The organism is Microbacterium sp. CFBP9023 (assembly GCF_034045055.1).
Classification (GTDB): domain Bacteria; phylum Actinomycetota; class Actinomycetes; order Actinomycetales; family Microbacteriaceae; genus Microbacterium.
The window spans coordinates 225403-668936 of the sequence record NZ_JAXCWI010000002.1 but is presented as its reverse complement, the minus strand read 5'-3'; the positions used below and the strand labels follow the sequence as shown (position 1 = coordinate 668936).

At 68.4% G+C, this 443534-nt stretch carries 481 protein-coding genes, 10 tRNA genes, 1 other RNA gene and 1 pseudogene (2 of these 493 only partly in view); 336 read left to right on the top strand and 157 right to left on the bottom strand.

The genetic code is table 11. The features are described 5' to 3' along the window. The 3 genes in view from SOM10_RS13815 to SOM10_RS13805 are tightly spaced (each overlapping or abutting the next) and all read right to left on the bottom strand, a layout consistent with a single transcriptional unit that may run on beyond the window. Positions 1-1592, bottom strand: partial view of an MFS transporter gene (locus SOM10_RS13815; RefSeq protein ID WP_320490557.1) — the 5' portion only. 28 nt of this gene lie to the left of the window's left edge; only the first 1592 of its 1620 coding nucleotides appear in the window; its start codon is at positions 1590-1592; the stop codon falls past the left edge of the window. Continuing rightward, complete coding sequence (locus SOM10_RS13810; protein WP_320490555.1) at positions 1589-2323, bottom strand: ion channel; 735 nt, start codon at positions 2321-2323, stop codon at positions 1589-1591. The genes SOM10_RS13815 and SOM10_RS13810 overlap by 4 nt, the downstream gene beginning before the upstream one ends. Next, positions 2320-3786 (bottom strand): DUF2252 domain-containing protein, encoded by a 1467-nt coding sequence (locus SOM10_RS13805; RefSeq protein WP_320490553.1) that lies wholly within the window; start codon positions 3784-3786, stop codon positions 2320-2322. Before SOM10_RS13805 ends, SOM10_RS13810 begins: the two co-directional genes overlap by 4 nt. Before the next feature lie 257 nt (positions 3787-4043). Between SOM10_RS13805 and SOM10_RS13800 the strand changes: the two genes are divergently transcribed. The 6 genes from SOM10_RS13800 to SOM10_RS13775 all read left to right on the top strand — a co-directional run bounded on the left by SOM10_RS13800 (position 4044) and on the right by SOM10_RS13775 (position 10405). Beyond that, positions 4044-4976 (top strand): ATP-binding cassette domain-containing protein, encoded by a 933-nt coding sequence (locus SOM10_RS13800; protein WP_053097665.1) that lies wholly within the window; start codon positions 4044-4046, stop codon positions 4974-4976. Then, positions 4973-5815 carry a hypothetical protein gene (locus tag SOM10_RS13795; protein WP_320490552.1) on the top strand — a complete coding sequence of 281 codons (843 nt, stop codon included), beginning with the start codon at positions 4973-4975 and terminating at the stop codon, positions 5813-5815. Before SOM10_RS13800 ends, SOM10_RS13795 begins: the two co-directional genes overlap by 4 nt. Beyond that, the gene (locus SOM10_RS13790; protein ID WP_320490550.1) at positions 5812-7002 is read left to right on the top strand and encodes a sensor histidine kinase; all 1191 of its coding nucleotides are present in this window, start codon (positions 5812-5814) and stop codon (positions 7000-7002) included. Before SOM10_RS13795 ends, SOM10_RS13790 begins: the two co-directional genes overlap by 4 nt. Then, positions 6999-7685 (top strand): response regulator transcription factor, encoded by a 687-nt coding sequence (locus SOM10_RS13785; protein WP_320490549.1) that lies wholly within the window; start codon positions 6999-7001, stop codon positions 7683-7685. The genes SOM10_RS13790 and SOM10_RS13785 overlap by 4 nt, the downstream gene beginning before the upstream one ends. 93 nt (positions 7686-7778) lie before the next feature. Then, on the top strand, positions 7779-8744 hold the full coding sequence (locus SOM10_RS13780) for a TIGR03885 family FMN-dependent LLM class oxidoreductase (protein ID WP_320490546.1): 966 nt from the start codon (positions 7779-7781) through the stop codon (positions 8742-8744). Then, positions 8741-10405: an alpha-amylase family protein gene (locus SOM10_RS13775; RefSeq protein ID WP_320490544.1), complete on the top strand. Its 1665-nt coding sequence runs from the start codon at positions 8741-8743 to the stop codon at positions 10403-10405. The genes SOM10_RS13780 and SOM10_RS13775 overlap by 4 nt, the downstream gene beginning before the upstream one ends. A gap of 3 nt (positions 10406-10408) precedes the next feature. Here SOM10_RS13775 and SOM10_RS13770 read toward each other — a convergent pair whose 3' ends face one another. From SOM10_RS13770 to SOM10_RS13760, 3 genes are read right to left on the bottom strand one after another with little or no spacing between them, the layout of a single operon-like run. Further along, positions 10409-11269 (bottom strand): ADP/ATP-dependent (S)-NAD(P)H-hydrate dehydratase, encoded by an 861-nt coding sequence (locus SOM10_RS13770; protein WP_320490542.1) that lies wholly within the window; start codon positions 11267-11269, stop codon positions 10409-10411. Then, a complete protein-coding gene (locus SOM10_RS13765; RefSeq protein ID WP_320490540.1) occupies positions 11253-11981 on the bottom strand; it encodes a histidine phosphatase family protein in 729 nt (242 codons plus the stop codon). Before SOM10_RS13765 ends, SOM10_RS13770 begins: the two co-directional genes overlap by 17 nt. 1 nt (position 11982) lies before the next feature. Further along, entirely contained in the window at positions 11983-12252 is a 270-nt protein-coding gene (locus SOM10_RS13760; RefSeq protein WP_056279522.1) for a hypothetical protein, read from the bottom strand. A gap of 109 nt (positions 12253-12361) precedes the next feature. Between SOM10_RS13760 and SOM10_RS13755 the strand changes: the two genes are divergently transcribed. From SOM10_RS13755 to SOM10_RS13745, 3 genes are all read left to right on the top strand, one after another. Continuing rightward, positions 12362-12754, top strand: coding sequence for a hypothetical protein (locus tag SOM10_RS13755; RefSeq protein ID WP_053097656.1), 393 nt, complete (start codon positions 12362-12364; stop codon positions 12752-12754). Between the two features lie 17 nt (positions 12755-12771). Further along, positions 12772-13392, top strand: coding sequence for a cyclodeaminase/cyclohydrolase family protein (locus SOM10_RS13750; RefSeq protein WP_320490538.1), 621 nt, complete (start codon positions 12772-12774; stop codon positions 13390-13392). A gap of 84 nt (positions 13393-13476) precedes the next feature. Beyond that, positions 13477-14472, top strand: a complete 996-nt coding sequence (locus SOM10_RS13745) for an NADP-dependent oxidoreductase (protein ID WP_320490537.1) — start codon at positions 13477-13479, stop codon at positions 14470-14472. An 80-nt stretch (positions 14473-14552) separates the two neighbouring features. On the opposite strand, the gene SOM10_RS13740 is transcribed toward SOM10_RS13745, so the two are convergent. Next, positions 14553-15269, bottom strand: coding sequence for an SDR family oxidoreductase (locus tag SOM10_RS13740; RefSeq protein WP_320490536.1), 717 nt, complete (start codon positions 15267-15269; stop codon positions 14553-14555). A gap of 154 nt (positions 15270-15423) precedes the next feature. Between SOM10_RS13740 and SOM10_RS13735 the strand changes: the two genes are divergently transcribed. Beyond that, complete coding sequence (locus SOM10_RS13735; protein ID WP_320490535.1) at positions 15424-16026, top strand: helix-turn-helix domain-containing protein; 603 nt, start codon at positions 15424-15426, stop codon at positions 16024-16026. A 7-nt stretch (positions 16027-16033) separates the two neighbouring features. Here SOM10_RS13735 and SOM10_RS13730 read toward each other — a convergent pair whose 3' ends face one another. The 5 genes from SOM10_RS13730 to SOM10_RS13710 are packed head-to-tail and all read right to left on the bottom strand — an operon-like array spanning position 16034 to position 20696. Continuing rightward, positions 16034-16561: a hypothetical protein gene (locus SOM10_RS13730; protein ID WP_233277240.1), complete on the bottom strand. Its 528-nt coding sequence runs from the start codon at positions 16559-16561 to the stop codon at positions 16034-16036. A 52-nt stretch (positions 16562-16613) separates the two neighbouring features. Beyond that, complete coding sequence (locus SOM10_RS13725; protein ID WP_320490533.1) at positions 16614-17456, bottom strand: galactosyltransferase-related protein; 843 nt, start codon at positions 17454-17456, stop codon at positions 16614-16616. Continuing rightward, a complete protein-coding gene (locus SOM10_RS13720) occupies positions 17453-18463 on the bottom strand; it encodes a glycosyltransferase (protein WP_320490531.1) in 1011 nt (336 codons plus the stop codon). Before SOM10_RS13720 ends, SOM10_RS13725 begins: the two co-directional genes overlap by 4 nt. After that, a complete protein-coding gene (locus SOM10_RS13715) occupies positions 18460-19599 on the bottom strand; it encodes a glycosyltransferase (RefSeq protein ID WP_320490530.1) in 1140 nt (379 codons plus the stop codon). The genes SOM10_RS13720 and SOM10_RS13715 overlap by 4 nt, the downstream gene beginning before the upstream one ends. After that, complete coding sequence (locus SOM10_RS13710) at positions 19596-20696, bottom strand: glycosyltransferase (protein WP_320490529.1); 1101 nt, start codon at positions 20694-20696, stop codon at positions 19596-19598. The genes SOM10_RS13715 and SOM10_RS13710 overlap by 4 nt, the downstream gene beginning before the upstream one ends. A gap of 85 nt (positions 20697-20781) precedes the next feature. Between SOM10_RS13710 and SOM10_RS13705 the strand changes: the two genes are divergently transcribed. From SOM10_RS13705 to SOM10_RS13690, 4 genes are read left to right on the top strand one after another with little or no spacing between them, the layout of a single operon-like run. Next, complete coding sequence (locus SOM10_RS13705) at positions 20782-21711, top strand: WcbI family polysaccharide biosynthesis putative acetyltransferase (RefSeq protein WP_320490528.1); 930 nt, start codon at positions 20782-20784, stop codon at positions 21709-21711. Beyond that, positions 21708-22682: a hypothetical protein gene (locus SOM10_RS13700; RefSeq protein WP_320490527.1), complete on the top strand. Its 975-nt coding sequence runs from the start codon at positions 21708-21710 to the stop codon at positions 22680-22682. Before SOM10_RS13705 ends, SOM10_RS13700 begins: the two co-directional genes overlap by 4 nt. Further along, entirely contained in the window at positions 22676-23980 is a 1305-nt protein-coding gene (locus tag SOM10_RS13695) for a glycosyltransferase family 2 protein (protein ID WP_320490525.1), read from the top strand. The genes SOM10_RS13700 and SOM10_RS13695 overlap by 7 nt, the downstream gene beginning before the upstream one ends. A gap of 16 nt (positions 23981-23996) precedes the next feature. Continuing rightward, positions 23997-24290, top strand: coding sequence for a hypothetical protein (locus tag SOM10_RS13690; RefSeq protein WP_053097644.1), 294 nt, complete (start codon positions 23997-23999; stop codon positions 24288-24290). Positions 24291-24300: 10 nt separating this feature from the next. On the opposite strand, the gene dinB is transcribed toward SOM10_RS13690, so the two are convergent. Both dinB and SOM10_RS13680 read right to left on the bottom strand, forming a co-directional pair. Then, positions 24301-25497, bottom strand: coding sequence for a DNA polymerase IV (gene dinB / locus SOM10_RS13685; RefSeq protein ID WP_320490523.1), 1197 nt, complete (start codon positions 25495-25497; stop codon positions 24301-24303). A 60-nt stretch (positions 25498-25557) separates the two neighbouring features. Further along, positions 25558-26220 (bottom strand): ArsR family transcriptional regulator, encoded by a 663-nt coding sequence (locus SOM10_RS13680; RefSeq protein WP_320490522.1) that lies wholly within the window; start codon positions 26218-26220, stop codon positions 25558-25560. Positions 26221-26336: 116 nt separating this feature from the next. Here SOM10_RS13680 and SOM10_RS13675 point away from each other — a divergent pair, with 116 nt between their 5' ends. The 4 genes from SOM10_RS13675 (at position 26337) to SOM10_RS13660 (ending at position 28540) form a co-directional block, all read left to right on the top strand. Then, positions 26337-26597: a DUF6458 family protein gene (locus SOM10_RS13675; RefSeq protein ID WP_053097641.1), complete on the top strand. Its 261-nt coding sequence runs from the start codon at positions 26337-26339 to the stop codon at positions 26595-26597. Positions 26598-26604: 7 nt separating this feature from the next. Next, the gene (locus SOM10_RS13670) at positions 26605-27279 is read left to right on the top strand and encodes a phosphatase PAP2 family protein (RefSeq protein ID WP_320490521.1); all 675 of its coding nucleotides are present in this window, start codon (positions 26605-26607) and stop codon (positions 27277-27279) included. Further along, a complete protein-coding gene (locus tag SOM10_RS13665) occupies positions 27276-28088 on the top strand; it encodes a DUF1206 domain-containing protein (protein WP_053097639.1) in 813 nt (270 codons plus the stop codon). The genes SOM10_RS13670 and SOM10_RS13665 overlap by 4 nt, the downstream gene beginning before the upstream one ends. 95 nt (positions 28089-28183) lie before the next feature. Continuing rightward, positions 28184-28540 carry a hypothetical protein gene (locus SOM10_RS13660; RefSeq protein WP_056279548.1) on the top strand — a complete coding sequence of 119 codons (357 nt, stop codon included), beginning with the start codon at positions 28184-28186 and terminating at the stop codon, positions 28538-28540. 66 nt (positions 28541-28606) lie between these two features. Here the strand turns inward: SOM10_RS13660 and SOM10_RS13655 are convergent, their stop codons facing one another. Next, positions 28607-29632, bottom strand: coding sequence for a zinc-dependent alcohol dehydrogenase family protein (locus tag SOM10_RS13655; RefSeq protein ID WP_320490744.1), 1026 nt, complete (start codon positions 29630-29632; stop codon positions 28607-28609). Positions 29633-29673: 41 nt separating this feature from the next. Beyond that, a complete protein-coding gene (locus SOM10_RS13650; RefSeq protein ID WP_072591763.1) occupies positions 29674-30918 on the bottom strand; it encodes a multidrug effflux MFS transporter in 1245 nt (414 codons plus the stop codon). Positions 30919-31020: 102 nt separating this feature from the next. Here SOM10_RS13650 and SOM10_RS13645 point away from each other — a divergent pair, with 102 nt between their 5' ends. The 11 genes from SOM10_RS13645 (at position 31021) to SOM10_RS13595 (ending at position 40218) form a co-directional block, all read left to right on the top strand. Beyond that, complete coding sequence (locus SOM10_RS13645; RefSeq protein WP_230100420.1) at positions 31021-31911, top strand: helix-turn-helix transcriptional regulator; 891 nt, start codon at positions 31021-31023, stop codon at positions 31909-31911. Between the two features lie 107 nt (positions 31912-32018). Continuing rightward, complete coding sequence (locus tag SOM10_RS13640; protein WP_082297877.1) at positions 32019-33740, top strand: MDR family MFS transporter; 1722 nt, start codon at positions 32019-32021, stop codon at positions 33738-33740. A 1-nt stretch (position 33741) separates the two neighbouring features. Then, positions 33742-34197, top strand: coding sequence for a MarR family winged helix-turn-helix transcriptional regulator (locus SOM10_RS13635; protein ID WP_053097635.1), 456 nt, complete (start codon positions 33742-33744; stop codon positions 34195-34197). Positions 34198-34321: 124 nt separating this feature from the next. Further along, complete coding sequence (locus SOM10_RS13630; protein WP_320490516.1) at positions 34322-35056, top strand: ABC transporter permease; 735 nt, start codon at positions 34322-34324, stop codon at positions 35054-35056. Continuing rightward, positions 35053-35823, top strand: coding sequence for an ABC transporter permease (locus tag SOM10_RS13625; protein WP_320490514.1), 771 nt, complete (start codon positions 35053-35055; stop codon positions 35821-35823). Before SOM10_RS13630 ends, SOM10_RS13625 begins: the two co-directional genes overlap by 4 nt. Then, positions 35820-36767: an ABC transporter substrate-binding protein gene (locus tag SOM10_RS13620; protein WP_053097631.1), complete on the top strand. Its 948-nt coding sequence runs from the start codon at positions 35820-35822 to the stop codon at positions 36765-36767. Before SOM10_RS13625 ends, SOM10_RS13620 begins: the two co-directional genes overlap by 4 nt. A gap of 84 nt (positions 36768-36851) precedes the next feature. Then, a complete protein-coding gene (locus tag SOM10_RS13615; protein ID WP_072591758.1) occupies positions 36852-37325 on the top strand; it encodes a MarR family winged helix-turn-helix transcriptional regulator in 474 nt (157 codons plus the stop codon). 92 nt (positions 37326-37417) lie between these two features. Next, positions 37418-37993, top strand: a complete 576-nt coding sequence (locus tag SOM10_RS13610; RefSeq protein WP_053097629.1) for an NADPH-dependent FMN reductase — start codon at positions 37418-37420, stop codon at positions 37991-37993. 33 nt (positions 37994-38026) lie between these two features. Further along, a complete protein-coding gene (locus SOM10_RS13605; RefSeq protein ID WP_320490510.1) occupies positions 38027-38662 on the top strand; it encodes a DUF1684 domain-containing protein in 636 nt (211 codons plus the stop codon). Positions 38663-38724: 62 nt separating this feature from the next. Then, positions 38725-39813, top strand: coding sequence for an alkene reductase (locus SOM10_RS13600; RefSeq protein ID WP_082297876.1), 1089 nt, complete (start codon positions 38725-38727; stop codon positions 39811-39813). Positions 39814-39873: 60 nt separating this feature from the next. Beyond that, entirely contained in the window at positions 39874-40218 is a 345-nt protein-coding gene (locus SOM10_RS13595) for a cupin domain-containing protein (RefSeq protein ID WP_053097626.1), read from the top strand. Positions 40219-40237: 19 nt separating this feature from the next. Here SOM10_RS13595 and SOM10_RS13590 read toward each other — a convergent pair whose 3' ends face one another. Further along, positions 40238-41641, bottom strand: a complete 1404-nt coding sequence (locus SOM10_RS13590; RefSeq protein WP_320490507.1) for a threonine/serine exporter family protein — start codon at positions 41639-41641, stop codon at positions 40238-40240. A 66-nt stretch (positions 41642-41707) separates the two neighbouring features. After that, a complete protein-coding gene (locus SOM10_RS13585; RefSeq protein ID WP_053097624.1) occupies positions 41708-42052 on the bottom strand; it encodes a hypothetical protein in 345 nt (114 codons plus the stop codon). 192 nt (positions 42053-42244) lie between these two features. On the opposite strand from SOM10_RS13585, the gene SOM10_RS13580 reads away from it, so the two are divergent. Then, positions 42245-43429 carry an alcohol dehydrogenase catalytic domain-containing protein gene (locus tag SOM10_RS13580; protein WP_320490505.1) on the top strand — a complete coding sequence of 395 codons (1185 nt, stop codon included), beginning with the start codon at positions 42245-42247 and terminating at the stop codon, positions 43427-43429. A gap of 3 nt (positions 43430-43432) precedes the next feature. On the opposite strand, the gene SOM10_RS13575 is transcribed toward SOM10_RS13580, so the two are convergent. Then, entirely contained in the window at positions 43433-44257 is an 825-nt protein-coding gene (locus tag SOM10_RS13575; protein WP_056279562.1) for a CPBP family intramembrane glutamic endopeptidase, read from the bottom strand. 62 nt (positions 44258-44319) lie between these two features. Further along, a complete protein-coding gene (locus SOM10_RS13570) occupies positions 44320-44757 on the bottom strand; it encodes an SRPBCC family protein (RefSeq protein WP_053097622.1) in 438 nt (145 codons plus the stop codon). Between the two features lie 176 nt (positions 44758-44933). On the opposite strand from SOM10_RS13570, the gene SOM10_RS13565 reads away from it, so the two are divergent. Then, on the top strand, positions 44934-46292 hold the full coding sequence (locus tag SOM10_RS13565) for a cytochrome P450 (RefSeq protein WP_320490502.1): 1359 nt from the start codon (positions 44934-44936) through the stop codon (positions 46290-46292). An 89-nt stretch (positions 46293-46381) separates the two neighbouring features. Then, positions 46382-46543 carry a hypothetical protein gene (locus tag SOM10_RS13560; protein ID WP_171821937.1) on the top strand — a complete coding sequence of 54 codons (162 nt, stop codon included), beginning with the start codon at positions 46382-46384 and terminating at the stop codon, positions 46541-46543. Between the two features lie 115 nt (positions 46544-46658). Here SOM10_RS13560 and SOM10_RS13555 read toward each other — a convergent pair whose 3' ends face one another. After that, the gene (locus tag SOM10_RS13555) at positions 46659-47639 is read right to left on the bottom strand and encodes a cation transporter (protein ID WP_072591753.1); all 981 of its coding nucleotides are present in this window, start codon (positions 47637-47639) and stop codon (positions 46659-46661) included. Further along, complete coding sequence (locus SOM10_RS13550; RefSeq protein WP_320490499.1) at positions 47636-48226, bottom strand: hypothetical protein; 591 nt, start codon at positions 48224-48226, stop codon at positions 47636-47638. The genes SOM10_RS13555 and SOM10_RS13550 overlap by 4 nt, the downstream gene beginning before the upstream one ends. A 39-nt stretch (positions 48227-48265) precedes the next feature. On the opposite strand from SOM10_RS13550, the gene SOM10_RS13545 reads away from it, so the two are divergent. Further along, positions 48266-49549, top strand: a complete 1284-nt coding sequence (locus SOM10_RS13545; RefSeq protein WP_320490497.1) for a hypothetical protein — start codon at positions 48266-48268, stop codon at positions 49547-49549. Between the two features lie 350 nt (positions 49550-49899). Here SOM10_RS13545 and SOM10_RS13540 read toward each other — a convergent pair whose 3' ends face one another. The 7 genes from SOM10_RS13540 to SOM10_RS13510 form a co-directional block, all read right to left on the bottom strand. Further along, complete coding sequence (locus SOM10_RS13540) at positions 49900-50457, bottom strand: hypothetical protein (RefSeq protein WP_320490495.1); 558 nt, start codon at positions 50455-50457, stop codon at positions 49900-49902. Next, entirely contained in the window at positions 50454-51155 is a 702-nt protein-coding gene (locus SOM10_RS13535) for a hypothetical protein (protein WP_053097617.1), read from the bottom strand. The genes SOM10_RS13540 and SOM10_RS13535 overlap by 4 nt, the downstream gene beginning before the upstream one ends. Before the next feature lie 37 nt (positions 51156-51192). Continuing rightward, positions 51193-51975 (bottom strand): endo alpha-1,4 polygalactosaminidase, encoded by a 783-nt coding sequence (locus SOM10_RS13530; protein ID WP_414683587.1) that lies wholly within the window; start codon positions 51973-51975, stop codon positions 51193-51195. A 32-nt stretch (positions 51976-52007) separates the two neighbouring features. Further along, entirely contained in the window at positions 52008-52703 is a 696-nt protein-coding gene (locus SOM10_RS13525; RefSeq protein WP_072591748.1) for a DUF899 family protein, read from the bottom strand. Positions 52704-52764: 61 nt separating this feature from the next. After that, the gene (locus SOM10_RS13520) at positions 52765-54171 is read right to left on the bottom strand and encodes an MFS transporter (RefSeq protein WP_072591747.1); all 1407 of its coding nucleotides are present in this window, start codon (positions 54169-54171) and stop codon (positions 52765-52767) included. 38 nt (positions 54172-54209) lie between these two features. Continuing rightward, on the bottom strand, positions 54210-55280 hold the full coding sequence (locus SOM10_RS13515; RefSeq protein WP_320490493.1) for a carboxylate-amine ligase: 1071 nt from the start codon (positions 55278-55280) through the stop codon (positions 54210-54212). A gap of 10 nt (positions 55281-55290) precedes the next feature. Further along, the gene (locus tag SOM10_RS13510) at positions 55291-55557 is read right to left on the bottom strand and encodes a DUF7218 family protein (RefSeq protein WP_320490491.1); all 267 of its coding nucleotides are present in this window, start codon (positions 55555-55557) and stop codon (positions 55291-55293) included. Between the two features lie 123 nt (positions 55558-55680). On the opposite strand from SOM10_RS13510, the gene SOM10_RS13505 reads away from it, so the two are divergent. Further along, on the top strand, positions 55681-55845 hold the full coding sequence (locus SOM10_RS13505; RefSeq protein ID WP_167347464.1) for a hypothetical protein: 165 nt from the start codon (positions 55681-55683) through the stop codon (positions 55843-55845). A 48-nt stretch (positions 55846-55893) separates the two neighbouring features. Here SOM10_RS13505 and SOM10_RS13500 read toward each other — a convergent pair whose 3' ends face one another. Further along, entirely contained in the window at positions 55894-56100 is a 207-nt protein-coding gene (locus SOM10_RS13500) for a CsbD family protein (RefSeq protein ID WP_053097611.1), read from the bottom strand. A gap of 167 nt (positions 56101-56267) precedes the next feature. After that, positions 56268-56528, bottom strand: a complete 261-nt coding sequence (locus SOM10_RS13495; RefSeq protein ID WP_232224473.1) for a hypothetical protein — start codon at positions 56526-56528, stop codon at positions 56268-56270. Between SOM10_RS13495 and SOM10_RS13490 the strand changes: the two genes are divergently transcribed. Then, positions 56527-56706 carry a hypothetical protein gene (locus tag SOM10_RS13490; protein WP_261987848.1) on the top strand — a complete coding sequence of 60 codons (180 nt, stop codon included), beginning with the start codon at positions 56527-56529 and terminating at the stop codon, positions 56704-56706. The genes SOM10_RS13495 and SOM10_RS13490 overlap by 2 nt on opposite strands. 24 nt (positions 56707-56730) lie before the next feature. Here the strand turns inward: SOM10_RS13490 and SOM10_RS13485 are convergent, their stop codons facing one another. Continuing rightward, positions 56731-57093 carry a hypothetical protein gene (locus SOM10_RS13485; RefSeq protein WP_320490488.1) on the bottom strand — a complete coding sequence of 121 codons (363 nt, stop codon included), beginning with the start codon at positions 57091-57093 and terminating at the stop codon, positions 56731-56733. A gap of 296 nt (positions 57094-57389) precedes the next feature. Here SOM10_RS13485 and SOM10_RS13480 point away from each other — a divergent pair, with 296 nt between their 5' ends. Beyond that, on the top strand, positions 57390-57875 hold the full coding sequence (locus SOM10_RS13480; protein WP_320490486.1) for an FBP domain-containing protein: 486 nt from the start codon (positions 57390-57392) through the stop codon (positions 57873-57875). 4 nt (positions 57876-57879) lie between these two features. Here the strand turns inward: SOM10_RS13480 and SOM10_RS13475 are convergent, their stop codons facing one another. From SOM10_RS13475 to SOM10_RS13460, 4 genes are read right to left on the bottom strand one after another with little or no spacing between them, the layout of a single operon-like run. Beyond that, positions 57880-60180, bottom strand: a complete 2301-nt coding sequence (locus tag SOM10_RS13475; protein WP_320490742.1) for a beta-glucosidase family protein — start codon at positions 60178-60180, stop codon at positions 57880-57882. 58 nt (positions 60181-60238) lie between these two features. After that, entirely contained in the window at positions 60239-61129 is an 891-nt protein-coding gene (locus SOM10_RS13470; protein WP_056279587.1) for a carbohydrate ABC transporter permease, read from the bottom strand. Then, the gene (locus SOM10_RS13465; RefSeq protein ID WP_082297874.1) at positions 61126-62157 is read right to left on the bottom strand and encodes a carbohydrate ABC transporter permease; all 1032 of its coding nucleotides are present in this window, start codon (positions 62155-62157) and stop codon (positions 61126-61128) included. The genes SOM10_RS13470 and SOM10_RS13465 overlap by 4 nt, the downstream gene beginning before the upstream one ends. Further along, positions 62138-63433 carry an ABC transporter substrate-binding protein gene (locus SOM10_RS13460; RefSeq protein WP_320490482.1) on the bottom strand — a complete coding sequence of 432 codons (1296 nt, stop codon included), beginning with the start codon at positions 63431-63433 and terminating at the stop codon, positions 62138-62140. Before SOM10_RS13460 ends, SOM10_RS13465 begins: the two co-directional genes overlap by 20 nt. Before the next feature lie 163 nt (positions 63434-63596). On the opposite strand from SOM10_RS13460, the gene SOM10_RS13455 reads away from it, so the two are divergent. Further along, a complete protein-coding gene (locus SOM10_RS13455) occupies positions 63597-64595 on the top strand; it encodes a LacI family DNA-binding transcriptional regulator (RefSeq protein WP_053097606.1) in 999 nt (332 codons plus the stop codon). Here SOM10_RS13455 and SOM10_RS13450 read toward each other — a convergent pair. The 6 genes from SOM10_RS13450 to SOM10_RS13425 all read right to left on the bottom strand — a co-directional run bounded on the left by SOM10_RS13450 (position 64573) and on the right by SOM10_RS13425 (position 71480). Continuing rightward, positions 64573-65460 carry a PaaX family transcriptional regulator C-terminal domain-containing protein gene (locus SOM10_RS13450; protein WP_072591741.1) on the bottom strand — a complete coding sequence of 296 codons (888 nt, stop codon included), beginning with the start codon at positions 65458-65460 and terminating at the stop codon, positions 64573-64575. The two genes, SOM10_RS13455 and SOM10_RS13450, sit on opposite strands and share 23 nt — an antisense overlap. After that, positions 65450-66715: a kynureninase gene (locus tag SOM10_RS13445; protein ID WP_320490479.1), complete on the bottom strand. Its 1266-nt coding sequence runs from the start codon at positions 66713-66715 to the stop codon at positions 65450-65452. Before SOM10_RS13445 ends, SOM10_RS13450 begins: the two co-directional genes overlap by 11 nt. Before the next feature lies 1 nt (position 66716). Continuing rightward, positions 66717-67775, bottom strand: a complete 1059-nt coding sequence (locus SOM10_RS13440) for a hydrolase (protein WP_320490478.1) — start codon at positions 67773-67775, stop codon at positions 66717-66719. After that, positions 67775-68629, bottom strand: coding sequence for a tryptophan 2,3-dioxygenase (locus SOM10_RS13435; protein WP_053097603.1), 855 nt, complete (start codon positions 68627-68629; stop codon positions 67775-67777). Before SOM10_RS13435 ends, SOM10_RS13440 begins: the two co-directional genes overlap by 1 nt. A 98-nt stretch (positions 68630-68727) precedes the next feature. Further along, a complete protein-coding gene (locus SOM10_RS13430) occupies positions 68728-70443 on the bottom strand; it encodes an amidase (protein ID WP_320490475.1) in 1716 nt (571 codons plus the stop codon). Next, on the bottom strand, positions 70440-71480 hold the full coding sequence (locus SOM10_RS13425) for an agmatine deiminase family protein (protein ID WP_320490474.1): 1041 nt from the start codon (positions 71478-71480) through the stop codon (positions 70440-70442). Before SOM10_RS13425 ends, SOM10_RS13430 begins: the two co-directional genes overlap by 4 nt. Positions 71481-71571: 91 nt before the next feature. Here SOM10_RS13425 and SOM10_RS13420 point away from each other — a divergent pair, with 91 nt between their 5' ends. Both SOM10_RS13420 and SOM10_RS13415 read left to right on the top strand, forming a co-directional pair. Next, positions 71572-72279 (top strand): TetR/AcrR family transcriptional regulator, encoded by a 708-nt coding sequence (locus SOM10_RS13420; RefSeq protein ID WP_053097600.1) that lies wholly within the window; start codon positions 71572-71574, stop codon positions 72277-72279. Positions 72280-72288: 9 nt separating this feature from the next. Next, entirely contained in the window at positions 72289-73662 is a 1374-nt protein-coding gene (locus SOM10_RS13415; RefSeq protein WP_320490473.1) for a pyridoxal phosphate-dependent decarboxylase family protein, read from the top strand. A 42-nt stretch (positions 73663-73704) separates the two neighbouring features. Here the strand turns inward: SOM10_RS13415 and SOM10_RS13410 are convergent, their stop codons facing one another. After that, complete coding sequence (locus tag SOM10_RS13410; RefSeq protein ID WP_056279601.1) at positions 73705-74760, bottom strand: alpha/beta hydrolase; 1056 nt, start codon at positions 74758-74760, stop codon at positions 73705-73707. Between the two features lie 108 nt (positions 74761-74868). Then, entirely contained in the window at positions 74869-75393 is a 525-nt protein-coding gene (locus tag SOM10_RS13405; RefSeq protein WP_187250268.1) for a TetR/AcrR family transcriptional regulator, read from the bottom strand. 82 nt (positions 75394-75475) lie between these two features. Here SOM10_RS13405 and SOM10_RS13400 point away from each other — a divergent pair, with 82 nt between their 5' ends. Then, positions 75476-76186 carry an MBL fold metallo-hydrolase gene (locus SOM10_RS13400; protein ID WP_320490468.1) on the top strand — a complete coding sequence of 237 codons (711 nt, stop codon included), beginning with the start codon at positions 75476-75478 and terminating at the stop codon, positions 76184-76186. Here SOM10_RS13400 and SOM10_RS13395 read toward each other — a convergent pair. The 3 genes from SOM10_RS13395 to SOM10_RS13385 are packed head-to-tail and all read right to left on the bottom strand — an operon-like array spanning position 76183 to position 79507. Continuing rightward, positions 76183-76734: a cysteine hydrolase family protein gene (locus tag SOM10_RS13395; RefSeq protein WP_320490466.1), complete on the bottom strand. Its 552-nt coding sequence runs from the start codon at positions 76732-76734 to the stop codon at positions 76183-76185. The genes SOM10_RS13400 and SOM10_RS13395 overlap by 4 nt on opposite strands. Beyond that, on the bottom strand, positions 76731-78176 hold the full coding sequence (locus tag SOM10_RS13390; RefSeq protein WP_320490464.1) for a purine-cytosine permease family protein: 1446 nt from the start codon (positions 78174-78176) through the stop codon (positions 76731-76733). The genes SOM10_RS13395 and SOM10_RS13390 overlap by 4 nt, the downstream gene beginning before the upstream one ends. Before the next feature lie 47 nt (positions 78177-78223). After that, positions 78224-79507: a M18 family aminopeptidase gene (locus SOM10_RS13385; protein WP_320490462.1), complete on the bottom strand. Its 1284-nt coding sequence runs from the start codon at positions 79505-79507 to the stop codon at positions 78224-78226. Positions 79508-79769: 262 nt separating this feature from the next. On the opposite strand from SOM10_RS13385, the gene SOM10_RS13380 reads away from it, so the two are divergent. The 3 genes from SOM10_RS13380 (at position 79770) to SOM10_RS13370 (ending at position 83068) form a co-directional block, all read left to right on the top strand. After that, on the top strand, positions 79770-80633 hold the full coding sequence (locus SOM10_RS13380) for an EamA family transporter (RefSeq protein ID WP_053097593.1): 864 nt from the start codon (positions 79770-79772) through the stop codon (positions 80631-80633). A gap of 180 nt (positions 80634-80813) precedes the next feature. Continuing rightward, positions 80814-81215 carry a GNAT family N-acetyltransferase gene (locus tag SOM10_RS13375; RefSeq protein WP_261987849.1) on the top strand — a complete coding sequence of 134 codons (402 nt, stop codon included), beginning with the start codon at positions 80814-80816 and terminating at the stop codon, positions 81213-81215. Between the two features lie 293 nt (positions 81216-81508). Further along, positions 81509-83068, top strand: a complete 1560-nt coding sequence (locus SOM10_RS13370) for an HNH endonuclease signature motif containing protein (RefSeq protein WP_320490455.1) — start codon at positions 81509-81511, stop codon at positions 83066-83068. 213 nt (positions 83069-83281) lie between these two features. Here SOM10_RS13370 and SOM10_RS13365 read toward each other — a convergent pair whose 3' ends face one another. Further along, on the bottom strand, positions 83282-83935 hold the full coding sequence (locus SOM10_RS13365; protein ID WP_222839407.1) for a response regulator: 654 nt from the start codon (positions 83933-83935) through the stop codon (positions 83282-83284). Between the two features lie 226 nt (positions 83936-84161). Here SOM10_RS13365 and SOM10_RS13360 point away from each other — a divergent pair, with 226 nt between their 5' ends. Next, complete coding sequence (locus SOM10_RS13360; RefSeq protein ID WP_320490453.1) at positions 84162-85304, top strand: sensor histidine kinase; 1143 nt, start codon at positions 84162-84164, stop codon at positions 85302-85304. A gap of 316 nt (positions 85305-85620) precedes the next feature. On the opposite strand, the gene SOM10_RS13355 is transcribed toward SOM10_RS13360, so the two are convergent. Next, positions 85621-86364: a GntR family transcriptional regulator gene (locus SOM10_RS13355; RefSeq protein ID WP_295101454.1), complete on the bottom strand. Its 744-nt coding sequence runs from the start codon at positions 86362-86364 to the stop codon at positions 85621-85623. Positions 86365-86534: 170 nt separating this feature from the next. Here SOM10_RS13355 and SOM10_RS13350 point away from each other — a divergent pair, with 170 nt between their 5' ends. From SOM10_RS13350 to SOM10_RS13325, 6 genes are all read left to right on the top strand, one after another. Further along, positions 86535-87464 (top strand): phosphate/phosphite/phosphonate ABC transporter substrate-binding protein, encoded by a 930-nt coding sequence (locus tag SOM10_RS13350; protein WP_053097587.1) that lies wholly within the window; start codon positions 86535-86537, stop codon positions 87462-87464. Between the two features lie 129 nt (positions 87465-87593). Continuing rightward, a complete protein-coding gene (gene phnC, locus SOM10_RS13345) occupies positions 87594-88439 on the top strand; it encodes a phosphonate ABC transporter ATP-binding protein (RefSeq protein ID WP_320490450.1) in 846 nt (281 codons plus the stop codon). After that, complete coding sequence (phnE, locus tag SOM10_RS13340; RefSeq protein ID WP_320490448.1) at positions 88436-90172, top strand: phosphonate ABC transporter, permease protein PhnE; 1737 nt, start codon at positions 88436-88438, stop codon at positions 90170-90172. The genes phnC and phnE overlap by 4 nt, the downstream gene beginning before the upstream one ends. After that, the gene (locus SOM10_RS13335) at positions 90169-91317 is read left to right on the top strand and encodes a TIGR03364 family FAD-dependent oxidoreductase (protein ID WP_320490446.1); all 1149 of its coding nucleotides are present in this window, start codon (positions 90169-90171) and stop codon (positions 91315-91317) included. Before phnE ends, SOM10_RS13335 begins: the two co-directional genes overlap by 4 nt. Further along, entirely contained in the window at positions 91314-92045 is a 732-nt protein-coding gene (locus SOM10_RS13330) for an HAD family hydrolase (RefSeq protein WP_320490444.1), read from the top strand. The genes SOM10_RS13335 and SOM10_RS13330 overlap by 4 nt, the downstream gene beginning before the upstream one ends. Before the next feature lie 9 nt (positions 92046-92054). After that, on the top strand, positions 92055-93143 hold the full coding sequence (locus tag SOM10_RS13325) for an alcohol dehydrogenase catalytic domain-containing protein (RefSeq protein ID WP_320490442.1): 1089 nt from the start codon (positions 92055-92057) through the stop codon (positions 93141-93143). Between the two features lie 33 nt (positions 93144-93176). Here the strand turns inward: SOM10_RS13325 and SOM10_RS13320 are convergent, their stop codons facing one another. Together SOM10_RS13320 and SOM10_RS13315 are read right to left on the bottom strand one after the other, a co-directional pair. Next, positions 93177-93755 carry a CinA family protein gene (locus SOM10_RS13320; protein ID WP_320490440.1) on the bottom strand — a complete coding sequence of 193 codons (579 nt, stop codon included), beginning with the start codon at positions 93753-93755 and terminating at the stop codon, positions 93177-93179. Then, positions 93752-94273 carry an FHA domain-containing protein gene (locus SOM10_RS13315; protein WP_053097580.1) on the bottom strand — a complete coding sequence of 174 codons (522 nt, stop codon included), beginning with the start codon at positions 94271-94273 and terminating at the stop codon, positions 93752-93754. The genes SOM10_RS13320 and SOM10_RS13315 overlap by 4 nt, the downstream gene beginning before the upstream one ends. Before the next feature lie 171 nt (positions 94274-94444). Here SOM10_RS13315 and SOM10_RS13310 point away from each other — a divergent pair, with 171 nt between their 5' ends. The 3 genes from SOM10_RS13310 to SOM10_RS13300 all read left to right on the top strand — a co-directional run bounded on the left by SOM10_RS13310 (position 94445) and on the right by SOM10_RS13300 (position 96849). Beyond that, on the top strand, positions 94445-94795 hold the full coding sequence (locus SOM10_RS13310; RefSeq protein ID WP_320490438.1) for an ATP-dependent DNA ligase: 351 nt from the start codon (positions 94445-94447) through the stop codon (positions 94793-94795). A 153-nt stretch (positions 94796-94948) separates the two neighbouring features. After that, on the top strand, positions 94949-95833 hold the full coding sequence (locus SOM10_RS13305; protein WP_320490436.1) for an SDR family oxidoreductase: 885 nt from the start codon (positions 94949-94951) through the stop codon (positions 95831-95833). A gap of 44 nt (positions 95834-95877) precedes the next feature. Continuing rightward, complete coding sequence (locus SOM10_RS13300; protein WP_320490435.1) at positions 95878-96849, top strand: EamA family transporter; 972 nt, start codon at positions 95878-95880, stop codon at positions 96847-96849. A gap of 12 nt (positions 96850-96861) precedes the next feature. Here the strand turns inward: SOM10_RS13300 and SOM10_RS13295 are convergent, their stop codons facing one another. Both SOM10_RS13295 and SOM10_RS13290 read right to left on the bottom strand, forming a co-directional pair. After that, positions 96862-97623, bottom strand: a complete 762-nt coding sequence (locus SOM10_RS13295) for a YidC/Oxa1 family membrane protein insertase (RefSeq protein ID WP_072591720.1) — start codon at positions 97621-97623, stop codon at positions 96862-96864. Between the two features lie 62 nt (positions 97624-97685). Beyond that, positions 97686-97958, bottom strand: a complete 273-nt coding sequence (locus SOM10_RS13290; RefSeq protein ID WP_053097575.1) for a DUF6412 domain-containing protein — start codon at positions 97956-97958, stop codon at positions 97686-97688. A gap of 103 nt (positions 97959-98061) precedes the next feature. Here SOM10_RS13290 and SOM10_RS13285 point away from each other — a divergent pair, with 103 nt between their 5' ends. Next, the gene (locus tag SOM10_RS13285; RefSeq protein WP_320490431.1) at positions 98062-99108 is read left to right on the top strand and encodes an NAD(P)H-dependent flavin oxidoreductase; all 1047 of its coding nucleotides are present in this window, start codon (positions 98062-98064) and stop codon (positions 99106-99108) included. A gap of 97 nt (positions 99109-99205) precedes the next feature. Here SOM10_RS13285 and purU read toward each other — a convergent pair whose 3' ends face one another. Next, positions 99206-100057, bottom strand: coding sequence for a formyltetrahydrofolate deformylase (purU, locus tag SOM10_RS13280; RefSeq protein WP_056279633.1), 852 nt, complete (start codon positions 100055-100057; stop codon positions 99206-99208). A 93-nt stretch (positions 100058-100150) separates the two neighbouring features. On the opposite strand from purU, the gene SOM10_RS13275 reads away from it, so the two are divergent. Next, positions 100151-101365: a cation:proton antiporter gene (locus tag SOM10_RS13275; RefSeq protein WP_320490430.1), complete on the top strand. Its 1215-nt coding sequence runs from the start codon at positions 100151-100153 to the stop codon at positions 101363-101365. Next, positions 101362-101820 carry a hypothetical protein gene (locus SOM10_RS13270; RefSeq protein WP_053097572.1) on the top strand — a complete coding sequence of 153 codons (459 nt, stop codon included), beginning with the start codon at positions 101362-101364 and terminating at the stop codon, positions 101818-101820. Before SOM10_RS13275 ends, SOM10_RS13270 begins: the two co-directional genes overlap by 4 nt. A 55-nt stretch (positions 101821-101875) precedes the next feature. On the opposite strand, the gene SOM10_RS13265 is transcribed toward SOM10_RS13270, so the two are convergent. The 6 genes from SOM10_RS13265 to SOM10_RS13240 form a co-directional block, all read right to left on the bottom strand. Further along, positions 101876-102598 (bottom strand): glutamine amidotransferase-related protein, encoded by a 723-nt coding sequence (locus SOM10_RS13265; RefSeq protein ID WP_053099224.1) that lies wholly within the window; start codon positions 102596-102598, stop codon positions 101876-101878. A 100-nt stretch (positions 102599-102698) separates the two neighbouring features. Further along, on the bottom strand, positions 102699-103439 hold the full coding sequence (locus SOM10_RS13260; RefSeq protein WP_320490429.1) for a LysR substrate-binding domain-containing protein: 741 nt from the start codon (positions 103437-103439) through the stop codon (positions 102699-102701). A gap of 52 nt (positions 103440-103491) precedes the next feature. Then, positions 103492-103899, bottom strand: a complete 408-nt coding sequence (locus tag SOM10_RS13255) for a DapH/DapD/GlmU-related protein (protein ID WP_053097570.1) — start codon at positions 103897-103899, stop codon at positions 103492-103494. Between the two features lie 81 nt (positions 103900-103980). Continuing rightward, positions 103981-104754 (bottom strand): DNA-formamidopyrimidine glycosylase family protein, encoded by a 774-nt coding sequence (locus SOM10_RS13250; RefSeq protein ID WP_056280260.1) that lies wholly within the window; start codon positions 104752-104754, stop codon positions 103981-103983. Further along, entirely contained in the window at positions 104754-105581 is an 828-nt protein-coding gene (locus SOM10_RS13245; protein WP_320490425.1) for an EI24 domain-containing protein, read from the bottom strand. The genes SOM10_RS13250 and SOM10_RS13245 overlap by 1 nt, the downstream gene beginning before the upstream one ends. A gap of 33 nt (positions 105582-105614) precedes the next feature. Next, positions 105615-110207 carry an ATP-dependent helicase gene (locus SOM10_RS13240; protein ID WP_320490423.1) on the bottom strand — a complete coding sequence of 1531 codons (4593 nt, stop codon included), beginning with the start codon at positions 110205-110207 and terminating at the stop codon, positions 105615-105617. Positions 110208-110276: 69 nt separating this feature from the next. Between SOM10_RS13240 and SOM10_RS13235 the strand changes: the two genes are divergently transcribed. Then, a complete protein-coding gene (locus tag SOM10_RS13235; protein WP_056279641.1) occupies positions 110277-110687 on the top strand; it encodes a DUF6157 family protein in 411 nt (136 codons plus the stop codon). A 2-nt stretch (positions 110688-110689) separates the two neighbouring features. Here the strand turns inward: SOM10_RS13235 and SOM10_RS13230 are convergent, their stop codons facing one another. After that, positions 110690-112363 (bottom strand): ABC-F family ATP-binding cassette domain-containing protein, encoded by a 1674-nt coding sequence (locus tag SOM10_RS13230; RefSeq protein WP_053097567.1) that lies wholly within the window; start codon positions 112361-112363, stop codon positions 110690-110692. A gap of 258 nt (positions 112364-112621) precedes the next feature. Continuing rightward, positions 112622-113278, bottom strand: coding sequence for an alpha/beta hydrolase (locus SOM10_RS13225; protein ID WP_320490422.1), 657 nt, complete (start codon positions 113276-113278; stop codon positions 112622-112624). A 113-nt stretch (positions 113279-113391) separates the two neighbouring features. On the opposite strand from SOM10_RS13225, the gene SOM10_RS13220 reads away from it, so the two are divergent. Continuing rightward, on the top strand, positions 113392-113991 hold the full coding sequence (locus SOM10_RS13220) for a DUF4916 domain-containing protein (RefSeq protein ID WP_053097566.1): 600 nt from the start codon (positions 113392-113394) through the stop codon (positions 113989-113991). Positions 113992-114015: 24 nt separating this feature from the next. Here the strand turns inward: SOM10_RS13220 and SOM10_RS13215 are convergent, their stop codons facing one another. After that, the gene (locus SOM10_RS13215) at positions 114016-115083 is read right to left on the bottom strand and encodes a threonine aldolase family protein (RefSeq protein ID WP_053097565.1); all 1068 of its coding nucleotides are present in this window, start codon (positions 115081-115083) and stop codon (positions 114016-114018) included. Between the two features lie 92 nt (positions 115084-115175). Here SOM10_RS13215 and SOM10_RS13210 point away from each other — a divergent pair, with 92 nt between their 5' ends. Further along, on the top strand, positions 115176-116714 hold the full coding sequence (locus SOM10_RS13210) for an MFS transporter (protein WP_320490420.1): 1539 nt from the start codon (positions 115176-115178) through the stop codon (positions 116712-116714). A 51-nt stretch (positions 116715-116765) separates the two neighbouring features. Here the strand turns inward: SOM10_RS13210 and SOM10_RS13205 are convergent, their stop codons facing one another. Both SOM10_RS13205 and SOM10_RS13200 read right to left on the bottom strand, forming a co-directional pair. Next, positions 116766-117407 (bottom strand): SDR family NAD(P)-dependent oxidoreductase, encoded by a 642-nt coding sequence (locus tag SOM10_RS13205; RefSeq protein WP_072591710.1) that lies wholly within the window; start codon positions 117405-117407, stop codon positions 116766-116768. 111 nt (positions 117408-117518) lie between these two features. Then, positions 117519-118958 (bottom strand): DUF6421 family protein, encoded by a 1440-nt coding sequence (locus SOM10_RS13200; protein WP_053097562.1) that lies wholly within the window; start codon positions 118956-118958, stop codon positions 117519-117521. Positions 118959-119030: 72 nt separating this feature from the next. Between SOM10_RS13200 and SOM10_RS13195 the strand changes: the two genes are divergently transcribed. Then, entirely contained in the window at positions 119031-119495 is a 465-nt protein-coding gene (locus SOM10_RS13195) for an Lrp/AsnC family transcriptional regulator (RefSeq protein WP_053097561.1), read from the top strand. A gap of 16 nt (positions 119496-119511) precedes the next feature. Here the strand turns inward: SOM10_RS13195 and SOM10_RS13190 are convergent, their stop codons facing one another. After that, positions 119512-120555: an ArsR/SmtB family transcription factor gene (locus SOM10_RS13190; protein ID WP_320490419.1), complete on the bottom strand. Its 1044-nt coding sequence runs from the start codon at positions 120553-120555 to the stop codon at positions 119512-119514. Between the two features lie 45 nt (positions 120556-120600). On the opposite strand from SOM10_RS13190, the gene SOM10_RS13185 reads away from it, so the two are divergent. From SOM10_RS13185 to SOM10_RS13170, 4 genes are read left to right on the top strand one after another with little or no spacing between them, the layout of a single operon-like run. Further along, positions 120601-120795: a hypothetical protein gene (locus SOM10_RS13185; RefSeq protein WP_320490418.1), complete on the top strand. Its 195-nt coding sequence runs from the start codon at positions 120601-120603 to the stop codon at positions 120793-120795. A gap of 23 nt (positions 120796-120818) precedes the next feature. Beyond that, the gene (locus SOM10_RS13180; RefSeq protein ID WP_187250291.1) at positions 120819-121109 is read left to right on the top strand and encodes a DUF4287 domain-containing protein; all 291 of its coding nucleotides are present in this window, start codon (positions 120819-120821) and stop codon (positions 121107-121109) included. A 56-nt stretch (positions 121110-121165) separates the two neighbouring features. Further along, entirely contained in the window at positions 121166-121810 is a 645-nt protein-coding gene (locus tag SOM10_RS13175; RefSeq protein WP_320490417.1) for a dihydrofolate reductase family protein, read from the top strand. A 45-nt stretch (positions 121811-121855) separates the two neighbouring features. Next, positions 121856-122833, top strand: coding sequence for a 1,4-dihydroxy-2-naphthoate polyprenyltransferase (locus SOM10_RS13170; RefSeq protein ID WP_320490416.1), 978 nt, complete (start codon positions 121856-121858; stop codon positions 122831-122833). A 30-nt stretch (positions 122834-122863) separates the two neighbouring features. Here SOM10_RS13170 and SOM10_RS13165 read toward each other — a convergent pair whose 3' ends face one another. Both SOM10_RS13165 and SOM10_RS13160 read right to left on the bottom strand, forming a co-directional pair. Beyond that, on the bottom strand, positions 122864-123148 hold the full coding sequence (locus tag SOM10_RS13165) for a DUF4229 domain-containing protein (RefSeq protein WP_053097557.1): 285 nt from the start codon (positions 123146-123148) through the stop codon (positions 122864-122866). Positions 123149-123187: 39 nt separating this feature from the next. Continuing rightward, positions 123188-124081 (bottom strand): hypothetical protein, encoded by an 894-nt coding sequence (locus tag SOM10_RS13160; protein ID WP_320490415.1) that lies wholly within the window; start codon positions 124079-124081, stop codon positions 123188-123190. 153 nt (positions 124082-124234) lie between these two features. Here SOM10_RS13160 and SOM10_RS13155 point away from each other — a divergent pair, with 153 nt between their 5' ends. The 5 genes from SOM10_RS13155 to SOM10_RS13135 all read left to right on the top strand — a co-directional run bounded on the left by SOM10_RS13155 (position 124235) and on the right by SOM10_RS13135 (position 130152). Beyond that, a complete protein-coding gene (locus tag SOM10_RS13155) occupies positions 124235-125215 on the top strand; it encodes a glycosyltransferase family 2 protein (protein WP_056279659.1) in 981 nt (326 codons plus the stop codon). Continuing rightward, positions 125212-126570, top strand: coding sequence for a polysialyltransferase family glycosyltransferase (locus SOM10_RS13150; RefSeq protein WP_320490413.1), 1359 nt, complete (start codon positions 125212-125214; stop codon positions 126568-126570). Before SOM10_RS13155 ends, SOM10_RS13150 begins: the two co-directional genes overlap by 4 nt. A 6-nt stretch (positions 126571-126576) precedes the next feature. Then, on the top strand, positions 126577-127806 hold the full coding sequence (locus SOM10_RS13145; RefSeq protein WP_414683583.1) for a cytidylyltransferase domain-containing protein: 1230 nt from the start codon (positions 126577-126579) through the stop codon (positions 127804-127806). 85 nt (positions 127807-127891) lie between these two features. After that, entirely contained in the window at positions 127892-128764 is an 873-nt protein-coding gene (locus SOM10_RS13140) for an N-acetylneuraminate synthase family protein (protein WP_056279662.1), read from the top strand. Beyond that, complete coding sequence (locus tag SOM10_RS13135; RefSeq protein ID WP_320490411.1) at positions 128761-130152, top strand: DUF6716 putative glycosyltransferase; 1392 nt, start codon at positions 128761-128763, stop codon at positions 130150-130152. The genes SOM10_RS13140 and SOM10_RS13135 overlap by 4 nt, the downstream gene beginning before the upstream one ends. A gap of 34 nt (positions 130153-130186) precedes the next feature. Here the strand turns inward: SOM10_RS13135 and SOM10_RS13130 are convergent, their stop codons facing one another. Continuing rightward, positions 130187-131122, bottom strand: a complete 936-nt coding sequence (locus SOM10_RS13130; RefSeq protein WP_320490410.1) for a hypothetical protein — start codon at positions 131120-131122, stop codon at positions 130187-130189. A 136-nt stretch (positions 131123-131258) separates the two neighbouring features. Here SOM10_RS13130 and SOM10_RS13125 point away from each other — a divergent pair. Beyond that, positions 131259-131334, top strand: a tRNA-Met gene (locus tag SOM10_RS13125). Between the two features lie 17 nt (positions 131335-131351). Here the strand turns inward: SOM10_RS13125 and SOM10_RS13120 are convergent. After that, a complete protein-coding gene (locus SOM10_RS13120; RefSeq protein WP_285363968.1) occupies positions 131352-131963 on the bottom strand; it encodes a TetR/AcrR family transcriptional regulator in 612 nt (203 codons plus the stop codon). 70 nt (positions 131964-132033) lie between these two features. Here SOM10_RS13120 and SOM10_RS13115 point away from each other — a divergent pair, with 70 nt between their 5' ends. The 3 genes from SOM10_RS13115 to SOM10_RS13105 all read left to right on the top strand — a co-directional run bounded on the left by SOM10_RS13115 (position 132034) and on the right by SOM10_RS13105 (position 134978). After that, the gene (locus tag SOM10_RS13115) at positions 132034-133347 is read left to right on the top strand and encodes an MFS transporter (RefSeq protein ID WP_233277235.1); all 1314 of its coding nucleotides are present in this window, start codon (positions 132034-132036) and stop codon (positions 133345-133347) included. A 34-nt stretch (positions 133348-133381) separates the two neighbouring features. Beyond that, complete coding sequence (gene arfB / locus SOM10_RS13110) at positions 133382-133819, top strand: alternative ribosome rescue aminoacyl-tRNA hydrolase ArfB (RefSeq protein WP_320490409.1); 438 nt, start codon at positions 133382-133384, stop codon at positions 133817-133819. A gap of 67 nt (positions 133820-133886) precedes the next feature. Next, on the top strand, positions 133887-134978 hold the full coding sequence (locus SOM10_RS13105; RefSeq protein ID WP_320490407.1) for an ATP-binding protein: 1092 nt from the start codon (positions 133887-133889) through the stop codon (positions 134976-134978). Between the two features lie 21 nt (positions 134979-134999). Here the strand turns inward: SOM10_RS13105 and SOM10_RS13100 are convergent, their stop codons facing one another. The 3 genes from SOM10_RS13100 to SOM10_RS13090 all read right to left on the bottom strand — a co-directional run bounded on the left by SOM10_RS13100 (position 135000) and on the right by SOM10_RS13090 (position 138846). Continuing rightward, positions 135000-135947 carry a DUF1214 domain-containing protein gene (locus SOM10_RS13100; protein ID WP_320490406.1) on the bottom strand — a complete coding sequence of 316 codons (948 nt, stop codon included), beginning with the start codon at positions 135945-135947 and terminating at the stop codon, positions 135000-135002. Positions 135948-136010: 63 nt separating this feature from the next. Further along, on the bottom strand, positions 136011-138086 hold the full coding sequence (locus SOM10_RS13095) for a DUF2156 domain-containing protein (protein WP_320490405.1): 2076 nt from the start codon (positions 138084-138086) through the stop codon (positions 136011-136013). A 4-nt stretch (positions 138087-138090) separates the two neighbouring features. Further along, positions 138091-138846, bottom strand: a complete 756-nt coding sequence (locus SOM10_RS13090; RefSeq protein ID WP_150115106.1) for a hypothetical protein — start codon at positions 138844-138846, stop codon at positions 138091-138093. Positions 138847-138946: 100 nt separating this feature from the next. On the opposite strand from SOM10_RS13090, the gene SOM10_RS13085 reads away from it, so the two are divergent. After that, the gene (locus tag SOM10_RS13085; protein WP_320490402.1) at positions 138947-140014 is read left to right on the top strand and encodes a PQQ-dependent sugar dehydrogenase; all 1068 of its coding nucleotides are present in this window, start codon (positions 138947-138949) and stop codon (positions 140012-140014) included. Between the two features lie 27 nt (positions 140015-140041). On the opposite strand, the gene SOM10_RS13080 is transcribed toward SOM10_RS13085, so the two are convergent. Further along, a complete protein-coding gene (locus tag SOM10_RS13080) occupies positions 140042-141031 on the bottom strand; it encodes an oxidoreductase (protein WP_320490400.1) in 990 nt (329 codons plus the stop codon). Positions 141032-141080: 49 nt separating this feature from the next. Between SOM10_RS13080 and SOM10_RS13075 the strand changes: the two genes are divergently transcribed. Then, the gene (locus SOM10_RS13075) at positions 141081-141482 is read left to right on the top strand and encodes a MerR family transcriptional regulator (protein ID WP_056279678.1); all 402 of its coding nucleotides are present in this window, start codon (positions 141081-141083) and stop codon (positions 141480-141482) included. 15 nt (positions 141483-141497) lie between these two features. Here SOM10_RS13075 and SOM10_RS13070 read toward each other — a convergent pair whose 3' ends face one another. Together SOM10_RS13070 and SOM10_RS13065 are read right to left on the bottom strand one after the other, a co-directional pair. Then, complete coding sequence (locus SOM10_RS13070; RefSeq protein WP_320490398.1) at positions 141498-142151, bottom strand: DsbA family protein; 654 nt, start codon at positions 142149-142151, stop codon at positions 141498-141500. Between the two features lie 83 nt (positions 142152-142234). Then, positions 142235-142651: a hypothetical protein gene (locus SOM10_RS13065; protein ID WP_320490397.1), complete on the bottom strand. Its 417-nt coding sequence runs from the start codon at positions 142649-142651 to the stop codon at positions 142235-142237. Between the two features lie 88 nt (positions 142652-142739). On the opposite strand from SOM10_RS13065, the gene SOM10_RS13060 reads away from it, so the two are divergent. The 3 genes from SOM10_RS13060 to SOM10_RS13050 are packed head-to-tail and all read left to right on the top strand — an operon-like array spanning position 142740 to position 145656. Next, positions 142740-143108 carry a PLD nuclease N-terminal domain-containing protein gene (locus SOM10_RS13060; protein WP_053097541.1) on the top strand — a complete coding sequence of 123 codons (369 nt, stop codon included), beginning with the start codon at positions 142740-142742 and terminating at the stop codon, positions 143106-143108. After that, positions 143105-144817 carry a 2-succinyl-5-enolpyruvyl-6-hydroxy-3-cyclohexene-1-carboxylic-acid synthase gene (menD, locus tag SOM10_RS13055; protein ID WP_320490395.1) on the top strand — a complete coding sequence of 571 codons (1713 nt, stop codon included), beginning with the start codon at positions 143105-143107 and terminating at the stop codon, positions 144815-144817. Before SOM10_RS13060 ends, menD begins: the two co-directional genes overlap by 4 nt. Next, positions 144814-145656, top strand: a complete 843-nt coding sequence (locus tag SOM10_RS13050) for a polyphosphate kinase 2 family protein (protein ID WP_320490394.1) — start codon at positions 144814-144816, stop codon at positions 145654-145656. The genes menD and SOM10_RS13050 overlap by 4 nt, the downstream gene beginning before the upstream one ends. Positions 145657-145677: 21 nt before the next feature. On the opposite strand, the gene SOM10_RS13045 is transcribed toward SOM10_RS13050, so the two are convergent. Then, positions 145678-146964: an isochorismate synthase gene (locus tag SOM10_RS13045; protein ID WP_320490393.1), complete on the bottom strand. Its 1287-nt coding sequence runs from the start codon at positions 146962-146964 to the stop codon at positions 145678-145680. Between the two features lie 62 nt (positions 146965-147026). Here SOM10_RS13045 and SOM10_RS13040 point away from each other — a divergent pair, with 62 nt between their 5' ends. The 6 genes from SOM10_RS13040 to SOM10_RS13015 all read left to right on the top strand — a co-directional run bounded on the left by SOM10_RS13040 (position 147027) and on the right by SOM10_RS13015 (position 152998). Further along, positions 147027-147590 (top strand): hypothetical protein, encoded by a 564-nt coding sequence (locus tag SOM10_RS13040; protein ID WP_320490391.1) that lies wholly within the window; start codon positions 147027-147029, stop codon positions 147588-147590. A gap of 56 nt (positions 147591-147646) precedes the next feature. Then, the gene (locus SOM10_RS13035; protein WP_222839434.1) at positions 147647-148306 is read left to right on the top strand and encodes a ubiquinone/menaquinone biosynthesis methyltransferase; all 660 of its coding nucleotides are present in this window, start codon (positions 147647-147649) and stop codon (positions 148304-148306) included. A gap of 45 nt (positions 148307-148351) precedes the next feature. Continuing rightward, entirely contained in the window at positions 148352-149413 is a 1062-nt protein-coding gene (locus SOM10_RS13030; protein ID WP_053097535.1) for a polyprenyl synthetase family protein, read from the top strand. Between the two features lie 58 nt (positions 149414-149471). Continuing rightward, positions 149472-150845: an FAD-dependent oxidoreductase gene (locus SOM10_RS13025; protein WP_295104781.1), complete on the top strand. Its 1374-nt coding sequence runs from the start codon at positions 149472-149474 to the stop codon at positions 150843-150845. A 62-nt stretch (positions 150846-150907) separates the two neighbouring features. Next, a complete protein-coding gene (locus SOM10_RS13020) occupies positions 150908-151957 on the top strand; it encodes a hypothetical protein (protein ID WP_320490389.1) in 1050 nt (349 codons plus the stop codon). 27 nt (positions 151958-151984) lie between these two features. Next, positions 151985-152998: an alpha/beta hydrolase gene (locus SOM10_RS13015; RefSeq protein ID WP_320490388.1), complete on the top strand. Its 1014-nt coding sequence runs from the start codon at positions 151985-151987 to the stop codon at positions 152996-152998. Between the two features lie 25 nt (positions 152999-153023). Here the strand turns inward: SOM10_RS13015 and SOM10_RS13010 are convergent, their stop codons facing one another. Together SOM10_RS13010 and SOM10_RS13005 are read right to left on the bottom strand one after the other, a co-directional pair. Further along, positions 153024-153659, bottom strand: a complete 636-nt coding sequence (locus SOM10_RS13010; RefSeq protein ID WP_320490387.1) for a GntR family transcriptional regulator — start codon at positions 153657-153659, stop codon at positions 153024-153026. Between the two features lie 432 nt (positions 153660-154091). Further along, complete coding sequence (locus SOM10_RS13005) at positions 154092-154580, bottom strand: YajQ family cyclic di-GMP-binding protein (RefSeq protein ID WP_053097515.1); 489 nt, start codon at positions 154578-154580, stop codon at positions 154092-154094. A 188-nt stretch (positions 154581-154768) separates the two neighbouring features. On the opposite strand from SOM10_RS13005, the gene SOM10_RS13000 reads away from it, so the two are divergent. From SOM10_RS13000 to SOM10_RS12940, 13 genes and pseudogenes are all read left to right on the top strand, one after another. Continuing rightward, complete coding sequence (locus SOM10_RS13000; RefSeq protein ID WP_320490385.1) at positions 154769-155977, top strand: maltose ABC transporter substrate-binding protein; 1209 nt, start codon at positions 154769-154771, stop codon at positions 155975-155977. Positions 155978-156043: 66 nt separating this feature from the next. After that, on the top strand, positions 156044-157648 hold the full coding sequence (locus SOM10_RS12995) for an ABC transporter permease subunit (protein WP_295104790.1): 1605 nt from the start codon (positions 156044-156046) through the stop codon (positions 157646-157648). Position 157649: 1 nt separating this feature from the next. After that, entirely contained in the window at positions 157650-158576 is a 927-nt protein-coding gene (locus SOM10_RS12990; RefSeq protein WP_053097512.1) for a sugar ABC transporter permease, read from the top strand. A 72-nt stretch (positions 158577-158648) separates the two neighbouring features. Beyond that, positions 158649-158801: a hypothetical protein gene (locus tag SOM10_RS12985; protein ID WP_171821933.1), complete on the top strand. Its 153-nt coding sequence runs from the start codon at positions 158649-158651 to the stop codon at positions 158799-158801. A gap of 98 nt (positions 158802-158899) precedes the next feature. Further along, positions 158900-159937, top strand: a complete 1038-nt coding sequence (locus SOM10_RS12980; RefSeq protein WP_320490381.1) for an ABC transporter — start codon at positions 158900-158902, stop codon at positions 159935-159937. An 8-nt stretch (positions 159938-159945) separates the two neighbouring features. Beyond that, positions 159946-160437 carry a hypothetical protein gene (locus tag SOM10_RS12975; RefSeq protein ID WP_320490380.1) on the top strand — a complete coding sequence of 164 codons (492 nt, stop codon included), beginning with the start codon at positions 159946-159948 and terminating at the stop codon, positions 160435-160437. 59 nt (positions 160438-160496) lie between these two features. Further along, complete coding sequence (locus tag SOM10_RS12970; protein ID WP_320490379.1) at positions 160497-161144, top strand: spermidine/putrescine ABC transporter substrate-binding protein; 648 nt, start codon at positions 160497-160499, stop codon at positions 161142-161144. Between the two features lie 220 nt (positions 161145-161364). Continuing rightward, the gene (rpsL, locus tag SOM10_RS12965) at positions 161365-161733 is read left to right on the top strand and encodes a 30S ribosomal protein S12 (RefSeq protein WP_013584051.1); all 369 of its coding nucleotides are present in this window, start codon (positions 161365-161367) and stop codon (positions 161731-161733) included. Between the two features lie 5 nt (positions 161734-161738). Then, the gene (gene rpsG, locus SOM10_RS12960) at positions 161739-162209 is read left to right on the top strand and encodes a 30S ribosomal protein S7 (RefSeq protein ID WP_050722490.1); all 471 of its coding nucleotides are present in this window, start codon (positions 161739-161741) and stop codon (positions 162207-162209) included. Positions 162210-162294: 85 nt separating this feature from the next. Beyond that, a complete protein-coding gene (fusA, locus tag SOM10_RS12955; RefSeq protein ID WP_053097509.1) occupies positions 162295-164415 on the top strand; it encodes an elongation factor G in 2121 nt (706 codons plus the stop codon). Positions 164416-164563: 148 nt separating this feature from the next. Next, complete coding sequence (gene tuf, locus SOM10_RS12950) at positions 164564-165754, top strand: elongation factor Tu (protein WP_053097508.1); 1191 nt, start codon at positions 164564-164566, stop codon at positions 165752-165754. A 183-nt stretch (positions 165755-165937) separates the two neighbouring features. Continuing rightward, positions 165938-166600: a VanZ family protein gene (locus SOM10_RS12945; RefSeq protein WP_320490362.1), complete on the top strand. Its 663-nt coding sequence runs from the start codon at positions 165938-165940 to the stop codon at positions 166598-166600. Between the two features lie 170 nt (positions 166601-166770). After that, positions 166771-168042: pseudogene (locus tag SOM10_RS12940) on the top strand (polysaccharide pyruvyl transferase family protein); the annotation flags it as partial. 71 nt (positions 168043-168113) lie between these two features. On the opposite strand, the gene SOM10_RS17945 reads toward SOM10_RS12940, so the two are convergent. Beyond that, positions 168114-168215: a hypothetical protein gene (locus SOM10_RS17945; protein WP_350223955.1), complete on the bottom strand. Its 102-nt coding sequence runs from the start codon at positions 168213-168215 to the stop codon at positions 168114-168116. 158 nt (positions 168216-168373) lie between these two features. Between SOM10_RS17945 and SOM10_RS12935 the strand changes: the two genes are divergently transcribed. Genes SOM10_RS12935 through SOM10_RS12915 form a run of 5 tightly spaced genes read left to right on the top strand, consistent with a single transcriptional unit; the run spans position 168374 to position 175808 of the window. Further along, entirely contained in the window at positions 168374-169519 is a 1146-nt protein-coding gene (locus SOM10_RS12935) for a GSCFA domain-containing protein (RefSeq protein ID WP_320490360.1), read from the top strand. A gap of 4 nt (positions 169520-169523) precedes the next feature. Next, positions 169524-170309 carry a hypothetical protein gene (locus SOM10_RS12930; RefSeq protein WP_320490359.1) on the top strand — a complete coding sequence of 262 codons (786 nt, stop codon included), beginning with the start codon at positions 169524-169526 and terminating at the stop codon, positions 170307-170309. After that, complete coding sequence (locus SOM10_RS12925; protein WP_320490358.1) at positions 170306-171898, top strand: polysaccharide pyruvyl transferase family protein; 1593 nt, start codon at positions 170306-170308, stop codon at positions 171896-171898. Before SOM10_RS12930 ends, SOM10_RS12925 begins: the two co-directional genes overlap by 4 nt. Further along, entirely contained in the window at positions 171895-172986 is a 1092-nt protein-coding gene (locus SOM10_RS12920) for a glycosyltransferase family 4 protein (RefSeq protein ID WP_320490357.1), read from the top strand. Before SOM10_RS12925 ends, SOM10_RS12920 begins: the two co-directional genes overlap by 4 nt. Continuing rightward, positions 172983-175808, top strand: coding sequence for a glycosyltransferase family 2 protein (locus SOM10_RS12915; protein WP_320490356.1), 2826 nt, complete (start codon positions 172983-172985; stop codon positions 175806-175808). Before SOM10_RS12920 ends, SOM10_RS12915 begins: the two co-directional genes overlap by 4 nt. A gap of 83 nt (positions 175809-175891) precedes the next feature. Here SOM10_RS12915 and SOM10_RS12910 read toward each other — a convergent pair whose 3' ends face one another. From SOM10_RS12910 to SOM10_RS12900, 3 genes are read right to left on the bottom strand one after another with little or no spacing between them, the layout of a single operon-like run. Further along, positions 175892-178267, bottom strand: a complete 2376-nt coding sequence (locus tag SOM10_RS12910; RefSeq protein ID WP_320490355.1) for a glycosyltransferase — start codon at positions 178265-178267, stop codon at positions 175892-175894. 11 nt (positions 178268-178278) lie between these two features. After that, complete coding sequence (locus tag SOM10_RS12905) at positions 178279-180624, bottom strand: glycosyltransferase (protein WP_320490353.1); 2346 nt, start codon at positions 180622-180624, stop codon at positions 178279-178281. A 15-nt stretch (positions 180625-180639) separates the two neighbouring features. Next, a complete protein-coding gene (locus SOM10_RS12900) occupies positions 180640-181686 on the bottom strand; it encodes a hypothetical protein (RefSeq protein ID WP_320490352.1) in 1047 nt (348 codons plus the stop codon). 24 nt (positions 181687-181710) lie between these two features. On the opposite strand from SOM10_RS12900, the gene SOM10_RS12895 reads away from it, so the two are divergent. Continuing rightward, positions 181711-182760 (top strand): hypothetical protein, encoded by a 1050-nt coding sequence (locus SOM10_RS12895; RefSeq protein WP_320490350.1) that lies wholly within the window; start codon positions 181711-181713, stop codon positions 182758-182760. A 15-nt stretch (positions 182761-182775) separates the two neighbouring features. Here the strand turns inward: SOM10_RS12895 and SOM10_RS12890 are convergent, their stop codons facing one another. Continuing rightward, entirely contained in the window at positions 182776-185109 is a 2334-nt protein-coding gene (locus tag SOM10_RS12890) for a glycosyltransferase (protein ID WP_320490348.1), read from the bottom strand. Positions 185110-185149: 40 nt separating this feature from the next. Here SOM10_RS12890 and SOM10_RS12885 point away from each other — a divergent pair, with 40 nt between their 5' ends. From SOM10_RS12885 to SOM10_RS12865, 5 genes are all read left to right on the top strand, one after another. After that, positions 185150-186316, top strand: coding sequence for a nucleotide sugar dehydrogenase (locus tag SOM10_RS12885; protein WP_320490347.1), 1167 nt, complete (start codon positions 185150-185152; stop codon positions 186314-186316). A gap of 104 nt (positions 186317-186420) precedes the next feature. Next, positions 186421-187272: an ABC transporter permease gene (locus SOM10_RS12880; RefSeq protein ID WP_056279731.1), complete on the top strand. Its 852-nt coding sequence runs from the start codon at positions 186421-186423 to the stop codon at positions 187270-187272. After that, positions 187265-188932: an ABC transporter ATP-binding protein gene (locus tag SOM10_RS12875; RefSeq protein ID WP_230100393.1), complete on the top strand. Its 1668-nt coding sequence runs from the start codon at positions 187265-187267 to the stop codon at positions 188930-188932. Before SOM10_RS12880 ends, SOM10_RS12875 begins: the two co-directional genes overlap by 8 nt. A gap of 123 nt (positions 188933-189055) precedes the next feature. Then, positions 189056-190105, top strand: coding sequence for a hypothetical protein (locus tag SOM10_RS12870; RefSeq protein WP_320490344.1), 1050 nt, complete (start codon positions 189056-189058; stop codon positions 190103-190105). Further along, positions 190102-191208, top strand: a complete 1107-nt coding sequence (locus tag SOM10_RS12865; RefSeq protein WP_320490343.1) for a glycosyltransferase — start codon at positions 190102-190104, stop codon at positions 191206-191208. Before SOM10_RS12870 ends, SOM10_RS12865 begins: the two co-directional genes overlap by 4 nt. On the opposite strand, the gene SOM10_RS12860 is transcribed toward SOM10_RS12865, so the two are convergent. After that, positions 191209-192174 (bottom strand): glycosyltransferase family 1 protein, encoded by a 966-nt coding sequence (locus SOM10_RS12860; RefSeq protein WP_320490341.1) that lies wholly within the window; start codon positions 192172-192174, stop codon positions 191209-191211. After that, positions 192171-193298 carry a glycosyltransferase gene (locus SOM10_RS12855; RefSeq protein WP_320490339.1) on the bottom strand — a complete coding sequence of 376 codons (1128 nt, stop codon included), beginning with the start codon at positions 193296-193298 and terminating at the stop codon, positions 192171-192173. Before SOM10_RS12855 ends, SOM10_RS12860 begins: the two co-directional genes overlap by 4 nt. A 164-nt stretch (positions 193299-193462) precedes the next feature. On the opposite strand from SOM10_RS12855, the gene SOM10_RS12850 reads away from it, so the two are divergent. From SOM10_RS12850 to rplQ, 36 genes are all read left to right on the top strand, one after another. Beyond that, positions 193463-195541 carry a hypothetical protein gene (locus SOM10_RS12850; RefSeq protein WP_320490337.1) on the top strand — a complete coding sequence of 693 codons (2079 nt, stop codon included), beginning with the start codon at positions 193463-193465 and terminating at the stop codon, positions 195539-195541. A gap of 73 nt (positions 195542-195614) precedes the next feature. Continuing rightward, a complete protein-coding gene (locus SOM10_RS12845) occupies positions 195615-197351 on the top strand; it encodes a DUF4012 domain-containing protein (RefSeq protein WP_320490335.1) in 1737 nt (578 codons plus the stop codon). Positions 197352-197431: 80 nt separating this feature from the next. Further along, positions 197432-198943: a sugar transferase gene (locus tag SOM10_RS12840; RefSeq protein ID WP_230100392.1), complete on the top strand. Its 1512-nt coding sequence runs from the start codon at positions 197432-197434 to the stop codon at positions 198941-198943. Positions 198944-199021: 78 nt separating this feature from the next. After that, on the top strand, positions 199022-199531 hold the full coding sequence (locus SOM10_RS12835) for a hypothetical protein (RefSeq protein WP_320490331.1): 510 nt from the start codon (positions 199022-199024) through the stop codon (positions 199529-199531). After that, a complete protein-coding gene (locus SOM10_RS12830; protein WP_320490330.1) occupies positions 199531-200550 on the top strand; it encodes a M23 family metallopeptidase in 1020 nt (339 codons plus the stop codon). Before SOM10_RS12835 ends, SOM10_RS12830 begins: the two co-directional genes overlap by 1 nt. Positions 200551-200645: 95 nt before the next feature. Beyond that, positions 200646-200858: a hypothetical protein gene (locus SOM10_RS12825; RefSeq protein ID WP_053099214.1), complete on the top strand. Its 213-nt coding sequence runs from the start codon at positions 200646-200648 to the stop codon at positions 200856-200858. 864 nt (positions 200859-201722) lie between these two features. Continuing rightward, positions 201723-202031, top strand: a complete 309-nt coding sequence (rpsJ, locus tag SOM10_RS12820) for a 30S ribosomal protein S10 (RefSeq protein ID WP_017201594.1) — start codon at positions 201723-201725, stop codon at positions 202029-202031. Between the two features lie 8 nt (positions 202032-202039). Continuing rightward, the gene (rplC, locus tag SOM10_RS12815; protein WP_053097486.1) at positions 202040-202699 is read left to right on the top strand and encodes a 50S ribosomal protein L3; all 660 of its coding nucleotides are present in this window, start codon (positions 202040-202042) and stop codon (positions 202697-202699) included. Positions 202700-202701: 2 nt separating this feature from the next. Beyond that, positions 202702-203364, top strand: a complete 663-nt coding sequence (gene rplD, locus SOM10_RS12810; protein WP_053097485.1) for a 50S ribosomal protein L4 — start codon at positions 202702-202704, stop codon at positions 203362-203364. Beyond that, the gene (gene rplW, locus SOM10_RS12805) at positions 203361-203684 is read left to right on the top strand and encodes a 50S ribosomal protein L23 (protein ID WP_053097484.1); all 324 of its coding nucleotides are present in this window, start codon (positions 203361-203363) and stop codon (positions 203682-203684) included. The genes rplD and rplW overlap by 4 nt, the downstream gene beginning before the upstream one ends. Positions 203685-203704: 20 nt before the next feature. Further along, positions 203705-204544: a 50S ribosomal protein L2 gene (gene rplB / locus SOM10_RS12800; RefSeq protein WP_053097483.1), complete on the top strand. Its 840-nt coding sequence runs from the start codon at positions 203705-203707 to the stop codon at positions 204542-204544. Positions 204545-204556: 12 nt separating this feature from the next. Beyond that, the gene (gene rpsS / locus SOM10_RS12795) at positions 204557-204838 is read left to right on the top strand and encodes a 30S ribosomal protein S19 (RefSeq protein WP_017829205.1); all 282 of its coding nucleotides are present in this window, start codon (positions 204557-204559) and stop codon (positions 204836-204838) included. Positions 204839-204863: 25 nt separating this feature from the next. After that, entirely contained in the window at positions 204864-205262 is a 399-nt protein-coding gene (rplV, locus tag SOM10_RS12790; RefSeq protein WP_053097482.1) for a 50S ribosomal protein L22, read from the top strand. Then, positions 205262-206017, top strand: a complete 756-nt coding sequence (gene rpsC, locus SOM10_RS12785; RefSeq protein ID WP_042538759.1) for a 30S ribosomal protein S3 — start codon at positions 205262-205264, stop codon at positions 206015-206017. Before rplV ends, rpsC begins: the two co-directional genes overlap by 1 nt. Continuing rightward, positions 206017-206436 (top strand): 50S ribosomal protein L16, encoded by a 420-nt coding sequence (rplP, locus tag SOM10_RS12780; protein ID WP_053097481.1) that lies wholly within the window; start codon positions 206017-206019, stop codon positions 206434-206436. Before rpsC ends, rplP begins: the two co-directional genes overlap by 1 nt. Beyond that, positions 206436-206753, top strand: coding sequence for a 50S ribosomal protein L29 (gene rpmC, locus SOM10_RS12775; protein WP_017829202.1), 318 nt, complete (start codon positions 206436-206438; stop codon positions 206751-206753). Before rplP ends, rpmC begins: the two co-directional genes overlap by 1 nt. Continuing rightward, the gene (gene rpsQ / locus SOM10_RS12770; RefSeq protein WP_053097480.1) at positions 206753-207070 is read left to right on the top strand and encodes a 30S ribosomal protein S17; all 318 of its coding nucleotides are present in this window, start codon (positions 206753-206755) and stop codon (positions 207068-207070) included. Before rpmC ends, rpsQ begins: the two co-directional genes overlap by 1 nt. Then, on the top strand, positions 207067-207435 hold the full coding sequence (rplN, locus tag SOM10_RS12765) for a 50S ribosomal protein L14 (RefSeq protein ID WP_053097479.1): 369 nt from the start codon (positions 207067-207069) through the stop codon (positions 207433-207435). Before rpsQ ends, rplN begins: the two co-directional genes overlap by 4 nt. A 3-nt stretch (positions 207436-207438) precedes the next feature. Beyond that, entirely contained in the window at positions 207439-207798 is a 360-nt protein-coding gene (rplX, locus tag SOM10_RS12760) for a 50S ribosomal protein L24 (RefSeq protein ID WP_045253837.1), read from the top strand. Beyond that, positions 207798-208388, top strand: coding sequence for a 50S ribosomal protein L5 (gene rplE / locus SOM10_RS12755; RefSeq protein WP_053097478.1), 591 nt, complete (start codon positions 207798-207800; stop codon positions 208386-208388). Before rplX ends, rplE begins: the two co-directional genes overlap by 1 nt. A gap of 120 nt (positions 208389-208508) precedes the next feature. Beyond that, entirely contained in the window at positions 208509-208907 is a 399-nt protein-coding gene (rpsH, locus tag SOM10_RS12750; protein ID WP_045253835.1) for a 30S ribosomal protein S8, read from the top strand. Positions 208908-208913: 6 nt separating this feature from the next. After that, positions 208914-209450: a 50S ribosomal protein L6 gene (gene rplF / locus SOM10_RS12745; protein ID WP_053097477.1), complete on the top strand. Its 537-nt coding sequence runs from the start codon at positions 208914-208916 to the stop codon at positions 209448-209450. Between the two features lie 2 nt (positions 209451-209452). Next, positions 209453-209812 carry a 50S ribosomal protein L18 gene (rplR, locus tag SOM10_RS12740; RefSeq protein ID WP_053097476.1) on the top strand — a complete coding sequence of 120 codons (360 nt, stop codon included), beginning with the start codon at positions 209453-209455 and terminating at the stop codon, positions 209810-209812. After that, entirely contained in the window at positions 209809-210504 is a 696-nt protein-coding gene (gene rpsE, locus SOM10_RS12735; protein WP_072591671.1) for a 30S ribosomal protein S5, read from the top strand. Before rplR ends, rpsE begins: the two co-directional genes overlap by 4 nt. Further along, positions 210504-210689: a 50S ribosomal protein L30 gene (rpmD, locus tag SOM10_RS12730; RefSeq protein ID WP_042538783.1), complete on the top strand. Its 186-nt coding sequence runs from the start codon at positions 210504-210506 to the stop codon at positions 210687-210689. The genes rpsE and rpmD overlap by 1 nt, the downstream gene beginning before the upstream one ends. Next, positions 210689-211315, top strand: a complete 627-nt coding sequence (gene rplO / locus SOM10_RS12725; RefSeq protein WP_072591670.1) for a 50S ribosomal protein L15 — start codon at positions 210689-210691, stop codon at positions 211313-211315. The genes rpmD and rplO overlap by 1 nt, the downstream gene beginning before the upstream one ends. A gap of 101 nt (positions 211316-211416) precedes the next feature. Further along, on the top strand, positions 211417-212739 hold the full coding sequence (gene secY / locus SOM10_RS12720) for a preprotein translocase subunit SecY (RefSeq protein ID WP_053097474.1): 1323 nt from the start codon (positions 211417-211419) through the stop codon (positions 212737-212739). Next, positions 212736-213332 carry an adenylate kinase gene (locus tag SOM10_RS12715; protein WP_053097473.1) on the top strand — a complete coding sequence of 199 codons (597 nt, stop codon included), beginning with the start codon at positions 212736-212738 and terminating at the stop codon, positions 213330-213332. The genes secY and SOM10_RS12715 overlap by 4 nt, the downstream gene beginning before the upstream one ends. 10 nt (positions 213333-213342) lie before the next feature. Continuing rightward, a complete protein-coding gene (map, locus tag SOM10_RS12710; protein WP_320490303.1) occupies positions 213343-214191 on the top strand; it encodes a type I methionyl aminopeptidase in 849 nt (282 codons plus the stop codon). 156 nt (positions 214192-214347) lie between these two features. Next, positions 214348-215007: a DsbA family protein gene (locus SOM10_RS12705; protein ID WP_053097471.1), complete on the top strand. Its 660-nt coding sequence runs from the start codon at positions 214348-214350 to the stop codon at positions 215005-215007. A 181-nt stretch (positions 215008-215188) separates the two neighbouring features. Next, a complete protein-coding gene (infA, locus tag SOM10_RS12700; RefSeq protein ID WP_017201569.1) occupies positions 215189-215410 on the top strand; it encodes a translation initiation factor IF-1 in 222 nt (73 codons plus the stop codon). 64 nt (positions 215411-215474) lie between these two features. After that, positions 215475-215591 carry a 50S ribosomal protein L36 gene (gene rpmJ, locus SOM10_RS12695; RefSeq protein ID WP_033106073.1) on the top strand — a complete coding sequence of 39 codons (117 nt, stop codon included), beginning with the start codon at positions 215475-215477 and terminating at the stop codon, positions 215589-215591. A 155-nt stretch (positions 215592-215746) separates the two neighbouring features. Next, positions 215747-216121 (top strand): 30S ribosomal protein S13, encoded by a 375-nt coding sequence (rpsM, locus tag SOM10_RS12690; protein WP_047524098.1) that lies wholly within the window; start codon positions 215747-215749, stop codon positions 216119-216121. Positions 216122-216152: 31 nt separating this feature from the next. Continuing rightward, on the top strand, positions 216153-216551 hold the full coding sequence (gene rpsK / locus SOM10_RS12685; protein ID WP_045253826.1) for a 30S ribosomal protein S11: 399 nt from the start codon (positions 216153-216155) through the stop codon (positions 216549-216551). 135 nt (positions 216552-216686) lie between these two features. Further along, entirely contained in the window at positions 216687-217676 is a 990-nt protein-coding gene (locus tag SOM10_RS12680; RefSeq protein ID WP_042538798.1) for a DNA-directed RNA polymerase subunit alpha, read from the top strand. 33 nt (positions 217677-217709) lie between these two features. Further along, the gene (gene rplQ, locus SOM10_RS12675) at positions 217710-218267 is read left to right on the top strand and encodes a 50S ribosomal protein L17 (protein ID WP_053097470.1); all 558 of its coding nucleotides are present in this window, start codon (positions 217710-217712) and stop codon (positions 218265-218267) included. A 74-nt stretch (positions 218268-218341) separates the two neighbouring features. On the opposite strand, the gene SOM10_RS12670 is transcribed toward rplQ, so the two are convergent. Beyond that, positions 218342-219913 (bottom strand): AMP-binding protein, encoded by a 1572-nt coding sequence (locus SOM10_RS12670; protein ID WP_320490299.1) that lies wholly within the window; start codon positions 219911-219913, stop codon positions 218342-218344. A 133-nt stretch (positions 219914-220046) separates the two neighbouring features. Between SOM10_RS12670 and SOM10_RS12665 the strand changes: the two genes are divergently transcribed. The 5 genes from SOM10_RS12665 (at position 220047) to SOM10_RS12645 (ending at position 223373) form a co-directional block, all read left to right on the top strand. Next, entirely contained in the window at positions 220047-220847 is an 801-nt protein-coding gene (locus SOM10_RS12665) for a sulfite exporter TauE/SafE family protein (protein ID WP_295100788.1), read from the top strand. 60 nt (positions 220848-220907) lie between these two features. Then, positions 220908-221363, top strand: a complete 456-nt coding sequence (locus SOM10_RS12660; protein ID WP_056279753.1) for an FAS1-like dehydratase domain-containing protein — start codon at positions 220908-220910, stop codon at positions 221361-221363. After that, positions 221363-221761 (top strand): MaoC/PaaZ C-terminal domain-containing protein, encoded by a 399-nt coding sequence (locus SOM10_RS12655; protein ID WP_320490295.1) that lies wholly within the window; start codon positions 221363-221365, stop codon positions 221759-221761. Before SOM10_RS12660 ends, SOM10_RS12655 begins: the two co-directional genes overlap by 1 nt. Beyond that, positions 221761-222903: a UDP-N-acetylmuramate dehydrogenase gene (locus tag SOM10_RS12650; RefSeq protein ID WP_222839411.1), complete on the top strand. Its 1143-nt coding sequence runs from the start codon at positions 221761-221763 to the stop codon at positions 222901-222903. The genes SOM10_RS12655 and SOM10_RS12650 overlap by 1 nt, the downstream gene beginning before the upstream one ends. Positions 222904-222971: 68 nt before the next feature. Further along, complete coding sequence (locus tag SOM10_RS12645; protein WP_053097464.1) at positions 222972-223373, top strand: VOC family protein; 402 nt, start codon at positions 222972-222974, stop codon at positions 223371-223373. 18 nt (positions 223374-223391) lie between these two features. Here the strand turns inward: SOM10_RS12645 and SOM10_RS12640 are convergent, their stop codons facing one another. Together SOM10_RS12640 and ald are read right to left on the bottom strand one after the other, a co-directional pair. After that, positions 223392-224591, bottom strand: coding sequence for a pyridoxal phosphate-dependent aminotransferase (locus SOM10_RS12640; protein ID WP_053099212.1), 1200 nt, complete (start codon positions 224589-224591; stop codon positions 223392-223394). A gap of 86 nt (positions 224592-224677) precedes the next feature. Next, positions 224678-225772 (bottom strand): alanine dehydrogenase, encoded by a 1095-nt coding sequence (gene ald, locus SOM10_RS12635; protein WP_053097463.1) that lies wholly within the window; start codon positions 225770-225772, stop codon positions 224678-224680. Between the two features lie 115 nt (positions 225773-225887). Between ald and SOM10_RS12630 the strand changes: the two genes are divergently transcribed. Both SOM10_RS12630 and SOM10_RS12625 read left to right on the top strand, forming a co-directional pair. Then, positions 225888-226397 carry an Lrp/AsnC family transcriptional regulator gene (locus SOM10_RS12630; protein WP_053097462.1) on the top strand — a complete coding sequence of 170 codons (510 nt, stop codon included), beginning with the start codon at positions 225888-225890 and terminating at the stop codon, positions 226395-226397. A gap of 145 nt (positions 226398-226542) precedes the next feature. Next, positions 226543-227613 (top strand): helix-turn-helix domain-containing protein, encoded by a 1071-nt coding sequence (locus tag SOM10_RS12625; protein WP_320490293.1) that lies wholly within the window; start codon positions 226543-226545, stop codon positions 227611-227613. A gap of 453 nt (positions 227614-228066) precedes the next feature. On the opposite strand, the gene SOM10_RS12620 is transcribed toward SOM10_RS12625, so the two are convergent. From SOM10_RS12620 to aceA, 3 genes are all read right to left on the bottom strand, one after another. Next, positions 228067-228501, bottom strand: a complete 435-nt coding sequence (locus tag SOM10_RS12620) for a hypothetical protein (protein WP_320490292.1) — start codon at positions 228499-228501, stop codon at positions 228067-228069. A gap of 111 nt (positions 228502-228612) precedes the next feature. Next, entirely contained in the window at positions 228613-230280 is a 1668-nt protein-coding gene (gene aceB, locus SOM10_RS12615) for a malate synthase A (RefSeq protein WP_320490291.1), read from the bottom strand. A gap of 24 nt (positions 230281-230304) precedes the next feature. After that, positions 230305-231630: an isocitrate lyase gene (aceA, locus tag SOM10_RS12610; protein ID WP_053097459.1), complete on the bottom strand. Its 1326-nt coding sequence runs from the start codon at positions 231628-231630 to the stop codon at positions 230305-230307. 136 nt (positions 231631-231766) lie between these two features. On the opposite strand from aceA, the gene SOM10_RS12605 reads away from it, so the two are divergent. The 3 genes from SOM10_RS12605 (at position 231767) to SOM10_RS12595 (ending at position 235567) form a co-directional block, all read left to right on the top strand. Further along, a complete protein-coding gene (locus tag SOM10_RS12605) occupies positions 231767-233218 on the top strand; it encodes a helix-turn-helix domain-containing protein (RefSeq protein ID WP_320490289.1) in 1452 nt (483 codons plus the stop codon). A 132-nt stretch (positions 233219-233350) separates the two neighbouring features. Then, positions 233351-234904: a glucoamylase family protein gene (locus SOM10_RS12600; protein ID WP_056279770.1), complete on the top strand. Its 1554-nt coding sequence runs from the start codon at positions 233351-233353 to the stop codon at positions 234902-234904. A 36-nt stretch (positions 234905-234940) separates the two neighbouring features. After that, on the top strand, positions 234941-235567 hold the full coding sequence (locus tag SOM10_RS12595) for a TetR/AcrR family transcriptional regulator (protein WP_320490287.1): 627 nt from the start codon (positions 234941-234943) through the stop codon (positions 235565-235567). A gap of 82 nt (positions 235568-235649) precedes the next feature. On the opposite strand, the gene SOM10_RS12590 is transcribed toward SOM10_RS12595, so the two are convergent. Further along, positions 235650-237158, bottom strand: a complete 1509-nt coding sequence (locus SOM10_RS12590) for a PucR family transcriptional regulator (protein WP_072591661.1) — start codon at positions 237156-237158, stop codon at positions 235650-235652. Between the two features lie 117 nt (positions 237159-237275). On the opposite strand from SOM10_RS12590, the gene gabT reads away from it, so the two are divergent. The 7 genes from gabT (at position 237276) to poxB (ending at position 247326) form a co-directional block, all read left to right on the top strand. Continuing rightward, the gene (gene gabT, locus SOM10_RS12585; protein ID WP_295100811.1) at positions 237276-238643 is read left to right on the top strand and encodes a 4-aminobutyrate--2-oxoglutarate transaminase; all 1368 of its coding nucleotides are present in this window, start codon (positions 237276-237278) and stop codon (positions 238641-238643) included. Between the two features lie 111 nt (positions 238644-238754). After that, positions 238755-240137, top strand: a complete 1383-nt coding sequence (locus SOM10_RS12580) for an NAD(P)/FAD-dependent oxidoreductase (protein WP_320490283.1) — start codon at positions 238755-238757, stop codon at positions 240135-240137. Continuing rightward, positions 240137-241021: a universal stress protein gene (locus tag SOM10_RS12575; protein ID WP_053097452.1), complete on the top strand. Its 885-nt coding sequence runs from the start codon at positions 240137-240139 to the stop codon at positions 241019-241021. The genes SOM10_RS12580 and SOM10_RS12575 overlap by 1 nt, the downstream gene beginning before the upstream one ends. Beyond that, positions 241021-242565, top strand: a complete 1545-nt coding sequence (locus SOM10_RS12570) for an APC family permease (protein WP_320490282.1) — start codon at positions 241021-241023, stop codon at positions 242563-242565. The genes SOM10_RS12575 and SOM10_RS12570 overlap by 1 nt, the downstream gene beginning before the upstream one ends. Before the next feature lie 49 nt (positions 242566-242614). Then, complete coding sequence (locus SOM10_RS12565) at positions 242615-244081, top strand: NAD-dependent succinate-semialdehyde dehydrogenase (protein WP_053097450.1); 1467 nt, start codon at positions 242615-242617, stop codon at positions 244079-244081. Positions 244082-244106: 25 nt separating this feature from the next. Continuing rightward, positions 244107-245471 (top strand): NAD-dependent succinate-semialdehyde dehydrogenase, encoded by a 1365-nt coding sequence (locus SOM10_RS12560; protein WP_230100386.1) that lies wholly within the window; start codon positions 244107-244109, stop codon positions 245469-245471. Positions 245472-245601: 130 nt separating this feature from the next. Further along, positions 245602-247326: a ubiquinone-dependent pyruvate dehydrogenase gene (gene poxB / locus SOM10_RS12555; protein WP_230100385.1), complete on the top strand. Its 1725-nt coding sequence runs from the start codon at positions 245602-245604 to the stop codon at positions 247324-247326. 18 nt (positions 247327-247344) lie between these two features. Here the strand turns inward: poxB and SOM10_RS12550 are convergent, their stop codons facing one another. Together SOM10_RS12550 and SOM10_RS12545 are read right to left on the bottom strand one after the other, a co-directional pair. Beyond that, the gene (locus SOM10_RS12550) at positions 247345-250143 is read right to left on the bottom strand and encodes a hypothetical protein (RefSeq protein WP_320490281.1); all 2799 of its coding nucleotides are present in this window, start codon (positions 250141-250143) and stop codon (positions 247345-247347) included. A gap of 51 nt (positions 250144-250194) precedes the next feature. Then, complete coding sequence (locus SOM10_RS12545) at positions 250195-252018, bottom strand: HSP90 family protein (protein ID WP_320490280.1); 1824 nt, start codon at positions 252016-252018, stop codon at positions 250195-250197. Between the two features lie 192 nt (positions 252019-252210). On the opposite strand from SOM10_RS12545, the gene SOM10_RS12540 reads away from it, so the two are divergent. The 8 genes from SOM10_RS12540 to SOM10_RS12505 all read left to right on the top strand — a co-directional run bounded on the left by SOM10_RS12540 (position 252211) and on the right by SOM10_RS12505 (position 257462). Next, positions 252211-252283 (top strand) — tRNA-Trp (locus tag SOM10_RS12540). 39 nt (positions 252284-252322) lie between these two features. Then, positions 252323-252595 (top strand): preprotein translocase subunit SecE, encoded by a 273-nt coding sequence (gene secE / locus SOM10_RS12535; RefSeq protein WP_053097445.1) that lies wholly within the window; start codon positions 252323-252325, stop codon positions 252593-252595. A gap of 41 nt (positions 252596-252636) precedes the next feature. Then, positions 252637-253692, top strand: coding sequence for a transcription termination/antitermination protein NusG (gene nusG, locus SOM10_RS12530; protein ID WP_056279788.1), 1056 nt, complete (start codon positions 252637-252639; stop codon positions 253690-253692). 191 nt (positions 253693-253883) lie between these two features. Next, positions 253884-254315, top strand: a complete 432-nt coding sequence (rplK, locus tag SOM10_RS12525) for a 50S ribosomal protein L11 (protein WP_053097443.1) — start codon at positions 253884-253886, stop codon at positions 254313-254315. Positions 254316-254326: 11 nt separating this feature from the next. Continuing rightward, the gene (gene rplA / locus SOM10_RS12520; RefSeq protein ID WP_053097442.1) at positions 254327-255016 is read left to right on the top strand and encodes a 50S ribosomal protein L1; all 690 of its coding nucleotides are present in this window, start codon (positions 254327-254329) and stop codon (positions 255014-255016) included. Positions 255017-255172: 156 nt separating this feature from the next. After that, complete coding sequence (locus SOM10_RS12515) at positions 255173-255985, top strand: amino acid ABC transporter substrate-binding protein (protein ID WP_320490274.1); 813 nt, start codon at positions 255173-255175, stop codon at positions 255983-255985. Positions 255986-255988: 3 nt separating this feature from the next. Continuing rightward, the gene (locus SOM10_RS12510) at positions 255989-256654 is read left to right on the top strand and encodes an amino acid ABC transporter permease (protein ID WP_053097440.1); all 666 of its coding nucleotides are present in this window, start codon (positions 255989-255991) and stop codon (positions 256652-256654) included. Next, positions 256641-257462 (top strand): amino acid ABC transporter ATP-binding protein, encoded by an 822-nt coding sequence (locus tag SOM10_RS12505; protein WP_285364042.1) that lies wholly within the window; start codon positions 256641-256643, stop codon positions 257460-257462. The genes SOM10_RS12510 and SOM10_RS12505 overlap by 14 nt, the downstream gene beginning before the upstream one ends. Positions 257463-257492: 30 nt before the next feature. Here the strand turns inward: SOM10_RS12505 and lysE are convergent, their stop codons facing one another. Beyond that, on the bottom strand, positions 257493-258152 hold the full coding sequence (gene lysE, locus SOM10_RS12500) for an L-lysine exporter (protein ID WP_320490272.1): 660 nt from the start codon (positions 258150-258152) through the stop codon (positions 257493-257495). A 71-nt stretch (positions 258153-258223) separates the two neighbouring features. Between lysE and SOM10_RS12495 the strand changes: the two genes are divergently transcribed. The 6 genes from SOM10_RS12495 (at position 258224) to SOM10_RS12470 (ending at position 262362) form a co-directional block, all read left to right on the top strand. Further along, positions 258224-259099 carry a LysR family transcriptional regulator ArgP gene (locus SOM10_RS12495; RefSeq protein WP_320490271.1) on the top strand — a complete coding sequence of 292 codons (876 nt, stop codon included), beginning with the start codon at positions 258224-258226 and terminating at the stop codon, positions 259097-259099. Between the two features lie 223 nt (positions 259100-259322). Beyond that, positions 259323-259946, top strand: a complete 624-nt coding sequence (locus tag SOM10_RS12490; RefSeq protein ID WP_053097436.1) for a SipW-dependent-type signal peptide-containing protein — start codon at positions 259323-259325, stop codon at positions 259944-259946. Between the two features lie 2 nt (positions 259947-259948). Then, on the top strand, positions 259949-260566 hold the full coding sequence (locus tag SOM10_RS12485) for a SipW-dependent-type signal peptide-containing protein (RefSeq protein ID WP_056279798.1): 618 nt from the start codon (positions 259949-259951) through the stop codon (positions 260564-260566). 37 nt (positions 260567-260603) lie between these two features. After that, positions 260604-261221 (top strand): signal peptidase I, encoded by a 618-nt coding sequence (locus SOM10_RS12480; RefSeq protein WP_320490270.1) that lies wholly within the window; start codon positions 260604-260606, stop codon positions 261219-261221. Continuing rightward, on the top strand, positions 261218-261859 hold the full coding sequence (locus tag SOM10_RS12475) for a hypothetical protein (RefSeq protein ID WP_053097433.1): 642 nt from the start codon (positions 261218-261220) through the stop codon (positions 261857-261859). Before SOM10_RS12480 ends, SOM10_RS12475 begins: the two co-directional genes overlap by 4 nt. Further along, on the top strand, positions 261856-262362 hold the full coding sequence (locus SOM10_RS12470) for a hypothetical protein (RefSeq protein ID WP_056279802.1): 507 nt from the start codon (positions 261856-261858) through the stop codon (positions 262360-262362). Before SOM10_RS12475 ends, SOM10_RS12470 begins: the two co-directional genes overlap by 4 nt. Positions 262363-262383: 21 nt before the next feature. Here the strand turns inward: SOM10_RS12470 and SOM10_RS12465 are convergent, their stop codons facing one another. Next, positions 262384-263076: a YqaJ viral recombinase family protein gene (locus SOM10_RS12465; RefSeq protein ID WP_053097431.1), complete on the bottom strand. Its 693-nt coding sequence runs from the start codon at positions 263074-263076 to the stop codon at positions 262384-262386. 86 nt (positions 263077-263162) lie between these two features. Continuing rightward, on the bottom strand, positions 263163-264527 hold the full coding sequence (locus tag SOM10_RS12460; protein ID WP_320490269.1) for a glucose-6-phosphate dehydrogenase: 1365 nt from the start codon (positions 264525-264527) through the stop codon (positions 263163-263165). 51 nt (positions 264528-264578) lie between these two features. Here SOM10_RS12460 and SOM10_RS12455 point away from each other — a divergent pair, with 51 nt between their 5' ends. The 3 genes from SOM10_RS12455 to rplL all read left to right on the top strand — a co-directional run bounded on the left by SOM10_RS12455 (position 264579) and on the right by rplL (position 267517). Next, the gene (locus tag SOM10_RS12455; RefSeq protein ID WP_320490268.1) at positions 264579-266372 is read left to right on the top strand and encodes a glycoside hydrolase family 15 protein; all 1794 of its coding nucleotides are present in this window, start codon (positions 264579-264581) and stop codon (positions 266370-266372) included. Between the two features lie 230 nt (positions 266373-266602). Further along, a complete protein-coding gene (gene rplJ, locus SOM10_RS12450; RefSeq protein WP_053097428.1) occupies positions 266603-267091 on the top strand; it encodes a 50S ribosomal protein L10 in 489 nt (162 codons plus the stop codon). Positions 267092-267139: 48 nt separating this feature from the next. Continuing rightward, on the top strand, positions 267140-267517 hold the full coding sequence (rplL, locus tag SOM10_RS12445; RefSeq protein ID WP_042539579.1) for a 50S ribosomal protein L7/L12: 378 nt from the start codon (positions 267140-267142) through the stop codon (positions 267515-267517). A 115-nt stretch (positions 267518-267632) separates the two neighbouring features. Here the strand turns inward: rplL and SOM10_RS12440 are convergent, their stop codons facing one another. Next, on the bottom strand, positions 267633-268637 hold the full coding sequence (locus SOM10_RS12440; RefSeq protein ID WP_187250355.1) for a LacI family DNA-binding transcriptional regulator: 1005 nt from the start codon (positions 268635-268637) through the stop codon (positions 267633-267635). 282 nt (positions 268638-268919) lie between these two features. Here SOM10_RS12440 and SOM10_RS12435 point away from each other — a divergent pair, with 282 nt between their 5' ends. From SOM10_RS12435 to SOM10_RS12400, 8 genes are all read left to right on the top strand, one after another. Beyond that, positions 268920-270236 carry an ABC transporter substrate-binding protein gene (locus SOM10_RS12435; protein WP_320490262.1) on the top strand — a complete coding sequence of 439 codons (1317 nt, stop codon included), beginning with the start codon at positions 268920-268922 and terminating at the stop codon, positions 270234-270236. A 103-nt stretch (positions 270237-270339) separates the two neighbouring features. Next, positions 270340-271479: a carbohydrate ABC transporter permease gene (locus tag SOM10_RS12430; RefSeq protein ID WP_053097425.1), complete on the top strand. Its 1140-nt coding sequence runs from the start codon at positions 270340-270342 to the stop codon at positions 271477-271479. Then, entirely contained in the window at positions 271476-272435 is a 960-nt protein-coding gene (locus SOM10_RS12425; RefSeq protein WP_053097424.1) for a carbohydrate ABC transporter permease, read from the top strand. Before SOM10_RS12430 ends, SOM10_RS12425 begins: the two co-directional genes overlap by 4 nt. An 89-nt stretch (positions 272436-272524) precedes the next feature. Next, the gene (locus SOM10_RS12420) at positions 272525-273901 is read left to right on the top strand and encodes a cystathionine beta-synthase (protein ID WP_056279809.1); all 1377 of its coding nucleotides are present in this window, start codon (positions 272525-272527) and stop codon (positions 273899-273901) included. Positions 273902-273967: 66 nt separating this feature from the next. Continuing rightward, entirely contained in the window at positions 273968-275119 is a 1152-nt protein-coding gene (locus SOM10_RS12415; protein ID WP_320490259.1) for a cystathionine gamma-synthase, read from the top strand. 160 nt (positions 275120-275279) lie between these two features. Then, positions 275280-276644 (top strand): multidrug effflux MFS transporter, encoded by a 1365-nt coding sequence (locus SOM10_RS12410; protein ID WP_394194683.1) that lies wholly within the window; start codon positions 275280-275282, stop codon positions 276642-276644. 30 nt (positions 276645-276674) lie between these two features. After that, complete coding sequence (locus tag SOM10_RS12405) at positions 276675-277313, top strand: phosphatase PAP2 family protein (RefSeq protein ID WP_072591647.1); 639 nt, start codon at positions 276675-276677, stop codon at positions 277311-277313. 29 nt (positions 277314-277342) lie between these two features. After that, on the top strand, positions 277343-277942 hold the full coding sequence (locus SOM10_RS12400) for a GNAT family N-acetyltransferase (protein WP_320490257.1): 600 nt from the start codon (positions 277343-277345) through the stop codon (positions 277940-277942). 117 nt (positions 277943-278059) lie between these two features. On the opposite strand, the gene SOM10_RS12395 is transcribed toward SOM10_RS12400, so the two are convergent. Next, positions 278060-278147, bottom strand: a tRNA-Ser gene (locus SOM10_RS12395). Between the two features lie 244 nt (positions 278148-278391). Here SOM10_RS12395 and SOM10_RS12390 point away from each other — a divergent pair. Both SOM10_RS12390 and SOM10_RS12385 read left to right on the top strand, forming a co-directional pair. Next, on the top strand, positions 278392-279270 hold the full coding sequence (locus SOM10_RS12390) for an aminoglycoside phosphotransferase (protein ID WP_157538284.1): 879 nt from the start codon (positions 278392-278394) through the stop codon (positions 279268-279270). 9 nt (positions 279271-279279) lie between these two features. After that, positions 279280-280170: a rhodanese-related sulfurtransferase gene (locus SOM10_RS12385; RefSeq protein WP_320490255.1), complete on the top strand. Its 891-nt coding sequence runs from the start codon at positions 279280-279282 to the stop codon at positions 280168-280170. 39 nt (positions 280171-280209) lie between these two features. Here SOM10_RS12385 and SOM10_RS12380 read toward each other — a convergent pair whose 3' ends face one another. The 4 genes from SOM10_RS12380 to SOM10_RS12365 form a co-directional block, all read right to left on the bottom strand. Then, positions 280210-282465, bottom strand: coding sequence for a DUF3488 and transglutaminase-like domain-containing protein (locus SOM10_RS12380; protein WP_320490254.1), 2256 nt, complete (start codon positions 282463-282465; stop codon positions 280210-280212). Continuing rightward, positions 282452-283663 (bottom strand): DUF58 domain-containing protein, encoded by a 1212-nt coding sequence (locus tag SOM10_RS12375; RefSeq protein ID WP_295103064.1) that lies wholly within the window; start codon positions 283661-283663, stop codon positions 282452-282454. The genes SOM10_RS12380 and SOM10_RS12375 overlap by 14 nt, the downstream gene beginning before the upstream one ends. A gap of 13 nt (positions 283664-283676) precedes the next feature. Next, complete coding sequence (locus tag SOM10_RS12370) at positions 283677-284666, bottom strand: MoxR family ATPase (protein WP_320490252.1); 990 nt, start codon at positions 284664-284666, stop codon at positions 283677-283679. Positions 284667-284753: 87 nt separating this feature from the next. After that, positions 284754-287663: a DEAD/DEAH box helicase family protein gene (locus SOM10_RS12365; protein ID WP_320490250.1), complete on the bottom strand. Its 2910-nt coding sequence runs from the start codon at positions 287661-287663 to the stop codon at positions 284754-284756. Between the two features lie 50 nt (positions 287664-287713). Here SOM10_RS12365 and ffs point away from each other — a divergent pair. The 17 genes from ffs to SOM10_RS12280 all read left to right on the top strand — a co-directional run bounded on the left by ffs (position 287714) and on the right by SOM10_RS12280 (position 308173). Continuing rightward, positions 287714-287810: signal recognition particle sRNA small type (gene ffs, locus SOM10_RS12360), an RNA gene on the top strand. A 43-nt stretch (positions 287811-287853) separates the two neighbouring features. Continuing rightward, complete coding sequence (locus tag SOM10_RS12355) at positions 287854-288471, top strand: rhomboid family intramembrane serine protease (protein ID WP_232224462.1); 618 nt, start codon at positions 287854-287856, stop codon at positions 288469-288471. Continuing rightward, positions 288468-289202 (top strand): hypothetical protein, encoded by a 735-nt coding sequence (locus SOM10_RS12350; RefSeq protein ID WP_320490248.1) that lies wholly within the window; start codon positions 288468-288470, stop codon positions 289200-289202. Before SOM10_RS12355 ends, SOM10_RS12350 begins: the two co-directional genes overlap by 4 nt. A gap of 60 nt (positions 289203-289262) precedes the next feature. Next, positions 289263-291386 (top strand): phosphate acetyltransferase, encoded by a 2124-nt coding sequence (pta, locus tag SOM10_RS12345; RefSeq protein ID WP_056279828.1) that lies wholly within the window; start codon positions 289263-289265, stop codon positions 291384-291386. Beyond that, entirely contained in the window at positions 291383-292603 is a 1221-nt protein-coding gene (locus SOM10_RS12340) for an acetate/propionate family kinase (protein WP_072591638.1), read from the top strand. Before pta ends, SOM10_RS12340 begins: the two co-directional genes overlap by 4 nt. A gap of 54 nt (positions 292604-292657) precedes the next feature. Continuing rightward, a complete protein-coding gene (locus SOM10_RS12335) occupies positions 292658-293506 on the top strand; it encodes an HAD-IA family hydrolase (protein WP_400341846.1) in 849 nt (282 codons plus the stop codon). Further along, a complete protein-coding gene (locus SOM10_RS12330; RefSeq protein ID WP_056279834.1) occupies positions 293503-296007 on the top strand; it encodes a glycoside hydrolase family 65 protein in 2505 nt (834 codons plus the stop codon). The genes SOM10_RS12335 and SOM10_RS12330 overlap by 4 nt, the downstream gene beginning before the upstream one ends. 1 nt (position 296008) lies before the next feature. Beyond that, positions 296009-297088, top strand: coding sequence for a DUF2207 family protein (locus tag SOM10_RS12325; RefSeq protein WP_320490242.1), 1080 nt, complete (start codon positions 296009-296011; stop codon positions 297086-297088). A gap of 104 nt (positions 297089-297192) precedes the next feature. Beyond that, positions 297193-299604 (top strand): DNA polymerase III subunit gamma and tau, encoded by a 2412-nt coding sequence (locus tag SOM10_RS12320; RefSeq protein WP_320490241.1) that lies wholly within the window; start codon positions 297193-297195, stop codon positions 299602-299604. Next, positions 299604-300197, top strand: a complete 594-nt coding sequence (gene recR / locus SOM10_RS12315) for a recombination mediator RecR (protein WP_053097391.1) — start codon at positions 299604-299606, stop codon at positions 300195-300197. Before SOM10_RS12320 ends, recR begins: the two co-directional genes overlap by 1 nt. Further along, the gene (locus SOM10_RS12310; protein WP_320490239.1) at positions 300194-301132 is read left to right on the top strand and encodes a DMT family transporter; all 939 of its coding nucleotides are present in this window, start codon (positions 300194-300196) and stop codon (positions 301130-301132) included. Before recR ends, SOM10_RS12310 begins: the two co-directional genes overlap by 4 nt. 95 nt (positions 301133-301227) lie before the next feature. After that, positions 301228-302511, top strand: coding sequence for an aspartate kinase (locus SOM10_RS12305; protein ID WP_053099207.1), 1284 nt, complete (start codon positions 301228-301230; stop codon positions 302509-302511). Between the two features lie 243 nt (positions 302512-302754). Next, a complete protein-coding gene (locus SOM10_RS12300; RefSeq protein WP_053097389.1) occupies positions 302755-303825 on the top strand; it encodes an aspartate-semialdehyde dehydrogenase in 1071 nt (356 codons plus the stop codon). Positions 303826-303908: 83 nt separating this feature from the next. Further along, entirely contained in the window at positions 303909-305381 is a 1473-nt protein-coding gene (locus tag SOM10_RS12295; RefSeq protein WP_053099206.1) for a malate:quinone oxidoreductase, read from the top strand. A 7-nt stretch (positions 305382-305388) separates the two neighbouring features. Then, positions 305389-306042 carry a thymidine kinase gene (locus tag SOM10_RS12290; protein ID WP_056279839.1) on the top strand — a complete coding sequence of 218 codons (654 nt, stop codon included), beginning with the start codon at positions 305389-305391 and terminating at the stop codon, positions 306040-306042. 138 nt (positions 306043-306180) lie between these two features. Beyond that, the gene (locus SOM10_RS12285) at positions 306181-306903 is read left to right on the top strand and encodes a FadR/GntR family transcriptional regulator (RefSeq protein WP_320490237.1); all 723 of its coding nucleotides are present in this window, start codon (positions 306181-306183) and stop codon (positions 306901-306903) included. A gap of 10 nt (positions 306904-306913) precedes the next feature. Beyond that, on the top strand, positions 306914-308173 hold the full coding sequence (locus tag SOM10_RS12280; protein WP_320490235.1) for an alpha-hydroxy acid oxidase: 1260 nt from the start codon (positions 306914-306916) through the stop codon (positions 308171-308173). A gap of 34 nt (positions 308174-308207) precedes the next feature. On the opposite strand, the gene SOM10_RS12275 is transcribed toward SOM10_RS12280, so the two are convergent. From SOM10_RS12275 to SOM10_RS12255, 5 genes are all read right to left on the bottom strand, one after another. Further along, the gene (locus tag SOM10_RS12275) at positions 308208-308963 is read right to left on the bottom strand and encodes an HAD-IIB family hydrolase (protein ID WP_295104669.1); all 756 of its coding nucleotides are present in this window, start codon (positions 308961-308963) and stop codon (positions 308208-308210) included. Continuing rightward, positions 308960-309436: a VanZ family protein gene (locus SOM10_RS12270; RefSeq protein ID WP_056279845.1), complete on the bottom strand. Its 477-nt coding sequence runs from the start codon at positions 309434-309436 to the stop codon at positions 308960-308962. The genes SOM10_RS12275 and SOM10_RS12270 overlap by 4 nt, the downstream gene beginning before the upstream one ends. Before the next feature lie 69 nt (positions 309437-309505). Continuing rightward, positions 309506-309579, bottom strand: a tRNA-Pro gene (locus SOM10_RS12265). Positions 309580-309632: 53 nt separating this feature from the next. After that, complete coding sequence (locus SOM10_RS12260) at positions 309633-310568, bottom strand: metallophosphoesterase (protein WP_053097377.1); 936 nt, start codon at positions 310566-310568, stop codon at positions 309633-309635. Beyond that, positions 310565-313153 carry a transglycosylase domain-containing protein gene (locus tag SOM10_RS12255; RefSeq protein WP_053097375.1) on the bottom strand — a complete coding sequence of 863 codons (2589 nt, stop codon included), beginning with the start codon at positions 313151-313153 and terminating at the stop codon, positions 310565-310567. The genes SOM10_RS12260 and SOM10_RS12255 overlap by 4 nt, the downstream gene beginning before the upstream one ends. Before the next feature lie 78 nt (positions 313154-313231). Between SOM10_RS12255 and SOM10_RS12250 the strand changes: the two genes are divergently transcribed. Further along, positions 313232-313456, top strand: a complete 225-nt coding sequence (locus SOM10_RS12250; RefSeq protein ID WP_320490231.1) for a hypothetical protein — start codon at positions 313232-313234, stop codon at positions 313454-313456. Next, entirely contained in the window at positions 313453-313911 is a 459-nt protein-coding gene (locus SOM10_RS12245) for a RidA family protein (RefSeq protein ID WP_320490230.1), read from the top strand. The genes SOM10_RS12250 and SOM10_RS12245 overlap by 4 nt, the downstream gene beginning before the upstream one ends. 79 nt (positions 313912-313990) lie before the next feature. Here the strand turns inward: SOM10_RS12245 and acs are convergent, their stop codons facing one another. Continuing rightward, positions 313991-315958 (bottom strand): acetate--CoA ligase, encoded by a 1968-nt coding sequence (gene acs, locus SOM10_RS12240; protein WP_320490229.1) that lies wholly within the window; start codon positions 315956-315958, stop codon positions 313991-313993. Between the two features lie 413 nt (positions 315959-316371). Here acs and SOM10_RS12235 point away from each other — a divergent pair, with 413 nt between their 5' ends. The 12 genes from SOM10_RS12235 to SOM10_RS12180 all read left to right on the top strand — a co-directional run bounded on the left by SOM10_RS12235 (position 316372) and on the right by SOM10_RS12180 (position 327671). After that, the gene (locus tag SOM10_RS12235; RefSeq protein WP_285364137.1) at positions 316372-317385 is read left to right on the top strand and encodes a TadA family conjugal transfer-associated ATPase; all 1014 of its coding nucleotides are present in this window, start codon (positions 316372-316374) and stop codon (positions 317383-317385) included. Continuing rightward, positions 317379-318275 (top strand): type II secretion system F family protein, encoded by an 897-nt coding sequence (locus tag SOM10_RS12230; RefSeq protein ID WP_320490228.1) that lies wholly within the window; start codon positions 317379-317381, stop codon positions 318273-318275. Before SOM10_RS12235 ends, SOM10_RS12230 begins: the two co-directional genes overlap by 7 nt. A gap of 54 nt (positions 318276-318329) precedes the next feature. Continuing rightward, positions 318330-318527, top strand: coding sequence for a DUF4244 domain-containing protein (locus SOM10_RS12225; protein ID WP_320490227.1), 198 nt, complete (start codon positions 318330-318332; stop codon positions 318525-318527). Continuing rightward, positions 318527-318871: a TadE family type IV pilus minor pilin gene (locus SOM10_RS12220; RefSeq protein WP_053097363.1), complete on the top strand. Its 345-nt coding sequence runs from the start codon at positions 318527-318529 to the stop codon at positions 318869-318871. Before SOM10_RS12225 ends, SOM10_RS12220 begins: the two co-directional genes overlap by 1 nt. A gap of 28 nt (positions 318872-318899) precedes the next feature. Beyond that, positions 318900-319229, top strand: a complete 330-nt coding sequence (locus SOM10_RS12215) for an Rv3654c family TadE-like protein (RefSeq protein WP_056279855.1) — start codon at positions 318900-318902, stop codon at positions 319227-319229. Positions 319230-319327: 98 nt separating this feature from the next. Further along, a complete protein-coding gene (topA, locus tag SOM10_RS12210; RefSeq protein ID WP_320490225.1) occupies positions 319328-322201 on the top strand; it encodes a type I DNA topoisomerase in 2874 nt (957 codons plus the stop codon). After that, a complete protein-coding gene (gene tmk, locus SOM10_RS12205; protein ID WP_320490224.1) occupies positions 322198-322827 on the top strand; it encodes a dTMP kinase in 630 nt (209 codons plus the stop codon). The genes topA and tmk overlap by 4 nt, the downstream gene beginning before the upstream one ends. Positions 322828-322982: 155 nt before the next feature. Further along, the gene (locus tag SOM10_RS12200) at positions 322983-324140 is read left to right on the top strand and encodes a DNA polymerase III subunit delta' (protein ID WP_053097355.1); all 1158 of its coding nucleotides are present in this window, start codon (positions 322983-322985) and stop codon (positions 324138-324140) included. Further along, positions 324137-325693: an alpha/beta hydrolase gene (locus tag SOM10_RS12195; RefSeq protein WP_320490223.1), complete on the top strand. Its 1557-nt coding sequence runs from the start codon at positions 324137-324139 to the stop codon at positions 325691-325693. Before SOM10_RS12200 ends, SOM10_RS12195 begins: the two co-directional genes overlap by 4 nt. 51 nt (positions 325694-325744) lie before the next feature. Next, positions 325745-325820 (top strand) — tRNA-Thr (locus SOM10_RS12190). 125 nt (positions 325821-325945) lie between these two features. Continuing rightward, positions 325946-327226: a tyrosine-type recombinase/integrase gene (locus SOM10_RS12185; RefSeq protein ID WP_320490221.1), complete on the top strand. Its 1281-nt coding sequence runs from the start codon at positions 325946-325948 to the stop codon at positions 327224-327226. Positions 327227-327290: 64 nt separating this feature from the next. After that, positions 327291-327671 carry a DUF2510 domain-containing protein gene (locus SOM10_RS12180; RefSeq protein WP_320490219.1) on the top strand — a complete coding sequence of 127 codons (381 nt, stop codon included), beginning with the start codon at positions 327291-327293 and terminating at the stop codon, positions 327669-327671. 6 nt (positions 327672-327677) lie between these two features. On the opposite strand, the gene SOM10_RS12175 is transcribed toward SOM10_RS12180, so the two are convergent. Continuing rightward, on the bottom strand, positions 327678-328103 hold the full coding sequence (locus tag SOM10_RS12175; protein ID WP_320490218.1) for an ImmA/IrrE family metallo-endopeptidase: 426 nt from the start codon (positions 328101-328103) through the stop codon (positions 327678-327680). A gap of 21 nt (positions 328104-328124) precedes the next feature. After that, the gene (locus SOM10_RS12170; RefSeq protein ID WP_320490216.1) at positions 328125-328556 is read right to left on the bottom strand and encodes a hypothetical protein; all 432 of its coding nucleotides are present in this window, start codon (positions 328554-328556) and stop codon (positions 328125-328127) included. Between the two features lie 169 nt (positions 328557-328725). Between SOM10_RS12170 and SOM10_RS12165 the strand changes: the two genes are divergently transcribed. The 53 genes from SOM10_RS12165 (at position 328726) to SOM10_RS11905 (ending at position 352167) form a co-directional block, all read left to right on the top strand. Then, positions 328726-329001, top strand: a complete 276-nt coding sequence (locus SOM10_RS12165; protein WP_320490214.1) for a helix-turn-helix domain-containing protein — start codon at positions 328726-328728, stop codon at positions 328999-329001. After that, a complete protein-coding gene (locus tag SOM10_RS12160) occupies positions 328998-329216 on the top strand; it encodes a helix-turn-helix domain-containing protein (RefSeq protein ID WP_320490213.1) in 219 nt (72 codons plus the stop codon). Before SOM10_RS12165 ends, SOM10_RS12160 begins: the two co-directional genes overlap by 4 nt. After that, positions 329216-329404 carry a hypothetical protein gene (locus tag SOM10_RS12155; RefSeq protein ID WP_320490211.1) on the top strand — a complete coding sequence of 63 codons (189 nt, stop codon included), beginning with the start codon at positions 329216-329218 and terminating at the stop codon, positions 329402-329404. Before SOM10_RS12160 ends, SOM10_RS12155 begins: the two co-directional genes overlap by 1 nt. 462 nt (positions 329405-329866) lie before the next feature. After that, complete coding sequence (locus SOM10_RS12150) at positions 329867-330100, top strand: hypothetical protein (protein ID WP_320490209.1); 234 nt, start codon at positions 329867-329869, stop codon at positions 330098-330100. Positions 330101-330130: 30 nt separating this feature from the next. Then, a complete protein-coding gene (locus tag SOM10_RS12145; protein WP_320490208.1) occupies positions 330131-330346 on the top strand; it encodes a hypothetical protein in 216 nt (71 codons plus the stop codon). Further along, on the top strand, positions 330343-330786 hold the full coding sequence (locus SOM10_RS12140; RefSeq protein WP_320490206.1) for a hypothetical protein: 444 nt from the start codon (positions 330343-330345) through the stop codon (positions 330784-330786). Before SOM10_RS12145 ends, SOM10_RS12140 begins: the two co-directional genes overlap by 4 nt. Before the next feature lie 2 nt (positions 330787-330788). Beyond that, positions 330789-331274, top strand: a complete 486-nt coding sequence (locus SOM10_RS12135) for a hypothetical protein (protein ID WP_320490205.1) — start codon at positions 330789-330791, stop codon at positions 331272-331274. A gap of 216 nt (positions 331275-331490) precedes the next feature. Next, the gene (locus tag SOM10_RS12130; protein ID WP_320490204.1) at positions 331491-331652 is read left to right on the top strand and encodes a hypothetical protein; all 162 of its coding nucleotides are present in this window, start codon (positions 331491-331493) and stop codon (positions 331650-331652) included. Then, entirely contained in the window at positions 331652-332191 is a 540-nt protein-coding gene (locus SOM10_RS12125; protein ID WP_320490200.1) for a hypothetical protein, read from the top strand. The genes SOM10_RS12130 and SOM10_RS12125 overlap by 1 nt, the downstream gene beginning before the upstream one ends. Next, positions 332188-332337, top strand: coding sequence for a hypothetical protein (locus SOM10_RS12120; RefSeq protein WP_320490198.1), 150 nt, complete (start codon positions 332188-332190; stop codon positions 332335-332337). Before SOM10_RS12125 ends, SOM10_RS12120 begins: the two co-directional genes overlap by 4 nt. After that, positions 332334-332705: a hypothetical protein gene (locus tag SOM10_RS12115; protein WP_320490196.1), complete on the top strand. Its 372-nt coding sequence runs from the start codon at positions 332334-332336 to the stop codon at positions 332703-332705. Before SOM10_RS12120 ends, SOM10_RS12115 begins: the two co-directional genes overlap by 4 nt. 44 nt (positions 332706-332749) lie before the next feature. After that, positions 332750-332965, top strand: coding sequence for a hypothetical protein (locus tag SOM10_RS12110; protein WP_320490194.1), 216 nt, complete (start codon positions 332750-332752; stop codon positions 332963-332965). Further along, positions 332962-333162 (top strand): hypothetical protein, encoded by a 201-nt coding sequence (locus SOM10_RS12105; protein ID WP_320490192.1) that lies wholly within the window; start codon positions 332962-332964, stop codon positions 333160-333162. Before SOM10_RS12110 ends, SOM10_RS12105 begins: the two co-directional genes overlap by 4 nt. Then, the gene (locus tag SOM10_RS12100) at positions 333159-333344 is read left to right on the top strand and encodes a hypothetical protein (protein ID WP_320490191.1); all 186 of its coding nucleotides are present in this window, start codon (positions 333159-333161) and stop codon (positions 333342-333344) included. Before SOM10_RS12105 ends, SOM10_RS12100 begins: the two co-directional genes overlap by 4 nt. Beyond that, positions 333341-333559, top strand: a complete 219-nt coding sequence (locus SOM10_RS12095; protein ID WP_320490190.1) for a hypothetical protein — start codon at positions 333341-333343, stop codon at positions 333557-333559. The genes SOM10_RS12100 and SOM10_RS12095 overlap by 4 nt, the downstream gene beginning before the upstream one ends. Further along, positions 333556-333687, top strand: coding sequence for a hypothetical protein (locus SOM10_RS12090; RefSeq protein WP_320490189.1), 132 nt, complete (start codon positions 333556-333558; stop codon positions 333685-333687). The genes SOM10_RS12095 and SOM10_RS12090 overlap by 4 nt, the downstream gene beginning before the upstream one ends. Then, positions 333684-333839: a hypothetical protein gene (locus SOM10_RS12085; RefSeq protein WP_320490188.1), complete on the top strand. Its 156-nt coding sequence runs from the start codon at positions 333684-333686 to the stop codon at positions 333837-333839. Before SOM10_RS12090 ends, SOM10_RS12085 begins: the two co-directional genes overlap by 4 nt. After that, positions 333836-334735, top strand: a complete 900-nt coding sequence (locus tag SOM10_RS12080; RefSeq protein WP_320490187.1) for a PD-(D/E)XK nuclease-like domain-containing protein — start codon at positions 333836-333838, stop codon at positions 334733-334735. The genes SOM10_RS12085 and SOM10_RS12080 overlap by 4 nt, the downstream gene beginning before the upstream one ends. Beyond that, positions 334732-335349, top strand: coding sequence for a helix-turn-helix transcriptional regulator (locus SOM10_RS12075; RefSeq protein ID WP_320490186.1), 618 nt, complete (start codon positions 334732-334734; stop codon positions 335347-335349). The genes SOM10_RS12080 and SOM10_RS12075 overlap by 4 nt, the downstream gene beginning before the upstream one ends. Then, the gene (locus SOM10_RS12070) at positions 335346-335510 is read left to right on the top strand and encodes a hypothetical protein (RefSeq protein WP_320490185.1); all 165 of its coding nucleotides are present in this window, start codon (positions 335346-335348) and stop codon (positions 335508-335510) included. The genes SOM10_RS12075 and SOM10_RS12070 overlap by 4 nt, the downstream gene beginning before the upstream one ends. Further along, positions 335507-335890: a hypothetical protein gene (locus tag SOM10_RS12065; protein ID WP_320490183.1), complete on the top strand. Its 384-nt coding sequence runs from the start codon at positions 335507-335509 to the stop codon at positions 335888-335890. Before SOM10_RS12070 ends, SOM10_RS12065 begins: the two co-directional genes overlap by 4 nt. 29 nt (positions 335891-335919) lie before the next feature. Further along, positions 335920-336573, top strand: a complete 654-nt coding sequence (locus tag SOM10_RS12060) for a hypothetical protein (RefSeq protein WP_320490182.1) — start codon at positions 335920-335922, stop codon at positions 336571-336573. Further along, entirely contained in the window at positions 336573-337463 is an 891-nt protein-coding gene (locus tag SOM10_RS12055; protein WP_320490181.1) for an AAA family ATPase, read from the top strand. The genes SOM10_RS12060 and SOM10_RS12055 overlap by 1 nt, the downstream gene beginning before the upstream one ends. Next, complete coding sequence (locus SOM10_RS12050; protein ID WP_320490180.1) at positions 337463-338524, top strand: RNA ligase; 1062 nt, start codon at positions 337463-337465, stop codon at positions 338522-338524. Before SOM10_RS12055 ends, SOM10_RS12050 begins: the two co-directional genes overlap by 1 nt. A gap of 142 nt (positions 338525-338666) precedes the next feature. After that, positions 338667-338870: a hypothetical protein gene (locus SOM10_RS12045; protein WP_320490179.1), complete on the top strand. Its 204-nt coding sequence runs from the start codon at positions 338667-338669 to the stop codon at positions 338868-338870. Between the two features lie 220 nt (positions 338871-339090). Next, positions 339091-339381: a hypothetical protein gene (locus SOM10_RS12040; protein ID WP_320490178.1), complete on the top strand. Its 291-nt coding sequence runs from the start codon at positions 339091-339093 to the stop codon at positions 339379-339381. Beyond that, on the top strand, positions 339371-339928 hold the full coding sequence (locus SOM10_RS12035; protein WP_320490177.1) for a hypothetical protein: 558 nt from the start codon (positions 339371-339373) through the stop codon (positions 339926-339928). The genes SOM10_RS12040 and SOM10_RS12035 overlap by 11 nt, the downstream gene beginning before the upstream one ends. A 166-nt stretch (positions 339929-340094) precedes the next feature. Continuing rightward, positions 340095-340400 (top strand): helix-turn-helix domain-containing protein, encoded by a 306-nt coding sequence (locus tag SOM10_RS12030; protein ID WP_320490176.1) that lies wholly within the window; start codon positions 340095-340097, stop codon positions 340398-340400. Next, a complete protein-coding gene (locus tag SOM10_RS12025) occupies positions 340397-340996 on the top strand; it encodes a hypothetical protein (protein WP_320490175.1) in 600 nt (199 codons plus the stop codon). The genes SOM10_RS12030 and SOM10_RS12025 overlap by 4 nt, the downstream gene beginning before the upstream one ends. 7 nt (positions 340997-341003) lie before the next feature. Next, complete coding sequence (locus SOM10_RS12020) at positions 341004-342320, top strand: DNA-methyltransferase (protein ID WP_320490174.1); 1317 nt, start codon at positions 341004-341006, stop codon at positions 342318-342320. Further along, positions 342317-343066: a DNA cytosine methyltransferase gene (locus tag SOM10_RS12015; RefSeq protein WP_320490173.1), complete on the top strand. Its 750-nt coding sequence runs from the start codon at positions 342317-342319 to the stop codon at positions 343064-343066. The genes SOM10_RS12020 and SOM10_RS12015 overlap by 4 nt, the downstream gene beginning before the upstream one ends. Positions 343067-343136: 70 nt before the next feature. Then, positions 343137-343835 carry a hypothetical protein gene (locus SOM10_RS12010; protein WP_320490172.1) on the top strand — a complete coding sequence of 233 codons (699 nt, stop codon included), beginning with the start codon at positions 343137-343139 and terminating at the stop codon, positions 343833-343835. Beyond that, positions 343832-344194 carry a hypothetical protein gene (locus tag SOM10_RS12005; protein ID WP_320490171.1) on the top strand — a complete coding sequence of 121 codons (363 nt, stop codon included), beginning with the start codon at positions 343832-343834 and terminating at the stop codon, positions 344192-344194. Before SOM10_RS12010 ends, SOM10_RS12005 begins: the two co-directional genes overlap by 4 nt. After that, the gene (locus SOM10_RS12000; protein WP_320490170.1) at positions 344191-344724 is read left to right on the top strand and encodes a hypothetical protein; all 534 of its coding nucleotides are present in this window, start codon (positions 344191-344193) and stop codon (positions 344722-344724) included. The genes SOM10_RS12005 and SOM10_RS12000 overlap by 4 nt, the downstream gene beginning before the upstream one ends. Then, positions 344721-344984 carry a hypothetical protein gene (locus SOM10_RS11995; protein ID WP_320490168.1) on the top strand — a complete coding sequence of 88 codons (264 nt, stop codon included), beginning with the start codon at positions 344721-344723 and terminating at the stop codon, positions 344982-344984. The genes SOM10_RS12000 and SOM10_RS11995 overlap by 4 nt, the downstream gene beginning before the upstream one ends. Then, entirely contained in the window at positions 344981-345301 is a 321-nt protein-coding gene (locus SOM10_RS11990; protein ID WP_320490167.1) for a hypothetical protein, read from the top strand. Before SOM10_RS11995 ends, SOM10_RS11990 begins: the two co-directional genes overlap by 4 nt. Then, entirely contained in the window at positions 345298-345570 is a 273-nt protein-coding gene (locus tag SOM10_RS11985; protein ID WP_320490165.1) for a hypothetical protein, read from the top strand. The genes SOM10_RS11990 and SOM10_RS11985 overlap by 4 nt, the downstream gene beginning before the upstream one ends. Then, on the top strand, positions 345567-345761 hold the full coding sequence (locus SOM10_RS11980) for a hypothetical protein (RefSeq protein WP_320490163.1): 195 nt from the start codon (positions 345567-345569) through the stop codon (positions 345759-345761). The genes SOM10_RS11985 and SOM10_RS11980 overlap by 4 nt, the downstream gene beginning before the upstream one ends. Further along, positions 345754-346509, top strand: a complete 756-nt coding sequence (locus tag SOM10_RS11975) for a hypothetical protein (RefSeq protein WP_320490161.1) — start codon at positions 345754-345756, stop codon at positions 346507-346509. Before SOM10_RS11980 ends, SOM10_RS11975 begins: the two co-directional genes overlap by 8 nt. Further along, positions 346502-346888: a DUF4326 domain-containing protein gene (locus tag SOM10_RS11970; protein ID WP_320490159.1), complete on the top strand. Its 387-nt coding sequence runs from the start codon at positions 346502-346504 to the stop codon at positions 346886-346888. The genes SOM10_RS11975 and SOM10_RS11970 overlap by 8 nt, the downstream gene beginning before the upstream one ends. After that, on the top strand, positions 346881-347615 hold the full coding sequence (locus SOM10_RS11965) for a hypothetical protein (protein WP_320490157.1): 735 nt from the start codon (positions 346881-346883) through the stop codon (positions 347613-347615). The genes SOM10_RS11970 and SOM10_RS11965 overlap by 8 nt, the downstream gene beginning before the upstream one ends. Continuing rightward, on the top strand, positions 347612-347779 hold the full coding sequence (locus tag SOM10_RS11960; RefSeq protein ID WP_320490155.1) for a hypothetical protein: 168 nt from the start codon (positions 347612-347614) through the stop codon (positions 347777-347779). The genes SOM10_RS11965 and SOM10_RS11960 overlap by 4 nt, the downstream gene beginning before the upstream one ends. Further along, complete coding sequence (locus SOM10_RS11955; protein ID WP_320490154.1) at positions 347776-348246, top strand: hypothetical protein; 471 nt, start codon at positions 347776-347778, stop codon at positions 348244-348246. The genes SOM10_RS11960 and SOM10_RS11955 overlap by 4 nt, the downstream gene beginning before the upstream one ends. After that, positions 348239-348562 carry a hypothetical protein gene (locus SOM10_RS11950; RefSeq protein ID WP_320490153.1) on the top strand — a complete coding sequence of 108 codons (324 nt, stop codon included), beginning with the start codon at positions 348239-348241 and terminating at the stop codon, positions 348560-348562. Before SOM10_RS11955 ends, SOM10_RS11950 begins: the two co-directional genes overlap by 8 nt. Next, on the top strand, positions 348555-348890 hold the full coding sequence (locus SOM10_RS11945; RefSeq protein ID WP_320490151.1) for a hypothetical protein: 336 nt from the start codon (positions 348555-348557) through the stop codon (positions 348888-348890). The genes SOM10_RS11950 and SOM10_RS11945 overlap by 8 nt, the downstream gene beginning before the upstream one ends. Continuing rightward, positions 348887-349309, top strand: coding sequence for a DNA translocase FtsK (locus SOM10_RS17940; protein ID WP_414683579.1), 423 nt, complete (start codon positions 348887-348889; stop codon positions 349307-349309). Before SOM10_RS11945 ends, SOM10_RS17940 begins: the two co-directional genes overlap by 4 nt. Then, a complete protein-coding gene (locus SOM10_RS11935; RefSeq protein WP_320490149.1) occupies positions 349306-349692 on the top strand; it encodes a hypothetical protein in 387 nt (128 codons plus the stop codon). Before SOM10_RS17940 ends, SOM10_RS11935 begins: the two co-directional genes overlap by 4 nt. Continuing rightward, positions 349685-350296, top strand: coding sequence for a hypothetical protein (locus SOM10_RS11930; RefSeq protein ID WP_320490147.1), 612 nt, complete (start codon positions 349685-349687; stop codon positions 350294-350296). Before SOM10_RS11935 ends, SOM10_RS11930 begins: the two co-directional genes overlap by 8 nt. Further along, a complete protein-coding gene (locus SOM10_RS11925) occupies positions 350289-350714 on the top strand; it encodes a hypothetical protein (RefSeq protein ID WP_320490146.1) in 426 nt (141 codons plus the stop codon). Before SOM10_RS11930 ends, SOM10_RS11925 begins: the two co-directional genes overlap by 8 nt. Next, complete coding sequence (locus tag SOM10_RS11920; protein ID WP_320490144.1) at positions 350711-350959, top strand: DUF3039 domain-containing protein; 249 nt, start codon at positions 350711-350713, stop codon at positions 350957-350959. Before SOM10_RS11925 ends, SOM10_RS11920 begins: the two co-directional genes overlap by 4 nt. Further along, entirely contained in the window at positions 350949-351194 is a 246-nt protein-coding gene (locus tag SOM10_RS11915) for a hypothetical protein (RefSeq protein ID WP_320490142.1), read from the top strand. The genes SOM10_RS11920 and SOM10_RS11915 overlap by 11 nt, the downstream gene beginning before the upstream one ends. A gap of 496 nt (positions 351195-351690) precedes the next feature. Beyond that, positions 351691-351855 carry a hypothetical protein gene (locus SOM10_RS11910; protein ID WP_320490141.1) on the top strand — a complete coding sequence of 55 codons (165 nt, stop codon included), beginning with the start codon at positions 351691-351693 and terminating at the stop codon, positions 351853-351855. Positions 351856-351858: 3 nt separating this feature from the next. Beyond that, positions 351859-352167, top strand: a complete 309-nt coding sequence (locus SOM10_RS11905; RefSeq protein ID WP_320490140.1) for a hypothetical protein — start codon at positions 351859-351861, stop codon at positions 352165-352167. Positions 352168-352175: 8 nt separating this feature from the next. On the opposite strand, the gene SOM10_RS11900 is transcribed toward SOM10_RS11905, so the two are convergent. The 5 genes from SOM10_RS11900 to SOM10_RS11880 all read right to left on the bottom strand — a co-directional run bounded on the left by SOM10_RS11900 (position 352176) and on the right by SOM10_RS11880 (position 354776). Then, positions 352176-352406 carry a hypothetical protein gene (locus SOM10_RS11900; RefSeq protein ID WP_320490138.1) on the bottom strand — a complete coding sequence of 77 codons (231 nt, stop codon included), beginning with the start codon at positions 352404-352406 and terminating at the stop codon, positions 352176-352178. A 418-nt stretch (positions 352407-352824) separates the two neighbouring features. Then, a complete protein-coding gene (locus tag SOM10_RS11895; RefSeq protein ID WP_320490136.1) occupies positions 352825-353001 on the bottom strand; it encodes a hypothetical protein in 177 nt (58 codons plus the stop codon). Beyond that, positions 353001-353576, bottom strand: coding sequence for a hypothetical protein (locus SOM10_RS11890; RefSeq protein ID WP_320490135.1), 576 nt, complete (start codon positions 353574-353576; stop codon positions 353001-353003). The genes SOM10_RS11895 and SOM10_RS11890 overlap by 1 nt, the downstream gene beginning before the upstream one ends. Positions 353577-353793: 217 nt before the next feature. Then, entirely contained in the window at positions 353794-354276 is a 483-nt protein-coding gene (locus SOM10_RS11885; protein WP_320490133.1) for a hypothetical protein, read from the bottom strand. A gap of 263 nt (positions 354277-354539) precedes the next feature. Then, the gene (locus SOM10_RS11880; protein ID WP_320490131.1) at positions 354540-354776 is read right to left on the bottom strand and encodes a hypothetical protein; all 237 of its coding nucleotides are present in this window, start codon (positions 354774-354776) and stop codon (positions 354540-354542) included. 427 nt (positions 354777-355203) lie between these two features. Between SOM10_RS11880 and SOM10_RS11875 the strand changes: the two genes are divergently transcribed. The 28 genes from SOM10_RS11875 to SOM10_RS11740 all read left to right on the top strand — a co-directional run bounded on the left by SOM10_RS11875 (position 355204) and on the right by SOM10_RS11740 (position 378407). After that, positions 355204-355536 (top strand): hypothetical protein, encoded by a 333-nt coding sequence (locus SOM10_RS11875; protein WP_320490129.1) that lies wholly within the window; start codon positions 355204-355206, stop codon positions 355534-355536. Continuing rightward, positions 355533-355955, top strand: coding sequence for a hypothetical protein (locus SOM10_RS11870; RefSeq protein ID WP_320490127.1), 423 nt, complete (start codon positions 355533-355535; stop codon positions 355953-355955). Before SOM10_RS11875 ends, SOM10_RS11870 begins: the two co-directional genes overlap by 4 nt. A 12-nt stretch (positions 355956-355967) precedes the next feature. Beyond that, complete coding sequence (locus tag SOM10_RS11865) at positions 355968-356225, top strand: DUF7681 family protein (RefSeq protein ID WP_295105840.1); 258 nt, start codon at positions 355968-355970, stop codon at positions 356223-356225. A gap of 11 nt (positions 356226-356236) precedes the next feature. After that, positions 356237-356308 (top strand) — tRNA-Gln (locus tag SOM10_RS11860). 65 nt (positions 356309-356373) lie between these two features. Beyond that, a complete protein-coding gene (locus tag SOM10_RS11855) occupies positions 356374-356838 on the top strand; it encodes a hypothetical protein (RefSeq protein WP_320490125.1) in 465 nt (154 codons plus the stop codon). A 117-nt stretch (positions 356839-356955) separates the two neighbouring features. Then, positions 356956-358596: a terminase large subunit domain-containing protein gene (locus tag SOM10_RS11850; RefSeq protein ID WP_320490124.1), complete on the top strand. Its 1641-nt coding sequence runs from the start codon at positions 356956-356958 to the stop codon at positions 358594-358596. A 22-nt stretch (positions 358597-358618) separates the two neighbouring features. Next, positions 358619-360049 carry a hypothetical protein gene (locus SOM10_RS11845; protein ID WP_295105064.1) on the top strand — a complete coding sequence of 477 codons (1431 nt, stop codon included), beginning with the start codon at positions 358619-358621 and terminating at the stop codon, positions 360047-360049. Next, entirely contained in the window at positions 360039-361124 is a 1086-nt protein-coding gene (locus SOM10_RS11840) for a hypothetical protein (protein WP_320490122.1), read from the top strand. The genes SOM10_RS11845 and SOM10_RS11840 overlap by 11 nt, the downstream gene beginning before the upstream one ends. 61 nt (positions 361125-361185) lie before the next feature. Further along, the gene (locus tag SOM10_RS11835; protein WP_320490121.1) at positions 361186-361950 is read left to right on the top strand and encodes a hypothetical protein; all 765 of its coding nucleotides are present in this window, start codon (positions 361186-361188) and stop codon (positions 361948-361950) included. A gap of 10 nt (positions 361951-361960) precedes the next feature. Next, positions 361961-362401 (top strand): hypothetical protein, encoded by a 441-nt coding sequence (locus tag SOM10_RS11830; RefSeq protein ID WP_295105069.1) that lies wholly within the window; start codon positions 361961-361963, stop codon positions 362399-362401. 3 nt (positions 362402-362404) lie between these two features. Further along, positions 362405-363400 (top strand): major capsid protein, encoded by a 996-nt coding sequence (locus tag SOM10_RS11825; protein WP_295105071.1) that lies wholly within the window; start codon positions 362405-362407, stop codon positions 363398-363400. A 70-nt stretch (positions 363401-363470) separates the two neighbouring features. Further along, positions 363471-363947, top strand: a complete 477-nt coding sequence (locus SOM10_RS11820; RefSeq protein ID WP_320490120.1) for a hypothetical protein — start codon at positions 363471-363473, stop codon at positions 363945-363947. 4 nt (positions 363948-363951) lie between these two features. Then, positions 363952-364356, top strand: coding sequence for a hypothetical protein (locus tag SOM10_RS11815; RefSeq protein ID WP_320490118.1), 405 nt, complete (start codon positions 363952-363954; stop codon positions 364354-364356). Next, positions 364353-364715 (top strand): hypothetical protein, encoded by a 363-nt coding sequence (locus tag SOM10_RS11810; protein ID WP_320490116.1) that lies wholly within the window; start codon positions 364353-364355, stop codon positions 364713-364715. The genes SOM10_RS11815 and SOM10_RS11810 overlap by 4 nt, the downstream gene beginning before the upstream one ends. Further along, a complete protein-coding gene (locus SOM10_RS11805; RefSeq protein WP_320490115.1) occupies positions 364715-365053 on the top strand; it encodes a DUF5403 family protein in 339 nt (112 codons plus the stop codon). Before SOM10_RS11810 ends, SOM10_RS11805 begins: the two co-directional genes overlap by 1 nt. Then, entirely contained in the window at positions 365053-365478 is a 426-nt protein-coding gene (locus SOM10_RS11800; protein ID WP_295105082.1) for a hypothetical protein, read from the top strand. The genes SOM10_RS11805 and SOM10_RS11800 overlap by 1 nt, the downstream gene beginning before the upstream one ends. A gap of 51 nt (positions 365479-365529) precedes the next feature. Further along, positions 365530-366126 carry a hypothetical protein gene (locus tag SOM10_RS11795; protein ID WP_320490114.1) on the top strand — a complete coding sequence of 199 codons (597 nt, stop codon included), beginning with the start codon at positions 365530-365532 and terminating at the stop codon, positions 366124-366126. Positions 366127-366216: 90 nt separating this feature from the next. Continuing rightward, entirely contained in the window at positions 366217-366705 is a 489-nt protein-coding gene (locus tag SOM10_RS11790) for a hypothetical protein (protein WP_320490113.1), read from the top strand. A gap of 107 nt (positions 366706-366812) precedes the next feature. Then, the gene (locus SOM10_RS11785) at positions 366813-367103 is read left to right on the top strand and encodes a hypothetical protein (protein WP_320490111.1); all 291 of its coding nucleotides are present in this window, start codon (positions 366813-366815) and stop codon (positions 367101-367103) included. A gap of 11 nt (positions 367104-367114) precedes the next feature. After that, positions 367115-370567, top strand: a complete 3453-nt coding sequence (locus tag SOM10_RS11780) for a hypothetical protein (protein ID WP_320490109.1) — start codon at positions 367115-367117, stop codon at positions 370565-370567. Further along, positions 370567-371358 carry a hypothetical protein gene (locus tag SOM10_RS11775; protein ID WP_320490108.1) on the top strand — a complete coding sequence of 264 codons (792 nt, stop codon included), beginning with the start codon at positions 370567-370569 and terminating at the stop codon, positions 371356-371358. The genes SOM10_RS11780 and SOM10_RS11775 overlap by 1 nt, the downstream gene beginning before the upstream one ends. Before the next feature lie 15 nt (positions 371359-371373). Continuing rightward, positions 371374-375615 carry a carbohydrate binding domain-containing protein gene (locus SOM10_RS11770; RefSeq protein ID WP_320490106.1) on the top strand — a complete coding sequence of 1414 codons (4242 nt, stop codon included), beginning with the start codon at positions 371374-371376 and terminating at the stop codon, positions 375613-375615. A gap of 18 nt (positions 375616-375633) precedes the next feature. Further along, entirely contained in the window at positions 375634-375792 is a 159-nt protein-coding gene (locus SOM10_RS11765; protein WP_320490105.1) for a hypothetical protein, read from the top strand. 81 nt (positions 375793-375873) lie between these two features. After that, positions 375874-376050 (top strand): hypothetical protein, encoded by a 177-nt coding sequence (locus SOM10_RS11760; RefSeq protein WP_320490103.1) that lies wholly within the window; start codon positions 375874-375876, stop codon positions 376048-376050. Further along, the gene (locus tag SOM10_RS11755) at positions 376047-376946 is read left to right on the top strand and encodes a hypothetical protein (protein WP_320490101.1); all 900 of its coding nucleotides are present in this window, start codon (positions 376047-376049) and stop codon (positions 376944-376946) included. Before SOM10_RS11760 ends, SOM10_RS11755 begins: the two co-directional genes overlap by 4 nt. Then, positions 376946-377518: a hypothetical protein gene (locus SOM10_RS11750; protein WP_320490099.1), complete on the top strand. Its 573-nt coding sequence runs from the start codon at positions 376946-376948 to the stop codon at positions 377516-377518. The genes SOM10_RS11755 and SOM10_RS11750 overlap by 1 nt, the downstream gene beginning before the upstream one ends. After that, positions 377515-378021: a hypothetical protein gene (locus SOM10_RS11745; protein WP_320490097.1), complete on the top strand. Its 507-nt coding sequence runs from the start codon at positions 377515-377517 to the stop codon at positions 378019-378021. The genes SOM10_RS11750 and SOM10_RS11745 overlap by 4 nt, the downstream gene beginning before the upstream one ends. A gap of 14 nt (positions 378022-378035) precedes the next feature. Then, entirely contained in the window at positions 378036-378407 is a 372-nt protein-coding gene (locus SOM10_RS11740; protein WP_320490096.1) for a hypothetical protein, read from the top strand. Between the two features lie 55 nt (positions 378408-378462). Here the strand turns inward: SOM10_RS11740 and SOM10_RS11735 are convergent, their stop codons facing one another. Together SOM10_RS11735 and SOM10_RS11730 are read right to left on the bottom strand one after the other, a co-directional pair. Continuing rightward, entirely contained in the window at positions 378463-378735 is a 273-nt protein-coding gene (locus SOM10_RS11735) for a hypothetical protein (protein WP_295103493.1), read from the bottom strand. Between the two features lie 9 nt (positions 378736-378744). Next, complete coding sequence (locus SOM10_RS11730) at positions 378745-379068, bottom strand: hypothetical protein (RefSeq protein WP_320490093.1); 324 nt, start codon at positions 379066-379068, stop codon at positions 378745-378747. 96 nt (positions 379069-379164) lie between these two features. Here SOM10_RS11730 and SOM10_RS11725 point away from each other — a divergent pair, with 96 nt between their 5' ends. The 6 genes from SOM10_RS11725 (at position 379165) to SOM10_RS11700 (ending at position 382097) form a co-directional block, all read left to right on the top strand. Further along, positions 379165-379416 carry a DUF3263 domain-containing protein gene (locus tag SOM10_RS11725; RefSeq protein WP_320490091.1) on the top strand — a complete coding sequence of 84 codons (252 nt, stop codon included), beginning with the start codon at positions 379165-379167 and terminating at the stop codon, positions 379414-379416. A 29-nt stretch (positions 379417-379445) separates the two neighbouring features. Beyond that, positions 379446-379513 (top strand) — tRNA-Thr (locus tag SOM10_RS11720). 86 nt (positions 379514-379599) lie between these two features. Further along, a complete protein-coding gene (locus tag SOM10_RS11715; protein WP_320490089.1) occupies positions 379600-380181 on the top strand; it encodes an isochorismatase family protein in 582 nt (193 codons plus the stop codon). Further along, positions 380178-380705, top strand: a complete 528-nt coding sequence (locus tag SOM10_RS11710; protein WP_320490087.1) for a DUF1697 domain-containing protein — start codon at positions 380178-380180, stop codon at positions 380703-380705. Before SOM10_RS11715 ends, SOM10_RS11710 begins: the two co-directional genes overlap by 4 nt. Next, positions 380702-381334, top strand: a complete 633-nt coding sequence (locus SOM10_RS11705) for a M23 family metallopeptidase (RefSeq protein WP_320490086.1) — start codon at positions 380702-380704, stop codon at positions 381332-381334. The genes SOM10_RS11710 and SOM10_RS11705 overlap by 4 nt, the downstream gene beginning before the upstream one ends. A gap of 241 nt (positions 381335-381575) precedes the next feature. Beyond that, the gene (locus SOM10_RS11700; RefSeq protein ID WP_320490085.1) at positions 381576-382097 is read left to right on the top strand and encodes a CGNR zinc finger domain-containing protein; all 522 of its coding nucleotides are present in this window, start codon (positions 381576-381578) and stop codon (positions 382095-382097) included. Positions 382098-382120: 23 nt separating this feature from the next. On the opposite strand, the gene SOM10_RS11695 is transcribed toward SOM10_RS11700, so the two are convergent. The 3 genes from SOM10_RS11695 to SOM10_RS11685 form a co-directional block, all read right to left on the bottom strand. Then, positions 382121-382669, bottom strand: a complete 549-nt coding sequence (locus SOM10_RS11695; RefSeq protein WP_053097341.1) for a type 1 glutamine amidotransferase domain-containing protein — start codon at positions 382667-382669, stop codon at positions 382121-382123. A gap of 108 nt (positions 382670-382777) precedes the next feature. Then, positions 382778-382850: transfer RNA gene (locus SOM10_RS11690), tRNA-Lys, on the bottom strand. Between the two features lie 131 nt (positions 382851-382981). Further along, on the bottom strand, positions 382982-383644 hold the full coding sequence (locus SOM10_RS11685) for a fasciclin domain-containing protein (RefSeq protein WP_053097339.1): 663 nt from the start codon (positions 383642-383644) through the stop codon (positions 382982-382984). Positions 383645-383867: 223 nt separating this feature from the next. Here SOM10_RS11685 and sigK point away from each other — a divergent pair, with 223 nt between their 5' ends. The 4 genes from sigK (at position 383868) to SOM10_RS11665 (ending at position 387022) form a co-directional block, all read left to right on the top strand. Then, positions 383868-384467 (top strand): ECF RNA polymerase sigma factor SigK, encoded by a 600-nt coding sequence (gene sigK, locus SOM10_RS11680; protein WP_187250573.1) that lies wholly within the window; start codon positions 383868-383870, stop codon positions 384465-384467. Beyond that, positions 384464-385273: an anti-sigma factor gene (locus tag SOM10_RS11675; protein WP_320490083.1), complete on the top strand. Its 810-nt coding sequence runs from the start codon at positions 384464-384466 to the stop codon at positions 385271-385273. Before sigK ends, SOM10_RS11675 begins: the two co-directional genes overlap by 4 nt. 28 nt (positions 385274-385301) lie before the next feature. Next, on the top strand, positions 385302-385931 hold the full coding sequence (locus SOM10_RS11670) for a hypothetical protein (RefSeq protein WP_053097335.1): 630 nt from the start codon (positions 385302-385304) through the stop codon (positions 385929-385931). A gap of 206 nt (positions 385932-386137) precedes the next feature. Continuing rightward, a complete protein-coding gene (locus SOM10_RS11665) occupies positions 386138-387022 on the top strand; it encodes an aminotransferase class IV (protein WP_320490081.1) in 885 nt (294 codons plus the stop codon). A 145-nt stretch (positions 387023-387167) separates the two neighbouring features. On the opposite strand, the gene SOM10_RS11660 is transcribed toward SOM10_RS11665, so the two are convergent. The 8 genes from SOM10_RS11660 to SOM10_RS11625 form a co-directional block, all read right to left on the bottom strand. Then, a complete protein-coding gene (locus tag SOM10_RS11660) occupies positions 387168-387617 on the bottom strand; it encodes a DUF559 domain-containing protein (RefSeq protein WP_230100380.1) in 450 nt (149 codons plus the stop codon). 603 nt (positions 387618-388220) lie between these two features. Continuing rightward, the gene (gene pstB, locus SOM10_RS11655) at positions 388221-389000 is read right to left on the bottom strand and encodes a phosphate ABC transporter ATP-binding protein PstB (RefSeq protein ID WP_045254296.1); all 780 of its coding nucleotides are present in this window, start codon (positions 388998-389000) and stop codon (positions 388221-388223) included. Between the two features lie 37 nt (positions 389001-389037). Next, positions 389038-390147 carry a phosphate ABC transporter permease PstA gene (gene pstA, locus SOM10_RS11650; protein ID WP_320490078.1) on the bottom strand — a complete coding sequence of 370 codons (1110 nt, stop codon included), beginning with the start codon at positions 390145-390147 and terminating at the stop codon, positions 389038-389040. A 1-nt stretch (position 390148) separates the two neighbouring features. Beyond that, complete coding sequence (gene pstC / locus SOM10_RS11645; protein ID WP_320490076.1) at positions 390149-391117, bottom strand: phosphate ABC transporter permease subunit PstC; 969 nt, start codon at positions 391115-391117, stop codon at positions 390149-390151. Between the two features lie 129 nt (positions 391118-391246). After that, on the bottom strand, positions 391247-392350 hold the full coding sequence (pstS, locus tag SOM10_RS11640; RefSeq protein WP_053097327.1) for a phosphate ABC transporter substrate-binding protein PstS: 1104 nt from the start codon (positions 392348-392350) through the stop codon (positions 391247-391249). A gap of 192 nt (positions 392351-392542) precedes the next feature. Then, positions 392543-393520 carry an NUDIX hydrolase gene (locus SOM10_RS11635; RefSeq protein WP_053097325.1) on the bottom strand — a complete coding sequence of 326 codons (978 nt, stop codon included), beginning with the start codon at positions 393518-393520 and terminating at the stop codon, positions 392543-392545. Further along, positions 393517-395682, bottom strand: a complete 2166-nt coding sequence (locus SOM10_RS11630; protein ID WP_053097323.1) for an RNA degradosome polyphosphate kinase — start codon at positions 395680-395682, stop codon at positions 393517-393519. Before SOM10_RS11630 ends, SOM10_RS11635 begins: the two co-directional genes overlap by 4 nt. Before the next feature lie 54 nt (positions 395683-395736). Continuing rightward, positions 395737-396420 carry a winged helix-turn-helix transcriptional regulator gene (locus SOM10_RS11625; RefSeq protein ID WP_053097321.1) on the bottom strand — a complete coding sequence of 228 codons (684 nt, stop codon included), beginning with the start codon at positions 396418-396420 and terminating at the stop codon, positions 395737-395739. A gap of 72 nt (positions 396421-396492) precedes the next feature. Between SOM10_RS11625 and SOM10_RS11620 the strand changes: the two genes are divergently transcribed. The 3 genes from SOM10_RS11620 to SOM10_RS11610 all read left to right on the top strand — a co-directional run bounded on the left by SOM10_RS11620 (position 396493) and on the right by SOM10_RS11610 (position 398670). After that, on the top strand, positions 396493-396780 hold the full coding sequence (locus SOM10_RS11620) for a hypothetical protein (RefSeq protein WP_053099202.1): 288 nt from the start codon (positions 396493-396495) through the stop codon (positions 396778-396780). Between the two features lie 164 nt (positions 396781-396944). Further along, entirely contained in the window at positions 396945-397547 is a 603-nt protein-coding gene (locus SOM10_RS11615) for an FABP family protein (RefSeq protein ID WP_053097319.1), read from the top strand. 1 nt (position 397548) lies between these two features. Further along, entirely contained in the window at positions 397549-398670 is a 1122-nt protein-coding gene (locus SOM10_RS11610; RefSeq protein WP_187250567.1) for a YgfZ/GcvT domain-containing protein, read from the top strand. Positions 398671-398692: 22 nt separating this feature from the next. Here the strand turns inward: SOM10_RS11610 and SOM10_RS11605 are convergent, their stop codons facing one another. Beyond that, a complete protein-coding gene (locus SOM10_RS11605; protein ID WP_320490073.1) occupies positions 398693-399517 on the bottom strand; it encodes a class I SAM-dependent methyltransferase in 825 nt (274 codons plus the stop codon). A gap of 60 nt (positions 399518-399577) precedes the next feature. On the opposite strand from SOM10_RS11605, the gene SOM10_RS11600 reads away from it, so the two are divergent. After that, positions 399578-400327 (top strand): phosphoglyceromutase, encoded by a 750-nt coding sequence (locus SOM10_RS11600; protein WP_053097313.1) that lies wholly within the window; start codon positions 399578-399580, stop codon positions 400325-400327. A 61-nt stretch (positions 400328-400388) separates the two neighbouring features. On the opposite strand, the gene phoU is transcribed toward SOM10_RS11600, so the two are convergent. Beyond that, positions 400389-401087, bottom strand: a complete 699-nt coding sequence (gene phoU, locus SOM10_RS11595) for a phosphate signaling complex protein PhoU (RefSeq protein WP_053097311.1) — start codon at positions 401085-401087, stop codon at positions 400389-400391. Between the two features lie 221 nt (positions 401088-401308). On the opposite strand from phoU, the gene SOM10_RS11590 reads away from it, so the two are divergent. After that, positions 401309-402526 carry a sensor histidine kinase gene (locus SOM10_RS11590; protein ID WP_072591611.1) on the top strand — a complete coding sequence of 406 codons (1218 nt, stop codon included), beginning with the start codon at positions 401309-401311 and terminating at the stop codon, positions 402524-402526. Then, positions 402523-403206 carry a response regulator transcription factor gene (locus SOM10_RS11585; protein WP_053097307.1) on the top strand — a complete coding sequence of 228 codons (684 nt, stop codon included), beginning with the start codon at positions 402523-402525 and terminating at the stop codon, positions 403204-403206. Before SOM10_RS11590 ends, SOM10_RS11585 begins: the two co-directional genes overlap by 4 nt. Positions 403207-403297: 91 nt before the next feature. Here the strand turns inward: SOM10_RS11585 and SOM10_RS11580 are convergent, their stop codons facing one another. Further along, entirely contained in the window at positions 403298-403834 is a 537-nt protein-coding gene (locus SOM10_RS11580; protein ID WP_053097306.1) for a hypothetical protein, read from the bottom strand. Between the two features lie 136 nt (positions 403835-403970). Between SOM10_RS11580 and SOM10_RS11575 the strand changes: the two genes are divergently transcribed. The 6 genes from SOM10_RS11575 (at position 403971) to SOM10_RS11550 (ending at position 409525) form a co-directional block, all read left to right on the top strand. Next, the gene (locus tag SOM10_RS11575; protein ID WP_053097304.1) at positions 403971-404453 is read left to right on the top strand and encodes a CarD family transcriptional regulator; all 483 of its coding nucleotides are present in this window, start codon (positions 403971-403973) and stop codon (positions 404451-404453) included. 73 nt (positions 404454-404526) lie between these two features. Continuing rightward, on the top strand, positions 404527-405726 hold the full coding sequence (gene ispD / locus SOM10_RS11570; RefSeq protein ID WP_414683591.1) for a 2-C-methyl-D-erythritol 4-phosphate cytidylyltransferase: 1200 nt from the start codon (positions 404527-404529) through the stop codon (positions 405724-405726). Positions 405727-405817: 91 nt separating this feature from the next. Then, the gene (locus tag SOM10_RS11565; protein WP_295101741.1) at positions 405818-406408 is read left to right on the top strand and encodes a short chain dehydrogenase; all 591 of its coding nucleotides are present in this window, start codon (positions 405818-405820) and stop codon (positions 406406-406408) included. A 61-nt stretch (positions 406409-406469) separates the two neighbouring features. Further along, positions 406470-407873, top strand: a complete 1404-nt coding sequence (gene cysS / locus SOM10_RS11560) for a cysteine--tRNA ligase (protein ID WP_320490068.1) — start codon at positions 406470-406472, stop codon at positions 407871-407873. Continuing rightward, entirely contained in the window at positions 407866-408873 is a 1008-nt protein-coding gene (rlmB, locus tag SOM10_RS11555) for a 23S rRNA (guanosine(2251)-2'-O)-methyltransferase RlmB (RefSeq protein ID WP_053097298.1), read from the top strand. The genes cysS and rlmB overlap by 8 nt, the downstream gene beginning before the upstream one ends. A gap of 10 nt (positions 408874-408883) precedes the next feature. Then, a complete protein-coding gene (locus SOM10_RS11550; protein ID WP_320490066.1) occupies positions 408884-409525 on the top strand; it encodes an NAD(P)-dependent oxidoreductase in 642 nt (213 codons plus the stop codon). 2 nt (positions 409526-409527) lie between these two features. On the opposite strand, the gene SOM10_RS11545 is transcribed toward SOM10_RS11550, so the two are convergent. After that, positions 409528-410832 carry a DUF4032 domain-containing protein gene (locus SOM10_RS11545; protein ID WP_320490064.1) on the bottom strand — a complete coding sequence of 435 codons (1305 nt, stop codon included), beginning with the start codon at positions 410830-410832 and terminating at the stop codon, positions 409528-409530. Between the two features lie 81 nt (positions 410833-410913). Then, positions 410914-412017: an ABC transporter ATP-binding protein gene (locus SOM10_RS11540; RefSeq protein WP_053097292.1), complete on the bottom strand. Its 1104-nt coding sequence runs from the start codon at positions 412015-412017 to the stop codon at positions 410914-410916. A 229-nt stretch (positions 412018-412246) separates the two neighbouring features. Here SOM10_RS11540 and SOM10_RS11535 point away from each other — a divergent pair, with 229 nt between their 5' ends. The 3 genes from SOM10_RS11535 (at position 412247) to SOM10_RS11525 (ending at position 414372) form a co-directional block, all read left to right on the top strand. After that, positions 412247-413215: a DsbA family protein gene (locus SOM10_RS11535; RefSeq protein WP_053097290.1), complete on the top strand. Its 969-nt coding sequence runs from the start codon at positions 412247-412249 to the stop codon at positions 413213-413215. Between the two features lie 42 nt (positions 413216-413257). Next, positions 413258-413330, top strand: a tRNA-Thr gene (locus SOM10_RS11530). A gap of 88 nt (positions 413331-413418) precedes the next feature. Continuing rightward, entirely contained in the window at positions 413419-414372 is a 954-nt protein-coding gene (locus SOM10_RS11525) for an aldo/keto reductase (protein ID WP_320490061.1), read from the top strand. A gap of 26 nt (positions 414373-414398) precedes the next feature. Here the strand turns inward: SOM10_RS11525 and SOM10_RS11520 are convergent, their stop codons facing one another. From SOM10_RS11520 to SOM10_RS11495, 6 genes are all read right to left on the bottom strand, one after another. Next, positions 414399-415091, bottom strand: a complete 693-nt coding sequence (locus SOM10_RS11520; RefSeq protein WP_320490060.1) for a response regulator transcription factor — start codon at positions 415089-415091, stop codon at positions 414399-414401. After that, positions 415088-416353 carry a sensor histidine kinase gene (locus SOM10_RS11515; RefSeq protein ID WP_320490058.1) on the bottom strand — a complete coding sequence of 422 codons (1266 nt, stop codon included), beginning with the start codon at positions 416351-416353 and terminating at the stop codon, positions 415088-415090. Before SOM10_RS11515 ends, SOM10_RS11520 begins: the two co-directional genes overlap by 4 nt. A gap of 40 nt (positions 416354-416393) precedes the next feature. Next, positions 416394-417203: an ABC transporter permease gene (locus tag SOM10_RS11510; protein ID WP_053097273.1), complete on the bottom strand. Its 810-nt coding sequence runs from the start codon at positions 417201-417203 to the stop codon at positions 416394-416396. Continuing rightward, positions 417200-418111, bottom strand: coding sequence for an ABC transporter ATP-binding protein (locus tag SOM10_RS11505; RefSeq protein WP_053097271.1), 912 nt, complete (start codon positions 418109-418111; stop codon positions 417200-417202). The genes SOM10_RS11510 and SOM10_RS11505 overlap by 4 nt, the downstream gene beginning before the upstream one ends. A gap of 103 nt (positions 418112-418214) precedes the next feature. Then, a complete protein-coding gene (locus SOM10_RS11500) occupies positions 418215-418598 on the bottom strand; it encodes an MmcQ/YjbR family DNA-binding protein (RefSeq protein WP_285364164.1) in 384 nt (127 codons plus the stop codon). Between the two features lie 4 nt (positions 418599-418602). Further along, positions 418603-419256, bottom strand: a complete 654-nt coding sequence (locus SOM10_RS11495) for an SOS response-associated peptidase family protein (protein ID WP_056279898.1) — start codon at positions 419254-419256, stop codon at positions 418603-418605. Positions 419257-419331: 75 nt separating this feature from the next. Between SOM10_RS11495 and SOM10_RS11490 the strand changes: the two genes are divergently transcribed. Then, complete coding sequence (locus tag SOM10_RS11490; RefSeq protein ID WP_320490052.1) at positions 419332-420273, top strand: DMT family transporter; 942 nt, start codon at positions 419332-419334, stop codon at positions 420271-420273. Between the two features lie 5 nt (positions 420274-420278). On the opposite strand, the gene SOM10_RS11485 is transcribed toward SOM10_RS11490, so the two are convergent. Further along, entirely contained in the window at positions 420279-420827 is a 549-nt protein-coding gene (locus SOM10_RS11485; RefSeq protein WP_053097263.1) for a nitroreductase family protein, read from the bottom strand. Then, positions 420824-421228: a peptide-methionine (R)-S-oxide reductase MsrB gene (msrB, locus tag SOM10_RS11480; RefSeq protein WP_285364169.1), complete on the bottom strand. Its 405-nt coding sequence runs from the start codon at positions 421226-421228 to the stop codon at positions 420824-420826. The genes SOM10_RS11485 and msrB overlap by 4 nt, the downstream gene beginning before the upstream one ends. Positions 421229-421297: 69 nt before the next feature. Here msrB and SOM10_RS11475 point away from each other — a divergent pair, with 69 nt between their 5' ends. The 4 genes from SOM10_RS11475 to groL all read left to right on the top strand — a co-directional run bounded on the left by SOM10_RS11475 (position 421298) and on the right by groL (position 424947). After that, positions 421298-422290, top strand: a complete 993-nt coding sequence (locus tag SOM10_RS11475) for a DUF2332 domain-containing protein (RefSeq protein WP_295101727.1) — start codon at positions 421298-421300, stop codon at positions 422288-422290. 9 nt (positions 422291-422299) lie between these two features. Further along, complete coding sequence (locus SOM10_RS11470; protein WP_053097256.1) at positions 422300-422557, top strand: DUF3263 domain-containing protein; 258 nt, start codon at positions 422300-422302, stop codon at positions 422555-422557. 69 nt (positions 422558-422626) lie between these two features. Then, the gene (locus SOM10_RS11465; RefSeq protein ID WP_230100374.1) at positions 422627-423205 is read left to right on the top strand and encodes a LytR C-terminal domain-containing protein; all 579 of its coding nucleotides are present in this window, start codon (positions 422627-422629) and stop codon (positions 423203-423205) included. Positions 423206-423327: 122 nt separating this feature from the next. Further along, positions 423328-424947: a chaperonin GroEL gene (gene groL, locus SOM10_RS11460; RefSeq protein WP_053097253.1), complete on the top strand. Its 1620-nt coding sequence runs from the start codon at positions 423328-423330 to the stop codon at positions 424945-424947. A gap of 75 nt (positions 424948-425022) precedes the next feature. Here the strand turns inward: groL and SOM10_RS11455 are convergent, their stop codons facing one another. The 6 genes from SOM10_RS11455 to SOM10_RS11430 all read right to left on the bottom strand — a co-directional run bounded on the left by SOM10_RS11455 (position 425023) and on the right by SOM10_RS11430 (position 431625). After that, the gene (locus SOM10_RS11455) at positions 425023-425310 is read right to left on the bottom strand and encodes a WXG100 family type VII secretion target (RefSeq protein WP_056279906.1); all 288 of its coding nucleotides are present in this window, start codon (positions 425308-425310) and stop codon (positions 425023-425025) included. A 125-nt stretch (positions 425311-425435) separates the two neighbouring features. Further along, positions 425436-427133 carry a sensor histidine kinase gene (locus tag SOM10_RS11450; protein WP_072591604.1) on the bottom strand — a complete coding sequence of 566 codons (1698 nt, stop codon included), beginning with the start codon at positions 427131-427133 and terminating at the stop codon, positions 425436-425438. 56 nt (positions 427134-427189) lie between these two features. Next, positions 427190-427876 (bottom strand): response regulator transcription factor, encoded by a 687-nt coding sequence (locus SOM10_RS11445; protein ID WP_053097249.1) that lies wholly within the window; start codon positions 427874-427876, stop codon positions 427190-427192. A gap of 101 nt (positions 427877-427977) precedes the next feature. Continuing rightward, positions 427978-429618, bottom strand: a complete 1641-nt coding sequence (locus tag SOM10_RS11440) for a DNA repair helicase XPB (protein ID WP_320490042.1) — start codon at positions 429616-429618, stop codon at positions 427978-427980. A gap of 11 nt (positions 429619-429629) precedes the next feature. Beyond that, positions 429630-431339, bottom strand: a complete 1710-nt coding sequence (locus SOM10_RS11435) for a helicase-associated domain-containing protein (RefSeq protein ID WP_320490040.1) — start codon at positions 431337-431339, stop codon at positions 429630-429632. A gap of 10 nt (positions 431340-431349) precedes the next feature. Beyond that, entirely contained in the window at positions 431350-431625 is a 276-nt protein-coding gene (locus tag SOM10_RS11430) for a hypothetical protein (RefSeq protein ID WP_053097244.1), read from the bottom strand. 139 nt (positions 431626-431764) lie between these two features. Here SOM10_RS11430 and SOM10_RS11425 point away from each other — a divergent pair, with 139 nt between their 5' ends. Further along, a complete protein-coding gene (locus tag SOM10_RS11425) occupies positions 431765-432145 on the top strand; it encodes a cold-shock protein (protein ID WP_053097241.1) in 381 nt (126 codons plus the stop codon). Further along, positions 432129-432887: a DUF3027 domain-containing protein gene (locus SOM10_RS11420; RefSeq protein WP_320490038.1), complete on the top strand. Its 759-nt coding sequence runs from the start codon at positions 432129-432131 to the stop codon at positions 432885-432887. Before SOM10_RS11425 ends, SOM10_RS11420 begins: the two co-directional genes overlap by 17 nt. 70 nt (positions 432888-432957) lie before the next feature. On the opposite strand, the gene serC is transcribed toward SOM10_RS11420, so the two are convergent. Continuing rightward, positions 432958-434070, bottom strand: a complete 1113-nt coding sequence (serC, locus tag SOM10_RS11415) for a phosphoserine transaminase (RefSeq protein WP_320490036.1) — start codon at positions 434068-434070, stop codon at positions 432958-432960. Positions 434071-434169: 99 nt separating this feature from the next. Here serC and SOM10_RS11410 point away from each other — a divergent pair, with 99 nt between their 5' ends. The 4 genes from SOM10_RS11410 (at position 434170) to SOM10_RS11395 (ending at position 436897) form a co-directional block, all read left to right on the top strand. Then, the gene (locus tag SOM10_RS11410) at positions 434170-434871 is read left to right on the top strand and encodes a metal-dependent transcriptional regulator (protein WP_053097237.1); all 702 of its coding nucleotides are present in this window, start codon (positions 434170-434172) and stop codon (positions 434869-434871) included. 364 nt (positions 434872-435235) lie between these two features. Then, the gene (locus SOM10_RS11405) at positions 435236-435955 is read left to right on the top strand and encodes a M23 family metallopeptidase (protein WP_053099199.1); all 720 of its coding nucleotides are present in this window, start codon (positions 435236-435238) and stop codon (positions 435953-435955) included. Positions 435956-436284: 329 nt separating this feature from the next. Further along, positions 436285-436782, top strand: coding sequence for an HNH endonuclease (locus SOM10_RS11400; RefSeq protein ID WP_053099198.1), 498 nt, complete (start codon positions 436285-436287; stop codon positions 436780-436782). Between the two features lie 41 nt (positions 436783-436823). Then, positions 436824-436897 (top strand) — tRNA-Arg (locus SOM10_RS11395). A gap of 4 nt (positions 436898-436901) precedes the next feature. On the opposite strand, the gene SOM10_RS11390 is transcribed toward SOM10_RS11395, so the two are convergent. The 7 genes in view from SOM10_RS11390 to SOM10_RS11360 are tightly spaced (at most 37 nt apart) and all read right to left on the bottom strand, a layout consistent with a single transcriptional unit that may run on beyond the window. Next, on the bottom strand, positions 436902-439088 hold the full coding sequence (locus SOM10_RS11390) for an MMPL family transporter (RefSeq protein WP_053097235.1): 2187 nt from the start codon (positions 439086-439088) through the stop codon (positions 436902-436904). Between the two features lie 37 nt (positions 439089-439125). Further along, positions 439126-440013: a prenyltransferase gene (locus SOM10_RS11385; protein WP_320490035.1), complete on the bottom strand. Its 888-nt coding sequence runs from the start codon at positions 440011-440013 to the stop codon at positions 439126-439128. Continuing rightward, complete coding sequence (locus SOM10_RS11380) at positions 440010-440354, bottom strand: lycopene cyclase domain-containing protein (protein ID WP_320490034.1); 345 nt, start codon at positions 440352-440354, stop codon at positions 440010-440012. Before SOM10_RS11380 ends, SOM10_RS11385 begins: the two co-directional genes overlap by 4 nt. Further along, positions 440351-440692, bottom strand: a complete 342-nt coding sequence (locus SOM10_RS11375; RefSeq protein ID WP_320490033.1) for a lycopene cyclase domain-containing protein — start codon at positions 440690-440692, stop codon at positions 440351-440353. The genes SOM10_RS11380 and SOM10_RS11375 overlap by 4 nt, the downstream gene beginning before the upstream one ends. Continuing rightward, a complete protein-coding gene (gene crtI / locus SOM10_RS11370; protein ID WP_320490032.1) occupies positions 440692-442293 on the bottom strand; it encodes a phytoene desaturase family protein in 1602 nt (533 codons plus the stop codon). Before crtI ends, SOM10_RS11375 begins: the two co-directional genes overlap by 1 nt. Then, complete coding sequence (locus SOM10_RS11365; RefSeq protein ID WP_320490031.1) at positions 442290-443195, bottom strand: phytoene/squalene synthase family protein; 906 nt, start codon at positions 443193-443195, stop codon at positions 442290-442292. Before SOM10_RS11365 ends, crtI begins: the two co-directional genes overlap by 4 nt. Beyond that, on the bottom strand, positions 443192-443534 hold the final stretch of the coding sequence (locus SOM10_RS11360; RefSeq protein WP_320490029.1) for a polyprenyl synthetase family protein. It continues 749 nt past the right edge of the window; only the last 343 of its 1092 coding nucleotides appear in the window; the start codon falls outside the window, past its right edge — the gene reads right to left on this strand; it ends in the stop codon at positions 443192-443194. The genes SOM10_RS11365 and SOM10_RS11360 overlap by 4 nt, the downstream gene beginning before the upstream one ends.

Sequence of the window (443534 nt, the reverse complement as noted above, 5' to 3'; positions counted from 1 at the left end):
CGTCGACGGACCTCGATCTCCTGAGGGATGCCGCGCGAGAAGAACAGCGCCAAGAGGCTGATGACGATGAGTCCGAAGAACGCGACACGCAGCGAGGACAGCTGCGATTCGCGGTAGATCTCGGCCAGTGCTTCTGCATCGTCGGCGCTGAGCCCCGCCTCCTCGGCGATCGCGGGAACGGCCGACGCGGGAACGATCGTGACGCCGTGCTCGGTCGACGCGGCCACCGAGGCTCGGGTCGTCGCGGAGAGGTCGCTCGCGGCCACTCCGGAGGCGAACGAGGTCGACAGGGCCCCGATCAGGATCGACCCGATGAGTGCGGTGCCGAGCGATGATCCCAGATTCTGGAAGACCCCCTGCAGACCGCCCACCTCGCTCGTCTCCTTCGCGCTCACGCTCGACATGTTGACGTTGCCCAGCTGCGAGGCGAGCAGCCCGAGGGCCGCACCCGAGAGGAACATGCCGACGGCGAAGAGGCCGCTGCGCAGGTCGCTCGTCGCCGATCCGAGCAGCACCAGCGCGCTGAAGACCAGAAGGAGCTGACCGATCCTCACGATGGTGCGAGGGGACATCCGCTTCGTGAGGGCGGTGCCGACGATGGAGAACAGCACCAGGGCCACCGAGAGCGGGAAGATCCTGATGCCGGTCTGAAGGGCATCCAGCCCGAGCGTCATCTGCAGGTACACCGGCACCATGAAGAAGAGTCCCGCCGTCACGGCGTACTGCGCGCCGAGCACCGAGAGGCCGCTGCGAAGAGAGCTGATCCGGAACATCTCGACGGTGACGAGGGGCTGACGCCCGACGCGCACGAGCATCCGCTGCCTGGCGATGAACAGCGCGACGAGCAGCACGCCGACGACGATGAGCCACGCCGCGAGCGAGATGCCGAGCGGCGCGACCGGCACGCCCCCGATGACGGGGATGCGCAGGGGCACGATCCATCCCCACACCTTGCTCTGCAGCATCCCGAAGACGACGGCGACGAGGCCCGCTGACGACAGCGCGACGCTCAGGAGGTCGATGCGGATGCGGACCCGCTCGGTGGCGTCGGTGATGATCCGGGCGCACAGCACCACCCCGACCATGATCACCACCTCTGCAGCGAACACGTAGCGCCAGTCGAAGTACGTCGTGACGAAGCCCCCGATGAGCGGACCGGCGGCCACCGCGGCCCCCGAGACCGCGCCGATGACGGCGAACGCGGTGACCCGTTCGCGTCCCTGATAGTTGTCGGCGACGAGCGCGGCGATGGCGGGTATCACCAGCACGGCGCCGAGCCCCTCGATGACCGACCAGCCGAGGAACAGGGTCTGCACGTTCGGGCTCACCGCCGTGACCAGCGAGCCGACCGCGTACACGCAGGATCCGATCACGAAGGCTCGCCGCCGACCCCACACATCGCCGAGCTTCGCTCCGAGCAGCATGAAGGCCGCCATCGTCAGCGTGTAGAACGTGATCGCGCCCTGCATCGCGGCCACGGTGGTGTCGAGGTCGTCCACGACCGTCGAGATCGACACGTTCATGACGGTGCCGTCGAGCACCATCACGAACTGCGCGCTGCCGAGCACGATGACGACGTTCCACCTCTTCATGACGCCTCCTGGCGAGAGTCGGGCCGGGTGGCCGGTCGAAGACTGCTGCCGCGCATGATGCGCGCGACCGCGGTGATGAGGAACAGCTGGCCCGTGATCGCCTCGGCGACGGCGACCGCCTGGCTGCCCGATGTCACCGGTGCGAGGTTGCCGTATCCCGTCGTCGTCAGCGTCGTGAAGGAGAAGAAGAGCTGATTCGACAGCGAGTCCTCGCTCCCGTCGCCGAACATCGGAGCGCTCGACACGAGCGACACGAGGTTGAAGACGAAGGTGAACAGCATGCCGACGAGGAGGTAGGCGGTGATCGTCGCCATCAGCGCTTCGAGATTGAATCCACGCCGCCGCGCCTGGTGAGCCACGATCGCGGCCGGAGCGACCAGAAGAGCGGCGATGGATGCGGCCGAGAACATGACGTCCAGGATCCGCCCTTCCGCGCCGACGAGCGTGGCGACGATCGTCGCCACGCCGGCGGTGGCCAGCACGATCCACGCGACGTGCTGGATGACGGCTCGCACGGCGGTGATGTGGAAGACGACGGCGACCGTGGCGAGGATGAGCAGGAAGGCGGACGGACTCGGGTTCGTGGTGCGCTGGACGGCGCAGATCCAGTAGGAGAGGGCCAGCAGCACGAGGGCGGCCACGTAGCCGGGGACGCCGTGCCTGCCGCGCAGGGCTCTGCGTCCCGCGGCATGCGCGGCGACCGGGCGCCTCGTCTGAAGCGGAGTGCTCATGGCGAGGGTCGTTCGAGATCGGCGGCGGCGAGTCGCCCGGAATCCAACGCGGCGCGGAACGAGGCGAAGTCCCGTTCGTTCTGGTCGGCGTAGGTGTCGGCGAACGCGATGATGGCGCTCTCGAATCCTCGGCCGCGCCCGAGATATCCGGCGATCTCGAGGCGGTCGCCACTGCGGGCGTGGGCACGGGCGAGGGTCTCACCGCAGACCCGTGCATAGAGCGCTGCGCCTCCGGGAGTCATCGCCTCGGGATCGATCCCGCCCTTCCAGTCCTGGAGCTGGCGGATGTAGAAGTCCCTGGTGACGCCGTCGAGGCTGGTGACGCGCTGCCATCCGAGGAAGATGTCCGAGGCCGCCTGCATCAGTCGCTGCCCGCGAACGACTCGTTCGCCGGCGTGATCGAATTCGCTGGGACCGAGGAACTGCTCCAGCACCGACGGCTGCGCCTCTTTCGCCTGCAGGAGCAGCGGATCGTCGTCGTCGCGTCCGCTGAGGAGGATCACCCACGCGCGGGTGCCCACGCTGCCCACCCCGACCACCTTGCGCGCCATATGCCGGTAGCGGTACTCGGAGAGGGGATGGCGACTGCCGGGCAGAGTCCGTCGGTACTCCTCGAGCAGTTCCCGCATCGCGCTCACGTCGTCGAATCCGTCGTAGCCTGCGGCGAGCTCGTCCACGGGCACGATCAGGGGCGGATTCCCTCGGATCCGCAGCTGGCCGTCCTCGCGGTCCACGAGCTTCGAGAACGACTTCGCGTGATCGCGCTTCCGCGCTCTGGCGAGTGCGGCGTCGAGCCGATCGACCGTCTCGTCGTCGGACCGCCCCTTCCGCCTCGCGGAACGGATGCGCCGCTGCGCGCGGTCCGCGTCGAATCGGTCGTACCAGGCGTCGAGGACCGACGCGTCGGCAGCGCGGCTCATGGCGATCCGATATCCGCGCACCGCGGCTTCGACGCAGTCGTGGATCTGCGCGGCAGTGAAGCGCCGTTGGCGTCCGGCCACGGCGAAGCTCGTCGCCAGTCGTTTGATGTCCCACTCGAACGGCCCGGGCAGCGTCTCGTCGAAATCGTTCATGTCGAAGATGAGCTGCCGCTCCGGCGTGCCGAACAGCCCGAAGTTCGACAGGTGCGCGTCACCGCAGATCTGTGCGATCACACCGCTGTGGGGTGTCGTCGAGAGATCCGCGGCCATGAGCAGCGCGCTGCCGCGGAAGAAGGCGAACGGAGAAGCCGCCATCCGCGAGTGCCGCACAGGCACGAGCTCTTCGACCCGTGAGGCCGCCTGGCCCTCCAGCAGCCCGATCGGATCGGCGCGATCCGTCGGTGTGATCCACGGCCCCTGGCCCGATCTGGGGGCGCGGATCCGGGCATCCCTTCCTCGGCTGCGCCGCAGGACGAAATCAGGTGCGACCGGGTGCGGTGCTGCAGGTGCTCCCGGTGCGTCGGACGAACGGGTCTTCGCCATCTCGCTCCTCATCTCGGGTGGAACCGGCACGTGAGAAGACGGTCATCGAGATTCTGCGCTCAGTATCGCAGTGCGCGCACCGGTCGGCCAGAGAATGTGCGATGGGCTCATCCGAAGCGGGTGAGGCCGATTCGGGCGGGATCACCGGTGGCATCCCTCTGTAGACCCAGGTACTGCCCGCTCGCCCTGTTCAGGACCGCAGCCCGATGTGCCCGTGTGCGGCCGTTCGTAGCGTCGAAGATGACGAAAGGCGCGACATGATCCGAGTTCAGTCTCTGACCAAGCACTATGGCGAGCGGGTGGCGGTGAACGGAGTCGACTTCACGGTCGAGCCGGGTACGGTCACCGGATTCCTGGGGCCGAACGGGGCCGGCAAGTCCACGACCATGCGAATGATCGTGGGTCTGGACAGGCCGACGGCCGGCACGGCGGAGGTGAACGGTCGCCCCTATGCCGATCTGCCCGCGCCGCTGCGCGAGGTGGGCGTCCTGCTCGACGCCCGGTCGGCCCACAGACGGCGCACCGCCTACAAGCATCTGCTCGCAATCGCCGCCACGCACGCGATCGGTGCGGCCCGAGTGCGGGAGGTGATCGGGATCGCGGGTCTGGATGCCGTGGCCGACAGGCGAGTCGGGGGATTCTCGCTCGGCATGAACCAGCGGCTGGGCATCGCCGCCGCCCTGCTGGGGGATCCGCAGACGATCATCCTCGACGAGCCGGTGAACGGTCTCGACCCCGACGGCATCCTGTGGATCAGGGCTCTGCTGCGGCAACTGGCGGGGGAGGGGAAGACGGTGCTGCTGTCGTCGCATCTGATGAGCGAGATGACCCAGACGGCAGACCATCTGCTCGTGATCGGGCGAGGATCGATCCTCGCCGACGGACCTCTGCACGAGGTGGTCGCCGGTGCGACGCGCTCTGTGGTGCGCGTCCGGACGCGGGAGGCGGACCGACTGGCGGCCCTCCTGACGGGGCCGGAGGCGACGGTCGCGTCGCAGGTCGACGGCGCGCTCGAGATCGAGAACCTCGCCGCGGAGGACATCGCTCGCAGGGCAGCCGACGCGGGGATCGTGCTGCATGAGATCGCCACCATCGAGGGGTCGCTCGAGGACGCCTACCTCGCCCTCACCGCGACCGACACCGAATACCGCGCGGGTGCGCGGCACGCCGAAGAAGGAGCACGACGATGACCATCACGACGAGTCCCCGACGAGCGGATGCCCGCACTCGCCGCCCCGCGTTCCGACACGTGCTGCGCTCGGAGTGGATCAAGCTGTTCAGTCTTCCCTCCGCCGCGCTCGCCCTGATCGGAATCTTCCTGATCGGCATCGGCGGCAGCCTCTTCCTCGGCGTGACGCTGGAATCGTCGGGGGCGCCGTCGGTGCCGTCGATCGAACGCACCATGGCCGACGTCACCGTGCCGACCGTCGTTCTGGGGCAGATCATCGCCGGTATCCTCGGAGTCATGCTGATCGGGGCCGAATACGCATCGGGCTCCATTCAGCCCACCTTCGTCGCCGTGCCCGACCGGCTGCGGATACTGCGCGCGAAAGCGCTCGTCGCATCCACCGCTGTCACGGCTGTCGCCCTGATCACGGCGTTCAGCGCGTGGGCGCTCACCACACCGATCTACGCGCAGTTCGGCCTCGCGGCACCGCTCGCCGCGCCGGGAGTCGTGCTCGCCCTGCTCAGCTCGGCCGCGTACCTCGGACTCTGCGCTCTGTTCGGCGTGGGAATCGGGGCACTGGTGCGGTCGACGACCGCAGGCGCGATCATCGTCTTCCTCGCCACTCTGCTGCTTCCCGTGCTCACGTCGCTGCTTCCCTACGGCCTGATCTCCCGCATCCTGCGGATCGGACAGCTGGGCAACGCGGGCGACGCGATGAGCCGTGTCGGCGCGGAGGGCGGACCGTTCCTCGACCTGTGGGCCGGACACATCAGCGTCGGCGCTGGCTGGCTCATCGCGTCGATCTGGGCAGCGGTCGCGCTCGCCGCGGGTGCGCTCGCTCTGCGCACGAGAGACGTATGAGTGGGCGGAGATCAGACCTCGCGATGCTCGGGGTCTACGCGGCCGTGTCGCTGGTGCTCGGCTATCTGTCCGTCGAGTCCTCGCTGACGACTCCGGCGTGGGCGCTGGTGGCGCTCTTCGTCGCCGGCGTCGCAGCGGTTCTCGTGTCGCGACGGCATCCGCTGGCGGCCTTCATCGTCGTGCTCGTGCTCCTGCCCCTGTCGTTCGCCGGCGGCTCCGGTGCCGAAGCGGTGCTGGTCGTCGGCGCGCTGTACCGCAGCGGCGTCGTCGCCCGCCCGCAGCGGGCGTGGCTGGCATTCGCCGCCGCGGCGGCGGCCGGGACGATCGCTGCACTGGTGCTCGCGATCCGGGTGCGCGTCGGTCCGCCCCTGCTCGGGCTGGCGCCGCGGGTCGACGTGGACGCCTGGCCACTGGACTGGCTCGCGATCAGCGCGGTCGTGATCGCCGTCGCACTGATCGCCACCCTCGTCGGACTCGATGTCGGCCATCGGCGTCGCGAGCTGCAGGCACTCGTGGAGCGCGCGGAGCAGATGCGCCGAGAGCGGGACCAGGAGGCGCACATCGCCGCCGTCCTCGAGCGCGAGAGGATCTCGCGGGAGATGCATGACGTGATCGCCCACAGCCTCGCCGTGATGATCGCCGTCGCCGACGGTGCGCAGGCATCCGCGGAATCGCGGCCCGAGGAATCGCGTCGTGCGATCGGACGTGTCGCCGAGACCGGGCGCCGCACCCTCGTCGAGATGCGTCGCCTGCTCACCTCCGTCCGCGGTGAGACCGACGCCGTCGACCGCCAGCGGGTGCAGGCCAGCATGGAGCGCATCCCCGCCCTCATCGCCGAATCGCGCAGCGCAGGACTGCCGGTCAGGTTCGAGCAGGTCGGTGCCATCGACCCCGATGCCATGGTCGGGCTCACGGTGTACCGCGTCGTGCAGGAGGCGCTGACCAACGTCCTCCGGCACGCGCGCGAGGTGCAGGACGTGCTGGTGAGGATCAGCGTCGCCGACGAGGGACTGTCGATCCTCGTGGAGGATCGATCCGCGCCGGTGGTGCCGATCGCCGATCCGGGCCGCGGCCTGGTCGGCATCCGCGAGCGCGCCGCGTTCTATGACGGACACGTCGAGGCGGGGCCCCGACCGGGCGGCGGCTGGCGCGTGTTCGTGCGACTTCAGACGGAGGCAGCGGGATGACCCCGGACGCACCCACCGATCGGATCCGCGTGCTGATCGCCGACGACCAGGAGCTCGTCCGCTACGGCCTCCGTCTCGTGCTCGAGGCGGAGGACGACGTGCATGTGGTCGGCGAAGCGGCCGACGGCGCCTCCGCCATCGAGGCCGCGATCGCGCTGACCCCCGACGTCATCCTGATGGATGTGCGGATGCCGGGGATCGACGGAATCCGGGCCACGCAGGACCTGGCCGCGCGTCTGCCGCGGACCAGGGTGCTGGTGCTGACCACGTACGATCTCGACGAGTTCGCCTTCGGAGCCCTGCAGGCCGGGGCTGCCGGGTTCCTGCTCAAGAACACGAGACCGGCCGAGCTCGTCGCCGCGATCCGCACGGTGGCAACCGGGGATGCGGTGGTCGCACCCCGCATCACCGCGAAGCTCATCGAGGTCGCCCTGCCGCACCTCGCGCCGCCGAACCCCGGGGCCCGTGAGGGCGCGCTCTCGGCGCTGACCGAGCGGGAACGTGACGTCTTCCTGCAGGTCGCGCGCGGCCTCACCAACAGCGAGATCGCGCAGACGCTGCATCTGAGCGAGTCGACGGTCAAGGCGCATTTCGGCCGCATCCTGGTGAAGCTCGATCTACCCAGTCGCGTCCAGGCGGTGATCCTGGCCTACGAGCTCGGAATCGTGAGCCCGGGCAGCTGAGACCGCGGGCCGATCCGGGCGTCGCATCTTGCCAGACTCGTTCCGGAGTGTCCACCACTGCCGCCGCGCGCTGTTCGTTGCCAGACTCGGCGCATGGTGTTCATCGGTTTTCATGCATCGCACGAGCAGATCCCCCCGAGCGCCCTGCTCGAGGCCGTGGTCGAGGCGGAGCGCGCAGGGTTCGACGGGGCGATGTGCTCCGACCACCTCGCACCGTGGACCACGACTCAGGGCGAGTCGGGTTTCGCCCTGAGCTGGATCGCCGCCGCGCTCGCCCGCACCCGCTTCTCGATCGGCATGGTCAATGCTCCGGGTCAGCGGTATCACCCGGTGATGATCGCGCAGGCGTTCGCGACGCTGGAGGAGATGTTCCCCGGCCGCTTCTGGGCGGCGATGGGCAGCGGCGAAGCGGTCAACGAGCACGTGACGGGCGACGGATGGCCCGACAAGAGCATCCGCAACGACCGACTGCGCGAGAGCGTCGACGTGATCCGCCGACTGATCGGGGGAGAGGAGGTGGACCACGACGGTCTGGTGCGCGTGCATCGCGCGCGGGTCTGGAGCCGACCGGCTGAACCGCCGCCGCTGTTCGCGACCGCTGTGAGCGCCGAGACGGCGGAGTGGGCGGCGTCGTGGGCGCAGGGCCTCGCGACGGTCGCGCAGGAACCGGCCGCACTGCAGCGCGTCGTCGATGCCTACCGGGGTGCAGGAGGCACGGGTCCCTGCATCCTGCAGGTGCATCTCAGCCTGGCCGAGAGCGACGATGCGGCGTTCGCGATCGCGCGCGAGCAGTGGCGGAACGGACTGCTCGCGCCTCCGGTCACCTGGGATCTCGAGCAGCCGGAGGACTTCGAGGCGGCGCTGGTCGGGATCGATGAGGAGGGGCTCCGCAAGGCCGTCCTCATCGACCACGACGCGACCGCACTGGCCGACCGCATCGCGGATCTGGTTCGGATCGGGTTCGACCGCGTCTACCTGCATCACGTCGGCTCCGAGCAGTCCCGATACCTCGACGCCGCAGGATCCGAGCTCATCCCCGCCTTGAAGGAGCGACTGTGAAGATCACCGACACGAGCGACCTCTGGTGGAAGACCGCAGTCATCTACTGCCTCGACGTCGAGACGTTCCTCGACTCGAACGGCGACGGCGTCGGCGATCTGCAGGGCCTCTCCCAGCGCATCGACTACCTCTCGCAGCTCGGCGTCACCTGCCTGTGGCTGATGCCGTTCTATCCGACGCCCGACCGCGACGACGGCTACGACGTCAGCGACTTCTACGGGATCGACTCGCGACTCGGCACCCACGGCGACTTCGTCGAGGTCATCCGCACTGCACGGGACCGCGGGATGCGGGTGATCGTCGACCTGGTCATCAACCACACCTCCGACCGGCATCCGTGGTTCCTCGCCGCGAAACGGAGTGTGGATTCGCCGTATCGCGACTACTACGTGTGGCGCGACGACGCGCCTCCGAAGGGACAGAAGAACGCCGTCTTCCCCGGGCAGGCGAACGGCATCTGGGGCAAGGACGAGAAGTCGGGGCAGTGGTACCAGCACAGCTTCTACGAGCACCAGCCCGACCTGAACATCGCCAACCCCCGGGTGCGTGACGAGATCGCGAAGGTCATCGGCTTCTGGTTGCAGCTGGGCATCTCCGGCTTCCGCGTCGATGCGGTGCCCTTCCTGCTCGAGATCCCCGAGGGCTCCGGCATCCCCGAGCCCCACGATCTGCTGCGCGACATCCGCCGCTTCCTGCAGCGCCGGTCGAGCGAGGCGATCCTGCTCGGCGAGGTCAACCTGCCCTACGACCAGCAGGTGCAGTACTTCGGCGGTGAGGATGAGGACGAGCTCACCATGCAGTTCGACTTCGTCGGGATGCAGTCGCTGTACCTGTCGTTCGCCCGCAAGGACCCCGCTCCGCTGATCGAGGCGCTGCGGGCTCGCCCCGTGCTCGGATCCGAGGTGCAGTGGGCGAACTTCCTGCGCAACCACGACGAGCTGACCCTCGACAAGCTCAGCGACAGCGAGCGTCAGGAGGTGTTCGACGCCTTCGCGCCCGATGAGCGCCAGCGCGTGTTCGGGCGGGGCATCACCCGCCGCCTTCCTCCGATGCTCGAGGGCGACCCTCGTCGCATCCGCATGGCCTACAGCCTGCTCTTCACCCTGCCCGGCACCCCGGTGCTGTTCTACGGCGAGGAGATCGGCATGGGGGAGAACATCGAGATCCCCGGCCGCGAAGCGGTGCGGACGCCGATGCAGTGGTCGGTCGACAAGAACGGGGGATTCTCGGATGCCGCGCCCAGCCGGCTCGTCGCTCGGCCACCGTCCGACGGGTACGCGCCGGAGCACGTGAACGTCGCCGCGCAGCTGGGTGACCGCGAGTCGATGCTGTATTTCGTGCGGGCGCTCACCTCGGCGTATCGGATCTCGCCGGAACTCGGCTGGGGAACGCTCGAGATCATCGACCAGCCGGCCGCCTCGCTTCTCGCGCACTCGCTCGCCGCGGACGTGGGCAGGATGATCGCCCTCCACAACTTCGCCGAGGTGCCGGTCACGACTTCGTTCCGGGTGGAGGACGAGCCTGAGGGCACGAGGCTCGTCGATCTGCTCGATCCCGCCCAGATCGCGCTGGGGCCGGACGGCGAGGTCGAACTGGAGGTGCCGGCGTACGGCTACCGCTGGCTCCGGGTCTCGCGACCGGGCGACGGACGCGTGACCTGAGGCTCAGTCGACGTCGCCTCGAGCCCCGTCGGCGTCGAGCACGGCGGCGGGGAGTTCGCGCACCAGCTCGCGGGCGAGGTAGCCGAGACCCCTCCGCTCGGCGAGCCGGTCTCCTGCGCGGGCGTGCGCCCATGCTCCCCAGACGGCGGCGCGTTCCGGGGCGAGTCCTCGGGCGGCGAAGCCGGTGATGGCGCCCGCGACGACGTCGCCCGATCCGGCCGTGCCGAGGCCGGGGCCGCCGTCGTCGAGTCGCCATGCGGCGCCCGAGGGTGAGACCACGGCGGAGTAGCAGTGGATCACGGCGTCGAGCTCCTGAGCGAGTCCCGGCAGCTCCGAGAAGAGGTCGTCGACGGGGCGGCCCAGCAGGAGCTCGGCCTCGTCGAGGTTGGCGTTGACGATCAGGGACGCCGGAAGATCCGAGCGCGGCACGTCGCGCAGTGCACCGACGGCGAAGGCGTCGACCACGAGGCAGGAGATGTCGTGGCCCGCCAGCCGCCGCAGCCACCCGAGGGCATCCTCGGGGTCGTCCAGCCCGGGCCCGACCAGCACCGCATCCGCTCCTTCGCAGGCGCTGCGCAGGTCGTCGGTCATCGGTTCGCCCGGACCGGGCGATTCGTAGACCCCGGCCTCGGGGAACGCGATCCTCACGACATCCGCGACCGAGGCGTCGGTCGTGACCGCGACCTTGCCCGCTCCGACGCGCAGCATGGCCTCCCCGCCCAGCACGACCGCGCCGGCCGAGAGAGACGAGCCGCCGATGATCACCGCCGTGCCGCGGGACTTCTTCGAGTCGCCGGGGTCGGGCAGACCCCACTCCTGCAGCAGCTGCGGCGTCACCCGCGTCGGCTCATCCCGGGCCGACATCGGGGCTTCCCGGGTGCACGGTGATGTCGGCGCCCAGCTGCGCGAGGTGGCGCACGTCGGAGAAGTCCTCGAGCTGCCACTGCCGGCCGTCCAGGCGCAGCCGCGTCACCGAGGCGTTGAGCACCGGGTTCGTCGAGGCGAACTGCATGAGGCGCGTCTCGTCCATCCCGGTCAGCAGTGCGACCAGCAGCATCACGACCGCGTCATGCGCGACGACGAGACCGACGCGGGCGTCGTCGGCCAGTGCGTCTCGCAGGAACGACCGCAGGCGCAGGGACACATCGGCCCAGGACTCTCCTCCGGGCGGCCGGTGGTAGTACTTGCCCAGCCGCGCCCGACGGTCGGCCTCTTCGGGATGCCGGGCGGCGACGCCCCACCGGGTCAGCAGATCGAGGATGCCGAGCTCTCTGTCGCGCAGCCGTTCGTCGGTGAGCACCCGCTCGACGCCGGCGACGCCCTCCACGCCCTCCATGCTGAGCGCGAACGTCTGCTGGGCCCGCACGTACGGCGACAACCAGGCGATCTGGGGCGTGACAGGGCCGCCGTGCAACGTGGCCGCCAGCGCTCGCGCCTGCTCGGCGCCGGTGGTCGACAACGCCACATCGGCGTCTCGGGTCGCGAGGTCGATCACCTCGGCGCGGGCGGTCTCCGCGGCTGTCGCGGCGACGTTGCCGACACTCTCTCCGTGCCTGACGAGCCACAGCTCCTGCACGTCACATCTCCCAGTCTTCGAACGGGAGGTCCCAGGAGGCGTGGTCCGGCTCGATGTGTCCGGTCGTATCGACGTGCGCGGCCTTCTCGACCGAGATCACCACGCGTGTCGTGGGGCGGATGAGCACGCTGATGCTGCGGTCGTCGCCCGACAGGGTGATGAAGGTCGGCGCTGCGGATGCGGCGGCCTCGATCTCGTCCATCACCTGCCTCAGAGGGCGATCGTCACGCAGCACGAAATTCCGGCCGTCGATCTCGATGTTCGTGCTCATTGTGCGCTCCTCCCTCTCGTGTGGCCGACGCTATGCGATCGAAGCGAGTGTGCCGAGGGCCTTGCGTCAGAGGCCGACGAGGGTTAACCGAACTCTCTACGATGAGATCATGCAGATGCTCGACACCCTCGCGCTCGTCGGCGAGGTGCTGTCGTGGGTCGGCCTCGGACTCGGTCTGCCGATGCTGCTGATCGGCGTCCTCATCCGGACGATCGAGGGGCCGTGGCTGCCCGCAGAGATCGCCGTCATCGAGCGCGACGGGGCGTTGCTCGCCCGCTGGTTCGCCGGGGGAGACTTCCATGAGCGACCGCTGAGCCGGCAGGAATCGGCGACCGCGGAGGCCGGCTGGGCCGACGGAGTGGTCAGCGCGAACAACCCCTCCCACGCGCGGGTGGGGGAGCCGCCGCACGCACGCCGCGTCGTCCTCACCCTCGGGATCGTGTTCGCCGGCGTCGGGTTCGTGGGTCTCGTGGTGTCGCTGCTCCCGCTGCTCTGGTCGTAGCTCGTAGGGTGACGGTCATGCAGGACTCCGCCGACATCCCCGCATCCACCCCGATGGACGACTGGTTCGACGCGCTGAGTCGTCCGACCGGTTCTCCCGGGGGAGGCGCCGCGTCGGGAGTGATGCTCGCGATCGCCGCCTCGCTGATGAGCATGGTGGGCGGGTATTCCGATGACGACCCTCGAGCATCGGAGCGCCTCGATCCGCTCACCGGGCGACGCGTCGAGGCGCTGCGGGCGGTCGAGGCGGACGGCGTCGTCTCGGCACGCTTCGGGGCTGCCCTCGCACTGCCCAGCGACGACCCGTCCCGCGACGAGCGCGTCCGCGAGGCGGCCGTCGAGGCGGCCGAGTCCGCGGCCCAGGTCGGTGGCATCGGCGTGCGGATGCTGCGCGACGTGCGGGTGCTCGTCGAGGCGGGCAACCCTCACATCGCCGTTGATCTCGCCGTCGCCGCAGAGGCCCTGGGCGCCGGATTGTCGGGGGCGTCGCTGAACATCCGGGCGAACCTGCAGATCGCACGCCGTCACGGATCGTCCGACACCGCGCTCGCCGGCCTCGACGCGGAGATCGAACGCCTGGCGGATGCGCGACGCGAGGTCGCACAGATCATCGAGGAGCTGTCCTCTCGACTCGACTGAGAGCATCTCGCCGTTGACAATAAAACTGAGTGCGCTCATAATAGAGTTCAGTCGTTATTCTGCGACGGATTCCGGAGATCACCCATGAGAGCTTTCGTCCTCTCGAAGTACGACACCGCCGTGCACGCGGCCGACGTGCCCGAGCCCTCCGTGGGCGAGCGCGACGTGCTCGTCCGCGTGCAGGCGGCGGGTGTCAACCAGCTGGATGAGAAGATCCGCGCCGGCGAGTTCAGAGCGATCCTGCCGTACCGTCTGCCGATCGTCCTCGGGCACGACGTCGCGGGCACGGTCATCCGCGTCGGCGCCGGCGTGAGCCGTTTCGCGATAGGCGACGAGGTCTACGCGCGTCCACGCGATCGTCGCATCGGGACCTTCGCCGAGCGGATCGCGATCGACGAGAGCGACGTGGCGCTGAAGCCCGCGTCGATCACGATGGACGAGGCGGGGTCGCTGCCGCTCGTCGCGCTGACGGCCTGGCAGGCCCTGGTCGAGATCGGCGAGGTGCGGCCTGGCCAGAAGGTGCTGATCCATGCGGGAGCCGGCGGAGTCGGATCGATCGCGATCCAGCTCGCGAAGCACCTGGGCGCGGAGGTGGCGACGACCGCGAGCGGCGCGAACGCCGACTTCGTGAGGATGCTCGGCGCCGACCATGTCGTCGACTACCGGTCTGAGGACTTCGAGGAGGTCCTCAGTGGATACGACGTCGTGCTCGACAGCCTCGGCGGCGAGAACCTCGAGAAGTCGCTGCGCATCCTGCGGCCGGGAGGCAGGGCGGTCGGGATCTCGGGTCCGCCCACACCCGAGTTCGCCCGCGCAGCCGGCCTCAATCCACTGCTCCGACTGGCCATGGCCGTGCTCAGCCGCAAGGTCCGGGCCCAGGCGAAGCGCCTGGGCGTCGCCTACACGTTCCTCTTCATGCGGGCGAGCGGCGAACAGCTGCGCCAGATCGCAGAACTCGTCGACGCGGGAGCCATCCGCCCGATCGTCGGTCGCGTGCTCCCGTTCGAGGAGGCCGCCGACGGCATCGCGTCGCTGACCCGGGGCGGAATCCGCGGCAAGGTCGTGATCAGGGGAGCCTGAGTCCTGATCGCTGCAGAGCATCCGGACGCACGAAGGCCCCGGGAGCGATCCGATCGCTCCCGGGGCCTTCGCCGTGTGGGCTACTGCTCCGAGGTGCGCGCCAGCTGCGGGTAGAGCGCCTCGAGCGGGGCGCTCAGGGCGGCCCTGACCTGCACCGAGGTGTCGTCGGCGAGCACCTCGTACTCGCCCGCCTCCGTGGCATCCAGCACCTTGGTCACGAGCACGGCCGGGTCGAGCTTCGGGTCGGTGACGTTCGCCGCCATGGCCGTGTCGACGTATCCGACGTGCACCCCGACGACGTGCACTCCGGCCGGGGCGAGCTCGAGGCGCAGCGAGTTCGTCGCCGACCACAGCGCCGCCTTGGTCGCGCTGTAGATGCCGGCGACGGCGTACCAGCTCAAGGCCGAGTGGATGTCGATGAGCGCCGACTGCGGCTGGGCCGAGAGCATCGGCGCGAAGGCGCGAGCGAGGAACAACGGGCCGAGGAAGTTGGTCTCGACGTTCGCGCGGATCTCCTCGTCGCTGTGCGAGAGGATGCCGGGGCTCGAGGGCGAGGCGCCGGCGTTGTTGATGAGCACCGTGACGTCGGGCGCGGCAGCGACGGCTGCGGCGATCGATGCCGGATCGGTGACGTCGAGGGCGAGCGGCACGATGCGCTCGTCGTCCCACTCGCGGGGCGTGCGCGCGGAGGCGTAGACCTTCGAGGCGCCGCGCGCGAGGGCCTCGCGGACGAAGTGCGTGCCGATCCCTCCGTTCGCGCCGGTGACGAGGACTACTGCTCCAGAGAGAGAAGGCATGAGGGTGGGCTTTCTGTGGGAGGGATCGAACGGATGCCGTCACGGCTTCACCGTGGATCGATGAGGCGCTCGTGGGAGAATGGGCGAACCGAGCCCACGCCCTGGTGACTATGATCAGAACTGAGCGTGATCATTATTTATTCCGAAGGACGTCATGACTGTCGACTCCCGCCCTCTCGGTCGACGTGAGCGCAACAAGCTCGACAAGCTCGAGCGCATCACGACCGCTGCCGGCGAGCTCTTCGCCGAGCGAGGGGTGGACGACGTCACGACGCAGGAGATCGCCGATCGCGCCGACATCGGCACGGGAACGCTCTTCCTCTACGCCAAGACCAAGGGCGAGCTGCTGCTGCTCGTGCAGAACTCGATGTACGCCGAGGCGCTCGAGCGCGGACGCGCCGCCGCCGCCGACGCGGACGGTGTTCTCGAGGGTGTGCTGGCGGTGATCCGGCCGGTCATCGAATGCAACCGCACCCAGATCGACAACGGCCGCACCTACCTGCGTGAGATCGTGTTCGGCGACCCCGAAGAACCGCATCACGGTGAGGCGCTCGCCCTCACCGGGCAGACCGAGCAGCTGGTCGCCGACGTCATCGCCCGTGATACGCGGGTCTCGGCCGACGAGGCCGCGGCGCTCGCCCGCATCGTCTCGGCCGTCATGTTCCTGACCATGTCCGCCACGATCAACATCGCTCGCTCGGTCGAGCAGATCGTCGACGAGGTCGCCGCGCAGATCAGAGTGATCCTGCCGGCCTGACCGGACGTCAGTGCACGAACGCCTTCAGCACGACGAAGGCCACCCCGAACAACGCCGTGCTCAGCGCCCCGAGGATGCGGACGGGGATGGAGCTGCCCCGACGGAGGAAGGCCACGTAGCCGAGGAAGGCCAGGATGACGGTTCCTGACCACAGGGCGACGTCGTTCGCGGCATCGTCGGGAATGACCCGCGTCGTGCCGGCGACGAGGATGAGCGCGGGGATCCCGGCCGAGCTCAGCATCCCGAGTGAATGGCGCACCGAGCGGCCGATGGCCGTGCGCACGCCCATCTGCTCGGGATCGTCTCGGCCGAGCCGGGCGACGGCACCCGCGTAGACATGCGCCGCCCAGAAGACGATGACGGTCACTCCGACCGACAGGAGCACCGCGGCAGACGTCTCTCCGTGTGCGGACGAGACGGCGATCAGTCCGCTCACGAGGATCGTTCCGTAGACCGCCGCTTCGGTGCCGAATCCCGGACGCAGGGTGCGGTGCGCGCGAAGCAGCGGGTGCTCATCGGGGGAAGACGCCGTCATGCTGCCGAGCGTAGTGCGGATTCCCCGGCATCCGAACCTCCCGTCGAGCGGTTCAGCGACGGGATGCGCTCGCGCGATCGACGCGGCGGAAGCCGTCGCCGTGAGGTTCCACGGCACCGCCCTCGACGAAGCTGTCTATCCAGCCGCGCATCGGCCACTCGCCCCATCGCTCGGCGAACAGAGCGCCGTTGCGCAGGATGTCGTCGAGGTGCCGCCAGGGCGGAGAGCCGGCCGGATGCCACTGGTGGTAGGCATGCGCGCCGCCGACCCAGCGCAGACCGATGCCACGCGCCCGTGCGCGTCGACCCAGGTCGGTGTCTTCGGCGCCGTAGCCCTCGTACACCTCGTCGAATCCGCCGAGACGCGTCCAGGTCTCGGGGGTCACCGCGAACGAGAGCGACCAGAACAGGTCGAACTCGTCATCGGTCGCCGCGACGACGGCGTCGCCCGCGGGCAGCGGGCGAGCGGGGTGCGGACGGGTCAGGATGCCGAGATCGTGCGGTGTCGACGGGCGCTGCACACTGTGGAGATAGGTCACCGGGCCGCAGAGGAGGTCCTGCGGGTGCGTTCGCGCGGCACCGATATATCGCTCGACGAGTTCCGGTCCCGGCAGGCAGTCGACATCGAGGAACACCAGCAGGTCGACGTCCCGAGCGAGCGCGAGCGAGGCCGCCGCGTTCCGCGCCGCGCCGACGCGCATGCCGTGGTCGCCCGGCGGCACATGCACGAACAGGGCCGGGGGCTGCACGGGCGGGGCCTCCGCATCCAGCCACGCCTCGATGCGGACGATCTCGACGCCGGGAGTGCTCACGTCGTCGAGGAACCGCCGCTGACGCTGCAGATGGTCGAGACGGTTGATCGAAGCCGGCGTGATGACGGCGACGCGGACGCTCATCGCGCCACCTCCTCGATCGCGCTCGCGGCGCGGGCGGCAGCCCCGTGCACCTGCCACGCGTGCCAGCGGGGAGCGGTCTCGGCAGCTCGGCGGATGCCGTCCACGACCTGGGAGGGCTCCGCATCGACCGGAAGACTCTGGGCGAAGCCCCGTGCGGCGAGCACGCGGGCCATGTCCTCCTGCTCGCCGAAGGGCCTCTCCTGGGCGATCACGACGGCGCGGGCATCGGCGGCGGCGAGGTCGGCGATGCTGTTCTGGCCCGCCGCGCTCACCACGACCGTGGCGCGGCACAGCAGGGGCCAGACGTCGTCGACCCGATCGACGTCGTTCGCGCCGGCGCTCTCGACGTCCCACCCGTCCGCTCTGAGCAGCTCGACGGTCTCGGAGAGCCCGTCACGGTCGAGAGCGCGGCCGAGGAACAGCACGCGACGGGGGTGCTCATCGCCGGTGTCGACGCGGGCTCGGCCGTCATAGCGAGACACGCCGCCGACCGCTCGCACGCGCTCGCGGCCGACGAGCGCCGTCGCCTCGATCGTTCCCTGCGGCCACGGCGTCAGGATGAGGTCGGCGAGGTCGTATCCGAGCCGGTGCGGGGCGTCGGTGCGCTCGCCCGGTTGAGCGAAGACGATCGTCGGCACGCCCATCAGGCGGGCGAGCATCGTGATCTCGACGCTGACGTCGACGACGAAGGCCGCGGTCGGGTGGACGGCCACCCAGTCGGCGATCACCGAGAAGCGAGCCTGATGCCCGGGATGCCCGAGGGGTGCCCAGTGCAGGCTGCCGTTCGCGGTGACATCGCCGAGCTCGTGCGCCTCTCGGCGCACTCCGTCGGCCCCGACGACCGGGTCGGAGTCGGAGGGCAGCTGAACCCATGTCGTCCGCGGTGCCAGGGACTCGGGCTCAGGCAGGCTCGAGAACACCGTGACCTCGTCGGCGAGGTGCGGGCGGATCGCCTGCATCCGCGTCAGGTGGCCCCACCCGTGATGGTGCACGTACCAGGCGATCATGCTCCGACCGCCTCCACGAACTCGTGGGCGGGCATCGCGCTCTGAGCGGCGACCGTGAGGACCCGTTCGATCTCGCGATGCCGATGGTCGAGCGAATGCCGCGCGGAGGCGGCGTCGCGCACATCCCGTCGGCGCAGTCCGCTGCGCGACTGCGCGACCAGGTTCGTCGCGGCGCGCGCGAGCGCCTCGGTGTCGGCGGACGGCACCACGGCGGTGCCGGGGATTCCGGCGAGCACCTCACTGGTGCCTCCCGAGTCGAACGCAGCGACGGGCGTGCCGGTCATGAGCGCCTCGGCCATCACCAGCCCGAAGGGCTCCGACCACACCGGTGTCACGAGGGCGACCGATGAGGCCCCGACGAGCGCGGCGAGCTCGGGCTGTCGCAGCGCGCCGACGTAGTCGATGCCCCGGCCGAGACGTGGGCGCACCTCGCGGTCGAAATAGGCGGCGTCGCCGACGCGCCCCGCGAGCTTCAGGCGTGCGCCGGCGCGTCGAGCGGCGTCGATGGCGAGATGGGGTGCCTTCTCGGGCACGATCCGGCCGAACCACACCCAGTCCCCTCCGCCCGATCCCAGACTCCACTGTGCGGTGTCGACGCCGTTGGTGAAGACGAACGCCTCGACGCCCTCGGCCGACCACGCGCGCGCCGTGTACTGGCTGACCGCGAGGAACCTGTGCGGCGACGAGCCGTCGAGAGCATTCGACGCGATCACCATGTCGGCGAGGGGAGGGGTGTGCAGCGTCGTGACGACCGGAACCCCGATCTCACGGCTCCACAGGATCGGATCGCCGTGGAGGCTGTGGTTGTCGACGACATCGACGCGGGTCTCCGGCGCGTCGAGCCGATCCCGCACCCGGGCGAAGGCGTCGGTCATGAGACGGCGGTGCCCCTCGGGGAAGTCGGTGTCGGACGCATCCCGCGCCCGGTGCCACCGCGGACTCGGCAGGTGCAGGTCTATGTCGGCGTCGAGGAAGTCCGAGCCCTCCGCCGCGCACAGCTCCACATGGTGGCCGCGGCTGCGCAGCCAGCGCACGCGGTTCCAGACCACGGCCTCCAGCCCGCCCGCGTGCGGTTGGCGAAGAGGATGACGTTCGGGCGCCACGACCAGCACCCGCAGCTGCTCGCGACCGATCATGCGCGGACCCCCTCGGTGACGCGCGCACATGCCTCGGCGTACAGCCGCGCATGGGCGGTGCGCACCGCCTGCCGCTCGGCCAGCCTCTCGGACCTGCGCGTGTCCATCGGCGGCCGGGGCGGCGCGTCCGACGCGTGCGACACGGCCGCTGCCAGCGTCCGCGCGTCGTCGAGCTCGATGACGAAGAAGTCGTCGGGATGCTGCGAGCCGATGTGCCCCACCTCGGTCCCGGCCACGGGGACCCCCAGGTCGTGGCAGAGCTCGACCCATCCCGAGTGGGTTCCGTGCAGGTACGGCAGGACGAAGAGGTCGAGGCCGCCGATCCACGCGGCGATGTCCGCGTCGCTCAGCCGCGGGGTGCGCCGCACGTGCACCGACGGGTGGTCGGCCGCGGCGGCGACCACGCGGGCTGCCGCCTCGTCGTCCCGCGTGCGCTCGTTCAGCAGGATCTCGAAGTCGACGGCGCGACCCGCCTCGGCGAGCTGTCCGGCCGCGTCGACAGCCGTGCGGACCGCAGGCTCCGCGTCGATGTTGGGACGCAGGTCGCGCAGGTGGATGCCGACCCGCACGGTCGCGTCGTCCGAGCGCCCGATCACAGGCGCATCGTCGAGCAGGGTGGGGTGCGCCAGCACCTCGCTGCTCCGGTGCCACCGTCGTTCGATCTCGTCCGCCGCCGTCGCGGTGAGCGTGACCAGGTGATCGGCCGACGGGATGATCACATCGAGCAGCTCTCGATACGGCGCCTGGTCGACCAGCTGCGGGTTCTCGAGGTCGTGCACGGTGTACACGACCGGGCGGCCGAGCCGGTGCGCGGTCTCGAGCGCCTCGCGCAGCTCGTCGGGCGAGAAGGATTCGAGGCCGAAGTGCACGTGCAGCACATCGAACTCATCTGCGTGCGACACCAGCCACTGCGGGGTGAGAGCCACCGGAGGCCACCAGACGCCCGCAGCTGCGCCGGGAACGGGCGGATCGGGGAGGACCTTCACTCGCTCCGTGTCGGCGATGGCGCGCACGTAGGGATGGGTGGCCGGGATCGAGGCGACGCGGATGAGGGCGGGTTCGGTGACGATGTGGTTCTCCGTGGGCGGGCAGAGCATCGACGTGCGGGGTCGCGATGACGGGGGTGACCGCACAGCAAAGGGGGCGCACGACTGATGCGATCGAAGGGGGTACGTTCGAATCATGAGCCACGATCCCGAACCGCGCACGGGCGTTGCGCCGACCGGCTCCGTGGTGCTAGCGCGTCAGAAGCACTACTCGGAGTTCTACGGGCTCACCCCGCTTCCCGAACGATTCGGCGTCGTCCTCGGCAACTGCCAGGCCGAGTCGCTGCGCGTGGTGATGGATGCGCCGGAGCACCGATTCGTGCGCGTCCCCGCCGTGCACGAGATGACCGCCGCCGACGCCGCGCGCCTGCACGAGATCGCCGGCCTCGCCGACGTCGTGGTGAGCCAGCCGATCCGTGACGACTATCGCGATCTGCCGCTGGGGACGCAGCAGATCGCCGCGGTGACCGATGCCCGGGTCATGACCGTGCCCCCGGTGCGCTTCGCCGGACTGCATCCGTTTCAATCCGCCTTCCGGGTTCCTGGCGTCGAGGGAGATCCGCCCGTCGTGGCTTACCACGACGTGCGCACTCTCGCCGCCGCCGCGGGCATCCCCGTCGTCGCCGCGCTCGCGCCCGCTGAGGTGCGGGCCGTGGGACAGACGTCGATCGACACGCTGCGCCTGCGCGAGCAGACCGCCGACGTGGCGGTCTCCGACCTCTTCGACTCCGTCACGGCCGATCACATGCGCACGGTCAATCATCCGGGCGATGCGGTGTGGATGCCGTTGGGTGGCCGCATGCTCGAGATGCTCGGCCATACGGGCGGCCCGACCGACCCCGGGCGCCCGCTGCTGAACTCGGTGCGCGCGCCGTTGGAGCCGGAGGTCGTCGACGCGTGGGGGCTGGCGGACGAGCCGCGCGCGCACTGGATCGTCGACGGCGTTGCGGTCGACGACGCCGAGGTGCGTGCCGCTCACCGCGAGTGGTACGCCACGCACCCGGAGTTCGTCGACGCCGCCGTGACCCGTCTCGCGCCCCTTCTCGACGTCTGGCGAGCACGATGAGCGTCACCCCGCTGCTGCTCGTCCACCCTGGGACGCACGGCGTCGCCATGTACGGACGGCAGATGGCCGATGCGGTCCGCGTCGCGGACCCGTCGATCCGCACCGTGGAACCGCACGGCCTGGATGCGGACGGCGACCGCGCCCCGTTGCACGTGCACTTCACCGACCGACTCTGGGGTCGCTCTCCCGAGGAGGCGGCGCAGACGTTCGGAGACCTCGCCGCCGGGCGCGCGATCAGCGTCACCCTGCACGACGTGCCGCAGGCGTCGGACGGCGAGCGCAACCTGCCACGGCGGCGGGCCGCGTACGCGGCGGTTGCGGCGGCGGCGCGTGGAGTGGCGGTGAACAGCGACCATGAGCGTGCGCTGCTGCGCGAAGAGCGGGTGTGGACGGGCCCGGCGGTGAGCATCCCGCTGCCCGTCGAGCTGCGGCCCGAGGTGCCGCGGACGCCGGCTGACGAGTCGATCGGAGTGCTCGGCTACTTCTACCCGGGAAAGGGACACGACGAGGCGGCCCGCGCAGCCGCGTCCGCGGGCATCACGAGGATGACGGTTCTCGGCCGGGCGTCCGACGGCCACGCCGCGGAGCTCGAGGAGTTCGTCCGTCGCGCGGGCGCCCTCGGGGTCGAGGTCGACGTGACGGGCTGGCTCGACGACGAGGAGATCGCCCGGCGGGGACGCGCGGTGTCGGTGCCGGTGATCGCCCATCGCCATGTGTCGGCGTCGGGGTCCCTCGCATCGTGGATCGGCTGGGGGCGCCGTCCCGTCGCCGTGCGCAATCGCTACATGGACGAGATGGCGGCGCTGCGTCCGGGAACCGTGCAGACCGTCGACGGATCAGAGCTCGCCGCCGCGGTGCGGGCGGCGTTCGAACGACCCGAGACGACCTGGCACGGACTCACCCGGCTGCCGATGTCGTGGCCGGACGCGGCGGAGGCCTACGTACGCTGGTGGGGCGGGCTGGCGTGGTGACACGGCGCCCGTGGGTCGTCGGCAACAGGTGGGACTCGCTCGACGGGGTCCGGCCGCAGACGCTGCCGAAAGTGTCGGTGATCGTCGCGCACTACGAGCAGCCGGGGGAGCTCGCCCGCACCCTGTCGGCGCTGTCGACGCAGGACTATCCGCACGAGCTCCTCGAGATCGTCGTCGCCGACGACGGCTCCGCCGGGGATGTCCTCGTGCCGCCGGGGGTCATTCTCGTGCGGCAGGACGACCGGGGCTTCCGCCTCGCCGCTGCACGCAATCTCGGCGCACGAGCGAGCACCGGGGACGTGCTCTGCTTCCTGGATGCCGACACCGCCCCGGAACCCGGGTACGTGCGGGCGCTCACCCGTCTTCCGGCGCTGCTTCCCGAGGCGGTCACGGTCGGACGGCGTCGCCACGCCGACTTCTCGGGCATCGATGCGGAGACTCCCGTGACCGGGGCGGTGATCGGCCGGGAGCTCCCGGAGCCGGCCTGGCTCGCCGAGGAGTACGCACGCAGCCGTGACCTGCTCGACGCCGACGACCGCTCGTACCGGTTTGTCATCGGCGCGGTGATCGCCTGCTCGCGTCGCCTGTTCGAGGAGACCGGCGGCTTCGACGAGTCGTTCTCGACCTACGGCGGGGAGGACTGGGAGTGGGCGCATCGGATGTGGCAGGCCGGCGCCGTGCTGGCGCACGTGCCGACGGCCGTGGCCTGGCACGACGGGCCCGAGTGGGCCGAGCGCACGGATTCCGGGCTCGAGCGCGCGAACGCCCAGACCATGACACTCGTCTCGTCGATCCCGGTCGACGGCTCGGCTCCGCGGGGACTGCTGTCGGCGGTCCCGGATCTCGTCGTCCGGCTGCGCGGCACGCACACCCGGGAGGCGCTGTTCATCGCGGTGGACTCGATCCTCACCGCGTTCCCGCGGTCGCGCGTGATGCTCGATGCGACGTCCGGACTCGACATCGACGACCCGCGCATCGTGATCGACGGCGACGAGCCCGAGGCCAGGGTGCTCTGGGAGCTCGACCGCCCGGTCGTGGTCCTCGAGTCGGCAGGGATCGCCGAGCTCGTCGCGGGCCTCGGTGCGGGTGACGTCGGCACCGTCGATCTCGTCGACTCCGCCGGCTCGTCCGCCGGTGTGCTGCACTCGCGCCGAGCGCTGCGGCGAGCCGCGCGATGGGGCACGGCGGAGGGATTCGAGACCCTGACCGTCCGTGCGGAAGGCGTGCATCTGCTGCGCTCCAACCCGCACGTGGAGGCATGGGTCGGAGGGTGGGGCGGTCCCGATCGGTTCCGCTGAGCGTACAGTTCTCATCATGGGGAAATTGGAGTACAACAGCTCGCGGCCCGCGATCGAGATCGAGGACGCCACTCTGGCGCACGTGAAGATCGTGATCGGCACGAAGCTGCGCCGCAATGAGAGCTTCATGATGACCTGGCTCTCGAAGCCCGAGGCATCGTCCGGCCGCATGACCATCTGGGTGCACCCCAGCATCCCATTGGTGCTCGAGTTCGATGATCCGACGATGCCCGCGATCGACCCCAAACGGGTCGCCCACATGATGGATCAGCTGAACTCGCGCGGCGAACTGGTGCTCGACCAGCTCTGACGTCGAGCGCTCACTCGTGCTCGGGGAGGATCGGACTCGACCACCCCGGGTCGCGCCCCAGCTGAGCGGCGCGCGAGACGGATGCCGCGCCGAAGCGACCGCGCAGGGTGTCGAGCACCGTGTCGAGTCGTTCGTCGTCGCCCCAGTCGATCGGCAGTTCGGGTGGCGCGTTCTCGGCGCGGTCGAGCTGCGACAGCGAGATCCCGATGAGGGTGATGCCCCGCGCCTCGATCTCGGGCCAGGCCGCGGCGAGCAGCGTCCGCGCGACGTCGAGCAGGATCGCGGTGCGATCGGTCGGCACTCGGAGAGAGCGTGATCGGGTCGCCTTGGCGAAGTCCCCGTAGCGAAGGCGCAGCACGACCGTGCGGCAGACGCGCTCGCCGTCGCGGAGCCGGCGGGCGAGCCGGTCGATGATCTGCGTGAGGAAGAGGTCGAGCTCGTCCGCTGTGCGGGCGCGCGAGCCGAGGGCGCGCTGCGAGCCGATCGAGCCGCGGCGCCGGGTCGTGTCGACCGGGCGCGGGTCGCGCAGGCGGGAGAGGGCGTGCAGGTGCGAGCCCGCAGCCTTGCCCAGCACCCGCTCGGCCGTCGCCGGCTCGAGCTCCGCCAGCTGACCGACCGTGTGCACCCCGTAGCGGTGCAGCTTCTCGGCCGTCACCGCCCCGACGCCCCACAGGCGCTCGACCGGCAGCGGCAGCAGGAACTGCTCTTCCCGGTCGGGTTCGACCACGAGAAGCCCATCGGGTTTGCTGACCGCGCTGGCGACCTTGGCGAGGAACTTGGTGCGCGCCACGCCCACCGAGATGGCGAGGCCGACCTCGGTGCGCACCCGATCCCGCAGCCGCACTGCGACCTCTTCGGGGGTGCCGACGATGCGCCTCAGCCCACCGACCTCGAGAAAGGCCTCGTCGATCGAGAGGCCCTCCACGAGCGGGGTCGTGTCGCGGAAGATCGCGAACACGTCCTTGCTCGCCGCCGAGTACGCCTCCATGCGCGGCGGGACGACGACGGCATCCGGGCAGAGCTCGAGCGCCTGGCGGCCGCCCATCGCAGTGCGCACCCCTCGGGCCTTGGCCTCATAGCTCGCCGCCAGCACCACGCCTCCGCCGACGATGACGGGCCGGCCGCGCAGAGCAGGCGCATCGCGCTGCTCGACCGAGGCGTAGAACGCGTCGAGATCGGCGTGCAGCACGGTGGCTTCGCCCCGCATCGTGTTCTCCCGTCGACGTGCAGATCGTCGCACGGGCCGGGGACATCCGGGCCGGGGCTGTCAGGCCGCGATCAGCCGCGACGACAGCGCGCGGATCCTCTGGCAGAGCGTGTCGAAGGCGCTCTCGAAGGCGGCGGCCGTGCCGACCCTTGCAGGATCCCGCACCGACCAGTGCAGGTCGTCGCCCGTGAGCATCCGCTCGTGCGCGTCGTCGCACACCGTGATCACCAGGTCGTCGTCGGTGCGCACCTCGTCGACGTGGCGGGGTGGCCGGGCCGGGTCGATGATCAGCCCGTGGCGTTCGGCTGTCGCCAGCGCCTGGGGGTTCACCGCGGAGGCGGGCTGGGTGCCGGCGGAGGCCACGTCGATCGCGCTCACGTCGCGCCAGATGACCTCGGCGAGCTGCGATCGGGCCGAGTTCGCGGTGCACACGAACAGCACCCGGCGCGGGGGAGCGACGCTCGGCGGTGCGAGCGTGTCGAACACCTCGGGGCGGAGCCCGATGTAGCTGCGCCGCCTGTCGAACTCGGAGCGCGTGCGCGTGATGATGCGCGCGGACTCGAGGACGCCGAGATGGTGGGCGATCAGGTTCGATCTCAGGTCGAGCGTCGTGCCGATCTCCGACGACGAGAGGTCGCCGAGGGTGAGCAGGTCGACGATGCGCAGGCGCGTCTGATCGGCGAGTGCGGCGAAGATCGCCACGCGGCGTTCGAGATCAGTCATCGTTCCCATCCATATCACGGGATGACGGACGTGTCCACGGGTATTGACTCAATCGGTGTTGACTATATTCTGGTCGTCGCGAGACCGCGGACGCGGTCTCGGAGAGGAATGGACATATGGGCATCGGCAGCGGCATCGCGCTCTTCGTCATCGGAGCGATCCTGGTCTTCGCACTCAACATCGACACCGGCGGCTACGTCGATCTCGATCTGATCGGCTACATCCTCATGGGCGCAGGAGTCGTCGTCTTCCTGATCAGCCTCATCCTCACGATGCGCAGCCGTCGCACCGAGACCGTCGACCGCACCGCCGTCGACCCGGCGACCGGCGACCGCGTGACCCGTCGCAGCATGCGCGACAACGAGCCCCTCGCCTGATGTCGGCGTGACCGAGGTGCAGCGCGGCACCGGCGCGATCGTCGTCGGTGTCGCAGCGACCCTCGCCTTCGTCGTGCTGCGGGCGGTGGTCGCCCTCGGCGGTCACGAGCCGCTCGCGATCGACGTCTGGTGGCACGACCTCATGGTCGCGCTGACCAGCGACATCTGGGTCGTCGTCGCCTGGGTCCCGGCAGTGGTCGGCGGCACCATCGGCATGATCGTCGTCGGAGCGCTGCTGATCGCTGCGCTCATCTGGCGCGGTCGGCGGTGGGATGCCGCGACGCTGGCGATCGCGATGGTCGCCGTCGTGGCGATCGGCGCGACCATGGCGGCAGTGATCGGGCGCACGCGACCGGCGGACTCGCTCGCCGAGAGCGTCGCGACGTCCTTCCCATCCGGGCATACGGCTGTCGCCACGACCGTCGTGGTCGTCCTCGCACTCGTGCTCCGTCGTCGATGGGTCTGGGTCGTGGGCGTCGTGTGGGTGCTCCTCATGATGTGGAGCCGCACCTACCTGCACGCCCACTGGCTCAGCGACGTCGTCGCGGGACTGCTCGAGGGCGCCGCCGTCGCGACATTCGTCTGGGCCTGCATGGAGGCGATCCGTGCGCGGCGCCTCGCGTCTGCGACCCCCACTCCCGACACCTCCGAAGAACCGATCGAAAGCACCGTGAATCCATGAACACTCGCGACTCGGCCGCCTCCACCGCGAGAGCCGCCCAGGACTCGACCGCCTTCCGCGTCCTCGCGCGCGTCGGCTACGTCGTGCTCGGCATCCTGCACATCCTCATCGGGGGCATCGCGATCTCGATCGCGACCGGCGGCGGCGGCGAGAACGCCGATCAGGGCGGTGCCATGCAGCAGATCCAGGAGTCTCCCGCCGGCGTGTTCCTGCTGTGGCTGATCGTGCTCGGCCTGCTCGCTCTCGCGATCTGGCAGATCGCCGAGGCGGTCGTCGAGCGCGATCCCGACGCGAAGAAGAAGTGGGCGCACCGGGCGAAGTTCCTCGGCACGGCTGTCGCCTATCTCGCGATCGGCGCGACGGCTCTGGTCTATGCGCTCGGGGGCCAGTCGCAGTCGTCCGAATCCTCCCAGTCGTTCAGCGCGAAGCTGCTCGCGGTGCCGGCCGGCGTCGTGCTCCTCGTGCTCGTCGGACTCGGAGTGGCGGCCGTCGGCGTCGCCTTCGTCGTCCGGGGCATCACTCGCGCGTTCATGGAGCATCTGTCCGTGCCGTCCGGAAAAGCGCGATCCGGCATCGCCGCCTTCGGAACGGCCGGCTATGTCGCCAAGGGCATCGCGGTCGGGGTCGCGGGTGTGCTGTTCGTCATCGCGGCGCTCACGCATGACCCCGAGACCGCCGGCGGCCTGGACTCGGCGCTGCGCGCTCTGGCCGGACTCCCGTTCGGCGCCGTCATCCTGTGGGTGGTCGGTGCAGGCCTCGCTCTGTACGGCCTGTTCTGCTTCGCCCGCGCCCGCTACGCCCGGATGTGAGCTGACCCCGCCGGTCGGGCTTCGCCCGCATATCGAACCGTGCGCCGCCGCGCAACCCTGCGCTGCAGATCGGCCGAGTCGGCCAGGATGTATCCATGAAGATCGTCTCGTACGCAGGCCAGCAGCTGGTGACCACGGATGACGTGGCGGACTCTCTCGTGACTCTCGCCGCAGCCGTCGCCAAAGAGGGGGAGGCCGACGCCGTCGAGATCCCCATCCTCGTCGGCGGGCGCGAGGACTGCGCCGACCTCGTGATCGGCGTGGGCAACGACCTGCTGGTCGGGCCGCACGAGTTCGATGACGACGAGCCCGACTTCAGCGAGCACGCGGCGAAGCTGCAGGCGCACCGCCTCTATCCCGATTCTCCGGACTCGGGAGAGCACGGCGGCCACAGCGACTGGTACGTCGATGTGGACCTCGACCTCGACGGCTCGGCCGCGACGGCACGCTGACCGCGAGGTTCCTTCGCCGACGGCGGAGGGCACGAGAAAGGCGCCCGCCGTCGTCGGGGGTTCTGATCAGTCGGTGGTGAGCAGCACCTTGGTGGCGCGGCGCTCGTCCATGGCCCTGTAGCCCTCGGCCGCCTGCTCGATCGGCAGCGTCAGATCGAAGACGGCCCCCGGATCGATCTGATCGGTCATGATGAGGTCGATCAGCTCGGGCAGGAAGCGGCGCACCGGAGCCGGCCCGCCCAGAAGGCTGACGGTCGAGAAGAACAGGTCCAGGCCGTCGAGCTCGACGCCGTGGCTCACGCCGACGTACCCCACGTGTCCGCCCGGACGCGTGGCGTGGATCGCCTGCATCATCGACTCCTGGGTGCCGACCGCCTCGACGGTGGAGTGGGCGCCGTACCCTCCGGTGAGCTCCTTGATCTTCGCGACGCCTGCGTCGCCGCGCTCCTCGACGATGTCGGTGGCCCCGAACTTCGTCGCCAGAGCCTGACGGTCGGCGTGGCGGGACATCGCGATGACCCGCTCGGCTCCGAGCTGCCTGGCCGCGAGGATCGCGAGCAGGCCGACGGCTCCGTCGCCGACCACGGCGACGGTCTTGCCCGGCCCCGCCTCGGCGGCCACGGCGGCGAACCATCCGGTGCCCAAGACGTCGGATGCCGCGAGCAGGCTGCGCGTCTGCGCGGGGGTCGGATCGCCCTCGACGGTGACGAGAGTGCCGTCGGCGAGAGGGATGCGGGCGTAGTCGGACTGGGTGCCGACGCCGCCCATCATGACCTGGTGGATGCAGCGCGACTGGAATCCCGCCTGGCAGATCTCGCACGTGTTGTCGGACGCGACGAACGATCCCACGACGAAGTCGCCGACCGCGATGTCACGGACCTCGTCGCCGACCTCCTCGACGACGCCGATGTACTCGTGACCCATCGGTGTGGGGTGGTCCACCGGCTCGATGCCCCGGTAGGGCCAGAGGTCCGAGCCGCAGATGCAGGCGGCGGTGACGCGGATGACCGCATCCGTCGGCTCGACGACGGAAGCGCGGGGGACCTCCTCGACGCGGACGTCTCCGGGGGCGTGCATGACGACGGCGCGCATGGTGCGGGTGCTGACGGTGTCCGTGCTCATGATGTTCTCCTTCAGTGGGTGAGGGCGGCGGATGAGGTCGTGTGCGGCGAGTGCCGTGGCGTGCGCCCGCGTGCGGTGCCGATCAGCACCAGGGTGACGGCCGCGAGCACGGTCGCGGAGACGGTGACCACGCCGAGCGGCAGGATGCTCAAGGCACCGGCGACGCCGACGAGCGGGGCGGCGATACCCCCGAAGCCGAACCGCACCATCCCGAGAAGCGACGAGGCGGTGCCGGCGATCTGCGGGTATCCGACCAGAGCGAGGGTGGTGGCCGGGGGAGACGAGATGGAGACGCCCGCGGCGAGGGCGAACAGCGACGCGAGCACGACCCACAGCGGCATCGTCGTGAGTCCGGCGGCGAGCAGGCCGAGAGCGCCGGCGGTCGCGACCACGACACCGGCGGCGAGGACGGCGTGCACGTGCCCTCGTTCGGAGAATCGGCCGGCCAGGTGGCCGAAGACCATGAATCCCGCGGAGTTCGCGCCGAACGCGAGGGCGTAGCCGAGGGGCGACAGGCCGTAGATGTCCTGCAGCACGAACGTCGCGCCGGACAGGTAGGCGAAGAGCGCGGCGTACATCAGCCCCTGATTCAGGACGGCGCCGACGAAGACGCGGTCTCGCAGGAGCGTCCGATAGTCGCTCAGGGTGCGGGTCAGACCGCCGGTCGTCCGTGCCTCGATCGGCAGGGTCTCCCCGAACCGCGCGAGCGCGATGATCAGGATGGCGGCGCCGATGACGGCGAGGAAGACGAAGAGTCCCCGCCAGTCGATGATCGTGTTGAGGAGGCCCCCGAGCAGCGGGCCGACGATCGCCGCGAAGCCGCCGACGACGGTGAGCCGCGCGTAGAAGCGGATCAGCGTCCCGCCGGAGAAGACGTCACGCCCGGCCGCCTGTGCGATCACGATGCCGACGCCGCCGGCGAGTCCCTGCACGAATCGGGCGGCGATCAGCAGCTCGACCGTCGGACTGATCGCGCACAGCATCGACGTGACGATGTACGCCACGATGCCGATGAGCAGGACGCCGCGGCGGCCGTATCGATCCGACACCGGCCCGGCGATGAGCTGACCGGCCGCCAGACCGATGAGGCAGGCGGTCACGGTGAGCTGCGCGACCGACGTGGCGGCGCCCAGCGCTGCCGTGAGAGCCGGAAGAGCGGGCAGATAGAGGTCCATCGAGATCGGCCCGAAGACGGTCAGCAGAAGCAGCAGGGCGGGGAGCACCCGGTCGACGGAGGGGCGGGCTGCGGATGTCATGCTGTCCACTCTGCGCCTGTCGGGTGCTCCGAGGGAGTCCCTGTCGAGGGGTGTACTGCGAGAACCTTCCTGCGAAGCACGGTCGGGGGTAGCGTCCTGAGCATGGACAACAGATCCGAGGTCCGCGAGTTCCTGATGACCCGCCGCGCGCGCGTCGCGCCCGAGTCGGTCGGCATCCCGGCCGGCGGGAACCGACGTGTCGCCGGCCTGCGGCGCAGTGAGGCCGCAGCGCTCGCCGGAGTCAGCGTCGAGTACTACGCGAAGCTCGAGCGCGGCGCGATCGCCGGCGCCTCCGCCGCGGTGCTCGACGCGCTCGCGTCAGCCCTTCGACTCGACGACGCCGAGCGCGCGCATCTGCTCGATCTCGCCCGCGCCGCCGACGGCATCCCGTCGAGCGGCCGCTCGCGTCGCCGGTCGGCGAAGCCCGGGGCTGCACGACCCAGCCTGCAGTGGGCGCTGTCGTCGATCACCGATGCGATCGCGTTCGTCCGCGACCCCCACCAGAACCTGGTCGCCACGAACGATCTCGCCCGAGCCTTCTATTCGCCGGTGATCGGCGACGGCGGCCGCACCCCGAATCTCGCGCGCTTCCAGTTCCTGGACCCGGCAGCGCACGACTTCTATCCCGACTGGGATCTCTTCGCCGAGATGTGCGTCGCGATCATGCGAGCCGAAGCCGGGCGGGATCCGCACGACAAGGGTCTGCAGGATCTCGTCGGCGAGCTGTCGACGCGCAGCGAGACGTTCCGCCGGCTGTGGGCGGCGCACGATGTGCGCATCCACGGCGCCGGCACGAAGCGATTCCGGCATCCGCTCGTCGGCGAGCTGACCCTGGCGTACGAGGAGCTCGCGATCACCGCCGAGCCGGGCAACGTGCTGCTGATCTACTCGGCCGAGCCGGGCTCGCCCTCGGCCGAGCGTCTCGCGCTGCTCGCGTCGTGGTCCCTGGACCAGCGCGTCGTCGAGCCGACCAAGGACGAGAGCCGCGGCTAGCGTCCCACTCCATCGACAGATGGTTGCCTCCGGTCTACAGTTGCACTTTCGCAACCAATAGGCGTATAGTTGACTCTTGTCAACTTTCTACACAGGAGCTCTCCACTGTGACACACATCTCACCCACCTCCTCAGGCGACGCGGTGCGCTCGCCTCGCGAGGTCTTCACCGCGATCTCGGGCCTCGTCGTCGGCATGTTCGTCGCCGTGCTCTCGGGCACCGTGGTGTCGACCTCCATGCCGGTCATCATCGCCGACCTCGGCGGCACCCAGTCGCAGTACACCTGGGTCATCACCGCCAGCCTCCTCGCGACCGCCGTCTCGACCCCCATCTGGGGCAAGCTCGCCGACCTCGTCGATCGCAAGATCCTCGTGCAGCTGTCGCTGATCATCTTCACGGTCGGCACCGTGATCGCCGGCTTCTCGACCGACACCAACATGCTCATCGCGGTCCGCGTGATCCAGGGCATCGGCGTCGGCGGACTGATGTCGCTCGTGATGATCGCGGTCGCCCTCATCATCTCGCCGCGCGAGCGCGGCAAGTACATGGGCGTCGTCGGCGGAATCATGGCCCTCGGCACCATCGGCGGCCCGCTGCTCGGCGGACTCCTCACCGACGTCTGGGGCTGGCGCTCCAACTTCTTCGTCGGAGTGCCCTTCGCCATCCTCGCCCTCGTGCTGCTGCAGTTCACCCTGCACCTGCCCAAGCCCCAGCGCGACCGCAAGGTGTCGATCGACTACTTCGGCATCGTGCTGCTCGCGGTCGGCGTCTCGACCCTGCTCATCTGGGTCTCGATGGGCGGCAGCCAGTTCGACTGGGACTCCTCGACCAGCATCATGCTCGCCGTCACCGCGGGTGTCGCGATCGCCGCGTTCATCACCGTCGAGTTCTTCGTCAAGGAACCGATCGTGCCGATGTCGCTGTTCCGCAACCGCACCTTCACGCTGTCGGTCATCGCGTCGATCGCCATCGGCGTCTCGATGTTCGCGACCTCGGTGTTCCTCGCCCAGTACTTCCAGCTCGCTCGCGGTGCCACACCGACCGAGTCCGGCCTCATGACGATCCCGATGATCGTCGGACAGATGGGTGCGTCGATCATCATCGGCCAGCTCGTCAGCCGCTTCGGCAAGTGGAAGGGATGGATGCTCACGGGCTCCGTGCTGACCACGATCGGCGTCAGCCTGATGGCGACCCTGCGCTACGACACCCCGTTCCCGCTGGTCGCGACCTACATGTTCGTGCTCGGCGCAGGTCTCGGCATGGTCATGCAGAACCTCACGCTCATCGTGCAGAACGACACCGCGCCGCAGCAGCTGGGCGCCGCCTCGTCGAACGTCAACTTCTTCCGCACGATCGCCGGCACCATCGGCGTGACGGTCATGGGCGCCTCGCTCTCGACCAGCGTCGGCAACTACATCTCCGACGCGCTCGAGGGATTCACTCCCACGACGCCCGATGAGATCGACGCGCTGAAGCACCTCGCCTCCGGCGATGTGCCCAAGGTGACGCAGCTGCCCGACACGATCCGCACGATCGTCGAGGGAGCCTACGGCCACGGCATCGCGGATGCGTTCATCATCGCCATCCCGCTCGCAGTGATCGCCATCATCGCGATCGCGTTCATCAAGAACAAGCCGCTGTCGACGAAGAACGCCGCCGAGCAGCTGCGCGAGCAGGCCGAGGAGTCCGTTCTCGAGGTCTCCGAGGCCGAGGTCGGCGCCACCATGTCGACCGGAGCCATCCGCATCTCGGGCACCGAGTCCGCCTCACCCTCGACCGGCTCGGTGACGACCGTGCTCGAGCGCGACGAGCGGGAGTCGGGGCGCTGACATGGTCACCTCCGAAGCGGCGGCGCCCGCCGACGTCGACACCGCCCTCGGCGACCTCCAGACGCATCTGAACCTCATCTTCGCGAGGACTCGGACGCTCTGGAGGGAGTCGGCGGCGCGCATCGACCCCGAGCTGCAGGTGGGCGGCTACAAGCTGCTGACCTTCATCGATCGGGCGGGCTCCGCCAGCGCTCACGAGCTCGCCGAGCGCTTCGAGATGGACAAGTCCGTCATCAGTCGCCAGGTGCGGATGCTCGAGGAGCTGGGCCTGATCGAGTCGAGGCCGGACGAGCGTGACGGCCGGCTGCGGGTCCTGACGGCGACGCCGTCGGCCTGCTCCGCCCTCACCGAGCTGCGCAGCGACCACGCCTCGCGCCTGCGCACGGTCGTGGCCGAGCTCACGCAGGACGAGATCCACGCGGCATCCAAGGTGTTCCGTCTGCTCTCAGAGGTCTGAGCGAGAGCCCGGGCCGATCACGCGACGTGTCGGCCCGGGTTGTCGAGAGCGATATTCTGTGGTTCAGTCGAATGTCTTGACTTCGCGATTCGGCGTCCCAAGACCGTAAAGAACGGTACTTCGGATGAACTGGATCGCCTCCAACCTCGGATTGATCGTCGATCTGACGATCAATCACGTGCGTCTGGCGATCATCCCGATCATCCTCGGCTTCCTGATCGCGGTGCCGCTGGGCTGGGTGGCCAGCCGCAATCGCGTCGCCCGGACGTTCATCATCACGACGGGCAGCCTGCTCTACACGATCCCGTCCCTGCCGCTCTTCGTCATCCTGCCGGTCATCCTCGGCACCCGGATCCTCGATGACACGAACCTGGTCGTGGCGCTGACGATCTACGCGGTCGCGATCATGCTGCGCTCGGCGACCGACGCCTTCGGATCGGTCGATCGGTCGATCATCGAGTCGGCGAAGGCCATCGGCTTCTCGCGCAGCGGCCGGTTGTGGCGCGTCGAGTTCCCTCTCGCCGGGCCCGTGCTGATCGCCGGCCTCCGCGTGGTCTCCGTGTCGACCATCGCCCTCGTCTCGGTGGGCGTGATCATCGGCTCGGAGAATCTCGGCTACCTCTTCCAGAACGGCAAGCAGCGCGGCATCCTCGAGGAGGTCGTCGTCGGGATCGTCATGAGCCTGCTCATCGCTCTCGTCTTCGACCTGATCCTCGTGGCGATCGGGCGGGTCCTCATGCCCTGGAGCCGCGCCGCCGGCGTGCGCGGCACGAGCGGCGACCCGACCGACTCCGACCCCGCGACCGACAGTGTCAGCACCCGTCGAGTGCTCGCGCCCCCGGGGGCCGGTGTCCGATGAACTTCTTCCTCGACGCCATCGCCTGGATCCTCGACCCCGCCAACTGGGTGCCGGGCTCGCAGAGCCCGCTGCCCATCGGCGACCGACTCGTCGAGCATCTCATCTACTCGGGCGTCTCGCTCGTCATCGCGATGCTGATCGCTCTGCCGCTCGGCTTCTACATCGGGCACACCGGGCGCGGTCGCCAGTTCGTGATCGGCTTCACCGGTGCGATGCGCGCTCTCCCGACGCTCGGGCTCCTGTTCTTCCTGACGATGGTGCTGCGCTCCGGTCTCAGCACCACTCCGGCCGTGCTCGTCGGCTCCGTCGTCGCGTTCGTGCTGCTGGCGATCCCGTCGCTGCTCGCCGGCGCCTACGCCGGGCTCGAGAGCGTCAGCCGCGAGTCGATCGATGCGGCGCGCGCGATCGGGATGACCGAGATGCAGATCCTCCGCAAGGTCGAGATCCCTCTCGGGCTGCCGGTGATCATCGGCGGGATCCGCTCGGCCACGCTGCAGGTCATCGCGACCGTGACGATCGCGTCGTACGTCGGACTCGGCGGCCTCGGGCGGATCATCTCGTCGGGCATCGGCCTCAACGACTACACCGTGATCCTCGGCGGGGCGCTCCTGGTGACCGTTCTCGCGCTGAGCGTCGACGGCGTCTTCGCGCTCCTCCAGCGCCTCACCCGTACTCGGGGGCAGACGAGCCGTCCCCTCCGCAGTGTGCAGCGAAACAGGTCGGATGCCGCTGTGGCGCCGATCGTCGACGAAAGGACCCCCGCATGACCTCTCGAGCCCGTAAGACCTGGCTGACGGCCTGCCTGCTCGCCGTCAGCACCACCGTCGCGCTCGCCGGCTGCGCGACCGCCGACCCGACGTCCTCGGGCGGTGACGCCGCCGAGGGCGACGCGATCGTCGTGGGCTCCTTCGCCTTCCCCGAGAGCGAGATCCTCGGCGAGATCTACGCGCAGGCGCTCGAGGCCGAGGGCTTCGACGTCTCGACCAAGTTCAACATCGGTCCGCGCCAGCAGACGATCCCCGCGCTGCAGGACGGGTCCATCAACCTCATCCCGGAGTACAACGGCAACCTGCTGGCGTACTACGACACGGCGTACGAGGAGCGGACGACCGAGGACGTCGATGCGGCGCTGCCGGATGCGGTGGGCGCGGACGACCTGCAGGTGCTCGACTCGGCCGAGGCCGAGGACAAGGACGCCTACGTGGTGACGAAGAAGACGGCCGAGGACAACGACCTGACGGCCATCGGAGACCTGAAGGCGCTCGAGCCGTTCTCCCTGGCGTCGAACCCGCAGTTCGGCGAACTCGGCTACGGGATCCCGGGGCTGCGCGACGTCTACGGCGTGGGCGTCGAAGCGGGACAGGTCACGTTCGTCCCGTACGAGGACTTCGGCGGTCCCGACACGGTGCAGGCGCTCGTCGACGGCACGGTGCAGGTGGCCGACATCTACACGACGTCGCCGGCGATCAAGTCAGAGGACCTCGTCGTCCTCGAGGACCCGGAGAACATGATCTCGGCGCAGAACGTCATCCCGCTGCTCTCGAAGGACATCTACACCGACAAGCTCGCCGAGGTGCTCAATGCGATCTCCGCGAAGCTCACCACCGACGACCTGATCGACTTGCGCGAACGGGTCGAGGGCGACGAGAAGGCGTCGGCTGCGACCGCGGCGGAAGAATGGCTCACCACCGCAGGTCTGCTCGACAAGTGATCGTGCGGACGGATCGCGAGTCGGTGATGTGATCGAAGCCCCGCCGGCACAGCGCCGGCGGGGCTTCATCGTAAGCTGGCGAGCATGAGTGCCTCGTCCGACGAAGTCGCCCCGATAGACGGCGCCGCAACCCCTGACCTCGATCAGGCGATCTCGAGGGTCGAGCACGAGCTGGGCAGGCTCTTCGCCCGCATCCGGGTGAGCTGGCGCGAAGCCGCGACCACCGTGCATCCCGACCTGCAGCCTCTCGGATACCAGGTGCTCACGTCGATCGCCACCGGCAAGGCGACCTCGGCCGGCGCCATCATCGAGCGGCTGCAGACCGACAAATCGGCCGTCAGTCGGCACGTGCGCCAGCTCGAGCAGCTCGGTCTCGTCGAGAGCGTCCCCGACCCGGACGATCGCCGCGCGCGGGTGCTCGTCGCCACGGAGCTGGCGCAGGAGCGGGTGGCCCTCGCCCGCGCTCGGTACGAAGAGCGCCTCGGCGAGAGGCTGCGCCGCTGGACGGCCGAGGATCTCGACCACTTCGCGGAGCTGCTCGCCGCCTTCGGCGACTGAGCCGAAGGCGGCGGACCGTTCGCCACGGGGGCTGGACGCAGACGCGAGCCCGGACGAGACTGATCTCACGACTACGGGAATGAGGAACAGTCATGGCATACAGGGTCGGATACTTCGTCGGAAGCCTCTCGTCCACCTCGATCAACCGCATCCTCGCGACGGCGCTGATCAGGCTGGCGCCGGATGATCTCGAGTTCTTCGAGATCCCGATCCGAGACCTCCCCCTCTACAGCCAGGACTATGACGCCGACTACCCCGCGGTGGCCGTCGATCTGAAGGAGTCCATCGCCTCGGCTGATGCGGTGCTCTTCGTGACGCCCGAGTACAACCGCTCGATCCCCGGCGGCCTCAAGAACGCGATCGACTGGGCGTCGCGGCCGTGGGGGCAGAACTCCTTCGACCACATCCCCGCCGCGGTGATCGGCGCCTCGGTGGGCGCGATCGGCACGGCGGTCGCCCAGCAGAGCCTGCGCGGGGTGCTGAGCTTCTGCAACGCCCGTCAGATGACGGCGCCCGAGGCCTACATCCAGTTCTCGCCCGACACCTTCGCCGATGACGGGACGGTCCACAACGAGGGCACCGCGACCTTCCTCCGCGACTACCTGGTCGAGTTCCGAGACCACATCGAACGCGTGCTCACGGTGCTGCCGCGCGACACCGACGTGTGAACCCGGGGGCGCGAGCCGCGTAGCCTGAACCACATGACGCTCACGAAAGCCCGCACCGCCGCAGAGGTCGTCGACTGGCGACGCCGTGTCTTCGCCCTCTACGACGCCGTGCGTCGGGCGGACTCCGCCGAAGACGCGCACGAGCTCTGGCGCATCGAGCGCGACGACCTGCTGCTGCACCATGCGGCGACCCCGCTGATGGCCGACGATCGACCGCTGTTCGAAGGGCTCCCGATCGCGTCGTACGATCCGCAGTGGCGCTTCGAGCTGCCGATCCTCGAGGCCGAGCCCGGGGGCTTCGAGTTCGCGACCGGCACCGACGGCGTGGTTCCCTTCGAGCGCATCGGCAGGGTCGAGGTCCCCGACACCGGGTCGCTCGACGTGTGGCGTCTGACGACCTACGGCGGCGGGATCTTCATCCCCGTGCGCGACGCTCTCGCCGGTCGTCCGGGCGGAACCTACGGAGGCGGCCGCTATCTGATCGACACGATCAAGGGCGCCGACCTCGGGTCGGATGCCGAGCGCGGCACGATCGTGCTCGACTTCAACTTCGCCTACAACCCCTCGTGCGCCTACGACCCGGCGTGGGCCTGCCCGCTCGCCCAGCCGGGCAATGTGCTCGAGGTCGCGGTGCCCGTGGGGGAGATGTACGGCCGCGTCGCCCACTGAGCATCCGGTCTGCATATCTCCGCAGGGGAATACTCGGCACCCCAGGGCGCTTGTCCCTGAGCGTGACCCTCTTCGAATCGGCCGTCTTCGGCGCCCTCCCGCTGTCCAACCGCGTCGTCATGGCGCCGCTCACCCGCACCCGTGCGGACGACGACGGTGTGCCCACCGAGACGATGGTGGAGTACTACCGCCAGCGCGCGGGCCAGGGTCTCATCATCTCCGAGGGCACGTGGCCGGCTGCCGAGGGCAAGTCGTACTCCGGGCAGCCCGGCATCGTCACTCCCGCGCAGATCGACGGATGGCGGCGGATCGCCGACGCCGTGCACGAGGCCGGCGGCACGATCGTCATGCAGCTGATGCACGGCGGCCGCGTCTCGCACCCCGAGATCTCCGGTGAGCCGCGTGTCGTGGGCCCGAGCGCGCTCGCCGCCCCCGGCCAGACGCACACCCCGGTCGGCAAGGTCGACATGCCGGTCGCTCACGCTCTCACGCTCGACGAGATCCCGATGGTCGTCGAGCAGTTCGTCCAGGCCGCACGCAACGCGATCGCCGCGGGCTTCGACGGCGTCGAGGTGCACGGCGCGAACGGCTACCTCGTGCAGGAGTTCCTCTCGCCGGTGTCGAACATCCGTGACGATCAGTACGGCGGATCGCCCGAGAACCGCGCGCGGTTCGCGATCGAGGTCACGTCGGCGGTGGCTGAGGCGGTCGGGGCCGACCGCACCGGCATCCGTCTGTCGCCGCAGCACAACATCCAGGGCGTCCTCGAGGAGGACGACGCCGACGCACTCGCCACCTACCTCGCCGTCGCCGAGGGCCTCGCACCGCTCGGCCTCGCATTCATCGACGTGCTCAGTGCCGTGCCGACCAGCGAGCTCGTGCAGCGCATCCGCCGCACGGCCGGCGCCCCGCTGATCGTCAACTCCGGATTCGCCGCGCAGACCACCCGCGACGAGGCCGAGATGCTCGTCTCGGAGGGATGGGCCGACGCCGTGGCAGCGGGTCGTCCGGTGATCGCGAACCCCGACCTCGTCGAGCGCTGGCGTCAGGACGCCGAGCTCAACGAGCCGCGCCCTGCGCTGTTCTACGGACGCACGGCCGAGGGATACACGGACTACCCGTCGCTCGAGACCGTGCGCGCCGACGCCTGACGCGCGCGGCTGCGCGAAGTACCCCTGTCGGCGCGGAATATCGGGGCGTACTGTGACCGCATGGTCACCGACGATCCCACTGTCACCAACCCCGATCACTACCGCACGCTCTGGGAGAACGATCTCGTGCGCGTGCTCGAGTACACGGATGAGCCGGGCGACCGCACGACTCCTCACGATCATCCGAACAGCGTGATGGTGACCCTCAGCGATTTCTCGCGCCGTCTGTCAGCGGGGGAGCGCACCTTCGACACGTCGTTGACCGCGGGTCAGGCCGTCTGGCTGCCGGCCCAACGCCACTGGGGAGAGAACACGGGGGCGACGTCGACGCACACCATCCTCGTCGAGTTGAAGGGCGACGCCGCGGGGGAGCCCGGCGGCGGCGCGCTCGGACCCCAGGTCTGAGGCGCGCGCGTCGTTCGGCTCAGCGCCGGACGACCCGCGCCCGGTTCTTCGCGACGCTGCTGAGGGTGGCGCGCACGGGCGTTCCCAGATACAGGCCGAGCGATGCGCCCGAAGCCAGTGCGATTCCGATCACCGCGGCATCGACCAGAGAGCCGCCGATGCCGACGACCCCGGATGTCGACCCTGCCGCGTGGATCATCTCGAGCAGGCCCTGGAACACCGCGACACCGGGCACGAGCGGCACGATCGCGGCCGTGGTGACCGCGACCGACGGGACGTGCAGCTTCACCGCGATCAGCATCCCGATGAAGCTCGCGAGCAGGGCGCCGATCGCGCTCGCCGCAGCCGGATGCAGGTTCAGACCGACCATCGTCGAATAGCCGGCGATGGTGACGGCGCTGAGCAGCGCGCTGACGAGGATGATCCGAAGACCCGCGCCGTTGAACACGGCGACGGCGATCGCGATGATGATCGCCCCCGCGAACTGGTTCAGGAGCGGACCGAACGGGGCCGGGTCATCGGGCAGACCCATCGTGAAGCCGAGCACGCTGCCGAGTTCGAGGCCGACGAGGATGCCGATCACGACTCCGAGCGTCTGCATCGTCAGATCGAGGATGCGTCCGCCTGCGGTGAGCGCGAATCCGTCGATCGCATCCTGCGCGGCCCCCACCACGGTGAGTCCGGCGAGCATGAGCACGATTCCCGACGCGACGATGATCGATGGTCGGATGCCGACGAAGGGCTCGATGCCGGCGGCCCCGAGGGCCGAGACGGCGACCGCGACGACCGTGGTGACGAACCCTCCGGCGATCTGACTGAAGAACAGCGGAACGCGCACGCGCGCGAGGCCGGCCTGGGTCAACGCCGCGCAGAGCGCCGCGATGAACGTGAGCCCGACGATGAGCGGCGAGGCCCCGAGCATGATGCTCACTCCGACGGCGAGCAGCGCTCGTGCCACGATGACCACCGGCTGCTGGTAGCCGAAGGGCACGCGCCGCAGGGCACGGAACGTCGAGCGGGCCGATTCGAGATCCAGTCCGTCGTCGATGTCGGCGACCAGGGCCTGCACTCTCTGCAGCTTGGCGTGGTCGGGTGCGGCGACGCGCACGACCCGCACGAGCGTCTCGGGCCAGACCTCGCCGCTCAGGTGGAACGAGACCGTGATCGAGTTGTAGGTGACATCGACCTGCACGTCCCGCATGCCGTACGCGGCGCAGATGCGGGTGATGGCCAGCGTGACCTCGTGCGCCGAGGCGCCGACCCCGAACATCGATTCGCCGATGCGGGTCGCGAGGTCGAGCACACGCGGCACGGTGCGTTCGTCGATGATCGGCATCGCCTCGGTGTGGGCGACGGATGAGGGGTCGGTGTGCAGGATCCTGCGCACGGAGGCGAGCAGTCGCCGCTGGGGATTCGGGGACACGATCCCATTCTTCCTCCTCCCGACCGGTGCATCCGACGCCGCGAGGACTGGGGAGGAGAAGATCCGTCAGGCCTGCGCCGGAACCTCGACGCGCTCGACCGGCGGCGCCGTGCCTTCGGCCGGCTCGCTCACCAGGCGCAGACCGCCGGGGGCGTTCGCCGTGAATGCCAGCGCTTCGATCCACGCGCGGTTGATCTGCGGTTGACGGCTCCCGCTGTACTTGAAGACGAGGGAGCTGCCGGCGTGCACCCAGACAGTCGTCCGACCGCCGCCGACAGCCATGTCCTCGCGCCAGGAGAACGAGAAGGGCTCGCCTCTCCTGAGCTTCGCCGTCATCACGAGCTGCAGGTGCGTGAGCGCCCTGTCCTCGATGTCCGATTTGACGGTGCCCTCGTAGATGAATTTGCCCATGATGATCTCCCCAGTACGCCACAGTGCCCGCGAGACGAGGCGTATCGAATGATCACCGATGGTGGATCCAGTTTCCCATATTCCGATGTGCACCGCGCCTGTCAAACGTTCAGGAACCGCCTGTCAACCCTCTGTCCCTTCGCGCGCCGTCGATGGAGGGTGGCCGTTCGACACGTAACGAGGAGGATGACGATGAAGGCACTCACCTGGCAGGGAACGCGCAACGTGGCGGTCGAGGAGGTACCGGATCCGACCATCGAGCACGCGACCGATGCGATCGTCCGGATCACCTCCTCGGCGATCTGCGGTTCGGACCTGCACCTCTACGAACTGCTCGGACCGTTCCTCGACAAGGGCGACATCCTCGGCCACGAGCCGATGGGGGTCGTGGTGGAGGTGGGCAGCGGTGTGCGCGACCTCGCGGTCGGCGATCGCATCGTCATCCCCTTCAACATCTCGTGCGGGCACTGCTTCTTCTGCCTGCGCGGCCTGCAGTCGCAGTGCGAGACGACGCAGGTGAAGGAGTACGGCAGCGGCGCCGCGCTGTTCGGCTACACCAAGCTCTACGGCCAGGTGCCGGGCGGGCAGGCCGAATACCTGCGCGTCCCGCTCGCCGACTACAACCACATCAGGATCGCGTCCGATCTCCCCGATGAGCGGTACCTGTACCTCAGCGACATCCTGCCGACGGCCTGGCAGGGTGTGGAGTACGCGAATGTGCCGGAGGGCGGGACGCTCGCGGTGATGGGGCTCGGCCCCGTCGGGCAGTTCGCAGCCCGCATCGGAGCGCACCGCGGATACCGGGTGCTGGCCGTGGACCCTGTCGCGGAACGCCGGGAGATGGCGGCACGCCACGGAGTCGAGGTCTTCGACCTCACGGATGACGTCGTGGCCGAGCTGCGCGACCTCACCGACGGACGCGGCGCGGACTCCGTGGTCGACGCCGTGGGCATGGAGGCGCACGGCAACGCCGGCGTCGCCCTCGTGCAGAAGGCCGTCGGACTGCTGCCGGATCCGGCCGCCCGCGCCGTGTTCGACAAGGCCGGGATCGACCGACTCGCCGCCGTGTACGCATCGATCGACGTCGTGCGCCGGGGCGGCACGGTGTCGCTCAGCGGCGTCTACGCGGGCGATGCCGACATCCTGCCGATGAAGACCCTGTTCGACAAGCAGATCGGCATCCGTATGGGCCAGTGCAACGTGAAGCGCTGGGCCGACGATCTGATGCCGCTCGTCGAAGACCTCTCCGACCCCCTCGGCGTGATGGATCTGATGACCCACGATGCCCCGCTCGAGGATGCGCCGGAGCTCTATCGCACCTTCCAGCGCAAGGAGGACGGCTGCATCAAGGTCGTGCTGCGACCGTCTGCCGCGTGAGGGTCAGGCGGCGGCCCCGACACCCGGGGCCGCCGCCTGCGTCTGCTCGACGCGACCGCGGATGAAGAACAGGCAGATCACGCCGACGACGATCACCACGATGTTGCCGAGGTTCGCGATCGAGCCGAACGCGCTCTCCGCCGGGTAGGTCGTGTGCAGGAAGATGCTCGGGTCGGTGCTGGCGTGCAGCAGGATCGGCGCGACGATGGTCCCGGTCACGCGCATCGCGAGATACATGCAGATGCCGAACGCGAAGGTGTAGGCCAGCTGGATGAGGGTCGCGAACAGGGACTGGCCGGTGAGCAGATTGCCGGCGTGGAGCAGGGCGAACAGGGCCGAGGAGATCACCGCGACGACGAGCTCGCGCTGACCCGCCTTGCGCAGCAGGTTCACCACGAGGCCGCGCGTCAGCACCTCCTCGGCGAAGCCGATGAACAGTCCGGCGAGGAGCCAGGTCGCGACGACCTCGAATCCGGCCGCTCCGTAGTCGATGGCGAACAGGTGGAGCACGTTGAAGAGGAGCACGACGGCGACCGCGATCCACATCCATCCGCGTCCGCGGATCGGCTGCGGACGGAAGATCTCACCCAGCCAGCCGACGGATGCCGCGAAGCCGATGAGCAGCAGGCAGCCGACGAGAACCGGGATCGCGTAGAACACGAGGATCCCCGCCGCGCTCTGCGGATCCTCGATCTGAGCCGCGAACGGGGTCAACAGCAGCGACAGCCCGTTGTAGAGCACGAAGTAGACGACCACGAGGATGACGGCCCGCCACCATCCGCCCTGTTCCCAGAAGCGTCGCCAGGCGGACTGCGTCACATCAGTCATCGTGCATCCCTCCGCATCCGCGGAGGTCGCGGCTCACAACCCAATATATGGGCAGGAGCGGGTCAGGACGCGCGCCCCTCCGCGAGGTAGGCGAGGCGGTGCAGGGTCTCGGAATTGCGCCAGCGCAGCAGGGGAGCGGTCAGCAGACCGGGCAGCAGCGTGGCGGGGCCGTTCACGGGTTCCTCGTCGATGCGCACCATCGTGCCGCCGTCATACGACCGCACCCGCAGAGTGACGCGGGCCTCGCCGATCGGCCAACCCTTCGCGCGCATGACCATGCGGTTCGGAGGCGACCATTCCTCCACCACGGTCGTGTCGTCGAGCAGAGCGGGCCAGACGCCGACCGAGTGATGCAGCTCAGCGCCCGGCTGCGGCCACGACTCATCGACGTCGCGCATGCGCGAGGCGCCCACCACCCACGCCGGGTACAGCCAACCGTTGCCCAGCACCCGGAAGACATCGTCGGGCTGACAGTCCATCGTGCGCACGTTCTTCGCCATGTCGGGAACTCCTCTCGCGTCGTGACGATGATCGCGTGGCTTCCGATTCGCAGACAGGGGGTTGACGACCGCGCGTGGGGGAGTGCGGGTCGCGCGGCACGAGTGAGGCACTAGCACAGAGGCCCCGCTCGCGCCTCCCCCTGGTTCGGCGACCACGTCTCTGCGAACGTCGCAGCATGGCACTCATCGACATCCCCGCGCGTGCGGCGCGAAAGCTCGGCGCACTGGCACAGGACGACGCTCCCACCCTGCTGACCCGCGGCTACGGGTTCGGGGCACGGATCTGGCGACGGGTGCCGCCGGGTGCGAGATCGGCGCCGATGCGGCTGCTCGGCAGTGACGCGGTCTTCGTCAGGGGAGTGGAGGGGGTCGAGCTCTTCTACGACGAGACCCGCATCGCGCGCTCCGGAGCCATGCCCGCGATCGTGCAGGAGAGCCTGTTCGGGCACGGCTCCGTGCACAGCCTCGACGGCACAGCCCACCGGCACCGCAAAGCCGCCTTCGTCGGCGCCCTCTATGAGGACGAGCAGGTCGCACGACTCACGCCCTGGCTCGAGCGCGAATGGCAGAGCGAGCGCCGGGCGTGGCTCGACGGCGGCACCCGCAGCGCCTACGACGCGGCCGTCGGCGCGCTGGGCCGGGCGATCATGGGCTGGGCGGGTGTGCCGGGCACGCCGGCGGCCCAGACCCGATGGGCGGCGCGGCTCGCCCAGATCGTCGACGGCTTCGGCTCGCCGTACTCGCCGGTGTACATCGCCGCCCTGGCGAACCGGTGGTGGTCGGACCGTCATTCCGCTCGGCTCATCGAGGCGGTGCGGCACGGCTCGCTGCGCGCCGAATCGGGCACGGCGCTCGAGGTGTGGGCGCATCACCGCGACGAGGACGGCGAGCTGCTCCCGGCGCGCGTCGCCGGTGTCGAGCTGCAGAACAGCATCCGTCCGATGATCGCAGTCGCCCGGTTCGTGGCCTTCGCCGCGAAGGAGCTGCACGAGCGTCCCGACTGGCGCGAGCGCATCGCCGCCGAGGCCGTCGAGCGCGGGTCGCTCGTCGGCGGACCGCTGTCGATCATGTTCGCGCAGGAGATCCGTCGCACCTCTCCCTTCGTGCCGATGCTTCCCGGCTGGGCCACCGCGGACATCGAGATCGACGGTCAGACGGTGGATGCCGGAGGACGCGTCGTCCTCGACCTGCAGGGCACCAACACGGACGACCGCTTCTGGGCGCGTCCCCAGCGCTTCGACCCCGAGCGCTTCCGTGACATCGAGGACTACGAAGCGCTCGCCGCATTCGTTCCTCATGGTGGCGCCGACGTCCCGACGGGGCACCGCTGCCCGGGCGAGAAGCTCGCGATCGCAGGGCTGGCCGCGGCGATCACGGTGCTCAGCGACCCCGACCTGCGGATCCTCGACGAAGGGCTCGACGTCGACCGGCGTCGGCTGCCCACCAAGCCGCGGTCCGGCGGTGCGGTGCGCTCGGCGGCATCCGTATCGGCGTCGTCATCGGCATCCGCGTCCCGTGGGTGCCCCTTCCACTGAGTGGGTGAACGCGTTCTGTCAAGGGGCGCGCATCGGCTGCTCCGTCCCGGCATGCTGACCGGACTGCGCACACCGACGAAGGGAGCACCATGTCAGACATCGAATCCACCCCCGACGACGGGCGATCCGAGGCGGACGAGACGCCGATGATCCCCGACGAGCTCGCGCCGCGTCAGCAGTCCGAGGACCCGGTCCCGAACGATCCGGACGCCGCGGGCTCGGAGGACGGCGACGACGAGGACGACCTCTGACGCCTGCCGAGAGCGGCCGGTCGCCCCGAGCGACCGGCTACGGCGCCCGCCGCACGGACTCCCCCTAACTGGTGCGGTGGGCGTCCTGCCGTCCGGGGTCTCGCTCCGAGCGAGGTCAGTCACGGCCCGACGTGTCGACGCCCTGGGGGAGCTCCTCCACCGGGACGACGACCACATCCTGCACCTTCCAGTCGAGGTCGGTGATGCGCGTCGCGAGGTCGGTGACGTCGCCCATCGACACCTTTCCGCGATGCGGCACGACGAACGCCTCGATGTGGAAGACCTGCCCCTGATCCCGCATCCGCACTCCCGCCTCCGTGACCCAGGGGCGGGAGCGCATGGTCGAGATCACGTCACCGGCGAGCGGATGCGGGTGCTTGCTGTCGTACGTCCTGGCGCGCTGGTCCATGAGATCGATCACGGCGGTCTTGGTGTTGCGCCAGCCGTCCCACACGATCCCGAGCGAGATCACGAGAGCCGCAGCGCCGTCGAGCCACCACACGCCGGCACCCACACCGAGGACGCCGACGATCGAGGCGACCGTGGTCTGCCAGTCGGCCTTGGCCATGTCGGCGTCGGCGAAGAGCAGCTTGTTGTGCAGCACGGGCGCGAGCTTCGCCTTCGCCGGTCCGTAGAAGAACACCGGGCCGACGATGACCACGGCCATCACGGCGACCATCAGCCAGCCGAGCCAGATCGTCTGCCCGAACAGCTGCACCGTGCCGATGGTCGGGTGCTCGCGGGCGATGAGCCCGGTCACCGCTTCGACCGCCAGATTGAGTCCGACCGCCAGCAGGGCGACGCCCGCCACGAGGTGTCCGATTCCCATCACGCGGTGCAGGCCGTAGGGATGCTTGACCGAGGGGCGCTTGCGGATGAAGATCAGCGCGACGAGGAAGGCGATCTGCGGGATCAGCGACAGCATGTCCTCGATCCACGCGGTGCGCATCGCCTGCGAGTTGCCGACGACCAGGGCGATCACCGCGATCGTCACCGACGTGTAGGCGATGGTGAACCATTCCCACCCGATCGCTCGGCGGAGCGCTGCGCGCTGCTCGTCCGGCAGCTCGGTGCGGCCGATCCGCTGCACGGTCATCGCGACCCCACCGCCTCGTCGAGGTGACGTTCGAGAGCGCTGAGGAACGCGTTCTCGCCGAGCGGCACCAGCATCACGATCTCGCGACCGTCGGCTCCGTCGATCTCGGGATAGCCGCGGGTGACCCCGGCCTTGTCGATCCAGGGGGTGTCAGAGGTGAAGCCGCCCGCAACGAGGTCGAGGTCGCCGCGCTCGAGCATCCCGACCAGCGTCTCCTCCGACCCGTAGGTCCAGTCGATGTCGGCGTCGATGCTGTCGGCGAAGCCTGTCACGAGGTCGGCGATGCTTCCTGTGGGGGTGTCCCGATCAGTGTCGACCAGCCCGGGATCGGCCGAGACGCCGACCCTCAGGTCAGCGCCGGTCGCCGACGCGAGAGTGCCGTCCGGGTCGGCCGGGATGGTCAGGCCGCAGCCCGAGAGTGCGGCGGCGAGCAACAGCGCCACTGCGGCCGAGACCGCGCGGCGGGGAGTCCACGTCGATGCGTTCACGACGCCATGGTGCCCCCGCAGGGCGGCGGTGAGAACCGGGTTGACGCCCGATGTGGCGCGGAGTATGCCGCTGGCGTGAGCCGGGGTCGGTGTCCTCATGCCGCTCGACGACGGTGATCCACCGGTACGGTAGGGCACATGTCACAGGCCCTCCGCACGTTCGGGCGCATCCTCGCCCGACACTGGCCTGCGCTCATGGCCTGGTATCTCGGGGGCGAGGCGCTGCATCGCGTACTGATCGAGCTCGCCGGCTTCGTCGGCGGTCACACCACGCTCGGGGGCCTGCTGCTGCTGCCGCTGGCGGTCGCCGCCCGACTCGTCGCGTACGTCGCGATGTATCTCACTGTGCGCCCCTCCTTGCCGCACAGCCGGAGGGAGGATGCCGGCGGCCTCCGCGAGTTCGCCTCCGCGACTCTCGCCGCGATCCTGCCGTTCTTCGCCTTCTACACCGCGTGGGGTCTGCTCGATGCCGACCAGATCGAGTTCTTCCAGATCGCGAGCGCGATCGCGCTGGCCGATTCCGGGTACGACCTCGTCCAGATGGGCGACCGCGGTGGTGTCATCGCGGTCGGCGTGCTGCCGGTGACGGTGCTCGTGATCGCGTTGATCGCACGACTGCTCTTCACGCGCTTCGCCGACCGGCTGCCGCGGTGGACGATCATCCTGGCCACCTATGCCGAGGTGCTGTGGACCTTCATGCTCTTCACACTCGTCGCACGGTGGTGGGTCAGCGTCCTGGACTGGTTCGGTGAACGAGAGGCGGCCGGGTGGCTGCAGAGCCTCGGCGACTGGTTCTCGGTGAACATCGAACCCATCGCCGCCGTATGGGAAGGGGCGACGTGGCTGGCGGGCATCCTCGTCGCCGCACTCCTCGTCCCCGCGGCGTGGCTCACGGTCGCCGGTGTGATCTTCGGCACGACCTTCGACTCGACTCCGCCGTTCGCACGCGTCGGCGGGGGAGCGGCGCGAGGGGCGGCCCTGAGCATCGCGCGCACGCTGGTGATGCGACTCGAAGGCCTCTGGGCTGCCGTCGCGGTGATCTGGCGTGGCGGGCCGTTGCTCTTCGGCGTCTACGCACTGGCCTACGCCGCGTGGGGCTTCGCCGAGCAGGCGGGCACCCGGGGAGTCCTGCTGCTGATCGGGGGCCACGAATCGTCGTTCTGGGCGGGGTTCTTCCCACTCGTCACCGTCGCCATCGGTGCCATCGCCGAACCGCTCAGGGTGGCGATCGTCGCCACGGCCTATGACGCCGTCATCGGCCGGCCCCGGTCTGGCCTCGACACCCGCCCGTCAGGGCTCGATACGGAAGCGGGCGAGGTCGTCGTCACTGCCCTCGACGTCGAGCAGGAACGGGCCATCGGCGTCGTCGGGAAGCAGGAAGGTCAGCAGGATGCGGTACGACGCCGGCTCGGCGATGCATGAGCTCTCGCCCTCGTCGTAGGGCACATCGAGGTCTGCGCGAGAGCTGAGCCAGGTGCGATCGGCGTCGATCTCTGTGAGCGTCGTCTGTCCGCAGAGCGATGCCGCGGATCCGCCGCTCGACGACAGTCGGACGCTGAGCGTGCGGCTCCCCGTAGGCGCCTCGAACTCCGCCCATTCCGTGGGCCCGAGCGTGAGGGTCTGTCCGGCGATGTCGACCGTCGTGTCGGCGTCGATCACCCGATCCGTCGGCCGGATGCTCGGCGCGATGTCGAGCCATGCCGTGGCGCCCACCATCGCGACGGCCGCGATCGCCAACGCGATCAGCCCGGTCCGCTGCGTCCGCCACCAGCTCATGGGATCCGCAGTTCGGGGTCATCGAGCTCGAGACTCGGCGTGCGAGGAAGGTCGTCCAGTTCGAACGGGATGGCGATCACGTCGTCGAGCTCGGCGGTGAAGTACGAGGAGATGAGACGCAGGTCCGCCTGCCCCGATGTCAGATCCGGTGGCAGCTCGAACGCCAGCGTCCCGACCGTGTCGATGCCGAGTCGCAGCGGGGTCGACGTCAGCGTCGCGTCGGGTCGCTCGCTGGCCTGGAACACGCGATCGTCGATCGTCAGCGTCGCGAGCTGGATGGCGGCATCCACCTCCGTGCGGGGCGCCGAGGCGATCACCGTCACGACGAGCCAGTTCCCCTCCGCGCTCCAGTCGCCACCGGACACCGCCACCTGGTCCGCGAACGTCGCGTCCGTCGCTGCCGCGATCAGAGTGCGGGATTCGACGGGGTCGCCGAAGGCGCCACGCACGACGGTCGGACCGATGACGTCGTCATCGGTCGGGGTGACGGCGGTCAGCGCGCCGGCCGCGACCACCAGCGCAGCGCCGACCAGCCAGGGGGTCGCGCGTCTCATCGTGTCTCCTGGGCGGTGACCGAGATGCGTGCGCTGAGGGCGGCAGGGCGCCACGTGACCGCTCGTGAGGAGAGGATCACCGCTCCACGCTGGATCTGCACCTCGTGCACGTCGAGCGCGACAGAACCGTCGAGGAACGCGTCCTCGGGTATGGTCCAGGCGAAGGTCACCTGGCTGGGGACGCCCGGCTGCAGGATGACCTGGCCGGATGACCCGTCCGCTCGCCAGACCGCCACCGAGTCACTCGCGGGGACGCCTGCGAGGTCGAGAAGCGGACGGCCGGTGTTGACGAACCCGGTGCTTATGCGGTCGACGGTGGTGCCGACTCCGATCGGAGCATCCGAGAGATTCTCCATGCGCGTGCTCATCACGAGCAGCTTCTCGCCGGGCTCCGCCTCGAGATACTCCGACTCGACCTCGGTGGCGAACTCGGCGTCGAGCACGGTGATCGCGTACTGCGAGGTGCGCACTTCCTCATCCGCGCCGAGCAGCGTCGGCGAAGCCTCTGCACGGGCGAACCCGCCCATCGCCGCGACGACGATGGCCACGGCGGCGACCGCGACTGCGGCGAACCAGATCCATCGGGGCAGCTCGGCGATCCCGCGCGTCCACCGGGAGGCAGCGTGCCGCACGACCTGCGCGGGCGCCGGGCGCGAGGCCGCAGGCGTGGCGCCACCGTGATCCCCCGTCATGCTCACGGGGCCAGCATATCGATGTGCATTGCTGAGGCGACGGTCAGCGATCGCAGGTCTCGAACACGTACCCGTCGTCTGACGGCGTGACGAGGTCGCGGTCTCGCAGCACCATCGACGAGGGGGCGTCGTCGTCGGCGCACATCTCGTCGAACGACCGCGGCAGCTCGTCGGAGTACTCGATGTCGATCACGGCGTCTCCGTAGACGTCGGTGAACGCCCCGCACTCGTCGAAGACGCTGCACTCCTCGACGACGGCGAAGTCGAATCCTGCGTGCTCGCGCAGCACCGGTGCGTCTTCGGCGGCGTTCTTCTGCCCGGCCGCGAGTCCGGAGTCGTGGGCGACGTCGACCAGCAGCGCCGCGAGGGCGAGGTTGTCGTCGAGAGTGAGCGCGTCGTCCGAGCGGGTGTACGAGTCGAGGTTGTCGAACTCGACCGCGTCGAATCCCGACTCGGCGCACCCCTCGATCCACGGTCCGGCGATCTCGGCGATGCGCTCGCGGCGCTCGTCCGTCGACGTGTCGAGCAGAGCCTCATCGGGCCAATCGGGGTCGAACACCGGCTCGCCGTCGCTCTGCAGCACGAGGTCGTCGGGCCAGGTGTCGAGCTCGCCCGGCTGGGTCTGGAATCCGTTCACATAGCAGACCGAGTACAGCCCGTCGGCGGGCACATCCGAGCGGTCCCGGCCGACGATGCCGACTCCGTCGGCGGGGTCGTAGCCGCCGCCGAGCTGATAGTCGGGGGTCGCTCCCGCGGGGGGAAGGGCGAACTGCGCCGGAGGGTCGGAGATGGTCGTGACGCACCCTGTGAGCGTGAGGACCAGCACGGCGATGGCGGCGACCTCGACCGTCGCGCGCCTCAGCTGCCGGCCCCGTACAGTGCGGCGATCTCTTTCGAACCCATCCCTTGAGAATACGTCTCATGCTGGGGCCAGCCGGCGGGGGAGTCCTCCCACTCCTCCTGTCGGCCGAAGGGCAGCAGATCGACGAGACCCTGCAGCTGGCTCATGCGCTCGGTGCCACGGCCGTTCGTGTGCCACGTGCGATAGACCGTGTCGCCGTCGCGGAGCAGCACGTTCACGCCGAAGCCCTCGTTCGGCCCGGCGTCCATGTCGGCACCGAAGGTGCTGTCGGCGCTCGAATACCAGGTCATGCGGTTGCCCACCCTGTCGCGGTAGGCCAGTGCCTCATCGATCGGTCCGTTCGTCACGATCACGAAGCGGGCGTCGTAGTAGCGCTCGAGGAAGTCGAGGCGGGTGAACTGCGACGTGAAGCCGGTGCAGCCGGGGCATTGCCACTCATTGCCGTCGGTCCACATGTGGTTGTAGACGATGAGCTGGCGGTGCTCGCCGAAGATCTCGGGCAGCCGCACCGGCCCGTCTTCGCCGACGAGCGTGTAGTCGGGCAGCTCGACCATCGGCAGTCGTCGTCGTTGTGCCGCGATCGCATCGAGTTCTCGCGTCGCCGCCTTCTCACGCACGCGCAGTGCATCGAGCTCGCGACGCCACGTGTCAACGTCGACGACGGGCGGAAGGGGCGTCTGGGGCGTGCTCACGGTGGACCTCCGGGTGCTCGGTAGGACGATGCCCCCAGTGTGCGCCCGACCACCGACATCGTCAACCGATCGGCGAGGGTGCCCCGTCGACGGCCGGAGCCTCGGCCTCCTCGGCCGGATTGCGGCGGATGCCGATCCACGACACCACACCGCCGAGCACGAGCAGCGCGGCGGTGACCCAGGCCGCGTTGTGGAAGCCCGCGAGATCGAGCGTGCCGCCGATGATGGTCGACAGCATCGCGACGACGAGCAGCCCGGCGACGCGGGAGACCGCGTTGTTGACCGCGGAGGCGATGCCCGAGCGGGATTCGTCGATGGCGCCGAGGATCGCCGAGGTGAGCGGAGCCACGGTGAGCGAGAGCCCGAGGCCGAGCACGATCATCGCCGGCAATACCTGCCACCAGTAGTCGAAGTCCTCGCGGACGAGCAGCAGCATCAGCGCGCCGACCGCCATGATGAGCGGACCGACGGTCATGAAGATGCGGGGCCCGAAACGACCGGCCCAGGATCCGGCGCGCGAGCTGACGAGGATCATCAGGATCGTCATCGGCAGGCTCGCGAGGCCGGCCGCCGTGGCACTGAGACCTGCGCCCTGCTGCAGGTAGACGCCGACGACGAAGCCGTTGAGCGACAGTGCGGCGTAGACGAAGAGGGTGGCGAGGTTGCCCCAGGCGAAGTCGCGCACCCGGAACAGCGACAGCGGCATCAGCGGCGAGGCCGAGCGCTGCTGGCGTACGAGGAACCAGGCGAACAGCGCCGCTCCGGCGACGCCGGGCATCCAGATCGCAGGGGACTGCCACCCGAGGTTCGGCTGCTCGATCAGCGCGAAGACCACAGCGCCCAGACCGATCGCGCACAGCGCACCGCTGAGCCAGTCGACCCGCACACCGCTGGGGTGCTCCTTCAGCTTCAGGCGCGAGAGCAGCACGAGCGTGACGGCGATCGGCACCACGTTGATGAGGAAGACGAATCTCCACGAGAGGAAGTCGACGAAGAGCCCGCCCAGCAGGGGGCCGACCAGCTGTGCCGCCGTCGTGAACGCGGTCCAGACGCCGATCGCCCGCGACTGCACGTCGGCGCGCATGGTCGCCGTGATCAGCGCGAGCGAGCTGGGCACGAGCAGCGCACCCGCTGCGCCCTGCGCCGCGCGCGCGATGATCAGGATGAGGGGATCGGGTGCGGCGGCCACCGCGACGGATGCCACGCCGAAGGCGATCAGGCCGATGCGCATGACGAGCACCCGGCCGTAGGCGTCCGACAGCGACCCCGCGAGCAGGATCAGCGCGCTGAGGGTGATGAGGTACGCGTCGACCACCCACTGCTGAGTGGTGATGCCGCCGCCGAGCTCTCGGCTGATCGCGGGCAGGGCGACGGTCACCACGGTGCCGTCGAGGAAGGTCACGAAGGACGCGAGGACGGCGACGGATATCACGAGCCGCTGCAGCGGCGCGAAGCGAGAGGATGCCACACGGCGACACTACTGCCGCCAGGAGACCTCCGGGGCGGTCAGCGGGTCGCGGTGCTCGTCCGATACAGCTCGCGGAGTCCGGCGGCGCCGTCATCCGCGTAGGCGCGGTGCTGGCGCTGGGCGCCGGTGCCCTCGGAACGGAGGCGGGCGAGGCCGTCGACCACGAAATCGTCGTCGCCGAGCTGGGCGAGCGCCGGGCGCAGCCGTTCGAGCAGCCGGTCGGCGATCGTCCAGGCCGGTTCGATCGATCCGTTCACCGGGTCGACGAGGCGAGCATCCGTGCCGTATCTGGCCGCGGTCCACAGCGAGGCGTCGATCGCGTCGAGGCTCAGACCGTGACAGTCGTCGAGGGCGTCGCTCACCAGCAGCGCGCGAGTCAGGGCCACGGCGAGCAGCGTGTCGTCGACCGTCAGCTGCGCATCGAAGACGCGCACCTCGACGGTGGGGAACCTCTCGGACAGGCGGACGGTCCATGACAGCGAGCTGGCTTCGGCGATGGCGCCCATCGAGACCAGCTGATCGACGTGCGAGCGGTAGTCGCTCAGATCGTGGAAGAGAGGAGGACTCCACGAGGCAGGAAGTCGGCGGATCAGGATGCTGCGCCAACTCGCGTAGCCCGAATCCCGCCCGTGCGCGAACGGCGCATTGCCGGTGATGGCGAGCAGCGGAGGCAACCAGGCCCGCACGCGGTTGACCACGCGGACGCGCTCCTCCTCGTCCGGCACCTCGACGTGGATGTGCAGGCCGTTGACCTCGTGCTCACGCGTGATCTCGACGAGCTGGGCGGACACCGCGTCGTAATGGGGCGACGACGAGACCACGAGGCGGTTGGGCGAGATGAAGGGGGTACCGGAGGCGGCCACGATCGATCCCTGCTTCGCAGCGACCTCGCCGAGAATCCCTCTCGTGCGACGCAGCTGCCCCTCGGCATCCGCTCGCGTGAGGCACGGCTCGGTCGCCGACTCGAGCTGGCAGGTCAGATACTCAGGGGTGAGACCGGAGCCCGCCGCGTCGAGGATGCGCTCGCGCGTCTCAGGACTCATGGCCGACGGCACGAGTGTCTGCTCGTCGAGGAGGACGAACTCCTCCTCGACACCGAACCGGGCCACAGACGCGGACCTAATGATCGCGCAGCGCCGAGATGAGCTCGGCCTTGCGCTTGCCGCTGTAACCGGTGAGGCCGATCTCCTTGGCGCGTTTGCGCAGTTCGTCGACGGTCCAGTCCTCGTAGTCGCCGTGCTCGCCGCCTCGGCGCCCGACCGTGCTGCGGCCGTCTCTGGCTGCGGCGTTCGAGATCCTGGCGGCCTTCTCCTTCGAGGTGCCGTCATCGCGGAGCTCTTCGTACAGCTCCGGATCCTTCAGTGAGTTGTTCCTGCGTCCTGGCATGTCGTCTGCTCCTCTCGCACGGCGGGAAGCCCCGCGTCAAGGCCCTCCGGTGACAGGCCCCGGGGGTCTAGGTTGAGTGACCGATGGGCGCACTCCCCCGCGCCCCCAAGAAGGGAAAGACCGATGAACATCCTGCTGATCATCATCATCGTGGTCGCCATCATCCTGGCGATCACCGGCGGGCTCGTGCAGTCCCTGCAGTTCCTCCTGTGGGTCGGCCTGGTGCTGCTGGCCATCGCGGTCATCGCCTGGTTGATCCGAGCGATCTCCGGCAGCCGCACCCGCTGATCCACGCAGTGAGGCCCGCTTCGGCGGGCCTCACTCCGTTTTCAGGGATCAGTCCCGGGAAGCGTCCCGCAGGCCGTCGCCGACGTTGTGTGCGGCGTCCTTGACGTTCTCTCCGGCCTGCTTGACCGAAGCCTTCGTCTGGTCGGCGCGACCCTCGGCTTCGAGGCTCTCGTTGTCGGTCGCCTTTCCGACGCCCTCCTTGATCTTTCCGCCGGCCTTCTCGGCTGCGTTCTTGATGTCGTCTGCTCCACTCATGGCGCGATTCCTTTCATCAGTCGATCAATGGATGTCCACCGTCGCACGGACCGAGAATCCTGCACACGGGATTGACAACCGCGGTCGGGCGTGACAGCGCCACCTCCCCGTCGACGCGGACGTCGGCGACGACTAGCCTGGCCCCAGGCGGGTGGTCCTGCCCGCTCTCACCTCGGCTGCGGTCGACGAAGGAAGCGGTAGAACATGGACTCGATGATGATGGGCGCCATGCGCTCGAACATGATGTCGATGCCCGACATGGCGACCATGGACATGTCGGTCATGCAGGCCTGCATGGACGCGTGCTCGGCCTGTGAGCAGGCGTGCACGGTGTGCTCGACGCAGATGATGGACTGCTCGCCGGCATGCATGAACTGCGCGGACATGTGCAACACCATGATGCGGTCGATGATGCGGATGCAGGGCATGACCCCTGCGTCGATGATGGCGATGCTCGACGCCTGCATCGCGATGTGTCAGACGTGCATGGACGAGTGCATGGCGCACGCCGACCACAGCGAGGTGTGCAAGATGTGCGCTCAGACCTGCAAGGACTGCATGGACGCGTGCATGGCCGTCAAGGACATGATGATGGCGGCCGCCTGAGCGGCAGCGAGGTGTACGGCGCCCTCAGGAGAGCGCGACGTTGAACTGCGTGCGACCGACGGCCAGCACGCCGTAGCGCACGTGCAGCGCGATCGGCGTGCCCGCAGGAGCCTCGAGCGCTGCGCCGCCGCTGTTCCACAGTGCGTGAGTCGCCCCGTCGAGGGTGCGCACGGTCAGCTCGCCGGTCGCCGCATCGGCGTGCTCGACGATCGCGTCGGCCCACTCGGTCGGGGTCGCCGATGCGATGCGCGCCTGGATCAGGTGCAGCGCGTGACCCGCCTGGAACGAGGAGCACGCGAAGCCGTGGTGGCACATGCACGCAGAACGCTCACGCACCGAGAGGGGCGAAAGGCGGTTCAGCGGCGTGGACACGATGGTCTCCTTCATGAGCGGACGTTCCGGCAAGAGTAGGTCGGCCGTGGCAGCGAGGAAACCCGAGCCGACATGCTCCGAAACAAACGGGCGTAGACTCTCGGGGTGCTGTTGTCGAAGAGCGCTCACCGGATCCCGGATCGAGCGCGGAATGGAGCCGTGGGCGCGTTCAGCGCCACGGACAGAGGCTGACGATCGGCCGGAGGCGGAACATCCCGTCCCCGGAACCACGTCGTACCCGGCATCCGTGCGGATGCCGCCCTCCATTCCTCTTCCGCCGCCCTCTGCGGCCCACACGAAAGCACCGACGCATGCGTCCCATCGACGAGCGCACCCTGCGCGCCTCCTTCATCAACGCCTCCCGCAAGGAGGTCTCCGATCTCACCCTGCCCGCCGGCTTCGCCGACCTCGACGTCGAGAAGCTCGACTACCTCGGCTGGGTCGACCCCAAGCTCCCTCGACGTTCCTATGTCGTCGCCTGGGTCGATGACGTCCTCACCGGCGTGATCCTGCAGCGCGCCGAGCAGCGCGTCACGGCCAGAGCCCAGTGTTCCTGGTGCGAGGACGTCACCCTGCGCAACGACGTGCAGCTGTACGTCGCCCGCAAGGCGGGTCCGGCCGGCCGCAAGGGCGACAGCATCGGCACCCTCGTCTGCGCGGAGTTCGGATGCTCGCAGAACGTGCGCGTGCTGCCGCCGCTCGCGTACGAGGGCTACGACCGCGAACTCGCCCGCGAGATGCGCATCCTGAAGCTCCAGGAGCACGTGAGCGCGTTCATCGCGGGTGTGAAGGACTGACGCCTCACACGATCTCGAGCCGGGCGACCGTCTCCTCCTCGTCACAGGCGCCGCCGACCCACAGGCGTACGGCTCCTGCTTCGACCCGCTTGACGCCGTCGAGCCCGGTGAAGGCCAGCCGGTCGATGGGCACGTCGAACTCGACGATCTGCTCGGCACCGGGCGCGAGCGCGACCCGCCGGAAATCCAGCAGCTGGGCGACCGGACGGGTCACGCTCGCGACCTCGTCGTGCGCGTAGAGCTGCACGACGTCCGTCGCAGCGATCTCGCCGGTGTTGCGCACGCGCACCGTCGCCCGGAAGTTCTCCCCCGAGGTGACCGATGCGGGTGCGGTGAGCTGATCGTGGGCGAAGGTCGTGTAGCTGAGACCGAAGCCGAAGGGCCGCACGGGCGTGGAGTCGGCGCTCGTGACATCCGTGAGCCCGCCCAGCACGGGGTGCAGATATGAGTACGGCTGCGCTCCCGCCGAACGCGGCAGCGATACCGGCAGCCGACCCGACGGAGCGACGCGACCGCTCAGCAGCCGAGCGATCGCGGGGCCGCCCTCCTCGCCGGGGAAGAACGTCTGCAGCACAGCCGCGGGGATGCCCGCGGATGCCTCGTTCGCCACAGTCGAGCCGTCGACCGCTCCGAGGCCGGTCATGGTCCCGGCGGCGCCCGCACGGGTCGGCAGCGCCCAGTCGAGGACGTACGGACGTCCGGTCATCGCGATGAGGATCACAGGAGTGCCGGTCGCGACGACGGCCTCGACCAGCTCGCGCTGGACGCCGGGGAGCTCGAGGTCCTCGACGTCGTTGCCCTCGCCCACGGTGCCTCGTCCGAAGAGGCCGGCGCGATCGCCCACCACGACGACGGCGACGTCGGCAGCGGAGGCGGCGTCGACCGCGGCGGGGATGCCGGAGCGATCGGAGCCCTCGACATCGCATCCGATCGCCGAGACGATCTCGGCGGCGGGGAACTCGTCGCGCAGCGAGCCGGCGACCGTCGGCAGATCGATGCCTGCGGGGGTGTCGGGGTGATGCGCGAGCACATGGTTGACGAACGAGTAACACCCCATCAGCGCTTCGGCGCTGTCGGCGTTCGGCCCGATCACGGCGATCCTCGCGGTGGTCGAGGGCGCGAGCGGCAGGGATCCGTCGTTGCTCAGCAGCACGATCGACTCCTCGGCGAGACGGCGCGCGAGCGCACGGTGCTCTGCCGGATCCAGGTCGATCGCGGTCGGAGGGGTGTCGAAGTCGGCATCCAGCAGCCCGAGCTCCTCCTTCTGCGCAAGCACCCGGCCCACGGCCCTGTCGAGGATCTCGACCGGGAGCCGACCGTCCCGCACCTGATCGGCGAGCGTGACGAAGGCGTCGGGCGAGGGCAGCTCGACATCGATTCCCGCTGTGAGCGCGAGCCTGGCGGCGTCCGCTGAGTCCGCGGCTGCGCGGTGCATGCTGTAGAGGAAGTCGACCGCGAAGTAGTCCGACACGACGACTCCGTCGAACCCCCAGCGATCGCGCAGGATGCCGGTCAGGTAGTGCGCGTCTGCCGTGACGGGAACGCCGTCGATGTCGACGTAGGAGTTCATCACGCTGCGGGCGCCGCCCTCGTGGATCGCCATCTCGAACGGCGGGAGCAGCACGTCCTCGATCTCTCGCACGCCCGCGCTCACGGGCGCGTGATTGCGTCCGGCCTTCGAAGCGGAGTATCCGATGAAGTGCTTCAGGGTCGCGTGCACGCCCTCGGACTGGAGGCCGCGGACATACGCCGTGCCCACCCGGCCGACGACCAGCGGGTCCTCGGCGATGCACTCGTCGACCCGGCCCCAGCGGGGGTCGCGGATGACGTCGAGCACGGGAGCGAGGCCCTGATGGATCCCGAGTGCGCGCATCGATGATCCGACCGCTCGGCCCACCTCCTCGACGAGCTCGGGGTCGAACGCGGCGCCCCAGGCGAGCGGCGTCGGGAAGGTCGCTGCCTTCCAAACGGCGAGACCGGTCAGGCACTCCTCATGCACGATGGCGGGGATGCCGAGTCTGGTCTGCTCCTTCAGGCGGCGCTGCTCGGCCCACAGCCACTCGGCGCGTTCCACAGGGTCGACCGGACGCGTGCCGTACACCCGGGTGAGGTGGCCGATCCCGTGCTCCGAGGCGTCCTCGTAGCGGGTCGAGCTCTTCTTCTCGCCCGACATCGGCGCGACGACCTCGACGCCCTGGTCCACCCAGAAGCCGACGAGCTGCGCCTGCTTCTCCTCGAGGGTCATCCGCGCGAGGAGCTCCTCGACGCGGGGGGAGCGCGGCGCGGCGCCTGCGTACTGCGACATCGTGTTCTCTTTCTCGTTCTCGTTCTCGTCGACGTGCGGGGTCGCGACGGCGACCGTGTCAGCCCTTGACAGCACCGGTCAGCCCTCCCACGATCCGCCGTTCGAACAGGCTGAAGAAGATCAGCGCAGGGATCATCGACAGGGAGGTGAATGCCAGCACTTTCGCGGTGTCGACCGAGTACTGCGAGGCGAACGACTGCACGCCGAGCGGCAAGGTGAACGCCGAGGCGTCGTTGAGGATGAACAGCGGCAGCAGATAGCCGTTCCAGCTGCCGATGAACGCCAGGATGCCGGTCGTGATCACTCCCGGCAGGGAGAGCGGCAGCACCATCCGCCAGAAGAACCCGATGCGGCTGCATCCGTCGATGAACGCGGCCTCCTCGATCTCATCGGGGATCGCCCGGAGGAACGGCACGAGGATGATGATGGTCGTCGGCAGGGCGAAGGCGATCTGCGGCAGGATCACTCCGCCGAGCGAGTTCATCAGCCCGAGACTGCGCACCACGATGTACAGCGGCGTGATCGCCACGGTCAGCGGGAACATCAGGCCTGCGGCGAAGAAGGCGTAGAGCACGCCGCGACCGGCGAACCGGTATCGAGCGAGCACGTATGCCGCCATCAGCGCGAGAGCGACGGTGCCCACGGTGGTCGCGAGGGCGACGATCGTCGAGTTGCCCACGAGCCGCCAGAACACGTCGCCGGTGAGGACGTCGAGGTAGTTCGACACCACCCAGGGAGACGGGAACCCCGACGGGTCGGTCGTGATCTGCGCGTTCGTGCGGAACCCGCCGGTGATGATGTATGCGATGGGCGCGAGCATCAGTCCGACGGCGATCAGCGCGACGAAGTACACGGTCGGATGCGCCCACGGGAGCTTCGGCGTGGCGGTTCGACCCGGGCGTCCGAGACGTGCGGGTCGCTGGGTGACGAGCACCGAGGTGGCGGTCATCGGACGTACTCCTTCTGTGTGGTGGCGTCTGCACCGGAGTCGGCGTCTGCGTCTGCGACGGCATCCTGCGGGACGGCATCCTGCGACGCGCGCGACCGGGAGCCGCGCTTGCGACCCGAGGCACCCGTGAGGGCGCCGTCGGTGTCCTTGCGCAGCACCGCACGCTGATAGATGAGAGCGACCACGAGCGAGATGAGGAACAGGACGACCGCGACCGCGTTGCCGTAGCCATAGTTGCCGGCGTTGCGGCCTTCGGAGACCATGTAGGTCGCCATGGTCGACGTACCCGCGGTGGAAGCGATGTACTGGCCCCAGATGATGTAGACGAGGTCGAACAGCTGCAGTGAGCCGATGATCGACAGGAACGCCCAGATGCGCAGAGTCGGCGCCAGGAGCGGCAGAGTGATGCGCCACTGGATCTGCCAGTAGGACGCGCCGTCGATCGCCGCCGCCTCGTGCAGCTCCTCCGGGATGCCCTGGAGGCCTGCGAGGAACAGGATGACCGCGAAGCCGATGTACTTCCACGTGATGATGGCCATCAGCGTCCAGATCGCGATGCCGGGATCCGACAGCCAGTCGGTGGCGAGGAACCCGAGGCCCATGTTCGTCAGCATCGCGTTGATCGCGCCGTTGGTCTGCAGCATCAGGCTCCACCCCGTGCCCACGACGACCTCGGAGATCACGTACGGGACGAAGATCAGCACGCGGATCAGCGACTGGCCGCGCATCTTGCGGTTGAGCAGCAGCGCCAGCACGATGGCGATCGGGCCCTGGAGCACGAGGGAGAACACCAGGATGAACCCGTTGTGCGCGAGCGCGTCGTGGAACAGCGGGTCCTGGAGGATCGTGAGGTAGTTCTTCAGCCCGACGAAGTCGGTGGGAGGGCCGTAGCCCTGCCAGCTGAAGAACCCGTAGTACGCCGCCATCAGCACCGGGAAGATGACGAAGGCGAGGAACACGAGCAGGGCGGGCCCGGCCAGAAGGATCACTTCCAGCCGGGCACGCATGTCACGCTTTCGCTGCGGCATCCTGCACAGCCTTGACGAGGTCTTCCGCGCTGCTGTTGCCGGCGAGCAGGTCGACCACGGCGACGTTCAGCGCGTTGCCCACGTTCTGGCCGTAGACGGTGTCGAGCCACTGCGTCGCGTAGGGGGCAGCGTTGTACGCCTCGAGGATCGTCTGCAGGTAGGGCTCGGTGACGGCCTCCTGAGCGACCGTGTTGACGGGCGGGGCGTTGAACGCCTTGTAGTACGCGGTCTGCACGTCCGAGGTGCCGATGTAGTTCAGGAAGTCGACGCAGGCGTCCGGTGCATCCACCGAGCACGAGTAGCCGTCGACGCCACCCATCATGGAGCCGGGTTCGCCGTCTCCGCCCTCGACCTCGGGGAACGGGAACCAGCTGAGGTCGGCCAGCGGCTTCTGATCAGGGGTGAGCGAGCCGATGACGCCGGGGTTCCAGGCGCCCATGAGCTCCATGGCGGCCTGGTGGTTCGCGATGAGGCCGGCCGAGCTGCCCGCGCCCTGCTGTGCGGGAGTCGTCAGGAATCCGGAGTTGAAGGGCTCGGTCTCGGCGAACGCCTGCAGGTCCTCACCGGCACGCACCCAGCAGTCGTCGCTGAAGTCCATCTCGTCCGCCGCGGCGGCGAGGGTGTCCGAGCTGCATTCGCGCAGCGCCAGCCAGTAGTACCAGTGCGCGGCGGGCCAGGCGTCCTTGGCGCCGAGTGCGATCGGGTCGATCCCCTCCGCCTTCAGCGCCTCGGTGGCGACCTCGAGCTCCTCGAGGGTCGTCGGGTTCTCGGTGATGCCGGCCTGGTCGAAGAGGTCCTGGCTGTAGAAGAGGCCGCCGGGCAACACGGCGACGGGCATGGCGTAGATCTTGCCGTCAAGGCTGTTCGCCGAGTACGACGCATCGGGGATCTCGTCGGCGGCCGGGCCGTCGATGGCGTCGGTGAGATCCTTGAGCTGGCCGGCTTTGACCATCGCCGCCATCTTGCCGCCACCGCGCTGCAGGAAGATGTCGGGGGCGTCGCCGGAGTTGAGGGCGGTCTGCAGCTTGCCGTCGAGATCCTCGTTCTGGATCGACTGGATCTCGATCGTGACGCCCGGGTTGTCCTTCTCGAAATCCGCGACGGTCTGTTCCCAGAACTCCACTCCGGGGCCCGTCGTCGAGTTGTGCCACAGGGTCATGCTGGTGTCGCCGCCGTCTCCGGAGCCGGACGAGTCCGCGGTGCAGCCCGAGAGCGCGAGCGCTCCGACGGCCAGGACCGTGACTGCGGAGGCGAGGGGGAGCCTTCTGCTGTTCATGTGATCGTTCTCCTCATCGAGTTGCGCGCCGCGTCACTGCGGGGCGCCTGCGGACACTCTGGTGAGACCGCAGTGGCATGAGTCTCCGGCGGACGCGCTCGATCGTCAAACGTTTTCGAAAACAGTTTCCATCGCGATCGGCGGGAGACTACGCTGGCGTCTCATGGGGGCACGCACGACGATCCATGACGTCGCGAAAGCGGCGGGAGTGTCTGTGTCGACCGTCTCGAAGGCGGTGAACGGTCGGTACGGGATCGCGGATGCCACGGTGCAGCGCGTACTCGACGCGGTGAAGGAGCTCGGCTACGAGTCGAGCCTCGTGGCGAGCAGCATGCGCGCGCGGCGCACCGGTGTGATCGGCGTGCTGCTGGCGGACTTCGAACCCTTCAGCGCCGAGATCCTGAAGGGCGTCGGCTCGGCCGTGCACGACACCTCCTTCGATCTGCTCGCGTACAGCGGCTCCCACCTCGGCGCGGGCGACGGATGGGAACGCCGATCCCTGAGCAGGCTCTCCGGCACGCTCATCGACGCCGCGATCATGGTCACGCCCACGGTCGTCAGCGCCGGCACCGAGATCCCCGTCGTCGCGATCGACCCGCACACGGGCCGGGCCGACCTGCCCACGGTCGAGTCGGACAGCTTCGGAGGCGCGCTCGTCGCGACCAGACACCTCATCGAACTGGGCCACCGCCGCATCGGCTTCCTCGCCGGTCGCCCCGACCTGCGCTCCGCCGGGCTGCGCGACGCCGGGTATCGCAGGGCTCTGTCGGACGCGGGGATCCCCCTCGATCCGTCGCTCATCGGTGTTGGTCGCTACGAGCTCGACGCGACCAGGGAATCCGCCCGCATCATGCTGAGCGGCGACTCGCGTCCCACGGCGATCTTCGCCGCCAACGACCTCTCCGCGATCGCGGTCATCGATGTCGCCCACGAGCTCGGTCTGCGGGTGCCCGACGATCTGTCGGTGATCGGATTCGACGACGTGCCGGAGGCCACCAGAAGGGCGCTGCCGCTCACGACCATCCAGCAGCCGATGCGGCGACTCGGCGCGGTCGCGGCTGACATGGTGTTCACGCTGCTCGCGGGGCAGGAGGTCGACGAGATGCACGTGATCCTGCCGACGCGGCTGGTGGTGCGGGCTACGACCGCCCCGCCGCGGTGAGCTCGGCGCCGGTCGCGGAGCTTCCGGCCGCGGAGTGTCGCGTGACGTCGCGCACACGCCGCCACGCGGCATCCGACAGCTCTGTCGACAGCCTCTGGAACTCGGCGACGCTGCGCCGACCGGGCCACTCGGCCGGCAGCATCGACGGCGGCAGCCCCGGATCGACGTAGGGCAGCACTCGCCAGCGGTCGAGCAGCTGCACATACGCGGCGAACGGCGCGGTGGGCAGCGTCGCGAGCGAGGCCTGGAACGCGAGGTGCTCGGCGCGCAGCGACTCGAGGTCCCACCAGTCGGCGGCGGCCTCGGGCAGTGTGCGGGCCGTCGTCGGCGTGCCGGCCTGGAACAGGGTCACCCACTCGCTCGCTTCGAGGTCGTCGACGATCTCCTGCACCTCGCCCTGCAGATGCCCCGGACAGATCCACAGCGCAGGCGAGACGACACCCGCCCCGATCCACTGCAGGCGACGGCGAAGCTGGTGCCGGGTGGCTCGCGCGCTCTCGGGCATCGAGAACGAGATGAGGCACCAGCTGTCGGCATCCGTCATCTCGCGCATCTCGAAGATGCGCCGATCGCCGCGCTCGAGCATCGTCGCGGCATCCGGATTCAGCAGATACCCGGCCGCGTGCCTGCGCTCGGCGAGCAGCAGTCCCTTCTGCTTGAGACGGGTGACGCCGGTGCGCGCCTGCGCCGTGGGGATCCCGAGATCGCCGGCGAGGGCGACCAGGTCGGCCGTCGAGATCCAGCCGCCGAGAGGTCGCAGATACAGCCCGACCAGAGTGCGCAAGAGGGAGGCGGTGCTGCCGGGGCGCGCATCGATGTCATCGAGCACGGGGCCTGTGGTCGCCTCTGCGCGGTCAGCGGTCATGCGACTCCAGTGCGTCGCGCACGGCGAGGACGCCGGTGAGCGTCTCGACATACGACGTGCTGAGAGGGGAGAGCCCCAGACGGATGCCGTCGGGGAAGCGGAAGTCGGGGATGATGCCGTCGGCCCACAGCCGCTGCGTCACCGCGCGGAAGTCGGGGTGGCCGATGGTCACGTGGCTTCCGCGCTGTGCGGCGTCGCGGGTGCTGAGCAGGCGCACGCCGAGAGGCGCGAGCACCTCGTCGTGGGCGCGGACCGCGAAATCGGTGAGCGAGAGCGACTTCTCACGGATCGCCTCGACCGACGCCTGCTCGATGAGGTCGAGCATGCCCTGCATCGCGAGCATCGAGGTGATCGGGGGAGTGCCGCTGAGCAGCTGACGGATGTCGCCGGCCGGCTCGTACTGCGGACCCATCGCGAAGATGTCGGCGGCGCTCCACCACCCCTGGATCGGCTGGCGCAGCACGCCCTGATGCTCGCGCCGCAGGTAGGCGAACGCGGGGGAGCCGGGGCCGCCGTTGAGGTACTTGTAGGTGCACCCGACGGCCATGTCGACGCCCCAGTCGTCGAGCTGCATGGGGATCACGCCGGCCGAGTGGCACAGATCCCACATCATCAGCGCGCCGACCTCGTGCACCGCGGTGGTGATCGCCGGCATATCGGCGAGGGCGCCGGAGCGGTAGTCGACGTGGCTCAGCGACACGAGCGCCGTCTTCGCAGAGATCGCAGCGACCACATCGGCCATCTGCACCCCGAGCACCGGATCGGGCTCGATCCACCGCACCGTCATGCCGGTCTCGGCGGCGACGCCCTCGGCCATGAATCGGTCGGTCGGGAAGTTGCCCGCCTCGATGACGAGCTCGGTGCGCGAGGGGTCGGCGGTGGCGGCCGCGCGCATCAGCTTGTAGATCAGCACGCTGGTCGAGTCGGCGACCACGGTCTGACCCGCGGCGGCGCCGAGGGTGACACGTCCGATGCGATCGCCGAGCTCCATCGGAAGGGCCATCCACTGCTCGTCCCACGAGCGGATCAGGCGCGCGCCCCAGTCGTCGCGCACGAATGCGGCGAGCTTCTCGGGGGTGTCCTTCAGGGGCCGGCCGAGCGAGTTGCCGTCGAGGTAGGCGCCGACGCCGGGCGCTTCGGCGAAGGCGGAGAGGTGCGAGTGCAGCGGATCGGCCGCGTCGAGAGCCTGCGCGAGGTCGAGGAGGGTGCGGTCGGCGGTCGGAGCGGCGGTCGTGGTCTCGGGTGAGTCGGTCATGTCATGCCTTCAGATCGGCGCTGGTCAGCGGGCGGGCGAGTGTCGGGTCGGCGTCGGTGCCGGGGAGTCTCAGGAGCAGAGCTGCGGGATCGAGCAGGTCCTGTGGCGCGAGAGCGCGCAGGAGGTCATCGCCCGCGATGCCTGCCTCGCGGAGCGCTGCGAGCTCGGCGGGGTTCAGGCCCACGGGCGTCGGACCGTTGCCCATGTCGGTGCCGTAGAGCACCATTCCGCCGGCGGCGTGGAAGCGGCGGACGTTGTCGACCGCGGTGGCTCGCTCCTCGCTGTCCGCATCGTGGATCGCGAGCGTCGAGATCCACGAGACGGATGCCGCCTGTCGGGCGATCTCGTCGTCGGCGAGCCGTTCGGTGAACGGTGTATGGGCGAGACGGGCGGCCCCGAGGCGAGCGGCGCGCTGCGCCTGGCCCGGTCCCTCGGCATGGGCGACCACGGACAGCCCGCGGGCCGAGGCGGCGTCGACGATCGTGCGGAACAGGTCGTCGTCGAAGACGGGGCCTGCGGTGGCGTTGCTCGCCACCTTGATGCAGGATGCTCCGGCATCCGCCATCGCGGTGACGGCCGCGCGCGCCGTCTCTGCGTCCGTGATCTCGCGGAAGGATCCTGTCGGGGCCCAGTCGCGGTCACTCGGGTACCCGCCGACGGGAGTGAGGAATGCGCCGGCGAAGTCGACCTGGACACGGTGCGAGGCGTCGGTTCGCCGGAACTCCGGAATCCCCGCGTCGGCTCGGCGGACATCCGCATAATCCGGGATGGTGTGGCGCAGATCTCCAAAGTCGTGGGGCGACGATGCCCGGGACAGCGGTTCGATGACGGCCGGGTCCGCCCCGAGGTCGACCACGCGGCCCAGGGTCGAGCTCGCGAGCAGCGTGTGGTCGACGAGCTGAAGGTGCACGTGGTGGTCGGTGAAGCCGCCGATGACCACGCCGGCCAGACGGGGCAGATCGCCGGCGGGAGGCTCGGCGCGGAGTCGCATCCGCTCGCCGTCGCGGTCGATGATGCCGTCGCGCCATCCTTCGCCGTCGAAGAAGGTCGCCGCGTGCATCAGCCGCCGATCTCGGTGCGCACGGTGTAGAGCTCGGGGAAGAACGTCAGGTCGAGGGCTCGCTGCAGGAATCCGACTCCGCTCGAGCCGCCGGTGCCGACCTTCATGCCGATCGTGCGCGCGACGGTCTTGAGGTGACGGAAGCGCCAGAACTGGAAGTTGTCCTCGAGATCGACGAGGTCTTCGCACGCTTCATACAGATCCCAGTGCTGCTGGTGGTTCTGGTAGATCTCGCGGATGGCCGGCACGAGTGCGGGCGTCTCGCGGTAGGGGAGACGCACGTCCCGGTCGAGGATCTCGGTCGGGATCGGGAGGCCGCGTCGCGAGGCGTAGCGCAGGAACTCGTCATAGAGCGTCGGCTTGTGCCATTCGGCGGTGAGCAGCGCGAGGTTCGCGGGGTGGTCGCTGAAGACGCTCAGCATCTTCTCGTTCTTGTTGCCCAGCGCGAACTCGACGGCGCGGTACTGCACCGACTGGAAGCCGGAGGAATTGCCGAGCGCTCCGCGGAACTGCGCGTACTCGGTGGGCGTGAGCGTCGCGAGGATCGCCCACTGCTGGGTCATGACGTCCTGGATGCGCTTGACGCGCGCGACCCTCTTCAGCGCCTCACGGAGGTCGTCGCTCGCGAGCAGCTGGCGTGCGGACGACAGCTCGTGCAGCAGCTGCTTGAGCCAGAGCTCGGTCGTCTGGTGCTGGATGATGAACAGCAGCTCATCATGGTGCTCCGGGACGCTGACGGGATTCTGGGCGGTGAGCAGCTGGTCGAGCGACAGATACGACCCGTACGTCATGCGTCCGGACAGATCGGTGACGATGCCGGCCTCGAGCTCGCGCTCGTTGTTCTCGGTGCTCATGGGTCGCTTCCTGTCGTGACGGACAGGAAGAACATATAACAATCGTGGCGAGCGTCACAATAGTGAAATGTCGCGCGGTGGGACCGGCTCCGCCGAGGTCAGAGCCTCGACGTGCGCAGCGGGGGAGTACGCCGCTCGCCGGGTGCGCCGACGGCTTCGAACCCGGCCGCGAGTCGCAGCAGCGACGAGTCGTCGTAGGCGCGGCCGGCGAACGTCAGGCCGATCGGCATGCCGATGTCGGCCATCAGACCCATCGGCACCGTCACGGTCGGAATGCCGAGATGACGGATGGTCAGGTTGCCGTTCGCGATCCAGGTGCCGTTGCGCCAGCCGAGGTCGGCGGATGACTCGTTCACATCCATGTCAGCCGGCCCGACGTCGGCCACCGCGGGGAAGACGACCGCGTCGAGCTCGAGCTCGTCCATCCACTGCTCGAGGTCGACCCGGCGGGTCTCCTCGAGTCCGCGGAGGCCGTCAGGCAGCTCGGGCATGTCCTCGAATCCGACGCCGGGGTTCTCGCGCACCCATTCCGGGTACTCGGCGATGTCGTCGTCGAAGCCGGTGTAGCGGTCGGGCAGTGCACCCTCAGGGTGGGGGAAGATCGATGCCCCGTCGACCTCCGCGAGAGTGTGCAGCCGCGGGTCGCCGTTCGCCTGCAGGAAATCCTCCCAGGCCCAGGCCGACAGGTCGACGATCTCGCGGTGCAGGTACTCCGGCGTGACGAGCCCGCGGGTGGCGATGGTCGGGGCGCCGGGTCGATCGCCCTCGTAGTTCGACACCACCGGGAAGTCCACGTCTACGACCGTCGCGCCGGCCGCCTCGAGGCTCCGTCGGGCCGCCTGCCACTGGTCGATCACGGACGGACGCGTCGCGATGCGCCGGCCGGTCGGGCCGCCGATGCCCGCATCGTCGGCGGTGCCCGCGTCGGAGTCGGCGTTGATGTACATGCGCGGGATTCCGATGCGAGCGCCGTCGAGAGCTGCCGCCGCATCGGTGGAGAGCGCGCGGTACGACGCGGGGCGGACCTCGGAGGACTGCGGCAGTGACACCCACGGCTGTGCGCGCCAGAAATCGCCGCGGACCTCGGCGTCGTCGGCGACGATCACATCGAGCACCTCGAGAAGATCGGCCATGGTGCGGGTGTGCGGCACGACGACATCCATCGTCGGCACGAGCGGCCAGTTGCCCCGCGTCGAGATGACGCCTCGTGAGGGCGTGTAGGCGCACAGGGCGTTGTTCGTGGCCGGGCCGCGACCGCTCGACCAGGTCTCCTCGCCCAGACCGAACGCGCCGAAGCTGGCAGCCGTCGCCGTGCCCGAGCCGTTCGACGACCCGGAGGCGAAGGGCGCGGTGAGGAAGTCGGCGTTGTAGGGGCTCTCGGCGCGGCCGTAGACGCCGCGCTGCATGCCGCCGTTCGCCATCGGCGGCATGTTGGTCAGCCCGAGGCAGATCGCGCCTCCCGACCGCAGGCGCTCGATCGTGAACGCGTCGCGCTGCGCGACGAGGTCGGCGAAGGCGGGGCTGCCGGCGGCCGCCGTGAGCCCTCGCACGAGATAACTGTCTTTCGCCGTGTACGGGATGCCGTCGAGCGGCCCCCGCGTCTCGCCACGGGCACGTCTCGCGTCCGATGACTCGGCCTCCGTGCGCGCCTCGGGATTCGCGACGACGATCGCGTTCAGAGCCGTGTCCGTATCGGGGCCGTCGTAGGCGGTGATGCGCGCGAGGTAGGCGTCGACCAGTTCGACGGAGGTGGCAGCGCCCGTCTCCAGCGCTCGCCGCAGGTCGGCGATCGAGGCCTCGACCACGTCGATCATGCGAACACCCCCACACTCGGCTGCTGCTGGGTGATGCAGTGGATGCCGCCGCCGCGGTCGAACAGCGGGCGCGCGTCGACGGTGACGACCCGGCGGCCGGGATAGACGTCGGCGAGGATGGCCCTCGCGGCGGCATCGGCCTTCTCGTCGCCGAAACCGCACGCGACGACGCCGTCGTTGGTGACCAGATGGTTGACGTAGCTCCAGTCCACGAACCCCTCGTCGTCGCGCAGGGTCGCGGGCGCGGGCAGGTCGACGATCTCGAAGCGGCGACCGGCGGCATCGGTCTGATCGCCGAGGTGCGCGCGCAGCTCGCGGGTGACCTCGTGGTCGGGGTGCGCGGGATCCTGCTGATCGTGCAGCAGCAGCCGACCGGGGGAGACGATCGTCGCGACGATGTCGACGTGGCCGTTCGTGCCGAAGTCGTCGTAGTCGCGGGTCAGGCCCCGGGGCAGCCACACGGCCTTCGAGGTGCCGAGAGTGCGGGCCATCTCGGCCTCGACGCGGGCCTTGTCGGCGTAGGGATTGCGGCGCGGATCGAGCTGCACGGTCTCGGTGAGCAGCACGGTGCCCTCGCCGTCGACGTGGATTCCGCCGCCTTCGTTCACGAGGGTCGAGCTCACGAGCTCGGCGTCGACGGCCCCGGCGATGATGCGCGCGTGCTGCGCCGCCTTCTGCCACTGCGCCCAGGCCGGTGCGCCCCACCCGTTGAAGATCCAGTCCACCGCGCCGAGCACGCCGGGTCGCTCGTCGTCGATGACGAACGTCGGCCCGGAGTCGCGCATCCAGAACTCGTCGACCGGCGCCTCGACGATGTCGATGGCACCGCTGAGCATCCGCCGGGCGCGGGCGATCTCCGCCGGGTCGACGATCATCGTGACCGGCTCGAACTCGGCGACCGCATGGGCGACGGCGGTCCAGGTCTCGTAGCCCTCGTCGCGCTCGGCCGCCGTCTCGCCGAGCGTCGGCCCCTCGGCGGGGAACGCCATCCAGGTGCGGTCGTGCGGTGCGGTCTCGGCGGGCATGTGCCAGGCCATGGTTGTCTCCCTCGCTGCTGATCACGACCGCGGCAACGAGAGTCGCCGTCGCTATTGAACACGCGATCAACGAGTGATACGGTAACCCGTGATGAAGACCACGTCAAGAGCCGCCGCACCGCGCAGGCTGCCGCCGGAGGAGCGCGAACGCTCGATCCTCGACGGCGCCGTATCGCTCGCCTCGGAGAGCGGCCTCGAGGCCCTCACCGTGCGCGCCGTCGCTGCGCGGGTCGGCGTCACTCCCGCTCTCGTCGCCCACTACCGGCCCGTGATGGAGTCGTTCGTCGCCGAGGTCTTCACGACGATCGTCGCGGCCGAGCGCGAAGAGGTCATCTCCTCCTACGACCCGACTGTCGACCTGCGCACGAATCTGCTGCGTCTCATCGAGACGCTGCTCGACGACTCGCGCGACGACGTGGCGATGGTGTGGGTCCAGTCGTGGGCGCTCGGAGCCCGCAACGAGGCGCTCGGCACCCGGGTGCGCACCGAGATGGACCTCTGGCACAGCGCCCTCGAAGACCTCATCGCCCGGGCGATCGCCGAAGATCCGGCAGTGCGGGTCGATCCCGATTCGTCGGCGTGGATGCTGCTCGCCATGGTCGACGGGATGAGCGCCCACTCGCTCGTGCACTGGGCGCCGCGCGATCGGGCGGCACTCGCTCGCCGCACCCTCTCCGCCGTGCTCGATGTCCCCGTGACGGACGTGCCGGAGCCCTCCGTTCCGGTGTCGGACGATCTCGAGCCCGGCGCAGCACGACGGGCAGCACAGCCCGCACAGCCCGCAGAAACCCTCAGGTAAGGACAGCTCATGGGAGCAGAACGCATGCACGCGGCCTCGGCCGAATCGACGGCGATCGTCGATGCAGTGCTCGACTACTCGCGCCGGCGGATGCTCGCGGCCGATGTGCCGCTCGACAAGCCCCAGTCGCCCGCCGAGCTCGACCGTCTGGTCGGCACGACGATCACCGATGCGGGTCTCGGATCGCAGCGGGCGCTCAGCGTGTTCGAGCACATCCTCGCTCCCGCCTGCCTGACGACGAGCCACCCGGCGTATCTGTCGTTCATCCCGACGGCGCCGACCATCGCGTCGATCGCGTTCGACCTCGTGGTCTCGGCATCCGGCCTCTATGGCGGCAGCTGGCTCGAGGGCGCAGGAGCCGTGCACGCCGAGAACGAGGTGCTGTCGTTCCTCGCCTCCGAGTTCGGCCTTCCCGACACCGCGGGCGGGGTGTTCGTGCAGGGTGGCACGATCGGCAACCTGTCGGCACTCGTCGCGGCGCGCGAGGCGGCGAAGGCGAAGCTGCTCGACGCGGGCAAGGAGCTGCCTCGTCGCTGGAAGGTCGTGTGCAGCGTCGAGGCGCACTCCTCGAACAAGTCGGCGGCGAAGGTCATGGACGCCGACGTGCTGCTCGTGCCGGCCGGAGACGACGGCGTGCTGAGGGCGGACGCGGTGCGCGACGCACTCGCCGAGCACGGCGACGAGATCTGCGCTGTGGTCGCCACCGGCGGCTCGACCAACTTCGGCATCGTCGACGACATCGCCGGCATCGCCGCGCTGAAGGACGAGTTCGACTTCTGGCTGCACATCGACGGCGCGTACGGGCTGACCGCCATGCTGGCCCCCGAGGCCCGGGGTGTCTTCGCCGGGGTGGAGCGAGCGGACTCGGTGATCGTCGATCCGCACAAGTGGCTGTTCGCGCCCTTCGACTGCTGCGCGCTGATCTACCGTGACCCCGATGCGGGTCGTCGCGCGCACACCCAGCACGCCGAATACCTCGACACGCTCACCGACGCGGGCGACTTCAGCCCGTCGGACTACTCGATCCAGCTCACCCGGCGCCCCCGAGGGTTGCCGCTCTGGTTCTCGCTCGCGACCTACGGAGTGACGGCCTATCGCGAGGCCGTGAGCGCGACGCTCGCTCTGACGCAGCGGATCGCCGCCGAGATCGCCGCGCGGCCCGAGCTCCGTCTCGTGCGCGACCCGCAGCTGTCGGTCGTCGTCTTCGAACGCGAGGGCTGGGAACGCGGCGACTACGACCGGTGGTCCGACGAGCTCCTCGACTCGCAGCGTGCGTTCGTCGTGCCGAGCTCGCACGGAGGCCGCCCGAACACCCGCTTCGCGATCCTCAATCCGCTCACCACGTTCGACGACCTCGTCGGCATCCTCGACACGATGAAGTAGGCAGCGGGACACGAAAGACGGCCCACGCCGACTCCGCCCCCGTCAGCGGGTGGTGTGCGCGTCCAGGAAGTCGATGGTCTTCTGCAGGGCCGTCTGCGCATCCGGCATGTCGAGATGGAACTGGTATTCGTGGGGCAGCTGCGGCTCGTGCGGCGCGGGCCAGAAGAGGGTCGTCACGTCGACGCCGAGCGCGTCGAGCCGCTGGGCCATGGGGATCGACTGCAGCCAGGTGAGACCGTCGCCGTTGCCGCCCGAGATGTAGGTCGTCGGGAAGTCCTCGGTGACCCAGTCGATCGTCGACATCGTGGCACCGGTCGAGTCCTCGGCCCAGGTCTTGGTGCCTGAGTACGCCCACATCGAGGTCTTCAGCCCCCAACCGGCGATGCCGTCGAGCGTCGCGAGTGCGGCCAGGTCGTAGACGCCGCAGTTCAGCACGGTCGCCACCACCTGCTCGGCCTCGAGCGCCGGGGTGACGTCCATGATCTCGGCGTAGTCGGGGCTCGTGATGAGCGTCGCCATCTGACTGGCCAGCTGACCTCCGGCGGAGTCGCCCGCGAGCACGATCTGGGTCGGGTCGACGCCCAGCTCGTCGGCGTGCGCGTCGATGTAGGCGAGCGCGTCGTTGAGCTGGTGCACGGCGAGCGGATACACCCCTTCGGGTCCGATGGTGTAGTTCACGGCGATGGTCGTGTAGCCCTCCGCAGCGAGGATCCGCATGTACGGGTCGACGTTCTCCTTCGATCCCGAGATCCAGGCGCCGCCGTGAATCCAGACGACGGTCGGAAGCGGGCCCGTGGCGGATGCCGGTGTGAAGACGTCCATCGTGGTGTCGGCGCCGCCGTCCGCATACGCGAGATCGAGTTTCTCGGTGAGTTCGGTGTCGGGCACGTGCTTGTCCATCTCGGCGGCAGTCTCGTCGCCGCCCCGGGTGAACACCGCGCGGATGGCCATCGCGGACGGCCAGGGGGTGAGCGCGCCGATGATCGTCACCACGGCGACGACGATCAGCACGATTCCGACCGCCACCTTCGTGCGATGCCAGGGGCGACGACCCTTCGTCGGGTGGACGGATCCGTCGTCGTGCGCGCTCGCGGTCATGGAAACCCCTCTCCGCGCATCATCTTGGCAGTATTCCGGTTGCTCTTCGGCGCAGCCGCTCGCCGAGCGGTGAGATCGGCAGGCCACCGAGCGGGGTGCTCCGACCTCTCAGGCGGTCAGTCCCGCGAGTATGCGCTCCACCGCGTAGTCGAACGCCTCGTCGACGTCGCCGCCCAGACGGAAGGCTCCGGCGAGTTCCATCTGCAGGAACCCGGTCGCCCAGGAGGTGAAGAGCCGGGCCGCATCGAGCGCCCGATCCGGCCCGACGAGAGCGGCGCATGAGCGCAGCACCGGAACAGACGTCCGGTGCAGGGCGTCTTCGGGCGCGGAGGCGGTGAACAGCAGGCGGAACGCGTGCGGGCGCTCGTGCGCGAAGGTGCGGTATGCGGTGGCGAGGAGGGGGAGCTCGTCGCCTGCGGCGTCGAGCCTGACCGTCAGCGCGTCGGCCGAGGCCTCCGCCACTGCGGAGAGCAGAGCGTCACGATCGCGGATCCGCTTGTAGAGGGAAGGTGCGCGGACGCCCACCCGCTCGGCGACCGCCTGCATGGTGAGTCCCGCGGGTCCGGCGGACTCGAGGATGTCGCGACCGGCGTCGATGATGGCCGCCAGCGAGGTTCGTTCGGGGGTCGGCATCCGGGTCTCCTTCATGGCTATTGACATTAGCTATGATAGCTACGTAGTCTAGCCATCACAAGCCACCGCGAAGGGAACGGCCATGAAGCTCGCACCGCACCTGCATCGACTCGGCAACGATATCGTCGCGTCATATCTCATCGATCTGCCCGAGGGGATCACGCTCGTCGACGCCGGGCTGCCCGGCCACTGGAACGATCTGCAGCGCACCCTCGCAGAACTGGGGCGCCCGCTCTCCGACATCAGGGGCCTCGTCCTGACCCACGGCGACAGCGACCACATCGGGTTCGCCGAGCGGCTGCGCAGCGAAGCAGACGTGCCGGTCTTCATCCACAGCGCCGACGCGCACCGCGTGCGCACGGGTGAGAAGCCGAAGACCCCGATGGGACCCGCTCGCGTCGGTCCACTGCTCGGCTTTCTCGCCTACGGCGTGCGCAAGAACGGGCTGCGCACGCGCCATGTCACCGACGTCATGACGGTCGCCGACGGCGAGGTGCTCGACCTGCCGGGATCTCCGGTCGTCATCGGGATGCCGGGACACTCACCGGGCAGCATCGCGGTGCACATTCCCGCAGCGGACGCGGTGTTCGTCGGCGACGCCCTCACCACGCGCCATGTGCTGACGGGGCAGGTCGGTCCTCAGCCCGCGCCGTTCACGGATGAGCCGACCGAGGCCATCGCGTCTCTCGACAGGCTGGCTGCCGTGTCGGCATCATGGGTGCTGCCCGGGCACGGAGCTCCGTGGCGGGGGTCGCCCGCCGACATCGCGGCCGCGGTGCGCGCGGAGATCTAGAGCCCCGACAGCACGGAGGCGGTGTCGCTGATCGTGATCTGCGGCGGGTAGAGACCCATCACCTGCATCGCGGCCGCATGATTCTCCGCCGTCGATCCCGCGCAGGCGTCGCCGACCACGGTGACGTGCGCTCCGGCATCCGCTGCGGCCAGTGCGGTCGAGATGACGCAGCAGTCGGTCGCGACACCCGCCAGCACGACGTGCGCCCCTCGGCCGACGACCGCCTCGATCTCTGCGCCCCACTTGCCGAAGGTCGGCAGGTCGAGAGTCGGATGCGGCGACAGCCCGGCCGCATCGGGGACGAGGTCGAACAGCGGATCCGTCGGCGGCTGGTCGGCGAACGGCCACGCGGCGAAGTAGGCGCCCCAGGAGGTCGAGCGGTCTGCCGTCGGCATCCAGCGCGTGACGATCACGCGGTCGCCGAAAGCCGTGGCCAGCTCGCGGATGCGCGGCATCGTGTCGGCGAAGAACGGCGATCCCCACGCAGATCCGGGCGACGCGAAGATCTGCTGAGGATCGATCACGATCAGCCAGGGACCGTCGCTCACGCCGAGGCCTCCTGCGCGCGGATCTTTCCGGCCCGGGCGAACCAGGTCACGACGAACGACAGCACGAGGGCGAAGAAGACCCCGAGGTTGGCATACGCCCAGTCGCCGTCGACACCCCCGACGAGGCCGAGCAGGTAGCCCTGCCAGTTGTTCCATGGCGCCGCATCCGCGAATCCGTTGAGCACGAAGCCCCAGCCGATCACGCTCGCGATCACCATGGTGCCGATCGAGATCCAGTCCCACGCGCCGTAGCGGCCGCGGCTGTCGAAGAGCGCCTCGTCGTCGTAATCCTTCTTGCGACGCAGGATGTCGGCGATCAGGATGCCGGCCCATGACGCCAGCGGCACGCCCAGCGTGATGAGGAAGCTCTGGAACGGACCGAGGAAGTCGGTCGCGAAGAACACGACGTAGATCGTGCCGATCGTGAGGATCACGCCGTCGATCGCCGCCGCGGACGCGCGGGGGATGCGGATGCCGAGGCTCAGCAGCGTGAGGCCCGAGGAGTAGATGCCCAGCACCGCGCCGGAGACGAGCGCCAGCACGGCGGTGAGCAGGAACGGAACGAGCACCCAGATGGGCAGGATCGTCGCGAGCGCGCCGATCGGGTCGGCGGCGATCGCCGCGCTGAGCTCGTCGTCGGATCCGGCGAGCAGCAGACCGAAGATGACGAGGATCACGGGAGCCACCGAGCCGCCGATCGTGTTCCACAGGACGATCGCCCCGTCGGATGCCGTGCGCTTCTGGTATCGCGACCAGTCGGCGGCGATGTTGATCCAGCCGAGGCCGAAGCCGGTCATGACCATGACGAGTGCGCCGGTGACCTGTCCGATCCCGCCGTCCGGACGCGCGAGGACGGCCGCCATGTCGATGCTCGGAGCGGCGAGGACGATGTAGAGCACCGTCACGATGCCGGTGACCCAGGTGAGCACCGACTGCAGCTTCATGATCGTGTGATAGCCGAGCACGGATGCCGCGACGATGAGCGCGGCGACGATCACTGTGGCGGTGATCTTCAGCGCGATGCTGTCGCCGTCACCGCCGAGCTGCGTGATGACGGTGGCCGTGGCGAGCACGGCCATGATCGCGAGGAACGTCTCCCAGCCGATCGACGTCAGCCACGAGACGATGCCCGGAACCTTCTGCCCCTGCACGCCGAACGCCGCACGGGACAGCACCATGGTGGGCGCCGAACCGCGCTTGCCGGCGATCGCGATCAGTCCGCACAGGAGGAACGACACGACGATGCCGATGATCGACACGAGGGTCGCCTGCCAGAACGAGATGCCGAAGCCCAGCACGAACGAGCCGTACGACATGCCGAACACCGACACGTTCGCCGCGAACCACGGCCAGAAGAGGTCGCTCGGCTTCGCGGTGCGCTCGGATTCGGGGATGATCTCGATGCCCGCGCGCTCGATGAGAGCAGGCTTGATGTCCGTCATGCCATCATCCTGGCACTGCGCAGGGCCCGCGAGGGCGTCGGCAGGGCTCAGCCGGCGAAGAAAGCTCCGGCGACGCGGGTGAGGTCGTGCAGGTCCGAGACGCCGGCGAGCTCGCGCGCCGAGTGCATCGACAGGATCGGGATGCCGACGTCGACCGTGCGGATGCCGAGACGCGTGGCCGTGATCGGGCCGATCGTCGAGCCGCACGGCACGTTGTTGTTCGACACGAACTCCTGCGTGACCACGTCGGCGGTCTCGCACCAGCCGCGCCAGGCGGCGGAGCCGACGGCATCCGTCGCATAGCGCTGGTTGGCGTTGAGCTTGAGGATCGGTCCCGAGCCGAGCACCGGCTGCACGACGGGGTCGTGCTTGTGCACGTAGTTCGGGTGCACCGAGTGGCCCACGTCGCTCGACAGGCACCACGACGCGGAGAACGCGCGTCGACGCTCGGAGGCGTCGGCGCCGAGCGCGTCGTAGACGCGGCCGAGGATGTCTTCGAGCAGGGGGCCGCCCGCGCCGGAGCGGGAGTTGGAGCCCAGTTCTTCATGGTCGAACGCCGCGAGGATCGCGATCGGTCCGCTGACTGCCGTATCGATCTTCTCGAGCGCGACGACGCCGGCGTGCACCGAGGCGAGGTCGTCGAGTCGGCCGGAAGCGAAGAACGCGCGGTCCTTGCCGAAGATCGCGCCGCGCGCTGTGTCGGAGATCAGGACGTCGTAACCGCGGATGTCGGATGCCGAGACGCCGGCCGAACCGGCGAGCTCGGCCAGGATGTCCTCCTGGGTCGGGTCGCCGAGGCCCCAGACCGGCTGCGTCTGGAACTGCTTGTCGAGCGCGAGGCCCGTGTTCGCCTCGCGGTCGAGGTGGATCGCGAGCTGGGGAAGCCGCAGCAGCGCTCCCGTGTCGGCGAGCACCACGCGTCCGTCGGCGAGGGCCAGCCGTCCGGCGAGACGCAGCTCGCGGTCGAGCCACGAGCTCAGCAGCGGACCGCCGTACACCTCGACGGCCGCCTGCAGCCAGCCCCTCGAACCGGTCGTCGGCTGCGGCTTGAGCTTGAAGCCGGGGGAGTCGGTGTGAGCACCCAGGATGTGAGCGGGCGTGGTCGCGGTGGCGTCCCCCGGAACCGTCCACGCGATCGCGGCACCGTCTCGCACGACGACATAGCGTCCGCCGGGGGCGACATCCCAGGCCTGATCCTCTTCGAGCCGCGTGAAACCGGCATCCTCGAGGCGCCTGGCCACCTCGGCGGCGGCGTGATAGCTCGAGGGCGAGGCGGCGACGAAGTCGGCGAGATCCTCGGCGTGGGCGAGAGCGTCCGGGGTGACGGGCATGAGCGACCTTCCTGCAGGGGCGGTCCTTCGATCGTAATCGGCGACTCGATGCGCGATCTCCGCGACGGTCGGATGGCGGTCGTTCACCTTCTCGTCACCATCGGCCGGTACGGTCGATCTCGATAGCGCCTAGGGTTCCGGGGTTCGTCCCGTCTGGTCCGAGCGGCGCCACGGTGCTCCTCCGCAGGAGCGCCGTCATCTGACAGGACAAAAGCCCGGAGGACCCTGTTCGTCGCGCCCGCGAAGAACGGAAGGGTCTCTGATGTCCGCTCTCGCCTTCGCTCTCGTCCTCGCCGCAGCCGTCACTCACGCCGCCTGGAACATCATCGCCCACGGCGTGAGCCGCGCAGGGACGCCGTTCCTCTGGTGGGGGGCCGTCGGAGGAACCGCCGTCTGGATCGGGGTCGTGCCGTTCACCGGAGGGCTCGGCACCGACGACGTGCTGGCGTTCCTGCTCGGCGTCGGAGTCTCCGGTGTGCTGCACGTCGCCTACATGGCGGTGCTGCAACGCGGATATCGCGAAGGCAACCTCTCGACCGTCTACGCGACGGCTCGGGGCACCGGGCCGTTCCTCTCTGTGATCGTCGCCGTGCTGGTGCTCGGGGAGCGCCCGTCGGCCCTCGCGCTCACCGGTGTCGCGGCGATCATCCTCGGAGTCGTCGCGATCGGTCTCGTCGACCGAGGACGCGCCGACCGGTCGCGTCGCCTGGATCCCGGGCTCGTGTTCGGTCTGCTCACCGGCGTCGCGATCGCGGTCTACACGATCTGGGACGCCAACGCCGTGCGCACGTGGAACCTCTCGCCCGTCGCCTTCATGGTGGGGACGATGCTGCTCGAGATCCCGTTCTACTCGCTCGGCGTCCGAGGCCGATGGGCGGCCGTTCGCGCGCTCGGCCGCACCCAGTGGAAGCGCATCGTGGCTTTCAGCATCCTGTCGCCGCTCTCGTACATCCTGGTGCTCACGGCCATCCAGATCGCTCCGGTCGCACTGGTCGCGCCGCTGCGCGAAGTCAGCGTCGTGCTGGTCAGCCTGTTCGGTGTCTTCGCCCTGAAGGAGAGCAGGCCCGGATGGCGTCTCGCCGCGTCCGCGGTCGTCGCCGGCGGGATCGTGCTGCTCGCGCTGTAGCGGTGGATCTGCAGCGGTGGGGCTGTGGTCGTGGTTCTGTGGTCGTGGTCGTGGTCGTGGTCGTGGTCGTGGTCGTGGTCGGGGTCGTGGTCGCTCCGGGTGCGTGGCCTGCGTGATTGTATGGATGCTGTGTGCGCCGGGTGGAGTCTTCGAGAGAGCAGTCCGTCGGATGCGCACTGGATGTCGGAGCTGCGAGCGATCGTCATGCGTGCCGATCTGGAGCGTCTCGGACGCTTCGACCCGGTGCGTGTGCGGCAGCGGTTCCTCGATGGGTTCGTCCCGCAGAACACGCGAGTGATCGTGGTTGCCGGGCAGGACGTTGGCCTCATCGCGGTGAGGCCCGAGAGCGACGCGGTGTGGATCGAGCACTTCTACCTCGATCCCGCTCAGCAGGGCCGCGGCCTCGGCTCCGCGGTGCTGGCGGACGCCTTGGAGACGCGTCATGCGGGCGATGACCGGCCGTTCCGCCTCAATGTGCTGCAGGGCAGTCCGGCGCGACGGCTGTACGAGAGGCACGGCTTCGAGCTCGAGAGCGAAGACGCGGTCGACGTCTTCATGAAGGCCGAGCCGCTCCGGCGCTGATCGGGTGCCCCGTGACGGGTGCTCGGTCTGGGGTCTCGTTCCTCGTGTCTGGGTCCTTGTTCCTCGTTCCTCGTGTCTCGTTCCTCTTGTCTCTTCCTCGTTCCTCGTTTCTCGTTCCTCGTTTCTCGTTTCTCGTTCCTCTTGTCTCTTCTGCCCTCGTTGACTGGTCTCTCCGCTCCTCTTGTGCCTGCGTTGTGCGGCATTCCGGGGGATTGGAATACGTGCTCTGATCTGGTCTAAATCGGACTGGTTTCGGGGGTCGAATGTCGGTGGTTCCGTGATGACTCGAGGGTATGAACAGCATCGTGGAGCGTCTGGGTCGGGTCGTCGCTGACCTTGATGCGGTGCTGTGTGATGACGCGCTGGCGGGGTTGAGCGATGCGGAGCGTGTCGCGGTGCTGCAGGCGGCGGGGGCCGTGTTCCGGCGGGCCGAGGCGGTGATCGTGGAGACCGTGGCGACCGGGGATCCTGCGGGGTTTCCGCATGCGGCAGGGTGTCGCGGGGTGAACGAGCTGGTGCAGCGGATGGTGGGCGTGGATGTGCGGGGTGCGTCCCGGGTCGACAGGGTCGTCGATCTGGTGCGCCGGCCGGTGAGTCTGGCGGGGGAGCGGATGCCGGCGCGGTGGTCGGAGATGCGCGTGGCCTTGTTGGATGGTGTGGTGGGTGTCACGGGGTTTCTGGCGGCGACGGGCCCGATCGAGCGGGTGTGGGACCGGTTGAGCGTGGATCAGCGGTTGGCGGCGGATGTGGCGTTGGCGGGGTGCGCCCGCGGGCACGGGATCGGCGGGGGCGCGGATTCTGGTCCGGCGCCGACGGTGCAGGACCTGAAAGCTCTTGCGGAGGATCTCGCCTCGATGTTCGACCCGGACGGGGAGGAGCCGAAGGATGAGGACGCGCGGCGCAAGCGCGGGATCACGATCGGTCGTCTCACGGACGGGATGCATGCGATCCGGGGGTATCTGACTCCGGATGCCGCGGCCCAGTTGCAGCTGATCCTGGACGCGATGCTGAACCCGAAGGGTGACGGCCCGCCCATGCCGGGAGTGTTCTTCACCCCCAGCGGTGACACCGGTCACACAGACACAGACACAGACACAGACACAGACACAGACACCGGTGTTGACCCGGGTGTTGATCCGTTCAATATGGATGAGCGCAGCGTGCTCGATGGTCGCACCGCGTCGCAGAAACGCCACGATGCTCTCGCCGCCGCTCTCGCGATAGCCGCCCGTCACAAGGACATGCCCACGCTCGGTGGCGCATCCCCGGTGCTCGTCGTCACCGTTGACGCGACAGACCTCGCCCACCATGCGGAAGGTTCTGCTTTCGGTGCGGGCATCGCCGGCGCGGGTGGTGGTGCGGACATCGCCGGCGCGGGTGGTGGTGCGGGCAACGGCGGGTGGGCGACGATCCCTGGATCCGGTGCGCATGTGCCTGTGTCCGTCGCGGCGCAGACCGCATGTGCGGGGGCGATCCAGCGGGTGCTCCTGGACGAGGGGCGCATCATCGGGATCAGCACCACCGACCGCGTGTTCACCGTGCATCAACGCCGGGCGATCATCGCCCGCGACAAGGAATGCCTCATCCCCGGGTGTCACGTGCCCGCATCCTGGTGCGAGATCCATCACGTCACCGAACACGCCCGCGGTGGGCCGACCCACACCGACAACGGTGTGCCTCTGTGCTGGTGGCACCACCGATCCCTGAGCAGCTCGCAGTGGGAGATCCGCATGAACCACGGGCTCCCCGAAGTCCGTGGACCGAACTGGTGGGACCCCGAGCAACGCTGGCGCACCCCACAACACAGCCTCCCCGCGGACCGTGACCGAAGGCGCCTCGTTCGAACCGGGTGATACGCGGCGGCATCCTCACGGCAAGTGCTGCTGATCCCGAACAGCGGGCCGGACTCAGCGGGCCAGCCCCAGCGGGCCGGACTCACAGTGCCCGGCTCAACGGGCCCGTCTCGCCGTGCCCGGCTCAATGGACGCGCCTCAGCAGTCTCACTCCAATGATCCCGCCGGTCAGCGGTCTCGCCGGTCAGCGGTCTCGCCGGTCAGCTGCCCGCTTCAGCGGAAGTCGACCAGCCCGGCGTGCGCTGCCGTGACGAGGATCTGCACGCGATCGCGCACGTGCCACTTCGACATGATGCGGCCGAGGTGGGCCTTCACGGTTCCCTCCGACACGATCAGTGTGCGCGCGATCTCGGCGTTGGACATCCCCTGCGCGAGTCGCTGCAGCACCTCCTGCTCGCGATCCGTGAGCGCCTCCAGGGTGTCGTCGCCGCCGACGGGCTCCGTATCCCGCACGTGCTTGATCAGCAGCGACGCGATCCGCGGCGACAGCGAACTCGCTCCGCTGTACACCTCTCGCACACCTTCGAGAATGCTCGCCGCGCTCGAGTCCTTCAGCAGATAGCCCGACGCACCTGCGCTGAGCATCGGAAGCACGGTATCGCTGCCGTCCAGCGTGGTGACCGCGAGGATCTTGATCTCAGGCCAGCGTTCGCTGATCACCGCCGTCGCCTCGATGCCGTTCATCTCCGGCATCTGCACGTCCATCATCACGACGTCGGGACGCTCGCGTTCCACGACCTCGATGCCCTCGAGCCCGGACTCCGCCTCGGCGATCACCGTGATCTCCGGGTCGCGGGAGACGAAGTGAGAGAGCGCTGAGCGCACCAGGGGATCGTCATCGACGATCACGACGCGGATTTGGGACATGGAGGAAGCCTAACCGGGGTCTACCTGCGGCGCGAGGTATTAGACCTTTGGCTATCGAGGTGTAGCCGTGAGACAGATGTGCCGCTCGCAGATCACCGAGAAGATGAGTACATCGCTAGTCAAAAGTGCAATAAAGGAGGTGAACGTATATGTCTTTCTGGAACCAGGTTGGTCACTTCTTCGGCTTCTACCGCTAATATATATGGCGAAAAGGAGATACTGAAGTATGGCTTCAAGTCTTTCGACGGGTGACCGCTCTGACGTCACCCGACTCGGCAGGGGCGAGAAGCTCAGCACGATAGAACGCATCGCCGTTTTGGCGGTCGTCGGGACCATCGTCATCTTCGACATCGTTGGACTGTTCCTCCCTCCGGGGTTGGAGCCTCTGACAGCGGCAATCGGGATCGCATCCACTGCAGTCCTCGGCCTCTTCCTCTGGTCGCCACTCATCGCGACATACGCCCTCGGCGTCGTGTTCGCCCTATCCTTCATCCCCGGCATCGAAGCCCAGGTGCTGACCGTCGCCGCTTTCGCGGCCGGCTTGATCGTGCGCCTGGGGTGGACCTCACTGGTCCTGTCCTATGTCGGAGTCTTCCTCGTCGCATCCGCGTTGGTCGCCATGGGCGATTCGACGGATGCGTTCAACATCGGCATCTTCCTGGTCGGCGCCGCAGTATCCGGAGCCGTCGGCTATGCGCTTCGCCTGGCATTCGCTCGAGGGCGGACGCTAGAGATGCAACTGGCCGAGAAGGCCGAGCAGGAACGCCAGGCAGTACTCGCTGAGCGGCGCTGGATCGCCGGCGAGCTGCACGACAGCATCGCGCACCACCTCACCGTGGTGGCGCTGCACGTGCAGATGCTCGACGACGATCGCACGAGCAGAGATTCGCAGGAGGCGATTCGCATCGCCGCACGCAAGGCGATGACCGACCTCCGCTTCGTGATCGACCTCGCAGACGACGGACCCCGCTCCGAGGGAATGCCCTCCGGTGATCTGGTGGCCTCCATCGAGGAGGCCGCGCAGGAGTTCGAAGCCGCCGGCCATGCCGTGGCCGTCATCGGCGACCCCTCTGATGAGCGCGTCCCGCGGGCCGCCGAGATCATCCTCGCGCGCATCATGCGAGAGTCCGCCACCAACGTCCTCAAGTACGCCGGCGCGGGCGAAGTCGAGATCCGATTCGACATCGACGACGACGCCGCGAAGATGGCGGTGAGCAGTCCGCTCTCCATCACGCCGCGTCGCGAGCTCTCCTCGAGCCGCACGGGCATCGGCCGCATGGCCGAACGAGTTCTCGGTGCCAGCGGCGAATTCAGCGCCGGCGAAGTCGACGGCCGCTGGGTCGTCTCGGCGCTGCTGCCGATCGTCTGACGCCTCCGGCATCCCAGCATCCCGGTTTGAAAATGGCAGGGGATTGCGTACCGGTATTCCGGTACGCTGGGAGCAAGATCCGCGGAATTCCGGGGTTTTCGACGTGAAACCTAGACGAAAGTCCAGGGTAGATCTCGACTATAGACCGTGTTCCATGGTGTAGCCGGGCGCTTACATTGGGTATACCCCAGAAATAGCGCATCCCCAGCGCTGTGATCGCGAGCGCGGTCTTTGGAATCTGATCCCCATCGCGCTCGCGATCGGCTTCTTCCGACGAGTCACCTCGAGGAATCGATGCCCATCGACTGGCCGGCTGTCAGCCGCCCACCGCACGCATGTAGTGCCCGTCCGTCGAGATCCCCGACGCCGCGACCGTGAACCGCACCACCTCGCTGAGGTAGCGATCTTCGGATGCCTCGAAGATGCGCCCGCCCGCATCACGGGAGATGCGGCTGAGTCGAAGGATCGGCGTTCCCTGCGGCACGCGCAGCAGGGCGGCATCCTGCTCGTCGGCGGCGACGGCGTCGATCTGGTGCTCGAGCCCGACGATCGGGTGTCCCACCGACCCGAGGTACTCCGTGATCGAGATCTCGTCCGTGTCGACGTCGAGCAGTCGTCGTCCTACTGCCTCGGTGTAGAAGAGCCGCTCGAGCATCGTCGGCCGGCCGTCGAGCAGGCGCAGTCGCACGACGCTGACGATCGTGTCGTCGGGCGACACTCCGAGCAGTTCTGCGCGGTCACCGGCCCTGCGAAGGCTCAACTCCTGCGTCTGCGCGCCCGGAGTCACCCCGAGATCGCGGGCCCAGCGAGTGAACGGCACCGACACATCGACCGCCTGGCTGGCCTTGCGCGACACGACCCGCGCGGGGCGTCCCCGCCCCGTCTCGATCAGGCCCTCTCCGCGCAGGGCGGCGAGAGCGTTCCTGATCGGACCCCGCGAGGTGCGCCACCGGTCGGCGAGCTCCGCCTCGGTCGGTACGTCGTCGCCGGGGCGGAGCGTGCCCGCCGCGATCTGCGCGCGGAGGTCGTCTGCGATCTGGGTGTATACAGCTTCGGCCACATAGGCATACTACTTCGCTATCGAGGTGGAAGGGCTGCGCGTTCCCTCGCCGTTCATCCGAGGAAAGACCGGGTGAACGGACCTTGAACTCTTCCAAGTTAGGTACATATCTTGGCTGTTGTCCTGTCAGAGTGGCTCGTGGATCACCCCTCCCACTCTGAAAGGTCCTCATGAAGCTCCGCGCTCTCCCCGTACTCGCCGGCGCCGCGATCCTCGCGCTCGGCCTCGCCGCCTGCTCCGGCTCCGCAGAGGCCACCGGCGCGTCCGGTGCCGACGCATCATCGGCCGCCGGCGGATTCGCCGTCGACGAGAACACGCTCGTCTTCGGCGTCGTGCCCGACTCGGTCGACACCGAGACGAACTACCAGCCGCTCATGGACTACATCGCCGAGATCACCGGCAAGACGGTGGAGTACCACGAGTCCACCGACTACGCGGCGCTCATCGAGGCCGCGGTCGCCGGCAAGGTCGATGTCGCCTCGTTCTCCGGTTTCACCTACGTCACCGCCACGAACAACGGCGCGAAGCTCACCCCGATCTCGTCGATCGTGACCGAGGAGGGCCAGGAGCCCGGGTACTACTCCCAGGCCATCGTGCCTGCCGACAGCGACATCTCGAGCATCGAGGACTTCGCCGGCAAGAAGGTCTGCTTCGTCGATCCCTCGTCGACGTCGGGATACCTCTTCCCCTCCTACAACCTGCTCGAGGCGGGCATCGACCCCAAGACCGACATCACGCCCGTCTTCGCGGGCAAGCATGACGTGAGCGTGCAGAAGGTCGGTGAAGGCGTCGAGTGCGAGGTCGGATTCGCCGAGGACTCCGAGGTCGAGAAGTCGGATGCCGTCAAGGTCATCGACGAGACGATGGTCCCCGGAGCGCCGCTCGTCTACTCGTCGACTCTGCCGGACGACGTCGCGCAGGAGCTCATCGACGGACTCTCCGAGATCACGATCGACGACATCATCGCCGCCGGCATCGAGGGCGCGGACACTGATGCGTTCCGCAGCGTGTTCTACGCCACCAAGCCCGTCGACGACGCGTACTACGACCTGATCCGCGACATCTGCAAGGAGACCGAAGCGGAGCAGTGCCAGGGCTGACGCCCGATCGCTGACCGCAGCGTCAGCCGAGCGCCCCCGTTCCGCAGTGTGCTCCCACCCCGGGGCAGCGGAGCGCGGGGCGCTCACCCGCAAGAATCACGCTCGACGCCACGACCCTGGAGAACTGACATGAACACGGCATCCGATGCCCTCATCCGCCTGGACGGTGTGACGAAGACCTTCGGCTCGACCACCGCGCTGAAGAACGCATCGCTGCAGGTCTCGCGCGGCGAGATCGTCGTGCTGCTCGGGCTCTCCGGCTCGGGCAAGTCGACGCTGCTGCGCCACCTCGACGGTCTCGAGGTGCCGACCTCGGGCGAGATCGAGGTGCTCGGCGCGAAGGTCCCGACGCTCAAGGGCAGGGCGCTGCGCGCCCTCCGCAGCCGGGTGGGATTCATCTTCCAGCAGTTCGAGCTCGTGCCCTCGCTGACGGTGCTCGAGAACGTGCTCACCGGATCTCTGTCGGAGGTCCGCGGCCCGCGGCTCGGCCTCTGGGGCTACTCGAAGGCGGCGAAGCTGCGCGCCCTCGAGCACCTCGATCGCGTCGGGCTGCTCGACCGGGCCTATCAGCGCAGCGACACCCTCTCCGGCGGCCAGCAGCAGCGCGTCGCGATCGCCCGCGCCCTGATGCAGAAGCCCGACATCCTGCTCGCCGACGAGCCCGTCGCATCCCTCGACCCGGAGTCCAGCGACCAGGTGATGGCGCTGATCCGTGAGATCGCCGCCGACGAGGGGCTCACGGTCGTCTGCAGCCTGCACCAGGTCGACCTCGCGATCTCGTGGGCCGACCGCATCGTGGGGCTGCGCCACGGCGAGATCGTGCTCGACACCCCGACCGGCGACCTGACCAAGGCCGAGGTCATGGAGATCTACGGCCGCGTCGCCACGACCACCGCAGAGATCCGCGCCGTGCAGGACGAACTCACCGAGATCACGGTCGACGTCGCCCAGCTCGACAAGGCGCGGGCCTCATGACCGTCCTCTCGGACCCGCCTCGGGCGCACGCGACCCCCGCACGCGCGAGTGTCGCCGATCGAGCTCCTCGCCGCCCGATCTCCGCCGAGCGCATCGCCGCCGGGTTGACGCTGCTGGCGCTCCTGGTGCTCGGCATCCTCGCCGTCGACGAGGTCGGCATCTCGATCCCGGCGATGGTGCAGAGCTGGGGCAACGCCGAGAACTTCATGGCCCGAGTCGGCGGCCTCTCGTTCCCTGAACCGGCCGACCTCGCCTGGCTGATCGCCCTCACCGTCGGGCTCGTGCTCGTCGGCACGTTGCTCGCCGCCGCCCTGTCGGTGCCGATCGCCTACCTCGCAGCCTCCAACACGACCCCCGGCAACGGATGGCGTGCCGCCGCGCGGTTCGTGGGAGTGCTCACCCGAGCGCTGCCGGACGTCGTGCTCGCGATGGCGTTCGTTCTCATGTTCTCGCTCGGCACCCTGCCCGGCATCCTCGCCATCGGCATCCATTCGATCGGGATGATCTCGAAGATGTTCGCCGACGCGATCGAGCAGATCGACGAGGGCCCCCGGCTCGCGATCCGCGCCGCGGGCGGATCGAAGATGCAGGAGTTCGCCTCAGGAATCCTTCCCCAGGTGCTGCCGAGCTGGGTCGCGACGGTGCTGCACCGCAACGACATCAACCTGCGCGGCAGCGTCGTGCTCGGCTACGTGGGCGTGGCCGGCCTCGGACTCGAGATGTCCTACGCCTTCAAGTCGCTGAACTACGGCAAGGGCCTCGGCATCGCCCTGGTCATCTTCGTCCTGTGCGTCGTGATGGAGATCGTGTCGAGCCTGGTGCGCGGGGCCATGCTCGGCCAGCAGCGGCAGACGCGGTCGTGGATCGACCGCATCATCCACCCGCGACTGCGCGGGGCGACGGGCGCGGCGACGACGGAGCGCCCGGAGTGGGCGGCCAGCCCGCAGACCGCCGTGCGTCGACCGTGGACCGCGGAGCGGGTGCGCAACACGACCGGCATCGTGACGGCGGTGCTCGTCGTCATCGGCAGCGTCGTCGTCAGCCAGATCAACTGGATGGACTTCTTCACCTTCTGGGCCAAGCTCCCCGAGGTCGCAGCGAAGTTCTGGCCGCCGTCATTCGGCAGCTATGAGGCGTCGGCGATGATCGCGGCCATGCGAGACACGGTCGCGATCGCACTCGCGGCGACGGTGCTCACGCTGCTGCCGTCGCTGATCCTCGGCTCCCTCGCCGCGAGCAACGTCGCACCCGGAGCGGGAGCGCGGGGCATCGCGCGCTTCCTGCTCGTCGGCATCCGCGGCATTCCCGAGCTGATCCTCGCGATCGTGCTCGTCGTCATCACCGGCCTCGGCGCCCAGGCGGGAGTCATCGCGCTGGCCATCGGCGGCATCGGTCTGCTCGGCAAGCTGATCGCCGATTCCCTCGAGGAGGTCGACCGTGGGCCCGAACGGGCCCTGCGGGCGGTCGGCGCCACCCGGCTGCAGACCTACGCCTCGGCGACCGTGCCGCAGGGCATGCAGGCGCTCATCGGGCACAGCTTCTACATGCTCGACACGAACATCCGCGCCGCGACCATCCTCGGCATCGTCGGCGGAGGCGGTGTCGGGTACTACCTGCTCAACGCCAGCCAGGGTTCGCGCTATGAGACCGTGACGGCGATCGTGCTGATGATCCTCGTCACCGTGCTCGTCGTCGAAGGGCTCGCGATGTGGATGCGCAAGGTGTTCCGATGAGCGGTCGCGCCGGCTCGACCGACTCCGTCGACCTTGTGGTCGTCGGCTCGGGGATCATCGGCCTCGGCGCCGCGTACGCGGCGGTGCGACGGGGTCTGAGCGTCATCGTCGTCGACAGAGCGGATGCTCCCGTCGGCGCGACGATCCGCAACTTCGGCCACCTCTGCATCGGCGCGCAGACGGGGGAGGCCCGGCGCTACGCGGACCTGTCCCGAGAGCTGTGGCTGCGCCTCGCTCAGGATGCGGGGTTCTGGATCCGCGAGTCGGGGACACTGGTCGCCGCCCGCCACGCCGACGAGATCGCCGTGCTCGAGCAGGCGGCGGCCGATGGCGGCATCCGGATGCTCGATGCGGATGAGCTGCTGCGCCTCGCCCCGCTCCGTCGCCGGGGGCTCCTCGGCGGAGCGCACATCGAGACCGACCTGCAGACCGATCCGCGCACCGCCGCCGCGGCGATCGTGCGGCACCTCGCAGGACTGGGCGTCGACTTCCGCTTCCGCACGGCGGCGACCTCCGTCGCCGGACGCCGCGTCGAGACGACGAGAGGCGCGATCACCACAGGCGCGGTCGTCGTCGCGGCGAATCACGACATCGACCAGCTCCTGCCGGAGGTGGCGGAACGGTCAGGCGTCGTCCGGTGCGCTCTCGACATGATGCGTGCAGCGGTGAGTCTCGGGCATCCGCTCTCCGCCCCGCTGCTGACCGGTTGGTCGCTCGTCCGCTACGGACGCTTCGCCGACGGTGCCGCCACCGCCGCGCTCCGCGATCGCCTGCATTCGGAGCGTCCGGACCTCGCCGCGCTCGATCTCAATCAGATGTACACGCAGCTGCCGGACGGCACGCTCATCATCGGCGATTCGCACGCCACATCGACCGCGCCGGAGCCGTTCCAACCCGAGGCCGCGTTCACGGCGTTCCTCGCCGAGGCGGAGGCGCTGTTCGAGATGCCGACCCCACGGGTGCTGGAGCGCTGGCAGGGCGTGTATGCGAAGGCGTCGAAGGACTTCCTCATCGACACGGTCGACGAGGGGGTGCTGGTGCTCGCCGCGACCACCGGCATCGGAATGACCACGGGTCTGGGGCTCGCCGAAGAGAATCTCACCGCCGCCTTCGGGTGGACACCTGCAATGGAAGGAACCCCATGACCACTCAGCTCGACGCAGCTCCGGCACCGGCGCTCGAACTCATCGTGCTCGACATGGCCGGCACGACCGTGCTCGACGACGGGGTCGTCGAGACGGCGTTCCAGCGCGCCGCCGAACGCACCGGAGTCGCCGATCGGATGCCGTGGGATGACGCGCTCGCGCACGTGCGCGCCACCATGGGGCAGTCCAAGATCGAGGTCTTCACGCACCTCGCGGGAGGAGATCGTGCCGCCGCCGAGCGTGCGACGGCCGCATTCGAAGGCGCCTACGCCGAGATCGTGGCCGAGCAGGGGGTCACCGAGATCCCCGGGGCGGCCGATGCGATCCAGGGGCTGAAGGACGCCGGTCTGAGGGTCGTGCTCACGACCGGATTCGCGCCGGTCACCCGCGATGCGCTGATCGACGGTCTGGGCTGGCGCGGGCTCATCGACCTCGCCCTCTCTCCGGTCGACGCCGGGCGCGGGCGTCCGGCACCCGATCTCGTGCTCACGGCGCTGATCCGCACGCAGACCTCGTCGGTCGCCGCTGTCGCTGTCGCCGGAGACACGATCAGCGACGTCGAGTCGGGCCGCCGCGCAGGCGCCGGTCTCGTCGCCGGCGTCCTGACGGGCGCCCACGACGCACGCGCGCTCGATCTCGCCGGTGCCGACGTCGTGCTCGAGGACGTGACGCATCTTCGCGGCACGCTCACCGAGCGCGGGCTGTTCCCTCTCGTGCCCACGGTCTGAGGCCCTGACATGGGAACTCTGCTGATCCGTCCTCCCGGCCACCGTCGCGACGTGGCCCTGCGGCCCGCGGCCACAGCGATGGTGTGGATCGGTGAGGGCCACCCGCACGAGATGATCGCCGTGCCCGGTGTCGCGCTCGGTGAGCACGACGTGCTCGTCGCCGTCGAGATGTCGACGATCTGCGGGTCCGACGTCCACACCGTGCACGGACGTCGGTCCGCCCCGGTGCCGCTGGTGCTCGGACACGAGAGCGTCGGACGGGTGATCGCCCTGGGCGACGGCGGGGCCTCGACGGTCGACGGCGTCCCCGTGCGCATCGGGGATCGGATCGTCTGGTCGGTCACGATCTCGTGCGGCACCTGCGACAGATGCGCCCGGGGTGTGCCGCAGAAGTGCCGCACGCTCGGCAAGTACGGTCATGACCGCATCGGCGTGCACGGCGACCTCACCGGCGCGTTCGGCTCGCACGTCCAGGTGCGGGCGGGCACCGCGATCGTGCGGGTGCCCGAGTCCCTGCCAGCCGCGGTGCTCGCTCCGGCATCCTGCGCGACCGCGACCGCCTGGGCCGCCGTAGCCCGGGCTGCGCGCGATCACGACCTCGACGGCGCGACCGTCCGCATCCACGGAGCCGGACTCGTCGGGCTCTCGGCCGCGGCGATCGCGGTGGAGCACGGCGCGACGGTCGAGGTGCTCGACCCCGCACCCGAACGGCTGGCTTTGGCCGCACGCTTCGGTGCCGGTCCGATCGATCGTGACCCGGACGTCGTGATCGAGGCCTCGGGGCATGCCGTGACCGAGGCGCTCGCCGGCGTCGCCACCGGGGGCACGGTCGTGCTGGTCGGGAGCGTCTTCCCTGCCGAGCCGGTGCCCCTCGACGCCGAGAGCATCGTTCGCCGGCTGGTGACCGTCACCGGCGTGCACAACTACACGGGATCGGAGCTCGCCGAGGCTGTCGCATTCCTCGCAGGACGAGGACGCGCCTACCCGTTCGTGGACGCGGTCGGCGAAGTGCGGCAGCTCGCCGACCTCGACGAGGCCATCACCGCGGCATCCGCACCCGGCGCGCCGTTGCGCATCGGCGTCGTACCCGGACGCTGACGGGAGACGGGTCGAGCGCAGGAGAGCCAGGGCTCAGGCCGTGGGCTCTGCCGCGCCATCTCCCTCGGCGTCGTCTTCCGCGTCGTCTTCGGCAGCCGCGGATGCCGAAGACTCCGGTCCCGAGCGCCGCGGCCCCGCAGGGCGGACGCCCTCGGCATGGAACGCGAGCAGCCGCATGGCGGTGTCGACCGTCTCGTCGAGGACCTCCTGCGGATCGCCGCTGAGTGCCAGCCTGCGGTGACCGACCCCGTCGGCCGTGGCCCATCCGACGTAGACGGTGCCGGGCTCGTGCCCGCCTTCAGGATCGGGCCCGCCGACCCCCGTCGTCGAGATGCAGACGTCGGCGTCGAACAGCCGCAGTGCGCTCGCGGCGAGATGCTCGGCGCACTCGGGGGAACACGGATCCGTTCCTGGCGTGAGTCCGAGCAGGCTCTCCTTCACATCGGTGAGGTAGGCCACGATGCCGCCGGCGAACCACGAGCCGGCGTCGGCCCCCGCGCCGATCGTGCTCGCCAGACGTCCCGAGGTCAGGGATTCCACTACGCAGATGCGCAGTCCGCGCTCAGCGGCGACCTCGCTGACGCGGTCCAGCGGTGACTGCTCTGCTGTCACTTCTCTTCGGCGGAGTCCGCGTGCGTCGGGGCGTCGGACTCGATGGTCGCCTCGTCGGAGTAATCGGGCCGCGGGGGCTGCAGCGGCTGGTCGGAGTACTCGCCGCCGAGGCGTCCGCCGTACGGGCGCCCGTGGTCGGCGAACTCGTCGCGTGCGTAGACCAGCTCCCACTCGCCGACGGTGAAGCGTGCGCCGGTGCGCAGCGTCTGGGTGCGATCGCCGGGGTGGGTGGCGGTGGCGTCGGGGTTGCTGTTCATCTCGCCCTCGCCGTGGAGTTCGAGGACGTACTCGTCACGGTCGTCGTGCGTGATCGTGGCGTGCACGGGGTCGGCGCCGTCGAGCCGCAGCTCGTTGTCGGCAGCGGAGCCGATGCGCACCACGTCGACCTCGAGGGCGAACTCGGCGCGCTCGCCGTCGCGCGTGACGCGCAGGCGCGGGTTGCCCTCGCCGAACTCGGCGTGAGTGGTCGTGGGGGTGTAGCCCTCATCGGAACGGTCGTCGATGTGTCGTGCGTTCATGGTGGGTCTCCTCGCGGTTCCTGCCAGGATATCGGCGAAGGGATCCGCACGCAGGGGGTTGACTTCGGCCCGCTCCGACCCCGTCTGGACAGCCCGCTCGGGCCGACGCATCGAGGGCCTGCGGTCCCATAAACTGCATGACGAAGACCTGCACACCAGAGGAGAGGGCGAATGGGCAAGTTCATCTACGAGGGCAGCGTGAAGACCGAGATCGAGGATCGCGCCCTCACCCACCTGCAGCTCGTGATGACCGCCAAGCTGCGACGCGCCGAGCCCTTCCCGTTCAGCTGGCGCGAAGACGCGAGCGTCGGCGGCGGCCGCACGACGGTGTGGGTGCAGCCGGGCAGCTCGCTCGTCTTCAAGTACTTCGGCAGCAGGCAGCCGTCGATCAACCGCGCCTGGATCGAGGCGCTCGCCTTCACCGCGAACGCGCCGAGCGGGCTGTATCTCGTTCCCGAGCCACAGGACACGTCCGGCCCCGTCGCGTCGGCCGACGACGAGCCTGCCGCTCCCGGGGCCTGAGCGGCCCGAGCCATTCACCTGTCGCACCCCGATCGTCGATCGAGGTGTCGATTGTCAACCCCCTCCCGAGGGCGCCGACGGGCCGCGAGTCTCGTTGAACGCCCGACTCAGGCCACGCACGATGATGGCGAGTCGCGAGGAAGAGGAGACACCATGGCAGACAGCACCCCCGACCCCCGCAGCCAGCACCGCGACGAGGAGTTCCCCGGTCAGCAGCAGAACCAGCCGGGACTGACCGACGACATGCGCCCGGCTCCGGACCACGGCGAGGAGTCGTACGTGGGCCACGGGCGTCTCGAGGGGCGTAGAGCCCTGATCACCGGCGGGGATTCCGGAATCGGCCGAGCCGTCGCGATCGCCTTCGCCCGCGAGGGAGCCGACGTGGCGATCGTGCACATGCCGGAGGAGCAGGCGGACGCCGACGAGACCATCGATCTCGTGCGCGCCGAAGGCCGCCAGGGGCTGAGCCTCGCCGGCGACGTCCGCGACGAGGCCTTCGCCACCGAGGTGGTGACCGAGACGCGGAGCGCCCTCGGCGGCCTCGACATCCTGGTGCTGAACGCCGCGTACCAGCACGACATCGACGGCTTCGAGAATCTCGAGACCGACCGCCTCCGCCGCGTGTTCGAGACCAACCTCTTCGGCCTGCTGTACTCGGCCAGGGCCGCGTACCCGCATCTGGAGTCCGGCTCCAGCATCATCGTCACGTCGTCCGTGCAGGCCTTCGAGCCGTCGCCCAACCTCATCGACTACGCGATGACCAAGGCGGCGCAGGTCGCGTTCGTCAAGGCGCTCGCCGAGGAGGTGGGAGAGCGCGGCATCCGCGTGAACGCCGTCGCTCCCGGCCCCATCTGGACGCCGCTGATCCCGGCCACCGGCTGGTCGGACGAACGGGTGAAGACCTTCGGATCCGACACGCCTCTCGGCCGGGCCGGACAGCCCGCAGAGCTCGCCGGCGCCTACGTGTACCTCGCGTCGGCGGAGTCGTCGTACACCTCCGGCGCCGTGCTCGCGGTCACCGGCGGCAAGCACCTCTGACGGGGCCGGTTCGCCGGCATCCGCGCGCGCCGTAGGCTGGCTGGGTGAAGCAGTCCACGCCGTCCCGTCCGCTCGTGGGCGTCGTGCTCGTGGTCTGCTCCTGCCTGTCGCTGCCGTTCGGGGCCGCGGTCGCGGCCCAGCTCTTCCCGGTGCTCGGCCCGTGGGGTGTGACCTCGCTGCGCGTGGCGATCGCGGCGCTGCTGCTGGTCGTCATCGTGCGCCCGAGACCATTCCGGTGGTCGAAGTCGCAGTGGCTCGCCGCCGTGCTGTTCGGGGTCTCGCTCGCCGCGATGAACGGCTTCTTCTATGCCGCGATCGACCGCATCCCGCTTGGTCCGGCCGTCGCGATCGAGTTCCTCGGGCCGCTCGTCCTCGCCGCCGTGCTGACCAGGCGCCTCGTCGATGCCGCCTGGGTGGGGGTCGCGCTGCTCGGGATGGTACTGCTCGGCGTCGACGGACTGATCGGCGCCGAGCCCCTCGATCCGCTCGGGATCGTCTTCATCCTGATCGCCGCCGGCTTCTGGGCCATGTACATCCGGATGAGTGCCCGGGTGGGTGCCATCATCCCCGGCAGCAGCGGACTCGCGGTCGGCCTGGTCGTGGCCGCGATCCTGCTGATCCCGGTCGGTGTGCCGGCCGCGGTCACCGTCGCGGGCGACATGCAGCTGCTGCTGCTCGCCGCGGTCACCGCCGTGCTGTCGTCGGTGATCCCCTACAGCTTCGAGCTCGCCGCGCTGCGTCGCTTGCCGCAACGCGTGTTCGGCGTGCTCCTGAGCCTCGAGCCCGCATTCGCGACGCTCGCCGGGTGGCTGATCCTCGGGCAGTCGGCGACTCCGCTGCGGATGCTTGCGATCGCCCTGGTGGTGGCAGCGAGCGTCGGCACGACGCTCGGCGTGCGACGTCAGCGCCGTCGAGACGATGCGGCCGCAGCCCGAGAGGTCGGGACCGGGCCCGACGGCGCCCGCCGCGACGACGAGCCCGGTCCCTTCACCGCGCCGATCCCGCTGCCCGAATGACCGGCCGACCCGTCAGGCGCTGACCGCAGCAGGCACGGGCAGCGGATAGCGGCGCCGCAGCAGCATCCGCTGCACCAGCGTCCAGACCACGGTCACGGTGAGATACAGCGCGGCGGCGAGCGGCACGAACATCGCGAAGACGGCCGTCAGATAGTGCAGAGCGCTGGTCACACGCAGCATCGTCGGCGAGTTCAGCGGCGAGTCGTCGTCGACCACGGCCGGCCGGAAGACCCGTCGTGTGATCTCGGCCACCACGATCATCACGGCGATCAGCGCACCGAAGACCCACAGCGTCTCCGGCGTCGCCGTGCCGCCGAAGACGGCGGAGACGAAACTGGTGCCCAGCGGTGCACCGAACAGGTCGTGCGTGAGCAGGTCGTTCGGGTGCCCGGCGATGTCGGGGCGGATGAACAGCGTGTACAGGATGCCGACGACCGGCGCCTGAGCGAGGACCGGCAGCATCCCGGCGAACGGAGACGTGTTCTCGGAGCGGTAGAGCTCGAGCATCTCCTTCTGCAGGCGCTCGGGATTCTTCTTGTGCCGGCGCTGCAATTCTCGCAGCCGAGGAGCCAGGCGCGCTCTGGTCTGCTCGGCCTTCGCCTGCGAGACGCCGACGGGAATCAGCAGGGCGCGCACGAGAAGCGTGACGAGCACCACGGCGAGTGCGGCGGCGGATGCTCCGGCGAGCGGTTCGAGCAGTGCGGAGAGCCCGGCGAGGGCGCCGTACGCCGCGTCGAGCAGGAAGGTCAGGGGTGGGAAGGCGAAGATGTCCATGGAAGTCCGTTCGTGTGTCGGGAAGGGTCGGCGAAAGCCGCGCAGTCCCGTACGAGGACGGACTACGCGGAGACGGCGACTCCCGGCGCACGAGGACGCGGGTGACCGGCGGCGTCAGGATCGCTCTGGGCGAGCAGGGTCGAGACGTCGATCGCCCGCAGCGGGTGCGGGGCGCTGCGTGGAGAGGGCGGTGCGACGCTCAGCGCCACGGCGATCGTGAGGGTCGTCAGGGCGATCAGCGCGATCGCGACACCGAGTGCCGCGGCATCCGGCACCGCGATGACCCCGAGCGCGGCCGCGACGAAGCCGAGCATCTGCCCGAACCATTCGCTCATGCGCGCCTCCCTGATCCCTCACGCCGAGATTATCACCGGCATCCGAGTGCGGCGTCGGTCGCGCGCCCGCCTCGGGGCAGGGGAGCGGAGATAGCCTCGAAGCATGAGTGATCTGCGCGCACTGCTCGGCATCGAACACCCCATCATCCTCGGTCCGTTCGGCGGGCTCTCCTCCGTCCGGCTCACGGCGGCGGTCAGCGAGGCCGGCGGCCTCGGGGGCTATGGGCTCTACGGCTACGACGCCGACCGCATCGGCGCGACGATCGCGTCTCTGCGGGAGGCGACCTCGCGTCCTTTCGCGGTGAACATCTGGCTGCCGACCGGCGACGAGGTCGAGCCGAATCCGCAGCACACCGTGTTCGCGCAGGCGCTGCAGCCGTTCTACGACGCGGTCGGACTCGAGGTGCCCGCCCGCCCCGAGCGCTACCTGCCTCCCCTCGACGAGCAGCTCGGCGCGATCTTCGAGGCGGCACCACCCGTGCTGAGCACCGTCTTCGGGGTTCCGTCCGGGGCCGTCGTCGACGAGGCGCACCGCCGCGGCATCCGTGTCGTGGCAACCGCGACGACCGTCGCCGAAGCCGTCGCACTCGCGGGCGCCGGGGTCGACGCCGTCGTCGCGACCGGCTTCGAGGCCGGCGGCCATCGGGTGTCGTTCCTCCGTCCGGCCGAGGAATCGCTCGTCGGGACCTTCGCACTCGTGCCGCAGGTCGTGGATGCCGTCGATGTGCCGGTCATCGCGGCCGGCGGCATCGCCGACAGGCGCGGAGTCGCCGCCGCGTTCGCGCTCGGAGCGTCAGCCGTGCAGGTCGGCACGGCCTTCCTCGCGACGGCGGAGTCGGCGGCGAACCAGGCGCATCGCGACGCCATCCGCTCCACCGCCGCCGACGGCACCGTTCTCACGAAGGCGATGAGCGGACGCCTCGCCCGCGGCACCCGCAACCGTGCGGTGCGGGCGATCGAGGCGAGCGGGACGATCGCCCCGTTCCCGATGCAGAACTGGCTCACCGGCCGATTCCGCGCGGCAGCGGGCGAACAGAACCTCGGCGAGTTGCAGTCGCTCTGGATGGGTCAGGGCGCGGCACTGGCCGGTCATGCGACCGCCGCCGAGGCCTTCGCCGAACTGCTGGCGGGAGTGCCGGAGGCCCGGTGAGGGTCGTTGTCGATCCGGGCTGTGAAGCTGGCCAGGTACGGGGGCTTGCCAGCGACGTCATCGGCTAGAGGCGTCGCACCCCTCTGAGCACCCCGGGTCAGAGGATGACGGTGGACCGGCCGTGGACGATCACACGGTCCTCGGCATGCCACTGCACGGCACGGGCGAGAACGAGGCGTTCGACGTCGGCGCCGCGCTGCTGCAGATCGGCGGCCGACTCCGAGTGCGTGACACGGGTGACATCCTGCTCGATGATCGGTCCCTCATCGAGATCCGCCGTCGCGTAGTGCGCGGTGGCTCCGATCAGCTTCACACCGCGGTCCTTCGCCCTCGCATACGGGTTCGCCCCGATGAACGCGGGGAGGAAGGAATGGTGGATGTTGATGATCGGGGCGCCGAGACCCTCGATGAAGTCGTCGGTGAGGATCTGCATGTACCGGGCGAGGACCACCAGATCCACGTTGCCGCGCAGGAGCTCGAGCTGACGCTGTTCCATCGTCTGCTTGTCGCCTGAGGGGATGTGCACGAACGGCACCCCGAACGAGCGTACGGACTCGGCGAGGTCGGGGTGGTTCGAGACGACCATCGTGACGTCGATGTCGAGCTGGCCTCGCTGCGTGCGCCACAGCAGCTCCATCAGGCAGTGGTCGTACTTCGAGACGAAGATCGCGACGCGCTTGCGCCGCGCGGTGTCGTGCAGCGACCACTCCATGCCGAACCGCTCGGCGACCTGAGCCAGATCGGCTTCGAGAGCCGTGCGCGCCGCAGAGAGCCCGGGGAGGTGGATCACCGTGCGCTGGAAGAACCGGCCGCCCTCGGAGTCGGTGGAGTGCTGGTCGAGCGAGATGATGTTCGCGCCGTGGACGGAGAGCACGCCGGCGACGGCGGCGACGATGCCGGGCTGATCATCGCAGGCGATCAGCAGGCGGGCGGTGTCGGGCTGAGACATGAGGGCTCCTCGGGGGTGTGCATCGATTCTGCCGTGGATGCGACCACCGGGCGAATCGGACGCATCGCGACGACGGGTCGCTACTCTGGGAGCGTGGACGCGGGCGATCTCGGACTGGTGCTGATCCCGCTGCTCGCCGTGCCAGCGCCGCTGCTGGCGCGCGGCATCCGACCCCTCATCCGCGTGCCGATCATCGTGTTCGAGCTCGTCCTCGGGATTCTCGCGGGGCCCGCGGTGCTCGGCTGGGTCGAGCCGACGCCCATCCTCGAGAAGCTCAGTGATTTCGGTCTCGCGATGCTGTTCTTCATCGCGGGCTCCGAGATCGACTTCCGGGCGGTCGCCGGACGGCCCCTCGTCCGCGCCTCGATCGGGTGGGCCATCAGCGTGGTGCTGGGCATCGGGATCGGCTTCCTCCTCGCCCCGGGCGAGGGGATGGTCGTGATCGCGATCGCCCTCAGCTCCACCGCACTCGGCACGCTGATGCCGATAATCAGGGATGCGCAGGAGACCGACACCCCGTTCGGGCGAGCGGTCACCGTGATCGGCGCGGTCGGCGAGTTCCTGCCGCTGATCGCGATCTCGCTCTTCCTCAGCACCCGCACCACCCCGCTCGCCACCGCGGTGCTGCTCGCCTTCGTCGTGCTCGCGGGGCTCGCCGTGCTCATGGCTCGGAGGATGCCGCACGGGCGCCTCCACTCGTTCGTGCGTGCGACCCTGCACACCTCCGACCAGTTCGGCGTGCGGTTCGTGCTGCTGCTCATCGCGTCGCTGGTCGGCCTCAGCGTCGTGCTCGACCTCGACATGCTGCTGGGTGCATTCGTCGCCGGAGCGGTGTGGCGCATCATCATGGCGCGCGCGCCCGAGAAGGACGCCGAGGCGGTCGAGACGAAGCTCGAGGCCATCGCGTTCGGCTTCCTCGTGCCGATCTTCTTTCTCTACACGGGCGTGAACTTCGACCTGCAGGCGCTCACCGGCTCGTCGTCGGCGATGCTGATGCTTCCGCTGTTCCTCCTCGCGCTGCTCGTGCTCCGAGGCACGACCGCGCAGCTCTCCGCGCCGACGGGCGCGAGCGCCAGGGACCGCACGGCGATCGGGCTGCTGGCCGCCACCGGGCTGCCCATCATCGTCGCCGTGACGGCGATCGGGGTGGATCAGAAGATGATCGACACCGGCACGGCGGCAGCACTCGTCGGGGCCGGGATGCTGTCGGTGCTGCTGTTCCCCCTGATCGGGATGCTGATCCGCGGCGAGGCGGCACGACTCGTCGACCCGGCGCTCGTCCGCGAGACACCGCAGGGGGAGCTGTGACGGCCGCGTCCGCGCTCGTCGCCGACGCGGTGCGTGCGCTCGCCGGCCTTCCGAAGGAGGGACTCGGTGAAGAGCGCGAATCGCGGTGGCGCGGACGCCGCATCGTGCGGGTGGGCGAGGCGTGGCACTTGGGCGTGCTGCTGCTCACCGAGACGCACGCACTGGCGACCGCCGAGGTGCTGAGGGCCGCCGATCCGGGGCGCCGCGGCTACACGGCGGAGTCCGCGCGCGAGCGCGCAGAACGACGTGCCCTGGCACTGCGGGGCGGGTTCGACGAGGGCGATGTCGTGCACGTCGGGTGGTCGGTGATCGACCTCGCCGCCGTGGACGCGGGCGGAGCATCCGGGCCTCTGGCGATGGTCGACACGGTGCCATCCGTGCGATGGAGCACGGCAGGCGGTTGGATGCCGCTCGAGGCATACCTCCGCGAACGGGTCGAGCTGCTGCGCGGCTGAGGCGACGGGCTCGCCTGACCGGCTGAGCCCGCGAGTCAGGATGAGCCCGCGGGCGTCAGGCTGCCGCGAACGTCTGCGCGAAACGGCGCAGCAGCGCCGCACCCTCCGTCACGGATGCCGACAGCACCTGCCCCTGCACGGCGTCGAACTCGTCGGGGTCGAAGTACCCGGTGGTGCGATAGAACGTCATCCGATCGGCGAAGTCCCGCGGAGTCGGCTCCGGATGGAACTGCGCCGTGTAGAGGTGGGTGCCCACCCGATACGCCTGCACGGGACAGGTGTCGTTCGTGGCGAGCAGCACCGCGCCCTCCGGCAGAGCCGCGGCGCTCTCCTTGTGAGCGGTGAAGACGGTGAGCGCGGGGGAGCTCGGACCGAAGACGGGGTCCGCGGCGCCGGCGGCGGTGGTCTCGATCACGGTGGCGCTCGCCGACTCGGGGGTGTCCGACGTGACCTGGCCGCCGAGCATCCGCGTCACCACGCCGATGCTGAAGCAGGTGAAGAAGGCGGCGACCTGCGAGTCGATCGCCAGCCGCGCGATGTGCTCGAGATCCGCTTCGACCCTCAGCTGCACGGCGGACTTCTCGACGTCGCTGACGTTGAACGGCGAGCCGCCGACGACGACGCCGCTGTATCGCGCGAGGCGCGCGGGGTCGAGGCGCTCGGTGAGCAGGTCGAGGCGGTCGACGACGTCGACGCCGAGCGCCCGTCGGAACGAGGCGTGCTCGGCATCCGCCGCCCCGAGTTCGGGGCGCACACAGACGTAGAGAAGCGAGACCACCACGAGAGTCTAACGACGACGGGACACGGTCGACGTCGCCGCCGACTCCGACCACATCACGGAGCCGCCGCGGAGCCGTCGCGGTGGCGGCGCGCTCGCGTCATCGGGACGAGTTTGACGTGCGGCCGCGCACGATCCCGACGAACGTCTCGACGTCGGGGGTGGTGTGATCGCGGCGCCAAGCCAGGGCGACCGTCGAGGTGGGGCCGTCGGCCAGGGGTCGGTGGCCGACATCCTTGCGGTGGTGCAGGCGTGCGAGCGACATGGGGACGATCACGATGCCCGTCCCGGTGGCGGCGGTCACGATGGCGTCCGCGACCGACAGCGGTGCGAAGGCCGGCGCGACGGCACCCGGGATGTCGATCGGACCGAGCGCATCGTCGGTCGGGACCATCACGATCTCGCCCGACAGATCGGCGACGGTCAGGTCGTCGGCCGCGAGGAGGTGCGACTCGATCGATGCGACCACCACCGGCACCTCGTCGTACAGCGTGATGATGTGCAGGTTCTCATCTGCCAGCGGCAGGCGCACGAGGGCCGCATCGAGGTCGCCGATGGCGTCTCGCTGATCGGCGACCTCGATCGTCACCAGCTCGATGGGCACATGCGGCATCCGCTGCTTCCAGGCATCGATCCACTTGCCCGGCGTCGCGCCGGGGACGACCCCGAGACGGAATGTGCGCGGCTGCTCCGGTTCGGTGTCGGGCGCGTCGAAGACGACCTTGGCGGTCTTCTTCGGAGGCTTGGGTGGCGGGAACCGCTGAGCCGGTGCGGCCTTGTTGCGCCGCACGGGCGAGCCCTTGCCGGCACGTCCTGCCGGTCGTCGTCCCTGAGTCGCCATGTGCTCCAGGGTACCCGGCGGATGCGGTGAGACGTTCTGAGAGCGCGGCCGATCAGGCCGCGAGCCACAGCCCCTTCGGGTCGGTGGCGACCGTCAGTCCGGCCGCGACCGTCTCGTCGTCGCCGATGCGCGCACCGCGGACGATCCGCGCTCCCGCGCCGACCTCGGTGCGGACGCCGATGTGCGCGCCGTCTCCGACGGCGGCACCCTGGCCGATGTGTGCGTGCGCGTCGACGTGCGCACCCTCGCCGATCACGGCATCCGGTTCGATCCATGCGCCGCGGGCGATGGTCGCCCCCGCGCCGATACGGGCGCCGGGTTCGATGTAGGCGCCCGCTTCGATGTGCGCCTTCGGATGGACCTTCGCGCCGTGCGCGACGAGACCGCGACCGTTGGCGTGCTTGCGGTATCGCAGCGTGGCGCCCTGGTCGTTCTCGATGTCGACGTAGTTCTTTCCCACGATTCCTCCCGTGTTCCGGAGTTCTCCGGATATATCAATAACCACGGGGGTGCTGGATTCATTCCCGAGCATGGATGCGGGTCATCGCTGACACACGGGGCACCAGAATGTGATCCTCTCGCGGGTCGGATCCGCGCCCTGCTCGCCGCGTCTGATGGGGGTTCCGCAGCGGCGGCACTGGCGTCCGGCACGTCCGTACACCCACGTCCCCTGACCGGGGCGGTCGACTCCGGTGAAGGTGCGATGGCGACGATCGCGGTTCGCGCGGATCGTGCGCACGCCGAGGTCGAGCAGTGCGGGAACGTCGACCTCCGGTGCGGGGGTCGTCGGCAGGATTCCGCGGAGGAACAGGAGTTCCGCGGCGTATTCGTTGCCGAACCCCGCGACGTTGCGCTGGTCGAGAAGGGCGACGTGGATGCTGCGGGTGTCGGCGCTCACGCGTCTGGCGGCCTCGACGGCATCCCAGTCCGGGCCGAGCGGATCGGGGCCGAGATGGCCGACGAGCTCGTCCTCGTCGCGGGTCGGAACGACCTCGATCTCGGCGAGGTCGATGCCCACCGCCTCGCGCTGCGCCGTGCCGACGATCGCGCGGACCTTGAACGCCGGATGCCGCCACTTCTCACCCGCCCGGTAGACGAGCCAGGCGCCGTCCATGCGCAGATGGGAATGCAGCGTGCTGTCGCCGATCCGCAGCAGCAGATGCTTGCCGCGCGCGATCGACGAGAGGATCGGCTGACCCGTCAGATCGAGCGTCGCGAATCGCGGCACCCGAAGGTCGAAGCGCGCCACCTCGCCGCCGACCAGCGCCTCGTCGAGACGTCTGGCGGTGCGGAAGACGGTATCGCCCTCGGGCATCAGGCGTGCCCTGACCCGGGGGGTGGCGGCAGCGGCGCCGAGACGCTGCCCGGCGGGGGAGGCGGAGGAGTGTGCTGTGGAGTGTGCTGTGGCAGCGGCGTGCGCTGCAGCATGGTGCGCGCGAGGGCAGTGGCACCCGCGACAGCGGCGGGCATGACCGCGACAGCCCCGCCGGGGATCAGAAAGCACAGCTGCGTGGCGACACCGAAGCCGAGCACGCGCGCGCGGCTGCCGCGGAACAGCACCGCCCGGTCGGCAGGGCTGAGATCGCGGGCGTCGAACGCCCGCCCGGTGAGCTCGCGGGCGAGCATCCGTCCCGACAGCACGACGCCGCCCACCGCACCGAGGAATCCGCCGATGAGAGGGATGAGACCGAGGAGCAGCACGGCGATCGCGATCAGGATGCCGAGGACCACGAGTCTCAGGCCCTCGCCGACCGCCATCCAGAATCCGCCGCCGTCCGAGGGCGGGGCGTCGCCGAGATCGGCCTCGACAGCGCGCCAGATGCGCTGGTAGAACGGGTCGCCGATCGTCAGGGCGAGGGCGCTGAACACGGCGCTCGCGAGTGCGAGCGCCGCGGCGAAGATCACGATGCCTACGGCGGCGCGCAGCACCGAGCGCCAGGCCGGGATCCAGCCGTCGGCGAAGGGGGTGAGACCGTCGGAGATCGGCCCGAGAGTGAGCGCCAGCGGTATGAGTCCGGCGAGCAGCACCAGCGCGGCGATGAAGCCCGGTACGAGACCGAGGGCCATGAGCCCCGGTCGGCGCCGCCATGTGCCGAAACCGCGCAGCAGGGTGCGGACGCCGCTGATGAACTCCCCGATCATGCGTCCAGCCTAGAAGCAGTGGTCATGGGCCGGTCAGATCGCCTTGCGCAGCGTGTAGCCGCGGGGGGTGGCCACGAATCCGGACTCCTGCAGAGCGAGGGCGAGCTCGGTGCCGTACACGCCTTCGCCGTTGACCTTCTCGACCGTGAGGGTGTCGAGGCGCCGCGCACGGGCGGTCGCTGCGAGGTCGGTCGCTGCCGCGCGCAGCACCTCGGCGTCGTCGGTGAAGCACAGCACCGTGCGTCCCCCGCGTTCGAGGTAGAGGATGAGCGATCCGTCGACGATCACCACCAGGCCTCCGGCCTTGCGCCCGGGGCGATGCGAGACCTCGTCGCGCTTGGGCCATCCGAGCGCCGCGCCGTAGGGGTTGGCGGGATCTGTCGCGGCGAGCGTGACGGCATTGCGGGGAGGCGGATCGGCGAGCCCGGCGAACGTGCGAAGTCGGTCGACGGTGGCGGATGCCGCGAACTGCGCCGCGCCGAGCCTCTCGATCACATAGCCGCGGCGGCAGTGCCCAGCCTCCTCGAAGCCGGCGAGGACCCGGTATGTCTGCGCGAACCCGCCCGGCACGCCCTCGGCCTGCACGGCTCCGCGGGTGACCACGCCGTAGCGGTCGAGGAGCAGCCCTGCGGTGACGGTCGCACGACGAGCGGCATCCGTGTCGACGGTGGGCAGCAGCGACCAGCGCCCGCCGATCGACGTCGGTCGGGGCGCGGTCCGTGCCAGCGACATCCCCCGATAGGTGCGCGTGCGCGGAGCGCGTCGGGTGACCCGGTGCGCCTGGGAACCACCGGCCAGCAGCGACCGGATCGGGGCGAAGGTGTCGTTGGTGACCCGGCCGCCCCACGTCAGCGCCCACAGCGCCTCGAGCACGGACTGCTCGTTCTCGGCGCCGGTCATGTCCTTCAGCTGACCGGCGAAGTACGCGCCACCCGCATCCAGCGCGATCAGCACTCGGGCCTCGAGCGAGTCGGCGGCGATCTCGTCGTCGGGCTCGGGCAGCGTGAACGGCGCGAGGTCTGCGGGATGCAGCGAGACCCAGCCGTCGCGCCCCGGCAGCGTGCCGTGGCCCGACCAGATGACCTCTCCCGAGGCAGTGAGCTCGTCGAGCAGGGCGGGGGAGTAGTCGCGCACCCGAGAGGGCAGCACGAGCGACTCCCACGCGCTCGCGGGCACGGGCACCCCGGCGAACTGCTCGATCACCGCGAGCACCCCGTCGAGTCCCTCGAGCGGGCGTCCCAGGTGCTGCCAGTCCGGCAGGAAGCGCGCATACGCCTCGGGTGACACGGGCTCGACGCTGCCTCGGATCGCGGCGAGCGACCGCATCCGCAGGCGGCGCAGCACCTCGGTGTCGCACCATTCGGTCTCGTTCTTCGTGCCCGAGGCCTCGGGCAGGAAGTAACCGCTGGTCAGTCTGCCCGAGTGCTCGAGCCGCTGCAGCGTATGCCGCGCGACGGCGGCGCCGAGCCCGAATCGCGTCGCGACGGCATCCGTCGTGAAGGGACCATGCGTGCGGGCATAGCGCGCGATGAGGTCGCCGAGCGGATCGGCGAGCGGTTCGAGGAATGCGACGGGGATGCCGGTGGGCAGCGCGGCACCGAGTGCGTCACGCAGCCGACCGGCGTCCTCGATGGCTGCGACGCGCGTGGTGCCGGCGACGGTGACGGGGATCGCGCGGCGAGCGGCGATCAGCGCGTCGAGGTGGTCGGATGCGGACCCCGTCTCCGGGTCGAGTCGTGCGTCGATCTCGGCGGCATCCATCGGACCGAGCATCCGCAGCAGATCGGCGACGCCTTCGAGACCTCGCGCTCGTCGCTCGGGGTCGAGGCGCTGCGCTTCTCTCTCGAATTGGGCGATGACGTCGGGGTCGAGCAGCTCGCGGAGCTCGATTGTGCCGAGCAGCTCGCCGAGCAGCGCGGGGTCGACCGAGAGGGCGGCCGCCCGGCGCTCGGCGAGGGGGGAGTCCCCTTCGTACATGAAGGCACCGACGTAGCCGAACAGCAGGTCGCGGGCGAAGGGCGAGGGCTGAGGCGGCTGCGTCTCGACGAGCCGGATGCGCCGGTCGGCGATCGACACCGCCAGCGTGCGCAGCGAGGGCAGGTCGTAGACGTCCTGCAGGACCTCACGGAGCGTCTCGAGGATCACGGGGAACGTCGGGTGCCGGCGCGCCACCTCGAGCAGCTGCGCCGAACGCTGACGCTGCTGCCACAGCGGGGTGCGCCGGTTGGGGTTGGTGCGCGGCATGAGCAGCGCGCGCGCCGCGCATTCGCGGAAGCGCGACGCGAACAGCGCCGAGCCGCCGACCTCCTGGGTGACGAGCTGCTCGAGTTCATCCGGGTCGAACACGAAGAGCTCGGCCCCGGGCGGCTCGGCCTCGGCATCCGGGATGCGCACGATGATGCCGTCGTCGCTCGCGACCGCAGAGCCCTCGACTCCGAGTCGCTCGCGGATGCGGGCGTTGATCGCCAGCGCCCACGGTGCATGCACCTTCATGCCGTACGGGGAATGAAGGATGACCCGCCAGTCGCCGACCTCGTCGCGCCCGCGCTCGACCGTCAGAGTGCGATCGGTCGGCAGCGTTCCGGTCGCTTCGCGCTGCTCGGTCAGGTGCGCCATCAGGTTCATCCGCGCCTGCGCGTCGAGTCCGGCTTCGATCAGTCGCTGGGCGGCCTTCTCGGGAGTCGCGGCGGAGACCTCTCGCGAGAACCTCCCCAGCGCCTCGCCGAGCTCGAACGGTCGGCCGATGCCGTCTCCGTGCCAGAACGGCACCTTGCCGGGCTGGCCGTAGGCGGGGATGACGTTGACCCGGTCATGGGTGATCTCGGCGATCCGCCAGCTCGTCGTGCCGAGCGTGAAGACGTCGCCCACTCGCGACTCGTAGACCATCTCCTCGTCGAGCTCGCCGACGCGGGCGCCGGTCGACTCGCCGGCGACGAAGACCCCGAAGAGTCCGCGATCGGGGATCGTGCCCCCGCTCGTGACGGCGATGCGCTGCGCGCCCGGACGTCCGGTCAGGGTGCCGGCGTCTCTGTCCCACACCAGCCGCGGGCGGAGCTCGGCGAACTCATCGGAGGGGAACCGTCCGGCGAGCAGGTCGAGCGTCGCCTCGTAGGCCGATCGCGGGAGCGACTGGAACGGAGCCGAGCGACGCACGGTCTCGAACCACTCCTCGACGCTGATCTCGCCGAGGGCGCTGGCGGCGACCGTCTGCTGCGCGAGGATGTCGAGTGGATTGCGGGGCACCTGGATCGCCTCGATCTTGCCCGCCAGCATCCGCTCGGTGACGATCGCGGTGTGCAGCACGTCGCCGCGGTGCTTCGGGAAGAGGGCGGCCCGGCTGATCTCGCCGACCTGGTGACCTGCTCGCCCGACGCGCTGCAGACCGGAGGCCGCGGACGGCGGAGCCTCGACCTGGATCACCAGGTCGACCGCACCCATGTCGATGCCGAGCTCGAGGCTGCTCGTCGCGACGACGCAGCGCAGGACACCGGACTTGAGCTCTTCTTCGACCTGGGCGCGCTGCTCTTTCGAGACCGACCCGTGGTGCGCCTTGGCGAGCACGGGGTCTGCTCCGGCGGTGGCACCTGCCTGCGCCATCATGGCTGCCGGCACGGAGGCCTCGGGCAGTGCGACGCCGATGCGCTCGGAGTAGATCTCGTTGAGTCGCCCGGTGAGGCGCTCGGCGAGGCGACGCGAGTTGGAGAACACGATGGTCGACTTGTTCTGCAGGATGCGATCGACGATCGCCTCCTCGACGTGGGGCCACACGGAGCCGGTGACCTCGGTGTACTCCGCATCCGCCGCGTCTCCCGCGTCCTTCGGCGCGCCGGGAGGGGGTGGCGGATTGGTCATGTCGTCCATCGGCACCACGACGCCCAGCTCGAACGTCTTGGACGCCGGCGGCGCGACGATCTCGACAGGCGCCGCGCCGCCGAGGAACCGCGCGACCTCGTCGATCGGACGCACGGTGGCCGACAGTCCGATGCGCTGTGCGGGTTGGTCGTGGCCGTGGGTGCGACGCAGCGCATCGAGACGCTCGAGGCTCACCGCGAGGTGGGCTCCGCGCTTGGTCGCGGCGACCGCGTGCACCTCGTCGATGATGACCGTGTGCACATCGCGAAGCGTCTCGCCGGCGCGACTGGTGAGCATCAGATACAGCGACTCGGGGGTGGTGATGAGGATGTCGGGCGGATCGGAGACCAGCTTGCGGCGATCGCTCGAGGTCGTGTCGCCCGAGCGCACGCCGACCGTCACCGAAGGGGCCTCGACGCCGAGCCGCCTGGCCGACTGGCCGATGCCGATGAGGGGCGAGCGCAGGTTGCGCTCCACGTCGACGCCGAGCGCCTTCAGCGGCGAGATGTAGAGGATGCGCGTGCGCGAGGCGTCGGCGGCCTTCGTGCGCTTCGCGGGAGGGGTGGGCTGCTCGATGCGCTCGCGGAACACGCTGTCGATCGCCCAGAGGAAGGCCGAGAGCGTCTTGCCCGAGCCGGTCGGTGCGACGACGAGCGCGTGCTTTCCGGCAGAGATCGCATTCCAGGCGCCCGACTGGGCGGGCGTGGGTTCGGGAAACGCACCCCGGAACCAGTCTTGCGTGGCAGGGGTGAAGCGTTCGAGCACGTCGCTCATCCCTCCATCATCACCCGTGCCACCGACATCGGGGTCGGCATTGTCCGAGGGTGCGGGCATGCTGTAGGCATGGCGACGCACACCACGAACTACGCGAGCACGTTCATCGAGGTCGCAGAAGACTGTCCCGTCGACCACGCCGAAGAGCCGCCGACGGGTGAGAGGCCCACGATCGCCGCACTGCACTATCGACTGATCGCGCAGGAGCCGTATGCGCGCACCTCCGACGACGTGATCTTCACCACGCATGCGCTGCGTGCCGGGATCGACCCCGACGACTCCGCCGCACGCGAGGCGTTCTTCTCGAAGGGGCAGCCCTGCCTGCGCTCATCACCGCTGGGAAAACGCTACGGGTGGGGGATCGCCCACGACGCCGAGGGGCGGGTCGCGCTCGTCCCTCGAGAATCCGAGGACTACACCCTGCTCGCCGCCGACCCCGCGATCGCCCATACCCGGGCGATGCGGAGCCGACGGGCGTGAGCTCACCTCGCGGTCAGTGAGCCGTCGACGTCGATCTCGAGCGTGAGTCCCAGGTCGAGACGCGCGAGGAACGCATCGTCATGACTCACGACCAGCACCGCCCCGCGGTATGCCCGGAGCGCCTCGACCAGCTGATCGACCGTGTCGATGTCGAGGTTGTTCGTCGGCTCGTCCAGCACCACGAGGTGGGGTGCGGGGTCCGAGAGCAGCAGTTTCGCCAGAGCCACGCGGAACCGCTCCCCGCCTGACAGAGCGGCGACAGGTCGCTCCGCGGTGGCCCCTCGGATGAGGAACCGTGCGAGGCGATTGCGCAGCTCCTTCTCGGGCACCTGCGGTGCGGCATCCGCGATGTTCTCGAATACCGACCGGTTCTCGTCGAGCCCGTCGACGCGCTGCGGCAGGTAGCCGATCCGGTCGGTGAGAGCTGTCGCGACGAGGCGCGCTCCGGAGCTCCGGAGATCCGCGTCGTCACCTGACGGATCGGGCCGGTCCGCGTCGAGCGGCAGCGCTTCTCCGGAGTCGTGGCCGACGTCGGCCACGAGCCGTTCGAGCAGCGTGGTCTTTCCGGCGCCGTTGCGCCCGATCAGCGCGACCCGGTCGGGGCCCTGGATAATCCACGACCTCTCGCCGTCGCCGATCGTCGCGATGCGACGACTGCGTGACACCTGCGGATCCGGCAGCTCGATCTTCATCGACGCGTCGGACCTCAGGCGCCGCCCCGCCTCGTCGAGCGCGGTGCGGGCGGCATCCTCCTTCGCCCCGACCTCCGTGCGCAGCCTGCCCGCCGACACCTCGGCCGCCATCTTGCGCCCGTGGGCCACGATCTTCGGCACGCGCTTCTCGATCTCGGCCTTCTTGGCGGTGCGCGCTCGGTGGGCGAGCTTGACCTCGGCCTCGATGCGCTGGCGCTTCTCCTTGCGGAACTCCTGTTTCGCCGTCACCTCCGCCTGCCTCGCGGCATCCTGCTCGGCGTCCAACCAGGCGCGCCATTCGGAGTACGGCCCGCCGAACACGCTCAGCGTCTGGGCGTAGAGCTCGGCGGTGTCGTCCATCAGTTCGAGCAGCGACAGGTCGTGGCTGACAACGATGAGTGTGCCCTTCCACGAGCGGACCATCGCCGCGAGTCTCGCGCGGGCGTCGCGGTCGAGATTGTTGGTCGGTTCGTCGAGCAGGGTGATCGGCGCGCGCCGGAGACGGATGCCGGCGATCGCGACCAGCACGGCCTCACCACCCGACAGCTCGCCGACCCTCCGGTCGAGGAACTCGGGGGCGAGCCCCGCGTCTGCCAGGGACATCTCGGCGCGCGCTTCGATGTCCCACTCGTCGCCGACCGTGTCGAAGTGCACCTGATCGACGTCGCCCGCGCCGATCGCACGGACGGCATCGAGGGCGGGAGCCACTCCGAGAAGATCGGCGACCCGGCGGTCGACGTCGAGTGTGAGCTGCTGCGGCAGGTAGGCGACCTCGCCGGTGGTGGTGAGGTGCCCGGCCGTCGGGGTCAGCTCGCCCGCCATCAGCCGCAGCAGCGTGGACTTGCCGGCTCCGTTGCGACCGACGAGGCCGGTGCGACCGGAGCCGAACGATCCGGAGACCGAGTCGAGCGCTGACGTGCCGTCGGGCCAGGTGAAGGTGAGTCGATCGAGGGTGACCGATGAATGAAGAGTGGGGACTGACATGGTGTCTCCTGTCCAGTGCGAGGGTGCACTGACACCGGTCGCCCGATGGACCCGTCTGAGCGGGTCGCTGTCGAAGGACAGCGGGCGGTGGTCTGCCGTGGAGTCGGCGATCGTCGGGTCAGCGCGCGGAAAGATGAGCGCGGAGGCGACGGATCAGATCAATGGACTTCCAGACACGGCGGACAGGACTCAACGACGATACCCGGGCGTGTCGGAGTTTCGCAACCCCGGGCGTGTCGCGGCTGCGTGCGGGGGCGGTCACGCCTCGACGGCGCGCTCCAACCACTTCGTGAGGAACCCGCGCACGTCTCGGAGCTCCTCCTCCGAGATGCTGTGCGTGAGCCCGGTGTAGACGCGTCCGGACAACTCGGAGTGCGCCGGAAGCCACTCGGCGGTGTGCGCGACCAGCGCCTGGGGGATCACCTGGTCGTTCGTGCCTCGGCCCCAGAAGACGTGCGGTCGTGCCTCGGTCAGGGCATCGTCGCCCGGCAGCTCGCCGGGCGCGGCGTAACCGCTGAGGGCCACCACGGTGTCGATGCTCCCTGGCGCGAGTCGCATGGCCTGCAGGGCGACGGCGGCACCCTGCGAGAACCCGAGGAGGGCCACGGCAGGGGCGTCGGCCCTGGCATCGTCGAGCCAGCGCAGGAACGCCTCTGCCGCGACGGTGACGGATGCCGAGCTGCGGCCGTCGAGACCCTCGATGGCGTACCACGAGCGCCCGGGCATCGGCCACGGGGGAGCGAGCGGGGCGGGGACGGACGCGACCACGATGCCGTCCGGCAGGTAGGGGACGAGCCCGAGCAGGTCGTGCTCGTCGGCGCCGTATCCGTGCAGCAGCACCAGCAGCGGCATCCCCGCGCGATCTTCCGTCGACCAGCGCGTGAGGAGCCCGTCGATCATCAGTTCTTCGCTCACGGTCCCATCCTGCCAGCGCCATCCGACACCCGCAGGAGACGATCATCGGATCGTATGCCGGTCGTGGCCTCAAGTCGGTGTTCGCCGGAGGGCGCTGCTGGTAGAAAGGAGACATGGCCGTCCGCACACCTGATCCCGACCCCGAGCCCGACGACGGCATGGAGGGCTTCGGCGCCGCACAGCCCTCGCGTGACTCCAACCCGGGGTGGTTGAGCGACTTCGAGCTGGCGGAGGCGAGACGCCATCTGCCCATGCTCTACGTCGAGGCGATCCCGGTGAGGACCGATGGCTCCGGGCAGGTGACCGAGATCGGCATCCTGCTGCGTTCGACGCCCATGGGCGAGATGACGCGCACCATCGTCTCGGGCCGAGTGCGGTTCGGCGAGACGATCCGCGATGCGCTGTTCCGCCATGTCGAGAACGATCTGGGCCCGATGGCGTTCCCCCTGCTGCCGCCGCAGCCGCTGCCCTTCACGGTCGCCGAGTACTTCCCGATCCCGGGGGTCAGCGCCTACCACGATGACCGTCAGCATGCCGTCTCGCTCGCGTTCGTGGTGCCGGTCACCGGCACGTGCGAGCCGCGCCAGGACGCACTCGAGGTCACCTGGTTCTCGCCCGAGGCCGCGGCATCGGACGCCGTCGCCGCCGAGATGGAGGGCGGGCGAGGCACCCTCATCCGCCTGGCGCTCGCGAACCTCGGTCTGCTGCGCTAGCCGCTCCGCTCAGTTCCGCTCAGCTCAGCGTGTCGTGAGGCGCGCGAGCTCTGCGACGAACTCGTCGACGTCGGACTCCTCGGTGTCGAAGCCGCACATCCACCGCACCTCGTTGCGCGCGGCATCCCAGTCGTAGAAGCGGAACTTCTCGCGCAGCTGGTCGGCGATGCCGTCGGGCAGCTGCGCGAACACGCCGTTCGCCTGGGTCGGCTGCGTGAACGAGACGCCGGTGATCTCACCGGCCGCGATGCCGGCCTCGATCGCCCCGCGCAACCGCTGCGCCATGGCGTTCGCGTGCTGGGCGTTGCGCAGCCACAGGTCTCCTTCGAGCAGCGCGATGAGCTGGGCGGAGACGAAGCGCATCTTCGACGACAGCTGCATGTTGAACTTGCGGGAGTACTGCAGTCCGTTCGATGCCTCGGGGTTCAGCACCACGATGGCCTCGCCGAGCATGGCGCCGTTCTTCGTGCCGCCGAAGCTGAGCACGTCGACGCCGGCGTCGCGGGTGAACGCGCGCAGCGGCACGTCGAGGGCTGCGGCCGCGTTCGAGATGCGCGCGCCGTCGAGGTGCAGGGTCATGCCGCGTTCGTGCGCGTGATCGGCGAGAGCCCGGATCTCGTCGACGGAGTAGAGGGTGCCGAGCTCGGTCGACTGCGTGATCGAGACCACGAGCGGCTGCGCGCGGTGCTCGTCGCCCCAGCCCCAGGCCTCGCGGTCGACGAGCTCGGGCGTGAGCTTGCCGTCGTCGGTCGGGACGGCGAGGATCTTGAATCCGCCGATCTTCTCGGGCGCTCCGCCCTCGTCGACGTTGATGTGCGCGGAGGATGCCGCGATGACGGCTCCCCAGCGGGGCAGCATCGACTGCAGGCCGGTGACGTTCGCACCCGTGCCGTTGAACACCGGGAACGCCTGGACGCCCTCGCCGAAGTGGGCGCGGAACACCTCTTGCAGACGTGCGGTGTAGGCGTCCTCGCCGTACGCGACCTGGTGGCCGCCGTTCGCCGCTGCGATGGCCGCGAGGACCTCGGGGTGGACGCCGGAATAGTTGTCGCTGGCGAAGCCCCGGACCGCGGGGTCATGCTGAATAGTCACCGCACAAGCCTACGGGCGGATGCCGAGCCCGGCGTCCCCCGGCCGGCATACCGCTCTAGCGAATGTCCGAGGCCCCGCCTACCCTCTAATTCATGGAGCGCAGCGCTGCGAAGACCGCCTTCGCGAACGTCCTCGTCAACACGCTCATCGCGAACGTGACGACGAGCTTTCTGTGGTTCGCGCTGACCTTCTGGGTCTACATCGAGACGCAGTCCGTGCTCGCGACCGGCGTCATCGGCGGCGCGTACATGTTGTTCATCGCCTTCTTCGCGATGATCTTCGGCACCATCGTCGACCGCAATCGCAAACACACGGTGATGCTGCTCTCGAGCGTCATCTCGGCGGTCGCCTTCCTGATCGCCGGCGTTCTCTACGTCTGGCAGCCGGAGGCGGCGCTGCTCGACCTCGGCGGTCCGTGGTTCTGGCTGTTCTCGGCGATCATCCTGTTCGGCGGGGTGATCGAGCAGCTCCGCAACATCGCGCTCTCGACGACCGTCACGCTGCTCGTCCCCGAAGATCGACGGGCCAACGCCAACGGCCTGGTCGGCACGGTGCAGGGTCTGGCCTTCCTCGTGACCAGCGTCTTCTCCGGGCTGTCCATCGGCTTCCTGGGCATGGGGTGGACGCTCGCGATCGCGATCGGCGCGATGGTGCTGACCTTCCTGCACCTGCTCTTCATCCGCATCCCCGAGGGGGCGCCGCAGCCCGACCCCGATGCGAAGAGCGCCCTCGACTTCCGCGGCAGTGTGGCGGCGATCCGGCTGGCCCCCGGACTGTTCGCGCTGATCATCTTCTCGACGTTCAACAACCTCATCGGCGGCGTGTACATGGCGCTGATGGATCCGTACGGTCTCACGCTCTTCGACGCGCAGATGTGGGGCTTCGCGCTGGCGTTCGCGTCGACCGGGTTCCTGATCGGCGGCGGGCTCGTGGCGAAGTTCGGCCTCGGGGCGAAACCCATGCGCACCCTGCTGCTCGTCGTGATCGCGATGGGCATCCTGGGGTCGGTGTTCATGCTGCGCGAATGGTGGCCGCTCTACGTCGTCGGCATGTGGATCTACATGGCCCTCGTGCCGCCCGTCGAGGCGGCCGAGCAGACCATCATCCAGAAGGTCGTCCGCTATGACAGGCAGGGGCGTGTGTTCGGCGTCGCCGCGGCGATGGAGGCCGCAGCCGCTCCGATCACGGCATTCCTCATCGCGCCGATCGCGGAGTTCCTGATCATCCCGTACATGAGGACGCCCGAGGGGCAGCAGCAGTGGGAATGGCTGCTGGGTGAGGGTGAGGCTCGGGGCATCGCCCTGATCTGCCTGTTCGCGGGCATCATCATGGTGATCGCCGCGACGCTGGCCTTCTTCACGAAGTCGTATCGCAAGCTCACCGAGCTCTACGCGAACGCGCCGGAGCAGAATCCCGGCGACGGCGAACCCGACGGCGACGGCGACGGCGCACCGGACGACGCAGGCGAGAACACGGGCGGCGGCACGGGCACCGGCGCCGAGTGGAACGCGGACGCGGTGGCCGAGGGCCGAGCGGATTCCGCGGAGGACCGCAGCGTCGATGCGCGCGTCGCGGATGCTCCGCCGCCCCTCCGAGGGCTCCCTCCTGAGGTGCCGGAGGCGCGCCGCTAGCGGAACGGCGTCACCAGCCGAACGCGTCGGCAGCGGAACGGGCTGCGGCGTTCAGTCGAGCGTGATGATCCGGTCGTTGAGATCGGCGGCGTCCGCATCCCACAGTGTGAGCACCTGCGGCGCGAGCGAGTCCGGGTCCAGTGCTTTGGCGCGGAAGACGACCGATGCCGCGCGCAGGGGCTCGACGGCATCCCGCGCTGCCTTCGCGAAGCCCTGCGCCACCGCGCGCGTCCACGCCTCGCTCGCGGCCTTGACGGCGGCGTAGTTCGCGCCTCCCGCCAGAGGGCGACCGACCGCTGTCGACGAGACGATCGCGAAACGTCCGGCGTCAGAGGCGCGCAGCAGGGAGTCGAAGGCGCGGCTGGTGGCGCGCACCGCATCGAACGCGGGCATAAGCGCGTGCAGGTCGTCGTCGGTCTGCCCGGCGAGGCCCCCTCCGCCGCGCCAGCCGCCGACCAGCGGGATCACGGCGTCGATCGCCTGCAGGCGGGAAGCGAGTTCCGTCATCGACGCCAGCGAGGTCGCGTCGGCCACCTCGACCTGTGCGCCGAGTGCGTCGAGCGCGTGCAGCCGTTCTGAGGATCGGCCGGTGGCGACGACGCGCGCGCCGGCGTCGACGAGTGCTCGCGCCAGGGCGAGGCCAGACGGGCTGGTGGCTCCGGCGAGGAGGATCGTGCGGTCGGTGACGCTCATGTGCTCAACTCTCGTGAAGAAACAGTTCTGCGGCCACCCCGGGCAGGAATGGCCGCAGACGCTGCGTCCGGTCGCACCACACGATCGGACCCCAGAAATGCGCGATTCGAGTCAGTCGTCGGTGCCCCGGATGCCGACGGTCGACTCGATGACCGCCTTCATCTTCTTGTCGAGGGTCTCGAAGAACATCGACAGCGGGAACTCGTCGTCCATCACGGCATCCGTGTAACCCTTCGGCGCGCCGGCGAGGATCTCGTCCGACAGTCCGCGGGCCCACTGCGATGCCGGGTGCGGCGTGAGCGTGCCGCGCACGAGGTCGTACGCGGCAAGCCAGTGCGCGACCTTCGGGCGGTCGATCGAGTGCCAGTACAGGTCGTCGATCGCGTCGCCCAGAGCCACGACGGCATCCGGCACGTTGTCCCAGTCGAAGGTGAGCGCCGTGTCGGTCCAGTGCAGCACGCCGCGCTGGTGCAGCCAGGCGAACAGCAGCTGTCCGCCGACGGCGTCGTAGTTGCGCGTGCGGGTGCCGGTGATCGAGAAGCGGAAGATCCGGTCGAAGATCACCGCGTACTGCACGAGGTGCGCGTAGTCGTGCATCTCCTGCTCGGTCTCGGTGAGCTCCTCACCCGCGGCGATGCGGGCCGCGAGCGTGCGCTCGATGTTCACCGACTCGCGGAACGCCGTCATGTCGCAGCGCATCTCCTCGAGCGAGTAGAGGAAGAACGGCATCCGCTGCTTGATCATGAACGGGTCGAAGGGCAGGTCGCCGCGCATGTGGGTGCGGTCGTGGATGATGTCCCACATGACGAAGGTCTTCTCAGCCACCTGCTGATCGTCGAGCATCGCGCTCGCGCGCTCAGGCAGGTCGAGGTTGGTGATCGCGGCAGCGGCGCGGGTGACCCGGCGGTAGCGTGCGGCCTCGCGGTCCTGGAAGATCGCGCCCCATGTGAACGAGGGGATCTCGCGCATCGCGACGGTCTCGGGGAACAGCACGGCCGAGTTGGTGTCGTAGCCGGGCGTGAAGTCGACCAGACGCAGCGAGACGAACAGCTTGTTGCCGTAGTCGCCGGCCTCGAGGGCGGCGATGAACTCGGGCCAGATCGTCTCGACGATCAGCGCCTCGACGAGTCGGTCGCTCGATCCGTTCTGCGTGTACATCGGGAAGACGACCAGGTGGCGGATGCCGTCGACGCGGTGCTGCTGCGGCTGGAACGCCAGGAGCGAGTCGAGGAAGTCCGGCACGCCGAAGCCCTCCGAGACCCAGCGGTCGAAGTCGACGACGGAGGCGGCGAGGTACTCGGCGTCGTGCGGGAAGGCGGGAGCGAGTGCGCGGATGCCGGCGGTGATCGCGGCGACGAGGTCGCGCGCCGCGGCGTGGTGCGCGGCATCCGGGATCGATCCGTCCTTGATCTGCATCTCGCGGATCGCGATCGCGGCGTCCTTGAGCTGAGCCCAGGCGACGCTCTGCTCGGCGATCGATGCGTCCTCGACGACCTCGGGTTCGCCGACGATGGCCTGAACAGCGGTGCTGTGGGCAGAAATGATGGACATCGGGACCTCCGATCGGAGAGTTTGACGGAAAGATTCCGGCATATACGGAATCCTGACGATAATATTACATCTATGGATGACTCTGTCGACCGCGCGATCCTGGCCGAGATCTCACGAGACGGCCGTGCGACACTGTCCCAGTTGTCCGATGCTGTCGGCCTCTCCGTGTCGGCCGTGCAGTCACGTCTGCGTCGCCTCGAGACGCGCGGGATCATCACCGGCTACCGCGCGATCCTCGACCCCGAACTCGTCGGCACGCCCCTGTCCGCCTTCATCGAGATCACGCCGCTCGACCCGGCGCAGCCCGACAACGCCCCCGAGCTTCTCGAACACCTCGACGCGATCGAGGCGTGCCACTCGATCGCGGGAGACGCCAGCTACATGCTGTTCGTGCGGGTCGCCTCGCCCCGCGCGCTGGAAGAGCTCGTGCGCGACATCCGGCTGGCCGCGAACGTGAGCACCCGCACCACGGTCGTGCTGCAGACCTACTACGAGCACCGGCCGATCATCTCGGTCGCGCCGGACGCATCCGCATAGCGCGGACGCGCGGTGCTCACAGGGCGGCGCCGACCATCGCCTCGCCGAGGGGCGTGCGCAGATGCAGCATCCTCGCGCCGTCGCGCTCGCTCGAGATCAGTCCTGCGTCGCGCAGCACGGTGAGGTGGTGGGATGCGGTCGACACCGCGATTCCCGCGTCCTGAGCGACCTGCGAGGTCGTGCGGGACGTGCCGGCTCCCAGGAGGATGCCGGCGCGAGCGGGGCCGAGGAGGGCGCCCAGCGCCCCGGAGATCTCGGCGGCGTCCCTCGACCAGCCGGCGGTCACCCCGCGCGCCGGGTAGAACAGCGTGGGTTGCGCCGGCGGCTCGGTGAGCACCATGCACCCCCATGTCGACATCACCGACGGAACGAGCACCAGCCCGCTTCCGTGGCAGTCGACGACCTCGCTGTGGCGGCGCAGCGAGACGCGCACGGCCCCGTCGCCCCAGGTCACTTTCGGGTGGAGGCCCCCGGCCATCTCTCTGATCCCCGACGTGGCGATCACGCGCGATCGGACCGCGATGTCGGCTCGCAGCAGCCGATCCAGCTGCGGCCAGACCGGCGCCAGTGCGGCATCCCACATCTCCGACCAGGCGTCTGCGATCATCGCCCGCGCTCGTTCGGGCTGCTGCTGCATGTCGCGCAGTGCGCGTCGGCGAGCGCCGGTCGAGCGGATGACCATCTTGCCGAGGTCGACGCGCAGCGGATCGAGGGGTGCGCTGCGCAGCGCCGACAGCTCGGTCTCCGGTGTCATGTCCCATGCGGGGGCGGTCGTGAAGAAGTCGGGAAGATAGCCGTCATCGCCGACGACGACGGCGAGCAGGCGGAAGCTCTCGCGAGGCAGCCGATCGCGGACGGCGCGCAGCCATCCCCACTGCAGGGGGTGCTGGGCCGGCCGCAGCAGCACGCGCACGGCGTGGGCGAGCTCATGCCCGGGGGATGTGCCGAATCGCACCGCCTGGATGTCTCCGGGGCTCAGAAGGAACTCCACGCGGTGATCGGGATGCTCGACGCCCTCGCGTGGCGTGCCGGCACCTGCGACGACAGAGTTTCGATCCACATCGAAACTCTAGGTCGTTCATCACGGCCTGTCGAGACTGGGCTCATGAACACCACGTCATCTGCTCTCGCAGCCGTCGCCGCGGTGGGCGCGGACACGATCGTCGCCTCCGCCGGCGACACGGCCACGGGTCCGGCGTTCGTGCCACACTCCTTCACGAACATCGGTCGCGGAACGCCGCGCCTCATCGGCGTCCATGCGTCCGCCACGATCATCCAGACCTTCCTCTCCGAGGACTGACCAACGACACACCAGGAGCACCCATGTCCTTCCAGGCATACCTCGACAAGGTCGAGACGCAGACCGGCCTCACCCCGCGGCAGTTCATCGAACTGGCGAAGGAGCAGGGCTTCGACGAGACGACCAAGTCCACCGTCGTCCTCAACTGGCTCAAGCAGGACTACGGCCTCGGGCACGGGCATGCTCAGGCGATGGTCCACGTGATCCTCAAGGGGCCGAAGATCAGCGACAAGCACGTCGGCAAGGGCGGCGCGCACGGCGATGCGTCCGACACCCTCTGGCTCGACGGCAAGGACAGCAACCCCGACGGCTGATCTCGCCCGCCACCGCACGACCGAGAACACCCAGAACACCGCACCGAGGAGCCCACATGGCAGTCCGCGTCGATCTCAACGTCTCCCTCGACGGATTGGCGACGACCACCGACCAATCACCCGAGAATCCGTTCGGCGAGGACTGGTCGCGCCTGGTCGCGGCGTACACCGCGACGCGGACGTTCCGCAGCCGCGTGCTCGGCGACACGTCGGGTGCCGGCACGACCGGCGTCGACGAGAGATACGCCCAGGAGTACTTCGAGGGCGTCGGCGCCGAGATCATGGGTGCCGGGATGTTCGGTCTGCACCAGAACCCCGATGACACCGAGTGGCGCGGATGGTGGGGCGACGAGCCGCCGTTCGAGGTGCCGGTCTTCGTGCTCACGCATGCACGGCGCGAGCCGATCGAGTTCGCCAACGGGACCGTCTTCCACTTCCTCGAGACGACCCCGGAGGAGGCGCTCGCCCGGGCTGCAGCGGTGGCCGGCGACCGGGACGTGCGCGTCGGCGGCGGCATCGACGTCGTGCGGCAGTTCCTGCGCAGGGGCCTGGTCGACCGGCTGCACCTTGCGGTCAACCCGCTCGTGATCGGAAGCGGGCAGCGCATCTGGGACGGACTGCGCGGCATCGAGAACGACTACGAGCTGCGTTCCGAGGTGGCCGAGAGCGGTGTCATCCATCTGAACTTCCGCCGAGACTGAGGCGCAGAGGGGGCGTCCATCGGCGCCCCCAGTAGGATTCCCTGCGTGGCAGCATCCTCGAAGCGCAAGAAGAATCAGCCCCGTGTGAGCGGCAATCCCGCGAAGCGGGCGAGCGGCAATCCGGCGACCCAGACCGCCATCGACGCCGGGCCCGTCACAGTCCGCGACTGGATCGGCGCCGCACGGCTGCGCACTCTGCCGCTCGCCGTCGCCCCCGTCGTCATCGGCACCGGCGCCGCACGCAGCACCGGTCCGGAGTTCCACTGGGTGATCGCGCTCGCGTGCCTCGCGGTCGCCGTGCTGCTGCAGGTCGGCGTCAACTTCGCGAACGACTACAGCGACGGCATCCGGGGCACCGATGCCGTGCGCGTCGGCCCGGCCCGCCTGACGGCATCCGGTCGGGTGAAGCCCCGCACCGTGCTCGTCGCCGCGTTGGTCTTCTTCGCACTCGCTGCGGCGGTCGGCGTCGCGATCGTGGTCCGCACCGAGCAGTGGTGGATGCTGGCCATCGGCGCCGCGTGCATCATCGCCGCGTGGTTCTACACCGGCGGCAAGAGGCCCTACGGGTACAACGCTCTCGGCGAGTTGTTCGTCTTCATCTTCTTCGGCCTCGTCGCGACGCTCGGCACGACGTGGGTGCAGGCGTTCGAACTGCCCCAGCAGGCGTGGCTCGGGGCGGTCGCGGCGGGCCTCTTCGCCTGCGCCGTGCTGCTCGCCAACAACCTGCGCGACATCGATCAGGATCGCCTGGTCGGCAAGCGCACGCTGACGGTGCTGATCGGCAAGCGCGCGACCCAGGTGCTCTTCACGCTGTTCGTGATCGTGCCCTTCGGCATCCTCGCGTTCATCGCGCTGCTGTACCCGATCGCGTGGATCGGGCTGCTCGCGCTGCTCGCCGGGCTCCCGGCCATCCTGATCGTCTGGACCTATCGTCAGGCGAAGGAGCTCGTCACGGCCCTGGCGCTGACATCGCTGACCGCACTGCTCTATGCCGGTGCGTTCTTCTGGGCCCTCGCCGGCTGAGCCGCCGATCGAACCGGCTGGCGCTGTGCGTCAGGCCCTCTCGGCGCCGTCGATCGCGTCGTCCTCGACGTCGGCGTCCTTCTGCGCGGCGGAGCTCTTGCCTTCGCGGCGCTCGACGATCCGGGCCGAGGCGTCGGTGAGCGGCCGGCGCAGGAACAGCATCGAGATGCTCACGCCGATGAGCGCGGCGAAGATCGCGGCGAGCCACCAGTACTCGCGGAAGATCGGGAAGAAGAACCACATGATCGCCAGCGGCACGAGGAAGGCCAGCAGACGCAGCACGGTGTAGACGAGGAAAGGTGCACGGTTCTTCACCTGCTCAGTCTACGTTCGCGACCTGAGGGGTCAGCTGTGTCAGCCGTCGATGCCCAGCGTCCGGAACGGGATGCCGCGCACGACGCGCTTCCACGGGTGCTCGCCGAGCGACCACAGCAGCTTCTCGTCGAGGTCGAGCGCGAGGTCCTCGCAGCCGACGGGCAGCGGCACCCGGTCGCGTGCCAGCGAATCGCGGTTCCCCGTCCACAGGACGCCGGGTCGCATGTGATCCGACTGCGAGACGAAGTGCCGGTCGCCCCAGCGGACGGCGCCCTGCATGTGCGTGATCCCTGGCGAGAAACGGCTGATCTCGCGGAACTCGTCGCCATCGCCGTCCGGCACGGAGAACTCGCCGATGCGTCCCTCGTCGTCGCGGGTGTACTCGCCGATGAGCACCCTCCGCAGGGGCACTCCCTCGTCGTCGTAGACGCGGCCGAGGTACGAGCAGCGGAGGTCGAGCGGGTGCACGCGGGTGCGCACCGCGACGAGCGCGGTGGCCCGCAGACCGCTTCCCCGCGCGCCGGCGAGGCGTCGCGCCTCCGGGCCGCGGACGCGCCGGATGTCGGCGAGGTCGAACTCCCAGATGCCACGGCCGGTGGCTGCGACGAACAGGCGGTCGTCGAACCACGCGAGTCCGCCGGCGTGGATCCGGGCGGGCTGAAGCTCGCCGTCCTCGTCGATCGCGAGCAGCACGTCGAGATGTCGGGAGCGCTCGAGGTCGACGAACGCGACCCGCGATGCCAGATGGTGTCCGTCGAGCTGCTGCCGGAACCAGCTCACGGCGAGAGTCCGACGCCCCTGCCACAGGCCCAGGTCGATGCCCTGCGGGTACCAGCGGCGGGTCCAGGTGCGGGCGCTCAGCCACCGCAGGTCGACCGTGCTGCGGCGCTTCTGCCGCACCGGGCGCCACGTCGTTCCGAACGGCCAGAGCATGCTCCCATCGTCGCCGATCCCCGGGCGCGGTGCGAATCCGGCATCGCCACGCCGGGGTCGACCGAGATCACGTCACCGCGCGTTCACCCGCAGGCCGCCGACCGGCAAGGAGCGCCTGAGAGCATTCCGACACCGTCGACCCGGGGGAGTTCTGTGCGCACACCGCTCGTGACCGTCATCCTGCCCGCCAAGGACGCAGGCGCCTACATCGGCACGACGCTCGAGACGCTGACACGGCAGTTCGACGATCCCGCCGCGCTCAAGCTGGTGGCGATCGACGACGGCTCCCGTGATGACACCGGCATGCTCATGCGACGTTACGCCGAGCGCTTCCCGCACGCCGAGGTCATCGTCAACGCCCGGCCGAAGGGGCTTGCGAGCGCCCGCAATCAGGGGCTCGAGCGGGTCGACGGCGACGCGTTCTGCTTTCTCGACGGCGACGACTGGATGCAGCCGGGGCGGCTCTCGGTGCTGGTGCGCCGACTGCATGAGCTGCGCTGCGACATGCTCCGCACCGATCACGTCACCGTGAAGGACGGCGTGCGCACCCTGGTGCCGGCGCCTCACCCGTGGCGCGAGGCGGTCGGCTCTCCGCGCGACGCGATCCTGCCCGAGAACGAGCCGACCATGGTCGACTATCCGTTCGCGTGGGCCGGCATCCTGCACCGTCGCCTGATCGACGAGGGAATCGCGGGGTTCACACCCGGCCTGTTCACCGCCGAGGATCGTCCGTGGATCTGGCGTCTGCATCTGCAGGCCCGGTCGTTCGCGGTGGTCGACGCTCCTGCCCTGCTCTACCGCCGGGGGGTGTCGACATCGCTGACCCAGGTGCGCGATCGCCGCCAACTGGACTTCGTGCGGGCGATGGGCGAGGTGCTCGACATCGTCGAGGCGGATGCCGAGGCCGACCGCTTCCTCCCGAAGGCGGTGTGGAGCGTGATGGCCCTCTCGTCCCGGCACCTGGTGCGATCGAGGCGGATGACGCCGTCGCTGCGCGCCGAGATGCGCGCCGGCCTCCGCGGGCTGCTGGCCCGCCTGCCCCAGAGTGAGACGACGGCCGTGCTGTCGCGCCTCGACGGACCGCGTCGCCGAGTGCTCGCCCCGCTGCTGCGTGCGGTCGGACGTGCGGCATGACCCAGCTCTTCGCGGTGCACAGCGCCTATGGGCTCGCCACCGTCGCCGCCGCGCTCGACGGCGGGCTGCTCGGCGAGCATGGCGAGCGCGTGCTCGTGCCGTTCGTGTCCTCGCGGGTGCCCGAGACGTCCGTGGGCATCGTCGCCGACCCGGCGCTCGCGAGCCTCCGCGACCGGTTCGACCGGATCGAGGATCTCGACGCGCTGCTCGGTCCGCTGCATCCGAGCTCCTGGAAGCCGGATGCCGCCGACCTGCCGCTGCTGCGGCGACTGCTGACGAGGGCATGGGGGATCGACCCCGGCGACCTCGAACTGCTCGTGCAGAGCCCGCAGGTCGCCCCGGCGCGCGTCCTGATGCAGATCTTCCCTCATGCGCGTCTCACGATCATCGGCGACGGACTCATGACGTACTCGCCGATGCGGGTGCGGATGCCGCACACGATCACCGCTCGGATCGGCCGCGTCGTGCACGTCGACGTGGTGCCGGGGGTCACACCGCTGGTGGGTTCGCCCGTCGCGACGCCGGTGCCGGTCTCACCCGATCTGTTCCGGGCGGTGCTCGCCGAGACCGCCGAGGCGGTCGACGACACGGCGGAGCTCGAGAGCGCGCTCGACGGAGAGCCGACAGTGCTCGTCCTCGGCCAGTACCTGTCCGCCCTCGGCCTGGTCGGCGAGCGCGAGGAGATCGCGCTGCAGAAGGAGATGATCGATCGTGCGGCCGGCCGGCGACCACAGCACATCGTCTTCAAGCCGCACCCGTCGGCGCCGCCTCAGCTCAGCGACGCGCTGCGCGACCGAGCAGCGGTCCACGGCATCGACTTCCGCGAGTACCGCGGCGCGCTCGCCGCAGAGGCGCTGGCCGAGCGGGTCGATGCCAGGGCCGTCATCGCCGGGTTCTCGACGGCGCTGCCGACCGTCCAGACCCTGTTCGGTCGAGAGATCGAGGCGGTGGGCACCGACACCGTGCTCGCACGTCTGACCCCGTACGAGAACAGCAACCGGGTGCCTGCGACGATCGTGGACGCGCTGACCAGGCCGGACTCCCCGTATCGCGATCCGGCGCGCATGCAGCTCCTGATCGACGCGGTCGGCTACGTCATGCAGCCCGTCGTCGCCGCACACCTCCGCGATCGTGCCGAGCAGCTGCTCTCCGGCATCCGCCCGTCCGATCGCGATCGCTACTTCGCGCCCGAGAGGCTGATCGAACTGCGGTTGCCCGGGGCGCCGCGCGAGACGGCGATCCGTCGCGTGCTGCGCCCGGTGGGCGGCATCGGTCGAGTCGAGCAGGTGCGGCTCACCGTGCTCGCCGCGCGGCGCAGACTCTCGCGTGCCTGGCGCGTGCTCAGAGGGCGATGACGGACGATGACGGGCGATGACGGCGAGGGGACGAGCGGCATGATCGAGCAGCAGCAGCAGCAGCAGCAGCAGCAGAGGACGGATGTCGGCAGGGTCGTCGCGATCATCCCGGCACGTGGCGGGTCGAAGGGCGTGCCGCGCAAGAACCTGCGCCGTGTGGGCGGTGTGCCTCTCATCGAACGCGCCGTGCGCACGGCGCTGGAGGCCGAGGGCATCGACCTCGTGGTGGTGTCGACCGACGACGACGAGATCGCGGCGGTGAGCGAGGCGGCCGGGGCGCGAGTCGTGCGGCGACCGACCGCGATCTCCGGCGACACGGCGTCGTCGGAGTCGGCCATCCTGCATGCTCTCGACGAGCTCGCCGCCGGGGGAGACCGGGCTGACGTGGTGGCCTTCCTGCAGGCGACATCGCCGTTCATCCCGCGCGAGGCCCTGTCTCGTGCCGTGCGCGAGGTGAGCGAGCGTCGGGCGGACAGCGTGTTCGCGGCCCATGAGACCTACGCTTTCCTCTGGGCACGCAGCGCGGATGCCGACGCAGCCGTCGCACTCAACCACGACGCCGCGCGTCGCCCGCGTCGCCAGGATCGCGAGCCGCACTACCTCGAGACGGGCGCGTTCTACGTCTTCCGCGCTGAGGGCTTCCGTGAGGCGGAGCACCGCTTCTTCGGCCGCATCCGCATCGCCGAGGTGCCCGAATGGACGGCGATCGAGATCGACGACGAGCAGCAGCTCCGCATCGCCCGAGCGCTCGCCGCCCTTCACGAGAGCCCGGACCGGGTGCCGGTGCGAGCGATCGTGACCGACTTCGACGGCGTGCACACCGACGACACGGCGACGGTCGACGCCGACGGCATCGAACGGGTGCGGGTGAGCCGGGAAGACGGCATGGGGGTGTCGCTGCTGCGGCGGGCCGGCATCCCGATGCTGATCCTCTCCACCGAGGTCAACGCGGTGGTGCGGGCTCGGGCCGACAAGCTGCGCGTTCCGGTGCTGCACGGCATCGACGACAAGGAGTCCGCGCTGCGCGGGTGGGCAGAGGAGGTCGGCATCGCGCTGGCCGACATCGCGTACCTGGGCAACGACGTGAACGACCTGCCGGCGCTGCGCATCGTCGGCTGGCCGGTGGCGGTGGCCGACGCGCATCCGCTGGTGCTCGAGGCCGCCAGGGTCGTGCTGACGCGCCGGGGCGGCCACGGCGCCGTCCGCGAGCTGATCGAACGGGTGTTGCCCGCCTGACCGGTGCCGGTAACCCTCCTGTCGTTCGGCGTTCACCCCCGGCGCGTACTCAGGAGAGAAGGCCATTTCGACGACCGGAGGAACCATGACTGTCAGCATCGGCTCACGCGTGATCGGCGGCGGTCACCCCGCCTATGTCATTGCGGAGATCGGCCTCAACCACAACGGCGACGTCGACCTCGCCAAGCGCCTGATCGACGTCGCGGCGAAGGCGGGAGCCGACGCCGTGAAGTTCCAGAAGCGCACCCCCGAGATCTCCACCCCCGAGCACATGCGCGATGTTCCGCGCGAGACGCCGTGGGGCACCATGAGCTACCTCGACTACCGCCGCCGCGTCGAGTTCGGCCGTGACGAGTACATCGCGATCGGCGATCACGCCACGATGCTCGGGCTCGACTGGTTCGCGTCGCCGTGGGACGTGCCGAGCGTCGCCTTCCTCGAAGACCTCAATGTCGTGGCGCACAAGGTCGCCTCCGCGAGCCTGACCGACACCGAGCTGCTCGTCGCGCTGCGCGAGACCGGCAAGCCCGTCATTCTCTCGACCGGCATGTCGACGATCGAGCAGATCGACCGCGCCCTCACGACCCTCGGCACCGACCGGGTGGTGCTGATGCACGCCACCTCGACGTATCCGCTCGAGCCCGAAGAGGCCAACCTGCGCGCGATCGCCACCCTGCGCGACCGCTACCCCGGTGTTCCGGTCGGATACTCGGGCCACGAGCGGGGGCTGCAGATCTCGCTCGCCGCCGTTGCGATCGGAGCGGTGGCCGTCGAGCGCCACATCACGCTCGACCGCACGATGTGGGGCTCCGACCATGCGGCATCCCTCGAACCCACCGGACTCGAGCACCTCGTGCGCGACATCCGCGTGATCGAGATGGCTCTGGGCGACGGCGTCAAGCGCGTGTTCGACAGTGAGCGGGCGCCGATGGCCAAGCTGCGCCGCATCCCGGCATGAGCGGATCCGGCTCGCTGCGGGTCGTCGCGATCGCCGACGCCGACTCGTTCGTGAAATGGTCGGCGTCGCTGCTCGGCAGCGTGCCCGGCATCCGTCCGCACCTGCTGCTCGTGCAGACGCCGCTGACCGCCAGCCTCGACCAGCAGCGGAGTGCGCTGGCGGGCACGGGGATGCTGTCCGACGATGTGACCCGCCTGTCCTTCGCGCGCGTGAGCGCCTGGCTCGAGGGGCAGCGTCCTGACGTCGTGCTGCTCGCCGGCCGCGGCCCGTTCGTGCGCCTGTTGGGCCGGGTCGTCGACGGGCTCACCGTGCGACCGGTCGTCGTCGCCGGACTTCCGGGCATGGCCGTTCCCGCGCAGCGCGGTGCCCTCGAGTACCGGCGGAACGCCGATCTGCTCGTCGTGCACTCGCATCGGGAGGAGCGCGCGTTCGCCGAGCTCGGTCGCCGGATCGGCGTGCAGGTGCCGACGGCGCTCGCGACCCTGCCGTTCGCGAGATCCCGATCGCGGATGGTGGCGGCTGATCGGGCACGGGTGATCGCGGCCGAGTCCGGAGGATCGTCCGGAACCCTCGTCGCCGAGAGGCCGGCCGAGCCCCGGGCGGTGCGGATGCCGGCGACCGACATCGTGTTCGCGGCCCAGGCCCTCGTGCCCACCGACCGGGAGGAGCGGGCCGAGATCGCGGCCACCCTCGTGCGCGCGGCCGAAGCGGACCCGAACCGCCGTGTGGTGGTCAAGCTGCGGTCGCGGCCCGGTGAGTCGGAGACGCATCTCGAACGCGACGCGTACCTCGATCTGCTCCCTGCGAGGCGTCCGGAGAACCTCGTCGTCTCGTACGGATCCATGGCACAGGCGCTGTCGACGGCGGCCGGACTCGTCACGGTCAGCTCCACCGCGGCGGTCGAGGCGGTGGCGCAGGGGGTGCCCGTGATCGCCCTCGACTCGTTCGGAGTGAGCAAGAGCCTGTTGAACACGGTGTTCGTCGGCAGCGGTCTGCTGGGCGGGCGCAGTGAGGTCGTGGCCGGGCGCTTCCGGCATCCGCACCCCGTCTGGCTGCGTGACAACTACTTCCACCCCTCGGCCGAGTCGACCTGGTGGGAGCACGTCGAACAGCTCGTCGCGCTGCGCCGCGCCGGGGGACTCCCGGCGAAGCGCGTGCCGGCGGCCCGCGGTGGCGCGATGCACGAGGCGTGGCATCGCGCGAGTGTGCTCGGGTCGAACGACCGCACAATCCGCGGAACCGCGGCGCTCGCCGTCGGCGTGCCCGCCACGGCGCTGCTCGGCGCTCTGCGGCGGGGTCGATCGTCGGTGGGCAGCGGCACCTGGGCCGACGCGTCGACCGATTTCACGCTCGAGCCGAACCCCTTCCACGACTCGATCCGGCGCTGAGGGCGCTGCCGACCCCTCCCACGGCTGAGTGCCCTCACGCGGCGGACGGTCGAGGCGCGGCGATCGACGGCGGGTTCGGGTCGTTCCACCGCTGGAAGGTCTGCACCCACCAGAACGTGGCGAACAGGATCAGCGCGACGGCCTCGCCGATCAGCACGACCGGAGTCTCACCGAAGGCCTGACGGAAGAGCAGAGCCACCACCAGCAGCACGAGGTCGGCGATCATCAGCCCCGAGATCCACCGATAGATCGTGCGCTGTCGGGGCGTGGGCGGCGTCTCGTCCGGGTCGAGCGGCCCTCCCGCGTAGAGGATCGGGACGGCTGCGAACACTCCGAAGAACAACAGGGTCGCTGCGAAGTGGATGCTGTTGACCGGCCAGAAGTTGAACGGGAAGTGCTCGTTGACCGCCGGAGCGAATCCGAGCGCCACGACCACGACCGCGGTCACGAGCGCGATGATCGAGACGAGCATCGCCGAGCGATTCGGGGTGCGGGTGCGGCGACGGATCAGCGCCATCGTCACCACGACCGCCACGACCACCACGGCGTAGACGGCGATTCCCGCTTTCGCGCTTGCGACGGCGTCGACGGGGATGCACTCCTGCGCCGTCGGGCACGGCATCCGGTCGACCGCGCGCGGATCGGCGATGCCCACGGGAACGATCGCGATGAGCGGCGCGAACACCGCGCACACGTCGAGCAGGGTCGTCGCGCGACTGCGTCCCGAGAGCGCGAGCAGGGCCACGGATGCCGCGATCAGGGTGCCGACGAAGACGTCGCGGACCGGTGTGTAGAAGGCGTGGCTGATCGAGGGCAGCGGGTTCCAGCCGAAGATCAGGGGTGTCCACGACACGACGATGCTCTGCAGCACGACAGCGAAGATCAGCGCGACGACGATGAGAACCAGCGCCAGACGCAGGTAGCGATGCGTCTTCTGTCCGGTCGTGACGAGGGCGTCTGCGGCTGCCATGATCGTGACGGTACACCGCCGGGCCGACGCCGACGTGTGACGCCCCGCGACGGCCCTTGTCATGCGCGGACTCACTCTGTCAATCCCCGCAACGTTCCTGGTCTTCCCGGTCGGGGCCGGGTAGCGTCATTCCCATCGCGGCGATCCGGGCGGTCCCGGGCCTCAGCTCATACCTGATGGCGTTGCGGGTTCGACTCCCGCCGTCGCGTCCACTTCACCGGTGACGCAGTCAGTCCTCGCCGGTGATCCGCGCTTCGACCGGCGCCCATCCGTTCTCGAGCACGGTGAATCCGGCGGCGAGGATCCCGAGCTGGTCGTCGCTCTCGTTGACGAGCAGCTGCATCTGCAGCACGAACCGCGAGTACACGCGGATCTCCGGGGTGGCCAGGGTCAGTCCCAGTTCGACCGCGATCGCATCCGCGAGCGCGTCCTCGTGTCGCAGCCACATCCGGGCGGCGTACTCACGCAGCGCCGGTGTCTCGTTGAGGAACCGCGAGAAGACCTGCGACACCTCCGCGCCGTGCTCGGCGAGGTTCGCGTGCACCTCGGCCGTATAGAAGTCGTGGATCGCGCGGTTGATGGTGACGCCCGGGGCGCGGTCGCGAACGGCGGAGACGAGCCGGTCTCGCTGCTCGTCGTCCTCGTCGAAGACGAGCGCCTCCTTCTGCGGAAAGTGCGCGAACACCGTCGTCGGGGAGACGTCGGCCGCGTCCGCGACCTCGCGGATGCTGACGTTGTCGAACCCGCGCTCGAGGAACATCATCGTCGCGACATCGGAGATGTTCTTGCGCGTCGCGGCCTTCTTGCGCTCGCGGCGACCGATCGGCTCAACGTTCGTCATGCGTCCACGATATCGCGAACCCGATCCGAAACTGGCTTGACAACAAAACTGGTATTGATACAGTTTCGGAGTGACTTCACTAAACACATCGCTCGCGCGCAGCGACAAGCGCGCCTGGACCATGCTCATCGTGCTGACGATGCTCACCGTCGTCGGTATGACCGTCGTGCTTCCCGTCCTGCCGTTCGTCGTGCTGCAGTACGTGTCGCACGAAGGCGACCTCGCCATCTGGGTCGGCATCCTCGAAGCGATCAACGGCCTGTGCGCCTTCCTGGTCGCCCCCTTCCTCGGTCGCCTGTCCGACCGCTTCGGGCGACGACCGGTGATCATCGCCGCCGCCTTCGGAGCGGCGTTCGCCATGGCGCTGTTCGGCATCGGGGGAGCGATCTGGGTGCTCGTGCTCGCGCGTGTCATCCAGGGACTGACCGCCGGCGACCTTCCGGCCCTCTTCGCCTACCTCGCCGACATCACGCCGCCCGAGAAGCGCGCTCAGCGGTTCGGTCTGCTCGGTGCGCTCTCGGGAATCGGCATGATGATCGGACCCGCGATCGGCGGACTGCTCGCGGCCGTCAGCCTGCAGCTGCCGGTCTTCCTCACCGCAGCCGTCGCCCTCGTGATCGCGATCCTCAGCATCTTCCTGCTGCCCGAGAGCCTCGCGCCCGAGAACCGGATCGAGCGCATCTCGGTGCGCGAGATCCAGCCGTTCGGCGTCTTCAAGGAAGCGTTCGGACGCAAGGAGCTGCGTGGTCTGATGATCGGATTCGGCCTCCTGGCGCTCCCGTTCGGCTTCTTCGTCAACAACTTCAGCGTGCTCGCGCTGGACTCGATCCAGTGGGGGCCGACGCAGATCGGTCTGCTCACGGCAGGCGTCGGCATCATCGACATCCTCATCCAGGGCGTGCTGCTCGGCATCCTGCTTCCTCGCATCGGCGAGCGCGGCGTGATCATCAGCGGCATCGTGGCGCAGGCGATCGGACTGGCCGGGCTCGCTGTCGTCGCGTCGATCTTCGCGCAGCCGTGGGTGTTCATCGTCGGTGCGCTGATGCTCGCCGCAGGGCAGGGCGCCTCGACCGCGGCGATGGACGGAGCCATGTCGAACGCGGTCGGCGACGACGAGCAGGGCTGGCTGGGCGGAGCGACGCAGTCGCTCAACGCCGCGATGAACACGGCGGCCCCTCTGATCGCCGGTGCGCTCTATGTCACGGTCAGCCATGCGGCTCCCTACTGGCTCGGCGTCGCGCTGATGATCGTCGCCGTGATCGTCGTGTCCCGTGCGCACATCGCGAACACGGCGAAGAAGGACGCGCGGACGCACGATGTTGGGGCCGAGGTCGAGACCGACGCGAGGGACGTCCCGGTCGCGGTCACCGACGCCCGCAGCTGAGACGCAGGCTCCGCAGTCGGGGGATGATGGATACATGCCCAGTCCTCATCGCCCCGGTCTGCGGGTCTCGTCGGGTCTCACGATCCCCGAGGCCGAGCTGTCGTGGCGTTTCTCGCGGTCGTCGGGCCCCGGCGGACAGGGTGTGAACACGGCGGACTCGCGGGTCGAACTCCTCTGGGATGCCGCGGGCAGCACGGCGCTCACCCCGCACCAGCGGGATAGCCTCCTCGATCGGCTGAGCGGGCGTCTCGTGAACGGCGTGCTGACCATCGCCGCATCCGAGCACCGCGCCCAGCTGCGCAACCGTGATGCTGCACGTGAACGACTCGCGAGCATCGTCGCCGAGGCGCTGCGTCCGCCGGCGCCGCAGCGCCGCGCGACCAAGCCGAGTCGAGGGTCGAAAGAGCGGCGGCTCAAGGCGAAGCAGCGGCGCACCGATGTCAAGCAGCTGCGCAGGCGCCCGAGCGACTGACCCGCGCATCGCACCGACAAGGTGAGGTCCGCTTTCGCCACCCGCCCTCTGCGGGCACTCTGAGTTCATGACCGCACTCACCATCGGCACGCCTCTCGACAGCGGGCTCGGAACCGTCACCCTCGATCCGCGGCGCTTCAACCGGCACACCTTCTGGTGCGGCCAGAGCGGCAGCGGCAAGACCTACGCGCTGGGCGTCGTGCTCGAGCAGCTCCTGCTCGAGACCGAGCTGCCGATGCTGATCCTCGACCCGAACGCCGACTTCGTGCGGCTGCAGAGCACGCGGCCGTCCGCGGCCCCGCATCACGCCGAGCGCATCGCGGACTCCGACATCCGGGTGTTCCGCTCGGGGCGCGTCGACGGCGAGCCGTTGCGCGTGCGCTACATCGATCTGTCGCCGGCATCCAAGGCAGCCGTGCTGCGGATGAGTCCGATCCAGGATGCCGAGGAGTACAACGTCCTCCTCCATCTCGATCAGAACGCGAGGCTGCTCGGCTCGGATCGCATCGTGCCCCACCTGCGCGACGGCGGGCACGACGCCCGCAACCGACTCGCCGACCGCATGGAGAACCTGCAGGTGCTGGAGTGGGAGCTCTGGTCCCGCGGCGAGGCGTCGGTCGTCGACGTGATCGAGCAGCGGCCGCGGGTGACGGTGCTCGACCTCGGCGGATTCGACCACCCCGCCGAACCGAAGGTCGCAGCCCTCGCGGTGCTCGAGCACCTGTGGTCTCGTCGCGAGGAGCGAAAGCCCCTGCTCATCGTGATCGACGAGGCGCACAATCTGTGCCCTCCCGACCCGCGCACCGAGGTCGAGCGGGCGCTCACCGAGCAGCTCGTGCAGATCGCCGCCGAGGGTCGCAAGTTCGGGCTGTGGCTGTTCCTGTCGACACAGCGGCCGACGAAGATCCATCCGAACGTGCTGTCGCAGTGCGACAACCTCGGTCTGATGCGCGTCAACGCGCCGCGCGACCTGGCGGAGCTGGCCGAGGTGTTCGGCTTCGCGCCGGAGGAGGCGATCCGCAGGTCCCAGACCTTCACACAGGGTCAGGCCCTCTTCGCCGGGGGGTTCATCGCCGAGCCGACGTTCGTGCAGATGGGGGAGCGACTGACGGAGGAAGCGGGCGGCGACGTCTCGGTGCCGCTCCGCTCGACCCCGTAGAGCCACCCCTCGGGTGCGGGATCAGCTCGCCGTGAGCGCGGGGAACGCCCACGTGCCGTCCAGCACTTCGGGTCGAGGTCGGTAGAGACGCACCAGGTAGTTCCACCCTTGCGTGAGGGGAAGCACGTTGGGCAGTGCGGGGTCGCCGCCGAAGCGCACGGTGATCGACCCGTCCGGATCCCGCACGCCCGTCACGCTGTTGACGCTGTATGCACCGGCGTCGTTCGGAGCGAAATAGCCTTCCGCGTCGTACAGCGAGACGGACCAGAAGCCGTCCACCGGCACGTCGCCGACCCGCAGCGTGTACTCGCCGACCGGGAGACGGGGATCGACGTTGAGGTAGAAGGCCTCGTTCTCGGGCAGACCGCCCCAGGCGGCTGCGGTCCCGAGAAGGTGCCGCACGGGGTCGACGTCCTCGGCTCGACCGAAGCAGCGCTCCAGACCGCCGAGGCCCTTCGCGAGGGTGAGGATCGCCTGGCGGGTCTCGGCGAAGCTCGATTCGTCGTAGGCCGGCGCAGCGAACTCCCGCGCGCCGGTCGAGCTCACAGCGAGTTCGTCCTGCAGGGCGTTCACGATCGAGACATCGTCAGGATCCTCGGAATCCACCAGGATGCGAGTGGCCGCGAGCACGAAATCGGAACCGAGGTCTTCGGCCGAGAGCGAGTGGACGCCGGGGTCGTGCAGCACCCGGTCGATGTAGTGGCCCTCGTTCACCAGCATCACCGAGACGTACCGGTCGCCGGCATCCGGCACGGTGATCGTCGCCCCTTCGGAGATGTCGATGATCGCAGCGCTGTAGAGGGTGTCGCGATTCATCCTGATCACGGTCTGCTGGTCGATCGGCGTGGGCACTCGATAGTGGTTCCACCGGTTGGAACCGCCGGCCGACGCCGCGATCGCGGCGAACATGCGGGCGGTCTCGATCTCGGCGAAGTTCGCGAACGTGACGGGAACGGAGGTGTCGGTCATGGCTTCATCCTGGCGCTGCCGGTCTCGGCGAGCGCGGAATCATCACCTCAGGAAGGTGAGGCCTCAGTCCTTGCTGCCGCGCACCAGCTCCAGCCCCGCTCCCGCGAACTGCCTCAGCGTCGCATCCGGCAGGAACGCGCGGGTGAGCGCTGTGCCGATCGCCGCGAGATCGCTCTCGTCGCGGAAGAGCAGATACATGGTCTCGTACCGCGGGTGGAACTTCTGCTTGAAGCGGTGCAGCGAGCCGAAGCCGTACACGGGCTCGAGCGCTTCGGCGAGGCGTTCGCTGAGGACGGCGATGATGCCCGCGTCCGGCGGATAGTCGTGCGCGAGCGGAGCACCCGAGAGCGACATGATCTCGGCACCCTCCTCGGAGAACTGCTTCGCGGACGAACCGATGAGGTACTCCATGACGGGTGCGAAGCCGCCGTCGCGGCGGCGCATCAGGTCGAGCGTCCAGCCGCGCACGACGCCGCCTTCGCCATAGACCGGCAGCCACGAGAGGAAGCCGTCGACGTCACCGTTCGGGGCGATCGCGAGAGCGAGTCGCACCTCGCGGTCCTCCGCCTCATCCAGCGTGCCGAGAGTGAACCGCATCTCGGGCAGATCCTTGTCACCGACCCATGCCTCGGAGATCGCCCGCAGCTGCTGCCGTACGCCCCACGATTCGTCCGCCAGGCGCGTCATCCGGAAGGTCATCTCCTCGCGCCCCGCCCGATTGAGCGAGCTGCGCACCGAGTTCCAGCGCTTGCCGGTGAACTCCAGACCCGGCAGGTCGACGATGGTGTCGTCGGCGACGACCAGGCTGCGCCAGCCGGCGGGCACGGCGGCCCGGGTGGCGTCGTCTGCGCTGAAGAAGCACGGGACGAGGCCTGCCAGCTCCGCCGTGCGGATGAACTCTGTGACGGCGACTGCGCGGGATGCGGGCGCTCCGATCGGATCCGCGAGCGCGAGCGCCACACCGGCCCGTCGCTGGTAGGCGACGATCCCGGCATCGCTGCGGGCGTAGCTGTTGCCCTCCCAGGTCGTCATCCACGACAGGGTGCCCCCGCCGTGCGCGCGCAGCTCGGTCTTCACGTCGTCGACCGTGGGGGCGGGCTGGATGCCGAGGAGAGACTTGCGCTTCGCCCGGAACGCGCGGCGCACGGCGATCAGGTAGACGAGCAGGATCACCCAGAGGAAGCCGTTGGCGAGCGCGAGCTCCGTCTCGCCGTCCCACCGCAGATCGATCTGCGCCTGCGAGAACACCGTGATGAGGATGAGGACCAGCGCTGCGACCAGGATGTTGAAGAGACCGAGCAGCATCACGAGAACCCACGCCCAGCGACGACCGCGCAGGAGTCCGTTCACGAGCACCACGATGACGACGAGGTCGAGCGCGAGGTCGATGAACCCTCCCGACGCGGGCTCGGTCGGGCCGAACGGGCCGTCGGTGGCGACGAGAGTCGTGATGATCTCGACCGCTCCGAGCACCATGAGCGAGATCACGGCGATCAGACGCTGCTCTCGCACCGTGGTCCGCTGCACACGCAGGGTGCGGTCGACGACGAGGATGAGCAGCACCGCGAGCAAGTGCTCGAGATCGGCGACCGCACCCCAGAACAGCATCGCGATGAACACGAAACCGAGCAGCACGAGCCAGCCGCGCACTCGCCATGGCGGGCGGAAGAGCCCGATCGCGGCGGCGATGCACGCCATGGTGCCGCCGGAGGCGCCGACATCGAGCGCCTGGGCCTGCTCCTGAGCCCAGGCCCAGGGCAGTTGCGAGGCGACGAACAGGACGAGCGCGGTGGCGAGGATCGCGAAGAGCTGTCCGACCCAGTAGTACGCGAGGGCGACCCTGGTGCCACGTCGGTATTCGAGATACGCCATGCCCCAGAATCCCGAGATCGTGAACAGGTACACCCACGGCTCGTTGACGAAGAACGTGCCGGTGAGCGGCGTCCACCACATCCCCTGCGCGAGGTTGGGCAGGCCGTATGCGACGGTGCCGAACAGGTCGGTCTTCTCGAACGGGGTCCACAGGCCCTGCCAGATCACGCCGACGGCGAGGATCACAGCCACCATCGTGAGGGTGGCAGGAATGCGCCGCAGTACGGCGGCGACGGGATGCGATGTGGGGGTTCGCGCCTCGGTCATGCGCTCAGCGTAGCGACCGACCGTCGCCTTCCGGAGTGGAACGTCGTGGCGCGTGATGGCTCCACGCCCAGCGGTAGCCGACGCCGCCGAACGTCATGAAGCCGGCGGCGAGCACCAGTCCGGCGACGATGCCGAGCGCGATCGCCCCGGCGAAAGCGCCGCCACCCGCGATCACGGCCGAGCCGACGAGCATCCCCACGACGCAGGCGTTCACGACGATCAGCAGCATGACCGAGCTGCCGAGCAGGATGCTCAGGCGACGGGGACGGAGGAACGAGTACGTGCGCTTCATCCCCGGTTCATCGTCGTGCGGCGAGGCGAGGAAGACATCGGCGACCTCCGGATCCAGGTCGACGTACGCGCCGCGGATGCGGTTCATCGCGACGACGTACATCATGTCCTCCTCCGACACGTTCATCACGCGCACTTGGGTCATGAAGCCGATGACCGCGAGGAACGCGAGGATCGCGAGTGACGCGCCGCCGAACCACCCGCCGAAGTCCGACGCCTGCCCCAGCAGTCCGATGGTCACGAGTCCGGCGGAGACGAGGGTCAGGAAGATCGTGATGCGCGACAGCACCTCGCTCTGCGCGGTGCTGCGGGCGGCGAGAAGCCCCCAGTGCTCGGTGGCGAGAAGCTGCGCACGGCGGCCCAGCACCGCATCCGACTCCCCGCTCGTCCGTGGCGGCGCGACATCGTCGTGCGGCCCTGCCGGCCCCTCCGCAGGCACGGGCTGCTCCACGGAAGCGCCCTCGTTCATATCGGTATTGTGCTCCTGCATCCGACTCTCCGTAATGGGTTCATCGGCGCGCACCAGATCGACGCTGTCGCTCGGCGTCGATTCCGCGTTGGATGGAGTCATGCCCGCGCACCGATCCGATCGCTCCTCGACGACACGTCGGCGCGCATCCATCGCGTCGATCACGGCGAGCGTCGCCCTGCTCGCTGCCTGTGTGGCGCAGCCGACGTCGACGTCGGCGTCGGGGGCGGAGTCGTTCACGGAGGATCTCAACGCCCCCTGGTCGATCGCATTCCACGGCGACGTGCCCCTGGTGAGCGAGCGCGACACCGCCCGCGTGCTCGAGATCGCCGAGGACGGCGAGGCGCGCGAGGTCGACGTGATCGACGGGGTCTCGCCGGGTGGCGAGGGAGGCCTGCTCGGGCTCGCGGTGCACGACGGCGAGCTCTACACGTACGTCACCGCCGACGACGAGAACCGGGTCGAGCGGCGGCCGATCGTCGGAGACGCCGGTGCGCTGTCGCTCGGACCCGCCACCACTGTGGTCGACGGCATCCCCGCCGCGGGAAATCACAACGGCGGGCGCATCGCGTTCGGACCTGACGGGATGCTCTACGTCACGACGGGCGATGCCGGCGACCGCGACAGTGCGCAGGATCTCGACGCGCTGTCGGGCAAGATCCTGCGCCTCACTCCCGCGGGTGAGGTGCCCCCCGACAACCCGTTCGATCAGTCGCCCGTCTACAGCTACGGACACCGCAATCCGCAGGGCATCGCCTGGGATGCCGAGGGCACGATGTATGCGAGCGAGTTCGGACAGGACACCTGGGACGAGCTCAACGTCATCGAGGCCGGCGGCGACTACGGCTGGCCCGAGGTCGAGGGGATCGCCGATGACGACGAGCACATCGATCCCGTGCAGCAGTGGAGGCCCGACGAGGCGAGCCCGAGCGGCATCGCTGTCGTCGGCGCGGACATCGTGATCGCCACGCTCCGCGGCGAGCGGCTGCGCGTCGTGCCACTCGATGACCTGACCTCCGGCACCGAGCGGTTCGTCGGGGAGCTCGGCCGGCTGCGCGACGTCGTCGCCGGACCGGACGGCATGCTCTGGGTGCTCACGAACACTACCGACGGACGCGGAAGCCCCTCGCCCGGCGACGACCGCATCCTCCGTCTCGCCGCCGACTGACGGCAGCAGCCCGACGCGGGCCGCCGCTCAGGCGAAGCCGTCGACTCCCGTCGCGGTGACCGAGAGCGCCCACAGCCGCTCGGCGGCCTCGGGATCGATCGCCCAGTGCTTCACGCCGCCGGTCGTCATGTCCGTGTGCTCGGGCGGGACGATGCCCTTGATCGAGCAGTCCTCGCAGTACGCGCCGCTGAGATCGGCCAGCTCGGGAGCCGTCGCGGCCCAGAGACCCGTCGACGCTCCCTCTGCCGGCGTCTTGAAGCGCGGGTTCGGCGTTCCGTCCTCGTCGATCCATCCGCGCGAGATCAGCTCCTCGCGGGGCACGTGCCGCTGCAGGTCGGTCATGATCCCGCCCGGGTGCACCGAGAAGGCGAGGATGCCGCGGGCCGCGCCACGACGGGCCAGCCCGACGGCGAACAGCGCGTTCGCCGTCTTCGACTGCCCGTAGGCGACCCACGGGTCGTAGGGCGTCGTCTCGAAGTCGATGTCCTCGAATCGCACGGGGGAGCGGAAGTGCCCTCCCGAGGAGTAGGAGACGACGCGAGCGCCCTCCGGCAGCAGTTCGGCCACTCCGTTGACCAGGGCGAAGTGGCCGAGGTGGTTGGTGCCGAACTGCGACTCGAAGCCCTGCGCGGTGTGACCGAACGGGGTGGCCATGATGCCGGCGACATCGAGCACGAGATCGATCGGGCGTCCGTCGCGACGGACGGTCTCGGTGAACGCTGCCACCGAGTCGAGGTCGCCGAGGTCGGCGCTGCGGACGTCGACCGCGTCGATCCCTGCGAGCGCCTCCTCGGCGGCGTCGAGGCGACGCGCAGGCACGATCACGCGCACTCCGGCATTCGCGAGCGCACGCACCGTCTCGAGTCCGAGTCCCGAGTATCCGCCCGAGACGATCGCGGTCTTGCCCGAGAGGTCGACCCCGGCGATCACCTCGGCCGCAGTGGAGCGGTAGCCGAACTCCGAGGCGAGGGGCTGCTGACGGGCGATCATGTCGAGAGGGGGGAGTGCATCTGTCATGCTCCGACCGTACGATCTAGAGTGCACTCGAAGTCAAGGAGGAGTCCTCGTGGAGGATGTGATCGACACGACGCGCACGTTCAGCATCGGCGAGCTCGCCCGTCTGGCCGGCGTGAGCGTGCACACGCTGCGCTGGTACGAGGCAGAAGGGCTCTTCCCTCGCGACGTGCCGCGCACCCCCGGCGGTCGGAGGGTCTACGCGCACGACTCGCTCGCGTGGCTCGCGCTGCTGGCGCGACTGCGCGAATCCGGCGCCCCCATCGCCCTGCTGCGTGAGTACGCCGCCCTGGTGCGCGCCGGCAGCGGCAACGAGGCCGAGCGTCTCGCCCTGCTGCGCGCGCACGAGCGCTCTCTCGACGCGCAGATCGAGACGCTGATCGCCTGCCGTCAGGTCGTCAGCGCGAAGGCGGGCGCGTACCAGGAGGCGCTCCTCGCCCGAGGACTCCTCTGACGACGGCTCTGCGGGCTACTGCTCCACGGCCTTCTCCAGAGCCGCTTCGAGGTCCCCCCACGCCTCCAGCACCACGGGCTCGCCGTCGATGAAGAAGCTGGGGGTGCTGCGCGCTCCGAGCCGCTCGCCGTCGCTCCTGTCGGCCTGCACGCGATCGAGCGTCGCCGGGTCGGTGATCGCCGCATCGTAGGCGGCCATGTCGAGTCCGAGCTCGGCCGCGATTCCCCGGAACACCTCGGGCGTCTCCTCGGACTTCTCGCCCCACTGGGCCTGCGTCTCGAAGAGGCGGTGGTACATGTCCTCGAAGCGGTCCTGCTGTGCCGCGGCTTCGGCGGCGAGAGCGGCCTGCGTCGAGTTGATGTGACCGGGCAGAGGGAAGTACCGCACGACGTAGGTGATCTCGCCCGAATACTTCTCGCGCAGGTCTTCGACGATCGGATAGAACGCTCCGCAGGCCTCGCATTCGAAGTCGAGGAACTCGACGACGGTGACGGCGTCCGGTCCTCCGTCGTCGAGGACGTGCGAGTCGGTGCGGACGGTCTGCCGCTTCTCGCCCTCGGGCGACAGGGGTTCTGCGGGGCGCTGCGACAGGGCGTAGGCGACGCCGACGATCGCGAGGACGATCGCGGCGGCAACGGTGATCAGGGCCACCTTGACAGGGGTCTTCATGGGGTTCTCCAACGGTTCGGATCAGGCAGGGTGAGTGAGCCGCGACGAGCGCGGCCGGGGTCGCCGACGAGCGGCGTGCCTGATCAGGTGCGGGAGACCGAGAGCTGAGCGAGGGTGAGTGCGGGGACGTGCAGACGAGGACCCGCGCGGCTCGGAGCCGAGGCACGCACCACCGCAGCGCGACGGATCAGCGGCGCGCCTCTGACGGAGCGCAACGAGAGCAGCACGAGGAGGACGCAGCAGAGCGCCGCGACCATGACGATCCCGGCGTCGTCCGATGGAGCGGACTCGACCATGCTCGTCTCGTCGTGGTGCGCCGTGACCGACGCGACGCTCGCGCCCGGAGCGAGGCACAGCGTCGTGTGCGCATCCGCCTTGCCGTGCGACGCCGACCACGCGCCGATCACGAGCAGCAGGGCGAGGCCGAGGGCGAGACCGACCCGGAGGATCAGCATCCGCTCGACGCCCTGGTGACGCAGCGGCATCGACGGGGCAGGCATGGTCCGCGCAGTCTAACAATCGGGCATCGGCGCCCGCGCTGAGCGCCCAGGCAGATCCACGCGTCACAGACCCGCCTACACTGGAGGGGTGGCGAGACTGTTGATCGTTGGCGGCTTCCTGGCCGCCATATTCTGGGTGTACAGCATCGTCGACTGCGCAGTGCAGCCGCCGACGCGACACCGGGGCGTGCCCAAGGCCGCCTGGATCGCCATCGTCATCCTCATCCCGGTCATCGGGGGCATCCTCTGGTTCACGATCGGCCGACGCCGCGCGAACGACAACGGCGGAGCGATCACGATCATCGCGCCCGACGACGACCCCCAGTTCCTCCGCAGTATCAGCAAGAGCGAGCAGGATGCGCGCATCCGCCGTCTCGAGGAGGAGCTCGCTCGTCTCGAGGACGAGACCGACGACGGAGCCGCACCGGACGGTACGGCGCCGGACGCGCGTCCGTGACGTCATCGCCCGCGACGGATGCTGCGGCATCCCTGATCGCCGACCTGATCGGCCACGGCGTGCGCGATCTCGTGCTCTCGCCGGGGTCTCGATCTCAGGCGCTCGCGCTCGCCGCGGTGCATGCCGCGAATCAGGGGCAGCTGCGTCTGCACGTGCGCATCGACGAGAGGGTCGCAGGATTCACCGCGCTCGGTCTCTCGCGTGAGACGGGTGTGCCCGCGGCGGTGCTCTGCACTTCGGGGACCGCTGCCGCCAACCTCCTTCCCGCGGCGATGGAGGCCTTCCACTCGGGGGTGCCGCTGCTGCTGCTGACGGCCGATCGGCCGCCCGAGCTGCGCGGAGTGGGAGCCAATCAGGCCACCATCCAGCCGGGCATGTTCGCCTCCTGGGTGCGCGAGCAGATCGATGCCCCCGTGCCGGGCGACGGTGACTGGGCGGGTCTCGCGATGCGCGCCGTCGCCGCGGCGATGGGCGCGGATGCCACCCACGGTCTGGCCGGTGTCGCCGGCCCCGTGCACCTGAACCTGCCGTCGCGCGAGCCGCTGTCGGGCGACGGCCCGACCGTCGACATCGTGCCGGGCGACGTGCCCAGACCGGTGGCGGCAGAAGCGCTCCTGCTCGAGCGGGGGCCGCGCACGGTCGTCATCGCCGGCGCCGACGCGGGACCGGATGCCGAAGAGATCGCGCACGCCGGATCCTGGCCGTTGATCGCCGAGATCGTCAGCGGTGCGCGCTTCGGCCGCCAGGTCGTGCACGGCTATCGCGCGCTGTTGGGCGACCACGAGCTGGGCGGTCGCATCGAGCGCGCCGTCGTGCTCGGGCACCCGACGCTCAGCCGTGAGGTGGCTCGCCTGCTGTCGCGGCCGGATGTCGACGTGATCGCCGTCCGACGTGGCGGCGAGGCTCTCGACCTCAACGGCCGCACGACGGCCGCGGCGTCCGTGTCGGTCGCACCTGGCGTCGCCGACCGCGAGTGGCTCGGTGCGTGGCTCACGGCATCCGCGGCTCACGCCGTCGATCTCAGCGAGCGGGCGCCCGACCAGGACGGTCTCACGTCGACCGATCCGTCGGCGCGGCGCGACGCGGTGAAGGCCGAGCTGGCGGCGGTGCGCCGGCCGCTCGACCGTGAGCTGCTCGCCGACGCCGTCTGGCGGGCGACCTGGCCGCACGATCGACTCGTCTTCGGCTCGTCGCGGCTCGTGCGGGTGGCCGATGCGGTGCTCGGTGGCAAGAAGGTCCCGGTGCACGCCAACCGCGGGCTCGCGGGGATCGACGGCACGATCGCCACCGCCACGGGCATCGCGCTCGCCAGTCAGGCCGGGGGAGCGCCCGGGGTCACCCGCGTGCTGCTCGGCGATCTGACTTTCCTGCACGATGTCGGCGCCCTGCTGCTCCCGCCCGACGAGCACGAGCCTCGTATCCAGGTCATCGTGGGCAACGACGGCGGCGGCACGATCTTCGACGGCCTCGAGGTCGCGGGCACGGCGGATCGGGCCGATCTCGATCGCGCGTTCTACACGCCGCACGCGGTGCGGCTCGAGCAGCTGGCACTCGCCTACGGATGGGAGTACCAGCGCGTGACGACCCGCACGGCACTCGACCAGGCCCTCACCACCCCGGCCGGTGGCCGTCAGCTGATCGAAATCCCGCTGTCCCGCCGAGGATCTTCGCCTCCGCTGCGGATGCGCAGTGGCAGGATGAACGCATGACAGCGCATGAGTGGGCCAAGGCCCTCCAGGTCGGCGACGGATTCCGCCTCTCCGACCTCGATCCGCAGAGCACACCCGGCTACAGCGGCGCGAAAGCCGACGGCAAGCGCGATCTCGAGGCGGGCCTCGACGAGCTCAATCAGCTGCAGGAGCGGCTCTTCGCCGAGAGCCGCGTCGGCGTGGCGAAGGACTCGGTGCTGCTGATCCTGCAGGCGATGGACTCCGCGGGCAAGGGAGGCATCGTGCGCCACGTGGTCGGCGGGGTCGATCCGCAGGGCGTCGCACTCACGGCGTTCAAGGCGCCGACCGACGAAGAGCTCGAGCACGACTTCCTGTGGCGCGTGTCCAGGCGCCTCCCGGAGCCCGGGTTCATCGGCGTCTTCGACCGCTCACACTACGAGGACGTGCTGATCGGCCGGGTGCGTTCGCTGGCCCCGGCGGACGAGATCGAGCGCCGGTACGACGCGATCAACGAGTTCGAGGCCGCGGTCGCCGCATCGGGCACGCGCATCGTCAAGGTCATGCTGCACATCTCGCCCGATGAGCAGAAGTCGAGACTGATGGAGCGGCTCGAGCGACCCGACAAGCACTGGAAGTACAACCCGGGCGATGTCGACGAGCGACTGCTGTGGGACGACTACATGGCGGCGTATCAGATCATGTTCGAGCGCACCTCGACCGAGCCGGCTCCGTGGCATGTGATCCCGGCGAACCACAAGTGGTTCGCCCGCCTCGCCGTACAGGAGCTGCTGCTCGACGCGCTGCAGCGGATCGATCCGCAGTGGCCGGCGGCCGACTTCGATGTCGACGCGGAGAAGGAGCGGCTCGCGGCGAGCTGACCGCGGCCGGTCCGGCGCGGGTCAGGCGAGCGCGTCGACCAGCGGACAGAACTTGACCCGGGTCTCGAGCAGCTCGGACTCGGGGTCGGATCCTGCGACGATGCCTGCGCCCGCGTAGGCGGTGACGGCGATGTCGGTCTCGGCGGGGGTGAACTGCGCGCAGCGCAGCGCGATCGCCCACTCGCCGTTGCCGGCCGCGTCGACCCACCCCACCGGACCGGCATACCGCCCGCGGTCGAACGGCTCGAGCTCGCGGATCGCCGCGATCGCCGCAGACGTCGGGGTGCCGGCCACGGCGGCGGTCGGATGCAGGGCACCGACCAGGTCGAGTGACGAGCCGCCATCGGCCAGCTCGCCCTCGACGTCGGTCGCCAGGTGGAAGAGGTTCGGCAGCTTGAGCAGGAACGGCTGCTCGCTCGCCGCCAGCGCGCGGGTGTGCGGACGCAGCGAGGCCAGCACGCTCTGCACCGCGTACTCATGCTCGTCGAGGTCCTTGGTGCTGGAGGCCAGGTGGCTGGATGCGACGGTGTCGGCATCCGCGTCGGCTCCGCGTCCGATCGTTCCGGCGAGCACGCGGGCGGTGACGGTGCGCTGCTGCACGGTGACGAGGGTCTCGGGACTCGCGCCGATCAGCCCGTCGACCGCGAACGCCCACGTGTCGGGGTATCCGGTCGACAGCGCGCGCACGAGCCGGCGCAGGTCGGAACCGGCCGGGATGCTGCCGGTGAGGTCGCGTGCGAGCACGACCTTGCTGAGCTCGCCGGCGGCGATGCGTTCGAGTGCCTGGCGCACCGAGTCCTGATAGCCCTGCGGGCTCTGGGCACCGGGGCCGACGGTGCCGGCCCAGTGCGGGCCGTAGGCGATCGTCGCCGCTTCTGGCCGCGGCTCGGTTGCAGTGGGCCGCGGCGCGGGCGCGGGTGCCGACGCCGAGGACGAGCGGATGCGGGTGAGCCAGGTGCGCCCGTGGTGTCGACCGATCACGAGCGCCGGCACGACGAGGATGCTGTCGGCGGCGGAGTCCTCGTCGAAGGTCAGCGCACCGAAGGCGACCAGTCCGGAGCCGGGGAGCCCGAGCTCGTCGTCGATCTCGGCATCCTGCGCGAGCTCTCGCCATGCCCGAGCGATCGCAGCGGATCGCAGGGCCGCTGCGCCGGCGGGGATGCGGACCGTCTCGACGATGGCGTCGCCGACGGCGACGATGCCGTCGCCGCGGCGCAGCCAGGCGAGAGGCCGCGACGGGTCGGCGTAGGCCAGGAGATCCTCGACCGGATCGATCTCACGGGTCTCCACGACCAGCCTGCTGCTCACCCCTCCAGCCTAGTTCGTCACCCGTCGACCGGGATGTGACAGGCCACGCCTACGCTGAGTGCATGAGCGACGTCCGCCCCGCACCCGGCACCGAGATGATCTTCCAGTGGCGCAAGTGGGACGGGTCTCCGCACTGGCGTCATGAGTGCGTGTACCTCGGCGCCGACGAATGGGGCGACTGGCTCGGCCAGCCCGTCGGCTGGTCGAGCGCTCGACCGGGCGCGGGCTACATCGCCGAGGCCCCCAATGTCACGCTCGTGCCGAGGCGGCCCGACTTCGCCCTGACCGTGAACCGTGACCACCCGAAGGGCATGCGGATCTACATCGACATCGGATGGGAGGTGCGCTGGTCGGACGACCCGCTCCTCGCCGTCGGCATCGACATGGACCTCGACGTCGTGCGGGTCGAGGGTCCGCGCGGCACATGGGTCGACGACCGCGACGAGTGGGCCGAGCACAGCGTGAGCTACGGATACCCCGCCGAGATCATGACCGGACTCGAGGCTCTGGCCCTCGATCTCGAGCGGCGGGTGCGAGAGCGCATCGCCCCTTTCGACGATGCCACGCCGGATCTCTGGCTCGACCGCCTCGACGCGCTGCACCTCGCGCCTAGACTGGGCGTGTGACCTCGAACGAAGCCAACCGCGCCGATCTCGGCAAGGACCCCGCCCGCGTCAGCGGCATGTTCGACCAGGTCGCCGCGGGCTACGACCGGACGAATACGGCGATGACGGTCGGCAACGACGCGCTCTGGCGCGCGGCCACGACGAGGGCCGTCGCCCCGAAGCCGGGGGAGAAGATCCTCGACCTCGGCGCGGGCACCGCGTCCTCATCGGCATCCCTCGCCCGCAGCGGTGCGCAGGTCGTCGCCGCCGACTTCTCGCCGGGCATGCTCGCCGAGGGGCAGCGCCGCCACGGCAGCATCCGCAATCTCTCGTTCGTGCAGGCGGATGCCACCGATCTGCCGTTCGACGACGGCGAGTTCGACGCCGTCACCATGTCGTACGCGCTGCGCAACGTCAACGACCCGAAGAAGGCGCTGCGTGAGCTGCTGCGCGTCACGAAGCCGGGCGGTCGTCTGGTGATCAACGAGTTCTCGACCCCGCCGGGCTCCGTCTTCCGCGCCGCGTACCGGTTCTACAACTCGCAGGTGCTTCCTCGCGTGGCTCGCGTCGCCGGCACCAACGGCGACGCCTACGACTACCTGAACGAGTCGATCCGTGACTGGCCCGACCAGAAGAAGCTCGCCGCGTGGATCCGCGAGGCCGGGTGGACCGAGGTCGAATACCGCAACCTCTCGTTCGGTATCGTCGCGCTGCACCGGGCGTTCAAGCCCGCGTGAATGCGACGCGCGTACCCGCCCAGCTGACGACGGTAGGCTGAGACCGTGACTTCGAGCCGCGTAGCCCCGGGTTCGCGACTGGCGAGCCGTCTCGGTTTCAGCGACCGTGTCTTCATCGGCACCGCCGGTCGACGCATCGCGCAGGCGATCGAAGACGGGCTCGAGCTCGTCGAGACCGGTCTTGCCGACGACGTGCGTGTGGCCGATCCGCTCGCCGATGCCGCCAGCCGCTATCTGTACGAGGCGGGGGGCAAGCGCATCCGCCCCGTGCTGACGCTGCTCGCGGCCCAGCTCGGCGACGGCAACACCGATCAGGTGATCGATGTCGCGAAGGCGCTCGAGATCACCCATCTCGGCTCGCTGTATCACGACGACGTCATGGACGGTGCGGATCGCCGTCGCGGAGTGCCCGCGGCGCAGACCGTGTGGGGCAACAACATCGCGATCCTGACCGGCGACATCCTCTTCTCCCGTGCGAGCCAGCTGATGTCGCGTCTGGGCGAGCGGGCCATCCGGCTGCAGGCCGACACCTTCGAGCGCCTCGTCCTCGGACAGATGCACGAGACGATCGGCGCTCAGCCCGACGATGATCCCATCGAGTTCTACCTCCAGGTGCTGGCCGACAAGACCGGCTCTCTCATCGCCGCGGCGACGCAGGGCGGCGTGATCTTCTCCAACGCACCGTCGGAGTACGAAGAGCCGCTGCGCGTGTACGGCGAGAAGATCGGCGTCGCCTTCCAGCTGCTCGACGACGTGATCGACCTGTCGGCGAAGCCCGAGGACACCGGCAAGGTGCCGGGCACCGACCTGCGGGCCGGGGTTCCGACGATGCCGTACCTGCTGCTGAAGGCCGAGGCCGATGATGCCTCGATCGGTCTCGCCGCTCGCATCGACGACGGGGTGGCGCGCATCGCCGAAGGGGCCGACCCCGCGATCCTCGACGGACCGCTGACCGAGCTCCGCGACCACGTCGGAACGCAGAAGACCCTCGCGCTCGCGCACTCCTGGACTCAGGATGCGATCGACGCGCTCGCCCCGCTCCCGCGTGGCACCGTGCGCGAAGCGCTCACTCGTTTCGCAGAGACCCTCGTCGAACGCTCCAGCTGATCGCGTCGCGGCCCTCGGCCGCGTGCGCCGGGCGTGACGGCATACGAAAGGACCCCTTATGACCAAGCTCAGACTGGCCATCGTCGGAGCGGGCCCCGCCGGCATCTACGCAGCAGACATCCTGCTGAAGGCCGAGCGCAAGTTCGACGTCTCCATCGATCTCTTCGAGCAGCTCCCCGCCCCCTACGGCCTGGTCCGCTACGGCGTCGCACCCGACCACCCGCGCATCAAGGGCATCGTCAACGCGCTGCGCGATGTGCTCGACCGCGGTGACATCCGGCTGTTCGGCAACGTGCGGTTCGGCGAGGACATCACCCTCGACGACCTGAAGAAGCACTACAACGCGGTCATCTTCGCCACCGGCGCGATCCGTGACACGACGCTCGACATCCCCGGTATCGACGCGGTCGGCGCCTACGGGGCAGCAGACTACGTGAGCTGGTTCGACGGCCACCCCGACGTGCCGCGCGAGTGGCCGCTCGACGCCGCATCCGTCGGTGTGCTGGGCAACGGCAACGTCGCTCTCGACGTCGCCCGCATGCTGGCGAAGCACGCCGAAGACCTGCTCGTCACCGAGGTGCCGGAGAACGTCTACGAGGGTCTCCAGGCGAGCGCCGTCACCGATGTGCACGTGTTCGGACGCCGCGGACCCGCTCAGGTCAAGTTCACCCCGCTCGAGCTGCGTGAGCTCGGCGAGCTGCGTGACGTCGACATGGTCGTCTACGACGAGGACTTCGACTACGACGAGGCGTCGAAAGACGCGGTGGCCAGCAACAAGCAGGTCATGGTGATCGACCGCATCCTGCAGTCGTGGCGCAAGCGCGACTCGGTCAACAATGCGGGAGGCACGGCATCGCGTCGTCTGCACCTGCACTTCTGGGCCCGCCCGGTCGAGGTCCGCAAGGACGACGCCGGTCGCGTCGCGGCCCTCGTCTACGAGCGCACGAAGCCCGACGGACAGGGCGGAGCCGTGGGCACGGGCGAGATGCGCGAGGTTCCGCTGCAGGCGCTCTACCGCGCCATCGGCTACTTCGGCTCGCCGCTTCCGGGCGTCCCCTTCGACAAGAAGCACGGCGTCATCCCCAACCGCGAGGGCCAGGTGCTCGCCAAGGACTCGAACCAGCAGATGCCCGGCATCTACGCGACAGGGTGGATCAAGCGCGGACCGGTGGGCCTGATCGGCCACACCAAGTCGGATGCCATGGAGACCGTGCGGCACATCATCAACGACCAGGGCTCGTGGTGGCACCCGGAGGACCCGTCTGAAGAGGCGATCCCCGCCCTGCTGCTCGAGCGCGGTGTGAAGTGGACCGACCTCGAAGGCTGGCACCGGCTCGACGAGCATGAGGTCGCTCTCGGTGCGCCGCACGAGCGCGCGCGCGTCAAGGTCGTGCCGCGTGATGAGATGGTGCGCGTCTCCCGCGGAGAGTGACCGACGCCGGATCGTTGTCGGCACCCGGTGCGCCTGCGGGGCGGCATCCGTAGGGTGAAGGGATGCGACTGCGATCCCTGATCGTCCTCGGCACCGCCGCTCTGCTGCTGGTGTCAGGGTGCACTGCCGAGCCGGCCGCCGAGCCGAAGCCATCAGGTTCGCCGTCTGTGACGGCGTCGTCGACCGGCACACCGTCCCCGACGCCGGCGCCCATCGTCGAACCGGCGGCGGCGTTCGATGTGACGTGCGACGACGTCGCCGCCACCATGGCCGAACTCGTGGGGGAGCCGTCGACGCCGGTCGCACCGGCGCTGTCGCTGGTGTCTGCGATGGGCTGGCTGCCGGGCCCCGGGCAGTACATGTTCCAGCGCGCAGGGGGGATCGCGTGCTCCGCGGGTGACACGGAGCGCAGCTGGGAGGTCACGATCGTGCCGGATGCCCAGGCTGTGATCGCCGGCGCGACCGAGCGTCAGGGCTTCTGGGGTGAGCAGGCGAGTTGCGAGGGCGGGCGCTGCGGCTTCGAGCTTCCCGACGGAGACGTGTTGCTGTCGGCCACCGTCGTCGACCCCGATCTGGGATCGGATGACACCGCTCCGATCGAAGAGGCGCTGCGTCGGATCGCCGCCTCGGCGGCTGCGAGCCTGCGCGACGTCGACTACGTCGAGAGCGACATCGTCGGTGCGCCGTGCGAGCGCTTCATCACACCGGAGCAGGTGAATGCCGAATTCGGAGTGACGGATGCCGCGCTCTTCTCGGACTTCGGCGGCTGGGGCATCCCAGCGGAGGTGTACGAGGTCGTCAACGGATCGCGCATCTGCTATTTCAAGTCGGCCGGGAGTGAGTACGAAGGATCCAGCTATCTGATGCTCACGACACTTCCCGCCGGGGCATGGGCGTTCGAGAAGATCGACGGTGAACCCGTCGAACTCGAGGGAGCCGATGCCGCCACGGCGAGCTCGGGTGCGAACGGCGAGAAGATCGTCGACGTGCGAGTCGGTCCGGACTGGATCCGGCTGGTGACCTTCGACAACGGAGCCGGGGCCGCTGATCCGGCACCGCTCGCGCAGCAGGTCGTGCGCAGCCTCACGGTCGGACACACCGCTCCCCAGTAGTCGACACCGTTTCGATAGCCTGGCGGCATGCCTGAGTGGATACCGGACGTCCTCGGCGACGAGTTCGAGCAGCTCACGCTCGAGCTCGGCGAGGACGATGAGGGACCGCTCGTCGCCACGCTCGTGCGTGCGGTGCCGCGGGACCGGCCCTGGTGGGACCGGCTGCGCGGGCAGAGCCTCCCGCTGGACGATGTCGACGTGCTCTATGTGCACGGCTGGTCGGATTACTTCTTCCAGAAGCGGCTCGCTCGATTCTGGACGTCTCGCGGGGCGCGCTTCTTCGCGCTCGACCTGCGCAAGTACGGCCGGAGTCTGCGCGATGGGCAGACTCCCGGCTACGTCACCGACCTCGTCGCGTACGACGAGGACATCGCCGGGGCTCTGTCCGCGATGGGGCACGGGACTGGAGCCGCGGCATCCCCCCGGCGGCTCGTGCTGCTCGGCCACTCGACCGGCGGACTCACCCTGAGCCTGTGGGCGTCGCGGCACCCCGAGACGGCGGATGCCGTGATCCTGAACAGCCCCTGGCTCGAGTTCCAGGTCGCTTCCGCCCGCCCGCTCATCGCTCCGGTCGCCGAGCTGCAGGCCAGGTGGGCTCCTCGGGAGGTCGCGCCGCAGGTCGATCTCGGTTTCTACACCCGCGCGCAGCAGGAGGTCGCCGACCCCGACGATCCGGTCGAGGTGAACCTCCTCTGGCGTCCGGCGCAGACGATGGCCGTCCACGCGGGGTGGTTCCACGCGATACTCACCGGACACGCCAAGGTCGCGGCGGGGCTGACGATCGGCGCGCCCGTGTGCGTGCTGCTGTCCGCGCGCTCAGCGACGCCCACGCGATGGTCGGAGGACCTCACCCGAGCAGACTCGGTCTTGGTCGTCGACGACATCGCGCGGGCGTCGCTGAAGCTCGGTCCGTCTGTCACTGTCGAGCGCATCGACGGAGCCCTGCACGACGTCTTCCTCTCGCGGCATGGGGCCAGAGAGGAAGCGTATCGCCGCCTCGACCGATGGGTCAGAGGCTGGACGGCCGCGCGCCGGCAGTGATCAGGCGCAGTGTCCGACCCAGTGGTCAGACGTAGTGCATCAGACGTGCCTGCTGCTCGGCCTCGTCGGCATCGCCGCGCAGCACCGCGTCGTGGAAGTCCCGGTAGACCTGGAGCATGCGCTCGCGGTCGTTCTCGGGCACGCTCCAGCCGTGGAGATTGCGGAAGAGAGCCATGCTCGCGTCGTTGATCAGCACCTGGTGCTGCGCGTTACGACTGCGCGCGCTGAGGAACGAGAACACCGCCCACCGTGTGTTGGAGATGTGCACGTCGTCATCGAGCGCCGTGTACATCTCCTCGACCAGTGCGGCGAGACTCTCGCGGTCCTGCTGGCTCATCCGTGCGACGCCCATCCGCGCGGCCATCCCCGCCTGATACCCCGCGAACTCGAGCGTCTGCTCGACGGTCTCTGCCGTGACGGCGGTGACCTCGGTGTATCTGCTCGGGTACATCGTCACGAGCCCGAGACGCTCGAGACGCTGTAACGCCTCTCGCACCGGAGTCCGTGACACATGCAGTTCTTCGGCGACGTCGACATCGCGGATGCGATACCCCGGCTCCAGCACACCGTCGACGATCTGCGCGCCGATGTGCTGAAACACCTCCTCCGCCAAGAGCTGCTTGCTTTCTCGAATACTCGTCATCGAGTTGTTGGTGTTCATGGACTGCCCCCAGTTGCTTTCCAGATCCGGGCTCCCCATGATGTGCCCGGACGGCCACTACATCACGAAGTGGATCGCGATGCCAATAATCCACAGACGAGTTTTCCGACGATCACGCAGGCGCTTGTCGTCGGCGCGTCGTCGCAGGATTGAGTACGGGTGATTCTGTGGTCGGCGAGTGTTGGGACACTCGCCGACCACAGACGATGGCGTGCACGGAGCTGAACTGCGCCCAGTCCCCACAAGGCGGGAACCGCGATCCGCGAAGCGCGGAACCGTGGTTCGGCAGCGCGTCATGCATCGCCGCATCGTCTGTCGCGTCGGGACGCGACTGCATCCAGTCTCGGTCACTCCGACCCATATATCGGAATGGGATCCGAGGGCACAGAAAAGGGGACGGATGCGGCGGCATCCGTCCCCTGCGTTGTGGGATCAGCGGTAGTTGATGAACTGCAGGTCGAGATCGAGATCCGCGCCCTTGAGCAGCGCGATCACCGACTGGAGGTCGTCACGGCTCTTCGACTGCACGCGCAGCTCGTCGCCCTGGATCTGGCTCTTCACGCCCTTCGGACCCTCGTCGCGGATGAGCTTGTTGATCTTCTTCGCGTTCTCCGAGGAGATGCCGTCCTTGAGGGTCGAGACGATGCGGAACTCCTTGCCGCTGGCGAAGGGTTCGCCCGACTCGAGGCTCTTGAGCGAGATGCCGCGCTTGATGAGCTTCGACTGGAAGACGTCGAGAACGGCCTTCGCGCGCTCCTCGGTGCCGGCGATGATCAGGATCTGCTCGCCGCTCCAGGCGATGGAGGCGCCCGTGCCCTTGAAGTCGTAGCGCTGCTCGATCTCCTTGCGCGCCTGGTTCAGGGCGTTCTCGGCCTCCTGGTGATCCACTTTCGAGACGATGTCAAAGGAACTGTCAGCCATACGCAAAGTGTATCGACACCGCCGTTTTCACGCTCGCTTGGAAGCGCTTCCATCGACTCTCACGCACCAATCCGCGGTTACAGCTTGATATCGAAGGGCTTTTGCATTGCGATTCCCGCCGTTCTCGATGCATACTGTAAGCGCTTGCAGTCCTTGCAGGCCACCAGTACTCAGAGAGGCACACACCAATGAAGGTGAACAAGAGGGGCATCGTCGCCGCCGGCGTCATCGCGATCGTTTCGACTCTTTCCCTGGCCGGTTGCTCGAACGCGACCGACGGCGGCGACGCATCCGAGGGTGAGAACGGCGGCACGCTGACCGTCTGGGTCGACGCCGAGCGCGTCGACGCGCTGCAGAGCGCCGCCGACTCCTACGAGGAGAAGACCGGAGTCAAGGTCGAGCTCGTCGGCAAGTCCGTCGACGACATGAAGGACGACTTCATCCAGCAGGTGCCGACCGGCAAGGGCCCCGATGTGGTCATGGGCGCGCACGACTGGCTCGGAGAGCTCTCGACCAACGGCGTGGTCGCCCCGCTCGAGCTCGGCGACTCGTCGGCCGACTACCTGCCCGTCGCCCTTCAGGCGGCGACCTACGACGGAACCGTCTACATGCTTCCCTACGCGGTCGAGAACATCGCCGTGCTGCGCAACGCCGACATGGTGCCCGCCGCCGCGACGAGCTTCGACGACATGGTCTCGAAGGGCGCGTTCGTCGTCGAGCAGGGAACCGAGGGCAACCCGTACCACCTGTACCCGTTCCAGACGGCGTTCGGCGCTCCGGTCTTCGGCACCGACGACTCGGGCAGCTACGACTCCGCAGATCTGCAGCTCGGCAGCGAGGGCGGAACGGCCTTCGCCGACTGGCTCGCCGCTCAGGGCGCCGCAGGCACGCTGAACACCGACGTCGACGGCGAGATCGCCAAGCAGCAGTTCCTCGACGGCACCGCGTCCTTCTGGCTGACCGGCCCGTGGAACGTCGGCGCCGCAGTCGACGCCGGCATCAACGTCGCGATCGACCCGATCCCCAGCCCCACGGGTGAGACCGCGTCGCCGTTCGCCGGTGTCAAGGGCTTCTTCGTGAGCTCCGAGTCGAAGAACAAGGTCGCCGCGAACGACTTCCTCGTGAACTACATCGGCACCGAAGAGGTGCAGCTCGAGCTGTTCGAGGCCGGCAACATCCTCCCCGCGCTGACGGCCGCCGCCGATTCCGCCGCCTCCGACCCGATCATCGCCGGCTTCCAGGCCGTCGGTGCGGATGCCGTCCCGATGCCCGCGATCCCCGCGATGGGATCGGTCTGGGAGTTCTGGGGCGTGGCCGAGGCCGCGATCATCAACGGCTCCGACCCGGCGTCGACGTGGCAGAAGCTCGTCGACGACGTCACCGCAGCGATCAAGTAAGACACCCAGCACCATCCCTGCCGGGGCGGACCTCGTCCGCCCCGGCAGCTCGACGACGGGGACGAGATGACAGACACCGCTGAGCCCACGGCTCCACTCACCAAGCGCCAGCGCCAGGCCGCCGGCATCGCCGAGGCCGCATCCGGGCCGATCGGCTGGATGCTCCTGAAGATCCTGCTGCTGGCCATCGTCGACGCCATCGCGCTGTATGCGGCGTTCGTCCTCTTCGGGCAGCAGGAGTGGCTGGTGCTCGGCCTGGTCGTGGCCGTCACCGTGCTCGTCAACTACATCTACTTCTCGCGCAAGCGCATCCCCGCGAAGTACCTCACGCCCGGCATCATCTTCCTGATCATCTTCCAGGTGTTCACGCTGCTGTACACCGGGTACATCGGCTTCACCAACTACGGCACCGGCCACAACGGCACGAAGGACCAGGCGATCTCGTCGCTCCTCGCCTCCGCCCAGGAGCGCGTCGAGGACTCCCCGACGTACCCGGTCACGGTCGTCGAGCAGTTCGGAACCTACGGCCTGCTGGTGACCGATCCCGACTCCGGCGACGCGCTGCTCGGCACGGCCGAGCAGCCCCTGGAGGAGGTCGACGCCGAGTTCGACGGCGACCAGGCTGTGGCCGTCGACGGCTGGACCACGCTGCCCCTCGCGAAGGTGTTCACACTCTCGGAAGAGCTGGAGAAGCTCTCGGTGCCGTTCAGCGACGACCCCAACGACGGCAGCCTGCGTGCGCCCGACGGCCAGAAGGGCTATCTGTACGTCTCGACGCTCGAGTACGACGCGGATGCCGACACCATCACCGACACCACGACCGGCGCGGTGTACTCCGACACGGGGGAGGGCTCGTTCATCGCCGAGGACGGCACCGAGCTGCTTCCCGGCTGGCAGACCACCGTCGGGTTCGACAACTTCGTGCGCGCGGTGACCGACGACTCGATCCGCGGCCCGCTCATCTCGGTGACGATCTGGACTTTCGTCTTCGCGGTGCTCTCCGTGGCGACGACGTTCTTCCTCGGCCTGCTCCTCGCGCTGGTGTTCAACAACACGCGGATGCGCTTCCGCAACGGGTACCGGATCATCCTGATCCTCCCGTACGCGTTCCCGGCCTTCCTCTCCGCGCTCGTCTGGGCCGGGATGATGAACGAGAGCTTCGGCTTCATCAACCAGGTGATCTTCGGGGGAGCGGACATCCCCTGGCTCACCGATCCGAACCTCGCGAAGGTCTCGGTGCTGCTGGTGAACCTCTGGCTCGGCTTCCCCTACATGTTCCTCGTCTGCATGGGCGCCCTCCAGGGCATCCCCGAAGACGTCAACGAGGCCGCGGTGATGGACGGCGCCAACCCGTGGCAGGTCTTCCGGCGCATCAAGCTTCCGCTGCTGCTCGTCACGGTGGCGCCGCTGCTGATCTCGTCGTTCGCGTTCAACTTCAACAACTTCAACCTGATCTACATGCTGACCAAGGGCGGGCCGCGGTTCGACGATGTCAGCATCCCGGTCGGGCACACCGACATCCTGATCTCGATGGTCTACAAGGTGGCTTTCACGGGGCAGTCCCGCGACTACGGCCTCGCCTCCGCGTTCACGATCCTGATCTTCATCGTGGTCGCGACGATCTCGATCATCAGCTTCCGCAAGACCAAGGCCCTCGAGGAGCTGAACTGACATGAGCACCACGGACATCGGCACCACCGCCCGCACCGTCGCCGTCGAACAGAACCTCGCGCCGCGTCGCCGCAGCTTCGGCGCATGGTTCGCCGACACCGGCTGGCGCCATGTGGTCGCCATCGTCGTGAGCGCCTTCGCGCTGTTCCCGCTGCTGTACGTCGTCTCGGCGTCGCTCAATCCGAGAGGAACGCTGACCGGATCGAACCAGCTGTTCTCGGCGTTCGGCTTCGACAGCTACGTGCGCATCCTGAGCGACCCGCAGAACCCCTACGGGCTGTGGTTCCTGAACACGCTCGTCATCGCCGTGGTCACGGGAGCCGTGACGGTGTTCATCGGCGCCCTCGCGGCATACGCCTTCTCGCGCATGCGCTTCGCGGGTCGCCGCATCGGCCTCGTCACGATCGTCGTCGTGCAGATGTTCCCGCAGCTCCTCGCCGTGGTCGCGATCTTCCTGCTGATGTCGACGCTGGGGGACTGGTTCCCCGCGATCGGACTGAACACGCACACGGGGTTGATCCTCGTCTACCTCGGCGGCGCGCTCGGGGTGAACACGTACCTGATGTACGGTTTCTTCAACACCCTGCCGATGGAGCTCGATGAAGCGGCCCGCATCGACGGCGCCGGACACGCGCGTATCTTCTTCACGATGATCCTGCCGCTGGTCGCGCCGATCCTCGCGGTCGTCGCGCTGCTGTCGTTCATCGGCACGGTGAACGAGTACGTGATCGCGAGCGTCATGCTCGTCGATGTCGAGCAGCAGACCCTGGTCGTCGGTCTCACCAAGCTCGTCGCCAACCCGCGATACGCGGACTGGTCGGCCTTCTCGGCCGGCGCGGTGATGGCCGCCATCCCGGTGATGATCCTGTTCCTGTTCCTGCAGCGGTACATCGTCGGCGGACTGACCGCGGGCGCCACGAAGGGCTGATCCGCCATCATGGTCGTCGCGTTCGCGGCGTTGCGATCACCCGTCGTGGGACGGCGGCCGTAGCGTGATGGCATGACGCGTGTGGCCGGGCGGAACGTGGCGATCAGCTGGGTCGCCGGAGTGCTGTGCGCGGGCGTGATCGGCGCTCTCGTCTGGTTCTCGATGCCGATCGTGCCGGTCGTCGCTTCGTTCGTCGGCGACACCCTCCGTTCGACGCTTCCCTAGCGATCACGGGCTGCACGACACGTCGGCACGCCTCCCTCGGGGTGCGGTCGGGCGGCGGTAATCTCGCAATGCACACATCCGATGAGAGGCGCACCCCCATGAGTGACCCCGAGGTTCCCCAGCCCGAGCGGCCGAAGGACGTCAACGACGTCGTCGACAGCGCGAACGCTGGACTCGACGCCGCCGCCGCAGCGGGTGCAGACGTGCATGGCACGCCCGCGGACGCTGCGCACGACACGTCGGCTCCGACACCTGCCCAGCCCGCCGTCGACCCGGATCTCGCCGCGTTCGAAGCCGCCGAGAAGGATCACCCCGGCACCTTCGCGACGCCCGAGCTCAACGACCCGAAGTACCTCGACGCAGACGACACGACGACGTCGCGGAACACGGATGCCGACACGACGAAGTCGTTCGGCACGGATGCGGACGCACCCCCCGCCTACACGCCGCCGGTCGCGCACGAGCAGTCCGCTCTCGCCGGAGCCGCGTACTCGTCGGCCGACCACACTGAGACCCGGATCGTCCCGTCCGAGCCTGCCGCCGCCGAACCGGTCATCGCGCCGGTCCAGCAGCAGCCGATCTTCGTCCAGGCTCCCGAGCCGCCCCGCGAGCGGGGAAACCGCGGCACCGCCGGTGCGATCGGTCTGCTCGCGACCGTCGCCTTCGCGATCCTCTACCTGGGTGCGACGCTCGGCCTTCGTGCCGTCGCGGGTGACATCACGGGCGAGAACATCGGCGAAGCGGCTCTCGCTCCGCTGATGACCTGGGGCTTCTGGGTCCCCGTCGTGGTGTTCTTCCTCGGCTTCTGGCTTCTCGGAGCGTTCATCAACCGCGGACGCTGGGGACTCTGGGTGGTCTTCGGCATCATCGTCGGGCTCATCGCCTACGGCGGACACATCCTCGGTGCTCTCTTCGAGGCGCCGTTCTGGCTGCTCACGGCTCGGGAGGGGAGCGAGCTCATCGGAGCCCAGCTCTTCCACCCGCTCGCCATCGCGGCGTTCGTCTTCGGCCGCGAGCTGACCATCTGGTTCGGCGCGTGGGTCGCCCGCAGCGGGGCGCGCAAGACCGAGCTCAACGCCGAGGCGCAGCGTGAGTACGAGCGCACGCTCGAGGCCGGTCCGACGCTCTCGAGGTAATCACGAACATGTCATCGCCGAACCCCCGTGGACCCTCGTCCCCGGGGGTTTCGGTCATCCTGGCTCTGGTTCTCGCCACGATCAGCTTCTTCGCCCTGGCGGTGTTCGGCCTCGGCGCGCTGAGCGTGGCCACCGACCGGGACATCATCGCCGTCCCTGGCCTGGGGCAGGTGCCGGGAGCGGTCGGGATGCTCGCGGCGGTGGTGGCGTTCGCGCTGTCGCTCTGGGGGTCGCTGCGGCGATCGCATCCGTCGTTCCTCGCGGTGCCCGCCGTCGCGCTGGCCACGGCGCTCGCGCATCTGGTCGTCCTCTGGATCGCGGTCGCGGTCGCGAGCGGTGACCTGATCGTCGCGACGGTCGTCGCGGGCGATCTCGTCCGTGGCGGGGCGAGCGCGGTGCTGTTGGCCGCCGGGGCCATCGCCGCCTGGGGCGGCATCGCGCTGCGCCGCACGCGCGCGCAGCAGCCGCAGTGGCCCTGGGAGCGCGACGACCAGGAATGACGCCCCGCCGTCGAGACGAAATCTCGGCAGCAGCGGTGCACGCGCCGTACGCTCTACGTGTGGAGCGCTCGTTGGAGACGCAGGTCGACCAGGCCGTCGAGGCCTGGTTGCGGTGGGTGCCGCGCTGGGAGCCGGCGACCCATCGTGGTCGGGTCGCGCCCTGTCGGCGTTGCCTGGGCTCGCCGATCCTGTCGGCGGCGGGCATCGGCTCGAACACGCCGCACGGCGTGCAGCACGGCCTCTCGACTCGGATCAAGACGATCGTCGACCATGCCGTGGCCGAGTACACCGCAAGAAACCTCCCGATGCTCCAGCGCGAGCTCGACCAGCAGGCCGCACGGAACCGGGCGCGCAGCTACCGTCCGGCCGACGGGCTGGATCCGGAGTTCGACGGACTCCCGCTCGATCCTGAGCCGGTCCCCGGTGCGCCGTTCCTCTTCACGATCGCGGGACTGGCGGACGAGGCGGTCGACGATCTGCCGCCGTTGCCGCCGCTGAGCGACGAGGCGAAGGTGGCGCTGCGACAGGAGGTGGCCCTCGCCGACGAGTACGCGAACATGGTCGGCCGTGAGATCTGCGGCATCCTGCTGCGCCACCGCATCTACATCCAGGCCGCGATCTCGCAGCATGTCGAGCCGCAGATCGAGGCGCTGCTCGCCGAGCTCACCTATTCGCTCGACTCCCCGTTCGACTCGGACCAGGCCTAGCGACCGCCGCTGAGCGGCCTTCATTTGACCACCACGTTACGCGGCATTACACTTGATCAGGTGTGTGCACGTCTCGACGTGCGCGCTGGGCGTCGGCACCATGCCGGTCCGCCCCCACGGCATACCCACCACCACAAAGGCTCGTCGATTCCGGCGTGCCGGTGGGTCACTGATGTGAAACCCATCACGCTGTCACCGTGCAGCATTATGAGGAGAGAACGTGCCAACCATTCAGCAGTTGGTTCGCAAGGGTCGCTCGCCCAAGGTCTCGAAGACCAAGGCGCCTGCACTCAAGTCGAACCCGCAGCAGGCCGGGGTCTGCACCCGCGTCTACACCACCACCCCGAAGAAGCCGAACTCGGCGATGCGCAAGGTCGCTCGTGTGAAGCTCCGCAACGGCACCGAGGTCACCGCCTACATCCCCGGTGAGGGTCACAACCTCCAGGAGCACTCGCTGGTGCTCGTCCGTGGAGGCCGTGTCAAGGACCTCCCCGGTGTCCGTTACAAGATCGTCCGTGGCGCCCTGGACACCCAGGCCGTCAAGAACCGTAAGCAGGCTCGCAGCCGCTACGGCGCAAAGAAGGGCTGAGTCCAATGCCTCGTAAGGGTCCCGCCCCCAAGCGTCCCGTCGTCAACGACCCGGTATACGGCGCTCCGATCGTCAGCCAGCTGGTCAACAAGATCCTGGTCGACGGCAAGAAGTCCCTCGCCGAGTCGATCGTCTACAACGCCCTCCGTGGCGTCGAGGCGAAGAACGGTCAGGACGCCGTCGCCACTCTGAAGAAGGCGCTCGACAACGTGCGCCCGACTCTCGAGGTCAAGAGCCGCCGCGTCGGTGGCTCGACCTACCAGGTTCCGGTCGAGGTCAAGCCGCACCGCGCGAACACCCTCGCGCTGCGCTGGCTCGTCAGCTACGCCAAGGGTCGTCGTGAGAAGACGATGACCGAGCGTCTCCAGAACGAGATCCTCGACGCGTCGAACGGTCTCGGTGCAGCGGTCAAGCGCCGCGAGGACACGCACAAGATGGCCGAGTCGAACCGCGCGTTCGCTCACTACCGCTGGTAAACAGCTTCGCCCGCCCCCGATCACACATCGGGGGCGGGCACCCCCCTCTTCGCAGTACGACTGCACAAAAGATAAGGACACTCCTGTGGCACAAGACGTGCTCACCGACCTGAGCAAGGTTCGGAACATCGGCATCATGGCTCACATCGATGCTGGCAAGACCACCACGACCGAGCGCATCCTGTTCTACACGGGCGTCAACCACAAGCTCGGCGAGACCCACGACGGTGCCTCGACCACCGACTGGATGGAGCAGGAGAAGGAGCGCGGCATCACGATCACGTCTGCCGCCGTGACCTGCTACTGGAACAAGAACCAGATCAACATCATCGACACCCCCGGTCACGTGGACTTCACGGTCGAGGTGGAGCGCTCGCTCCGCGTCCTCGACGGTGCTGTCGCCGTCTTCGACGGCAAGGAGGGCGTCGAGCCCCAGTCCGAGACCGTGTGGCGTCAGGCCGACAAGTACAACGTCCCCCGCATCTGCTTCGTCAACAAGATGGACAAGCTCGGCGCGGACTTCTACTTCACCGTCGACACCATCATCAACCGCCTCGGCGCCAAGCCGCTGGTCATCCAGCTGCCCATCGGTGCGGAGAACGACTTCATCGGCGTCGTCGACCTCGTCGAGATGCGCGCGCTCGTCTGGGCGGGTGACTCCAAGGGTGACGTCACCATGGGTGCCTCCTACGAGATCCAGGAGATCCCGGCCGACCTCAAGGAGAAGGCCGACGAGTACCGTCAGCAGCTCCTCGAGACCGTCGCCGAGACCGACGACGCGCTGCTCGAGAAGTTCTTCGGTGGCGAGGAGCTGACCGTCGCCGAGATCAAGGGCGCGATCCGCAAGCTCACCGTGGCTTCCGAGATCTACCCGGTCCTCTGCGGTTCCGCGTTCAAGAACCGTGGCGTGCAGCCGATGCTGGATGCCGTCGTCGACTACCTCCCGAACCCGCTCGACGTGGGCTCGATCGAGGCGCACGACCCCAAGGACTACGACACGATCATCGAGCGTCACCCCGACGCGAAGGACCCGTTCGCGGCTCTCGCGTTCAAGGTCGCCGTGCACCCGTTCTTCGGTCGCCTGACCTACGTCCGCGTCTACTCGGGACAGCTCGACTCCGGCGCTGCGGTCATCAACTCGACCAAGGGGAAGAAGGAGCGCATCGGGAAGATCTTCCAGATGCACGCCAACAAGGAGATCCCGGTTCCCTCGGTCACCGCCGGCAACATCTACGCCGTCATCGGTCTGAAGGACACCACCACCGGTGACACCCTCACCGACCCGGCCTCGCCGGTCGTCCTCGAGTCGATGACGTTCCCCGAGCCCGTCATCGAGGTCGCGATCGAGCCGAAGACCAAGGCCGACCAGGAGAAGCTGGGTGTCGCCATCCAGAAGCTCGCTGAAGAGGACCCGACCTTCCGCACGGAGCTCAACCCCGAGACCGGTCAGACGACCATCAAGGGCATGGGCGAGCTGCACCTCGACATCCTCGTCGATCGCATGAAGCGCGAGTTCAACGTCGAGGCCAACGTCGGCAAGCCGCAGGTGGCGTACCGCGAGACGATCCGCAAGGGCGTCGAGAAGTACGACTACACGCACAAGAAGCAGACCGGTGGATCGGGTCAGTTCGCGAAGATCCAGTTCAACATCGAGCCGCTCGACCTCGACGACGAGAAGACGTACGAGTTCGTCAACGCGGTCACCGGTGGTCGCATCCCGCGTGAGTACATCGGCTCGATCGATGCCGGCTTCCAGGACGCGATGAACGTCGGCGTGCTCGCTGGATACCCCATCGTGGGTGTCAAGGCGACCATCGTCGATGGTGCTGCTCACGACGTCGACTCCTCGGAGATGGCGTTCAAGATCGCAGGATCGATGGGCATGAAGGAAGCCCTTCGTCGGGCGAACCCGGCGCTGCTCGAGCCGCTCATGGCGGTCGAGGTGCGTACTCCCGAGGAGTACATGGGCGACGTCATCGGCGACCTGAACTCGCGTCGTGGCCAGATCCAGTCGATGGAGGACGCCGCAGGCGTCAAGGTCGTCCGTGCACACGTCCCGCTGTCCGAGATGTTCGGCTACATCGGCGACCTGCGCTCGAAGACCTCGGGCCGCGCCGTCTACTCGATGGAGTTCAACAGCTACGCTGAGGTTCCCCGCGCTGTGGCCGACGAGATCGTCCAGAAGCACCAGGGCGGCGGCGAGTAACACTTTCCTGGGAGCCGGGTTCACGCCCGGCTCCCAGGTCCCCTACAACTTCACATTCCCTCTCTACTAAACTGAGAACCTAACCCGTAGAGATCCGGTCGCAATCCAGTGCCCGGTGACCTCTACACGACGTCCTGAGGAGGACCAAGTGGCTAAGGCCAAGTTCGAGCGGACCAAGCCGCACGTCAACATCGGAACCATCGGTCACGTCGACCACGGCAAGACCACGCTCTCCGCAGCGATCTCGAAGGTGCTTGCTGACAAGTACCCCTCCGACACGAACGTGCAGCGCGACTTCGCTTCCATCGACTCGGCGCCGGAAGAGCGCCAGCGTGGAATCACCATCAACATCTCGCACATCGAGTACGAGACCCCGAAGCGCCACTACGCGCACGTTGACGCTCCCGGCCACGCCGACTACGTCAAGAACATGATCACCGGTGCTGCTCAGATGGACGGCGCGATCCTCGTGGTCGCCGCCACCGACGGCCCGATGGCTCAGACGCGTGAGCACGTGCTGCTCGCCAAGCAGGTCGGCGTCCCCTACCTGCTCGTCGCACTGAACAAGGCCGACATGGTCGACGACGAGGAGATCCTGGAGCTCGTCGAGCTCGAGGTCTCCGAGCTGCTCGCCTCGCAGGGCTTCGCCGAGGACGCTCCTGTCGTCCGCGTCTCCGCTCTGAAGGCACTCGAGGGTGACGAGAAGTGGACCCAGTCCATCCTCGACCTCATGGAGGCCGTCGACAACAACGTTCCCGACCCCGTGCGCGACAAGGACAAGCCGTTCCTCATGCCCGTCGAGGACGTCTTCACGATCACCGGTCGTGGAACCGTCGTCACCGGCCGCGCCGAGCGTGGCACGCTGGCCATCAACTCCGAGGTCGAGATCGTCGGACTCCGTCCGACCGTCAAGACCACGGTCACGGGTATCGAGATGTTCCACAAGCAGCTCGACGAGGCATGGGCCGGCGAGAACTGTGGTCTCCTGCTCCGTGGCACGAAGCGTGAGGACGTCGAGCGCGGTCAGGTCATCGTCAAGCCGGGTTCGGTCACGCCGCACACCGACTTCGCCGGTACCGCGTACATCCTGTCCAAGGATGAGGGTGGGCGTCACAACCCGTTCTACACGAACTACCGCCCGCAGTTCTACTTCCGCACCACCGACGTCACCGGCGTCATCACGCTGCCCGAGGGCACCGAGATGGTCATGCCCGGCGACACCACCGACGTGACGGTCGAGCTGATCCAGCCGATCGCCATGGAGGAGGGCCTCGGCTTCGCCATCCGTGAGGGTGGACGCACCGTCGGCGCCGGTACGGTCACGAAGATCATCAAGTAAGCATCTGCTTTCTCGCACAGGGGTCGGGCCTTCGGGTCCGGCCCCTGTGTCGTACCCGGGGCAGTGGGCCTCGGGGCGGTTTCTCGGTGACTTCGCGGCGAGATGCGATCGACGATCGATAGCATGGCCCGAGTCTGTCCGCAGGCGTCGTCGCCCGGCCCCGGGCATGAGAGGAACGCGACCATGACACAGATCCACGGGGGACCGCCGCCTCCGCGAAGCCATGCGCGGCTGTGGATCTCGACGCTGCTGCTCATCCTCTACTCCGCCTTCGTGCTGCTGGTGACGATGTGGCCGCAGCCCGAGCAGCTCGAGTTCGACAGCATCGCCGGGCGCGTGCTCCGCGCACTGCACAACCTCGGGGTGCCCGAGCGGTTCGGCTACAACGAGCTGGAGTTCGTCGCCAACATCGGCATGTTCGTGCCGCTCGGATTCCTGCTCGGACTCGCGCTCGCGCGCAAGGCCTGGTGGCTCGCGATCTTCCTGCTGCCGGCTTTCTCCGGAGCGATCGAGTTCACGCAGGGCATCGCCCTGGACGAGCGCGTGTCTACCGTTCTCGACGTGCTGTCGAACACGGTCGGCGGGTACCTGGGGCTGCTGCTCGCGATGATCCTGAGGGCGATGATTCACGCCAGAGATCGCACCATGATCGAACGCGAGCTGTGGGAGCGTCGCGCTGCCGCGGCCGAACTGCAGCGCCAGAATGCGGCTCGAGCGGCTGCTCGCTCGTCCGAGGGCGCACGGCAGGCTGCGGTGTGGGCGGAGGAGCCCGACCCGGTGACCCGCGTCTTGGACGCGGACTTCTGGGAGACGGGCGACGCTCCTACGGTGCGGATTCCTGTCTGACGGCGCGAGCAGGCGTCAGGTCGAGTCGTCGGAAATCTCGGACGGTCACCGTTCTGACCGATATTCTCCAGGACTGTAGGCTGATCACAGCCGTATCCGGTGCAGCCGCGCCACCCCCTGACCGTCGATCGAAGTTGCTGGCCCGCGCCCGTGGGCTCTGAAGGAGTTTTATGTCCCGCTACACGGGTCGCGATATCGCGTCTGCCGCCGTGTTCCTCGTGGGGGGCAGCATCGCCGCCACCCTCGCGCTCGTGGGGTTGACCGACTGGGCGGTCGCCGTGGTCGCCATCCTGGCCGCACTGATCGGTGTGTTCGCCCAGCTTCAGTTCGCCAGTCGACGAGGCGCCATCCGCCGGTTGGGTCAGCTCTCCCGCTCGGCCCGCACCGCAGCGGATCAGACGGCGGACGTCGCACGAGGTCTCGTCTCCGACATCTCACTCAGCCGGAGGGAACTCTCAGCTGTGAAGTCGGAGGTGGCCGGCGTGCACAGCGAGCTCGCCGCGCTGCGCGAGTCTCTCGAGAAGCAGGTCGCGTCCGCCGCGCCCGCGCTCCCTAAAGCGAGCGAGCAGCGGACAGCGAAGGCCGTCACCGCGCCGGCCCCTGTCGCCACGAAGCAGATCAGTGCCCAGACCCCGGCGACCAAGAAGTCGATCGGACTCGTCGGATTCTTCGGTCACGGCAACTACGGTGATGAGCTGTTCGTCGATGTCTTCCAGCAGTTCCTCGCTCCGACGTTCGACATCCAGATCATCCCTGACCTCGAGCGCCAGCCCTACTTCAGCCGTCCCGTGGAGGAGAAGGTCGCTGAGGTCGATGCCATCGTGATGGGCGGCGGCGATCTCGTCCAGCAGTGGAACACCGACCCGCGCTACTTCGATCGCACCTACCTCCAGAAGCCGTTCTACGTGGCCGGAGTGGGAGTGCCGATCTATCACGGCTCCGAGAAGCACAAGGAGAAGCCGCACATCATCAACCGTCTGCGGAGCTTCTTCGGCCACGAGAACGTTCAGCTGATCGGGATGCGCGACGATTTCGGTGCGAACTGGATCCGCGAGAAGCTCGAGCCCACCGCACCGGTGACGAGTGAGCCGGACATCGTCTGCTCGCTCGACCTGCCGGAGGTGACGAAGCCCGCAGGGCAGCCCATTCTCGGAATCGTCACGCGCCAGCGCCGCGTCGACACGCCTGACGACTACACGAAGCTCGAAGAGCTGGCCGCACACGCGAAGCGACGTGGATTCCGCATTCGTCACATCATCCTCGGCACGGGTTCGGTGGGCGAGCGCGACTTCGCGAACGCTCCGGCGCTTCAGGTCGAGGACAAGGAGGTCGTGCACTCCGAGGACCTCGACGTCCTGACCCGCGCGATCGGCGAGTGCACCGTGCTCGCGAGCATGAAGTTCCACGGGACAGTCGTCGCGACCATGTACGGCGTGCCGTCGATCGTCCTGGTGCCCACGAACAAGAACCGCGCGTTCATGGAGCGCATCGGGCGGAGCGAGCTCGTCGCGGCTCACCACTCCGACAAGCTGATCGAGATCTTCGGTGAGACGGGCCCCGCTCCGATCGATCCGCAGCAGGTGGCTATGCTGCGCGAGAGGTCCACGGCCTTCATGAACCGTCTCCGTGACCAGCTGATCGAGGAAGTCGAGCACTCCGGCTCCGCGTGACATGAGGCGCGCACGGCCCAGGATCGAAGGTCGGGTCCGTCCCGACGTCGGCCCTGGGCCGAGCGAAATGGCAGTAGAGGATATCGGGGGAGATGGATATCAGATGAGCACCGAATCACAGTCAGGCACACCGGTCGCGCGATCGCCCTACCGGGGGCGGCCTGGTCGTACTTTCTGGAAGAAGTCCATCTCGGGTCGAGATGTCACCGACCTGCAGGGCATCTACACGAAGAAGTTCGAGATCGATCCGAGCTCCTCCGTGGCTACCGCGGGCAGCTGTTTCGCACAGCACATCTCCCGGTACCTGCGCGGGGCCGGCTACAACGTCGTGGACGCCGAGCCAGGACCCGGCAACGTCGACGTCGAACTGCTGCGAGAGCACGGCTACGGCGTCTACTCCGCCCGCTACGGCAACATCTACTTCGTCCGGCAACTGCTGCAGCTCGCCCAGGAGGCGTTCTCCGGCTCCGTGCGCGAGGACATCGCCTGGCAGCGGGGCGATCGCTGGTTCGACGCACTCCGTCCTGCCGTCGAGCCCGAGGGCCTCGCCAGTGCTGCACACGTGGAACGACAGCGCGCCGAGCACATCGTCGCAGTGAGATCGGTCCTCACGGACTCCGATGTCCTCGTCTTCACGCTGGGGCTCACGGAGGGATGGGAGGATGTCCGATCCGGAACGATCTACCCGACCGCTCCCGGCACCATCGCGGGCGATTACGATCCTGACCGTTACCGGTTCCACAATTTCACCGTCTCCGAGATCGTGCAGGACTTCACCGAGTTCCGCACCCTCGTGCGGACCGTGAACCCCGGCATCAAGTTCCTGCTGACGGTGTCGCCCGTCCCGCTCGCCGCGACCGCAACCGACGACAACGTCCTGGTCGCCACCACCTACTCCAAAGCCGTACTGCGTGCAGCGGCGGGGATGCTGGCATCGGAATTCGATGACATCGACTACTTCCCGTCCTACGAGATCGTCACCTCCCACGCGCCCGGCAATGAGCCGTTCGACGAGACCGGGCGAAACGTGCGGCCCGAGACTGTCGAGAAGGTGATGGCCTACTTCCTGTCCGAGCATGTGGCGCGAGGCGCCGAGGCGGACGCGGATGCAGATGCCGGACACCCGGTCGTCCCTCCGGCATCCCCCGAGGCCGCCGGCCGGAATCCGAAGTCGGCCGACTATGAGGCCGTCGACGAGCGCGTCTTCTGCGAGGAAGCGATTCTGGAGGCTTTCGCCGATGAGGATTGAATTCGTGGGGAACTCCCACCTGGGAACCATCGCGCCCGCGCTGACGAAGGCGCGAGGCGATCGAGATGTCGCGCACTTCATCTCGCGAACGTACGGGACTGTCGATGCGGTCGTCGTCAGCGACTCGGGCACGGTCGAGCTCCCTTTCATCAAGCTGGAGGATCCGCCGCGATACGGCGCGGAGATCGATGTGCGACGCGCCGACGCCGTCGTCGCGGTCGGCCTCAACTTCTCCTTGGTCCAGATGGTCAAGCTGTGGCAGAGCTTCGCTCCCGTCGACGCCGTCGGAGACTACGGAGTGCCGTCGCTCAGCGACGCGGTCTGGAACGCGTATGTCGATGCGGCGTTCGACCAGATCTTCATGGCGCGCCTCACCCGACTGCTGGTGGACGTCGGAGCCGCGCAGGTGATCGTGATTCCGCAACCTGCTCCCGCGGAGTGGGTGTCTTCGAGAGACGGCGAGAAGTTCGCACTGTACGGGCGCCTGGCGTCGAGCGGCGACTGGAACAGAGTGCGCTCGGACTTCGCGCGACAGGTGCGTCGGCTCGAGGACGAGGGTGTGCGGGTGTTCTCGCAGCCCGGCCAGACTCTCACCGCCGACGGTTTCACCGAGAACGTCTACGCGATGGGCGATCCCTCCGACACCGGAGCCGATTCGTTCTATTCCCGTGGAGATTTCTACCACATGAACAGGTCTTTCGCTGCCGCCCTCGCGACCGGATTCTACGATTGGCTCGGTGAGCCGGGCCAATCGCCGGCGAGTGGCGACCCGATGAAGGCAGGATCGTGACAGCCACGAGCGGAGCTCTGCTGACCCGTCTCGGAGGCATCGACGTCCTCTCGTGGAACCCGCTGCGAACGGCCGAGGGCGAACCCGGCGGCCGTCTGGTCAACAACTTCGGAGATCTGCTCGGACCTCTGCTGGTGGAGCGGATACTCGGTGACCTGAGCATGAGGGCGTCTTCGACGGGGTCCTCCGAGGCACCGGTGCTGATCACGATCGGTTCGGTGCTTCACTTCGCACCGGAGGGCGCGGTCGTCTGGGGCACCGGGGTGAACTTCAAACTCGCATCCAAGCTGCCGCCCCACTTCGAGACGCTCGACATCCGCAGCGTTCGGGGTCCCCACTCCGCCCGTCTCATCACGGCCAAGGGGGGCAGGGTGCCGGCCGTGTTCGGCGATCCTGCGCTTCTGCTCCCGCGGTTCATGCCGGAGCTGAGAAGCTGGGGCCGTACCGGAGCGGGCGGGATGCTCATCGCCCCGAACCTCAACGACTTCGAAGAGATGTCGCAGACCGCGACCTCGCTCGGCTACACAGTGCTCGATCCGAGAGCGCCGTTGAACGCAGTGCTCCGGACGATCGCCGGGAGCGGCTTCGTCGTGGGGAGTTCGCTGCACGCCATCGCGATCGCGGATTCGCTCGGCATCCCGGCCCGCTTCGTGGTGTCCGCCGCCGAGGGAGCACTCAAGTACCGCGACTATCTGGCGGGAACCGGTCGGCCGCTCACGAGGATCTCGGGGGACATCTCCGCTGCCATCGACCTCGGCGGACACACGGCGCCGGACGTCGACCTCGACGCCCTGCTCTCCGCATTCCCACACGACCTGTGGGGTCGTGCATCGTCGTCAGCGCGACCCGCCGTCTTCGACGACCGTGACGTCATTCTCGCGGCGTGGGCCGACGTGGGTGTCGCGTCGGGACCCGACGAATCCGGGAGCCGTGACCACTTCGTGCAGGAGGTGTTCCCTCATGTCGTCGAGGCGGGCCGCGCCCTGATCGAGGGCGATGACGGGACGGTCCGCTCCGTGTCTCGTCGTGCATTCGACGGCAGCTTCGCGGAAGCGCACGCATACCGACTCGCGCTGGTGCCCGGACTCGAGCACACGGACCTGTCGACGGCCGATGCAGGCCTGCTCGCGGCGCTCGACGGAGGGGACCCCGACAGATTCCTCCGCGCACTCTGGCTCGAGCGCGAAGGGCCGCACGCGCTGATGCGAGCTGTGCGCTCGGCTGAGGGGCTGCACGTCCTCTCGATAGCCCTGCGCGTGGGGACCCCCACCAACGAGGTGTCCGCCATCGAGGTGGTCTGTCAGGATGACGCCGGCAGGGAGAGCACCGCCGACCTGCCCGTCTTCGCGATGTACCACCGCCAATGGTCGATCGACCTCACCGCATCCGTCGCCATGGGCTCGGAGGTCGAGATCGATTCGGTCATCGTCCGCGTGACCCACGCGGACGGGTCATCCTCGCAGATCCCCGTCATGCGGGGGACCCAGGACCAGAGCACCCTCGTGGGGTACCGGTCGCTCGCGGACTCCGTGCCGTGGCGGGAAGCCGGTGCCGACATCAGTCTTCAGAATGGGACATTCACAGCGTGAGCGGAAAAATCCACGTCTTCCCCGCCTGGGCGCAGAATCCGTATCTGAACATGCTCTATGTCGGGGCACGCTCGGAAGGATGGCGCGTCGAGGGGTCCAAGACCATCGAGACGCTGGTCGACGCTCTGCCCGGCCTGACGGACGGCGACATCTTCCACATCCACTGGACGAGTCCCATCGTGAACTCGGACGGCACTCGTGACATCGCAGAGCGCTCCCTCAAGCGCTTCGCGGGGATCCTCCTGAGGCTGCGCAAGGCGGGCGTGCGGATCATCTGGACCGTCCACAACACGCTGGCTCACAACACCCCGTATCCGGACCTGGAGGTCAAGCTGGCGCGCCTCCTCGCGGAGCGCACCGATCGGATCATCCAGCTGAACGCCAGCACCAGCGAGGCCGTCTCGGAGTTCTACGATCTCCCACCCGAGAAGATCGTCACCCTGAGGCACGCCAGCTATGCGGGTATCTACTCCGACCCGCCCTCCCAGGACCAGGCTCGTGAGCTTCTCGGGATACCGTCGTCCGCATCGGTGGTCGGATTCGTCGGGCAGATCCGCGGATACAAGGGCATCCCGACCCTGCTGCGCGCGGTGGGGAAGGCGTCATCCCACGTCGACGATCTCGTTCTGGTGCTCGCCGGGAAGACGGCACCCGAGGAGATCGCTCTGATCGAACGGGAGCTGCCGACGGGCGTGCCGACCGTGCGACGGCACTCGTTCATCAGCGACGCGAACATCTCGGCGTGGTTCGCGGCGTGCGACGTGCTGGTCTTCCCCTATGAGCGCGTGCTCAACTCCGGCAGCGTCCTGCTCTCGGCGACGTTCGCGCGACCGTGCATCCTGCCCGCCGAGCCTCATCTCATCGCGGAGTACGGCGCGCAGCCGTGGGTGACCTTCTACGACACCCGGCGCGATCCCGTGTCTGCCCTGGCGGACACGATCGCGGCTGCCTTCCCCGTGAGGGAGGACGTGCGAGCTGCGGCGACGCGATTCGCATCCGAATACTCGACGCTGCACATGGCCTGGGACTATGTGTCGATCATCGAGGACCTGACCGACTCTTCCACGCAGACCACGGAGGTGCCATGAACGAGGTCGCTGATCTGAGCGTGGTCGTCATCTTCCCCGAATCGCCCATGCATGTGAGCGACCTCCTGTGGTCGACCCTGCGAGAGGATTCCCCGACCCTGGACGTCGTCGTCGTCGTCGACGGGCGTAGCAGCCCGGACGTCGCCTCGGTCGTGCGCACGGCGGCGCGCTCTGATGCGCGTGTTCACGTGATCGACGCGGACAGCGCACGCGGGCGAAGCGCAGCGCTCGCCGCCGCTCTCGAGCGCTGCTCAGCCTCCTGGGTGACGGTCGCGGATGCCGACGGGCTCTCGATCCGGGGCGGCTACCGAGCCTTGGTCGCCAGCCTGCAGTCGTCCGGATCGGACATGGCTGTCGGAACCGCGGAGTCGATCGCCAAGCACCGCTACCGGATCGGTCGTGCAGTCGACGGCGCGCTCGACACGGACGCGACGAGCATCCTGCTGGAGGACCGGCCCGGCCTGGTCTCGGATGACATCCTGTGCGGCAAGGTGATGCGGCGCGATCTGATCCGTTCGCTCGTGCACGCGGAGGATCCGTGGCTCGAGGAGCTTCTCGTAGCCCGGCTGTATCTGGCTGCGGGCCGCGTCGATATCGTCTCGCGTTCCGTCGTCTTCTGCCGGGAACGTCCGAGCAAGAGCCCGGCTGCACCGATGTCCTCGCGCTGGGTCACGGACGAATCTCGCATCTGGGCTGCGCTCGCCGCTGCTCCGCTGGCAGTGCGCCAGTCGTATGCCCGCGAGGTGATCTCCCGTGACGTGCTGAACCCGAAAGCGCTCGATCTCCTCGCCGCCGGTCAGGAACGACCCGATGCGAAGGAGCTCGTCAACGATCTCGCGCGAGACCTCTCGACGACCTCGTTGTCGAATCTGACGATCTGGAAGCGCTGGCAGCTCGCGCTGATCGCGATGGGCCATGCTGCCCTGGTGGACGTCGCACGGCCCGATGGCCGCCCCATCGGGGTCGACGACGTGCCGAGCTTCGATTCGACCCCCCTTCTCGTCGACGCCTGGGCCCCGCTCGGGCTGCGCGGGGAGGAGGACCTCCGGGACGCGTTCATCGAGCGATTCGTGTCGCGACCCGGGGCGACATCGGGGGACCCCGACACCGACTCCGATGCCATCGACATCTCCGTCATCATCCCCACCTACAACGTGGTCCACTACGTGGACGAGCTCCTCGAGAGCATCCGGGCCTCCGTGGGCGTCAGGATCGAGATCATCGTCGTCGACGACGGGTCGACCGACGGGACTCAGGACAGAGTCCTCGCGCATCAGCGCGCGGACCCCCGGGTGCGTCTGGTGAGGTCGCCCGGGGCGGGCGGCGGACAGGCGCGCGACGCCGGCATCGAGCTCGCCCGCGGAAAGTACCTCGCGTTCGCCGACGGTGATGACGTCGTCCCGCCACGCGCGTACGCGCACCTGCTGTCGCTCGCGCGCAGGTCGGATCCGGATGTCATCAACGGCAGCTATCTGAAGTTCTTCACGACCTCGACGTGGGACGCGGGCACCGGCTTCAATCAGGCCTATGCGCTCCCTCTCGAGAACGTCACGATCGAGACCCACCCCCAGCTGGTCAGGCACCGGGCGGTGTGGAACCGTCTCATCCGGCGCGAGCACTGGCAGCAGACCGCATTCCCCTTTCCCGGGGTTCCGCGATCGAACGACATCGTCGCGATGACGAGCGTCCTCTTGAGCGCGCGATCGATCGCGGTGTCCCCGCTGCCGGCGTACGTCTACAGAGACCGTCCGGGCGGGGGCTCCATGACCTCGCGCGCGGGCTCGACGGATTACACGGTGAGCTACTTCAGCGAAGAGGCGACGTGCGCCGCGCTGGTCCAGCAACGCGAGTCGGCGCCGGTGACCCGCGAGTACTGGGCGATGGTGCTCAACGCCGACGCCTGGCAGAACATCGGCAAGTTCCTCGAGCGTCGCTCCGGCGACCGCGCCGAGGACCGTCGGGTCGCGGAACATATCGCGAAGCTGCTCTCGCGTGCGCCCCGCAACGAGCTCCGCAGACTGAAAGCAGAGAACCAGGTCGTCTGGGCGCTCGCCGCGGACGGTCGATTCAACGAGGCGCGGATCATGCTGCGCGCCGAGAAGTCGGCATCCACGCTGAACGCCGACCAGCTCATCCGTGCGCTGTCGGCTGCCGAGGCGCTGCCGACGATCCCTCTGGCCACGATCGACAGCCTCTCACTGAAATACCTGATGCGCCGGTTCATCAGTGATCCGTCATGGCGGACCGATGCCTTCTCGCCGGCCCTGCCGGTGCTGCGGAGACGTCTTCTGGATCCGAACGTCCCCCTTGCTGTCGTTCCCCACAGTCTGGAAGAACGGCTCGCGGGTGCCATCGTCGAGTCAGATGACGTCGACCTCGCCCGGCAGTCGATCAGTCCTCCGTCCGCCGGCATCGCCGCCACGCTGAGAAGCGGGGCGCGGACCACGCTGTCAGGCGCGATGACGGGACTGCGACCCGGGGGAGTCACGCGTCTCGTCGCTCGACAGTACCGAGACCGGGATCGAGTCCGGTTCCCGATCCGCCACTTCGACTTCGACGATCGCACCTGGTCGGCAGAGATCTCCCCCGAGCTCTTCCCTCGGGCAGGGGTGTGGGTGATCGAGCTCGAGTATGAGGACTCACTCGGGATGCGCCGGTCGCCCCTGAAGATCGAAGAAGCGGCCAACCGGTTCTTCCCCGGTAGGTTCCAGCGCCTGACGGCGGCCAGCGCGGGCAAGAACCGCTCCATGATCCGTGTGAGGGACTCGATCGTCGAGCGGGTCGGTCACCGAGCGTCGCGCATCACCGGCAAGCGCGGCTGATCGGCAACCGCCGTCACCGACCCGGCGCGATGGCCGTCACCGACCCGCTGTGATGTCGATCATCGAACTCTCGCGACGGGGTGTCACGTGAGCGTGCGCTTGATCCTTCGAGCGATCGGACCCATCCAGGGAGCGACCTCGATGAGTCTTCTCGCTGCCGGAGCGGCACGCCGTGTGGCGCGCGCCCGCCACGTCGTCGCGACCCTCGCCGGCGTCCCGGGCGTGCTTCCGGCCGCACCGCGAGAGCGCTGAGGCCCGGAGCGCTTCGCCGCGTGCTCCTCGGCGAAGGTGATGGAGAGGTCGATGAGCTGCCGGACGTCGTCGACTGTCGGTACGGGTGACAGCTCGGACGGAAGCGCGCCCTCGACCAGCCGGCGATACAGCACCGCGAAATCGTGTGAGAGCTCTCGCTCGGCTGCGGCCAGCGACGCCGCCGACATGCGGGTGTAGACGTCGGCGTCGGCGGCGACCTCGGCGATCTGTCGGGCGAGAGCCTCGGCATCCCCCCAGCCCGTCTTCGCGACGCCCCCGTTTCCATCGGTCACGGCCAACCACGGCAGGTCGTACATCGCGACCGGGAGACCCCGCGCCTGTGCCTCCGGGATCGTGAGGGGGTAGCCCTCGATGATGCTGGTGTTCACGAACAGATCGGACGAGTCGATGGCGGCACTGAGGGCGGCACCATGAAGCGGTCCCACCGCTTCGACGCGGTGCGCGAGGCGTCGCGCCTTCGCCATCCCGTTCAGCCGTGACGCCGTCATGTCGCGCCAGTCGGGGCCGATGATCCGGAGCCGGAAATCGACGCCCATCCGCTCGAGGTGCTCGGCGACATCGATCAGCTCGCTGACCCTCTTGGTGCGTTGCTGCAGGCGGCCCCACCAGACCAGCTCGACGCGCCGCCCCGCAGGTGGGCGCCGCGGCGCGGTCGCGATTCCGGCAGAGAGCAGGTTAGACGACGGCGGATTGGGAAGGTAGGACACACGCGGCATCCCTCGCAGCTTCCAGAACGCGACGTCGAGTGGCGAGAGAACGACGAGATGCGAGAGCAGCGCGAAGTATCGCGGCGCGGATTCGAGGCGATCGAGACCGAGCAGCAGCGATCGACCGGCGAAGTTGTGCGACCACCCGATCGTGGCGACACCCTCAGCGCGTGCCGCGAGCGCGAAGGCCTGCCACGACGGTGAGTACTGCCACTGGTGGTCGATCACGAGATCCACCTCGTGCTGCGTGCAGATCTCGGCCCACTGGGCGAGCGAGCCGCCCAGGGTGTCCGCCGACACCTCGGCGAAGCCGACGCCGGCCGGAAGGTTCGAGAGATCACTGCCCGGCTCGCGGGCCACGACCGTCACGCGGAAGCCGGAGTCGTGCAGCACCCGAGCCTGAGAGATCACGACGCCGGAGATTCCACCGGTGCGCAGATGGTTCGTTGCGAGGATGATGCTGTGCACCGGTCGAGCGACGAGCTCGATCGCGTCGCCGTGGGCGGCGAGCGTGTCGATCGCCTTCGGCCAGTGCAGGGCGGTCGCCTGCACGATGTCGTGGGCGGACGCCCGGGTGTACAGGTCGGCGAACATCGCATCGCGCAGATCCGCACGTGTGTGCTCTGCCAGGTAGTGGGTGGTGTATCCGATGATGGCGCGTCGTACGGATGCGTAGGTCGAGAGCACGAGGTCAGGGTCGATGCTCGTGCCGGCGACCCGGAGGACGGCCGGCTCGATCGAATCGATGGATCGGATGGCTCCTGCGTAGAACGATGCGGTGCTGAGGTCACGCACCTTCTGGCCGCTTCCGCCTCGCCCGAAGTGATACCGGTACAGGCGGTCCGGGATCGATTCGAAGCGAGCGGCCAGCGCCGCAGCGAGGAAGGAGATCGGCAGGTCGTTGACCCTCGGCAGCACCAGGTCTGTGGGCATGAGCGCATAGGCATCGGCGAGGAGGCGGGTACGGAACAGGTAGCGCCACAACTGCCCTTGGGCAGGGCGATCCAGCGGGAAGAGGCCGCGCAGGACGTCGCTGCCTGTGAGAGTGGGGTGCTTCGGCTGCAGGCGTGACTCGAACGGCCCCCCGGTGCGCCCATCGAGACGCACGACCTCGACGCCGAACTGCACGAGATCAGCGCCGGTCTCCGTCGCCTTCTCGAGAGCTGCCTGCGCAGCCGTCTCCGCGAGTTCATCGTCACCGTCGAGGAACAGCAGATGATCGGCCTTCGCCGCGAAGATCCCGACGCGACGAGCCTGGTACGCCGACGCGTTCTGCTCCTGGCGGATGAGTCGCACGCGCGAGTCCTGCGCGCTGTAGCGTTCGACGATCGCGGCGGTGTCGTCGGTCGACGCGTCGTCGACCACGATGACCTCGATCGCTGCCAGCGTCTGCCGAAGACAGCTGTCGAGAGCAGTGGCGATCACGTCGGCATCGTTGAAGACGGGGACGACGATCGAGACGAGGGGAGTCGCTTGCATGTGGTCTCTCGCTATCGGCGCAGCAATACGCGCTTGACTTTGTTCGCCGCCGGTCGAAGCCACGGAGCAGCATCGATGACGCGGTGGCCGATGGGGGTCAGCTTCCGCTCGACACGCTCCCCGAACGTACGCGGCTGCGACCGAGGGCGGAGTGCTGCGGGCGCGAGCGCCGTCGACCGAGAGGGCGCCGCTCGTGGCGGCGGGGTGCTCCGCTCGGCGAAGAAGAGGAGCAGTTCGAGCACCTTGCGTCCGTCGTCGAGCGTGGGCTCGGGAGAGAGCTCCGCTGGAAGGCCACCATGCAGCAGCTGCTCGTAGAGCTGGGCGAAGTCGAACGAGGTGGCGTCAGTCGCGGCCAGGACGGAGGCTCTCGACATCGCTTCATACCGGGCCGGATCCGCGGCGACATCCGCGATCGCCTGGGCGAGCGACTCCGGATCCTGCTGCGCCGTGGTGACGACGCCGGCGTTGTCCTGGATGAGCGACAGCCACGGCAGGTCGTACATCGCGATCGGAAGACCGCGCGACTGTGCCTCGGGGAGGGTGAGAGGGTACCCCTCGATGATGCTCGTGTTGACGAAGATGTCCGACGAATCGATCACCTCGAGGAGATCCGATCCATGCCGAGGACCGGTGGGCTCGACGCGGTCGGCCACGCCTCGGGTCGCGGCCAGATCCCGCAGCCGATCCGCGCTCATGTCGGCCCAGTCCGGACCGACGATCCGCAGCCGGAAGTCGATCCCGAGCCGCTGGAGCGCCGCGGCCACCTCCACCAGCTGCGTGACCTTCTTGGTGTGCTCTTCCAACCGCCCCCACCAGACGAGCTCCAGCCGGCGACCCGCCGGCGCCGGCTTCGCGCTGCGCGGTTCGCCGACGGCGAGGAGGAACGGCGACGGCGGGTTCGGGAGGTAGCTCACGTGACGGATGCCGCGGAGCTTCCAGAACGCCACATCGAGCGGAGAGAGCACCACCAGGTGCGCGAGCGCGCTCAGATGGGTCTGGAGCAGCGTCTGGAGGTCGTTCCCGTTGTACGTGGGGCGGCCTGCGAAGTTGTGTATCCAGCCGATGGTCGCCGACCCTGCCGAGCGGGCCGCGAGCGCGAACGAAGGCCAGTCGCGCGAATACAGGATGCGGTGGTCGATGACCACATCGACGGCGAAGCGTCGGCAGAACTGCGCCCACTGCGTCACGCGCTGACGTCGGCTCGTGCCGGTCAGCTGAACGAGCGTGGCGCCTTCGGGAACGAGCGATTCGGCGCTCCCGGGGCGATGCGTGACGATCGTCACCCGGTATCCGGCTCTGAGAAGGAACCGCGCCTGCGTGAGCAGCACACCCGAGACCCCGCCGGTGGTCAGCACATTGGTCGTCAGCAGCACGCTCCGCACCGGCGCGCGGCCGAGTTCGAGACGTTCCCCGTGCGCGACGAGCGCGGGGATCGCGTCGGGCGCGAAGGTCACGGCCGCCGCGATCAGGTCGAGGTCACCGACGCAGGATCGCAGCGTCTGGTGCGCGTGGGCGCGCGCCTCCGGCGGCAGCGCGGCGAAGGCGTCGAGTGCTTCCCCGATCGCGGTGAGATAGCCCGTGGTGTACCCGTCGAGCAGTGGCTCGGGGTCTGCGCTGTGTCGGGCCTTCTCCCGGACGGCCGGCTCGACGGCTTGCAACGACCTGACGTGGTGCATCGCTTGTTCGAGGCGCACCGGGTCAGCGGCGATGTCGCGCTGCTGCGATCGGCGCAGGTACTCGACCGTGCTGACCGCTCCATACGACTCCGCGGATGCGTAGGCCAGCAGCACGGCGCCCCGGTCGTCCATGAGCGGGCCGGAGTCGGTTGCGGACGTCGCGTACGCCCGTCGCAGCAGGTCGGTCTGGAACAGGTGTCGCGAGGGCACGAGCTCGGCGACGGTGTCCCGGGGGACGAGGGCGCGGAGGATGTCGGGTCCGTGGAGAGGCCCCGACTCAGCCGGGTGCGTCTCGCCCTTGCGGTCATCGGGCGACGTCTGGACGGCGAATCCGACGAGCTGCGCCTGCGATTCCACGGCGCAGCGGTGAAGCCGCATCGCGGCGCCGCGAGCCACGGTGTCTCCCGGCTCGAGCAGCAGCACGTACGGCGCCGTCGCGGCTTCGACCCCCGCCCGCCGGAGCTGCGAGCGGGCGGAATCGGAAGGTCGGGTGATGGTGACGACACGCGGATCCGAGGTCGCCTCTGCGGAGGCGAGTCCGGTTCCGTCGGGGAGCACACAGACGATCTCGATCTGGGCGAGTGACTGAGTGAGACACGATCGAAGGCTGCGCGCGACGGAGTCTGCTTCTGCGTCGGCGGGGACGATGAAGGAGACGAGAGGAGTCGAAGGCGTCGGCATGAGAGTCGTCCGGCGTCAGCGCGCGGCCGCGGCGGCGCGATACACCGCGAAGTACTGCTCGCTGATCAGGTTGGGGTCGCGCGCATCGAGGCGGGGGCGACCGGTGGGCGGATCTGCTCGCAATGCGGCGAGCTCGTTCTCGAGTGTCTGGGCGGTCAGCGGACCGGCATGGCGCCGCACCCATGAAGGGCCGACCTCGTCAGCGAGCGCCCGCGTCTGCGGGCTGTCCTCGACGAGCACGGGCCGATCCAGCGACAGAGCGAGCATGAGGACGCTCTGGGACCTGTGGTTCGTCGGCGCTGTGATGAGCACGATCTCCGCCTGGCTGATCTCCGAGACGCATTCTGCATCGGAGAGCAGCTCGTCGCGCAGCGACACCGTGTCGGTGAGGTCGGCAAGCGTTCGCGCGTAGGAGTCCTCGAGGTCGATCGGCACCTTACCTGCGAGGCGCAGCGTCCAGCCGGGCAGGTCAGCGACTCCGAAAACGGTCACGGCCGGTCGGGACGACGGATGCAGGGTGTTGACCGCCGTGATCAGCACGCGGCCCGCGACGGCCTCTTCCCGAGGGAAGCCGAGGAACCGGTTGCGAAGGTGGCTGTGGCCGATGAGGACCGTCGCTCTGCCGTCCGCCGCCGTCACGGCATCGAGCGATGTCACGGTCGTCGCTGCCGCATCGACGATCGCCTCCGCTCGGGACCGCGACCGATCCGCCTCCGTCTCGCGCACGGTCCGCACGAGGGCGATGCCTCGGCGTCGGAGCATCTTCGTGAAGCGCTTCGCCCGCCGTGTGCGCTCTCGGTCGCGAGTGCGGGGGCCGCCGATGACCGTCGCGATGTCGGTCAGGTGGATCACATCCACGCCGTGCGCCCGAAACGGATCGGTGCGGAACTCCAGCACGGCGCCGGTCGGAGCACGACCCTCCGAGTCGTCGCCGACGAGTTCATCGACGTAGTCGACGCGATGCCGCGGCGGGCGCGAGGTGACGAGCACCGTCGGAACGGAAGCCTCGGTCGCGCCCGGTTCAGTCGCTGCTCCGGTCCTGGGGAGGGGCACGGAGAACACAGAGCCACCATATAGTGGGGTGCAGTGATTGTGAAACCGACTCAGCATGTGTTCGCCCATCTCAGCGGGCAGGACGACAACCTCGGCGACTCCGCACTGCGACTCGCCTATCTCGAAGCCTTGAGAGGCGCGGGGCGGCACGTGCACGTCTATCTCGGTGAGGCGACGGGTGATTTCACGGCCGGGTTCACACCGGCGTCAGACCTCACGTTCTATGACGCGAGAGGGGAGTGGGCCCAGGCCGAGGCCGCGGCCGCTCGCCCCGTGCACGCGTTCAACGCCGGGGAGATCAATCCGCGTACGGGGCATTTCCCGGTGCCACGTCGTGCGGCCGAGTGCGCACGGGTGCTCGACGCGGGCGGGGCGCTGATCTTCGCCGGCATCGGCATCAAGAACGTCGACACGCTGCATGGCGTGGTGTTCGACCCGGTCATGCGCGACGCCTCGGTGATGTCGTGGCGCGATCGAGGTTCTCGCGACGGTGCGGGATTCGGCGATTTCGCGCCGGACTGGGCCTACTCGGAGGGGCGAGCGGTCGACGAGTGGGCTGCTGCCGGCGATCGACCGCTCATCGCGGTGACCATGCGCTTCGACCGGGCGTGGCCCGGTGAGCAGTGGCTCGCGGACGTCCGTGCGTTCGCGGCTGCGACTCAGACCCGGATCGTCACCGTCGCCCAGGTGGCGCGCGACGCGCCTCGAGCGGTGCGGCTCGCAGAGGCTCTCGGCGGTGAGTACGTGATGCCCTCGAGCATGCGGCACGACGTGCTCGACGACTACGTGCGCGCGGTGTACCGGCAGTCGCTCGCCGTCATCAGCGACCGGGCGCACGGCCTCATCATCGGTGCGACCGAGGGTGCATACCCGATAGGTTCGGGCAGCGACCCGCACAAGATCTCACGCCTTCTGACAGCCGTCGGACTCGGTGACCTCGTCGGTCGATACGAACAGCTCGGCGAGTTCGCCGAGCAGTTCGAGTCGCACCTGCCGTCGCTCGCGCCGGCGGTCCACTCGGCCCGTGAAGACATCGTCCGCCTGACCGCGCGCATCCACGCGGCGATGGATGCCGTGGCGTAACGCTGACTTCGAGACTCAGCGCGCGCCGAGCCAGCCTTTCGCGCGGTGCGCGAGCGGCTGGAGTCCCGGGATCCGCCGCAGGGTCGCGCGGCCGAGTGGCGCCGCGGACTGCCAGGCGCGCTGGCCCCAGGTCGACGAATCGGCGGACGAGACGGAGCGGCCATCCGCGCGCTGGGCGAAGAACACCAGCAGACCGAGCAGGCGACCGGCATCGTCGAGCGTCGGCTCGGGCGAGTACATCGGCGACAGCTCGCCGGTGACCACTTCGCGATACAGCTGCGCGAAGTCCTGGTCGCGCGCGCGTCTCGCGGCATCCACCGACGCCAGAGACAGCTGCAGATAGCGCTCCGGGTCCTCGAGCGTCTCCGCGAGCCGTGAGGCGAGCCCCCGGGCGTCCCCCTGGGGCACGGCGACGACACCCTGGTTGTCCTGCACGAGCGTGAGCCAGGGGAGCTCGTACATGAAGACCGGGAGCCCCCGGGCCTGTGCTTCGGCGATCGTGAGCTGATACCCCTCGATGATGCTGGTCGAGACGAAGGCATCCGCGGAGTCGATGGCCGAGACCAGCGCAGCCCCTCGCAGAGGCCCGACGGCGACGACGGCATCTCCGACGCCGCGACGACGCGCGAGGGCGTTGAGCTTCTTCGCGGTGACGTCATCCCAGTCCGGGCCGACGATCCGCAGTGTGAAAGGCACGCCGAGGGCGCGCAGCTGCACTCCGACCTCGACGAGCTCCCGCACCTGCTTGGTCCGCTGCTCGAGTCGCCCCCACCACACCAGCTCGAGACGGTCGGACGGCGGCGTCTTCGCACCTGTGCGAGCCGCCGACTCGAGCATCAACGGCGAGGGCGGGTTCGGCAGGTACGCCACGTTCTCGATGCCGCGCAGGCGGAAGTAGGCGACGTCGAGCGGTGACAGCGTGATGAGCTGAGCGAGCGTCGGACTGCAGCGCTCGATCAGGGTGAGCCGATCGTTGCCGTCGTAGACCGGTCGAGCGACGAAGTTGTGCAGCCAGCCGATCGTCGCCGCGCCCTCGGCTCGTGCCACGAGCGCGAACTCGGGCCAGGTGTCGGTGTAGAGCAGTTGGTGGTCGATGACCACGTCGACCTCGTGGGCGCGACAGATCTCGGCCCACTGCGTGAGCTGGGCGGGCAGTTGACGTGAGGTCAGCTCGACGAACGGGATGCCGGCGGGAAGAACGGTCGCGTCGCTGCCGCCGTTGCGGGCGACGACGGTCACCCGGTAGCCCGCCTCATGCAGATAGCGCGCCTGCGAGGTGAGCACGGCCGACACGCCGCCGGTACGGAGGGTCGACGTCACGAGCAGGATGCTGCGTGCGGGCCGGTCAGGCAGCCCCTGCCACGTCGTGTGGAACCTGAGAGCCTTGAGAGTCGCCGGATAGAACCGCGCAGCGGCATGGATGATGTCCGGGCCGCTGACGACCGTGTGCAGATGTGCGAGAGCGCCGTCGAGCATGCCCTCGTCGCTGTGCTCGACCAGCTGGAAGCACACGTATCCGATGATCGAGAAGCGCACCGACGCGTAGGTGTCGCGGACGAGGGTCGGATCGGCATGTGCGGTTGCGAGTGCCTCGACAGCCGATCCGATCGCGTCGACCGAGCGGATCGCCCCCGTGTAGAACCGCGCCCGTTCGAGGGTGTCGACCCGGTGCCCACTGCCACCGCGACCGAAGTGATAGCGGTACAGCTTGTCGGGGACCGCCGCGTAGCTCTCGGCGAGTATCGCCACGAGGAAGAGAAGCGGCAGGTCGTTGATGCGCGGGAGCACGAGGTCGTCGGGGACGAGGGAGTACGCCTCGCGCAGCACGCTCGTTCGGAAGAGGAATCGCCAGAGCTGACCCTGAGCAGGCTTCCCCACCGGGAAGAGGGCGCGCAGCACGTCATCGCCGGCGAGCGGATGCTGGGGCGGCTGCAGGCGCACCTCGTACGGGCTGCCGGTGCGGCCGTCGCGCTCGATCACCGTGACACCGAACCCGACGATGTCCGCGTCCGTCTCCTCGGCCTTCGCGACCGCGACCGCGGCGGCATCCGGGGTCAGCTCGTCGTCGCCGTCGAGGAACATCACGCGATCGGCGCTCGCCGCGAGGATCCCCGTGCGGCGAGCCTGGAAGGCCGACAGGTTGCGTTCGTGGCGCACGACGCGCACTCGCGGGTCCCGCAGCCGGAATCGCTCGAGCACGCCGGCAGTGCCGTCGGTCGAGGCGTCATCGACGCAGATGATCTCGATGTCGACGAGGCTCTGCGCGAGGGCGCTCTCGAGAGCCGTCGCGACAGTCGCGTCGTCACCCGAGACCGGTATGACGATGGAGAGCAGGGGGCGCGGTGTCATCGCGCACGAGTCTATCCGCGGGCCGGGATAGCCTGAGGGCATGAAGATCGCCATCGCCGGGACCGGATACGTCGGCCTGTCCAACGCCGTCATCCTCGCTCAGCACCACGAGGTGTTCGCCGTCGACATCGACCCTGCGAAGGTCGAGCTGCTCAGTCGCCGCGTCTCGCCCATCGCCGACGTCGAGCTCGAGGACTATCTCGCCACGCACGAGCTCGATCTCACGGCGACCGTCGACGCCGAGGAGGCCTACCGGGACGCCGACTTCGTCGTCGTGGCCACGCCGACGAACTACGACGAGGTGACCAACTACTTCGACACCTCGTCGGTCGAGAACGTCATCGACACCGTGCTCGCCGTGAACCCGGACGCCGCGATCGTGATCAAGTCGACGGTGCCGGTGGGATTCACCGCGCGCATGAACGCGGAGCATGGACAGGCGACGATCGTCTTCTCTCCGGAGTTCCTGCGAGAGGGACGCGCGCTGCACGACAACCTCTATCCGTCGCGCATCGTCGTCGGCGATCGCGGCCCCGTCGGCGAGGCATTCGCCGCTCTTCTGCTCGAAGGGGCGATCGCCACCGACGTGCCCGTGCTGCTCACCGAGTCGACCGAGGCCGAGGCGATCAAGCTCTTCGCCAACACCTACCTGGCATTGCGCGTGGCGTACTTCAACGAGCTCGACACCTACGCAGTGGTGCACGGGCTCGACACGAAGCAGATCATCGAGGGAGTGGGACTCGACCCGCGCATCGGGTCGCACTACAACAACCCATCCTTCGGCTACGGCGGATACTGCCTGCCGAAGGACACCAAGCAGCTGCTGGCGAACTACTCGAAGGTGCCGCAGAACCTCATCGCGGCGATCGTCGATGCCAACAGCACCCGCAAGGACTTCGTCGCCTCCGACATCCTCGCCCGAGAGCCCCGGACCGTGGGCGTCTATCGCCTCGTCATGAAGTCCGGGTCGGACAACTTCCGCGCGTCGTCGATCCAGGGCATCATGAAGCGCATCAAGGCGAAGGGCGTCGAAGTCGTCGTGTACGAGCCCTCGCTCGAGGAGGACGAGTTCTTCCACTCCGAGGTCGTTCGCGATCTCGACGAGTTCAAGTCCAGGGCCGATGTCATCATCGCCAACCGCTCGACGGATGCGCTCGACGACGTCGTCCGTAAGATCTACACCCGCGACATCTACGGTCGCGACTGAGCCTGGGTCCAGACGACGGACTCACCCGGTGGGGTAGCATGATCCGATATGCCGGCTTCGTGCATGCGCATGATGCGACGCGGTAGAGAGGTAGAGGATTCGGTATGGGAGCGACTGCTGTGCCCGCGACCTCCGGTCTGAGCGAAGTCGGGACGCGTCCTCGCTTCGGCGACTACCTCGCCGACACCTGGCAGCTTCGCACCTTCGCCCTGCGGCTGGCTGGCAGCCGTCTGATCGCGGGACTGCTGCCGAACCGTCTCGGTGTGCTGTGGGTCGTGCTCAAACCGCTCTCCCTCGCGATCGTCTACGGCACGATCTTCAACTTCATCCTCGCCGGCGCCGCGCGGCCGGCGAACTTCGTGCCGTACCTCATCGTCGGCGTGTTCGTCTTCGAGTTCTTCACCGGCTGCTTCGGCAGCGGATCCAAGGCGATCACGAGCAACTCCAAGCTCGTCCAGAGCTTCGGATTCCCGCGCATCCTCCTGCCGATCTCGGTGATCGCGGAGCAGGCGATGCGGATGGTGCCCGTCGTGCTGCTGCTCGGCATCCTGCTGCTCATCCTGGGCGAGCCGGTGGCGTGGTCGTGGCTCCTGATCATCCCGATCCTCGCGGTCATGGGCGTGTTCAATCTGGGCATCGCTCTCATCGTCGCGCGGATCTCGGTGCGCACGCGTGACATCCAGCAGCTCGTCCCGATCATCAACCGCGTGCTCTTCTACGCCAGCGGCATCTTCTTCAACATCGACGGCGCGCTCGGGGGGTACCCGGTGCTGCTCACGATCGCGCACCTCCTGCCGACGTATGAATTCATCGCCCTGGCCCGCGACGTGATGCTGGACGGCTATGCCGCACCGCTCCTCGCATGGATCGCTGCGCCGATCTGGGCACTGGTGGCGATCGTCGGGGGAACGATCTTCTTCTGGCAGGGCGAGCCGAGGTATGGCCTCAGTGACTGATCTTCTGCTCCCGGACACGCGAGCGAACTCGCTCGACACCTCACCACGGCCGATGATCGTGGCCGACAACGTGCACGTCAACTATCGCGTGTACGCATCCGGCAAGCGGATGACGACGCGCGAATCGCTGACGAGTCTGCGCTCCTTCCGAGGCGGTCGAGACCTCCACACGGTCCCGGCGCTGCGAGGAGTGAGCTTCACGGCGACGGAGGGCGAGTCGATCGGCGTCGTCGGCCACAACGGCTCGGGGAAGTCCACGCTGTTCCGGGCGATGACCGGACTCATCCCGCCTTCCGAGGGCGCGATCTACGCTCGTGACCGCCCCGTGCTCCTCGGTGTGAACGCTGCGCTCGTCCCGGAGCTCTCGGGCGAGAACAACATCAGGCTCGGACTGCTGGCGATGGGATTCAGCCCCGAGGAAGCGGCTGCGCGCGTCGACGAGATCGCCGACTTCGCGGAGCTCAACGACTTCATCTACCACCCGATGCGCACGTACTCGTCAGGCATGGGGGCGCGACTCAAGTTCGCGATCGCATCGGCGAAGGCGCATTCGATCCTCCTGATCGATGAGGCGCTGGCCGTGGGGGACAGGCGATTCCGCGCGAAGAGCGAGAAGCGCATCAACGAACTGCGTGACAGCGCCGGCCTCGTGATGATCGTCAGCCACTCGACCGGTTCGCTCAAGCAGACCTGCGAGAGAGTGCTCTGGGTGCACAAGGGCGAGCTCATCGCCGACGGACCCACCGACGATGTCATCGCCGAGTATGTCGCCTGGACCAAGAACCCCGGGTCGAGTGCTGTCGGAGCCGCCTCCGCCGCGAAGCCGGCGACGAAGAACGCGCCGGTCGCCGTCGGGTTCGACGCAGGCGAGCATCTGCAGAGCGGTCGGTCCGGAGGCGGAACGCATGCCGCATCCGCACTCTCGTCCGGAGCTGAGGAGCCGCGCGCTCTCGCCCGTCGTGAGCGCCATCGTCGCGCCGAGAAGCGTACGAGAAAGCGCAGCGTGCTGCTGATGGTCCTCTCCGGAGTCGCGCTGCTGCTCGCGGTCGCAGCCGGAGCGATCATCGGCACCCTCAGCAGCGTCGCGGCGCCCGCTGACCCCGAGCCCTCGGTGCGTCCGACCCCCTCGGCCCCGGCCCCCGCGGCGGACCCCGTCATCAAGAGCTTCACCGCCAACACGGCGACGGTCGAATGCGCCTCAGAGGAAGCCGAAGCACAGGTGCTGCTGAGCTGGCAGATCGACGATGCCGAGAGCGTCGCGATCGCGGCAGGCGACGCTCAGGTCGATGCGCTCGAGTTCCCGATCGCAGCGGCGCTGCCGGCCAACCTCACCGATCGAGCGGTTCCCTTCGCGTGCGGCTCCGAGGCCACCGTGTACACCGTCACTGCGGAGAACGGCGACGGTGTGAGGGTCAGCGCTCCTGTCACCGTGACGCGCGCACTGCCTGTGGAGACCGAAGAGCCCGACAACCGGGACTCCCGGCCCGACCAGGAGCCGTCGCAGCCGATCGAGCCCGAGCCGGTTCCTCCGAGCGAACCCGCGCCGCCGGTGGAGCCGCAGCCGACCACTCCGCCGGTCGAGCCGACGCCCGAGCCGTCACTGCCGCCGGTCACCGAGCCTCCCGTCTTCGACCCAGGCACCGGAACGACCACCCCCTGAGCGCGGGGACCGCCGAGTTCCGCGGCATCCCTGACCGGCCCGAGCGCTGAGAGCGGCTAGATTTACCTCATGCGCCGCCTGGTTCCTCTCTCATCCAGAGCGCCCGGGCGAACCCGGACGTTCGTGTCCCTCACCGGCCCCGCCGGCAACATCGGAGATGCGCTGATCCGGCGTGAAACCCTCGGCTGGGCGCTGGAAACGAGCGATCAGCTGGTCGCTTACACGGGAGACGCACCCGATGTGTGGCTGAGGCAGCTGAACCTGCCGGCGGACGCCATCGTCCTGCGGTCGAAGAAGTCGGTTCCGCGCTGGCTCTGGCTTCTCCTCATCGCCCCGCGGCACCCCGTGCTGGTCTTCGAAGCGGGGGAGATCCCGCTCGACCGCGGCAACGGACTCAGAGAGCTGGTGTTCCTGGCCGAGACCCTCGTCGTCCGTCTCAAGGGCGGCGTGGTCGTCCGTCCGCCGCGGGGGATACGCGCGCCGTCGTCGCCCGCTCTCGCCATCCATCGTGCGGCAGCCCGCCTGTCGCAGGTGACACTGTGGCGCGACGAGTCGACGCTGGCGATCGCGCGCTGCGGCGCACTCGCACCCGACATCGGATTCTCGGCCGGCGTACGCGACGGGCGCCCATGGAGCGAACGCTCCGAGCTGCTGGTGAGTCTCCGCGGCGCACGTCCTCTGCCGGACGCGGCGTGGCTGAGCGTGGTGCGTGAGGCCGCCGAGTCCGCTGGCCTCTCGATCCGAACCGTCGTCCAGGTGCGGGAGGACGAGAGCCGGGCGCGCGAGCTCGCGCAGCTGCTCGGCGGCGAGTTCGAGGCCTGGGGAGACACCGATCCCCTCGTACAGGAGGAGCGCCTTCGACAGCGCTATGACGCCGCGCAGATCGTGGTCAGCGACCGCATGCACGTTCTGGTGCTCGCCGCGCTGAGCGGGGCCATTCCGGTGGAGCTCGTGCCCAGCCCCACGCCGAAGATCTCGAAGGCCTTCGCGGCGATCGGTCTGCACGGACTCTCCGTCGACGCCTCTGCGAGCGACCCGCCGCGCCTGCGGGAGGCCCTCCGTCCGACGCCGGAACGCGCGGCAGAGGTCTGCGAGCGGGTGCGCATGGCAGCGTCGACTCTCGAGAGCGTCCAGCGGATGATCCGCGACGGCGTCCGCAGGACGCGAGCATGACCGACGCCTCGGCGCGCACCGGCACCCCGACCGGGCGGATCCTCTTCCTCTCGCACAGCCATCCGTTCGGGGTCTTCCGGGTCGGCAGCCACCACTACGCCCGAGTGCTGTCCGACCGCGGGGTCGATGTCGTCCACGTGAGCACTCCGATCTCCCTCGTGCATCGGCTGACCGGGCGGGTGAACACATCGCGCCTCACCGGCATCCCTCGTCGAGCCGAGCGAGACCGGGACGGTGTGCTGCAGATCGTCCCGCGCACCGTCCTGCCGAGGCCTCTGGCGGTGCCGACCGTCGCCCGGATGCTGCAACGCGAGGGCATCGATGCGGCGTTCGATGCGGTGCTCATCGATCAGCCGCTGCTCTGGGACTCATCCGTGCGGTCGCTCTCGAGCCGCGTGATCTATCGACCGACCGACCTCTACCCCGGCGGGGTGAAGCACGCCCTGCAGCGACGAATTCTCGACCAGGCCGACGGTGTGATCGCCACCTCCGACGAAGTGCTGCGCGGGCTCGGCGACCTGCACGTGCCCTCGCTGATACTGGCCAACGGGGCGGAATCCGCCCGATTCGCGCCGCCGCGCGCTGATGCGAGTCCCCGCGGCGCCCGCTGCGTGTATGTCGGAGCGCTCGACGACCGATTCGATTGGGAGCGCATCGAGGGCTGGGCTCTGGCTCGGCCGGACGTCGAGTTCGTCATCGCGGGGCCCGATGCACGCCCGCCCCGAGCCCTGCCGGCGAATGTCGAGATCGTGGGGCCCGTTCCGTACGCCGACGTACCGAGCCTGCTGCACACGGCGCGCGTCGGTCTCCTCCCGCTCTCCGACAGCCCGCTCAACGCGGGGCGCAGCCCGATGAAGCTCTATGAGTACCTCGCAGCCGGGCTGGCAGTCCTGGCGCGCGAGACGCCCGGCATCGGCGCATCATCCGACCTCGGCATCGAGGTCTACACCGATGACGGCGACGCGGATGCTGCGCTCGAACGCGCGCTGGCGCACCCGTCGCCGAACCGTTCCGGTGGCGCCCTCGCATCGTCCGCGTCGTGGGAGCGCAAGACGGACTCGCTCGAGCAGTTCCTCCGGACGGTTCCGAGTCGCGGCGTCTAGTCAGTCGAGCATCCGGGTGATCGTCGCCGAGATGATCCCCGCGGTACGGTCCCAGTCATAGCCTTCGGGGGGATCGACCCGGCGTTCGTCGGACACGGCCTCCGTCAGGGCGCTGGCCCACTCGTGAGCGTCGTCGGCGGAGGCCACCGCACGACCGCGGTATCCCACGATCTCCGCGACTGCTTCGCATCCGGCCCAGTACACGACCGGCGTGCCGCAGCGGATCGATTCCAAGGCGGGCAGCCCGAACCCTTCGAGCGTTGAGGGCATCACGGTCGATGAGGCGCCGCGATAGAGGTCGGCGAGCTCCTCGTCACCGAGGTTGCTCACCCAGCGCACTCTGGCGTCGACGTGCCGTTGCGTCGCCCTGGCGGTCAGCTCCGCGACCTCGCGCTCAGGGACGACGGCAACGAGGCGCACGTCGCGTGCGGCGCTCAGAGCGTCGAGGACCACATCGAGATTCTTGTGCGCACGGCCGTTTCCGACGAACAGGATGTAGGGGTCGGACCGCTGCAGCGCGCCTTCTGGCGGACGGAAGGCCTCGGAGCATCCATTGCCCGCGTTGACGATCTCGACGTCGTCGTCGTCCACCCACGATCGAATGGCTCTGGCGGACGTCTCGGACACGGTGAGCACGAGGCCGGCCCGGCGCACGACGGCACGTACCGGGCCGGAATAGTAGGCGGCAAACTTCCAGCGGTCGAGTCCCGGACTGCTCAGTTGGATGAGATCGTGCAGCGTGAGGAGCTGTCGTCTGCTGCGAAGGAGCGCGCCGTAGCCGGGGGAATAGACGAGAGCGTCGTGCGCCGCCGCCGGTCCCACCGAACGGAAGGCGTCGACCCCCGAGAACGGAGTGCCGCCCAGGCCGAGTGGTTCCCAGGGCAGGGTCAGCCGGGGGAGCACTTCCGAGGCGTATCGGCCGATGCCGTGCGTGCCGCGGTAGCGGTCGTCGACGAGGAGCGTCACGCGCTCCTCGTCTCAGGCGGGCGTGCGTCGTCGACCGATTCGGTCACCCATTCTCTGATGCGGTCGGCGAAGACCGCTTCCGAGAACCTCTGCGCCTGCGCACGACAGGCGTCGGCTGACAGGCCGGCCACCACGTCGACCGCGCTGCGCAGCTCGTCGCGCGACCAGTGCTCGACGAACGCACCGGTGCTGCCCTCGACGATCGTCTCCGCGGTGCCGCCGACGGCCGCGGCGATCACCGGCTTGCCTGCCGCCATGGCCTCGACCGGGACGATGCCGAAGTCCTCCACCGCCGGGAACACGAGGGCGATGCACCTCTGCAGCAGAGCGCGATAGAGCTCCGCCCCCGGTGACGCGACGAAGAAGACACGACCGGGCGCGCGCTCCTCGGCGATCGAACGCAGGCGAGCCTCATCCGATCCAGATCCTGCCAGCACGACGGGCACGTCGGCGGCGATCCCGGCCTCGATCACTAGATCCAGCCGCTTGTAGGGGATCAACCGTGAGAAGCCGAGAAGGAATGTCTCTGGCAGCGCCGCGAGGACGCGCTCATCGCGTTCGTCCGGCGCGGGCGGACGGGTGAAGCCTGTCACGTCGACGGGCGGGTGGATCACCGTGCTCTCGCGATGCCATGCCTGGGCTATGCGCCTCTGCACGAACACGCTGTTGGCGGCGATCGCCACCGGTTCCTGAGCGCGCTTGCGATCGACCCCCTTGAGCACTTTCGCCGCGGCTCGGGCAGCGAGCGTGTCGCCGCGCAGATCGAGCTCGGGGTTCCAGATGTATCGCGCCGGAGTGTGCGCGTACACGAGCTTCGGAGCATCGCGCGCAGAGCCGGCGAACCTCGCATGGTGCGCGAAGAGATGCGAACTCGTGAGGATCCAGTCGGCATCCACGCGCGGGAGGGCCCGCCAGGCGAGAGGCATCAGCGGGACGGCTGCGGCCTTGTGTCCGCGCAGCGGCGTGCGAGCGAGCCAGGTCTCGCCGTCGACGACGAATCGGCCGTCGCTCTCGTTCCACAGGCAATACCGCGCGGCGTCCGGGAACACCTCGTTCAGCGCCTCGAAGACGTTCTCGGAGCCGCCCCGCGGTGCGAGCCATTCGTGCACCAGCACGCCGCTCACAGCGCCGCCCTCTCCCCAGGGGGCGCGGGGGCGCGGAGTCTCGACGAAGCCTCGGCACGCATGCGTCGAGTCTAGGGAAGTTCCGCGCACACGGCCGCGACGGCTGTCAGGTTCGCCTCGACTCGACCCGATATGTTGGGAATCGGACACTTGGGGGGAAAGACATGATGGCTCTGCGCGCGACGAAGAAGACGATCATCATCGCGAGCGCGGTCGCCGTGCTTCTGGTCGGAGGCGGTGCTGCCGCAGCGATGGTGATCGCGGGACAGCAGCCTCAGCCTCAGCCGCAATCAGAGGCATCGCCCGAGGCCTCTCCGACGCCGGTCGTGTCCGATCCGCCGGCCGAGGTACCCGTCACGAACGTCGCGCGGGCGTCGATCGACGGATGGACACTCGCGGACCGCACGGTCGTCGGCACGGTGCTTCCCGAAGTCGGTGACACCGCAGAGGGCGCTGTATCGCTGCGTGTGGATGCTCCGGCCGACGATGCCGACATCGTCGCCGCATCCGCTCCCGTCGCTCTCGCGCCCAGCACCGACTACACGCTCAGCGTCTCTGCGCGAGTCCTCGCCGAGGAGAAGGTCGAGAGCGGCGTCCGGCTGACCGCGGCTGGTCAGACCTTCACTCTTCCCGAGCTGGATGCGGAGTGGGAGACGATCGAGTTCCCGTTCACGACCGCCGCCGACCAGGCTGCCGCATCCACGTTCGACGTCGTGCTCTCGGGCGCTGTGCGCGGTTTCGGCATCGACGACGTGTCAATCGCGGCGGACGGCGGCGACAATCTCGTCCCGAACGGCTCGTTCGAGGCCGTGCAGACGCCGGCGGGGATCGTCAACGACTCCCTCGTGATGACCGACGAATCCGCTCTGCTCGCCGTCTCGCTCGCCGAGGGGGCCGTGCAGTGGAGCGCGACGTCGACGTCCGGCGGCGATCCGATCACCGGCGAGTCGAACTCGAGCGGACCGCTGTCCGCGCTGCCGCTGGCAGGCGTGCCGCAGGGGCACTACACCGTCGCGATCAGCGACGCCGCGGGCCTCCAGGTCCAGACGGACGTCGCCGTGATCGACGCCGACGGCTTCTCCGTGGCGCAGGACGGACGCTTCGGTGTCGGCGCGCACGTCGAGAAGGAGGCCTTCGTCGGCACCGGCTCGCTCGCGGCCGCCATCGGCTTCGCCGAGGTGCGCAACGACATCTCGTGGGAGCGCAACGAGAAGGTGGCCGGCCAGTACGCGTGGGACCAGAATTACGTACGCGAGTTCGAGCGCATGCACGCGAACGACGTGAAGCTGCTGGGCCTCGTCGTGTACGGCAACCGACTCTACGGCGCCAGGAAGGCACCAGGCGACGAGGCCGCGATCCAGGCTTACGGCGCCTATGCGAAGGCCGTCGCTGACAGGTTCGACCTCGTCGGCCTCGAGGTGCTCAACGAGTTCAATCACCGAGAGAATGACACAGCGTGCGGTTCGGCGCCCGCGTGCTACGTCCCGATCGCGCAGGCCGTTCGCGACCACGTCAGCACCGCGTACCCCGACCTCCCGATCGTCACGGGATCCACGGCCCTCTACGACCGCGACTGGTTCGTCGGGTTCTGGCAGGCGGGTGGGATGGCCGTGACCGATGCTGCGAGCTATCACCCATACGAGTCGTGGATCAACCGCGACGCCGATCTGATCGCCGGCACCGTGCAGCAGTCGTATGCCGACATGCAGGAGGCGGCGGGGGAGACCCGGCCGGTGTGGGTCACCGAGATGGGCTTCCCGACGCACTACGACGGCGTCTCCGCGCTCGAGCAGGGACAGATGATGGTTCGCAATGAGGCGCTGGCCTTCGCGAACGGGGTCGAGAAGTACTTCTGGTACGACCTGGTCAACGACACGCCCGATCCCGCGGCAGGCGAGGCGAACTTCGGGCTCTACGAGCACGCACCGCGCGCGAACGTGGTGGCGTTGGCGCCGAAGCCGGGTGCTTTCGCCCAGGCGCTGATGATCACGCAGCTTCGCGACAAGGCATTCACCACCGACGAATCCGACGATACGAGCACGGTCCAGGTCTTCGGAGCCGGAGATGACGAGACCCGAATCGCCTGGGCGGCGCAGGGCGAGGTCCAGCGCACCTTCGCATCGGATGCGCCACTGACCGTCACGGACATGTCAGGCCTCTCGCAGTCGTTCGAGCCCGAGGACGGCGAAGTCACGCTGACTCTCGGCCCGTCTCCGGTGTTCATCACCTCCGCGGTGGAGTGAGGCAGTCGACGGCGGCCTCAGGGGCCGCAGGTACAATTCCCCAGATCAATCCAGCACGAGAGGCAAGTCCTTCATGAGCGCAGACCGTCAGGATGCGAAGGTCATCGACAACCCGAGCTCGGGCCGCCAGCGGCGCCGACGGCGGATCTGGGCGATCGTCATCGTGGTCATCATCGCGTTCCTCATCGCGGTGTGCTGGGTGGGCCTGCGAGCCATCACGGTGAAGGACGGCCTCGTCGAGAGCCAGGCGCTCATCGCTGACATCCAGGACGGCGGTGACGTCGATGCGGTGCTTCCCGACCTGTCCGAAAGTGCCGCCAGTGCCGGAGCAGCGGCCTCCGATCCGGTGTGGTGGGTCATGGAGTGGATCCCCGTCCTGGGCGACAACCTCAAGGGTGTGCGTCTCGCGGCACAGTCGCTCGACACGCTCGTCAACGACGTCGCGCTGCCCGTGATGGGTGACGAGGACTCGACCGGCTCGATCACCGAGCGGCTTCTCGCCGCCACCGACGACCAGGCGAAGAACATCACTGAGCTCGCCGATGGGCTGGATTCCGTCTCGAAGTCGCCGTTCCTCGTCTCCGTCGTGCGTGACGGCGTCGACAAGGTCGACGAGGTCATGGGGTCCGCGGCGCCGATGATCGCCGCTCTCCCGACGCTGCTCGGAGGGGACGGGGAGCGCAACTACCTGCTCGTCTTCCAGAACAATGCGGAGACCCTCGCCCTCGGAGGCAGCGCAGCGGCCCAGACCCTCGTGCGCGTCGATGCCGGCTCGATCGCCATCGGGGGACAAGGCGACAGCGGCAACTATCAGAACGGCGTCGCTGTCGACGTCGATGTCCCGCAGAGCGCCATCGATCTGTACACGAGCTACCTGGTCGATCACATCAACACGAGCATGAGTCGCCCCGACTTCCCGACGGCGGCGAAGATCATGCGCGCATGGTGGCAGCGGGACATCGCCGACGATGAGATCGCCGGCGTCATCTCGATCGACCCCCTCGCCCTGTCTCGGATCCTGAAGGCGACCGGCCCCATCGAGCTGGCCTCCGGCGAGATGCTCTCGGAGGACAACGCCGTCTCTCTGCTTCTCAGCGAGGTCTACGGCCGCTGGGATTCGTACAAGGAGCCCGACCTCGTCGACGGGTTCTTCGCCGATACGGCGGCGGCTGTCTTCGAAGCGATCGCCGCCGGCGACTTCGATCTCAAGGACATGATGTGGGCGATCACGGAAAGTGCGTCACAGGGCAGCGTGCTGGTCTGGAGCGATGACTCGCAGGTCGCCGAGGCGATCGAAGGCGCCAGGATCAGTGGTGTGCTCCCCACCGTGAACTCCGACACGACGACCATGGGCATCTACTTCAACAACACCAACGGCTCGAAGATCGACTACTTCACCGAGACGGCGACGAGCGCCACGGCCACCTGCGAGGCCGACACCGCCACCTTCACCGCGACTGCGTCGCTCGGTCTACCGCTCACGCAGCGCCAGGCCGAGGCTCTGCCGCGGTACGTGCAGAGTATGACCTTCGGCGCCCGCTTCCGAGACACGATCTATGTCTACGGGCCTCCGGGGACCACTCTCAGCGACGCGACGTTCAACGGCGACGAGGTATCGATCGCCCACCGCGACATCGACGATCTCGGACGCCCCGTCGTCGCATTCGAAGCGTGGTTCGATCCGGGAGACTCGGTCGACGTGACGGCCACATTCGTCGGACCGAGCGGTGATTACGGCCCGCTCGCGGTGCGGACGAACCCGATGGTCAACGGCACGAAGCCCGTGGTCACCGACGACTGCGCAGGCTGACGTGCTCGGAAGCCCCGGATTCCGGGGCTTCCGAGACCGATATACTTGCTCCCGTTCTGGCGTCAGCACAGTCAAGGGGGGTGAGAGTCGTCGTCGTTCAGCTCGAGCACGGTGGCTCCGGCTCGTCACGCGAGCCGTCGGAGACGACTCCGGTGCGCGCGAAGAAGGCGCGGCGGGTCGCCTGGACTCGGCTCTACGCGAGCCGTCTCTTCTACAACGATGTGATCGTGGTCCTGGTCACGCTGGTCGTATCCTCGATAGTCGTCCTTCCCGGGCTGCTCACCGGTGTGTCCTGGCCCGGCGGCCCTCGCGTCTCGTATCTCGTGGTGCTGGGCGCGATCGGATTCCTCTGGCTGGTCGCACTCGACGTCACGGATTCGCGCGACCGCCACACGGTCGGGCACGGGGCTGACGAATACCGTCGCATCGTGAACGCCTCGGTCGCGGTGTTCGCCGTCACCGTCGCGATCGCGTTCTTCCTCGGGATGGAGCTGTCGAGGGCGCTCGTCGCGGTCGTCTTCCCGCTCGGCCTGGTGCTTCTCCTCATGTCGCGATGGATGTGTCGCCAATGGTTGAGGGGGCGGCAGAAGACCGGCCAGTATCTGCACAGGGCGGTGGTCATCGGCGAGCCGTCGAAGGTCGCCCTCGTCGCGCGCGAGATCCGGCGGGCGAAGAGCAGCGGGTACGAGATCGTCGGCGTGATCACCGAGAACACGTCGGCGGCAGACATCTCGGGCTTCGAGGTGCTGGGGGACATCGCGAACGTCGAGAAGGTGCTCGACGAGGTGCGCTTCGACGCGCTGATCATCGTCGGCTCCGACGACCTCGATCCGCTGACGATGCGTCGGCTGGGCTACTCAGTGTCCGACCGGGACATCCAGCTCATCATGGCTCCGGTGCTGACCGACATCGCCGGACCCCGCATGCACGCGACGCCTGTTGCCGGCCTGCCCCTCGTGCACGTCGACTTCCCTCGGATGGAGGGCTCCAAGCGGTTCCTCAAGCGCGCGTTCGACATCGTCGGATCCTCGTTGCTGCTGGTCCTCCTCTCGCCAGTCTTCCTCATCGCGGCCATCGCGATCCGCATCGAAGGCCCGGGAAGCATCTTCTATCACCAGGAGCGCATCGGTCGGGGTGGGAAGACCTTCGGCATGCGCAAGTTCCGATCGATGGTCGCCGACGCCGACGATCAGTTGGCGACGCTGCTCGATCTTCAGGGCGACGGTGGAACGCCGCTGTTCAAGATCAACGACGATCCCCGGATCACCAGAGTGGGACGCTTCTTCCGCAAGCACTCGATCGACGAGCTGCCGCAGCTGATCGACGTGTTCCTCGGGGACATGAGCCTCGTGGGGCCTCGCCCGCAGCGCGCTTCCGAGGTCGCGCTGTACGACGACTTCGCCCATCGTCGCCTGTTGGTGAAGCCCGGTATGAGCGGACTGTGGCAGGTGAGCGGACGCTCGTCGCTCTCGTGGGAGGAGACGATCCGACTCGACCTGTACTACGTCGAGAACTGGTCGCTCATCCAGGATCTCATCATCCTCTTCCGCACCATCCGTGCCGTGGTAGCCCCCGGTGCGAGTGCGCACTGACGTCCGTACGACGACATTCGCGGCGACTGTCCGCGTCGTATCCAGGGCTGCGCGGCGTCGCTCGGTACATTCAGAATCATGAGATCCCCCCTTGCCCGGCATGTAGCCGCGAGTGCTCTGGCTGTCGTCGTCCTGATCGGTGGCGTCTCGGGCTGTGCCTCGCTGCCGGGCGCGTCGAGCCCCGTGCCCACATCGAGCGCAGCGCCCGCGCCGTCGGCGACCGAAACCGGGTCGGAGACACCGACCCCGACGTCGACACCGACTCCGACGCCGACGTCATCGGCGGAGTTCGGCGAGTTCTCCGGTGAGGAGCTGGCGCAGATCTGTGTCGACGCGACCCTCTCGGCATTCCCTGCCGACGTCGTCTTCTCCGCCGAGAAGACACGCATCGAGCACCGGCTGGTGTCTCCGGAATGGCTCGTCCTGGTCCCCGCACAGGCCTCGGGCCTCGAGGCTCAGGCTCAATGCACGATCGGGGGATCGGCCTCCGCGCCTCAGCTCGGCATGTCCTCGGCATCTCTCGAGCCCCTGCCCGAGGAACAGATCCAGAACCTCATCCGCGGCGAGAACGAAGGCGGCGATCGCTAGTGTGCGACGCGGGGGACTCCGAGCCCTCGTCGACCGACGCGACGCAGTCGTTCGTCTCTCGCAGGGGAGTGCTTCTCGGCACCGGTTTCGTGCTCGGCGCGGCCGCGGTGGGGTGGGAGTTCTTCTCTCCGACCCTTCGTGCGAGCGCCGAGGGAACCTACCTGCGACCGTGCGGGATCGTGCCGATCTCGAGCTCGTGGATGGGGCACAGGAATCGGAATCCGCCGTCGGGCGAGCCGGGCACCGACTACGCGGTCGTCCGGGGCACGCCGATCCGCGCGGCCACCAGTGGGGTCATCGTCGATCGCAAGGACTCCACGACGACGGCGACCGGGCGCTACCTGGCGTTGCGGACGGACGACGGCAACTACATCCGCTACCTGCACCTGCAGTCGAGCACGGTGCCGCTGGGTGCACGCGTCTCGCGCGGACAGCTGATCGCCTATTCGGGTGCGTCCGGTTTCGGAAGCGAGACGGGCTACGGCCCACACGTCCATGTGTCCCTCTGGATCGGCGGAACACCGCTCCAGCTCGGGTTCACCAACTCGGTCGACTTCGAGAACTACGTCGAAGGCGGTCCCATCAAGCCACCATCGGAGGATCCCGTGCCCATCCATCAGTCGAGCACTTACCAGTGGAACGCCGTCGTGCCGAGGGGGATCTGGACCAGGATCCCGGTGGCCGCAGATCTGTACTGGCTGGCGCACAGCAGTGCGACGGTCAAAGAGACCGGTGACGTCGCGATCTACCTGACGACGGCCAAGGTGACGAAGGGCTTCCAACTGCGCATCGTCGCCGAGACTCTGAATTCCAGCGGAGCCCCGATCGCCAGCGCGCCGCAGCCGCCGTTCGAAGTCCCGGTCACCAGAGCGGAGGCCCCCAACTCGCCGACTTACGGACAGTATTCGCTGCCGTACTTCCTCTCCGGTCCGGTGCGCCTCTTCGCTGAGATCCGCGCGCTGAACACCGGAATCATCGTGCAGGAAGTGACCGTCAAGAAGAACTACTGGCTGTCCTAGACCGGCCCGGATGCGTCTTCCGCCGACCACCGGTTGCGTGCAGAATGAACGTGCGTCGGGGATCCGTCGCACTGATCGCACACAAGGGGGCCCGCATGGGTATCGATGAGACTGTCAACAAGGGCAAGGATCTGTACGAGCAGAACAAGGACAAGATCGCCGAGGCAGTGAAGAGCGAGCAGGCGGAAGACATCAGCGACAAGGTGCTCGACGGCGTCGCCGACTTCGCCAAGAAGATCGCACCGGGTGCCGCTGACAAGATCGACGAGATCCGCGACAGCGCCGACAAGGCCGTCGGCAACGAGTGAGACCACGCGTCTGAGACGCAGAGCGGCGATTCCCCACACGGGGGAGTCGCCGCTCCTCTGCGTGCGGCACCAAGTATTCGGCCCGCCGGTATCGCGTTTCACGTCCGGGTTCCCTTAGAATGGATGACGATCGCCTGGGGAACTTGCGATCAGGGATGTCGAAGGGGTTCGACTTCCCGAATTCACGCGGTTCGCCGCGTCAAACTGGGGATAACGATTTTGGGGATCATCGTGCGACGCGCGCACTCTGTGCGCTCAGACGTCTTCCCGCCCGCGCGGCGGTCTCTTCGCCGCGCCCTCGGTCGAGGAACCCGGCGTCCCTTCACGCCGGAGTCCTCGCGTTCGGTGTGCCCCCTCGCACTGAACGCCCTCCCCAAGCGGGGCGAGGCATGGGGATGCCTCGCCCCGCTCTCCTCAGCGCGCTGAGGGGTCGTCGGCGGCGTCGATCAGAGGCGCCGATCCGACGGCTGGGGTGCGCACTCAGGGGATGCTCAGCGACTGCGACACGCCCGGGTTTGCGCAAGTGAAATCGGCCGTGGCAGAATAGACAGGTTCGACATTCCGGCGCGCTCAGCGTCAGCCGGATCACCATCACGACAGTGCATAGGCGGCGCAGACGCGCAGGGACCTAGGCCGCGGGTGGCAGAACGATCCCGACATCTTCATCACGAGGGCTTCGCCGTGCGCGGCGGAGGTCGGACATCCGCTCGCCGAGGCGTGCGGGATGACAGCAGAACAGTGGTGCAGCAGATCGACTCGCGAGAGCCGTTCGAGTGCCGAGGCGCGAACAGCGCCGACGTGCGTCCAATGCCCCTGGGTCACCCGGCCCAGGTCGGTAAGACGCTTAAAGAGAGAGAGCAGACAATGGCGGGACAGAAGATCCGCATTCGCCTGAAGTCGTATGACCACGAGGTCATCGACACGTCCGCACGCAAGATCGTCGACACCGTGACCCGTGCGGGCGCAACAGTCGTCGGCCCCGTGCCCCTTCCGACCGAGAAGAACGTCGTGTGCGTCATCCGGTCGCCCCACAAGTACAAGGACAGCCGCGAGCACTTCGAGATGCGCACCCACAAGCGTCTGATCGACATCGTCGACCCGACGCCGAAGGCTGTCGACTCGCTGATGCGTCTCGACCTGCCTGCCGATGTCAACATCGAGATCAAGCTCTGAGGTCGGACATGGTTGACATCAACTCCAAGATTTCCAAGGGCATGCTCGGCACCAAGCTCGGCATGACCCAGGTGTGGAACGAGAACGGCAAGCTCGTTCCCGTCACCGTCATCGAGCTCGCCTCGAACGTGGTCACGCAGATCCGTACCCCCGAGAAGGACGGCTACAACGCCGTGCAGATCGCATACGGCCAGATCGACCCGCGCAAGGTGAACAAGCCGCTGACCGCTCACTTCGAGGCCGCCGGCGTCACGCCGCGTCGTCACGTCACCGAGATCCGCACCGCGGATGCCGCTGACTACTCGCTGGGCCAGGAGCTCACGGTCGACGGCACCTTCGAAGCCGGCCAGCTCGTCGACGTCGTCGGCACGAGCAAGGGCAAGGGCTTCGCCGGTGTCATGAAGCGTCACAACTTCAAGGGCGTCTCGGCTTCGCACGGTTCGCACCGCAACCACCGCAAGCCCGGCTCCATCGGCGCATCGTCGACCCCGAGCCGCGTCTTCAAGGGCATGCGCATGGCCGGCCGTATGGGTGGCGAGCGCGTGACCGTCCTCAACCTCACGGTGCACGCCGTCGACATCGAGAAGGGTCTGCTGCTCGTCAAGGGCGCCGTCCCCGGTGCTCGTGGTCGCATCGTCTACGTCCGCAACGCAGTGAAGGGTGCCTGATCATGGCTGACTCCACTCTCGCGCTTGACGTCCTCAAGGCAGACGGCAAGAAGGCTGGCTCGATCGAGCTTCCCGCCGAACTGTTCGACGCCAAGACGAACATCCCGCTCATCCACCAGGTCGTCGTCGCGCAGCTCGCGGCGGCTCGCCAGGGAACCCACTCGACCAAGCGTCGCGGTGAGGTCTCGGGTGCAGGCCGCAAGCCCTTCAAGCAGAAGGGCACGGGTAACGCCCGTCAGGGCTCGATCCGCGCGCCGCACATGACCGGTGGTGGAATCGTGCACGGCCCCAAGCCGCGCGACTACTCGCAGCGCACCCCCAAGAAGATGATCGCCGCAGCCCTCCGTGGTGCACTCAGCGATCGCTTCCGCGGGGACCGTCTGCACGTGATCGACACGTTCGGCACCGATGGCGCCCCCTCGACGAAGGCAGCCGTGAGCTTCCTCTCGCAGGTCGCCACGTCGAAGAACGTCCTGGTCGTCATCGTGCGCAACGACGAGCTCGCGCTCAAGAGCATCCGCAACCTCAGCAACGTTCACGTTCTGACGTTCGACCAGCTCAACGCCTACGACGTTCTCGTCTCCGACGACATCGTCTTCACCCAGGCCGCGATCGAGGGCTTCATCGCCTCGAAGTCCGGCGCCAACCAGGAGGTCTCCGCATGAGCGAGCAGGCATCTGTTCTCCAGACGGCCCTGAACAAGGACCCGCGCGACGTCATCCTGAAGCCGGTCGTGTCCGAGAAGAGCTACGGTCTCATCGACGAGGGTAAGTACACCTTCCTCGTGGACCCGCGCGCTTCGAAGACCGAGATCAAGCTCGCCATCGAGAAGATCTTCGGCGTCAAGGTCGCAGGGGTCAACACCCTCAACCGCGTCGGCAAGGCTCGTCGCACCCGCTTCGGCACCGGCAAGCGCAAGGACACCAAGCGCGCCATCGTGACCCTGAAGTCGGGCACCATCGACATCTTCACGGCAATCGGCTGATCCGGGGGATAAGGACAATAATGGCTATTCGCAAGTACAAGCCCACGACCCCGGGCCGTCGCGGCTCGTCGGTGGCTGACTTCGCCGAGATCACCCGATCGACGCCGGAGAAGTCGCTGCTGCGCCCGCTCTCGAAGACCGGTGGTCGCAACAACCAGGGCCGCATCACGACCCGTCACATCGGTGGTGGCCACAAGCGCCAGTACCGTGTCATCGACTTCCGTCGCAATGACAAGGACGGGGTCGACGCCCGCGTCGCTCACATCGAGTACGACCCCAACCGCACGGCACGCATCGCGCTGCTGCACTACTTCGACGGCGAGAAGCGCTACATCCTCGCGCCGGCGAAGCTGAAGCAGGGCGACGTCGTCGAGTCGGGTGCTGGTGCCGACATCAAGCCGGGCAACAACCTCCCGCTGAAGAACATCCCGACGGGTACCGTCATCCACGCGATCGAGCTCCGTCCCGGTGGCGGCGCGAAGATGGCACGTTCGGCCGGTGCATCCGTCCGTCTCGTGGCCAAGGATGGCAACTTCGCCCAGCTGCGTCTGCCCTCGGGCGAGATCCGCAACGTCGATGCGCGCTGCCGCGCGACCATCGGCGAGGTCGGCAACGCCGAGCAGTCGAACATCAACTGGGGCAAGGCCGGCCGCATGCGCTGGAAGGGCGTCCGCCCGACCGTCCGTGGTGTCGCGATGAACCCGGTCGACCACCCGCACGGTGGTGGTGAGGGCAAGACGTCCGGTGGACGTCACCCCGTCTCCCCGTGGGGCCAGGCTGAGGGTCGCACCCGTCACGCCAACAAGGAAAGCGACAAGTACATCGTGCGTCGTCGTAACGCCGGCAAGAAGCGTAAGTAGGAGTAAGAGAAGATGCCTCGCAGTCTTAAGAAGGGCCCCTTCGTCGACGATCACCTGCTTCGCAAGGTGGTCGTGCAGAACGAAGCCGGCACCAAGAACGTCATCAAGACCTGGTCTCGCCGGTCCATGATCATCCCGGCCATGCTGGGTCACACGATCGCGGTCCACGACGGTCGCAAGCACATCCCCGTGTTTGTGTCCGAGACCATGGTCGGCCACAAACTGGGCGAGTTCGCGCCCACCCGCACCTTCCGCGGCCACGAGAAGGACGACAAGAAGGGCCGCCGCCGCTGACGCGGTGGCGATAGAGGAGAGAGAAATGGTGGAGTCCATCGCACGCGTGCGACACATCCGCGTGACCCCTCAGAAGGCTCGTCGTGTCGTCGCGCTCATCAAGGGCAAGCAGGCCCAGGAGGCTCTGGCGATCCTGAAGTTCGCACAGCAGAGCGCCAGTGAGCCGATCTACAAGCTTGTCGCGTCGGCCATGGCCAACGCACAGGTCAAGGCGGATCGTGACGGCGAGTACCTCGACGAGCAGGACCTGTACGTGGCTAACGCCTACGTAGACGAGGGGACGACGCTCAAGCGTTTCCAGCCTCGTGCACAGGGTCGCGCTTTCCAGATCAAGAAGCGCACGAGCCACATCACGGTCGTGCTCTCGACGCCTGAGGCGGCTCCGGCCGCTGCAAGCGACAGCAACAAGAAGGCGAGCAAGTAATGGGACAGAAAGTAAACCCGTACGGCTTCCGCCTCGGCATCACCACGGACCACGTGTCGCGTTGGTTCTCGGACTCGACGAAGCCGGGTCAGCGTTACGCAGACTACGTCGCCGAGGACATCAAGATCCGCAACCTGCTGAAGACGCAGCTCGACCGCGCCGGTGTCTCGAACATCGAGATCGAGCGCACCCGTGACCGCGTCCGCGTCGACATCCACACCGCCCGTCCGGGCATCGTGATCGGTCGTCGTGGCGCCGAGGCCGAGCGCATCCGCGGCGACCTCGAGAAGCTCTCGGGCAAGCAGATCCAGCTGAACATCCTCGAGGTCAAGAACCCCGAGGCTGACGCTCAGCTCGTCGCACAGGGCATCGCCGAGCAGCTGTCTGCTCGCGTGGCGTTCCGTCGTGCGATGCGCAAGGGTCTCCAGGGCGCGCAGCGCGCTGGCGCCAAGGGCATCCGCATCCAGGTCTCCGGCCGCCTCGGCGGCGCCGAGATGAGCCGCTCGGAGTTCTACCGCGAGGGTCGTGTGCCGCTGCACACGCTGCGCGCGAACATCGACTACGGCTTCTACGAGGCGAAGACCACCTTCGGCCGCATCGGCGTGAAGGTCTGGATCTACAAGGGTGACCTGACCAACAAGGAGCTTGCTCGCGAGCAGGCCAACGCCCCGAAGTCCCGTCGTGACGACCGTGGTGGCGACCGCCGCCGCGCGCCGCGCAACGAGGCCCCTGTCGCAGAAGGAGCGTCTGCCTGATGCTTATTCCCCGCAAGGTCAAGTACCGCAAGCAGCATCACCCCAAGCGTGATGGCCAGGCCACCGGTGGCACGAAGGTCTCCTTCGGCGACTTCGGCATCCAGGCCCTCACCCCCGCTTACGTGACCAACCGTCAGATCGAGTCCGCTCGTATCGCGATGACGCGTCACATCAAGCGTGGTGGAAAGGTGTGGATCAACATCTACCCCGACCGCCCCCTCACCAAGAAGCCTGCCGAGACCCGCATGGGTTCCGGTAAGGGTTCCCCCGAGTGGTGGGTCGCCAACGTCAAGCCGGGTCGCGTCCTCTTCGAGGTCGCAGGCGTCAATGAGGAGCTCGCTCGCGAGGCCCTCACCCGAGCAATCCACAAGCTGCCGCTGAAGGCACGCATCATCAAGCGCGAGGAGGGCGACGCGTAATGGCGATCGGCACCAAGGAGCTCGCTCCGGCAGAGCTCGACACGTTCGAAGACCAGCGCCTCGTTGAGGAGCTGCGTAAGGCCAAGGAGGAGCTGTTCAACCTCCGTTTCCAGTCGGCCACCGGCCAGCTGGAGAGCCACGGCCGCATCCGCGCCGTCAAGCGCGACATCGCGCGCCTGTACACCGTGATCCGCGAACGCGAGCTGGGCATCCGTGCGACGCCCGCTCCGGTCGAGGCTCCGGCCAAGAAGGCGACCAAGTCGAAGGCGAAGAAGGCGGACTCCGCTGACGACGCCGTGAAGGAAGAGGCTGAGTGATGGCCACCAAGAAGGAAGCTGCCGTCGAGGCTGAGCACGCAGAGCACGATGTTCGCGATGCGGATGCCCGTGGGTACCGCAAGTCGCGTCGTGGCTACGTCATCAGCGACAAGATGGACAAGACCATCGTGGTCGAGGTCGAGGACCGCGTGAAGCACCCGCTTTACGGCAAGGTCATCCGCCGCACCTCGAAGGTCAAGGCGCACGATGAGGCGAACTCCGCCGGCATCGGCGACCTCGTCCTGATCAACGAGACCCGCCCGCTCAGCGCCACGAAGCGCTGGCGTCTGGTGGAGATTCTGGAGAAGGCCAAGTGATCCAGCAGGAATCCCGCCTCAAGGTCGCCGACAACACCGGCGCGAAGGAACTGCTCACCATCCGTGTGCTCGGCGGCTCGCGCCGTCGTTACGCCGGACTCGGTGACACGATCGTCGCGACCGTCAAGGACGCGATCCCCGGCGGCAACGTCAAGAAGGGCGATGTGGTCAAGGCCGTCATCGTCCGCACGGTCAAGTCCACGCGTCGTCCCGACGGCTCGTACATCAAGTTCGACGAGAACGCCGCCGTGATCCTGAAGAACGACGGGGAGCCCCGCGGCACCCGTATCTTCGGACCGGTCGGTCGCGAGCTTCGTGACAAGAAGTTCATGAAGATCGTCTCGCTGGCGCCGGAGGTTATTTAAGTCATGGCGAAGATCAAGAAGGGTGACCTGGTTCAGGTCATCACCGGAGCCACGCAGGAGCGTGGCGGCGACCGCGGCAAGCAGGGCAAGGTCCTCGAGATCCTGTCCGACAAGAACCGCGTCATCGTCGAAGGCGTGAACTACGTCACCAAGCACACGCGCGTCGGACAGACGCAGCGTGGCACCAAGACGGGCGGCCTCGAGACTGTCGAGGCCTCCATCCACATCTCGAACGTCGCACTCGTCGACCCCTCGACCAAGAAGCCGACCAAGGTCGGCCACCGGGTCGAGGAGCAGACCAAGGACGGCGTCAAGCGCACCGTCCGTGTGCGGTACGCGAAGAAGTCAGGTAAGGACCTCTGATGGCAACCACCGACGCTGCGGTGGCTGGCAAGATCCAGCCCCGCCTGAAGGCGAAGTACAAGGCCGAGATCCAGCAGAAGCTGCAGGATGAGTTCGGCTACACCAACGTGATGCAGATCCCCGGTCTGGTCAAGGTCGTCGTGAACACCGGTGTCGGTGAAGCGGCCCGCGACAGCAAGGTGATCGACGGCGCGATCGACGATCTCACCAAGATCACCGGTCAGAAGCCCCTCGTCACGAAGGCTCGCAAGTCGATCGCGCAGTTCAAGCTGCGCGAGGGCCAGGCCATCGGCGCACACGTCACCCTCCGCGGTGACCGTGCGTGGGAGTTCCTGGACCGTCTCGTCTCGCTCGCTCTGCCCCGTATCCGCGACTTCCGCGGCCTCTCGGGCAAGCAGTTCGACGGAAACGGCAACTACACCTTCGGTCTCCAGGAGCAGAGCGTGTTCCACGAGATCGATCAGGACAAGATCGACCGGGTTCGCGGTTTCGACATCACCGTCGTCACCACCGCGAAGACGGACGACGAAGGTCGCGCGCTTCTTCGTCACCTCGGCTTCCCCTTCCGTACGGAAGACGCCCAGGCGTAAGCGGTTTCGGGCGGGGCGCACAGCGTCCCGCCCGATCCCGTACAATTGAAGATTGCGTGTCATCGCAGGCCGTCTGTCGTGTAACGGCAGCCGGAACCTCATGAACAAAGGAAAACAACAATGACAATGACAGACCCGGTCGCAGATCTGCTGACCCGTCTGCGCAACGCGAACTCGGCGCATCACGACTCCGTGACCCTGCCGTCGAGCAAGCTCAAGACGCACATCGCCGAGATCCTCCAGCAGGAGGGCTACATCGCTGGATGGGAGACGACTGACGCTCGCGTCGGATCGAACCTCACCCTGCAGCTGAAGTACGGCCCCAACCGTGAGCGTTCGATCGCGGGCATCAAGCGCGTGTCGAAGCCCGGCCTCCGCGTCTACGCGAAGTCCACCGAGCTGCCCAGGGTCCTCGGCGGACTCGGCGTGGCCATCCTGTCCACCTCCTCCGGTCTCCTCACTGACCGTCAGGCAGAGCAGAAGGGCGTGGGCGGAGAAGTTCTCGCCTACGTGTGGTAATCGAAAATGTCGCGTATTGGACGACTTCCCATCGACGTTCCCGCGGGCGTGACCATCTCGGTCGACGGCCGTGAGGTCGCGGTGAAGGGCCCCAAGGGTGAGCTCACCCTGACGGTCGCCAAGCCCATCGAGGTCGCGGTCGAGGAGAACCAGGTTCTCGTCACCCGTCCCGACGACGAGCGTGAGTCCCGGTCGCTTCACGGCCTGACCCGCACGCTCATCAACAACAACATCATCGGCGTGACCCAGGGCTACACCAAGGGTCTCGAGGTCGTCGGAACCGGTTACCGTGTCGCTCAGAAGGGCAGCTCGGTCGAGTTCGCCCTCGGCTTCTCGCACCCGGTCCTCATCGACCCGCCCGCCGGTATCACGCTCACGGTCGAGGGCACCAACAAGCTCACCGTCAGTGGTATCGACAAGCAGGCTGTCGGCGAGGCAGCTGCGAACATCCGCAAGATCCGCAAGCCCGAGCCGTACAAGGGCAAGGGCGTGCGTTACGCCGGCGAGGTCGTGCGTCGCAAGGCCGGAAAGAGTGGTAAGTAACCATGGCTCTCAAGTCAAAGTCTGACGCCCGCGCGCGTCGTCATGCCCGCCTTCGCAAGAAGGTCGTCGGCACCGAGGCGCGTCCGCGCCTCGTCGTCAACCGCTCGGCTCGCCACGTCTTCGTGCAGCTTGTCGACGACAGCAAGGGTCACACCGTCGCGTCGGCATCGACGCTCGAGACCGACCTGCGTTCGCTCGAGGGTGACAAGACCGCCAAGGCCCGCAAGGTCGGCGAGCTTCTCGCCGAGCGTGCGAAGTCTGCCGGCGTTTCCGAGGCAGTGTTCGACCGTGGCGGAAACCGCTACGCCGGTCGTGTCGCCGCCATCGCCGACGGCGCCCGCGAAGGGGGTCTGGCACTGTGAGTGACAACAAGGAGAACGAAGTGACCGAAGCGGCAGCTGCCACTTCCGAGACTGCCACCGGCACCACGCAGGCAGAGCCGTCTCAGCGCGACAACCGCCGTGGCGGCCGTAGCGACCGCAACCAGGGTGGCCGTGACCGCAACTCCCGCGACCGTGGGGACAACCAGTTCCTCGAGCGCGTGGTCACCATCAACCGCGTCTCGAAGGTCGTGAAGGGTGGTCGTCGCTTCAGCTTCACCGCTCTCGTGGTCGTCGGCGACGGCAACGGTCTGGTGGGCGTCGGCTACGGCAAGGCCCGCGAGGTCCCTCTGGCGATCTCGAAGGGTGTCGAAGAGGCCAAGCGCAACTTCTTCCGCGTTCCGCGCGTCGGCAGCACCATCCCGCACCCCGTGCAGGGTGAGGCCGCAGCAGGCGTCGTCCTGCTTCGTCCGGCCGCTGCCGGTACCGGTGTCATCGCCGGTGGTCCGGTTCGCGCCGTGCTCGAGTGCGCCGGCATCCACGACGTGCTGTCGAAGTCGCTCGGCTCGTCGAACACGATCAACATCGTGCACGCGACGGTGACGGCCCTGAAGATGCTCGAGGAGCCCCGTGCGGTCGCCGCACGTCGTGGCCTCGAGTTCGACCAGGTCGCACCCGCGCGTCTCGTCCGTGCGGAGGCTGACGCCATCGCCGCACAGAAGGTAGGTGCCTGATGGCTGCGCGCCTGAAGGTCACGCAGGTTAAGTCCAAGGTGAGCGAGAAGCAGAACCAGCGTGACACGCTGCGCAGCCTCGGTCTGAAGCGAATCGGTGACAGCACCGTTCGCCCCGACGACGCGCAGACGCGCGGTTACGTCAAGACCGTCGCCCACCTCGTCAAGGTTGAGGAGATCGACTAATGGCTGAGAAGAACGAAGCCGCAGGCGCCGAGAAGGCCCCGAAGAAGGCTGCCGCTCCCAAGGCCGCAGCCGAGAAGAAGCCCGCCGCCAAGAAGGCACCGGCGAAGGCGACCGAGGCCAAGGCCGACGCCGTCAAGAAGCCGGCTGCCAAGAAGGCTGCGCCGAAGAAGGATGCTCCGGCATCCCGCCCCGGCGTGCTGAAGGTGCACCACCTGCGTCCGGTCCCCGGATCCAACACCGCGAAGACCCGTGTCGGTCGCGGTGAGGGCTCCAAGGGTAAGACCGCGGGTCGCGGTACCAAGGGCACGAAGGCTCGCAACACCGTTCGCGTCGGCTTCGAGGGTGGGCAGATGCCTCTGCACATGCGCACCCCGAAGCTGCGCGGGTTCAAGAACCCGTTCCGCGTCGAGTACCAGGTCGTGAACCTGGAGAAGCTCGCGGAGCTGTACCCCACGGGTGGCGACGTCACCATCAGCGACCTGGTCGCCAAGGGTGCCGTTCGCAAGAACGAGAAGGTCAAGGTTCTCGGAGACGGCGACATCGCCGTGAAGCTCACCGTCGCGGTCGACAAGGTCTCGGGTTCCGCCGAGCAGAAGATCGTGGCGGCTGGCGGATCCGTCAAGTAACCACTTCATGAGAGGGGTCGGAGATTCTCCGGCCCCTCTTATGGGTTAGCCTGTTCTTTCAGCCGTCCTTCAGGGATCGGCAACCTTTCAGGAGGACGTCCTTGTTTAGCGCCATCGCGCGGATCTTCCGCACGCCCGACCTGCGTCGGAAGATCGGTTTCACCCTCGCCATCGTCGCCATCTACCGGCTTGGCTCGAATGTGCCTGCTCCGTTCGTGAACTTCCCGAACGTCGAGGAGTGCCTCGCGCTGAACTCCGGGACGGAGGGACTCCTCGGACTCGTCAACCTGTTCTCGGGTGGCGCGCTCCTCCAGCTCTCGATCTTCGCCCTCGGCGTGATGCCGTACATCACCGCGACGATCATCACCCAGCTCCTTCGCGTGGTCATCCCTCACTTCGAGGCTCTGCACAAAGAGGGCCAGGCCGGCCAGGCCCGTCTGACCCAGTACACGCGCTACCTCACCATCGCTCTCGCACTGCTGCAGTCGACGACGCTGGTCACGGTGGCCCGCAGCGGCCAGCTCTTCGGCACCACCGACATCGCCGCGTGCCAGAACCTCCTCACCAACGACGTGTGGTGGGCGCAGCTGCTCATCATCATGGCGATGACCGCCGGCACGGGCCTCATCATGTGGTTCGCAGAGCTCGTCACCGAGCGCGGTATCGGCAACGGCATGTCGCTGCTCATCTTCACCTCGATCGCCGCCACGTTCCCCGGAGCCATGTGGCTCATCTGGGAGAGCAAGGGCTTCGAGGTCTTCCTCCTGGTGCTTCTGGTGGGAATCATCGTCATGGGCCTCGTCGTCTTCGTCGAACAGTCCCAGCGGCGCATCCCGGTGCAGTACGCCAAGCGCATGGTCGGTCGCCGCACCTACGGCGGCACCAACACGTACATTCCGATCAAAGTCAACATGGCCGGTGTGATCCCCGTGATCTTCGCCTCGTCGCTGCTGTACATCCCGGCGCTCATCGCACAGTTCAACACCCCGCAGGACGGCTCCGAGCCGGCAGCGTGGGTCACCTGGATCAGCGCGAACTTCACGACCGGCAACAGCCCGATCTACATGGCCGTGTACTTCCTGCTGATCATCGGCTTCACGTACTTCTACGTCGCGATCACCTTCAACCCGGTCGAGGTCGCAGACAACATGAAGAAGTACGGCGGATTCATCCCCGGCATCCGTGCCGGTCGTCCGACTGCCGAGTACCTCGATTATGTGCTCACGCGCATCACGCTGCCCGGGTCGATCTACCTCGGCCTCATCGCGCTGATCCCGCTCATCGCTCTCGCCACCGTCGGCGCCAACCAGAACTTCCCGTTCGGCGGCGCATCGATCCTCATCATCGTGGGTGTCGGTCTCGAGACGGTCAAGCAGATCGACGCACAGCTGCAGCAGCGACACTACGAAGGGCTCCTCCGATGACTCGATCAGCTCGTCTCCTCATCGTCGGTCCGCAGGGCTCGGGGAAGGGCACGCAGGGCGTCCGCATCGCAGAGTCCTACGGCATCCCGGTCGTCTCGACGGGCGACATCTTCCGCGCGAACATCAAGGAGGGCACGCCGCTCGGCCAGCAGGTCACGGCGATCCTCGACAAGGGCGATCTCGTTCCCGACGAGCTCACCAGCGAGATCGTTCGCGATCGCCTCTCGCAGGACGATGCAGCCAAGGGCTTCCTGCTCGACGGATACCCCCGCAATGCCGCGCAGGTCGAGCACCTCGACGCGTTCCTCGGTGCCCGCGGGGAGTCCCTCGACGCCGTCATCCTGCTCGACGTCCCGCGCGAAGAGAGCATCGAGCGTCTCAAGCTCCGTGCAGCGGAGCAGGGTCGCTCGGATGACACGGATGAGGCGATCGCACACCGTCTCGACATCTACGAGCACGAGACGGCCCCGATCCTCGAGGTCTACGGCCCCCGTGGGATCGTCGACCGCATCGACGGCGTGGGCTCGCTCGACGAGATCACCGAGCGCGTGTTCGCGGCGCTGACCGCACGCGGTCTGCGCCTCGCGGCCTGATCACCGAACGATGTTCCGCAAGTCGATCTACAAGAGCGCGGCTCAGCTGCGTGCGATGGTGGAGCCCGGTCTCATCACGGCGGCTGCGCTCGACGCCGTGCGGCCGCTGATACGACCCGGTGTCACGACTCTCGAGCTCGACGCCGAAGCGAACCGTGTGATCCTCGCCCGTGGCGCGGAATCGAACTTCCAGCTCGTTCGCGGATACCGGCACACCACCTGCATCTCGATGAACGAAGAGGTCGTCCACGGCATCCCGGGTGAGAGGGTCCTTCAGGCAGGCGACATCGTCTCGATCGACTGCGGCGCGCAGTTCCAGGGCTGGAACGGCGACAGCGCCATCACCGTCGTCGTCCCTGATGAGACGCGCCCCGAGCTGGTCGCCCGGCGCGAGGAGCTCTCGCGGGTCACGGAGGGCTCGATGTGGGCGGGGATCGCCGCCATGGCGTCCGCTTCGCACCTCGGTGACATCGGAGCCGCGATCCAGGGTTACATCGAGGCACAGGGCCCGTCAGCCGTCTCCGGCGAGACGTACGGCATCCTGCGCGAGTACGTCGGCCACGGCATCGGACGCAAGATGCACGAGGCGCCCAGCGTCTTCAACTACCGCACGCCCGACCCGGGCGCCGAGGTCAAGCCCGGTCTCGTGCTGGCGATCGAGCCCATGGTCACTGCCGGCAGCGACGAGACCTTCGTCGAGGACGACGACTGGACCGTCTCGACGGTCGACGGCACCGACGGCTCGCACTGGGAGCACAGCGTCGCACTGCACGCGGATGGGATCTGGGTGCTGACCGCGGCAGACGGGGGAGCGGCCGGTCTCGCCCCGTTCGGCGTGACGCCGACCCCGATCGCCTGAAGCCGGCGCTGTCGGTCACGGCGCGATCGGCGATCCAGCGCTCGATCACAACGTGCGCATAGGTTTCTCCGGGCACAATGGGTGTATGGGTGCGCGTGCGCCCGAGGACTTCAAGCCGGGTCCGCCATGGGCGGACCGCGACAGAAACGGAAAGCAATGGCAGCCGCGAAGAGCAACACCAACTGGTTCGTGATCGGCGTCTCGGCGGCAGTGGTGGTCGTGCTGGCCGTTCTGGCCTTCGTCGTCGTGTTCCTGAACAACCAGGCGACCTCCCCGGGCACGGCCCCGCAGAGCTCGATCGTGAACGAGGAGACCGGCGCCATCTCGTTCGGGTCGGGCGAGGACGAGATCGACACCTACGTCGACTTCATGTGCCCCGTCTGCGGGCAGTTCGAGGATGTCTACGGCGAGCAGCTGCAGGCGGCAGCCGCCGACGACAAGATCACGCTGAACATCCACCCGGTGTCGATCCTCAACCGCTACTCGACGACGGGGGAGTACTCCTCGTTGTCGGCCGGCTCGATGTACTGCGTCGCCGCCGAGGCTCCCGACTCGACTCTCGACTACTTCAACCTGCTCTTCGCGAACCAGCCGGAGGAGAACTCGGCCGGTCTCAGCGTCGAGGAGCTGAGCGCGCTCGCCGAGCAGGCTGGGGCGGGCGCCGCGGCTGACTGCATCGCCGACGGCACCTACAACAAGTTCGCCGACTCGCAGACGAAGGCGCATGAGATCACCGGAACCCCGACCGTCGAGGTCAACGGGAACCGCATCGAGAACAGCGAGATCGAGGCGGAGTTCGCCAAGATCCTCGGCTGATCCCGTCTGGTCCGATCAACGGGAGTTCCGGCATTCTGCTCAGGTTGCCGGAACTCCCGTTGTCGGATAACATAGATCCTTGGTGCCTTGCGCCTTGATTCGGCGTGTCTGAATCGGCAGAGGTATCGCAATCCAATCACCCACCGCAGATCGACCGGTCTGCAGAAGCGTCAGCGAGGCTATGGCTAAGAAAGACGGTGTCATCGAGATCGAGGGCGTGATCTCCGAGGCTCTGCCCAACGCGATGTTCCGCGTTGAGCTCTCCAACGGACACAAGGTCCTTGCAACGATCTCAGGCAAGATGCGGCAGAACTACATCCGCATCATCCCCGAAGACCGTGTGGTCGTGGAGCTCAGCCCCTACGACCTGACCCGCGGACGAATCGTCTACCGCTACCGCTGATCGGTCGAGAAGTAACACCCCAGGCACTCAGCCTGCCCGGTGAAGACAGCGAATAGGACACATCATGAAGGTCAACCCCAGCGTCAAGCCCATGTGCGATCACTGCAAGGTGATCCGCCGTCACGGCCGCGTCATGGTCATCTGCAAGAGCAACCCGCGCCACAAGCAGCGCCAGGGCTGAGCGCCCGTCGGCGATGCCGACGGACTCTTCGGATCTGACTCACAACTCAATACACACAACGGCAGGATCAGATCCCACGCGAGTGGGGGACACCTCGGGGCGGAGGCCCGAGCACCGATCCTGCTCCACACCTCCACAACACTCAGGAGAACCGCATGGCACGTCTTGCCGGCGTTGACATCCCGCGCGATAAGCGCGTGGTGATCGCCCTTACCTACATCTACGGCGTCGGCCGTACCCGCTCGGTCGAGATCCTCAAGGCTACGGAGATCGACGAGAGCATCCGCGTGAAGGACCTCAGCGATGACCAGCTGATCGCCCTCCGCGACTACATCGAAGGCAACTACAAGGTGGAGGGTGACCTGCGCCGCGAGGTCGCCGCAGACATCCGCCGCAAGGTCGAGATCGGCTCCTACGAGGGCATCCGCCACCGTCGTGGCCTCCCGGTCCGTGGTCAGCGCACCAAGACCAACGCCCGTACCCGCAAGGGCCCGAAGCGCACCGTCGCAGGCAAGAAGAAGGCCCGCTAAGCGCGGCCCCAGGGACTAGGAGAACACTTTCATGGCTGCACCCAAGGCCGCCGCGCGCAAGCCGCGCCGCAAGGAAAAGAAGAACATCGCGCTGGGCCACGCCCACATCAAGTCGACGTTCAACAACACGATCGTCTCGATCACCGACCCGTCCGGCGCTGTCATCAGCTGGGCATCGTCGGGTGGCGTGGGCTTCAAGGGCTCGCGCAAGTCGACGCCCTACGCCGCTGGAATGGCTGCCGAGTCGGCCGCCCGCCAGGCGCAGGAGCACGGCGTCAAGAAGGTCGACGTCTTCGTCAAGGGACCGGGCTCGGGTCGCGAGACCGCGATCCGCTCGCTGACGGCCGCCGGCCTCGAGGTCGGCTCGATCCAGGACGTCACGCCGCAGGCGCACAACGGCTGCCGCCCGCCGAAGCGCCGCCGCGTCTGATCCGGCTTGTTGAGCCGCTCGGTCCTTCGGGTCCGAGCGGCTCGACGCCCGCCAGCGCGGGCATCGACTCCCAAAACTCAAGACCTCACCCCACCACATGTCATATAGCGGGCATGTGATCGAAAGGAACACAGAGTGCTTATTGCACAGCGTCCCACACTGACCGAGGAAAAGATCGTCGAGAACCGTAGCCGGTTCATCATCGAGCCTCTGGAGCCCGGCTTCGGATACACGATCGGCAACGCGCTTCGTCGCAGCCTGCTGTCGTCGATCCCCGGCGCCGCGGTCACCAGCGTTCGCATCGACGGCGTGCTGCACGAGTTCAGCACCATCCCCGGCGTGAAGGAGGATGTCACCGAGATCATCCTCAACATCAAGCAGCTCGTGGTCTCGTCGGAGCGCGACGAGCCCATCACCGCTTACCTGCGCAAGACCGGTTCGGGCGAAGTGACCGCCGCTGACATCTCGGCTCCGGCCGGTGTCGAGGTCCAGAACCCCGAGCTCGTCATCGCGACGCTCAACGAGACGGCGAAGTTCGAGCTCGAGCTCACGATCGAGCGTGGCCGCGGCTACGTCTCGGCGACGCAGAACCGCAACGAGTATGCCGAGGCCGGTCAGATCCCGATCGACTCGATCTACTCGCCGGTGCTCAAGGTCAGCTACCGCGTCGACGCCACCCGTGCGGGTGAGCGCACCGACTTCGACAAGCTCGTCCTCGACGTCGAGACCAAGTCCGCCATCAGCCCCCGCGACGCCGTCGCTTCGGCTGCGAAGACGCTCACCGAGCTGTTCGGTCTCGCCCGCGAGCTGAACGTCGAGGCTGAGGGCATCGAGATCGGCCCGGCACCGGTGGAGGCAGTGAACTCCAGCGAGCTGTCGATGCCGATCGAGGACCTCGACCTCTCCGTCCGCTCGTACAACTGCCTGAAGCGTGAGGGCATCAACACTGTTTCCGAGCTCGTCGCCCTGTCGGAGACGCAGCTCATGAACATCCGCAATTTCGGCCAGAAGTCGGTCGACGAGGTGCGCGACAAGCTCATCTCGCTCGGTCTGTCGCTCAAGGATTCGGTGCCCGGTTTCGACGGCGCCCACTTCTACGGCGGCAGCGAAGACGAGTCCTTCTGATACCCGACCTTTCTGACCAGGAGTTAGACGATTATGCCCAAGCCCACTAAGGGTCCCCGCCTCGGAGGCGGCCCCGCACACGAGCGCCTGCTGCTTGCCAACCTCGCGGCGGCTCTGTACACCCACAAGTCGATCAAGACGACCGAGACCAAGGCCAAGCGCCTGCGTCCGCTCGCCGAGCGCCTGATCACCTTCGCCAAGCGCGGAGACCTGCACGCTCGTCGTCGCGTTCTCTCGGTCATCGGCGACAAGAGCGTCGTTCACACGCTCTTCGCCGAGATCGCCCCGCTGGTCGCAGACCGTGAGGGTGGCTACACCCGCATCACGAAGGTCGGCAACCGCAAGGGTGACAACGCCCCCATGGCAGTGATCGAGCTCGTTCTCGAGCCCGTCACCCCCAAGGCGAAGTCCACCAAGAAGGCTGCCAAGGCTGAGAAGCCGGCCGAGGTCGTCGAGGAGGCTCCCGCTGAGGAGGCTCCCGTCGAGGAGGCTCCGGCAGACGAGACCGTCGAGGCCGGCGCCGAGTCGCAGGCCGAGGGCGAAGCAGCCGAGGCTGCCGCCGAGGACGCTGTCGAGAAGAAGTCCGAGTAAGCACTTCGCTCACTCGAAGAAGCCCGCCGCCCCGTGAGGGACGGCGGGCTTCTTCGTGTATCCGGCGCCTGGACTCAGCGTGCGCGCAGATCCTTGCGCAGGATCTTGCCGGATGCCGACTTGGGAATGGCGTCGATGAACTCGACCTGCCTCACCTTCTCATGAGGCGCGACATGGGCGGCGACGTGCGCCATCACCGCATCCGCGTCGAGGTCTGCTCCCTGCTGCGCGACCACGAACGCCTTGGGCACCTCCTGTCCATCCGCGTCGGGCACGCCGATCACGGCCGCATCGGCGATGGCCGGATGCTCGAGCAGGACCGCCTCGAGCACGGCCGGCGCGACCTGGTAGCCCTTGTACTTGATGAGCTCCTTGAGACGGTCGACGATCCGGAAGATGCCGTCGTGCGTCACCGTCGCCACGTCGCCGGTGTGAAGCCAGCCGTCGCTGTCGAGCATCTCGGCCGTCGCACCCGGCCGGTTGAGGTATCCGGCCATCACCTGGGGACCGCGGATCAGGAGCTCGCCGGGGTCGCTTGCGCCCTCGGCCGGCGCAGTGACATCGGAGCCGTCCTCCGCGACGAGACGCGACTCCGTGTTCGCGAGCAGCATCCCCACGGACGAGCGGTCGATGTCAGGGCGGTCGTACGGGATCGCGTGCGTGACAGGGCTCGTCTCCGTCATTCCGTAACCCTGACAGACCGTGCACCCCAGCCGATCGGCCACCGCGGATGCGAGAGCGCCGTCGAGCGGAGCAGCCCCCGAGAAGATGACCTTGATCGCGGAGGTGTCGTACTGATCGATGAGCGGATGCTTCGCGAGCGCGACGGCGATCGGCGGCGCGATGAAGACCCAGCTCGTCCGGTGCTCCTGCACGACCCGGAGGAACTCCGTCAGATCGAACTTCGGCATCGTGACAAGAGCCGCGCGCTGGCGCAGCGCGAAGTTCAGCAGCACCGTCATCCCGTAGATGTGGAAGAACGGCAGGACGGCGAGTACTCGGTCGTCGTCACCGAGAGAGATCGTCGAGCGGCACTGGCTGACGTTCGCGATCAGGTTGCGGTGGGTCAGCATGACGCCCTTGGGCCGGCCGGTCGTGCCCGAGGAGTAGGGGAGTACGGCGAGATGCGTCGCCGGGTCGAAGCTCACTTCGGGAGCGGGGCGACCCTCGCCGAGCAGGGCAGGCAGCGACGGATGCCCCTCGGCGCCGTCGAGGACGATCACGTGGTCGTCGGCGAGTCCGACGGCGTCCGCGGCGGCCTTCGCGCCCGGCAGCAGCGGCGAGACGGTGATCAACCACGTCGCCTCGGCATCGGTCAGCTGGTTCGCGATCTCCTCGGCCGTGTACAGGGAGTTGATCGTGGTCGCCGTCGCTCCTGCCCGCAGGATGCCGTGGAAGACCGTCGCGAAGGCGGGGATGTTGGGACAGAGGACCCCGACCTTCGTCCCGACGTCCACCCCTCGCGCTGCGAGCGCGCCCGCGAAGAGGTCGATCTGGGCGATCAGCTGACGGTAGGTCGTGGTGGCGCCGCTGACTCCGTCGACGAGGGCGACCGCGTCGAGACGGTCTTCCTCGACGTCTCCGAAGAGGAACTGGTGGATCGAGACCGCGGGGATCTCGACATCGGGATAGGAACTGCGCACCATGAGATCTCCTTCGATCCGGGTCATCGACGACGCCGTCTGATGCGATCCAGTGTCGCACAGGAGGAGACCCGGTCCCAGGGGTATGGAGGACACATGACCGAGGTGCCGGTGCGGCGGAGAGTAGGCTGATCCGGTGAGCGATGCAGAGACCCCGAGCAGAGGGCCTCGCGCCTATACGGCATTCATCGGAATCGGCCTGATCGCAGGCCTCCTCTCCGGCCTCTTCGGCGTCGGCGGCGGCACAGTGATCGTTCCGCTGCTCGTGCTCTTCCTGCATTTCAATCAGCGTCTCGGCGCCGGCACGTCGCTCGCAGCGATCGTCCCGACGGCGACCGTGGGCGTGATCTCCTACGCGATCAACGGATCGGTGGCGTGGATCCCCGCTCTCATCCTGGCGGCAGGCGCCGTGGTGGGTGCGCAGATCGGCACGCGGCTGCTGCCGAAGATCTCGCAGACGGTGCTGCGCTGGTTCTTCGTCGGCTTCCTGGTGATCGTGATCGTGAGCCTGTTCCTGGTGGTCCCTTCGCGCGATGCCGAGTTCGAGCTGGAGCTGCTCAACGGGCTCGCGCTGCTCGCGGTCGGAGTCGGCACCGGAGTCCTCGCCGGTCTGATCGGTGTCGGCGGGGGCGTGATCGTGGTGCCCGTGCTGATGCTCGCATTCGGTACGAGCGACCTCGTGGCCAAGGGCACGTCGCTGCTCATGATGATCCCGACCGCGATCTCGGGCACCATCGGCAACCTGCGCAATCACAACGTCGATCTCGTGGCCGCGGCGATCGTCGGGGTCTCCGCCTGCACGACCACCGCGCTCGGAGCCTGGCTGGCCACCCTGATCGACCCCACGGTGGGCAACATGCTGTTCGCGGCATACCTCGTGGTGATCGCGGTGCAGATGGCGATGAAGGCGATCAAGGGGCGCAAGAAGAAGGACTGAACGCCCTTAGTTCCGGCTTACGGGCACCGTGCCCCATGACCGAGAAAGTAGGATCGAGGGGTGGCAGTCAACCAAGATCTGGTCGGCCGGGAGTTCCCGCCGACGTCCCCCTACCTCGTCGGCCGTGAGAAGGTGCGTGAGTTCGCGCGTGCCGTCTTCGCCGATGCACCGCAGCACACCGACGTCGAGGCGGCTCGCGCAGCCGGTTTCGCCGACGTCGTCGCGCCCCCGACGTTCGCGATGGTCATCCAGGACCACACCCTCCAGCAGCTCCTCGCTGAACCGGACTCCGGCATCGTCCTGGCGCGCACGATCCACGCCGAGCAGAAGTTCGCGTACTCGCGCCCCATCGTCGCGGGTGACGAGCTCACAGGTCGACTGCGCGTGACCGGCATCCGCATGATGGGCGGAAACGCCATGATCACCAGCGCGGCCGAGATCACGGATGCCGATGGCGAGCACGTCGTCACCGCCACCAGCGTGCTGCTGGTCGGCGCGGAAGAAGGAGCCGAGTGATGCCGTTCGCTGTCGGAGACGTCGTCGCGGAGCGCACCGTCCATCTCACCCGCGAATCGCTCGTGCGGTACGCAGGAGCATCGGGTGACTTCAATCCGATCCACTACCGGGACGACGTCGCCGCCGAGGTGGGTCTGCCGGGAGTGCTCGCGCACGGCATGCTCACGATGGGCATCGCGTCGTCGGTGGTCGTCGCGGCTCTCGAACCGGGAACGCGGATCCTCGACTACGGCGTGCGCTTCACCAAGCCGGTCGTGGTGCACCCGACCGAGGGAGCGGACCTCCACGTCATCGCGACCGTCGGTGCCGTCGACGACGAATCGACTCGGATCGATCTCAAGGTCACGTTCGCTGAGACGACGGTCCTCGTCAAGGCGCAGCTGCGCGTCGCCTCCTGATGGGTGGCGCTGTGCACGAGGTCGAGCCGCTGAGGCTCGCGACTCTCACGACCCTGCGCACGGGAGGCGCCCCGGAGCGCATGCTCGAGGCATCGACCACGGCGGAGCTGATCGACGCGCTCACCGATGTGTGGTCACGCGGCGACGAGTGGTTCGTGCTGGGCGGAGGATCCAACCTGTTCATCGGCGACGAGTCGTTCGAGGGGACGGTCATCCGCGTCCTCACCCGCGGCATCGAGGAGCTGCCCTCGCCGCACGCGGGACGCATCAGGCTGCGTGTGCAGGCCGGGCATGGCTGGGACGATCTCGTCGCCTATGCGGTCGAGCACGGTTACGCCGGTCTCGAGGCGATGAGCGGCATCCCGGGCACCGTCGGCGCCTCACCCGTGCAGAACATCGGGGCGTACGGGCAGGAGATCCAGGAGACCCTGGTCGAGGTCGAGCTGATCGACGAGGCCACCGGCGAGGTATCGGTGGTGCCGGCATCCGAACTGGGGCTCGGTTTCCGCACTTCCGTGCTCAAGCATCACTACGGCAGCGTGCCGCAGCGTCGGGCCGTCATCCTGTCGGTCACGGTCGACCTTCTCGTCGCTGACGAGCGCGTGGTGCGCGGCGAGCAGCTCAGGAGGGCGCTGGGTCTGGACTCCGACGCCCCGGTACCGCTGACCTGGGTGCGAGAGCGGATCCTCGCCACCCGCGCCTCGAAGGGGATGCTGCTCGACGAGAACGATCCGGACACCCATGGCGTCGGCTCGTTCTTCCAGAATGCGATCGTGCCGGAGGTCGTGGCCCGTGCTCTGCCGCCCGAGTGCCCGCGGTGGCCGGTGACCCCGGATCTGGATACCGTCACGGTGATCCCGCTCGCCTCGTACGACGGGTATGTCCCTCCCGCCAAGCCGGAGGCCCCCGACGTCAAGGTGAGCGCAGCGTGGCTGATCGAGCAGGCCGGAATCCGCAAGGGGTTCAAGCTGCCGCGCTCGCGCGCCTCGGTCTCGACGAAGCACGCGCTCGCCCTCACCAACCGGGGCGGGGCGACAGCGGCCGAGGTCTCGGAGCTCGCACGATTCATCCAGAGCCGCGTCCATTCGGAGTTCGGTCTCGTGCTGCAGCCGGAGCCCGTGCTGCTCGGCGTCGAGCTCTGAGTCGCGACGCAGCGAGCCCGAGCCCGAGCCCGCCTGACAACGTCGCCCGTTGGCCGTACACTCGCGGCATGAGCGGACTGATCCCGTACCTGCTGTTTCCTGGAAACGCGGCCGAAGCGCTGGAGCACTACCGTGACGTCTTCGGAGGAGAGCTTCAGCTCGTCGACTATGCCAGTGCGGGTCGTGCAGACGGTCCGGCCGATGCGGTCGCCCACGGGCAGCTCTCAGGACCGGTCGAACTGGCGGGAGCGGATGCCGGCGCGGACGACGATGCCGTGCAGATGAGCGGGATGTTCCTCTCTCTGCTCGGCACCGCCGACGCGTCGACGCTGACGAGCTGGTTCGACCGGCTGTCAGAGCACGGCCGAGTGACCGACGCCCTGCAGAAGCGCGCGTGGGGTGACTACGACGGCACCGTCACCGACCGCTACGGCATCCGCTGGCTGATCGGCTTCCACGACGAGGACTGATCTCGTCGCAGACCGGCCTCAGGCGAACAGACGCTGCAGTCGCTGCACACCCTCGAGGAGCTGGTCGTCGCCGAGCGCGTACGACATGCGGATGTACCCGGAGGGACCGAATGCCTCGCCCGGGACGACGGCCACCTCGGCCTGCTCGAGGATGAGGTCGGCGAGCTCGAGCGAGGTCGTCGGCGTCTTGCCGCCCCACGTGCGTCCGAGCAGACCCTGCACGTCGGGGTAGACGTAGAAGGCGCCCAGCGGGTTCGGCACCACGAGCCCGTCGATCTTCGACAGTTCGGACACGATGAGGCGGCGGCGGCGGTCGAACGCCTCGCGGAACTGCTCGGCTTCGGTCTGGGGCCCGTTGAGGGCAGCGATCGCCGCCTTCTGCGCGACGTTGTTGACGTTGCTCGACAGGTGGGACTGCAGGTTCGCGGCGACCTTGATGGCATCCGCCGGTCCGACCATCCAGCCCACGCGCCAGCCGGTCATGGCGTAGGTCTTCGCGACGCCGTTGACGAGGATCGTCTGCCCCGCCACCGCGGGCACGGCCTCGACGATGGAGGTCGCCTTGACGCCCTCATAGGTGAGGTTCTGGTAGATCTCGTCGGAGATGACCCAGATGCCGTGCTCGAGTGCCCACTCGCCGATCGCCGCCGTCTCCTCGGCCGTGTACACCGATCCGGTGGGGTTGGAGGGCGACACGAACACGAGCGCGGTCGTACGCTCGGTGCGAGCGGCCTCGAGCTGGTCGACGGTGACCTTGTAGTCCTGATCGGCGCCCGCGAAGACCTCGACCGGCGTGCCGTCCGCAAGACGGATCGCCTCGGGGTAGGTCGTCCAGTACGGCGCAGGTAGAAGCACTTCGTCGCCCGGGTTCACCACGGCCTGGAACGCCTGGTAGACCGACTGCTTGCCGCCGTTGGTCACGATGACCTGGCTCGGCGAGACCTCGAGACCGGAGTCACGCAGCGTCTTCGCGGCGATCGCCTCGCGCAGCGCGGGCAGGCCCGGAGCCGGGGTGTACCGGTAGCTGGCGGGATCGGCGAGCGCCTCGGCGGCCGCGTCGACGATGAACTGCGGGGTCGCGAAATCGGGCTCGCCGGCGGCGTACGAGATGATCGGCTTGCCTTCGGCCTTGAGCGCCTTGGCCTTGGCGTCGACCTTGAGGGTCGCGGATTCGGCGATGGCGGAGAGCTTGCGGGAGAGAGGAGCGCGTTCGGTCACGACTACGAGCGTACCCGGGTCGACCCCGCCGATGACGGGTGAATGGTCGTCAAGAATCACGGTTCTTTCGTGCTGATGCTCTCCGCTCAGGCGGTGTGCATGCCGTGCGCGCGCGCGACGGCATCCAGGGTGATGCGGCCGCCCTGGACGTTGAGGCCCTGGGCCAGTGCGGCGTCGTCGGCTGCTGCACGCTCCCACCCCTTGCCGGCGATCGCCGAGACATAGGGGAGCGTGGCGTTGGTCAGTGCGCGCGTGGCCGTCTCGGGCACCGCGCCCGGCATGTTCGCAACGCAGTAGTAGATGGAGTCGTGCACTGCGAACGTCGGGTCGTCATGCGTCGTGGGGCGCGAGCCTTCGAAGCATCCGCCCTGGTCGATGGCGATGTCGACCAGCACGGATCCGGGCTTCATGGTCGCGACCATGTCGTCGGTCACGAGCTTCGGCGCCGCAGCCCCGGGGATGAGCACGGATCCGATGACCAGGTCGGCCGTCGCGAGCTCTTCGGCGATGTCGTACCGGCTCGACGCGCGAGTCTGCAGAGCACCGCCGTAGCGGTGCTCGAGCTCGCGGAGTCGCGGCAGCGAGATGTCGATGACGGTCACCTGTGATCCGAGCCCGAGCGCGTTCGCGGCCGCGTGCTCACCGGCGACACCGCCGCCGATCACGACGGTCTTGGCGCGCGGGGCGCCCGCGATGCCTCCCATGAGCACGCCCCGTCCTCCTGCGGATCGCATGAGGGAGTATGACCCCATCGTCACGGACAGGCGTCCCGCGATCTCGCTCATCGGCACGAGCAGAGGGAGGCTGCGGTCGGGCAGCTGCACCGTCTCGTAGGCGACGGCGGTGGTGCCCGCGTCGACGAGCGCCGTCGTCAGCGCTCGGTCGGCGGCCAGATGCAGGTAGGTGAAGAGGGTGAGATCCGAGCGCAGGAACCCGTACTCCTGGGCGATCGGCTCCTTGACCTTGATGAGCAGCTCCGCCTCGCCCCACGTCTCCTCGGCGGTGTCGACGATCTCGGCACCCGCGATCCGATAGGCCTCGTCGGAGATGCCCGAACCGACGCCCGCCCCGGACTGCACGAGCACGCGGTGGCCCTCGTGCACCAGACGGTCTGCGCCTGCGGGGGTGAGCGCGGTGCGGTTCTCGTTGTTCTTGACCTCGGTCGGCACGCCGATCTTCATCGATCCTCCAAGTGACGGTTGCGTGAGTGCATTTCAGAATCGCAGAAACTTCGATCATTCGACAGAATGCCTGAAGAAGATTCGCGCTCCGGCTGGTTCCTGCATAATCGTTCGTATGGAGACGTCACCCGAAACCCCTCAGCCGAATACCCTTCGGGCGCCGGCGCTCGACGCGATCGATGCGAGGATCGTACAGCTGCTGAGCGCGGACGGTCGGATGACGAACGCCGAGCTCGCGGGTCACCTCGGAGTCGCGCCGTCGACCGCGCACGCGCGTCTGCGCGCACTCGTCGAACGCGGAGTCATCAGCGGCTTCCATGCCAGCGTCGACGAGCGGAAGCTGGGCGCCGGCCTGCAGGCCATCATCGGAGTGAGCCTTCGACCGAGCGCTCGGCGCGAGAGCATCGTCGAGTTCGCCGACCGCGTGCGCGCCCTGCCGCAGGTGATCCAGGTCTTCTTCCTCGGCGGGGACGACGACTTCCTGCTGCACATCGCGGTGGCCGACTCATCGGAGATGCGCGAGTTCGTGCTCGAGCATCTCTCGGCCCAGAGCAGCGTCGCCTCGACCAGGACCAGCATCGTGTTCGACTATCACCGCAACTCGGTGGCCGCGTCGTTCCGCTGACGCGCGTGACGGCGGGCGGAGCGCCGCTGTCGCGGGCGCACGCAACGTATATTGCATGGCTCCTGGCGCGAACCTAGGGTGAGGGCGGGGACGGAGCAGCCGATGCGCACGCGGCGGGCTTCCGCTGGGGGTTGCGATGGGGCGAATGATCGACGACGCGGAGTTGGCCGGCTGGCTCGCCCGGCTCTCGGGCGGACTGTGGTCGTCATCGATCGGAGGCGCCGAGACGCTCGCGTTTCCCTCGTGGTTCTCCGAGCAGGTCATTCGCCTCGACGGTCGGATCGGCATGCTGCAGCTGTCGAACTTCGGCGCGATGAAGGCCGACGACCCGGATGCGTTCGAGGCGGCGCTGCTTCGCAGGTCCATCGGCTCGACCATGCTCTACAGCACCCTCGAGACGGCGCACACCGTGAGCTACGAGCGAGCGATCGCCGAGGGCGAGGACATCATCATCGTCGGGATGGTGCAGCAGGGCGGGCAGCGCCTGAACACCGCGGCGGGGGTGCAGGCCATGGGCGTCGGCCGCGTCGGCTTCATGTCGAGCCTCGGCCCATCGGCCGTCGAGCAGTTCGGGGTCACGAACTCGACCGGAGTCGTCGTTCCCGTGGCGGCCCTCCCCGGCTATCGGCACGTCCTCGCTCGAGGGGCCGACATGTTCCCGGACAGCCCACTCACCCGGGCAGCGGGAGCCTCACTCGCGCGGATGCTGTTCGAGTGGGCGCAGGATCCGGATCAGGGTCAGGGGGCGCTCGCCGGCACCGAGGCGGCGCTGATCGCGCTCGTGCGAGGGCTCTTCCGACAGTTCCCCGGCGACGGCGAGACCAGCCGGACGAGTGAGTTCCGCGCGGAGGCGGGGCGCATCATCGAGCGGCGGCATCGTGATCCGGCATTCGGCATCGCAGAGCTCGCCGCCGACCTGCACGTCAGCCGTCGCCAGCTGTTCCGCCTGTATGAAGGTGCCGACGAGAGCCCCGCGAACCGCTTGCTGCGTCGGCGTCTCGTGACGGCGCGCGAAGAGCTGCTGTCGACGCCCCCGCAGGACCTTGCGGCGGTCGCAGCCCGCTCCGGTTTCGCCGACGCGTCCGCGCTTCGGGCCCAGTTCTCCCGGCACGTGGGGCACAGTCCCAGTGCCTTCCGCCTCGCGGCCCGCACGCAGCCGCCGCGTCTCGCCGAGGCGATGCTGCTCAGCGACGAGCAGTCCGCCCCCACCGCCTGACCGAGGCCGGCCCATAGGGCCGACCCGGTCGGGGCTGTCCGTCGCGGACCGACGCGCGCGCCCGCGCGGGCCTGCCGTGTGCTGTCCGGCTGCTTCGCCGACCCCGACAGAAAGTGACACATGTTCGCGAATCTGGTGCCAACGCGGGTTCTGCGTGCCGGGCCGAGCGCACCGGGTGACGCAACGTCCTGCGGCGCTTCCGGATCGTCGGAGCCGCTCCTAACCTGAACCTGCCCGTGTCCCCAGGCGGGCCATGACGGCAGATCGCGACGGAGCTCCGCTCCTGGCGCATCGGCCGTCACGGCTTCCGGACGCGGCGGGATCGCCCGTCCGGAAGTTCGGGGGACAGGCGCGAAAGCGTCGGGCATGACGGACCACCTGCGCGAGGGCGCGGGTGGACGTGCGGGTGCTTCGGTCAGGGGAGACCGGGGCACCCGCGAATCCCCCTCGGCGTCACGCGCCGAACGAGGAAGGCAGCGCGCAGTAGTCGGCGAAGCGCCGCGTCGGAGCCGCCGGGTCCGTCACGTCGACGATCGCGCCGGCGATCGAGTGCGGGGCCTCATCACCGGCGAGCTGCCACACGATGAAGTTCCAGAGGCCCCTCGCCGTCGGGCTGAGCAGCGCTGCCGGGCCCGAGACGATCAGGACCGTCGCCGGATCGGAGCCGGTGCGGAACGGAGCGATCACGTCGCCGCGCAACGCCGCTTCATCGGCATCCGCGCTGTGCGCACGCTCGACGTGCTGCCCGGCGGCGGTCAGCGCCGTCGCGAGGTCGTCCGCCGCTCGACGCGAGCGCTCGGCATCCGCTCCGGCGACCGCGATCAGTCGGCGCCCTCGCGGGTAGAGGTGAAGGAACTCGGACGAGATGTCGGACCACACGTCGCTCATGTTCTCAGGCTACGCCCGCTGGCGGCGGCGGGCTCCGGCGGTCCTCCGCATCACGCACGAGGAGCCCCTCGGCTGCCGATGGCGGCATCCGAGGGGCTCCTCGTCAGAGTCTCAGGCCTCCTCGACGAGGAACCTGCTGTAGGCGCCGAGTGTGAGGAACGCCGGGAACTCCTCCTGCAGGGCGACGTCGCGGAACACCGACGCGGCATCGTCGAACCTGTCGCCGTCGTGCCGGTCGACCTCGCCGAGGACCTCCGCGATCAGGCTTTCGACGTAGTCGGCGGTGATCGCGGTGCCGTCCTCGGTGGAGCGGTCCTGGTGGATCCACTGCCACACCTGCGAACGGCTGATCTCCGCCGTCGCGGCATCCTCCATCAGGTTGTCGATCGCCACGGCGCCGAGCCCTCGCAGCCATGCCTCGAGGTAGCGGATGGCCACCGACACGTTGTCGCGCACGCCCTGCGCGGTGATCGGCCGCCCGATGTGCAGGTCGAGCAGCTGCGACGCGGTCACCATGACCTCGGGGCGCTGGCGGCCGACCTGGTTCGGGTGGTCGCCGAGCACGGCGTCGAACTCCGCCAGCGCTGTGGGGATCAGATCGGGGTGCGCGACCCACGTGCCGTCGAAGCCGTCGCCGGCCTCGCGCTTCTTGTCGGCGGAGACCTTCTCGATCGCCCGCTCGGTCACCTCGGGGTCGCGGCGGTTCGGGATGAAGGCGCTCATGCCGCCGATCGCGTAGGCGCCCCGCTTGTGGCAGGTCTGCACGAGCAGCTCGGTGTACGCCCGCATGAACGGCACCGTCATCGTGACCTCACTGCGGTCGGGGAGCACGAAACGCGCGCCGCGGCCGCGGTAGTTCTTGATGATCGAGAAGATGTAGTCCCAGCGTCCGGCATTGAGACCCGCGCAGTGGTCGCGCAGCTCGTAGAGGATCTCGTCCATCTCGAAGGCCGCGGGCAGGGTCTCGATCAGCACGGTCGCGCGGACGGTGCCGTGCGGGATGCCGATGTACTCCTCGCTGAAGGAGAACACGTCATCCCACAGCTTCGCCTCTTCGCTCGACTCGATCTTCGCGATGTAGAAGTAGGGGCCACGACCGTTCGCGATGAGCTCCTGCGCGTTGTGGAAGAAGTACAGGCCGAAGTCGACGAGCGAGCCGGATGCCCCCGTGCGGCGCCCCGCGCGGTCGGTGAACTGCAGGTGCTTCTCCGGCAGGTGCCAGCCACGCGGACGCATCACGATCGTCGGTGTGCGCTCGGCGGTGACGTGGTACTCCTTGCCTTCGGGGGAGCGGAAGGACAGCTCGCCGCGGATCGCGTCGCGCAGCGACAGCTGCCCCTCGACGACGTTCTTCCAGGTCGGACTCGTGGCATCCTCCTGGTCGGCGAGCCACACGCGAGCACCCGAGTTCAGTGCGTTGATCGTCATCTTCGGGTCGGTCGGACCCGTGATCTCGACGCGGCGGTCCTCGAGACCCGGCCCCGCGCCTGCGACCCGCCAGTCGGCATCCGCGCGGATGTGCGCGGTGTCGTCGCGGAAGCGCGGGTCGTGGCCGTTGCCGATCTCGAACCGACGGCGCATCCGGTCGGCGAGCCGATCGTGGCGGCGCGAGGCGAACCGGTGGTGCAGCTCGGTGAGGAACGCGATCGCCTCGGGGGTGAGGATCTCGTCGTAGCGGTCGCGGAGCGGACCGGTGACCGCGATCGCCGGACCCTGCTGCGTGGTCTGGATCGGAGCCGTGGTCGGGCTGGTGGTCGGGGGAGCGATGGGAGTGGTCATGATCGTGTGTCCTTCACAAGTGGCTCAGTGGAACTGCGCGGCTTCGGTGGAGCCGGCGAGGGCGAGGGTCGCGCTGTCGGGGTTGAGCGCGGTAGAGATGACGTCGAAGTAGCCGGTGCCCGCCTCGCGCTGGTGCTTGGTGGCGGTGTAGCCGTTCGCCTCCGCGGCGAACTCGGCCTCCTGCAGCTCGACGTACGCGCTCATGGCGCGATCGGCGTAGCCACGGGCGAGGTCGAACATCGAGTGGTTCAGGGCGTGGAAGCCGGCGAGCGTGATGAACTGGAACTTGTAGCCCAGGTCAGCCAGCTCCTGCTGGAACGTCGCGATCTCGGCGTCCGACAGGTGGCGCTTCCAGTTGAAGCTCGGTGAGCAGTTGTAGGCGAGCAGCTTGCCCGGGAACTCGGCATGGATCGCGGCGGCGAACTCACGTGCCAGCTCGATGTCGGGTTCTCCCGTCTCGACCCACAGCAGATCGGCGTACGGCGCGAAGGCGAGGCCTCGGCTGATGACCGACTCGATGCCGGGGCGGATGCGGTAGAAGCCCTCGGTCGTGCGCTCGCCGGTGGTGAACTGCTGGTCGCGCTCGTCGACATCGCTGGTGAGCAGGTCGGCCGCGAGAGCATCCGTCCTGGCGATGATCACCGTCGGGACTCCGGCCACGTCGGCGGCGAGACGCGCGGCGTTCAGGGTGCGGATGTGCTGCTGCGTCGGCACGAGCACCTTTCCGCCGAGGTGGCCGCACTTCTTCTCGCTCGCGAGCTGGTCCTCCCAGTGGATGGCTGCGGCACCGGCCTGGATCAGCGACTGCGCGAGCTCGTAGGCGTTGAGCGGTCCTCCGAAGCCCGCCTCGGCGTCGGCGACGATCGGCGCGAGCCAGTCCTGCGTGACGTCGCCCTCGGCGTGCTCGAGCTGGTCCTGACGGATCAGCGCGTTGTTGATGCGACGCACGACCGCCGGCACCGAGTTGGCGGGGTACAGCGACTGGTCGGGGTAGGTCTGACCGGCGAGGTTGCCGTCGGCCGCGACCTGCCAGCCCGAGAGGTAGATGGCCTTGAGGCCCGCCCGCACCTGCTGCACCGCCTGCCCGCCTGTGTAGGCGCCCAGTGCCCGGACGTAGTCCTCGGTGTGCAGCAGGTTCCACAGGTTCTCGGCTCCGCGGTGCGCGAGCGTCGCGTCCTCGCGGACCGAGCCGCGGACGCGGATGACGTCCTCTGCCGTGTACGTGCGCTCGACGCCGTCCCAGCGGGGATCCGTCTCCCAGATCTCCCGGAGCTCGGCGGCCGTCTGAACCTGGTCCCCGGCGCGCAGCCCTGCAGGGCGAGGGGTGTGGTTCTGGGCGGTGTTCGTCATGGTGTCTCCTCCGTTGGATGCCCGGACCGTGAAGCCGGGTGGCGTGTTTCCACTGTGTGTGAAGTTCGCACCCTTCGATGGCCGATCGGGGAGTGAAGATCAGCCGAAATTCTGTTTCTGTGACAGAATCGGCCGCATGAGCACTCCAGCGGTCGAAGAAGACGCCGACGCCCTCACGATCGGACGCCGCATCCGTCAGCTGCGCACGGCGCAAGGGATGACCCTCGACGACCTCGCGGCGGCGGTCGATCGAGCGCCCAGCCAGATGTCGATGATCGAGACGGGCAAGCGCGAGCCCAAGCTCACGCAGCTGCAGTCGATCGCGCGCGCTCTCGGCGTCACGATCGACGCGCTGCTCGAAGGCGAGCCGCTCGATGAACGCAGTGCGATCGAGATCGCCCTCGAACGGGCCATGAAGGGGCAGACGTTCCAGGCCCTCGGCATCGAGCCCTTCCGGATCGCGAAGAGCATGCCGACGGACGCGCTCAAGGCCCTGCTCGCACTGCACGGCGAGATCGACCGGCTCAAGGATGAGCGCGCGGCCACTCCCGAGGAGGCCAGGCGCGCGAACGTCGAGCTCCGCCACCTCATGCGGCGGCAGGACAACCACTTCGCCGATCTCGAGGCGAAGGCGGCGGAGATCCTCGCGGCGGTCGGGCACCCCGGCGGACCCCTCACCCAGCGGACGGCCTCCGAGATCGCCGCCTACCTCGGATTCACCCTGCACTACGCCCCGGACCTGCCGCAGACCACCCGCAGCGTCGCCGACCTCGCGAACGGACGTCTGTACCTCTCGAGCAGCGTCCCGGCCAAGGGCGACGCACGGACCGCGGTGCTGCAAGCGCTGTCCAGCCGCATCCTCGGTCACTCCGAGCCGCGCAGCTATGCCGAGTTCCTGCGCCAGCGCGTCGAGACGAACTACCTCACCGGGGCGCTGCTGGTGCCGGAGGCCCACGTCGTGCCGGCGCTGAAGGATGCGAAGACGCGCAGGGCGATCTCGATCGAGGATCTGCGCGACGCGTACTCGGTGTCGTACGAGACCGCTGCGCACCGATTCACGAACCTCGCGACGCGCCACCTCGACATCCCCGTGCACTTCCTCAAGGTGCACGAGTCGGGCACGATCACGAAGGCGTACGAGAACGACGACGTGAACTTCCCGACCGATCGCCTCGGATCGATCGAGGGGCAGATGTGCTGCCGCCGATGGACCAGCCGAGTGGTGTTCGACGAGGACGACCGCTTCAACCCGTACTACCAGTACACGGACACGGGCAACGGCACCTACTGGTGCACGGCCCGCGTCGAGGCGTCGAGTGAGGGACTGCACTCGGTCAGCGTCGGCGTGCGATTCGACGACACGAAGTGGTTCGTCGGGCGCGACACCCCGCATCGCGGAGTCTCGAAGCACTCGGTCGAGGTGTGCTGCCGCCGCGCGCCCGCCGACCTCGAAGGGCGGTGGCGTGAGAACTCCTGGCCGAACGTCAGGACCCCGCGCACTCTGCTCGCCACACTGCCGACCGGGGCCTTCCCGGGCGTCGACACGACGGATGTGTACGAGTTCCTCGAGGCGCACGCGCCGCGCTGAGCGCCCGCAGGCGGCGTGGATCCCGGTCGCCTTCCTGTCACGAGGAGGGGTTGAGCGAACAACGAACACGTGTTAGGTTTTCGCAGGTCGGAGCGCCGCGCTCGGCGGCGCCGTTCTCGATGAGGAGACACGATGAAGCGATGGATGAGCACGCTGGCGACGATCGGACTCGTGACTGCGGGCCTGACGGTCGCCGGGCCCGCGACGGCCGGCGGTGGACGCCCCGGCACCGGTGACCTGAACCGCTGGGCGGTGGACACCTGGCACTCCCTCGACGCGATGACCGATGAGGAGACCGGCCTTCCCGCCGACAACGTGAGCGGCGACCTCGAGACGCCGAGCGCCTACACCTCGCCGACGAACATCGGCGGATACCTGTGGTCGACGGTCACGGCTCGCGACCTCGGAGTCATCAGCGACGAGGAGGCGCGCGATCGCATGTCGACGACGCTGGAGACGCTCGGAACCCTCGAGCGCAACGACGCCAGCGGCATGTTCTACAACTGGTACTCGCCGACGACCGGCGAGAAGCTCACGACATGGCCCGACTCGGGAGACCCGGTGCACCCGTTCCTCAGCACGGTCGACAACGGGTGGCTCGCCGCCGCACTGCGCATCGTCCGCGAAGCGGAGCCCGACCTCGCGCAGCAGGCGGACGCGCTGTACGACTCCATGGACTTCGCGGCGTTCTTCGACCCCGAAGGCGCGGCAGGACTCCCTGCAGGCACGAACCGCGGGGGCTTCTGGGATGCGGCTCCGCCGGACTGCAGCGTCGAGGCGCCGATGTACAACGGCTCGGGGGACACCGCGTTCTACACGTGCCACCACTACGACACGACCGTGAGCGAGAGCCGCATCGCGACCTACCTCGGCATCGCGAACGGTCAGATCCCGGCCACGGCCCTGTACGGCACGCATCGCACGATGCCTCCCGGGTGCGACTGGGCGTGGCAGGAGCAGCTCCCTCAGGGCGAGTACCGCACCTATGACGGCGTCGAGGTGTGGGAGGGCGCCTACGCATATGACGGGATGTCGTTCGTGCCGAGCTGGGGCGGCAGCATGTTCGAGTCGCTGATGCCCGACCTGCTCGTGCCGGAGACCACGTGGGGTCCGCGTTCGTGGAAGCTCAACCACCCGATCACCGTCGCCGTGCAGAAGCAGCACGGGCTGGACGAGGCCGGATACGGCTATTGGGGCTTCTCGCCCGCGAGCGACCCGTTCGGCGGGTACGCGGAGTACGGGGTCGACGTAGCCGGGATGCGGGCGGACGGGTACACCTCGGACGCGGAGAAGACCGACGTCGACATCGACAGGCCCGGATGCACCACGGGGACCGATCCCGCTCCGGAGTTCGGTGACGGGGTCGTGACGCCGCACGCCGCGTTCCTGGCACTTCCGTACGATCGCACGGGCGCGCTCGACAACCTGCGCGGCATCGAGACGGACCTCGGCGCCTACGGCCCCGGCGGGTTCTTCGACGCGGTGGCGGTGAAGAGCGGCACGATCGCCGAGCGCTACCTGTCGCTCGACCAGTCGATGATCATGGCCGCGATCGGCAACGAGCTCACGAAAGATACACTCAAGGACTACTTCGTGGATCGCGACATGGAGCAGCGCCTGCGGCCCGCCATGCGGCAGCAGGTGTTCGGCTCGTCGTGGGGAACGGGGAACGGCCACCACGGCTGAGGTCCGCGCGTTCGCGCCGAGAGACAGGACGGGCGCATGAGCACGGATGAGCAGCCGATGGCGGCGCGACGGCCTCGCGGTCCCTACGCCACCGGCCAGGCGCGCAGGCAGGCGATCGTCGACGAAGCGCTCGCGGTGTTCTCCCGCACGGGATTCCACGGTGGATCCCTGCGGGAGATCGCGAAGCGCGTCGGCGTGACGCCGACCGGCCTGCTGCACCATTTCGCGGGCAAGGAGGAGCTCTTCGCCGAGGTGCTCCACCAGCGTGACGAGAAGGTGCGGGAGGCGGCGGGCGACCCTGCCGAGCACACCCTGATCGAACAGGCCACGCGCGTCGTCGCGCACAACCAGACCTCGCGGGGTCTCACCGCGCTCTACGCGATCGTCTCGGCGGAGGCCACAGACCCCGACCACCCGTCGCACACCGACTTCGCCGCCCGATACCGCGAGCGCGCCGTGGCCGCAGAAGAGATCCTGCGGCGAGGTCAGGCCGACGGGGAGGTGCGCGAGGACATCGACCCCGCTCGGGCGGCCCGGCTGATCAGCGCGGTCATGGACGGCATCCAGCTCCAGTGGCTCCTCGACGATTCCGTCGACATGGTCCCGCTCTTCGAGGAGTTCGTCGGGCGCTACCTCCACCCCGCTGAACGACGGCCCGACTGAAGGGGGGGCGCGGATGGCGGAGGCCCGGCATCCGCCACCCCGCCGGGCGGGGGCCGCCGGCCGTTCGGTCGGGGACCCCGGCTCAGTCCCGTGCGGTCTGCAGCAGCGTCCACAGCTCGGCGCGGGCGGGGAACGACGACAGGTCGCTTCCCAGGAGCGCTCCGGCCTGGGCGATCCGCGACCGCAGCGTGTGGCGGTGCACACCGAGTGCCGCCGCCGCAGGATCCGCCTTCGCATCGTGCTCGAGCCAGGTGCGCAGCGACCGTTCGAGGTCGCCGCCGGATCGCGCGTCGTGGTCGCGGATCGGCGCGAGCCGCGATTCGGCGACCAGTCGGGCCTCATCCGTGGCCAGTGCGCTGAGGATGCTGGATCCGGCGGCATCGGCGAAGTGGAACACCCCGGCGCCGGACTGCTGACGGAGCGCCGCGAGCGCCTGTGCGTGGGCTCGGGAGAACGCGTCGTACGACTCTGAGCCCGACGCGCCGATGCGGATGCCGAACCGGGTGGCGACCTCGTCGAGCAGTGCGTCATCGGCCATGGACAGGCAGAGCACCACGCCCTCGGATGATTCGGCGAGGAAGCTGGCGGTGCCGTGCTCGGCCCTGCGCCGATCCCACCAGTCGGCGAACGGTCCGGTCGGAGCATCCGCGGCGATCGCGACCACCACGGGTGCAGAGGGCATCGAGCCGAGGACCTTCCGCGCGAGGGACGGATCGTCGTCGAGCAGCGAGCTCAGCAGCTGCGAGTTCAGCCGACGCTTGCTGCGGGCGAGCTGGTCGCTCTGCTCGAGCGCGAGTCCGGCCATCGCGATCACCGACGTCACGACCGTGCGCGCCTCGGCGTCGAGCGCATCGACAGCCAACGCGATCACCCCGCGCAGGTGTCCGCCGCGCCCCACCGTGAAGAGCGTGAACGTCTGATCGTCGATCGTGAGCGACTGCCCGGCCTCGAGCCCACGGGTGAGGATCTCGGTGACCCGTTCGCCGAGCTCGGTCAGTCGTCCTGCAGTGACGGCCGATCGGGGGTGCGACAGCTGCAGGGCGCCGGACGCGTCGTACATTCCGGCCCAGACATCCAGACGGCGGCCGAGCTCTGCGACGGTCGCGTCGAGTCCGCGGGGGCGCAGCGCGGCCAGTGCGAGTGCGCGCTGGGTGTCGAGCGCCCACGACCTGCGGGCGTAGGCCTGCGCCGCGATCGCTTCGGAGTGCGCGCGGGCGACGGCGATGAAGGGCGTGCGATAGGGGACTTCGAAGAGGGGGATCCCGCGGCGTGCGCACTCGAGGATCAGCTCGTCGGGGATCGCGGCACGGTGCACGTCCGTGCCGAATCCGAGGCCGAGCACCCCGCGATCCGCCAGCCGCCCGACGTAGACGTCGAAATCGGTGCCGACGTCGAACTGGGTGCCCGTCGTCAGCAGTGCGAGGTCCTCGGCGAGGAACGGCGTCGGGTCGGCGAGGTCGGAGCTGTGCACCCACCGCAGGGGGCGATCGAGGGCGCCGTCCGGAAGGCCGTCCGCGTCCGAGATCAGCACGAGCCCGAGATCGCGGCGCCGGAAGAGAGCGCGCAGCGTGGGCTGTTCGGCGTCGTCCATGCGCTGCGGTCCTCTCGGCATCCGGATCAGCCGCTTATACGGTCGGGCGATGATCTCTCCCAGATTGTACAGCCGGGCGAATGCGCCGACGTCGGATGCGGTCGTACGCTCACGGACATGGCTCTCCTCGACACCGCAGCTGTTGCAGTCCCGCTCGGCGGACCCGACCTCCCCCAGGAGCGTCGTCTCGTCACCGACCTTCCCGGCCCCCGCTCGGCCGAGATCCTCGCCCGCAAGGCCGATGCCGTCGCCGCCGGCGTCGGGCACACGGTTCCCGTCGCGGCCGTCGCCGCAGGCGGGGGAGTGGTCGTGGATGCCGACGGCAACTCGCTGATCGACCTCGGCTCCGGCATCGCCGTGACGACCGTCGGCAACGCGCACCCCAAGATCGCCGCAGCCGTGGCCGCGCAGGCCGCGCAGTTCACGCACACCTGCTTCATGATCTCGCCGTACGAGTCGTACATCGGTGTCGCCGAAGCGCTCAACCGCCTCACTCCCGGCGACTTCGCCAAGAAGAGCGCCCTGTTCAACTCCGGCGCCGAGGCCGTCGAGAACGCGATCAAGATCGCCCGCAAGCACACCGGTCGCCAGGCCGTCGTCGCCTTCGACCACGGCTACCACGGCCGCACCAACCTCACCATGGCGCTGACCGCGAAGTCGATGCCGTACAAGAGCGGCTTCGGCCCGTTCGCCCCCGAGGTGTACCGTGCGCCGATGTCGTACCCGTTCCGCGACGGTCTCGACGGCGCAGAGGCCGCCGCCCGCGTGATCCTGCAGCTCGAGAAGCAGATCGGCGCCGACAACCTCGCCGCCGTCATCATCGAGCCGATCCAGGGAGAGGGCGGCTTCATCGTCCCGGCGGAGGGCTTCCTCCCGGCGATCGCCTCGTGGTGCCGCGCGAACGGCGTCGTGTTCATCGCCGACGAGGTGCAGACCGGCTTCGCCCGCACCGGCCACATGTTCGCGAGCGAGATCTTCGGCATCGAGCCCGACCTCATCACCACCGCCAAGGGCATCGCGGGCGGTCTGCCGCTCGCCGCCGTCACGGGGCGCTCCGAGATCATGGACGCCTCGCACGCGGGCGGCCTCGGCGGCACCTACGGCGGAAACCCGATCGCCTGCGCTGCGGCGCTCGCCGCGATCGATGTGTTCGAGAACGACGGCGTGATCGAGCGCGCTCGCGAGATCGGCGAGATCCTCACGGCGCGCCTCGGAGCCATGCAGGAGAAGGACGCCCGCATCGGAGACATCCGCGGCCACGGCGCCATGATCGCCGCCGAGTTCGTCGACCCCGAGACCAACGCGCCCGACGCCGCCCTCACCTCCGCGGTCGCCAAGGCCTGCGTCGCGCAGGGCGTCATCGTCCTGACGTGCGGCACCTACGGCAACGTCATCCGGTTCCTCCCGCCGCTCTCGATCGGCGACGACCTCCTGAACGAGGGCCTCGACGTCGTCGCGGCCGCGCTCGCCGCCACCGCGGGCTGACAGACCAGCAGCCGCGGTTCGTCCGCGACTGCCACCACACGTCCGGCCGCGACGAGGATCGGGGGATTTCGAGTCGCGGCCGGCACAACCTTTCCAATGAAGGAGAAGCAGATGGCTGAGATCACTCGCGACGTGCTGATCGTCGGAGCCGGAGCCGCAGGGCTCACGGCGGCGAACGACCTGCGCAAGGCCGGCCTGTCGGTCGCCGTACTCGAGGCGCGTGACCGCGTCGGCGGACGACTGTGGACCGACGTCATCGACGGCGCCATGCTCGAGATCGGCGGCCAGTGGGTCTCGCCCGACCAGGACGCCCTGAAGGACACCATCGAGGAGCTGGGGCTCGAGACCTACAGCCGCTATCGCGAGGGCAACAGCGTCTACGTCGGTCCGGACGGGCAGACGCATCGCTTCACCGGCGAGATGTTCCCGGTGTCCGCTGAGACCGAGGCCGTCATCGCCGAGATCACCGAGCGCCTCGACGCCATGGTCGCCGAGATCGACCCCGACCGTCCGTGGGAGCACCCGCTCGCGAAGGAATGGGACTCGATCACCTGGGACGCGTGGCTGCGTGTGCAGACCGACGATGACGAGGCCGTGCGCAATCTCGCCTTCGCCACCGGCTCCGCGATGCTCACCAAGCCGACGCACTCGTTCTCGCTGCTGCAGTCGCTGCTCATGGCGGCATCCGCCGGGTCGTACTCCAACCTCGTCGACGCCGACTTCATCCTCGACAAGCGGGTGGTGGGCGGTCTGCAGAAGGTGCCGCTGCTGCTCGCCGAGCGCCTGGGCGACGACGTCATCCTCAACCAGCCGGTGCGCTCGCTCGAATGGGGCGTCGACGGTGTGACCGCCACGACCGACGACACCACCGTGCGCGCCCGCTTCGCGATCCTCGCGCATGCTCCGGTGCTCTACAGCCGTATCGCCTTCGTCCCGCCGCTTCCCCGACGCCAGCACCAGATGCACCAGCACATCTCGATGGGCTTCGTCATCAAGGTGCACGCCGTCTACGACCGCCCGTTCTGGCGCGAGCAGGGCCTCAGCGGCACCGCGTTCAGCCCGTACGAGCTCGCGCACGAGGCGTACGACAACACGAACCACGGCGACGAGCGCGGCACCCTGGTCGGCTTCGTCAGCGACCAGAACGCCGACGACCTGTTCACGCTGTCGGCCGAGGAGCGCAAGGAGCGCATCCTCGAGTCCCTCTCGCACTACTACGGCGACGAGGCGAAGAACCCGGTCGTCTACTACGAGAGCGACTGGGGCACGGAGGAGTGGACCCGCGGAGCGTACGCGGCGAGCTTCGACATGGGCGGACTCCACCGCTATGGCGCCGACCTCCGCTCGGCTGTCGGCCCCATCCACTTCGCGTGCAGCGACATGGCGGGCGCCGGATATCAGCACGTCGACGGCGCGATCCGCATGGGGCACCTCGTCGCCTCGAACATCGTCGAAGCGACGCGCGCCGCCGGCGACACCGCCGAGGTCGGCTGATGACCGGCGCGGTCGTCGTCGGGTACACCGCGACGGATGCGGGAGCGGATGCCGCAGCGCTCGGCGCGCGGCTCGCCCGCAGCCTCGGCGCGGTGCTGCACCTCGTGATCGTGCTGCCGTCGGAGGGCACCCGCAGCGCGGCCGTTCCCCCCGAGCGGGCGTATGAGGACCACATCCGCCGCCAGGCGAAGGAATGGCTCGAGGATGCGGTCGTCCGACTGCCGCAGGAGCTCACCCGCACGGGCCACGTGCGGTTCGGCGAGTCCTTCGCCGAAGGGCTGATCGCCGCGGGCGAGGAGTTCGGCGCCAGGCTGATCGTCATCGGCACGGCCGGCGGCAGCATCTTCGGCCGCCACCGCCTCGGCAGCGTCGCGTCGGAGCTGCTGCACTCGTCGACCATCCCCGTCGCGCTCGCCCCTGCGGGCACCGCGGACCAGGACGATCACGTGCTTCCCCGCGTGACGGCCGCGGTCGGCAACCGGGCGGGTGCCGACAACCTCCTCGACGAGGCCGCCGCGATCGCGACCGAGTCCCGTGTCGGCCTGCGCCTCGTCTCGCTCGTGCCGTTCGACGTGCCGCCCGGTCTCGACACCGGCGCGATCCGCGTGGTCGGCGACGCGCACGCGAACGACGTGCTCGAGGTCGCCAAGAGCCTGCTGCCCGACGAGCTGAAGGCCGAGGTCGAAGAGGCCCCCGGCGACACCGTCGAAGATGCCGTCGCGAACCTCTCGTGGCTCCCCGGCGAGGTCGTCCTCGTCGGCTCCAGTCGCCTGGCGCAGCCGCGCCGCCTGTTCCTGGGCTCGACCGCAGCGAAGATGCTGCACGAACTGCCCGTTCCCATGATCGTCGTCCCGCGCACCCGCGCCGAAGCAGGAGTCCGCTGATGAGCAGCACGAACCGGGCGACGGAGCCCGCATCCGGTGTGACGACCGGCATCTCGCAGAAAGGGCTGAGCGCGGGTGCCGTCGGAGTGCTCGGAGCCGTCGTCATCGGCGTCTCGACCATCGCGCCGGCCTACACGCTCACCGCATCGCTCGGCCCGACGGTCGCCGTCGTCGGCACCCAGGTGCCCGCGATCATGCTCGTCGGCTTCATCCCGATGCTCCTGACCGCCTTCGGCTACCGCGAGCTCAACCGCATGATGCCGGACTCCGGCACCTCGTTCACGTGGGGAGTGCGGGCGTTCGGGCCGTGGATCGGCTGGATGACGGGCTGGGGCCTGATCGCCGCCACCGTCATCGTGCTGTCGAACCTCGCCGGCATCGCGGTCGAGTTCCTCTTCCTGCTGATCGCCCAGCTCAGCGGAAACCCCGAGATCGCCGACCTGGCGTTCAACCCGATCATCAACGTCGTCGTGTGCCTGCTCTTCATGCTCGGCGCGACGCTCGTGTCGTACCGCGACATGCAGACGACGCAGAAGTTCCAGTACATCCTCGTCGGCTTCCAGGTGCTCGTGCTCGTGGTCTTCGCCACCGTCGCGATCGTCAAGGCCGTCTCCGGAGACGCTCCCGAGCCGACCCCCTTCTCGTGGTCGTGGTTCAACCCGTTCGAGGTTCCGTCCTTCAGCGCCTTCGCCGCAGGGCTCTCGCTGTCGATCTTCATCTTCTGGGGCTGGGACGTCGTCCTCACCATGAACGAGGAGACGAAGGACCCGGCCAAGACGCCGGGGCGCGCCGCGATGGTCACGGTCGTCGTCGTCGTCGCCCTCTACCTGCTGCTGGCCATCGGCCTCATCATGTTCGCCGGCGTCGGCACGGGCGACTACGGGCTCGCGAACGAGGACATCTCGGCGAACGTGTTCTTCGCGCTCTCGGATCCGATCCTCGGACCGCTGGCGTTCCTGGTCTCGCTCGCGGTGCTGTCGAGCTCGGCGGCCTCGCTGCAGTCGACCGCAGTCGGACCCGCTCGCACGCTGCTGGCGATGGGGCACTACGGCGCCCTGCCCAAGAAGTTCGCCCGGGTCAGCCCGCGGTTCTTCACGCCGGGCTACTCGACGATCGTGTCGGCCGTCGTCGCATCCGTCTTCTACGCCGTGATGCGCCTCGTCAGCGAGAACGTCCTCACCGACACCATCCTGTCGCTCGGCATGATGATCTGCTTCTACTACGGCCTCACCGCGTTCGCGTGCATCTGGTACTTCCGCAAGCAGTGGTTCGACTCCGCCAGGAGCTTCTTCTTCACGTTCCTGTTCCCGCTCGTCGGCGGTGCGATCCTCGCCGTCCTGTTCGTCACGACGCTCATCGACTCGATGGACCCCGCGTACGGCAGCGGATCGAACATCGGGGGCCTCGGACTCGTGTTCGTCCTCGGCGTCGGCATCATCGTGATCGGCATCGTCATCATGATCTGGCAGTCCATCAAGCGCCCGGCGTTCTTCCGCGGCGAGACCCTCAGCATGGATGCTCCCGCGAGCAACCGCCGGCGCTGACGGAATCCCGCGGCACCGGCATCCCATCCTCCCCACAGAAAGAGATTCCATGAGCACTCAGACTGAGCAGGCGCTGCTCGACAGCATCCCCACCGGCCTCTTCATCGGGGGAGAGTGGATCGACGGCGAGACCGGGGGCACGTTCGACGTGAAGGACCCCGCGACCGGTGCGGTCATCCGCACGATCGCCGACGCGACACCGGGTGACGGCATCCGCGCGCTGGATGCGGCAGTCGCCGCGCAGGACGCATGGGCCGCGACCGCACCTCGCACCCGCAGCGACATCCTGCGCCGGGCATTCGACCTCGTGCAGGAGCACAAGGAGGATCTCGCGCTGCTGATGACCCTCGAGATGGGCAAGCCGCTCGCCGAGGCGCGCGGCGAGGTCGGCTACGGCGGCGAGTTCCTCCGCTGGTTCAGCGAGGAGGCCGTGCGCATCAGCGGTCGCTACGGCATCAACCCGGAGGGCACCGGCCACATGGTCGTCTCGCAGCGGCCCGTCGGCCCCTCGTTCTTCGTGACGCCGTGGAACTTCCCGTTCGCGATGGCCACTCGCAAGATCGCGCCGGCGCTCGCCGCCGGCTGCACCGTGGTGATCAAGCCCCCGGCACTCACGCCGCTGACGACGATGTTCTTCACGTCGCTGCTCGAGAAGGCCGGCCTCCCCGCCGGTGTCGTGAACGTGGTGCAGACCTCCAAGTCGTCGGCGCTCTCGGCCCCGATCATCGCCGACCCGCGCCTGCGCAAGCTGTCGTTCACCGGTTCGACGGAGGTGGGCCGCAAGCTCATCGCCCAGGCCGCTGAGGGCGTGCTGCGCGTGTCGATGGAGCTCGGCGGCAATGCGCCGTTCGTCGTCTTCGACGATGCCGACCTCGACAAGGCCGTCGACGGCGCACTGGCCGCGAAGTTCCGCAACATCGGCCAGGCGTGCACCGCTGCCAACCGCTTCATCGTGCACAAGGACGTCGCCGAGGAATTCGGCCGCAAGGTCACCGAGCGCGTCAACGCGATGAAGATCGGCCGCGGCACCGAAGAGGGCGTGGCCATCGGCCCGCTGATCGACGAGGATGCCGTCGCGAAGGCCGGCGAGCTCGTCGACGACGCCGTCGAGCGCGGCGCGACCCTGCTCGCGGGTGGCAAGGCCGTCGAGGGCACGGGCACCTTCTACGAGCCGACCGTGCTCACCGACGTGGTGGCGGGCTCGGCGATCCTCCGCGAGGAGATCTTCGGCCCGGTGCTCGCGATCGCGACCTTCGAGGACGAGGACGAGGCCGTCCGTCTCGCCAACGACACCGAGTACGGACTGGTCTCGTACGTGTTCACCGAGAACCTGCAGCGCGGGCAGCGGATGATCGACAGGCTCGAGACCGGCATGATGGGTCTCAACGTGGGCGTGGTGTCGAACGCCGCCGCCCCCTTCGGCGGCGTCAAGCAGTCCGGCGTCGGCCGCGAGGGCGGTCTCGAGGGCATCCACGAGTACCTGTCCACCAAGTACACGCTGATCCCGGTCTCCTGACCGGTCGGCCAGAGGAGGAGAGAACATGACCGATTACGCCGTCATCAACCCCGCCACCGGAGAGACGCTGGCGTCCTTCGACACGTTCACGGATGCGCAGATCGAGGCGGCTGTCGCGGCCGCCGACGAGGCGCACCGCGAATGGTCCCGGTCCTCGACCGTGGCTGAGCGCGCAGCGCTCCTCCGTCGCGCCGCCGAGCTGCACCGCGAGCGCCGCGAGGAGCTCGCCGACGTCTTCGTGCGCGAGATGGGCAAGCCCCGCGAGGCCGCCCTCGGAGAGGTCGACTTCGCCGCCGACATCGCCGAGTACTACGCCGACCAGGCCGAGGCCATCATGGCCGACCAGCCGATCGCGATCCTCGGCGAGGGCTCGGCGATCGTGCGCCGGTCGTCGCTCGGACCGCTCGTCGGCATCATGCCGTGGAACTTCCCGGCCTATCAGATCGTCCGCTTCGCTGCGCCGAACCTGATCGTCGGCAACACGATCCTGCTGAAGCCTGCTCCGCAGTGCCCGGAGTCGTCGACCGCGATCGAGGCGATCTACCACGACGCCGGATTCCCGACGGGCGCGTACCAGAACGTCCTCGCGACCAACGAGCAGATCGCCGACATGATCGCCGACCCGCGCGTGCAGGGCGTCTCGCTCACCGGCTCGGAGCGCGCAGGCGCAGCGGTCGCCGAGATCGCCGGACGCAACCTCAAGAAGGTCGCGCTCGAGCTCGGCGGGTCCGACCCGTTCATCGTGCTCTCGACCGACGACCTCGACGCCACCGTGCAGGCGGGCGTCGACGCGCGTCTCGACAACAACGGCCAGGCGTGCAACGGCGCGAAGCGTTTCATCATCGTCGACGACCTGTACGACTCGTTCGTCGAGAAGTTCACGGCCGCGATGGCATCGGTGCAGGCGACCGACCCGACGCTCGACGACACCGTGCTCGGCCCGGTCTCGTCGGAGACGGCGGCGGAGACCCTGCAGAAGCAGATCGACCAGGCCGTCGAGCAGGGAGCGACGCTGCTGACCGGCGGCACCCGCGACGGGGCGTTCTTCGCCCCGACCGTGCTCGCCGACGTGACGCCCGACATGAACGTCTACCGCGAGGAGCTCTTCGGCCCCGCGGCGGTCGTCTACCGGGTCGCCGATGAGGATGCCGCTGTCGCCCTCGCGAACGACACGACCTTCGGGCTCGGCTCGTACGTCTTCACGACCGATGCCGAGCAGGCCGAGCGTGTCGCCGACAACATCGAGGCGGGCATGGTCTACGTCAACCTGGTGCTGGCCGACAGCCCCGAGCTGCCGTTCGGCGGCATCAAGCGCAGCGGCACGTCGCGTGAGCTGGGTCACCTCGCCGCCGACGAGTTCGTCAACAAGAAGCTGATCCGCATCGGCTGAGCGACTCTCCCTGATGGGGGCGGATGCCACGGCATCCGCCCCCATCGTCGTCTCCGCAGTGCGGCATCCGGAGAGCGGATGTTCGACGGATGCCGGATCCCTCCGCAGCACCCGGGCGTAGGTTGGAAGCATGGCAACCGTCGCAGCGAACATCGTCAAGACCCTCCGCGCCAACGGGATCGACCGTGTCTACGGCCTCCCGGGCGACTCCCTCAACGGGTTCACCGACGCCCTCCGGAAGGACGGCGGCATCCGCTGGGTGCACGTGCGGCACGAGGAGTCTGCGGCCTTCGCGGCGGCGGCCGATGCGTCGCTCACGGGTGAGCTCGCGGTGGTCGCCGGTTCGTGCGGTCCGGGCAACCTGCACCTGATAAACGGACTCTTCGACGCTAACCGCTCGCGGGTGCCGGTGCTGGCGATCGCCGCGCACATCCCCACCACCGAGATCGGCACCGGGTACTTCCAGGAGACCCACCCGCAGGAGCTCTTCCGCGAGTGCAGCGTCTACGTCGAGTACGTCGCCGACCCCAAGCAGATGCCGCGCCTGCTGGAGATCGCGATGCGCGCCGCCATCGAGCAGCGCGGGGTCGCGGTGCTCGTGATCCCGGGCGACGTCGCGCTCTCGGAGATCGCCGACGACCGAGCCGTGGTCATCGAACGCTCCCACCCCGTGATCGTGCCGAGCGGAGACGAGCTCGCGCGCGCCGCGACGCTGCTCAACGCCTCGAAGAAGACAACGATCCTCGCAGGCGCGGGTGTCGAGGGGGCTCACGACGAGGTCATCGCACTCGCCGACCGACTCGGTGCGCCGATCGTGCACGCGCTCCGGGGCAAGGAGTTCATCGAGTACGACAACCCGTTCGACGTCGGCATGACGGGGCTGCTCGGCTTCGCCTCCGGCTACCGGGCGATGGAAGCCGCCGACACGCTGCTGGTGCTGGGCAGCGACTTCCCCTACGAGCAGTTCTATCCCGAGCACGCCACGACGATCCAGGTCGACATCCGCGGCTCGCAGCTCGGCAAACGGCATCCGCTCGATCTGGGCCTGGTCGGCGACGTCGGCGCGACCGTCACGGCGCTGCTGCCGCGACTCGCCGAGACGAACGACCGCGGTCACCTCGACGACTCCACCGCGCACTATCGCAAGACCAGGGCCAAGCTCGACGACCTCGCGACGCCGACCAAGGCGGGCCGCCCCATCCATCCGCAGTACCTCGCCCGGCTGCTCGATGAGCAGGCCGCGGATGACGCGATCTTCACCGCCGACGTCGGCTCGCCCACCGTGTGGGCCGCCCGCTATCTGTCGATGACCGAGAACCGACGCCTGATCGGCTCGTTCACGCACGGGTCGATGGCGAATGCGCTGCTTCATGGCATCGGCGCGCAGGTCTCGCATCCGGCTCGTCAGGTGGTCGCGCTCGCCGGCGACGGCGGGCTCGCGATGATGCTGGGCGAACTGCTCACGCTCACGCAGAACAAGCTGCCCGTGAAGACCGTCGTCGTGAACAACTCGTCGCTGAACTTCGTCGAGCTCGAGATGAAGGCCGCGGGCTTCGTCAACTACGGCACCGCGCTCGACAACCCGAGCTTCGCGGCCATCGCCGAGGCCATGGGGATCTTCGCCCGTCGGGTCGAGAACAGCGAGGACCTGCCGGATGCCGTCCGCGAGGTGCTCGCGCATGACGGCCCTGCGCTGCTCGACGTCGTGACCGAGCGCCAGGAGCTGTCGATGCCCCCGGCGATCGAGGCCGAGCAGGTCAAGGGCTTCGCTCTGTACGCGATCCGCACGGTGATGTCGGGCAAGGGAGACGAGCTGCTCGACCTCGCGCGGGCCAACTGGCGTCAGTTCCTCTGAGTCAGCAGTTCCTCTGAGTCAGCTGTCGAGGAGGGCCCGCACCTCGGTCGCCTCGCCGTGGCGTCCGAGCGCCTCGAGCACGTTGCCGAGTTCGAGCGCCGAGACCTGCTGCAGCGGCGGGTAGCCGGCGGAGTGCTCGAGGGCACTGCGGTAGATCGGCACGGAGTCCGCGGCCCGGTCGTCGCCGACCAGCAGACGGGCGGCGAACAGCTCGGAGCCGCCGGCCGAGCCCGCATCCCCGATCGCCGCGAATCCGTCGGCCGCGGTGAGCGCAGCGGCGACGGCCTCGTCGGTGCGGCCGAACTGGGCGAGCGCCCGGCCCCGCGAGTCGGTGACGTCGGCGAGCAGCCACGCCGCCTCGTGCTCCTGAGCGAGCGCGGCGACCTCGTCGAAGAGGGCGAAGGCGCGGTCGTCCTGCGTGGCCGCATAAGCCTGTCCGAGGTTGTGCAGCACGTCAGCGAGGGCGCCGACCGCCTCGGGGGCCCGGCGCACGATCTCGGATGCCGATTCGAGTGTCGCGATCGCCTCCGCGTGCTCGTCGAACCGGGCGAGGATCTTGGCGCGCTCGGTCAGCGCCATCGCCTGGTCCGCATGCTCCTCCGCCTCGCCGAACAGCTCGCCCGCATACCCGAATGCACCGACAGCCTGTCCGAACTCGCCGGCCGATCCGAGGGCGCGCGCGAGAAGAGACGCCGTCATCGCTCGGGAGGCGGCGGGCACCTCGGCCTGCTCTTCCCGCTCGAGCACCTGTCCGAACAGCTCGGCCGCCACCTCGGCGTCCCCGGCCGCGAGCATCGCGCGCGCGAGCCGGAAGTCCGCGCCCGCCTGGTCGCCGCCCTCCTGCGCGACGAGTCGCGAGGTGACCCGGTAGCGGGTGACGGCCTTCTCGGGGTCGCCCGCGTCCTCCCAGAGCGCCCCCGCGAGCAGATGCGCGGCGGCCAGGGCCGTGGTCGCACCGAGCCCGGCGAGAAGACGGGTCGCCTCGTCGGCATCCGCAGCGCCCTCCACGAACGACTCGCTTCCGCCGCGCACCTTCGCGCGCGTCTGCAGCGCCTGCGCGCGATGACCGATGCTGAGATCGTCCTGGGCCAAGAAGCGATCGAGCAGAGCGGATGCCGCTTCGATGTCGCCCTTCTGCAGCACGGCCGAGATGGCGACGAGCGTCGTCGTGTTCGAGAGGCGCGCGTCCTCGGCCTCGGCGAAGGCGCGAGCCGCGATCTCCGCCATGTCGAGGGCGGCGCCGGGTTCATCCGCGTGCAGGTGCAGCGACGCGCGGCTGATCGCCAGGTCTCCGCGCGACCATGCGGGCAGAGCGTCCGTGTTCGCGAGCTCGTCCTCGAGCGCCGCCGCAGCCTCGGGGGTGTTCAGGCCGAAGGTCGCGAGACCGAGGCGCAGTTCGAGATCGGCCTGTGCGTCGAGGCCTGCGGCGCGCAGGCCATCGATCCGCGCCGGCAGCAGGTCTGCAGCCTCTTCTGCTCGGTCGAGGGCGATCAGGATGCCGAGGCGCATCGACAGGAGCTCGGCGAGCTTCGAGGGGTCCTCGACGCTCAGCGCGTGCGGCAGGGCCCGCAACGTCTCGTGCTCCGCGCCGAACTGGGCGAGGTTCATGACCCGTTCGAACCACGCGTCGGGATCGTCGGGTGTCGCCGCGTCCGGAGCCGTGACGAAGGCATCCGACCGGACGGGTACGTCGTAGTGCTCGTCGGCGAGAGCGCGCAGGCGGGTGAGGCTGCGGGCGTGGCCCTCGGTGCCGTCCCGCAGATCGAAGTCCGAGCCGATGTGCTCGGCGGCAGCCCACGCGGTGGCGGCGAGTTCGGCGGCACCCCATGCTCCGTCGTGCTCGCCGAAGAACTCCTCGAGCGCGGGGGAGTCGGCACCGCGCACCGTGGCATCGCCGTGACCCGCCGCAGTCACACGATCGAGGGCGAAGGCGAACGCCGCCAGCGCGGCGAAGTGGGCATCGACGTTGAGTCCGTCGTGAGCGAGCCAGCCGATGTGACGCTCGACCTGCGCGAGCGCGCGTGCCTCGTTGCCGGTGAGGGCGGCGAACACGATGTTGTGGGCGACGATCCGCAGGTTGTCCGGGTTGTCCTTCGCGAGCCGGTAGCTGCGCAGGTGCGCGCTCCTCGCCTCGTCGAAGCGCCCGGCACGAAGGTAGGGCACGAGCACGCGTGACAGTGCGTGCTCGGGCTCCTCGCCGCACGAGAAGCCGCCTTCGAGCATCTCCTCGACGAGTCGGATGGCCTCGGCATCCCGATCGGTCTCGGCGAAGAAGCCGGCGAACTGGCTGCGTCCGCAGGCGTCGCAGTGGCTGTGGTCGTCTCGGGGTGTGGCCTCGAGCTGCGCGCGCAGAGCCTCGGCGTCGTCGAGTCGACCGGCGTCCCAGGCGTCTTCGAATCGGGCCGTGAGCACTCCGCTCATGCCGAGCCCTCCCTTGCGATAGTGCGTCTCCATGTCGTCGAGGACCGCGGTGATCTGCTCGGTCGAGAACGCGGGCGACGAACGCAGAGAAGACGCCATCCATTTGAACTGCCACATCAGATCGGCGCCGCCGTAGTCGAGGTCGGCGGGGAAGCGCTGCGGGTCGGAGTCGTGTCGGGCGAGGCACCACGCGAACGAGTTCAGCATCACATCGGTCGCGCCGTTCATGTTCGCGGAGGCGGTCTGCCTCATCCGCGCCTCGTACTCGAGCCGCTCGTCGCCGAGCTCGACGGCGAGCGAGACGGCATCCGCCACCAGCGCCTGCTCCGCCGGGCCCCAGGGCGTGCGGTCGATCTCTTCGATGAGCTGAGAGAAGCGCTTCTTCGGACTGGTCATGGGGGATCCTTCGAACGGAGCGAGCGGTCGGAGCGAGCGGTCGGAGCGAGATCAGGGGGCGTCGTCGAAGGGGATCGAATCCGCTTCGATGCCGGCGGACAGCGAGACGAGGTCCGAGAGCGCGGTCGACATGAGTGCGCGATCGGCGTCGGAGAGCGGATGGTGTCCCGCCAGCAGCGCCTGGATGTAGAGCAGCTGCACGGTGCGGGCGAACACCGCGTCGTCCTGCACGCGGACGAGCGCGCGCACGACGCGGTTCGACCAGTTCAGGCACAGGCGCGCGCTGAGATCGTCGTCGCGGGAGGCCGAGAGGGTCGAGTCGATGCGGTCGAGCACCCCGCCCCACAGCGATCCGGTGATGCCCTTGGTGCGGCCGCGGTCGATCCTGCGCAGCACCTCGGGGTCGGCGACGTACAGCGCTGCGAGTTCGGGCTGGTCGATCGACCGCACGGTGACGGAGCAGCCGGATGCGGTGAGCACGCCGCCGGCGCGGGCCTCGAGGGCCAGCGCGGCGTCGCGGTCGTCCAGCGGCGGAGGGTCGAGACGATCGAGCTCCCCGGCCACGTCGACGAGTTCGATCGTCACGTGCGGGTAGAGCTCCGGCAGCATCCGCACGAGGTCCGCGTCGTACAGGTAGCCGCCGTTGACCAGCACCTCGGACCCGGGGGAGATCCCTGCGACCTGGCGGAACTCGTCGACCGACTGCGCGAATCGCACGTGCGGGTATCGTTCGACGAGGTCGCCGATGCGCATCGTTCCGTGGGTGGTCTCGAGGGTCAGCCAGCGCGTGATGAACTGCGCGAGCTCGTCGTCGTGCCGCACCAGCGACTTCAGACCGACCTCGTGGATCGCCACGAACTGGGCGAGTCTGTGCGGTTCGCGCAGGCCCAGCTCGAGCACCCAGCGGCGGATGCCGGCACCGAGCTGCTCGCGCACACGCTCGAGGGCCGCGTCGTCGACGAGCGATTCGCGGCTCGCCGTCGGGGCGAGGCCGGTCGAATCGACCACGGCGCGCACGAAGAACGCCCATTCGGGCAGCACGTCGTCGACCCGCTCGCCCAGGAGCATCCTGCCGAGATACATGCGCGTCGCCTGGCGGGCGCCCGGCGGGGGAGCGTAGGGCAGGACGTAGGCGAGTCCCCGTGTGCCGGTGGCCGGCTCGCTGAGCTCGATCACGTCGAGCGGGCTCGCGCCGAGCAGGTCGCGCCCGTACTGCACGGCGCCGTCGATGTCGTCGGCGGGGTCGAGGAACGGCGCGCGCCGGGTGATGTCGATGTCGCCGCTCGGAGAGTCGAGGATCACCCGCACGGGGAGGAACTCGGCGAAGGCGGTGGCCAGCTCTCGCACGGCCGCGGGGCGCAGCAGCTCGTCGGCGTCGAAACGAGGGCGGAGATGCACACTCGTGCCGATCGGCAGATCGTCGTCGATCTCCACGACGCGGAAGGTCCCGTCCGCGCTGCCCGTCCACTCGACGGCCGGGCCGCCCCGGACGCTGCGCGAGCGGATGACGATCGAATCGGCGACCATGAAGCAGCTCAGCAGGCCGATGCCGAACTGACCGAGGTAGTCGCTGCGCGGGAGGTCGAAGATGTCGCGCTTCGAGCTGCGGCCGACCGTGGCGAGCAGGTCGCCCACCTCGGCTGCGGTCAGGCCGATCCCGTCGTCGCGCAGGACGAACTCGCCCGTGGTGTCCGTCAGCGCGGTGATGCGGATGCTCCCGCCCTGCCCGTCGACCTCGCGGCGTGCGGTGATCGCATCGCGGGCGTTCTGCAGCAGTTCGCGCAGATACACGCGAGGACTCGAGTAGATGTGGCGGCTCAGGAGGTCGACGACACCGCGCAGGTCCACCTGGAACTGCTGCACGTCAGCGCTCACTGCGCCCCCTCCCGTTTCGTCCGCCCGCCGAGCCTAACAACAACGACGAGAGCGGGCCCGGTTCGGCGCTGACCGACGGATGCCGTATGCTTGACGAGCAGTTGTTGTCTGCATTCTTTCGCCGTGCCCCGGTCCTTGCGGTCGGGTAACGATGGCAGGATGGAGATGACACCCCGAGACCTCCCGGTCTCTAGGGCGGTAGCTCAATTGGCAGAGCAGCGGTCTCCAAAACCGCAGGTTGCAGGTTCGATTCCTGTCCGCCCTGCGCGTCAGCACACGCTGACACACGAAAGGTACATTCAGGATGGATCAGGACGAACCGCGCGGCGAGGTCGTCGCGGCCGGCGCCACCCGCGAGAAGAAGCGTGGCATCGTGGGCTTCTTCGGGGGCATCGCTCTGTTCTTCCGTCAGGTCATCGCCGAGCTGCGCAAGGTCGTCACGCCGACCCGCAAGGAACTGGTCAAGTTCACCGCAGTGGTGCTCGTCTTCGTTCTCATCGTCATGGGCATCGTCTACGGACTCGACACCCTGTTCGCCTGGGTCACGCACATCGTCTTCGGGGTCCCGGGCGCCTGACGCCCTCGCGGCCCTGGCCGCAGTGATTGGAAAGAAACAACGTGTCTGAACGATATTCCGACGACGCCGACTGGGCGACTGCTGCTGAGCAGTCCAGCGAAGAGGACGAGGCCCAGGAGGGCAACGTGCTCGCTGCGGAAGAGCAGTCGGTCACCTCGGCCGAACATGTCGCCCTCCACATCGAGGACGTCGACGGAGACGCCGACGCCGATGTGCAGGACGACGACAACGACATCGAAATCGACGACCCGGAGGCGGACGCGATCGTGAACGACGCTCTCAACCTGGACGAAGCGGCCGAGTCTGAGGCTGCCGCTGAGGTCCTGAACGATTCTGTGGCGGAAGAGACCGCCGAGCTCGAGGCCGCTGAGGCCGACGAGGTCACCCCTTACGACGGACCCGACATCAACGGCGACGATGACGCCGTGGCCGAGTCCGACGACGATGAGTCCGAAGAGGGCGACGACGCCGAGGAAGACCCGTATGAGGCGTTCCGCCTCGACCTGCGGATGCTTCCGGGCAAGTGGTACGTCATCCACTCCTACGCCGGATTCGAGCGCAAGGTCAAGGCCAACATCGAGCAGCGCAAGTCGACGCTCGAGGTCGAGGACGAGATCTATCAGATCGAGGTCCCGATGGAAGACGTGGTCGAGATCAAGAACGGCCAGCGCAAGATGGTCACTCGCGTGCGCATCCCCGGCTACGTGCTCGTGCGCATGGAGCTCACCGAGGACACCTGGTCGGTCGTGCGTCACACGCCTGGCGTCACCGGCTTCGTGGGCAACGCCCACAACCCGACGCCGCTGCGCTTCGAAGAGGCCTTCAACATGCTGAAGTCGCTCGTCGAGGTCAAGGACGTCCCGACCGCCAAGAACATCGCGTCGAAGGGCGGCCTCGCCGTCGCTCGTCCGCTTCCGGCCGAGGTCGACTTCGAGGTCGGCGAGACCATCACGATCAAGGAGGGCTCGTTCGCGGGTCTTCCCGGTTCGATCAGCGAGATCAAGCCCGAGAGCGGCAAGCTCACGGTGCTCGTGTCGCTCTTCGAGCGCGAGACCCCGGTCGAGCTGTCGTTCGACCAGGTCACGAAGATGGTCTGACCTACGCTTCTCCGAGAACGGCCGTCCCATTCGGGGCGGCCGTTCTCGCGTTCCCGGGCCCGCTCCGCATCAGGTAGACTTGTCTGGTTTGTGTGCCGCTTCGGCGTGCGCGCAGACGACCGCAGCCCGGAGATGCCGGGTTCGCGGGAGAGCGGATGCAACCGGCATCCGTTCGATGAAAGGAAGAGGATATGGCACCGAAGAAGAAGGTGACCGGCCTGATCAAGCTTCAGATCAACGCCGGTGCAGCCAACCCGGCGCCGCCGATCGGCCCCGCGCTCGGTCAGCATGGCGTCAACATCATGGAGTTCTGCAAGGCGTACAACGCCGCGACCGAGTCGCAGCGCGGCAACGTCATCCCCGTCGAGATCACCGTCTACGAGGACCGCAGCTTCACGTTCATCCTGAAGACCCCGCCGGCCGCGGAGCTCATCAAGAAGGCCGCCGGCGTGCCCAAGGGCTCGTCGACGCCGCACACGGTCAAGGTGGCGAAGATCACCAAGGACCAGGTCCGTCAGATCGCCGAGACCAAGCAGGCCGACCTGAACGCGAACGACATCGAGGCTGCCTCGAAGATCATCGCCGGCACCGCCCGTTCCATGGGCATCACGGTCGAGGGCTGAGGAGAATAATCATGGCTACGAAGTCCAAGGCTTACAAGGCTGCCGCCGAGAAGATCGAGGCAGACCGTTTCTACACTCCCACCGAGGCAGTCGCCCTCGCCAAGGAGACCGGCTCGTCGAAGTTCGACTCGACCGTCGAGGTCGCGCTGAAGCTCGCCGTCGACCCCCGCAAGGCAGACCAGATGGTGCGCGGCACCGTCATCCTGCCCCACGGCACCGGTAAGACCGCCCGCGTCATCGTCTTCGCCACCGGCCCCGCGGCCGAGGCAGCGATCGCCGCAGGTGCAGATGAGGTCGGCGGCGCCGAGCTCATCGAGAAGGTCGCCGCAGGCTGGACCGCGTTCGACGCGGCCGTCTCGACCCCGGAGCTCATGGGCCAGGTCGGTCGTCTCGGAAAGGTCCTGGGTCCGCGTGGACTCATGCCGAACCCGAAGACCGGCACCGTGACCCCCAACACGGCCAAGGCCGTCGAGGAGATCAAGGGCGGAAAGATCGAGTTCCGCGTCGACAAGCACGCCAACGTGCACTTCGTCGTGGGCAAGTCGTCGTTCTCGGCCGAGCAGCTCGACGAGAACATCGGCGCAGCGCTCGAGGAGATCGTCCGCCTCAAGCCGTCGAGCTCGAAGGGCCGTTACATCCAGAAGGGCGCCGTGTCGACCACGTTCGGCCCCGGCATCCCGCTGGACGTCAACGCCATCTGAGTGTGATTCCGGAAAGGCCCCCGCATCGCGGGGGCCTTTCTGCGTGCAGTACGACATCGGACGTCATCGGATGTTGGGATGCCGGTCCGATGCCGCGTACTGTGAATGAGTTCCGCGCCACAGCACTCGCGCCTCACCGCACCCCAGGAGGGTCACATGTCCCGTCGCATCATCGCCGTCACCGCACTGGTCGTCGCCGCAGCAGCACTCACCGCGTGCAGCGGAAGCACCACGCCTGCCGACAGCAGCTCGAGTGAGAGCGGATCCGGCTTCGGCCTCGTCACGGACGGCACGCTGACGGTCGCCACCGAGGGCACGTACCGTCCGTTCAGCTTCCACGATGACGGCGGAACCGGCGACCTGACCGGATTCGACGTCGAGATCATCCAGGCGGTCGCCGACAAGCTCGACCTCGAGGTCGAGTTCCAGGAGACCCAGTGGGATGCGATCTTCGCCGGTCTCGACGCGGGCCGTTTCGACGTGATCGCCAACCAGGTGAGCATCAACGAGGAGCGCCAGGAGAAGTACCTGTTCAGCACCCCGTACACCGTCTCGCCGGGAGTCATCGTCGTCGCCGAGGACGACGACTCGATCTCGTCGTTCGACGACCTCGAGGGCAAGACGACGGCGCAGTCGCTCACCAGCAACTGGTACGAGCTGGCGACCAAGTCCGGTGCCACCGTCGAAGGCGTCGAGGGGTGGGCGCAGGCCGTCGAGCTGCTGCGCCAGGGCCGCGTCGATGCGACCGTCAACGACAAGCTGACCTTCCTCGACTATGAGACCACCAACAGCCCGTCCGGCCTGAAGATCGCCGCCGAGACCGACGAGGCCGGTGAGCAGGCATTCGTCTTCACCAAGGACAAGACGGACCTGGTCGAGGCGATCGACGGCGCTCTGGAAGAGCTGCGTGCCGACGGCACCCTGGCCGAGATCAGCGACAAGTACTTCGGCGAAGACGTGACCCAGTAACCCATGGAGAATCCCTGGCAGCTGTTCTTCGACTCGCTCGGACCGATCGCCCTCGCGGGGGTGACGGTGACGGTTCCGCTCGCGCTGATCTCTTTCGCGCTGGGTCTCGTGCTCGCCATCGGCGCAGCACTGATGCGGATCTCGGTCAATCCCGTGCTGTCGGGCATCGCCAGGTTCTACATCTCGGTCATCCGCGGCACGCCGATGATCGTGCAGCTGTTCGTGATCTTCTACGGGCTCGGATCGATCGGACTCAAGCTGGATCCGTGGACCAGCGCGATCATCGCACTGTCGCTGAACGTCGGCGGGTACGGGGCCGAAGTGGTGCGCGCCGCCATCCTCTCCGTCCCGAAGGGGCAGTGGGAGGCGGCGTACACGGTCGGCATGAATCGCACGCGCACACTCACGCGGGTGATCCTTCCCCAGGCAGCGCGGGTCTCGGTGCCTCCGCTGTCCAACACGTTCATCTCGCTGGTGAAGGACACGTCGCTGGCCTCGCTGATCCTCGTCACCGAGCTCTTCAAGGTGGCGCAGCAGATCGCGGCGGCGACCCTGGAGTTCATGGTCGTCTACCTGGCTGCCGCGCTCGTGTACTGGGTGATCTGCCTGGTGCTGTCGTTCGGCCAGAGCGCACTCGAGAGGAGACTCGATCGCAATGTCGCTCACTGATCCGGCGCACTCGCCCAGGTCCACCGCCGACGCCCTGCTCACCGCCCGCGGTCTTCACAAGCGCTTCGGCGACAACGAGGTGCTCCGCGGCATCGACCTCACGCTGCACCGCGGAGAGGTCGTCGTGCTCATCGGTCCGAGCGGATCGGGCAAGACGACAGTGCTGCGTGCGCTCAACGGGCTCGAGACGCCGGATGCCGGGACCATCGTCGTGGCCGGGGGCCCCGACATCGACTTCGCCCCGTCGGATCCGGTGTCGAAGCGCACGCGCGCGCAGAAGCGTCTCGCGCTGCGCGATCGGTCGGCGATGGTCTTCCAGCATCACAACCTCTTCCCGCACTTCTCGGTGCTCGAGAACGTGATCGAGGGACCATGGCGGGTGCAGGGCAGACCCAAGGCCGAGGTGGTCGCCGAGGCCCGCGTCCTGCTCGCCCGCGTGGGGCTCGCCGACAAGGCCGATGCTCGGCCTCACGAGCTCTCCGGCGGTCAGCAGCAGCGGGTCGGCATCGTCCGCGCTCTCGCGCTGCGTCCCGACCTCCTGCTGTTCGACGAGCCGACGAGCGCACTCGACCCCGAGCTCGTGGGGGAGGTCCTGCTCGTGATCAAGGAGCTCGCCGACGAGGGGTGGAGCATGGTCGTGGTGACGCATGAGCTGAGCTTCGCGCGCGAGGCGGCGGATCATGTGCTCTTCATGGACGCGGGTGTGGTCGTCGAGCAGGGCGCGCCGGCCGATATCTTCGGCGCGCCGCAGCATGAGCGCACCCAGAGGTTCCTCACTCGCATCCTTCGGCCCCTCGACGGCGACTGACGGGCGTCCGCTCACGTCTGCGACGCAGGGTCAGCCGCCGAGCACCGGCAGCACCAGGCTGACAGCCAGGGTGATCATGACGACGGCGATCAGCGCGTCGAGGATGCGCCACGCTCGTTCCGTGCGCAACCAGCGGCCGAGATAGCGGGCGCCGAACCCCAGCGCGGTGAACCACAGGATGCTGGCGGCGATCGCTCCGGCGGCGAACAGCCAGCGCTCGTCGCCGTGCGTCGCGGCGATCGACCCGAGCATCAGGACCGTGTCGAGGTAGACGTGCGGGTTCAACCAGGTCAGGGCGAGAACCGTCGCGATCACGGGAGCGAGCGCGGTGCGGGTCGCCGTCGTGGTTCCGCCGCCCGACCCGGGCGCCGAGCCCTCCGCACCGGTCCGGTCGACTCGCAGCTCTTCGCCGCCCCTCCAGGCGCGGCGGGCGGCGAGGATGCCGTAGGCCAGCAGGAACAGGGCCCCCGCCCAGCGCGCGACGACCACGAGCCACGGGGCTGCGGAGATGACGAAGCCGAGTCCCGCGACGCCGGCGGCGATGAGCAGGGCGTCGGACACAGCGCAGATGATGACGACGGGCAGGACGTGCTCTCTGCGGACGCCCTGACGGAGGACGAACACGTTCTGCGCGCCGATGGCGACGATCAGGGAGAGGCCGAGTCCGAGACCCGAGAAGACGGAGAGCATGAGTCCACGGTACGGATGCCGCAGACATGAGCACCAGCGATGATTTCTTGTGCGCCATTAGCATGGCTAATGTGAAGATCGATCCGGAGCTTGCCGCCACTGTCGCCGCCGTGGCCGACGAGGGAACCCTCGACGCGGCGTCGCGGGTGCTGCGTGTGACTCCTTCCGCCGTGAGCCAGCGGCTCAAGACGCTCGAGGAGCAGCTCGGACGGGTCCTCGTCGTGCGCACCAAGCCTGCCCGTCTCACCGAGGCGGGCGAGGCTGTCGTGCGGCTCGCACGACAGCTGGCACTCCTCGAGCACGATGCCCTCGCAGAACTCGGCCTCGAGGGCGACGAGGCGCCCCGCACCCGCATACCGCTCGCCGTGAACGCGGACTCGATGGCGACGTGGTTCCTGCCTCCGCTCGCACGGCTCTCGGCAGCCCACGACCTCGACTTCGACCTGCACCGCGACGACCAGAACTTCACGGCTCGGCTGCTCGAGTCCGGCACGGTGATGGCGGCGGTCACGAGTGAGGCGGCGCCGGTCGCCGGGTGCTCCGTCGCACCGCTCGGCGTGCTGGAGTATCACGCGATGGCAGAACCGGCGTTCGCTGATCGCTGGTTCTCGTCCGGTGTCACCAGAGAGGCGTTGAGCGCGGCGCCCTTCGTCGACTTCGACAGACGAGACACGCTTCAGCACGAATGGCTCGAGCGGATGGGGGTCGCGCACCACGGGGCTCCTCGGCACTACGTGCCCGCGTCGCACGACTACGCGCTCGCCGTGCGGCTCGGCCTCGGATGGGGGATGCTGCCGCTCCTGCAGAAGGAGCGCGAGCTCGTGCCGCTCGGCGGGCCGCCGCTGCGAGTCAGGCTGTACTGGCAGCAGTGGAACCTGCGCTCCGCGCTGCTCGACACCATCGCGGCCGAAGTCTCCGTCGAGGCGCAGCGTGTTCTCGCGAGCTGAGCTGCAGCTCTGGACGAACTGCAACCATCCGATCGGTCGCAGAAACCGATAGACATTTCTGCGCAATTCGTGAGCCGGAATGCGCAATCGTGACGCGGAAGGCCTTGAACAGGCGCAGGAAGTGGACAAAGCTGTCGGGAACGACACGAGTACCGGATGCAGGCCGCGAAGGGCGACCATCCCCAGCCATCTGCGTCTCGTGAGATTCCTGAGGGGGAATGTCATGGCTGAGAAGGACACGCAACGCAAGGTTCTGGCAGTGCTCGCCGGTGGGCTGGTGCTCGGCGTCGGTATCGGGGTGACGCTCGCGGCATGGAACGACTCCGAGTTCGCGACCGGCACCTTCACCGCAGGCTCGTTCAATCTGGAGGGATCCACGACGAGCGCGACCGACGGGTACGACGATCACAACGTCGATCTGGGGGACACTGCAGCGGCGCTCGTCTTCCAGCTGCCCGCCGTGGCGTCGTCGATGTCTCCGGGCGATGTCGTCTACGCACCGTTCTGGGTGCGTCTCGACAGCACGACCACCAACGGCGCCACGCTGGTGCCGTCGGGGATCACCGCGGGCACGGGGGGCAACGAGGCCAATCTCTCATACACCGTGACGGCCATCGACGCGGGCGACGTGTGCGACGCCACGGCGGCAGGAACCGTCGTCGCGACGGGCACCACATTGAGCGCTCAGACGGGAGCCACGTCGGTTCCTCTCGCCGAGGGCGCACCGGCAGGGACGGCGGGAACGCCTGTGCAGCTGTGCTTCGCGGTGACCGCGGGCGCCGGTCTCACCCAGGGCGCCGCCGCGACCGCGACCTGGGAGTTCACGGCCACCTCGACTGCGGACTGATCATGGCCGACACCCGCAGAGGCATGCGGGAGGGGAAGCGACTGCTCTCCCGTCGGATACGCGCTGTGCTCGCGGGCGGGCTGGTGTTCGGCGTCGGCGCGACGATGACCCTGGCCGCCTGGAACGATTCCGAATACGGCAATGCGACCTTCACCGCCGGGCGGTTCGACATCGTCGGGGCGACCGACGGTGCGACTTTCTCGAGCCACCCGGTGGGCACGCCGGCGGCGCTGTCGTTCAGCGCACCGTTCTCGGCCATGGCTCCCGGCAACACCACGTACGCGCTGTTCAGCGTGCGGACCGCGAATCCGTCAGTGGCCGGCACGCTGCAGCTCAGCGTGACGTCGACGGCGGGAACCGGGCTCGGCACCTACCTGCGATACGGGGTGAGGGCCATCGCGGGGACGGCCTGCAACAGCACGACCTACACGGCCGGGACGGCTGTCGTTCCCGACAACTCGCTGCTGTCGGTCGGCGGCACCGGCACCCAGGCGGTCGCGGCCAACGGCGGAACGACCGTGAACTACTGCTTCGCAGTGACGTTGCCGGCAGCGACCGACAACGGCGCGCAAGGGCTGACGGCGATCCAGACATGGCAGATCGCCGGAGTGTCGAGCTGACGTGCGGGCAGAGCATCGGATGACGTGAGGAGGAGACATGAGTGCACCGACGAGGCGCAGCCTGCGTGAACAGGCGACGGTCGATGATGCGTCCGCGTCGCCGGCACCCGCCGCGGCGTCCTCGCGAGGCACTCTCGGGAGGGCGCTCGCCGATGTCCTCCTCTGGCTCGCCGCCGCCGCAGGGGTCATCTGCATCGCGCTCGTGATCGTCGCCTTCACGGCGAACATCACCCTCATCATGTTCCGCACGGGATCGATGGCGCCGACGATTCCCGCCGGTTCCGTGGCGGTGGTCCAGAGCGTCCCGGCATCCGAGGTGCAGGTCGGCGACGTCGTCACCGTCGATCGAGCAGGCGATCTGCCGGTCACGCACCGCATCACCTCGATCGCTCCCGGTGCGAGTGCGGACGAACGGGTGATCACGATGCGCGGAGACGCGAACGCGGCCGACGATCCGTATCCGTACACCGTGCAGACCGTTCGGATCGTGCTGTTCTCGATCCCCGGCATCGCGACCGTGATCGTCGCGATGGGCGATCCGTACGTGCTGGGCGGACTCACGATCGGCGCGACGGTCCTCGTCGTCTGGGCGTTCTGGCCGCGCTCCCGGAAGGAGAGTCGCGAGCAGGTCGATCCGGCGGGAGTCGACCGATGAACCGGCGGGTGGCGTGCGTCGCGGGTGCCTGTGCGGTCGTCTGCGCAGCGCTCGTCGCGGTGAGTCCGGCGTGGGCGGCCCCCTCGACCGAGGTCGTGCAGGGGCAGGTGCTGCGGCTGGTCTCCGTCGCCGACTGGGATGCCGCGTCGAGCCTCCTGCCGGGCCAGCCCGTGCAGTGGGATGTGACGGTGAGCGCGGAGGCACCGGACCCCGGGACCGTGGCGGTCGGAGTCAGTGCGAGCGGCGGTGCGGCGCTGGTGATGGACGTGCTCCGCTGTGCGCAGGAGTGGGATGAGAGCGGATGCCGGGGAGGCGCGACCACACTCGAGTCCGGCTGGTCGATACCTCGTGACGGCCTCGAGGTACCGCTCGTCGAGATGGCCGACACAGAGGTGGCCCACCTCAGGCTCGTCATCGCGTTGGACGGCGCGGACGACGGCAGCACCCAGGTGCGCGTGCATGCACGCGGCGCCGGAGAGTCCGCGACGGTCGGACCGGACGGCGGGCTGGCGACGACGGGCGGTGCGCCCTTCGCTCCCTGGGCGATCGGCGGGGCGCTGGCCCTGGTGGCCGGTGGTGCCGCGCTGAGTGCGACCCGGCGCCGCCGCAGCACCGGAGCTCACCGAGGCGAGTCGTGATCGTGCGGCGGCAGCGCGTCCTGGCCGGAGTCGCCGGTGCGGCGCTGCTCTGCGGAGTGGCCCTCGCGCCGCCGGCGCAGATCACCGACGCGGCATTCACCGACCCGGAGTACGGTCGAGCCACGATCACGGCGTTCCGCGTTCCCCCCGCCACGATCATCGCCTGCACGGTGGCGAACAACGGTCTGGGCGTCTTCCAGAACGTCCGGCTCGTGTGGACGTCGGTGTATCCCGCCAGCGGGGTCAGGCTCACACTCACCCAGGGAGCGACGACAGCAGTGGTCCCGGCGGCGAACATCACCACGACAGGTCCTGCCGGCGGCCTCTACACCCACACCGCCGTCCTCACTCAGAGTCTGCTCGCCAGCCTCATCTCCAACCTTCTCGGCAGCACCACGACATTGACGGTGACCAACCTCCTGGCCGGTACGTCCTGGGTGTCGGCCGGGACCTCGCGCCAGCTGTCGATCGCGCTGCTCGGGCTCAACGCGTCCTGCACGTGAGTTCGTGCGGTGCGGACCGGCTCAGTCGGCGAGTGCGAGAGCGCGGAACGCATCGCGCTCGCGCAGGTGCTCGCGCCGGCTGGCGGCGGCGGCCGCCGCGGCATCCGCGATGCGGGTCGGCACCTGCTGACCGGTGGTGCGCCGGTAGAGCTCGTCGATGAGATCTGTGGCGAGGCCGACGAGCTTAGCGATCTCGCGGTCGTCGCGGTCGATCCAGACGCAGCGGGGTTCGTCATGGATGGGGGAGAAGTCGACGTGCTCCTCCCAGACGAAGAGCGTGCGCTCGGCGCCCAGCACGTGCTGCTGCCACCACACCTGGCGCAGGTAGGTGCGGGGGATGCCGCGGAACGCCTTGTTCGTGGTCTTGATCTCCGCGAGCTTCACGCGACCGTCGGCGTCGACGGCGATACCGTCGGGAGTCGCGAGATGGCGGTGCTCGACCTCAGCGCGGAACAGGGCGGAGGAGGGGAGGATGCCGTGCGTCGCCGCCACCCAGGCGGCGATCTCGGGCTCGCGGCGGCGTCCGTGATCGGTGTAGGCGTTGCCTCCGAACCGGGGCCCGCCGCCGAGCTTGGAGTCGGCGGCGCGGGCGATGGACCGCTCGCTCGTGAGTCCGGCGACGTCCGTGGCGGTGATCCCACGGGACCGTGCCCGCATCCAGGCGACGCGGTCGCGGGAGTCCGCGACGATGCGAGCTTGGAGTTCGGGGGTCACCTATCGAGGGTAACCCCGGTCGCCGACTCTCCCTCCCGCACACGCCGCCCGGGGCGTTCCCTCGGGCGTTCGACCCCGGCAGAGACTCAGCTGTGCGTCGGCCACGCCTCCGGGCCGGCGGATCCGGCGACGTAGTCGTCGAGCGGCACATCGCCCCGCTGCCACGCCTCGAGGATGGGGGCGACGATCCGCCACGACTGCTCGGCGGCGTCTCCCCGCACGGCGAGCATCGGATCCCCGTCGAGGACGCCGGACAGCACCTCGGCGTACGCCTTGAGCGCGCCCTCGCCGAGCTCCGCGGACAGGATCGCGCGTTCCAGCTCGAGCGGGTCCTCGGATGCGTTCAGGTTCAGCTCGAGCGACATCCGGTCGGGACCGAGCGAGAAGCGCAGCACCGCTCCGTCGGACGTGCCGGTGAGCCCGCGGGGCAGATGGCGGACAGGACGGAAGCGCACGACGATCTCTCTGGCGGGCGTTCCGAGGGCCTTGCCGGAGCGGAGCCGGAACGGGATTCCCGCCCAGCGCGCGTTGCGGACCTCGAAGGTCGCCTCGGCGAGCGTCTCGGTCTCCCGACCCGGGTCGACGCCGGGTTCGTCGACGTACGAGGGCTTCGCGGTGCCGTCGATCTCTCCCGCGGTGTAGCGGGCGCGGCGAGACGACCCGGCGGGGTCGTCGCCCCACACGGTGGTCGCGCGGAGCACCGCGCCGGTCGCGGCGCGGAAGTCGACCTCGTCGAGGGTGGCGGGCTCTTCCATCGCGAGCACCGCGAGCACCTGGAGCAGATGACTCTGGATCATGTCGACCAGTGCGCCGGCCTTGTCGTAGTAACCCGCACGCCCCTCGAGCGCCAGCGCTTCGTCGTAGACGATGTCGATGGACTCGATGCTCTCCGCAGACCAGAGCGGTTCGAGGATGCGGTTCGCGAACCGTGCGCCGAGGAGGTTCAGCGTGGTCGAGCGACCCAGGAAGTGGTCGACGCGGAACACCTGGGTCTCGGGCACGAGGGCGGTGAGGATGCGATTCAGCTCGCGGGCGCTCGACTCGTCGGTGCCGAACGGCTTCTCCATCACGAGCATCGCGCCCGCGGGCAGCAGGTCGGGCGTGAGTGCGGCGATGCACGCCGCCGCCACGGCCGGAGGCACTGCGAAGTAGAGGGCCACGCGGCCGGTGAGCCCGCCGAGCACCGCACGCAGATCGTCGGCGCGCGTGATGTCGGTGCGGGCGTAGGTGACGTCGACACGGGCTGCCGCGTCCTCGGCGTCCATCGAGGCGAAGGCCGTGTCGACGACGGCCCGCAGCTCGGCATCCGTCCACTCCTCGCGATCGGCGCCGACGATCCGCACCGAACGCGCGGGTTCTCTCTTCAGCAGCTGGCCCAGAGCGGGCAGGAGGAGCCGAGAGGTGAGGTCGCCGCCTGCACCGAGGATCATCAGCGTCGTCGCATCGGTCATGTTCTCACCGTAATCGCTCCGACCCTCGGGTGAACATGCCAGACTCGGTCGATGCCCGCTCCGATCGAGGACTACGCCCTGCTCAGCGACTGCCGCACCGGCGCGCTCGTCTCGCGAGACGGCAGCATCGACTGGCTGTGCCTTCCGCGTTTCGATTCGTCCTCGGTGTTCGGCGCTCTCCTGGGCGACCCCGGTCACGGATGCTGGACGCTGCGCCCGAGCGATGCCGGGGCGACATCGACGCGGTACTACCTCTCGGACACCTTCATCCTGGTCACCCGGTGGGAGACGGCGGAGGGCGTCGCGGAGGTGCACGAGTTCATGCCGATCCAGCCGACGCGCACCGAGGTCATCCGACGGATCGTCGGCGTCTCGGGCAGCGTCGAGTTCGACACCGAGCTGCGCCTGCACTTCGACTACTCCCGTCGGCTGCCGTGGGTGCGGCAGGTCGGCACTCCGGATCACCCGGCGCTGCATGCGACGGCCGGGCCCGAGTCGGTGATCGTGCGCGGCGTGCGATTCCACGCCGAGGACCATCGGCACCGGGCGACGGTGACGGTCGGCCCCGACGAGATCCGGGACCTCACGCTCAGCTGGTTCCTCTCATATGAGCACGCGCCGAAGCCGCTCGACGTCGAAGAGGCGATCGCCGGGACGCGGGCATGGTGGCAGGGATGGGCGAGCGGGATCCGCCACGACGGCCCGCATCGCGACGCCGTCGTCCGCTCTCTGCTGGTGCTGCGTGCGCTCACCAACAAGGACACCGGAGGCATCGTCGCCGCGGCCACGACCTCGCTGCCCGAGGACTTCGGCGGCTCGCGCAACTGGGACTACCGCTTCGTCTGGCTGCGGGATGCCGCGCTGACGCTCGAGGCGCTGATCGCTCATGGCTTCCTCGCCGAAGCGCATCAGTGGCGTCGCTGGCTGCTCCGGGCCGTCGCGGGGGAACCGCGGGAGGTGCAGATCATGTACGGGATCGCCGGTGAGCGCGATCTCCTCGAGCGTGAGCTGACCAGTCTCCCCGGTTATGACGGTTCAGCGCCGGTGCGCATCGGCAACGGGGCCGTCGACCAATACCAGGGTGATGTGATCGGCGAGGTCCTGGTCGCTCTCGAGGCGGCCAGGATCGCGGGTCTGGAAGAGGGGGACTTCTCCTGGCCCTTGCAGCGCGCGCTCGTCGAGCAGGTGATCGCGTCGATCGATCGCCCCGACAACGGCATCTGGGAGATCCGGGGCGAGCCGCAGTGGTTCACGCACTCGCGGGTCATGATGTGGGCCGCGCTCGACCGGGGAGTCCGTGCCGTGCGGGAGCATGGTCTCGCCGGCGATGCCGAGCGATGGGAGGGCGTGCGCGATCGCCTGCGTCGCGAGATCGACGACCGCGGTGTCGATGCGGAGGGCGGCCACTTCGTCCAGCACTACGGATCCGGCGACGTCGATGCCTCGCTGCTGCTGCTGCCCCAGGTCGGGTACTGCGCCGCCGACGATCCGCGCATGCTGCGCACCGTCGCCGAGATCGAGAGTCGCCTGCTCGTGAACGGATTCGTGCGGCGCTACCGCACCGAGTCCGGGGTCGACGGACTCGGTGGAGGGGAGCATCCCTTCATCGCCTGCAGCTTCTGGCTCGTCGAGCAGTATGCGGCGAGCGGGCGCACGGGCGACGCGCAGAACCTCATGGCCGGAGTGATGGCGATGGCGAACGATCTCGGCCTGCTCTCGGAGGAGTACGACGTCGGACACCAGCGGCAGGCCGGCAACACTCCGCAGGCGCTCTCGCACCTGAGTCTCATCCGGGCCGCCGACGCACTCGCCGGGCACCGGGGACGCGCGGCGCACCGGGACTGACGTCCGATTTGAGGGGCGGCGGTCGATGAGGTAGCCTGGGAACAACCGAAGACCGCTGGTCATCGTCGTGCGTGAGAACGCGAGGCGATCGAAGCTCTGCTCAGCAGGGGCCCGCGCAGGACACGAACTTTCAAAGCTCCGTGCGCTTGCGCCGGAGCTTTTCTGTTGCATGCGGTCAGGGGTCGGCGCCTCACCTCCGTGAGGCGCCTCGTACACACCAAGGAGTGACCATGGCGCAGAAGGACGCATCGGTTGCCGAGCTCACGAAGTCATTCGAGAACTCGACTGCCGTTCTGCTGACCGAGTACCGCGGTCTGACGGTTGCCCAGCTCAAGGAGCTGCGCAACAGCATCCGTCAGGACGCTGAGTACGCCGTGGTGAAGAACACGCTGACCAAGATCGCCGCCAACAAGGCTGGCATCACCGCGCTGGACGACGACCTCAAGGGTCCGTCGGCTGTCGCGTTCGTGCATGGCGACTTCGTCGCCACTGCCAAGGCTCTTCGTGACTTCGCCAAGGCCAACCCGCTTCTCGTGATCAAGTCCGGCATCTTCGAGGGCAACGCCCTCTCTGCCGACGAGGTCAACAAGTACGCCGCGCTCGAGAGCCGTGAGGTTCTGCTGGCGAAGGCTGCGGGCATGATGAAGGCGACGATGGGCAAGGCTGCTGCCACCATCGATGCTCTTCGCGAAAAGCTGGAGACCGCTGAGGCCGCGTGAGCGACCCACGATCTCGTTCAACAAACCCACCTATCTAGGAGATACATCATGGCTAAGCTCACCACTGAGGAGCTGCTCGAGCAGTTCGCAGGCCTGACCCTCGTCGAGCTCAACGACTTCGTCAAGGCGTTCGAGGAGAAGTTCGAGGTCACCGCTGCTGCCCCCGTCGCCGTTGCAGGCGCAGGCGGCGGCGCTGCTGAAGAGGTTGAGGAGAAGGACTCCTTCGACGTCATCCTCGAGGCTGCCGGCGACAAGAAGATCCAGGTCATCAAGACCGTCCGCGAGCTCACCTCGCTCGGTCTCGGCGAGGCCAAGGCCGTCGTCGACGGTGCTCCCAAGGCCGTGCTCGAGGGCGCGAACAAGGAAGCAGCCGAGAAGGCCAAGGCTGCCCTCGAAGAGGCAGGCGCCACGGTTACCCTCAAGTAATCCGTTCCAGGTCGCGGCGTGATGCCTCGCCCTGGAAGCGTCTGAACGCTTCACGAAAGCCCCGGGTCCGCCCGGGGCTTTCGTGCGTCCGGGGCGCAGATCCGCAGAGGAGCGGTCAGCGTCGTCCGGCGGTGGAGCTCCGGACGACCAGCGAGGATGTCGTCACGGTGCGCTCGCGCGGAGAATCCGGGTGGTCGATCTGCTGCCGCAGCAGGCGCACTGCCTCGTGGCCCTGTTCGCGCGGTGACTGCCTGATGGTCGTGAGCGCGAACATCTCGGCGTGCTGGTGGTCGTCGACTCCGACGATGCTGAGCTCGGTCGGCACGGCGATGCCCAGGCGACGTGCCGCGATCATCGCGCCGATCGCCGCCTCGTCGCAGACGCCGACGATCGCGGTGGGGCGTCCTCTGCGGTCACCGAGGAGCTCGACGGCGGCGGCGTAGCCGCCGGGCATGGTCGGGCGGCTGTCCGCGATCCTCGCGACCGCCTCGAGTCCCGCCGCGGCGAGAGCCTCGAGATATCCCTCCACGCGCTGGGCGTCGCCGAAGCTGAGATGGTCCGGATCCATGGATCCGCCGACGAACGCGATATCGGTATGGCCGAGTTCGATCAGGTGCTCGGTGGCGATCCGGGCGGCGGCGATGTCGTCGATCGACACGGCACTGGATCCCTCACTGTACGGACCGACGCTGACGAGCGGTCGCTCGGAGCGGTGCAGACGTTCGAGCTCCTGTGCGCTGGGCTGGATGCCGACGGCGATGATCCCGTCGAACCGTCGCCCGGGCAGCACGACGTCGAACAGGCGCTCGCGGGTCTCGCTGCCTTCGCGGATGCCGTAGAGGGCGAGCTCGTAGTCGAGGGCGAACAGCGATTCCTGGATGCCGGCGAGCAGCTCCGAGAAGAACCAGCGGTCGACCGGCGGCATGATGACTCCGACGGTCTGCGTGCGGCCCGTGGCGAGGCTCGTCGCGGAGGAGTGTGCGACATAGGCGAGTTCTCCGGCAGCATCGGCGACCCGCTTGCGGGTGTCTTCCGAGACGTAACCGCGGCCGCTGAGTGCTCGGCTCGCCGTCGCCTTCGACACGCCAGCGCGCGCCGCGACGTCGGCGATCGTGCTCATCCGGTCCTCCTCGACCATGACTGCGACGCGAGCCCCCACCCCTGCGCCGATGACAGCGTAACGGGTCGCAGGGACGAAAAGGAACCGGTTCCACAGGAATTGTGAGGGAGCGCTCCCATGGTTCGTGCCAGGGCACTGCGAATGGTTGTCAGTCTGTGATCCTGGCTTATTGTGCCGCGGCGTCGGACCCCGATAGGTTGTCCTGGAATCGGTTCCCGATTCTGTGCCGAGGGGCGGCGCGGAATGTCGTGGGAGCCGGGAAACTCGAAGAGGAGAATTCACATGGGTCTGTCACAGCGTTCCCGGGGTTACGCGCCAATCGCACTGCTGGGAGTCGCGGGCATCGCGCTCGCCGGTTGTGGTGCTCCCGGCGGCACGGACGGCGGGGGAGAAGGCGGCGGCGGAGACAACACCGTCACGATCTACGGCACGATCGTCGAAGGAGAGGCAGAACTTCTCGCAGAGTCCTGGGCGGACTTCGAGAAGGAGAACGACATCACGATCAAGTACGAGGGCAGCCAGGACTTCGAGACTCAGCTCGGCACCCGTGCACAGGGCGGCAACCCGCCCGACATCGCGATCTTCCCGCAGCCGGGTCTGTTCGCGGACTACGCGGCTCGCGACTTCCTGAAGCCGGCCCCTGACGCCGTCGAGGCGAACGCCAAGGAGTACTGGACGCAGGGATGGGTCGACTTCGGCACCTACGAGGACGAGTTCTACGGCGCGCCGCTCATGGCGAGCGTCAAGGGCTGGGTCTGGTACTCGCCGACGAAGTTCGCCGAGTGGGGAGTCCAGGAGCCCACGAGCTGGGACGAGCTGCTCACACTGACCCAGACCATCCAGGAGAAGAGCGGCAAGGCACCATGGTGCGCCGGCTTCGAGTCGGGTGTGGCGACCGGCTGGCCCGGCACCGACTGGATCGAGGACCTCGTGCTCCGCAACGCGGGCGCCGACGTCTACGACCAGTGGGTCAAGAACGAGATCCCCTTCACCGACCCGCAGATCAAGGAGGCGTTCGACGCCACCGGCGAGATCCTGCTCAACCCGGCCTACGTCAACGGCGGCTTCGGCGACGTGCGCTCGGTCAACTCCACGGCATTCGGCGACGTGGCCCCTGCGGTCGCGAGCGGCGAGTGCGCACTGACGCACCAGGCGTCGTTCCTGTCGGGCTTCTTCCCCGAGGGCACGAACATCGCCGAGGACGGCGACGTGTGGGCGTTCCTGCTTCCGAGCCAGAGCGAGGACGAGACGTTCATCACCGGTGGTGGCGAGATCGTCGGCGCGTTCAGCGACGACGAGGCGACGCAGAAGGTGCTCGAGTACCTCTCGAGCCCCGAGTGGGCCGACAGCCGTCTGGCGCTCGGTGGCGTGACGTCTGCGAACAAGGGCGTCGACATCGAGGCCGTCGAGAACCCGATCCTGCAGGAGTCGATCAAGCTGCTCCAGGACGACTCGGTCACGTTCCGCTTCGACGGATCCGACCAGATGCCCGGCGCCGTCGGCTCGGGAACCTTCTGGAAGGGCATGGTCGCCTGGATCAACGGCACCTCGACCGACGAGGTCCTGACCCAGATCGAGACCGGCTGGCCCTCCAGCTGATCGGATGAGGTGGGCCGCCCCGTCGGGCGGCCCACCTTCTCCCTCTCGGTCCGCGCATCGCCGCGCGGACCGCTGATCAGCTCCGTCTCATGAAGGGGAATCCATGAACGCGACTGTGTTCTTCCAATGGATCGGGTCTCTGCCCCCGATCGCCCAGGCTCTCGCCGTCGTCATCGCGTTCGCGGTGGTCGTCGTCGTCATCCTGCTTCTCGTCGACATCGCGCCCCGCAAGGGCGCGCTCTATACCGGCATCCGCCTGGCGATGTGCCTGCTCATCCCGTTCGCGGTGATGTGGTTCTTCAACTCCTATTACTGGGCGATGGGAGTAGCGGTCGCCGTCGGCGCCCTGTTCTTCTTCCTCGACTACCGTTCCCGCGACGGAGCCGGGTACCTGATCCAGCTCGTGGCATTCATGGCCCCGGCCATGCTGCTGCTGCTCGCGGGCCTGATCCTGCCGTCCATCCAGACGGTCTACGCGTCGTTCTGGAACTCCACCGGCAGCGACTTCGTCGGCTTCTCGAACTACCTCTGGATCTTCACGCAGTCCGACGGCGTCACCTCGGTCGTGAACACGATCGTCTGGGTGCTCCTGGTCCCGACGCTCTCGACCATCGTCGGTCTGGCCTACGCGGTGTTCATCGACAAGACCCGCGGCGAGAAGATCTACAAGCTCCTCGTCTTCATGCCGATGGCGATCTCGTTCGTCGGCGCGAGCATCATCTGGCGCTTCGTCTACGCCTACCGCGGTCCGGAGTTCGAGCAGATCGGTCTGCTCAACCAGATCCTGGTCTGGTTCGGCGGAGAGCCGCAGCAGTTCCTGCTCAACGGGCCGTGGAACAACCTCGCCCTCATCGTCGTGCTGATCTGGGTGCAGACCGGTTTCGCGATGGTCGTCCTGTCGGCGTCGATCAAGGGAGTTCCCACAGAGCTCCTCGAAGCGGCCGAGCTCGACGGCGCGAACGCGTGGGAGCGATTCCGTTCGGTGACGATCCCGTCGATCCGCCCCGCGCTGATCGTCGTCCTCACCACCATCTCGATCGCCTCGCTGAAGGTCTTCGACATCGTCCGCACGATGACCGGTGGCAACTACGGCACCTCGGTGCTCGCGAACGAGATGTACACGCAGTTCTCCAAGTTCGAGGCGGGACGCAGCGCTGCGCTCTCCGTCATCCTGTTCATCCTGGTGCTCCCGATCGTGATCTACAACGCGCGCCAGATCAAGAAGCAGCGGGAGATCCGATGACCGACACCGTGAACTCAGACACCGGACAGAGCACGAGGGCGATCACCACCGCCGGACGCTTCGAAGCCTCGGCCGGCCGCGCGCGCAAGCGCCTGAGCCGTCCGTGGGCCACCGTCGCATCGATCGTGATCGCCGTGGTGTGGACGATCCCGACGCTCGGCCTGTTCATCTCGTCGTTCCGTGAGAGGGACGCGATCGAGACGAGCGGCTGGTGGACGGTCTTCACCAACCCGCAGCTGACGCTCGACAACTATGTCGCCGTGCTGCAGTCCGGAACGACGCAGCTGACGATCCTGGAGTCGTTCTTCAACTCCATCGTGATCACGATCCCCGCCACGCTCATCCCGCTCATGATCGCGGCGATGGCGGCCTACGCGTTCTCCTGGATCGACTTCAAGGGACGCAACGCGCTGTTCATCTTCGTGTTCGCGCTGCAGATCGTGCCGATCCAGATGGCTCTGGTGCCGCTGCTGTCGTCGTTCTCGCGGGGCATCAACCTGTTCGGCGTCCAGGTGACGCAGGGACTGGACGCCTCGGGCGGCTACGCACAGGTGTGGATCGCGCACACGATGTTCGCGCTGCCGCTGGCGATCTACCTGCTGCACAACTTCATGTCGGAGATCCCGGGGGAGATCATCGAGGCGGCTCGCGTCGACGGCGCCTCCCGCGGACAGATCTTCTTCCGGATCGTGCTTCCGCTGACGATGCCGGCGATCGCGTCGGTGGCGATCTTCCAGTTCCTGTGGGTGTGGAACGACCTGCTCGTCGCCCTCGTGTTCGCCGACGGCGCCGCCTCGCCGATCACGAAGGTGCTCGCCGAGATCACCGGTCGCGGCGAGGGATGGTACCTGCTCACCGCAGGAGCCTTCGTGTCGATCATCGTCCCGCTGATCGTCTTCTTCTCGCTCCAGCGGTACTTCGTGCGAGGACTCCTGGCGGGGTCCACCAAGGGCTGATCGGCCCTCGGAGACAGGTCGAGCACACGATGCCGCGATCGGGCGCAACACAGCCCCGGTCGCGGCATCGTCGCACGTACGCTGTGAACATGAAGTACGCAGACTCCATCGTCGACCTCGTCGGCGACACGCCCCTCGTGAAGCTCCAGCACGTCACCGAGGGCGTGGAGTGCACGGTTCTCGTGAAGCTCGAGTACCTCAACCCCGGCGGCTCCGCGAAGGACCGCATCGCCTCGCGCATCATCGACGCGGCCGAGGCCTCGGGCGACCTGCGGCCGGGCGGCACGATCGTCGAGCCGACCAGCGGCAACACCGGCGTCGGACTCGCGCTGGTCGCCCAGCAGCGCGGGTACAAGTGCGTCTTCGTGCTGCCGGACAAGGTCGGCGAGGACAAGATCGACGTGCTGCGCGCCTATGGTGCCGAGGTGGTCGTCACGCCGACCTCGGTGGCGGCAGACAGCCCCGAGTCGTACTACAGCGTGAGCGACCGGCTCGCCCGCGAGATCCCTGGGGCGTTCAAGCCCAACCAGTACGAGAACCCCAACGGGCCGCGCAGCCACTACGAGACCACCGGCCCCGAGATCTGGCGAGACACCGACGGCCGCGTCACGCACTTCGTCGCCGGGGTCGGCACCGGGGGCACGATCACCGGAACCGGCCGGTATCTGCGGGAGGTGTCGGACGATCGGGTCCGCATCGTCGGAATCGACCCCGAGGGCAGCGTCTACAGCGGCGGCACCGGGCGCCCGTACCTGGTCGAGGGAGTCGGCGAGGACATCTGGCCCGGCGCCTACGACCCGAGCGTGCCGCACGAGATCGTCGCCGTCGACGACGCCGAGTCGTTCGCGATGACCCGGCGGCTCGCGCGAGAAGAGGGCATCCTCGTCGGAGGCTCCAGCGGCATGGCCGTGGTCGGCGCGCTGCGGGTGGCGCGTGATCTGCCGGCGGACGCCGTGATGGTGGTGCTGCTTCCGGATGGCGGGCGCGGGTATCTCGGCAAGATCTTCAACGACGGCTGGATGCGCTCGTACGGGTTCAGCGAGGTGGAGGAGGGCGAGACCGTCGGCGACGTGCTCGCCGCGCGCACGGCCCGCCTGGGGGAGGGCATCCCCGATCTGGTGCACGCGCATCCGACCGACACCGTGCTCGAGGCCATCGGCATGATGACCGAGTACGACGTCTCTCAGCTGGTGGTGCTGAGCGCCGAGCCGCCGGTCATGATGGGCGAGGTGGTCGGCACGGTCGACGAGAAGGGGCTGCTGGACCTGCTGTTCCGAGGCGATGCGAAGCCCGCGGACGCCGTGGGCGATCATGTGGGGGACAGGCTGCCCCTCATCGGCATCCACGCGCCGATCGCGCAGGCACGTGCGGCGCTCGCCGACGTCGACGCGCTGCTCGTCACCCTCGACGGCAAGCCGCACACGGTGCTCACGCGACAGGACCTGCTGTCGTACATCTCCCGCTGATCCCGCACGGACGCCGGACGTAACAGGAGCGGATGCGGTCGCCGGAGCGGACGTAGGCTGAGGGACATGTCCGAGCATGCCTTCGCCACCAGAGCCATCCACGCAGGTCAGGCGCCTGACCCGACCACCGGGTCGATCATCCCGCCGATCTATCAGGCCTCGACGCATGTGCAGGACGGCATCGGCGGGTTCCGAGACGGGTACGAGTACAACCGAGCCGGCAACCCGACACGGTCATCGCTCGAGACGCAGCTCGCCGCACTCGAAGGCGGCGCGAGCGCGCTGTCGTTCGCGTCGGGGCTCGCTGCGGAGGATGCGCTGCTGCGCGGCATCCTCCGACCGGGCGATCACATCGTGCTCGGAAACGACGTCTACGGCGGCACCTACCGCCTGCTCACCAAGGTGCTCGCGCCCTGGGGCATCGAGACCACGACGGTCGAGCTGTCGGACGTCGACGAGCTGCGCGCGGCGATCCGGCCCGAGACGAAGATCGTCTGGGTCGAGACGCCCAGCAACCCGCTGCTGAAGATCGTCGACATCGAGCTCATCGCCGAGATCGCCCACGCGGCCGGGGCGATCGCCGTCGTCGACAACACCTTCGCCTCACCGGCACTGCAGCAGCCGCTCTCGCTCGGCGCCGATCTCGTCGTGCACTCCACCACGAAGTACCTGGGCGGGCACTCCGACGTGCTGGGCGGTGCTGTCGTGTTCCGCGACGACCGTTTCTTCGAGCAGGTCAAGTTCCAGCAGTTCGCGGTGGGTGCGGTCTCCGCGCCTCTCGACGCCTGGCTCACGACCCGCGGCATCAAGACGCTCGCGGTGCGGGTGCGCCAGCACTCCGAGAACGCGCAGGCCATCGCCGAATGGGCAGCCGGCCGCCCGGAGTTCGCGACCGTGTACTACCCGGGGCTCGCCTCTCACCCGGGGCACGACGTCGCCACGCGGCAGATGAGCGGGTTCGGCGGGATGCTGTCACTCGGTCTCTCCGCCGGTGCCGATGCAGCCAAGTCGTTCGCGGAATCGACCGAGCTGTTCCAGCTCGCGGAGTCCCTCGGCGGTGTCGAGTCGCTGATCGGATACCCGCCGGACATGACCCACGCCTCGGTGCGGGGCACCGCGCTCGCCGTGCCCGAGAACGTCGTTCGGCTGTCCGTCGGCATCGAGGGCGTCGACGACCTGATCGCCGACCTCGAGCAGGGGCTCGCTCGCCTGGGCTGACCCCTCAGCGTCGATGGCGCACGCAGGTGGGCGCGAGCGGGCTGTAGCATGGAGACTTCGCCCGGATCGAATCGATTCGACTTCCGTCGCGGACTCGGCCGCTCTCGCGACGTGATCCCTCGCGACTCACCTGATCCCCTCCAACTCCGGAAGGACCGTCGTGCCCGACGCTCCACGCACTGACTCCATCCCGACCGCCCCCGCTCCCGAGCGGACCGCCACGGGCAGCATCCGCATCCCGTCGTCGACGGGCGCGATCCGCACGCTCGGCTCGAACCCGGCCACCGCGCCGATCATGCTGCACCCCGGCGACTCGATCTCGAACGGCCGCCGAGCCCTGTACATCGTGCTGCTCGGCGCGCTCACCGCGCTCGGCCCGTTCACGATCGACCTGTATCTGCCTGCCTTCCCGGTGCTGGAGCAGGACTTCGAGACCACGGCGGCAGCGATCCAGCTGACCCTGACGGGCACGATGATCGGCTTCGCGCTCGGCCAGCTCGTCGTGGGGCCGCTCAGTGACAAAGTGGGCCGCCGTATCCCGCTGATCGTCGTGACAGCGCTGCACGTGCTCGCCAGTGCGGCGGCGGCGTACGCGCCCACCCTTCCGCTGCTCAGCGGCGCGCGAGTCTTGATGGGCGTGGGAGCGGCCGCGGGCGGCGTCGTCGCCATGGCCATCGTCCGCGATCTGTTCGGCGGCCGCAGGCTCGTGGTGATGCTGTCGCGGCTCGCCCTCGTGTCGGGCGTCGCCCCGGTGATCGCCCCGCTGATCGGCTCATGGCTGCTCACGCTGATGCCGTGGCGCGGCATCTTCGTCGTGCTGGCCCTGTACGGCGTCGTGATGCTCGTGTCGGCCATCGTCTTCATCCCCGAGACGCTGCCGATCGCACGCCGCCAGGAGAAGGGCGGCGCGACAGTTATGCAGCGCTACCGCTCGGTGTTCTCCGATCGCGTCTTCATCGGCGTGCTGATCATCGGGGGCATGACCTTCTCGGGTCTGTTCTCGTACCTGTCTGCCTCGCCGTTCCTGTTCCAGCAGACGCACGGGCTCGACGCGCAGCAGTACGGTCTCCTGTTCGCGGTCAACTCGCTCGGTGTCGTCGCCGGCGTGCAGACGGCCTCGCGACTCGCCGCGCGCTTCGGACCGCAGTGGGTCATGGCCTACTCGACGGCGGTCCTGCTTCTCGCGGGTATCGCCATCATCGTGACCGATCAGCTCGGCCTCGGGCTGTGGGGCACGGTCATCCCGCTGTTCGTCTTCATGACGGCCTGTGGCTTCACCTTCCCGAACGTGCAGGTGCTCGCTCTCGACAGGCACGGCAAGGCGGCGGGCACCGCGGCGTCCGTGATCGGAGCCACGAACTTCGGCGTCGCAGGGCTGATCTCGCCGGTCGTCGGCTGGGTCTCTCAGGGTGCGGGGATCACCGCCACGACCATGGCCTCCGTGATGGTCGGATGCGCGGCCATCGGGGTCCTGTCACTGTGGCTGATCGTGCGTCCACGGACTGTCGGCATGCTGGCTCCCTGACTTTCAGCTTCCGACCGGCAGAATGGTCCGATGAGATCACGAACGCTGCTGTGGTGGGGAATAGGGATGCTCGTCGCGGCGACGCTCCTCGGAGCGGCGATCGTGTTCGGGTACACCGAGCCTCCCGGCTTCGACACCTGGTGGAACGAGACGATCAGCACGTACCGCACCGACGCGATGCTGTCGTTCGCGTTGGTGCTGAACAGCATCGGCGGCGGGTGGATAGCGATCCTGCTCGTTCCGCTGCTGCTGATCACCGCTCTTCTCGTGGCTCGGCGATGGCAGGCCGCCGTGTTCGCCGCTGTGGCGTTCCTCGCGAGCGCCGGCGCCGTGCAGCTGCTGAAGCACCTGTTCGGACGAGCGCGCCCGGAGGACATGATCGTCGTGAGCGACTACGGATCGTTCCCCTCGGGGCACGCCGCCAACGCGGCGACGATCGCGATGGTCCTGTGGCTGGTCTTCCCTCGCGTGTGGACCGCGATCCTCGGCATCCTCTGGGTGGTCGCGATGGCGCTCTCGCGTACTCTCCTGTCGGTGCACTGGGCCACCGACACGCTGGGCGGTGCGCTGGTCGGCGCCGGCGTCGTTCTCGTGCTGGGGGCCTGGCTGCTGCCGTGGGTGCAGTCGACGTCGCAGCGGGACGACCCCGCAGTCGCGCCGGTAGGCTGACACCGTCCACATCGCATCGAGGAGCAGCATTGTCGCGCATCCGTCCGTATCGTCCGTCCGACCGCGCCGCCCTCTACGACGTCTGCGTCAGGACTGCGGATGCCGGAGCCGACGCGACCGGGATCTTCTCGGACGACTCGCTCTGGGGTGACCTCTTCGCCGTGCCGTACGTCGAACGCCACCCCGACCTCGCCTGGGTCGTCGAGACCGACGACGAGCGCGTGATCGGCTACATCGTAGCGACGGACGACACGGATGCCTTCGCGACCTGGTTCCGCGACGAGTGGTGGCCTAGGCGACAGGAGCGGTACCCGAGGGTCGACGAGCCGAGCACCCGTGAGGATCGCATGATCGAATACGGCTATGCGCAGGCCCCGGGCCGGGACGCGAACGCGGAGGAGTACCCCGCGCACCTGCACATCGACCTCCTGCCCGAGACCCAGGGTCAAGGGCTCGGGCGCCAGCTGATCGAGACGCTCTTCAGCGAACTGCGCCGTCGCGGAGTGCGGGGGCTGCATCTGGGCATGGACCCGAACAACACGGGCGCCGCCGCCTTCTACACACGGCTGGGCATGACACCGCTCCCTGCGGAGCCGGGCGGACAGAGCTTCGGCGTGACGTTCGACTGAGTTCTCGGCCGGGCGGCGGGATTCCGGTGCTCGCTGCGCTCGCTCCTCCCCGAATCCCGCGGTGCTCGATAAAAAACATGAAGGGCCCCCGCTGGCGCGGAGACCCTTCATGCTTTTTGGCGGTGACGGCGGGATTCGAACCCGCGGTTGCTTGCACAACACACGCTTTCCAAGCGTGCTCCTTCGGCCGCTCGGACACGTCACCAAGGAACAACCTGAACAGTCTATCCGATCGGGTGGGCAGCCCATGACCAGCTCGTGTGAGGAGCATCATCCGGCGGGATGCTGCTCCACCGGTATGCGATGTGTCCGAGCCTTGCGCCCGCGAAGCGATGCTCTCTAGCCTCGAACGTAGACACTATGCAGTCATATAAGAGCGCACGGACCGGGTGTGTGAGCCCGGCCGCGCAGCCGACACCGATCGGCGAACTCGTCTCGGAAGGACGTTCATGGCGACAGACCCTCTGCCCACCGTGGCCAGCACTCCTGTGCGCACCGCGTTGCGCCTGGCACACTCCCGCGCTCTCGCAGACCTCGGCCTCGATGCGATCGGCCGTTCACGCTTCGGATGGCGCGACCGGTCGATCGGCTCAGCCGTCGAACGGGCCGGCTCCTCATACTGGTTGCGAGTCGTCTGGGCTCGAAGCGAGTGGGCGAGGAGCTCGTGGTGGGTCGGCAACCAGGACGCGATGACCATCACCGGGGTCGAGAAGCCCCGACTGATCGACGCGCGGGCGTGGGAGGAAGGACCGCTGGTGTATCGGGCCGACCTCATGAGCCTGCTTCCCGGTCGGGTGTGCGCTCCGACATCCGTGCTCGAGCGGACGCCCGGGCTGGACGAGACGTGGTGGACCGCGCTCGAACGCAACCTCGACGCCGTCGCGGCGACGCCGACGGAGCGCACCGTGCTCGATTCCGAGATCATGCGCCGCAGGATCGGCGTGTTCTTCGGCATCGACCTCGACGTCGACCAGGACGACTGGGTGGCGAGCCACGGCGACCTGCACTGGAACAACCTTCACCGGGAGCCGTTCGCGATCGCCGACTGGGAGTCCTGGGGTCTGGCGCCTCGCGGCTATGACCCGGCGTTCCTGCTCGGACACTCCCTGGCCGTTCCGCACGTGGCAGATCAGATCGCGCGGCGATTCCGTCGGGACCTCGAGACCGAGAGCGGCATCGTCTCTCAGCTGTACGTGATGACGAAGCTGCTCACGCGCGCGGACGCCGGAGAGCACGTCGGACTCGTGCCCGCGGTGCATCGTCACGTCGGGCGGCTTCTCGGCACTCGGGTGCCGCTGCGGCGTCGGGCTCCCGCTCGTGCGACGTAGGATCTCTGGGTGGCAACCCCCAAGATCGTCCTCTTCTACGTCTTCACCCCGCTCGCCGATCCGGATGCGATCCGAGTGTGGCAGCGCGACCTCGGCGAAGCGCTCGGGCTGCGCGGACGGCTCCTCATCTCGAAGGACGGAGTCAACGGCACGTTGGGCGGTGACCTTCTGTCGCTGAAGAAATGGGCGCGGTCATTCCGGTCTTATGCGCCGTTCAAGAACGCCGACATCAAGTGGAGCGAAGGCACCGGCGTCGACGCCGATGGTCGTAGCGTCGACTTTCCGAAGCTCAGCGTCAAGGTGCGCGACGAGATCGTGTCGTTCGGAGCACCGGGCGAACTGCGGGTCGATGAGAACGGGGTCATCGGCGGCGGCACTCGGCTCACACCGGAAGAGCTGCACGAGCTGATGGGGGAGCGAGGCGACGAGGTCGTGTTCTTCGACGGACGCAACGCGCTCGAAGCGCAGATCGGCCGCTTCCGGGGAGCGGTCGTTCCCGACACCGAGACGACTCGCGACTTCGTGCAGCTGCTCGACTCGGGTGCCTACGACGACCTCAAAGGCAAGCCGGTCGTCACCTACTGCACGGGCGGCATCCGCTGCGAGGTGCTCTCGAGCCTGATGACAGCCCGCGGCTTCGGCGAGGTGTACCAACTCGAGGGCGGCATCGTCCGCTATGGCGAGCAGTACGGTGACGACGGCCTCTGGGAGGGGTCGCTCTACGTGTTCGACAAGCGCGGCTCCGTCGACTTCTCCGACCACGCGGCCGTCATCGGCGAGTGCGTCGGCTGCGGTGTGCCCACCAAGCGCACCGCGAACTGCCCGGACCCCGCCTGCCGCACCCAGTTCGTCGTCTGCGAATCCTGCGACTCGGTGCGCTGCGAGCTGCACGCCGCCTGATCCCCTCGCCACCACCTTCGGCAGTCGCGGTACGACGACTCAGACGAGCAGCGGCACGTCGGTGCGGCGGCTGACGAAGAGCGATCGCGGCAGCAGGAACGCGTGGACCCTCGTCCAGCGATCGACGCTGCGGCGCAGTTGAGCCGTCACATCGATCAGAGCGGCGTCGAGATCTCGGGCCGCGCTCGCCGAGGGGCGCGCATAGCTCGCCTGCTCGACTGCGGCGACGAGCACTCTGATGGCGTCGGCATTCACGCCGCTGTCTCTCACGAGGTCATCGCCGCGCATGCGAGGGGTCTCGGCGTCCGACAGGGGTACGCGCAGATCCTGCATGGTCGCCCGCAGCTCGGCCCACGCGGCTCCGGCGTCACCGTCCCGCGCGCGCCCGCGTCGCGCGAACCGCAGCGCGAGACGGGCGAATGCGGGAATCAGCAGCACCACCAGCACACCGAGCGTCGTCAGTACGACGGGAGTGGGGTCGAGCTGACGACGCTCCCCGGTCGCGCCCGCGTTGTCGCCGGCATCCTCACGCTCGAGCTCCGGTCCCGAGGTCTGCTCGGTGCTGGGAGCCGCCGTCGGAGCGGGCGTCGCGGCGCCGCCCGTGCCCCCGCCCGTCGTCGCCGCGGCGCTGAAGGCCGTCGGAACCCCGAGAGACGCCGTCGGTTCGAACGGGACCCAGCCGACGCCGGGGAAGAGGACCTCGGGCCATGAGTGCAGCTGGTCGCTCGAGACCGAGTACACCGCCTCATCGCCGCGCGTCGTCTCGGTCAGCGCCCCGGGGAGGTACCCGACGACGATGCGCACCTCCATGTCGAGGCTCTCCGCCATGAGTGCGAACGCCCCGGCGAAGTGGATGCAGTATCCCGACCGCACCTCGAGGAACTCGGCGACCGCATCGGCTCCGGTGCCGTCGAAGCCCTCGTCGACCGGGGTCTCGAGAGAGTAGGCGAACTGGCTCCGGAACCACGACTGGAGCGCGACCAAGCGGTCGTAGTCGTTCGTGGCGTCCGCCGTGACCTCGGCCGCCGTCTCGCCGATCACGTCCGGCAGGTCGACCGGCTCGGCGTCGGGGTCGACGATCGGCGAAGCGGCGGGAAGCGCGCGGATCTGCTCGAGAGTCGGTGAGACCTCGAGCGACCGCACCGTGTAGTCGTTGCCGACGGCATCCCCGTTGCGAGACGCGAGAGTGCGGTTCTCGGGGCTCACCCGCCAGGCGGCGGAAAGTCCCTGCACGCCGGTCGCGGGGTACGGCACGGGGAGCCATGAACTCGACATCCGGATCACGCGGATGGAGGTGTTCTGGTCGGTCGTCTCGATGTCGTCCGCCCACTCGTCGGGGCCGAATCCCTCGCTCTGCGCCTGCAGGTCACCGCGATCGGGCTCCCACACGCGCCCGTCGAACGACGACAGCGTCGTGAGTCGCAGGTAGGGCGCGGTGTCCGCCGTCGTCGCCAACGTGAGCACCTCGACAGGGTTCGGCTGTCGCAGGTCATCGCCGAGGCGCAGCGACGCATCGACGGTGACCCCCGTACCTGTACCCGTGAGAGTGGCCGAGACCGGCAGCACCGGTGCGACGATCACCGTCGCCGCGAGCGCAGCGACGCCGACGCCGGCGGCGACCGCCACGGATGTCCGCCGCGGCGAATCGGGATTCTGCGCCGCCGTGTACCGCAGCAGCACGAGGATCAGGATGCCGAGCAGCACGAACCAGACGACGTTCACACCCCCGAGAGTGGCGATCATCGGCAGGGATCCGACGACGGCGGTGAGGAGGCTGGCGAGGATCGCGCCGCGCTGGGCGACGAGCTGGTCGAGCAGGATGGCGACGACGCCGAACCCCAGGCCCATCACCGCCTGGAGCCCCGGTGATGCGGCGAGCGGGGCCGAACCGAACGCGATCTCCTCCCAGGCAGCGGCGGCGAGAGCCTGGAAGGTGTAGAACGTCGCTTCGGTGGGCACGACGCCGAACACCGCGGTGTCGCCCGCGACGAGCAGGATGACGGTGCCCATCACCACCAGGATCTGGACGGCGATCGTCACGAGGTCGCGTGCCCAGGCCGGACGGCCGCGCATCAGCGTGCGACACGTCATGCCCGTGAGCGCCGTGACGACGACCACGGCGAGGACCGCGAACGACCAGCTGCCGGGTTCGATGACCGAGGTGAACGGCCACATCGCGACGAGCCCCGCCGCCGCAGCCAGCACCGACGGCAGGACGGTGCCGACGGGCAGCTCATGCTCGCGGTGCCACGCCAGGCGGGATCCGCGTTCGGCCTGTCGTTCAGCTCGGGACATCGGTCGCTCCCCGGTGGTCCGCGGTGCCGCCGATGCGGTCGGGCAGCACGTCCTCCCACGCCTCTGCGATGTCGTCGCCGAGTCTCGCGAAGCGCCAGCCGTTCCGCTCGGCCGCCGCGACGACGCCGGTGCCCGGTGCGGTCGCGAACAGCATCGGCGCTGCCGCTCCGGACGGGCGCAGCAGGGCGGCATCCTCGTCGTCGATCTCGCCTGTGATGTAGACGAGCGGACCCGGAGGTGTGCCACCGACCAGAGTCGGGAGGTCGCGGGGCTCGCCGCGCGGGCCGACCAGCGCGAGGGCGACGAGAAGGCCGTCCCGATCGTCTTCGTGGCCGCGCAGCGTGCCCAGCAGAGTCCCGCCGCTGTCGATCACATCGACGCCGTATCCCTCCTGCACGAGGTGCACGGCGACGGAGGCGCACATCGACACCGCGGTCTCGAAAGCGGGGTCCTCGGCATCACCCGGGCGCGCCCAGCGTGCGGCGCTGCGGTCGAGGATCACGAGAGCGTCGGGGCTGGACTCCTCCTCTTCCTGCCGCACCATCAGCTGTCCGCGATGCGCGGTCGCCCGCCAATGGATGCGGCGCATCGAGTCGCCCGGGATGTAGCGGCGCGGCGAGAGATTGTCGCTGCCCTGCCCGAGCCGGCTCGAGGACGTGTGCGCGGTCCCGCCGGCGGCCCCGACCTTGACGGTCAGCGGCGCGAGCGTGAACACCTCAGGGACGACGGTGACCGTGCGCGTCTCGCCGAACGCCTGCTCGCGCTGCGCGAGACCGAACGGGTCGACGGTGCGCACCACCAGTGGGCCGATCGGCCACACGCCGCGACGGACGCCGGTGATCAGATAGGTCAGCTGGCCGGTCTCGGACGGGTACTCGCCCGCCGAGTCGCCGCTCACCGCGGGCGGTAGCACGTCGCGCCAGAGGCCGCGGGGAACGCGCAGGGCCCGCAGGGTGAAGCGCAGGGTCACTCGCGAGGTCTCCGACACGGTCAGCAGGTCGGTCGAGACCTGCCGCGTGACGGTGCCCGTGCGCCGCGGCAGTCGCACGACGAGAACCGAGAAGACGGTGAGCACGAGAAGGAGGATGCCGATGTAGAGGAGGATCGGCGCGCCCAGCATGTTCGCCGCGATCAGGCAGCCGAGACCGGAGAGGAGCGCACCCGTTCCCCGCAGGGTGAGGGTTCGACGGCGAGGCATGGCGAGCGGCGGGTCAGGAGCGCGCGGTCACGGGCACCCGCACGCGCTCGACGATCTGCCGCAGAGCCGCCTCGACCGGCTGGGCTCCGGCGCGGTGCGCGCCGCGGGCGGGAAGGAGTCGGTGGGCGAAGACCGGGACGATCAGCGCGGTCACGTCGTCCGGGATCACGAAGTCGCGTCCGTCGAGCGCCGCCCACACCTTCGCGGCGCGGATCAGCTGAAGAGTCGCCCTCGGGCTCGCACCCAGGTGCAGGTTCGGGTCGGCTCGGGTGGCCTGCGCCAGAGCGACCGTGTACTCCTCGAGCGCCGGCGCGACATGCACGGAGCGCGCCCAGGCGATCAGTCCCGAGACCGACGCCGCGTCGGCGACCGCTCGCACCGCGGCGAGCGGGTTCACGGTGTCTCGCTGTCGCAGCATGAGCGCCTCGGCCGCCGCATCCGGGTAGCCCATCGAGATGCGCATCATGAAGCGGTCGCGCTGTGCTTCGGGCAGCGCATAGGTCCCCTCCATCTCGAGCGGATTCTGGGTCGCGACGACCAGGAACGGATCGGGCAGCATGTGGGTCGACCCGTCGACCGTCACCTGCCCCTCCTCCATGGCCTCGAGCAGCGCCGACTGCGTCTTGGGTGACGAGCGGTTGATCTCGTCGGCGATCACGATGTGCGCGAAAACCGCGCCGCGTTTGAACTCGAACTCGCGATCGACGGGGTTGTAGACGCTCACGCCCGTCACATCGCCGGGGAGGAGGTCGGGAGTGAACTGGATGCGGCGGACGGTCGCATCCACGCTCGCGGCCAGCGCGCGTGCCAGCATCGTCTTGCCGACGCCTGGCACGTCCTCGATCAGCAGGTGTCCCTCGGCGAGCAGGCACACGAGCGCGCTCCGCACGGCATCCGGCTTGCCGTCGATCACCCGTCCGACGGACTCGACGATGGCAGACGTCTGCGCGGCGAACTGCTCGGCGTCGACAACGGCCGGGATCAGGGGCGGGTTCTCTGGCATGCGTTCCCTCTCGCGTGGGCGCTGCGGTGCGCGTGAACCGATCGTAACCCGGCTGCCTACGGTTGGGGTGAGAACCGGCGTCGGGCATCAGCCCCAGACACGAGCCCGGGGTTCTGCGGGGTCCACCCGGCTGTCGGCGCTGCGCGCGACACGCAGCAGGGCGAGTCCCTGCACCCCGCTCAGCTCGTGCAGTGAGCACGTGCCGATCAGGGCCCGCCAATGGTCGCAGAAGCGCTCGGCGTCTCCGCGCCGCCGGGCGATCAGGCGAGGCACTGCGAGAAGCGTGCGTCCGGGGGAGAGGCGGTCGGCGAGGCGTTCGAGCACCCGGACCCGCGGCAGCCCGGCCGCGTCGATGCGCAGCAGGAACCGGGGTGTGCGCACCGGTGCGAAGAGCTCCTCGACGGCATCGGCGATCACGCGTGCGTCCGAGACGGAGCCGCCGAGCTCGATGCGGATGCAGGTGGGGTCGGCGTCGTCCGGACGCGCAGTGATCGCTGACTCGTCGATCCGCCCGACGCGTCCTGCCTCCTCCAGCGTGCGGGCGACGGCGACCGCCGCGGCTCGGTAGATATCGGCCGGCCTCGAGCGATCGCGCAGAGAGCGGACGAGCATGCGCACAGCGGATGCCGTCGCAGCGACAGCGCCCCCGATCAGCGCGAGCGCGACCCCGAAGGCAGGGGCGAAGGAGACCCCGAAGAGCGCGAGCACGGTGACGAGCACGCCTGTCGTCGCGGCGCCGGCGAGGAAGCCGCCGACCGCTCCCGCCCTCGCCGTCTGCGCGGCGCGAAGCAGTGGGGCGCGGGTCGTCCGACGGATCGACACCGTCTCCCGTTCGTGGGCACGGTACGGCTCGCCGATCCGCCACTCCTCCCTCGTCCGACTCCGAGAGGGCCACTGCGCGCGCACGAGGGCGCCGAGATCCGCGATCGTCGTCGACGGGTCCTTGTCGAGCACACGAGTCCACGCCTCGACGGCGGGTGGGGTGAGCGCATGACCCAGTCCGCTGACGATGCGGCCGTCGCCCTCGGCGCTCAGGCCCCACAGATGCGAATGCCGACGACGGAGTCGCAGGGACTCGGACGCATCGTCGAGGTCGACGTGCGACGGGATCAGGCAGACGACCGACCAGTTGTGCGCGACCTTCTCGGGCCATGCCGGATCGAGCCTCAGGGTGCGCCCCCGCAGCTGCTGGGTGCCCGATGAGGTGGCCACGGTCGTGAGGTCGACGAGGGTGTTCACCGACGGGCAGTCCCAGCCTTCGCCGAGCAGCCCCCGGGTGCCGACGAGCAGGCGCACATCGCCTCGGCGGATCAGCTCGGACACGGCCGCGACGACTCGTCCGCTTCCGGCGGCGCGCACCTGCAGGTCGCGCACGGGACCGATGCCCTCCGCGATGCCGACCGGCTCGCCGAGCAGTTCGCCGAGCGCGACCGCGGTGTCGGCGGCGTCGTCGGCGCGGACACGCAGGTGCTGCGAGGTGAGCAGCACGGGGCGCAGTCGGGAGGTGACAGCGTCGACGGCGAGGAGGCCGAACGTGCGGAGCGCCCCGGCGGGTGCGTCACCGGCCAGACCGCGGCTGTTGCCGTGCTCGACGAAATCGGTCACGACGACCGCGCGGATCCTATCGCCGTCGGCGCCGGCGAGTTCTCGCTGGAGGATCTCGACGGCCGCGTGGTCCTTGGCGGCGGAGAACGCCAGAGTGGTCTCGATCGGGTTGCGGCCGCGTCGGATACCCCGGTCGGTCAGCGCGTACCCGAAGTCCGCGAGCGAGCGCCGCACGTACTCCCACTGGCGCACGGCAGAGGGATCCGAGAGCAGCCGTGCCTGGGCGAACCGTGACAGGACCGTCAGCAGGTCGTCGGTCGTGCATCGGTCGAGCAGGGCCGGCGGGATGGAGGCGATGAGCGGATGCTGCGGAGAGACCTCGCGCAGCACGAGAGCGCATGACCGGGTGAGGGCGAAGTCCGTCGCGAAGGCCCGGTCGAGGCGGGCGAGCGGAGTCTCGGCGAGAGAGGCGTCCTGCGGCTCTGCGGGTTGGAGGTGATGCTCAAGGTACGACAGCGCGTCGGGGGTCGACAGCACCTGCGTGATCAGGTCGTGCAGCAGCGATTCGTGCCGTCGGATGAACGCGGCCTCTTCGGGCAGGGGCTCGGTGAACATCACGTGATCGCGATACGGAGCCAGGTGGCCCTCCTTGACCACCGCCGGTGTCGGCACCTCGTAGTCGACCTCGCCGAGCAGGTGGCTGTAGTTCTCGTACTCGGTCTCGTCGTCGGGCGACGGCAGGGTCGCGGTGAGGCCGATCAGCGTCGGCTCCGCGCCGCTCTCTCGGATGCGGGCGACCAGATAGGCCACCACGATCGCCCAGTGGTCGAGCAGATGATGGCACTCGTCGAGCACGACCGTGCGCACCCCCGCCTCGACGAGTCGGTCGAGGAGCGCGACGGCGTTCGGGTGCAGCACGCGAGCGAGCTCCGAAGGGCGCTGGCGGGTGAAACGCGAACGCAGTCGGCGCGCACGACTGCGGATGCCGGAGCGGTGGCGGGCGGGGTTGTCGACTGCCAGCTCGGCGAGCCACGTCGCGGCATCCGCCTCGCTGCGGCCGCTCGCGACGAGTTCCTCCGTCCAGATCGCCCTGGCGAGGTCGTCGAAGGGTGAGCCGTCTCCCGTCACGCTGAGCAGCTGATAGGTGAGCACCGTCAGGTCGCCGAGACGCTCGGGATCATCCGAGACGGCCGCCGCGTCCGGCGCCAGCTCCGACGCGGTGCGCACCCACTGATGGCGGATGGTCACCGTCGGCGACAGCACGAGAGTGCGGTGGCCTTCGCGTGCGGCGAGCAGCAGGCCCAGCAGCGTCTTCCCGGAGCCTGGCGGAGCGACGATGTGCAGCGGGGCTGCTCCTCCCGGAGGGATCCGGTCGAGGACCTCGGCCTGGTAGGTGCGCAGCGTGCCCAAAAAATGCCACGTCGACAGGGGAGGGGCGGCGACGGGATCCATGACCTGCCCAGTCTGTCAAAGAGCAGGGGCAGACATCGGCTAGACTTGTCGACGGCTCTCCGCGTGGCGGCATCCAGGCCAATTCCCCCAGGGCGGAAACGCAGCAAGGGTAACCGGGCTCTGCTGGGTGCGCGGAGGGTCACTTTCTTTTTGTCAGGGTCCTCCGGGGCAGTCCTGACAGGATCGTGACGTGACAAGGCCCGACGTGACCCGCACCGCCGACTCCCCGCGCTCCAGCGCTCTCGGCCGTTTCGCGGCGCCTCTGCTGCTCGTCGCCCTGATGTGGCTCGTGCAGCTCGTCGACGCGATCCTCCCCGGGTCCTTCACGGGCTTCGGTCTTCGGTCCTGGGACCTCTCGGGTCTCGGTGGCATCGTGGTCGGGCCTCTCCTGCACGCGGATTGGGCGCACCTGATCGGCAACACCGTGCCGCTTCTCGTGCTCGGCAGCCTCGTCGCTGTCGAAGGCGCCCGCAGGTTCTGGACCGTCACCGCATTCGCCGCCGTGGTCGGCGGCCTCGGCACATGGCTCGTGAACGCGCCAGGAGCATTGACCGTCGGGGCATCAGGACTCGTCTTCGGATACTTCGGATACACCGTGATGCGGGTCTTCGCGCCGGGACGAGTCGCTCATCGCGTGCTCTATGCGATCGTCGCGCTCATCGTGATCGGACTCTACGGCGGCTCGATGCTCGCCGGCGTCGTCGGCGTTCGCGAGGGCATCTCGTGGCAGGCGCATCTGTTCGGTGCGATCGGGGGCGGCCTCGCCGCGTTCGTCGGCAGAGGCGGACGCGAGACCCGCAGCGTATGAGCTCTCGGGGCGCGACCACGAGGAAGACGCCGTCGACGAGGAAGACGGCGGCTCGCAGGAAGGCAGGCGCCCGCAAGGCGACTGACGGCAAGAGGGCGAGTCGGCAGCGCGCACGCACGCACCGCGCGTCGCCGCGACGTCGAGCGCAGCGGCGGATGCGGCGGGCGAAGGTGCTGCGACGCGTCGCACTCTCTGCGGCGGCGGTGATCGTGGTCGCGCTCGCCGCGGTGCTGATCCCGCTGGGACTCGCCCACGAGAAGCCGCTGGCGATCTGCATCTCCGATCCGACCACGTTCCCGGAGGCGGGTGTCGCGGGCTGGCAGGGGGAGCAGCTCGAGAACGCCGCGACCATCATGCAGACGGCGACCGCGCTCGGCTTCGGTCGAGACGGGCAGATCCTGGGCGTCATGACGGCGATGGGCGAGAGCAGCCTGAACAACATCGACTACGGCGACTGGGAGACGAGCGGGTTCACGAACCCCGACGGCAGCCGGACGACGAGCATCGGACTCTTCCAACAGCAGCACTGGTGGGGTTCGGCCGAGCAGCGCATGGACCCGGCGACCGCCGCGACGCTGTTCTACGAGCGCCTCGCGAGGGTCCCCGACTGGCAGTCGATGGATCCGTCGCTCGCGATCCACCGGGTGCAGATCAACCTCGACCCCACCTATTACACGCGCTACGCCTCGGACGCCGCAGCCGTGGTCGATGCGCTCTCGACGCCCTGCTGAGCTGTTTCGCACGGCTGTCAACCCAGCGAGATCATGAGGTCGTGCACCTAGGGTGGGACTGTGGCGCAGAGCATCTACATCACCTCGGCCGAAGGCCATACCGGTAAGTCGACCATCGCCCTCGGCGTGCTCGACGCGCTCATGCGCGTCACTCCGCGGGTCGGCGTCTTCCGCCCGATCGCCCGGTCGGTGACCGAGCGCGACGACGTGCTCGAGCTGCTGCTCGCCCACGACGGGGTGCACCTCGACTACGAGGACTGCATCGGCGTGACCTACGACGATGTGCGAGACGACCCCGACCGGGCGCTGTCGACCATCGTCGCCCGGTTCAAGGCGGTCGAAGCCCAGTGCGACGCGGTCGTCATCATCGGCAGCGACTACACCGATGTCGCCAGCCCCGCAGAGCTGGGGTACAACGCCCGGATCGCCGCGAACCTGGCGGCGCCCGTGCTGCTCGTGCTCAGCGGTCGCGATCAGCAGCGGCAGGCCGAGCAGCTGGGCACGACCACCGCCCGCACTCCCGCCGCGGTCGGACAGATCGGGGCGCTCGCGCTCGCCGAACTCGAGGTCGAGCGTGCGGAGCTGTTCGCGATCATCGTGAACCGGGCCGACCCCGATCGGCTCGACGACATCGAACAGGCCGTCGCGGCGGTGCGCCCGCAGAAGACCACGCCGGTGTGGGCGATCCCCGAGGACCGCACCCTGGTGGCACCGTCGATCGACGGCATCCTCGCCGCGGTCGACGGCCGGCTCATCAAGGGTGACCGCGACCGTCTCGCACGCGAGGCGCTGACGATCGTCGTCGCGGGCATGTCGATGGTGAACGTGCTTCCCCGGCTCACGGAGGAGTCGGTCGTGGTGATCCCCGCCGACCGCACCGAGGTGCTGCTCGCGACGCTGCTCGCGGATGCGTCCGGCACGTTCCCCCGAGTCGCCGGCATCATCCTGAACGGCCCCTTCCCGCTTCCCGAGCCGATCGTCCAGCTGCTCGACGGCTTCACCTCGACCGTGCCGATCATCGCGACCGACCTCGGCACCTACGACACCGCGGTGCGCGTGATGGGGGCCCGTGGCCGCATCTCGCCCGAGTCGCGGGGCCGCTACGACCGGGCGCTGGGGCTCTTCCAGACCCACGTCGACATCGCCGAGCTCACCACTCAGCTGGGTCTCGCGGAGTCGCGCGTCGTGACTCCGCTGATGTTCGAGTACGGCCTCATCGAGCGAGCACGCTCCGACCGTCGACGCATCGTGCTGCCGGAGGGCGATGACGACCGCATCCTCCGAGCGGCGGCGACCCTGTTGGCCCGGGAGGTCGCGGATCTCACGATCCTCGGCGACGAGTCGGCGGTCAGGGCTCGGGCGGTCGAGCTGGGCGTCGACATCTCGGCGGCCCAGGTGATCAGCCCGAACGATCCCGAGATGGTCGAGCGCTTCGCGGCCGAGTACGCGCGGCTGCGGGCGCACAAGGGCATCACGTTGGCCCAGGCCGCCGACACGGTCACCGACGTGTCGTACTTCGGCACGATGATGGTCCACCTGGGCCTCGCGGACGGCATGGTCTCGGGTGCCGCGCACACGACGGCGCACACGATCCGCCCGTCGTTCGAGATCATCAAGACCAAGCCGGGCGTCACCGTCGTGTCGAGCGTCTTCCTCATGGCGCTCGCCGACCGGGTGCTCGTCTACGGCGACTGCGCGGTGATCCCGGATCCGACGAGCGAGCAGCTGGCCGACATCGCGATCTCGTCGGCAGCGACCGCACAGCAGTTCGGCATCGAGCCGCGCATCGCGATGCTGTCGTACTCGACGGGGGAGTCCGGCTCGGGTGCCGACGTCGACAAGGTCAGAGCCGCGACCGCACTCGTGCACGAGCGTGCACCCGAGCTGCTCGTCGAAGGCCCGATCCAGTACGACGCCGCGGCCGACGCAGCGGTGGCGAAGGCGAAGCTCCCCGACTCGGCGGTGGCAGGGCGGGCGACCGTCTTCGTCTTCCCCGACCTGAACACCGGTAACAACACGTACAAGGCGGTGCAGCGATCGGCGGGTGCCGTCGCGATCGGCCCCGTGCTGCAGGGTCTCAACAAGCCGATCAACGACCTCTCGCGCGGTGCCCTGGTCGACGACATCGTCAACACCGTCGCGATCACGGCGATCCAGGCGCAGTCCGAAGGAGCGACCGCATGAGCGCGATCCTCGTCATCAACAGCGGTTCCTCGTCGCTCAAGTACAGCCTGATCGACATCGAGAACGAGAACGAGCTCGCGACGGGACTCATCGACCGGATCGGACAGGACCTCAGTGCCGTCCGCCACACGGTGCGTCCGGATGCCGGAGGGGATGCCGTCGTCACGATGCTCGATGCCTCGTACGACTCCGAGCAGCCCGTAGCCGATCACGATGCCGCGTTCACGGTGATGCTCGACCAGTTCGCCGAGCACGGTCCGCTGCTCGACGAGCATCCGCCCGTCGCAGTCGGACACCGGGTGGTGCACGGCGGGGCACGGTTCTACGCACCCACCCTCGTCACACCGAACGTCGAGGAGCAGATCGAGGAGCTCTCGGTGCTCGCCCCGCTGCACAACCCCGCGAACCTCGCCGGGATCGTCGCGGCGAGGGCGGTGTTCTCCGGCGTCCCGCACGTCGCCGTGTTCGACACGGCGTTCCATCAGACACTGCCTCCGGCCGCCTACACCTATGCGATCGACGCAGAGCTCGCCGCGGAGCACCGGGTGCGCCGATACGGATTCCACGGCACCAGCCACCAGTTCGTGAGCGAGTCGGCCGCCGCGTTCCTCGGGCGCGACCTCGGCACACTCCGCCAGCTCGTCTTCCATCTCGGCAACGGCGCCTCGGTGACCGCGATCGAGGGTGGCCGATCGGTGGAGACCTCGATGGGGCTCACTCCGCTCGAGGGGCTCGTCATGGGGACCCGGTCCGGCGATCTCGATCCTGCGGCCCTCGTGCACCTCTCGCGTCGAGCCGGGTACTCGATCGACGATCTCGATGCGCTCCTCAACACGCGCAGTGGGCTCAAAGGCCTCGCAGGGCGCAGCGACATGCGCGACATCCTCGCGGGCAGGGAAGCGGGAGATGCGGCGGCGACGCTCGCGTTCGACGTCTACATCCACCGGCTCAGGGCGTATGCGGGGTCGTACATCGCGCAGCTCGGCGGAGTCGACGTGATCTCCTTCACCGCGGGGGTCGGCGAGAACGCAGCGGCCGTGCGCGCGGAAGCGATGGCGACGCTCGGATTCGCCGGCGTGGAGATCGATCACGGGCGCAATGCCGCACGCCAGCGCGGAGTCCGGCGGATCTCGACGGACGCGTCCAGAGTCGCTGTGCTCGTGGTGCCCACGAACGAAGAGCTCGAGATCGCCCGGCAGACGTTCCGTCTGCTCTGACCGATACGCCCTCGGGGGTTACCGCTCGGTGCCGAGCCGCACTACGCTTGCACAGTGGCACGGAGAGGTGCCGGAACCCTCGTCCTTCTCCTGGAGGCTGCTGTGCCCGAAGCCCTGCCCGATCCGCTCCGCGCCGAAGGCGTCCTGTTCGATCTCGACGGCGTGCTGACGCCGACCGCCGAAGTGCACATGCGCGCGTGGAAGGTCGTCTTCGACGACGTGTTCGAGCGCTGGGGCATCACTCCTCCGTATTCGGATGCCGACTACTTCGACTACGTCGACGGCAAGAAGCGCTATGACGGCGTGGCCAGTCTGCTGCGCAGCCGCAACGTCGAGATCCCCTGGGGTGCGGTCGACGACCCGCCCGAGGCCGAGACGATCTGCGGCATCGGCAACCGCAAGAACGCCGCGTTCGCCGAGTCCCTGCGTGGCGAGGGCATCGCCCCGTTCCCCGGATCGCTCGCACTCGTCGAGAAGCTCTCCGCCGCCGGCATCCCGCTCGGTGTCGTCTCGAGCTCCAAGAACGCCGAAGAGGTGCTGGCTGCCGCCGGCATCCGCTCGTTCTTCCGCATCGTGGTCGACGGTGTCGTCGCAGAGCGCGAGAACCTCGCCTCCAAGCCCGCCGCCGACATGTTCAGCGCCGGCGCCGTGGCGCTGGGCGTCGACCCGGCCCGCAGCATCGCCGTCGAGGACGCGACCTCGGGCGCGGCCTCTGCCGCCGCAGCCGGATTCGCCACCGTCGTCGGCGTCGACCGCGGCACCGGGGCCGACGCGCTGCGCGCCGCCGGCGCGACGGTCGTCGTCGACGATCTCGACGTGTTCCTCGACCCCGCGGCCGACGAGTCCGCGCCGTCCGACTCCGCCGCTCAGGCACCCCGCTCCGACAACGAGGAGACCGCATGATCGACCGCGACCGCTTCCCCGTAGACCCCTGGCGCCTCATCGAGACGCGTTACTCCGAAGACGGGGTCGCCGAGACCCTGTTCGCCGTCGGCAACGGCTACCTCGGACTCCGGGGCAACCACATCGAGGGGCGCGGCGCCCACGAGCACGGCACCTTCATCAACGGACTGCACGAGACGTGGCCGATCCGGCACGCCGAGCAGGCCTACGGCTTCGCCGAGGTGGGTCAGACGATCGTCAACGCCCCCGATGCCAAGGTCATGCGCGTCTATGTCGATGACGAGCCGATCTCGTTCGACGAGGCGGACGTGCGCGAGTACCGCCGCACGCTCGACATGCGCACCGGCGTGCTCGAGCGCACCGTGGTGTGGGAGACCCCGTCGGGCAAGCGCGTGCGGATGCGCGATGAGCGCATCGTCAGCTTCGAGGAGCGCCACCTCGCCGTGCTGCGACTCGAGGTCGTCGTCGAGAACGCCGACGCCCCGGTCACCGTCAGCTGCCAGATGATCAACCGCCAGGACGGTGCCGGCGTGTACGCGGGCACCCCGAACCAGGCCAAGGGCGGATTCGATCCGCGCAAGGCCGAGAAGATCGCCGAGCGCGTGCTCGAGCCCGGCGAGTACTGGCAGGACGGACTGCGCTCCGCGCTGTCCTACAGCGTCGCGGCATCAGGCATGACGGTCGCAGTGGTCGCCGACCACATCATCGAGACCGAGAACGACTACACCTCGCGCACTCTCATCGAGGCGGACATCTCGAAGAACGTGTTCCGGGTGCAGGCGAAGGCCGGCGTGCCCATCACGGTCACCAAGCTCGTCAGCTACCACACCTCCCGCGGTGTGCCGGCCCGTGAGCTCGTCGACCGCTGCCGTCGATCCCTCGACCGCGTCGCGGTCGAGGGCGTCCAGGCGCAGTTCGATCGACAGGCCGAGTGGCTCGCTGCCTTCTGGGCTCGCAGCGACGTGCAGATCGGCGGACAGGACGACATCCAGCAGGCGACCCGCTGGTGCCTCCTGCAGCTCGCACAGGCCTCGGCCCGCGCCGACGGAACCGGCGTGCCCGCGAAGGGCGTCTCGGGTTCGGGATACAGCGGACACTACTTCTGGGACACCGAGATCTACGTGCTCCCGTTCCTCACCTACACGTCGCCGCAGTGGGCGCGCAACGCGCTCCGGGCGCGAGTGCTCATGCTTCCGGCGGCTCGCCGACGGGCCGCGCAGCTCAACGAGGCGGGCGCGCTGTTCCCGTGGCGCACGATCAACGGCGAAGAGGCCTCCGCCTATTACGCGGCCGGCACGGCGCAGTACCACATCAACGCCGACGTCAGCTTCGCGCTCGGCAAGTACGTGCGCGCGACGGGCGACGACGACTTCCTGCGGCGTGAGGGCATCGACATCGCGATCGAGACGGCGCGACTGTGGGCGACACTCGGGTTCTGGCGCACCTCGCGCCTCGTCGCCGACACGAAGGACGACGACGGCATCGAGACCTTCCACATCCACGGTGTGACAGGTCCTGACGAGTACACCACCGTCGTCAACGACAACCTCTACACGAACGTCATGGCGCGCTACAACCTGCGCTACGCGGCGAAGGTCGTTCGTGAGGCGCAGGAGGCCAACGGCGAGGAGTTCGCCAGGGTCGTCGAGCGCACCGGACTCGCCGAGGGCGAGGCGGAAGGCTGGGAGCGCGCCGCCGACGCGATGTTCATCCCGTTCAGCGAACGGCTCGGCATCCACCCGCAGGACTCGCTGTTCCTCGAGCGCGAGGTCTGGGATCTGGCGCACACGCCGAAGGAGCAGCGACCGCTGCTGCTGCACTTCCACCCGCTCGTCATCTACCGGTTCCAGGTGCTCAAGCAGGCGGATGTCGTGCTCGCGCTGTTCCTGCAGGGCAACCACTTCACGCCGGAGGAGAAGAAGGCCGACTTCGACTACTACGACCCGCTGACCACGGGCGATTCGACGCTGTCGGCCGTCGTGCAGTCGATCCTCGCCGCCGAGGTGGGCTACCAGGATCTCGCTCTGCAGTACTTCCGGCAGTCGCTGTTCGTCGACCTGCACGACCTGCACCACAACGCGGCGGACGGTGTGCACGTCGCGTCGGCCGGAGGCGTGTGGACCGCTCTCGTCTGCGGTTTCGGCGGTATGCGCGACTATGCCGGCGAGCTCAGCTTCGACCCGCGGCTGCCCGCCGACTGGCCGTCGCTGTCGTACCCGCTGCAGTGGCAGGGGGCCTCTCTGCAGGTCACGCTCACGACGGGTGAGCTGCGCGTGCGAGTGCTCTCCGGAGACCCGGTGCCATTCACGGTGCGCGATGTGGCATACATCGCCACGACCGAGCAGGAGGTCGTCGTCCCACTCGCGGATCAGGGACCGCTCATCCCCGGTCGCCCGTCGCTGCGGCAGTTCGCCGACGCGCTGCGCGAGGACGGCACGCGGCTGTCCGCATCCGTCCCGGTGATCACGACCGCCATCCCCATCATCGAGCCGATCGACTGAGGTGCTGACCACCGCAGCGCTGTTCGGACTCGCGCCCGCGCTGCTGCTGCTCGTGCTCGCGGTGGTCGAGCGGGCGCGCTCGGTGCAGCGCGTCGCGTCCCCCGGTGCGCGGTTCAGCCCGGCCGAGGGTGCGACCGTGCTGCACGACGCGCTGCTGCTGAACGCGGATCGGAAGGCCGTAGCCGCCGCGCTGATCGATCTGGCCGTGCAGCGCAAGGTGCGGCTGCTGGTCGACGCCGACGCGGCGACCACCGGCAGGTCGCACCGGCGTGCACCCGTCGGCATGGAGGTCGTCGACGGTGCGACGTTCACGTCCGAGGAGCTCAGCGTGCTCGAGGCGCTGTTCGGGCCGGATCACACCCCGGGGCGGGTGCGACGGTTCAGTGCGGATGCCCGGGCTCTGCACCGCCGGGTGCGCGGTGTCCTCGACGAGGCGGAGAAGCGGCTCGCGGCCGCGGGGCTCATCGACCGGAGTCGACGCGGGTGGGCCACGTTCCTGATCCGCGTCGCCGCGGTGCTGGTGGGGGGCATCTGCCTTCTGCTGCTCATAGCCGCCTGGTCGGTGAGCGAGCAGGGTGCGGCTCTCTACGCCGTGCTGGTCGTCGGCCTGGTCGCGGCGGTCGCGGCGATCGTGGTCGCTCCGCGGGCGTGGCGCCGGTTCCGCCCTGCGGCGCAGCCGCTGCGCGCGCACCTCGCCGGGATGCGCGAGTACATTGCCCTCGCCGAGGCGGAGCCGCTGCGGTTCTCGCAGTCGACGGACGGGGCGGATCTGCGGGCGGACGTCTCGTCGGCGGCGTCGGCGGAACGACTGCAGAGGTTCCTGCTGAACGAGCGACTGCTGCCCTATGCGGTGCTCTTCGGTCTGGAACGGTCATGGACGGCTGCGCTGCACACCGAGTCGCAGGCCCTGCGGGTCGCCGAGGGGATCGAGGGCGCGATGGAGGTCGCGGGAGCCGTGGTCGAGGTGATCGAAGTGGTGGGTGGCGTCGTGCATCTGGTGAGCGCGGTCGGCGAGCTGGTCGACGCGACGGGCGGGGTCGTCGAGGTGGTCGGCGGCGTCTTCGAGGCCGCGTCGTCGTGAGCCTTCGCCGAACCTCGGCCGTCTCAGCGGCGCGTCGGGGATCCCGCGCGCGATCGTCGGCGCTCGTCTGCCTGAACGTCCGTGGCACGCCGTAGGCTGTTCTGGTGACCACAGCCCTCTACCGCCGCTACCGCCCCGAGTCGTTCGGCGAGATGATCGGGCAGTCCCAGGTGACCGAACCGCTGATGACTGCGCTCCGCGGCGACCGTGTCGGCCACGCCTACCTCTTCTCCGGACCCCGTGGATGCGGAAAGACGACGTCTGCGCGCATCCTCGCCCGCTGCCTGAACTGCGCGGAGGGCCCGACCGACGTGCCCTGCGGAAAGTGCCCGAGCTGCGTCGAGCTGTCGCGGGCGGGCGGTGGCTCGCTCGACGTCGTCGAGATCGACGCGGCCAGCCACAACGGCGTCGACGACGCACGCGATCTGCGCGAGCGGGCGACGTTCGCCCCCAGCCGCGATCGCTACAAGATCTTCATCCTCGACGAGGCGCACATGGTGACGCCGCAGGGGTTCAATGCGCTCCTCAAGCTCGTCGAAGAGCCGCCCGAGCACGTCAAGTTCATCTTCGCGACGACCGAGCCCGAGAAGGTGCTCGGCACGATCCGCTCGCGCACGCATCACTACCCGTTCCGACTGGTGCCCCCGGCCGCGATGCTCGAGTACGTCGAGAAGCTGTGCGGCGAAGAGGGCGTGGTCGCCGAGCGCGGTGTCCTTCCTCTGGTGGTCCGCGCCGGGGGAGGCTCGCCGCGAGACACCCTGTCTCTTCTCGACCAGCTGATCGCTGGTTCCGACTCGCCCGCAGGTTCCGAGACCGTGACCGTCGCCTACGAGCGCGCCGTGGCGCTCCTCGGCTACACGCACGCCGCGCTTCTCGACGAGATCGTCGATGCGCTCGCCGGCGCCGACGCCGCAGCGGCGTTCCCGGCGATCGACCGTGTGGTGCAGACCGGCCAGGACCCGCGTCGCTTCGTCGACGATCTGCTCGAGCGTCTGCGCGACCTCATCGTGATCGCGGCTGTGGGCGCGGGAGCGTCGTCGGTGCTCCGTGGAATCGCCGACGACGAGCTCGCGCGCATGCGCACGCAGGCCGATTCCTTCGGGTCGGCCCGACTCTCGCGCACGGCCGACATCGTCAGCGCCGCCCTCGACGACATGTCGGGCGCCACCTCGCCCCGACTGCACCTCGAGCTGATGGTCGCTCGCGTGCTCGCTGCGGGAGCGGATGCCGTCGCCGCCGTCCCGTCCGCACCGGCCGCTGCCACCTCCGCCCCGCCGCGGGCGTCCGCGCCTGCGCAGGCTGCTCCCGCCGCTCCCGTTGCTTCGTCGGCTGCTCCCGCAGCTGCTGCTCCCGCCGCTCCCGCCGCTGCTTCCCAGGCTGCGGCCGATCGACCGGCGACCACGACCGAGCCAGCCGGCGGGGAGACCGGGGAGCCCGACACGGCCGAAGCGACCCCTGCCGATGCGACGTCGAGCGCTGCACCGGCTGTCGACGCCGCACCGGCCGCCGATGTCGCAGCGCCCTCCGGGCCGGTCGCCTTCGAGCAGATCACCGCCGCCTGGCCGGCCGTCCTCAAGCGGCTCGAGAGCGTCAGCCGCACGTCGTGGCTGCTGGCCACCGCCGTCCAGCCGCTCGCATACGTCACGGAGACCGAGGTGCTGACTCTGGGCTTCACCAGCCAGCACGATGTCGCCAAGTTCAAGGGCACGACGCCGGGTTCGGGTCCCTCCGACCATCTGCGCGGCGCCATCGAGCAGGAGCTCGGCGTGCGCGTCAAGTACCTCCCTGCTCCGATGCCAGCGGGGGGAGCGCCTCGCCAGCCCGCGACGCCTTCATCGGGACGCCCGACCGACGACGCGCCCGCATCGGAGCCTGCGTCAGCGGACTCACCGCGAGCTCAGTCACCGCGATCGCAGACCCCGCACGCCGAGAAGCCGCGTGGTGAGTCGCCGAAGACGGAGACCGTGGCCGCTCGGTCGTCGGCTCCTCAGACAGGGAGTTCCTCGGGCCCCGTCACCGAGTGGGCGGTGGCGTCGATCCCGGCATCCGAGCTCGCTGAGCCCGCTCCGGTGACCGCTCCGCCGGCGGCGTCTGTGCCTGCTGCCACCTCTGCCGCAGCGGCGCCTCAGACGGCGGCGCCTCAGACGGCGGCGCCTCCGAGCCGCGCGACGAGTGACGTCTCACCGGAGATCCGAGACGACGCACCTCCGCCCATCGACGATGAGCCGCCGTACTTCGACGACGAGCCGCCCTACGACCCGTCGTACGAGCCGGCGCCGATGTCGCAGGCGGCGCCGCCCGCCGGAGGCTCGCCGTCGACCGCTCCCTCCGCGCGGTCGACGACCGCACAGGCATCCCCTGCGCGCAGAGTGGCTTCGGCCGCCGCAGCCCCGGCGATCACCGAGCGCGCCCCCGCCGGGGGAGTCCAGCGCTACGGCGAGGCCGTGATCCGCCAGGTGCTCGGCGCGACGTTCGTTCGCGAAGAGCCCTACGAGCCCCCGACGAGGTTCTCCTGATGTATGACGGCATCGTCCAGGAGCTGATCGACGAGTTCGGTCGACTCCCCGGAATCGGCCCCAAGTCCGCGCAGCGCATCGCTTTCCACATCCTGCAGACGCCGACATTCGACGTCGCGCGTCTCTCCGAGCTGCTCGTGGAAGTGCGGCTGCGGGTGCGCTTCTGCGAGATCTGCGGCAACGTGGCAGAGCAGGAACGCTGTGCGATCTGCCGCGACCCCCGACGCAATCCGGCCGTCATCTGCGTGGTCGAAGACGCGAAGGACGTCGCCGCGATCGAACGTACCCGCGAGTTCCGTGGCCTGTACCACGTGCTCGGGGGCGCGATCAGCCCGATCGCCGGCATCGGCCCCGACGACCTGCGCATCGCCCAGCTGATGTCGCGTCTCGGCGACGCCACGGTGCAGGAGGTCATCCTCGCGACGAACCCCAACCTCGAGGGCGAGGCGACTGCGAGCTACCTCAGCCGCCTGCTCACCACGATGCAGATCACCGTGTCCCGCCTCGCCTCCGGCCTTCCGGTCGGTGGCGACCTCGAGTACGCCGACGAGGTCACCCTCGGGCGCGCATTCGAGGGTCGGCGCGTGCTGTGAACGCACAGGGCGGCTTCTCGCGACGCGGGTGGCTGCTCTTCGGGGCCATGGCGCTGCTGTGGGGCGTGCCGTACCTGTTCATCAGCATCGCGGTCGAGTCCCTGTCGCCCCCCGCGATCGTCGCCGGGCGCACCCTCATCGCGGCGCTGCTCCTCCTCCCGTTCGCGCTTCGCGGCGGTGCGCTGAGAGCGGCGTGGAAGCACTGGCCCTGGGTGCTCGCGTTCGGCCTCGTCGAGATGGCGGGTCCGTTCGTGCTGCTCGGCCACGCCGAGATGACCCTGCCCTCGGGCATGACGGGTCTGCTCGTCGCGACCGTGCCGCTGTTCGCGGCGCTCATCGCACTGGGCGGGGGAGACCGGGGAGTCCTGCGCCCGGCGCGGGGGATCGGTCTTCTCGTGGGGTTCATCGGCGTCGCGATCGTCGTCGCCGGGCCCGGACTGTTCGGAGGCGAGGTCAGTCTGCTCGCGGCCGGCGAGGTGCTGCTGGTCGCCATCCTCTATGCGATCGCCCCCTTCATCGTCGCCCGAAAGCTGAACGACGTCCCCTCGCTCGGCACCATCACGCTGTCGCTGCTCATGATCGGCGTGATCTACCTGCCCATCGGTCTGCTCACGCAGCACCAGATGCCGACGCTTCCCTCGATCTTCGCGCTCCTCGCGCTGGCCATCATCTGCACCGCCGTCGCCTTCCTGGCATTCTTCGCTCTCATCCGCGAGGTCGGCCCCGTCCGCGCGCCGTTGTTCACCTACGTGAACCCGGTCGTGGCGATCATCCTCGGTGCGATCGTGCTCGCCGAGCCGCTGACGCCCGGGCTGCTCATCGGATTCCCGCTGATCATCGCGGGCTGCTGGTTCGCGGCCACCGGCGGACGCCTCCGTCCCCAGGCCGCTGCCCGAGCCGACCTGCCTGCAGTGCCCCTGCCGCCCGCGCCCTGACCCACCCGGGCGCGACCGTCACATGCGAAGAAGCGCATATGCGCCAAACGTAGAATGGGGGTGGGCGGATCCGCCCGACATCCCAGGGAGTGAACGTGGCCCTCATCGTGCAGAAGTACGGCGGCTCCTCAGTCGCCGACGCAGAGAGCATCAAGCGCGTCGCCAAGCGCATCGTCGACACGCGTCGCGCCGGCCATGACGTCGTCGTCGCCGTGAGCGCGATGGGCGACACGACCGACGAGCTGCTCGACCTCGCCAACGAGGTCGCGCCGATTCCCGCTCCGCGTGAGCTCGACATGCTGCTCTCGAGCGGTGAGCGCATCTCGATGGCGCTCCTGGCCATGGCCATCCACTCGATGGGCTTCGAGGCGCGGTCGTTCACCGGCAGCCAGGCGGGCATGATCACCGACTCGCAGCATGGCGCCGCCCGCATCGTGGATGTCACCCCCATCCGTCTGCGCGAAGCGCTCGACGAGGGGGCCATCGTCATCGTCGCCGGCTTCCAGGGCTTCAACCGCGACACCCGCGACATCACCACGCTCGGACGCGGAGGCTCGGACACGACGGCCGTCGCTCTCGCCGCGGCCCTCGACGCCGACGTCTGCGAGATCTACAGCGACGTCGACGGCATCTTCACGGCCGACCCCCGCGTCATCCCGAAGGCGCAGAAGCTCGACCACATCGGCAGCGAGGAGATGCTCGAGCTCGCCGCCAACGGCGCGAAGGTGCTCTACATCCGCGCTGTCGAGTACGCACGCCGTCACGGCGTCCTGATCCACGCCCGTTCGACGTTCTCGTCGTCCGAGGGCACATACGTTCTGGGCGAGGGTATGAAGAACCCCCGCGAAGCCGAGGGAGCAGCAGCCATGGAAGAACCGATCGTCGCCGGTGTCGCCACCGATTTCGGCCAGGCCAAGATCACCGTCGCCGGCGTTCCGGACGTGCCGGGCAAGGCGGCGGAGATCTTCAAGATCGTCGCCAAGTCCGGCGCCAACGTCGACATGATCGTGCAGAACGTGTCGGCTACGGGCCGCACCGACATCTCGTTCACGGTTCCCAAGGCCGATTCCTCGGCTGCGCTCAAGGCGCTCGCGGGGGAGCAGACCGAAGTGGGCTTCCAGAACCTGGTGCACGACGATCAGATCGGCAAGCTGTCGGTCGTCGGAGCGGGTATGCGGACGCACTCGGGCGTCTCCGCGACGCTGTTCGAGGCGCTGTCGGCCGGTGGCATCAACATCGAGATGATCTCGACGTCCGAGATCCGCATCTCGGTCGTGCTCCGCGACACCGACCTGGCCGAGGCCGCCCGCACCGTGCACACCGCGTACGGACTCGACGGCGACGCCGAGGCCACGGTCCACGCCGGCACCGGTCGCTGACCCTCGCCGATCGCGCGCGATCTGCGGAAGTGTCAGCTGATCCCGTCCGCGAATCGTGACTCGATCCGCAAAACTGACTCGGGATGCTGACCCGGCCCGCACCCCGCCCGACGGTCGGTCCTCGATCACCGGACGGCACGGTAGACTCACCGAAACCCTGACATCGGCGCCAGGCGCGGCATCCGCATCCCGACGTCGCGCCTGAAGCCTCGCATGCAGCACTGCACGACGCCAAGGAACATCATGACCCGCATCTCCGACTCAGGACTCTCCGTCGCCATCGTCGGCGCCACCGGCCAGGTGGGCACCGTGATGCGCGAGATTCTCGCCGAACGGTCCTTCCCGATCCGTGAGCTGCGCCTGTTCTCCTCGTCGCGTTCCGCAGGCACCGCCATCGAGTTCGGCGGCGCGACCGTCATCGTCGAGGATGTCGAGACGGCGGATGCCGCGGGCATCGACATCGCCCTCTTCTCGGCCGGCGCGACCGCCAGCCGCGCATACGCTCCCCGCTTCGCCGAGGCCGGAGCCGTCGTCGTCGACAACTCCAGCGCCTGGCGCAACGATCCCGAGGTTCCGCTGGTCGTCAGCGAGGTCAACCCGCACGCGATCGACGACCGCCCTCGCGGCATCATCGCCAACCCGAACTGCACGACCATGGCAGCCATGCCGGTTCTGAAGGCGCTGCACGCCGAAGCGGGTCTCGAGCGCCTGATCGTCTCGACCTACCAGGCCGTCTCCGGTTCGGGTCTCGCCGGTGCGCAGGAGCTCCTCGGGCAGGTCGAGGGCGTCCTCGCCCAGGGCGACACGCTGCGCCTCGTGCACGACGGCTCGTCGATCGACTTCCCGGAGCCCGAGAAGTACGTCGCTCCGATCGCGTTCGACGTCATCCCGTTCGCGGGCAACCTGGTCGACGACGGTCAGAACGAGACGGACGAGGAGAAGAAGCTCCGCAACGAGAGCCGCAAGATCCTCGAGCTGCCCGACCTCCGTGTCGCCGGCACGTGCGTGCGGGTTCCCGTCTTCACGGGCCACTCGCTCTCGATCAACGTCGAGTTCGCCCGCGACATCACGCCGCAGCGCGCCGCCGAGGTGCTCGCCGCAGCCCCCGGTGTCGTCCTCGACGAGGTGCCCACGCCGCTCCAGGCCGCGGGCAAGGACCCGAGCTTCGTCGGACGAATCCGCGCCGACCAGTCCGCTCCCGAGAACAAGGGCCTCGTGCTGTTCATCAGCAACGACAACCTGCGCAAGGGCGCGGCGCTGAACGCGGTGCAGATCGCCGAGATCCTCGCCGAGCGCCTGGTCGCCATAGCCTGACCGCATCGCGGTCATGCGGATCCGGTCTCGCCGGACGGCCCCGCGTGGTCTGTCGTGCCGTGACCGCGAACTAGACTGTCGTGGTGACCGAAACCGTCGATGTCGTCTTGATCGGTGGTGGCATCATGAGCGCCACCCTGGGTACCCTTCTGCACGAGCTGCAGCCGGATTGGAAGATCGTCGCGTTCGAGCGACTCTCCGATGTGGCTCAGGAATCGTCGAACCCGTGGAACAACGCGGGCACCGGCCACGCGGCGCTCTGCGAGCTGAACTACATGCCGCAGCAGAAGGGCGCTCCGCTCGACCCCGCCAAGGCCGTCTCGATCAACGAGCAGTTCCAGCAGAGTCGTCAGTTCTGGTCGTCTCTGGTCGATCGCGGCGTGCTCGATGCGCCGTCGACCTTCATCAACGCGACGCCGCACATGACGTTCGTGCGCGGTGAGAAGGACGTCAAGTACCTCAAGGACCGCTACGAGGTCCTGAAGAAGCAGCCGCTGTTCGAGGGCATCGAGTACAGCGAGGATTCCCGCGTCATCAACAAGTGGGCGCCGCTGCTCATGCAGCAGCGCCGTAAGGGCGAGCCGTTCGCGGCCACCCGCGTGCCCGCCGGAACCGACGTCGACTTCGGTGCGCTGACGCACCAGCTCTTCGACCACCTCACCGAGTCGGGCGTCGCGCTGCGCACCAACCACGAGGTCAAGAGCCTGAAGAAGCAGAAGGACGGCACCTGGCTCATCAACTACCGCACGACGATCGGTCGCACGCCGAACCAGATCAAGGCGCGTTTCGTGTTCGTCGGCGCCGGCGGCTGGGCGCTCAAGCTGCTGCAGCGCTCGGGCATCCCCGAGATCAAGGGCTACGGTGTCTTCCCGATCGGCGGGCAGTTCCTCAAGACCTCGAACCCGAAGATCGTCGCACAGCACAAGGCGAAGGTGTACTCGCAGGCCTCGGTGGGCGCCCCGCCCATGTCGGTCCCGCACCTCGACACGCGCGTGGTCGACGGCGAGGCCTCCCTGATGTTCGGCCCGTTCGCGACCTTCAGCCCGAAGTTCCTCAAGAACGGCTCGATGCTCGACATCGTGTCGCAGGTGCGCACGCACAATCTGTGGCCGATGCTGCGCGTCGCGTTCGCGAATCCCGACCTCATCACCTACCTGGTGGGGGAGCTGCTGAAGAACCACGCCAAGAAGGTCGACAGCCTGCGCACGTTCATGCCGACGGCGAAGGACGAGGACTGGACGCTCATCGACGCGGGGCAGCGCGCCCAGGTCATGAAGAAGGACCCCAAGAAGGGCGGCATCCTGCAGTTCGGCACCGAAGTGGTGTCCGCGGCCGACGGTTCGATCGCCGGTCTGCTCGGCGCCTCGCCCGGCGCCTCCACCGCCGTGCCGATCATGCTCGATCTGCTGAAGAAGTGCTTCCCCGACGAGTACCCCGGCTGGGAGTCGGAACTGCGCGAGCTCATCCCGACATTCGGCGAGCAGCTGAACAAGGACCCCGAGCTGGCGGCGAAGTCCACCGCGGCGACGGCGGCCACGCTCGGCATCAACGAGTAGCGCGCCGGTGGCGAAGCTCTACTTCCGCTACGGGGCGATGAACTCGGGCAAGTCCACCTCGCTGCTCCAGGCCGCGTACAACTACGAGGAGCGCGGCCAGCACGTGCTGCTCGCGAAGCCGGCGATCGACACCAAGGGTGCATCCGAGATCGCGAGTCGACTCGGTGTCACGCGGCACGTCGACTATCTCATCGCTCCCGATGCGGACGTCCGCGAGCTCTTCGACGAGCACCGGGATCGCGTGCGCCGTGCGGTCGCCGATGAACCGGTCCGCGGGGGGTCGATCGATGTCGCCTGCCTCCTGATCGACGAGGCGCAGTTCCTCACGGCGGAGCAGGTCGACGACCTCTTCCGCATCGCGATCGAGGACGGCATCCCGGTGATCGCCTACGGCATCCGCAATGACTTCCTCACCCACGCCTTCCCGGGGTCGGCTCGTCTGCTCGCGATCGCGCACTCCCTCGAGGAGCTGAAGACCATCTGCCGCTGCGGGCGCAAGGCCGTCTTCAACGGTCGTGTGATCGGTGGCCGGTTCGTCTTCGACGGCGACCAGGTCGCCATCGACGAGGGCGCTGACGGATCGCTGGCGCCGGAGATCACGACCTACGAGTCGCTGTGCGGCGCGTGCTACCTCGAAGAGTCGGGTGGGCGGCTGGGCTGAACGCCCTCGCGTCCTGCTCCGCCCTCGGGCGCTGTGTCGTCGTACCCCGATTGCGTGGTCTGACCACACACGGTACTGTGGTCAGACCACAGCCGCGTCGAGGATCGATGCCGCCGATGCACACGATGAGGAGAGCGGATGCCGGAGCAGCCAGCCCGCGCCTGGAGGCTCGTGCTCGAACACGTCGAGAGCGACCTGCTCGACGGGCGTCTCGGCCCCGGTGATCGTCTCGCCTCGGAGCGCGAGCTCGCCGCAGACCTGGGTGTCGGGCGCTCGAGCGTTCGAGAGGCGCTGCGCGTGCTCGAGGTCATGGGGCTGATCCGCACCTCGACCGGCTCGGGGCCGCAGTCGGGCGCGATCGTGATCGCGACCCCGTCCGGTGGCATGTCGACGCTTCTGCGCCTCCAGGTCGCCGCACAGGGCTTTCCGCTCGCGGACGTGGTGCAGACCCGACTGCTGCTCGAAGACGCCGTCGTCGCCGCTCTCGCGAGCCAGCACGCGCCCGATCTCACCGCGGCGCACAGCGTGCTCGATGCGATGGACGTCGGCACCCTGACGCCTGACGAGTTCCTCGCCCTCGATGCCCAGCTCCACCTCGCCCTCGCGGAATCGAGCGGCAACACCGTCGTCGCCGCGATCATGGCGGGCCTGCGCACCTCCATCGAGTCGTACGTGCAGCAGGGCGCCTCATCCATCGCCGACTGGGATGCCATGGCAGACCTGCTGCGCGCCGAGCACCGAGCCATCATCGAGGCCATCGCCGCGGGTGACGCGGCGACCGCCCAGACCCTCGTCCGAGCGCACATCACCGGCTACTACACCGCGGCGGGGCTCACCCGCAGCGTCCGACCCACCGACTGAGAGGACAGCCATGGTCCAGCGCCAGGTTCCCAACCCCGCAGAGCTTCTCGACCTGATGAAGTTCAAGAAGCCCGAGTTCAACGGCAAGAAGCGCCGTCTCGACTCGGCGCTCACGATCGACGACCTGCGCACGATCGCCAAGAGGCGCACGCCGAAGGCCGCGTTCGACTACACCGATGGCGCCGCCGAGGGCGAGCTGTCGCTCACGCGGGCACGCCAGGCGTTCCAGGATGTGGAGTTCCACCCCGGGATCCTCCGGCCGGCTCCGGATGTCGACACCGCGGTCGAGATCCTCGGCGGCCCGTCGGCGCTCCCGTTCGGCATCGCGCCGACCGGCTTCACGCGTCTCATGCAGACAGAGGGCGAGGTCGCCGGCGCGGGAGCGGCGGCGGCGGCCGGCATCCCGTTCACTCTATCGACCCTGGGCACGACGTCGATCGAGGGCGTGAAGGCCGCCAACCCGCACGGCCGCAACTGGTTCCAGCTCTATGTCATGCGCGACCGCGAGATCTCCTACGAACTCACTCGGCGTGCTGCCGCCGCGGGCTTCGACACGCTGCAGTTCACGGTGGACACCCCGGTCGCCGGAGCGCGGCTGCGTGACAAGCGCAACGGCTTCAGCATCCCGCCGCAGCTCACGCTCGGCACCATCATCAATGCCATCCCGCGTCCGTGGTGGTGGTACGACTTCCTGACGACCCCGAAGCTGGAGTTCGCGTCGCTGAGCACCACCGGCGGCACGGTCGGCGAGCTGCTCGACGCGGCGATGGACCCCACGATCAGCTACGACGACCTTGCGGTGATCCGTGACATCTGGCCGGGCAAGATCGTGATCAAGGGGGTGCAGAACGTCGAGGATTCGGTGCGCCTGCGTGACGCCGGCGTCGACGGCATCGTGCTCTCCAACCACGGCGGGCGGCAGCTCGACCGCGCACCCATTCCGTTCCACCTTCTGCCGGAGGTCCGGACCGCCGTGGGCGACGACTTCACGGTCATGGTCGACACGGGGATCATGAACGGCGCCGACATCGTCGCGGCGGTCGCGCTCGGAGCGGACTTCACCCTCATCGGCCGCGCCTACCTCTACGGCCTCATGGCCGGCGGCCGTGCGGGCGTCGACCGCACGATCGAGATCCTGCGGACGGAGATCGAACGCACCATGCGTCTTCTGGGGGTCGCCTCACTCGCGGAGCTCGAGCCGTCGCACGTCACTCAGCTCACGCGCCTCGTGCCGGTCGCACGCGCCGCGTCGGAGGTCGTCGTGCGCTGACCTCGTCCCCGGATTCGAGGGGAGGGGAGGGCTGTCAGAGGGTCGCGAGAAGCTCGTCGAGCTTGTCTGCGGTGTCCTCCCACCCCTCGACCGCGACCGAGGGCACTCCGATCGCCAGGACGGGGTAGTCGTTGCCGCCTTCATCGAGTCGGTCACCGTAGAACAGCATCGAGGTGAGGGGGATGCTGGTGTGCTCGGCGAGCTGCTTCATGCCGAAGGCCTTGTCGATGCCGGCCAGAGTGATGTCGATGGAGGTCGAACCGCCGGATCGCACTTCGAGCTCGGGGAGTCTCGCCGCCACGGCGTCCCGAAGAGCTTCTCGTTTCGTACCGGACGGGTCCCACTCGTGCTTGGCATCGCGGGGAGCCTTCTGCCCGAGCGCGGAGAAGGTGATCTGGGATCCGCGGTCCTCGAGGATCTCACCCCAGGGCTGAGACTCCCACAGCCCCAGACGCTCCGCCTCCTCGCGCAGGGCGGCGAGAGCGCCGGCCTTCTGCTCCGCGGTGAGGTCGTGGGCGTAGAGCGGCGAGAAATCGGTGCCGTCGTGGCGCAGGTACCGTGTGCCGCAGGTGGGGAGCAGGTGCAGTCGCGCCGCGGCCGCCTCGTCGATGGTTCCGAGCCGCGCGATCACCTGAGCGCGGAACTGCGCCTCGTTGCCGCCCGAGATGATCGCGACCTCGACCCGCTGCAGCAGCGCGAGCAGCAACGAGGCGATGCGAGCATCGATGGGCTCTTTCGACGGGGCGAGGGTGTCGTCGAGATCGAAGGCGACGAGTGCAGGCGAGGTCATGATGCTTCCAGAGTAGACGGGCGGTGCTGAGAGACACGCGGAGCGAAGAGGAGGGTGCACAGGATCGCGAGCGCTACGCCGATCAGCGCGCCGCCGGAGTTCGCGATCACATCGGACACGGTGGCCGTGCGATTCGGCAGGGCGAGGCGCTGGGCGGCCTCGATGGAGAGGGACACTGCCGGGCCCAGGGCGAGCGCCAGCGGCCAGAGGCGGCGGGGGATGAGGATGAAAGCCAGGATGCCGATGGGCACGAAGACCAGAACGTTGGCGATGACCTCGAGGCGGGTGAAATCAAGAGACTCCCACCCCAGTCGGTGCGAAACGGACAGCACGAGATCGAGCAGGTTCGGCATGGACTGCTCGATGCGCGTCGGCGTGAGCGTCAGCAGCGCGATGCCGCCGAAGAACGGCAGGGCGAGAGCGAGGGCGATGCCTCGGGTCAGTCGTCGAGGCGGGGGGAGCAAGCGACTCATGCGGTGCCTTTCTCCTCGTTCCGGATACAGAGAAGGCCGCCCGTGAGGACGGCCTTCCGGTGTTACTTGTCGGGGTGACAGGATTTGAACCTGCGACCTCTTCGTCCCGAACGAAGCGCGCTACCAAGCTGCGCCACACCCCGTTTTGCAACCCTCCGAGTCTACAGCGAAATGCTCCCAGCGCCGAATCGAGGCATCAACCGCGCGCCGTCAGGGTCAGCAGCGTCGCCTCGGGGCGGCACGCGAAGCGTATCGGCGCGTAGATCGAGTGTCCGCAGCCCGCGCTGACATTGAGGGGCACGGCGCGATCGCCCTGAGTCCACGTGCTGAGACCCTTCGCCTGCTTCAGCGGGATGTCGCAGTTCGCTACGAGAGCACCGAAACCGGGCAGGCACACCTGACCGCCGTGCGTGTGGCCTCCGAGGATGGCGTCGGCGCCCATCTCCACGAACCCGTTCAGGACGCGCTGATAGGGCGCGTGCGTGACGCCGAGAACGGATGTGCCGGCAGTCCGCGGGCCGAGAGCATCGATGGCGTCCGGCAGGTCCTCGAGCCGGTCCCAGTCGCAGTGCGCATCACTCACGCCGAACAGGTCCAGGGGACTGCCGGCCACCGTGAGTCGCGCTGCGGCGTTGTTCAGGCTCGTCCATCCGAGCTCGTCGGTGAAGTACGCGTCCATCGCATCGGTGTCGAGGAAGTTCAGCTCTCGCGGGCGCTGCGACGGGCCGGCGAAGTAGCGGATCGGGTTCCGCGGCGAGGGGCCGATGACGTCGTTGGAACCGTGCACGAAGACACCGGGGATTCCGGCGAACGGCTCGAAGGCACGTCTGATCCCGGCGAGACCGTCGCGGTGTCCGAGATTGTCGCCGGTGTTGACGATGAGATCGGGCTTCAGCTGCGCGAGTGACGCGAGCCAGTCCTGCTTGCGGTGCTGCCACGGAGCCATGTGCGCGTCCGAGATGTGCAGCACGCGCAACGGCGCGGAACCCGGGGCGAGAGCGGATGCGGTCGCCTCACGCACCGTGAAGAGGTAGCGCTCGATGCCGATGCCCCAGACGGCGGCTGCGGCACCAGCGGCCCCCACCGCGCCGAGCGCGATGAGGGCCGGGTGCGCCGCGTGGCGAGACGTCACTTGCAGCGGACCTTGATGGACGTGCTCTTCGTCGTCGGTGTGTTCGCGGCCGGGTCGGTGGACGTGACCGCGGCGTTCTGACCGTTGCATGACCCGTCGAAGTCGATCGACGAGAACCCTGCCCCGAACAGCGCGCTCTGCGCTTCGGCCTTCGATTGTCCGGTGATGTCGGGCACCGTCGCGCCCTGGCCGTTGCTCGGCGAGATCGTGATCGTCGCACCGCTCGGGGCCTGTCCGGACGGGTCCTGCGCCATGACGACATCGCCGGCGGGACCGTCCACGGCGGGTCCGACGGCTGCGGTGAAGCCCGCAGCCTCGATGAGAGAGGTCGCTTCGCCGACGGACTTGCCCACCACGTCGGGAACGTTCGTCAGAACCTGACGAACCAGCTTGTCGTCGGGGCGAGGGAAGTCCTCCGCGGGGTACACGGCATCCGCGGCACCCTGGATCGCCTTGGCGAGGCCGTAGCGGATGTCGCCGAGTCGCGTCCCGTTGCCGTTGCGGAAGTCGTTCAGCGGCACGCGGCCGTCGACGTTTCCGACCCACACCGCTGTCGTGACCTTGGTGCTCGACTCGACGAGCATGGTGTGCTCCTTCTCGGCGGTACCGGTCTTGCCGATCAGCTGGGTTCCGTCGTACGGGTTGGCCCTCGTTCCGGTGCCGTTGCCCTCCATGACGCCTCGCAGTGCGTACGCGGCGGTCGCGGCGACCTCAGGGGTGAGCTGCTGGGAGCACTTCTGCGCGGGAGGAGTGATCTCCGCGCCGTCCTCGCCGACGACCCGGTCGATCACGCGAGGCTCGCAGTAGACGCCGTTGTTGGCGACGGTGGCGTAGGCGCCGGCCATCTGCAGAGGAGCCACGCTCTTCGAGCCCAGAACCGTCGGGAACGGATCGTTCGGAGCGGTGTTGGCGTTCGTTCCGCCGACCGTGATGTCGTCGCCGTTGCCGTAGTGGACGCCGAGTCGCTTCGCCACCTCGTTGATGTCGCAGAGATCGAGCTGCTGCGCCATCGCGAGGAAACCGGTGTTCAGGGACTGCGCGGTGAACTGTCGCACGCTGCCCACCGAGCCGCCGGAGTTGCCGAAGTTGTTGATCTTGGAGCTGTTCGTCACCTTGTCCCCGCACCTGGTGAAGGGGCTGAAGGTCTTGAGGCGACCGTCGAGGACCTGGTTCACGGAGTGGCCGGACTCCAGCCAGCTCAGAAGCGTGAACAGCTTGTAGGTCGATCCCGTCTCGAACCCGTAGGTCGAGCCGCCATGCGCCTTGTCGGCCGCGAAGACCTGAGAGGTCTCGCCGGCAGCCAGGTTGGCCTCGGTCGTCTCGTTGAAGACGGTGTTCTGTGCCATGGCGAGTACCCGACCCGTGGACGCCTCGATCGACACTCCGGTGCCACCGACGAGGATCCCGGGCATCGCCTGCGGGACCTGCGCCCTGACCGCGTCGATCGCGGGCTGCTGGACCCGCAGATCGAGGGAGGTGTAGATCTCCATTCCGCCGCGGCGGAGGTTCGAGCGACGCTCCTCTTCCGTGGCGCCGAACGCCTCGTCGTTCTCGATGACGGCCTTCACGTACTGGCAGAAGTACGCGTTGTCGCCCGCGGCCGCACAGCCCTGCTGGGGCTCGCTCAGCAGGGGAGTGACCGGCGAGGCGACGGCCTCGTCGTGCGCGGCCTGCGTGATCTTCGCGTCCGCGAGCATCCGATTGAGGACGTAGTCTCTGCGATCCTTCGTGTCCTTGTAGCCGTCGGCGTCCCCGTTGTGCGCCACGCCGGCGTCATCCGTCCAGATTCCCTCGGGGCGGTCGATGCGGAATCGGTTGGGCTCCTGCACCATGCCGGCGATCGTCGCCGCCTGCGCGAGACTGAGATTCGCCGCGCTGGTGGAGAAGTACCGGTTCGCTGCGGCCTCGATGCCGTAGATGGTGCCGCCGAAGTTGGCGATGTTGAGGTAGCCGAGGAGGATCTCGTTCTTCGAGTAGTCCTTCTCGATCTTCAGCGCATAACGCATCTCCTGCAGCTTGCGCTCGACGCCCTTGCCGCCGTCCGCGACCGCCGCATCGAGGAAGCACTGCTCGATCTGCTTGGAGTAGTCCTCGGCCGCGGGGTCGACGTCCTGCTCGCACTCCTGCACCTGGACGTTCTTCACGTACTGCTGCGTGATCGTGGAGGCTCCTCGATCGGTCGTGCCTGCGACGTTGCCGACCGCGGCCTTCAGTGTCGCGCCGAGGTTGATGCCGCCGTGGGTGTAGAAGTTCTTGTCCTCGCTCGACAGGATCGCGTCGTACATCACCGGCGCGACCTGGTCGTACGCCACGGGGATGCGCTTCTGCTCGTAGAACGACGCCAGGGCGACGGGGTTGCCGTCGAGACCGGTCGCATAGATGGTCGACTGCTGCATCGGCGCGCCGACCTGAAGGTTCTCCGGCAGGTCTTCGAAGATGGTGAGGGCCTGCGACCCGGCGATACCGGTCATGGCGAGGACCGGGGTGACGCTGGCCGCGACGAGGAGGCCGGCGACGGCGCTCAGCCCGACGAGTCCGAGGACTCCGCCGAGCGCACCTTTCACCGTGCGATTCTTTTGAGGCATACGCTTGATCGTAGGGGAGTTCCCTGAATACCGCCTTTGACGCAGCCGCCAGCGCGGATGCCGCCAGACAGGAGTGCCATGACCACCTGGGAGTACCTGACCACCCCGCTGCTGATCCACAACACCGCAGCGATCCTCAACAACTGGGGCAAGCAGGGCTGGGAGCTCGTGCAGGTCATCCAGGGCCCCGAGGGTGGGCTCGTCGCCTACTTCAAGCGCCCGGTGACGGCGGATGCCTCGGGCAACGCCGGTCTCGCTGCCGCCGCCGAGGCGTCCCGCCAGTTCGATGGGGGAGCGGCATGAGCGTCTCTGCGCGTCTGACCGAGCTGGGCATCGAGCTCCCCGTCGTCGCGGCGCCGGTCGCAGCCTACGTCCCGGCGGTCGTGCACGACGGACTCGTCTACACCTCCGGCCAGCTGCCTTTCGTCGAGGGAGCGCTTCCCGCGACGGGCAAGGTCGGGGCAGAGGTCACCGCCGAGGACGCCAACGCCTATGCGCGCACCTGCGCCCTGAACGCTCTCGCGGCGGCTGCGGCTGCGGCCGGGGGCGTGGACAGGATCGCCGGAGTGCTGCGGCTCGGCGGCTTCGTGGCATCCACCCCCGATTTCACCGGCCAGCCCGGCGTGATCAACGGGGCGAGCCTGGTGCTCGGCGAGATCTTCGGCGACGCCGGGCAGCATGTCCGCGCGGCAGTCGGTGTGCCGGTGCTCCCGCTCGACAGCCCGGTCGAAGTCGAGGCCACGTTCATCCTGGCCTGAGGTCGCCACCCCTCACCACGCGCATACGGCAACGCCCCCTTCCGGATCGATTCGGAAGGGGGCGTTTGCTGCATCCGCGCTATTTGACCTGCGCCGAGATGATGCTCATCACCGCGGTGTCGGCCAATGTGGTGGTGTCTCCGACCTCGCGCCCCTCAGCCACATCGCGCAGCAGACGCCGCATGATCTTGCCCGAGCGCGTCTTCGGAAGCTCGCCCACGATGTACACGTCGCGGGGCCGTGCGATCGCGCCGATCTGCTCACCCACCCAGAGGCGCAGCTGCTGCGCGAGTCCGGCGGGGTCGTGCGCCGAGAGGTAGCTCTCCTTGATGATCACGAATGCGACGACGGCCTGACCGGTCGTCTCATCTGCCGCGCCGACGACCGCGGCCTCGGCCGTCGCCTCGTGTGCGACGAGCGACGACTCGATCTCGGCCGTCGAGAGGCGGTGTCCGGAGACGTTCATGACGTCGTCTACCCGGCCGAGCAACCAGAGGTCGCCGTCCTGGTCGAGGCGCGCACCGTCACCGGCGAAGTAGTAGCCCTGCTTCTCGAACTTCTCCCAGTACGTCTCCGTGAACCGCTCAGGGTCGCCCCAGATGCCGCGGAGCATGCTCGGCCACGGTTCGGTGACGACGAGGAGGCCGCCGTTGCCGTTGCCCACCTCGGCGCCCAACTCGTCGACGACGTCGATCGAGATTCCGGGCAGCGGCACCTGGGCGGATCCCGGCTTGGTGGCGGTGACACCGGGCAGTGCAGAGACCATGATCGCGCCTGTCTCGGTCTGCCACCAGGTGTCGACGATGGGCGTCTTGCCCGCGCCGATCACGTCGCGGTACCAGATCCACGCCTCGGGGTTGATGGGCTCGCCCACCGAGCCGAGCAGGCGCAGCGACGACAGATCGAACTTCGCGGGCACGCTGCGGCCGATCTTCATGAACGAGCGGATCGCGGTGGGCGCCGTGTAGAAGATCGAGACCTTGTACTTCTCGATGATCTCCCACCAGCGCCCGGGGTGCGGCGCGTCAGGCGTGCCCTCATAGATGACCTGGGTCGCGCCGTTCGCCAGCGGACCGTAGGTGACATAGCTGTGTCCGGTGATCCACCCGATGTCGGCGGTGCACCAGTACACGTCGGTCTCGGGATGCAGGTCGAACACGTACTTGTGCGAGTAGGCGGCCTGAGTGAGGTACCCGCCGGAGGTGTGCAGGATTCCCTTGGGCTTTCCCGTAGTCCCGGAGGTGTAGAGGATGAACAGCGGGTTCTCGGCGGGGAAGGCCACGGCAGTGTGCTCGGGGGAGGCCGCGGGGACGACCTCGTGCCACCAGAGGTCGCGACCGTCCTCCCAGTCGACCTCGTTCTCGCCGCGCTTGACGACGAGCACGTGATCGACCGTCTGCTGCTCGCCGTCGCCGCGGTCGGCGAGCGCCTGGTCGACGGCCGGCTTGAGCGCGGATACGCGGCCCTTGCGGTAGCCGCCGTCGGCGGTGATGACGAGCTTCGCCCCTGCGTCATCGATGCGCGAGCGGAGGCTGTCGGCGCTGAACCCGCCGAACACGACGGAGTGGATGGCGCCGACGCGGGCGACGGCGAGCATCGATGCGACCGCTTCGGGGATCATCGGCAGGTAGATCGCGACGCGGTCGCCATGGCCGATGCCGAGCCCCTCCAGCACGTTCGCGACGCGCTTGACCTCCTCGGTCAGCTCGGCGTAGGTGATCGACCGGGAGTCGCCCGGTTCGCCCTCCCAGTGGAGAGCGACACGGTCGCCGTTGCCCGCCTCGACGTGGCGGTCGAGGCAGTTGTACGCGACGTTGAGCTCGCCGTCGTCGAACCACTTCGCGAACGGCGGGGTCGACCAGTCGAGCACGCGAGTGAACGGCTTGTGCCACTCCAGCAGTTCGCGTGACTGGTCGGCCCAGAAGGCCTCGCGGTCGGTCGACGCATTCTCATACAGCCGGGGAGACGAGACCGACTGGGCGACGAACTCCTCGGACGGCGGGAACTGGCGGGTCTCATCGAGAAGGTGATCGATCTGGCTGCTCATCGGCAGGCGCTCCTTTGCGGCGTGGCAGGTCGTGCGGGCATGAACGCATCTCTGACGCGATCAGGTCAGGGCGAATCTAGTCCCGGGCACGGACATCGCATTACTGCCGAAAGTCGGTAGTCCGACGGGTTTTGTCAGGACGGTCGCCTTGCGTACACTCGACGACAGCCGAATTCTCATTCTGGCCTTGGCGTGCCCGATTCCCCCATGAGGGACGCCGTGGGCGGCATCTCATTCCCCCCGTGAGGTGCCGCCCATCTCTATGCCGGGAGCGCTCCCATCCTGGGCCTCGCGATCTGACGCCGTCCACACCCGCTCTGCACGGATGCCATCGTCCAGACGTTGCTCACAGTGGTCGTCGCGGGAGCGCCGCGGCGACCCCGCGGATCCGCCGTGAGCCCTAGCTTCGGGGCATGCCTGATCCCTTCGTCATTCAGCCGCGCGGCTCGGCGGCGCTCGTCGACGGAACCGTCCGGGGTGCTCCTTCGCCGCTGCAGGTCGATCCCGCCTTCGGCCTCCTCGCCGAGCACTGCGCAGACGAGGAGGTCACCGACATCTTCGTCAACGGCGCATCCGGGCTGTTCATCGACCGAGGGCATGGTGCGGAACCCGTGCTCGGGTGGAGCGCGTCCGAGCGGGAGGTCCGCGACCTAGCGGTCGGGCTCGTCGGACTCGGCGGTCGACATCTCGACGACCAGGCTCCGTGCGTCGATGTCAGGCTCGACTCCGGCATCCGCGTCCATGCCGTGCTCGCGCCGATCTCGACGTCGGGGACGGCGCTCTCGATCCGTGTGCCCAGAGTGCGCGCTGCCGATCTCGGCGCGCTGGCAGCGCTCGGCTCCTTCGACGCGGCCCAGCACAGCTGGCTTCTCGAGCTCGTCGCCGAGCGCGCCAACATCCTCATCACCGGCGGGACGGGAACGGGCAAGACCACGCTGCTGTCGGCATTGCTGTCAGCCGTCCCGGCCTCTGAGCGCATCGTCACGATCGAGGACGTCGCCGAACTGCGCCCGCAGCATCCCCACCACGTCGCTCTGGAGGCACGGCAGTCGAATCTCGAGGGAGCCGGCGGCATCAGCCTCGCCCGGTTGGTCCGCGAGTCGCTGCGCATGCGCCCCGACCGTCTCGTGGTCGGAGAATGCCGCGGCGAGGAGGTGAGAGAACTCCTGACTGCTCTGAACACCGGACACGACGGGGGAGCGGGAACTCTCCACGCGAGCGGTCTCAGCGACGTGCCGGCCCGGCTCGAAGCGCTCGGCGCCCTCGCGGCGATGGATGCCACGGCGCTCGCGCGCCAGGCGGTGAGCGCGTTCACGATCGTCCTTCATCTCGACAGGGCGCCTGGGGGGCGGAGACGCATCGCGCACGCCGGCGAGCTCGCGGTGAGCGGGGATCGGCTGAGCATCGAGGAGGTGCGGCCGTGGTGAGGGGAGGGCGCCGTCCGGTCGTCGAGACCGGGGGCGATGCCGCGACATCGGTGCAGACGCTCGCGGTGCTTCTCCAAGCCGGCGCGGTGCCGATGGTCGCATGGCGCCATCTCGCCTCGATCGGCGACCGTCACGCTGCGTCCGTGGTCGAGCGGGTGGATGGCGGCGTCCCACTCCTCGCGGCCATCGAAGCGGAGGGTGGCGCGTGGCGTGACCTCGCGGCTGCCTGGGAGATCGCGACAACCGTCGGCGCACCGCTCGCCGAGGTGCTGAGGATGCTCGCCGAGACGCTCCGCGACGCGTCATCCGCCGCCGACGACGTGCGCATCGCGCTCGCCGAGCCCGCGGGAACCGCCAAGCTCCTGCTCTGGATGCCGTTCGCCGGCCTCTTCCTCGGCTTCGCCCTCGGCTTCGACACTGTCGGCGTCATCGTCGGGACGCCCGCCGGCGCCGGGTGCGTGGTCGCCGGGCTCCTACTGGTCGCCGCGGCGCGCGCGTGGACCGGGCGACTCCTCACGCGGGCGCGCCCCGAACCGGGAACACCGGGCATGCGAGCCGAGCTCATGGCGGTCGCCCTCTCAGGAGGCGCGTCGATCCCACGAGCCCTGCGCCTCGTCGCCGAGAGCCCGGCATCCTCTACCGGTGACGACGCTCGCATCGGCGCGGTGCTCGAGCTGTCGCATGCTGCCGGGGTCCCGGCGGGTGAACTGCTTCGGGCTTCCGCCGGCCAGGAGAGACACGCGTCACGGGTGGACGGACGCCTTCGCGCGGCCAAGCTCTCGACGACGCTGCTCATCCCGCTCGGAGTCTGCACTCTCCCGGCCTTCCTGCTGCTCGGCGTCGCACCGCTTCTGCTGAGCGTGCTCGCCTCCACTCCACTGCCGCTGTGACGGCCGAGTTCCACCGGATGCACCGCGTATCCGTCCCATAGAAAGAAGGAACACATGAACACCATCCCCTCGCTCACCCGGCGCAGCGCGGCAACCCTCTTCAGCGACGACAGTGGCGCGGCCACCGCCGAGTACGCCATCACCACGATGGCGGCCGTCGCCTTCGCCGGCCTCCTGGTCGTGATCATGAGGTCAGACGAGGTGCGTGGCATCCTCACGGACCTGGTGCGTCGGGCACTGACGGTGTCGTGATGACTTCCGTCCATGCCGGCGAGCGCGGCTCCGTGACTGCGGAGCTCGCGCTCGCGGTTCCCGCCGTCGTGCTCGTCCTCCTACTCGGAGCCGGCGCTCTGGGCGCAGCCTCCCGTCAGGTGGCACTGCAGGATGCGACCGCTGACGCGGCCCGGCTCCTCGGCAGAGGAGAAGACGAGGGGGCCGCCGCACATGCGGTGTCGGCTGCAGTGCCCGGTGCGTCGATGTCGAGCAGCACGTCGGGCGATCTCGTGTGCGTGTCCGCAGAGACCGACTTCACCGTCGGCGGCTTCGTGAGGGTGGGCGTGCGCGCGTCGAGTTGCGCGCTCGCCGGAGGACTCTGATGTTCTCGACGGTGGAGGTGGAGCACTGATGGCGGGGTCGGTGCTCGCGGCCGGCGTGCTGGTGGTCGGCGCGACTCTGTCATTCGGACTCGCCGCCGTCGGCGGCGCGGCAGTCACTGCGCAGCGCGCAGCGGGAGCTGCCGACGCCGCGGCCCTGGCAGCGGCCGACGCTGCCAGCGGCGCAGTCGTCGTCACGGTCGACCCGTGCACCCTCGCCGCGCGGGTCGCCGCGGCCTCCGGTGCAGCACTCACCGAATGCGCCGTCGACGGCTTCGTGGCGACCGTGCAGGTCAAGGCGAAGTACGCTGGACTCGCTGCCGTCTCCCGAGCCCGTGCTGGGCCACCCGAGGGGATCTGACTGCGGCGCGAGGCACTTTCCGGCGAAAATGCAGGCGACCTCTGTGACCAACCCATCACGGCGGTGTGTATGGTGTGCTTCGAAGAAAGGATGCTCCCTTGGCTGAAGGCAAGAAGCTCGTCATCGTCGAGTCTCCGACGAAGATGCGGTCGATCCAGGGGTACCTCGGCGATGGCTACGAGGTGCTCAGCTCGGTCGGCCATATTCGCGACCTCGCAGACAAGAAGGACATCCCCGCCGCGGACAAGCAGGCGTACGGAAAGTACTCGATCGACGTCGACAACGACTTCGACCCCTATTACGTGGTCTCCGATCGCAAGACGAAGACCGTCGCCGAACTCAAGCGGGCGCTCAAGACTGCCGACGAGCTTCTGCTCGCCACTGATGAGGACCGCGAGGGCGAGGCCATCGCGTGGCACCTGCTCGAGACGCTGAAGCCCAAGGTCCCCGTCAAGCGGATGGTGTTCCACGAGATCACCAAGGACGCGATCCAAGCGGCCATCGGCAACACGCGTGAGCTCGACACCGACCTGGTCGACGCGCAGGAGACCCGCCGTATCCTCGACCGACTGTACGGGTGGGATGTCTCGCCCGTGCTCTGGTACAAGGTCAAGACCGGTCTGTCTGCCGGCCGAGTGCAGTCCGCGGCCACCCGCATGATCGTCGAGCGTGAGCGCGAGCGCATGGCGTTCGTGTCCGCCGAGTACTGGGACGTCGAGGCGCTCGCGTCCTCGTCGTCCGGATTCAAGGTCCGTCTGGTCCGCGTGGACGGCGGTCAGCTCGCCCGAGGCACCGACTTCGACGACGACGGCAAGCTCAAGAAGGCCGTCATCATCCTCGACGAGGCGAAGGCGGCGGCCCTCGCGCTGGCGATCGACGCCGCAGGCACGGGCACGGTCACCAAGGTCGAGGCGAAGCCCGGCACCCGCAGCCCATACGCGCCGTTCACCACCTCCACCATGCAGCAGGAGGCCGGACGAAAGCTCTCCATGAGTGCCAAGCAGGCGATGAGCGTCGCCCAGCGGCTCTACGAAAAGGGCTACATCACCTATATGCGAACCGACTCGGTGGCGCTGAGCACCCAGGCGGTGCAGGCCGCTCGCAGCCAGGCCGTCGCGTTGTACGGCGACAGCGCCGTGCCGCTCAAGCCGCGCGTCTACAAGTCGAAGAGCAAGAACGCCCAGGAGGCGCACGAGGCCATCCGCCCGTCGGGTGAGAACTTCCGCACCCCGAAGTCGGTCGCCGCCGAACTCGACCGCGAGGAGCACCGCCTCTACGACCTCATCTGGAAGCGCACCGTCGCCAGCCAGATGGCCGACGCGAAGTACGAGACCACGACCGTCACGATCGCGGTCGACGCCGGCGGGCAGAAGGCCGAGTTCACCGCATCGGGCACCGTCTACACCTTCAAGGGCTTCCTCGAGGCATACGAAGAGGGACGCGACGAGAAGCGCAACGACAAGGACGCCGACGAGAACCAGTCGCTCCCTGCGGTCGCCGTCGGCGATGACCTGCGGATGTCCGATGCCGAGGCGAAGGGGCACCGCACGACCCCGAAGCCGCGCTTCACCGAGGCATCGCTCGTCAAGGCGCTCGAGGAGCACGGCATCGGCCGCCCTTCGACGTTCGCGAGCATCATCGGCACCGTGATCGATCGCGGCTACGCCACCAAGCGCGGCCAGGCTCTCGTGCCGACGTGGCTGGCTTTCAGTGTCGTGCGCCTGCTCGAGGAGCACTTCGCCGACCTGATCGACTACGACTTCACCGCAGCTCTCGAAGACGACCTCGACGCGATCGCCCGTGGCGAGCAGAAGCGCGTCGAATGGTTGCGTTCCTTCTACTACGGCTCGGATTCGCACGTCGGACTGCGCCAGACCGTCGACAACCTCGGCGAGATCGACGCACGTGCGCTCAACTCCACGCCGATCACCGAGACCGCCACCCTGCGATTCGGCAAGTACGGACCCTACCTCGAGGTCGCGAACCCCGACGCTCCGGACGAGAAGCCGCGCATCGTCAACGTTCCCGAAGACCTCGCTCCTGACGAGCTGACCGAGGCCAAGGCGCAGGAGCTCATCGATGCGCCGGTCGCCGGCGACCGCGTGCTCGGCACGAACCCGGACAACGGCAAGATCGTCGTCGTCAAGGACGGCCGATTCGGGCCCTACGTTCAGGAGAACGACCCCGTCTCTGAAGATGCGGCGGTCGACGAGGCCACCGGCGAGGTCGTCGAGGCGCCCAAGCCCAAGCGTGGGGCGAAGAAGGATGCCGCGCCCAAGCCGCGCACCGCTTCGCTGTTCCGTTCGATGTCGGTCGACACGATCGATCTCGACACGGCGCTGCAGCTTCTCAGCCTGCCGCGCGTCGTGGGAGCCGACCCGGAGAGCGGCGAGGAGATCACCGCGCAGAACGGCCGGTTCGGGCCCTACCTGAAGAAGGGCACCGACTCGCGCTCGCTCGAGAGCGAATCGCAGATCTTCGATGTGACCCTCGAGAAGGCCCTCGAGATCTATTCGCAGCCGAAGTACGGTGCCGGATCGCGCCGAGCATCCAGCGCGCTCGCCGAGTTCGAGGCAGATCCCGTGAGCGGCAAGCCGATCCGCATCCGCGACGGACGCTTCGGCGCCTACGTCACCGATGGCGAGACCAACGTCACGATCCCCCGGGGCCAGAAGGTCGAGGACATCACCTTCGAGACCGCGGTGCAGATGCTGGCAGACAAGCGAGCCAAGGGGCCGGCGCCCAAACGCGGTGCGGCCAAGAAGCCCGCGGCGAAGAAGCCCGCGGCGAAGAAGCCCGCGGCGAAGAAGCCCGCGGCCAAGAAGGCGCCCGCGAAGAAGGCGCCCGCGAAGAAGGCGCCCGCGAAGAAGGCGACCGCGACCGATGCGGAGAAGGCAGCCGCTCGGTCCGCAGCCGCCAAGAAGGCGGCTGCCACCCGTGCCGCTAACGCCGCGAAGAAGGCCGGTTCGTGACGTCTGACTTCGGAGTCTGGATCACGCTCGAAGGCGGAGACGGATCGGGGAAGACCACGCAGTCGAACCTGCTCGGGCAGTGGCTGACGGATGCGGGGCGGACGGTCGTGCGCACCCGCGAGCCGGGTGGGTCGGAGGTCGGCCAGCTGATCCGCGACATCGTGCTCCACCATCGCGGCGACATCGCCCCGCGGGCAGAGGCTCTGCTCTACGCGGCCGATCGCGCGCACCACGTCGCGACCGTCGTTCGACCGGCGCTCGCCCGCGGCGAGGTCGTGCTGCAGGACCGCTACCTCGACTCGTCCGTCGCCTATCAGGGCGCGGGGCGTGTGTTGGACGGCGACGAGATCCGCGACCTGTCGCTCTGGGCAGCCGAGGGAGCGCTTCCCGATCTCACCGTGCTGCTCGACCTCGATCCCGAGTCGGCGCGCGTGCGACTCGACTCCGCCGACAAGCCGTTCGACCGGCTCGAAGCCGAGAAGACCGAGTTCCATGCCCGCGTCCGCGACGCGTACCTCGCCCTGGCCCAGGCCGAACCGGAGCGGTTCCTGGTTCTCGATGCCGCCGCGACTTCGGAGAACATCGCCGAGCAGATCCGCGATCGGGTCTCGACGCTCATCGGCTGATCCGCCCGGCGGTGCGCCCGACCACGTCATGGCCAGGGCATCACCCGGTCGGTGCCGCGTACATCGCCCGGCGGTGCCGCGTACATCGCCCGTCGGTGCCGCGTACATCGCCCGTCGGTGCCGCGTACGTCGGTGCTCCCGATTAGGCTGAGGGCATGCCCCAGACTGTCGCCGCCCCTTTCCCGTGGGCCGACGTGTGGGGGCAGGATGCCGCGGTCGACACGCTGCGCAATGCCGCATCCGATCCGTCCGCGCTCTCGCACGCCTGGCTGATCACGGGTCCTCCCGGGTCGGGACGATCCACCCTCGCGCATGCCTTCGCCGCGGCGCTCGTCGCGGATCACCCGGACGACGAGGCGGCCATGCGTCAGGTCCTCGCGGGAACGCATCCCGATGTGACGGCCCTGCGCACCGACAAGGTCATCATCACGATCGCGGAGGCCCGTGCGCTCGTCGAGCGCTCGTATTTCGCGCCCTCTGCGGGCCGCTACCGCGTGATCGTGGTCGAAGATGCCGACCGCATGGTCGAGCGAACCTCCAACGTGCTCCTGAAGGCGCTCGAGGAGCCGCCCGAGCAGACCGTCTGGATCCTCTGCGCACCGAGCGAAGCCGACCTGCTGCCGACGATCCGCTCCCGCGTCCGCTCGCTGCGACTGCGTGAGCCCGACGTCGCAGACGTGGCACGTCTGATCACCCTCCGCACGGGGGTCGATGAAGCCATCGCCGAGCAGGCCGCCCGCCACGCACAGCGTCACATCGGCATGGCCCAGCGTCTGGCCACCGACGAATCCGCCCGTCGCCGCCGCGACGAGACCCTGAGGTCGGTGCTGGGAGTTCGCGGTGTCAACGACGCCGTCGAGGTCGCCGGGCGCATCATCCAGGCGGCCACGGACGACGCCAAGGCGCTCACTGCCGAGCGCGATGCGGCCGAGCGCGCCTCCCTGCTCCGCACCGTCGGGATCGCCGAGGGGCAGGCTGTCCCGCCCGCCCTGCGAGCGCAGATCTCAGCCCTGGAAGACGATCAGAAGAAGCGCGCGACCCGAAGTCTGCGCGACGGGATCGACAGGGTGCTCACCGATCTCCAGTCGCTGTTCCGTGACGTCGTGATGCTGCAGTTCGGCAGGGACGACGAGCTGATCAACCGTGAGCTTCGTGAGGATCTGGCTGCTCTCGCGGCGGCCTGGCCCGAGACCCGTACTCTTGTCGTACTCGACCACCTTGCCGACACACGCCAGTCGCTGGAGCGCAATGTCGCACCGCTGCTCGCCCTGGAGAGCTTGCTCGTGACTGTCACGAGCGGGAGGACACCGTGAACAATCGACCGACTTCCCGCATCCGACGTGCCGTCGCTGTGATCGCGGGCCTCGCCGCGGCATCGGTCGCACTCTCCGGGTGTCTGTATTCGATGATCCCCGAGCAGGCCGAGCCGAAGCCGTCGACCACCAACGCTCCTGACACGGAGGGCGTCGCCGACGACCTGCTGCCCTACTACGGGCAGACGCTCACCTGGAGCGAATGCGGCACGGGCTTCGACTGCACCGACGTGACCGCGCCGCTCGACTGGGAGAACCCGGGGGAGGGAGAGATCACCCTCTCCGTCGTGCGCCACCAGGCGACGGGAACGGCTCAGGGCTCGCTGCTGACCAACCCGGGCGGTCCCGGCGCCAGTGGAGTCGAACTCATCCGCGACAGCCTCGACTTCGCCGTCGGAGCCGCCCTCATCGAGAACTACGACGTGATCGGCTTCGATCCCCGCGGCGTCGGCGAATCGACGGCCGTGACGTGCTTCGATGCTGCGGGCATGGACGACTACCTCTACTCGATCCCCGCGGGCAAGCGCGGGAGCGCCGAGTGGGAGGCGGAGCTCCTCGATGCGCACAAGGAGTTCGCCGACGCGTGCGAGGCGAACAGCGGTGGCATCCTGCCGTACGTGACGACGATCAACGCGGCGCGTGACATGGATCTGATCCGTGCGGTGCTGGGCGACAAGCAGTTCAACTACCTGGGCTACTCGTACGGCACCTTCCTCGGTGCGACGTACGCCGACCTCTACCCCGACAAGGCGGGGCGCCTCGTGCTCGACGGCGCGATCGACCCTGCCGTCTCGGGCCTCGATGTCGGCGCGACCCAGGCGCTCGGATTCGAGTCGGCCCTTCGCGCCTACATGCAGGACTGCCTCGACTCGGGGGAGTGCCCGTTCACCGGCACGGTCGACGAGGCGATGGCCGACCTCGGTGCGCTGCTGGCGAGTGTCGACGCCGCTCCGCTCGAGAACGGCGACGGACGCATGCTCGGCGCGGACTCGCTGATGACCGGCATCATCGCGGCACTGTACTCGGCTGACAGCTGGCAGTACCTCACCCAGGCCCTCGACGAGGCGCTGCAGGGCGACCCGACGACGGCGTTCTTCCTCGCCGACTTCTACAACGGTCGCGAGAACGGCACGTACCTCGACAACTCGAGCGAGGCGTTCCGCGCGTACAACTGCATGGACTACCCGGTCGAGGACGATCCTGCCGCCGAGGCGGCGACCGAGAAGAAGATCGCGGACGGAGCTCCGACCATCGCTCCGTATTGGAACGGACCCGACTCCTGCTCGGTGTGGCCTTATCCGCCGACCGGCACCCGGGGCGAGATCAACGCCGAGGGCGCGGGCCCCATCCTCGTGGTCGGCACGACCAATGACCCGGCGACCCCGTACGAGTGGTCCGAGTCGCTCGCACAGCAGCTCGAAGAGGGCGTGCTGATCACCCGCGTGGGCGAAGGGCACACCGGATACAACAAGGGCAACAGCTGCGTCGACAGCACTGTGGAGGCCTTCCTGCTCGACGATGTGGTGCCCGAGAGCGACGTCCGCTGCGAGTGATGTCGGCTCGATTCGCGGTGGGGCTCCGGAACGGGTAATATCGATGATCGCGCCGCTTTAGCTCAGTCGGCAGAGCATTTCACTCGTAATGAAAAGGTCGTCAGTTCGATTCTGACAAGCGGCTCCAAGCAAACCCCCGGAATCCCTAGTGGTTCCGGGGGTTTCGTCGTTTATGTCGGTGGCACCTGCGAGGCTCTGCTAGCAGGCGCATGTGTGCACCTATGTGTACACGGTGCCGGGAGAGGAACGGCAATGCCGAAAAAACGCGGCCACGGCGACGGCGGACTGTACCAGTTGAAGGGGCGGAAGCTCTGGCGAGGGGTGATCGACGACGGGTTTCACCCCGACGGTCGACGCCGTCAGAGGTATGTGACCGACCGCACACAGGCGGGAGCGCGCGCGAAACTCGAAGCGCTGCGCAAGGAGATCGACACCCTCGGCGCACCGCTCGACAAGGCGGTCACGGTCGAGGCGTGGTCGGAGCACTGGCTGAGAACTGTCTGTGAACCGGCGATGAAGCCCGCCGCGCTCGCGGGCTATGAGTCGGCCGTCCGGAAGTGGATTCTGCCCATTCTTCGGAAGAAGCGCGTCTCCGCGCTCAAGCCCTCCGACGTCCGAGCCGTCACCCAGGCGGTGACCGCCGCCGGCCGCGCGCCGTCGTCGGCGCAGAAGGTGCACGCTGTGTTGTCGTCGATGCTCGAGTCGGCGCGGATGGACGGGCTGTGCGCGAAGAACGTCGCTCACGACGTCACACCGCCTGGCACGGGGGAGAGCGCCCGCGGTGCGCTCGGCACCGAAGTCGCATTGCGTGTCCTGCAGACGGCGCTCCGTCGGCCGGACGGTGTCCGCTGGTGGTTCGCCATCCTGACCGGAATGAGACAGGGTGAGCGGCTCGGCGCGACGATCGACAGCGCCGACCTCGCCCGCCACGAGTTCACCGTCCAGTGGTCCCTCACCGAGATCCGGTTCAGCCACGGGTGCACCGAGGCCGAGCCGTGCGGCAAGAAGCGCGCTGGCGGATGCCCGCGACGGAAGCTCAAGGTGTCGCCGAGCCTGACGTACCGGCAGCTCGACGGCCGACTGTGCATCGTGCGACCGAAGTCCGGGCGCTCGCGCACGTTCCCGCTCATTCCGGCGCTCGAGGAAGAGCTGAAGGCGTATCTCGCGCAGGACACCCGCCCGAACCCGCACGGGCTGATCTGGCACAACGACGACGGCTCGCCGATCACCGCTGAGCAGGATCAGGAAGAGTGGCGGTCGCTGTTGCTCGAGGCGGGCGTCATCGACGCTGAGCAGGCCAAGCCGCCGCGCGAACGGCTCGCGGGCACCCCGGATACCCCGACGACGCATTTCGCGCGCCACACGACCGCCACGGTCCTCATGGAGCTCGGCGTCGACGCGAAGGTCATCGGGGAGATCGTCGGCCACATGAGCACGCGTACGACGCAGGGATACCAGCACGTGTCCTCCGCAGAAGCCCGCCGCGCGCTCGAGGCGCTCGGCGACCACTTCGCGGGAGCGCTCGCGCGATAAGGTGTCGCTCATGGGAAAACCGGTCCGGGTACACACGGGATGCGCCGACTGCTCGAAGTGCACGATGTCTCGCGCCGGCGTCGGCGTGCGCAACGCCGGACGCGGTGCCGCGGCCGTCGCGACGCTCGGAGTGTCAGAGGCGGCAATGGCGTTCTCCCGCACGTGCACAGCGTGCGGGCACCAGATGTCGCTCCACGACCGTCCGGGCGTGCAGAGCGCCGCAGGGCGCGCGTTCGGGGCGCTGGTGAACGGTCCCGCTGATACTGACGGGCGTCCGTTCCCGCCATCGTTCTACGAGGGCCGGTCGGAGCCGGCGGCATCCGTGCCGTCGGCTCCGGCGCCCGTCGCGTCGAAGGGGCCTGAGGCGGGCTGGTACTCGGACCCGGACGGCACGCCGAACCTCAGGTGGTGGAACGGTCACGACTGGACCGATCACCGGAAGTAGCTCGCCTCAGGAGACGGGAACCTTCCCGGCCCACTGGCCGACGCCCATGCGCGGGTCGACGTAGACGTTGTCCCCGATCCGGGCGAGCACGCTCCGGAAGGCGTCGATGATCCGCGTGGTCACACCGAGGTCATAGGCCATCGCGCCCGTGTGGCCCTCCCAGCGCTCTTCCGCGAGTCGGTAGCGATCCGGCGAGATGAGAAGCAGCGCCGCCCACTCATCAGCGCGCCGTTCCTGCTTCGCGTTCACCGGGCCGAACTTCGAGGGGACATCGCCCCATACTGCGTGCGCGAGTTCGTGCGCGAGCGCGCAGACCTCTTTCCGCATCGTCATGCCCGTGCGCAAGCGAATGCGCTTCAGATCGTGTCGGTATTCACCGTCCCGGCGTGCCAGATCGACATACTCGATCGTGACCCCGAGGGCACCGGCCATGTCCTCAAGCTCCCCCCGCATTTACTCGTACCCCTCATCCGTTTCGTCTCGCTCGTCGCGCTCTGATGCGACAGCTCGAAAGTCATCCTGCACGGGACCACGGACGTTGATCGGGATCGGCAGCTCGCCGGTGAGAGTCTCTGTCGCCGTCGCTTCCTCGATGCGTCGCACGATTTCGCGAGCGAGAGCGAGGTCGTCGTACGCCGACAGCCCGACGCGAGCACCCAGACGGTCGGCTTCGGCGTCCGTGATGTAGCCAGCGGCGACGAAGGCGTCTGCGAAGTCGAGGTCGTATGCGCGGCAGATGGCGACCACCGTCTCCACCACCAGAGTGTTCGCGCCGGTGAGCTGACGGTTCAGCGTCGAGGGCTCGACTCCTGACTGCAGGGCGATCGCGCGCACGCTGCGCGCCCGGGTCGCGTTCAGGAAGTAGTCACTCAGGTTGTCTCGCATGATCACAGTTTGAGGCATCTTTGCATCAAGCGCAACCCCGATTGGCTCGTATTCGCGCGAAAGTGCTGTGCATTTACGACACGCTGACGCGAAACGGGGTTAACTATGCCCAAATCTGTGGCAGAGTTACATCACCACCGAGCAGGATCGCTACACGAAGGGAGTGACTATGACAGTCTCCATCCGCATCAAGCCTGGTCTCGTAGACCGGCTCCGAGAGACTCGCGGACTCAACTCTGAGGACGCCGTCGCCCGCCTCATCCGTTCCGACCGGACCACTCTGCGACGCATCGTCAGAGGGGGACAGCCGTCCGGAGCATTCATCGCCGGCTTCTGCGACGCCTTCGGCCTCGGCCTCGGCGAAGCGTTCGAGATCGTCCACGACGCCCCCGCCGCGACGGTCGGAGCCGACGAGCCCGATCAGGCAGAGAGCCTCGCGGCATGAGCGCCGGCGTCGCCCAGCGGATCGAGTGGCACCCGGGCCTCTTCACGAAGGAGCTGGCCGCGGTATACCTCTCGAAGTCCACGCGGGAGATCGACGACATGCGCTCGCGTGGCGAGCTGATCCCCGTCGGCGACGGGAAGCGCGTCATGTTCACCAAGAAGGAACTCGACCACTACATCGAGAGCCTTCCGGAACGATCGGCCGGGGCCAACTGATGGACACGCTCCCGTTCTGGTTCTGGGCTCCCGCCGCGATCATCCTGTGGTCCCTCGTGATCTTCCCCTGGTTCATCAGCGTCGACACTGGCGCAGAACCGGACCCTGACGGACTGACACCGCTCGACATCTACGAGCGCACCGGCATCTACCCCCACGCCGCCGTCACCGACCGCCCGCGTCGCTAAACCGGGTCGCCGCTCTGGGAGTCCTCGCCGACCCCAGCGGTACTCGTCGCGCCCGATGCCATGCCAACGGGCCGCGATCGCACCAACTCAACTCCACACTGAACAATCCCGCACAGGGATACGAGGGGCCAGTCGAAGCCACGATGCTGCGACCCCTCATGCACCCGCATCGGCGGGCCGTGGCAGGCCCGGGACGATGCGGAGGACGACTGTGCGGGGGAGATAGCGCACCGAAGGTGAAGCCGAGAAGGTGCGCTCGAACGGGGATGACGCTATGTCGCGTCGTGGCCCCGTAGCGAACGTGACGCACACGAGTGCTGAACAACCGCGGGTGACTCATCGAAGGGAAGCCCACAGATTTCCGATCGGCGACGAGATAACGCCGACGCCCGAACCAGGGAGTACACCGTGGGCCAGTCCACGGCGGGCACGCACGACCACCACTCACCACAAGGAGAAGTCATGTCCACGACAGCACGCAAGGCCCGCAAGCGCGCGGGCATCAAGTTCACCCCGAAGCCTCAGAAGGTCGGCACGCCGGTCGAGCAGCGGGCGTTCGTCACGGCCCCCGTCCGGCGGGCATCTGGCGACGCGATCCCCGTCGGTTTCAAGTCCCTCATGGCTCCACGCTCGCCGAAGCGCGTCGAACGATTCATCCAGTCCGGAGGCAGCACGCGGGCGAATCTGCCCCGCTGACCAGAACTCGCCACAACAGAAGGAGACAAGATGCCCACGACAGATCCCGTGAAATGGATCATCCAGACGCCCCGCAGCGAAGTTCATGTCGAAGCTGAATCGGCGACCGTCGACACTCACGGCGGCGAACTTCACATCCTGACCCCGAGACCAGGCGGGGGCCGCGATATCGTCGCTGCCTTTGCCCCGGGCCAGTGGGAGTCGGTCGAGAAAGATGTGCCCGCGACCGAGGCGGCGACCCCGTGACCTTCCTGAACCGTGAAGAGCGCCGCGAAGCGCGCTCCGCTGGCTGGTACACGCTCCGATGGTTCATCGCCATCCTGATCGCCGCGCTGGTCGTCGGCGGCGGGCTCTGGTGGCTGAACGTCGCGACGAGCGGCATACGCGGGCAGGGCGACGGCGTCGTCCAGCGGAACTCAGCGGAGAACTGGCTCGACGCGCAGGCGCGGTTCGAGAACAACTACGCCGAGTACGAGTCGACCCTCGTTCGCATCGACGTCGCGTACAACGCGCACATCGCATCGCCGGATGACAAGACGCTCGAGCAGACCTACCTCGGCACCGTCGGCTACTGCACCGGCCTCGTCGCCGATTACAACGCCGACGCGCGGGACTTCCTCCGTGAAGACTTCCGAGCGGCCGACCTCCCCGCGTCACTCGACGCATCCACCTGCACGAAGGAGTAACCATGCGTTCCAGAATCACCGCCGCTATTGCGAGCCTCGCCGTCATCGCGGCGCTCGCACTCACCGGCTGCACGTCCAGCGAGTACGACCAGCGTCGAGACGATCAGAACTCGGTGACGCTCGACAACTCGCTCGGCATCTCGAACCAGGAAGAGCGGCTCGAACGCGAGGAAGATCCCAACGCGATTCGCTACGTCTACCTCATGAGCAAGACCGCCGGGGCCGAGTCCCCGATCGTCGGCTACTACGTCATCAAGGGCAAGGTCAGCCCGGCAGGCACCCAGCTCGCGCCCGAGCAGGAGATCATCTGCCGCTCGACCGCGGAGTCGTGCCAGGCCGTCGATTCCGCGAAGGACGACGGCACGTACGGCGCCAGCGACGAGGGGTCGTTCTTCTTCACCAGTGACGGGGTGCTCGTCGAGACGACGCTCGACTACATCCAGTCCGACGCACCGCTTGCGATCGACGTTCCGCGTCTCAGCGAGTGACCACCAGCCCGTGCGTGCGCTCGCAGATCGGCGCACGGGCACTCTTCCGCATCTGGGGTGCGGAAGTCGCGGCGGCATGGGGATGCCGCCGCTTTCGGCATCTGGGGTGTCGAGATCCGGCTCTGGGGAGCCGTCGAGTGCGCGCACTCAATCGAAGGGAAGCAGAGGCCCGGGCGTGTGAAACCGCCCGGGCCTCTTCAATGAAAGGACGCACCGATGCGTACACAGAAGGTCACCGCGACGCCGACCCAGACGCTCCGAAACCGTGACAGGTCCGGCGCGGTCGTCACCCGGGGCAGGCTCGTGCCGCACTGGGTGTTCACCGCTCCCGCTCTCGGTTTCGTCGTGTCGTTCCTCGTGAACGTGGCCCCGTTCTGATGGGCGCTGACTTCTACCGTCAGCCGACGAAGACCCTCGAGCGCGAGTTCAAGGCGCTCGGCGCACGGAAGCTCGAGCAGACCGCCCACGGTGCTCGCTACCGGTTCCCGGACGGCGGCACGCACGTCGTCCCCAACCGCGTCAGCCCCGGCAAGGCGCAGGCGATCCTCGAAGGCGTCCAGAAGCGGTACGGGGTGAAAGACCGGCGGTCGAGCACCGACCCGCTGCGTAGCGCCGTCGTCCGCGATAACCCGCCGACCATCGACCCCGACTCGCTGTCGATGTCCCGTCATGCGAATGAGAGGTTCACGCTCATGTCCTCTCAGGTGCGCCTCGCGCGCGCTGAGGTGACGGACGCCCTGCTCTGGCCCGAGCGGGTGATGTGGTCGCCCCTCCACGAGTCGTGGATGTGGGTGCGCGGCCGTCTCATTGTCGCCGCCGCGATCAACGACGACGGCTCGACCGTCATCCGAACCATCCTCTGGGCCACCGAAGACCTCTGGGAACAGAACCCTCGACCTGCGAAGGACGACCAATGAGCAACCGCGTGAACCCGCACGTCCACGACCCGTGCGACGCCTGCCGGGGATGGGGCTTCTACTCCGTCTCGAAAGACCCCGACGAAGTCGCCAAGTGCCTCGACTGCCAGGGCACAGGAACCAAGCCGAAGGAGCCGAACCCATGACCGTCCAGTTCACCCCGGATCGCCTCGCGCACAGCGACGATCCCGAAGTCTCCAAGATCACCGCGATCAGCCTCAGCGGTACGAACACCGAGCGCGTGATGCACATCGTCGTGGATCTGCTCGACGAGCTCGGGCCGCAGACGCCCGCCGAACTCGAGCACGTATACCGGTCCCGGGCCGCGGTGAACGACTGGCCGATGGTCGCGTTCTACAGCGTCCACAAGCGGGTGTCGCAGATGAAGAAGCACATCCGCATCGTCGAGGGCACTGGTGTCCGCGAGGGCGGTGCCGAGCGACTGCGGCTCACCACGGAGCCGCTGAAAGCCCACGGGAAGATCACGGCGCACATGCAGGGCGGTGACGAATGACGCCGCCGCGGAAGCCGGCATCGCACCGGTTTGCCGAACGCACCGTGCGTAGCGGATGGGTGGGGGAGGCGTCCGTATCCCAGCCCGCCGTCGGCGACCGGGTCCGCGAGATCACCGCAGACGACGCAGTGACCTCGTTCGGATTCCCCGTCCGCATCCTCCGCATCGAACACACCGCCACCGCGACGACCTACTCGCTCGCATCCGACATCACCGTCACCGCGCCGCAGGGCGCGCAGATCACATGGGAAGACCAATGACCCCAATCGACTTCATCCTCTGGACGCTCGCCATCCTCATCGCCGTCGCCGCATTCGTCCTCATCGTGATCTTGCTCAACGCCATGGTGAGAGCGCTGCTCAGGAAGCGTCCGCGCTCTGTCGAGAAGCCACTGATCCCGGGGCATGCAACGATCTTGCAGGCACCGGTCGTACACGAGTCCAAGGTGCGCCGATGAGCGCCGCCTCGGCCGAAGAGATGCCGACTCCCGTCAGCGCGCAGTCGGCATCCGTACGCCCCGTCGAGATGCCGATGTCCAAGCCGCGCTCGGGCAACATCACCGCAAACATCGCAGTCGCGATTCTGTGCCTCGCCGTGCTCGCGATGGGACTCGCCTACGTGAACGCAGGGATGCCGTGACGGATCTCGCGAGGCTCACAGACGACCAAGCCCGCGCAGTCCGCGACGACCGCTCAGCGATCACAGACGGAATCTACGCCTTGCTCGAGGCGCCCATGAACGGCGTCGAGCTGCGGTCCGCGGTCTTCGCCTACGTCGCAGGCCTGCAGACAGAGGCCATGGACGAAACCCTTCGCCGCATAGCGGCATCCATCACTCAGAAAGAGGCGTCGTGATCGAGTTCTACGACTCAGAGGCCCGGGCATGGAAGACCAGCGAGTTCGGCTGGACGCCCGAAGACATCGCATGGCTCAACGACGTCGTCGGCTGGCCCATGTACCGACAGATCGGAGCACGTGCATGAGCCTGTGGCAGAGAGCGGGGGTCGCTCTCGCGGTCTACTTCGCGCTCGCGTCGATCGAGATGGTCGATCAGTGGTCAACGGAGGGCATCTTCCGGATGCTCGCCGTCGTCTGCTTGCTCTGCGCGATCCCGAGCAAGGAGAAGAAGCCATGAGCGATCAGGAGTACAACGGCCTTGTCTACGACCTCGACGAGCAGATCTATCACCGCCTCCCGGGGCTGAGCTCCACCGGCGCGAAGAAGATCCTCAAGTCCTCGGCGCACTTCAAGCACTACATCTCGCACCCGCAAGACCCGAAGGCCGAGTTTGACCTCGGCGCGTCGGTGCACTCGAAGACGCTCGGCGTCGGCGCGACGATCGCGGTCTACCCCGACGGCACCGGCGACGAGACGTTCGAGTTTGAGGACAAAGAGATGGACAACGTGCTCGCCACGAACGGCGCTGCGAGCACGAAGGCGGCGAAGGCGTTCGAGGCCGACGCACGCGCCCGAGGGCTCATCCCCGTGAAGCGCAGCGACAGCCGAAAGGTCGACCTGATCGTCGAGTCGGTGCTCGCCAACCCGACCGCTCGGAAGCTGTTCGAGTCGGGCAAGCCCGAGGTGTCGATGTTCGCCACTGACCCGGACACGCAGATGCTGCAGCGCGGGCGTACCGACTGGCTTGGACGTCGAATCGTCGACCTCAAGACCACCGCCGGTGAAGCGTCCGAGGAAGCGTTCGCGAAGGACGCGTTCCGCCTCGGATACGACATCCAGTTCGCGCACTACGAGCACATCTACAACCTCATCACCGGCGACACGCTCCCATACCTGTGGGTCGTCGTCGAGACCTCCGCACCGTTCCTCACCGGCGTGCACCGCCTCGGCGACGACGAGATCCTCATGGCTCGGCGGCGCGCTCGCCTGGCGCGGGAGCGGTACGCGAAGGGCATGGAGACGGGCGTCTGGCCCGGCTACACGACACGGGGCGGTGGGCCGATCGGCATCCTCCGCGCGCCCGTGTGGAACATCAACCAGTACATCGACGAGTTCGAAGGATCAGCAGCATGACCATCATCGAAGACGACATCGAGTTCCCGACGGACGATCGGCAGTCGCGAATCAACCGGACACCGAAGTCGGAGACGCCCGACGACTTCGCGAGCGCCGCCGACCGCATTGAGGCCTTCTGGGAGAAGTACCCCGAGGGAAGCATCCTCCCCGAAGTGGAAGAAACCACGATCAACGACGGGGAGAACCTCCCGTACCGGTCGTACACGGTGCGCGCGTTCATCCGGAAGCACTCGGACTCGGACCGCCCCGACGCGATCGCCCATGCCACTCGGGATGAGCGCGATGACGATGAGGTGACCCGGGCTTTCCCTCAGGAGACCGCCGAGACCTCAGCCGTCTCCCGAGCTCTCCGCTACCTCGGCATCCTCCCGAACGGGAAGGCATCGGGGAGCGCGCCGGCCGCGGCGCCGCCCGTAGCCGAGGTTCACCCGCTCGCCGTCGCCCGTGAGACCGCAGGAATGAGCCAGCGGAAGCTCGCCGAGGTCATGCGCGGTTCCGGCATCAGTTGGACGCAGGCCGTGGTGTCGAAGATCGAGAACGGTTCCCGCGGGCTGAAGCACGAAGAGGCCACGAAGCTCGCCGAGCTGATCGGCTTCGGCAGGTCGACGTGAAGCCTTACGTCCGCCGCGGCGTCGCCGACCCGTACTGGTACGTCGACACCAACCGCGACGACGGGGTGCTCTACCCGGGCACCGCGTGGGGCGGCTACGACACCATGCGCGAGGCGTTCGACGCCGCCGTGATCGCGCGCATGGTGCTCGAGCCGTCGTGACCAGCGGAGCGTTCACCCCGAAGACCCGGTGGATCATCATCGCGCGGGACACCGACGACGACGGTGTCCCGCGCTGCCAGTGGTGCGGTGAACCCGTCCGCATCGACTGGGGCGAGTATTCGCTGCAGCACCGCCGCGCACGCGGCATGGGCGGCTCGAAGCTCGCCGACACCGGACAGGCGCACAACGGTGCGCTCGTCCACGGGTCCGCGACCACCGGGTGCCATCACTACATCGAGTCGCATCCGAAGGAAGCCGCTGAGCGTGGCTTCCGCATCCCTCAGGGGTCCAACCCGGCTCGCATCCCGCTCATCCGCTGGGACGGCCGGAAGGTCTACCTCACCGCCGACGGCCGCGCCGTCGACAACCCACCTGACTGACCGGGGGTGCCCCGGAGAACGGGGCACCCGTGGTCGACATCAAACGCATGATCCAGGCGCAGGAACGGCGCGCAGAAGTCTTCGCCGACACGGATCTCCCGGAGCACCTCAAGCTCTTCGTCCTCGCTGGCCTCCACATCTGGGAGACCGCGCCGGACGCTGTGAAGGTCAAGACTTTCACGCGCGAGCACTGGGCATATCGGGCGCTTCGGATGATGGGGTACTCCGGGACAACCGAAGAGCTCTCACCCAAGCTCCGGTACACGATTCTGAGCAAGGACGTCCCGAAGTACCGGATGTCAGAAGACCGCAGCGCATGCATCGGCACGATGCTCCGCCCCTCGGGCGGTCCGTGCACACAGAAGCCGACGATCACGACCACGATCCCGAACCCCCTCACGGGCGAGCGGGAATGGTTCGCATCGTGCTCGCGCCCCCTCCACCGTGCCGACTTCGACGCGCAACGCGCCGCCGCATGGCAGGCGTGGCGCGACAACGGCGAACCCAAGCCCAAGCCGAACAGCGGCGGGCTTCTGCTCCGCTACTTCGGGCCGCGCATCGAAGCGCTCTACGCATGGGCCGACGACGACTACCAGCGTGGCGACAAGGTGCCCGAGCCGCCCGCGCAGAACCTCGCGATCGTGACCAGCCTGGCCGATCGCCGCCCCCGAAAGGACACGTAATGCCCACCATCATCCTCGTCCGCGGCATCCAAGCTTCCGGCAAGTCCGAGTTCGCCAAGACCTGGGCGGCAACCGACCCGGAGAACCGGGTGCGCGTCAACCGCGACGACATCCGGCGCATGATTACCGGCACGCCGCAGACGTTGCTCACCCACGACCTCGAGTCGTTCGTCACCAGGATCGAGAAGAGCATCGCGCTCACTGCTCTCCGCTCCGGCAAGAGCGTCGTGATCGACGCGATGAACCTCCGGTCCCGGTACGTGCGGGCATGGCTGAGTCTCGGCTACCCGGTCGAGTTCGTCGACTTCCCGGTGTCTCTCGACCTCGCGCTCGCACGGAACGAAGCGCGCGGCGGGAAGGTGCCCGAAGACGTGATCCGCACGACGTACGAGCGGCTCACGGTGAAGGGCAAGCTCCCCGAGCCGCCGACCGCAGACGAGCTGCCCGCGCCGGTCGCGCCGTACGTCGCAGACGAGACGAAGCCGACCGCGATCATCGTGGACATCGACGGCACGCTCGCTCACATGGGTGACCGGCGTGGGCCGTACGACTGGGACAAGGTCGGTCTCGACGAACTCGACGCGCCCGTCGCCGCCCTCATCATGCAGATGGCGAGAGTCCACCGGATCATCCTCATGTCCGGCCGCGAGGACGTGTGCCGGTTCGAGACCGAGCACTGGGTGCGCGAGAACGAGGTGCCGTACGACCGCCTCTACATGCGCGCCGCCGGCGATCGCCGACCCGACACCGTCGTGAAGGCCGAGCTGTTCGACCGTCACGTCCGTGACCACTTCAACGTGCTCTTCGCGGTCGATGACCGCAACGCCGTCGTCGCCGGATGGCGCGCGATGGGAATCAAGACACTGCAGGCCCAGGAAGGGGCATTCTGATGCTGATCGATGACCTCATCGACATGGACGCCGTCGGCGCCGAAATCACCGCTGGCTACGTCACCGAGCGCACACACCCGGAGTTCCCCGAGCTGCGCATCCTCAACTACACCGACCGGTGCCAGTTCGACCGCCACTGGACGGACATCACCCGCCTCACGCGCGGCCTGATCTACAACGCCGACTCCCGCGAGGTCGTCGCCCGGGCGTTCCCGAAGATCCACAACCACAGTGAGCCGGACGTCGGTGACCTCGACCTCGACGCGCCAATCGTCGGCGCGTTCGACAAGCTGGACGGGTCGCTGGGCATCACCTACATGCGCCCCGACGGGCTCCCGGCGATCGCCACGCGCGGTTCGTTCGCATCCGTCCAAGCCGAACACGCGACAGAGCTTCTCCGGGAATCCCCGTGGGCGCAGAGCGTGAAGCTCGCGCACGGATTCACGTGGCTGTGGGAGATCATCTACCCCGAGAACCGCATCGTGCTCGACTACGGCGACCGCGACGAGCTCGTCTACCTCGGTGCCATCGACCACGAGTCCGGCGCCTACCTCGAGCCGGTGACCACCGATGCCGACTTCGCGATGACGACCGAGATCCCCGCGTACACCCTCCGCGAAGTTCTCGAGATCCCTCCGCGGGCGAACGCGGAAGGCATGGTCGTGTGGCTCGATCGGACGCGCGCCGTCAAGATCAAGCAGGACGACTACGTTGCCCTGCACCGCATCGTGTCGAACCTCACCACCAAGGAGGTGTGGCGCCAGCTCCGGGCCGGCACCTTCGAAACATTCGCGGTCGCTCTGCCCGACGAGTTCCACGGGTGGGCGCAGGACACCGCGGCCCCGCTCATCGCGCAGGCTCGCGACATCGCGTACGCCGCGTCGCTCTGGATCGACACGCTCGTGCAGAAGGAGCTCGGCACGCGCAAGGAGCAGGCGCTCTTCATCACCTCGCGGGTGCCAGCCGACATGCGCGGGCTCGTGTTCTCTCTGCTCGACGGGAAGAGCATCGAGGACGCCGTGTGGCGGATGGTCGAGCCGCGGATGGGCGAGAACGAATGAACGTCGCGCCGAACGCGGTCTGCGCGTGCGGGAACGTCAAGGGCTCAGTGCGGGGCGTTCTCGTCTGCGGCCACTGCGACCGCCCGTGCGCGCGGCCATCGAACGTCTGCGCGTTCTGCCGGACTCTCACGAAGGTCACGCGATGAGCTTCCGCGCACAGTTCAACGGCAAGTGCGCCGCCCAATGCGGTGAGCGCATCCACGAGGGCGACGAGATCGAGAAAGACGACGACGGCAAGTACCGGCACGTGAAGTGCGTGCCGAAGTCGTCGAAGTTCGACATGCGCCCCACCGACGTCGTCTGCCCGGACTGCTTCTGCATCCGGCCATGCCGATGCCTCGACTGAGAAAGGAAGTGGGCACATGCCCAAGCCAGTAGCCGCGTTTCTGCTCCCGATACCCCTGGACGCGATGCCCACCATAAACGCATGCATCGAGCGGGTGTACGGGGCCGGGAACTCGCTGATGACCATGGACGGCCACCAAGTCCAGATCGGTGAACCTGTCGATGGCTGGGGGCCACGAAAGCGCGGACGCGGCGCACTCCCATCCGCATCCAACGACGCGATGCGCCTCAGATACGCGAAGCTGCGCGACGGCAGGCTGTCGCTGACGATCGAAGACACGCAGGCCACAGTGCTCTACGTCGCCGAGGTCGCCCGCCAGTGGTTCACGACCGTCGGCGGCGTCAACTACGTCGAGACCAAGCTCGCGGTGGACGGCGGCGAAGAACCGGAGTTCGTCTTCACGATGCAGCGAGTCGACGGGCTGACGCCAGCCGACAAGGTCGCTGCAGCCGAGGCGCGCGTCGCCGAACTCGAGGCCGAGCTCGCCCGGAGGGAGAGCCATGGCACGTGATCGCGCGAACATCAACATCGACATCTGGTCGGATGCCGACTTCCGCGATCTGACACCGGCCGCGCAGGGCCTCTACTTCAAGCTCGTCTCGCATCCGAAGCTCGACTACTGCGGGTGCGTCGAGTTCCATCCAGGCCGGTTGGCGGCGATGTCGCGTGAGATGACGTCGGGCGACGTGATGATCGCGGCGCAGGAACTCTCCGACAAGTGGTTCTGCGTCTTCGATCAGTCGACCGACGAGGTGCTCGTGCGCTCATGGGTGCGGCATGACGGGCTGATGAAGCAGCCGCGTCTCGCCGTGTCGATGGCGAAGGCGTACGGGGCGATCGCTTCGAACAAGATCCGGGCGGTGGTGGTGCATGAGCTGCAGCGGTACAAGAAGCTCAACACGGATCTCCCGGCATGGGAGAAGCCGCAGGTGATGACGGTGCTGAAGCAACCGGCGGTCGCGGTGCGCGAGACGAAGACGGAGCTCACGTGGGACTTCCCAGGGTTCCTGCCATTCCACGGAATGAGCGCTACGCCCGACGCTACGACCAACGTTTAGCCCAAACGCTGGTCGCGCCTACGACCGGCGCTACTACATCTACAGCTACATCTACACCTACACCTACCTTTTCTAACGAAAAGGCGCTCTCCGGAGCGAAGAGTTATCCACAGGCCACTGACCCAGCAGAACGGGTAGTGGCCTTTTCCATTGAGAGGCAGCGCCGATGATCCCCGTGACCATCAATCTCACCCCCGAGACCTTCAACCGTCTCGAGCGAGTCGCGGCAGACAAGGGAATGCGTCTCCGCGACTTGATCGCCGCAGGGCTGGAGCCGAAGCCGATCGCCCCGGTCGCCGGATACGTCGCCGCCCCGAAGCGGTCTGGCTACATCCAGCTCACCGACGCCGAGTGGGCCGAGATCAAGCGACTCCGGGCGGCAAAGTGGAGCGTTCCGCAGCTAGCGGTTCGATTCCGCTGTTCCAGCTCGACCATCTACAAGCGACTGCAGAAAGAGAGAGGCCGCGCATGAGCGCCGACATTCTGTCCGATCCGAACCACCCCCACGGCACCACCGAGGGGTTGCGGCTCGGATGCCGCACTGTCCACTGCCCCGCGCCGGTCTCGTGCCGTGAGGTGCACTACCTGTACCAAGGTGACTTCGCATTCCGCCGGGCGATCGACGCCGGCCTGACTCCCACGGAGGCCATCGAAGCGGCGAAAGCCAAAGCGACGCGGCCCGAGACCCCGACGCGGCCTGTGAAGCCGATACAGAGCGCGCCGAAGGTGCGTGCGCCGCGCGTGCGGGAACCCTCACAGTACGAAGAGCGTCTACGCGCCCTCCACGCCGAGGGAAAGTTCGACACGGAGATCGCTGACGAGCTCGGAATCCGCCGACGCCAGGTGACGAACATCCGTGACTCGCTGAAGCTCCCCGCGCACCGAGGCATCGACCCAGAAGCCGTCCGCAAGCTCCACGCGGCCGGGCTCAGCGACCGGGCGATCGCCGCAGCGCTCAACAAGGAACGGCAACGACCGGTCCACCGAAAGTCCATCTACGGAGTCCGACACCGACTCGGGCTGAAAGCCAACCGAACCCCCGCCACCGCGGGGGTTTCGTCGTCTTAGGAGCACGATGACCCTGCACTACGAGGACGGCGGTCTGCGCCTGTTCCACGGCTCGAACCGTGACATCCTGCCAACGTTCGCCGACGCATCGTTCGACTCGATCGTCACCGACCCGCCCTACGAGCTCGGCTTCATGGGCAAGGGGTGGGACTCGTCCGGCATCGCCTACGACGTCGAGGTGTGGCGCGAGTGCTTCCGCGTGCTCAAGCCCGGCGGCTACCTCCTGTCGTTCGGTGGCACCCGCACCTGGCACCGAATCGCCACCGCGATCGAGGACGCCGGATTCGAGATCCGCGACTCGATCGCATGGCTCTACGGCTCCGGCTTCCCGAAGTCGCTCGACGTATCGAAGCAGATCGACAAGAACGCAGGCGCACGCCGCGATCCCGGCGCCCCGGTGCGCGATCGCGTCTCACCTCTCCGCAACGAGCGCTACGCGAGCGGACCGGCTGGGTTCTCCACGGAGAAGGGGAGCAAGCTCGCCGCCGAGGCGGGCGAGCCCGTCACCGATGACGCGAAGAAATGGCAGGGATGGGGGACAGCGCTCAAGCCCGCATTTGAGCCGATCATCGTCGCACGGAAGCCGATCGCTGGGACAGTCGCTGCGAACGTGCTCGCGTACGGAACCGGCGCACTGAACATCGACGCCACACGCGTCGCCACGTCCGACAAGCTCGGCGGTGGCGCTGCGACGGGCTCCGGGCTCGCCACGAAGTCCGACGGATGGTCGCGGCCGTGGATGTCGGACGCCGATGCTGTCGACGCGCACGCCGAGCGAGTGCGCGAGAACATCGCGAAGGCAGAATCACTCGGCCGATTTCCCTCGAACGTGCTACTCGAAGAGTCGCAGGCCACCGCGCTCGACGCGCAGACCGGCACGCTGACCAGCGGCACCGGAGCAGTGAAGCGCGCCTCGAGCGCGGCACGCGACGGCAACCGCGGCGCGGCGCTCGGCAAGGAATCGCGCGCAGAGGGCACGGAGATGGTTTCGTACGGCGACAGCGGGGGAGCGTCGCGCTACTTCCCGACGTTCCGCTACGAAGCGAAAGCACCCGGCTCGGAGCGCCCGACGGTCGACGGCGTCGCACACGCAACGGTGAAGCCGCTCGAGCTGATGCGTTGGCTCGTCCGGCTCGTCACCCGCCGCGGAGGCCACGTCCTCGATCTCTTCGCTGGCTCCGGCACCACGGCCGAGGCCGCGCTACTCGAGGGCATGGACTGCACCCTCATCGAACTCGAAGCCGATCACCTCCCGCTCATCATGCAGCGCATCCGAAAGCCGCTGCAGACGTCTCTGTTCGGCTGGGAAGAAGCGAGCGCGTGAGCGCGGTATTGAAGTCGGGGGAGCTGTTCGCTGGTGTCCACGGGCTCGGCATGGCGGTCGACGAGGTCTTCGGGTCCGAGTCGGAGTGGTTCTGCGAGGTCGACGCCGCACCCTCACGGGTGCTCGCGCACCGCTACCCGAACGTGCCCAACTACGGCGACGTCACGAAGGTCGACTTCGGAGCCGTGCCGCACACGCACATCCGCGCCGGGGGGTTCCCCTGCCAGGACGTGTCCCTCGCCGGACGACGGCGCGGCATGGCGAACGGCACACGCTCCGGCCTCTGGTCGGAGTTTCTGAGATCCCTTGAGGAAGACCGACCCGACTGGGTGGTCATCGAGAACGTGCGCGGTCTGCTCTCCGCTGAGGGCGAGCCGTGGCACGACGAGCTCATCGAAGCGCACGCAGACATGCTGCGCATCACCCGCCTCGCCGAGATGGCCGAGGCGTTCGCCGCCGGCAACCCGGCGCACCGAAAGGAAGGGCGGTCCGCATATGCGCGCCGATGGAAGTTCGCAGCCGTTCGCATGGCTCGACAGCGAGAGTGGGCAGTGGCTCGATTCAAACGCGAGCGTCGACTTGTTCAGCGAGCAATCGCCATCGTTCTCAGGGGACTGGCCGATCTCGGGTTCGATGCGGAATGGGCGGGTGTATCAGCATCCGACGTCGGCGCACCTCATGGCCGGTTCCGCGTCTTCATCCTCGCGTGGCGGCGCGAAGTCGCTGCTCCCGACACCGGTCACTGACCCGCTGAGCGCGAACGGGCACGCACGCGACCTCGGGAGCGAGATCCGGTTGCTTCCGACGACTACAGCAATGGACTCAGAATCGTCCGGAGGGAGCTCGCCGGTCGACGTCACCCTCACCGATGCGGTCGTCAGGACACAGCTCGGAAAGATCGGCAACCCCCGCCACCCGTCGCTGCTACCGACGCCGCGCACGACCGACATGAACGGCCCAGGCATCCACGGAGACGGGGGCATCGACCTTCGCACCGCAGTCACGCTGCTCCCGACCCCGACAGTCGCGCTGGCAGAAGGCGGACAGACATCACGTTCGGGCGGGCGAAAGGGCGAGCTGCTTCTTGGAGGCATCGCGGCCGAAGCGAGCGGGAACCTACTACCCACGCCGACCGCATCCGAAGGAGAGAAGGGTGGCCCGAACCAGGCATACGGCTCGGGCGGTGCGACACTCAGCGGCACCATCACGCACCTCGCCGACTGGGGTCCGTACGCAGCGGCGATCGCCCGTTGGGAGGAAGTCGTCGGCCGTCCAGCACCAGTCCCCGTGAGGCACGACGGGAAGAACGGGAAGCCCCGACTCAATCCCGAGCTCACCGAATGGATGATGGGCTGGCAGCTCGGCTGGGTGACCGCCGCTGTGATCGGTCTGAAGCGAGCCGAGCAGCTCAAAGCGTGCGGGAACGGCGTTGTCACCTTGCAGGCCGCAGCCGCGCTCCGCATCATGCTCGAGCGCCCCGGCGTGCCGCACATCCACTACGGGCTCGCAGCATGAGCCGCGAGCTCATCATCGACATCCAGCACGCGATCCGCGACGACCCCACCATCGTCGACTACGACCGGTTCGTCCGGCTGCGCACAGGACGCGTCGAGTGCGTCCTGTGCGGTCGCTCCGGAACATCACTGAGTCATGCCGGGCTGCCGGACTTCAGCCAGCCGTATTGGTGGCGATCGTGGGCGCCGTGGCAGTACGCGTGCATCGTCGCGCACAGCTACCGGTGCTCATGCGGGCGATCATTCCCCGCCTTCAACAACCTCTGGCGACACATCGGTGGGCCGAGACCGGAGGGCTGGGGACGCCACGACGGCATCGACCACCGCGCCCTCGACCTGCCCGAAAGGACATCACCATGACCGGATTCATCGGAGTCGATTGGTCGCTCACCGCGTGTGGCGTTGCGACCTACAGGGACGGGGAGTGGGATCGCCTCACGATCCCCACGAAGCCCGACGACGGCACGATCGGGGGCTACCTCGACCGGGTCGAGCACATCGCGGCGAAGATCACGAGCTGGGCCGATCCTGCCGCCGGCGACGTCTGGGCGATCGAAGGCCCGTCGCTCGGCGCGAAGGGCGCGGCCGTCGACCGGATGTTCGGCGGCTGGTGGCTGACCGTGAAGGCGCTCCGCGACCATCACGAGCCGCCGTGGGTGTTCGCCCCCTCGAGCCTCAAGAAGCTCGCCACAGGGAAGGGCAACGCCGGGAAGGACGAGGTGCTGCTCGCCACGGCGAAGCGCCTCCCCGAAGCGGACGTCCGGAACAACAACGAGGCCGACGCCGCATGGGTCGCGATCGCCGCATCCATCATCCGCGGAGAGCCCATCATTCAGCTCCCCGCCAACCACACCACCGGACTCACCCGGACGCTGAAAGGAAAGTCATGACCCTCAAAGGATTCCCCCGCTCACAGGTCGTCTACCTGCACCTCAACCCGGGCCGCTACGCACGCGATCTCGTCGTGTCGAAGGTCGCGAAGAGCCAGGATGCGCAGGTTGAACCCGGCACGGTCATCGTGAAGGCGAAGATCACCGTGCCCGCCGGATTCTTCGACGAAGCGATGCCGTACGTCGAGATCGAGTTCAAGCCAGGCGACGAGATCCAGCCCGCCGAGGTCACCATCTCGACTGAGAAGGTCGACCAGTGACCAGCGAGTTCGCGGGCATCACGATCATCGTCGACCAGGGATCGGAACGCACGGTCGTCAACATCCCGAAGTCCGACCTTGCCGAGATGTTCTACCAAGAGCCGCAGCTCCCCACTACTCCCGCGGCTCTCTTCGATCCGTGGTTCAGGCCACCGCCGCCTCGAATCGTCGGCTTCAGGTTCCGCCCCGTCGCCCCGTTCACCATCCGAGAGGAAACCGTCCCCATGCGCGCCACCCCCGCCACAGACCTGTCCGAGCACGAGCAGGCAGAGGCCGACCGGTTCGGCATCCACGAGGACGGCGAGGTGGCACTGTGAATCGCCAGAAGCGATACGCGGGCCGCGCCATCCGCAAGCGCCGCCGCGAGCAACGCGAGATGTTCGCGATCATCTCGGCGATCGACTTCGATGCGTTCCAGACGGGCATGGCCGAAGCGATCATCGAGTTCGGTCGAGTGCTTGAAGAAGCGACTGCCTCGATCGCACTCTTCTTCGCCGAGTTCAACGCGGCACACACGGAGGCTCGCGAGCAGGAGTTCCGGATGACGCACCGCGCGCTGACCACAGGGCACGAGGTCACTCGGTGACCGTCACGCGCCACGAGATCCTCACCGTCGAGTCGGCGGCTGACCCCGCATCGCTGATCGCGGCTCTCGGTGAGCTGCCGGCCGACGCCGAGTTCATGGAAGCCGAGAAGGAAGACGTTGTGAACGGCTTCGGGCACGCGTTCAGGAAGACGGTGTCGATGACATTCCGAAGGAGGGCCACGGATGCCTGACGACCAGTCCACCTGCATCACCAACCACACCGAGGCCATGGGGGCGATCCACCGAGCGGATCGCCCCTTCCCATGCCGCCGACGCGATCAGCACTTCGCGTCGTGCGACAACGACCGGTGCCGCGGGTGCGTGCCCCGCTCCGCGACGCACGGCTACCTCTGCAGTGTGTGCCACCGGAGAGTGGTCGACGCGCTCGGCCGGCTCGCGTGGCTCATCGCTCACCTCCGGTCGATCGAGAAGCCGTCGCAGGCGATCGGGGAGCGGGTCGACACCTCCATGGAGAAGTCGATCCTCATGCCCGACCCGTGGATCGCGGCCGACGAGCTCATGGTCGCTCTCGGTGCCCGGCAGATCCGGTCGACGGCGACGATCGACGAGGCCATCGTCCTCGCGCACGAGGCCGTCGTCATCGACGTCGACCACTGGGTGTCCACCCTCGAGGGTGCCACTCAGGCGGTCGTCATGTTGAAGCGGATGGACGTCGCGCTGAAGCGGTGGCCGGACTCCGAGGCGCAGTTCCGGCCGATCCCGTATGTGCGCTGCCCGTCGTGCAACGCGGCGCACCTGTGGCGCTCCGCACCCGAGAAGTTCGGCGACCAACTCCGCGTCGTCTGCGGCACCCCCAAATGCGGCTACCACCTCGGCTGGGACGCATGGGCGAAGCAGTACGCGCCCGCATTCGAGCACATCGAAGCCGAGATGAAGCGCCGTGAGAAAGCGGCCAAGAAGGAGAAAAGCGATGCCTGAGCGTGTCCAGCTCTCCCGCCGGCGCGGATACCGGAAGCCCGAAGGGGCGGTCGTCGTCGCACGACCGTCCCGATGGGGCAACCCGTTCGCTGTCGGCCAGGAACGCGACGTCGTGCTGTTCCCGTCCTCCCGATGGATGCCGCCGCTTCGAGGAACGGTGACGCCTCGCGATCGCCGCGAGGCCGTCGAGCTGTACCGGCTCAGCCTGATCGGGAAGGACGGCCAGGTCGCCTTCCATAGCCCGAGCACGCCCAACCTCGCGGACATCATCCGCGAGCTCGGGGGGAAAGACCTCGCGTGCTGGTGCCCGCTCGACCAGCCCTGCCATGCCGACGTCCTGTTGGCGATCGCCAACCCCGAAGGAGAGACCGATGACTGACCACAACGAGAAGCTGATCGAGGCCATCGCAGCGTTCGATGCGACCGAGAGCGTGATGCCTGACAAACCTCAGGCAGCATACGCCGTCGTCGAAGCCGCTCGACTGGCCGTGACCGAGAAGGCGCACACCCCGACCGACGACGAGCGGGAGACTCTCGATCAGATAGTTCGCGAACACGACGGATGGTGGCCCGAGACGCGTGATGCGATTCTCGCCCAATACGTCCGTCGTTCCGAGGTACCGGAGCCGAGCGCCGAGGAATGGGCAGCGCGCGTCAACGCAGCGCGTGAGAAGGCGATCGCGAAGGGGTACACGCCCGAGCACGACGCCAAGCACGGCGTCCGCCACCTGCTGAAGTGGGCGATCGACTACGCCCGCCGAGGAAGGCCCGAGGACTCGTCTGGCCTGGTGGCGGCGGCGATCGACCTCGCCGACATCGCGTACGCCGAGCTAGAGCGGTTGCGCCATGTCGCCGACACGATGAGCGCCGTCTCCGAGGCGCTTCGGACGCGTTACGCGAGCGACAGCCAGGCGGCGTACTTCATGCGCCAGATCGACGCCGCCCTCGAAGCGGTGACGGACCCGCAGGGCGAACCGTCGGAGGCTGAAGTGCAGGCCGCGGCGCACGCATTGAGTGAGTGGCTGAACGATAATGCGCCGATCGGTGAGGCGAGGTATCGAGAGCCCGCTCGCGCCGCTTTGCGTGCTGCTGGGGGTGTGCGATGAGCAACAACGCCTGGGAGCCGCACTACCGCTGGTGGGTGTGTGAGAAGAGCGCAGGCGGCGGGTGGACCGTCATCCGCAAGTGCCGGTGGCGGTTCGCCGCGAGGGCAGCCGCCCGCCGCAAGACGCGGCAGGGATATCGGATGAAAGTCGAGGACAGAGGATGAGCGAGTACACGCCGACTGAAGCGAGGATCTGCATCGACTTCTGCAACGCGGCCACGAAGCGCGCGCAGGCTGACGGTTCGTTCATGTCGATGGAGGAAGCAGATGCGGCGTTCTCTCGCTGGCTGGTCGCTCACGATGCCGAGGTGCGAGCGATAGCGCTGAAAGACGCGGAAGAGGCCGCGGCGACCGCTCTGAATGCCTGGTGGCGGACAGACACAGGAGTCGACGGTGACACGGACTCCGTGCTGGACGTCCGCAGAGCAGTCCGTGCTCTTCGATCTGGTGTCGGAGCCGAGAAACCGGCGCCGATGATGCTGGTCGACGAGCGTGAACCCGAGTGCGTGAAGGCATGGCCGGGCTGCTACACGTTCGGGCACGATCCGGCGTGCTGCCGGTTCCCGAAGTCATGCAGCGCCGGCGAGGTCCGGATGGTGCCGGTGAAGCAGGAAGGGGCGACCGATGCCTGAGATGACCGAACGCCAGAAGGCGGCATGGCCTGAGGCGGTCGCGGAAGCGCAACGCTACGTCGACTCGACCATCCCGACCGACCTCGCCGACCACTACTGGCGTGTGCGCTGGGACGACGAGTCGAGGCCCGGCCGCGGCCACATGATGTGGGCAACGTGGGCCAACGGCGAGCACTTCGTCGAGATCTCGATGGACGTCTACGGATACCCGCGCGTCTCCGTCGCCGAGATGACCTGGCTCCATAACTCGAGCGACGAGGACTGCGACTGCGAGCCGTGCGCCGCAGATCGAGCGGAGGACGAGGGCGATGGCTGACGTGAAGCCCTGCACGGACGGCCGCATCCACGGCCGGCACTCGTGGGAGACCGACGAAACGTCCTCGAGGTGGCACCTATGCCTCGGCGTGCGGGTCGCCGTCGTCGACAGGAACCCGGTCGTCGGCGACGTCACAGGCATGACCTACCCGTACCAGTGCACGCGATGCAACCACATCCACGACACCGGACTACTCACCGACTGGCACCGATACCTCGACTGCACCGCATGGCGGTGCCCGAACTGCCAGTCCCTCATCGACGACCGCCCCGTCTCATGGGGCGGCTCGGCGATCGCACTCGACAGACAAGGACGAGAGAGACGATGACCACATTCGACGACCGCGTGAACGAGGCAGAAGAGCTCGTGCGCAGCTCGCAGTTCGGATCGACCTCGATGCTGCAACGGAAGATGCGGATCGGCCTCGCTGAAGCCGGGCGTGTGATGGACGCGCTCGAGCGGAGGGGAGTGGTCAGCGCCGCCGAAGGCGCACGGGCACGCGACGTGCTCATGCCGCCGCCGAAACCGCTGACTCCGGAAGAGATCCTTGCGGGCGCTCGCACGCGGGCGACCGCGCCGAAACCGCCCGACCGAGCGGAACGCATCGTCAAGCTGCTCTACGACGCCGACGCGTCGCTCTGCAGCATCCCGCACGGCCAGTACGAGTCCTACAACCCCCACGGGCGAGAACGCGCCGTGCAGCTCATGCGTGACGCCCTCGCGCGAACCGAAGGACAGAGATCGTGATCCCAGATCCGCCGGGCCGAGTCATCCGGACGCCCAACGTGCGCATCGCCGAAGCGCTCATCATGCCGAGCTCGATGTTCAGCGACGGCAAGAGCCGCGCCTACGTCAACGACACCATGACCGACGCGCAGGTCGCAAAGCTCGAGCAGGCGATCGAAGACGCCGAGAGGATGCAACGCGCCGTCGATGCGATCAACGCGATCACTGCCCGTCTGCACCCGATCCCTCAACCTCCCTGGCGCCAGGCGATGATCCTCGACTTCGCCGACGGTCACCGCGAGTACAGCCCCGAAGTAGAGGTGGCCGGCACTCCGGGCGACGTCACCATCACACCCATCGTGCCGTTCCGGCGCATCCCCGAAGGAGAGAAGCCGCATGACTGAGCTTCCAGGCCTCGAGCTACCGCCCGCCCCGATCCTGCCGGCGAAGCCGCGCGAGACCGAGCGAACGATGCTCGATCGCCTCCGCGTTCGGTATGGGCGCACGTTCAAGAACGGGGACTACGTGGGCAGGCAATTCGTCGTTGCCGAGCATGTTCCCACGAAGCCCGGCACGTACGTCGGCGACCGCATCGCCGATGCCATCGTCCTCGACACGTGGTCGACGCCACCCGCCGAGATCACCGAGGCAGAGCGCGAGCGCCGCGAATGGGGTGCCCGTCAGTCCATCCATGGATTCGAGGTGAAGGTCTCTCGATCAGACTGGCTCACCGAGCTCCGCGATCCTGAGAAAGCTGAGGCGTGGGCGCGCTACTGCCACTACTTCTGGCTCGTCGCGTCCTCGAAGGACATCGTCCGCGACGACCTCCCCGACGGTTGGGGATTGCTCGTCCCGCACGGCCCGAGCCTCCGCGTCGTGCGCAAGCCGCGCCGCCGTGACCCGATCCCAATGCCGACGACGATCGTCGTCGCTCTCGCACGCGCCGTGCGGAAGACCGAAGTCGCCATGGCGGCAGCCCGAACCGAAGGAGAGCAGAACCATGCCTGAAAAGATCACGCGTCCGAACGGTAGCGTCTATCGGCCTCGGCACATCCGCACGCAGACCCTCGGCAACGAGGACGAGTTGACGGGCATCGTCGTGTTCGGCACCACCGATCAACGCGACGCGCGAGCGACGGCCGAAGCCGACATCCGCGCGATGTGCAACGAGTTCTACGACCACGAGAACTACTACCGGCTCACCGACGCGCTCGGAGAGCCGGTGTGGTGGCGACGGGAACTGAGCCACTTCGAGGACAACTACCCGGTATACAGCTACCGGCCCGACGAAGAGCGCGGCGCATTCGGGTTGCTGTTCAAGTTGGAAGAGCGACCGGACGACTGGCCGCACGAGATCGCCGCGCGCCCCACCGATACGCCGCTCTGGACCGACGACCTCACCACAACACAGGAAGGCACCGAATGAGCACCGACACGCTCGAGCAGCAGGACACCACCACCACCCCCGTCACGGACGACGGCGAGCACGACAAGTTCAGCCACTACGTGCGCAAGGAGAAAATCCTCGAGGCGCAGATCAACGGCGTGCCGGCGCGCGCAATCTGCGGGAAGACGTGGGTGCCATCCTCCGACCCGGAGAAGTACCCCATCTGCCCCACGTGCAAGGAGATCTACGAGGACGACGGGAAGTTCCTGGACAATGACGCCTGACCGTCAGGACGACTACGTCCGCTCCGACGAGCTGCAAGAGGCCGCGGTGCGGATCAGCGACCTCCCGAAGCTGTTCGGCGTCTCAGCCCGCACGATCCTCGACTGGATCAGCAAGGACGAGATCACGACCTTCGAGTATCCGATCCAGACCGGCCAGGGCCGACCCGCAATGGCCGTCCGACTCGGGGACATTCCTTCGACAGATCAGCACCCGACGCGCTGGCATCGTCGCTGATACTTCCGAAAAGTCTGATACTCTCATAGAGGGTCGAAACACTCGTACCCCCGCCCTCTCCGGTCCCCCAGGCCGAGAGGGTTTCGTGCTTTTCGGAGCACGCACACCTCCCACAGAGTTGGTCGACGCAAGTCCCGGCGAGCGTGGTTGAGGATGCCGCATAGAGAGCGGCGCGCGCACCCATGGGGCGCATAACAGAACACGCCCGAGCCAGTTCGGCTGCGGCGGGCACACACAGACCTTCCAGACTGGGAGGTGCGGGCCTTTCGACAACTTCGGGTGCGCGGTAACCACACCCGCCAAGGCACCCCGAGCCGGACCCGCACCCCCCTCGCAACTTCCCTTCGAAATAGCCGCATCGCGCATAGTCGCGCAATATGCCCGGAGGGCGCATGAGAATCGCGCTCCGCGTCGCAATCGGTATCACCCTGAGCATCCTCGCCTATGCAATCTGGCGCCCGACGCTCCCCACGCACGCCAGGAGGGCGCAATAGCCATGGGCGCAAACGACAAGCTCGCCGCGACCTTCCACCCTGCAATGACGTCGGCCGAGCACCCATGCGGTGACTGCGGCACGGTCTGGGACACGAAGCTCGCGGCCGACGAGTGCGAGCTGCTCGACAGCATTGACGCCCGCGCCGCACGCCGCAACAAGGGTTGACCGATGGCGTGGTCCTCGAGCAACCGCAAGTCGCAACTTCCCGCGGACTGGGCGCAGCGCTGCAAGTACGTGCTCGCCCGCGACGGCCACCGATGCCAGCACATCCGTGTCGACACCGAACGCAAATGCCTGCAATACGCGAACCAGTGCGACCACAAGGATCAGTCGCGCTCGTGGGATCACTCCTACGAGAACCTGCAATCTCTCTGCGAGTACCACCACAAGGTGAAGAGCTCGTCAGAAGGCGGGCAGGCCGCGGCCGCACGCCGCAAAGCTGCAAAGAAGCGCCGGCACCCCGGCCTGCTCCCGTAGACGCAACATCAGCCCTCGGATGATGCAAGATCCGTTCGCGCGCCACGGCCGGGACGGTTCGCCCACCACTCTGCGATCGTCGCTTCCGACCACCCCGCGTTCGGCCCGATCCGCACATCCGGCTTCGGCATCCGGCCCTTGACTGCGTACTGCCGGATCGTCGAGCCCTCGATCTCCGCGCCGTGCTCACGACGCAAGTAAGCCGCAACTTCGGCAGGCCCCATGTAGTCGATCGTCATGCCTGCAATTGTCCCATGCGCTGTAGACTCAGCCACGGTTCCTTCCCTTCGGGTGGATTCCAAGCCCCGGCTCTGTTTCACCCTCCATCGGAGGTCGAGCCGGGGCATCTTTTGTGTCACCAGTCCTGCAATGCGCCCGGATCTGTGACGTCGAACATCGCAACTTCCCCCTCGAGGTGCTCACGCCGGCCGCCGTGCGGCCACCGGATGCCTCCGAGGGGATGCAACTTCGACTCATACGCCGGCGTCGCCGCCGGAGGTTGCAAGAGCCCCTCGAACGGCGCAATAGGTGCAATCGATCCGGCCATAGCGCAATTTCCCTTCGACTCATCCCGGCTGTCTGCCGGACGCTGCAACGTGCAACTGTGCGCGTCCCGGCCATGACACCGGACGCCGCCTACGCGGACGCGCGAACCTCTCAGACGATCGGTGCAAGTTCCTGCACCCATGGCGTGCGATACCCGGCAATCACCGGATGCAAGCGCGCCGCGATCCGCTCAGCCGACGCAACATCATCCGCGACGACCGTGTCGAGACGGTGGAACACCGTCCGCCCGAACGAAACCGTGCTCGTCATCACCCGGTACGTCCCCATCAGAAAACCTCTCCCCATGCCGCTTCCGGCGCAATCTCGACGACAGCGGGCGCGTCCTGCTCCCACTCAGCGAACGGTGCGACATCGGGCACCGTCGCGTTCGCAATGATCGTGTGCACTTGCTGCCGTGACAGCCCGACGGATCGCGCGATAGCAACCTTGGTGGCACCCTTGGATGCCGCGTCGAGAATGAGCGCGTCACGCTCTGCCGTGAGGCGACGCAACATGTCGAGCTGGTCGAGCGAACGTTCTGCGGATTCCTCCCACGCGACTTGCTCGCGCGCTTCGGCGGCACGCTCCCGCCACTCTGAGAACGTCACACGTTCTGTGCCCCAATGCTCAATCCACCATTGCCGAAATTCGGCGGTGACGATGCCGCGAACCATCTGCGGAGCACCGTAGAAAGCGGCCTGCTCAGTCGTGAACCCTCGCGACGCCGCCCGTGCAAGATACGCGTTCGCGCGCGGCGTGTTCTGAAACAGATACGTAATGCCGCCCGTGTGGTCATAGAAGCGCGCAAGTTCACCCGCGACATATTCCGCCCACGATGCGAAATCATCCCGGTAGAGAGTCATCGGGCACCCCCGAAGTAGTGTGCCGTGCCATCGATGTCGATGAACGATGAGCCCGCGCCGTTGCCCTGATCGGACGCGAACCACACGCAATTGGTCGAGTCTTCCGACGCGCACGTCGGCATCCCGATCAGTAGAGCAATGATGAGTGCAAGCATGATGTCTTCCCTTCGATGCCCCGGTGTTTCACTTCCGGGGTGATGCAAGTAGGTGAGAGTGGTCAGCGCGTCAGCGCGGCCGCAATGTCTTCGGCGGATGCCGCGAGCACGGCAACGTACGCGCGTACGTTGTCCGACTCGCTGTCACCCTCGACGTGCACGCCGCCCGGTACGTGAGGGCGACCCGGGATGATGAGCGTTTCCCGCACGCCCGCGACGATGTCGGCATCCGTCATGCCGTCCGCCCAATCGGCCTCACGCTGATCCGCAATGACGATGCGGAGAGCGGCCGCGAGGTCGCTCATCGTAGGCACCAGCGCGTACCCCTGCCCGTCAATCCACACGGCCGCATCCGAGTCGACTTCGCCGGAGCTGAATTCTTCCGTCATCGCGTAGTCAGCGGCATTCGCGTGCCCGTCCCATTCCTCACAGCGCACCAGGACCGCGACGCGCTGTGCGACGCCGTCGGCGTACTCGGTGAGCGTGACCCCGTCGAGGGTTGCCCAGTACGGGGTGAAACCGTCTTCCCAGTCGAATTCACGCATATTCCCATTCCTTTCGATATCGCAAGATGGGATTCATCCTGCCGTGTCCCGTGCTCCGGTCATGATCCGGATGACGCCTACGCGTGCACGGGGGTTACATCATCGTGCGCTGACAGCGGATGCGGGCACCCAGTGCTTCGGGCTATTCGGATGCCCACCCACCGATACCAGGACGGAACTACCCTCGCGACGGTGCTCATAGCCGTTCTGCCCCGTGCACCCCGCATACGCCCACCGAACGGGAATCGCGCTGACATCCATGGTCAACGCTCCCGCACGACGTGAGAGATGCGCCCGGCACGCGTCAGCGCGAACGTGTGCGAGTCGTCCCGGAATTCGGGGTTTTCGATTTCGTACACCATGGATGCGTTGTCGCTGATCCGGTGCGAGACACCCCACTCATCACCGTCGAGAACGATGGACATGATGGGGTTGCCGTAGACGGTGTGCCCGTGCCGGATGACGCGTGCGACGCGTCCGCTGAGTGTCTTGGTAGCCATGGTGCCTATCCCTTGTGTGTGCCCGTGTGAGGGGTGCTGCTCTTCGAGTGGGGTGCTGGTGTTTCACTTCCAACACCCATGACATTACTAACAACCGTTACCAATGTCAAACCCTGATTCTCACACCGTGCGCGAGCACCCAGCACCCAGCACACCCCGCCGGCATGGATGCCCCGCACCCACCCAGACACGACACACGGTCACCGTCGCACCAGTAGACACACCCACCCCTTACACACGGCCACTGTCAAGCGACACGACACACCCACGCGCCTAGACGCGGCCTGACACCCACCCAGTGTCAAGCGACGCGACACCCCGGGGCCACCACCCCCCACCCCCGTCCCCTCACCGCTCGCAAGCGTTCTGCCTCTCGCGGTGCGCGCGGGTCTGGGGGGTTCGAGCCCGGCCCCGAAACGAGGTAGCGATGGCCTTCCAGCATCTCGGCAACGGCGTCTACCGCGTCGGCGGCACGAGCCGGAGTGCGCTGACCGGTCGCTTCGCCACTCCGGTCGAGGCTCGACCGGTTCTCATCGTCGCCGCGACCATCGCCGACGGCGAGTCGGCGGCGTCGCAGATCGGTGTCGACCACTTCACGATCATCACGCCGCGCTCGTACGCGCAGGCCGGCCGGATCATTCGAGGTGTCGTGATGACCCCGTCCTTCGCCGCTCTGCTCGAGGCGAACGATCGGGCCGCATCGAGGACGGTGAGCTGCGCGCGCATCGACGCCCGCAAGAGCGGTGTCGGCTGGGCATGAGCTTCATCCGCTTCCGCGTCGCCACTCGAGCGAGCGGCATCCGCCGACAGGTCTGGGTGCACGTCTACGACGACCGCGAAGAGATGGCCCGAGCGCACCAGGCGCACCGCGAGCACGAGTACGTGCCGGGGAGCGACATCGCCGGGGGAGTGGCGTACGGCGGATTCCCGTGGCCGAGGCCCGACCGGACACCGATCGTCGTCATGCGCCTGTGGGTAGGCCAGCTCACGACGCGAACCGTCGCGCACGAGTCGACGCACGCCGCGTCCGCGTTCTTCTTCATGGACTGCGTCGCCGGGTGGGACAGCCGGGCGCGCACGTACCTCATCGGCAACCACGAACCCCTCGCGTACATGATCGGCGACCTCACCTCCGAGGTCATCGCCGGCCTGTACCGCCTCGACCTGATCCAGCGATAGAAGGAGACGAGCATGGCAGAGCCCACGCTTCCCGAACTGACCGCCGAAGACCGCGCGCGAGCACGCTTCATCACCGCATCAGGCGGACAGCCTCCGACCGACGAGCAGCGCGAGGCCGTGCGGCTCATCGGCAACCTCGTTGTCGAACTCGCCGTCGCGATCGAAGAGCTCACGCCGCGATCGCGGAACCAGTCGCTCGCGCTGACGGCGCTCGAGGACGTGCAGATGCGCGCGAACCGGGCGGTCTTCGCCACAGGCCCGTCGGCCTGAGCCACGTACGGTCCCGATTCGTCCAATTGGCAGGACGCCTGATTCTGGATCAGGTAATCGAGGTTCGAGTCCTTGATCGGGAGCTTCATCATCACCGTCCGGTGACCGTTTCGGTCCCGGCTTCCGTTTCGGGAGAAGGAACCACACCATGGCAGGCAACGGCCCCGCACCGTCCGCGAAGCGCTCACGAGCTCGCGACACCCCCACGCGCGACATCATCAAGTCCGACGGCAAGCTCGGCGGCTTCCCGCTCCCTGACGACGTCCTTCCGATCGACGAAGAGACCGGCATCCGTGAAGAGTGGCACCCGCAGACGGTGCGCTTCTGGGAGAACTGGCGCTCGTCGCCACAGTCGACCCGGATGATGACGAACCCTGACTGGGACTACCTTCTCGACACCGCGCTCATGCACCACATCGCGTGGTCGTCCGGCGGTCGCAACAGCGACCGGTTCGCCGAGATCCGCATCCGTGTCGCCGCGTTCGGCGCGACGCCTGCTGACCGTCTCCGGCTGCGCCTCGAGGTCGAAGTGCCCGAGGAATATCCGGCTGGCAACGTCAACGCGAACGTCACGAGCATCGACGACCGGCGCAAGCGCATCGGCAAGGTGTAGGCGATGCCCCGGCGTCTCCTACACAGCCCGGGGCACGACAGAATGCGATCGCTGGGATGGATCGCGACGTGGTGGATCGAAACGTTCGTCGTCCACGGCCGCGGCGGTGCCCAGGGCATGCCGATTCGGTACGGGGATGAGTACACCGGCTTCATCGTCGATTGCTACGCGCACGACGCCGGTGGTAAGCGCTTCTACAACTCCGCGTTCTTCTCCCGCCCAAAGGGCACTGACAAGTCCGGGCTCGCCGCAGCGCTCGTGCTGTTCGAGGCGTTCGGCCCCGCTCGTTTCGCCGGCTGGGCGAAGGGCGGCGAGACCTACGAGTTCCTCGGACAGACCTACGTCTACGCCAAGGGCGAGCCGATGGGTAAGGGCGTCAAGGCGCCCACGATCAAGATCATGGCGACCGAAGAGGGCCAGACCGGCAACGTCTTCGACAACGTCTACTACAACCTGACCGACGAGTCCGCGCCGCTCTACGCGCTGAAAGCCGCGTACGGGGTCGACGCGGGAAAGACTCGCGTGCTGATCCCGCACAACGGTGGCACGATCACCCCGTCGACCGCCGGCGCGGCATCCAAGGACGGTGGACTCGAGACCTTCGCGGTCTTCGACGAGACCCACCTCTACGAGACGCCCACCCTGCGTCAGATGTACGACACCGTGGTCCGAAACCTGTCGAAGCGACGGGCCGAGGGCACGTGGTTCATCGAGACGACGACGATGTACGAGCCCGGCGCCGAGTCGGTCGCCGAGGACACGTACTTCCTCGCTGACCAGATCGAGGACAAGAAGGCGCGTCGTCCGCGTCTGCTCTTCGATCACCGGTGGGCCGACGTCGAGTCTCTCGACAAGATCAAGGTGCCGGACCCGACAAAGCGCGGCGGCCGTCGCCTCGAAACCGAGGAAGAGTACCTCGCGCGGCTCACCGAAGCGTTCTACGAATCGTTCGGTGACGCGATCGCCTGGAACGACCCCGAGGGCATGCTCGACGACCTGTTCGACCCGCGCCGCTCCGAGGAAGACACCATCCGGTACTTCTTCAACGCGGTCGTCGCCGGAAAGCACTCGTGGCTCAAGCTGCTCGAGTGGTCGCGGATCGGGCTGCAGGCGCGCCTCGCCGCGGCGAAAGAGGCGGGCACCAAGCTCGGCTTCCGACCACCGTCGCGTGGCGACAAGATCGCACTCGGATTCGACGGCTCACTGAACTCAGACGCCACGGTTCTGATCGCGTGCCGCATCGACGACGGCTACGTCTTCCCGATCGGCATCTGGGAAGCCCCGGACTCGAAAGAGGCGAAGCACTGGACGGTCGACCACCAAGAGGTCGAAGCAGTGCTCGACGAGACGTTCAAGAAGTTCAAGGTCGTCGCGTTCCTCGCTGACCCGCCGCACTGGCGCGACTACGTCGACCGGTGGGAGACGAAGTACGGCCCCGACCTGCTCGTCAAGGCGACCGAGTCGAAGCCGATCGCGTTCGAGACGAACCAGCACACGGTGATGGCGAAGGTCATCGAGCGGACCGAGACCGCGATCAAGTCGGGCGAGCTCTCCCACGGCAACCACAAGGTGCTCACCCGGCACGTCCTCAACGCCTCCCGATGGAAGCGCTCGGCCGGCGACGTCATCGGTAAGGACCGCAAGGGCTCGATGAAGAAGATGGACGCCGCGGTCGGCATGTGCCTCGCGGTCGAAGGTCGCGCGCGGTACAGGAAGCAGTTCAAGAAGCGGACGGGCTCGGTTCGCCGAGTTCGGTGATACCGAGAAAGCGAGGTGGATAGTGCTCACGGAAGCCAACGTCCCAGACTCCGACGACTGGTGGCTCATGCGCCTGGCGAATCGCCTCGGCGATGGCCTCCCGCGGATGGAGAAGCTGCGGTCGTACCGCGATGGCGACGCTCTCCTGCCGACGGACTCATGGGATGCCGCGACCAGCGAGCAGTACCTCCGCTTCATGAAGCGATCCCGTCTCCATGTCGCCGAGACGCTGCGGGACGCGCGCACCGACCGCCAGGAGGTGGTCGCGTTCCGCACGTCCGCCGCCGGCGACGAGAACGGCGATCTGATCGCTCAGGCGATCTGGGACCGCTCGCGCATGGCGATGCAGTCGGTGCCCCTCTTCAACGATGTCGGCGACTTCGGCCGCGCGTACATCACCACGGCGCCGGACCCTCGCGGGAAGGCTCGGTGGCAGATCGGCAACGAGTGGACGACCATCAGCGAACAGGACTCGCGGTTCCCGTGGGTGACCCGCGCCGCGGTATCGGTCGGGTACAACTCGATCCTCCGCACCGAAGAGGTCACCCTGTTCCGGCCCGGCTACTACCGAGTCGCGTTTCGGTCGACGAACGTCCCCACGCTCCCTTCCGACGGCACGAACTGGACGGTCACCTCCGATTGGTCGTGGGTGTCCGAACCGGTTCGCACCGGCGCGATCGACGAGAGCATCGTCACGCAGCTCGCCACCCCGGACGGGTTCGGCATCTACGAGAAGCACCTCGACACGCTCGACCGCATCAACGAGATCACCCTGAACGCTCTGACGCTCATCGTCATGCAGTCGTTCCGCCAGCGCGCGGTGATGGCTGACCTCGACGACCGTTACCCCGAGGACCACCCCAAGGCGGGGCAGGAAATCGACTACGACGACGTGTTCCGGACCGGCCCCGCAGCTCTGTGGACGCTCCCCGCGACCGCGAAGATGTGGGAGTCTGCGCCGACCGACGTGCGACCCATCTACGAGGCGCGCAAGAGCGAGCTCAAGGATCTCTGCACCATCACCCGCACGCCGATGAGCCTGTTCGACTCGTCGAACGCAAATCAGTCGGCGCTCGGCTCGCAGATCAGCCACCAGCCGCTCGTGAACGCGGTGAACCGCATGAACCGCGTCTCCGGTGTGTCTCTCGCGCAGGCGATGTCGCAGTCGTTGCTCATCGAGGGGCAAGAGTCCCGGGCTGAGTTCACGCAGATTGCGGTCGAGTGGGCGAAGGTCAACCCGGCCACGCTCGCCGAGAAGGCCGAAGCGGCTCCGAAGTTCAAGGGCGGCGGCGCGACTCAGGCGTGGATCGACGCCGAGGTGTTCGAGATGACACCCCAGCAGCGCCGAAAGGCAGAAACCGACCGCGCAGACGAGGCCTTCAACGCGGCCCTCGCGCTCGCGCCGGCAACCCGCCAGGCGGTGAACACGACAGGAGCGAACGATGGCGAATGAGGATCTCAAGTACGAGCACCTCGTCGTCACGTACGCGGCGCAGCAGGAGAGCATCGTCGAGGCTCTCCTGAGGGCGCTACTGCAGATCTGGATTCCCTTCCTGTGGTGGGGTCGGCCTGACATGGTGAACGCCGCGGCCGCGGCATCCGCCGTGCAGGTCGACGCCGCCACTCGACGCGCGCGCCGGGTGTCCCGAGCCTTCATGCTCCGGCAGCTCGAGCTCGTCGAGGCGCTTCCCGAGATGCTCCCTCCAATCGAGGACACCTACGAGCGCGGCGGCACGTCCATCGTCGAGGTCTACAAGCGTCCAGCTCGGCAGCTCGAGCACAAGATCCGCGAGCGCTTCCGAAACCCCGACACTGACACCGTCGACTGGCCCGATCGTGTGCCCGACGAGGTTTGGAAGACGTTCGAAGAGCGTCTGACGTCGATCGTGAACGACGACATCGCGGCGGTCTCACGCGACGAAGCTCAGAAGGTGATGGCGGCATCCGCCAAGGTCATCGGCTACCGGCGCGTGATCCACCCGGAGTTCTCGAAGACGGGCACCTGCGGTCTGTGCATCGTTGCGGCATCCCGCTTCTACAAGAAGTCCGAGCTGATGCCGCTCCACGACCTCTGCAAGTGCACGATCTCCCCGATGACGAAGGACCGCGACCTCGGGCTACGTCTGAACGAAGCCGACCTCGCGCGCATCTACGCCGCCGCCGGCTCCAACTACGGCGACGACCTGAAGCGCATCACCGTCCAGGTCCGGGAGCACGGCGAGCTCGGCCCGATCCTCACCCGCAAGGGTGACGCCTTCCGGACTCTCGCGAAGGTCAACCGCGACTCCAAGCGGCAGAAGTTCACCCCGTACGAGCGCATGACGCCCGATGCGCAGCGCCACATGTGGGAGTCGCAGCTCGCGACGTCCGAGAGCGGGCTCCGCATCCTCATGGACGCGAAAGACAACGGCACGAACCTCGTCGACATCACCGGCAGGGGGGCACCCCCGATTCCGGTGAAGGACATCGACAAGGCGATCGGTTGGTACCGATCGCTCATCGCACGCGCCGAGTCGAACCTCGGCTGACTCAGACCCCCCGCCCTGATTCGGGGTGGGTTCCACCTTCCGATCCGGAGGACTCATCACCATGCTCACCCACCAGCCCATCCGTGTTCTCGGCCCGCAGTTCGCACCGGCCTGGCATCGTCCGCAGTTCCGCTACATCGAGCCCGTTCCGGGCGCCGAGGCGGGCGCACAGACGCCGCCCACTCCCGGGCCTCCCGCGCCGAAGGACGAAGACCTTGGGTTCCCCAAGGACACGCCCCTCGACCAGATGAAGCCCGAAGAGCGAGAGGCGTACTGGAAGAACCAGTCGAAGGTCCAGCAGCGAATCGCTGAGGACGAGAAGAAGAAGACCCGGGCCTACGAGCAGTTCGGCTCTGTCGAGGATCTGCAGAACGCGGCGACCGCCGCAGAGCAGGCACGCCAGGCGGCGCTCAGCGACGCCGACCGCACGCTCGAGCAGGCGAAGTCGGCCGCGAAGGCTGAGGGGTTCGCTGAGGGGACGAGCAAGGTGCTCGGCTCCGCTGTCAAGGGATGGCTCATCGCGCTTACCAAGGGCGCGAACGAGGCCATCGACGCCGCGACCTCCCGCGTGGAGGGAGCGATCGAGTTCACCGACCTGACGAAGTTCATCGGTGACAACGGAGAGCTGGACGCCGCAAAGGTCCAGACGTTCGCACAGTCCCTCGGTTCGGCGGACAGCAACGGCTCCCAGTCGGGAGCGGCATGGGGTCAGCGCTTCAACAGCGACCACGCAGGGCGCATCCCCCCGGCACCTGGCTCGACCGGTTCGGTCGCGTCGATGGAGCAGGCCGCATACGACGCCATGAAACCCAAGACCACCGCCTAAGGAGGCACTGATGTCTGATTTCCAGATCAAATCTCGTGCGACCGGCACGAAGCAGGACACCCGCTGGCGCACGTCGTCGCACGGTGAAGATGCTGCGCGACCCGGACAGCTCGACCCGTCCGCATTCACGTCGGGAACGCACTACAACATCCCCGGCCAGGACAAGAACGTGATCCCCTCGGGGGTCGCGGTCGCGAAGCTCGCCAACGGGCTCTTCGGTCCGTACAGCGCCACCGCCGGAGCCGACGACACCGACCCGCGTCGGACTCTCGCCGGCTTCATCAACGACAACGAGGGCGTGTCCCTCGGTGACGACCCCGCAACGGCCAAGCCGACGTTCGCCCGCCTCGTGCACGGCATCGTCAACCCGTCGCTGCTCCCCATCGCCGCTCAGCGGACGACCGTCAAGACGGCGAAGACCATCATCTCCGTCACCTACGTGGAGGACTGACCCATGGGTTTCAGCAAGAACCACCGCACCCCCGCGCAGCTCACCGCGTTCGCCCGTGCTGCCTTCCGTCTCCACGTCGAGTCGTTCGCGACGGCGGCGATGCTTCCCCTCGAGGCATCTCCGACGCTCACCTACTCGGTCAACATCGGGCAGTCGGTGCTCCCGGCCGCGGCTTCGTACCGCAGCTGGAACACCGAGTCTGAGGTCGGCACGCTCGAAGGCGGCCAGACCGCCGACGGCAAGCTGCCTCCGATCTCGATCCGGACGCCCGTCGATGAGCACCAGCAGCTCGTGCTGATGAACATGGACGACGCGATCGCCGAGGCGTTCGAGAAGCGCGCCCGTCGCAACGCGCAGGCCGTCGGTTCGCGCTTCGTGCTCGGCCAGGTCGAGGCGCTCGTCACCGGCAAGGTGACCATCGCGGAGCGCAACCTGAGCGTCGTCGTCGACTTCGGTCGAAAGGCGGCTCAGACCGGTGTCGCGCCCACGCTGTGGAACGCAGCCGGTGCCGACCCGCTCTCCGACCTCGATGGCATGCGTGCGGTCATGGGCAAGGGCATCTCGTCCGTGGTCATGCCGCGCGCGATCCTCGCGCTCATGCAGACGAACGAAGAGATCATCAAGCTCGTCGCGAAGCGCGGAACCGACCTCCCGACCCGCGTCAGCGAGGACGACGTCCGTTCCGTGCTCCGCGAGTGGGGCTACGGCGAGATCCGCATCAACGAGCAGACGATCGTCAACCGGGCCGGCGTCGAGCAGCCGCTCTTCCCGACCGATCGCATCACCCTGCTCTCCGGCTCGGAGTTCGGTTCCACCCTGCTCGGCATCACTGCCGAGTCGCTGGCTCAGGACAACGGCATCTCGCGCGGTGAGGCGGCTGGTCTGTTCTCCGGAGCGACCCACACGCACGACCCCGAGGGGTACAACGTGCTCGTCTCCGCGATCGGCCTGCCGGTCCTGCAGGCACCCGACAACACCGCGTCCCTGAAGGTCGCGTAGCGCCAACCGGTCAATGCGGGGCGGTCCTTTCGAGGGCCGTCCCGCATCCGAGAAGGAGAGAAGGTCTGCCATGAGCAACAAGAAGCGAATCCTCACCGGGCACGTCGCGCGCGTCGTCGCCGGACAGCTCGTCACCGCCGGCCCCGGCGATCCCGCACCCGACTGGGTGACCAACCCGGCACTCATCGCCGCGAGCGAGCCGGAGCCCGCCACCCCGCCTGCCGCACCGGCACCGCCTGCCAGCGCCGCCGCCCCGAAGGCTCAGAAGGCCGACGAGACGACCAGCGAGAAGGACGACCTGTCCGATCTCGGCATCGAGAAGCTGCGCGAGCTCGCCGAAACAGCAGGCGTGGCGAAGAACGGCAAGAAGGCCGAGATCGCTGCCCGCATCCGCGCCAAGCGTGCAGAGTCGGTGCCCGCAGGTGACGCGGGCGAGTCCGAAGATCGCGACGCGCTCGTCGCCACGGCCACGGGGATCGGCATCGAGGATGCCGAGAGCCTGACCGACGACGAGCTCACCGCCGCGATCGAATCCGCGAAGGAGTGACCAGATGACGACGCTCCCCGACGTATCGCCCGACGAGATCCCCAAGCACTCGACCGTAGACCTCTCCGATCTCTCCGACGAGTACCTCGAGGGCAAGCTCGGCGAGGTCGTCGACTCCATCAAGAGTCGATGGGGGAGCGTCGTCACTGCCCGCCTGGAATCCGGTGTCCTCACGCAACGGCTCTACAACGCGGTCGTCGTCCGCGTCGCCGCCCGAGTCTTCGGCAACGAGGAAGGCTACAAGGAAGAACACGAGGGCCAGTACGGATTCCAGCGGGAGTCCCTCGCCGCCTCCGGGTACATCTGGTTCAGCGACATCGACGAACGCGACCTCACCGGCCGCGTCGCCCCGAAGCGTGGGGGAAAGGCGGGAACCGCGACGCTGAGTCGCCAGAGGGGGTGGCCGTGATGTCCCTGCTCACCCGCAAAGCCCCTCACACCGTCTTCGTCCAGAACCGCGAGACGATCCGCAACGCTCAGGGCGTCCGCATCGACCGGAACCTCGGCGATCCGATCCCCGTTCGGTGCATGGTCGAACCGGTCCGCGACTGGTCGTCCTCCGAAGAAGTCGAGTCTCTCGGCCTGCAGGTGGTCGACCTCGGAATCATCCGCTCCGCGAAGTGGCCTGGCGATATCAAGTCGCACGTCATCTTCGAGGGCGCGCTGTACGAGACCGTCGGCGCCCCGCAGCGCCACTCAGTGTCGCGGCGCACCGGCCACTACCGCGTCACGATCAAGTGGCTCCGCGAGATTCAGGAGGTGCCGTGATGGCCTATGTCGACCCCCGGGCCGGTTCCATGGCGGCGCAGATCGCCGGCCGAAGCCGCGAGATGGATCATGCCGCCAACCGAGGCCTCCGAGCCGTGCGAAGCGTCGCCGCGGAGAACCGCCTCACCGGCAACTACATCGCCAAGACGTTCGTCGCGACGGTGCCTTCGGTACTGCCATCGAAGGTCGGGCCGATCGAGGATCGCATCATCGTCGCCGACGACGACGCGGCCACCTCGATCGAGTACGGCCACCTGGTGCGGTTCAAGAACGCTCGACGGGTGCGGTACGTCCCCGGACTGCACATCATGGGCCGCGCTCTGGCGCAGATGAGCTGATGGGCCTCTTCGACGTCGAGCTGCTCGACAACGACGGGCTCTTCCAGACTCTCATCCGGGAGATCGCCCCCCAGCACGCCACCGTAGCGGCTGATCTCGACATCGATTCGTATGCCGAGCTGCCGTTCATCACCCACTACTCCACAGCCTCGCAGGACGGCAACGCCAACGGCCTGTGGACCGTCACGCTCAGCGTCAGCATCTTCGCCGAACCCTCGACGGCGTTCGCGCTCGTCAAGGAGATCTACCGCGGCATCTGGGCGTGGGAAGACCCCACCAAGGGCATCGTGCCCGACATCGGTGCCATCGAGCGCATCGACCAAGAGCTCTCCGCATTCTCCCGGGTCGGTGGGGAAGCGCAGATGGAGAACAAGACCGCGATCCAGTTCACCGGCTCGTGGCAACTCACCGCCCGCAACCACTAATCCCTTCTGCGCCCCTCTCGGGGTGGGTCTGCACACCTATCAGGAGGAAACGTGTCTGTCGACTCAACCAAGCTCGTAATCCCGGGGCACGGCACCGTGTTCCACGCCCCGGTCAACACCAAGCCCCCGACGGGGCCGCTCAACCCGGCCACCGGCTTCAACCTGCAGGCCGACGGCCCCACGCCGTGGGAGAACCTCGGCCACACGTCGAAGCAGAACACCATCGCCTTCACCAAGGAGGGCGGTGAGAAGGAACAGCTCGACACGTTCCTCGCCGACGGCGTCCGCACCACGACCGGCTCCACCACGTGGGGCGTCACGGCCGCGGCGCTGCAGTTCGACGCCGACACCCTCGACCTCGCGTTCAACGGTGACTTCGACTCGACGACCGGTGGCTACACCGTCGCCACGCCGTCGCCGATCCAGCGCGCGATCTTCCTGTTCTTCCAGGACACGACCGGTTCGGTCGGCTTCTGGATTCCGAACACGGAGGTCTCCCTCGGCGAAGCGCCGTCGGTCGACACCGCGCAGTTCCTCGAGCTGCCGCTGAGCATCTCGATCCTCTCGGCGGCGAACGCCATCATCCCCGCCATCAACGGTCGCGCCGGCGTCTTCCAGATCTTCAAGTCTGGGCTCGTCGCGCCGTAACCCCAAGCCCGTCCCCCTGGGTGCAGTGCCGCAGACCCGCCCAGGGGGACGTTTCCCTCATCGGTCTGCATTGCATGAAAGAGGTCTGCCATGACTACCACCCCTCAGGACCGCCGCTCCCCGGCGCCCAAGACGGCCGCGAAGCCGCGCGCCACCAAGGCCGCAGCGAAGCCGGCGGCGAAGCCCGCCGAAGAGAAGGCCGAGCTGACGCCTTCCGAGCTGATCGAGCTCGAGCAGGAGCAGAAGGAGCTTCGCCGCGAGCTGCTCGCCGAGCTGCCGACGCTGCGCCCCGCGATCACGTTCCGCATGCGTCACCGCAACGACTTCCAGAACCTCCTTCTCGACGCGGCGAAGTCGGGCGCGTTCGACGAAGACACCGATGGTCCGCTGGTCTTCGACGAGACGAGCAAGGACGACATCGAGCGTCTGCAGAAGCTCAACGAGTTCATCGCCTGCATCGACGAGTGGGCTGAGGGGATCGCTGACGACCCCGCCGCCTACGACAAGTGGTCGCAGGGTAAGACCCACGACCACTTCATGGCCCTGTTCATGGAGTACCGCGACGCACTGGGGGAATAGCGCAGCTCCGTGAGCTGATCGACGAGCTCGACGCTCACGGGGCGCTACGCGCCGATCTGGCCCAGTTCTACAGCGGTCTCAACATCGACGACGTCTGGACGGGAGCAGTGCCCGTCCGGCACGTCGTCTTCCTCGCTGAACACCTCGTGCTGAACCCCCACTCGCGCGTCTACGCGATCCGGGGCGGCTCTCCGGAGCTGCAGGGGTGGGACGCCGCGACCGTCGTCGCCGTCCGAATGCACAACCTCATCGCCTCGCTCATTCAGGGACTCGCCGGAGAGAAAGACCCCGGCATGTTCATCGACTGGCCCGGCGCTGAGAAGGCAGAAACCGAAGTCCAGCCCAAGACGCTCGCCGAGCTCATGGGCGGGGCGCTCGACAAGTTCATGAACGAATAGGGGTGACGCGGATGGCTGGTATCAACCCCGGACGTAACGCAGGTCGACTGTCCATCCGCGTCATCCCGAACACGAACGAGTTCCGTCGCGACCTGAAGCGACGCCTCGACATGATCGAGCGCACCTCGAGCATGACGGTCAACGTCACCAAGGCGAAGCTGAACGGTGCGAAGATCCGCGAGGACATCCGCCGGCAGCTCGGCGCGCTCAAGGATCTCGACACCGTCGTGAAGTTCAAGGCGCAGGCCGATGTGAAGGCCGCGAAGGACGTCGTCACGTCCGTCGGCCTGACGATGGATCGCCTGACCATCGACCGTCTGCGCAAGGACGTCGACAAGGCCATGCGCGGCATCGAGGTCATGCTCACGCCGACGATGGAAGACCGAGAGGTCCGCCGCCAGCTCGACTCGCTGCGCGCCGAGTTCCACAACGTCTCCGGTCGCCTCGCGAGCGACATCCTGTCTGCCGAGGACGCTGAGAAGCTCCGGATTCGGCTGCACGACATCAAGGAACAGATCGACAAGGTCGCGCGGAACCGCGAGGCGCGGATCGAAGCGAACCCGTTCACCGCGTGGGCGTCCGCGCGCCTCGCATGGCTGACGCGGCCTCGCATGGTCGAGGTGTTCGTGAAGGTGTCCAAGGCCTCGGTCGCGGCCGCTCTCACCACGCTCTCGGCCCTCTCGGGTGCGCGGCTGTCGTGGCAGTGGATCGACGACCTGTCGACGTCGCTGAGGAACCTCGACAAGAACCTCCCGACGATCCTCGGCGCGACGACGGGCATCACGTCTCTGGTCGCCGCGCTCTTCGCCGCTACCTCCGGCCTGGTCGGCATCGGCCAGGGCCTCTTCTCCATCCTCCCGGCGATGCTGGTCGTCCCGGGCCTCATCCTCAACGCGGTCGGATCGGTCACCGCGCTCGTCGTCGCTCTCCGCAACACGAAGAAGGAACTCGCGCCGCTCAGCGACGACATGTCCGAGCTCGGCGACATCATCAACGACGCATTCTGGACGCGGGCACGCCAGCCGATCCTCAACCTCGTCACCGGGCTCATGCCGCAGCTCCGTAACTCGTTCCGCGAGCTGTCGAGCGGCATCGGCGACTTCACCGCCTCACTCGCTGACGCATTCGGCCAGGAGCTCTCGGGCGGAAACCTCGAGAAGATCTTCGGCGGCATCGCTGAGGGGTGGCGCATCCTCTCGACCGGAGCCCCGGCGTTCGCCGGCGCGATGACATCGCTCTCACAGGTCGCCGCGAAGTACACGCCCCGTCTCGCGACGTGGTTCGTGCGCCAGGCGAACACCTTCGACAACTGGCTCGAAGCCGTGTCCACCGACGGCCGTCTCGACGGCTGGATGGAAGGCGCGATCAAGTCGATGTACGACCTCTGGGATGCCACCACCGGCATCGCGGGCGTCTTCAAGGGACTGTGGAGCGCGGCCGACGCCGCCGGCTCCCAGGGCCTCGCTGGATTCGCCGACATGATGCAGGAGTGGGATCGCGTCGTCAACGGCGCGGACTTCCAGCGCGGCCTCACCGCCGTGTTCCGTGGCGCGCGGGTCGCGATGAGCGCCTTCGGCGACGCGGTATCCGCGATCGGCCGGATGATCCTCGGACTCGACTCGTCGATCGAGAAGTTCATCGGCTCCGCGGGCATCTTCCTCGGCGGACTCATCGAGGGCGCGGCGAACGCGCTCAACCAGCCCAGCGTCGACAAGGGACTGCTGGATCTCTCCGACGGGCTCGTCCGAGCGCTCGAGGGCATCCTGCCGCACCTGCCGAAGATCGCCGACACGTTCGGCGGCTTCCTCGGTCTGCTCGGCGATCTCGCAGGCACGCTTCTGCCCACCGCGGCCGGCGTGCTCGCAGAGCTCATGCCCACCATCGACAGCCTGATCTCGTCGATCCGCGACTCGGGCGTGCTCGAGACCCTCGGCGGCGCGGTCACCGACATCGCCAACGCACTCGGCCCGGCACTCGCCGACTTCGCCGACGCCGTCGGCCCCGTTCTCATCGACGCGCTCATCGGCCTAGCTGACGCGCTCGTCGACATCGCGCCCGTGCTGGTAGCGCTCATCGACACGATCGGTGAGTGGATCGAGGCACTGGGGGACTGGTCTGAGTCCAACGGCGAGTTCTTCGACGCCGTCCGCGAGTTCATGGGCTGGGACAAGGGCAGCTCGAAGGGCCTGAACGACCTCGGCAAGCTCGGCCAGTTCAAGCCGGAAGACGACGGGAACCCGTTCACCGTCGCCGTCAAGTTCGACTTCGAGCGGTACTGGAACGACAGCAAGCTCACCACCGGCGAGAAGGCCGCGGGTATCGCTCAGGTCTTCATGGACGAGTACGACCGCGTCCTCAAGACCGAGGGGAAGGACTCCGCAGACGCCCTCGTCGAGAGCTTCCGCAACATCGAGGGACTTCCCACCGATGTCGTCGCGAAGATCAACGAGAGCCTCCGTTCGAGCCTCAAGGTGCCCGACGGCACCCTGACCTCGGAAGCGACGCGCATCGCAGATCGGATCAAGAAGGTCTTCGAGACCGGCGACAAGAGCAAAGCGTGGATGACCGACTTCCTGTCGGTCGACCTCGCAACGCGCCAGGAGATCCTCAACCAGCTCGGCGATCTCGCCGACGACGCACGCGACGCTCTCGACCTCAAGCGTGGAGGGCGCGGCGGCGGCGGTGGCGGCGGGTTCTCCCGACAGCTCGCGCAGGGCATCACCGAAGGACTCCCCGAGCTCGACCGGTCGATGTACGCGATGAAGGACTCGGTCATGCGAGGCATGGCTGGTTCTGAGTCGTGGCTCACCCCGCACGGCACGTCGATCATGGGCGGCATGAAGGCGGGGATGGACGGCTACAAGCCGATCATCACCACCGACATGGCGAACATGGGCGTGCTGCTCAGCGGCGCGATGTCCTCGTCCGGCTCGTGGCTGTTCCCGACGGGCGCGGCGACGATGACCGGCATGCAGCAGGGCGCCGAGGCCGCGCGCGGCGGCGTCATCAACGCGTTCGCAGCGGTACAGGGACTCGCGGGTGGCGCGATGGGCGGGGCCGGTGGATGGTTCTACGGCATCGGTGCGGCCATGATGGGCGGCATCGTGCGCGGCATCGTCGACAACAGCGGCGCGGTGTCGCGTGCGGCCGGTGCGGCCGTGAGTCGCGCGGTCAGCGCTGCTCAGGCCGCAGGCGAGATCCATTCCCCGTCGAGGCTCACCGCTCGGAAGATCGGTGCGCCTCTCGCCCAGGGCATCGCCGTCGGCATCAACAAGGAAGCCGCCGGCATCCAGCGGTCCATGGTCGACGCGATCGACTTCTCCGGCGTCAACGGCACCGCGCCCGACGTCTCCGGCGCCGCCGCGGGTCGCGGCAGCGGGGCGACGCTGAACATCTATCACCCGACAGTCCGCGACCTCAAGTCCGAGGCGTGGGAAGCAGCACAACTACTGGGGGCGATCTGATGATCCGAGTCAACGGAACACCTCTGGACAACCCTGCCCTCGGGTGGATTTTCCGTTCCGGTTCGGTGCCGTACTCCGGCCTCGAAGCGAACATCATCGATCTGAGGGTGGCAGGACGCGACGGACTCGTTCCTGTCCCTGCCACCCTCGGGGCGCCGGTGTGGCCGCTCAAGGTCAACACCCCGCCGTCGGGGTGGGAGCCGCTCCTGGCACTGTTCTCCGCGCAAGAGCTGGTGCTGACGCGCAACGACCGCCCCACCATCGAGGCGCGGGCGCGTCTCCGGGGCTCTTCTCCGGACCGGGTCTTCGCCCGCAACGAGTGGATCGACGCGACCTTCCTCGTCGAGATCACCGAGGCGTACTGGCGCGACAAGGTGACCACCACGACGCCGATCACACCGCTGACGAGCGCAGCCGTGGAGCTGAGCGTCTTCTCCGGCGGATCAGCCCCCGTCTCTGACGCGATGATCCGCATCCAGGGTGCGACGACGGGCGTCCGCGTCACTGATGCATCCGGCGCGTGGGTCACGATGCCCGACTGCGCCGCAGGTCAGTACGTCCGCTTCGAGTCGAAGACCGGGCAGTGCTTCCGCACAACGACCGACACGTGGGTCGGAGGCACTGAAATCTCAGGACTCGTCGACTTCGGCGGGCCTCGAGGGAACTTCGAGATCACGCCGGTCCTCGCCGCCGGCGACCCGACCACCCGCGTCGGGAAGCTCACAGTCACGTCCGCCACGCGCGCCAGCTCATCCGTGGCTGTGCGCGGGAAAGCGGCCTACATTCTCTAGCCCTTGGGGGTGCTCATGTTCGATATCCGCCTCCGCGCTTACACCCCCGAAGGAGTCAAGGGTCGAGTCATCTCAACGGTTGACATCGACACCACGGATGCTGAGTCCGCCACTGCGCGACTGACGTTCTCCACCACCGCGCGTGTCGCGCAGCGCATGGAAGCACCGTTCGTCGTCGGCATCGAGTACACGACTGGCTCCGCGTGGTCACGGCCGCGCAATGACCTCTTCGTCGTGCTCGAGGACGCTGAGAACGCCGCCGACCAGACCGACGTGATGACCTTCACGGCGCAGTCGTACGTCGGATGGCTACTGTCACAGGCGCTCCACTGGTGGAACACCGATAGCACGGACGGACGCACCCGCACCTACGACATGACGCCCGGCCGACTCGTCCGCCAGCTCGTCAGCGAAGCACAGGTCTCGACCGCCGGTCTCGCACGCGGCTGGGCTCCCATGCTCACGACGAACTTCAGCGACACGCACGATTCGCTCGGGCAGGCATGGAAGGCCGACGACCGGATCAAGATGGACGTCGACCTCTGGCGCCCCTACTCTGCTCTCTTCCAGTCGTGGATCGAGCAGGGGCATTTCGAGTGGTGGGCCCAGGGCACGACTCTCATGCTCGCTCGACTCGGCACGGGCGCGGACCTCTCGAGCAAGGTCACTCTCGGCGGACCCTCATTCGAGTCCGCGCCGGCGAAGACCGACTTCAAGGGCACGTTCTCGACGATCGTCCTCATCCCGGACAAGGCGAAAGCCACGCACGCGTTCAACGCGGGCGCTGACACGCGGTTCGGGGCGCTGGAAACGTCCATGACGATGTCGGGCGTGAGCGACGCGGCCACCGCTGTGCGTATGGCGCAGCCCGTGATGAACGAGAACCGCGCGAAGAAGCTCGAGTTGTCCTACGACTGGACGCCGGCTACAGGCGGGCCGATCCCGTGGGTCGACTTCACCGTCGGCGACCTCGTGACCGCTCGACGCAAGGTGGGCAAGCTCCCGCAGCGCGTCGTCGGCATCCAGGTCTCGAAGCGTGAGGGTGTCGTCTCGGCGCGCGCGATCGTCGGCTCGAAGCTCGTCGGCCTGCAGGCGAAGATCGCCAAGCGAGTCGGCTCCGCGTCGCAGGGCGGCATCATCGGCGGCACCGGATCGGGCATCCCTTACAACCCCGGAGTGAAGCGCCCGGACCCGATCGCCCCGACCGGTCTCGTCGTCACCTCCGAGGCATACTTCGACGCCACAGGCACGGCGTTCGCGTCGGTGACGGCCACGTGCAGCACGGTCACCACCGACGTGCTCGGCGGCACGGTGAAGATCAAGTGGTACGAGCTCTGGGCCAAGAAGAACTCGTCTGGCGAGTCGTGGACGCGCCTCGCAACCACGACCGAAGAGCCGCCGTCGATGACGTACACCGGCCTCCTGGCGGGCGAGTCCTGGTCATTCCGGGTCCGCGCGTACGTGGACGAGGGCGTCGTCAGCGCATACTCGACAGTCTTCAGCCTCGTGCTCGCCAAAGACACGACCCCGCCGCCGACCCCTGCAGCGCCCACGGGCAAGTCGCGTCTCGGACAGGTGCTCATCACCCACAGCGGCCTCACCGCGACGGGCGAGCCGCAGCCTTTGGACTTCTCGCATTTCAACGTGTGGGTGGCTACCACCGAGACGGCAACCGGCGCGAAGGTCGGAGAAGTAGGTGGCGACGACACGTTCGTCGCTCCCGAACAGCCCTACAACCAGACGCGTTGGTACTGGGTGACCGCTCAGGACAAGGCGGGCAACAAGTCCGAACCTTCCACACGCATCCCAGTGGTCACCAAGCCCCTTGTCGACACAGACATGATCGGCCGAATCATCGACGGCGTGAACATCAAGCTCGGTGCTGTCAAGGCTGAGCTGATTGAGAACGGCGCGATCCTCACGGAGAAGCTGGCGGATAACGCCGTCAGCATCGGCAAGCTCGACACGCTCACCCGCGACGCGATCAACGGCGCGACCGCGGATGCGGCGTCCGCCAACGGGCGGGTCACCACGAGCCTGAGCGCTCCAACCGTCGCTGGCGGAGCGGGCAAGCCCGTGGGTGCGCTCTGGTTCCGGTACAACGCCGGCGGAACGTTGCTCGCCACGTGGCGCTGGACCGGCACTGCGTGGGAGACGCAGTCGTGGGGGCAGGACGCGATCGCCGCCGGGGCTATCGTCAACTCGAAGCTGGCCGATCTTGCGATCACCGGTGTCAAGATCGCCGACAACGCGATCGAGGCAGGCAAGATTGCCGCGAACGCGGTGACAGCGCGCGAGATCCTCGCGGGCACCATCACCGCGGCCTCGGGCATCCTCGCGAACGCCTCGGTCGGTACCGCGCAGATCGCCGACGCCGCCATCACCAACGCCAAGATCGGCAACGTCGATGCGGGGAAGATCACCTCGGGGTTCATCGATGTCGGTCGGCTTCAAGCCGGCACGATCCTCACCTCGAAGCTGAGCATCGGCAACTTCACGAACCTCGTGGACGATCCGGCGTTCCTTCGCCCGCTGGGCGAGGGGTGGGTTCCCAACGGGGCCTCCCTCGCGTTCACGTCTCTCGTATCCACAACGGGCGCTCCCGGCACGGCACTTCGGTTCCAGGCCAACCCCGGCAACGCCTCGGTGCGTGTGGACAACGCGAACCGGTTCCCCGTCATCCCCGGCGAGGAATACAACCTCAGCTGCCGAATCCAGAACACGGGCACCGACACCAGCTTCACCATTCAGATGTTCTTCGTCGACAACGACGGCGCGTATCTGGCGGTCCGAACGGCAACCGTGGCCCCGACCAGTTGGACGGATTTCACGTACACCTACACCGTGCCGACCGGCGCGGCGCAGGCCTACTTCGTGATGCAGCTTCCGGCTGCAGCTACGGCCGGGAACGTCTGGGTTTCCAAGGTGGTGCTGTCGAAGCGAGTCACGAGCGAGCTTCTGGTCGACGGCGCGATCGTTTCCCGCACCCTGGCGACAGATGCGGTCACGTCGGACAAGATCTTCGCCCGTGCGATCACCACGAGCAAGATCGCCGCTGATGCGGTCACGGCCAACGAGATCGCGGCGCTCACGATCGTTGCAGGGAACATCGCAGCGAATGCGATCACCGCAGCGAAGATCGCAGCCTTGCAGATCGAGGCTGGGCACCTGAAGGCGAACGCGGTCACCGCGGACAAGATCGAGGCCGGGGCCATCACTACGGTGAAGCTCGCGGCTCTCGCGATCACGTCGGAGAAGATCGCCGCGAACGCGATCACGGCGACGGAACTGACGGCCACCGCGATCACGTCGAAGCACACGATCACGGGTGCGAAGTTCCAGACGACGTCGACCGCGAACCGCGGTATCGAGATCACGTCGGCAGGCCTGTCGGCATACAACTCGGCAGGTCAGAAGACGGTCGATATCAGCGCCACCACCGGTGACGCGACGATCACGGGCACGATCCGCAACCGGACGACCGGACCTCGGGTGCAGATCAACAGCTCCGACACTCGGGGCAACGTGTGGTTCTACACCGGGACGGCTGGTTCGTCTCCCGCGAGCATCACGAGCGATCCGGATGGCGAAGGCCTGATGATCTTCGGCGGCGCTCTCTCGGGCGGCGTCCGACGTGCGAGCCTGCAGCTCTACGAGCAGGGCGCGAACAGCGTCGCCGGATGGTATCTCGGGCAGATGCCGGCCAACGGTTCGACGGTCGACCCCATGGGGTACATCAACTACACGACCAACACGAATCTGGGAATCACTCGGAACTCGGGTCACTACATCACCCTGGCTTCCACGGGCACGACGCACATGACCGGCGTTGGCGTCCAGGTGAACGGCAACCTCGTGGTAACCGGAGCGAAGAACTTCGCGATGGCGCACCCGACGTTGGAGGGCATGTCCCTCCTGCACGCCTCGACGGAGTCGCCGCACAACGGCGTCGAGTACTGGTCGGACGGGTTCCTCACCATCCCAGGATCGGGCGAGATCGAGGTTGTCCTCCCGGACTACTTCGAGGCTCTGACCGCTTCAGATCACCGCGTCGTCAGCCTCACGGCTGGCTCCGAAGACGCGGGCCTCTGGAGCACCCCCGTCGCCAATGGTCAGTTCACTATCCACGGTGCGCCAGGCGCGCTCGTGACGTGGGTCGTGAAGGCCCGTCGAATCCAGATGCGCGACGGCGAAGACCTCCTGGCCTTCGACATCGTGCGACCAACCGAAACCGTCGAGGCCTCACCGGGCCTGTGACGCCAACAAGGAGAAGCAATGGACCCCGTACACGAGAAGCTCGCAATCCGCATCGCCAACGACGCCGTCACCATCGCCTCTCTCGAGGCTCGCGCAGAGGCACTGAGTGCAGAGATCGCACGCCTGCAGGCTGCTGCATCCGAGGCCGCCCCGTCGCCCGAAGGCGACGAGGACTGACCTCAAGGCCCCGCCCGCACCGGGCGGGGCCTCCCAATTCCACCCCGCCTTCGAGCGGGGTTTCGTCGTTAAGGAGACCCCATGTCGGCTGCACCCATCCAGTCGAAAGTGATCGTCGCGAATGCGATCACCACCGAAATGCTCGCCGGCGCGCGGATCATCGCAGACGAGATTCTGCCCCTCAAAGTCGACGAGGCCGCACTCCGATGTAGCGCGATCACTCTGTCGAAGCTGGGGAGCGAGGGGAGCGTCGCATGAGCTACGCCAACGGCCAGTACCCGCTCCACCTCTTCATCCACCGAGGCGGCAACCTCTACTTCACCCCGAGCCTGAACGCTCGATGGGACGAGATGGTGCGCCTAGCCCTCGAGAAGTACGGCGTCCGCCTCTACATAACCGGCGACATCGACGGGCTCGGCGGCTGGAACGTCTACCGCCCGATCGGCCCGCAGCGGAACTACCGCCGCCACTACGGCATCCGGGCGGCAGAGCCAGGCAAGTCGAGCCACGGCGGCAAGTACCGGGGCCAGGAGGTCTTCGCCGCAGACATCGCGAACGTCGACTCTCTTGCTCCCGGGAACCCATCCCTCGCTCGCGCACGGCTCACCGCACTCGCCAAGGCGGTCGGGCTCACCGTCAACTTCGTCACCCCGACCGAGTGGTGGCACGTCGGCGACTTCAACCCCGCATGGGCGGCACCCAGCTTCGGCGCCGTCGCGATCAACCCCGGGACGACCAACCGTCCCGCACCTGTCTCCGAGGAGGACGACATGCAGACCATCAAGTGGGGCGACCACATCTTCACGATCAACGGGTCGTACCTCAAGCATGAGACGAACAACAGGCAGGCATCCACCATGGGATGGCTGTTCAACCGCAACGACCGAATGGCGACGGGCTCGATGTACGTCGGCGTCGACAACGATGCGGTCAACGCCCTGCAGAAGAGCCTCTCGATCCCGTGGTACGCGTTCGAGCTGGTGATGTCTGGCCGTGGCTTCAACATCGACGGCACCCGCGGTGACGGCAAGGGCGAGAACGGCCGCGTCTGGTCGCTCCTGCACGAGATCAACGCGAAGCTCGACGGAATCCGTATCGACACGACCGGCCTCGCGAAGTCATTCGACGAGCTGCAGAAGAAGATCAGCGGGTGATGCGTCGGTTCAAGCAGGTGTGGGCGCGAGCAGCACCGCGCCTCATGCATGCCTGGCTACTGGTCGTGCGACTGCTCCGCACCGTCCGCGCGGCGTTCGCACGGCTGAACGGCGTCGACTGGGCGAACATGCACGTCAAGCTGGCGGGAGCGGTCTGGGCGATTCTGCTCTTCCTGCTGACTCCGTCTGTCGTCGCGGCGTCGCTGGGATCGGTTCTCGTGTGGGTCATGACGGGATTCATGCTCGTCGGCGCGATCATCTCGTCGGCGGGCCTGGTGGTGGCCTCGCGCGACCATGAGCACGACCCCGTTCGACTGCGCATCGACCTCCGGCGGTCGCTGTTCGGTCTGGGCGTCGAGCTCGTGGGGCTCGTGCTTATGCTGAGTGGCGTCCTGCTCTATTTCGTCACCCAGGGTGTCCTCTCGGTCGTGTTGCCCACAGGCGTCGATCGAGTCGCGCTGACAGCCTTCGCCTACTACTCGGGCGCGCAGACGCTCGCCCGTGTCGTCTCCGTGGTGCACCGCCGCCGGAAGGAGACGCGCCTCGCAGGATCGATCGGGGGAACTACGTGAACCCCGAAGTGCAGGCGCAGCTACAGCTCATCGGCTCGATCGTTACCGTGCTCTGCGTGATCGGGACGGGGACGTTCACCGTCATCGTCGCCCGGCAGAACCGCAAGGCACGCCAGGACCGGACGCCGGCCGACAGCAACGAGGCGACGAAGATCGCCAACGACCTGATCCTGCGGCTGCTCGACCGCGCGAACAACGACGTCGAGCGCTATCAGGGTCTGCTCGACGCCGTGTCGGCCGAGGCCGCGTCGTACAAAGGCCTCGCCGCCCTCGTGCCCGGCCTCCGCGACGACCTCGACCGCGCCGTGCGCGAGCGCGACCGTCTCCGCAAGGCGATCCACTACCTCGAGGCGAAGGCCCGCACGATCGGGACGATCACCTACTCGGAGGTCGTCGAGTGGGCGCAGGTTGCCCTTGACCCGGACGCCGACGGTGCGCTTTTCGATCTGCACATCCGCGACACACTCCCTGACGGTCTCGAAGACACCGTCACCACCCTCTGACCTTGGAGGTCATCATGATCGAATTCAACCTCGACGTGGCGCTGGTGATCCAGCTTCTCGTCTCCACCGTTCTCCCGCTGCTCGTCGGCCTCGTCACCAAGACCGTCACCCGCCCAGGCGTGAAGGCGGTGTTGCTCGCCACCTTCTCGCTGCTCACCTCGCTGCTCGTCGAGCTTGGCGCGGCCGTGACAGCAGGAACGACGTACGACATCGGGCAGGGTCTCCTTCTCGCACTGCCGACGTTCCTCATCGCGGTCGGTCTGCACTACGGACTCTGGAAGCCAGTCGGAGCCGCCGAAAAGGCTCAGGAGCTCTTCGCCCCGAGCACGGTCACCGTGCACGAGAACGCTTCCCCAAAGCCCGAACCCCTCATCGACCTCGACTGAGAAAGCCCCTCCCACGCCCATGCGGCGCGGGAGGGGCTTCTTTCGTGTTTGGGGGCTACGGTCGGCGCACCGAGAGCACCTGCCAGCCTTCCGGCACCTTCGCCATCAGCGCGTCCATGTCTTCGGCTTCGATCTCTGTCGGCTCGTCGCGGCGCTCGAACTTGCCCTCTACGATGCGGATGCCGCCGGGCTGCATCTCGACGTGCGCGGACACCATCTCCCAGCCCTCGGGTGCGCCGGCGATCAGCTCGGCTTGGAGGTCCGGGATCTCCTTGCCGGTCGCCTTCGCGACGTGCTTCTCGGAGGGGCGGATCATGGCGATGAGCATGGTGCCAGCCTACGCGCCGCGCTCCGGCCACGACGCGCCCGCGTGCGCTGTCGGGGTGCGATGGTCAGGCTGCGCCCGTCGGCTCGCGCCGACCTCGATCCATGGCTCGAGGCCGGGCAGCTCGCGGAGCGCCGCGCACAAGGTGAGCGTCTGCTCGTCCTCGAAGAATCCCACCCACGTGCCGACGGACTCCGTGAGTATGTCGCAGCGATCGCCCGCGGCCGCGTGGAGCTCGGCGATGACCGGCGCCGGGTCGACGGTGTATCGGTTCCTCGAGCAGATCGCGTCGAGCGTGATGCTGAGCATCGTGTCGGGCGACAGTCGTCGGGGCATGGACAGCGTCCTTCCTCCGGCCGAGGCGATCGATTCTATGCCGCGATGCCGACGTCGACCGAACGAGTGTCGGTGGTAGGGGAGAGGATGCCCGTCGTGACTCCATCCGAACTTCTCGCCTTCGAGGCACAGCATCCGGCCCACGTCCCGTCGAAGACCCATGCAATCCGGCACGAACTCGGCATCCAGCCCGCGCGCTACTACCAGCTTCTTCTCCGCGCGGCATCGTCGCGCGAGGGCATCGCCGCCGACCCCATCACCGCACGTCGAGTGCGCGAGCACCCTTCGCAAGCGACGAGACGGAATGTGTGCACCCGTGTGTACCAACCGCTCGAAGCTCGGAGGTAGACTGGCGGAAAATCCAGGGTTTGTACGGTGCCAGGACTGACATACCGTTTCACTCGTAATGAAAAGGTCGTCAGTTCGATTCTGACAAGCGGCTCCAGCAGGCCCCGTGATGTGAACAACATCCCGGGGCCTTTTGGTTTCCCGGGGTTGGGCAGGCGCGCGGAGGCGGCGTACCCTCGGATCATGAGCAGAGCGCTTCTGATCGTCGATGTCCAGAACGACTTCACCGAGGGCGGGGCGCTGGCCGTGGCGGGCGGCGACGACGTGGCATCCGCGGTCTCGGACTTCCTCGCGGTGCATGCATCGGAGTACGACGTCATCGTCGCCTCACGCGATTGGCACGACGCCGAGGGTGACAACGGCGGCCACTTCGGGGAGGTTCCGGATTTCGTCGACACCTGGCCCGTGCACTGCGTCGCGGGCACGCCGGGTGCGGTTTACGATCCCCTGCTGGTGACGGAGGCCGTCACGCACCATGTGCACAAAGGGCAGGGTCGCCCGGCATACTCGATGTTCGAGGGCGCGACCGAGTCGGGGGAGACGGTCGGAGCGATCCTCACCGCCGCCGGGGTCATCACGGCCGACGTCGTCGGCATCGCCACAGACCACTGCGTGCGCGCCTCCGCTCTCGATGCGATCGCACACGGAGTCCGCGTCCGGATCCTCACCGACCTGATCGCGGGTGTCGCTCCGGAGCCGAGCACGGCAGCCCTCGCAGAGCTCGCACACGCAGGCGCCGAGCTCATCGCGAGCGACGCTGCGTGAGCCGCAGTGTCCTCCTCCTGCGAGCGGTCAACGTCTCGGGCCGCAACAGGGTGCCGATGGCGCGGCTGCGCGAACTGATCGCGCCCGAGCTGGGCGAGGTCTCGACCTACATCGCGAGCGGCAACATCATCTGCGAGCAGCCGAGTGACCCGCGATCGGTCTGCGCCGACGTGCGCGCGATGATCGCGGGTGAGTTCGGCGTCGATACGCCCGTCGTCCATCGCACGCACGACCAGCTCGTGCGGTCGCACTCGAACCAGCCGTTCCCCGGGGCATCCGAGAATCTGCTGCACGCCATGTTCCTCGAGGGCCCCGCGTCGGCAGGTGCGGTCGACGCGCTGCGGGAGCGGCTCGTGCCGGGGGAGCGGATAGCGCTCGTCGACGACGATCTGTGGATCGACTACGCCGAGGGCGGCGTGCACACCACGAAGCTCACCAAGGCGGTGCTCGATAGGCTGCTCGGCGTCGCCGGCACGGCACGCAATGCGCGTACCGTGCGCAAGCTCATCGAGCTGACGGAATGACCCCCTCGGAGACGGTGGTGCTGTCCCTGCCCTTCACGGGGCGATGGCTGGTGCAGAACAGCCCGGCGTCCCGCGTTCCGAGCCACGGCACGACGCTGTTCGGCAGCTCGTATGCGATCGACTTCGTCCCGGTGGGCGTGGACGGGCGCAGCGCGCCGCGCACGGTCCGGAGCCTGCTCGGCACCGAGAGCCCGGAGGGTTTCGTCGGTTTCGGGCGCTCGATCCTCTCGCCGGTGTCGGGCGAGGTCGTCCGCGTCCATGACGGCGAGGTCGACCACGTCGCGCGTCGTTCGATGGGGGCCCTTCTCGGATACGCCCTCACACAGCCCTCGCGTGTGCGTCGGGGCGCGGGGGCTGTCGCCGGCAATCACGTCGCCATCAGATGCGACAGGGGACTCGTACTGCTGGCGCACCTGCGTGCGGGCAGCGTGACCGTGCGGGTCGGCGATCTCGTCGTTCCGGGTGATCGGATCGGCGACTGCGGAAACTCCGGCAACAGCACCGAGCCCCACCTGCATCTGCAGGTGTCGGACACGCTGGAGCGGGATGCGCGCGGCATCCCGATGGCCTTCCAGCGGTCAGGGCAGCAGCCGTGGATGCCGCGCAACGGAGACATCGTCACGGTCTGATGTCTCGTCTCGGCGGGTCCGGGCGAACTCGGCGCTGAGGGCCGTCGCCGGCCGCTGCGGGTGCGTCTCGAGATCGACGCGATGCGTGCCGCACTCAGTGCAGCGGACGTACACGACGACGCCCTCGCTGGTCGGATGCCGGGAGTCCGCGGTCCAGGCGTGCTCGTGGATTCTCGCTGTCTGGTGGGGGATCGGCAGAGTGTGCAGGGAGGTCATGACTCCAGCGTGATGTAATGGCCTTATGCATCTCAACCCTTACGGAGAATACGCGGTGCTTCTCGCGGCATCCCTCGCCGACGACTTCCCCGCCGACCGTCCGGGCATCGAGGAGCGCACACTCGAGATGGGGATGACGATGACGTTCCCACCCGCGGCGGACGACCGCGCACGCGTGAGAGAAGTGGTCGACGACTGGTTGACGATCGTCGACGCACGGGAGCCGGACGCCCGCGCGGAGATCCTCAACGCGCAGATGGCCCGGGCGGCGGCCTACCCTCGCCTCACGAACCACGACGGCGAAGGCTGGCACCTGCACTACCGCGACGACGTCCGGTCTCTGCCCTACGTCCTCCGTGCGATCTTCGCCGTCGGAACCTCGCTGCACCTGGTCACCCGCGGCATGGATCGACTCGGGCGCTGCGAGGCCTCGCCCTGCACGAACGTGGTCGTCGATGTGACGCGCAACGGCCGCCAGCGGTTCTGCTCGGTGCGCTGTGCGAACAGAGCGGCGGTCCGGCGTCACCGGGCGCGCGCGGGCGCCTGACACCGGGCCGCCCGGTGCTCAGATCACGCGGTCTGCTCGGCGTGCTTGCCTTCAGCGACCTCTTCGATCAGCTTCGCGTTGAACGCGGGAAGGTCGTCGGGCGTGCGGCTCGAGACGAGCCCCGCATCGACCACGACCTCCTCGTCGACCCAGGTGGCTCCGGCATTGCGGAGGTCGGTCGCGAGGCTCGGGTAGCTGGTCAGCGTCCGTCCGTCGACCACGCCGGCCTCGATCAGGATCCAGGCGCCGTGGCAGATGACGGCGACGGGCTTGTGCTGCTCGAAGAACGAGCGCGCGAGGTCGATGGATGCCTTGTCGAGCCGCAGGTGGTCGGCGTTCACGACACCGCCCGGAAGCACGAGAGCGTCGAACTCGTCGGCCGTGGCCTTCTCGGAGGTGAGGTCGACGTGCTGCACGTGACCGTTCTTGCCGGTGATCTGCTGTCCGTCCGGTGCGATGAGCGTGGCGCTCGCGCCCTCGCCCTGCACCGCTTCCCACGGACTGGTCAGCTCGCTGTCCTCGAATCCGTCTGTCGCGAGGAATGCCACTCGGCTGTCGGTGAGAGTCGCCATGATGCGTCCTTTCGTGGGGTGGATGTCCCGGATGGGGACGCCACGACTCTCGCGCAGGATGCGGATGCGGTGAAGGGGGTGGCCGGATCCGGCCGACGGTGATAACGGTGGGCCCCGTGGGGCTCGAACCCACGACCCGCGGATTAAAAGTCCGATGCTCTGCCAACTGAGCTAGAGGCCCGCCCCTCCAGTCTAGGGCGCAAAGAAGGAGCCGCTGACGACGATGTCGTCAGCGGCTCCTTGCACCATCCCACCGACCTCCCCCGAGAGGTGAGATGGCTTACCGAGTGTCCGCCTCGGCGTTCCCGGGCCTTACTCGGCCGGGGGCATCAGAACCGTGTCCACGAGGTACACGGTGGCGTTCGCGGTCTGGACTCCACCGCAGATGACGGTCGCGTCGTTGACCATCAGGTCGTCGCCGCTGCCGGTGACCTCGACGTCTGCACCCTGCACGGTGGCGTGCGTTCCGACGATCTCATCGGGGGTCAGCTGTCCGGGGATCACGTGGTACGTCAGAATCGAGCTCAGCGTGGCGCTGTCCGTCTTGAGAGCCTCGATGGTGGCCGGGTCGATCTTCGCGAAGGCGTCATCGACCGGAGCGAAGACGGTGAACTCGTCGCCGTTGAGCGTGTCGACGAGGTTGACGTCGGGGTTCAGCTGTCCGCTGACTGCCGCCACCAGCGTGGTGAGCAGCGGGTTGTTCGATGCGGCGGTGGCGACCGGGTCGAGAGCCATGCCCTCGACGGAGCCTGCGCCGTCCGGCACAGCCTCTGCGTATGCGGCGCAGCCGGGGCCGACCAGGTTGGCGGCCGGGTCCATCGTCTCGGTCTCGGGAGCCATCGTCTCGGACGACTCGGGGGCCGTCGACTCTGCCGGCTCTTCGGTGGTGCCGCCCATGGAACATGCGGAGAGCAGGAATGCGCTCGCAAGGCCGAGGGTGATGGCTGCGGTGACCTTCTTCTTGGTGCTGAACATCTCAAGCTCCTTCAGAACACTGCCACGGCCTCTCCGTGGCGTTGACAGTCGTTCGGAGCCCCGTCGGGATCGGATGGGAGAAATCGCAAAGTTTTTTTCGAGTCGTCGAATCCAATCCGTTCCGGGGGTCGGCCGCGAACATCATTCGACGAACCGCACTTAAGAGGACTCATTTCCGTCACTTTCGGGTGGCGGCTGCACGGGAAAGCGGGGTGGATGCGGCATGCTGTTAGAGATGGTCATCGACGGAATGGACGTACCGGAAGACGGTACGGCTCGGGATGCTGTCGCTGACCTGCTTCTGCGCATCGGCGGCGGCGATCAGCGCGCGTTCGCGGAGCTCTACGACAGTCTGTCGTCCCGGGTCTTCGGCCTCATCCTCAGGGTTCTCGTCAATCGCTCGCAGAGCGAAGAGGTGCTCCAGGAAGTCTTCTTGGAGATCTGGCAATCCGCTACGAAGTTCGCTCCGAACAAGGGACAGGGAAGAACCTGGGTGATGACGATCGCGCACCGTCGTGCGGTCGACCGGGTTCGGGCGTCCCAGTCCAGTGCGGACCGAGACGTGCGAGCCGGGTTCAGGGATATCGGAGTCGCGCACGACAGTGTCGCGGAGACGGTGGAGCTGGGCATCGAGGGCGAGAAGGTCGTTCACGCACTCTCGGGCCTTCCTGAGGCTCAGCGCGAAGCTCTCGTCCTGGCCTACTACGGCGGTTACAGTCAAAACGAAGTGGCAGTGCTCGTCGGGGCGCCGCTGGGGACGATCAAGACACGGATGCGAGATGGGCTCTCGCGTCTGAGGACAGCTATGGGGGTGACGGCATGAACGAGCAGGAATTCGCAGAACTCGCGGCAGGAGCGGCACTCGACGCGCTGTCGCCCGATGACCAGCAGCGCTATCACGCCGCTCTCGCAGCGCATCCCGAGTGGCAGAGCATCGTCGATGCGGATGCCGACAGCGCAGGATTCCTCGCCGACGGCGCAGCTCCGGTGGTTCCGTCGCCCGACATCCGCGCGACGCTGCTCGCACGGATCGCGGAGACACCGCAGACCGGCGACGTCGTGTTCGCCGATTCGACCCCTGACGCCCTGGCGGACGAGACGTCGGATGCCGCGCCTGCGGAGGACTCCGCCCCGACCGCTCTCGGTGGGGAAGCCGCGCCGAAGGCTCCGGCACACCGCCTCCGCTTCCTCTTCGCGCTCGCCGCGTGCCTCGCACTGCTCGTCGGTGTGGGAGCGGGCGCTGTCGCGATCAACACGTACATCAACCGTCCGGCCAGCGTCGTCGCTCTCGAGGACATCCAGTCGGCCGATGATGCTCAGCAGGCCAGCGTCTCTCTCGAGAGCGGTGGCACGGCGACCGCGCACTGGTCGGCGTCTCTCGGCAAGTCCGTGCTCGTGACCGACGGCATCCCGTCGCTCGCCGAGGGGGAGACCTACGAGCTCTGGTACGTCCGAGGCGACACCCCGGTGCCGGCAGGCGTGTTCGCGGCCGAAGACGGCGAAGCGACGGCAGTGCTCGCCGGAGAGATGCAGGCCGGCGACGTGATCGCGGTCACGGTGGAGCAGGACGGCGGTTCGCCCTCCGGCCTGCCGACGACCGACCCCGTCGTCGTGATTCCGACAGCCTGACATCCCGGATCGCGCGTACCCTGGACTGATGCCTGAGCAGTTCTCCCGTCCGGTGCGCCGGCCCACCAGCGCCTTCGACAACATCGTCGGCAGTCACGATCCCGCCGAGGAGACGCGCATCGCGCACGCGACGGCATCCGCTCTGCTGACCCGTGTCCGTGCCGACGAGAGCGGTGTGAGCGCTGACAGACTCGTTGCCTTCACCGATGAGCACGGCATCGACGAGATCGCCGAGCTCTGGTCGAAGGCACCGTCCCGCACCCTGCCGGGCGCCCTCTGGCGGCTCTACATCCTGCAGCTGGCGATCCACGGCGACCCGCAGACCGCTGCCCTGCTCTACGAGCGCGGCAGGGTGGAACTGGCGTCGGTGGATGCCGTGATCGCCGGGGCGCCGGTGCCGGCGAACCCCGATGAGCTCGTCGCGCTGATCGACACGATCCTCCGTGGCGCGTTCCGGGGGGACTTCGCGGTCGCCCTCGACCGAGCGGCGGCGTTCTGCCGGGTCCAGGCCTCGGGAGCGACGCACACAGCGGACGACTACGAGCCGACCGAGCCGTCGCGCGCCAGTGAGCTCACCACCCGCGCCCTGCGGCTGAGCAGCTATGCGCAGGACCTCTCGGCCTCTGCTGTGCTGTGGCGGTCCGGAGCCCTGGCCTGAGCGGACGCGTCCGGGGGAGCGCAAGCCCTCGCGGACTCGCGACGGGCACGACCTGCGACCGGGCATGAAAAGACCGGGCCGCAAAAACGCCTCTCGGCGGAAGGCCGCTCGCAGCGGCAAAAATTGGAGCCCGGGGTTATGCGGCCCGGCCACTCCATTGTAACAAGATCATGCTGCAGCTATTCCCGGGGCCCTAGGCTCGGATCATGACACGGCGCTTTGCTCTGATGATCGATCCTGCGGCGGCTGACGTCGACCGTTCCGACTTCGCAGAGACTTTCACTCTCGTCGATGCGGCCGCTCCGGCGCTCAGCGTGGGGGAGCTGAGCACGCAGCGCGGCGACGGAGTGTTCGAGTCGATCGGCGTGATCAACGGTCATGCGCAGGAGGTCGTGCCGCATCTCGAGAGGTTGACTCACTCGGCGCAGCTGTGCGATCTGCCGCTTCCCAACCAGGCGCAGTGGCACCAGGCGATCGAGCGGGCCGCCGCACACTGCGAGCGGGGCGAGTACGTCATCAAGCTCATCCTCAGCCGAGGCGTCGAGCACGGCCCCACGCCGACGGCCTGGGTCACGGCGGCGCCGGCATCCGACTTCTCGACTGTGCGGGAACAGGGAATCCGCGTCGTCACCCTCGACCGCGGATACGACCTCGACGTGGCCGAGAAAGCACCGTGGCTGCTGCTGGGCGCCAAGACGCTCTCCTACGCCGTGAACATGGCGGCGCTTCGCGAGGCGCATCGACGAGGAGCCGACGACGCCATCTTCCTGTCGCGTGACGGCTTCGTGCTCGAGGCGCCGACCGCGTCGCTGATCCTGCGTGTCGGGGATCGCTTCGTGACACCGGCCCCGAACGGCGGCATCCTGCACGGCACGACGCAGCTGAGCGTCTACGACTACCTGGCCGGGAAGGGACTCGTCGCAGAATACAGCCGAGTGCCGGCATCCGACCTTCCCCGGGCTGATGCCGCATGGCTGGTCTCGAGCGTCCGCCTCGCCGCCCCGATCACCGCCGTCGACGGAGTCGACATCCCGGTCGATCACGCCCTGACGGCCGAGCTGAACGACTACCTCCTCTCGCCCCGCGACTGAGGTGCCGTGCGCCTGGCCCGACCGCCCGCTACGGGCACAACTTCGGAGCTCTCGACCGACCCGCCGCGCGCAATCACCCGGATCGGCGCGTCGTCGACCGGCATCCGAAGTTGTGCCCGTAAATGGGGCGCTGATCCGAGAATGATCAGGGCCTGAGCGCCATCATTCCGACAATCGCTCGCTCGACGAGATCCCAGTCATGGATGACCATCGCATAGTCGAACCGAAGTGTGGCGTGCCCCCACGCGGCGGCCGTGGCGTCCCGGGTGAGATCGCGGTGTCGATGCGACTGTCCCTCATGATTCGCTTTGCCATCCGTCTCGATGAGAAGCCAATCATCGATCATGAGATCGACGATGCCGCTCGCGACGAACCGCACTTGGCAGCGGACGAACCATCCGTACTTGCGGAGTCGCAGCCGAACGAGTGACTCCAGGCCGCTGTCGGCATCCGCGCGGGAGAAGTCGATCAGGTCTCGTCCAAAGGTATCGACGTGCAGCCGCAGCCATCGCAGCCCATCGCCGTCGATCAGGCCGAGGCGGCGCGCGGACTCGAGCGCGACGAAGAACGCCTCGCCGCCGCGGCAGTGGAGCATCTGCAGCAGTATCCGAGGTGCCGAAGGGAGCCCGAAACTTCGCGAGGAAGCGCCTGAATCCCAATGACGGATGCAGGTGCACTCACGGCTGACGCCTGGGTGATGGTGTCTGTCTGCGCGAAGCCAGACGTGCAGAGCTGGATCCTCGAGAACCCAGATGCCGAGGTGCCGTGCTGCGCTGGCGCATCCCAGAGAGCCTCCATGCTCAGCAGCCTCGACGGCGCTCGCGCAGGCCGTGTCGGCAGCGTAGACCCCCCGTCGGATTCGACGGAGCTGCCCGCGCCGCACGCGAGCGTCGAGAGCCCGGCGTGAGCTTCTCGCCCGAAGGTCGCGCCAGGTCCAGATCTCGATCGATGATGAGCTGCACATCAGAGGAGCATCCGCGATCACGATGCTCGTTCTCGACCATGATGCCGGCATCTGTGGACGCAATTCGTCCTGGCTCGTCTCTGCAGGATGAGTGCCGCGGTCTGGCCCGGGTACCGATACGGACCTTAACGACGAAACGCCGTGGGACCAGAGGGACACACGGCGTTTCGAACCAGCAGCTCCGAAACTGTGCCCGCGAAGAACGGGCGCCCGGGTCGAAGCTGAGGCGGATGCTTATCCGAAGCGACCCGAGACGTAGTCCTCGGTGGCCTGGACAGACGGAGTGGTGAACATCGTGCGGGTGTCGTCGTACTCGATGAGCTTGCCCGGCTTGCCGGTGCCCGCGATGTTGAAGAACGCCGTCTTGTCGGACACGCGGCTCGCCTGCTGCATGTTGTGCGTCACGATGACGACCGTGTACTGGGTCTTGATCTCGGCGATGAGCTCCTCGATCGCGAAGGTCGAGATCGGGTCGAGCGCCGAGCAGGGCTCGTCCATGAGGATCACGTCGGGGGAGACGGCGATGGCACGCGCGATGCAGAGACGCTGCTGCTGACCGCCGGACAGGCCGGAGCCCGGGCGGTCGAGGCGGTCCTTGACCTCGTTCCAGAGGTTCGCCCCACGCAGCGACTTCTCGACCAGGGCATCCTGGTCGCTCTTGGCCATGCGCGTGTTGTTGAGCTTGACGCCCGCGAGCACATTCTCCTTGATCGACATGGTCGGGAACGGGTTCGGGCGCTGGAAGACCATGCCGACCTGGCGGCGCACGAGCACGGGGTCGACCCCGGTGCCGTAGAGGTTCTTGCCGTCAATCAGCACCTCGCCCTCGACGCGCGCGCCGGGGATGACCTCATGCATGCGGTTCAGGGTGCGCAGGAACGTGGACTTGCCGCAGCCCGACGGGCCGATGAAGGCCGTGACGGTGTTGGGCTTGATGTCGATGCTGACGCCTTCGACCGCGAGGAAGTCGCTGTAGTAGACGTTGAGGTCGTTGACTTCGATGCTCTTGGACACGTGAAATCCTTCTTCTTCTTCAGTCGGGTATGACGGCTCAGCGGCCGTTGATCTTGGGGGCGAACACCTTGGCGATGACGCGAGCCAGGAGGTTCAGCACCATCACGATGACGATCAGGGTGAGGGCGGCTGCCCAGGCCCGCTCGAGGTAGGCATCGACGGGGATGCCGGGGTATTTGGCCTGCATGTACGAGAACACCGGCAGTGTGGCCATCTGGCCGCTGAACATGTTCAGGTTCATGCCCTGCACGATTCCGACGGTGAGCAGCAGCGGGGCGGTCTCGCCGATCACTCGGGAGATGGCCAGCATGATGCTCGTCAGGATTCCGGCGATCGCGGTGGGCAGCACGACCTTGAGGATGGTCAGCCACTTCGGCACGCCGAGTGCGTAGGCCGCCTCGCGGAGCTCGTTCGGCACGATGCGCAGCAGCTCTTCCGAGCCGCGCACGACGACCGGGATCATCAGCACCGAGAGCGCGAGCGAACCCATGATGCCCATTCGCGTGCCCGGTCCGACGATGATCGAGAAGACCGAGTAGATGAAGAGACCTGCGACGATCGACGGGATGCCGGTCATGACGTCGACGAGGAAGGTGATGCCGCGAGCGAGCTTGCGGCCTTCGCCGTACTCGACGAGGTAGATCGAGGTCATCAGGCCGATCGGCACCGAGATGATCGTCGCGCCGAGGGTGATGAGCAGCGTGCCCCAGATGGCGTGCACCGCGCCGCCGCCCTCGCCGACGATGTTGCGCATCGAGAAGCTGAAGAACTCTCCGTCGAACCGCATGAGGCCGTTGACGACCACGGTGTAGAGCAGCGAGATCAGGGGCAGGAGCGCGACCACGAAGGCGCCGGAGACCAGCGCCGTCATGAGACGGTCGGTCGCGTGGCGACGGCTCTCGACCACGGTGGAGATCACCATGATGAGCACCATGTAGAACAGCAGGCCGACGACGAGCGTCAGCGCGATGTTGAAGTCGGCGGGGTCGTTGCCCACGTTCATGAAGGCGAAGATCGTCGCCGAGACGACGAATGCGACCAGCAGCAGTGCCCAGGGGGCCCACTTGGGCAGGTGGCCGGCCGAGGTGATGTGCGTCGGGGCGACGACGGACGCGGGCGACGGTGAGGGCGTGAGAGTGGCGGTCATGTCAGTTGGCTCCCGAGAACTCGGCGCGGCGCGAGACGATCCAGCGGGCCACGAAGTTGACCGCGAAGGTGACGATGAAGAGGATCAGACCCGCGGCGATCAGCGTGTTGACGCCTTCGTCGTGGGCCTCGGGGAACCGCAGCGCGATGATCGCAGGGATCGTCGTGGGGTTCTCCGGGTTGATCAGGTTGAAGGTGACGATGCCGAGCGGCGAGAGCACGAGGGTCACTGCCATCGTCTCGCCGAGTGCGCGACCGAGACCGAGCATCGCGCCCGACACCATTCCGCTGCGTGCGAAGGGGAGCACGGCCATCCGGACCATCTCCCAGCGCGTGGCTCCCAGCGCGAGGCCCGCCTCTTCGTGAAGCTTCGGCGTCTGCAGGAAGACCTCGCGGCAGATCGCGGTCATGATCGGCAGGATCATCACCGCGAGCACCAGGGAGGCGGTGAGGATCGTCTTGCCGGTTCCGGAGGGCGTTCCGCTGAAGAGCGGGATGAAGCCGAGGTTCGTGTTCAGCCACTTGTAGAAGGGCACGAGCATCGGCGCGAAGGTGAGCGCTCCCCAGAGGCCGAAGACGACCGAGGGCACGGCGGCCAGCAGGTCGATGATGTAGCCGAGGACGCCGGCGAGGCGGCGAGGGGCGTAGTGCGAGATGAAGAGCGCGATGCCGATGGCGATCGGGGCGGCGATGACGAGGGCGATGAAGCTCGACCACAGCGTTCCGAAGACGAACGGCCACACCCACGACAGGAACGACTGCCCTTCGAGGATGTGGTTGTTGGAGGTGTCGGACGACAGTGCGGGGATCGCCTGCACGATGAGGAAGACGGCCACCGCGGCGAGGGTGACGAGGATGATGATTCCCGCCGCCAGCGCGGTGCCCGAGAAGACGAGGTCGCCGCGGCGGCGGGGAGCGGTGCGCGTCCCGGTGGAACGGGTGGTATCGGGACCCGTTGAGGTTGTGGTCATCGGAGCGACTCCAGGCTCTGAGGGACGTTCGGGGTTTTCATGCGGGTGCCCCCGCGGTGTCGGTCGAGTCCTACGACCGACACCACGGGGGCGTCGGGACCGGGGCTCAGCGGTGTGCTGAGCCGTCGATCACTCCGTGACGATCGCGTCGATCGCCGTGTTGATCTGCTCGCGCAGGCTGTCCGAGATCGGGGCGCTGCCCGCGGCCTCTGCTGCAGCGTCCTGGCCCTCGGCCGACGCGACGTACTGGAAGTACGCCTTCACGAGACCGGCGGTCTCGGCGTCGTCGTACTCGACGCAGCCGATGAGGTACGAGACGAGTGCGATCGGGTACGAGCCGGCGGGCGCTGCGGCCGGGTCGACGGCGTACGCGAGGTCGTGGTCGGAGCGACCCTCCTCGAGCGGGGAAGCCTCGACGAGCGCTGCGGCTGCCTCGGCGGAGTACGCGACGTACTCGCCCTCGACCTCGACGGCGACCTGGCCCAGGTCGGCGGTGCGCGATGCGTCGGCGAAGCCGATGTAGCCGACACCGTTGGTGATCGCGTCGACGACGCCCGAGGTGCCGTCGCCGGCCTCACCGGTCGACAGCGGCCACTCGTCGCTGGCCTCGTAGGTCCACACGTCGGGGGCGACGGCGCTGAGGTACTTGGTGAAGGTCTCCTGCGTGCCCGACGCGTCTGCGCGGTGCACGGGGACGATCGCCTGGTCGGGAAGCTCCACGCCCTCGTTCTGCGAGGCGATGGCGGCGTCGTTCCAGTTGGTGATGGCGCCGGAGAAGATCTTCGCGATGGTCTGGCCGTCGAGGTTCAGCTCGTCGATGCCCTCGAGGTTGAACGCGACGGCGACGGGCGAGATGTAGACGGGGATCTCGACGATGTCGTCGGAGGTGCAGGAGCCGAAGCCGCCTGCGGCGAGCTCGTCGGCGTCGAACGCGCGGTCGGAGCCGATGAAGTTCGAGGAGCCGGCGATGAAGTTCTCGCGGCCGGTGCCCGAACCGGTGGCGGTGTAGTTCACCGTCGTGTCGGGGTTGGCGGTCTGGAATGCGGCGACCCAGGACTGCTGCGCGGCCTCCTGCGAGGAGGCGCCGGTGGCCTCGATCGTGCCGGAGAGCGTGGACTCGCTCGGGGCGTCGGTGGAGCCGCCGGTTCCGCCTTCGTTCGCGGCACAGCCGGCGAGTGCGAGAGCGGCAACGGCGCCGACGGCGCCGATACGTGCGATTCGGGAGATCTTCACTGTGGATCCTTCGATCTTTGATGGGTGGGGCCCGGTGCAGGGCACACAGTGACGCTATGTGCGGCGGTTAACGAGACTCTCCCGCGCAGGTGAACGGGAGGTGAACGGCACGCGTCTCTCTGGGGCATGCGAAAGGCCGCACCCGGAACCGGGTGCGGCCTTCCCACGGCTCGCGGCGCGAGACGGCCGGTGTCACGCCTTGGGGATGTGCGTCTCGATCGCGATGATCCCCGACCCCGGATTCGACGCCGAGAGGTGGACGACCGAGAAGGCGGCCGGTTCGAGATCGGCTGCGCTGCTCACGTACGAGCCGCGGACGGTGCCGGTCGCCAGCGCGATCTCCGTCAGGATTCCAGGGAGGACCGGGCCATGGCTGCACAGCACGGCGGGCTTGCCGGAGCGCACGCGCCGGCCGACCACGGAACGCAGATCGTCGTCACCGTCCTCCCACGCATCCTGACTGATCTTCGGGGTGGTGACGGTCTTGCGGTCGAGGGCTTTCGCGAGGGGCGCCACGGTCTGCATGCAGCGCACGGCATCGCTCGTGATGATCTTGCGCACACCGAAGGCCCGCAGCGGACCGACGATCGACTTCGCCTGCTGCTCGCCGCGGTCTGTCAGAGGCCGTGCGGCATCCGCCCCGTCCCAGTCCGAGCGTGAGAGCGCCTTCGCATGACGCAGAGCGATGATCGGGAAGGTGCGCAGCACGCCGTCGTCGACGAGCTGCGTGAAGAAGTCGAGGATCTCGATGTCGACGGGGTAGCTCAGCCGGGCGCGGGCCTTCTTGACGCTCACCCATTCGAGCGCGGCGATCTCGCGGTTCGGCACGAAGGTCGAGGCGCGGATCGCGTCGGCCGTCGCCTCGGCCGCCCAGTAGTGCACGACCTTCTGCTTGCTCGACGGCAGGTGGTACCGACTGACGCCGACGGGCACGCCGAGGGAGACGCGGATGCCGGTCTCCTCATGCACCTCGCGCACCGCGGTCTCGGCGAGCATCTCGCCGGGATCCACCTTGCCCTTGGGGAGCGTGACGTCGCGGTACTTCGTGCGATGGATCAGTAGGATGCGCAGCTTGCCGTCGATGAGCCTCCACACGACCGCGCCGGCCGCATACACGGCCTTGTCCGTCCATTTCGACCGTGCGGTCTGGGTGCTCGTGTGCGCGCTCATCGAACCGCCCGTGCTCGACGACGCCGCTGGATCAACCCCATGGTCTTGTCCTGCAGGTCGACGAGGGGCTTGCCTGCGGCATCCTCGGCGTGGCGGGTCCAGACGCCGTCGGCTCCGAGGTGCCACGACGTGGTTCCCGGGTCCATGGCGAGATCGAAGAAATCGAGCAGATCCTTCATGTGGACCGGGTCGGTGACGCGCACCAGCGCCTCGACGCGGCGGTCGAGGTTGCGATGCATCATGTCGGCGCTGCCGATGTAGACCTGGGCATCGCCGTCGTTGTGGAATGCGAAGATGCGCGAGTGCTCGAGGTAGCGGCCGAGGATGCTGCGGACGGTGATGTTGTCGCTGATGCCCTCGAGGTCGGTGCGCAGGCTGCAGATCCCTCGGACCCACACGTCGACCTTCACGCCGGCGGCGCTGGCGCGGTACAGCGCGTCGATGACCTCTTCGTCGACCATCGAGTTCACCTTGATGCGGATGCCGGCGGGCTTGCCGTCCTCGGCATTGCGGCGCTCGTGGTCGATCTGGCGCACCAGTCCCTTGCGCAGGTGGAGCGGCGCCACGAGCAGACGCTTGAACTTCTTCTCGATCGCGTAGCCGCTGAGCTCGTTGAACAGACGCGTGAGGTCCTTGCCCACCTGGGCGTCGGTGGTGAACAGCCCGAAGTCCTCGTAGATGCGGCTGGTCTTCGGGTTGTAGTTGCCCGTGCCGATGTGCGAGTAGTGGCGCAGCACGCCGTCCTCCTCGCGGATGACGAGGGCGAGCTTGCAGTGGGTCTTGAGTCCGACGAGGCCGTAGACGACGTGGACTCCCGCCTTCTCGAGCTTGCGCGCCCAGACGATGTTGTTGGCCTCGTCGAAGCGGGCCTTGACCTCGACCAGCGCCAGCACCTGCTTGCCGGACTCGGCGGCGTTGATCAGCGCCTCGACGATCGGGCTGTCACCCGAGGTGCGATAGAGCGTCTGCTTGATGGCCAGCACGTGCGGGTCGCGCGCCGCCTGCTCGAGGAACGCCACGACGCTGGTGGTGAACGACTCGTACGGGTGGTGCACGAGCACGTCCGACTTGCGGATCGCCTTGAAGATGTCGGCCCGCGTATTGCTCCCGGTGGGCTGGAAGGCGACAGCGGTGGTGGGCAGATGCGGCGGGTAGCGGAGATCGGGTCGGTCGATGCGCGACAGGTCGAAAAGGCCGCGCAGATCGAGCGGCCCGGGCAGCCGGTAGATCTCCTGGTCGGTGATCTCGAGCTCGCGCACGAGGAGGTCCATCGTGACCTCGTCCATGTCGTCCGTGATCTCGAGGCGGATGGGCGGGCCGAAGCGGCGCCGCAGCAGCTCGGCCTCGAGCGCCTGGATGAGGTTCTCGCTCTCGTCCTCCTCGATCTCCACGTCCTCGTTGCGGGTCAGGCGGAAGGCGTGGTGATCGAGGACCTCCATACCGGGGAAGAGGTCGCCGAGGTGGTTGGCGATCAGTTCCTCGAGCGTCAGGAAGCGCTTGATCTCGCCGGTTCCGGGCACCTCGACGAAGCGGGGAAGCATGGGCGGCACCTTGAGGCGGGCGAACTCCTGGCGGCCGGTGCGGGCGTTGCGGATGCGGATGGCGAGGTTGAGCGACAGTCCCGAGATGTACGGGAAGGGGTGCGCGGGGTCGACCGCGAGCGGCATGAGGACGGGGAAGACCTGCGCTCCGAAGTACTCGGAGAGCTTGGACCGCTCGTCGTCGCTGAGCTCGGACCATTCGGTGATCTCGATGCCGGATTCGGCGAGAGCCGGACGCACCAGCGACTTCCACGCGTCGGCGTGGCGCAGCTGCAGCGCGTGCGCCTCGCGAGCGATGTCGGCGAGGGCGTCGGCGGGGGAGCGGCCGATGTTGGTGGGCACGGCCAGGCCGGTCACGATGCGACGCTTGAGCCCGGCGACGCGGACCATGAAGAACTCATCGAGGTTGCTCGCGAAGATGGCGAGGAAGTTCGCGCGCTCGAGTTCGGGGAGCGAGGGATCCTCCGCCAGCTCGAGCACGCGCTGGTTGAACGCGAGCCAGCTCAGCTCACGATCGAGGTAGCGGTGGTCGGGGAGGAGCGCGTCCGGGGACTCGATGGCATCGAAGTCGTCATCTTCAGCGTCACCGAGACCTGCGTCGGCGAGTGCGGGATCGATCATGGGGTACATCTAAGCACCGTGAGGTGTCGCGCGCGTGAACTGACCTCTCGTGCGTCAGCGCGCAGCGGCGACCGGCTCCTCGTCGTAGACGTTGAATCGGTAGCCGACGTTACGCACCGTGCCGATGATCTGCTCCTGGTCGCCCAGCTTCGCCCGCAGTCGACGGACGTGCACGTCGACCGTTCTGGTGCCGCCGAAGTAGTCGTATCCCCACACCTCGCTGAGCAGCTGCTCGCGGGTGAACACGCGAGAGGGGTGCGTGGCGAGGAAGTGCAGCAGCTGGAACTCCTTGTAGGTGAGGTCCAACGGGCGTCCGCGGAGCTTCGCCGAATAGGACTGCTCGTCGATCGTGACGCCCGACGCCTGTACGCGGGTCGGTTCGGCGACCTCGTCACGGCGTGCGAGTGCGAGCCTGACCCGCGCGTCGGTCTCGGCCGGCCCCGCAGTCGACAGCAGCACGTCGTCGATGCCCCACTCGCCCGAGAGGGCGCTCATGCCGCCCTCGGTGACGACGAGCAGCAGCGGGGCGTCCTGCCCTGTGGCCCGCAGCAGGCGGCAGAGGGACTTCGCCCCGACGAGATCGAGACGGCCGTCGACGATCACGATGTCGTACTCGGGGGCGCTCACGAGTTGGGCGGGCTCGGCCGGGATCTGACGCACTCGATGGCTGAGGAGCTCGAGTGCGGGCAGGACCTGCTCCGAGACCGGAGCATTGGTCAACACCAGGACCTGGGCCACACGCACTCCTTCCGGACGGCGGGGTACGCCGTGCCGCAATGATACCGGGCGCTGATGGGTGACAATGGAGTCATGACGGATCCAGCGCTCGCACCGCGTAATGCTTTCGTCGGCGTGCTCATCGTCTGGGCCGTCGCCTTGGTGGCCGCTGTCGGCGTGGGCATCTTCGTCGCCGAGGAGTGGCGGGTGCCGTGGCTGCTCGTCGCGTTCGGCGCGATCGTGCTCCTCTCCTTCGCCGTGCAGCTGCAGTACGGGCGCACACAGGGCTTCATCTTCCGTGTGGGTGCCAGCACGATCGGTGCGCTGCTGCTGATGGGCGTGATCTCCGTCGGCTTCGGCCTGGCCGCACTCCTCACCTGATCCGCAGACGAGACACCGGGTCTACCGCAGGGTAAAGTGGTGGCCATGGATCTCATGGCGCTCGAACTCTTCTTCATCGGCCTCCTGGGCCTGGCGAGCCTCGCGATCGCCTTCGTCTCGGTCGTCGTGCTGAGAAACCTCTTCCGCGGCCAGCGCTGAGCATCGTGCTCGAGCTCCCCACCGATCTCCCCGCCGACCTCGCGCCGCTCTCGTGGCTCATCGGCGTCTGGGAGGGAACCGGCGTCATCGACTATCCGGTCGGCGACGAGCGTCTACAGGGTGAGTTCACTCATCGCGTGAGCTTCAGCCACGACGGCGGCCCGTTCCTCAACTACTCGGCCACTGCGACGTTCACCGGCGACGACCAGGCGGTCTCCCTCCCGCTCGTCGCCGAGACCGGTTTCTGGAGACTCAGCCGTCCGGCCACCGCCGCCGATCCCGGCCCCGGGCTGCTGCCGCCGCTGACCGAGCCGGTCACGCGCGGAGTCGACGACGTCGAGCAACTGCGGGCGGCATCGGGCGGATTCCCGATCGAGGTCTCTCTCGCACACGCCGACGGGACGCTCGAGCTCTACCTCGGCGAGATCAACGGTCCGCGCATCGACATCGCCTCCGACGCGATCGTCCGCGGTGCGGGTGCCAAGGAGTACGGCGCCGCGACGCGCATGTACGGACTCGTCGACAACCACCTGCTCTGGGCCTGGGACATCGCGGCTCTCGGCACTCCTATGCGGGCGCACGCGTCGGCACGATTGGCCAAGGTCTGACATGACCGGTTTCTCCGGCATCCCTGGCGCGGTGACCGGCGACGGCGGGATCGCCCACTTCGGCGACGCGTTCCGTGAGCAGCGTCGCCTCGCCTCAGGCGGGGCGATCGTGCCGCTCGACGACCGGACGGTCATCGAGGTCGCCGGCCCCGAACGACTCGGATGGTTGGATTCCATCACCTCGCAGTCCGTCGGTCGGCTCGCGCCCGGCGAGAGCACCGAGATGCTCGTGCTCGATCCCCAGGGGCGCGTCGAGCACGCCGCCGGCGTCCTCGACGACGGGGCATCGACCTGGCTCATCGCGGATGCCGGCGATGCCGAGGCGTTGGCGACCTGGCTGACGCGGATGAAGTTCCGCACACAGGCCACCGTCGCCGTGCGTCCCGATCTCGCGCTGCTCGGCTTCGTCGACGGAGGCGCGGCGGCTGAGCGTGGGACTGCTGCGGCATCCGCTCCTGCAGGCGCACCGCTGATCTGGACCGATCCGTGGCAGCGCGTGAGCGCGGGCGGTCACCAGTACGCCGAGGTCCTCGATCACCCGGGTGCAGACCTCGCCTGGAAGGTGGCCATCGCGACCGCCGAGGCAGCAGATGCGCTGGCAGCGACGCTCTCACCGGAAGAGGTCGCCGGACTCCTCGCCGCCGAGGCACTGCGCATCGCCGCCTGGCGACCGCGGTGGTCGGCCGAGGTCGACGAGCGCTCGCTGCCGCACGAGTCCGACTGGATCCGCACCGCCGTGCACCTCAACAAGGGCTGCTACCGCGGACAGGAGACCGTCGCGAAGGTCCACAACCTGGGTCACCCGCCGCGCAGGCTCGCGGCACTGCACCTCGACGGCAGCGAGGCCGTGCTGCCCGCGGTCGGCGATGCGGTGCTCGCGGGCGACGACGAGGTCGGTCACATCACGTCGGTCGCCCGGCACCATGAGGACGGACCGATCGCGCTCGCGATCCTGTCGCGTCGCACGCCGGTCGGCGATCTCGTCGTCCGCGCCGAGGGGGCCGACATCGCCGCGACGCAGCAGGTGATCGTGCCGGCGGATGCCGGTGCCACGGCCGACATCCCTCGTATCACCCGACTGTCCCGACGGCCGAGCGCACCGGATCCGCGCCAGGCGGGCTGACTCGCGGGGCGAGCAGTGCCCTTCACGGGAGCGGCGCGACCGCATCCCAGGGGAGCGTGAGCTCACCGAGTCGCCACCGGCTCTTGACGCCGAGCACGGGCCAGCCCTGATCGCGCAGAGCGGCGACCGCGCCCAGGAATCTCTGCGTCGCTCCGAAGGTCGACAACGGCGCCGCACGGCTCCACTCGCGATCGAGGTCGACGAGCAGGGCGTGTACGCGCTCGCCGGGCACGTTGCGGTGGATCAGCGCTTTCGGCAGCCGCTCCGCGACGATGCTCGGATGCTCGAGATCTGCGAGACGCAGCGAGATCGTGAACCGGAGCGGCGATCCGGTCGGGTCGACGTCGACCCAGCTCGACACCCGACCGATCTCGTCGCAGGTGCCCTCGACGAGCAGGCCCTCGGGAGCGAGGCGCCCGGCCATCGTGCTCCAGGCCGCGGCGACATCGGACTCGTCGTACTGGCGGAGCACGTTCATCGCGCGGATCACCGCGGGGCGCCGCCCGGCAGGCAGAGGCACCTCGAATCCACCGCGGGCGAAGGAGACGCGCAGATCGGGCGAGAAGGCGGTGTTCCCTGCCTGCACCTCGACCAGCTGCTGAGTCGCGGTCGCGACTCTGACCGGATCGATCTCGAGGCCGCGCACCTCGGCATCCGCTCGCACGCGCTGCAGTCGGGTGGCGAGCTCGAAGGCGGTCACCCCGCTGGCGCCGTAGCCGAGGTCGATGACGAGCGGATCCGCGGCGCGGCGGAACGCGGGGCTCACCGCGATCCAGCGGTCGTTGCGGCGCAGCCTGTTCGTCCCGGTGGTGCCGCGGGTCGGCCGACCGAGGGGAGATGACGCCATGCGTCAATCCTCGCAGGGCATGGGCGTGGACGCGTCCGGCTGCGCCGATAAACTGGGGCCATGACTTCGAAGCGCACCCTGATCCTGCTCCGTCACGGCCGGAGCGAGTGGAACGAACTGAACCTCTTCACCGGATGGGTGGACGTCCGCCTGAACGAGCAGGGCCGGAACGAGGCCCGCCGAGGCGGCGAGCTCCTGGCCGAGGCGGGCATCCTGCCCGACGTGCTGCACACCTCGCTGCTCAGCCGTGCGATTCAGACCGCGAACATCGCGCTCGACGCGGCCGACCGCCTGTGGATCCCGGTCACGCGCTCGTGGCGCCTCAACGAGCGTCACTACGGCGCTCTGCAGGGCAAGGACAAGGCCCAGACGCTCGAGGAGTTCGGCCCGGAGCAGTTCCAGCTGTGGCGCCGTTCGTTCGACGTGCCGCCGCCCGTGCTCGACGACGACAGCGAGTTCAGCCAGGTGAATGACGTGCGCTACGCCGGCATCGACGGCGAGGTGCCGCGGACGGAGTCGCTGAAGCTCGTCATCGATCGCCTGCTGCCGTACTGGGACGACGCGATCGTCCCCGACCTCGAAGCAGGCAAGACGGTCCTCGTCACCGCGCACGGCAACTCGCTGCGCGGCCTCGTGAAGCACCTCGAGGGCATCAGCGACGATGACATCGCCGAGCTGAACATCCCCACCGGTATCCCGCTCGTGTACGAGCTCGACGAGAACAACGTCCCCACCGGTCCCGGCCGCTACCTCGACCCCGAGGCTGCCGCCGCCGGTGCTGCCGCCGTGGCAGCGCAGGGCAAGAAGTAACACCGCAGACGAAGGGGGCGGATGCTGACAGCATCCGCCCCCTTCGTCGTGTCATCGGCGCTCAGGCGTGGCCGAGCTCCTGCTGCTGCTCGACCGCGAGGGCGATGTCCTCCTCCTCGATGCGCCAGTCGCCGGTCGCCAGGTAGATGACCTTCTTGGCGACCGCGACCGCGTGGTCTGCGAAGCGCTCGTGGTAGCGGCTGGCGAGCGTCGCGTCGACCGTCGCCGTGGCCTCGCCCTTCCAGTTGTCGCTGAGCACCTTCTCGAAGACGCTGGCGTGCAGCTCGTCGATGTCGTCGTCGGTGTTGCGGATGGTGTCGGCCAGCTTCAGGTCCTGGGTTCGCAGCAGCTCGGAGAGCGTGCGCGAGATCTCGACGTCCAGCTCGCCCATTTTCGTGAAGGTGCCCTTGAGGCCCTTCGGGATCGCGCGCTCGGGGAAGCGCAGGCGTGCGAGCTGGGCGATGTGCTCGGACATGTCGCCCATGCGCTCGAGCGAGGCGCTCACGCGCAGCGCGGTGACGACGACGCGCAGGTCGCGCGCGACCGGCTGCTGGCGGGCCAGGATCTCGATGGCCTGCTCGTCGAGCGCCACGGCCAGCGCATCGATCTTGGCGTCATCGGCGATGACCTCTTCGGCCAGCTCGACATCGCTCGTGGCGAAGGAGCGGGTGGCCTTGTCGATGGAGACCGTGACGAGGTCGGCGATCTCCACGAGCTGGGACTGCAGGTCCTCGAGGGACTGATGGAAGACTTCGCGCATGTCGGCGCAACCTTTCGTTCGGGTCTCGGCTGTGGTGTCAACGCGAGACGGCCGGGCCGCTCGCACGAGAGGAGAGCACAGCGCTCCCGCACAGGCCCGAAAGCGATTGTCTGCTCCGAAGGTTAACGAACGGTGCCCAGCACGTGAATAGTACTTCTCGCCGTGGCTCAGGGGCGGGCGAACCCGCCGATCCGCGGGTGAACGCACTCTACGCTGGGGTTATGACCTTGCCGCAGATCGCGCTGCTCGCGTTGGCCGTCGGCCTCGTGATCGGCGTCGGCCTCTCCCTTCTCGTGGCCTGGGCATATCGTGCGCGGGCGCGCGTGGCCGATGAGACCTCGCTCGTGGTGCCGGAGGGTGTGACCGCCGTGCTCGGCAGCATGGACGATGCGGCATGCGTGGTCGACTCCTCCGGACTCGTGCTCGCCGTCTCGAAGGCGGCGACCAGGTTCGGCATCGAGGTGGGCGCACCCCTGGAGAACCCCGAGCTGCGTCAGCTCGTGCGTGGCGGACGCATCGAGGGCAGTTCGGCGACCGAGTCGCTGCGCATCACGCGCGGCGGGCTCAGCCTCGATCCACGGCTCGTGTCGGCTCGGGCGAGCGCCATCAGTCCGCGCATGACGCTGCTGATCATCCGCGACGTCACGGAGCAGGAGCGCCTCGACCAGATGCGCCGAGACTTCGTGGCGAACACCAGTCACGAGCTCAAGACCCCTGTGGGAGCCGTCACTCTGCTCGCCGAGGCCATCGAATCGGCGGCCGACGACCCTGCTCAGGTGCGCCACTTCGCGACCCGGATCTCGGCCGAAGCCGCACGTCTCGGTCAGCTGACCGGTCGGATCATGAGTCTCTCGAGACTGCAGACCGACGATGCGCTGTCCGATGTGCGGCCCGTCTCGATCGACGAGGTTCTCGCCACCGCGCTCGAGGCGCATGTCGTGCAGGCCGACTCCGCCGGGGTCGAACTCGCCCGCGGCGGCGATCGCGGAGTCTGGGTGCGCGGCGACTCGCAGATCCTCATCGAGGCCTTCGGCAACCTCATCGCGAACGCGATCGTCTACTCCCCGAAGGGGTCGCGCGTCGGCATCGGTGTGAAGGCCGATGAAGGGGTGGTCGAAGTGGCGGTCTCGGACCAGGGCATCGGGATCGCGGAGGCGGATCGGGAGCGGATCTTCGAGCGCTTCTACCGGGCGGACGAGGCGCGGTCCCGCCGCACCGGCGGAACGGGGCTCGGACTCTCGATCGTCAAGCATGCGACACAGCGCCACGGCGGCGAAGTACGCCTCTGGTCGCGCCCCGGACGAGGCTCGACCTTCACCATCAGGCTTCCGAGGATCGACGCTCCCCCGAGCATCGACAAGGACCAGAAGAACAAGAAGAAGCGCGAGCGCAAAGCGGCCAAGGCCGCTGCTCGCGTCCGAAACGGAGAGAACGCATGACCCGCATCCTTCTCGTCGAAGACGAGCCCGACCTCGCCGACCCGCTCGCCTACCTGCTGCGCCGAGAGGGGTACGAGGTCGAGATCGCCGAGGACGGTCCAGGGGCGCTGGCCGCCTTCCGCGAGCGTGGCGCCGACGTCGTGCTCCTCGACCTGATGCTGCCTGGCATGCCGGGCACCGAGGTGTGCCGGCAGATCCGCTCGACCTCGGCTGTGCCGATCATCATGGTCACGGCCAAGGACTCGGAGGTGGACATCGTCGTCGGACTCGAGCTCGGCGCCGACGATTACGTCACAAAGCCGTACTCTTCCCGCGAGCTGCTCGCCCGGATGCGCGCGGTCCTTCGTCGCGTGGTGCAGGCCGACAGCGAGCTCGACGAGCGCGTGCTCGACGGGGGACGCGTCTCGCTCGACATCGATCGCCACACCGTCTCGGTCGCCGGACAGCAGATCAACATGCCTCTGAAGGAATTCGAGCTCCTCGAGGTGCTGATGCGCAATTCAGGTCGAGTGCTCACGCGCGGTCAGCTGATCGACCGCGTGTGGGGGAGCGACTACTTCGGAGACACGAAGACGCTCGACGTGCACATCAAGCGGATCCGCTCCCGCATCGAGGAGAACCCGGGGGAGCCCGTCATGCTCGTCACGGTTCGCGGTCTCGGGTACCGCTTCGAGGGCTGACGCAGTCGTCGGACGGCACGCCCGTCCCCATGACGGAGAAGAGGCCGGCACCCCGCAGGGTGTCGGCCTCTTCGTCAGCGTATGCGCCGGCTCACTCCGCCGGAGCGGGGGCAGCCGTGTCCGTGGGGGCCGGCTCGGGCGTCGGTGTCGACTTCTGCTCCGTGGGCACGAGGTCGGCGTAGTACGGCAGAGTGCCGTCGAGAACGGGAACCTGAGTCTTCGTCCCGGCACCGTCGCCCGACTGGAAGTGGATCTCGATGGTCGCGCCGGGCATGGTGTCGAGTCCGTCGATGCGCAGCGGTTCCTCGTCGGCACCGAAGCTGACGGTCTTGCCCGCGGGCACGGAGACGGTGAACGGCTCATCGGAGCCCGACACGGTCATCGTGAGCGTCGCCTTGTCGGCGGTCGGGTTGACCACGGCGCCGATGAAGTTGCCGACCGATCCGTCTTCGTTCGCGACGATGAAGGCATTGCGCACGTCGATGGGGCCGTCGGAGTCCGAGACGTTGACGCCGTCGGAGGCGGAGTATTCGATCGTCGTCGCCTGCGGCGAGATGAACGTGCAGCCCGTCGCGCCCAGAAGAACGAGGGCGCTGATGGCGGCAGACGCAACAAGGCGCGATTTCACGGGTCCTCCTGAGGTACGACGGGATATCCGCGTCCCATTCTATGCGCATGCGGGGCACCGCCCGAGGACGCGGCGGCGCGAACCTTAGCGCATGTCCCCTGTGGTATCCTTGAGGTTGCCGAAAGGACAAGTTTTTATGCTTTTTGAGGTTGGCGAAACTGTCGTCTATCCGCACCATGGCGCTGCGACCATCATCGAGGTCAAGGAGCGCATCATCAAGGGTGAGGCGAAGAAATACCTGAAGCTCAACGTGACCCAGGGGGACCTCATCATCGAGGTGCCTGCGGAGAACGTCGATCTGGTCGGGGTCCGCGATGTCATCGGCCGGGAGGGGCTCGACAACGTGTTCGAGGTGCTCCGCGCTCCGTTCACCGAAGAGCCCACGAACTGGTCTCGTCGTTACAAGGCGAACCTTGAGAAGCTCGCCTCCGGCGACGTGATCAAGGTGAGCGAGGTCGTCCGCGACCTGTGGCGTCGGGATCAGGACCGCGGTCTGTCGGCCGGTGAGAAGCGGATGCTGGCGAAGGCTCGTCAGATCCTCATCTCGGAGCTGGCTCTGGCGGAGAAGACCGACGAGGACAAGGCGAGCGCGCTGCTCGACGAGGTCCTCGCTTCCTGAGCGGATCGAGACAAGGCGGGTGCTTCGGCATCCGCCTTTTTTCGTGCGCGCCGGTAACGTGAACCTGGTGAGCATGCTTCCCGTCCCTGACACCGCGATCATCGTCGTCGCCGCCGGCTCCGGCACGCGACTGGATGCCGGAGCGCCCAAGGCGTTCGTCGGCATCGACAGCCATTCGATCCTCCGCCACGCGCTCGACGGCGTCTTCGCGGCGGCGCCCGCGCAGGTCATCGTGGTCGCCCCCTCAGGGTTCGAGGGCGACGCGGAGACCGAGGTGCGTGCTGCGGCCGGCGATCGCGTCGACCTCGGCAGGGTCGTGACGGGCGGAGAGACCAGGCAGCAGTCGGTCGCCGCCGGTCTGAAGGCCCTGTGGGGAGACATCACGCGAGTTCTCGTGCATGACGCGGCGCGCGCGCTGACGCCGCCGGAAGTGATCGACGGCGTGGCCCGGGCGATCGACGGCGAGACAGGGGTCATCCCGACGCTCCCCGTCGTCGACACGCTCAAGCGGGTCGACGGAGACGCGGTCATCGCGCCGGTGGATCGCTCCGAGCTCGCGGCAGCGCAGACGCCGCAGGGCTTTCCGCGCGCCCTTCTCGAGGCCGCCTACGATGCTGCGAGCGGCTCGGACGTCGAGTACACCGATGATGCGGCGCTGTTCGCCGCCGCCGGACATCTCGTGCGTCAGATCCCGGGTTCGCCCAGCGGATTCAAGATCACCACGCCCGCCGACCTCGAGCGCGCCCGCCAGCTGCTGGCGGCTGTCGCCATTTCGGCACCCGAGCTCGCCCCGACGTGGACGGGACCCCGGGTCGGCCTCGGCACCGACGTGCATGCATTCGGCGGAGACGGGAACCTGTGGCTCGCCGGCCTGCAGTGGCCGGGGGAGCCGGCGCTCTCCGGGCACTCCGACGGCGACGCCGTCGCTCACGCGATCGTGGACGCGCTGCTCGGCGCTGCAGGGCTCGGAGACATCGGCGAGCACTTCGGCACCGCACACCCAGAGTACGCCGGCGCACACGCGGACGTCTTCCTCGCCCGCACCCGGGAGATCCTCACCGAGGCCGGTTTCGCGATCGGCAACGTCTCGGCGCAGTTCCAGGGCAATCGACCGCGCTTCAGCACGCGACGCGCGGAGGCGGAGCAGGTCCTGTCCACCGCGCTCGGTGGCGCGCCGGTCTCCGTCACGGCGACCACGACCGACGGACTCGGGTTTCCCGGGCGAGGCGAGGGGATCGCGGTGACGGCAGTCGCGATGGTGCATGCGGTCTGACAGGCGTCACGGATTGCGCGGGAATGTCTCAGCATCCGCGCTCGTTGTCGGAGAACGTCGTGCGATCGTCGCGCGATCCGGAGGAGGCAGCATGAGGATCCTGGTCATCGGAGCCAGTGGACAGGTCGGCCGCACGGCCGTCGACGCGTTGGCCGGACACGAGGTCATCTCGGCGTCGCGCAGCAGCGAGCCGTCCGTCGATGTCACCGACTCGGCGTCGGTGGAGCACCTCTTCGCCTCGGTCGGACAGATCGATGCCGTGATCGTCGCCGTGGGAGAGGTGCCCTTCCGCTCGCTCGACGAGCTGAGCCGGAGCGACTACGAAGCGGCTTTCCGCGGCAAGGTGCTGTCGCAGCTCGACGTCGTGCGCATCGGCACGTCGTATGTGCGCGATGGCGGCTCGATCACGCTGACCTCCGGCATCCTCTCGCGCGAGCCGATCGCCACCGGCGCCGCGGCGTCGCTCGCGAACGGAGCCATTGAGTCCTTCGTCGTCGCCGCGGCGACCGAGCTGCCCCGCGGAATCCGCATCAACGTCGTGAGCCCGTCGGTGCTCGCGGATGCGCCGTCGTATCACTCGTCGTTCCCCGGCTTCGTGCCCGTGTCGTCGCACCGCGTGGGGCAGGCCTTCGCGAAGAGCGTGCTCGGCGTGCAGACCGGGCAGGTCTACCCGGTCGACTGAGCGGCGGCAGGGCCGGGGTCACACCCAGTCTTCGGATTGCGCCGCCCGGTAAGCTTGTGCGGTGACTCTCCGCCTCTACGACACCCGCGCACAGCAGCTGCGCGACTTCGTGCCTCTCGATCCCGAGAACATCACGATGTACGTCTGTGGAGCCACCGTGCAGTCCGGCCCTCACATCGGTCACGTCCGAGCGGCGCTGAGCTTCGACCTCCTGCGGCGGTGGCTGACTCACCGCTACGGCCGCGTCACGTTCGTGCGCAACGTCACCGACATCGACGACAAGGTGCTCGTCAACGCGACAGACGTCGAGCCGTGGTGGGCGCTCGCATACCGCATGGAGCAGGAGTTCACCGCAGCGTATGCCGGCATCGGCATCCTGTCCCCGACTTATGAGCCGCGCGCGACGGCGTCCGTCCCGCAGATGCAGGAGCTGATCGCGATCCTCATCGAGCGCGGCCACGCGTACCCTGCACCGGACGGTTCCGGCGACGTCTACTTCGACGTCCGCTCGTGGACGGAGTACGGGTCGCTGACGAACCAGTCCGTCGACGCGATGGAGGCGGCGGAGGATGCCGACCCTCGCGGCAAGCGCAACCCGCAGGACTTCGCGCTGTGGAAGGGTGCCAAGCCCGACGAGCAGGCGGATGCCGTGTGGCAGTCGCCCTGGGGCGCAGGTCGCCCCGGCTGGCACATCGAATGCTCGGCGATGTCCAAGCGCTACCTCGGATCCGAGTTCGACATCCACGGCGGAGGCCTCGACCTGCGCTTCCCCCATCATGAGAACGAGCTCGCCCAGTCGACCGCGGCCGGAGACGGCTTCGCACGCTACTGGGTGCACAACGGCCTCGTGACGGTCGGCGGACAGAAGATGTCGAAGTCTCTGGGCAACTTCACCCTGGCGAGTGACGTGCTCTCGGAGCGGGATCCGCAGGTGGTGCGCTACGCACTCGCCGCCGCGCACTATCGCTCGAGCCTCGACCTCTCGGAGTCGTCCTGGACCGAGGCAGAGGCGGCACTCGGCCGCATCCGCACGTTCGTCGAGCGCGCAGAGCGCATGCTTCCGAAGACCTTCGGCTGGGGGGAGCGCACGTCGCTGCCCAAGGCGTTCGCCACCGCGATGGATGACGACCTCGGCATCCCGCAGGCGCTCGGAGTCCTGCACGACACCGTGCGCGCGGGCAATGCGGCGCTCGACGCCGGTGATGCCGACGGCGCCGGGACGGCGAGGAGCGAGGTGCTCGCGATGCTCGACGTCCTCGGATTCGAGCGCGTGGGTGTCGCGTCGACGGGCGATGCGCAGGCCTCTGCTCTCGACGCGCTCGTGCAGACGATGATCACCCAGCGCGCGCAGGCGCGCGCTGACAAGGACTGGGCGGCGGCCGATCGCATCCGTGATGCGATCGCCGCGGCAGGAATCACGCTGGAGGACTCTCCGGCCGGAACTCATTGGAGTATCGATGGCTAAGCCACAGCGCCCCGGCGCAAGCAACGGCAAGAAGAAGGGCCCCACCAAGGGCACCGGCGGACTCGGACGCAAGTCCCTCGAGGGCCGCGGACCGACCCCGAAGGCGGAGGACCGCGCCTGGCACCCGGCGGGCAAGCGCAAGGCCGCGGCCGAGCGCTATGCGGCATCGGGTGGAAAGGGCAAGCCAGGGCAGCGTCAGACGTCCGGCGGAAACCCGAACCGCTCGGCTCGCGCGAAGGACAACACCACTGAGGTCGAGGTCGTCACCGGCCGCAACTCGGTGCTCGAGGCTCTCCGGGCGAAGATCCCCGCGTCGGCGTTCTACATCGCGCAGCGCGTCGAGATGGACGACCGCGTCAAGGAGATGCTGTCGATCGCCACCCACCGCGGAATCCCGGTGCTCGAGGTCACGCGTCAGGAGCTCGACCGCATGGCCGGCTTCGACGGAGTCCACCAGGGCGTCGCCGTCAAGGTGCCGCCCTACGAGTACGCGCACCCGCAGGACCTCCTCGAGGCCGTCATCGACAAGGGCGAGGTCCCGCTGTTCGTCGCCCTCGACGGCATCACCGACCCCCGCAACCTCGGCGCGATCATCCGCTCGACCGGTGCGTTCGGCGGACACGGCATCATCCTGCCGCAGCGTCGTTCGGCCGGTGTGAACTCGGCAGCCTGGAAGACGAGTGCCGGTGCTGCGGCACGCGTGCCTGTCGCGCTGGCGACCAACCTCACCACGCAGCTCAAGGAGTTCAAGAAGCAGGGCGTCTTCGTGCTCGGCCTCGACGGCGACGGCGACGTGCTGCTGCCCGAGCTCCAGCTGGCCGACCGCCCCGTCGTGATCGTGACCGGTTCAGAGGGCAAGGGCCTCTCGCGTCTGGTCGCCGAGACCTGCGATCAGATCGTGTCGATCCCGATCTCGGCCGTGACCGAATCGCTCAACGCCGGCATCGCGACCTCGGTCGCGCTCTACCAGGTGTCGTCCATCCGCAACGCGAAGAAGTAGGGGAGAAGTCATGGCTCGGATCGTCGTGCTCGGAGGAACCGGCTACGCCGGACGCCACATCGTGTCCGAGGCGGTGAGCCGCGGCCATGACGTGATCGCGATCTCACGCAGCACGCCGACCGATGCTATCGACGGCGCCTCGTACGTGCAGGGCTCGGCGCTGGACGCCTCGTCGCTCGCGAACGCCTTCGACGGAGCGGATGCCGTCGTCTCGGCACTCTCGCCGCGTGGCGACATGGCGGACCGCGTGCTCGAGGCGCTGACGAACGTCATCGCGGAGCTCGCCGATACGAGCACCCGCCTCGGCGTGGTCGGCGGCGCCGGTGGAAGCCTGGTCGCCCCGGATGGCCCGCGCCTCTTCGACCTCGACTTCCCTGAGGAGTACAAGCACGAGGCACAGGTCGGCATCGACTCGCTCGCACTGCTCCAGAGCACGGACCGGTCGCTGGACTGGTTCTTCATCCACCCGGCCGAGGTCTTCGGACCCTGGGCCGAGGGTGAGCGCACCGGTCACTATCGCGATGGTGGAGATGTGCTCGTGCGTGACGCCGAGGGCAAGTCCTTCATCTCGGGGGCGGACTTCGCGGTCGCGGTGGTCGACGAGATCGAGCGTCCGGCGCACCGTCGCGGACGCTTCACGGTCGGGTACTGACGTCAGACGAGGTCGCGCCAGTCGACCTCGTCGTCGTCATCGGCGACGGAGTGCGTGCCTGTGATGACGGGCAGGCTCATCGTCTCGGTGGGCGGGCCCATGATGGTCGCCTCGTCGCGGCGGTGGCGCAGCACCTCGTTGATGTAGCTCGTGAGGACCTCGGCGAGCGGGACTGAGCGTCCCTGCGCCTGAGAGAGATACCACCGGTGCTCGAGCACCTGGTGGAACACCTCTGCGGGTTCGAGCTTGGCGCGCAGCTCCCAGGGGATCGCACGCACCACGGGCTCGAACACGCGGGTCAGCCATTCGTGCGCGTACATCTCCTCGTCGACCCACTGCTTGGTCGAACGGGCACGGAACTCGTCGAGATCGTTGAGCAGGCGGCGGGCCTGGTTCTCCTCGACGTCCAGGCCCGTGAGGCGGATCAGGCGGCGCTGGTGGTGTCCGGCATCGACCACCTTCGGCTGGATCTCGACGACCGTGCCGTCAGAGGTCGTCGACATCGACATCTCGTCGATGTCGAATCCGAGGGCGTTGAGGCGTTCGACGCGCTCCGTGATGCGCCAGGTCTCCGCCGCGGCGAAGGACTCCTGCACCGTCAGCTCCGCCCACAGCGAGTGGTACGACGAGACGATGCCGTCGGCGATCGCGACCGCGTCGACGCCGTGCTCGAGCCGTCCGCCGGCCGCGAGGTCCATGATCTCCCCGGCGATGTTGGTGCGGGCGAGGTCGAGGTCGTAGAGGCGCTGCCCGTCGGTGAGTCCCTCCTCGTGCAGTTCACCGGTCTCGGCGTCGACGAGGTAGGCCGCGAAAGCGCCGGCGTCCCGGCGGAAGAGCGTGTTCGAGAGCGAGACGTCGCCCCAGTAGAAGCCGACGTTGTGCAAGCGCACCAGGAGCACCGCGAGGGCGTCGACCAGGCGATTCGCCGTGTCGGGGCGCAGCACCCGGGTGAAGAGGGCGCGATACGGCATGGAGAAGCGGAGGTGCGAGGTGACGAGCGCGGCGGGGAGGGGCTCGCTGGCGGCATCCGATCGCCCCGCGATCACGGCGACGCGGTCGACGCAGGGCACATCGAGCCTGGCCAGGTTGCCGAGCATCTCGTACTCGCGCCTCGCCATCTCATCGGTCGTCTCTTTGACCGCGACGACCTTGCCCGAGAGGTCGGCGAAGCGCACCAGATGCCGTGACAGCCCCTTGGGGAGCGACACGATCTGCTCGGACGGCCACTTGCCGAGGGGTGTCGACCAGGGGAGGGCGAGCAGGGCCGGGTCGATCGAGCTCGCCGTGATCCGCAGCGCATCCTGCATGTCTCTCCAATGGGTCGGCGCGGAAAAGAAAGAAGCGGCGCGGGCGACCGAAGTCAGCCCGCGCCGCGTCAGTGGGTCCGATCAGGCGGAGACGATCGGCTTGTCATTCAGACGAACGCCCGACTCGATGTCGAACGCGTGCACGTGGCCCGCGTTCGCCGCGAGGGTGACGGTCTCACCGGCGTTGGGGTGGCTGCGACCGTCGACACGTGCGACCAGGTCGGCGCGCTTGCCGTTGATCTCGGTGTGACCGTAGAGGTAGCCGTCAGCGCCGAGCTCCTCGACGAGGTCGACGACGACCGAGAGACCCTTGCCGTCGGCGGGGCCGACGGTGATGTCCTCCGGGCGGACGCCGACGGTGACCTGCGAGCCGTTGGCGCGGCCCACGGTGTCGCGGTCGAGCGGGACGACCTCGGTGCCGAAGCGCACGCCGCCGTCTGCCAGGTCTGCGCTGAACAGGTTCATCGCGGGCGAGCCGATGAAGCCGGCGACGAAGACGTTCTCGGGCTTCTCGTACAGGTCACGCGGCGAACCGACCTGCTGGAGGAGTCCGTCCTTCAGCACGGCGATGCGGTCGCCCATGGTCAGAGCCTCGGTCTGGTCGTGCGTGACGTAGACCGTGGTGACGCCGAGGCGGCGCTGCAGCGACGCGATCTGCGTGCGCGTCTGGACGCGGAGCTTGGCGTCGAGGTTCGACAGCGGCTCGTCCATGAGGAAGACCTGGGGCTGACGGACGATCGCGCGACCCATCGCGACACGCTGACGCTGACCACCCGAGAGGGCCTTCGGCTTGCGGGTCAGGTACTCCTCGAGGTCGAGCAGCTTCGCGGCCTCGAGCACGCGGCTGGCGCGCTCTTCCTTGCCGACGCCGGCGATCTTGAGCGCGAAGCCCATGTTCTCGGCGACCGTCATGTGCGGGTACAGCGCGTAGTTCTGGAACACCATCGCGATGTCGCGGTCCTTCGGCGGCACGTCGGTGACGTCGCGGTCACCGATGAGGATGCGGCCGGCGTTGACCTCTTCGAGGCCGGCGAGCATACGCAGCGAGGTGGACTTTCCGCAGCCGGACGGGCCGACGAGAACGAGGAACTCGCCGTCAGCGACCTCGAGGTTGAGCTTGTCGACAGCCGGGCGGGTTCCGCCGGGGTAGAGGCGGGTGGCCTCGTCGAAAGTCACAGATGCCATTGTGTTTCTCCTTCACCGGCAGGTACGTGCCGGACGATCCGTAGTGATAGAGCGGCGGAGCGATCCGCCGTGACCCCTCATCGGGTCGGGATCAGTATGGCAGATGCCCGTGCATCTGGGTATTTCTCAGCCTGGCTGGTTAACATCGATCTCGGCCGCTTAACGCGGCGTTCGCCGCCCGAGTGGCGTCCGGGGCCACCCTGCCCCCCTGAGACTGTCTAGAGGAACGATGTCGAGCGACGAGACGCCGAACGTCCCCAGCCCTCGCAATTCGCGTGAGGTCGTGCGGGAGAAGGCACAGAAGGTGCATGCCCAGCAGTCGAGGGCGCGCGTGATGCGACGAATCATCCTCGGCGCGATCGCCGTCGTCGCCGTCGGCGCCATCGGCACCGCGATCACGCTCGCCGTCTCTGCACAGGTCTCGAAGCCGCAGCTCACCCCGGGCGGGATGAATGACGACGGCATCCTCGTCTCCGACATCAGCGCGTCCGCGATGTCCGACGAGACGGTCGCGCCTCCGAGCCCGGAGGAGACCGAGGCGGGTGGCGAGACGACGCCGACCCCGGAGCCCACCACGTCGAGCACGGTCGACATCCACATCTACGTCGACTACCTGTCGCCGGATGCCGGTGAATTCGAGCGCGCCAACGCGCGCCAGCTCGTCAACTGGATCTCGGAGGGTGCGGCGACGGTCACCTACCACCCGGTCGCGCTGCTCACCGCGAGCTCGAACGGCACCAAGTACTCCCTGCGTTCGGCGGCGGCCGCGGCCTGTGTCGCGACGCACTCGCCGGCACAGTTCTACGCGTTCAACCACGACCTGCTCGATGACCAGCCCGAGGTGAACACCGACGGCTTCTCCGATTCTCAGCTGGCCGACATCGCCGGCGCGGTCGGCTCGGACAACGTCAAGAGCGTCCGGTCGTGCATCGAGGATCAGGACTACGTCACCTGGGCGAAGGAAGCCACGTCCCGTGCGCTGGAGGGCCCGCTCGTCGGTTCGGACGACCTCGTGCTGACTGCCGCGCCCATGATCGTCGTGAACGGCGAGGCCTACGTCGGCGCCCTCGACGACCCGAGCGAGTTCTCCCAGTTCGTGCTCACGGTCGCAAGTGACGCGTACTACGCCACCGAGACTCCGACTCCCGCGCCGACCGAGACCACGGAGCCTGCACCTTCGGAGACCCCGGCGCCGTAGTTCGTCGGTGCCCGCCGCCCATCGCTAAGCTGGGTGGTGTCCGCCGACTTGGCGCAATTGGTAGCGCACCGTACTTGTAATACGGGGGTTGCAGGTTCGAGTCCTGTAGTCGGCACCGTCCAGCGGATCGCATCCGCGCCTCCCTCGACGACACAGATCGTCACACGGGAAATAGTGCGAGCAGAGCACACGTTCTCCCCGGTATGACTCGTATCGGAAACAGTGACCTAGACGTCTTCCCGCTCTCTCTCGGAGGCAACGTGTTCGGCTGGACGGCCGACCGTGATGCCTCCTTCGCCGTGCTCGACGCCTTCGTGGCGGGTGGTGGCGATTTCATCGACACCGCAGACGGGTACAGCTCGTGGGTGCCGGGCAACTCGGGCGGCGAGAGCGAGACGATCATCGGTGAGTGGCTCGCGTCACGCAAGCCCGAAGGCGTCATCGTGGCGACCAAGGTGAGCCAGCACCCGGAGTTCTCCGGGCTGTCGGCGTCGAACGTGCGCAGGGCCGCCGAGGCATCGCTCGCCCGACTGGGCGTCGACGCCATCGATCTCTACTACGCGCACTTCGACGATGAGACCGTGCCGCTGGAGGAGACGGTCACCGCATTCGGCGAGCTCGTCTCAGACGGCCTCGTACGCAACGTCGCGGTGTCGAACTACACGGCGCAGCGCATCCGTGAGTGGGTGGAGATCGCCCGTCGCACGGGATCGGCGTCGCCCGTCGCCGTGCAGCCCCACTACAACCTCGTTCACCGCAACGACGTCGAGGAGACGATCATCCCGGTGGCGCAGGAGTTCGGTCTGAGCCTGGTGCCCTACTACTCGCTCGCGAGCGGATTCCTCACCGGCAAGTACCGTTCGACGGCCGTCGAGGGTCAGACCTCGCCGCGCGCCTCCGGTGCGGCCAAATACGCGACGGAGGCGGGGCTGCGCATCATCGACGCTCTCGAGGAGATCGGCGACGCCCACGGCGCCTCGATCGCGGCGACCTCGTTGGCGTGGCTGCGTGCTCAGCCGACGGTCGCCGCCCCGATCGCGAGTGCTCGGACGGTCGAGCAGGTTCCTGACCTTCTCGCCGGAGCGCGATTGGAATTGCGCGGGGACGAGATCGAGACGCTGAACCGCGTCTCCGAGTGGACACCGGCGAAGGCCTGAGGCTGTCGGCCTGTCCTCCGCCCCTTCTAGGAGCCAGAGGACAGGCCGCCGTCGACCAGACCCGTCCTGTGAGCCAGGATCACCAGGTGGATGCGGTCGCGGGATCCCAGCTTCGACAGGATCCTGCCGACATGCGTCTTCACGGTGGATTCGCTGACGAACAGCGCCTGAGCGATCTCCGCGTTCGTGAGGCCGCGCGCGATCTCGACGAAGACGTCGCGCTCGCGGTCGGTGAGGTCTGCCGTCAGGTCCTCGGTCACAGTGGCGGACGCTGCAGGTGTCGCGCCGAGCGTCGGGGTCACATGCTCCAGCAGCATCCGCGTGACCCGCGGTGAGAGGGCCGCGTCACCGCGGTGGATGGCTCGGATCGCCGAGATCATCTCGTGCCTCTGCGCGTCCTTCAGCAGGAATCCGCTCGCGCCGGCGCGGATCGCGCCGAAAGCGTACTCGTCGAGATCGAACGTCGTGAGCACCAGAACACGGGTGTCGGGATGCTCGCGGACGATGGCCTCGGTCGCCGCGATCCCGTCGAGCCCCGGCATCCGGATGTCCATCAGCACGAGGTCGGGACGGAGTCCGGACGCCTGGACGATCGCGTCATGCCCGTCCGCGGCCTCGCCGACCACGACCATGTCGGCCTCGGCGTCGAGCACCATCCGGAAGCCGACGCGGATGAGAGCCTGATCGTCGACGAGGAGAAGCCTGATCGGCTCGGTCATGGTGCATCCTTCGGTTCGAGGTCAGCAGGATCGGCGGGCGACAGAGGCAGCTCGGCGCGCAGCATCCACCGACCGCGTTCGACGGGTTCAGAGGTGATCGTGCCGCCCGAATGCGCGGCACGTTCCACGAGCCCGCGCAGGCCGAACCCGGTCGTGCCGACAGGGCCGGAGACGCCGTCGTTGAGGATCTCGACGATCACCGAATCCGAGGCGTAGATCAGCCTGACCTCGATCGACGTCGCCATCGGCGCGTGCCTCATGGCGTTCGTGACGCCTTCCTGCACGATGCGGCCGAGCGCATGCGACAGAGCGGTGGAGATCGAGGCGGTGCCTGTGACCGAGAGCGTCACCGGAAAACCGGCGCGCTGCGCCACTGCGACCGTCTCCTGCGGTGGCGTCGGCTCGAGAGGTGCCAGGGGGAGTGGTGAATCATCGGCGCGGAGGACTCCGAGCATCGCGCGCATCTCGGTGAGCGCGCTGCGAGCCGTCTCGGCGGCGGAGGACGCCGCCGTTCGCGCCTGCACGGGATCCGGTGTCGCGGCTGCGCCTTCGGACAGGGCGACGATCACCGTGAGCGAGTGCGAGACGATGTCGTGCATCTCGCGGGCGATGCGGGCGCGTTCGCCTGCTGCGGCCAGCTGGGCCTGCTGATCGCGTTCCACGAGCAGCTGGCGGGAGCGGTCGATCACCGCAGCCAGGTAGCGTTTGCGTCCTCCGACATTCACACCGATCAAAGTGCCGATGAGTCCGAGGACCAGCGACATCACGACGGCGTTCGCGGCAATCTGCAGAGTGATGACGCCGGTGAGGGTGAGCGCACCGGCGAGCGCCGCGAGCGATGCGATCGCGATGCCGAAGCCGGTCCACGCCGCCCGCGAAGAGCGGTACACGGCGAGCGAGTAGCAGCTGACCAGCAGGACAGGAGCGCCGATCGGCTGAAGCGCGAAGAGGAACAGGGCTTCGAGTGCGAAAGATGCCACGAACGGCACCAGCGGGTGCCTGCGCCGCCAGAGCAGAGTCGCGCACGTGCCGACCACGGCGGCGGGGACCAGGATCGCCACGCCGATGGCGAGGGGCATCGGAAGATCGCGGGTGATCGCACCAGCGGGAACGAGCGAGAGGAGCAGGCACAGGATCGTGATGACGACGTCGGCGACCACCGGATGCCGCGCCCAGAAACGGCGCAGGACGCCGGGGGGACGCGGCAGCCGCAGCCCCTCGTCCTCGCGGACTGAGGTGCTGCGGCTGATCGGGGTGGTCACCGGCCGACTCTACGCGGATCGGTCATCGGTCGGCTCTCGGTCACGCGTCGCGGGTGCGGAGCACGCCCCACGCGGCGAGCATGCCCGCAGCCACCCAGCCGGCCAGCGTGAGATACGCGACCGGGCCCTCGAGGGCGGCTCCCTCGGGAAGGATCGCACTCTGAGCGGCGGCGACCGGCAGGTAGTTCGCGGTCTCGAGGAGCCACGTCCACGCGTCGCCGGCGATCGTGAAGAAGCTCGCGACGATCGGCAGGACGAACAGCAGGCCGACGGTCGCGGCGATGGCTCCGGCGCCCGAGCGCAGGATGAAGCCGAATGCGACGCCGATGAGAGCGAAGACGGACATGGCAAGCGACGACACGACGATCGGAAGGAGCGATGCCGCCGGATCGGACCAGTCGATGCTCTGATCGCGCGACGCGACGACCGCGGAGACGGCGACAGCTGCGGCTGAGAAGATCACCAGAGACGACACGAACAGGAAGACCGCGATCACGACGGCCTTGGCGGCGAGCACGGAGCCGCGCTTCGGGTTGGCTGCCAGCGTCGAGCGGATCATTCCGGTCGAGTACTCACCCGTCACGGAGATCGCACCGAGGATGCCCGCGAGCAGCATCGTGAACTGGATCGGCATGACCACGGCCTGAATGGGGTCGAAGCCCGGCAGGTCGATCGCCTGAGCGATGAGCACCGCGATGCCGACGGTGAGCACTGCGGCGATGCCGATGGACCACCAGGTGGAGCGAAGCGTGGAGAGCTTGATCCACTCGCCGCGGATCGCGCGGACGAACGTGAGGCGGTGTCCGGTGTCGACGTGCTGGCGCGTGCGGGCAGGAGCCTGGACGGTCATGAGATCTCCTTCGTGCGGTACTCGACCGAGTCGCCGGTGAGCGCCAGATAGGCGTCTTCGAGCGACCCGGTGGTCGGGGTGAGCTCGTGCAGGGGGATGCCGTGTCGAGCGGCGAGGTCGCCGATGCGGGAGGCCGGCAGGCCGACGATGTCGAGAAGATCGGGAGCCGAGCTCACGATCTCGACCGACGGGCCGCCGACCGCTGTGGCCAGATCCGCAGCGCGGGGCGTGCGGACGCGCACGGTGTTCGTCGTCCAGGCGCGGACGAGCTCTTCGAGCGGAGCGTCGGCGAGCACTCTGCCTCGGCCCATCACGATCACGTGATCGGCGGTCTGCGCCATCTCGCTCATCAGGTGGCTGGACAGCAGGACCGTGCGTCCCTCGGACGCCGCGTGGCGCACGAACTGGCGCACCCATCGCACCCCCTCGGGGTCGAGGCCGTTGACAGGCTCATCGAGGATCAGCGTGTGCGGATCCCCGAGCAGGGCCGAGGCGATTCCGAGCCGCTGCCCCATGCCGAGCGAGAACTTCCCGGCGCGCTTGCGGGCGACGGGTGCGATGCCCGCCAGGTCGATGACCTCGTCGACGCGCGACGCGGGGATGCCGTGGGTCGCCGCCATCGCACGCAGATGATTGCGAGCGGTGCGGCCGGTGTGCACCGCCTTCGCGTCGAGAAGCACCCCCACCTCGGTGAGCGGGGCGCGAAGCTTCCGGTACTCCCGGCCGGCGACGGTCGCGATGCCGGACGTCGGCCGGTCGAGGCCGACGATCATGCGCATCGTGGTGGATTTTCCTGCGCCGTTCGGACCGAGGAACCCGGTGACCGTGCCCGGCTTGACCGTGAACGACACGTCCTGGACGGCTGTCTTGTCTCCGAATCTCTTCGTGAGGCCTTCTGCTGTGATCATGTCTACGACGCTATCGACGGCGCCGCAGCCCGCGCGTCCTCCCTGGGTACCGTTCCCCGGAGGCAGCGGGTCATCCTCACGGTGGATGGCCGGTGCGGAATCGTCAGGACGAGGGGCGCCCGAACAGGTCGGGATCCACGGGCCGCTGGGCGCGTGGGAGCTTCTCGACCACCAGACGGTACGACTCCGTGACCAGCTCGGACACGAGTTCCTCGTCGAGTGACGGCCCCGGCATCAGGGTGATCCAGTGCTTCTTGTTCATGTGGTACCCCGGGACGATGTCGGCGAAGGTCTCGCGCAATGCGACCGAGTCGTCGGGATGTGACTTGAGCGTGACCCTCCCGGTCTGGTCGAGAGGGATCAGCAGGAACACGCGTCCGCGCACCTTGTACACGTCCCACTCGGGACCGAACGGGTTCTCCCGCGCCGCGCCCGGCAGCTCCTCTGCACGCTCCGCCGCGGTGGCGACGAGATCCGTCGAATCCATGAGCTCAGAACAGCCGATCCGCGCCCTTGTCGCTCGCGCGCGGCGCGGCGTGCACGCGCTCGTCGAGCGTCGCAGCGGCGAGCAGCGCCTCGTCGATGATGTCCTTCGTGGGCTCGGCGGTGAGCCACTCCTCACTCAGGGACGCGGGGATCAGCAGCGGCATCCGGTCGTGCACGTCCGCGAGGTGCGGAGGAGCCGGGCGCATCACGATCGAGTAGCAGGTGAAGGACTCGCCGTCGGCGGTGCGACCTCTCTGGGTGACCGCGGCCATCCCGAAGAGGGCCCCCTCGTCGACGAGGAACTCGTGCCACACGCGCTCGGGCTTCTTCATCTCGTACCAGCTGGTCGCAGGGACGAGCGCGCGACTCTTCAATCCGCCGGGGCGCTCCTGCAGCCGCTCGGAGCGGGTGTTGATCGACGGGAACTTCGACGGCTCCCCGTTGATGAGGAATCCCCACCACGCCGGCTCGAGCGTCGGAGCGGTGTCGGGCTGGACCACGATCGGATTGAGATTGCGGAGGTTCTTGCCGGTGGGGCGAACGGTCTCGCGGGCATTCTGCTCAGCCCACTCCCGGAGCCCGTCGAGCACGGCCTCGTCGGCCGCTGCGAGGAGTTCGGTGTCGGTGAACCGGGGGTCAAGTCCGTAGCTCGCGCACATGCCGTCAGGGTACGCCCGGCCACGGACATCGTGCACGCTGCGGGAGGAGGATCCTCGCTCGGCTAGGGTCGACAGGTGACCCAGGTTCGTCGTCTCTCCCCGCCCCTCGCGCTCGGCGGAGCAGTCGCGATCGGCGTCATGACGGGTGTTCAGGCGCGGATCAACGGGGTGCTGGGCGTCGAGATCGACAACGGCATCGCGGCCGGTCTCATCTCGTTCTCCGTGGGACTCGCAGCCCTGGCGATCGTGATCGTCTGCCTTCCCTCGGCTCGTCGAGGCGTCGGACGACTGCGCGGCGGCATCCGCGATCGGACCATCCCGTTCTGGATGCTGCTCGGCGGCGCCTGCGGCGCACTCACCGTATCGACCCAGGGGATCACCGCCGGCGTGCTCGGCGTCTCGCTGTTCACGGTCGGCGTGGTGGCGGGACAGACGCTGCACGGCCTCGTCCTCGACAGGATCGGGTTCGGCCCGGCGGGAGTCGTCGCGATCACGCCGGGACGCGTGCTGGGCGGCGCGTTCGCGCTCGCCGCAGTGGGCATCTCCCTGAGCGGGGACGTGCTGGCCACCGCCCCGCTCTGGATGCTGCTGCTGCCGTTCGCCGCGGGTGTCGGCATCGCCTGGCAGGCGGCGACCAACGGCAGGCTGGCTCAGCGCGTGAGGTCGCCCCTCGCGGCCACCTTCATGAGCTTCATCGCCGGCACCGTCGCGCTGCTGGCCGCCGCGGGCATCAGCATCGCCGTGCGAGGAGTGCCCGATGCGCTGCCGACCGAGCCGTGGCTGTACCTGGGAGGATTCCTCGGCGCGGCGTACATCCTGCTCGGCGCCTTCATCGTCGCGCATACCGGCGTGCTGCTGATGGGCCTCGGCTCGGTGCTCGGTCAGCTCGCCACGTCGGTGATCATCGACCTCATCTGGCCCGCGGCCGCGGGGCCGGCGCTCTGGCAGATCGTCGGCATGGTGATCGTCGCCGTGGCATCCGTGGTCGTCGCACTCCCGCGGCGTCGACGCAGCTGAGCGCCCTACTTCTTCTTCGGCTGCGGCATCCGCGTCACGAGTGCCCGGGCGTCGACCGGCTTGCGGCGGCCCGGCTTCTTGCCCTGCGGCTTGCCGCCGACATACAGCCAGCCGAGCAGCTCTTCGTTCTTGCCGATGCCGTGAGCCTTCGCGATGGCCTTCGAGCGCGTGTACCGTCCGGTGCGCCACAGCACGCCCCAGCCGGCCTCGTCGAGCAGCAGGCTGAGCATGTGGGCGACGCCTGACGCGACCGCCTCCTGCTCCCACCGGGGAACCTTGTCGCTCTTGCGATAGCTGGCGACCACGGCGATCAGCAGCGGAGCGCGAAGAGGCTTGGTCGACGGGGACTTGTCACCCTCCGCCTTCGCGATCGCCGCGCCGAGCACCTCGCGGTCGGACCCGCGGAGCTCGATGAGACGCCACGGGCGCAGCGACGAATGATCGGCCACACGACCCGCTGCGGCGACGAGCGTCAGCAGCTCATCGCGCGACGGCGCGTCGTCGGTGACCTTCGACCAGGACTGCCGTGCGCGGACCGCCTCGAGGGCGTTCACGACTCTTCGGGTGTGAAGTTCAGGGCGATGGAGTTCATGCAGTAGCGGTCGCCGGTGGGCGTGCCGAATCCGTCGGGGAAGACGTGACCGAGGTGAGAGCCGCAGCTCGCGCAGCGCACCTCGGTGCGCACCATGCCGAGCGTCGTGTCCTCGATGAGCTGCACCGCGTCGGGGCGGATCGACTCGTAGAAGCTCGGCCAGCCGCATCCGGAGTCGAACTTCGTGCCGCTCTTGAACAGCTCGGCACCGCAGGCGCCGCAGGTGTAGAGGCCCGCTCGGCCCTCGTCGAGAAGCTCGCCCGTCCAGGCGCGCTCGGTGGCGGCTTCGCGCAGCACGGCGTACTGCTCCTCGCCGAGCTCCTCGCGCCACTCTTCTTCGGTCTTGTCCACGCTGTACGACATCGGTCCTCCTGGGGGTCTGATCCATTCTCTCGCGTTCCGAGGCGCTCGGCGCCACGAGACAATGGATCCATGACGGATGCCGTGCAGCAGCGCTACGCGCGTTTCGCCGAGCAGGAGGCGCCGGGGCGCAGCGACCTGTATGTCGAGTGGGCCGACGGTGTCGCCGCCGACTCCGAGGTCCAGGGCGTGCTCGCGCGGATTCCGGAGAACAGACGGCAGCCCCCGCTCGTGTTCGCGGTGACAAGGATGCTGGGCGCCGGCCTCGTCGGCTACGGCGCCTGGCGGTCGTTCGTGATCGCGCGCGCCGATGAGATCGTGGCCGAGTGCACCGACCGGCGTCTGCAGACGAACGAACCTCTGCGTCTCGCGCCGCTTCTGCCCGCGCTGTCGGAGATCGACGGCCCGATCGCGCTGCTCGAGGTCGGAGCCTCCGCAGGACTGTGCCTCTATCCGGACAGGTACTCGTATCGCTTCGTGGGCGCGGACGGGCGGCTGCGCGCGTCGCTCGACCCCGCGGACGGCCCCTCCACCGTGATCCTCGAAAGCCGTGTCGACGGAGCCCTTCCGCCGATGCGGATGCCCGATGTGGTGTGGCGAGCCGGCATCGACCTCGCGCCGCTCGACGCGCGAGACGAGCGTGACCGGCGCTGGCTGCTGGGTCTGGTGTGGCCGGGGGAGGAGGGGCGCGAGCAACGGGTGTCGGCGGCGCTCGACATCGCGGCATCCGCCCCTCCCCACCTCGTCGCAGGCGACGCACTCGAGCAGATCGACGAGCTTGCCGCCGAGGCGCCCCGCGACGCCGCCCTCGTCGTCACGACTCCCGGCGTGCTGGTGCACATTCCCCGTGAGGCCCGTGAAGCCCTCGTCGACCGCATCCGGGGGCTCGGCGCGCGCTGGCTGACCATCGACCCTCCCGCGCTCCTCGACGCCTGGGATCCGCCCGTCGTCGCCGCGGAGTGGCCCGGTTTCGTCGTGGCGCTCGACGGGCAGGTGCGCGCAGCCGCCGACCCACTCGGGCGATGGTGGGAGTGGCGTGCCGGAATCGGCGGGGCGGCGACCTAATCTGATCTCATGCTGGGAGAGCTGAGCGAGCGCGATCGTGCGATCCTCGCGCTGGAGACCGCGTGGCCGCGGCACGGCGGCGCGAAGGAGGAGACCATCCGCGCCCAGCTGGGTATGAGCGCCGCGCGCTACTACCAGCTCCTCGGGCGTCTGATCGAGTCGGAGGCCGCCCTCGAGTACGACCCGATGCTGGTGCGTCGGCTGCGGCGCATCCGCGACTCGAGATCATTCCAGAGAGCCGCTCGCACTCCCGGTTTCGTCGGCTGACTCGCGCATCCGCCACGCGCCGACGGCGCTCGATGCGGATACAGAGGTCGGTGCCGTTAGCATCGAGGGGTGTCAAAGCCCAGCCGAGATCGATTCGACGACGTCCCCCGATCATCCGGACGCGTCGGAGCGCATCGCGCCGAAGCCCCGGGGATGAACGGCTGGGTCGTGCTCCTCTGGTCTTTCGTGGCCGCTCTGGTTCTCATCATCGGCGGCATCTTCGGCTCGCTGGTGGTGATGGGGCGCATCAGCCTCTTCCCGGAGGCCGTCCCCACGGCCAGTCCTGCACCCGTCGAGACCGGAGTCGTCGACGTCACCTACTCGGTGATGATCCTCAACGCATCGCCGGACGAGGGGCTCGACGAGCAGATGCGCGACGTCCTGATCAACAACGGCTGGGCGGCGGACGTCGTGTTCGCGACCGACAGTGCGAGCCAGGACTTCTCGACGACGACGGTCTACTACGTCGCCGACGAGGACGAGCTCGCGGCCATCGGCCTCGCGAACCTCATCGGCGGAGCGCAGGTGGAGCAGAGCGATTTCTACACCGATCTGAACGACACCGGCGCGAAGCAGCTCACGGTGGTCATCGGACTCGATCGCGCGACCACCGCTCCCGAGACTCCCGCAGACACCCCTGCCCCGTAGAGCGCCGCGCGGTCCCTCCCCGCAGCTTGCACTCGATGGGGTCGAGTGCCAGAATGGCGTTAGCACTCTCTCACTCTGAGTGCTAAACCCAACGTCTACGTCCAGGAGGGACGACAAAACTCATGGCAAAGATCATCGCTTTCGATGAGGAGGCCCGCCGCGGCCTCGAGCGCGGCCTCAACATTCTCGCCGACGCCGTCAAGGTGACGCTCGGCCCGCGCGGTCGCAACGTCGTGCTGGAGAAGAAGTGGGGCGCCCCCACGATCACGAACGACGGCGTCTCCATCGCCAAGGAGATCGAGCTCGACGACCCGTACGAGAAGATCGGTGCGGAGCTCGTCAAGGAGGTCGCCAAGAAGACCGACGACGTCGCCGGTGACGGAACCACCACCGCCACGGTGCTCGCCCAGGCTCTGGTCCGCGAGGGTCTGCGCAACGTCGCAGCCGGCGCAGACCCGATCTCGCTGAAGCGCGGCATCGAGAAGGCCGTCGCGGCCATCACCGAGGAGCTCCTCGCCAGCGCGAAGGAGATCGACTCCAAGGAGCAGATCGCTGCGACCGCTTCGATCTCGGCTGCTGACCCTGCCATCGGCGAGCTCATCGCCGAGGCGATCGACAAGGTCGGCAAGGAGGGCGTCGTCACCGTCGAGGAGTCGCAGACCTTCGGCACCGAGCTCGAGCTCACCGAGGGCATGCGCTTCGACAAGGGCTACCTGAACCCGTACTTCGTGACGGACCCGGAGCGCCAGGAGGCTGTCTTCGAAGACGCCTACATCCTCATCGCGAACCAGAAGATCTCGAACATCAAGGACCTTCTGCCCATCGTCGACAAGGTGATCCAGGACGGCAAGGAGCTCGTCATCATCGCCGAGGACGTCGAGGGTGAGGCTCTCGCGACTCTCGTGCTCAACAAGCTCAAGGGCATCTTCAAGTCGGTCGCCGTCAAGGCACCCGGCTTCGGCGACCGCCGCAAGGCGCAGCTGCAGGACATCGCGATCCTCACCGGTGGTCAGGTCATCACCGAAGAGGTCGGCCTGAAGCTCGAGAACGCCACGCTCGACCTGCTGGGTCGCGCTCGCAAGGTCATCGTCACCAAGGACGAGACCACGATCGTCGAGGGTGCCGGAGAGGCAGACCAGATCGAGGGTCGCGTCACGCAGATCCGTCGCGAGATCGAGAACACCGACAGCGACTACGACCGCGAGAAGCTGCAGGAGCGCCTCGCCAAGCTTGCAGGTGGCGTCGCCGTCATCAAGGCGGGCGCGGCAACCGAGGTCGAGCTCAAGGAGCGCAAGCACCGCATCGAGGACGCCGTCCGCAACGCGAAGGCAGCCGTCGAGGAGGGCATCGTCCCCGGTGGTGGCGTCGCGCTGATCCAGTCCGGCACCAAGGCTCTCGACGCTCTCTCGCTCTCGGGCGACGAGGCGACCGGTGCGAACATCGTTCGCGTCGCGATCGAGGCTCCGCTGAAGCAGATCGCCCTCAACGCCGGCCTCGAGCCGGGTGTGGTCGCGAACAAGGTCTCCGAGCTTCCCTCGGGTCAGGGCCTCAACGCGGCTACCGGTGAGTACGTCGACATGTTCGCAGCGGGCATCATCGACCCGGCGAAGGTGACCCGCTCGGCGCTGCAGAACGCAGCATCGATCGCGGCTCTCTTCCTCACCACCGAGGTCGTCGTGGCTGACAAGCCCGAGAAGGCTCCGGCCCCGATGGGTGACCCGTCTGGTGGCATGGACTTCTGATCCATCACTGCTGAACAGAAACGCCCCGACCTCGGTCGGGGCGTTTCTGCGTTCGCGGGCGGTCGAGCCCGTGAGTCAGCGGAACAGGCTCGCTGAGTACTGATCGGCATCCGCGTACTGCGTCGCCGCACTGCCCAGCGAGTGCCCGATGGACTCGAGCACCTGCTCGACGTGCAGCTGGGCTCCTCGCCACTCTTCAGCGCATGACTGGAACGCGGCTGAGGCGGTGCCGACCCACGATGCCTGCAGCTGCGTCAGCTGGGACATGAGCGTCGCAGACTCGGTCTGCAGACGCTCCATCGTGGCCAGTGCGGCTCCTTGGGCGGCACCTACTGCTTCGGTGTCGACGGTGATGACGGACATGGGAACTCCTCTCGTTCGGTTCTCCGACGGTAGGGGAGGGGCGACTGCCGGATGCCGATGCGGCGCGATCGCCCGCAGCCGCTGTGGAGAACCTGCGCGGAGGATTCTCCGTGCAGCAGGAGCCGTCAGATGTCGAGCGGCTCGATCGGCTGGGTGTCCTCGAGAAGATGCGCAGGTGTCGCGCGTGAAGGTGCGAGGGGGAGGGTGACGGTGAACGTCGCTCCGCCGCCGGGCGTCTCCGACACCGCGACGCTTCCGTGCAGCGCCTTCACGATGGACGAGACGATCGCGAGACCCAGGCCAGACCCTCCCGTCTCGCGAGCGCGCGAGGTGTCGGCGCGCCAGAAGCGCTCGAAGATCTGCTCGCGGATCTGCGGCGGGATCCCCTCACCGTGATCGACGATCGCGATGCTCCCCGTGCCTCGCACACGATCTGCGTCGACCACGATCTCGATCGGACTCTCCTCCGCCGAGAAGCGTCGCGCATTGCCCAGCAGGTTCGTGACGACCTGGCGGACCTTGTTCTCCTCGCCGAGCACGATCGGCGGCGTGCGCACGGGGATGTCCGCCGCTTCCGTGAAGTCGATCGCGGGCACGGCTGCACCCGAGTTCCGGGGGCGACGGCGCAGGCGCGCGAGCGTCCCGCGTGAGAGCCCACGGGGTGCTGGCGTCTCCGGAGCGGAGGGAACGACGGGCGTGGAGCGCGTGGTGACATCGATCAGCGGAGCCTCGACGGTGCGATCGACCACGGTCACGGTGCGCGCCGGAGCCGCAGCGCGCAGGTCGAGAGCGGCGTCCCGCGCGATCGGTCGAAGATCGAGGGCTTCGATCTCGGGCTCCCGCTCCTCGTCGAGGCGCGCAAGAGCGAGGAGGTCCTCGACCAGGACGCCCATGCGGATCGCCTCCTTCTCGATCCGCTCCATCGCGCGTGCGGTGTCTTCCTCGCCCTTGATCGCGCCCATGCGGTAGAGCTCGGCGTATCCACGCACGCTCACCAGGGGAGTGCGCAGCTCGTGGCTGGCATCTCCGATGAAGCGCCGCATGTGCTGCACGGTGCGATCTCGCTGCGCGAGCGACGCGTCGACGCGGTCGAGCATCGTGTTGATCGCGCTGTTCAGGCGGCCGACCTCGGTCGTGGGCTCGAGATCGGTGAGACGCTGGGTGAAATCGCCGGCGGCGATCGACATGGCGGTCGACTCGACCTGCCCGAGCCGACGGAATGTCAGCGTCACCAGACCGCGGGTCAGCAGAGCGGCCAGGAAGATCGTGACGAACGCGACCGTGATGTAGATGCCGAAGTACTGGCTGATGATGCGATCCGCGTACTCGAGCGGCATCGCGACGATCTGGATACGCAGCGATCCGTCGCCCTCTCCGGGCACCCGCGCGACAGCGGCGCGGAAGCTCGACCCTTCGGTCCCCTCCATCGTGAACGGCGTGTCCTCGTTCGCCTGCACGTCGAGAGGCGAATAGGTCGCGGGGAAGAGCGGCTGTCCGTTGGCGGAGTTCCCGGTGGTCGTCTGCAGCACGCCCTCGGCGTCGTAGATCGCGACGAAGAAGTCTCGCGGCGAGTCGGTGGGGGTGTAGACGGTCTCGCCGTCCTCGACCGTCACCTCGAAGTAGCGGCTCGCGAGATCCGCCGACACCAGGGCCGGAAGCTGCGCATCGATGTTGCTGATGAGGGAGTTGCGCAGGATCGGCACGGTGCCGATGCCCGCAGCGAGAAGACCCAGCGCGAGCACCGCGACCGTGACGCCCGTCACCTTGGCGCGCAGGCTGATCGACCGCCACCACCGGGTGATCGCGTCAGGCTTGTGCGCCATGCGGACCTCCCTGGAGACGGATGCTGTGCGGCGTCAGCGTGCGGCGGTGTGCCGGACTACTTGCCGACCTTGAGCATGTATCCGAAGCCGCGCTTCGTCTGGATCACCGACTCCTCGGTGTGCGGGTCGATCTTGCGGCGGAGGTACGAGATGTAGCTCTCGACGATGCCGGCATCGCCGTTGAAGTCGTACTCCCACACGTGGTCGAGGATCTGGGCCTTCGACAGCACGCGATTCGGGTTCAGCATCAGATAGCGCAGCAGCTTGAACTCGGTCGGGCTCAGCTCGATCGACTCCTTGCCCACCTGCACGTCGTGGGTGTCCTGATCCATCGACAGCTCGCCGGCCCGGATGATCGACTCCTCGTCGGCCTGCATCGTGCGGCGCAGGATGGCCTGAGCGCGGGCGACGATCTCGTCGAGGCTGAACGGCTTGGTGACATAGTCGTCGCCGCCGGCGTTGAGCCCCTCGATCTTGTCGTCCGTGCCGTCCTTCGCCGTGAGGAACAGGATCGGCGCAGTGAACCCGGCGCCGCGAAGACGCTTGGTCACGCTGAAGCCGTTCATGTCCGGAAGCATCACGTCGAGGATGATGAGGTCCGGCTCCTCCTCGAGCACCGCCGAGATCGTGGCGGCGCCGTTGGCGACGGTCTTCACCTGGAACCCGGCGAAGCTGAGACCCGTCGAGAGCAGGTCGCGGATGTTGGGTTCGTCGTCGACGACCAGGATGCGCGCATCAGTCATGTCCCCATTATGGTGACTTCGGCCATGCGGATGCTGACTATCCTTCGGAGCGGCGCTTTCGCCCTCCGCGTAGCGGCGCTGTTCCGAGGGAGTGAAGGCGGTCAGGCCGCGATCGCGTCGGCATCCATGATCGTGTAGCTGTACCCCTGCTCGGCGAGGAACCGCTGGCGATTCTGGGCGTAGTCCTGGTCGATCGTGTCGCGTGCGACGAGCGTGTAGAAGCTCGCCGTGCGGCCCGACTGCTTGGGGCGCAGGAGCCTGCCGAGGCGCTGAGCCTCCTCCTGGCGGGAACCGAACGAACCCGACACCTGAATGGCGACGGACGCCTCGGGGAGGTCGATCGAGAAGTTCGCGACCTTCGACACCACGAGCAGCGAGATCTCGCCCTCGCGGAACGCGCGGTAGAGCTCCTCACGCTCGTCGATGGGCGTCGCGCCGGTGATCTGCGGCGCGTTCAACGACTGCGACAGGGAGTCCAGCTGGTCGAGGTACTGACCGATCACGAGGATCCGCTCGTCCTTGTGCTTCGCGATGAGCTCGCGCACGGCGTCGATCTTCGCCGGGGCGGAGGCGGCGAGGCGGTAGCGCTCGTCGTCGGTCGCGGCGGCGTATTCGAGCCGGTCGTCCGGCGGGAGGTCGACCCGAACTTCGTAGCAGACGGCGGGGGAGATGAAACCCTGCGCCTCGATCTGCTTCCACGGGGCGTCGAACCGCTTGGGCCCGATCAGGCTGAACACGTCTCCCTCGCGTCCGTCCTCGCGGACCAACGTGGCGGTGAGGCCGATCCGGCGACGCGCCTGGAGGTCGGCGGTCAGCTTGAACACCGGTGCGGGGAGCAGGTGGACCTCGTCGTAGACGATGAGGCCCCAGTCGAGAGCATCCAGCAGGGCGAGGTGGGCGTACTCGCCCTTCCTCTTGGCCGTGAGGATCTGGTAGGTCGCGATCGTCACCGGCTTGACCTCTTTGGCCTGCCCCGAGTACTCGCCGATCTCCTCGGGCGTGAGGCTCGTGCGCTTGAGCAGTTCGTCGCGCCACTGCCGAGCCGAGACCGTGTTGGTGACGAGGATGAGGGTCGTGGTCTTCGTCGCGGCCATCGCGCCGGCGCCGACGATCGTCTTGCCGGCGCCGCAGGGGAGGACGACGACGCCCGAGCCGTCCTTCGAGAAGGCGTCGACGGCATCCTGCTGGTAGGGGCGGATCGCCCATCCGTCCTCTGCCAGTTCGATCTCGTGCGGGGTGCCGGGGGTGTAGCCGGCGAGGTCTTCTGCAGGCCAGCCGATCTTCAGGAGCTCCTGCTTGATCTGACCGCGCGCCCAGGCATCGACGATGAACGTGTCGGGAGCCGGGTGGCCGATCAGCAGCGGCTGGATGCGCTTGTTGTTCGCCACCTGTGCGAGCACGGCGGGGTCGGTCGAACGCAGGATCAGGGTGCCCTCGTCGTCGCGTTCGATGACGAGGCGCCCATAGCGGTTCACGGTCTCGCGCAGGTCGACGGCCACCGACGGGGGCACGGGGAACCGGGACCAGCGGTCCAGCGTGTCGAGCATGTCCTCGGCGGTGTGCCCGGCGGCGCGGGCGTTCCACAGGCCGAGCCGCGTGATCCGGTAGGTGTGGATGTGCTCCGGCGCGCGTTCGAGCTCCGCGAAGATCGCCAGCTCGTGGCGGGCGCTCTCGGCAGCGGCGTGGGCGACTTCGAGCAGCACGGTGCGATCGCTCTGGACGATCAGGGGGCCATCAGACATAGCTGTCCAGTTTACTGTGCGATCACGGTGGCGGCGCGGATGCTCGACACCGGAAGCGTGCGCTCGACGTCGGCTGCCCGGTCGCGCCCGCGCAGCCGGCCTCCGCCCAGCCCGGTCGCCTCGAGGATCAGCTCCCTGGTCGATCCGTCCGGCATGCCCACGCTGACCCGCAGCACGGCCTTCGCGCGCACGGCGGCCTCGAGCTCGCGGTCGAGCCAGGCCGCGTCGGCGTCGGGACCCTGGTGCGAGCGCAGCGCGGCGATGAGGCCCGAGTAGTCCGGCGCCGGGTCGGGCGTCGCCTCGGAGACCGGGTTCCGTTCGCCGGCCACCGCGTGTCCGTCTTCGTCGACGAGCGTCGCCGGGTAGCGGGCATCCGTGAGCGCCCAGTACACGGTGTCGCGCCCGACGCGGGTCGTGAGCGAGGCGACGTGCTTCGTGAGGGCGAGCGGCCGCAGCCCCTGGTCGACGGACATGGCCTCGATCAGATGCTGGTCGCTGCTCTCGATGCGCGTTCGCCCGGTCTCGGCGTCTGTCGACACCCGCACCAGGCCGTGCCGTTGGGCGGTCTGGGTGACGAGATACCGGAGCGGCTGGGGGATGCCGGTGAGCGAGAGCGACTCGAGGAACTCGAGGATCGACTGCTCCGTCTCGCCGGCGACGAGTGCGTGGGCGATCGATTCGGGAGTGAACCGATAGGTGGAGGCCTGAGCGGCGGACTCGCGCGCGGCGATCGTGCGCAGCCGCACGTCCAGACCGGGGGCCAGCGGGCCGGGGGAGATCGCGCTCAGATCGTTCTGGAGGAAGATGCGATCGACCTCGCTCGGGAGGAGTGCCGTGAGGGGAGTGGCATCGACGCTCGCGCCGCGCCGGATCGCCGCCGCCCATGCGGGCTCACGGCCCTCATCGGCGATGAGCCCGAGCAGGCGGGCGCGCTCCAGCAGAGCCGTGCTCTGCTCTGCCCAGGCAGGGTCCCAGGGGTGAGCGTCGGCCCAGTCGCTCGGGGGGATCCACCCGCCATCCGCGGTGCGCAGACCGCGGGGGAGAGCGTCGCGGAAGCATTCGACCAGGGTGCTCCACCGATCGGCCACGGACGATCGCAGCCATTCCTCGGTCTGTGGCGTCGTGCGCAGTCTGCGGGCGTCCGGTGCGACGAGGCGCGAGTCGACGGCGATGGCGATCAGCGCGTCGATCGATTCGGCCACGACGCCCGACTCGCCGAGCTGTCGCTTCTCACCGGCGCTGACGTTGCCGCCGGCCAGCAGGGTGAAGGGCTTCTCGCGGGCGAGCAGGAGCAGATCGGCCAGGGTCGAGACGGTGGTGAAGGCGCGCTCGGCAGCGTGGGCCGTCTCGGTGTCGGTCGTGGGCTCCGGCACGGTGTCGCTGGGCGCACTCGGCTCCGCACGATCTGCGACGGCGGTGACCACCGGCGGGAAGGGCGCCCCGTCCGGGCGCAGCAGCGCGAGGCTTTCGAGGGTCTCGCGCTGCGCGGAATGTTCCGACGCGGGACTCGCTGCGAACGCGAGAAGGGCTGCGGCCTCGTCGCGCGTCAGGGTGGGGAGGACTCGAGCGAGCGACGCGGGATCGAGAAGCGCTTCGGCGGCGTCGAAGAAGTCCTGCCAGTTGACGTCCGGGCGCACGCGCCGTGCCGTGAAGAGGGTGCTGAGCTGCTCGTCACTCGCCGCGGACAGCCATTCGGCCAGCGGTCGGGCGTGCGTGCTCATGCCGGATACCTCAGGGCCGCGATGCCGCGCGCCCCTTGCGGATGAAGCTCATGGCGAGGAGCACGATGATCATGACGAAGGCGGCGGGGAGCCCCCAGTAGGGGATCGCGGCGATGAACGGCCATGCGCCTGAACCGAAGTCCTCCTGCTGCATGCCGACCGCTGTGCCGATGATGATCGCGAAGAAGCAGATGATGGACGCCGCAGCGAGTCCGAGTGCCGTGAACGCCAGAATGCGATCGATGCGGCGAACGGGAACCTCAGGTTCGGGACTCTTGGTGCTCATCCGTCTCAGCCTAGTCGTTGCGGGGTGGCACGGTTCCGCATCGTGACCTACGGATTCCGTGCCCGGCGACCGGTAGGCTGGGGGTGGCCGCACACGTGCGTCCCATCCAGCTCCACACCGACTCAGCGAGGTTTCTTCCATGCCCACCGGCAAGGTCAGGTTCTACGACGAAGACAAGGGTTTCGGCTTCATCGCCGCCGATGACGGCCAGGACGTCTTCCTGCACGCCTCCGCTCTGCCGGCCGGCGCCGCTGTGAAGGCGGGTGCACGCGTGGAGTTCGGTGTCGCCGACGGCAAGCGCGGCCTGCAGGCGCTGTCCGTCCGGGTGCTCGAAGCGCCGCCGAGCCTCGCGAAGGCGAAGCGCAAGCCCGCGGACGACATGGCGATCATCGTCGAGGATCTCGTGAAGCTCCTCGACGGAATGGGCGGCGACCTGCGTCGCGGCCGCTACCCCTCGTCTGCACAAGGCCGCAAGATCGCGGCAGTTCTGCGCAAGGTAGCCGATGACCTCGAAGCCTGAGGCGGACCAGCGTCTGATCGACGCTCATGATCTCGCGCTCGCCGCCCTGCACGAGATCACTCCGGCGTCGACCGTCGGACCCGCAGCCGACTATCTCCCCGAGGAGGACGGCTCGGTCTCGCTGCGCTTCGAGAACCGGCTCCCCGGATACCCCGGCTGGTTCTGGACCGTCACGGTCGCTCGCGTCGATGACGAGGAGCCGACGGTGCTCGAACTCGAGCTGCTGCCGGGCGACGGCGCCCTGCTCGCACCCGAATGGGTGCCGTGGGCCGAACGCCTCGCCGAGTACCGCGCCCACCAGGTGGAGCTCGCGGAGCAGGCGGCCGCGGCCGCCGCGGACGACGAGGATGCCGCATCGGTCGAGGACGACGACTCCGATGACGATCTCGACGGCGATGACCTCGACGACGATGACGACGATGAACTCGACGACGACGACGACGACGACGACGACGACGATGACGACATCGATGAGGACGAACTGGCCGCGGAGCCGCGAGAGCTGCACGCCGGTGACCTCGACGGAGTCGACATCGACGAGCTCGACGACTCCGCCGCCGCGGACGACGACGACGCGGACGACGACGACGAGGACGAATCGGATGACGACGAGGACGACGTCTCCGACGAGGATGACGACTCCGACGACGAGGATGACGACTCCGACGACTCCGACGACGACGAGGACTCCGACGACTCCGACGACTCCGACGACGACGAGGACTCCGACGACGAGGAATGATCGTCCACGGGACGAATGAGAAAAGGGGCCGCGTTCGCACGAGGCCCCTTTTCGTCTTCGTCGGTGGGTGTCAGGCGCCCTGCTGCTCGAGGACGTAGTCGAGAGAGCGGGTGAGCTGTCGGATGTCGTCCGGTTCGATCGAGACGAAGGTCGCGACGCGCAGCTGGTTGCGACCGAGCTTGCGGTACGGCTCGGTGTCGACGATGCCGTTGGAGCGCAGGGTCTTGGCGACCGCCGCCGCATCGATGCTGTCGTCGAAGTCGATGGTCACGACGACCGGTGACCGGTGCGCCGCGTCCGTGACGAACGGGGTCGCCACCGTGGACGCCGCCGCCCAGTCGTAGAGGATGCCGGACGACTCCGCCGTGCGGGCGCCGGCCCAGGCGAGGCCGCCGTTCGATAGGATCCAGCTGAGCTGGCTGTCGAGCAGGTGCAGCGTCGTCAGCGCGGGAGTGTTCAGCGTCTGGTTGAGTCGCGAGTTGTCGACGGCATTCTTCAAGCTGAGGAACTCCGGGATGTACCGACCCGAAGCGGCGATGCGCTCGATGCGGTCGACGGCGGCGGGCGACACCGCGGCGAACCACAGGCCCCCGTCGGAGCCGAGGTTCTTCTGCGGCGCGAAGTAGTAGACGTCCGCCTGAGAGGCGTCGAAGTCGATGCCACCGGCCGCGCTGGTCGCGTCGATGACGGTCAGAGCGCCGTCGGCGACCACGCGCTCGATCGGTGCCGAGACGCCGGTCGACGTCTCGTTGTGCGGCCAGGCGTAGACGTCGATGCCGTCGACGACCTCTGCAGCGGTGCGCGAGCCCGGCTCGGACTTGCGCACATCCGGCGCCTCGAGCCACGGTGCGGCAGCGGCGGCGGCGAACTTGCCGCCGAACTCCCCGAACACCAGATTCTGGCTGCGGCGCTCGATCAGGCCGAAGGCGGCGGCGTCCCAGAACGCCGTCGAGCCGCCGTTGCCGACGATGATCTCGTATCCCTCGGGAAGGCGGAAGAGTGCTGCGAGCTGCTCGCGGACGCTGCCCACCAGGTTCTTGACGGGTGCCTGTCGGTGCGAGGTGCCGAGCAACGTCGGACCTGCGGCGAGCAGCGCATCGAGCTGCTCGGTGCGCACCTTCGAGGGACCGCAGCCGAAGCGGCCGTCAGCGGGCAGGAGGTCACGGGGAATCTCGATCGCCATGCGTTGATTCTACGGCGTGGGCCCCCGGTGCCTTCACCGCATGACGCCCTGATGTCCGCGCGGGAATGTAGGCTTGCCTAAGAAGACCCGGAGGGCCACATGACGGACTTGATCGACACCACGGAGATGTACCTCCGCACCATCCTCGAACTCGAGGAGGAGAACATCGTGCCGCTGCGTGCGCGTATCTCCGAGCGGCTCGGCCACTCGGGTCCGACGGTCTCGCAGACGGTCGGGCGCATGGAGCGCGACGGCCTCGTCGTCGTCTCCGAAGACCGCACCCTCGAACTCACCGACGCCGGCCGCCGCAAGGCGGTCAACGTCATGCGCAAGCACCGCCTCGCCGAGCGCCTTCTCTCCGACGTGATCGGCCTCGACTGGGCGTTCGTCCACGAAGAGGCGTGCCGCTGGGAGCACGTGATGAGCGAGCAGGTCGAGCGTCGTCTCGTCGAGCTGCTCGGCCACCCCACGGAGTCCCCGTACGGCAACCCGATCCCGGGCCTCGACCAGCTCGGCGACGCGCCTGCGCGCACGTTCGACGAGGGCGTCATCGGGCTCGTGCAGAAGCTGAACGCCGCCGGCGCTCCGATCGATGGCACCGTCCGCCGTCTCGCCGAGCCCGCTCAGGTCGACCCGGAGCTGCTCGAGCAGCTGCGAGACGCAGGCGTGGTTCCCGGTGCGAAGGGCGACTATCGCTTCAACGAGGGCTACGTGCTCATCCAGATGGAGGGCAAGGAAGACGGTCTGGAGCTCCCCGTCGAACTCGCCTCGCACATCTTCCTGGTCGGCGAGCCCGCCTGAACTTCGAGGCTGAAGGGCCCGACATCCGCGTGATTCCGCCTCTCCGAGGATTGCCAGGTTCGCAGGGTGACAGGATCGTTATCTTCCGGTAACCTCGGACGAGTCGTCGAAGAAGCCCGCTGACGACACCCGAGAGGATTCGCCTTCCAGGCTCGTCGACCTCCCGGTCAGACCGCACAACGTACCCGAGCTACATACGTGCCACGAGAGCAGAGTGCCGACGAGCCAGCGCTTCCCGAGCGTGCAGGCGCAGGAGGACTAAGTTTTGGCCAAAGACATCGAATCGCCCGAGAAGACAACTGAAGATCGAGCAGTCGCCCGCAGCTCTCGCAGCCGCGTCGACGCTCGCAAGGTCGTTAAGCCCTTGCGTTCGATCGCCATCTTCGGGGCCGTCGGTGCTCTCGTCGCTGCTGTCGCTCTTCCCGCCTACGCCGCATCGAAGCCGGCAGAGACCGCAGCGACCGTCCAGCAGCTCGCTGCTGTCGACGCCCAGTCTCTGGTCGTCGCGTCCGACGCGACCGCCGCTCCGTTGAGTCGCGGTACCTTCAGCGCCACGACTCCGGACGAGATCGAGAAGAAGAAGGCCGAAGAGGCCGCGAAGGCCCGCGCGGCCGCTGCTGCAGCCTCCGTCGCCTCTGCGTCGAACACCAGCTTCGACATCGGTCGCTACGCGCTGGTGTCGCCCGGTTCCGGCGAGGTCCGGTACCCGCTTCCCCAGGGTTCCTACAACGTCAGCCGCACCGTCGGCGGCGCTCACCAGGGCGCCGACATGCTCGCCCCGGCCGGCACCCCGATCTACGCTGCGGCTGCGGGCGTCGTCCGTGCCTCTGCCGAGAGCATCGGCGGATACGGCGTCGCCGTCATGCTCGACAGCGTCGTGGGCGGTCAGCGCGTGCAGACGACCTATGGTCACATGATCTACGGTTCGCGTCAGGTCCAGGCGGGGCAGACCGTCGCCGCCGGACAGCTCATCGGCTTCGTCGGCAGCACCGGACGCTCGACAGCCAACCACCTGCACTTCGAGGTCTGGGTCAACGGCGGCCTCATGGAGCCGATCGCCTGGCTCGGCGCCAACGCGGGCTGATCGCTCGCACCTTCATCTTTCCCTCGCGGACACGCCTTCGTGCGTTCACCCGCAGTTTGACCCTCCTGTGCTGCTGATGGGTTAGCCTGAACCCGTTGTCGCATAGTCGGGAGAAGCTGATGGAGCGAATACCGAACATCCGAACCATGGATGCCCTCGGTCGTCACGTCCTTCTGCATCGTCCGCAGGGACGCCACGGTCTTGCCGTGCGCATGAGGCGCTGTCTGTAGACAGCGCCTTTTTTCATCCCCGCGAACGCTTCCGTCCTGTGCGGCTTCGTGTGAGTCGAGAGTGCCGGGAAGCCGTCCCGGCGGATCGAGAGGATGACGATGCGCACACTTGTACTGAACGCAGGATACGAACCGCTCGCGATCGTGTCGTTCAAGAGAGCCCTGGTCCTGGTCATGAACGACAAGGCGACGGTCATCGAACGTGTCGAGGACGACCCCGTCTGGGGCAGTCACGGCGTCTACGACCGTCCTGCCGTCATCGTCCTCTCGCGGTATGTGCGCATTCCGATCAGCAGACGGGTCCCGGTCACACGGCGGGGCGTCCTCCGCCGTGACAACCACCGCTGCGGCTACTGCGGCAAGGCGGCCTCGACCATCGACCACGTGATGCCGCGTTCGCGGGGAGGGGCTGATTCGTGGGAGAACCTCGTCGCGTGCTGCCTGCGCTGCAACAACACCAAGAGCGACCGCACGCCGCAGGAGATGCGCTGGGAACTGAGGTTCGCGCCTCGTCCTCCGCACGGGACGGCGTGGACGGTCCGCGGCACGGAGCGGAGCGACCCGCGATGGGAGCCGTACCTGGCCCTCGCCGCGTGAACGGAAGGCGGGGGCGGGGCTTCCTCTAGAATGGAATCCTCGCCCCCGTAGCTCAGCAGGATAGAGCAGCCCTCTCCTAAAGGGCAGGTCGCTGGTTCGAATCCAGTCGAGGGCACATCTCAGTCACGGCCGTTGCGCCACAGCTTCGATGGCCACCAGATCACTCGACCCAGGTCGTAGGCGAGTGCCGGCACGAGCAGCGAGCGCACCACGAAGGTGTCGAGCAGCACTCCGAACGCGACGATGAACGCGAGCTGCGCGAGGAACAGGATCGGGATCACCGACAGGGCGGCGAAGGTCGCTGCGAGTACGAGACCCGCAGACGTGATCACGCCGCCGGTGATCGAGAGTCCGCGAAGCACGCCTTCGCGCGTGCCGTGCTCGAGCGACTCCTCGCGCACCCTCGTCATCAGGAAGATGTTGTAGTCGATGCCGAGTGCCACGAGGAACACGAATCCGTAGAGCGGAACCGCAGGATCGGCACCGGGGAAGTCGAACACTCCGTTGAAGACCAGCGCCGAGACGCCCATCGCCGTGCCGAACGACAGCACCGTGGTGATGATGAGCAGCACCGGCGCGAGGATCGACCGCAGCAGCAGCATCAGGATCAGCATGATCACGACCAGGACGACCGGGATGATCAGGTTGCGGTCATGGATCGAGGCGTCGTTCGTGTCGATCGCGGTCGCCGTCACTCCGCCGACCAGAGCATCGAGCTCGTCCAGCTGGGTGCGCAGGTCCCGCACCGTCGCGGCAGCCGCGTCAGAGTCGGCCGCGTCGGTCAGAGTGCCCTGAAGAAGAACGTCTCCGTCGACGACGGTGGGCTCGGGCACCGGGGTCCCGGGAGGGCCGACGGCGACCAGGCCGTCTTCCGTGACCGGCGCCGAACCGCTCGGCGAGTCAGCGGCCGTGACAGAGACCCCGTCGATTCCATCGTCGGCCAGCAGCACGTCGGCGGCATCCTGCAGCTCGTCCTCCGCGACGACCACGTACACGGGACTGCCGGAGCCGCCGGGGAAGTGCTCGCCCAGAGCCACCTGACCGTCGCGCGCCTCGGACGCGCCGAGCACGAGATCGGACTGGGGCACGCCGACGGCGTTCAGCTGCAGGACGCCCGAAGCGCCGGCGAGCAGCACCAGGGTCGTCACGATCCAGATGACGCGAGGGCGGCGGGTGATGAGGTTCGCGAGCCGTGCCCACAGGCCCGTCTTGCGCATGCCGTGCTCGTCAGCGACGACCTCGGGCTCGAACTTCGGGCGACGGGGCCAGAACACCGCGCGGCCGAACAACAGCAGGAGAGCCGGCAGCAGTGTGAGCGCGGCGAGCATCGCGAACACGATGCCGATGGCGGCCACCGGACCGAGGGTGCTGTTCGACTTGAGGTCGCTGAGCAACAGACAGAGCAGTCCGGCGATGACAGTCCCGCCGGAGGCCACGATCGGCTCGAAGGAGCCCTTCCAGGCCGCCAGCACGGCGGCCCCCTTGTCTCGGGTGACGCGCAGCTCTTCGCGGAACCGCGCCACGAAGAGCAGCGCGTAGTCGGTGGCCGCTCCGATGACCAGGATGAAGAGGATGCCCTGGGTCTGGCCGCTGAGCAGCAGCACCTCGAACTTCGCCAGCCACCAGACCACGAGGAGGGCGACGCAGAGTGCGAAGAGGCTCGTCGAGAGCACGACGATCGGCAGCAGGAACGAGCGGTAGACCAGCACGAGGATGACGAGCACCGCGAGCAGGGCCACGCCCAGGAGGAGGCCGTCGATGCCGGCGAACCCGGCGACGAGGTCGGCGCTGAATCCTGCGGGACCCGTGATGTAGACGGTGACGCCGTCAGGCGCGGCATCCCGCAGCTGAGTGCCGAGTGCATCGATCGCGTCGGCGAGTTCCGCGTCGCCCTCGATCGGGATGAACGCCTGGACGGCCTTGCCGTCGTCCGACGTCAGAGCGGGAGAGACGTCTTCGCTCACGCCCTCGACGGAGGGCGCGTCGGCCACCGCATCCGAGATGGTCTGGAGGTCTGACTCCGACAGCTCGTCATCGGCGACGAACACCGCGATCGCCGGAATGGCATCGCTGTCGTTGAACTCGCCGAGGAGCTTCTGCACCTGCGTCGCATCGGCCGACTCAGGCAGGTAGCTCGTCTGATCGTTCGATGAGACCTCGTCCACCTTGCCGAACAGCGGGCCGCCGAGCCCTGCGCCCACCAGCCAGATGAGGATGAGGGCGACGGGGATGAAGACGCGCGCCCAGGAGTGCCGACGCGTGCGCTCTCGGGTCGGCGGGGTGGGCGCGTGCTCAGGGGTGGACATCAGATTCCTCTCGGAAGGTGCAGGGGATCGGGGTGCGTCAGGAGGCCCAGGCGAGGATGAGGATCATCGTCGCGAGGAACCCGGCGAAGTAGTTGAGGAAGATGAAGCGTCGCCACGCGCGGTTGGTCCCCGCCGATGTGTCGTCGGTGACGTTCCACCAGGGTGCGGCGTTGACGATGTACGGCAGCGCGAGTGCGGCGCCCAAGGGTGCCGGCCAGGACGTGAACAGCATGGCGATGCCGGCGAGTGCCCACAGCGCGATCGACAGCCGTACGGTCGCCCGTGCTCCGATCACGGTCGCGATCGAGCCGATGCCCCCTTCGCGGTCGGGCGCGATGTCCTGCACCGCTCCGAAGGCGTGCGCGGCCATGCCCCACAGGAAGAACGCGAGCAGCACGATGACCGCTGTCGAGGTGACGGCGCCCTCGGCAAGGGTCAGCCCCACGATCGCCGGAGTGACGAAGTGCAGGCTCGAGGTCGTCGAATCCAGGAACGGCCGCTCTTTGAACCGGAGCCCGGGTGCGGAGTAGGCGATCACCGCGAACACGCTGATCGCGAGCCAGAGCCAGGATGCGGGATTCCCGACCGCCACGAGGTAGACCAGGAACGGGACGTTCGTCACGACCGCCACCCACAGGGTCGCGCGGTGTATGCGGGGGGCGAGAAGCGCGCCCTCGATCCCGCCCTTGCGCGGGTTGGCGAGGTCGGACGCGTAATCGAACACGTCGTTGATGCCGTACATGGCCAGGTTGTACGGCACGAGGAAGTAGAGGGTGCCGATGATCAGCGTCAGGTCGATCTCGCGCGTGCTGAGGAGGTAGGCGGCCGCGAAGGGGAATGCCGTGTTGATCCAGCTGATCGGGCGGGAGGAGAGGACGATCTGCCGGGCGTCGCGACCGGTGGATCCGCGGGTCGAGGAGCTCACGAGGGATCCTCCTCGGCGCTTCGGAGGCCGGCGCGCGCGCGTCGACGCGCGCGCAGCGCTGCCCACAGGGTCGGCAGCAGCACGGCCCCTGCGAGCGGATAGGCGAAGTCCTCGAGCGGTGCGAGACCGATGTGCACCCCGAGGAGGTGGTCGGGGGAGTAGTGGAACAGACCGGTGGCGATCATGACGGTGTCGAAGACGGCGGTGAGGAGGAAGAGCACGACGACGGTCGCGGCGATCGCGCCGAGATGGGCTCTGTTCCGACCAGCGACCACGGAGAGAACGACGGCCGCCACGACGGCGACGCCGACGAACCATGCGGAGAGCTCGATGTAGGTCACGATGCGACCTCCGCCGGGCGTCGGCGCAGTCGGGTGAGGATCCGCACAGCCCCGGTGTAGACGACCATGGTGCAGACGACGAGGAAGAGCAGGAAGACAGGCTCTTCGATGGGGAGCTCGGGGGCGAGGACGATCCCCGTCGCGACGGCGGCCTCGCCCCGGAAGAAGATCCCTCCGACGATGCCGGCGACGTCCCACGCGAGGAAGAAGGCGAATCCGATCGCCGTGACGATCGCCGCGGTCACCGCGTCGCTCCAGAAGAAGAGCCGGAACCGCCGGTCGAGCAGCAGCATGCAGCCGAGCGTGGTGAGCAGGAGCGCGAGATACAGGAAGCCCATCAGGATTCCCCGCGGGTGGACCCTGCCGGGGTCGCGACATCGAGAGGGCCGCTGGAATGGTCGCCGCGGATGCGCTTGAGAACGATCTCCGCGCTGATGAGGCACATCGGCACCCCCACGCCCGGCGCGGTCGTGGCACCCGCGTAGTACAGGCCCGACACCTGGCGCGACTCGTTCTGAGCACGGAACATCGCGCTCTGGGACAGGATGTGCGCCGGCCCCAGCATCCCGCCGCGCCACGAGTTGTAGTCCTCGAGGAAGTCCGCGGGGCCCTTGGTCTCGCGCACCACGATGCGCTCACGCAGGTCGTGGATGCCGGCCCAGCTCGCGATCTGGTCGATCGCCGCATCCGCGGCCTGCTCGATCGCCGCGGAGCCGGCACCGTCGGAGCCGCCCGCTCCCAACGCCGTGTCGGCGGGGATCGGCACGAGCACGAAGAGGTTCTCGTGGCCCTCGGGGGCCACGGTGCGGTCGGTCGCGCTCGGGCGGCAGACATAGATCGATGCGGGTGAGGGGATCTCGGGGTCGTCGCCGAAGATCGCGTCGAAGTTCGCATCCCAGTCCTCCGTGAAGAACAGGGAATGATGCGGCAGCTCGGGCACGGAACCACGGATGCCGAGCATCACCAGCACGGCGCCGGGACCGCTCGTGCGCTGCTGCCACCAGGAATCGGGGTAGGTGCGCAGGTGCGGCGGCAGCAGCGCCGTCTCGGTGTGGTGAAGATCGGCGCCGGACACCACGATGTCCGCTTCGGCCCGGTGCGCGATTCCGTCGGCGTCGCGCCACTCGATGCCCGTGACGGTCGGAGCACCCGACCGGACGCCGGTGCTGATCGCCGTGACATCGGCATCCAGCACGATCTCGGCTCCGGCCGCCTCCGCGAGCTCCGCGATGCGCTCGACGACGCGCCAGAATCCGCCCTGGGGGTAGCTGACGCCCTCATCGAGGTCGAGAGCGCTCATGAGGTGGTACATCGCCGGTGCGGTGCGGGGGTCCGTGCCGAGGAACACGGCGGGGTACCCGAGCAGCTGCCGGATGACCGGGTCACGGAAACGCCGCGCCGCGAACGACTGCAGGCGCGTGCCCAGCAGGCTGAAGAGACGGGGGAGTGCGCGCAGCACCTCCGGTGTCATCAGCGTGCGCAGCCTCGTGAACGGGTTGTAGAGGAAATAGCGCTCGGCCATCACACGGGCGTCGTGCGCCGAGTCGAGGTAGGCATCCAGGGCCTGTGCGGCGCCGGGCTCGCGTGACTCGAAGAGGCGCGCGACCGCGTCACGACCGGTGGGAACCGTGACGGACGGCGCCGTGCGCCCGTCCGCGAGCGGCGCCCGGAATACGCGATACCCGGGATCGAGGAGGGTCAGATCGAGCTGCTCCTGGGTCGAGGTGCCCATCATCTCGAAGAAGTGATCGAACACCTCGGGCATGAGGTACCACGAGGGCCCGGAGTCGAAGCGGAAGCCGTCGCGCTCGATGGTGCCTGCACGACCACCGACACGGCCGTTCTTCTCATAGACGGTCACATCGTGGCCGTCACGGGCGAGCAGCCCGGCGACGGCGAGACCGGCGACGCCTGCGCCGATGACCGCTACCCGGCTCATCGGCTCCGCTCCATCGCGGTCACGAGCACCGAGCGCGCGGCCAGCATCGCCTTCACCGGATCGGGTACGCGCACCCGCTGCTCGTAGAGACTCGAGGCCGGAGTCTTCGCGACCCGGCGCGTGAGAGCGGCGAACAGCGCGAGTGCGCTGCGGACCGCGGCGCGAGAGTCCTTGGGCAGCAGCGGGATCGAGCGCGCCGCATCATCGAGCTGCGCCGTGATCGTGCGCACCCACTCGTCCCGATCGCCGTCGGTGAGGCGGCCGCCGTCGCCGAGGTAACCGCGCTGCAGTCGATCCGTGTCATCCGCGAGGTCGCGCAGGAAGTTCACGTTCTGAAATGCCGCACCGAGCTGCCGTGCTCCGTGCGTCAGTGTCTCGAGCTCTCTGTCGGTGCGCCGCTCGTCCCGCAGGAAGACGCGCAGGCACATCAAGCCGACAACCTCGGCAGAGCCGTAGACGTACCGCTCATGAGCCGCCGCGTCGTAGGACGTGAAGTGCGACTCCGCAGCGATGTCGGCGGCCATCGAGTCGAAGAACGGCTGCGTGAGATCTTCGCCGATCCCGCACTCCCTCGCCGTTCGCGCGAAGGCGTGCAGGACGAGGTCCGTGCTGTACCCCACGCGCATCGCCCGGTGCGTCTCCGAGACGTACGACGCGAGCGCTCCGCTCTGCGCCGACTCGTCGAGCCCCGCCTGGGCGGCGACTCCGTCGACGATCTCGTCTGCGATGCGCACCATCGCGTAGATGTTGCGCACGTGCTGACGGTGTCTCTCGCCGAGCAGGCGCGTCGCGAGTCCGAAGGATGTCGAATATGTGCGGATGACCTCGATGGATGCGGTGTCGGCGGCGCGGTTGAACCGCCCCAGACTCGCACCCGATGCGTCGTGAGGGTTCGGGGTCATGCGTGACGCCCTTCGAGGCGGGAGGTGGAGACGAGGATCGACCGTGCGGCATCCGAGCTGATCTCGCCGGCGAGCTCCGCCTCGGACAGCAGGGCGTAGACCGCGTCCAGCTGATCGCCGATGAGGCCGATCACGAATCGCTCCGCTCCGCACTCGCGCAGCAGATCGCGCATCGAGGTGGCGTCGTGCAGGCTGAGGTCCGCCGAACCGAACCGCGGTTCGATGTCGTGCCAGGCGCTCGTCGACCGCGCGAAGGCGATGATGGCCGTCTCCTTGCCCTCTCTCAGGTCGGAGAAGGGGTCCTTGCCGTGCGTCCGGTGGTCGCCGAAGACGCAGAGC

Coding starts and splice junctions, on each gene's coding strand:
- SOM10_RS13810 (WP_320490555.1), bottom strand. CDS start 2,323: ATGAGCACTCCGCTTCAGACGAGGCGCCCGGTCGCCGCGCATGCCGCG.
- SOM10_RS13805 (WP_320490553.1), bottom strand. CDS start 3,786: ATGGCGAAGACCCGTTCGTCCGACGCACCGGGAGCACCTGCAGCACCG.
- SOM10_RS13800 (WP_053097665.1), top strand. CDS start 4,044: ATGATCCGAGTTCAGTCTCTGACCAAGCACTATGGCGAGCGGGTGGCG.
- SOM10_RS13795 (WP_320490552.1), top strand. CDS start 4,973: ATGACCATCACGACGAGTCCCCGACGAGCGGATGCCCGCACTCGCCGC.
- SOM10_RS13790 (WP_320490550.1), top strand. CDS start 5,812: ATGAGTGGGCGGAGATCAGACCTCGCGATGCTCGGGGTCTACGCGGCC.
- SOM10_RS13785 (WP_320490549.1), top strand. CDS start 6,999: ATGACCCCGGACGCACCCACCGATCGGATCCGCGTGCTGATCGCCGAC.
- SOM10_RS13780 (WP_320490546.1), top strand. CDS start 7,779: ATGGTGTTCATCGGTTTTCATGCATCGCACGAGCAGATCCCCCCGAGC.
- SOM10_RS13770 (WP_320490542.1), bottom strand. CDS start 11,269: ATGTCGGCCCGGGATGAGCCGACGCGGGTGACGCCGCAGCTGCTGCAG.
- SOM10_RS13760 (WP_056279522.1), bottom strand. CDS start 12,252: ATGAGCACGAACATCGAGATCGACGGCCGGAATTTCGTGCTGCGTGAC.
- SOM10_RS13755 (WP_053097656.1), top strand. CDS start 12,362: ATGCAGATGCTCGACACCCTCGCGCTCGTCGGCGAGGTGCTGTCGTGG.
- SOM10_RS13750 (WP_320490538.1), top strand. CDS start 12,772: ATGCAGGACTCCGCCGACATCCCCGCATCCACCCCGATGGACGACTGG.
- SOM10_RS13745 (WP_320490537.1), top strand. CDS start 13,477: ATGAGAGCTTTCGTCCTCTCGAAGTACGACACCGCCGTGCACGCGGCC.
- SOM10_RS13740 (WP_320490536.1), bottom strand. CDS start 15,269: ATGCCTTCTCTCTCTGGAGCAGTAGTCCTCGTCACCGGCGCGAACGGA.
- SOM10_RS13735 (WP_320490535.1), top strand. CDS start 15,424: ATGACTGTCGACTCCCGCCCTCTCGGTCGACGTGAGCGCAACAAGCTC.
- SOM10_RS13730 (WP_233277240.1), bottom strand. CDS start 16,561: ATGACGGCGTCTTCCCCCGATGAGCACCCGCTGCTTCGCGCGCACCGC.
- SOM10_RS13725 (WP_320490533.1), bottom strand. CDS start 17,456: ATGAGCGTCCGCGTCGCCGTCATCACGCCGGCTTCGATCAACCGTCTC.
- SOM10_RS13720 (WP_320490531.1), bottom strand. CDS start 18,463: ATGATCGCCTGGTACGTGCACCATCACGGGTGGGGCCACCTGACGCGG.
- SOM10_RS13715 (WP_320490530.1), bottom strand. CDS start 19,599: ATGATCGGTCGCGAGCAGCTGCGGGTGCTGGTCGTGGCGCCCGAACGT.
- SOM10_RS13710 (WP_320490529.1), bottom strand. CDS start 20,696: ATGCTCTGCCCGCCCACGGAGAACCACATCGTCACCGAACCCGCCCTC.
- SOM10_RS13705 (WP_320490528.1), top strand. CDS start 20,782: ATGAGCCACGATCCCGAACCGCGCACGGGCGTTGCGCCGACCGGCTCC.
- SOM10_RS13700 (WP_320490527.1), top strand. CDS start 21,708: ATGAGCGTCACCCCGCTGCTGCTCGTCCACCCTGGGACGCACGGCGTC.
- SOM10_RS13690 (WP_053097644.1), top strand. CDS start 23,997: ATGGGGAAATTGGAGTACAACAGCTCGCGGCCCGCGATCGAGATCGAG.
- dinB (WP_320490523.1), bottom strand. CDS start 25,497: ATGCGGGGCGAAGCCACCGTGCTGCACGCCGATCTCGACGCGTTCTAC.
- SOM10_RS13680 (WP_320490522.1), bottom strand. CDS start 26,220: ATGACTGATCTCGAACGCCGCGTGGCGATCTTCGCCGCACTCGCCGAT.
- SOM10_RS13675 (WP_053097641.1), top strand. CDS start 26,337: ATGGGCATCGGCAGCGGCATCGCGCTCTTCGTCATCGGAGCGATCCTG.
- SOM10_RS13665 (WP_053097639.1), top strand. CDS start 27,276: ATGAACACTCGCGACTCGGCCGCCTCCACCGCGAGAGCCGCCCAGGAC.
- SOM10_RS13660 (WP_056279548.1), top strand. CDS start 28,184: ATGAAGATCGTCTCGTACGCAGGCCAGCAGCTGGTGACCACGGATGAC.
- SOM10_RS13655 (WP_320490744.1), bottom strand. CDS start 29,632: ATGCGCGCCGTCGTCATGCACGCCCCCGGAGACGTCCGCGTCGAGGAG.
- SOM10_RS13650 (WP_072591763.1), bottom strand. CDS start 30,918: ATGACATCCGCAGCCCGCCCCTCCGTCGACCGGGTGCTCCCCGCCCTG.
- SOM10_RS13645 (WP_230100420.1), top strand. CDS start 31,021: ATGGACAACAGATCCGAGGTCCGCGAGTTCCTGATGACCCGCCGCGCG.
- SOM10_RS13635 (WP_053097635.1), top strand. CDS start 33,742: ATGGTCACCTCCGAAGCGGCGGCGCCCGCCGACGTCGACACCGCCCTC.
- SOM10_RS13630 (WP_320490516.1), top strand. CDS start 34,322: ATGAACTGGATCGCCTCCAACCTCGGATTGATCGTCGATCTGACGATC.
- SOM10_RS13625 (WP_320490514.1), top strand. CDS start 35,053: ATGAACTTCTTCCTCGACGCCATCGCCTGGATCCTCGACCCCGCCAAC.
- SOM10_RS13620 (WP_053097631.1), top strand. CDS start 35,820: ATGACCTCTCGAGCCCGTAAGACCTGGCTGACGGCCTGCCTGCTCGCC.
- SOM10_RS13615 (WP_072591758.1), top strand. CDS start 36,852: ATGAGTGCCTCGTCCGACGAAGTCGCCCCGATAGACGGCGCCGCAACC.
- SOM10_RS13610 (WP_053097629.1), top strand. CDS start 37,418: ATGGCATACAGGGTCGGATACTTCGTCGGAAGCCTCTCGTCCACCTCG.
- SOM10_RS13605 (WP_320490510.1), top strand. CDS start 38,027: ATGACGCTCACGAAAGCCCGCACCGCCGCAGAGGTCGTCGACTGGCGA.
- SOM10_RS13595 (WP_053097626.1), top strand. CDS start 39,874: ATGGTCACCGACGATCCCACTGTCACCAACCCCGATCACTACCGCACG.
- SOM10_RS13585 (WP_053097624.1), bottom strand. CDS start 42,052: ATGGGCAAATTCATCTACGAGGGCACCGTCAAATCGGACATCGAGGAC.
- SOM10_RS13580 (WP_320490505.1), top strand. CDS start 42,245: ATGAAGGCACTCACCTGGCAGGGAACGCGCAACGTGGCGGTCGAGGAG.
- SOM10_RS13575 (WP_056279562.1), bottom strand. CDS start 44,257: ATGACTGATGTGACGCAGTCCGCCTGGCGACGCTTCTGGGAACAGGGC.
- SOM10_RS13570 (WP_053097622.1), bottom strand. CDS start 44,757: ATGGCGAAGAACGTGCGCACGATGGACTGTCAGCCCGACGATGTCTTC.
- SOM10_RS13565 (WP_320490502.1), top strand. CDS start 44,934: ATGGCACTCATCGACATCCCCGCGCGTGCGGCGCGAAAGCTCGGCGCA.
- SOM10_RS13560 (WP_171821937.1), top strand. CDS start 46,382: ATGTCAGACATCGAATCCACCCCCGACGACGGGCGATCCGAGGCGGAC.
- SOM10_RS13555 (WP_072591753.1), bottom strand. CDS start 47,639: ATGACCGTGCAGCGGATCGGCCGCACCGAGCTGCCGGACGAGCAGCGC.
- SOM10_RS13550 (WP_320490499.1), bottom strand. CDS start 48,226: ATGAGGACACCGACCCCGGCTCACGCCAGCGGCATACTCCGCGCCACA.
- SOM10_RS13545 (WP_320490497.1), top strand. CDS start 48,266: ATGTCACAGGCCCTCCGCACGTTCGGGCGCATCCTCGCCCGACACTGG.
- SOM10_RS13540 (WP_320490495.1), bottom strand. CDS start 50,457: ATGAGACGCGCGACCCCCTGGCTGGTCGGCGCTGCGCTGGTGGTCGCG.
- SOM10_RS13510 (WP_320490491.1), bottom strand. CDS start 55,557: ATGCCAGGACGCAGGAACAACTCACTGAAGGATCCGGAGCTGTACGAA.
- SOM10_RS13505 (WP_167347464.1), top strand. CDS start 55,681: ATGAACATCCTGCTGATCATCATCATCGTGGTCGCCATCATCCTGGCG.
- SOM10_RS13500 (WP_053097611.1), bottom strand. CDS start 56,100: ATGAGTGGAGCAGACGACATCAAGAACGCAGCCGAGAAGGCCGGCGGA.
- SOM10_RS13490 (WP_261987848.1), top strand. CDS start 56,527: ATGACCCCTGCGTCGATGATGGCGATGCTCGACGCCTGCATCGCGATG.
- SOM10_RS13495 (WP_232224473.1), bottom strand. CDS start 56,528: ATGCCCTGCATCCGCATCATCGACCGCATCATGGTGTTGCACATGTCC.
- SOM10_RS13485 (WP_320490488.1), bottom strand. CDS start 57,093: ATGAAGGAGACCATCGTGTCCACGCCGCTGAACCGCCTTTCGCCCCTC.
- SOM10_RS13480 (WP_320490486.1), top strand. CDS start 57,390: ATGCGTCCCATCGACGAGCGCACCCTGCGCGCCTCCTTCATCAACGCC.
- SOM10_RS13475 (WP_320490742.1), bottom strand. CDS start 60,180: ATGTCGCAGTACGCAGGCGCCGCGCCGCGCTCCCCCCGCGTCGAGGAG.
- SOM10_RS13470 (WP_056279587.1), bottom strand. CDS start 61,129: ATGACCGCCACCTCGGTGCTCGTCACCCAGCGACCCGCACGTCTCGGA.
- SOM10_RS13465 (WP_082297874.1), bottom strand. CDS start 62,157: ATGCCGCAGCGAAAGCGTGACATGCGTGCCCGGCTGGAAGTGATCCTT.
- SOM10_RS13460 (WP_320490482.1), bottom strand. CDS start 63,433: ATGAACAGCAGAAGGCTCCCCCTCGCCTCCGCAGTCACGGTCCTGGCC.
- SOM10_RS13455 (WP_053097606.1), top strand. CDS start 63,597: ATGGGGGCACGCACGACGATCCATGACGTCGCGAAAGCGGCGGGAGTG.
- SOM10_RS13450 (WP_072591741.1), bottom strand. CDS start 65,460: ATGACCGCTGACCGCGCAGAGGCGACCACAGGCCCCGTGCTCGATGAC.
- SOM10_RS13445 (WP_320490479.1), bottom strand. CDS start 66,715: ATGACCGACTCACCCGAGACCACGACCGCCGCTCCGACCGCCGACCGC.
- SOM10_RS13440 (WP_320490478.1), bottom strand. CDS start 67,775: ATGCACGCGGCGACCTTCTTCGACGGCGAAGGATGGCGCGACGGCATC.
- SOM10_RS13435 (WP_053097603.1), bottom strand. CDS start 68,629: ATGAGCACCGAGAACAACGAGCGCGAGCTCGAGGCCGGCATCGTCACC.
- SOM10_RS13430 (WP_320490475.1), bottom strand. CDS start 70,443: ATGATCGACGTGGTCGAGGCCTCGATCGCCGACCTGCGGCGAGCGCTG.
- SOM10_RS13425 (WP_320490474.1), bottom strand. CDS start 71,480: ATGGCCTGGCACATGCCCGCCGAGACCGCACCGCACGACCGCACCTGG.
- SOM10_RS13420 (WP_053097600.1), top strand. CDS start 71,572: ATGAAGACCACGTCAAGAGCCGCCGCACCGCGCAGGCTGCCGCCGGAG.
- SOM10_RS13415 (WP_320490473.1), top strand. CDS start 72,289: ATGGGAGCAGAACGCATGCACGCGGCCTCGGCCGAATCGACGGCGATC.
- SOM10_RS13410 (WP_056279601.1), bottom strand. CDS start 74,760: ATGACCGCGAGCGCGCACGACGACGGATCCGTCCACCCGACGAAGGGT.
- SOM10_RS13405 (WP_187250268.1), bottom strand. CDS start 75,393: ATGCCGACCCCCGAACGAACCTCGCTGGCGGCCATCATCGACGCCGGT.
- SOM10_RS13400 (WP_320490468.1), top strand. CDS start 75,476: ATGAAGCTCGCACCGCACCTGCATCGACTCGGCAACGATATCGTCGCG.
- SOM10_RS13390 (WP_320490464.1), bottom strand. CDS start 78,176: ATGACGGACATCAAGCCTGCTCTCATCGAGCGCGCGGGCATCGAGATC.
- SOM10_RS13385 (WP_320490462.1), bottom strand. CDS start 79,507: ATGCCCGTCACCCCGGACGCTCTCGCCCACGCCGAGGATCTCGCCGAC.
- SOM10_RS13380 (WP_053097593.1), top strand. CDS start 79,770: ATGTCCGCTCTCGCCTTCGCTCTCGTCCTCGCCGCAGCCGTCACTCAC.
- SOM10_RS13375 (WP_261987849.1), top strand. CDS start 80,814: ATGTCGGAGCTGCGAGCGATCGTCATGCGTGCCGATCTGGAGCGTCTC.
- SOM10_RS13370 (WP_320490455.1), top strand. CDS start 81,509: ATGAACAGCATCGTGGAGCGTCTGGGTCGGGTCGTCGCTGACCTTGAT.
- SOM10_RS13365 (WP_222839407.1), bottom strand. CDS start 83,935: ATGTCCCAAATCCGCGTCGTGATCGTCGATGACGATCCCCTGGTGCGC.
- SOM10_RS13360 (WP_320490453.1), top strand. CDS start 84,162: ATGGCTTCAAGTCTTTCGACGGGTGACCGCTCTGACGTCACCCGACTC.
- SOM10_RS13350 (WP_053097587.1), top strand. CDS start 86,535: ATGAAGCTCCGCGCTCTCCCCGTACTCGCCGGCGCCGCGATCCTCGCG.
- phnC (WP_320490450.1), top strand. CDS start 87,594: ATGAACACGGCATCCGATGCCCTCATCCGCCTGGACGGTGTGACGAAG.
- phnE (WP_320490448.1), top strand. CDS start 88,436: ATGACCGTCCTCTCGGACCCGCCTCGGGCGCACGCGACCCCCGCACGC.
- SOM10_RS13335 (WP_320490446.1), top strand. CDS start 90,169: ATGAGCGGTCGCGCCGGCTCGACCGACTCCGTCGACCTTGTGGTCGTC.
- SOM10_RS13330 (WP_320490444.1), top strand. CDS start 91,314: ATGACCACTCAGCTCGACGCAGCTCCGGCACCGGCGCTCGAACTCATC.
- SOM10_RS13325 (WP_320490442.1), top strand. CDS start 92,055: ATGGGAACTCTGCTGATCCGTCCTCCCGGCCACCGTCGCGACGTGGCC.
- SOM10_RS13315 (WP_053097580.1), bottom strand. CDS start 94,273: ATGAACGCACGACACATCGACGACCGTTCCGATGAGGGCTACACCCCC.
- SOM10_RS13310 (WP_320490438.1), top strand. CDS start 94,445: ATGGGCAAGTTCATCTACGAGGGCAGCGTGAAGACCGAGATCGAGGAT.
- SOM10_RS13305 (WP_320490436.1), top strand. CDS start 94,949: ATGGCAGACAGCACCCCCGACCCCCGCAGCCAGCACCGCGACGAGGAG.
- SOM10_RS13295 (WP_072591720.1), bottom strand. CDS start 97,623: ATGGACATCTTCGCCTTCCCACCCCTGACCTTCCTGCTCGACGCGGCG.
- SOM10_RS13290 (WP_053097575.1), bottom strand. CDS start 97,958: ATGAGCGAATGGTTCGGGCAGATGCTCGGCTTCGTCGCGGCCGCGCTC.
- SOM10_RS13285 (WP_320490431.1), top strand. CDS start 98,062: ATGAGTGATCTGCGCGCACTGCTCGGCATCGAACACCCCATCATCCTC.
- purU (WP_056279633.1), bottom strand. CDS start 100,057: ATGTCTCAGCCCGACACCGCCCGCCTGCTGATCGCCTGCGATGATCAG.
- SOM10_RS13260 (WP_320490429.1), bottom strand. CDS start 103,439: ATGGCGACTCAGGGACGACGACCGGCAGGACGTGCCGGCAAGGGCTCG.
- SOM10_RS13250 (WP_056280260.1), bottom strand. CDS start 104,754: ATGCCCGAGGGCGATACCGTCTTCCGCACCGCCAGACGTCTCGACGAG.
- SOM10_RS13245 (WP_320490425.1), bottom strand. CDS start 105,581: ATGATCGGGGAGTTCATCAGCGGCGTCCGCACCCTGCTGCGCGGTTTC.
- SOM10_RS13240 (WP_320490423.1), bottom strand. CDS start 110,207: ATGAGCGACGTGCTCGAACGCTTCACCCCTGCCACGCAAGACTGGTTC.
- SOM10_RS13235 (WP_056279641.1), top strand. CDS start 110,277: ATGGCGACGCACACCACGAACTACGCGAGCACGTTCATCGAGGTCGCA.
- SOM10_RS13230 (WP_053097567.1), bottom strand. CDS start 112,363: ATGTCAGTCCCCACTCTTCATTCATCGGTCACCCTCGATCGACTCACC.
- SOM10_RS13220 (WP_053097566.1), top strand. CDS start 113,392: ATGGCCGTCCGCACACCTGATCCCGACCCCGAGCCCGACGACGGCATG.
- SOM10_RS13210 (WP_320490420.1), top strand. CDS start 115,176: ATGGAGCGCAGCGCTGCGAAGACCGCCTTCGCGAACGTCCTCGTCAAC.
- SOM10_RS13205 (WP_072591710.1), bottom strand. CDS start 117,407: ATGAGCGTCACCGACCGCACGATCCTCCTCGCCGGAGCCACCAGCCCG.
- SOM10_RS13200 (WP_053097562.1), bottom strand. CDS start 118,958: ATGTCCATCATTTCTGCCCACAGCACCGCTGTTCAGGCCATCGTCGGC.
- SOM10_RS13195 (WP_053097561.1), top strand. CDS start 119,031: ATGGATGACTCTGTCGACCGCGCGATCCTGGCCGAGATCTCACGAGAC.
- SOM10_RS13185 (WP_320490418.1), top strand. CDS start 120,601: ATGAACACCACGTCATCTGCTCTCGCAGCCGTCGCCGCGGTGGGCGCG.
- SOM10_RS13180 (WP_187250291.1), top strand. CDS start 120,819: ATGTCCTTCCAGGCATACCTCGACAAGGTCGAGACGCAGACCGGCCTC.
- SOM10_RS13175 (WP_320490417.1), top strand. CDS start 121,166: ATGGCAGTCCGCGTCGATCTCAACGTCTCCCTCGACGGATTGGCGACG.
- SOM10_RS13160 (WP_320490415.1), bottom strand. CDS start 124,081: ATGCTCTGGCCGTTCGGAACGACGTGGCGCCCGGTGCGGCAGAAGCGC.
- SOM10_RS13150 (WP_320490413.1), top strand. CDS start 125,212: ATGACCCAGCTCTTCGCGGTGCACAGCGCCTATGGGCTCGCCACCGTC.
- SOM10_RS13145 (WP_414683583.1), top strand. CDS start 126,577: ATGACGGGCGATGACGGCGAGGGGACGAGCGGCATGATCGAGCAGCAG.
- SOM10_RS13140 (WP_056279662.1), top strand. CDS start 127,892: ATGACTGTCAGCATCGGCTCACGCGTGATCGGCGGCGGTCACCCCGCC.
- SOM10_RS13135 (WP_320490411.1), top strand. CDS start 128,761: ATGAGCGGATCCGGCTCGCTGCGGGTCGTCGCGATCGCCGACGCCGAC.
- SOM10_RS13130 (WP_320490410.1), bottom strand. CDS start 131,122: ATGGCAGCCGCAGACGCCCTCGTCACGACCGGACAGAAGACGCATCGC.
- SOM10_RS13120 (WP_285363968.1), bottom strand. CDS start 131,963: ATGACGAACGTTGAGCCGATCGGTCGCCGCGAGCGCAAGAAGGCCGCG.
- arfB (WP_320490409.1), top strand. CDS start 133,382: ATGCCCAGTCCTCATCGCCCCGGTCTGCGGGTCTCGTCGGGTCTCACG.
- SOM10_RS13105 (WP_320490407.1), top strand. CDS start 133,887: ATGACCGCACTCACCATCGGCACGCCTCTCGACAGCGGGCTCGGAACC.
- SOM10_RS13100 (WP_320490406.1), bottom strand. CDS start 135,947: ATGACCGACACCTCCGTTCCCGTCACGTTCGCGAACTTCGCCGAGATC.
- SOM10_RS13095 (WP_320490405.1), bottom strand. CDS start 138,086: ATGACCGAGGCGCGAACCCCCACATCGCATCCCGTCGCCGCCGTACTG.
- SOM10_RS13090 (WP_150115106.1), bottom strand. CDS start 138,846: ATGAACGAGGGCGCTTCCGTGGAGCAGCCCGTGCCTGCGGAGGGGCCG.
- SOM10_RS13085 (WP_320490402.1), top strand. CDS start 138,947: ATGCCCGCGCACCGATCCGATCGCTCCTCGACGACACGTCGGCGCGCA.
- SOM10_RS13080 (WP_320490400.1), bottom strand. CDS start 141,031: ATGACAGATGCACTCCCCCCTCTCGACATGATCGCCCGTCAGCAGCCC.
- SOM10_RS13070 (WP_320490398.1), bottom strand. CDS start 142,151: ATGAAGACCCCTGTCAAGGTGGCCCTGATCACCGTTGCCGCCGCGATC.
- SOM10_RS13065 (WP_320490397.1), bottom strand. CDS start 142,651: ATGCCTGCCCCGTCGATGCCGCTGCGTCACCAGGGCGTCGAGCGGATG.
- SOM10_RS13050 (WP_320490394.1), top strand. CDS start 144,814: ATGACAGCGCATGAGTGGGCCAAGGCCCTCCAGGTCGGCGACGGATTC.
- SOM10_RS13040 (WP_320490391.1), top strand. CDS start 147,027: ATGAGCGACGTCCGCCCCGCACCCGGCACCGAGATGATCTTCCAGTGG.
- SOM10_RS13035 (WP_222839434.1), top strand. CDS start 147,647: ATGTTCGACCAGGTCGCCGCGGGCTACGACCGGACGAATACGGCGATG.
- SOM10_RS13025 (WP_295104781.1), top strand. CDS start 149,472: ATGACCAAGCTCAGACTGGCCATCGTCGGAGCGGGCCCCGCCGGCATC.
- SOM10_RS13020 (WP_320490389.1), top strand. CDS start 150,908: ATGCGACTGCGATCCCTGATCGTCCTCGGCACCGCCGCTCTGCTGCTG.
- SOM10_RS13015 (WP_320490388.1), top strand. CDS start 151,985: ATGCCTGAGTGGATACCGGACGTCCTCGGCGACGAGTTCGAGCAGCTC.
- SOM10_RS13010 (WP_320490387.1), bottom strand. CDS start 153,659: ATGAACACCAACAACTCGATGACGAGTATTCGAGAAAGCAAGCAGCTC.
- SOM10_RS13005 (WP_053097515.1), bottom strand. CDS start 154,580: ATGGCTGACAGTTCCTTTGACATCGTCTCGAAAGTGGATCACCAGGAG.
- SOM10_RS13000 (WP_320490385.1), top strand. CDS start 154,769: ATGAAGGTGAACAAGAGGGGCATCGTCGCCGCCGGCGTCATCGCGATC.
- SOM10_RS12995 (WP_295104790.1), top strand. CDS start 156,044: ATGACAGACACCGCTGAGCCCACGGCTCCACTCACCAAGCGCCAGCGC.
- SOM10_RS12990 (WP_053097512.1), top strand. CDS start 157,650: ATGAGCACCACGGACATCGGCACCACCGCCCGCACCGTCGCCGTCGAA.
- SOM10_RS12985 (WP_171821933.1), top strand. CDS start 158,649: ATGACGCGTGTGGCCGGGCGGAACGTGGCGATCAGCTGGGTCGCCGGA.
- SOM10_RS12980 (WP_320490381.1), top strand. CDS start 158,900: ATGAGTGACCCCGAGGTTCCCCAGCCCGAGCGGCCGAAGGACGTCAAC.
- SOM10_RS12975 (WP_320490380.1), top strand. CDS start 159,946: ATGTCATCGCCGAACCCCCGTGGACCCTCGTCCCCGGGGGTTTCGGTC.
- rpsG (WP_050722490.1), top strand. CDS start 161,739: ATGCCTCGTAAGGGTCCCGCCCCCAAGCGTCCCGTCGTCAACGACCCG.
- SOM10_RS12945 (WP_320490362.1), top strand. CDS start 165,938: ATGACACAGATCCACGGGGGACCGCCGCCTCCGCGAAGCCATGCGCGG.
- SOM10_RS17945 (WP_350223955.1), bottom strand. CDS start 168,215: ATGAAGGCCGTGGACCTCTCGCGCAGCATAGCCACCTGCTGCGGATCG.
- SOM10_RS12935 (WP_320490360.1), top strand. CDS start 168,374: ATGAGCACCGAATCACAGTCAGGCACACCGGTCGCGCGATCGCCCTAC.
- SOM10_RS12915 (WP_320490356.1), top strand. CDS start 172,983: ATGAACGAGGTCGCTGATCTGAGCGTGGTCGTCATCTTCCCCGAATCG.
- SOM10_RS12910 (WP_320490355.1), bottom strand. CDS start 178,267: ATGCAAGCGACTCCCCTCGTCTCGATCGTCGTCCCCGTCTTCAACGAT.
- SOM10_RS12905 (WP_320490353.1), bottom strand. CDS start 180,624: ATGCCGACGCCTTCGACTCCTCTCGTCTCCTTCATCGTCCCCGCCGAC.
- SOM10_RS12890 (WP_320490348.1), bottom strand. CDS start 185,109: ATGACACCGCGCCCCCTGCTCTCCATCGTCATACCGGTCTCGGGTGAC.
- SOM10_RS12885 (WP_320490347.1), top strand. CDS start 185,150: ATGAAGATCGCCATCGCCGGGACCGGATACGTCGGCCTGTCCAACGCC.
- SOM10_RS12880 (WP_056279731.1), top strand. CDS start 186,421: ATGGGAGCGACTGCTGTGCCCGCGACCTCCGGTCTGAGCGAAGTCGGG.
- SOM10_RS12865 (WP_320490343.1), top strand. CDS start 190,102: ATGACCGACGCCTCGGCGCGCACCGGCACCCCGACCGGGCGGATCCTC.
- SOM10_RS12850 (WP_320490337.1), top strand. CDS start 193,463: ATGATGGCTCTGCGCGCGACGAAGAAGACGATCATCATCGCGAGCGCG.
- SOM10_RS12845 (WP_320490335.1), top strand. CDS start 195,615: ATGAGCGCAGACCGTCAGGATGCGAAGGTCATCGACAACCCGAGCTCG.
- SOM10_RS12835 (WP_320490331.1), top strand. CDS start 199,022: ATGAGATCCCCCCTTGCCCGGCATGTAGCCGCGAGTGCTCTGGCTGTC.
- SOM10_RS12825 (WP_053099214.1), top strand. CDS start 200,646: ATGGGTATCGATGAGACTGTCAACAAGGGCAAGGATCTGTACGAGCAG.
- rpsJ (WP_017201594.1), top strand. CDS start 201,723: ATGGCGGGACAGAAGATCCGCATTCGCCTGAAGTCGTATGACCACGAG.
- rplC (WP_053097486.1), top strand. CDS start 202,040: ATGGTTGACATCAACTCCAAGATTTCCAAGGGCATGCTCGGCACCAAG.
- rplD (WP_053097485.1), top strand. CDS start 202,702: ATGGCTGACTCCACTCTCGCGCTTGACGTCCTCAAGGCAGACGGCAAG.
- rplW (WP_053097484.1), top strand. CDS start 203,361: ATGAGCGAGCAGGCATCTGTTCTCCAGACGGCCCTGAACAAGGACCCG.
- rplB (WP_053097483.1), top strand. CDS start 203,705: ATGGCTATTCGCAAGTACAAGCCCACGACCCCGGGCCGTCGCGGCTCG.
- rpsS (WP_017829205.1), top strand. CDS start 204,557: ATGCCTCGCAGTCTTAAGAAGGGCCCCTTCGTCGACGATCACCTGCTT.
- rplV (WP_053097482.1), top strand. CDS start 204,864: ATGGTGGAGTCCATCGCACGCGTGCGACACATCCGCGTGACCCCTCAG.
- rpsC (WP_042538759.1), top strand. CDS start 205,262: ATGGGACAGAAAGTAAACCCGTACGGCTTCCGCCTCGGCATCACCACG.
- rplP (WP_053097481.1), top strand. CDS start 206,017: ATGCTTATTCCCCGCAAGGTCAAGTACCGCAAGCAGCATCACCCCAAG.
- rpmC (WP_017829202.1), top strand. CDS start 206,436: ATGGCGATCGGCACCAAGGAGCTCGCTCCGGCAGAGCTCGACACGTTC.
- rpsQ (WP_053097480.1), top strand. CDS start 206,753: ATGGCCACCAAGAAGGAAGCTGCCGTCGAGGCTGAGCACGCAGAGCAC.
- rplX (WP_045253837.1), top strand. CDS start 207,439: ATGGCGAAGATCAAGAAGGGTGACCTGGTTCAGGTCATCACCGGAGCC.
- rplE (WP_053097478.1), top strand. CDS start 207,798: ATGGCAACCACCGACGCTGCGGTGGCTGGCAAGATCCAGCCCCGCCTG.
- rpsH (WP_045253835.1), top strand. CDS start 208,509: ATGACAATGACAGACCCGGTCGCAGATCTGCTGACCCGTCTGCGCAAC.
- rplF (WP_053097477.1), top strand. CDS start 208,914: ATGTCGCGTATTGGACGACTTCCCATCGACGTTCCCGCGGGCGTGACC.
- rplR (WP_053097476.1), top strand. CDS start 209,453: ATGGCTCTCAAGTCAAAGTCTGACGCCCGCGCGCGTCGTCATGCCCGC.
- rpmD (WP_042538783.1), top strand. CDS start 210,504: ATGGCTGCGCGCCTGAAGGTCACGCAGGTTAAGTCCAAGGTGAGCGAG.
- rplO (WP_072591670.1), top strand. CDS start 210,689: ATGGCTGAGAAGAACGAAGCCGCAGGCGCCGAGAAGGCCCCGAAGAAG.
- SOM10_RS12715 (WP_053097473.1), top strand. CDS start 212,736: ATGACTCGATCAGCTCGTCTCCTCATCGTCGGTCCGCAGGGCTCGGGG.
- map (WP_320490303.1), top strand. CDS start 213,343: ATGTTCCGCAAGTCGATCTACAAGAGCGCGGCTCAGCTGCGTGCGATG.
- SOM10_RS12705 (WP_053097471.1), top strand. CDS start 214,348: ATGGCAGCCGCGAAGAGCAACACCAACTGGTTCGTGATCGGCGTCTCG.
- infA (WP_017201569.1), top strand. CDS start 215,189: ATGGCTAAGAAAGACGGTGTCATCGAGATCGAGGGCGTGATCTCCGAG.
- rpmJ (WP_033106073.1), top strand. CDS start 215,475: ATGAAGGTCAACCCCAGCGTCAAGCCCATGTGCGATCACTGCAAGGTG.
- rpsM (WP_047524098.1), top strand. CDS start 215,747: ATGGCACGTCTTGCCGGCGTTGACATCCCGCGCGATAAGCGCGTGGTG.
- rpsK (WP_045253826.1), top strand. CDS start 216,153: ATGGCTGCACCCAAGGCCGCCGCGCGCAAGCCGCGCCGCAAGGAAAAG.
- rplQ (WP_053097470.1), top strand. CDS start 217,710: ATGCCCAAGCCCACTAAGGGTCCCCGCCTCGGAGGCGGCCCCGCACAC.
- SOM10_RS12670 (WP_320490299.1), bottom strand. CDS start 219,913: ATGGTGCGCAGTTCCTATCCCGATGTCGAGATCCCCGCGGTCTCGATC.
- SOM10_RS12655 (WP_320490295.1), top strand. CDS start 221,363: ATGCCGTTCGCTGTCGGAGACGTCGTCGCGGAGCGCACCGTCCATCTC.
- SOM10_RS12650 (WP_222839411.1), top strand. CDS start 221,761: ATGGGTGGCGCTGTGCACGAGGTCGAGCCGCTGAGGCTCGCGACTCTC.
- SOM10_RS12645 (WP_053097464.1), top strand. CDS start 222,972: ATGAGCGGACTGATCCCGTACCTGCTGTTTCCTGGAAACGCGGCCGAA.
- ald (WP_053097463.1), bottom strand. CDS start 225,772: ATGAAGATCGGCGTGCCGACCGAGGTCAAGAACAACGAGAACCGCACC.
- SOM10_RS12630 (WP_053097462.1), top strand. CDS start 225,888: ATGGAGACGTCACCCGAAACCCCTCAGCCGAATACCCTTCGGGCGCCG.
- SOM10_RS12625 (WP_320490293.1), top strand. CDS start 226,543: ATGATCGACGACGCGGAGTTGGCCGGCTGGCTCGCCCGGCTCTCGGGC.
- SOM10_RS12620 (WP_320490292.1), bottom strand. CDS start 228,501: ATGAGCGACGTGTGGTCCGACATCTCGTCCGAGTTCCTTCACCTCTAC.
- aceB (WP_320490291.1), bottom strand. CDS start 230,280: ATGACCACTCCCATCGCTCCCCCGACCACCAGCCCGACCACGGCTCCG.
- aceA (WP_053097459.1), bottom strand. CDS start 231,630: ATGACGAACACCGCCCAGAACCACACCCCTCGCCCTGCAGGGCTGCGC.
- SOM10_RS12605 (WP_320490289.1), top strand. CDS start 231,767: ATGAGCACTCCAGCGGTCGAAGAAGACGCCGACGCCCTCACGATCGGA.
- SOM10_RS12600 (WP_056279770.1), top strand. CDS start 233,351: ATGAAGCGATGGATGAGCACGCTGGCGACGATCGGACTCGTGACTGCG.
- SOM10_RS12595 (WP_320490287.1), top strand. CDS start 234,941: ATGAGCACGGATGAGCAGCCGATGGCGGCGCGACGGCCTCGCGGTCCC.
- SOM10_RS12590 (WP_072591661.1), bottom strand. CDS start 237,158: ATGGACGACGCCGAACAGCCCACGCTGCGCGCTCTCTTCCGGCGCCGC.
- gabT (WP_295100811.1), top strand. CDS start 237,276: ATGGCTCTCCTCGACACCGCAGCTGTTGCAGTCCCGCTCGGCGGACCC.
- SOM10_RS12580 (WP_320490283.1), top strand. CDS start 238,755: ATGGCTGAGATCACTCGCGACGTGCTGATCGTCGGAGCCGGAGCCGCA.
- SOM10_RS12575 (WP_053097452.1), top strand. CDS start 240,137: ATGACCGGCGCGGTCGTCGTCGGGTACACCGCGACGGATGCGGGAGCG.
- SOM10_RS12570 (WP_320490282.1), top strand. CDS start 241,021: ATGAGCAGCACGAACCGGGCGACGGAGCCCGCATCCGGTGTGACGACC.
- SOM10_RS12565 (WP_053097450.1), top strand. CDS start 242,615: ATGAGCACTCAGACTGAGCAGGCGCTGCTCGACAGCATCCCCACCGGC.
- SOM10_RS12560 (WP_230100386.1), top strand. CDS start 244,107: ATGACCGATTACGCCGTCATCAACCCCGCCACCGGAGAGACGCTGGCG.
- poxB (WP_230100385.1), top strand. CDS start 245,602: ATGGCAACCGTCGCAGCGAACATCGTCAAGACCCTCCGCGCCAACGGG.
- SOM10_RS12550 (WP_320490281.1), bottom strand. CDS start 250,143: ATGACCAGTCCGAAGAAGCGCTTCTCTCAGCTCATCGAAGAGATCGAC.
- secE (WP_053097445.1), top strand. CDS start 252,323: ATGGATCAGGACGAACCGCGCGGCGAGGTCGTCGCGGCCGGCGCCACC.
- rplK (WP_053097443.1), top strand. CDS start 253,884: ATGGCACCGAAGAAGAAGGTGACCGGCCTGATCAAGCTTCAGATCAAC.
- rplA (WP_053097442.1), top strand. CDS start 254,327: ATGGCTACGAAGTCCAAGGCTTACAAGGCTGCCGCCGAGAAGATCGAG.
- SOM10_RS12515 (WP_320490274.1), top strand. CDS start 255,173: ATGTCCCGTCGCATCATCGCCGTCACCGCACTGGTCGTCGCCGCAGCA.
- SOM10_RS12510 (WP_053097440.1), top strand. CDS start 255,989: ATGGAGAATCCCTGGCAGCTGTTCTTCGACTCGCTCGGACCGATCGCC.
- SOM10_RS12505 (WP_285364042.1), top strand. CDS start 256,641: ATGTCGCTCACTGATCCGGCGCACTCGCCCAGGTCCACCGCCGACGCC.
- lysE (WP_320490272.1), bottom strand. CDS start 258,152: ATGCTCTCCGTCTTCTCGGGTCTCGGACTCGGCCTCTCCCTGATCGTC.
- SOM10_RS12490 (WP_053097436.1), top strand. CDS start 259,323: ATGGCTGAGAAGGACACGCAACGCAAGGTTCTGGCAGTGCTCGCCGGT.
- SOM10_RS12485 (WP_056279798.1), top strand. CDS start 259,949: ATGGCCGACACCCGCAGAGGCATGCGGGAGGGGAAGCGACTGCTCTCC.
- SOM10_RS12480 (WP_320490270.1), top strand. CDS start 260,604: ATGAGTGCACCGACGAGGCGCAGCCTGCGTGAACAGGCGACGGTCGAT.
- SOM10_RS12475 (WP_053097433.1), top strand. CDS start 261,218: ATGAACCGGCGGGTGGCGTGCGTCGCGGGTGCCTGTGCGGTCGTCTGC.
- SOM10_RS12460 (WP_320490269.1), bottom strand. CDS start 264,527: ATGACCGATGCGACGACGCTGATGATCCTCGGTGCAGGCGGCGACCTC.
- SOM10_RS12455 (WP_320490268.1), top strand. CDS start 264,579: ATGCCCGCTCCGATCGAGGACTACGCCCTGCTCAGCGACTGCCGCACC.
- rplJ (WP_053097428.1), top strand. CDS start 266,603: ATGGCGCAGAAGGACGCATCGGTTGCCGAGCTCACGAAGTCATTCGAG.
- rplL (WP_042539579.1), top strand. CDS start 267,140: ATGGCTAAGCTCACCACTGAGGAGCTGCTCGAGCAGTTCGCAGGCCTG.
- SOM10_RS12440 (WP_187250355.1), bottom strand. CDS start 268,637: ATGAGCACGATCGCCGACGTCGCGGCGCGCGCTGGCGTGTCGAAGGCG.
- SOM10_RS12435 (WP_320490262.1), top strand. CDS start 268,920: ATGGGTCTGTCACAGCGTTCCCGGGGTTACGCGCCAATCGCACTGCTG.
- SOM10_RS12430 (WP_053097425.1), top strand. CDS start 270,340: ATGAACGCGACTGTGTTCTTCCAATGGATCGGGTCTCTGCCCCCGATC.
- SOM10_RS12425 (WP_053097424.1), top strand. CDS start 271,476: ATGACCGACACCGTGAACTCAGACACCGGACAGAGCACGAGGGCGATC.
- SOM10_RS12420 (WP_056279809.1), top strand. CDS start 272,525: ATGAAGTACGCAGACTCCATCGTCGACCTCGTCGGCGACACGCCCCTC.
- SOM10_RS12415 (WP_320490259.1), top strand. CDS start 273,968: ATGTCCGAGCATGCCTTCGCCACCAGAGCCATCCACGCAGGTCAGGCG.
- SOM10_RS12405 (WP_072591647.1), top strand. CDS start 276,675: ATGAGATCACGAACGCTGCTGTGGTGGGGAATAGGGATGCTCGTCGCG.
- SOM10_RS12390 (WP_157538284.1), top strand. CDS start 278,392: ATGGCGACAGACCCTCTGCCCACCGTGGCCAGCACTCCTGTGCGCACC.
- SOM10_RS12380 (WP_320490254.1), bottom strand. CDS start 282,465: ATGTCCCGAGCTGAACGACAGGCCGAACGCGGATCCCGCCTGGCGTGG.
- SOM10_RS12375 (WP_295103064.1), bottom strand. CDS start 283,663: ATGCCTCGCCGTCGAACCCTCACCCTGCGGGGAACGGGTGCGCTCCTC.
- SOM10_RS12370 (WP_320490252.1), bottom strand. CDS start 284,666: ATGCCAGAGAACCCGCCCCTGATCCCGGCCGTTGTCGACGCCGAGCAG.
- SOM10_RS12365 (WP_320490250.1), bottom strand. CDS start 287,663: ATGGATCCCGTCGCCGCCCCTCCCCTGTCGACGTGGCATTTTTTGGGC.
- SOM10_RS12350 (WP_320490248.1), top strand. CDS start 288,468: ATGAGCTCTCGGGGCGCGACCACGAGGAAGACGCCGTCGACGAGGAAG.
- SOM10_RS12340 (WP_072591638.1), top strand. CDS start 291,383: ATGAGCGCGATCCTCGTCATCAACAGCGGTTCCTCGTCGCTCAAGTAC.
- SOM10_RS12330 (WP_056279834.1), top strand. CDS start 293,503: ATGATCGACCGCGACCGCTTCCCCGTAGACCCCTGGCGCCTCATCGAG.
- recR (WP_053097391.1), top strand. CDS start 299,604: ATGTATGACGGCATCGTCCAGGAGCTGATCGACGAGTTCGGTCGACTC.
- SOM10_RS12300 (WP_053097389.1), top strand. CDS start 302,755: ATGACCCGCATCTCCGACTCAGGACTCTCCGTCGCCATCGTCGGCGCC.
- SOM10_RS12285 (WP_320490237.1), top strand. CDS start 306,181: ATGCCGGAGCAGCCAGCCCGCGCCTGGAGGCTCGTGCTCGAACACGTC.
- SOM10_RS12280 (WP_320490235.1), top strand. CDS start 306,914: ATGGTCCAGCGCCAGGTTCCCAACCCCGCAGAGCTTCTCGACCTGATG.
- SOM10_RS12275 (WP_295104669.1), bottom strand. CDS start 308,963: ATGACCTCGCCTGCACTCGTCGCCTTCGATCTCGACGACACCCTCGCC.
- SOM10_RS12270 (WP_056279845.1), bottom strand. CDS start 309,436: ATGAGTCGCTTGCTCCCCCCGCCTCGACGACTGACCCGAGGCATCGCC.
- SOM10_RS12255 (WP_053097375.1), bottom strand. CDS start 313,153: ATGCCTCAAAAGAATCGCACGGTGAAAGGTGCGCTCGGCGGAGTCCTC.
- SOM10_RS12250 (WP_320490231.1), top strand. CDS start 313,232: ATGACCACCTGGGAGTACCTGACCACCCCGCTGCTGATCCACAACACC.
- SOM10_RS12245 (WP_320490230.1), top strand. CDS start 313,453: ATGAGCGTCTCTGCGCGTCTGACCGAGCTGGGCATCGAGCTCCCCGTC.
- acs (WP_320490229.1), bottom strand. CDS start 315,958: ATGAGCAGCCAGATCGATCACCTTCTCGATGAGACCCGCCAGTTCCCG.
- SOM10_RS12235 (WP_285364137.1), top strand. CDS start 316,372: ATGCCTGATCCCTTCGTCATTCAGCCGCGCGGCTCGGCGGCGCTCGTC.
- SOM10_RS12225 (WP_320490227.1), top strand. CDS start 318,330: ATGAACACCATCCCCTCGCTCACCCGGCGCAGCGCGGCAACCCTCTTC.
- SOM10_RS12220 (WP_053097363.1), top strand. CDS start 318,527: ATGACTTCCGTCCATGCCGGCGAGCGCGGCTCCGTGACTGCGGAGCTC.
- SOM10_RS12215 (WP_056279855.1), top strand. CDS start 318,900: ATGGCGGGGTCGGTGCTCGCGGCCGGCGTGCTGGTGGTCGGCGCGACT.
- SOM10_RS12200 (WP_053097355.1), top strand. CDS start 322,983: ATGCCCCAGACTGTCGCCGCCCCTTTCCCGTGGGCCGACGTGTGGGGG.
- SOM10_RS12185 (WP_320490221.1), top strand. CDS start 325,946: ATGCCGAAAAAACGCGGCCACGGCGACGGCGGACTGTACCAGTTGAAG.
- SOM10_RS12180 (WP_320490219.1), top strand. CDS start 327,291: ATGTCTCGCGCCGGCGTCGGCGTGCGCAACGCCGGACGCGGTGCCGCG.
- SOM10_RS12175 (WP_320490218.1), bottom strand. CDS start 328,103: ATGGCCGGTGCCCTCGGGGTCACGATCGAGTATGTCGATCTGGCACGC.
- SOM10_RS12170 (WP_320490216.1), bottom strand. CDS start 328,556: ATGCGAGACAACCTGAGTGACTACTTCCTGAACGCGACCCGGGCGCGC.
- SOM10_RS12165 (WP_320490214.1), top strand. CDS start 328,726: ATGACAGTCTCCATCCGCATCAAGCCTGGTCTCGTAGACCGGCTCCGA.
- SOM10_RS12160 (WP_320490213.1), top strand. CDS start 328,998: ATGAGCGCCGGCGTCGCCCAGCGGATCGAGTGGCACCCGGGCCTCTTC.
- SOM10_RS12155 (WP_320490211.1), top strand. CDS start 329,216: ATGGACACGCTCCCGTTCTGGTTCTGGGCTCCCGCCGCGATCATCCTG.
- SOM10_RS12150 (WP_320490209.1), top strand. CDS start 329,867: ATGTCCACGACAGCACGCAAGGCCCGCAAGCGCGCGGGCATCAAGTTC.
- SOM10_RS12145 (WP_320490208.1), top strand. CDS start 330,131: ATGCCCACGACAGATCCCGTGAAATGGATCATCCAGACGCCCCGCAGC.
- SOM10_RS12135 (WP_320490205.1), top strand. CDS start 330,789: ATGCGTTCCAGAATCACCGCCGCTATTGCGAGCCTCGCCGTCATCGCG.
- SOM10_RS12130 (WP_320490204.1), top strand. CDS start 331,491: ATGCGTACACAGAAGGTCACCGCGACGCCGACCCAGACGCTCCGAAAC.
- SOM10_RS12125 (WP_320490200.1), top strand. CDS start 331,652: ATGGGCGCTGACTTCTACCGTCAGCCGACGAAGACCCTCGAGCGCGAG.
- SOM10_RS12120 (WP_320490198.1), top strand. CDS start 332,188: ATGAGCAACCGCGTGAACCCGCACGTCCACGACCCGTGCGACGCCTGC.
- SOM10_RS12115 (WP_320490196.1), top strand. CDS start 332,334: ATGACCGTCCAGTTCACCCCGGATCGCCTCGCGCACAGCGACGATCCC.
- SOM10_RS12105 (WP_320490192.1), top strand. CDS start 332,962: ATGACCCCAATCGACTTCATCCTCTGGACGCTCGCCATCCTCATCGCC.
- SOM10_RS12100 (WP_320490191.1), top strand. CDS start 333,159: ATGAGCGCCGCCTCGGCCGAAGAGATGCCGACTCCCGTCAGCGCGCAG.
- SOM10_RS12085 (WP_320490188.1), top strand. CDS start 333,684: ATGAGCCTGTGGCAGAGAGCGGGGGTCGCTCTCGCGGTCTACTTCGCG.
- SOM10_RS12080 (WP_320490187.1), top strand. CDS start 333,836: ATGAGCGATCAGGAGTACAACGGCCTTGTCTACGACCTCGACGAGCAG.
- SOM10_RS12075 (WP_320490186.1), top strand. CDS start 334,732: ATGACCATCATCGAAGACGACATCGAGTTCCCGACGGACGATCGGCAG.
- SOM10_RS12055 (WP_320490181.1), top strand. CDS start 336,573: ATGCCCACCATCATCCTCGTCCGCGGCATCCAAGCTTCCGGCAAGTCC.
- SOM10_RS12050 (WP_320490180.1), top strand. CDS start 337,463: ATGCTGATCGATGACCTCATCGACATGGACGCCGTCGGCGCCGAAATC.
- SOM10_RS12045 (WP_320490179.1), top strand. CDS start 338,667: ATGAGCTTCCGCGCACAGTTCAACGGCAAGTGCGCCGCCCAATGCGGT.
- SOM10_RS12040 (WP_320490178.1), top strand. CDS start 339,091: ATGCGCCTCAGATACGCGAAGCTGCGCGACGGCAGGCTGTCGCTGACG.
- SOM10_RS12035 (WP_320490177.1), top strand. CDS start 339,371: ATGGCACGTGATCGCGCGAACATCAACATCGACATCTGGTCGGATGCC.
- SOM10_RS12030 (WP_320490176.1), top strand. CDS start 340,095: ATGATCCCCGTGACCATCAATCTCACCCCCGAGACCTTCAACCGTCTC.
- SOM10_RS12025 (WP_320490175.1), top strand. CDS start 340,397: ATGAGCGCCGACATTCTGTCCGATCCGAACCACCCCCACGGCACCACC.
- SOM10_RS12020 (WP_320490174.1), top strand. CDS start 341,004: ATGACCCTGCACTACGAGGACGGCGGTCTGCGCCTGTTCCACGGCTCG.
- SOM10_RS12010 (WP_320490172.1), top strand. CDS start 343,137: ATGGACTCAGAATCGTCCGGAGGGAGCTCGCCGGTCGACGTCACCCTC.
- SOM10_RS12005 (WP_320490171.1), top strand. CDS start 343,832: ATGAGCCGCGAGCTCATCATCGACATCCAGCACGCGATCCGCGACGAC.
- SOM10_RS12000 (WP_320490170.1), top strand. CDS start 344,191: ATGACCGGATTCATCGGAGTCGATTGGTCGCTCACCGCGTGTGGCGTT.
- SOM10_RS11995 (WP_320490168.1), top strand. CDS start 344,721: ATGACCCTCAAAGGATTCCCCCGCTCACAGGTCGTCTACCTGCACCTC.
- SOM10_RS11975 (WP_320490161.1), top strand. CDS start 345,754: ATGCCTGACGACCAGTCCACCTGCATCACCAACCACACCGAGGCCATG.
- SOM10_RS11970 (WP_320490159.1), top strand. CDS start 346,502: ATGCCTGAGCGTGTCCAGCTCTCCCGCCGGCGCGGATACCGGAAGCCC.
- SOM10_RS11965 (WP_320490157.1), top strand. CDS start 346,881: ATGACTGACCACAACGAGAAGCTGATCGAGGCCATCGCAGCGTTCGAT.
- SOM10_RS11960 (WP_320490155.1), top strand. CDS start 347,612: ATGAGCAACAACGCCTGGGAGCCGCACTACCGCTGGTGGGTGTGTGAG.
- SOM10_RS11955 (WP_320490154.1), top strand. CDS start 347,776: ATGAGCGAGTACACGCCGACTGAAGCGAGGATCTGCATCGACTTCTGC.
- SOM10_RS11950 (WP_320490153.1), top strand. CDS start 348,239: ATGCCTGAGATGACCGAACGCCAGAAGGCGGCATGGCCTGAGGCGGTC.
- SOM10_RS11945 (WP_320490151.1), top strand. CDS start 348,555: ATGGCTGACGTGAAGCCCTGCACGGACGGCCGCATCCACGGCCGGCAC.
- SOM10_RS17940 (WP_414683579.1), top strand. CDS start 348,887: ATGACCACATTCGACGACCGCGTGAACGAGGCAGAAGAGCTCGTGCGC.
- SOM10_RS11930 (WP_320490147.1), top strand. CDS start 349,685: ATGACTGAGCTTCCAGGCCTCGAGCTACCGCCCGCCCCGATCCTGCCG.
- SOM10_RS11925 (WP_320490146.1), top strand. CDS start 350,289: ATGCCTGAAAAGATCACGCGTCCGAACGGTAGCGTCTATCGGCCTCGG.
- SOM10_RS11920 (WP_320490144.1), top strand. CDS start 350,711: ATGAGCACCGACACGCTCGAGCAGCAGGACACCACCACCACCCCCGTC.
- SOM10_RS11915 (WP_320490142.1), top strand. CDS start 350,949: ATGACGCCTGACCGTCAGGACGACTACGTCCGCTCCGACGAGCTGCAA.
- SOM10_RS11910 (WP_320490141.1), top strand. CDS start 351,691: ATGGGCGCAAACGACAAGCTCGCCGCGACCTTCCACCCTGCAATGACG.
- SOM10_RS11905 (WP_320490140.1), top strand. CDS start 351,859: ATGGCGTGGTCCTCGAGCAACCGCAAGTCGCAACTTCCCGCGGACTGG.
- SOM10_RS11900 (WP_320490138.1), bottom strand. CDS start 352,406: ATGACGATCGACTACATGGGGCCTGCCGAAGTTGCGGCTTACTTGCGT.
- SOM10_RS11895 (WP_320490136.1), bottom strand. CDS start 353,001: ATGGGGACGTACCGGGTGATGACGAGCACGGTTTCGTTCGGGCGGACG.
- SOM10_RS11890 (WP_320490135.1), bottom strand. CDS start 353,576: ATGACTCTCTACCGGGATGATTTCGCATCGTGGGCGGAATATGTCGCG.
- SOM10_RS11885 (WP_320490133.1), bottom strand. CDS start 354,276: ATGCGTGAATTCGACTGGGAAGACGGTTTCACCCCGTACTGGGCAACC.
- SOM10_RS11880 (WP_320490131.1), bottom strand. CDS start 354,776: ATGGCTACCAAGACACTCAGCGGACGCGTCGCACGCGTCATCCGGCAC.
- SOM10_RS11875 (WP_320490129.1), top strand. CDS start 355,204: ATGGCCTTCCAGCATCTCGGCAACGGCGTCTACCGCGTCGGCGGCACG.
- SOM10_RS11870 (WP_320490127.1), top strand. CDS start 355,533: ATGAGCTTCATCCGCTTCCGCGTCGCCACTCGAGCGAGCGGCATCCGC.
- SOM10_RS11865 (WP_295105840.1), top strand. CDS start 355,968: ATGGCAGAGCCCACGCTTCCCGAACTGACCGCCGAAGACCGCGCGCGA.
- SOM10_RS11855 (WP_320490125.1), top strand. CDS start 356,374: ATGGCAGGCAACGGCCCCGCACCGTCCGCGAAGCGCTCACGAGCTCGC.
- SOM10_RS11850 (WP_320490124.1), top strand. CDS start 356,956: ATGCCGATTCGGTACGGGGATGAGTACACCGGCTTCATCGTCGATTGC.
- SOM10_RS11840 (WP_320490122.1), top strand. CDS start 360,039: ATGGCGAATGAGGATCTCAAGTACGAGCACCTCGTCGTCACGTACGCG.
- SOM10_RS11835 (WP_320490121.1), top strand. CDS start 361,186: ATGCTCACCCACCAGCCCATCCGTGTTCTCGGCCCGCAGTTCGCACCG.
- SOM10_RS11830 (WP_295105069.1), top strand. CDS start 361,961: ATGTCTGATTTCCAGATCAAATCTCGTGCGACCGGCACGAAGCAGGAC.
- SOM10_RS11825 (WP_295105071.1), top strand. CDS start 362,405: ATGGGTTTCAGCAAGAACCACCGCACCCCCGCGCAGCTCACCGCGTTC.
- SOM10_RS11820 (WP_320490120.1), top strand. CDS start 363,471: ATGAGCAACAAGAAGCGAATCCTCACCGGGCACGTCGCGCGCGTCGTC.
- SOM10_RS11815 (WP_320490118.1), top strand. CDS start 363,952: ATGACGACGCTCCCCGACGTATCGCCCGACGAGATCCCCAAGCACTCG.
- SOM10_RS11805 (WP_320490115.1), top strand. CDS start 364,715: ATGGCCTATGTCGACCCCCGGGCCGGTTCCATGGCGGCGCAGATCGCC.
- SOM10_RS11800 (WP_295105082.1), top strand. CDS start 365,053: ATGGGCCTCTTCGACGTCGAGCTGCTCGACAACGACGGGCTCTTCCAG.
- SOM10_RS11790 (WP_320490113.1), top strand. CDS start 366,217: ATGACTACCACCCCTCAGGACCGCCGCTCCCCGGCGCCCAAGACGGCC.
- SOM10_RS11780 (WP_320490109.1), top strand. CDS start 367,115: ATGGCTGGTATCAACCCCGGACGTAACGCAGGTCGACTGTCCATCCGC.
- SOM10_RS11775 (WP_320490108.1), top strand. CDS start 370,567: ATGATCCGAGTCAACGGAACACCTCTGGACAACCCTGCCCTCGGGTGG.
- SOM10_RS11770 (WP_320490106.1), top strand. CDS start 371,374: ATGTTCGATATCCGCCTCCGCGCTTACACCCCCGAAGGAGTCAAGGGT.
- SOM10_RS11765 (WP_320490105.1), top strand. CDS start 375,634: ATGGACCCCGTACACGAGAAGCTCGCAATCCGCATCGCCAACGACGCC.
- SOM10_RS11760 (WP_320490103.1), top strand. CDS start 375,874: ATGTCGGCTGCACCCATCCAGTCGAAAGTGATCGTCGCGAATGCGATC.
- SOM10_RS11755 (WP_320490101.1), top strand. CDS start 376,047: ATGAGCTACGCCAACGGCCAGTACCCGCTCCACCTCTTCATCCACCGA.
- SOM10_RS11750 (WP_320490099.1), top strand. CDS start 376,946: ATGCGTCGGTTCAAGCAGGTGTGGGCGCGAGCAGCACCGCGCCTCATG.
- SOM10_RS11740 (WP_320490096.1), top strand. CDS start 378,036: ATGATCGAATTCAACCTCGACGTGGCGCTGGTGATCCAGCTTCTCGTC.
- SOM10_RS11735 (WP_295103493.1), bottom strand. CDS start 378,735: ATGCTCATCGCCATGATCCGCCCCTCCGAGAAGCACGTCGCGAAGGCG.
- SOM10_RS11730 (WP_320490093.1), bottom strand. CDS start 379,068: ATGCCCCGACGACTGTCGCCCGACACGATGCTCAGCATCACGCTCGAC.
- SOM10_RS11715 (WP_320490089.1), top strand. CDS start 379,600: ATGAGCAGAGCGCTTCTGATCGTCGATGTCCAGAACGACTTCACCGAG.
- SOM10_RS11705 (WP_320490086.1), top strand. CDS start 380,702: ATGACCCCCTCGGAGACGGTGGTGCTGTCCCTGCCCTTCACGGGGCGA.
- SOM10_RS11700 (WP_320490085.1), top strand. CDS start 381,576: ATGCATCTCAACCCTTACGGAGAATACGCGGTGCTTCTCGCGGCATCC.
- SOM10_RS11695 (WP_053097341.1), bottom strand. CDS start 382,669: ATGGCGACTCTCACCGACAGCCGAGTGGCATTCCTCGCGACAGACGGA.
- SOM10_RS11685 (WP_053097339.1), bottom strand. CDS start 383,644: ATGTTCAGCACCAAGAAGAAGGTCACCGCAGCCATCACCCTCGGCCTT.
- sigK (WP_187250573.1), top strand. CDS start 383,868: ATGCTGTTAGAGATGGTCATCGACGGAATGGACGTACCGGAAGACGGT.
- SOM10_RS11675 (WP_320490083.1), top strand. CDS start 384,464: ATGAACGAGCAGGAATTCGCAGAACTCGCGGCAGGAGCGGCACTCGAC.
- SOM10_RS11670 (WP_053097335.1), top strand. CDS start 385,302: ATGCCTGAGCAGTTCTCCCGTCCGGTGCGCCGGCCCACCAGCGCCTTC.
- SOM10_RS11665 (WP_320490081.1), top strand. CDS start 386,138: ATGACACGGCGCTTTGCTCTGATGATCGATCCTGCGGCGGCTGACGTC.
- SOM10_RS11660 (WP_230100380.1), bottom strand. CDS start 387,617: ATGCTCCACTGCCGCGGCGGCGAGGCGTTCTTCGTCGCGCTCGAGTCC.
- pstA (WP_320490078.1), bottom strand. CDS start 390,147: ATGACCGCCACTCTCACGCCCTCACCGTCGCCCGCGTCCGTCGTCGCC.
- pstC (WP_320490076.1), bottom strand. CDS start 391,117: ATGACCACAACCTCAACGGGTCCCGATACCACCCGTTCCACCGGGACG.
- SOM10_RS11635 (WP_053097325.1), bottom strand. CDS start 393,520: ATGAGCGCGCACACGAGCACCCAGACCGCACGGTCGAAATGGACGGAC.
- SOM10_RS11630 (WP_053097323.1), bottom strand. CDS start 395,682: ATGATCGATCCCGCACTCGCCGACGCAGGTCTCGGTGACGCTGAAGAT.
- SOM10_RS11620 (WP_053099202.1), top strand. CDS start 396,493: ATGACGGATCCAGCGCTCGCACCGCGTAATGCTTTCGTCGGCGTGCTC.
- SOM10_RS11610 (WP_187250567.1), top strand. CDS start 397,549: ATGACCGGTTTCTCCGGCATCCCTGGCGCGGTGACCGGCGACGGCGGG.
- SOM10_RS11605 (WP_320490073.1), bottom strand. CDS start 399,517: ATGGCGTCATCTCCCCTCGGTCGGCCGACCCGCGGCACCACCGGGACG.
- SOM10_RS11600 (WP_053097313.1), top strand. CDS start 399,578: ATGACTTCGAAGCGCACCCTGATCCTGCTCCGTCACGGCCGGAGCGAG.
- phoU (WP_053097311.1), bottom strand. CDS start 401,087: ATGCGCGAAGTCTTCCATCAGTCCCTCGAGGACCTGCAGTCCCAGCTC.
- SOM10_RS11590 (WP_072591611.1), top strand. CDS start 401,309: ATGACCTTGCCGCAGATCGCGCTGCTCGCGTTGGCCGTCGGCCTCGTG.
- SOM10_RS11585 (WP_053097307.1), top strand. CDS start 402,523: ATGACCCGCATCCTTCTCGTCGAAGACGAGCCCGACCTCGCCGACCCG.
- SOM10_RS11575 (WP_053097304.1), top strand. CDS start 403,971: ATGCTTTTTGAGGTTGGCGAAACTGTCGTCTATCCGCACCATGGCGCT.
- ispD (WP_414683591.1), top strand. CDS start 404,527: ATGCTTCCCGTCCCTGACACCGCGATCATCGTCGTCGCCGCCGGCTCC.
- SOM10_RS11565 (WP_295101741.1), top strand. CDS start 405,818: ATGAGGATCCTGGTCATCGGAGCCAGTGGACAGGTCGGCCGCACGGCC.
- rlmB (WP_053097298.1), top strand. CDS start 407,866: ATGGCTAAGCCACAGCGCCCCGGCGCAAGCAACGGCAAGAAGAAGGGC.
- SOM10_RS11550 (WP_320490066.1), top strand. CDS start 408,884: ATGGCTCGGATCGTCGTGCTCGGAGGAACCGGCTACGCCGGACGCCAC.
- SOM10_RS11545 (WP_320490064.1), bottom strand. CDS start 410,832: ATGCAGGATGCGCTGCGGATCACGGCGAGCTCGATCGACCCGGCCCTG.
- SOM10_RS11540 (WP_053097292.1), bottom strand. CDS start 412,017: ATGGCATCTGTGACTTTCGACGAGGCCACCCGCCTCTACCCCGGCGGA.
- SOM10_RS11535 (WP_053097290.1), top strand. CDS start 412,247: ATGTCGAGCGACGAGACGCCGAACGTCCCCAGCCCTCGCAATTCGCGT.
- SOM10_RS11525 (WP_320490061.1), top strand. CDS start 413,419: ATGACTCGTATCGGAAACAGTGACCTAGACGTCTTCCCGCTCTCTCTC.
- SOM10_RS11520 (WP_320490060.1), bottom strand. CDS start 415,091: ATGACCGAGCCGATCAGGCTTCTCCTCGTCGACGATCAGGCTCTCATC.
- SOM10_RS11510 (WP_053097273.1), bottom strand. CDS start 417,203: ATGACCGTCCAGGCTCCTGCCCGCACGCGCCAGCACGTCGACACCGGA.
- SOM10_RS11505 (WP_053097271.1), bottom strand. CDS start 418,111: ATGATCACAGCAGAAGGCCTCACGAAGAGATTCGGAGACAAGACAGCC.
- SOM10_RS11500 (WP_285364164.1), bottom strand. CDS start 418,598: ATGGATTCGACGGATCTCGTCGCCACCGCGGCGGAGCGTGCAGAGGAG.
- SOM10_RS11495 (WP_056279898.1), bottom strand. CDS start 419,256: ATGTGCGCGAGCTACGGACTTGACCCCCGGTTCACCGACACCGAACTC.
- msrB (WP_285364169.1), bottom strand. CDS start 421,228: ATGTCGTACAGCGTGGACAAGACCGAAGAAGAGTGGCGCGAGGAGCTC.
- SOM10_RS11475 (WP_295101727.1), top strand. CDS start 421,298: ATGACGGATGCCGTGCAGCAGCGCTACGCGCGTTTCGCCGAGCAGGAG.
- SOM10_RS11470 (WP_053097256.1), top strand. CDS start 422,300: ATGCTGGGAGAGCTGAGCGAGCGCGATCGTGCGATCCTCGCGCTGGAG.
- groL (WP_053097253.1), top strand. CDS start 423,328: ATGGCAAAGATCATCGCTTTCGATGAGGAGGCCCGCCGCGGCCTCGAG.
- SOM10_RS11455 (WP_056279906.1), bottom strand. CDS start 425,310: ATGTCCGTCATCACCGTCGACACCGAAGCAGTAGGTGCCGCCCAAGGA.
- SOM10_RS11450 (WP_072591604.1), bottom strand. CDS start 427,133: ATGGCGCACAAGCCTGACGCGATCACCCGGTGGTGGCGGTCGATCAGC.
- SOM10_RS11445 (WP_053097249.1), bottom strand. CDS start 427,876: ATGACTGATGCGCGCATCCTGGTCGTCGACGACGAACCCAACATCCGC.
- SOM10_RS11440 (WP_320490042.1), bottom strand. CDS start 429,618: ATGTCTGATGGCCCCCTGATCGTCCAGAGCGATCGCACCGTGCTGCTC.
- SOM10_RS11435 (WP_320490040.1), bottom strand. CDS start 431,339: ATGAGCACGCACGCCCGACCGCTGGCCGAATGGCTGTCCGCGGCGAGT.
- SOM10_RS11430 (WP_053097244.1), bottom strand. CDS start 431,625: ATGAGCACCAAGAGTCCCGAACCTGAGGTTCCCGTTCGCCGCATCGAT.
- SOM10_RS11425 (WP_053097241.1), top strand. CDS start 431,765: ATGCCCACCGGCAAGGTCAGGTTCTACGACGAAGACAAGGGTTTCGGC.
- SOM10_RS11420 (WP_320490038.1), top strand. CDS start 432,129: ATGACCTCGAAGCCTGAGGCGGACCAGCGTCTGATCGACGCTCATGAT.
- serC (WP_320490036.1), bottom strand. CDS start 434,070: ATGGCGATCGAGATTCCCCGTGACCTCCTGCCCGCTGACGGCCGCTTC.
- SOM10_RS11410 (WP_053097237.1), top strand. CDS start 434,170: ATGACGGACTTGATCGACACCACGGAGATGTACCTCCGCACCATCCTC.
- SOM10_RS11400 (WP_053099198.1), top strand. CDS start 436,285: ATGCGCACACTTGTACTGAACGCAGGATACGAACCGCTCGCGATCGTG.
- SOM10_RS11390 (WP_053097235.1), bottom strand. CDS start 439,088: ATGTCCACCCCTGAGCACGCGCCCACCCCGCCGACCCGAGAGCGCACG.
- SOM10_RS11375 (WP_320490033.1), bottom strand. CDS start 440,692: ATGGGCTTCCTGTATCTCGCGCTCCTGCTCACCACGCTCGGCTGCATG.
- crtI (WP_320490032.1), bottom strand. CDS start 442,293: ATGAGCCGGGTAGCGGTCATCGGCGCAGGCGTCGCCGGTCTCGCCGTC.
- SOM10_RS11365 (WP_320490031.1), bottom strand. CDS start 443,195: ATGACCCCGAACCCTCACGACGCATCGGGTGCGAGTCTGGGGCGGTTC.